The 449,634-nt window shown below is 65.4% G+C and carries 442 protein-coding genes, 6 tRNA genes, 6 pseudogenes and 2 riboswitches (2 of these 456 running past the window's edge); of the genes and pseudogenes, 227 read left to right on the top strand and 227 right to left on the bottom strand.

Annotated features, from left to right (window positions below):
- The 5 genes from glmS to TGR7_RS16540 form a co-directional block, all read left to right on the top strand.
- On the top strand, positions 1–1,182 hold the 3' portion of the coding sequence (glmS, locus tag TGR7_RS16560; protein WP_012639831.1) for a glutamine--fructose-6-phosphate transaminase (isomerizing). The gene continues 645 nt to the left of window position 1, outside the view; the window shows 1,182 of its 1,827 coding nt (coding positions 646–1,827); its start codon lies beyond the left edge, outside the window; its stop codon occupies positions 1,180–1,182.
- Positions 1,183–1,249: 67 nt separating this feature from the next.
- Complete coding sequence (locus TGR7_RS16555) at positions 1,250–1,483, top strand: hypothetical protein (RefSeq protein ID WP_012639830.1); 234 nt, start codon at positions 1,250–1,252, stop codon at positions 1,481–1,483.
- A complete protein-coding gene (locus tag TGR7_RS16550; protein ID WP_012639829.1) occupies positions 1,470–1,733 on the top strand; it encodes a type II toxin-antitoxin system RelE family toxin in 264 nt (87 codons plus the stop codon). Before TGR7_RS16555 ends, TGR7_RS16550 begins: the two co-directional genes overlap by 14 nt.
- A gap of 244 nt (positions 1,734–1,977) precedes the next feature.
- Entirely contained in the window at positions 1,978–2,448 is a 471-nt protein-coding gene (locus tag TGR7_RS16545; protein WP_012639827.1) for a mobile mystery protein A, read from the top strand.
- Positions 2,445–3,032: a mobile mystery protein B gene (locus TGR7_RS16540; protein WP_012639826.1), complete on the top strand. Its 588-nt coding sequence runs from the start codon at positions 2,445–2,447 to the stop codon at positions 3,030–3,032. The genes TGR7_RS16545 and TGR7_RS16540 overlap by 4 nt, the downstream gene beginning before the upstream one ends.
- 217 nt (positions 3,033–3,249) lie before the next feature.
- On the opposite strand, the gene TGR7_RS16535 is transcribed toward TGR7_RS16540, so the two are convergent.
- Positions 3,250–3,525 carry a BrnA antitoxin family protein gene (locus TGR7_RS16535; protein ID WP_012639825.1) on the bottom strand — a complete coding sequence of 92 codons (276 nt, stop codon included), beginning with the start codon at positions 3,523–3,525 and terminating at the stop codon, positions 3,250–3,252.
- Positions 3,497–3,808, bottom strand: a complete 312-nt coding sequence (locus TGR7_RS16530; RefSeq protein ID WP_012639824.1) for a BrnT family toxin — start codon at positions 3,806–3,808, stop codon at positions 3,497–3,499. Before TGR7_RS16530 ends, TGR7_RS16535 begins: the two co-directional genes overlap by 29 nt.
- Before the next feature lie 134 nt (positions 3,809–3,942).
- On the opposite strand from TGR7_RS16530, the gene TGR7_RS16525 reads away from it, so the two are divergent.
- The 4 genes from TGR7_RS16525 to purT all read left to right on the top strand — a co-directional run bounded on the left by TGR7_RS16525 (position 3,943) and on the right by purT (position 6,333).
- Positions 3,943–4,218 carry a BrnT family toxin gene (locus TGR7_RS16525; protein ID WP_012639823.1) on the top strand — a complete coding sequence of 92 codons (276 nt, stop codon included), beginning with the start codon at positions 3,943–3,945 and terminating at the stop codon, positions 4,216–4,218.
- Positions 4,218–4,490: a hypothetical protein gene (locus tag TGR7_RS16520; protein WP_012639822.1), complete on the top strand. Its 273-nt coding sequence runs from the start codon at positions 4,218–4,220 to the stop codon at positions 4,488–4,490. The genes TGR7_RS16525 and TGR7_RS16520 overlap by 1 nt, the downstream gene beginning before the upstream one ends.
- A 155-nt stretch (positions 4,491–4,645) precedes the next feature.
- Complete coding sequence (locus tag TGR7_RS16515; protein WP_012639821.1) at positions 4,646–4,957, top strand: hypothetical protein; 312 nt, start codon at positions 4,646–4,648, stop codon at positions 4,955–4,957.
- Positions 4,958–5,133: 176 nt separating this feature from the next.
- Positions 5,134–6,333 (top strand): formate-dependent phosphoribosylglycinamide formyltransferase, encoded by a 1,200-nt coding sequence (purT, locus tag TGR7_RS16510; RefSeq protein WP_012639820.1) that lies wholly within the window; start codon positions 5,134–5,136, stop codon positions 6,331–6,333.
- 195 nt (positions 6,334–6,528) lie between these two features.
- Here the strand turns inward: purT and TGR7_RS16505 are convergent, their stop codons facing one another.
- The 4 genes from TGR7_RS16505 to TGR7_RS16490 all read right to left on the bottom strand — a co-directional run bounded on the left by TGR7_RS16505 (position 6,529) and on the right by TGR7_RS16490 (position 10,516).
- Entirely contained in the window at positions 6,529–7,083 is a 555-nt protein-coding gene (locus TGR7_RS16505) for a DJ-1 family glyoxalase III (protein ID WP_012639819.1), read from the bottom strand.
- Positions 7,023–7,862 carry a divergent polysaccharide deacetylase family protein gene (locus TGR7_RS16500; RefSeq protein ID WP_012639818.1) on the bottom strand — a complete coding sequence of 280 codons (840 nt, stop codon included), beginning with the start codon at positions 7,860–7,862 and terminating at the stop codon, positions 7,023–7,025. Before TGR7_RS16500 ends, TGR7_RS16505 begins: the two co-directional genes overlap by 61 nt.
- Positions 7,862–9,160: a S41 family peptidase gene (locus TGR7_RS16495; RefSeq protein ID WP_012639817.1), complete on the bottom strand. Its 1,299-nt coding sequence runs from the start codon at positions 9,158–9,160 to the stop codon at positions 7,862–7,864. Before TGR7_RS16495 ends, TGR7_RS16500 begins: the two co-directional genes overlap by 1 nt.
- A 168-nt stretch (positions 9,161–9,328) precedes the next feature.
- Positions 9,329–10,516, bottom strand: a complete 1,188-nt coding sequence (locus TGR7_RS16490) for a murein hydrolase activator EnvC family protein (protein ID WP_041442143.1) — start codon at positions 10,514–10,516, stop codon at positions 9,329–9,331.
- A 115-nt stretch (positions 10,517–10,631) separates the two neighbouring features.
- Between TGR7_RS16490 and TGR7_RS16485 the strand changes: the two genes are divergently transcribed.
- The 6 genes from TGR7_RS16485 to TGR7_RS16460 all read left to right on the top strand — a co-directional run bounded on the left by TGR7_RS16485 (position 10,632) and on the right by TGR7_RS16460 (position 13,874).
- Positions 10,632–10,952 (top strand): ArsR/SmtB family transcription factor, encoded by a 321-nt coding sequence (locus TGR7_RS16485; RefSeq protein WP_012639815.1) that lies wholly within the window; start codon positions 10,632–10,634, stop codon positions 10,950–10,952.
- 36 nt (positions 10,953–10,988) lie between these two features.
- Positions 10,989–11,414, top strand: a complete 426-nt coding sequence (locus TGR7_RS16480) for a rhodanese-like domain-containing protein (protein ID WP_012639814.1) — start codon at positions 10,989–10,991, stop codon at positions 11,412–11,414.
- Between the two features lie 11 nt (positions 11,415–11,425).
- Complete coding sequence (grxC, locus tag TGR7_RS16475) at positions 11,426–11,692, top strand: glutaredoxin 3 (RefSeq protein ID WP_012639813.1); 267 nt, start codon at positions 11,426–11,428, stop codon at positions 11,690–11,692.
- 10 nt (positions 11,693–11,702) lie between these two features.
- On the top strand, positions 11,703–12,146 hold the full coding sequence (gene trxC / locus TGR7_RS16470) for a thioredoxin TrxC (protein WP_012639812.1): 444 nt from the start codon (positions 11,703–11,705) through the stop codon (positions 12,144–12,146).
- A gap of 206 nt (positions 12,147–12,352) precedes the next feature.
- Positions 12,353–12,859, top strand: coding sequence for a protein-export chaperone SecB (gene secB, locus TGR7_RS16465; protein WP_012639811.1), 507 nt, complete (start codon positions 12,353–12,355; stop codon positions 12,857–12,859).
- Positions 12,860–12,872: 13 nt separating this feature from the next.
- On the top strand, positions 12,873–13,874 hold the full coding sequence (locus TGR7_RS16460) for an NAD(P)H-dependent glycerol-3-phosphate dehydrogenase (RefSeq protein WP_012639810.1): 1,002 nt from the start codon (positions 12,873–12,875) through the stop codon (positions 13,872–13,874).
- A 97-nt stretch (positions 13,875–13,971) separates the two neighbouring features.
- Here the strand turns inward: TGR7_RS16460 and TGR7_RS16455 are convergent, their stop codons facing one another.
- Positions 13,972–14,445: a tRNA (cytidine(34)-2'-O)-methyltransferase gene (locus tag TGR7_RS16455; RefSeq protein ID WP_012639809.1), complete on the bottom strand. Its 474-nt coding sequence runs from the start codon at positions 14,443–14,445 to the stop codon at positions 13,972–13,974.
- Here TGR7_RS16455 and TGR7_RS16450 point away from each other — a divergent pair.
- The 19 genes from TGR7_RS16450 to TGR7_RS16370 all read left to right on the top strand — a co-directional run bounded on the left by TGR7_RS16450 (position 14,444) and on the right by TGR7_RS16370 (position 32,286).
- Positions 14,444–15,409 carry a dihydroorotate dehydrogenase gene (locus tag TGR7_RS16450; protein ID WP_012639808.1) on the top strand — a complete coding sequence of 322 codons (966 nt, stop codon included), beginning with the start codon at positions 14,444–14,446 and terminating at the stop codon, positions 15,407–15,409. The two genes, TGR7_RS16455 and TGR7_RS16450, sit on opposite strands and share 2 nt — an antisense overlap.
- A 364-nt stretch (positions 15,410–15,773) precedes the next feature.
- Positions 15,774–16,766: a pilus assembly protein PilM gene (gene pilM, locus TGR7_RS16445; RefSeq protein WP_012639807.1), complete on the top strand. Its 993-nt coding sequence runs from the start codon at positions 15,774–15,776 to the stop codon at positions 16,764–16,766.
- Positions 16,763–17,413 carry a PilN domain-containing protein gene (locus TGR7_RS16440; RefSeq protein WP_012639806.1) on the top strand — a complete coding sequence of 217 codons (651 nt, stop codon included), beginning with the start codon at positions 16,763–16,765 and terminating at the stop codon, positions 17,411–17,413. Before pilM ends, TGR7_RS16440 begins: the two co-directional genes overlap by 4 nt.
- Entirely contained in the window at positions 17,410–18,072 is a 663-nt protein-coding gene (locus TGR7_RS16435; protein WP_012639805.1) for a hypothetical protein, read from the top strand. Before TGR7_RS16440 ends, TGR7_RS16435 begins: the two co-directional genes overlap by 4 nt.
- 76 nt (positions 18,073–18,148) lie before the next feature.
- A complete protein-coding gene (locus tag TGR7_RS16895; protein WP_148211527.1) occupies positions 18,149–18,496 on the top strand; it encodes a hypothetical protein in 348 nt (115 codons plus the stop codon).
- The gene (locus TGR7_RS17850) at positions 18,493–18,822 is read left to right on the top strand and encodes a hypothetical protein (protein WP_245523003.1); all 330 of its coding nucleotides are present in this window, start codon (positions 18,493–18,495) and stop codon (positions 18,820–18,822) included. The genes TGR7_RS16895 and TGR7_RS17850 overlap by 4 nt, the downstream gene beginning before the upstream one ends.
- Positions 18,801–19,940 carry a pilus (MSHA type) biogenesis protein MshL gene (locus tag TGR7_RS16425; RefSeq protein ID WP_281054570.1) on the top strand — a complete coding sequence of 380 codons (1,140 nt, stop codon included), beginning with the start codon at positions 18,801–18,803 and terminating at the stop codon, positions 19,938–19,940. Before TGR7_RS17850 ends, TGR7_RS16425 begins: the two co-directional genes overlap by 22 nt.
- Positions 19,889–20,158, top strand: coding sequence for a type II secretion system protein GspD (locus TGR7_RS17960; RefSeq protein WP_281054569.1), 270 nt, complete (start codon positions 19,889–19,891; stop codon positions 20,156–20,158). Before TGR7_RS16425 ends, TGR7_RS17960 begins: the two co-directional genes overlap by 52 nt.
- A gap of 8 nt (positions 20,159–20,166) precedes the next feature.
- Positions 20,167–21,069, top strand: a complete 903-nt coding sequence (locus TGR7_RS16420; protein ID WP_012639803.1) for an ExeA family protein — start codon at positions 20,167–20,169, stop codon at positions 21,067–21,069.
- Positions 21,066–22,451: a tetratricopeptide repeat protein gene (locus TGR7_RS16415; RefSeq protein ID WP_012639802.1), complete on the top strand. Its 1,386-nt coding sequence runs from the start codon at positions 21,066–21,068 to the stop codon at positions 22,449–22,451. The genes TGR7_RS16420 and TGR7_RS16415 overlap by 4 nt, the downstream gene beginning before the upstream one ends.
- Before the next feature lie 25 nt (positions 22,452–22,476).
- Complete coding sequence (locus TGR7_RS16410; RefSeq protein WP_012639801.1) at positions 22,477–24,201, top strand: GspE/PulE family protein; 1,725 nt, start codon at positions 22,477–22,479, stop codon at positions 24,199–24,201.
- A gap of 63 nt (positions 24,202–24,264) precedes the next feature.
- The gene (locus TGR7_RS16405) at positions 24,265–25,485 is read left to right on the top strand and encodes a type II secretion system F family protein (RefSeq protein ID WP_012639800.1); all 1,221 of its coding nucleotides are present in this window, start codon (positions 24,265–24,267) and stop codon (positions 25,483–25,485) included.
- Complete coding sequence (locus tag TGR7_RS16400; protein WP_012639799.1) at positions 25,482–25,976, top strand: prepilin-type N-terminal cleavage/methylation domain-containing protein; 495 nt, start codon at positions 25,482–25,484, stop codon at positions 25,974–25,976. The genes TGR7_RS16405 and TGR7_RS16400 overlap by 4 nt, the downstream gene beginning before the upstream one ends.
- Positions 25,977–26,171: 195 nt before the next feature.
- Complete coding sequence (locus TGR7_RS17955; protein ID WP_012639798.1) at positions 26,172–26,549, top strand: type II secretion system protein; 378 nt, start codon at positions 26,172–26,174, stop codon at positions 26,547–26,549.
- Positions 26,550–26,590: 41 nt separating this feature from the next.
- Positions 26,591–27,031 (top strand): GspH/FimT family pseudopilin, encoded by a 441-nt coding sequence (locus TGR7_RS16390; protein WP_012639797.1) that lies wholly within the window; start codon positions 26,591–26,593, stop codon positions 27,029–27,031.
- A 127-nt stretch (positions 27,032–27,158) separates the two neighbouring features.
- Positions 27,159–27,593 carry a prepilin-type N-terminal cleavage/methylation domain-containing protein gene (locus TGR7_RS16385; protein ID WP_012639796.1) on the top strand — a complete coding sequence of 145 codons (435 nt, stop codon included), beginning with the start codon at positions 27,159–27,161 and terminating at the stop codon, positions 27,591–27,593.
- Between the two features lie 51 nt (positions 27,594–27,644).
- Entirely contained in the window at positions 27,645–28,481 is an 837-nt protein-coding gene (locus tag TGR7_RS16380) for a type II secretion system protein (protein WP_245523002.1), read from the top strand.
- Positions 28,478–28,873, top strand: a complete 396-nt coding sequence (locus TGR7_RS16375; RefSeq protein ID WP_012639794.1) for a hypothetical protein — start codon at positions 28,478–28,480, stop codon at positions 28,871–28,873. Before TGR7_RS16380 ends, TGR7_RS16375 begins: the two co-directional genes overlap by 4 nt.
- On the top strand, positions 28,870–32,286 hold the full coding sequence (locus TGR7_RS16370; protein ID WP_148211525.1) for a LamG domain-containing protein: 3,417 nt from the start codon (positions 28,870–28,872) through the stop codon (positions 32,284–32,286). Before TGR7_RS16375 ends, TGR7_RS16370 begins: the two co-directional genes overlap by 4 nt.
- Positions 32,287–32,485: 199 nt before the next feature.
- Here TGR7_RS16370 and glnG read toward each other — a convergent pair whose 3' ends face one another.
- The 6 genes from glnG to TGR7_RS16340 all read right to left on the bottom strand — a co-directional run bounded on the left by glnG (position 32,486) and on the right by TGR7_RS16340 (position 39,377).
- On the bottom strand, positions 32,486–33,901 hold the full coding sequence (gene glnG / locus TGR7_RS16365) for a nitrogen regulation protein NR(I) (protein WP_012639792.1): 1,416 nt from the start codon (positions 33,899–33,901) through the stop codon (positions 32,486–32,488).
- Positions 33,894–34,961, bottom strand: coding sequence for a nitrogen regulation protein NR(II) (gene glnL, locus TGR7_RS16360; protein ID WP_012639791.1), 1,068 nt, complete (start codon positions 34,959–34,961; stop codon positions 33,894–33,896). Before glnL ends, glnG begins: the two co-directional genes overlap by 8 nt.
- 242 nt (positions 34,962–35,203) lie before the next feature.
- Positions 35,204–35,728, bottom strand: coding sequence for a DUF4124 domain-containing protein (locus tag TGR7_RS16355; RefSeq protein WP_012639790.1), 525 nt, complete (start codon positions 35,726–35,728; stop codon positions 35,204–35,206).
- Positions 35,729–35,875: 147 nt separating this feature from the next.
- Positions 35,876–37,285, bottom strand: coding sequence for a glutamate--ammonia ligase (gene glnA, locus TGR7_RS16350; protein ID WP_012639789.1), 1,410 nt, complete (start codon positions 37,283–37,285; stop codon positions 35,876–35,878).
- Positions 37,286–37,529: 244 nt separating this feature from the next.
- Positions 37,530–38,702 carry a cation diffusion facilitator family transporter gene (locus TGR7_RS16345; RefSeq protein ID WP_012639788.1) on the bottom strand — a complete coding sequence of 391 codons (1,173 nt, stop codon included), beginning with the start codon at positions 38,700–38,702 and terminating at the stop codon, positions 37,530–37,532.
- Between the two features lie 105 nt (positions 38,703–38,807).
- Complete coding sequence (locus tag TGR7_RS16340) at positions 38,808–39,377, bottom strand: hypothetical protein (protein ID WP_012639787.1); 570 nt, start codon at positions 39,375–39,377, stop codon at positions 38,808–38,810.
- Positions 39,378–39,531: 154 nt separating this feature from the next.
- Between TGR7_RS16340 and glyQ the strand changes: the two genes are divergently transcribed.
- The 5 genes from glyQ to TGR7_RS16315 all read left to right on the top strand — a co-directional run bounded on the left by glyQ (position 39,532) and on the right by TGR7_RS16315 (position 45,171).
- On the top strand, positions 39,532–40,452 hold the full coding sequence (glyQ, locus tag TGR7_RS16335) for a glycine--tRNA ligase subunit alpha (RefSeq protein ID WP_012639786.1): 921 nt from the start codon (positions 39,532–39,534) through the stop codon (positions 40,450–40,452).
- A 209-nt stretch (positions 40,453–40,661) separates the two neighbouring features.
- Positions 40,662–42,752 carry a glycine--tRNA ligase subunit beta gene (glyS, locus tag TGR7_RS16330; protein WP_012639785.1) on the top strand — a complete coding sequence of 697 codons (2,091 nt, stop codon included), beginning with the start codon at positions 40,662–40,664 and terminating at the stop codon, positions 42,750–42,752.
- A 205-nt stretch (positions 42,753–42,957) separates the two neighbouring features.
- The gene (locus TGR7_RS16325; RefSeq protein ID WP_012639784.1) at positions 42,958–43,704 is read left to right on the top strand and encodes a lysophospholipid acyltransferase family protein; all 747 of its coding nucleotides are present in this window, start codon (positions 42,958–42,960) and stop codon (positions 43,702–43,704) included.
- Positions 43,701–44,372: a protein tyrosine phosphatase family protein gene (locus tag TGR7_RS16320; RefSeq protein WP_012639783.1), complete on the top strand. Its 672-nt coding sequence runs from the start codon at positions 43,701–43,703 to the stop codon at positions 44,370–44,372. Before TGR7_RS16325 ends, TGR7_RS16320 begins: the two co-directional genes overlap by 4 nt.
- A 184-nt stretch (positions 44,373–44,556) precedes the next feature.
- On the top strand, positions 44,557–45,171 hold the full coding sequence (locus TGR7_RS16315) for a hypothetical protein (RefSeq protein ID WP_012639782.1): 615 nt from the start codon (positions 44,557–44,559) through the stop codon (positions 45,169–45,171).
- 185 nt (positions 45,172–45,356) lie between these two features.
- On the opposite strand, the gene TGR7_RS16310 is transcribed toward TGR7_RS16315, so the two are convergent.
- The 12 genes from TGR7_RS16310 to TGR7_RS16255 form a co-directional block, all read right to left on the bottom strand.
- Positions 45,357–47,555, bottom strand: coding sequence for an EAL domain-containing protein (locus tag TGR7_RS16310; RefSeq protein ID WP_012639781.1), 2,199 nt, complete (start codon positions 47,553–47,555; stop codon positions 45,357–45,359).
- Positions 47,556–47,592: 37 nt separating this feature from the next.
- Complete coding sequence (locus tag TGR7_RS16305) at positions 47,593–48,354, bottom strand: tRNA threonylcarbamoyladenosine dehydratase (protein ID WP_012639780.1); 762 nt, start codon at positions 48,352–48,354, stop codon at positions 47,593–47,595.
- A 182-nt stretch (positions 48,355–48,536) separates the two neighbouring features.
- A complete protein-coding gene (locus tag TGR7_RS16300) occupies positions 48,537–49,304 on the bottom strand; it encodes a TatD family hydrolase (RefSeq protein ID WP_012639778.1) in 768 nt (255 codons plus the stop codon).
- A 99-nt stretch (positions 49,305–49,403) separates the two neighbouring features.
- The gene (locus TGR7_RS16295) at positions 49,404–49,706 is read right to left on the bottom strand and encodes a DUF3240 family protein (protein WP_012639777.1); all 303 of its coding nucleotides are present in this window, start codon (positions 49,704–49,706) and stop codon (positions 49,404–49,406) included.
- The gene (locus tag TGR7_RS16290; protein WP_012639776.1) at positions 49,703–52,783 is read right to left on the bottom strand and encodes an efflux RND transporter permease subunit; all 3,081 of its coding nucleotides are present in this window, start codon (positions 52,781–52,783) and stop codon (positions 49,703–49,705) included. Before TGR7_RS16290 ends, TGR7_RS16295 begins: the two co-directional genes overlap by 4 nt.
- Positions 52,784–52,820: 37 nt before the next feature.
- Positions 52,821–53,879 carry an efflux RND transporter periplasmic adaptor subunit gene (locus tag TGR7_RS16285; RefSeq protein ID WP_187148406.1) on the bottom strand — a complete coding sequence of 353 codons (1,059 nt, stop codon included), beginning with the start codon at positions 53,877–53,879 and terminating at the stop codon, positions 52,821–52,823.
- Positions 53,880–53,935: 56 nt separating this feature from the next.
- Positions 53,936–55,189, bottom strand: a complete 1,254-nt coding sequence (locus TGR7_RS16280; RefSeq protein WP_012639774.1) for a TolC family protein — start codon at positions 55,187–55,189, stop codon at positions 53,936–53,938.
- 410 nt (positions 55,190–55,599) lie between these two features.
- Entirely contained in the window at positions 55,600–56,634 is a 1,035-nt protein-coding gene (locus tag TGR7_RS16275) for an NADP(H)-dependent aldo-keto reductase (protein WP_012639773.1), read from the bottom strand.
- Positions 56,635–56,820: 186 nt separating this feature from the next.
- Entirely contained in the window at positions 56,821–57,936 is a 1,116-nt protein-coding gene (locus TGR7_RS16270; RefSeq protein ID WP_012639772.1) for an FIST signal transduction protein, read from the bottom strand.
- Positions 57,937–57,941: 5 nt separating this feature from the next.
- The gene (locus tag TGR7_RS16265) at positions 57,942–58,403 is read right to left on the bottom strand and encodes a hypothetical protein (protein ID WP_012639771.1); all 462 of its coding nucleotides are present in this window, start codon (positions 58,401–58,403) and stop codon (positions 57,942–57,944) included.
- A 244-nt stretch (positions 58,404–58,647) separates the two neighbouring features.
- Positions 58,648–59,538, bottom strand: coding sequence for a phosphoribulokinase (locus tag TGR7_RS16260; protein WP_012639770.1), 891 nt, complete (start codon positions 59,536–59,538; stop codon positions 58,648–58,650).
- A 72-nt stretch (positions 59,539–59,610) separates the two neighbouring features.
- On the bottom strand, positions 59,611–61,452 hold the full coding sequence (locus TGR7_RS16255; protein ID WP_012639769.1) for an SLC13 family permease: 1,842 nt from the start codon (positions 61,450–61,452) through the stop codon (positions 59,611–59,613).
- 162 nt (positions 61,453–61,614) lie between these two features.
- Here TGR7_RS16255 and TGR7_RS16250 point away from each other — a divergent pair, with 162 nt between their 5' ends.
- On the top strand, positions 61,615–62,457 hold the full coding sequence (locus TGR7_RS16250; protein ID WP_041443236.1) for a universal stress protein: 843 nt from the start codon (positions 61,615–61,617) through the stop codon (positions 62,455–62,457).
- A 60-nt stretch (positions 62,458–62,517) separates the two neighbouring features.
- On the opposite strand, the gene trmB is transcribed toward TGR7_RS16250, so the two are convergent.
- From trmB to thiS, 3 genes are all read right to left on the bottom strand, one after another.
- Entirely contained in the window at positions 62,518–63,210 is a 693-nt protein-coding gene (gene trmB / locus TGR7_RS16245; RefSeq protein ID WP_012639767.1) for a tRNA (guanosine(46)-N7)-methyltransferase TrmB, read from the bottom strand.
- Positions 63,211–63,386: 176 nt separating this feature from the next.
- Entirely contained in the window at positions 63,387–64,181 is a 795-nt protein-coding gene (locus TGR7_RS16240; protein WP_012639766.1) for a thiazole synthase, read from the bottom strand.
- A 22-nt stretch (positions 64,182–64,203) separates the two neighbouring features.
- On the bottom strand, positions 64,204–64,404 hold the full coding sequence (gene thiS / locus TGR7_RS16235) for a sulfur carrier protein ThiS (protein ID WP_012639765.1): 201 nt from the start codon (positions 64,402–64,404) through the stop codon (positions 64,204–64,206).
- Positions 64,405–64,531: 127 nt separating this feature from the next.
- Here thiS and TGR7_RS16230 point away from each other — a divergent pair.
- The 14 genes from TGR7_RS16230 (at position 64,532) to TGR7_RS17340 (ending at position 74,861) form a co-directional block, all read left to right on the top strand.
- Positions 64,532–64,605: transfer RNA gene (locus TGR7_RS16230), tRNA-Gly, on the top strand.
- A 53-nt stretch (positions 64,606–64,658) separates the two neighbouring features.
- Positions 64,659–65,777, top strand: a complete 1,119-nt coding sequence (gene thiO / locus TGR7_RS16225) for a glycine oxidase ThiO (RefSeq protein ID WP_012639764.1) — start codon at positions 64,659–64,661, stop codon at positions 65,775–65,777.
- A gap of 60 nt (positions 65,778–65,837) precedes the next feature.
- Positions 65,838–66,257, top strand: a complete 420-nt coding sequence (locus TGR7_RS16220) for a Fur family transcriptional regulator (protein ID WP_012639763.1) — start codon at positions 65,838–65,840, stop codon at positions 66,255–66,257.
- 119 nt (positions 66,258–66,376) lie between these two features.
- Positions 66,377–66,452: transfer RNA gene (locus TGR7_RS16215), tRNA-Thr, on the top strand.
- Between the two features lie 86 nt (positions 66,453–66,538).
- A complete protein-coding gene (relB, locus tag TGR7_RS16210; RefSeq protein ID WP_012639762.1) occupies positions 66,539–66,766 on the top strand; it encodes a type II toxin-antitoxin system RelB family antitoxin in 228 nt (75 codons plus the stop codon).
- Positions 66,750–67,016, top strand: coding sequence for a type II toxin-antitoxin system RelE family toxin (locus TGR7_RS16205; RefSeq protein ID WP_012639761.1), 267 nt, complete (start codon positions 66,750–66,752; stop codon positions 67,014–67,016). The genes relB and TGR7_RS16205 overlap by 17 nt, the downstream gene beginning before the upstream one ends.
- Positions 67,017–67,128: 112 nt before the next feature.
- Positions 67,129–67,644, top strand: coding sequence for a GspH/FimT family pseudopilin (locus TGR7_RS16200; RefSeq protein WP_012639760.1), 516 nt, complete (start codon positions 67,129–67,131; stop codon positions 67,642–67,644).
- 114 nt (positions 67,645–67,758) lie between these two features.
- Positions 67,759–68,238, top strand: a complete 480-nt coding sequence (locus TGR7_RS16195) for a GspH/FimT family pseudopilin (protein ID WP_041442119.1) — start codon at positions 67,759–67,761, stop codon at positions 68,236–68,238.
- A 2-nt stretch (positions 68,239–68,240) separates the two neighbouring features.
- Positions 68,241–68,753: a type IV pilus modification protein PilV gene (pilV, locus tag TGR7_RS16190; RefSeq protein WP_012639758.1), complete on the top strand. Its 513-nt coding sequence runs from the start codon at positions 68,241–68,243 to the stop codon at positions 68,751–68,753.
- Between the two features lie 5 nt (positions 68,754–68,758).
- Positions 68,759–69,784 (top strand): PilW family protein, encoded by a 1,026-nt coding sequence (locus tag TGR7_RS16185; protein ID WP_012639757.1) that lies wholly within the window; start codon positions 68,759–68,761, stop codon positions 69,782–69,784.
- Complete coding sequence (locus tag TGR7_RS16180) at positions 69,781–70,275, top strand: pilus assembly PilX family protein (RefSeq protein ID WP_012639756.1); 495 nt, start codon at positions 69,781–69,783, stop codon at positions 70,273–70,275. The genes TGR7_RS16185 and TGR7_RS16180 overlap by 4 nt, the downstream gene beginning before the upstream one ends.
- A gap of 432 nt (positions 70,276–70,707) precedes the next feature.
- Positions 70,708–74,097: a pilus assembly protein gene (locus TGR7_RS17345; RefSeq protein ID WP_187148405.1), complete on the top strand. Its 3,390-nt coding sequence runs from the start codon at positions 70,708–70,710 to the stop codon at positions 74,095–74,097.
- Positions 74,098–74,118: 21 nt separating this feature from the next.
- Positions 74,119–74,439, top strand: coding sequence for a PilY2 family type 4a fimbrial biogenesis protein (locus tag TGR7_RS16170; RefSeq protein WP_148211523.1), 321 nt, complete (start codon positions 74,119–74,121; stop codon positions 74,437–74,439).
- Positions 74,436–74,861, top strand: coding sequence for a type IV pilin protein (locus tag TGR7_RS17340; protein ID WP_012639754.1), 426 nt, complete (start codon positions 74,436–74,438; stop codon positions 74,859–74,861). The genes TGR7_RS16170 and TGR7_RS17340 overlap by 4 nt, the downstream gene beginning before the upstream one ends.
- A gap of 105 nt (positions 74,862–74,966) precedes the next feature.
- On the opposite strand, the pseudogene ispH (TGR7_RS17995) reads toward TGR7_RS17340, so the two are convergent.
- Positions 74,967–75,261: pseudogene (ispH, locus tag TGR7_RS17995) on the bottom strand (4-hydroxy-3-methylbut-2-enyl diphosphate reductase); the annotation flags it as partial.
- 177 nt (positions 75,262–75,438) lie between these two features.
- On the opposite strand from ispH (TGR7_RS17995), the gene TGR7_RS16160 reads away from it, so the two are divergent.
- From TGR7_RS16160 to TGR7_RS16150, 3 genes are all read left to right on the top strand, one after another.
- Entirely contained in the window at positions 75,439–75,687 is a 249-nt protein-coding gene (locus TGR7_RS16160; protein WP_012639753.1) for an AbrB/MazE/SpoVT family DNA-binding domain-containing protein, read from the top strand.
- Positions 75,688–76,092, top strand: coding sequence for a type II toxin-antitoxin system VapC family toxin (locus TGR7_RS16155; protein WP_012639752.1), 405 nt, complete (start codon positions 75,688–75,690; stop codon positions 76,090–76,092). It abuts the gene before it with no gap.
- A gap of 405 nt (positions 76,093–76,497) precedes the next feature.
- Complete coding sequence (locus TGR7_RS16150) at positions 76,498–76,938, top strand: PIN domain-containing protein (protein WP_012639751.1); 441 nt, start codon at positions 76,498–76,500, stop codon at positions 76,936–76,938.
- A 21-nt stretch (positions 76,939–76,959) separates the two neighbouring features.
- On the opposite strand, the gene ispH (TGR7_RS16145) is transcribed toward TGR7_RS16150, so the two are convergent.
- The 8 genes from ispH (TGR7_RS16145) to TGR7_RS16110 form a co-directional block, all read right to left on the bottom strand.
- Positions 76,960–77,892, bottom strand: a complete 933-nt coding sequence (gene ispH / locus TGR7_RS16145) for a 4-hydroxy-3-methylbut-2-enyl diphosphate reductase (protein ID WP_012639750.1) — start codon at positions 77,890–77,892, stop codon at positions 76,960–76,962.
- A 217-nt stretch (positions 77,893–78,109) separates the two neighbouring features.
- Entirely contained in the window at positions 78,110–78,547 is a 438-nt protein-coding gene (locus tag TGR7_RS16140; RefSeq protein ID WP_012639749.1) for an FKBP-type peptidyl-prolyl cis-trans isomerase, read from the bottom strand.
- The gene (gene lspA / locus TGR7_RS16135; RefSeq protein WP_012639748.1) at positions 78,544–79,035 is read right to left on the bottom strand and encodes a signal peptidase II; all 492 of its coding nucleotides are present in this window, start codon (positions 79,033–79,035) and stop codon (positions 78,544–78,546) included. Before lspA ends, TGR7_RS16140 begins: the two co-directional genes overlap by 4 nt.
- 183 nt (positions 79,036–79,218) lie before the next feature.
- A complete protein-coding gene (gene ileS, locus TGR7_RS16130) occupies positions 79,219–82,032 on the bottom strand; it encodes an isoleucine--tRNA ligase (protein ID WP_012639747.1) in 2,814 nt (937 codons plus the stop codon).
- A gap of 76 nt (positions 82,033–82,108) precedes the next feature.
- Entirely contained in the window at positions 82,109–83,035 is a 927-nt protein-coding gene (gene ribF / locus TGR7_RS16125; protein ID WP_012639746.1) for a bifunctional riboflavin kinase/FAD synthetase, read from the bottom strand.
- 232 nt (positions 83,036–83,267) lie between these two features.
- Complete coding sequence (gene murJ / locus TGR7_RS16120) at positions 83,268–84,824, bottom strand: murein biosynthesis integral membrane protein MurJ (protein WP_012639745.1); 1,557 nt, start codon at positions 84,822–84,824, stop codon at positions 83,268–83,270.
- Between the two features lie 151 nt (positions 84,825–84,975).
- Entirely contained in the window at positions 84,976–85,509 is a 534-nt protein-coding gene (locus tag TGR7_RS16115) for a DsrE family protein (protein ID WP_012639744.1), read from the bottom strand.
- Between the two features lie 169 nt (positions 85,510–85,678).
- Positions 85,679–86,149 carry a DsrE family protein gene (locus TGR7_RS16110; protein WP_245523059.1) on the bottom strand — a complete coding sequence of 157 codons (471 nt, stop codon included), beginning with the start codon at positions 86,147–86,149 and terminating at the stop codon, positions 85,679–85,681.
- A 273-nt stretch (positions 86,150–86,422) separates the two neighbouring features.
- Here TGR7_RS16110 and rpsT point away from each other — a divergent pair, with 273 nt between their 5' ends.
- Positions 86,423–86,683, top strand: coding sequence for a 30S ribosomal protein S20 (rpsT, locus tag TGR7_RS16105; protein WP_012639741.1), 261 nt, complete (start codon positions 86,423–86,425; stop codon positions 86,681–86,683).
- A gap of 136 nt (positions 86,684–86,819) precedes the next feature.
- Here rpsT and proB read toward each other — a convergent pair whose 3' ends face one another.
- The 4 genes from proB to rplU all read right to left on the bottom strand — a co-directional run bounded on the left by proB (position 86,820) and on the right by rplU (position 89,695).
- Positions 86,820–87,947, bottom strand: coding sequence for a glutamate 5-kinase (gene proB, locus TGR7_RS16100; protein ID WP_012639740.1), 1,128 nt, complete (start codon positions 87,945–87,947; stop codon positions 86,820–86,822).
- Positions 87,919–88,962: an Obg family GTPase CgtA gene (gene cgtA / locus TGR7_RS16095; protein WP_012639739.1), complete on the bottom strand. Its 1,044-nt coding sequence runs from the start codon at positions 88,960–88,962 to the stop codon at positions 87,919–87,921. The genes proB and cgtA overlap by 29 nt, the downstream gene beginning before the upstream one ends.
- Positions 88,963–89,107: 145 nt before the next feature.
- On the bottom strand, positions 89,108–89,365 hold the full coding sequence (rpmA, locus tag TGR7_RS16090) for a 50S ribosomal protein L27 (RefSeq protein WP_012639738.1): 258 nt from the start codon (positions 89,363–89,365) through the stop codon (positions 89,108–89,110).
- 18 nt (positions 89,366–89,383) lie between these two features.
- On the bottom strand, positions 89,384–89,695 hold the full coding sequence (rplU, locus tag TGR7_RS16085) for a 50S ribosomal protein L21 (protein ID WP_012639737.1): 312 nt from the start codon (positions 89,693–89,695) through the stop codon (positions 89,384–89,386).
- A gap of 159 nt (positions 89,696–89,854) precedes the next feature.
- Between rplU and ispB the strand changes: the two genes are divergently transcribed.
- Both ispB and TGR7_RS16075 read left to right on the top strand, forming a co-directional pair.
- On the top strand, positions 89,855–90,823 hold the full coding sequence (gene ispB, locus TGR7_RS16080) for an octaprenyl diphosphate synthase (protein ID WP_012639736.1): 969 nt from the start codon (positions 89,855–89,857) through the stop codon (positions 90,821–90,823).
- A gap of 61 nt (positions 90,824–90,884) precedes the next feature.
- Positions 90,885–90,961, top strand: a tRNA-Pro gene (locus TGR7_RS16075).
- A 75-nt stretch (positions 90,962–91,036) separates the two neighbouring features.
- Here TGR7_RS16075 and TGR7_RS16070 read toward each other — a convergent pair.
- Positions 91,037–92,017, bottom strand: a complete 981-nt coding sequence (locus tag TGR7_RS16070) for a LysR family transcriptional regulator (protein WP_012639735.1) — start codon at positions 92,015–92,017, stop codon at positions 91,037–91,039.
- Between the two features lie 355 nt (positions 92,018–92,372).
- Between TGR7_RS16070 and TGR7_RS16065 the strand changes: the two genes are divergently transcribed.
- The 22 genes from TGR7_RS16065 to TGR7_RS15960 all read left to right on the top strand — a co-directional run bounded on the left by TGR7_RS16065 (position 92,373) and on the right by TGR7_RS15960 (position 112,789).
- Positions 92,373–93,794: a form I ribulose bisphosphate carboxylase large subunit gene (locus tag TGR7_RS16065; protein WP_012639734.1), complete on the top strand. Its 1,422-nt coding sequence runs from the start codon at positions 92,373–92,375 to the stop codon at positions 93,792–93,794.
- 67 nt (positions 93,795–93,861) lie between these two features.
- Positions 93,862–94,194 carry a ribulose bisphosphate carboxylase small subunit gene (locus TGR7_RS16060; protein ID WP_012639733.1) on the top strand — a complete coding sequence of 111 codons (333 nt, stop codon included), beginning with the start codon at positions 93,862–93,864 and terminating at the stop codon, positions 94,192–94,194.
- Positions 94,195–94,343: 149 nt separating this feature from the next.
- Positions 94,344–97,232 carry an alpha-carboxysome scaffolding protein CsoS2 gene (locus TGR7_RS16055; RefSeq protein ID WP_041442106.1) on the top strand — a complete coding sequence of 963 codons (2,889 nt, stop codon included), beginning with the start codon at positions 94,344–94,346 and terminating at the stop codon, positions 97,230–97,232.
- A 35-nt stretch (positions 97,233–97,267) separates the two neighbouring features.
- Complete coding sequence (locus tag TGR7_RS16050) at positions 97,268–98,818, top strand: carboxysome shell carbonic anhydrase (RefSeq protein ID WP_012639731.1); 1,551 nt, start codon at positions 97,268–97,270, stop codon at positions 98,816–98,818.
- Between the two features lie 23 nt (positions 98,819–98,841).
- The gene (gene csoS4 / locus TGR7_RS16045; protein WP_012639730.1) at positions 98,842–99,099 is read left to right on the top strand and encodes an alpha-carboxysome shell vertex protein CsoS4; all 258 of its coding nucleotides are present in this window, start codon (positions 98,842–98,844) and stop codon (positions 99,097–99,099) included.
- A 3-nt stretch (positions 99,100–99,102) separates the two neighbouring features.
- Positions 99,103–99,435 (top strand): carboxysome peptide B, encoded by a 333-nt coding sequence (locus tag TGR7_RS16040; RefSeq protein WP_041442101.1) that lies wholly within the window; start codon positions 99,103–99,105, stop codon positions 99,433–99,435.
- Positions 99,436–99,477: 42 nt separating this feature from the next.
- Positions 99,478–99,777, top strand: coding sequence for an alpha-carboxysome major shell protein CsoS1 (gene csoS1, locus TGR7_RS16035; RefSeq protein ID WP_012639728.1), 300 nt, complete (start codon positions 99,478–99,480; stop codon positions 99,775–99,777).
- A 31-nt stretch (positions 99,778–99,808) separates the two neighbouring features.
- A complete protein-coding gene (gene csoS1 / locus TGR7_RS16030; protein ID WP_012639727.1) occupies positions 99,809–100,102 on the top strand; it encodes an alpha-carboxysome major shell protein CsoS1 in 294 nt (97 codons plus the stop codon).
- A gap of 79 nt (positions 100,103–100,181) precedes the next feature.
- A complete protein-coding gene (gene csoS1, locus TGR7_RS16025) occupies positions 100,182–100,520 on the top strand; it encodes an alpha-carboxysome major shell protein CsoS1 (RefSeq protein ID WP_012639726.1) in 339 nt (112 codons plus the stop codon).
- Positions 100,521–100,531: 11 nt separating this feature from the next.
- A complete protein-coding gene (locus TGR7_RS16020) occupies positions 100,532–100,978 on the top strand; it encodes a ferritin-like domain-containing protein (RefSeq protein ID WP_012639725.1) in 447 nt (148 codons plus the stop codon).
- Positions 100,971–101,249 carry a 4a-hydroxytetrahydrobiopterin dehydratase gene (locus TGR7_RS16015; RefSeq protein WP_012639724.1) on the top strand — a complete coding sequence of 93 codons (279 nt, stop codon included), beginning with the start codon at positions 100,971–100,973 and terminating at the stop codon, positions 101,247–101,249. Before TGR7_RS16020 ends, TGR7_RS16015 begins: the two co-directional genes overlap by 8 nt.
- A gap of 15 nt (positions 101,250–101,264) precedes the next feature.
- Complete coding sequence (gene parA, locus TGR7_RS16010) at positions 101,265–101,903, top strand: ParA family partition ATPase (RefSeq protein WP_012639723.1); 639 nt, start codon at positions 101,265–101,267, stop codon at positions 101,901–101,903.
- Complete coding sequence (locus tag TGR7_RS16005; protein ID WP_012639722.1) at positions 101,900–102,145, top strand: hypothetical protein; 246 nt, start codon at positions 101,900–101,902, stop codon at positions 102,143–102,145. Before parA ends, TGR7_RS16005 begins: the two co-directional genes overlap by 4 nt.
- Before the next feature lie 67 nt (positions 102,146–102,212).
- Positions 102,213–103,016: a CbbQ/NirQ/NorQ/GpvN family protein gene (locus TGR7_RS16000; protein ID WP_012639721.1), complete on the top strand. Its 804-nt coding sequence runs from the start codon at positions 102,213–102,215 to the stop codon at positions 103,014–103,016.
- 37 nt (positions 103,017–103,053) lie between these two features.
- Entirely contained in the window at positions 103,054–105,375 is a 2,322-nt protein-coding gene (locus TGR7_RS15995; protein WP_012639720.1) for a nitric oxide reductase activation protein NorD, read from the top strand.
- 292 nt (positions 105,376–105,667) lie between these two features.
- Positions 105,668–106,240: an SgcJ/EcaC family oxidoreductase gene (locus TGR7_RS15990; protein WP_012639719.1), complete on the top strand. Its 573-nt coding sequence runs from the start codon at positions 105,668–105,670 to the stop codon at positions 106,238–106,240.
- Positions 106,241–106,393: 153 nt separating this feature from the next.
- Positions 106,394–107,026, top strand: a complete 633-nt coding sequence (gmk, locus tag TGR7_RS15985) for a guanylate kinase (protein ID WP_012639718.1) — start codon at positions 106,394–106,396, stop codon at positions 107,024–107,026.
- A 42-nt stretch (positions 107,027–107,068) separates the two neighbouring features.
- Positions 107,069–107,332: a DNA-directed RNA polymerase subunit omega gene (rpoZ, locus tag TGR7_RS15980; protein ID WP_012639717.1), complete on the top strand. Its 264-nt coding sequence runs from the start codon at positions 107,069–107,071 to the stop codon at positions 107,330–107,332.
- 22 nt (positions 107,333–107,354) lie between these two features.
- The gene (gene spoT / locus TGR7_RS15975; RefSeq protein ID WP_012639716.1) at positions 107,355–109,523 is read left to right on the top strand and encodes a bifunctional GTP diphosphokinase/guanosine-3',5'-bis pyrophosphate 3'-pyrophosphohydrolase; all 2,169 of its coding nucleotides are present in this window, start codon (positions 107,355–107,357) and stop codon (positions 109,521–109,523) included.
- Between the two features lie 198 nt (positions 109,524–109,721).
- Positions 109,722–110,102, top strand: a complete 381-nt coding sequence (locus TGR7_RS15970; protein ID WP_012639715.1) for a RidA family protein — start codon at positions 109,722–109,724, stop codon at positions 110,100–110,102.
- A 194-nt stretch (positions 110,103–110,296) separates the two neighbouring features.
- On the top strand, positions 110,297–112,357 hold the full coding sequence (gene recG, locus TGR7_RS15965; protein ID WP_012639714.1) for an ATP-dependent DNA helicase RecG: 2,061 nt from the start codon (positions 110,297–110,299) through the stop codon (positions 112,355–112,357).
- Between the two features lie 147 nt (positions 112,358–112,504).
- Complete coding sequence (locus tag TGR7_RS15960) at positions 112,505–112,789, top strand: hypothetical protein (RefSeq protein WP_012639713.1); 285 nt, start codon at positions 112,505–112,507, stop codon at positions 112,787–112,789.
- A gap of 146 nt (positions 112,790–112,935) precedes the next feature.
- On the opposite strand, the gene TGR7_RS15955 is transcribed toward TGR7_RS15960, so the two are convergent.
- Positions 112,936–116,202 carry an SNF2-related protein gene (locus tag TGR7_RS15955; protein WP_012639712.1) on the bottom strand — a complete coding sequence of 1,089 codons (3,267 nt, stop codon included), beginning with the start codon at positions 116,200–116,202 and terminating at the stop codon, positions 112,936–112,938.
- A 142-nt stretch (positions 116,203–116,344) separates the two neighbouring features.
- Here TGR7_RS15955 and TGR7_RS15950 point away from each other — a divergent pair, with 142 nt between their 5' ends.
- Both TGR7_RS15950 and nfi read left to right on the top strand, forming a co-directional pair.
- Entirely contained in the window at positions 116,345–116,866 is a 522-nt protein-coding gene (locus TGR7_RS15950) for a dihydrofolate reductase family protein (protein ID WP_012639711.1), read from the top strand.
- Positions 116,867–117,589: a deoxyribonuclease V gene (nfi, locus tag TGR7_RS15945; protein WP_012639710.1), complete on the top strand. Its 723-nt coding sequence runs from the start codon at positions 116,867–116,869 to the stop codon at positions 117,587–117,589. It abuts the gene before it with no gap.
- An 86-nt stretch (positions 117,590–117,675) separates the two neighbouring features.
- Here the strand turns inward: nfi and TGR7_RS17325 are convergent, their stop codons facing one another.
- A complete protein-coding gene (locus tag TGR7_RS17325; protein ID WP_148211520.1) occupies positions 117,676–119,556 on the bottom strand; it encodes a pyruvate kinase in 1,881 nt (626 codons plus the stop codon).
- A gap of 132 nt (positions 119,557–119,688) precedes the next feature.
- On the opposite strand from TGR7_RS17325, the gene TGR7_RS15935 reads away from it, so the two are divergent.
- The 3 genes from TGR7_RS15935 to TGR7_RS15925 all read left to right on the top strand — a co-directional run bounded on the left by TGR7_RS15935 (position 119,689) and on the right by TGR7_RS15925 (position 123,614).
- A complete protein-coding gene (locus tag TGR7_RS15935; RefSeq protein ID WP_041443215.1) occupies positions 119,689–120,738 on the top strand; it encodes a CHAD domain-containing protein in 1,050 nt (349 codons plus the stop codon).
- A 130-nt stretch (positions 120,739–120,868) separates the two neighbouring features.
- Positions 120,869–121,681, top strand: coding sequence for a DNA-formamidopyrimidine glycosylase family protein (locus TGR7_RS15930; RefSeq protein ID WP_012639707.1), 813 nt, complete (start codon positions 120,869–120,871; stop codon positions 121,679–121,681).
- 49 nt (positions 121,682–121,730) lie between these two features.
- Complete coding sequence (locus tag TGR7_RS15925) at positions 121,731–123,614, top strand: bifunctional diguanylate cyclase/phosphodiesterase (RefSeq protein WP_012639706.1); 1,884 nt, start codon at positions 121,731–121,733, stop codon at positions 123,612–123,614.
- Here TGR7_RS15925 and TGR7_RS15920 read toward each other — a convergent pair.
- From TGR7_RS15920 to TGR7_RS15855, 14 genes are all read right to left on the bottom strand, one after another.
- Positions 123,595–125,355, bottom strand: a complete 1,761-nt coding sequence (locus TGR7_RS15920) for an L-lactate permease (protein ID WP_012639705.1) — start codon at positions 125,353–125,355, stop codon at positions 123,595–123,597. The two genes, TGR7_RS15925 and TGR7_RS15920, sit on opposite strands and share 20 nt — an antisense overlap.
- Positions 125,356–125,617: 262 nt before the next feature.
- Entirely contained in the window at positions 125,618–125,977 is a 360-nt protein-coding gene (locus TGR7_RS15915; RefSeq protein WP_012639704.1) for a hypothetical protein, read from the bottom strand.
- 14 nt (positions 125,978–125,991) lie between these two features.
- Complete coding sequence (locus TGR7_RS15910) at positions 125,992–126,300, bottom strand: type II toxin-antitoxin system RelE/ParE family toxin (protein WP_012639703.1); 309 nt, start codon at positions 126,298–126,300, stop codon at positions 125,992–125,994.
- Positions 126,288–126,545, bottom strand: a complete 258-nt coding sequence (locus TGR7_RS15905; protein WP_012639702.1) for a type II toxin-antitoxin system Phd/YefM family antitoxin — start codon at positions 126,543–126,545, stop codon at positions 126,288–126,290. Before TGR7_RS15905 ends, TGR7_RS15910 begins: the two co-directional genes overlap by 13 nt.
- Before the next feature lie 45 nt (positions 126,546–126,590).
- Positions 126,591–127,382, bottom strand: a complete 792-nt coding sequence (locus TGR7_RS15900; RefSeq protein WP_012639701.1) for a DODA-type extradiol aromatic ring-opening family dioxygenase — start codon at positions 127,380–127,382, stop codon at positions 126,591–126,593.
- Between the two features lie 185 nt (positions 127,383–127,567).
- Positions 127,568–128,209: a Vat family streptogramin A O-acetyltransferase gene (locus TGR7_RS15895; protein ID WP_012639700.1), complete on the bottom strand. Its 642-nt coding sequence runs from the start codon at positions 128,207–128,209 to the stop codon at positions 127,568–127,570.
- A 570-nt stretch (positions 128,210–128,779) separates the two neighbouring features.
- Positions 128,780–129,664: a GIY-YIG nuclease family protein gene (locus TGR7_RS15890; RefSeq protein WP_012639699.1), complete on the bottom strand. Its 885-nt coding sequence runs from the start codon at positions 129,662–129,664 to the stop codon at positions 128,780–128,782.
- Positions 129,665–129,764: 100 nt separating this feature from the next.
- Positions 129,765–129,998, bottom strand: coding sequence for a hypothetical protein (locus TGR7_RS15885; protein WP_012639698.1), 234 nt, complete (start codon positions 129,996–129,998; stop codon positions 129,765–129,767).
- An 11-nt stretch (positions 129,999–130,009) separates the two neighbouring features.
- Positions 130,010–130,684 (bottom strand): LutC/YkgG family protein, encoded by a 675-nt coding sequence (locus TGR7_RS15880; RefSeq protein WP_012639697.1) that lies wholly within the window; start codon positions 130,682–130,684, stop codon positions 130,010–130,012.
- Positions 130,681–132,108, bottom strand: a complete 1,428-nt coding sequence (locus TGR7_RS15875) for a LutB/LldF family L-lactate oxidation iron-sulfur protein (RefSeq protein WP_012639696.1) — start codon at positions 132,106–132,108, stop codon at positions 130,681–130,683. Before TGR7_RS15875 ends, TGR7_RS15880 begins: the two co-directional genes overlap by 4 nt.
- A 141-nt stretch (positions 132,109–132,249) precedes the next feature.
- Entirely contained in the window at positions 132,250–133,020 is a 771-nt protein-coding gene (locus tag TGR7_RS15870) for a (Fe-S)-binding protein (RefSeq protein ID WP_012639695.1), read from the bottom strand.
- Between the two features lie 221 nt (positions 133,021–133,241).
- The gene (locus TGR7_RS16880) at positions 133,242–134,027 is read right to left on the bottom strand and encodes an ankyrin repeat domain-containing protein (protein WP_012639694.1); all 786 of its coding nucleotides are present in this window, start codon (positions 134,025–134,027) and stop codon (positions 133,242–133,244) included.
- A 60-nt stretch (positions 134,028–134,087) separates the two neighbouring features.
- Positions 134,088–135,149, bottom strand: a complete 1,062-nt coding sequence (locus tag TGR7_RS15860; protein WP_041443210.1) for a multicopper oxidase domain-containing protein — start codon at positions 135,147–135,149, stop codon at positions 134,088–134,090.
- A gap of 97 nt (positions 135,150–135,246) precedes the next feature.
- Entirely contained in the window at positions 135,247–136,287 is a 1,041-nt protein-coding gene (locus TGR7_RS15855) for a multicopper oxidase domain-containing protein (RefSeq protein ID WP_012639692.1), read from the bottom strand.
- 579 nt (positions 136,288–136,866) lie between these two features.
- Here TGR7_RS15855 and TGR7_RS15850 point away from each other — a divergent pair.
- Both TGR7_RS15850 and TGR7_RS15845 read left to right on the top strand, forming a co-directional pair.
- On the top strand, positions 136,867–137,856 hold the full coding sequence (locus tag TGR7_RS15850) for an amidoligase family protein (RefSeq protein ID WP_012639691.1): 990 nt from the start codon (positions 136,867–136,869) through the stop codon (positions 137,854–137,856).
- Position 137,857: 1 nt separating this feature from the next.
- Positions 137,858–138,643, top strand: coding sequence for a gamma-glutamyl-gamma-aminobutyrate hydrolase family protein (locus TGR7_RS15845; protein WP_012639690.1), 786 nt, complete (start codon positions 137,858–137,860; stop codon positions 138,641–138,643).
- 56 nt (positions 138,644–138,699) lie between these two features.
- Here TGR7_RS15845 and TGR7_RS15840 read toward each other — a convergent pair whose 3' ends face one another.
- The 4 genes from TGR7_RS15840 to TGR7_RS15825 form a co-directional block, all read right to left on the bottom strand.
- Positions 138,700–139,269: a DUF924 family protein gene (locus TGR7_RS15840; RefSeq protein WP_012639689.1), complete on the bottom strand. Its 570-nt coding sequence runs from the start codon at positions 139,267–139,269 to the stop codon at positions 138,700–138,702.
- Positions 139,256–139,915: a peptide-methionine (S)-S-oxide reductase MsrA gene (msrA, locus tag TGR7_RS15835; RefSeq protein WP_012639688.1), complete on the bottom strand. Its 660-nt coding sequence runs from the start codon at positions 139,913–139,915 to the stop codon at positions 139,256–139,258. Before msrA ends, TGR7_RS15840 begins: the two co-directional genes overlap by 14 nt.
- A 202-nt stretch (positions 139,916–140,117) precedes the next feature.
- Entirely contained in the window at positions 140,118–141,248 is a 1,131-nt protein-coding gene (locus tag TGR7_RS15830; RefSeq protein WP_012639687.1) for a PQQ-dependent sugar dehydrogenase, read from the bottom strand.
- Between the two features lie 87 nt (positions 141,249–141,335).
- Positions 141,336–141,854 (bottom strand): hypothetical protein, encoded by a 519-nt coding sequence (locus TGR7_RS15825; protein WP_012639686.1) that lies wholly within the window; start codon positions 141,852–141,854, stop codon positions 141,336–141,338.
- A gap of 152 nt (positions 141,855–142,006) precedes the next feature.
- Between TGR7_RS15825 and TGR7_RS15820 the strand changes: the two genes are divergently transcribed.
- Both TGR7_RS15820 and TGR7_RS15815 read left to right on the top strand, forming a co-directional pair.
- A complete protein-coding gene (locus TGR7_RS15820; RefSeq protein WP_012639685.1) occupies positions 142,007–143,434 on the top strand; it encodes a CPBP family intramembrane glutamic endopeptidase in 1,428 nt (475 codons plus the stop codon).
- 89 nt (positions 143,435–143,523) lie between these two features.
- Positions 143,524–146,094 (top strand): EAL domain-containing protein, encoded by a 2,571-nt coding sequence (locus tag TGR7_RS15815; protein WP_245523001.1) that lies wholly within the window; start codon positions 143,524–143,526, stop codon positions 146,092–146,094.
- A 12-nt stretch (positions 146,095–146,106) separates the two neighbouring features.
- On the opposite strand, the gene TGR7_RS15810 is transcribed toward TGR7_RS15815, so the two are convergent.
- Positions 146,107–146,307, bottom strand: coding sequence for a hypothetical protein (locus TGR7_RS15810; protein WP_012639683.1), 201 nt, complete (start codon positions 146,305–146,307; stop codon positions 146,107–146,109).
- Positions 146,308–146,464: 157 nt separating this feature from the next.
- On the opposite strand from TGR7_RS15810, the gene lexA (TGR7_RS15805) reads away from it, so the two are divergent.
- Complete coding sequence (lexA, locus tag TGR7_RS15805) at positions 146,465–146,929, top strand: transcriptional repressor LexA (protein ID WP_012639682.1); 465 nt, start codon at positions 146,465–146,467, stop codon at positions 146,927–146,929.
- Positions 146,930–146,983: 54 nt separating this feature from the next.
- The gene (locus tag TGR7_RS15800; RefSeq protein WP_012639681.1) at positions 146,984–147,319 is read left to right on the top strand and encodes a low molecular weight phosphatase family protein; all 336 of its coding nucleotides are present in this window, start codon (positions 146,984–146,986) and stop codon (positions 147,317–147,319) included.
- Positions 147,320–147,437: 118 nt separating this feature from the next.
- On the opposite strand, the gene TGR7_RS15795 is transcribed toward TGR7_RS15800, so the two are convergent.
- Complete coding sequence (locus TGR7_RS15795; RefSeq protein ID WP_012639680.1) at positions 147,438–148,640, bottom strand: GGDEF domain-containing response regulator; 1,203 nt, start codon at positions 148,638–148,640, stop codon at positions 147,438–147,440.
- A gap of 461 nt (positions 148,641–149,101) precedes the next feature.
- The gene (gene typA / locus TGR7_RS15790; RefSeq protein ID WP_012639679.1) at positions 149,102–150,919 is read right to left on the bottom strand and encodes a translational GTPase TypA; all 1,818 of its coding nucleotides are present in this window, start codon (positions 150,917–150,919) and stop codon (positions 149,102–149,104) included.
- Between the two features lie 240 nt (positions 150,920–151,159).
- Here typA and TGR7_RS15785 point away from each other — a divergent pair, with 240 nt between their 5' ends.
- The 6 genes from TGR7_RS15785 to TGR7_RS15760 all read left to right on the top strand — a co-directional run bounded on the left by TGR7_RS15785 (position 151,160) and on the right by TGR7_RS15760 (position 156,771).
- A complete protein-coding gene (locus TGR7_RS15785) occupies positions 151,160–151,549 on the top strand; it encodes a group II truncated hemoglobin (RefSeq protein ID WP_012639678.1) in 390 nt (129 codons plus the stop codon).
- Positions 151,550–151,686: 137 nt separating this feature from the next.
- Positions 151,687–151,926 carry a DUF4160 domain-containing protein gene (locus TGR7_RS15780; protein WP_012639677.1) on the top strand — a complete coding sequence of 80 codons (240 nt, stop codon included), beginning with the start codon at positions 151,687–151,689 and terminating at the stop codon, positions 151,924–151,926.
- Positions 151,886–152,146, top strand: coding sequence for a DUF2442 domain-containing protein (locus TGR7_RS15775; RefSeq protein ID WP_012639676.1), 261 nt, complete (start codon positions 151,886–151,888; stop codon positions 152,144–152,146). Before TGR7_RS15780 ends, TGR7_RS15775 begins: the two co-directional genes overlap by 41 nt.
- Before the next feature lie 430 nt (positions 152,147–152,576).
- Entirely contained in the window at positions 152,577–153,620 is a 1,044-nt protein-coding gene (locus TGR7_RS15770; protein ID WP_012639675.1) for a type 2 periplasmic-binding domain-containing protein, read from the top strand.
- Positions 153,621–153,631: 11 nt separating this feature from the next.
- Entirely contained in the window at positions 153,632–155,980 is a 2,349-nt protein-coding gene (locus TGR7_RS16875; protein ID WP_187148403.1) for a putative bifunctional diguanylate cyclase/phosphodiesterase, read from the top strand.
- Positions 155,956–156,771: a hypothetical protein gene (locus TGR7_RS15760; RefSeq protein ID WP_049764692.1), complete on the top strand. Its 816-nt coding sequence runs from the start codon at positions 155,956–155,958 to the stop codon at positions 156,769–156,771. The genes TGR7_RS16875 and TGR7_RS15760 overlap by 25 nt, the downstream gene beginning before the upstream one ends.
- Before the next feature lie 18 nt (positions 156,772–156,789).
- Here the strand turns inward: TGR7_RS15760 and TGR7_RS15755 are convergent, their stop codons facing one another.
- Positions 156,790–157,194 carry a hypothetical protein gene (locus tag TGR7_RS15755; RefSeq protein ID WP_012639672.1) on the bottom strand — a complete coding sequence of 135 codons (405 nt, stop codon included), beginning with the start codon at positions 157,192–157,194 and terminating at the stop codon, positions 156,790–156,792.
- A 145-nt stretch (positions 157,195–157,339) separates the two neighbouring features.
- Between TGR7_RS15755 and TGR7_RS15750 the strand changes: the two genes are divergently transcribed.
- The 3 genes from TGR7_RS15750 (at position 157,340) to TGR7_RS17950 (ending at position 158,992) form a co-directional block, all read left to right on the top strand.
- Positions 157,340–157,753 carry a cupin domain-containing protein gene (locus tag TGR7_RS15750; RefSeq protein WP_012639671.1) on the top strand — a complete coding sequence of 138 codons (414 nt, stop codon included), beginning with the start codon at positions 157,340–157,342 and terminating at the stop codon, positions 157,751–157,753.
- A 151-nt stretch (positions 157,754–157,904) separates the two neighbouring features.
- Positions 157,905–158,843, top strand: a complete 939-nt coding sequence (locus tag TGR7_RS17315; protein ID WP_012639670.1) for a hypothetical protein — start codon at positions 157,905–157,907, stop codon at positions 158,841–158,843.
- Between the two features lie 17 nt (positions 158,844–158,860).
- Positions 158,861–158,992: a hypothetical protein gene (locus tag TGR7_RS17950; protein ID WP_012639669.1), complete on the top strand. Its 132-nt coding sequence runs from the start codon at positions 158,861–158,863 to the stop codon at positions 158,990–158,992.
- Positions 158,993–159,161: 169 nt separating this feature from the next.
- On the opposite strand, the gene TGR7_RS15740 is transcribed toward TGR7_RS17950, so the two are convergent.
- Positions 159,162–159,881, bottom strand: a complete 720-nt coding sequence (locus TGR7_RS15740; RefSeq protein ID WP_012639668.1) for a hemerythrin domain-containing protein — start codon at positions 159,879–159,881, stop codon at positions 159,162–159,164.
- A complete protein-coding gene (locus TGR7_RS15735; protein ID WP_041442072.1) occupies positions 159,874–160,416 on the bottom strand; it encodes a hemerythrin domain-containing protein in 543 nt (180 codons plus the stop codon). The genes TGR7_RS15740 and TGR7_RS15735 overlap by 8 nt, the downstream gene beginning before the upstream one ends.
- 102 nt (positions 160,417–160,518) lie before the next feature.
- Between TGR7_RS15735 and TGR7_RS15730 the strand changes: the two genes are divergently transcribed.
- From TGR7_RS15730 to TGR7_RS15705, 6 genes are all read left to right on the top strand, one after another.
- Positions 160,519–160,917 carry a hypothetical protein gene (locus TGR7_RS15730; protein WP_012639666.1) on the top strand — a complete coding sequence of 133 codons (399 nt, stop codon included), beginning with the start codon at positions 160,519–160,521 and terminating at the stop codon, positions 160,915–160,917.
- A gap of 1 nt (position 160,918) precedes the next feature.
- Entirely contained in the window at positions 160,919–161,371 is a 453-nt protein-coding gene (locus tag TGR7_RS15725) for a biotin/lipoyl attachment domain-containing protein (RefSeq protein ID WP_012639665.1), read from the top strand.
- 165 nt (positions 161,372–161,536) lie between these two features.
- On the top strand, positions 161,537–162,193 hold the full coding sequence (locus tag TGR7_RS15720) for a glutaredoxin family protein (RefSeq protein ID WP_012639664.1): 657 nt from the start codon (positions 161,537–161,539) through the stop codon (positions 162,191–162,193).
- Between the two features lie 161 nt (positions 162,194–162,354).
- The gene (locus tag TGR7_RS15715) at positions 162,355–162,702 is read left to right on the top strand and encodes a DUF4870 family protein (protein ID WP_012639663.1); all 348 of its coding nucleotides are present in this window, start codon (positions 162,355–162,357) and stop codon (positions 162,700–162,702) included.
- A gap of 126 nt (positions 162,703–162,828) precedes the next feature.
- Positions 162,829–164,730, top strand: a complete 1,902-nt coding sequence (locus tag TGR7_RS15710; protein WP_012639662.1) for a DUF294 nucleotidyltransferase-like domain-containing protein — start codon at positions 162,829–162,831, stop codon at positions 164,728–164,730.
- A 4-nt stretch (positions 164,731–164,734) separates the two neighbouring features.
- On the top strand, positions 164,735–165,457 hold the full coding sequence (locus TGR7_RS15705; protein ID WP_012639661.1) for a 3'-5' exonuclease: 723 nt from the start codon (positions 164,735–164,737) through the stop codon (positions 165,455–165,457).
- A gap of 190 nt (positions 165,458–165,647) precedes the next feature.
- Here the strand turns inward: TGR7_RS15705 and TGR7_RS15700 are convergent, their stop codons facing one another.
- The 6 genes from TGR7_RS15700 to speA form a co-directional block, all read right to left on the bottom strand.
- Positions 165,648–167,312, bottom strand: a complete 1,665-nt coding sequence (locus TGR7_RS15700) for a BCCT family transporter (protein WP_012639660.1) — start codon at positions 167,310–167,312, stop codon at positions 165,648–165,650.
- A gap of 33 nt (positions 167,313–167,345) precedes the next feature.
- Entirely contained in the window at positions 167,346–167,768 is a 423-nt protein-coding gene (locus TGR7_RS15695; RefSeq protein WP_012639659.1) for a universal stress protein, read from the bottom strand.
- A 110-nt stretch (positions 167,769–167,878) separates the two neighbouring features.
- Positions 167,879–168,880, bottom strand: a complete 1,002-nt coding sequence (locus TGR7_RS15690; protein ID WP_012639658.1) for a porin — start codon at positions 168,878–168,880, stop codon at positions 167,879–167,881.
- A 378-nt stretch (positions 168,881–169,258) separates the two neighbouring features.
- Positions 169,259–169,504, bottom strand: a complete 246-nt coding sequence (locus tag TGR7_RS15685; protein WP_012639657.1) for a YcgL domain-containing protein — start codon at positions 169,502–169,504, stop codon at positions 169,259–169,261.
- Between the two features lie 31 nt (positions 169,505–169,535).
- On the bottom strand, positions 169,536–170,333 hold the full coding sequence (locus TGR7_RS15680; protein ID WP_012639656.1) for a hypothetical protein: 798 nt from the start codon (positions 170,331–170,333) through the stop codon (positions 169,536–169,538).
- A 54-nt stretch (positions 170,334–170,387) separates the two neighbouring features.
- A complete protein-coding gene (gene speA / locus TGR7_RS15675) occupies positions 170,388–172,271 on the bottom strand; it encodes a biosynthetic arginine decarboxylase (protein ID WP_012639655.1) in 1,884 nt (627 codons plus the stop codon).
- A 109-nt stretch (positions 172,272–172,380) separates the two neighbouring features.
- Here speA and speE point away from each other — a divergent pair, with 109 nt between their 5' ends.
- Positions 172,381–173,232 (top strand): polyamine aminopropyltransferase, encoded by an 852-nt coding sequence (gene speE, locus TGR7_RS15670; protein WP_012639654.1) that lies wholly within the window; start codon positions 172,381–172,383, stop codon positions 173,230–173,232.
- A gap of 181 nt (positions 173,233–173,413) precedes the next feature.
- On the opposite strand, the gene TGR7_RS15665 is transcribed toward speE, so the two are convergent.
- The 11 genes from TGR7_RS15665 to urtA form a co-directional block, all read right to left on the bottom strand.
- Positions 173,414–174,220, bottom strand: coding sequence for an ABC transporter permease (locus TGR7_RS15665; protein WP_012639653.1), 807 nt, complete (start codon positions 174,218–174,220; stop codon positions 173,414–173,416).
- The gene (locus TGR7_RS15660; protein WP_012639652.1) at positions 174,217–174,840 is read right to left on the bottom strand and encodes an ABC transporter ATP-binding protein; all 624 of its coding nucleotides are present in this window, start codon (positions 174,838–174,840) and stop codon (positions 174,217–174,219) included. Before TGR7_RS15660 ends, TGR7_RS15665 begins: the two co-directional genes overlap by 4 nt.
- Positions 174,841–174,996: 156 nt before the next feature.
- Entirely contained in the window at positions 174,997–176,241 is a 1,245-nt protein-coding gene (locus TGR7_RS15655) for an ammonium transporter (protein ID WP_012639651.1), read from the bottom strand.
- A gap of 39 nt (positions 176,242–176,280) precedes the next feature.
- Positions 176,281–176,619, bottom strand: a complete 339-nt coding sequence (glnK, locus tag TGR7_RS15650) for a P-II family nitrogen regulator (protein WP_012639650.1) — start codon at positions 176,617–176,619, stop codon at positions 176,281–176,283.
- A gap of 274 nt (positions 176,620–176,893) precedes the next feature.
- Positions 176,894–178,711 (bottom strand): nitric oxide reductase activation protein NorD, encoded by a 1,818-nt coding sequence (locus TGR7_RS15645; RefSeq protein WP_012639649.1) that lies wholly within the window; start codon positions 178,709–178,711, stop codon positions 176,894–176,896.
- Positions 178,712–178,818: 107 nt separating this feature from the next.
- Positions 178,819–179,862 carry an aliphatic amidase gene (locus tag TGR7_RS15640; protein ID WP_012639648.1) on the bottom strand — a complete coding sequence of 348 codons (1,044 nt, stop codon included), beginning with the start codon at positions 179,860–179,862 and terminating at the stop codon, positions 178,819–178,821.
- A gap of 164 nt (positions 179,863–180,026) precedes the next feature.
- Entirely contained in the window at positions 180,027–180,716 is a 690-nt protein-coding gene (gene urtE / locus TGR7_RS15635) for an urea ABC transporter ATP-binding subunit UrtE (protein ID WP_012639647.1), read from the bottom strand.
- A gap of 25 nt (positions 180,717–180,741) precedes the next feature.
- Entirely contained in the window at positions 180,742–181,488 is a 747-nt protein-coding gene (urtD, locus tag TGR7_RS15630; RefSeq protein WP_012639646.1) for an urea ABC transporter ATP-binding protein UrtD, read from the bottom strand.
- Positions 181,485–182,633 carry an urea ABC transporter permease subunit UrtC gene (gene urtC, locus TGR7_RS15625; RefSeq protein ID WP_012639645.1) on the bottom strand — a complete coding sequence of 383 codons (1,149 nt, stop codon included), beginning with the start codon at positions 182,631–182,633 and terminating at the stop codon, positions 181,485–181,487. Before urtC ends, urtD begins: the two co-directional genes overlap by 4 nt.
- A 27-nt stretch (positions 182,634–182,660) precedes the next feature.
- The gene (gene urtB, locus TGR7_RS15620) at positions 182,661–183,584 is read right to left on the bottom strand and encodes an urea ABC transporter permease subunit UrtB (protein WP_012639644.1); all 924 of its coding nucleotides are present in this window, start codon (positions 183,582–183,584) and stop codon (positions 182,661–182,663) included.
- An 89-nt stretch (positions 183,585–183,673) separates the two neighbouring features.
- Positions 183,674–184,924 carry an urea ABC transporter substrate-binding protein gene (gene urtA / locus TGR7_RS15615; RefSeq protein ID WP_012639643.1) on the bottom strand — a complete coding sequence of 417 codons (1,251 nt, stop codon included), beginning with the start codon at positions 184,922–184,924 and terminating at the stop codon, positions 183,674–183,676.
- Between the two features lie 339 nt (positions 184,925–185,263).
- Here urtA and TGR7_RS15610 point away from each other — a divergent pair, with 339 nt between their 5' ends.
- The 3 genes from TGR7_RS15610 (at position 185,264) to TGR7_RS15600 (ending at position 188,932) form a co-directional block, all read left to right on the top strand.
- Positions 185,264–186,907, top strand: coding sequence for a sigma-54 interaction domain-containing protein (locus tag TGR7_RS15610; protein ID WP_012639642.1), 1,644 nt, complete (start codon positions 185,264–185,266; stop codon positions 186,905–186,907).
- Positions 186,908–187,285: 378 nt separating this feature from the next.
- Entirely contained in the window at positions 187,286–188,512 is a 1,227-nt protein-coding gene (fmdA, locus tag TGR7_RS15605) for a formamidase (RefSeq protein ID WP_012639641.1), read from the top strand.
- A gap of 66 nt (positions 188,513–188,578) precedes the next feature.
- Positions 188,579–188,932 (top strand): FmdB family zinc ribbon protein, encoded by a 354-nt coding sequence (locus TGR7_RS15600; protein ID WP_012639640.1) that lies wholly within the window; start codon positions 188,579–188,581, stop codon positions 188,930–188,932.
- Positions 188,933–189,292: 360 nt separating this feature from the next.
- Here TGR7_RS15600 and TGR7_RS15595 read toward each other — a convergent pair whose 3' ends face one another.
- The 9 genes from TGR7_RS15595 to TGR7_RS15555 all read right to left on the bottom strand — a co-directional run bounded on the left by TGR7_RS15595 (position 189,293) and on the right by TGR7_RS15555 (position 196,148).
- Complete coding sequence (locus TGR7_RS15595; RefSeq protein ID WP_012639639.1) at positions 189,293–189,919, bottom strand: TorF family putative porin; 627 nt, start codon at positions 189,917–189,919, stop codon at positions 189,293–189,295.
- Positions 189,920–190,173: 254 nt separating this feature from the next.
- The gene (gene ureG, locus TGR7_RS15590; protein WP_012639638.1) at positions 190,174–190,782 is read right to left on the bottom strand and encodes an urease accessory protein UreG; all 609 of its coding nucleotides are present in this window, start codon (positions 190,780–190,782) and stop codon (positions 190,174–190,176) included.
- 143 nt (positions 190,783–190,925) lie between these two features.
- Positions 190,926–191,687: an urease accessory protein UreF gene (locus TGR7_RS15585; RefSeq protein ID WP_012639637.1), complete on the bottom strand. Its 762-nt coding sequence runs from the start codon at positions 191,685–191,687 to the stop codon at positions 190,926–190,928.
- Between the two features lie 56 nt (positions 191,688–191,743).
- Positions 191,744–192,226: an urease accessory protein UreE gene (ureE, locus tag TGR7_RS15580; RefSeq protein ID WP_012639636.1), complete on the bottom strand. Its 483-nt coding sequence runs from the start codon at positions 192,224–192,226 to the stop codon at positions 191,744–191,746.
- 8 nt (positions 192,227–192,234) lie between these two features.
- Positions 192,235–193,941 (bottom strand): urease subunit alpha, encoded by a 1,707-nt coding sequence (ureC, locus tag TGR7_RS15575; RefSeq protein ID WP_012639635.1) that lies wholly within the window; start codon positions 193,939–193,941, stop codon positions 192,235–192,237.
- A 12-nt stretch (positions 193,942–193,953) separates the two neighbouring features.
- Complete coding sequence (locus TGR7_RS15570; RefSeq protein ID WP_012639634.1) at positions 193,954–194,292, bottom strand: urease subunit beta; 339 nt, start codon at positions 194,290–194,292, stop codon at positions 193,954–193,956.
- A 104-nt stretch (positions 194,293–194,396) separates the two neighbouring features.
- Positions 194,397–194,699 carry an urease subunit gamma gene (ureA, locus tag TGR7_RS15565; RefSeq protein WP_012639633.1) on the bottom strand — a complete coding sequence of 101 codons (303 nt, stop codon included), beginning with the start codon at positions 194,697–194,699 and terminating at the stop codon, positions 194,397–194,399.
- A 14-nt stretch (positions 194,700–194,713) separates the two neighbouring features.
- A complete protein-coding gene (locus TGR7_RS15560) occupies positions 194,714–195,547 on the bottom strand; it encodes an urease accessory protein UreD (protein WP_012639632.1) in 834 nt (277 codons plus the stop codon).
- A gap of 1 nt (position 195,548) precedes the next feature.
- Complete coding sequence (locus TGR7_RS15555) at positions 195,549–196,148, bottom strand: HupE/UreJ family protein (protein ID WP_012639631.1); 600 nt, start codon at positions 196,146–196,148, stop codon at positions 195,549–195,551.
- A 268-nt stretch (positions 196,149–196,416) separates the two neighbouring features.
- Between TGR7_RS15555 and TGR7_RS15550 the strand changes: the two genes are divergently transcribed.
- The 3 genes from TGR7_RS15550 (at position 196,417) to TGR7_RS15540 (ending at position 198,686) form a co-directional block, all read left to right on the top strand.
- Positions 196,417–196,704, top strand: coding sequence for an accessory factor UbiK family protein (locus TGR7_RS15550; protein WP_012639630.1), 288 nt, complete (start codon positions 196,417–196,419; stop codon positions 196,702–196,704).
- Between the two features lie 219 nt (positions 196,705–196,923).
- Entirely contained in the window at positions 196,924–198,279 is a 1,356-nt protein-coding gene (locus TGR7_RS15545; RefSeq protein ID WP_012639629.1) for a sulfite oxidase, read from the top strand.
- 86 nt (positions 198,280–198,365) lie between these two features.
- The gene (locus tag TGR7_RS15540; protein ID WP_012639628.1) at positions 198,366–198,686 is read left to right on the top strand and encodes a c-type cytochrome; all 321 of its coding nucleotides are present in this window, start codon (positions 198,366–198,368) and stop codon (positions 198,684–198,686) included.
- 93 nt (positions 198,687–198,779) lie between these two features.
- Here the strand turns inward: TGR7_RS15540 and TGR7_RS15535 are convergent, their stop codons facing one another.
- The 3 genes from TGR7_RS15535 to TGR7_RS15525 are packed head-to-tail and all read right to left on the bottom strand — an operon-like array spanning position 198,780 to position 202,260.
- Entirely contained in the window at positions 198,780–200,276 is a 1,497-nt protein-coding gene (locus TGR7_RS15535; protein WP_012639627.1) for a glycosyltransferase family 39 protein, read from the bottom strand.
- Positions 200,269–201,294, bottom strand: coding sequence for a glycosyltransferase family 2 protein (locus TGR7_RS15530; RefSeq protein ID WP_012639626.1), 1,026 nt, complete (start codon positions 201,292–201,294; stop codon positions 200,269–200,271). Before TGR7_RS15530 ends, TGR7_RS15535 begins: the two co-directional genes overlap by 8 nt.
- Positions 201,295–201,330: 36 nt before the next feature.
- Positions 201,331–202,260: a lysylphosphatidylglycerol synthase transmembrane domain-containing protein gene (locus TGR7_RS15525; RefSeq protein WP_012639625.1), complete on the bottom strand. Its 930-nt coding sequence runs from the start codon at positions 202,258–202,260 to the stop codon at positions 201,331–201,333.
- 78 nt (positions 202,261–202,338) lie between these two features.
- Between TGR7_RS15525 and TGR7_RS15520 the strand changes: the two genes are divergently transcribed.
- Both TGR7_RS15520 and TGR7_RS15515 read left to right on the top strand, forming a co-directional pair.
- Positions 202,339–203,922: a glycosyltransferase family 39 protein gene (locus tag TGR7_RS15520; protein WP_012639624.1), complete on the top strand. Its 1,584-nt coding sequence runs from the start codon at positions 202,339–202,341 to the stop codon at positions 203,920–203,922.
- 179 nt (positions 203,923–204,101) lie between these two features.
- Positions 204,102–205,614, top strand: a pseudogene (locus tag TGR7_RS15515) (YifB family Mg chelatase-like AAA ATPase).
- A gap of 193 nt (positions 205,615–205,807) precedes the next feature.
- Here TGR7_RS15515 and TGR7_RS15510 read toward each other — a convergent pair.
- The 13 genes from TGR7_RS15510 to TGR7_RS15450 form a co-directional block, all read right to left on the bottom strand.
- A complete protein-coding gene (locus TGR7_RS15510; RefSeq protein ID WP_012639622.1) occupies positions 205,808–206,629 on the bottom strand; it encodes a c-type cytochrome in 822 nt (273 codons plus the stop codon).
- An 81-nt stretch (positions 206,630–206,710) separates the two neighbouring features.
- The gene (atzF, locus tag TGR7_RS15505; protein ID WP_012639621.1) at positions 206,711–208,555 is read right to left on the bottom strand and encodes an allophanate hydrolase; all 1,845 of its coding nucleotides are present in this window, start codon (positions 208,553–208,555) and stop codon (positions 206,711–206,713) included.
- A 26-nt stretch (positions 208,556–208,581) separates the two neighbouring features.
- Positions 208,582–212,196 carry an urea carboxylase gene (uca, locus tag TGR7_RS15500; protein ID WP_012639620.1) on the bottom strand — a complete coding sequence of 1,205 codons (3,615 nt, stop codon included), beginning with the start codon at positions 212,194–212,196 and terminating at the stop codon, positions 208,582–208,584.
- A 40-nt stretch (positions 212,197–212,236) separates the two neighbouring features.
- Entirely contained in the window at positions 212,237–212,884 is a 648-nt protein-coding gene (locus TGR7_RS15495; RefSeq protein ID WP_012639619.1) for an urea amidolyase associated protein UAAP2, read from the bottom strand.
- A 22-nt stretch (positions 212,885–212,906) separates the two neighbouring features.
- Positions 212,907–213,641 (bottom strand): urea amidolyase associated protein UAAP1, encoded by a 735-nt coding sequence (locus TGR7_RS15490; RefSeq protein WP_012639618.1) that lies wholly within the window; start codon positions 213,639–213,641, stop codon positions 212,907–212,909.
- 178 nt (positions 213,642–213,819) lie between these two features.
- Positions 213,820–214,272, bottom strand: a complete 453-nt coding sequence (nikR, locus tag TGR7_RS15485; RefSeq protein WP_012639617.1) for a nickel-responsive transcriptional regulator NikR — start codon at positions 214,270–214,272, stop codon at positions 213,820–213,822.
- Between the two features lie 9 nt (positions 214,273–214,281).
- The gene (gene glnT, locus TGR7_RS15480) at positions 214,282–215,649 is read right to left on the bottom strand and encodes a type III glutamate--ammonia ligase (RefSeq protein WP_012639616.1); all 1,368 of its coding nucleotides are present in this window, start codon (positions 215,647–215,649) and stop codon (positions 214,282–214,284) included.
- 1 nt (position 215,650) lies between these two features.
- Positions 215,651–216,436 (bottom strand): creatininase family protein, encoded by a 786-nt coding sequence (locus TGR7_RS15475; protein ID WP_012639615.1) that lies wholly within the window; start codon positions 216,434–216,436, stop codon positions 215,651–215,653.
- Positions 216,436–217,356, bottom strand: a complete 921-nt coding sequence (locus TGR7_RS15470) for an ABC transporter ATP-binding protein (RefSeq protein WP_012639614.1) — start codon at positions 217,354–217,356, stop codon at positions 216,436–216,438. The genes TGR7_RS15475 and TGR7_RS15470 overlap by 1 nt, the downstream gene beginning before the upstream one ends.
- A 17-nt stretch (positions 217,357–217,373) precedes the next feature.
- Positions 217,374–218,333 (bottom strand): ABC transporter permease, encoded by a 960-nt coding sequence (locus TGR7_RS15465; protein WP_012639613.1) that lies wholly within the window; start codon positions 218,331–218,333, stop codon positions 217,374–217,376.
- A 41-nt stretch (positions 218,334–218,374) separates the two neighbouring features.
- Entirely contained in the window at positions 218,375–219,355 is a 981-nt protein-coding gene (locus tag TGR7_RS15460; protein WP_012639612.1) for an ABC transporter substrate-binding protein, read from the bottom strand.
- Positions 219,356–219,739: 384 nt separating this feature from the next.
- On the bottom strand, positions 219,740–220,582 hold the full coding sequence (locus TGR7_RS15455) for a sugar phosphate isomerase/epimerase family protein (RefSeq protein ID WP_012639611.1): 843 nt from the start codon (positions 220,580–220,582) through the stop codon (positions 219,740–219,742).
- Between the two features lie 16 nt (positions 220,583–220,598).
- Entirely contained in the window at positions 220,599–221,597 is a 999-nt protein-coding gene (locus TGR7_RS15450) for a fatty acid desaturase family protein (RefSeq protein WP_012639610.1), read from the bottom strand.
- Positions 221,598–222,127: 530 nt separating this feature from the next.
- Between TGR7_RS15450 and TGR7_RS15445 the strand changes: the two genes are divergently transcribed.
- Both TGR7_RS15445 and TGR7_RS15440 read left to right on the top strand, forming a co-directional pair.
- A tRNA-Arg gene (locus TGR7_RS15445) sits at positions 222,128–222,204 on the top strand.
- 419 nt (positions 222,205–222,623) lie between these two features.
- Positions 222,624–223,067: a small multi-drug export protein gene (locus tag TGR7_RS15440; RefSeq protein ID WP_041442051.1), complete on the top strand. Its 444-nt coding sequence runs from the start codon at positions 222,624–222,626 to the stop codon at positions 223,065–223,067.
- A 221-nt stretch (positions 223,068–223,288) separates the two neighbouring features.
- Here TGR7_RS15440 and TGR7_RS15435 read toward each other — a convergent pair whose 3' ends face one another.
- Positions 223,289–223,627 (bottom strand): TusE/DsrC/DsvC family sulfur relay protein, encoded by a 339-nt coding sequence (locus tag TGR7_RS15435; RefSeq protein ID WP_012639608.1) that lies wholly within the window; start codon positions 223,625–223,627, stop codon positions 223,289–223,291.
- A gap of 107 nt (positions 223,628–223,734) precedes the next feature.
- On the opposite strand from TGR7_RS15435, the gene TGR7_RS15430 reads away from it, so the two are divergent.
- The 4 genes from TGR7_RS15430 to TGR7_RS15415 all read left to right on the top strand — a co-directional run bounded on the left by TGR7_RS15430 (position 223,735) and on the right by TGR7_RS15415 (position 227,118).
- Positions 223,735–224,580 carry a LysR family transcriptional regulator gene (locus TGR7_RS15430; RefSeq protein WP_012639607.1) on the top strand — a complete coding sequence of 282 codons (846 nt, stop codon included), beginning with the start codon at positions 223,735–223,737 and terminating at the stop codon, positions 224,578–224,580.
- 111 nt (positions 224,581–224,691) lie between these two features.
- Positions 224,692–225,198, top strand: coding sequence for a BLUF domain-containing protein (locus tag TGR7_RS15425; RefSeq protein ID WP_012639606.1), 507 nt, complete (start codon positions 224,692–224,694; stop codon positions 225,196–225,198).
- Between the two features lie 75 nt (positions 225,199–225,273).
- Positions 225,274–225,867, top strand: coding sequence for a transcriptional repressor LexA (gene lexA, locus TGR7_RS15420; protein WP_012639605.1), 594 nt, complete (start codon positions 225,274–225,276; stop codon positions 225,865–225,867).
- A 6-nt stretch (positions 225,868–225,873) separates the two neighbouring features.
- Positions 225,874–227,118 (top strand): DNA polymerase Y family protein, encoded by a 1,245-nt coding sequence (locus TGR7_RS15415; protein ID WP_012639604.1) that lies wholly within the window; start codon positions 225,874–225,876, stop codon positions 227,116–227,118.
- Between the two features lie 106 nt (positions 227,119–227,224).
- Here TGR7_RS15415 and TGR7_RS15410 read toward each other — a convergent pair whose 3' ends face one another.
- Positions 227,225–228,412 (bottom strand): hypothetical protein, encoded by a 1,188-nt coding sequence (locus tag TGR7_RS15410; protein ID WP_012639603.1) that lies wholly within the window; start codon positions 228,410–228,412, stop codon positions 227,225–227,227.
- 46 nt (positions 228,413–228,458) lie between these two features.
- Positions 228,459–229,538 carry a quinolinate synthase NadA gene (gene nadA / locus TGR7_RS15405; RefSeq protein ID WP_012639602.1) on the bottom strand — a complete coding sequence of 360 codons (1,080 nt, stop codon included), beginning with the start codon at positions 229,536–229,538 and terminating at the stop codon, positions 228,459–228,461.
- 153 nt (positions 229,539–229,691) lie between these two features.
- On the opposite strand from nadA, the gene TGR7_RS15400 reads away from it, so the two are divergent.
- The 3 genes from TGR7_RS15400 (at position 229,692) to TGR7_RS15390 (ending at position 231,632) form a co-directional block, all read left to right on the top strand.
- The gene (locus TGR7_RS15400; RefSeq protein WP_012639601.1) at positions 229,692–230,123 is read left to right on the top strand and encodes a hypothetical protein; all 432 of its coding nucleotides are present in this window, start codon (positions 229,692–229,694) and stop codon (positions 230,121–230,123) included.
- 94 nt (positions 230,124–230,217) lie between these two features.
- Positions 230,218–230,898, top strand: coding sequence for a zinc metallopeptidase (locus tag TGR7_RS15395; RefSeq protein WP_012639600.1), 681 nt, complete (start codon positions 230,218–230,220; stop codon positions 230,896–230,898).
- A 221-nt stretch (positions 230,899–231,119) separates the two neighbouring features.
- Positions 231,120–231,632 (top strand): protein disulfide oxidoreductase, encoded by a 513-nt coding sequence (locus TGR7_RS15390; protein ID WP_012639599.1) that lies wholly within the window; start codon positions 231,120–231,122, stop codon positions 231,630–231,632.
- A 21-nt stretch (positions 231,633–231,653) separates the two neighbouring features.
- On the opposite strand, the gene TGR7_RS15385 is transcribed toward TGR7_RS15390, so the two are convergent.
- Positions 231,654–232,394 (bottom strand): ferredoxin--NADP(+) reductase, encoded by a 741-nt coding sequence (locus TGR7_RS15385; protein ID WP_012639598.1) that lies wholly within the window; start codon positions 232,392–232,394, stop codon positions 231,654–231,656.
- 276 nt (positions 232,395–232,670) lie between these two features.
- The gene (locus TGR7_RS15380; protein ID WP_012639597.1) at positions 232,671–233,015 is read right to left on the bottom strand and encodes a TraR/DksA family transcriptional regulator; all 345 of its coding nucleotides are present in this window, start codon (positions 233,013–233,015) and stop codon (positions 232,671–232,673) included.
- A 138-nt stretch (positions 233,016–233,153) separates the two neighbouring features.
- On the opposite strand from TGR7_RS15380, the gene TGR7_RS15375 reads away from it, so the two are divergent.
- Positions 233,154–233,714, top strand: a complete 561-nt coding sequence (locus tag TGR7_RS15375; RefSeq protein WP_012639596.1) for a thioredoxin family protein — start codon at positions 233,154–233,156, stop codon at positions 233,712–233,714.
- 86 nt (positions 233,715–233,800) lie between these two features.
- Here TGR7_RS15375 and TGR7_RS15370 read toward each other — a convergent pair whose 3' ends face one another.
- The gene (locus TGR7_RS15370; protein ID WP_012639595.1) at positions 233,801–234,727 is read right to left on the bottom strand and encodes a histone deacetylase family protein; all 927 of its coding nucleotides are present in this window, start codon (positions 234,725–234,727) and stop codon (positions 233,801–233,803) included.
- Between the two features lie 212 nt (positions 234,728–234,939).
- On the opposite strand from TGR7_RS15370, the gene TGR7_RS15365 reads away from it, so the two are divergent.
- The gene (locus TGR7_RS15365; RefSeq protein WP_012639594.1) at positions 234,940–237,633 is read left to right on the top strand and encodes a bifunctional acetate--CoA ligase family protein/GNAT family N-acetyltransferase; all 2,694 of its coding nucleotides are present in this window, start codon (positions 234,940–234,942) and stop codon (positions 237,631–237,633) included.
- Between the two features lie 212 nt (positions 237,634–237,845).
- Positions 237,846–237,928, top strand: a riboswitch (cyclic di-GMP riboswitch).
- 1 nt (position 237,929) lies between these two features.
- A complete protein-coding gene (locus TGR7_RS15360) occupies positions 237,930–238,280 on the top strand; it encodes a hypothetical protein (protein ID WP_012639593.1) in 351 nt (116 codons plus the stop codon).
- A 137-nt stretch (positions 238,281–238,417) separates the two neighbouring features.
- Here TGR7_RS15360 and TGR7_RS15355 read toward each other — a convergent pair whose 3' ends face one another.
- A complete protein-coding gene (locus TGR7_RS15355; protein WP_012639592.1) occupies positions 238,418–239,425 on the bottom strand; it encodes a YhdH/YhfP family quinone oxidoreductase in 1,008 nt (335 codons plus the stop codon).
- Between the two features lie 108 nt (positions 239,426–239,533).
- Between TGR7_RS15355 and TGR7_RS15350 the strand changes: the two genes are divergently transcribed.
- Positions 239,534–240,070: a hypothetical protein gene (locus TGR7_RS15350; protein WP_012639591.1), complete on the top strand. Its 537-nt coding sequence runs from the start codon at positions 239,534–239,536 to the stop codon at positions 240,068–240,070.
- Here TGR7_RS15350 and TGR7_RS15345 read toward each other — a convergent pair.
- Genes TGR7_RS15345 through TGR7_RS15335 form a run of 3 tightly spaced genes read right to left on the bottom strand, consistent with a single transcriptional unit; the run spans position 240,058 to position 243,621 of the window.
- Positions 240,058–241,386 (bottom strand): OmpP1/FadL family transporter, encoded by a 1,329-nt coding sequence (locus TGR7_RS15345; RefSeq protein ID WP_012639590.1) that lies wholly within the window; start codon positions 241,384–241,386, stop codon positions 240,058–240,060. The genes TGR7_RS15350 and TGR7_RS15345 overlap by 13 nt on opposite strands.
- Before the next feature lie 40 nt (positions 241,387–241,426).
- Positions 241,427–241,807 carry an acyl-CoA thioesterase gene (locus TGR7_RS15340; protein ID WP_012639589.1) on the bottom strand — a complete coding sequence of 127 codons (381 nt, stop codon included), beginning with the start codon at positions 241,805–241,807 and terminating at the stop codon, positions 241,427–241,429.
- The gene (locus TGR7_RS15335) at positions 241,804–243,621 is read right to left on the bottom strand and encodes an AMP-dependent synthetase/ligase (RefSeq protein ID WP_012639588.1); all 1,818 of its coding nucleotides are present in this window, start codon (positions 243,619–243,621) and stop codon (positions 241,804–241,806) included. The genes TGR7_RS15340 and TGR7_RS15335 overlap by 4 nt, the downstream gene beginning before the upstream one ends.
- 141 nt (positions 243,622–243,762) lie before the next feature.
- On the opposite strand from TGR7_RS15335, the gene TGR7_RS15330 reads away from it, so the two are divergent.
- The gene (locus TGR7_RS15330) at positions 243,763–244,515 is read left to right on the top strand and encodes a ParA family protein (protein WP_012639587.1); all 753 of its coding nucleotides are present in this window, start codon (positions 243,763–243,765) and stop codon (positions 244,513–244,515) included.
- On the opposite strand, the gene TGR7_RS15325 is transcribed toward TGR7_RS15330, so the two are convergent.
- Positions 244,499–245,266, bottom strand: coding sequence for an alpha/beta hydrolase family protein (locus TGR7_RS15325; RefSeq protein WP_012639586.1), 768 nt, complete (start codon positions 245,264–245,266; stop codon positions 244,499–244,501). The genes TGR7_RS15330 and TGR7_RS15325 overlap by 17 nt on opposite strands.
- Entirely contained in the window at positions 245,266–245,739 is a 474-nt protein-coding gene (locus TGR7_RS15320) for a transcriptional repressor (protein ID WP_012639585.1), read from the bottom strand. The genes TGR7_RS15325 and TGR7_RS15320 overlap by 1 nt, the downstream gene beginning before the upstream one ends.
- Positions 245,740–245,889: 150 nt before the next feature.
- Between TGR7_RS15320 and TGR7_RS15315 the strand changes: the two genes are divergently transcribed.
- The 5 genes from TGR7_RS15315 (at position 245,890) to TGR7_RS15295 (ending at position 249,774) form a co-directional block, all read left to right on the top strand.
- Complete coding sequence (locus tag TGR7_RS15315; protein WP_012639584.1) at positions 245,890–247,143, top strand: porin family protein; 1,254 nt, start codon at positions 245,890–245,892, stop codon at positions 247,141–247,143.
- A 71-nt stretch (positions 247,144–247,214) separates the two neighbouring features.
- The gene (locus tag TGR7_RS15310; protein ID WP_012639583.1) at positions 247,215–248,120 is read left to right on the top strand and encodes a metal ABC transporter substrate-binding protein; all 906 of its coding nucleotides are present in this window, start codon (positions 247,215–247,217) and stop codon (positions 248,118–248,120) included.
- A complete protein-coding gene (locus TGR7_RS15305; protein WP_012639582.1) occupies positions 248,113–248,709 on the top strand; it encodes an ATP-binding cassette domain-containing protein in 597 nt (198 codons plus the stop codon). Before TGR7_RS15310 ends, TGR7_RS15305 begins: the two co-directional genes overlap by 8 nt.
- Positions 248,710–248,717: 8 nt before the next feature.
- Positions 248,718–249,533, top strand: a complete 816-nt coding sequence (locus TGR7_RS15300; protein WP_012639581.1) for a metal ABC transporter permease — start codon at positions 248,718–248,720, stop codon at positions 249,531–249,533.
- A 34-nt stretch (positions 249,534–249,567) separates the two neighbouring features.
- Positions 249,568–249,774 carry a YdcH family protein gene (locus TGR7_RS15295; protein ID WP_041442041.1) on the top strand — a complete coding sequence of 69 codons (207 nt, stop codon included), beginning with the start codon at positions 249,568–249,570 and terminating at the stop codon, positions 249,772–249,774.
- Positions 249,775–249,869: 95 nt separating this feature from the next.
- On the opposite strand, the gene TGR7_RS15290 is transcribed toward TGR7_RS15295, so the two are convergent.
- Together TGR7_RS15290 and TGR7_RS15285 are read right to left on the bottom strand one after the other, a co-directional pair.
- Positions 249,870–251,165 (bottom strand): NAD(P)/FAD-dependent oxidoreductase, encoded by a 1,296-nt coding sequence (locus TGR7_RS15290; protein WP_012639579.1) that lies wholly within the window; start codon positions 251,163–251,165, stop codon positions 249,870–249,872.
- Positions 251,166–251,178: 13 nt separating this feature from the next.
- Positions 251,179–251,499: a c-type cytochrome gene (locus TGR7_RS15285; RefSeq protein WP_012639578.1), complete on the bottom strand. Its 321-nt coding sequence runs from the start codon at positions 251,497–251,499 to the stop codon at positions 251,179–251,181.
- Positions 251,500–251,772: 273 nt separating this feature from the next.
- Here TGR7_RS15285 and TGR7_RS15280 point away from each other — a divergent pair, with 273 nt between their 5' ends.
- A complete protein-coding gene (locus TGR7_RS15280) occupies positions 251,773–252,048 on the top strand; it encodes a PilZ domain-containing protein (protein ID WP_012639577.1) in 276 nt (91 codons plus the stop codon).
- Between the two features lie 67 nt (positions 252,049–252,115).
- On the opposite strand, the gene TGR7_RS15275 is transcribed toward TGR7_RS15280, so the two are convergent.
- A complete protein-coding gene (locus TGR7_RS15275) occupies positions 252,116–252,901 on the bottom strand; it encodes a DUF2189 domain-containing protein (protein WP_012639576.1) in 786 nt (261 codons plus the stop codon).
- 135 nt (positions 252,902–253,036) lie between these two features.
- On the opposite strand from TGR7_RS15275, the gene TGR7_RS15270 reads away from it, so the two are divergent.
- From TGR7_RS15270 to TGR7_RS15260, 3 genes are all read left to right on the top strand, one after another.
- Positions 253,037–253,783: a protein kinase domain-containing protein gene (locus TGR7_RS15270; RefSeq protein WP_012639575.1), complete on the top strand. Its 747-nt coding sequence runs from the start codon at positions 253,037–253,039 to the stop codon at positions 253,781–253,783.
- Positions 253,784–254,041: 258 nt separating this feature from the next.
- On the top strand, positions 254,042–254,872 hold the full coding sequence (locus tag TGR7_RS15265; protein ID WP_012639574.1) for an HDOD domain-containing protein: 831 nt from the start codon (positions 254,042–254,044) through the stop codon (positions 254,870–254,872).
- Between the two features lie 58 nt (positions 254,873–254,930).
- Entirely contained in the window at positions 254,931–256,097 is a 1,167-nt protein-coding gene (locus TGR7_RS15260) for a sensor domain-containing diguanylate cyclase (protein WP_012639573.1), read from the top strand.
- 23 nt (positions 256,098–256,120) lie between these two features.
- On the opposite strand, the gene TGR7_RS15255 is transcribed toward TGR7_RS15260, so the two are convergent.
- On the bottom strand, positions 256,121–257,338 hold the full coding sequence (locus TGR7_RS15255) for a helix-turn-helix transcriptional regulator (RefSeq protein WP_012639572.1): 1,218 nt from the start codon (positions 257,336–257,338) through the stop codon (positions 256,121–256,123).
- Positions 257,339–257,595: 257 nt separating this feature from the next.
- Here TGR7_RS15255 and TGR7_RS15250 point away from each other — a divergent pair, with 257 nt between their 5' ends.
- Positions 257,596–258,321 (top strand): alpha/beta fold hydrolase, encoded by a 726-nt coding sequence (locus tag TGR7_RS15250; protein WP_245523000.1) that lies wholly within the window; start codon positions 257,596–257,598, stop codon positions 258,319–258,321.
- Between the two features lie 351 nt (positions 258,322–258,672).
- Here TGR7_RS15250 and TGR7_RS15245 read toward each other — a convergent pair whose 3' ends face one another.
- The 19 genes from TGR7_RS15245 to TGR7_RS15155 all read right to left on the bottom strand — a co-directional run bounded on the left by TGR7_RS15245 (position 258,673) and on the right by TGR7_RS15155 (position 281,904).
- Entirely contained in the window at positions 258,673–259,362 is a 690-nt protein-coding gene (locus tag TGR7_RS15245) for a hypothetical protein (protein ID WP_012639570.1), read from the bottom strand.
- A gap of 49 nt (positions 259,363–259,411) precedes the next feature.
- Positions 259,412–261,124 carry a hypothetical protein gene (locus tag TGR7_RS16870; RefSeq protein ID WP_012639569.1) on the bottom strand — a complete coding sequence of 571 codons (1,713 nt, stop codon included), beginning with the start codon at positions 261,122–261,124 and terminating at the stop codon, positions 259,412–259,414.
- Between the two features lie 183 nt (positions 261,125–261,307).
- Complete coding sequence (locus TGR7_RS15235; RefSeq protein ID WP_041442031.1) at positions 261,308–261,694, bottom strand: hypothetical protein; 387 nt, start codon at positions 261,692–261,694, stop codon at positions 261,308–261,310.
- 128 nt (positions 261,695–261,822) lie between these two features.
- The gene (locus TGR7_RS15230; RefSeq protein WP_012639567.1) at positions 261,823–262,383 is read right to left on the bottom strand and encodes a HEAT repeat domain-containing protein; all 561 of its coding nucleotides are present in this window, start codon (positions 262,381–262,383) and stop codon (positions 261,823–261,825) included.
- A 185-nt stretch (positions 262,384–262,568) separates the two neighbouring features.
- A tRNA-Ile gene (locus TGR7_RS15225) sits at positions 262,569–262,645 on the bottom strand.
- Between the two features lie 81 nt (positions 262,646–262,726).
- A complete protein-coding gene (gene rpoD / locus TGR7_RS15220) occupies positions 262,727–264,586 on the bottom strand; it encodes an RNA polymerase sigma factor RpoD (protein ID WP_012639566.1) in 1,860 nt (619 codons plus the stop codon).
- A gap of 89 nt (positions 264,587–264,675) precedes the next feature.
- Positions 264,676–265,089, bottom strand: a complete 414-nt coding sequence (locus tag TGR7_RS17310; RefSeq protein WP_081434301.1) for a hypothetical protein — start codon at positions 265,087–265,089, stop codon at positions 264,676–264,678.
- A complete protein-coding gene (gene dnaG, locus TGR7_RS15210; protein WP_081434300.1) occupies positions 265,086–266,459 on the bottom strand; it encodes a DNA primase in 1,374 nt (457 codons plus the stop codon). Before dnaG ends, TGR7_RS17310 begins: the two co-directional genes overlap by 4 nt.
- 77 nt (positions 266,460–266,536) lie before the next feature.
- Positions 266,537–270,994: a glutamate synthase large subunit gene (gene gltB / locus TGR7_RS15205; protein ID WP_012639565.1), complete on the bottom strand. Its 4,458-nt coding sequence runs from the start codon at positions 270,992–270,994 to the stop codon at positions 266,537–266,539.
- A 255-nt stretch (positions 270,995–271,249) separates the two neighbouring features.
- A complete protein-coding gene (locus tag TGR7_RS15200; protein WP_012639564.1) occupies positions 271,250–272,770 on the bottom strand; it encodes an AAA family ATPase in 1,521 nt (506 codons plus the stop codon).
- Positions 272,767–273,924: a deoxyguanosinetriphosphate triphosphohydrolase gene (locus TGR7_RS15195; RefSeq protein ID WP_012639563.1), complete on the bottom strand. Its 1,158-nt coding sequence runs from the start codon at positions 273,922–273,924 to the stop codon at positions 272,767–272,769. Before TGR7_RS15195 ends, TGR7_RS15200 begins: the two co-directional genes overlap by 4 nt.
- 49 nt (positions 273,925–273,973) lie before the next feature.
- Positions 273,974–275,059, bottom strand: coding sequence for a 3-dehydroquinate synthase (gene aroB / locus TGR7_RS15190; RefSeq protein ID WP_012639562.1), 1,086 nt, complete (start codon positions 275,057–275,059; stop codon positions 273,974–273,976).
- Positions 275,060–275,151: 92 nt separating this feature from the next.
- Entirely contained in the window at positions 275,152–275,724 is a 573-nt protein-coding gene (aroK, locus tag TGR7_RS15185; RefSeq protein WP_012639561.1) for a shikimate kinase AroK, read from the bottom strand.
- Between the two features lie 62 nt (positions 275,725–275,786).
- Entirely contained in the window at positions 275,787–277,850 is a 2,064-nt protein-coding gene (locus tag TGR7_RS15180; RefSeq protein ID WP_041442017.1) for a type IV pilus secretin PilQ, read from the bottom strand.
- 91 nt (positions 277,851–277,941) lie between these two features.
- Positions 277,942–278,502, bottom strand: a complete 561-nt coding sequence (locus tag TGR7_RS15175) for a pilus assembly protein PilP (RefSeq protein WP_012639559.1) — start codon at positions 278,500–278,502, stop codon at positions 277,942–277,944.
- Positions 278,495–279,082 (bottom strand): type IV pilus inner membrane component PilO, encoded by a 588-nt coding sequence (locus tag TGR7_RS15170; protein WP_012639558.1) that lies wholly within the window; start codon positions 279,080–279,082, stop codon positions 278,495–278,497. The genes TGR7_RS15175 and TGR7_RS15170 overlap by 8 nt, the downstream gene beginning before the upstream one ends.
- A 223-nt stretch (positions 279,083–279,305) precedes the next feature.
- Positions 279,306–280,286, bottom strand: a complete 981-nt coding sequence (locus TGR7_RS15165) for an IS5-like element IS1384 family transposase (RefSeq protein WP_012637023.1) — start codon at positions 280,284–280,286, stop codon at positions 279,306–279,308.
- Positions 280,287–280,339: 53 nt separating this feature from the next.
- A complete protein-coding gene (locus tag TGR7_RS15160; protein ID WP_012639557.1) occupies positions 280,340–280,843 on the bottom strand; it encodes a PilN domain-containing protein in 504 nt (167 codons plus the stop codon).
- A complete protein-coding gene (locus tag TGR7_RS15155) occupies positions 280,843–281,904 on the bottom strand; it encodes a pilus assembly protein PilM (protein ID WP_012639556.1) in 1,062 nt (353 codons plus the stop codon). The genes TGR7_RS15160 and TGR7_RS15155 overlap by 1 nt, the downstream gene beginning before the upstream one ends.
- Before the next feature lie 328 nt (positions 281,905–282,232).
- Here TGR7_RS15155 and TGR7_RS15150 point away from each other — a divergent pair, with 328 nt between their 5' ends.
- Both TGR7_RS15150 and TGR7_RS15145 read left to right on the top strand, forming a co-directional pair.
- The gene (locus TGR7_RS15150) at positions 282,233–284,686 is read left to right on the top strand and encodes a penicillin-binding protein 1A (RefSeq protein WP_012639555.1); all 2,454 of its coding nucleotides are present in this window, start codon (positions 282,233–282,235) and stop codon (positions 284,684–284,686) included.
- A gap of 109 nt (positions 284,687–284,795) precedes the next feature.
- Entirely contained in the window at positions 284,796–285,416 is a 621-nt protein-coding gene (locus TGR7_RS15145) for a hypothetical protein (RefSeq protein WP_012639554.1), read from the top strand.
- A 48-nt stretch (positions 285,417–285,464) separates the two neighbouring features.
- Here the strand turns inward: TGR7_RS15145 and hemE are convergent, their stop codons facing one another.
- The 4 genes from hemE to rpsU all read right to left on the bottom strand — a co-directional run bounded on the left by hemE (position 285,465) and on the right by rpsU (position 288,908).
- Positions 285,465–286,520: a uroporphyrinogen decarboxylase gene (gene hemE, locus TGR7_RS15140; protein ID WP_012639553.1), complete on the bottom strand. Its 1,056-nt coding sequence runs from the start codon at positions 286,518–286,520 to the stop codon at positions 285,465–285,467.
- 119 nt (positions 286,521–286,639) lie between these two features.
- A complete protein-coding gene (locus tag TGR7_RS15135; RefSeq protein WP_012639552.1) occupies positions 286,640–288,046 on the bottom strand; it encodes an FAD-dependent oxidoreductase in 1,407 nt (468 codons plus the stop codon).
- 130 nt (positions 288,047–288,176) lie between these two features.
- Positions 288,177–288,632, bottom strand: coding sequence for a GatB/YqeY domain-containing protein (locus TGR7_RS15130; RefSeq protein WP_012639551.1), 456 nt, complete (start codon positions 288,630–288,632; stop codon positions 288,177–288,179).
- Positions 288,633–288,692: 60 nt separating this feature from the next.
- Complete coding sequence (gene rpsU / locus TGR7_RS15125) at positions 288,693–288,908, bottom strand: 30S ribosomal protein S21 (protein ID WP_012639550.1); 216 nt, start codon at positions 288,906–288,908, stop codon at positions 288,693–288,695.
- Between the two features lie 282 nt (positions 288,909–289,190).
- Between rpsU and tsaD the strand changes: the two genes are divergently transcribed.
- Entirely contained in the window at positions 289,191–290,201 is a 1,011-nt protein-coding gene (gene tsaD, locus TGR7_RS15120; RefSeq protein WP_012639549.1) for a tRNA (adenosine(37)-N6)-threonylcarbamoyltransferase complex transferase subunit TsaD, read from the top strand.
- A gap of 37 nt (positions 290,202–290,238) precedes the next feature.
- Here tsaD and plsY read toward each other — a convergent pair whose 3' ends face one another.
- On the bottom strand, positions 290,239–290,850 hold the full coding sequence (gene plsY, locus TGR7_RS15115; protein WP_012639548.1) for a glycerol-3-phosphate 1-O-acyltransferase PlsY: 612 nt from the start codon (positions 290,848–290,850) through the stop codon (positions 290,239–290,241).
- Between the two features lie 93 nt (positions 290,851–290,943).
- On the opposite strand from plsY, the gene bioH reads away from it, so the two are divergent.
- The 8 genes from bioH (at position 290,944) to TGR7_RS15080 (ending at position 298,016) form a co-directional block, all read left to right on the top strand.
- A complete protein-coding gene (gene bioH / locus TGR7_RS15110) occupies positions 290,944–291,708 on the top strand; it encodes a pimeloyl-ACP methyl ester esterase BioH (protein ID WP_148211518.1) in 765 nt (254 codons plus the stop codon).
- Positions 291,698–292,573: a malonyl-ACP O-methyltransferase BioC gene (gene bioC, locus TGR7_RS15105; RefSeq protein WP_012639546.1), complete on the top strand. Its 876-nt coding sequence runs from the start codon at positions 291,698–291,700 to the stop codon at positions 292,571–292,573. The genes bioH and bioC overlap by 11 nt, the downstream gene beginning before the upstream one ends.
- Before the next feature lie 336 nt (positions 292,574–292,909).
- Positions 292,910–293,401, top strand: a complete 492-nt coding sequence (locus TGR7_RS15100; protein ID WP_012639545.1) for a DUF2244 domain-containing protein — start codon at positions 292,910–292,912, stop codon at positions 293,399–293,401.
- A gap of 146 nt (positions 293,402–293,547) precedes the next feature.
- Positions 293,548–294,690: a cytochrome c oxidase subunit II gene (gene coxB / locus TGR7_RS15095; RefSeq protein WP_012639544.1), complete on the top strand. Its 1,143-nt coding sequence runs from the start codon at positions 293,548–293,550 to the stop codon at positions 294,688–294,690.
- 25 nt (positions 294,691–294,715) lie between these two features.
- Positions 294,716–296,317 carry a cytochrome c oxidase subunit I gene (locus TGR7_RS15090; RefSeq protein ID WP_012639543.1) on the top strand — a complete coding sequence of 534 codons (1,602 nt, stop codon included), beginning with the start codon at positions 294,716–294,718 and terminating at the stop codon, positions 296,315–296,317.
- Positions 296,318–296,371: 54 nt separating this feature from the next.
- Positions 296,372–296,518, top strand: coding sequence for a hypothetical protein (locus TGR7_RS17655; protein WP_012639542.1), 147 nt, complete (start codon positions 296,372–296,374; stop codon positions 296,516–296,518).
- 5 nt (positions 296,519–296,523) lie between these two features.
- Positions 296,524–297,072, top strand: coding sequence for a cytochrome c oxidase assembly protein (locus tag TGR7_RS15085; RefSeq protein WP_012639541.1), 549 nt, complete (start codon positions 296,524–296,526; stop codon positions 297,070–297,072).
- Positions 297,073–297,140: 68 nt separating this feature from the next.
- Positions 297,141–298,016 (top strand): cytochrome c oxidase subunit 3, encoded by an 876-nt coding sequence (locus TGR7_RS15080; protein ID WP_012639540.1) that lies wholly within the window; start codon positions 297,141–297,143, stop codon positions 298,014–298,016.
- Between the two features lie 61 nt (positions 298,017–298,077).
- Here TGR7_RS15080 and TGR7_RS15075 read toward each other — a convergent pair whose 3' ends face one another.
- A complete protein-coding gene (locus tag TGR7_RS15075; RefSeq protein ID WP_012639539.1) occupies positions 298,078–298,284 on the bottom strand; it encodes a twin transmembrane helix small protein in 207 nt (68 codons plus the stop codon).
- A 110-nt stretch (positions 298,285–298,394) separates the two neighbouring features.
- Here TGR7_RS15075 and TGR7_RS15070 point away from each other — a divergent pair, with 110 nt between their 5' ends.
- Genes TGR7_RS15070 through cyoE form a run of 3 tightly spaced genes read left to right on the top strand, consistent with a single transcriptional unit; the run spans position 298,395 to position 300,623 of the window.
- The gene (locus TGR7_RS15070) at positions 298,395–299,081 is read left to right on the top strand and encodes an SURF1 family protein (protein WP_148211517.1); all 687 of its coding nucleotides are present in this window, start codon (positions 298,395–298,397) and stop codon (positions 299,079–299,081) included.
- On the top strand, positions 299,078–299,728 hold the full coding sequence (locus TGR7_RS15065) for an SCO family protein (RefSeq protein ID WP_012639537.1): 651 nt from the start codon (positions 299,078–299,080) through the stop codon (positions 299,726–299,728). The genes TGR7_RS15070 and TGR7_RS15065 overlap by 4 nt, the downstream gene beginning before the upstream one ends.
- Positions 299,721–300,623 carry a heme o synthase gene (gene cyoE, locus TGR7_RS15060; protein ID WP_425358078.1) on the top strand — a complete coding sequence of 301 codons (903 nt, stop codon included), beginning with the start codon at positions 299,721–299,723 and terminating at the stop codon, positions 300,621–300,623. The genes TGR7_RS15065 and cyoE overlap by 8 nt, the downstream gene beginning before the upstream one ends.
- A 43-nt stretch (positions 300,624–300,666) precedes the next feature.
- Here the strand turns inward: cyoE and TGR7_RS15055 are convergent, their stop codons facing one another.
- Positions 300,667–302,031 (bottom strand): cbb3-type cytochrome c oxidase subunit I, encoded by a 1,365-nt coding sequence (locus TGR7_RS15055; RefSeq protein ID WP_012639535.1) that lies wholly within the window; start codon positions 302,029–302,031, stop codon positions 300,667–300,669.
- A 148-nt stretch (positions 302,032–302,179) separates the two neighbouring features.
- Between TGR7_RS15055 and TGR7_RS15050 the strand changes: the two genes are divergently transcribed.
- From TGR7_RS15050 to ccoS, 9 genes are all read left to right on the top strand, one after another.
- Positions 302,180–303,199: a COX15/CtaA family protein gene (locus TGR7_RS15050; RefSeq protein ID WP_012639534.1), complete on the top strand. Its 1,020-nt coding sequence runs from the start codon at positions 302,180–302,182 to the stop codon at positions 303,197–303,199.
- A 168-nt stretch (positions 303,200–303,367) separates the two neighbouring features.
- A complete protein-coding gene (gene ccoN / locus TGR7_RS15045; protein ID WP_012639533.1) occupies positions 303,368–304,858 on the top strand; it encodes a cytochrome-c oxidase, cbb3-type subunit I in 1,491 nt (496 codons plus the stop codon).
- A gap of 26 nt (positions 304,859–304,884) precedes the next feature.
- Positions 304,885–305,619, top strand: coding sequence for a cytochrome-c oxidase, cbb3-type subunit II (gene ccoO, locus TGR7_RS15040; protein WP_012639532.1), 735 nt, complete (start codon positions 304,885–304,887; stop codon positions 305,617–305,619).
- Positions 305,620–305,671: 52 nt separating this feature from the next.
- Positions 305,672–305,872: a cbb3-type cytochrome oxidase subunit 3 gene (locus TGR7_RS15035; protein ID WP_012639531.1), complete on the top strand. Its 201-nt coding sequence runs from the start codon at positions 305,672–305,674 to the stop codon at positions 305,870–305,872.
- Positions 305,869–306,792 carry a cytochrome-c oxidase, cbb3-type subunit III gene (gene ccoP / locus TGR7_RS15030; protein ID WP_012639530.1) on the top strand — a complete coding sequence of 308 codons (924 nt, stop codon included), beginning with the start codon at positions 305,869–305,871 and terminating at the stop codon, positions 306,790–306,792. Before TGR7_RS15035 ends, ccoP begins: the two co-directional genes overlap by 4 nt.
- A gap of 90 nt (positions 306,793–306,882) precedes the next feature.
- A complete protein-coding gene (gene ccoG / locus TGR7_RS15025; RefSeq protein ID WP_012639529.1) occupies positions 306,883–308,289 on the top strand; it encodes a cytochrome c oxidase accessory protein CcoG in 1,407 nt (468 codons plus the stop codon).
- 33 nt (positions 308,290–308,322) lie between these two features.
- Positions 308,323–309,144 carry a FixH family protein gene (locus TGR7_RS15020; protein WP_012639528.1) on the top strand — a complete coding sequence of 274 codons (822 nt, stop codon included), beginning with the start codon at positions 308,323–308,325 and terminating at the stop codon, positions 309,142–309,144.
- A complete protein-coding gene (locus TGR7_RS15015; RefSeq protein WP_012639527.1) occupies positions 309,141–311,657 on the top strand; it encodes a heavy metal translocating P-type ATPase in 2,517 nt (838 codons plus the stop codon). Before TGR7_RS15020 ends, TGR7_RS15015 begins: the two co-directional genes overlap by 4 nt.
- A gap of 29 nt (positions 311,658–311,686) precedes the next feature.
- Positions 311,687–311,896: a cbb3-type cytochrome oxidase assembly protein CcoS gene (gene ccoS, locus TGR7_RS15010; RefSeq protein ID WP_012639526.1), complete on the top strand. Its 210-nt coding sequence runs from the start codon at positions 311,687–311,689 to the stop codon at positions 311,894–311,896.
- Between the two features lie 318 nt (positions 311,897–312,214).
- Here ccoS and rpoH read toward each other — a convergent pair whose 3' ends face one another.
- The 4 genes from rpoH to ftsY form a co-directional block, all read right to left on the bottom strand.
- On the bottom strand, positions 312,215–313,078 hold the full coding sequence (gene rpoH / locus TGR7_RS15005; RefSeq protein ID WP_041442003.1) for an RNA polymerase sigma factor RpoH: 864 nt from the start codon (positions 313,076–313,078) through the stop codon (positions 312,215–312,217).
- Positions 313,079–313,260: 182 nt separating this feature from the next.
- Positions 313,261–314,241, bottom strand: a complete 981-nt coding sequence (gene ftsX, locus TGR7_RS15000) for a permease-like cell division protein FtsX (RefSeq protein WP_012639523.1) — start codon at positions 314,239–314,241, stop codon at positions 313,261–313,263.
- The gene (gene ftsE / locus TGR7_RS14995; RefSeq protein ID WP_012639522.1) at positions 314,238–314,918 is read right to left on the bottom strand and encodes a cell division ATP-binding protein FtsE; all 681 of its coding nucleotides are present in this window, start codon (positions 314,916–314,918) and stop codon (positions 314,238–314,240) included. Before ftsE ends, ftsX begins: the two co-directional genes overlap by 4 nt.
- A 69-nt stretch (positions 314,919–314,987) precedes the next feature.
- Positions 314,988–315,977, bottom strand: coding sequence for a signal recognition particle-docking protein FtsY (gene ftsY / locus TGR7_RS14990; protein ID WP_012639521.1), 990 nt, complete (start codon positions 315,975–315,977; stop codon positions 314,988–314,990).
- A 63-nt stretch (positions 315,978–316,040) separates the two neighbouring features.
- Here ftsY and TGR7_RS14985 point away from each other — a divergent pair, with 63 nt between their 5' ends.
- From TGR7_RS14985 to TGR7_RS14965, 5 genes are all read left to right on the top strand, one after another.
- Complete coding sequence (locus tag TGR7_RS14985) at positions 316,041–317,441, top strand: M16 family metallopeptidase (RefSeq protein WP_012639520.1); 1,401 nt, start codon at positions 316,041–316,043, stop codon at positions 317,439–317,441.
- Between the two features lie 150 nt (positions 317,442–317,591).
- Positions 317,592–318,908, top strand: coding sequence for a M16 family metallopeptidase (locus TGR7_RS14980; RefSeq protein WP_012639519.1), 1,317 nt, complete (start codon positions 317,592–317,594; stop codon positions 318,906–318,908).
- 199 nt (positions 318,909–319,107) lie between these two features.
- Positions 319,108–319,725 carry a 16S rRNA (guanine(966)-N(2))-methyltransferase RsmD gene (gene rsmD, locus TGR7_RS14975; RefSeq protein ID WP_012639518.1) on the top strand — a complete coding sequence of 206 codons (618 nt, stop codon included), beginning with the start codon at positions 319,108–319,110 and terminating at the stop codon, positions 319,723–319,725.
- A 178-nt stretch (positions 319,726–319,903) separates the two neighbouring features.
- Positions 319,904–320,785, top strand: a complete 882-nt coding sequence (locus TGR7_RS14970; RefSeq protein WP_012639517.1) for an NAD(P)-dependent oxidoreductase — start codon at positions 319,904–319,906, stop codon at positions 320,783–320,785.
- Positions 320,786–321,179: 394 nt separating this feature from the next.
- Positions 321,180–324,530: a mechanosensitive ion channel domain-containing protein gene (locus tag TGR7_RS14965; RefSeq protein WP_245522998.1), complete on the top strand. Its 3,351-nt coding sequence runs from the start codon at positions 321,180–321,182 to the stop codon at positions 324,528–324,530.
- A gap of 140 nt (positions 324,531–324,670) precedes the next feature.
- Here the strand turns inward: TGR7_RS14965 and TGR7_RS14960 are convergent, their stop codons facing one another.
- The 3 genes from TGR7_RS14960 to TGR7_RS17305 form a co-directional block, all read right to left on the bottom strand.
- On the bottom strand, positions 324,671–325,540 hold the full coding sequence (locus tag TGR7_RS14960) for a fructosamine kinase family protein (protein WP_012639515.1): 870 nt from the start codon (positions 325,538–325,540) through the stop codon (positions 324,671–324,673).
- Positions 325,541–325,617: 77 nt separating this feature from the next.
- Positions 325,618–325,905: a hypothetical protein gene (locus TGR7_RS14955; protein ID WP_012639514.1), complete on the bottom strand. Its 288-nt coding sequence runs from the start codon at positions 325,903–325,905 to the stop codon at positions 325,618–325,620.
- A gap of 46 nt (positions 325,906–325,951) precedes the next feature.
- Positions 325,952–326,221 carry a DUF2442 domain-containing protein gene (locus TGR7_RS17305; protein WP_012639513.1) on the bottom strand — a complete coding sequence of 90 codons (270 nt, stop codon included), beginning with the start codon at positions 326,219–326,221 and terminating at the stop codon, positions 325,952–325,954.
- Between the two features lie 225 nt (positions 326,222–326,446).
- On the opposite strand from TGR7_RS17305, the gene TGR7_RS14950 reads away from it, so the two are divergent.
- A complete protein-coding gene (locus TGR7_RS14950; protein ID WP_012639512.1) occupies positions 326,447–326,836 on the top strand; it encodes a group III truncated hemoglobin in 390 nt (129 codons plus the stop codon).
- A 102-nt stretch (positions 326,837–326,938) separates the two neighbouring features.
- On the opposite strand, the pseudogene TGR7_RS18045 reads toward TGR7_RS14950, so the two are convergent.
- From TGR7_RS18045 to rpmE, 13 genes and pseudogenes are all read right to left on the bottom strand, one after another.
- A pseudogene (locus tag TGR7_RS18045) lies at positions 326,939–328,995 on the bottom strand (transglycosylase SLT domain-containing protein).
- A gap of 366 nt (positions 328,996–329,361) precedes the next feature.
- Positions 329,362–329,904 carry an rRNA large subunit pseudouridine synthase E gene (locus TGR7_RS14940; RefSeq protein ID WP_012639511.1) on the bottom strand — a complete coding sequence of 181 codons (543 nt, stop codon included), beginning with the start codon at positions 329,902–329,904 and terminating at the stop codon, positions 329,362–329,364.
- A 120-nt stretch (positions 329,905–330,024) separates the two neighbouring features.
- Positions 330,025–331,053, bottom strand: a complete 1,029-nt coding sequence (locus TGR7_RS14935; protein ID WP_012639510.1) for a nickel/cobalt transporter — start codon at positions 331,051–331,053, stop codon at positions 330,025–330,027.
- Positions 331,035–331,706 carry a DUF1007 family protein gene (locus TGR7_RS14930; protein WP_012639509.1) on the bottom strand — a complete coding sequence of 224 codons (672 nt, stop codon included), beginning with the start codon at positions 331,704–331,706 and terminating at the stop codon, positions 331,035–331,037. The genes TGR7_RS14935 and TGR7_RS14930 overlap by 19 nt, the downstream gene beginning before the upstream one ends.
- Positions 331,707–331,803: 97 nt before the next feature.
- Positions 331,804–332,256, bottom strand: coding sequence for a hypothetical protein (locus TGR7_RS14925; protein WP_187148402.1), 453 nt, complete (start codon positions 332,254–332,256; stop codon positions 331,804–331,806).
- Positions 332,252–332,956: pseudogene (locus tag TGR7_RS14920) on the bottom strand (CobW family GTP-binding protein); the annotation flags it as partial. The gene TGR7_RS14925 and the pseudogene TGR7_RS14920, both read right to left, overlap by 5 nt.
- 33 nt (positions 332,957–332,989) lie before the next feature.
- The gene (locus TGR7_RS14915) at positions 332,990–333,988 is read right to left on the bottom strand and encodes a 5'-3' exonuclease (protein WP_012639508.1); all 999 of its coding nucleotides are present in this window, start codon (positions 333,986–333,988) and stop codon (positions 332,990–332,992) included.
- Positions 333,989–334,039: 51 nt separating this feature from the next.
- The gene (locus TGR7_RS14910; protein ID WP_012639507.1) at positions 334,040–336,325 is read right to left on the bottom strand and encodes a putative bifunctional diguanylate cyclase/phosphodiesterase; all 2,286 of its coding nucleotides are present in this window, start codon (positions 336,323–336,325) and stop codon (positions 334,040–334,042) included.
- A 5-nt stretch (positions 336,326–336,330) separates the two neighbouring features.
- The gene (gene mdh / locus TGR7_RS14905; RefSeq protein ID WP_012639506.1) at positions 336,331–337,254 is read right to left on the bottom strand and encodes a malate dehydrogenase; all 924 of its coding nucleotides are present in this window, start codon (positions 337,252–337,254) and stop codon (positions 336,331–336,333) included.
- 240 nt (positions 337,255–337,494) lie between these two features.
- Entirely contained in the window at positions 337,495–338,733 is a 1,239-nt protein-coding gene (locus TGR7_RS14900; RefSeq protein ID WP_012639505.1) for a malic enzyme-like NAD(P)-binding protein, read from the bottom strand.
- A gap of 60 nt (positions 338,734–338,793) precedes the next feature.
- On the bottom strand, positions 338,794–339,621 hold the full coding sequence (locus tag TGR7_RS14895; protein ID WP_012639504.1) for a M48 family metallopeptidase: 828 nt from the start codon (positions 339,619–339,621) through the stop codon (positions 338,794–338,796).
- A gap of 55 nt (positions 339,622–339,676) precedes the next feature.
- Entirely contained in the window at positions 339,677–340,495 is an 819-nt protein-coding gene (locus tag TGR7_RS14890; protein WP_012639503.1) for a thermonuclease family protein, read from the bottom strand.
- A gap of 27 nt (positions 340,496–340,522) precedes the next feature.
- Complete coding sequence (gene rpmE / locus TGR7_RS14885) at positions 340,523–340,726, bottom strand: 50S ribosomal protein L31 (protein WP_012639502.1); 204 nt, start codon at positions 340,724–340,726, stop codon at positions 340,523–340,525.
- 423 nt (positions 340,727–341,149) lie between these two features.
- Between rpmE and rimO the strand changes: the two genes are divergently transcribed.
- Entirely contained in the window at positions 341,150–342,490 is a 1,341-nt protein-coding gene (gene rimO / locus TGR7_RS14880; RefSeq protein ID WP_012639501.1) for a 30S ribosomal protein S12 methylthiotransferase RimO, read from the top strand.
- Between the two features lie 90 nt (positions 342,491–342,580).
- On the opposite strand, the gene TGR7_RS14875 is transcribed toward rimO, so the two are convergent.
- From TGR7_RS14875 to hemW, 3 genes are read right to left on the bottom strand one after another with little or no spacing between them, the layout of a single operon-like run.
- Positions 342,581–342,829, bottom strand: a complete 249-nt coding sequence (locus TGR7_RS14875; RefSeq protein WP_012639500.1) for a transcriptional antiterminator, Rof — start codon at positions 342,827–342,829, stop codon at positions 342,581–342,583.
- A 3-nt stretch (positions 342,830–342,832) separates the two neighbouring features.
- Positions 342,833–343,021, bottom strand: coding sequence for a CPXCG motif-containing cysteine-rich protein (locus tag TGR7_RS14870; protein WP_012639499.1), 189 nt, complete (start codon positions 343,019–343,021; stop codon positions 342,833–342,835).
- Positions 343,008–344,171 carry a radical SAM family heme chaperone HemW gene (hemW, locus tag TGR7_RS14865; RefSeq protein ID WP_012639498.1) on the bottom strand — a complete coding sequence of 388 codons (1,164 nt, stop codon included), beginning with the start codon at positions 344,169–344,171 and terminating at the stop codon, positions 343,008–343,010. The genes TGR7_RS14870 and hemW overlap by 14 nt, the downstream gene beginning before the upstream one ends.
- Positions 344,172–344,391: 220 nt before the next feature.
- Between hemW and TGR7_RS14860 the strand changes: the two genes are divergently transcribed.
- Complete coding sequence (locus TGR7_RS14860) at positions 344,392–345,372, top strand: hypothetical protein (RefSeq protein WP_012639497.1); 981 nt, start codon at positions 344,392–344,394, stop codon at positions 345,370–345,372.
- Between the two features lie 229 nt (positions 345,373–345,601).
- Here TGR7_RS14860 and rdgB read toward each other — a convergent pair whose 3' ends face one another.
- Together rdgB and rph are read right to left on the bottom strand one after the other, a co-directional pair.
- Entirely contained in the window at positions 345,602–346,192 is a 591-nt protein-coding gene (gene rdgB / locus TGR7_RS14855; RefSeq protein WP_012639496.1) for an RdgB/HAM1 family non-canonical purine NTP pyrophosphatase, read from the bottom strand.
- A gap of 153 nt (positions 346,193–346,345) precedes the next feature.
- The gene (rph, locus tag TGR7_RS14850) at positions 346,346–347,065 is read right to left on the bottom strand and encodes a ribonuclease PH (RefSeq protein ID WP_012639495.1); all 720 of its coding nucleotides are present in this window, start codon (positions 347,063–347,065) and stop codon (positions 346,346–346,348) included.
- A gap of 203 nt (positions 347,066–347,268) precedes the next feature.
- On the opposite strand from rph, the gene TGR7_RS14845 reads away from it, so the two are divergent.
- From TGR7_RS14845 to TGR7_RS14820, 6 genes are all read left to right on the top strand, one after another.
- Positions 347,269–348,135 carry a YicC/YloC family endoribonuclease gene (locus TGR7_RS14845; protein ID WP_012639494.1) on the top strand — a complete coding sequence of 289 codons (867 nt, stop codon included), beginning with the start codon at positions 347,269–347,271 and terminating at the stop codon, positions 348,133–348,135.
- Positions 348,136–348,138: 3 nt separating this feature from the next.
- Positions 348,139–348,357, top strand: coding sequence for a DUF2835 domain-containing protein (locus TGR7_RS14840; RefSeq protein ID WP_012639493.1), 219 nt, complete (start codon positions 348,139–348,141; stop codon positions 348,355–348,357).
- Between the two features lie 231 nt (positions 348,358–348,588).
- The gene (locus TGR7_RS14835; RefSeq protein WP_012639492.1) at positions 348,589–349,020 is read left to right on the top strand and encodes an Hsp20/alpha crystallin family protein; all 432 of its coding nucleotides are present in this window, start codon (positions 348,589–348,591) and stop codon (positions 349,018–349,020) included.
- A 110-nt stretch (positions 349,021–349,130) separates the two neighbouring features.
- Positions 349,131–350,072 carry a DnaJ C-terminal domain-containing protein gene (locus TGR7_RS14830; RefSeq protein ID WP_012639491.1) on the top strand — a complete coding sequence of 314 codons (942 nt, stop codon included), beginning with the start codon at positions 349,131–349,133 and terminating at the stop codon, positions 350,070–350,072.
- Between the two features lie 246 nt (positions 350,073–350,318).
- Positions 350,319–350,693, top strand: a complete 375-nt coding sequence (locus TGR7_RS14825; protein WP_012639489.1) for a DUF1622 domain-containing protein — start codon at positions 350,319–350,321, stop codon at positions 350,691–350,693.
- 73 nt (positions 350,694–350,766) lie between these two features.
- Complete coding sequence (locus TGR7_RS14820) at positions 350,767–352,149, top strand: DegQ family serine endoprotease (RefSeq protein ID WP_012639488.1); 1,383 nt, start codon at positions 350,767–350,769, stop codon at positions 352,147–352,149.
- Positions 352,150–352,397: 248 nt separating this feature from the next.
- Here the strand turns inward: TGR7_RS14820 and TGR7_RS14815 are convergent, their stop codons facing one another.
- On the bottom strand, positions 352,398–352,832 hold the full coding sequence (locus tag TGR7_RS14815; protein ID WP_012639487.1) for a molybdenum cofactor biosynthesis protein MoaE: 435 nt from the start codon (positions 352,830–352,832) through the stop codon (positions 352,398–352,400).
- A gap of 1 nt (position 352,833) precedes the next feature.
- Positions 352,834–353,067: a molybdopterin converting factor subunit 1 gene (gene moaD, locus TGR7_RS14810; RefSeq protein WP_012639486.1), complete on the bottom strand. Its 234-nt coding sequence runs from the start codon at positions 353,065–353,067 to the stop codon at positions 352,834–352,836.
- Positions 353,068–353,121: 54 nt separating this feature from the next.
- Between moaD and moaC the strand changes: the two genes are divergently transcribed.
- Positions 353,122–353,607 carry a cyclic pyranopterin monophosphate synthase MoaC gene (gene moaC, locus TGR7_RS14805; protein ID WP_012639485.1) on the top strand — a complete coding sequence of 162 codons (486 nt, stop codon included), beginning with the start codon at positions 353,122–353,124 and terminating at the stop codon, positions 353,605–353,607.
- 151 nt (positions 353,608–353,758) lie between these two features.
- Here moaC and TGR7_RS14800 read toward each other — a convergent pair whose 3' ends face one another.
- Entirely contained in the window at positions 353,759–354,211 is a 453-nt protein-coding gene (locus TGR7_RS14800; RefSeq protein ID WP_012639484.1) for an arsenate-mycothiol transferase ArsC, read from the bottom strand.
- Between the two features lie 152 nt (positions 354,212–354,363).
- Here TGR7_RS14800 and TGR7_RS14795 point away from each other — a divergent pair, with 152 nt between their 5' ends.
- The gene (locus tag TGR7_RS14795; RefSeq protein ID WP_012639483.1) at positions 354,364–356,502 is read left to right on the top strand and encodes an AsmA family protein; all 2,139 of its coding nucleotides are present in this window, start codon (positions 354,364–354,366) and stop codon (positions 356,500–356,502) included.
- Positions 356,503–356,584: 82 nt separating this feature from the next.
- Here TGR7_RS14795 and TGR7_RS14790 read toward each other — a convergent pair whose 3' ends face one another.
- Positions 356,585–357,070, bottom strand: a complete 486-nt coding sequence (locus TGR7_RS14790; RefSeq protein ID WP_012639482.1) for a hypothetical protein — start codon at positions 357,068–357,070, stop codon at positions 356,585–356,587.
- A 143-nt stretch (positions 357,071–357,213) separates the two neighbouring features.
- Between TGR7_RS14790 and TGR7_RS14785 the strand changes: the two genes are divergently transcribed.
- From TGR7_RS14785 to TGR7_RS14765, 5 genes are all read left to right on the top strand, one after another.
- The gene (locus TGR7_RS14785) at positions 357,214–357,774 is read left to right on the top strand and encodes an SRPBCC family protein (protein WP_012639481.1); all 561 of its coding nucleotides are present in this window, start codon (positions 357,214–357,216) and stop codon (positions 357,772–357,774) included.
- A gap of 19 nt (positions 357,775–357,793) precedes the next feature.
- Positions 357,794–358,840 carry an A/G-specific adenine glycosylase gene (gene mutY, locus TGR7_RS14780; protein ID WP_012639480.1) on the top strand — a complete coding sequence of 349 codons (1,047 nt, stop codon included), beginning with the start codon at positions 357,794–357,796 and terminating at the stop codon, positions 358,838–358,840.
- Between the two features lie 12 nt (positions 358,841–358,852).
- On the top strand, positions 358,853–359,125 hold the full coding sequence (locus TGR7_RS14775; protein ID WP_012639479.1) for an oxidative damage protection protein: 273 nt from the start codon (positions 358,853–358,855) through the stop codon (positions 359,123–359,125).
- Positions 359,126–359,300: 175 nt separating this feature from the next.
- Positions 359,301–359,376: transfer RNA gene (locus TGR7_RS14770), tRNA-Phe, on the top strand.
- 136 nt (positions 359,377–359,512) lie between these two features.
- Complete coding sequence (locus tag TGR7_RS14765; RefSeq protein WP_012639478.1) at positions 359,513–360,151, top strand: NYN domain-containing protein; 639 nt, start codon at positions 359,513–359,515, stop codon at positions 360,149–360,151.
- Between the two features lie 532 nt (positions 360,152–360,683).
- On the opposite strand, the pseudogene TGR7_RS14760 reads toward TGR7_RS14765, so the two are convergent.
- Positions 360,684–360,848: pseudogene (locus TGR7_RS14760) on the bottom strand (tyrosine-type recombinase/integrase); the annotation flags it as partial.
- A 144-nt stretch (positions 360,849–360,992) separates the two neighbouring features.
- On the opposite strand from TGR7_RS14760, the gene TGR7_RS17540 reads away from it, so the two are divergent.
- From TGR7_RS17540 to TGR7_RS17945, 6 genes are all read left to right on the top strand, one after another.
- Positions 360,993–361,508, top strand: coding sequence for a hypothetical protein (locus TGR7_RS17540; protein ID WP_148211516.1), 516 nt, complete (start codon positions 360,993–360,995; stop codon positions 361,506–361,508).
- Positions 361,509–361,686: 178 nt separating this feature from the next.
- Positions 361,687–362,874, top strand: a complete 1,188-nt coding sequence (locus TGR7_RS14755; protein WP_012639477.1) for an ABC-three component system protein — start codon at positions 361,687–361,689, stop codon at positions 362,872–362,874.
- Positions 362,871–363,377, top strand: coding sequence for an ABC-three component system middle component 5 (locus tag TGR7_RS14750; RefSeq protein WP_012639476.1), 507 nt, complete (start codon positions 362,871–362,873; stop codon positions 363,375–363,377). Before TGR7_RS14755 ends, TGR7_RS14750 begins: the two co-directional genes overlap by 4 nt.
- A gap of 3 nt (positions 363,378–363,380) precedes the next feature.
- Positions 363,381–365,276, top strand: coding sequence for an AAA family ATPase (locus TGR7_RS14745; RefSeq protein ID WP_012639475.1), 1,896 nt, complete (start codon positions 363,381–363,383; stop codon positions 365,274–365,276).
- A gap of 163 nt (positions 365,277–365,439) precedes the next feature.
- Complete coding sequence (locus TGR7_RS17535) at positions 365,440–365,880, top strand: GIY-YIG nuclease family protein (RefSeq protein ID WP_148211515.1); 441 nt, start codon at positions 365,440–365,442, stop codon at positions 365,878–365,880.
- Between the two features lie 219 nt (positions 365,881–366,099).
- Positions 366,100–367,008, top strand: a complete 909-nt coding sequence (locus tag TGR7_RS17945) for a hypothetical protein (RefSeq protein ID WP_012639474.1) — start codon at positions 366,100–366,102, stop codon at positions 367,006–367,008.
- Between the two features lie 2 nt (positions 367,009–367,010).
- On the opposite strand, the gene TGR7_RS14735 is transcribed toward TGR7_RS17945, so the two are convergent.
- Genes TGR7_RS14735 through TGR7_RS14725 form a run of 3 tightly spaced genes read right to left on the bottom strand, consistent with a single transcriptional unit; the run spans position 367,011 to position 370,036 of the window.
- Complete coding sequence (locus tag TGR7_RS14735) at positions 367,011–367,985, bottom strand: alpha-L-glutamate ligase-like protein (RefSeq protein ID WP_012639473.1); 975 nt, start codon at positions 367,983–367,985, stop codon at positions 367,011–367,013.
- Entirely contained in the window at positions 367,985–369,505 is a 1,521-nt protein-coding gene (locus TGR7_RS14730) for an inactive transglutaminase family protein (RefSeq protein WP_012639472.1), read from the bottom strand. Before TGR7_RS14730 ends, TGR7_RS14735 begins: the two co-directional genes overlap by 1 nt.
- 12 nt (positions 369,506–369,517) lie before the next feature.
- On the bottom strand, positions 369,518–370,036 hold the full coding sequence (locus TGR7_RS14725) for an ATP-dependent zinc protease family protein (protein ID WP_012639471.1): 519 nt from the start codon (positions 370,034–370,036) through the stop codon (positions 369,518–369,520).
- Between the two features lie 371 nt (positions 370,037–370,407).
- Here TGR7_RS14725 and ppsA point away from each other — a divergent pair, with 371 nt between their 5' ends.
- On the top strand, positions 370,408–372,777 hold the full coding sequence (gene ppsA / locus TGR7_RS14720) for a phosphoenolpyruvate synthase (protein WP_012639470.1): 2,370 nt from the start codon (positions 370,408–370,410) through the stop codon (positions 372,775–372,777).
- A 113-nt stretch (positions 372,778–372,890) separates the two neighbouring features.
- Positions 372,891–373,713: pseudogene (gene ppsR / locus TGR7_RS14715) on the top strand (posphoenolpyruvate synthetase regulatory kinase/phosphorylase PpsR).
- Between the two features lie 141 nt (positions 373,714–373,854).
- Here ppsR and cysQ read toward each other — a convergent pair.
- A complete protein-coding gene (gene cysQ / locus TGR7_RS14710) occupies positions 373,855–374,685 on the bottom strand; it encodes a 3'(2'),5'-bisphosphate nucleotidase CysQ (protein WP_012639468.1) in 831 nt (276 codons plus the stop codon).
- Positions 374,682–375,224 carry an ADP compounds hydrolase NudE gene (nudE, locus tag TGR7_RS14705; protein ID WP_012639467.1) on the bottom strand — a complete coding sequence of 181 codons (543 nt, stop codon included), beginning with the start codon at positions 375,222–375,224 and terminating at the stop codon, positions 374,682–374,684. Before nudE ends, cysQ begins: the two co-directional genes overlap by 4 nt.
- A gap of 88 nt (positions 375,225–375,312) precedes the next feature.
- Between nudE and yrfG the strand changes: the two genes are divergently transcribed.
- Entirely contained in the window at positions 375,313–376,014 is a 702-nt protein-coding gene (gene yrfG, locus TGR7_RS14700; protein ID WP_012639466.1) for a GMP/IMP nucleotidase, read from the top strand.
- A gap of 135 nt (positions 376,015–376,149) precedes the next feature.
- On the opposite strand, the gene TGR7_RS14695 is transcribed toward yrfG, so the two are convergent.
- From TGR7_RS14695 to TGR7_RS14685, 3 genes are all read right to left on the bottom strand, one after another.
- Positions 376,150–376,566, bottom strand: a complete 417-nt coding sequence (locus TGR7_RS14695) for a YkgJ family cysteine cluster protein (RefSeq protein ID WP_012639465.1) — start codon at positions 376,564–376,566, stop codon at positions 376,150–376,152.
- A 7-nt stretch (positions 376,567–376,573) separates the two neighbouring features.
- Positions 376,574–376,819 (bottom strand): WYL domain-containing protein, encoded by a 246-nt coding sequence (locus TGR7_RS14690; RefSeq protein ID WP_012639464.1) that lies wholly within the window; start codon positions 376,817–376,819, stop codon positions 376,574–376,576.
- A 351-nt stretch (positions 376,820–377,170) separates the two neighbouring features.
- Positions 377,171–377,812, bottom strand: a complete 642-nt coding sequence (locus TGR7_RS14685; RefSeq protein WP_012639463.1) for a 7-cyano-7-deazaguanine synthase — start codon at positions 377,810–377,812, stop codon at positions 377,171–377,173.
- A 57-nt stretch (positions 377,813–377,869) separates the two neighbouring features.
- Between TGR7_RS14685 and hspQ the strand changes: the two genes are divergently transcribed.
- Positions 377,870–378,181 carry a heat shock protein HspQ gene (hspQ, locus tag TGR7_RS14680; protein ID WP_012639462.1) on the top strand — a complete coding sequence of 104 codons (312 nt, stop codon included), beginning with the start codon at positions 377,870–377,872 and terminating at the stop codon, positions 378,179–378,181.
- The gene (locus tag TGR7_RS14675) at positions 378,181–378,708 is read left to right on the top strand and encodes a tellurite resistance TerB family protein (protein WP_012639461.1); all 528 of its coding nucleotides are present in this window, start codon (positions 378,181–378,183) and stop codon (positions 378,706–378,708) included. The genes hspQ and TGR7_RS14675 overlap by 1 nt, the downstream gene beginning before the upstream one ends.
- Before the next feature lie 134 nt (positions 378,709–378,842).
- Here the strand turns inward: TGR7_RS14675 and TGR7_RS14670 are convergent, their stop codons facing one another.
- A complete protein-coding gene (locus TGR7_RS14670; protein ID WP_012639460.1) occupies positions 378,843–379,199 on the bottom strand; it encodes an HU family DNA-binding protein in 357 nt (118 codons plus the stop codon).
- A gap of 165 nt (positions 379,200–379,364) precedes the next feature.
- On the opposite strand from TGR7_RS14670, the gene TGR7_RS14665 reads away from it, so the two are divergent.
- Entirely contained in the window at positions 379,365–380,042 is a 678-nt protein-coding gene (locus tag TGR7_RS14665) for a sulfite exporter TauE/SafE family protein (protein ID WP_012639459.1), read from the top strand.
- A 40-nt stretch (positions 380,043–380,082) separates the two neighbouring features.
- Here TGR7_RS14665 and TGR7_RS14660 read toward each other — a convergent pair whose 3' ends face one another.
- From TGR7_RS14660 to TGR7_RS14645, 4 genes are all read right to left on the bottom strand, one after another.
- Positions 380,083–380,532, bottom strand: a complete 450-nt coding sequence (locus TGR7_RS14660; protein WP_012639458.1) for a DUF4426 domain-containing protein — start codon at positions 380,530–380,532, stop codon at positions 380,083–380,085.
- A gap of 139 nt (positions 380,533–380,671) precedes the next feature.
- Complete coding sequence (locus TGR7_RS14655; RefSeq protein WP_012639457.1) at positions 380,672–381,226, bottom strand: YggT family protein; 555 nt, start codon at positions 381,224–381,226, stop codon at positions 380,672–380,674.
- Between the two features lie 283 nt (positions 381,227–381,509).
- Complete coding sequence (gene proC / locus TGR7_RS14650; protein ID WP_012639456.1) at positions 381,510–382,337, bottom strand: pyrroline-5-carboxylate reductase; 828 nt, start codon at positions 382,335–382,337, stop codon at positions 381,510–381,512.
- A 37-nt stretch (positions 382,338–382,374) separates the two neighbouring features.
- Positions 382,375–383,085, bottom strand: coding sequence for a YggS family pyridoxal phosphate-dependent enzyme (locus TGR7_RS14645; protein ID WP_012639455.1), 711 nt, complete (start codon positions 383,083–383,085; stop codon positions 382,375–382,377).
- A 232-nt stretch (positions 383,086–383,317) separates the two neighbouring features.
- Between TGR7_RS14645 and TGR7_RS14640 the strand changes: the two genes are divergently transcribed.
- The 3 genes from TGR7_RS14640 (at position 383,318) to TGR7_RS14630 (ending at position 386,913) form a co-directional block, all read left to right on the top strand.
- Positions 383,318–384,352, top strand: a complete 1,035-nt coding sequence (locus TGR7_RS14640) for a type IV pilus twitching motility protein PilT (protein WP_012639454.1) — start codon at positions 383,318–383,320, stop codon at positions 384,350–384,352.
- 65 nt (positions 384,353–384,417) lie between these two features.
- Positions 384,418–385,584: a PilT/PilU family type 4a pilus ATPase gene (locus tag TGR7_RS14635; RefSeq protein ID WP_012639453.1), complete on the top strand. Its 1,167-nt coding sequence runs from the start codon at positions 384,418–384,420 to the stop codon at positions 385,582–385,584.
- Positions 385,585–385,704: 120 nt separating this feature from the next.
- A complete protein-coding gene (locus TGR7_RS14630; RefSeq protein WP_012639452.1) occupies positions 385,705–386,913 on the top strand; it encodes a PilT/PilU family type 4a pilus ATPase in 1,209 nt (402 codons plus the stop codon).
- Positions 386,914–387,011: 98 nt separating this feature from the next.
- On the opposite strand, the gene TGR7_RS14625 is transcribed toward TGR7_RS14630, so the two are convergent.
- The 11 genes from TGR7_RS14625 to gshB all read right to left on the bottom strand — a co-directional run bounded on the left by TGR7_RS14625 (position 387,012) and on the right by gshB (position 395,722).
- Positions 387,012–387,881: a dihydroorotate dehydrogenase electron transfer subunit gene (locus tag TGR7_RS14625; protein ID WP_012639451.1), complete on the bottom strand. Its 870-nt coding sequence runs from the start codon at positions 387,879–387,881 to the stop codon at positions 387,012–387,014.
- An 85-nt stretch (positions 387,882–387,966) separates the two neighbouring features.
- The gene (locus tag TGR7_RS14620; protein WP_012639450.1) at positions 387,967–389,247 is read right to left on the bottom strand and encodes a dihydroorotase; all 1,281 of its coding nucleotides are present in this window, start codon (positions 389,245–389,247) and stop codon (positions 387,967–387,969) included.
- On the bottom strand, positions 389,244–390,254 hold the full coding sequence (locus TGR7_RS14615; protein ID WP_012639449.1) for an aspartate carbamoyltransferase catalytic subunit: 1,011 nt from the start codon (positions 390,252–390,254) through the stop codon (positions 389,244–389,246). The genes TGR7_RS14620 and TGR7_RS14615 overlap by 4 nt, the downstream gene beginning before the upstream one ends.
- Positions 390,251–390,760 (bottom strand): bifunctional pyr operon transcriptional regulator/uracil phosphoribosyltransferase PyrR, encoded by a 510-nt coding sequence (gene pyrR, locus TGR7_RS14610; protein WP_012639448.1) that lies wholly within the window; start codon positions 390,758–390,760, stop codon positions 390,251–390,253. The genes TGR7_RS14615 and pyrR overlap by 4 nt, the downstream gene beginning before the upstream one ends.
- Positions 390,753–391,244, bottom strand: coding sequence for a Holliday junction resolvase RuvX (ruvX, locus tag TGR7_RS14605; RefSeq protein WP_012639447.1), 492 nt, complete (start codon positions 391,242–391,244; stop codon positions 390,753–390,755). Before ruvX ends, pyrR begins: the two co-directional genes overlap by 8 nt.
- Positions 391,237–391,797, bottom strand: coding sequence for a YqgE/AlgH family protein (locus TGR7_RS14600; protein WP_012639446.1), 561 nt, complete (start codon positions 391,795–391,797; stop codon positions 391,237–391,239). The genes ruvX and TGR7_RS14600 overlap by 8 nt, the downstream gene beginning before the upstream one ends.
- A 111-nt stretch (positions 391,798–391,908) precedes the next feature.
- The gene (locus TGR7_RS14595) at positions 391,909–392,787 is read right to left on the bottom strand and encodes an energy transducer TonB (RefSeq protein WP_012639445.1); all 879 of its coding nucleotides are present in this window, start codon (positions 392,785–392,787) and stop codon (positions 391,909–391,911) included.
- Positions 392,784–393,296 carry a Gx transporter family protein gene (locus tag TGR7_RS14590; protein ID WP_012639444.1) on the bottom strand — a complete coding sequence of 171 codons (513 nt, stop codon included), beginning with the start codon at positions 393,294–393,296 and terminating at the stop codon, positions 392,784–392,786. The genes TGR7_RS14595 and TGR7_RS14590 overlap by 4 nt, the downstream gene beginning before the upstream one ends.
- A gap of 79 nt (positions 393,297–393,375) precedes the next feature.
- Positions 393,376–393,753 (bottom strand): NusG domain II-containing protein, encoded by a 378-nt coding sequence (locus tag TGR7_RS14585; RefSeq protein ID WP_012639443.1) that lies wholly within the window; start codon positions 393,751–393,753, stop codon positions 393,376–393,378.
- On the bottom strand, positions 393,750–394,772 hold the full coding sequence (locus TGR7_RS14580; RefSeq protein ID WP_041443139.1) for an FAD:protein FMN transferase: 1,023 nt from the start codon (positions 394,770–394,772) through the stop codon (positions 393,750–393,752). Before TGR7_RS14580 ends, TGR7_RS14585 begins: the two co-directional genes overlap by 4 nt.
- Positions 394,773–394,789: 17 nt before the next feature.
- Positions 394,790–395,722 (bottom strand): glutathione synthase, encoded by a 933-nt coding sequence (gene gshB, locus TGR7_RS14575; RefSeq protein WP_012639441.1) that lies wholly within the window; start codon positions 395,720–395,722, stop codon positions 394,790–394,792.
- A gap of 354 nt (positions 395,723–396,076) precedes the next feature.
- On the opposite strand from gshB, the gene TGR7_RS14570 reads away from it, so the two are divergent.
- The 6 genes from TGR7_RS14570 (at position 396,077) to TGR7_RS14545 (ending at position 406,184) form a co-directional block, all read left to right on the top strand.
- Positions 396,077–396,430, top strand: a complete 354-nt coding sequence (locus tag TGR7_RS14570; RefSeq protein WP_018953767.1) for a response regulator — start codon at positions 396,077–396,079, stop codon at positions 396,428–396,430.
- A 125-nt stretch (positions 396,431–396,555) separates the two neighbouring features.
- Positions 396,556–396,918 carry a response regulator gene (locus tag TGR7_RS14565; protein ID WP_012639439.1) on the top strand — a complete coding sequence of 121 codons (363 nt, stop codon included), beginning with the start codon at positions 396,556–396,558 and terminating at the stop codon, positions 396,916–396,918.
- 4 nt (positions 396,919–396,922) lie between these two features.
- Entirely contained in the window at positions 396,923–397,468 is a 546-nt protein-coding gene (locus TGR7_RS14560; protein ID WP_012639438.1) for a chemotaxis protein CheW, read from the top strand.
- Between the two features lie 134 nt (positions 397,469–397,602).
- Positions 397,603–399,705 carry a methyl-accepting chemotaxis protein gene (locus TGR7_RS14555; RefSeq protein ID WP_012639437.1) on the top strand — a complete coding sequence of 701 codons (2,103 nt, stop codon included), beginning with the start codon at positions 397,603–397,605 and terminating at the stop codon, positions 399,703–399,705.
- Positions 399,706–399,759: 54 nt separating this feature from the next.
- Complete coding sequence (locus TGR7_RS14550) at positions 399,760–405,684, top strand: hybrid sensor histidine kinase/response regulator (RefSeq protein WP_012639436.1); 5,925 nt, start codon at positions 399,760–399,762, stop codon at positions 405,682–405,684.
- Between the two features lie 32 nt (positions 405,685–405,716).
- Complete coding sequence (locus TGR7_RS14545; protein WP_012639435.1) at positions 405,717–406,184, top strand: chemotaxis protein CheW; 468 nt, start codon at positions 405,717–405,719, stop codon at positions 406,182–406,184.
- An 82-nt stretch (positions 406,185–406,266) separates the two neighbouring features.
- On the opposite strand, the gene TGR7_RS14540 is transcribed toward TGR7_RS14545, so the two are convergent.
- The gene (locus TGR7_RS14540) at positions 406,267–407,001 is read right to left on the bottom strand and encodes a 16S rRNA (uracil(1498)-N(3))-methyltransferase (protein ID WP_012639434.1); all 735 of its coding nucleotides are present in this window, start codon (positions 406,999–407,001) and stop codon (positions 406,267–406,269) included.
- 209 nt (positions 407,002–407,210) lie between these two features.
- On the opposite strand from TGR7_RS14540, the gene TGR7_RS14535 reads away from it, so the two are divergent.
- Complete coding sequence (locus tag TGR7_RS14535; RefSeq protein ID WP_245522994.1) at positions 407,211–408,050, top strand: phosphate/phosphite/phosphonate ABC transporter substrate-binding protein; 840 nt, start codon at positions 407,211–407,213, stop codon at positions 408,048–408,050.
- A 176-nt stretch (positions 408,051–408,226) separates the two neighbouring features.
- Here the strand turns inward: TGR7_RS14535 and metF are convergent, their stop codons facing one another.
- From metF to metK, 3 genes are all read right to left on the bottom strand, one after another.
- On the bottom strand, positions 408,227–409,087 hold the full coding sequence (gene metF, locus TGR7_RS14530) for a methylenetetrahydrofolate reductase [NAD(P)H] (protein WP_012639432.1): 861 nt from the start codon (positions 409,085–409,087) through the stop codon (positions 408,227–408,229).
- Positions 409,088–409,200: 113 nt separating this feature from the next.
- Positions 409,201–410,613 (bottom strand): adenosylhomocysteinase, encoded by a 1,413-nt coding sequence (gene ahcY, locus TGR7_RS14525; protein ID WP_012639431.1) that lies wholly within the window; start codon positions 410,611–410,613, stop codon positions 409,201–409,203.
- A gap of 18 nt (positions 410,614–410,631) precedes the next feature.
- Positions 410,632–410,713: riboswitch (S-adenosyl-L-homocysteine riboswitch) on the bottom strand.
- 202 nt (positions 410,714–410,915) lie between these two features.
- Positions 410,916–412,091 carry a methionine adenosyltransferase gene (metK, locus tag TGR7_RS14520; protein ID WP_012639430.1) on the bottom strand — a complete coding sequence of 392 codons (1,176 nt, stop codon included), beginning with the start codon at positions 412,089–412,091 and terminating at the stop codon, positions 410,916–410,918.
- Between the two features lie 500 nt (positions 412,092–412,591).
- Between metK and tkt the strand changes: the two genes are divergently transcribed.
- The 6 genes from tkt (at position 412,592) to TGR7_RS14490 (ending at position 420,432) form a co-directional block, all read left to right on the top strand.
- Entirely contained in the window at positions 412,592–414,589 is a 1,998-nt protein-coding gene (tkt, locus tag TGR7_RS14515) for a transketolase (protein ID WP_012639429.1), read from the top strand.
- Between the two features lie 92 nt (positions 414,590–414,681).
- Positions 414,682–415,680: a type I glyceraldehyde-3-phosphate dehydrogenase gene (gap, locus tag TGR7_RS14510; RefSeq protein WP_012639428.1), complete on the top strand. Its 999-nt coding sequence runs from the start codon at positions 414,682–414,684 to the stop codon at positions 415,678–415,680.
- A gap of 215 nt (positions 415,681–415,895) precedes the next feature.
- On the top strand, positions 415,896–417,074 hold the full coding sequence (locus TGR7_RS14505) for a phosphoglycerate kinase (RefSeq protein WP_012639427.1): 1,179 nt from the start codon (positions 415,896–415,898) through the stop codon (positions 417,072–417,074).
- A 66-nt stretch (positions 417,075–417,140) separates the two neighbouring features.
- Positions 417,141–418,583, top strand: a complete 1,443-nt coding sequence (gene pyk, locus TGR7_RS14500; RefSeq protein WP_012639426.1) for a pyruvate kinase — start codon at positions 417,141–417,143, stop codon at positions 418,581–418,583.
- 89 nt (positions 418,584–418,672) lie between these two features.
- On the top strand, positions 418,673–419,737 hold the full coding sequence (gene fba / locus TGR7_RS14495; protein ID WP_012639425.1) for a class II fructose-bisphosphate aldolase: 1,065 nt from the start codon (positions 418,673–418,675) through the stop codon (positions 419,735–419,737).
- A 293-nt stretch (positions 419,738–420,030) separates the two neighbouring features.
- The gene (locus TGR7_RS14490; protein ID WP_012639424.1) at positions 420,031–420,432 is read left to right on the top strand and encodes a CPCC family cysteine-rich protein; all 402 of its coding nucleotides are present in this window, start codon (positions 420,031–420,033) and stop codon (positions 420,430–420,432) included.
- Between the two features lie 315 nt (positions 420,433–420,747).
- Here the strand turns inward: TGR7_RS14490 and bioD are convergent, their stop codons facing one another.
- Both bioD and TGR7_RS14480 read right to left on the bottom strand, forming a co-directional pair.
- Positions 420,748–421,428, bottom strand: coding sequence for a dethiobiotin synthase (bioD, locus tag TGR7_RS14485; RefSeq protein ID WP_012639423.1), 681 nt, complete (start codon positions 421,426–421,428; stop codon positions 420,748–420,750).
- A gap of 108 nt (positions 421,429–421,536) precedes the next feature.
- Positions 421,537–422,427 carry a phosphoribosylaminoimidazolesuccinocarboxamide synthase gene (locus TGR7_RS14480; RefSeq protein WP_012639422.1) on the bottom strand — a complete coding sequence of 297 codons (891 nt, stop codon included), beginning with the start codon at positions 422,425–422,427 and terminating at the stop codon, positions 421,537–421,539.
- 200 nt (positions 422,428–422,627) lie between these two features.
- On the opposite strand from TGR7_RS14480, the gene purE reads away from it, so the two are divergent.
- From purE to TGR7_RS14455, 5 genes are all read left to right on the top strand, one after another.
- Positions 422,628–423,128: a 5-(carboxyamino)imidazole ribonucleotide mutase gene (gene purE, locus TGR7_RS14475; RefSeq protein ID WP_012639421.1), complete on the top strand. Its 501-nt coding sequence runs from the start codon at positions 422,628–422,630 to the stop codon at positions 423,126–423,128.
- Complete coding sequence (locus TGR7_RS14470; RefSeq protein ID WP_012639420.1) at positions 423,125–424,246, top strand: 5-(carboxyamino)imidazole ribonucleotide synthase; 1,122 nt, start codon at positions 423,125–423,127, stop codon at positions 424,244–424,246. The genes purE and TGR7_RS14470 overlap by 4 nt, the downstream gene beginning before the upstream one ends.
- An 85-nt stretch (positions 424,247–424,331) precedes the next feature.
- The gene (locus TGR7_RS14465) at positions 424,332–424,919 is read left to right on the top strand and encodes a class I SAM-dependent methyltransferase (RefSeq protein WP_012639419.1); all 588 of its coding nucleotides are present in this window, start codon (positions 424,332–424,334) and stop codon (positions 424,917–424,919) included.
- Positions 424,920–424,982: 63 nt separating this feature from the next.
- The gene (locus tag TGR7_RS14460) at positions 424,983–425,648 is read left to right on the top strand and encodes an energy-coupling factor ABC transporter permease (protein WP_012639418.1); all 666 of its coding nucleotides are present in this window, start codon (positions 424,983–424,985) and stop codon (positions 425,646–425,648) included.
- 202 nt (positions 425,649–425,850) lie between these two features.
- Positions 425,851–426,162, top strand: a complete 312-nt coding sequence (locus TGR7_RS14455) for a c-type cytochrome (RefSeq protein ID WP_012639417.1) — start codon at positions 425,851–425,853, stop codon at positions 426,160–426,162.
- A 739-nt stretch (positions 426,163–426,901) separates the two neighbouring features.
- Here the strand turns inward: TGR7_RS14455 and TGR7_RS14450 are convergent.
- Positions 426,902–427,363, bottom strand: a complete 462-nt coding sequence (locus TGR7_RS14450) for a CopD family protein (protein ID WP_012639416.1) — start codon at positions 427,361–427,363, stop codon at positions 426,902–426,904.
- A 374-nt stretch (positions 427,364–427,737) separates the two neighbouring features.
- Between TGR7_RS14450 and rpe the strand changes: the two genes are divergently transcribed.
- The 5 genes from rpe to TGR7_RS14425 all read left to right on the top strand — a co-directional run bounded on the left by rpe (position 427,738) and on the right by TGR7_RS14425 (position 432,648).
- The gene (rpe, locus tag TGR7_RS14445; protein ID WP_012639415.1) at positions 427,738–428,427 is read left to right on the top strand and encodes a ribulose-phosphate 3-epimerase; all 690 of its coding nucleotides are present in this window, start codon (positions 427,738–427,740) and stop codon (positions 428,425–428,427) included.
- Positions 428,428–428,440: 13 nt separating this feature from the next.
- Positions 428,441–429,121, top strand: a complete 681-nt coding sequence (locus TGR7_RS14440) for a phosphoglycolate phosphatase (RefSeq protein WP_012639414.1) — start codon at positions 428,441–428,443, stop codon at positions 429,119–429,121.
- A gap of 89 nt (positions 429,122–429,210) precedes the next feature.
- Positions 429,211–430,680: an anthranilate synthase component I gene (gene trpE, locus TGR7_RS14435; RefSeq protein ID WP_012639413.1), complete on the top strand. Its 1,470-nt coding sequence runs from the start codon at positions 429,211–429,213 to the stop codon at positions 430,678–430,680.
- 62 nt (positions 430,681–430,742) lie between these two features.
- Positions 430,743–431,120 (top strand): GxxExxY protein, encoded by a 378-nt coding sequence (locus TGR7_RS14430; protein WP_148211512.1) that lies wholly within the window; start codon positions 430,743–430,745, stop codon positions 431,118–431,120.
- Positions 431,121–431,379: 259 nt separating this feature from the next.
- On the top strand, positions 431,380–432,648 hold the full coding sequence (locus TGR7_RS14425; RefSeq protein WP_012639411.1) for a tyrosine-type recombinase/integrase: 1,269 nt from the start codon (positions 431,380–431,382) through the stop codon (positions 432,646–432,648).
- Between the two features lie 25 nt (positions 432,649–432,673).
- On the opposite strand, the gene TGR7_RS14420 is transcribed toward TGR7_RS14425, so the two are convergent.
- Complete coding sequence (locus tag TGR7_RS14420) at positions 432,674–433,300, bottom strand: substrate-binding domain-containing protein (RefSeq protein WP_012639410.1); 627 nt, start codon at positions 433,298–433,300, stop codon at positions 432,674–432,676.
- Between the two features lie 94 nt (positions 433,301–433,394).
- Here TGR7_RS14420 and TGR7_RS14415 point away from each other — a divergent pair, with 94 nt between their 5' ends.
- Positions 433,395–433,700, top strand: coding sequence for a helix-turn-helix domain-containing protein (locus TGR7_RS14415; RefSeq protein WP_012639409.1), 306 nt, complete (start codon positions 433,395–433,397; stop codon positions 433,698–433,700).
- 18 nt (positions 433,701–433,718) lie between these two features.
- Here the strand turns inward: TGR7_RS14415 and mobH are convergent, their stop codons facing one another.
- From mobH to TGR7_RS14400, 3 genes are all read right to left on the bottom strand, one after another.
- Positions 433,719–435,566: a MobH family relaxase gene (mobH, locus tag TGR7_RS14410; protein WP_012639408.1), complete on the bottom strand. Its 1,848-nt coding sequence runs from the start codon at positions 435,564–435,566 to the stop codon at positions 433,719–433,721.
- A 203-nt stretch (positions 435,567–435,769) separates the two neighbouring features.
- The gene (locus TGR7_RS14405) at positions 435,770–436,690 is read right to left on the bottom strand and encodes a nucleotidyl transferase AbiEii/AbiGii toxin family protein (RefSeq protein WP_012639407.1); all 921 of its coding nucleotides are present in this window, start codon (positions 436,688–436,690) and stop codon (positions 435,770–435,772) included.
- On the bottom strand, positions 436,683–437,441 hold the full coding sequence (locus tag TGR7_RS14400) for a type IV toxin-antitoxin system AbiEi family antitoxin domain-containing protein (protein ID WP_012639406.1): 759 nt from the start codon (positions 437,439–437,441) through the stop codon (positions 436,683–436,685). Before TGR7_RS14400 ends, TGR7_RS14405 begins: the two co-directional genes overlap by 8 nt.
- A gap of 352 nt (positions 437,442–437,793) precedes the next feature.
- Between TGR7_RS14400 and TGR7_RS14395 the strand changes: the two genes are divergently transcribed.
- From TGR7_RS14395 to TGR7_RS14385, 3 genes are read left to right on the top strand one after another with little or no spacing between them, the layout of a single operon-like run.
- Positions 437,794–438,111: a type II toxin-antitoxin system PrlF family antitoxin gene (locus TGR7_RS14395; RefSeq protein ID WP_012639405.1), complete on the top strand. Its 318-nt coding sequence runs from the start codon at positions 437,794–437,796 to the stop codon at positions 438,109–438,111.
- A 17-nt stretch (positions 438,112–438,128) separates the two neighbouring features.
- A complete protein-coding gene (locus TGR7_RS14390; RefSeq protein WP_425358070.1) occupies positions 438,129–438,575 on the top strand; it encodes a type II toxin-antitoxin system YhaV family toxin in 447 nt (148 codons plus the stop codon).
- Between the two features lie 23 nt (positions 438,576–438,598).
- Positions 438,599–438,958, top strand: a complete 360-nt coding sequence (locus TGR7_RS14385; protein WP_012639403.1) for a DUF3742 family protein — start codon at positions 438,599–438,601, stop codon at positions 438,956–438,958.
- A gap of 27 nt (positions 438,959–438,985) precedes the next feature.
- Here TGR7_RS14385 and TGR7_RS14380 read toward each other — a convergent pair whose 3' ends face one another.
- From TGR7_RS14380 to TGR7_RS14335, 10 genes are all read right to left on the bottom strand, one after another.
- A complete protein-coding gene (locus TGR7_RS14380) occupies positions 438,986–440,506 on the bottom strand; it encodes a conjugal transfer protein TraG N-terminal domain-containing protein (RefSeq protein WP_012639402.1) in 1,521 nt (506 codons plus the stop codon).
- An 18-nt stretch (positions 440,507–440,524) separates the two neighbouring features.
- A complete protein-coding gene (locus TGR7_RS14375; RefSeq protein WP_012639401.1) occupies positions 440,525–440,869 on the bottom strand; it encodes a hypothetical protein in 345 nt (114 codons plus the stop codon).
- Entirely contained in the window at positions 440,866–442,278 is a 1,413-nt protein-coding gene (locus TGR7_RS14370) for an integrating conjugative element protein (protein WP_012639400.1), read from the bottom strand. Before TGR7_RS14370 ends, TGR7_RS14375 begins: the two co-directional genes overlap by 4 nt.
- A gap of 10 nt (positions 442,279–442,288) precedes the next feature.
- Positions 442,289–443,227 carry a TIGR03756 family integrating conjugative element protein gene (locus tag TGR7_RS14365; RefSeq protein WP_012639399.1) on the bottom strand — a complete coding sequence of 313 codons (939 nt, stop codon included), beginning with the start codon at positions 443,225–443,227 and terminating at the stop codon, positions 442,289–442,291.
- Entirely contained in the window at positions 443,224–443,586 is a 363-nt protein-coding gene (locus tag TGR7_RS14360; protein WP_012639398.1) for a TIGR03757 family integrating conjugative element protein, read from the bottom strand. The genes TGR7_RS14365 and TGR7_RS14360 overlap by 4 nt, the downstream gene beginning before the upstream one ends.
- Before the next feature lie 237 nt (positions 443,587–443,823).
- Positions 443,824–444,324, bottom strand: a complete 501-nt coding sequence (radC, locus tag TGR7_RS14355) for a RadC family protein (protein ID WP_012639397.1) — start codon at positions 444,322–444,324, stop codon at positions 443,824–443,826.
- Positions 444,325–444,527: 203 nt separating this feature from the next.
- Positions 444,528–445,271 (bottom strand): DsbA family protein, encoded by a 744-nt coding sequence (locus TGR7_RS14350; RefSeq protein ID WP_012639396.1) that lies wholly within the window; start codon positions 445,269–445,271, stop codon positions 444,528–444,530.
- Between the two features lie 12 nt (positions 445,272–445,283).
- Positions 445,284–448,166, bottom strand: coding sequence for a conjugative transfer ATPase (locus TGR7_RS14345; protein WP_012639395.1), 2,883 nt, complete (start codon positions 448,164–448,166; stop codon positions 445,284–445,286).
- On the bottom strand, positions 448,167–448,601 hold the full coding sequence (locus TGR7_RS14340; protein WP_012639394.1) for a TIGR03751 family conjugal transfer lipoprotein: 435 nt from the start codon (positions 448,599–448,601) through the stop codon (positions 448,167–448,169).
- Positions 448,582–449,634, bottom strand: partial view of a TIGR03752 family integrating conjugative element protein gene (locus TGR7_RS14335; RefSeq protein WP_012639393.1) — the 3' portion only. Its footprint extends 366 nt past the window's final position; 1,053 of the gene's 1,419 nt are visible here — the last part of the coding sequence; the start codon falls outside the window, past its right edge; the stop codon is at positions 448,582–448,584. Before TGR7_RS14335 ends, TGR7_RS14340 begins: the two co-directional genes overlap by 20 nt.

Genomic DNA, 449,634 nt, shown 5'->3' with positions numbered 1-449,634 from the left:
ATCCGCAGGGGTTCGGTGCGGGTGCTGGACGCCCAGGGCAATGAGGTCGAGCGCCCGGTGCGCATCTCCCAGCTCACGGCCTCCACCGCAGACAAGGGCCCCTACCGGCATTACATGCTCAAGGAGATCTTCGAGCAGCCCGCCGTGATCGCCGAGACCCTGGAGGGGCGGATCTACAAGGGGAGGTTGCTGGAGGAGAGTTTCGGCCACGAGGCCAAGCGCCTGCTGGATGCCGCGAAAGGCGTGCACATCATCGCCTGCGGCACCAGCTACCACGCCGGCCTGGTGGCCCGATACTGGCTGGAGGAGGTGGGCGTGCCCTGCAGCGTGGAAGTGGCCAGCGAGTTCCGCTACCGCCAGGTGGTGGTGCCGAAAGACACCCTGTTCGTCACCATCTCCCAGTCCGGTGAGACCGCAGACACGCTGGCCGCCCTGCGCGAGTCAAAGAAGATGGGATATCTCGGCAGCCTGTGCGTCTGCAACGTGCCCGAGAGTTCACTGGTGCGCGAGTCCGACGTGGCCGTGATGACCCGTGCCGGCCCCGAGATCGGCGTGGCCTCCACCAAGGCCTTCACCACCCAGCTGGTGGCACTGCGTCTGCTGGCCCTGGCCCTGGCGCGACGCCATGGCATGGACCGGGAAAAGGAAAAGACCCTGGTGGAGGAACTGGAGTCGCTGCCCCGCCAGGTGGAAGTGGCCCTGTCCCTGAGCGAGGCCATCGAAGAGATGGCCAACGCCTTCGCCGAGAAGACCCATGCCTTGTTCCTGGGCCGGGGCACCTTCTATCCCGTGGCCATGGAGGGGGCGCTGAAGCTCAAGGAGATCTCCTACATCCACGCCGAGGCCTATCCCGCCGGAGAACTCAAGCACGGCCCGCTGGCCCTGGTGGACGCGGACATGCCCGTGATCTGCGCCCTGCCCAACGACCCGTTGCTGGAGAAGGTGCTCTCCAACCTGCAGGAAGTCCGCGCCCGCGGTGGTGAGCTGTTCCTGTTCAGCGACGAGCGCATCAGGATCAACCTGGACCACTACCACAGCCTGACCCTGGCCGACATCTGCCCCAGCACCGCGCCCATCGTCTACACCATCCCGCTGCAGCTGCTGGCGTATCACACGGCCGTCCTCAAGGGGACGGATGTGGATCAGCCGAGGAATCTGGCGAAGTCGGTGACGGTGGAATGAAAGACGTCACGACGCCTTGATGTCATGACGTCACGGCGTTATATTCATCGGCAAGAGGTACCATGCTATGAATAGTGCAACCAAGCGCTCCACCATCTATTTCGACGAGCAGCTCCACGAAGCTCTGCGCCTGAAGGCTGCGCATACACACCAATCCATCTCCGAAATCGTCAACGACGCGGTGCGAGCGTCGCTGCTCGAGGATCAGGAGGACCTGGCGGCCTTTCAGGAGCGTGTGGCTGAGCCCACAATGACCTACGAAGAATTGCTCAACGACCTGAAGGCGCATGGCAAGCTATAGACTTGCCTTCAGAAAGTCTGTTGCCAAAGACCTACGGTCGACTCCCAGCCGGGATATCGCCCGGATACTCAAGCGCATCGAGGCACTTGCAGACGATCCACGACCGTCCGATAGCCAGAAGCTTTCGGGCCAGGAACGCTACCGGGTGCGCCTGGGCGTGTACCGCATCATTTACGAGATTGTGGATGATGAGCTGATCGTGACGGTCGTGAAAATAGGACACAGGCGAGAAGTGTACCGAAAGATCTGAGCAGACCCGCCTACCACGCACCGCCGCGGTGGTGAGCTGTTCCTGCTCAGCGATGAGAACTTAGCATCGGGACATCCACAAAGCTGACATAGTGGATGTCCCATTTCTGCTTTGCAAAGCTGACGTAGTGGATGCCCCGTTTCTGCTTTAGCATTTAATAATGCAAAGCGGATTATCTTGCTCTGTTTAGATAGTCCATATATTATTCTATATCATCTTTTCCATAATATATGGATTATTATCTATGCGCCCCACAGATCGGGCCACCGCCCGTCGCCAGCTGGATCAACGCCTGAATCGGATCAGTGATGCCGAGGCCCTGGCGCGGCCGCCGCGCGGCTGGATCAAGGCGATTCGAGAAGCGCTGGGTCTGACCACGGCGCAGTTGGGCCGGCGATTGGGCGTCAGCCAGCCGCGCGTGGTGGCCATCGAGAAGGCCGAGAGGGAGGGCGCTATCACGCTCGCGAGCCTCGAACGGGCGGCGCACGCCCTGGATTGCCGCCTTGTGTACGCGCTCGTTCCCCGCCGGCCACTTGAGGATATGGTCAGAGAGCGGGCGGAACTCAGGGCCAGGCAGCACCTGGAATCCGCCAGCCACAGCATGGCGCTCGAGGCGCAGGGTGTCGGCTCGGCCGACGAGCAAGAGCAGTTCGAGCGGTTGGTGCAGCGGTTGCTGGAGAGGGCGGGCTCCGATCTGTGGGAGGAAGGAGAATGAAGGACCCGCTGGAGGAACAGGACGACGCCTCCACGCCGCTTCAGGAGCAGGAACGGGCGGATCTGATCCCGTCCTATATCACCCTGCGTTCAGAACTGAACGAGGCGGAACAGGCCAACATTCTGGAGGCCCAGGAATGGGCCTTCGCGCGTAAGCGCGACGTCCTGAACGAGCGCTTTCTGACCGGCCTGCACAAGCGGATGTTTGGCCGCGTCTGGCGATGGGCCGGGCGGTTCCGGACGACGGATCGAAATATCGGCGTCGATGCCTGGCGCATCCCGATGGACCTTCGGCAGCTGCTCGACGATTGCCGGTACTGGATCGAGCACGGGACCTACGAGCCGGACGAGATCGCGGCGCGCTTTCATCACCGGTTAGTGCTGATCCATCCGTTTCCAAACGGAAACGGTCGTCACGCCCGCCTGGCGACTGATCTGTTGCTGGCGAACCAGGGTCGCCCGCGCTTTTCCTGGGGCAGGGCCAGTCTGATCAATCCTGGCGAAGCACGGCAGGGCTATGTGGAGGCCCTTCGAGCTGCCGATAAACACGATATCGTGCCGTTGCTGGAGTTCGTGCGTTCCTAGGAACTGGTGCGGGGTCGGACCACCACAAGCTATCAAGATGGGTGCTGTAACGCAGGTGGTGCTCTGTCTGGCAATCCAGGACGTGCTACACCCAGCGTCCAAGCAGCCCCGGTTTCTGATCCCCGATGATCAGGTCGCGACGCGTAATCGATGTACCCGCTGCAAAGCCATCCCGTCGAGGCGTGGTCGGGATGTGGGGTGGCATTGGATGATCGCCTCAGCCCTTATTTTTCTCTTCGACATCCTTGGCAAGCCAAGCCTTGATCAGTGACTGGTAGGGCATGTCCCGCTTGTTCGCTTCGATCTTGATGCGCTCCAGTAGCGATACAGGAAGCCGCAATGAGATGGTCTTTGTCGAGGGTTTGAGATTCGGCAAGGATGTCGGTACAGCCTGGCTCAAGTCCAGGTACTCGCTGGAGTCATGGGTTTCCCAAAAGGCACGTTCTTCAGCCTCGGATTTGAATTCAGGCACGGTCTTTCGAGGCCTGCTCATAGACGTCTCTCTCTTTGCGAAGCATGTCCCTGGCAGAGATCACGCGGATCAGTGTGCCGGATGCGCGCAATGTGAAGCTGATATGCAGTTTTCGGCCATCATCAGTGATGCCCAAGGCATGAAATCGGGGTTCATGCCGACTGTGTCTGGTGTCGGCGAGCAGCAGCAGAGGCTGGTTGAAGAAGATCTGTTCGTCTTCCGCCATACTGACGCCGTGTTTATCAGCGCTTTTGCGGGCATTGCCAGCATCCCAGTCGAATCCCTTGACCTGTGCCCAATTCATCACGGATGTATATTTTCGTCATATACGGTATGTGCCAATAGGCGGAACAGCAGCTGGGATGGTGTTTTCCAGGGTGATCAACCCAGCGCATTGACCTGAGTACAAAAGGCACATGTTGTGCTACTTTTATATACATGAAGCCGATCACGTGGGATCCAGGGAAGAACGCCCTCCTGCGGAGTGAAAGGGGTGTTTCCTTCGAAGATGTGGTTTTTCATATCTCGGTGGGCGACATCCTGGATACGTTAGAGCATCCGAACCAGGAGCGTTATCCGGGCCAGCGGATCCATGTGATCGAAATTGAGGGGTACGCCTACCTCGTTCCCTACGTTGAGACGGCTGATGAGGTTTTCCTGAAGACAATCATTCCGAGCCGAAAAGCGACCAAGACCTACTTGGGAGGTCCGTGATGAGCAAGTTGGACCAAGACGAACGTGAACTCCTGGAGGCGTTTGAGGCAGGGAAACTCAAGCGCCCGACTAATGCAGCTGAAATTCAGGCACGGCATCAGAAATACGCGGAAGCGATGTTCAAGAAGGATGCGCGGATCAATATCCGGCTTTCCTCCAAGGATTTGCGGGCGTTGCAGAAGAAGGCGTTGGCGGAAGGCATTCCCTACCAGACCCTCGTTGCGAGCATCCTTCACAAGTACGTTGAAGGACGTTTGCACGAGGATCGGTAGTCTGATTTCGCGTTAACCTGCTTCGGGGAAGCGATCCCAACAAAGTCTGTCCGTACAGACCAATATCCGACTAAGAGGCTCGGTTGTGCGCCTGCCGATTCTGGGGTAATTTCCCCGGCGGTCAAAACCGTGCCGTCATGGCGGAGAGTAGAAACATGGATCAGAAAGAACTGAACACCCGCTGCGTGGAGCTGTTTCAGAGCCCCCGCGTGATGCAGAAGATGTGGAACGCCCGGATGTTCTGGGAGTTCGGCCGCAAGCTGAATCCCCAGGCCGCTGATCTGACCGTCCCCAAGGTGGACCTGGAAGAGCTGGAAGTGCTGCTCTCCGCCGCCGCCTATGTGGACTCCCAGTGCGCCGCGGCCGTGAACGCCCGTGAGGCCGGTCGTGCCGACTTCATCCGTCGCGCCGTGCAGAGCGGTCAGCGTCCCCTGCTGCGCAGCAATCAGGTGAGCGCCGCCGCCTGAGGTTCTGCCTCATGGCAGTCGAAGAAGCCGGGCCTGGTGCCCGGCTTTTTTGTGGGCGGGATATGCGCGAGTGGTGGTGTGTCGGGCCTGGGTATTCGCGACGGGGTCGTCGCTCCTACGGGGGTGGGGCGCGGGTATACTGCGGGCGACATCCATCCTGTTTCCGGAGCCAGACCATGACCCGTATCGGTACCCCCCTCTCGCCGTCCGCCACCCGTGTGATGCTGCTCGGTGCCGGGGAGCTGGGCAAGGAAGTGATCATCGCCCTGCAGCGGCTGGGGGTGGAGGTGATCGCGGTGGATCGCTACGAGAACGCCCCGGGGCACCAGGTGGCCCACCGGGCCCACGTGATCCCCATGACCGATGCCAGCGCCCTGCGGGAACTGGTGCTCCGGGAGAAGCCGGACCTGATCGTGCCGGAGATCGAGGCCATCGCCACCGATGAACTGGCGCGCATCGAGGCGGAGGGGATCGCCCGGGTGATCCCCACGGCCCGGGCCACCCAGCTGACCATGAACCGGGAGGGCATCCGACGCCTGGCCGCCGAGGAGCTGGGGCTTCAGACCTCCCGCTATGCCTTCGCCGACTCCCTGGAATCGCTGACTGCCGCCATCGACGGCGGCATCGGCTACCCCTGCATCATCAAGCCGGTGATGTCCTCCTCGGGCAAGGGCCAGTCCCTGGTGGCGGACGCTTCGGAGCTGACCAGGGCCTGGGACTACGCCCGTTCCGCCGGGCGGGTGGACCAGGGGCGGGTGATCGTGGAGGCCGTGGTGGAATTCGACTTCGAGATCACCCTGCTGACGGTGCGCTCCAGGGGCGGGGACGGCAACATCCGCACCGATTTCTGCGCCCCGGTGGGCCACCGCCAGGTGAAGGGCGACTACGTGGAGAGCTGGCAGCCCCAGCCCATGAGCGAGACGGCCCTGGACACGGCCCGGGAGATGGCGGCGGCAGTGACCGGCGCCCTGGGCGGGCAGGGGCTGTTCGGGGTGGAGTTCTTCGTGCGCGGTGATGAGGTCTGGTTCAGCGAAGTGAGCCCCCGGCCCCATGACACGGGCCTGGTGACCCTGGCCACCCAGTGGCAGAGCGAATTTGAGCTGCACGCCCGGGCGATCCTGGGTCTGCCGGTGGACACGCGCCTGCGCAATCCCGGCGCCAGCGCGGTGATCTACGGCGGCGTGGAGGCGCAGGGCGTGGCCTTCGAGAACGTGGACCAGGCGCTCGCCGTGCCGGGCACGGACATCCGCCTGTTCGGCAAGCCGGAGGCCTTCGAGCGCCGCCGCATGGGGGTGGCCGTGGCCCACGGGGATGACATCGAGGATTGCCGCGCCCGTGCCCGGGAGGCGGCGGGTCGGGTGCGGGTGGTGGTTTAACTTCTGCCGCAGAGACGCGAAGGCGCAGAGGAAGTGCAAAGAACAAATTTGACAGGATTTACATGATTTACGGGATTAAGGATCAACCCACAAAACCGGATTGATCCTGGTCCTCTTTCATCATGTAAATCATGTTAATCCTGTCCGATCCTTTCCCCTCTGCGCCTCCGCGTCTCTGCGGCAGAAGTTCGCAGTTCAGGGCCTTTGCAGAGGCGCTTCCACCTGGCGGCGTTTGTCCGGGCCGGCGAGCAGTTCGATCAGGTCCAGGGCGAAGTCCATGGCCGTGCCGGGTCCCTTGGAGGTGATCACGTTGCCGTCGCGTTGCACGGCGGCGGCGGTCAGCTTCGTGTCCGATCCCAGGTCCATGGCCTCCAGCACGCCGGGGAAGGCGGTGGCCAGCTTGCCCTTGAGCAGGCCGGCGTCCGCCAGCACCTTGGGGGCGGCGCAGATGGCGCCCACGTAGCGGCCCTCGGCGGCCAGTTTCTTCAGCAGGGCGTGGATGCGCGGGTCGGCGTTGAGGTGGTCGGCGCCGGGCTGGCCGCCGGGCAGGACCATGAGGTCGTAGCGGCCGTCCCTGGCCTCGTCCAGGGTCTGGTCGGGCAGGATCGTGGTGCCGCGGGAGCAGCGCACCGGGCCCGGTTCCAGGCCCGCGGTGATGACCTGGAAGCCGGCACGGCGGAACAGGTCGATCAGGGTGACGGCTTCGAGTTCCTCGCAGCCGTTGGCGAGGGGGATAAGGATGCTTGCCATAGGGGGATCGCCTCCTTCCGTGTCAGGTATTCGCTCACGGGCACCAGTTCGATACCCGCTTCATGGAGTGTAGCGAGTCTGCGTTCCAGCACATCCAGGGTGGCGCCATAGGGGTGGCCGATGGCCAGGGCGTGACCGCGCCGCTGGGCCAGGCTGATGAGTTGGTCCATCTGGGCCTCAACGAACTCTTCGTTGTCCGGGAGGGTGTCCAGGAACACGTCGCGACGGGTGGCGGGCAGGCCGTGGTGCAGGGCCACTCGCTGTGCCACGCTCAGGGCGGTGGTGCGGCTGTCCACGAAATACAGGCCGCTTTGGGCCGCCAGTTCCGCCATGAACCAGTCCATGTGGCCGATGTGCCGGGTGAGCAGGCTGCCCATGTGGTTGTTCACGCCCCGCACGTGGGGCACGGAGGCCAGTGCCGCCAGGAAGGTTTCCCGCAGCGCCTCGCGCTCCATGTCCACGGTGATGCCGCCGGGACCCAGGGGCAGGGCCTCGGTGGCCTGCATGGGCAGGTGCAGCATGACTTCCTTGCCCTGGGCATGGGCCTCGTTGGCCAGGGGGCGGGCGAAGGGGGTGTGGGGCAGGACCGCGACGGTGACGGGGCCGGGCAGTGCCAGGGTGCGCTGACCGGGACCGGGCTGGTTGCCCAGGTCGTCGATGATGATGGCGATGAAAGGTCGCGGCGGCTCCAGTGCCTGGCTGGCGCCTGTCCAGAGCCACAGGCCCGGGAGCAGGATCGCCAGCCAGAGCGGCTGAAGCCGCCGCGAACCCCGCCGCATCAGCGGCGGGCCTGGAGAATGGTCAGCCCCTTGAGCAGGTTGAGGGCCTCGTAGAGCTGGTAGTCGCGCTGGGCCAGGGAGCCGTTGTCGGCGGGCTGCTCGCCGGCCTCCTCGGTGGCGCGCTGGCGCTGCAGGTGACGCTGCAGGGAGGCCTCGGTCACCGGGCGGGAGCCGTCGGTCTCCGCGGCGCTGACCTGCAGGCGCTCGAGCTTGATGTCCGGCTCGATGCCCTCGGCCTGGATGGAGCGGCCCTCGGGGGTGTAGTAGCGGGCGGTGGTGAGCTTGAGCGCGGTGTCCTGACGCAGCGGCAGGATGGTCTGCACCGAGCCCTTGCCGAAGGTGCGGGTGCCCATGATCACGGCGCGCTGGTGGTCCTGCAGGGCACCGGCGACGATCTCGGAGGCGGAGGCGGAGCCCTCGTTGACCAGCACCACCATGGGCGCGCCCTTGAGCACGTCGCCCGGGGAGGCCTGGTAGCGGAACTGGGCATCGGCGGTGCGGCCCTCGGTGTAGACGATCAGGCCGTCTTCCAGGAAGGCATCGGAGACGCCCACGGCACCGTTGAGCACGCCGCCCGGGTTGTTGCGCAGGTCCAGGATCAGGCCGCGCAGGCCGTTGCCCTCGCGCTGCAGCTTGTTGATCTCCTCCACCAGGTTCTGGGCGGTGCGGGACTGGAAGTTGCTGATGCGCACGTAGGCGAAGCCGGGCTCCAGCATCTCGCTGCGCACGCTGCGCACCCGGATGGTGTCGCGGGTGAGGGTGATGCGGATGGGCTGGTCGGCGCCCTCGCGCATGATGGTCAGGGTGATGTCGGTGCCCTTGGGGCCGCGCATCTCATTGACCGCCTCGTTGAGGGTCATGCCCTTCACCGGCTTGTCGTCCAGGCGGATGATCAGGTCGCCGGCGCGCACGCCGGCGCGGCTCGCCGGGGTGTCGTCGATGGGGGAGATGACCTTGACGAAGCCGTCCTCCATGCCCACCTCGAGACCCAGGCCGCCGAACTCGCCGCTGGTGCCGATCTGCAGGTCCTGGAAGTCCCTGGGGGTCAGGTAGCTGGAGTGGGGATCGAGGCCGGAGAGCATGCCGCGGATGGCGTTCTCGAGCAGGGTGGTGTCGTCCACGTAATCCACGTAGTTGCGCTTGATGCGCATGTAGACGTCGGTGAAGGCGCGCAGGTCCTCCAGGGGGATGGCCTCGTTTTCCTGCTTGTTGGCGAAGACCCCGAAGGACAGGCTGAGCGCGAAGCCCAGCAGGATGCCCGTCAGAACCCCTGCGCTGATCCGGGTGGTCGATTTCATACGGTAATTCTCCACGGCGTTGGACCGCACCTCTCCGGGCGGTCCCGTTGGCTCCGATCATAACACCCCCGATCTGACCCGCCTATCGCACCGGCCCGGGCCGGTGACCGCCGGTCAGCTCATTGGAGCCGGGCGGGGAACGGGCGGGGAACAGTGGCGGCTTGGCGGTCAGCGCCGGGAGGAAGGACCGGCGATTTGTACCTTAGAGTCGCACCAGCGGTCAGGGTTCAGCGGCTTGCCCTGGTGGCGGATCTCGAAGTAGAGCCCGCGGGTGTCGGCGGAGGGGCCGTCGCCCACCCGGGCGATCAGTTCACCGGCCTGTACCCAGTCGCCGGGGGCGCGGTACAGGCTCTGGTTGTGGCCGTAGAGGGTCATGTAGCCGCCGCCGTGGTCGATGATGGTGAGCAGGCCGTAGCCGCGCATCCAGTCGGCGAACACCACCCGGCCGTGGTGGATGGCGTGCACCGGGTCGCCGGCCCCGGCGTCGATGATCACGCCGCGCCAGGTCAGTCCGGCCTGGCCGCTGCGGGGGCTGCCGAAGCGGGCATTGAGCCTGCCGGCGGTGGGCCAGGGCAGTTTGCCCCGGCGTCCGGCGAAGGGTTCGTCCAGGGCGCTGTAGGCGGGGATGTCGCGCAGGGCGTTGTCCAGGGAGCGCAGCAGCTGCTCCAGTTCCTTCTCATCCTCCTCCAGGCGGCGCAGGCTGCTGCCGGCGGCGGCCATCTCCGCTTCGAGCCGCGCCAGCAGGCGACGGCGCTCGGCGCGGCCCTGTTCGAGCTCATCGCGCAGGGCCTGGCGCCGGGCCCGGTCCGCGGCCAGGGCCTCCCGGGAGGCCCGGACCTCGTCGCTGAGACGCGCCAGGCGCTCCAGATCCGCCCGGGCGGCGACGATGCGTTCGCCCCGGGCGTCGTTGAAATGCTGGTAGTAGACCAGCAGGCGGCCCACCACGGCGGGGTCTTCCTGGTTGAGCAGCAGGCGCAGGCGGTCCTGGCGGCCGGTGAGATAGGCGGCGCGCAGCTGGCGGGAAAGCTGTTCCAGCTGGGTGGCCAGCCGTTCCCGTTCCCGGGCCTGTTCCGCCTCCAGGTCCTTGAGCCGGCTCACGGCGCCGGCCATGTCCCGTTCCACCCGGGCCAGGGCCTGGTCCACCCGGGCGATCTCCTGATCGCTTTGCCGCAGGGCGGCCTCCGCCCGGCCCTGCTCGCCCCGGGCGGCCTCCATGCGCTGGCGCAGGGCGGACATTTCCTTCTGCACCTGCTCCAGGCGGCGGGTGGCGTCGGCGCGCTCGTCGGCGGCCAGGGTGGCGGGCAGGGCGAGCAGCAGGGACAGGGCGAGCGCGGTCAGGAGGGCGGGTAGGCGCACGGGAAATGTTGAATTTTCCGGGGTGGGCATATAATTTAATCAGTTCTTTATTATATTGCACAGAGTTGTCCGCGGATTCCCAGCGCGGGCGCCATGATCGAGGCCTCCGATACCCATGAATGCTAGCGCGATCCATCCCGAACTGATGACCCAGGAAGAAGACATCGAACGTGCTTCCCGGTCACTCAAGGCCATGTCCCATCCCCTGCGTCTGAAGATCCTGTGCATCCTCGGCGACCGCGAGGTCAGTGTCCAGGAGATCGTCGACAATGTGGGCACCTCCCAGAGCAACATCTCCCAGCACCTGGCCATCCTGCGAGACAAGGGTATCCTGGCCTCCCGCAAGGACGCCAACCGGGTCTACTACCGGGTGGGCGACGCGCGTACACTGCGCCTCATCGGCATGATGCAGGAAGTCTTCTGCCGGTCCGCCTGATCCACCCACCCGACTGCTCGGAGCCGACTGTCCCTCATGGAACAGATCCTGGAGTTTTCCCGCAATAACCCCATCCTGATCATCGCCCTGCTCGCCATCATGGGCATGATCGTGTTCACCGAGACCAAGCGCCTCTCGCGCCGTTATCAGAATCTGCCGCCGGCCCAGGCGGTGCGTGCCATGAACGAGGAAGGCAGCCTGATCCTGGACGTGCGCGAGAACGCCGAGGTGCGCGACGGGCGCATCAAGGGCGCCAAGCACATCCCGCTGAAGGAACTGAAGACCCGCCTCAACGAGCTGTCCAAGTACAAGGACAAGTCCGTGGTGGTCTACTGCCGCAGCGGCAACCGCTCCGCCCAGGCCTGCGAGATTCTCACCAGCAACGAGTTCGAGAAGGTGGTCAATCTGCACGGCGGCATGATGGCCTGGCAGGCCAACAACATGCCCGTGAGCAAGAAGTGATGGAGCGCGCCATGGCCGAGACCCCCGCCGTCGTCATCTACACCAGCGGTTTCTGCCCCTACTGCATGTGGGCGCGGCGCATGCTCTCCGACAAGGGCGTGGCCTTCGAGGAGATCCGCGTGGACCGGGAACCCAGCCAGCGCGCGGTGATGGAGCAGCGCAGCGGGCGCACCTCCGTGCCGCAGATCTTCATCGGTGAATTCCACGTGGGCGGCTACGACGACATGGCCGCCCTGGACCGGGCCGGGCGCCTGGACCCCATGCTGGGGCTGGCCTGACCGAGGCACCATGAGCGAGGCGCCCCACGTCGTCTGTCCCCACTGCGGCGGCGTCAACCGCCTGCCGACGGACAAGCCGGCCCGGGAGGCCCGCTGCGGCCGCTGCCACCAGGCCCTGTTCGACGGCCACCCCGCGGAACTGGACGCCGCCGGCCTGGAGCGCCAGATCTCCCGCAGCCATCTCCCCGTGCTGGTGGACTTCTGGGCCCCCTGGTGCGGCCCCTGCAAGATGATGGCGCCGGCCTATGCCCAGGCCTGCCGGGAACTGGAACCGGCCATGCGCGTGGCCAAGCTCGACACCCAGGCCCATCCCGATCCCGCCGCCCGTCTCGGCATCCGCGGCATCCCCACCCTGATCCTGTTCCACCAGGGCCGGGAACTGGGCCGCACCAGCGGCGCCATGGACGCCCGATCCATCGTGGCCTGGGCGCGCGGGGCGCTGCGGGGCGGCTGACGTCGGGATAGCGCTGTTCGCGACGGGGTCGTCGCGCCTGCGGTGGCGGTGTCGCGGATGTGCAGGAGGCCCGACCCCGGGCCGAACCGAACTTAAATTCATCTCATGGGCGCAAGCCGGCATCGCCCCGTTTGCCGCCCTCGCGCCTGCCGCCTATCATGTGCGGCCTGTCCCGCCTTCATATCAAGTCATCTTCCGGAGTCATCATGACCGACAGCCAGCAGCCCGGCGCCGCCACCGAACAGCCCAAGACCGAATTCGCCCTGCAGAAGTTCTACCTCAAGGACGTCTCCCTGGAGTGCCCCCGTTCTCCCCAGGTGTTCACCGGCGAGTGGAAGCCCGAGACCAACGTGCAGCTCAACAGCCAGGCCCGTCCCCTGGACGACCAGGGCCTGTTCGAGGTGGAGCTGACCCTGACCGTGACCACCAAGTCCGGCGGTGAGGTGGCCTACCTGGTGGAGGTCAAGCAGGCGGGCGTGTTCCTGGCCCGGGGCTTTCCCAAGGAGCAGATGGGTCACCTGCTGGCGGCCTACTGCCCGACCACCCTGTTCCCCTTCGCCCGCGAGGCCGTCACCGACCTGGTGAGCAAGGCCGGCTTCCCCCAGATGCTGCTGGCGCCGGTGAACTTCGACGCCCTCTACGCCCAGCAGCTTGCGCAGAATCATGCCGGCAAGGCAGGGGAAGAGTCCGCGCCCGCCGGCGCGAGCCACTGAGGTCCGCGCCTCCATGAGCCAGCCACCCGTCGCGGTGCTGGGCGCCGGCTCCTGGGGCACGGCCCTGGCCATGCACCTGGCCCGCCAGGGCCACCGGGTGCGCCTCTGGGGCCGTGATCCCGAGGCCATGGCCGCCATGGCCGAGGCCAACTGCAATACCCGTTACCTGCCCGACGCGCCGTTCCCCCCGGGGCTGGAACCCACTGCGGATCTGGATGCGGCGCTGCGCGAGAGCAGCTGCTGGCTGGTGGTAGTGCCCAGCCAGGCGTTCCGGGAGATGCTGCAGAAACTGGCCCCCTACCGGGACGACGCCCGGGTGCTGGTCTGGGCCACCAAGGGCCTGGAGGAACACAGCGGCCAGTGGCTGCACCAGGTGGTGGCCGAGGAGATGGGGGTCAATTTTCCCTGCGCCGTGATCTCCGGGCCCAGCTTCGCCAAGGAAGTGGCCCGGGGCCTGCCCACGGCGCTCACCGTGGCCTCCACCACCCCCGGCGTGGCCGAGCGGGTGGCCGAGTGGTTTCATGGCGAGCGCATGCGGGTGTACCTGAGCGACGACGTGCTGGGCGTGCAGCTGGGCGGGGCCTTCAAGAACGTGCTGGCCATCGCCGCCGGCATCTCCGACGGCCTGGGTTTTGGCGCCAACGCCCGGGCGGCGCTGATCACCCGTGGCCTGGCCGAACTGATGCGCCTGGGGGATGCCGCCGGCGCCCGGCGCGAGACCCTCATGGGCCTGTCCGGCCTCGGCGACCTGGTGCTCACCTGCACCGACGACCAGTCCCGCAACCGACGCCTCGGCCTGGCCCTGGGCCGTGGCGAGTCCCTGGACGCGGCGCTGGCCGCCATCGGCCAGGCGGTGGAGGGCGCGCGCACCGCGCGCATGGCGGTCTCCAAGGCCGCCGAACTGGGCGTGGACATGCCCATCTGCCACCAGGTGCACCGGGTGCTCTACGTGGGCCACTCAGCCATCGAGGCGGTGGGGGAGCTGCTGGGCAGGGATCAGAAGCCGGAGTTTTAGTTGAAGTAAGAAGTGGGAATTTGGAAGGGGGAAGACAAGTACGAAGTGTGAATTTGGAAGGGCGAAGTTGAAAGACCTTTACTTCCTACTTCCAAATTCACACTTCCAACTTCAGTGCGGCAAAGCCGCACTGCCGCCACGCCTCGTACACCATCACCGCCGCCGCATTGGAGAGGTTGAGGCTGCGGCTGCCGGGCACCATGGGGATGCGCAGGCGCCGGTCCTCGGGCAGGCCATCCAGGATCTCCATGGGCAGGCCGCGGGTCTCGGGGCCGAACAGGAAGGTGTCGCCGGGTCGGAAGGCGGGTGCCGAGTGGGGCAGGCTGGCCCGGGTGGTCAGGGCGAACATGCGCTCGGGTGCCACGGCTGACGTGAAGGCCGCGAGGCTGTCATACTCTGCCACCTGCGCCATGTCCCGATAATCCAGCCCCGCGCGTTTCAGTTTCGATTCGTCAAGGCTGAACCCCAGGGGGTGGATCAGGTGCAGGCGGCAACCCGTGTTGGCGCACAGGCGCATGATGTTGCCCGTGTTGGGGGCGATCTCCGGTTGATAGAGGACCACGTGAAACATGACGGCTGAGCATTCCCGGCGCGACCCGCTGGCCATCGACTTCTGCGGTATGGATTTCGCCACGCCCCTGGTGCTGCTCTCCGGGTGCGTGGGATTCGGCGAGGAGTATACCCGGGTGGCCGGTTTCTCCAACCGGGACGTGGGCGCCGTGTGCCTGAAGGGCACCACCGGCCAGGCGCGCCTGGGCAACCTGCCCCACCGGGTCTACGAGACCCCCATGGGCATGCTCAACGCCATCGGCCTGCAGAACCCCGGCGTGGACAAGGTGGTGGACGAGATCCTGCCCACCCTGGACTTCGACGAGACCCGTTTCATCGCCAACGTCTCCGGCTCCACCATCGAGGAATACATCGCGGTGACCCGGCGCTTCGACGACTCGCCGGTGGACGCCATCGAGATCAACATCTCCTGCCCCAACGTGAAGGAGGGCGGCGTGGCCTTCGGCAACGACCCGGACATGTCCGCCCGGGTGGTGGAGGCCTGCCGCCAGGTGACGCAGAAGCCGCTCATCACCAAGCTCTCCCCCAACCAGACCGACATCGCCGAGAACGCCCGGCGCTGCATCGAGGCGGGCACCGACGCCTTCGCCGTGATCAACACCCTCATGGGCATGGCCATCGACGCCGAGTCCCGGGAGGCGGTGATCGGCAACAACCAGGGCGGCCTGTCCGGACCGGCCATCAAGCCCATCGCGCTGCTCAAGGTGCACCAGGTCTACCAGGTGGCGCGCCCCCACGGCGTGCCCATCATCGGCCAGGGCGGCGTGACCTCGCCCAGCGACGCGCTGGAATTCCTCATCGCCGGCGCCAGCGCCGTGGGCGTGGGCACGGCGCTGTTCTACGACCCGCTGATCTGCAAGAAGATCAACCAGGGCATACGGGACTACCTTGACCGCCATGATCTGGCCAGCGTGGGCCAGCTCACCGGCAGCCTCACCCTGAACACCCCCCGGGCCTGCGGCTGAACCGGATTTCCCGCCGCACGGCTTCTGCCTCCTCTGATACATCTTAGTGGGTTGGGCTTCAGCCCGATCTGCGGCGTCTGACCGAGCCATGGCTGTCGGCCTGAAGGCCGACCTACGACGGCGCTTCTCCCCGCAAGACGATGGCACCAGGTTGGTCGGAAGGTCGCAAGCATCGCGATGATGGGATGCGCTGTCCGCAGACCACAGTGGCCGCCTCATCAGCACCGAAAACCCAGCTTTTTTATTGACAGCAGGAAGTTAGTCTGCAAACCTCAGGTGTTATAAGAACCAAAAGGGGAGCGGGCTAGCCCGAATATTCTGTGAATCACTTCTCAAATTCAGTTTTGAGTGGGTTGATGGTGCCATGATGGGCCTGCACAGACTGTTGCCAGGATGGGGTCGCGCGAACAAGACCGTCTCCCTGTGTCAGGGCGACGGACACCTCGCCCTGGCAGCCCTCTCCGCCGACGGGCAGCTGCACACCGAAAGTACCCCTATCGCCAGCCGTGCCGAGGCCGCTGTCCTGCTCACCCGCTGGGTGGAGCAGCAGGGTCTGCGACGTGCGCCTGCCGTCATCACCCTGGAGCCGGGCAGCTACAGCCTCATGCAGATGGAGCGTCCCGCGGTGGAGACCGGCGAACTGGCCGCCGCGGTGCGTTGGCGGGTGCGCGACCTGATCGATTTCCCCCTCGACGAGGCCATCACCGACGTCTTCGAGCTGCCCGCGCATGCCCAGCGGGGACGAACGCCCATGATCAATGTGGTGGTGGCGCGGGCCGAGGCCCTGCGCGACCAGGTGGCGCTGGCCGAATCCGCGGGGCTTGCCCCCTGGAAGATCGACGTGGCGGAGTTGGCCCTGCGCAACCTGGTCGAACGCCAGACCCAGGGCAATGAGACCGTGGCCAGCCTGTTTCTCATGCCCCAGCGAGGCATGATCCAGATCACCCGCGCCGACAGTCTTTACCTCACCCGGGTGCTGGAGTACGGCAGCGAGGCCGTGATCAGTGCCGCCCGGGAAGGGGGCGGTGGCTTCGGCGGGCCCTATGACCGGGTAGCCCTGGAGCTGCAGCGCACCATGGATTATTACGACAGCCACTTCGGCACGGCGCCGGTGAAGCGGCTAATCATCATGCCCCCGGGCGAGGAGATGGCCGCCCTCGCCGCCGGCGTGGGCGAGGGGGTGGGTCTGCCTGCAGGCATACTGGACGTGGCAGGACTGTTTCCCAGGGTCGCCGGTCAGGCGGCGCTGGACGCCCATGCCCTGCTGGCCCTGGGCGGCGTACTGAATGAGCACACCCGTGCGAGGCCCGATAAGGGTACTCAGACCGAGGCAGCGAGCGCGGAGGTGGGCCGGTGAGGCAGGAGATCAATCTCTACGGCCCGGCCCTGCTGGGACCCCGGGAACGATTCTCGGCGCGTCAGCTGGGGATCGCCTTCCTGCTGGCCCTGGTGATCCTGCTGCTGTTCGGACTCTGGCAGCAGTGGCGCCAGGATCAGGTGCGCGCCCGGGCCGATGCCCTGGAGGTGGAGGTGGCCGCCCTGGGCACCCAGGTGGAACGGGTGGCCGCGACGCTCGCGGCGAGGGGAGCCAGTGAGGCCCTGGCCCGGCAGGTGGAACGCCTGGAACGGGAGCGCGATGGCAAGCGCGCCCTGCTGGAACGCATTTCCGATGAATCCCTGGGCAACACGGCCGGCTTTTCGGCGCAGCTGGAAGGTCTGGGTAGACGTCATCCCGAGGGCCTGTGGCTTCAGCACATCCATCTCTCCCGGGGCGGCAGCGTGATTTCCCTGGCCGGGAACACCCTGCGCGCGGAACTGCTGCCGCGCTACCTGCGGGCCCTGGCCGAGGAACCGGTGTTCGTGGGCACCACCTTCGACACCTTCAGCCTGCAGCGCCCCGAGGGCGCCCGGACGCACAGCTTCACCCTGGTCACCCCCTGCATCGGTGCTGACGGCTCACGGCTGCGGGGCGAGGACTGTCTGCGCGGGGAGGAGGGCCGATGAGCAACAAGACCCAGGGCCTGGTCGCCCAGCTGGTCGCACGCATCAACGGCCTGGCCCTGCGCGAGCGGCTGTTGCTCCTGGGCGTGGCGGTGGTGGTCACCGTGCTGGTGGCGGATGCCCTGTGGCTCGGTCCGATCCAGCGATCGACCGCCGCGCAGACCCAGCGACTGGAGGGTCTGTCCACCCAGCAACAGGCGCTGATGAGCCGTCTGGAGGCCCTGAATGCCCAGGCGGCGGAAGACCCCAATGCCCGGCTGCGCGCACAGCTGGAGGTCCTGCGCGGCGAGGTGACGGCGCTGGATGAGGCCCTGCTCGCCCGCACCCTGGCCTTCGTCTCTCCCCGGCGCATGCCGGGGCTGCTGGAAGACCTGATCCGCGGCAGCGAGGGCCTGAGCCTGCTGGGCATGCGCAGCGAGCCCGCCACGCGGGTGGAGTCCCTGGCCGTGGGCGAGGGACTGCCGCCGGTCTACCGCCATGGCCTGGTTATGGAGCTGCAAGGGGATTACCTGGCCCTGCTGGCCTACCTGCGCACCGTGGAGGAACTGCCCTGGGGCTTGTTCTGGGAATCCCTGCGCATCGACAGCGAAGAGGCAGCCCCGGGACGGTTCCGCATCCGGGTGTTCACCCTGAGTCTGGAGGAGGGCTGGATCGGTGTGTAGCGGGAGAGACAAGAGAGAAGAGACAAGAGGCAAGAGGGTGGTTGTGATCGCCCTTGGCCTGTGTGCCGCGTGTCTGATGCTCTCCTCTGCCGTTGCCTGGGCTGAGACGGTGCGGGATCCGACGCGGCCGCCGGCGGCGGTGGAGCCGGTGCGTGCGGCGCCACAGCCGCCGGCGCGCAATTACATCCTGCAGTCCACCCGGGTCTCCGAGGAACGCCGCAGCGCGGTGATCAACGGGCGCGTGGTGGTGGAGGGGGATCAGATCGGCGGCGCGCGGGTATTGGGCATCGAACAGGCCCGGGTGCGCCTGCGCGACGCACGGGGCGAGTTCAGCCTGGCCCTGGCTGTGCCCAAGGTCACCCGGCCTGCCCAGGCCCGCGAATACGAGTACCTGGAAACGACATCCACAGAGGCAAGTCAATGATCACCAGGCCGAACACCCTCTTCCTGCTGGTCCTGCTGCTCGGCGGTCTCGGGCTCGGCGGGTGCGCCAGCAACCCCGCCCAGTCGCCGGCTCCGGAGACCCGGGCTGAGGCACCCCCGCCCGCGCCGGCTCCGGTGACACCACCGCCGGAGGTGACCGAGGCCCTGCTGCCACCGCTCGCCCTGCCCGAGCCCCGGGCCCTGGCGGAGCCCCGGTTCGACATCGACGTCAACGACGTGGAGGCCCGCGCGTTCTTCATGGGCCTGGTCAAGGACAGCCCCTACAACATGGTGGTGATCCCTCGGTGGAGGGGCAGATCAGCCTGACCCTGTCAGGTGTCACCATCCCCGAGGTGATGGACGTGGTGCGCCAGGTCTACGGCTATGAATACGAACGCCACCGCACCGGCTACCTGGTGATGCCCGCCCGACTGCAGGCGCGCATCTTCCACGTGAACTATCTCAACCTGCGTCGCGACGGCGAGTCCCAGACCCGTGTCAGCTCCGGCGAGACCCGCCGCGACAGGGACGGCCTGCAGGACGGCCTGGTAGGCGGCGGGCGCGGCAGCGCCGAGGCCTTTGGTACCCGGGTGCGCACCGAGACCGCTTCGGATTTCTGGAACGAGCTCGACTTCGCCCTGCGCTCCATCGTGGGCGACGGCGAGGGCCGCAGTGTAGTGGTCACGCCCCAGTCCAACCTGGTGGTGGTGCGCGGCCTGCCCTCGGAGCTGCGCGAGGTGGAGGCCTATCTCGCGGACGTGGAGGGCAACATGAACCGGCAGGTGATCCTGGAGGCCAAGATCGTCGAGGTGGTGCTCTCCGACGGATTCCAGGCGGGCATCAACTGGGCTGCACTGGGCCGCCCGCGCAGCGACAGTGAACTGCTGTTCGGCCAGACCGGCGGCGGCACCATCTTCGGCGAGACCGGGCGCTCCGATATTGCCGGCCAGACCGGCAACCTGGATCCCAACAACCTGGACCCGGTGAACAACGCACTGACCTCCGCCTTTGGCGGGGTATTCTCCGTGGCCGCCCGGGTGGGTGACTTCACCGCGTTCATAGAGCTGCTGGAGACCCAGGGCGAGGTGCAGGTGCTCTCGAGCCCGCGGGTGTCCACGGTGAACAACCAGAAGGCAGTGATCAAGGTGGGCGCGGACGAGTTCTTCGTCACCGACATCTCCTCCACCACCGTGGTGGGCACGGCCTCCACCACCTCGCCCAACGTCACCCTGACGCCGTTCTTCTCCGGTATCGCCCTGGATGTGACCCCGCAGATCAGCCGCGAGGGTGACGTGATCCTGCACATCCACCCCACGGTGAGCGAGGTGACCGAGCAGTCCAAGAACCTGAGCCTGGGGGGCGACACCCAGTCGGTGCCCCTGGCCTGTCCACGGTGCGCGAGTCCGACAGCATCGTGCGCGCCCGCAGCGGCCAGATCGTGGTGATCGGCGGCCTCATGACCGAGACCTCCCGTGACCGCCAGGCGAACACGCCGGTGCTGGGCCGGATCCCGGTGGTGGGTAACCTGTTCCGTCACACCCAGCGCAGCACACGCAAGACCGAGCTGGTGATCCTGTTGCGCCCCGTGGTCGTGGACCGGGACAGCGCCTGGGACCAGGCCCGGGGCTCGGAACGCATGCGTGAACTGATGAGGATGGAGTAAGACCGGCCATGTACGCCAGTCACTTCGGTCTTCGGGATGAACCCTTCCGGCTCACGCCGGACACGGCCTTCTATTTCGATTACCGGGCCCATCGGGAGGCGCTCAACGTACTCCTGCTGGCACTGCGCGCCGGGGAGGGTTTCGTCAAGGTCACCGGCGAAGTGGGCACGGGCAAGACCCTCCTGTGCCGCATGCTGATGGAGGCCCTGGAGACGAGCCACGAGACCGCCTATCTGCCCAACCCCTGTCTGACCGGCAACGGACTGCGCGCCGCCCTGGCCCGGGAGTTGGGTCTGGACCTGCCCCGCAACCTGGGACAGCACCGGGTGCTGGAGCGCATCCAGGAACATCTGCTGCACCTGGCCGCAGCGGGTCGGCGGGTGGTGGTGCTGCTGGACGAGGCGCAGGCCCTGCCCGACGAGAGCCTGGAGGCCCTGCGCCTGCTCACCAACCTGGAAACCGAGCGCCACAAGCTGCTGCAGGTGGTGCTGTTCGGGCAGCCTGAACTGGATGAACGCCTGGCCGGGTCACGGCTGCGCCAGTTGCGCCAGCGCATCAGCTTCAGCCACCGGCTCGAACCCCTGGACCGTGCCGGCGTGACTCAGTATGTGCATCACCGCCTGGCCGTGGCGGGTGTGCCTGATCGATCCCTGTTCGGCCGCAGGGCCCTGGCGACCCTGCATCGGGCCTCCCGTGGCATCCCTCGCCTGGTGAATATCCTTGCCCACAAGGCACTGCTCGCCGCCTACGGCGAGGGCGCGGCGCAGATCAGCCCGGCACATGTGCGTCGCGCCGCGCTGGACACGGAGGATGCCCGCAGACCGGCATCCCTGCGGGGCTGGGCCCTTGCCGCCCTGGGCACCGTGGGTCTCGGGGCCGCCGCCGCAGCCCTGGGGGCCTGGCTGCCATGAGCCTGATCAACGACATGCTCCGTGATCTGGACCGTCGCCAGCCCGCGGGCGAGACGGCGATACTCCCTGGCGATATTCGCCCCACTCCCCGCGCCGGCAGGCCTGTACGGATTCCCTGGGGCGGGGTGCTGGCCCTGGCCGGCCTGATGGGCATCGCGGGCGTGGCCTGGGTGGCAGCCTCCGGCCGGGAGGAGGGTGTACCCGTGCAGCCTCTGGCGCTGGTCGAGACAATTCCAGAACGGGAAGCGCAGGCGTCTGAGGCTGCCGTGCAGGTGGCCATGCTGACGCCGGCGCCGGAAACACGAGCCACTGTCACGCCGCCCGTCCGATGGGTAGGTGTGGATTCCCAGCAGATGCCCGGCGAGACGCGCGTGAGCCTGCGCTTTTCCGCGGCATTACCCGAGACGGTGGCACTGCAACGCAAGGGTGATGATGCCTATCTGCCACTCACCGGCATCGAACTGAGGGATGCGCCGGCCCTGCCGGTGGCGCCGGCCACGGGTCCCCTGGGCGGGCTGGGCATCAGCCATGAAGACGGGCCGGTGTTGCAGTTCCGCGCCCGGCCCGGTTCCACGGTAGCGCTGGAGCGCGATGCTGACGACCGTCGATTGACCCTGGTGTTCCGTACGCCGGAATCGGCCGTGGCCCCGCCCAGGGCGGAGCGAGTTGCCCACGCCGGGAGCGCCAAACCCATGGAGGAGGCACACACGGGCGCAGGGGCGGCAGCGGCAGGTCCGGCCGGGAGCCGCACCGAGTCAACGCTGGCCGAGTCGCAGCGCCCGAGGCAGGTGGCGGCGCAGCCTGCCAACCCCGTGGCCCGGCGCAGCCACGCGGATCACTACGCCCAGGCCATGGAGGCCGTGCACCGGGGGGATCTGTCCACCGGTGAGCGCGAGTTGCGCCGGGTGCTGGAGCGGGCACCCCATCTGCATGAGGCCCGGGAATCCCTGGCCACGTTGCTGGCCAGCGACGGCCGGGAGCAGGAGGCCATGGCCCTGCTGGAAGCGGGCTTGCGTGAGGCGCCGGCACGGTCCGAATCCCGGGTCCTGCTGGCGCGCCTCATGGCGGGGCGCAAGGATCTGGACGGCGCGGTGGCGCTGCTCGAAGCGGGGGTCGGGGATGCCGAGACCCTGGCGGCGCTGGCGGCCCTGTACCAGCGACAGGGTCGTGCCGAGGCGGCCGTGGCCGCCTATCGGCGGGCCCTGACGGCGCGCAACGACGTAGGCGGCTGGTGGGTGGGTCTGGGCATTGCCCTGGAGAGTGCCGGTTCGGCGGCGGGTGCACCCCAGGCCTACCGGCGTGCCCTGGCGCTGGGGGGGGTGGATCCGCGTCTGACGGACTACGCCCAGAGCCGTATCCTGGCCCTGGAGGGTCGGCCATGAAACAGACCGCGTGGAGACTTCCGGCATGAACATGCCCGCAACGTCCGAGGGTCGACGCAAGATCCGGCTGGGTGACCTGCTGGTGGAGAACGGCATCATCTCCGGCAAGCAGCTGGAGGAGGCCCTGTCCGTCCAGAAGCGCACCGGCAACAAGCTGGGACGCACGCTCATCGAGATGGGCGTAATCTCCGAGGACGCGCTGCTCAACTTCCTGTCCCGCCAGCTCAACATTCCACTGGTGGACTTGCGCCACTATCGCTTCAACAGCGAGCTGCTGCATCGCCTGCCGGAGACCGCCGCACGGCGTTTCCGCTGCATCATGCTGGCGGAGCAGGATGACGGCTACCTGGTGGGCATGGCCGATCCCACGGACATCTTCGCCCAGGACGAGATCACGCGGCTGGTCGGCAAGCCCGTGCTGGCGGCGGTGGTGCGCGAGGCGGACCTGTTGCGCACCTTCGACACCGTCTACCGGCGCACGGAGGAGATCAGCGATCTGGCCGAGGAACTGGGTCAGGAGCTGGCGGAGAGTGACTTCGACGTGGCCCAGCTCGCTGCCTCCGACGAGGTGACCGACGCCCCGGTGGTCAAGTTGCTGCGCAGTCTGTTCGAGGACGCCGTCCAGGTGAGCGCCTCGGACATCCATATCGAGCCCGACGAGAACGCCCTTCGCATTCGTCAGCGTATCGACGGCGTGCTGCAGGAACAGGTGATGAAGGAGAAGCGCATCGCCAACGCGGTGGTGCTGCGCCTCAAGCTCATGGCGGGCCTGAACATCTCCGAGAAGCGACTGCCCCAGGACGGGCGCTTCAACATCAAGGTCAAGAACAAGAGCATCGACGTGCGACTCTCCACCATGCCCATCCAGCATGGCGAGTCGGTGGTGATGCGACTGCTGGACCAGTCCACGGGCATCCTGGACCTGCTGCACCTGGGCATGCCGCCGGACATCCTGGCGCACCTGCGCCGCATCCTGCGCCACCCCAGCGGCATGGTGCTGGTCACCGGCCCCACCGGCAGCGGCAAGACCACGACCCTGTACGCCGCGCTGCAGGAACTCAACGTGCCTGACCGCAAGATCATCACCGTGGAAGACCCGGTGGAGTACCGGCTGCCGCGCATCAACCAGGTACAGGTGAACCCGCGCATCGGGCTGGAATTCGCCACGGTGCTGCGCGCCGCCCTGCGACAGGACCCGGACGTGATCCTGGTGGGCGAGATGCGTGACCAGGAGACCGCCGAGATCGGCCTGCGCGCCGCCATGACCGGCCACCTGGTGCTCTCCACGCTGCACACCAATGACGCGATCAGCACCGCCGACCGACTGCTCGACATGGGCGCCCAGGGTTTCCTGCTGGCCTCCTCGCTGCGCGCCATCATCGCACAGCGTCTGGTGCGGCGGGTGTGCGAGTTCTGCGCCGAGGCCCACGTACCCGACGCGCACCAGGCGAGCTGGATGCGCACGGTGCTGGGCGATGGCGCCGACTTCTCGCGCCTGCGCCACGGGCGCGGCTGCACCCATTGCAACAACACCGGCTATCGGGGCCGCATCGGCGTGCATGAATACCTGGAACCGGACGAGGCCATGCTCACCGCGTTGCGTCGTTCCCGCATGGACGAGTTCGCCAGGGCCGCCCGTGCCAATCCCCTGTATCGGCCGCTCATGCGCGTGGCTCTGGACTACGCCCTGGAAGGCCGCACCAGCGTGGACGAGGCCCAGCGGCTCGCCGCCGAGGTGGAGGTGCACTGATGTCCGGACCGCGCCAGTCGATCGACCCCGTGCGGGACGCCGTGACCTGGAGGCCGGACTGACATGCCCCGTTTCAGCTACCGCGCCCGCAATGCCCAGGGCCAGCCCATTGACGGCCAGATGGAGGCGCCGACCCTGATGGCCGTTGCCGACCAGCTGAGCAGCGACGGGTTCATCCCCGTGGACATCCAGCCACTGCGCGCCGGCGGCGCCTCGCTGAACATGCCTATCCGCCTGCCGCCGAGGCGTCCATCCAGCAGCGAGATCACCCTGCTAGCGCGCCAGCTCTACGCCCTCACCAAGGCCGGCGTGCCGATCATCCGGGGTCTGAACCAGCTGGCCGATGCCAGCAAGAACGAGCGCATGTCCAAGGCCCTGCGCGAGGTGGTGGACGACCTGGAATCCGGGCGTGATCTCGCCGGCGCCATGGCGCGCCACCCGGACATCTTCAGTCCCCTGTTCGTGAGCATGGTGCAGGTGGGCGAGGCCTCGGGTCGGCTGGATGATGCCCTGCTGCGGGTGTTCAACTACATGGAGCGCGAGCGCCAGACGGTGAACCAGATCCGCACCGCATTGCGTTATCCCACCTTCGTGGTGATCGCCATCAGCGTCGCCATCTTCATCCTCATGGCCTACGTGATCCCGGTATTCGCCCAGGTGTTCGAACGCTTCGACCTGGACCTGCCCCTGGCCACCCGCGCGATCATCACCGTGTCCAATTTCGTGTCCGCCTGGTGGTGGCTGATTCTGGGTGGTGTTGCCGCAGCCTGGTTCGGATTCCGCCAATGGACCCGGCGCGACGACGGACGACTGTGGTGGGACCGCCAGAAGCTGCGTTTCCCGGTGGTGGGTGACATCGTGCTGCGCGCCTCGCTGGCTCGTTTCGCCCGGGCCTTCGCCATGGCGTCCCGTTCCGGCGTGCCCTTGTTGCAGGCCCTGAACGTGGTCTCTCGAACGGCCGACAACGCCTACATCGCCGGCAAGGTCCGGGGCATGCGCGAAGGCATCGAGCGTGGCGAAACCATCGCCCGCACCGCCGCTGCATCACGCGTGTTCACGCCCCTGGTGATGCAGATGATCGCCGTGGGCGAGGAGACCGGCCAGGTGGACGAGATGCTCGACGAGGTGGCCGAGTTCTACGAAACCGAGGTGGACTATGACGTTCGTCGGCTGGGCGAGACCATCCAGCCGGTACTGGTCGTGGCAGTGGGCGTGATCGTCTTTATCTTGGCATTGGGGGTCTTCCTGCCCATGTGGGACCTGACCCAGATCGCAGGTCGATGAGGCGGCACCAGCGTGGTCTGACGCTGCTGGAGTTCGCCCTGGTAGTGGTCGTCGTCGGGCTGCTGATGTGGCTCGCCATGACCAAGATCCTGCGCCTCGAGGCGGACGTGGAGCGGGTCAACATGCAACGCACCGTGGCGGCGCTCAACAGCGCTCTGGCCATGGAGTTCGCAGAACGGGTGGTGAACGGCCGGCTGGGCACAGTGCCGGAGATGGCCGGGACCAACCCCATGGACTGGCTGGCCCAGGTACCCGGCACCTACCTGGGCACGCTGGGTCCCGCAGAGGCCGGGGCCGTGCCGGAGGGTCGCTGGTATTACGACGCGCAGCAGGGGTTGCTGGTATACCGGGTCGCCCATACGGGGCGATTCGAATCGGGCGTAGAAGGGGTGCCGAGAGCGCGGTTCCGGGTCGAGGTGGTCGAACATCCCAGGGATGGATCCCCCCAAGGGGTGCGGTTGGTAGCGGCAGAGCTGTTTATTTGGAAGTAGGCCGGACAAAGCGCAGCGGTGTCCGGCACAGGCCGCCCGATACCGCGTGCGCTATATCGGGCCTACATTGGGCAGAAAGATTCGGTGGTCCATGACCACCCGTGCAGTACCCGGAGAGGTGATGGGGCTGGGGATTTCCGGAACACACCTCGAAGGTTGATTACTAACGTCAAACTCGAAAAGAGGAGTAACACCATGCAGGCAAGACAAAGTGGTTTCACCCTGATCGAACTGATCATGGTGATCGTGATTCTGGGTGCGCTCGCGGTCATCGCGTTGCCGCGGTATATCGATCTGCAGGGCCAGGCGGAAGTCGCTTCTGCTGACGGTGTCTTTGGTGCCGCGCAGGCAGCCACGGCTATCAACTTCGCAGGGAATATTTCTGGCGCCATCAGCCCTGCGGCACCGATCACCAACGGTACCGAGTTGTTGGGCGCGATGGCGCCTGCCCCGGACGGTTGGACGGCCTCAGGTGCTGCCATCAGCCGCACCATTGGCTCGACAACCTACACCATTACTGTGTCGGCCGCTGAAACGGCAGCAGCCCCTGCCACCATTACCAAGAGCTGGTAATGCATCCCGGCTCGGCATGATCACCGGGCTGAGGATCTGGCATGAGGTCACGGGGTTTTACGCTGATCGAGCTGGTCACGGTCATCCTGCTGCTGGGTGCGGTCTCGGTTTTTGCCCTGCCGCGCCTGATGGACCGCACTGGTTTGGACGCCGCTGCCTTCGAACAGGAGTTGAAGGCGGCGTTTCGTCACGCCCGTGCCCTTGCTTCCGCCTCCGGCTGCGAGGTACAGGTGCGGGTGACGGCCGGGGAGTACGGGGTCTTCCTGCGCGCAGATGCCGCAGGCCAGTCCTGTGGCAGCGGTGGTTTCACCCAGGCGGCACGACAGCCGGTACGGGGTGGCGCTTACCAGGGAACCGTGCCGTCCGGGCTGACCGTAGGCGCGCTCACGGTCACCTTCGACGGGCTGGGTCGTTCCAGTGGTGGCAGTATCAGTGTCGGGCCCCGAACCATCACGATTTCCAGTGCCGGTTATGTTGGTTAAGGGCAGTGGCAACTGGCTAGTGGCTAGTGGCAAGGGAACACCGGTACCCGTGGAACGGACTAAAGCCCGATCTAAACCATCCAGCTCGTCGCGAAGCGGCGCAACCTTGCCACTTGCCACTTGCCACTTGCCACTTCAAAGGGGCTTCACCCTCATCGAACTGATCATCGCCATCGTCGTCATCGGCGCGGCGGTGGGCGGTGTGATGCTGCTGGTGGCCAACGTGGCTGCGCGCAGCGTGGACCCCATGATCCAGACCCAGGCGGTCTACATCGCGCAATCCTATCTGGAAGAGGCCCTGCTGCGGCCCTATGACGGACCGGCAGACTGCGCCGGCCCGCGAGACCAGTGGCTGGGCGTTGCGGCCTACGATTGCATCAACGCACAAACACCCACGGACCAGCAGGGGAATGGTCTGCCCGGGTTGTCAGCCTATCGCGTCACGGTCAATGTGTCTGATACGAGTCTCGGTGGCGTCGCGGCCCGGCGAGTGGAGGTGCAGGTCAGCCACACGAGCCAGCCCATCAATCTCTCACTGGCCGGCTACAGGGCGCAGTACTGAGCAATGCGCGGAGGCAAGAGACAAGTGACAAGAGGCAAGAGGGAGGCCGGTTTGTCCTTCGCACTTCCCAATTCGCCCTTCCCACTTCAAAGTGGTTTCACCCTGATCGAAATGATCATGGTCATCGTGCTGCTGGGTGCGCTGGTGGCCGTGTCTTCGGTGTTCATCGTGCAGCCGTTTCGCGCCTTCGACGACATGAAGCGGCGGGCCGAACTGGTGGAGGCGGCCGATTCGGCGCTGATGCTCATGACCCGAGAATTGCGTGCGGCGCTGCCGAACAGTGTGCGTGTCCAGAGCGCCGGCGGGCGAACGGTTCTGGAGTTCATTCCCACTCTGTCGGGGGGACGTTACCGCGCGACCCTGGCTGGGGATGGCAGCGGCGATATCCTGGATTTCGGCAGCACGGACACCGGCTTCGACGTGATGGGTCCGCTGCCCTCGGCACCCGGACCGGGAAGCGCCGTGGTGATCTACAACCTGACGGCTGTGGGCGGGCAGGGCAACGCCTATGCAAGCGACAACCGGGCGCCGGTGGATGCAGCGGGCAGCAGCAGCACCTATATCGCCCTGGCAGCGGCACACCGGTTTCCATTCGCGTCTCCTGCCCAGCGTTTTCAGCTGGTGTCTTCGCCCGTGAGTTATGTCTGTGATCCCGTCGCTGGCGTGTTGACCCGCCACCAGGGATACGGCTTTCAGAGCAGCCAGCCGGTGTCCAGCACCGAGCTGGGTGCCGGGGATACGGCAGCGCGGTTTGTCGCGGGATGTGATATTCGCTTCGACCCCGGCGCGGGTACGCGCAACGGTTTGGTGTCGATACGGCTGAGCCTCAGCGAGGCAGGGGAGACGGTCTCCCTGTTGCAACAGGTACACGTGCTGAACACACCATGAGAGACAGACATCATCAACAGGGCTTCGCGCTGATCTCGGCGGTGCTGCTGATCACCGGTATCCTCGCGGTGGCGACCGTCTCAGCCCTGTTGCTCTCCGGGCGCAGTGTCACCACCGCCCAGGGCTTGGAGGCCCTGCGGGCTCACTATGCGGCTCGCAGTGGTGCAGATGCGGCTGTCGCCCAGGCGATTGCCGGTGGATGTGGAACGGTAAGTGGCTCCGTGACTGTTGAGGGATTCACTGTGACCATAGACTGTCAGAACTGGATTGTGGATGAAGCCGGCAGCGATTACCCGGTGTACCGCATTACCGCGTCGGCTGCCAGAGGCAGCATCGAGTCGGGCACACTGGTGAGCCGTACCATTCGTATCAGCGTGGTGGATCAGTCGTGAACCTGGGTAGACATTCGGTGGGTGTTGCGGCGTTCAACACGCTGGTTCGGCTTGCCGGTCTACTACTGCTGTGTCTCATCGCGACAGCGTCGCGGGCCGAGATCACGCTGGAAGGAATCAGTACGACGGGCGATTCGAGCCCTGCCACTTCCCTGAGCCTCTCCGTGCCGGCTGGCGCAGTCGAGGGCGATGTCATGATCGCGCAAGTGGCTGTGCGCCACACGTCGCCGGTAACCGCGCCCGCCGGTTGGACACTGGTGCGTACTGATTCAAGGACAAGCGGACCAAACCTCACGCAACGCCTCTATGTGCGCGTTGCGGGCCCGACGGAACCGCCTTCCTATACATGGACGTTTGCCAGTACACGGGCGGCCGGCGGAATCGCGCTCTTCAGGGGCGTCGATCCGCACAATCCGGTCAGTGTCCATGCCGGGCAGGGCGGGTCCGGCACAACACTGACCGCGCCATCGGTGCTGGTCAGCATTGACGGCAGTCGCCTGCTCACCAGCTTCGCTTCGGCCAATGGCAACACCGCACTGGGTCTGCCGTCGGGCATGGGTCAGGTGTTCAACCACGAAACAGGTGCCGGCCCCAATGGCGCGGCCATCCGGATGGCCGGTGAGATACGCAGCCCGGGGAACACGGGCGTGCGCCAGGCCAGCGGTCCGAACACGAACTGGATTGCACAGGCGCTGGTACTGCGCCCGCTCAACCTGGGCCTTGCGGCTCACTGGCGCATGGAGGAGCCGGTCTGGAGCGGAGCGGCTGGCGAGGTTCAAGACTCCAGTGGCAACGGACGCCACGGCACGGCTATCGGCAGCGCGCAAACTGCGATCTCAACACCGGCCATTCCCGGCGATCCGGGTACCTGCCGTTACGGTGTTTTCGACGGCAGCTCTGCCTATGTGGAGGTGCCCGGCCACCCGAACCTCACCGGCACCAGCGCACTGACCTACACCGCCTGGATCCGCCCAAACACCTGGTCCGGGACCATTCGCCAGGTGATGGCCAAGTCCGTCCATGGCGGTGGCGCGGGACGTGCGCAGATGGGCATCTTTTCCGAGGACGGTGTGCTCAAGGGTCGCGCCATGACGGTGGGCGGACACAGCACGAGCGGCTGGGAAGTCAGCACCGCGCTGCCGGCCACGGGACAATGGACTCATGTGGCACTGGTGTTCGCGCCAACCTCACTCACCCTGTATGTGAACGGGGCCTCGGCAGCGACGCTGGTATTTCCAGTCGACAGCCTGATCACCAATGGCGATCCGCTGCGCATCGGCAATGACGTGGGCCGTAGCTATGAGTTTTCCGGTCTGATCGATGAGGTGCGCGTTTACCGGGGCTCGCTCACCACCGACGATGTTCTCTCCGTGATGAACGCAACACATCCCTGTGAGACGGCCAGCCCCCATCACATCCGGTTGCTGCACGACGGTCAGGGTCTGACCTGTATGCCGGAGTCAGTGGTGGTTCAGGCATGCGCCGATGCTGAGTGCACGAGCCTGTTCGCGGACCCGGTGGTTGTCACGCTCTTGACGGCCCCGGCCGGAGGCGTGTGGAGTCCCAATCCGGTTACCGTCAACGGCAGTGCAAGCGTTGCTCTGCGTTACACCACGCCGGGCACGGTCAACTTGCAGGTGGCGGCGGTGGATCCACCCGTGCAGAGCGCGCTCCGTTGCTTCAGCGGGGGTGTAGAGACCTGTGACATGGTGTTCTCCCTGTCCGGGTTCGAGTTCGACTTCACGGCCGCAGAACCCATGCTCGCCGGGCGTGTGGCGCAGCCTGTAACCATCAGTGCGCTAAGCGCCGATCCCGCCGGCCCGGGCACGTGCGCCCCGGCCTTCTCAGGTGCGCGTGATGTAGGCATGTGGTTCGACTATGCGGATCCGGGCACCGGCACCCTGGCACTGTCGGTGGATGGTGTGACCCTGGGTTCTGCAGACCCCGGAACGGCGGTGTCCCTGGTCTTCGACGATAATGCTCAGGCACAGCTTGCGCTGCTTTATCAGGATGCCGGCCTGCTCACGCTGCATGCGCGGTTCGACGGACAGGAGGAAGAAGCCGGCCTGGTGATGACCGGCAGTGGCCAGTTCGTGGTCCGTCCGGCAGGCCTGTGTGTGGACACGCCTGCCGCGAACGCCGATTGTGATCCGGCATCACCGTCCTGCAGTGTCTTCCGTCGTGCGGGTGAGCAGTTTCCGCTGCGTGTCTCGGCAGTTGCATGGCGGGACGACGATGGCGGTGATCTGTGCATGAACCGGGCGGCACGAGTGACACCCAATTTCCGGCTGAACAACATCCCGCTCACTTCGGAGCCGCTGGCCCCGCTGCCGGGCGTGGGTGGCGTGCTTGCTGTGGGCAGTGTCAGTCTGACCGCGGCCGATGCAGGTGTGGCCGAGATCCCGGACCAGGAGATCTCGGAGGTGGGTGTGTTTCGCGTCAGCGCATCGCCGTTGCCGGGAACCTACCACGGGGTAGATGTGAATGGGGGCCTGAGCGACAACCTGGGGCGCTTCACGCCCTATGATTTCCAGGTTGTTCTGGACAACAGTCCCGAATTCGAGGCCGCCTGCGGCGGAGGTTTCACCTACATGTCGCAGTGGTTTGGTTATGCCACCGCACCGGAGATACGTATCACGGCGCGTAATCGCCATGGTGTGACCACCCGCAACTACGACGGTGCCTGGTGGCGCCTGACGGATATCGCGCCGGACTACGCCCATGCCGGTCAGCCCGAACCGCTACCGGTGGGGGTGAGCTTTGTGATCGATGCCAGTCATGACGCCATCGATTGTGCATCGGGCGGCTGCCAGGGCGAGGTGGTGGTGGGCTTCGCGGGTGAGTTCACCTACGAACGAAACGGTACGCCGGTGGATCCGGTCAACGGTCAGGTGCAAATATCGTTCACTGTGGAGGATGGGGACGGAGTGGTGTATGGGGACAACCCGTTCCGATTCGACGTGGACTTCCCGGCCGACGAGGACGAACAGCGCTGGGGACGACTGGAGATGGGCAACGCCCATGGGCCGGAGCTGTTGCCCCTGACCGTGCCCATGTATACGAGTTATTTCCGAGACGGCGGGTTTCGCATCAATCTGGATGACAGCTGCACGGCGCTGGATGCCGGTCACCTCAATCCGGACATCCAGCTTTCCGGCGGCACCAGCACCGCCACGGTACTCAGCAGCCCTGCCGTGGCGGGGCGGCTGGACGTGAACCTGACAGCGCCGGGTGCCGGAAATACCGGTTACGTGGACCTGCGGCCGGATCTATCGGTAAGCAGCGGCGCCGACTTGCCCTGGCTGCAGTTCGACTGGGATGGCGACGGCAACCAGCGCGGCCCCGAGGGGCGTGCCACCTTCGGTGTGTTCGGTGGCAACGAACGGCAGATCTACATCCGCGAGCTGCCTTGAAACGTGGGGAGAGTGCAGGTAGGTCGGCCTTCAGGCCGACGCCGCTGCCCACCGAAGCCTTCGCTGTCGGCCTGAAGGCCGACCTACGGTAATGGCTTTGAATTCGGGCCCACGACACTCCCGACTGAGGCCTGACGCCTCATCCCTCACCCTGAGCGTGCAGAGATTCAGGGTTTCTCTGCGGCGGGCATGGCCCGCCCTATGAATCCTCGTCCTTGCCTTCTTCCATACCCAGTTCGTTGATCTTGCGCGTCAGGGTGTTGCGGCCCCAGCCCAGCAGCTTGGCGGCGTCCTGGCGACGGCCGCCGGTGCGCTTCAGGGCGGCGCGGATCATGATGCGCTCGAACGCGGGCATGGCCTGTTCCAGCAGGGCGTGTTCGCCACGGGCGAGGGCCTGGTCGGCCCACTGGGCCAGGGCCTGTTCCCAGCCCACGGCGGTGGTGGTCTCGGGCTGGTCGCGAAACTCCGGCGGCAGGTCGTCCAGGTGCACCTCGCGACCGGAGGCCATGACCGTGAGCCAACGGCAGGTGTTCTCCAGCTGGCGCACGTTGCCGGGCCAGTCAAGACTCGAGAGGTAATCGCGCACCTCGGGCAGCAGCACCTTGCGCTCCACGTTCAGTTCCTTGGCCGCCTGGCCCAGGAAATAGTTGAGCAGCAGCGGGATGTCCTCGCGGCGTTCGCGCAGGGAGGGCACGTGGATGCGGATCACGTTGAGGCGGTGGAACAGGTCCTCGCGGAACAGGCCCTCGCGCACCCGCTGTTCCAGGTTCTGGTGGGTGGCGGCGATGATGCGCACGTCCACCCGGATGGGGGTATGGCCGCCCACCCGGTAGAACTCGCCGTCGGCCAGTACGCGCAGCAGGCGGGTCTGCAGCTCCGCGGGCATGTCGCCGATCTCGTCCAGGAACAGGGTGCCGCTGTCGGCCTGCTCGAAGCGGCCGCGGCGCGATGCCTGGGCGCCGGTGAAGGCGCCCTTTTCGTGGCCGAAGAGTTCCGATTCCAGCAGGTCCTTGGGGATGGCGGCGGTGTTCAGGGCGATGAAGGGCATGTTCGCCCGCGGGCTGTGTCGGTGCAGGGCCCGTGCCACCAGTTCCTTGCCGGTACCGGATTCGCCATTGATCAGCACGGTGATGTTGGAGCGTGACAGCCGGCCGATGGCGCGGAACACCTCCTGCATGGCCGGCGCCTCGCCGATGATCTCGGTGCCATGGTCGCTTTGTCCGGCCTCCGGCTGGGCCCGCTCCCGGTGCAGCTGGCAGGCCCGGTGCACCAGGGCCACGGCGTCGTCCACGTCGAAGGGCTTGGGCAGGTACTCGAAGGCGCCCCCCTGGTAGGCGGAGACGGCGCTCTCCAGGTCCGAGTGGGCGGTCATGATGATCACCGGAAGCTGCGGGTGATCCCGGTGCAGGCGGTCGAGCAGTTCCAGGCCGTCCATGCCGGGCATGCGGATGTCGGTCACCACCGCGTCGGGGGTGTCCTTCTCCAGGGCATCGAGGGCGGCACCGGCGGTCTCGAAGGAGGTGACCTCGATGCCCGCCTTGTCCAGGGCCCGTTCCAGGACCCAGCGAATGGATCGGTCGTCGTCGATGACCCAGACGTGTTCGTGATTATTCATCCGTGGTCTCCAGCGGAATCAATAGCGAAAAGACGGTCTTGCCCGGCTGTGAGCTGCATTCGATCAGCCCGCCGTGCTGGTTGATGAGGGATTGGGCGATGGACAGGCCGAGGCCGGTGCCGCCGTCGCGGCCGGACACCATGGGGTAGAAGATGCGCTCGCGCATCTCCTCGGGGATGCCCGGGCCGTTGTCGATGATCTGGATGCGGGCCACCAGCTTGTGGCGCACCTGGCCCACGGTGTACTGGCGCAGCACCCGGGTGCGCAGCACGATGCGCCCGGACTCGCCCACCGCCTGCAGGGCGTTGCGGGCGATGTTGAGCACCGCCTGGATGAGCAGGTCGCGGTCGGCGAGGAGCTCGGGGATACTCGGGTCGTAGTCGGAGTCGATGTGCACGCCTTCCGGGGCCTCCACCGAGAGCAGGCTGCGTACGTGTTCCAGCACCTCGTGGACGTTGAGCAGCTTCTTGCGGGGGATGTTGTTGGGGCCGAGCATGCGGTCCACCAGGGCCTGCAACCGATCCGCCTCGCCGATGATGATGCGCGTGTACTCGTGCAGCCCCTTGTCCGGCAGTTCCCGCTCCAGCAGCTGGGCAGCCCCGCGCAGGCCGCCCAGCGGGTTCTTGATCTCGTGGGCCAGGCCGCGTACCAGGGCGCGGGTGGCGGCGTGCTGGCTGAGCAGGCTCTCCTCCCGGGAGATGCGCAGCTGGCGGTCGATCTGCACCAGTTCCACCAGCAGCTGGCGGGGCTGGTGGGTCTCGGTGAGCGGCGTGACGGTCATGTCCACGGTGGCCTGGTGGCCGTGCACCGGGTGCAGCACGTGCTCGCGCTCGGTGAACGGGTGCCCGGTGCGCAGGGAATGCTCCAGGCTGGTGCGCAGCTGGGTGTCCTCGCGCACCAGGGCATCCATGGGCTGGCCCCGCACCCTGCCCAGGCTGATCTCGAACAGCATTTCCGCCGCCGGGTTCATGTAGCTGAGATGCAGTTGGGCATCCAGGACCAGCACGGCGGTGGTCAGGTTTTCCATCAGGTAGGGGTAGGGTGTCTGTGACTTGGGCATACGTATGACCACCATGCAAAAAGCAAACCAGCCTGGTGCAGAAACCGGCGATCACTGCACAGCCCTGGGGCATGGCGCGGCAGACCGGCGTTTTCAGGGGGTCCGGCCAGCAGGTGGCGGGTACGGTCAGGCGCCAGGACGGTGCCTGATCACAGGGCTGAATGCATTATTGCACCAAATCGGTGCGTGCGCCCTGGAATGTGGTTGCCGAGGTGGGGTGTCGGGCCGCTGGCCCGGCGGGGTCAGATGTGGTGGCGCAGCAGGTGGAACTGGATGCTGTCGGATTCCTGGATCACCCGCTCCTCACGGTCCAGGACCTGGACCCGGATCCGGTGGGTGCCGCGGTCGACGTTGCGCATCTCGAAGTGGGGTCGGTCGCTGGTGCCCACCGGGCTGCCGTCCATGATCAGGCGCAGGCGGTGTCCCGACTGGGTGCGCAGTTCCGGGTGGATCTCCACCGAGATGGTGAAGTTGCCGTCGTTGGCGCGTACCGGTTCGTCATCGCCGGGGCTGGCGATGCGCAGGCGCTCGTAGGGCGTGGCCGGGGTCTCGTCACGGGTCTCGCGCCCCCGTTCCAGGATCTCCCGGGCCTGGGGCATGGCTGGGGTGGTCATGGGCTGACGCAGCTGGATGCGTTCCGCCTGGACCCCTTCGGGCGGGTTGTCGCCGAACACCACGTTGCCCTCGGCATCGGTCCAGCGGTAGACGTCGGCATGAGCGGAAGCCGTGAGGGCGAGGAGCAGCAGGGGTATGAATGTGAGGCGCATGGTTAGAGCCTAGCGTGTGGTGGACCAGATACAAGATACAAGAGGCAAGAGACAAGAGGAACAATGCCTTTACTTGCCTCTTGCCTTTGCCCCAAAAAAAGAAGGCCCCGCAATGCGGGGCCTTCTTTTTTGGGGCCTGCAGCCTTTTTAGAGGCTGTAGTACAGATCGTACTCCACCGGGTGGGTGGTCATGCGCAGGCGGGTCACTTCTTCCATCTTCAGGGCGATGTAGGCATCGATCATGTCGTCGCTGAACACGCCGCCGGCCTTGAGGAAGTCGCGGTCCTTGTCCAGGGCGTTGAGGGCCTGATCCAGGGCGTGGCACACCTGCGGGATCTGCTTCTCCTCTTCGGGGGGCAGATCGTACAGGTTCTTGTCCATGGCCTCGCCGGGGTGGATCTTGTTCTGGATGCCGTCCAGGCCAGCCATCATCATGGCCGAGAAGGCCAGGTAGGGGTTGGCGGTGGAATCCGGGAAGCGCACCTCGATTCGGCGGGCCTTGGGGCTCATCACGAACGGGATGCGGATGGAGGCGGAACGGTTGCGGGCGGAGTAGGCCAGCATCACCGGGGCCTCGAAACCGGGCACCAGACGCTTGTAGCTGTTGGTGGAGGCGTTGGTGAAGGCGTTCAGCGCGCGGGCGTGCTTGATGATGCCGCCGATGTAGTACAGGGCGGTCTCGGACAGGCCGCCGTACTGGTCACCGCTGAACAGGTTCACGCCGCCCTTGGACAGGGACATGTGCACGTGCATGCCGCTGCCGTTGTCGCCCACCAGGGGCTTGGGCATGAAGGTGGCGGTCTTGCCATAGTTGTGGGCCACGTTCTGCACCACGTACTTGAGGATCTGCACCTCGTCGGCCTTGCGGGTCAGGCTGGCGGCGCCGACGCCGATCTCGCACTGGCCGGCGGTGGCCACCTCGTGGTGGTGCACCTCGGTGGTCAGACCCATCTCTTCCAAGGCCAGGCACATGGCGGAACGCAGATCCTGCAGGCTGTCCACCGGGGGCACGGGGAAGTAGCCACCCTTGACGGTGGGACGGTGACCGATGTTGCCGCCCTCGAACACCTTCTCGGAGTTCCAGGAGGCCTCGTCGGAGTCCACGCGGAAGAAGGAGCCGGAGATCTCGTTGCCCCACTTCACGTCGTCGAACACGAAGAACTCGTTCTCGGGGCCGAACAGGGCGCCGTCGGCGATGCCGGTGCTGGCCAGGTAGGCCTCTGCGCGCTGGGCCAGGGAACGGGGGCAGCGGTCATAGCCCTGCATGGTGGCGGGTTCGATGACGCCGCAGCGGATGATCAGGGTGGGCTCGTCGAAGAAGGGGTCCATGACGGCGCTGGCGGCGTCGGGCATGAGGATCATGTCGGACTCGTTGATGCCCTTCCAGCCGGCGATGGAGGAGCCGTCGAACATCTTGCCGCTCTCGAAGACGTCCTCTTCAATGGTGTGGGAAGGCACGGAAACGTGCTGCTCCTTGCCGCGAGTATCGGTGAAACGGAAGTCGACGAACTTGACGCCGTTTTCCTTGATCATCTTCATCACATCTGCTGGGGACATGCCTGCTCCTCCGGGGAGTAAGTAAACGTGGTCAAAAATGGTTGTTACCGGTGCGTCAGGTGCTTCATCGGTGCCCTGGCGAACCGTCTGCCCTGTTATGAAGCATGATCCATGCCATCCGCCCAATGGCGGCGCAACAAGGGCTGCAGGGGGGTCAGGGATCGATGCGGAAACAAAACCGCACCATCATGGTGCGCAATGTCGGGGAATCGTTCCATTATAGTGCATTAGGCTGGGCGGCGGTCTATCGCGGCCCATTGCCCCGGAAATAGACCACCACTTCGCCCACTTCCGCAAGCTGCTTGCTGGCCTCTCGCAGGCGGGCGGACAGGTTTGAGGCAGCCTCGACGTCCGGCGCCACACTTTGGGGCAGATACAACTCCAGGTGCACCTGGCCGCCCAGATAATGTAGCACCACATTCTCCAGTTGGCGGGTTTCGGAGATCTCCGCCCACTGCCCCTGGAGCCGGGACAGCAGGTGAGTGCGCGTGGGCAGGTCCAGGGCTGGCGGGTTGTGCTCGTCGTCCTCGGGGTCGATGTGCACGGTCACGTCGGTGACCTCCTCGAAGGCATCGGTCACCGCCAGGCGCACGCGCTCGCTGATCTGGTGACCCTCGGAGATGCTCACCCGGGAAGGCACCTGGATGTGAACGTCGGCCAGTGCCGTGCCGGCCATGCGCCGGGTGCGCAGCATGTGCAGGTTCTTCACCCCTTCCACCGCGAGGATGGTCTGACGGATGTGCTCGACCCGCTCCTCGGCCAGGCCCGTATCGATCAGCTCTCGGGCGCTGTCCCAGATCAGTTTCCCGCCCATGTGGGCGATGAGCGCCGCCACCAGCACCGCGGCCACGGCATCCAGGTAGGGCAGGCCGGCCAGGGTGCCGCCCACGCCCACCAGCACCACGATGGAGGAAACCACGTCTGAGCGGTGATGCCAGGCGTTGGCCTTGAGCAGGTTGGAGCGGATGCGCCGGGCGACCCGGATGGTGTACTGGTAGAGCCCCTCCTTGAACACGATGGCCAGCACCGCGAAGCCCAGGGCCAGGGGTTCGGGACTGAGCAGGCGTTCCGGTTCGAACAGGCGCTGCCCGGCATCGACCCCGATGCCGATCCCCACGCCCAACAGCAGCAGGCCCACCACCACGGTGGCCAGGGTCTCGATGCGTGCGTGTCCGTAGGGGTGTTCACTGTCCGGCGCCACGTTGGCCTGGCGCCCGGCCAACAGCACCACGCCGTCGCTCATCAGGTCCGAGAGGGTGTGCATGCCGTCGGCAATAAGGGCCTGGGACTGGGTGAACACACCGCCGACGATCTGTGCCGCCGAGAGCATGAGATTGATGAACGCCGCAGTCAGCGTCACCCGGCGCATGGTGCGCTCGCGGGATTTGCCGGGCAGGAGTTCGGAGGTGTCGTTCATCCATCAAAGTGTGATGGATGGAAGTGGCAAGTGGCTAGTGGCAAGGCGTCTGCAGGAGGCCCGACCCCGGGCCGAACCACCCCATTCGGCCCGGGGTCGGGCCTCCTACATGAGTGTCTCGGGGCCGCGCAGGGGGGTGGCGTCGGTGATGCCTTCCAGCACCTGGCGGGCCTGGCGGCTGCCATGGTCCTGCCACAACTCCAGGGCCTCCAGGGCGGAAAGGCCCGGGGCGCCGCCCAGTTCGCGCATGGCGCGCAGTACATCGGACAGGCCCAGGAAGCCATGGGCCAGGGCGCCGAACAGGTCGCTCAGGGAGCCGCCCGGCTGACGGTCGGCCACCTGCTGGTAGGCGGAGCGGCCGATGTCCACGAAGTAACCCACGCTCACCCGACGGCGCCGGGCCCGCTGGCTGAACAGCCCGGAGAACAGCAGGCAGTGATCGCCCACGTCCCGCAGGGCCACTGCCTGGGCCCGGGGCGCGGCACGCAGTCCGCGCAGGTAGTCCAGGGCCATGATGCGGTGTCCGGTCTCGGGGTTTTCGGTGAAGCGGATCATGAGCAGCACCAGGTAGCTCTCCAGGGTCTCGTCCAGTTCCTGGTGTACCTGACCGGCGGCCTCCTGCACGAGGCGCTGCCACTGGGCGGCGGGGGTGGGCTCCATGATGAGTTCGGGCATGTGATCCTCCCGTTGCGGTGATGCAAAAGAAGTCCTCACTGATTACTTAGCATCAAGCGGGCCAGGTTCAACGCCCGGGCAGACGGCTGGTCTGTGAGACGGCCCGGACGGTATACTCCAGCCCTTTGCGCAACCACGCCAGCCGGTTTTCCCCATGTCCCGACAGCGATCCCCGAAGCACCACGGCCTGAGCTTCCAGGAGCTCATCCTGACCCTGCAGCAATACTGGGCGGAGCGCGGCTGCGTGGTCCTGCAGCCCTATGACATGGAGATGGGCGCAGGCACCTTCCATTCCGCCACCTTCCTGCGTGCCATCGGCCCGGAGCCCTGGCGGGCCGCCTATGTGCAGCCCTCGCGCCGGCCCACCGACGGGCGCTACGGCGAGAACCCCAACCGCCTGCAGCACTACTACCAGTTCCAGGTGATCCTCAAGCCCTCGCCCGCCGAGATCCAGGAACTGTACCTGGGCTCGCTCAAGGCCATCGGCATCGACCCCCTGGTGCACGACATCCGCTTCGTGGAGGACAACTGGGAATCCCCCACGCTGGGCGCCTGGGGCCTGGGCTGGGAGGTGTGGCTCAACGGCATGGAGGTCACCCAGTTCACCTACTTCCAGCAGGTGGGCGGGCTCGACTGCCGGCCGGTGTCCGGCGAGATCACCTACGGGCTGGAGCGTCTGGCCATGTACCTGCAGGGCGTGGAGAGCGTCTACGACCTGACCTGGACCGAGGGCCCCCAGGGCCGGGTGAGCTACGGCGACGTCTACCACCAGAACGAGGTGGAGCAGTCCGCCTACAACTTCGAACACGCCAACGTGGAGGCCCTGTTCGCCTGGTTCGAGACCTGCGAGGGTGAGAGCAAGCGCCTCATCGAGGCCGGCCTGCCGTTGCCCGCCTACGAGCAGATGCTCAAGGCCTCCCACACCTTCAACCTCCTGGACGCCCGCCGCGCCATCTCCGTGACCGAACGCCAGGGCTACATCCTGCGCGTGCGCGAACTGGCCCGCGCCGTGGCCGAGGCCTATTACAACGCCCGCGAGGCCCTCGGTTTCCCGATGCTGGGCGCCAAGGGTTGAGAACCTTTGCAGCAGAGGCGCGGAGGCGCGGAGGAAAACCAATTTGACAGGATTAACATGATGAACATGATTTTTGATTCACGGCTTCGGTGCCTGCAGTTCTAATCCTGTCAATCATGTAAATCCTGTCCGATCCTTTCGTCATCTCTGCGTCTCCGCGCCTCTGCGGCGGCAGTTAACGACAACAGCACAAACCAGACACCAGGCCCATGACCCAGACACACGACCTCCTGATCGAAATCGGCACCGAAGAGCTGCCGCCCAAGGCGCTCAAGGGCCTGCGGGATGCCTTTGCCGAATCCGTGGCGGCGGGTCTTGCGGAGGCGGGGATCGGGGCCTCGAAGGTGCAGGCCTTTGCCGCGCCGCGGCGCCTGGCGCTGCTGTGCCGGGACGTGGCCGCGCGCCAGCCGGATCAGTCCATGGAACGCCGGGGGCCGGCGCTCGCCGCCGCCTTTGACGACAACGGCAATCCCACCAAGGCCGCCCAGGGTTTCGCCGCCTCCTGCGGCGTGAAACCGGAGGACCTGGAGCGCCTGGAGACCGACAAGGGCGCCTGGCTGGTGCATCGCCACGTGGAGCCGGGCAAGGCAGCGGCGGCGCTGATCCCGTCGATCGTTGAGCGTGCCCTGGCCGCCCTGCCCATCCCCAAGCGCATGCGCTGGGGGGATTCCGACGCCGAGTTCGTGCGCCCGGTGCACTGGGTGGTGCTGCTGCTGGGCGATGCCGTGGTGGAGGCCGAGATCCTGGGCGTGAAGGCCGGCCGCGAGACCCGCGGTCATCGCTTCCATCACCCGGACACCCTGTTCATCGCCGAGCCGGCCGCCTATGCCCCCCTGCTCCAGACCGAGGGCCGGGTGATGGCCGATTTCGAGGCGCGCCGGGAGGCCATCCTGGGCCAGGTGGAAGACGCCGCTCAGAAACTCGGCGGCCGCGCGCTCATCGAGCCGGACCTGCTGGACGAGGTCACGGCCCTGGTGGAGTGGCCCAGCGCCATCGCCGGTCATTTCGAGACCCGCTTCCTGGATGTGCCCCAGGAGGCGCTCATCACCACCATGCAGGACAACCAGAAATACTTCCCGGTGGTGGACCAGGTGGGGCGCCTCATGCCCCACTTCATCACCGTGAGCAACATCGAGTCCCGGGAGCCGGAGCGGGTGCGCGAGGGCAACGAGCGGGTCATCCGGCCGCGCTTCTCCGACGCCGAGTTCTTCTGGAACCAGGACCGCAAGAAGCCCCTGGACAGTCACCTGGAGGCCCTCAAGCACGTGGTCTTCCAGCGCAAGCTGGGCACCCTGTTTGAAAAGACCGAACGGGTGGCGGCGCTCACGAAGCACCTGGCCGGTCTGCTCAACGTGGATCATGGCGAGGCCCTGCGCGCCGCCATGCTCTCCAAGTGCGACCTGCAGACCCACATGGTGTTCGAGTTCACCGAGTTGCAGGGCACCATGGGCCGCTACTACGCCGAGCACGGCGGCGAACCGGCTGACGTGGCCCAGGCCCTGGAAGAGCAGTACTGGCCCCGGCACGCGGGCGACAACCTCCCCGAGACCGGGGTGGGCAAGGCCCTGGCCCTGGCGGACCGGCTCGACACCCTGGTGGGCATCTTCGCCATCGGTCAGAAGCCCACCGGCGCCAAGGACCCCTACGGCCTGCGCCGTGCCGCCCTGGGCGTACTGCGCATCCTCATCGAGCGCGAGCTGGACCTGGACCTGCTGGCCCTGATCCGCGCTGCCGCCGAGGGTTACCAGGGCACGGACGTGAATGCCGCCGGTGCCGTGGCGTCCGTGTTCGACTACATGATGGAACGCCTGCGCGCCTACTACACGGACCGCGGTATCGGCGTGGACGTGTTCGAGGCGGTGCTTGCCTGCCGCCCGCTGCGCCCCCTGGACTTCGACCGCCGGGTGCGGGGCGTGGATCACTTCCGCAGCCTGCCCGAGGCGCAGAGCCTCGCCGCCGCCCACAAGCGCATCCACAACATCCTCAAGAAGGTCGAGGGCGCGCTGCCTGAGCAGATCGATCCCGCGCGCTTCAGCGAGGACGCGGAGCGTGCCCTGTTCGACCGCCTCGAGGCCCTGCGCGGCACGGCACTGCCCCTGTTCACCGAGGGTCGCTACACCGAGGGCCTGGCGGCGCTGGCCGCCCTGCGTGAGCCGGTGGACCGCTTCTTCGACGGCGTGATGGTGATGGCCGATGACGCCGCCGTGCGCGACAACCGCCTGGCCCTGCTCAACAGTCTGAGCGGGCTGTTCCTGGAAGTGGCGGACATGTCGCGCCTGCAGCCGGGCGGCGAGGGCTGAGCTTCGATTCAACATCTGCCGCAGAGAGCAGAGGGAAAGCAAAGAAACTCTTTGACAGGATTAACATGATTGACGGGATTAAGGATTAACCCGCTAAACCGGATTGATCCTGGTCCGCTTTAATCCTGTGAATCATGTTAATCCTGTCAAAAGAATTGTGTTTACTCCGCGACTCCGCGTCTCTGCGGCGAGGCATGTACCACCGATGAACCAGCGCAAACACTTCAAGCCGCTCCTGTACCTGCGTGCCACGCTGTTCTGGCTGGGTTTTGCGCCGTCCACCATCTTCTTCGCCCTGATCGGACCGCTGCTGCTGCCCCTGTCCTGGCACGGGCGTTACCGCATCATGTCCCAGTGGACCCGCTTCAATGTCTGGTGGCTGGGTCTGACCTGCGGGCTCAGGTACGAGGTGAAGGGGCGCGAGCACCTTGAGGGCGAGGCGGGCATCCTGCTCTGCAAGCACCAGTCCACCTGGGAGACCCTGGCCCTGCAGCGCTTCATTCCGCCCCAGGTCTGGGTGCTCAAGCGCGAACTCATGCGCATCCCCTTCTTCGGCTGGGGGCTGTGGGTGATGGAACCCATCGCCATCGACCGGGGCGCCGGGCGCAAGGCCCTGGAACAGCTGGTGGAGCAGGGCAGCAATCGCCTGGGGCGGGGCCTGTGGGTGGTGATGTTCCCGGAAGGCACCCGGGTGGCGCCGGGTACCCGGGGTCGCTACAAGCAGGGCGGCGCGGTGCTGGCGGCGCGCACCGGACACCCGGTGGTGCCCGTGGCCCACAACGCCGGCATCTACTGGCCCCGACACAGTTACATCAAGTATCCGGGTACCATCCGGGTGGAGATCGGCCCGCCCATCCAGAGCAAGGGCCGCGAGCCTGAAGACATCCTCAAGGAGGCCGAGGACTGGATCGAGTCCCGGCAACAGGAACTGGACGCCGTGGAGCGTCCGTGAGCGGTTTCGATCTCTCCACGCCGGCCGCGCGCCGCCGGGTCTATGCCCGGGCGTTGTGGGCGGACGATGGTTGGGTGCGGGAGTTCGGTCTGAACAACTTCCACCGCATCAGCGAGCGCGCCTTCCGCTCGGGCCAGCCCTCACCTCGGCATCTCAGCCTTCGTATCCCGCGCCACGGAATCCGCACCGTCATAAACCTGCGTGGCGAGGAGCCGGACAATCCCATGCTGGCCCTGGAGGCGGACGCCTGCGAGCGCCTGGGTGTGCGGCTGGAACACCTGCGTACCTATTCCCGGGATCTGCCCACCCGGGAGGTCATCCACCAGGCCCATGAACTGTTGCAGCGCATCGAGTATCCGGTGTGGTTTCACTGCAAGTCCGGCGCCGACCGGGCCGGACTGATGGCGACCCTGTACCTGCACTGGATCGAGGGCGTTCCCCTGGAGCAGACCCGGCAATTGAAGCTCTGGCCCTATTTCCATTACCGCTATGCCAAGACCGGCCTGCTGGACTACTTCTTCGAGACCTACCTGAAGGACACCGCCGAGCGGCCCATGAGTCTCCTGGAGTGGGTGGATACCCGTTACGATCCGAAGCGATTGAAGCGCGCCTTCAAGCCCGTGCCCGTGATGGATGCCCTGGTGGACAGGCTGTTAAGGCGGGAATGAGGGTGGACAGCAGGTGTGGCACGTAGGTCGGCCTTCAGGCCGACAGCGGGGCTTCGATGGGCAGAGGCGTCGGCCTGAAGGCCGACCTACGATGGGACACGGAGACCTTGAACCACACCCCTAACGCCCCTGCATCTGTGTCCTTTCTTGTCTCTTGCCACTTGGATCTTGTATCTAATCCCTGATGCTCACCGAACTCCTCAAGCTGCGTGGCCGCAGCATCTATCACGTCCTGGGCACTGCACCCGCGGTCTACTACCTCGCTGACCAGGACCTCAAGGGCGTGCTGGTCAACGCGCCGCCCTTCAGCGCCGAGCTGCTGGAGGCCCTGAACGCCATCGCGCCGCTGCGCTTCGTGTATCTGCCCAGCCGTCGCGGGGCCCGTGACCTGGAGGCCTGGCGGCAGTCGGGGGCGGAGGTGCTGGCCTACGAGGTGGAGGCCCCGGCCATCGACGGCACCGTGGACACCGCCTTCAACCACAAGACCCGCTTCTCGCGCACCATCGATTTCCTCACCATGGGGGGTGTCACCGAGGGCACCTGCGCCCTGCGCCTGCGCAACAATCCGGGGGTGGTGTTCTTCGGTCCGGCCCTGGAGCCGGGGGAGGACGGCTGGCCGACGCTGGTGTTCCACGACGACGACTTCTCCCGGGAGTCCCGCCTGTTCGGCGCACTCGGCATCCAGGACGTGAAGTTCGCTTACGCCTTCACCGACGTCTTCGACCCCGAGACCACCCGCTTCGGCCCCGATGCCGATCAGCACGTGAACGCGGGCATCGCGCGGGTACTTGAGCTTTAGAAAGGCACGTCTGCCGCAGAGACGCGGAGGCGCAGAGAAAGTCCATGTAAAGGATGAACGTGATTTTCAGGATTAACTGAATCGCACAACGCAGTGATTTAGATCTGGAGCATTCATATTGTCGGTCTTTGCATCTGTTCTCTGCGCCTCCGCGTCTCTGCGGCGCAGTGACAGCCGCGGTGAAACTAGATCCGCAACTCCGCCACCGGCACCGGTTCGGCGATGAAGTTGCCCTGGGCGTAGTCCACGCCCATCTCCTGCAGGCGGTCGAGGATTTCCTGGGATTCCACGAATTCCGCGATGGTGCGCTTGCCCATCACGTGGGCGATGTCGTTGATGGAGCGCACCAGGGCCAGGTCGGTGGGGTCCTTGGCGATGTCCTTGACGAACAGGCCGTCGATCTTCAGGTAGTCCACCGGCAGGGTGCGCAGGTAGCCGAACGAGGACATGCCGCTGCCGAAATCGTCCAGGGCGAAGCGACAGCCCATGCCGCCCAGGGTCTCCATCATGGTGCGCGCCTGGTTGAGATTGGCGATGGCCACGGTCTCGGTGATCTCGAAACAGATCAGGGTGGCGGGCAGGGCGTGACGCTTGAGCTGTGACACCACGTAGTCCAGGAAGGCGGGGTCGCCGACGGAATGTCCGGATAGGTTGATGGCGCACAGGGACAGGCGGTTTTCGTCGAGCCCTGCATCCGCGATCCAGGAGAAGGTGTGCTGCAGCACCCAGCGGTCGATGGTGCCGGAGAGGTTGTAGCGCTCCGCCGCCGGCAGGAACACGCCGGGCGGGATCAACTCGTCACCCTCGCCCTGCATCTTGATCAGCATCTCCAGGTGCGTACCGCGATGTTTTTCCCTCGCCTCCACCGGCTGGATGGTCTGGGCAAACAGGGAGAAGCGACCTTCCTGCACCGCCTGGTGGATGCGTGCCACCCAGCGCATCTCGCCCTGGCGGCGGATCATGCTGGTGTCGTCCAGCTTGAAGGCGTGGATGCGGTTGCGACCCTTGTCCTTGGCGGAATGGCAGGCGGTGTCCGCGGCGCTCATCACGGTGATCACATTGCCGCTTTCGCGGTTGATGGGCACCACGCCGATGCTGGCGGTGACGTTGTAGGACTTGTCCTCCCAGCGGAACACATGGTCGGCGATGTGCTCACGCAGCTGGTCGGCGGTGTCCATGATCTCGCTGGCGGGGCAGTCGTTGAGGATCACCGCAAACTCGTCACCCCCCAGCCGGGCCAGGGCATCGCCCTGGCGAATGGCGCCGGTGAGCAGGCTGCTGATCTGGCGCAGCAGTTCGTCGCCGGCGGTGTGGCCGCTGGTGTCGTTGATGACCTTGAACTGGTCCAGATCGATATACAGCATGGCCCCGTTGTTGTGACCGTTGCGGGCCTGGCGCAGGGCCTGTTCCAGGCGGATGAGCAGCTCCCGGCGGTTGAGCAGTCCGGTGAGGGCGTCGTGGGTCACCTGGTATTGCAGCTGCGTGCTGAGGGAGCGGTACTCGGTGGCGTCCTCCAGGGTGAGGATCGCGCCACCCTCGGCACCGGGCGCCAGCTGGCAGTTGATCTCCAGGGGGCGTGCGTCCTTGCGCCACAGGGTGAGCCCTTGCAGGTGGTGCGGCTGGCGCGAGCGCAGGACCTCTCGGCAGTCCTTCAGATATGGGGCAGGGCCGTCGGCGGGGCGGCGTCCTTCGGGGGCGTTCAGCAGGGCCTGGGCAAAGTCGTGGCCGAGCAGCTCGGGGCGGGTATGACCGGTGAGCCGCAGGGCGGCCTGGTTGGCGTAGCTGATCCTGCCGGCGGCGTCGAGGCGCAGGATGGCGGAGGCCGTGTGTTCCAGGGTTTCGTGCATCTGCTGCAGCAGTTCACCGGCCTTGGAGGCGGCGGCCTCGGCCTCCGCCCGACGCGCCTGTTTGGCCAGGGCCTCGATCCGGTCCCTGAGCTCGTGCTCCAGGGAGACATCCATCATCACGCCCTGGATCACCGTGCCCCCCTGCTGGGGATCACCCACGTAGATGCCCATGTCCCGGACCCAGCGTGTGACGCCCTTGGCGTCACTCAGTCGGTAATCGATGCAGTAGGGGCTCTGGGCTTCGCGGGTCCCGGCCAGGGCCTGCTGAACCCGCTCCCGGTCCTCCGGGTGCAGGTATTGCACCCAGCGGTCGTGGTCCTTGAGGTAGGCGCCGTGGGCGCCATTGCCCTGGACCAGGTGTTTGAAGTGCGGGCTGATGTGCAGACGGGTCAGTCGCGCATCCGGTACGGCCAGATAGGAGACCAGCACCGGGGGCGTGGTCTCGAGGTTCTGGGCGGCCACCTGGTGCAGCCGGGCGATGCCGTCTTCCTGTTCTTCCGGGCTGGGCTCTTGTGAGCGGGCTTCCGTAGGTTTCAAGTCCTGGCTCCTGAAACGGTTGCAGGCTCACTATAGCCTAAGTACCTGAGCGCGCGCCCCGTTTCCCGCCGACCGGCAGTTTTTCCCCGAGCAGGGCGCGTATCACCAGGCCGGCGAGGGTGTAGCCGAACAGGGGCGGCAGGTAGGAAATGGTACCGTTGACCGCCCGCGCGCGGCCGGGTCCGTCCAGAGGGCGATGTTCCGTGCCCTTGACCGGCTGCTCCAGGGAATAGACCACCGGATAGTCGAGGCTTGCGCCCATGCGGCGCAGGCGCTTGCGGATCTCACGGGCCAGCGGGCAGAGCTGGGTGGCGGACAGGGGGCCGACGCGGATCGCGGTGGGGTCGGTGCGCCCGCCGGCGCCCATGCTGGAGGCGATGGGGATGTTCACCTGCTGGCAGTGGTGCACCAGGGCCGCCTTGCAGGCGATGGAGTCGATACAGTCCAGGGCATAGTCGGCGTCGGCAGGCACGATCTCGCCCACGTTGTCGGGCGACAGGAAGGCGCTGGTGATATGTACCTGGATCTCGGGGTTGATGTCGCGGATGCGCGCGGCCATCACCTCGGACTTGCGCTGGCCCAGGGTGGAATGCAGGGCCACCAGTTGGCGGTTCATGTTGGAGGGACCCACCACGTCGTGGTCCAGCAGGGTGATGCGGCCCACACCTGCCCGGGCAATGGCCTCGGCCGCGTAACTGCCCACGCCGCCCAGGCCGGCGATGAAGACATGGCGGTGGGTGAGCTTCTCCAGGCCCTCGGGACCGATGAGCAGCTGCGTGCGTTCATGGATGGTGGTCATGGGTTCGCAATTCTAGCGCAAGCGGGGTGTCGGGTAAGTCTCGGGATCAGAGAAATCTTGCGTGGATAAGTGGCCGCGCTTGCGGGAATTGCGTTCGGTATGCACAGGGCGGCCCATGGCCGCCTCCGTGCAGTGGCTGCAACGGTGGGTGTGCAAGGCGTGTAGGGCGGGCGCGGCCAGCCCTATGGCTCAGGGAGGGCGAAGAGTCGTCGCGCGTTACGGGTGGTGGCCTCGGCCAGTGCCTCGATCTCCATGTCGCGCAGCCGGGCGATCTCGGCGGCGATTTCTGGCAGGAAGGCGGGTTCGTTACGTTCCCCCCGATGTTCGACAGATGGCTGGTCCGGGGCATCGGTCTCCAGCAGGATCGCCTCCAGGGGCAGCGTGGCCACCAGGCGGCGCAGGCGCTGGGCGCGCGGGTAGGTGACCGGGCCGCCGATGCCCAGCAGGCAACCCAGGTCGATGAGGGTGCGCGCCTGCTGCTCGCTGCCGCTGAAGCTGTGCACCACCCCGCGGATGCCCGGATTCAGGCGCAGGGCCTTGGCCACCTGGTCCACGGCGCGCCGGGCGTGGATGATCACTGGCAGCCCGAACTGCCTGGCCAGGGCCAGTTGTCCGGTGAAGAAGTGCCACTGGGCATCCGGGTCCAGGCCGGGCACGAAGTAGTCCAGCCCGCATTCCCCCACCGCCACGGGCCGCTCCTGTTCGATCCATGCTTCCAGTGCCTCCAGGTCACCGGATGCGTGTTCCGCCAGCAGCATGGGGTGCAGGCCATAGGCGGGATGCAGATGCGCATCGCTGGCCGCCACCACCTTGAGCTTCGGCCAGCTGGCCCGGCTGACCGCCGGCAGCACCTGGGCCTCGACCCCCACCGCCCGGGCCCTGGCCCAGCAGGCATCACGGTCCGCGTCGAAGGCGGCATCGTCGAAGTGACTGTGGGTGTCGATGAACATCAGGTGCAAGATACAAGGGAAAAGGGCCAAGGGCTAAATCCATTTGCCCTTTTGCATGTGTCCCGGTGCCTGCCGCATGTCATGGATCGCCGGACGGGATCAGTCAAGTCGGCCGGATTCGATCAGCGGCATGACCCAGTAGTGCAGACCTGCGCCAGACATTTCGGTGTGCAGTGCGTCGAGCAGGGACCGTGCTGACTCGGCCTCGGTCTGGACCAGGAAGATCGCCCGGCGCTGCCGGCCACTGACCTGCTCGAGCAGGGAATAGCCGCCGTGTTCGCGGCTGTGGCCGTAGGCCGGCAACCCCGTGAACCCGGAGATGCCATCGCGCTCCAGTAGCCAGTCGATGAGCGGCTCCTCCAGTTCGGGTGGGGTGATCAACACGAGCAGTACTTTGGTCATGACAGCGCCTCTCGGGGATGCGGTGCGCCGAAGCGCCGGTACAGGATGGGCATGAGCACCAGAGTGAGCAGGGTGGACGTCGCCAGGCCGCCGATCACCACCACGGCGAGGGGCCGCTGGATCTCCGAACCCGGGCCGGTCGCGAACAACAGGGGCACCAGACCGAAGGCCGCAATGGAGGCGGTCATCATGACGGGCCGCAGACGCCGACGTGCCCCTTCGATGACGGCCTGATCGAGGCCCATGCCCCGGGCGCGCAACTGGTTGAAGTAGCTGACCATCACCACGCCGTTGAGCACGGCGATACCGAGCAGGGCGATAAAGCCCACCGAGGCCGGCACGGACAGGTACTCACCCGAGAGCCACAGACCCACAACGCCGCCGATGAGTGCGAAGGGGATGTTGAGCAACACCAGCGCGGCCTGACGCACTGAACCGAAGGTGGAGAACAGGAGCAGGAAGATCAGGCCGATGGCCACCGGCACGACGAGGCCCAGACGCTCGGCGGCGCGCTGCTGATTCTCGAATTGCCCGCCCCAGGCCAACCGGTAGCCCGGCTCCAGGGGAACCGCTTCGTTCACTGCCAGCCGTGCGGCCTCCACGAAGCCGACCAGGTCGCGTCCGCGTACGTTGGCGATCACCACCACGTTGCGCTCACCGAGCTCGCGCTTGACTGACACAGGCCCCTCTACGCGCTCGATGCGGGCCAGGCTCGAGAGCGGTACCTGGCCACCGTCCGGCAGGCTCACCAGCATTTCACGAAACGCCTGGGGCGAGTCCATCGCGCTCTCGCCACGAATCACCAGTGGCGTGCGGCGCATGCCCTCATAGACCGTGCCCACGGGCTTGCCCTCCACCTGGGCGCGCAGCAGCGTCTGCAAGGCATCCACCGAGAGACCGAGGCGTGCAGCTGCCTCGCGGTCCACGGCGAGGTTCAGGTACTGCACGCCCTCGTTGACCGAGAAGTAAACGTCCTCGGCGCCGGGGATGGTGCGTACCGCTGCCGCGATCTCCTCGGCCTTGGTGTTGAGGACGTCCAGGTCCGGGCCGAACAGCTTGATGGCCAGATCGCCGCGCACACCGGTGAGCATCTCCGAAACGCGCATCTCGATGGGTTGGGTGAAGGCGTATCCCACCCCGGGGAACTCGGCGAGCACCGCACGGATGGCGTCCTGAAGTTGCTCGGGGCTGTCGAAGCGCCACTCGCTGCGGGGCCTGAGCACCAGGAAGCTGTCTGTCTCGTTCAGACCCATGGGGTCCAGGCCCAGCTCATCGGAGCCGGCACGTGCGACGACACCGATCACCTCCGTGACCTGCTCGAGCAGGGCACGCTGTACGCGCTGGTCGAGTTCGATCGAAGCAGGCAGGGAGATGGACGGGAGTTTCTCCAGCTGGACGATGAGGTTGCCCTCGTCCATGGTCGGCATGAAGGTCTTGCCGATCTGCGTGTAGAGTCCGCCCGCGAGCAACAGGGCCACGAGTGCCGTCCCGGCCACGGTGCGCGGGTGCGCCATGCTCCAGGCCAGCATCGGCCGGTAGCCGGCGTCAAGCCTGCGCACCAGCCAGGGTTCAGTGTGTCCCACCCGGCGCAGCACGTAGGAGGCGAGCACCGGGATGGCGGTCAGCGAGAGCAGCAGCGAGCCGGCGAGCGCGAACACGATGGTGAGGGCCACCGGGATGAACAGCTTGCCCTCCAGCCCTTCCAGGGTGAGCAGCGGCAGGAACACAATGATGATGATCAGGATGCCTGCGGTCACCGGGGCAGCCACCTCGCGCACGGCGCGATGGATGACGTGCAGGCGCGGCAGACGCTGCGTGTGCCCGGCTCGGGCGAGCTGCGAGACGATGTTTTCCACCACCACCACCGCGGCATCCACCAGCATACCGATGGCGATGGCCAGGCCACCCAGGCTCATCAGGTTGGCCGATAGACCGAAGCTGTCCATGAGGATGAAGGTAAGCAGTGCGGCGAGAGGCAGGATGAGCGCCACGGTCAACGCCGCCCGCAGGTCGCCGAGGAACAGCACCAGCAGGATCAGTACCAGCACAATGGCTTCCACCAGGGCTTTGGATACGGTGTGTACCGCCCGGTCCACCAGGTTGCCCCGGTCATAGAAGACCTCCAGATGAACGCCCTCGGGCAAGGTCGGCGCGAGTTCGGCGAGCCGTGCCTTCACCCCCTCCACCACCTCGCGTGCGTTGGCGCCACGCAGCCCCAGCACCAGGCCCTGGACCGTCTCGCCCACCCCGTTCCTGGTGACCGCCCCATAGCGGGTGAGCGCGCCCATACGCACCGTTGCCACGTCGTGTACATGTACCGGCATGCCCCGATGCCAGGCCACGAGCAGGCTGCCCAGATCCTCCAGATTGCGCACGCTGCCCTCGGCGCGCACCAGAAGTGTCTCCTCGCCGTCGATGAGGCGGCCTGCGCCGTCATTGCGGTTGTTGAGCTGGAGTGCCTGGATCAGTTCGTCCAGCGTGACGCCACGCGCGCTCATGCGCAGTGGGTCGGGGCTCACTTCGAAGGTCTGCACGTAGCCGCCGAGCGCATTCACGTCGGCTACGCCGGGTACCGTACGCAGGGCGGGCCGGATCACCCAGTCGAGCAGGGCGCGGCGCTCGGCGAGCGTGAGATCTCCGCCCTCGACAGTGAACATGAACATCTCGCCCAGGGGGGTGGTCAGGGGCGCCATGCCGCCGGAGACATCTGGCGGCAGATCGCCCCAGAGACCGGCCAGGCGCTCGGCCACCTGCTGGCGTGCCCAGAAGATGTCGGTCCCCTCGGCGAAGTCGACGGTGATGTCGGTGAGGCCGTACTTGGCCACGGATCTCAGCATCACCTGGTTCGGGATGCCGAGCATTTCCACCTCTACCGGCGCGGTGATGCGTGCCTCGACCTCTTCGGGTGTCATGCCGGGTGCTTTGATGATGAGCTTGACCTGCGGCGAGGAAACGTCCGGAAAGGCGTCGATCGGCAACCGCGTAAGGGCGAGTATGCCCAGGCCGATGAGCAGGGCGACGGCAAGCAGCACGAACAGGCGTTGGGTGAGGGCGAACTGGATCAGGCGTGTCAGCACGGGAGTGGTCCTCTGGTGAGTCTTGGGTTGTAGCGGATCACTCTCCGCCAATGCCCAGCCAGGCACCCTTGAGGGCAGCAATGCCCTTGACGGCAACCCGGTCGTCAGTTGAGAGCGTGCCGTTCACGACCACGTCGCCAGTGCTGGTGCTGAGCACCCGGACAGGTTCGACGCGAAATCCCTGAGGGCTCTGCACAAACACATATTGCCCCTCGCCACGATGCACAACGGCGCTGGCGGGCAGACGGAACGCATGGGCACCGCTCGGCTCGAGCAGGCTGACCTGTAGCAGCTGACCGGGTCGCAGGGATTCGGCGCCGGTGTGTATCTCGGCACGTACCGCGACACTCTGGTCAGCCGGTTCGACCTGTTGGCCGATAAGAATCACGCGTCCGAGGACGGTGGCGTGCAACACCTGCACCCCTGCGCCTACCGACAGGCCTGCCAGGTCCTCCACGGGGACACGGATCTCGAGCCACAAAGTACTGGTCTGGCCAAGTCGCAGGAGCGGGGTCGAAGGATCGGCCTGCTCGCCGTTGCGTACCATGACCTCAAGCACCGTGGCGGTGAAGGGTGCGCGCAGTATCTGGGTGCTCGAGACACGACCAGTCTGTTCCAGGGTGTGCAGATCCTTTGCGTCGAGTCCCGCGGCTTCCAGGGCCTGGCGCGCGCCTTGGCTCAGGGTATGGGCCTGGGCCAGTGCCGAACGGCTCTCCTGAACCCGGCGCTCCGGGATGATCCCCTCACGGTACAGTGCCTCGTCCCGTTCGGTCTGCTGACGGGCGAGCGCGGCTTGCTCGCGGGCCTGCAGGTACTCGCGCTCCAGTGCCGCGATGCCGGCGCTGCGCAGCCGAAGCAGGGGTTCACCTGCCGCCACCGTCTGGCCCTCTGAGGCCAGAACCGCCTCGACAACACCACCCTCGCCGGCCGTCACCACATGTTCTTGGCCGGGGGGGAGCTCAACACGGGCCGGATAGCTCGGGCCCGGTGCGACGTCGGCGATGGCGGGGTTCACCACCTCGATGCCCAGGGCGCTGATCTGGGCTTCGGTGAATATCAGCTCCTCGCTGGCCCAGGCCCCTTTGACGGCAAACAAAGCAGACAGGATCAGCAGCGCGTACAGGCCGCGTGTTCCGTTGACATGACTGTGGTTCATAGCGTCACTCCAAGTGCCTGGTTGTAGCGGGCGATCTGGCGTTGCAGCTCCAGTTCGCGTTGGGCGGCCTCGTGGCCGGCAGTCAGGGCGCGGTGGCGTACCCGCAGGTATTCGGCCAAGGGGAGCTCGCCCAGATCAAAGGCGCGCCTGGCGAGGCGAACGCTGTCCCCGGCGACGGAGGCGCGTTCCTGTGCGAGGGCCAACGCCAGGTGTGCGGCTTCAAGCGCATCGGTTTCCTCCTGCTGCATGCGCTCCAACGCGCGCCGGGCCTGGCCCAGCACGCCCTGACTCTCGGCCAGAGCGACGGCGGCCTCGGCGCGCCGGCTGTCACTGTGGGCACTGCCAAGCGGAAAAGTGATGCTTACCTGCAGGCTGTCCACGTTTCCGCCGACCGGATCGTCGATGGTCCTGCCGCCGAGAAACAGCACCGGGTGACCTCCCGCAGTCTTGGTGACCAGTTCGAGCTCGGCCCGGGTCCGGGCGGCACGCGCGGCAGGAGCGTTCAAGGCGGGGTGTTCTTCCATCCCGGGGAAATGCTGCGCGGGAGATTCCTGGATGGATTCCGGGAGGGCGTCGAGGCCGGTCAAACGGCGGTAGGCGAGGCGTGCATGGCGCAGCGCGAGTTCGGCGTCCTGTACGAATGCCCTGCGTTGCAGTGTCTCGTCGCGCGCGAGCAGCAGATCGGTCTGCGCCAGATCCCCGTTCGCCACGCGTCGGGCCACCTGCGCTTCAAGTTCGCTGGCGCTCGCAAAGTCCGTCTGTGCCAGTGCCAGGGCATTCTGCGCGAGGGCCAGCGTCCAGATGGTCTCGCGTACCTCACCGGCTACCTGCAGGCGCAACAGCGCGGCGCTGGTCTCCGCGCTGCGCCGTGCCTCTTCGCCAACGCGTCGGCTGGCACTGCGCTCACCCAGCCGCCACAGCGGCAGTTCGACACCTGCCTCCCATTCACGGAGTTCGGTTCCGCCACCGGCCCGTGCGGCTTCATGCCGCAGCATGACGGCAGGGTCGGCCCCGATGAGGCTGCGAGCCCGGCGTGACAGTGCGTCGGCCTCTTCCTGTTGCACCGCAGGCAGCGTGACGTAGGGATGATGTTGCCAGGCGGCATCCACCACCTCGGTGAGCGTCAGCCGGGGATCGCGCGGTGCTGCCGCGCCCGAGAGTTCGTCAGCTGACGTGGCACCGGCGAGCTGTGCGATCAGCAGGCCTATGGCCAGGAGGGTGAGAAGGGGCCGGTTTTTGATCGATTCCATGGGCATGCGTCCGGACTGGGCCAGGGGTCGGGCACCTGGGGTGCTCGGGGCCTATTGGAGCAAGCCAACCTGAATTCAAACTGAAAGCGTGGGCGCCGATGGTGTCAAAGGCGCTGACTTGGAAGTGACTGATGGTGGTGAAGGATGCTCAGCCGAAGATCGGCCTCGCTTGAGGTGGGAGATTACGCGGAGCATGAGGCGGGACAGGCGAAGCCAGGTAAGCCAGCACCCGCGCCCCGGCCCGCGTCGAAGGCGGCATCATCGAAGTGGCCGTGGGTATCAATAAACAAGTGGCTAGTCTCAAGTGACGAGTGGCAAGGAAAACCGCCCTCACCCCAACCCTCTCCCTGAGTGAGAGGGGGTTTCTCTGGTTTTCCTTGCCACTTGAGACTAGCCACTTGCCACTGCCTTCAAGGACAGGGATTCGGATGCCGCCCGTGGATCGTCTCGATGGCCTCCAGCACCTCGTCACTGAGCACCAGCTCGGCGCTGTCGATGTTCTCCCTGAGCTGGTCAAGACGGGTGGCGCCGATGATGTTGCTGGTGAGGAAGGGGCGAGAATTGACGAAGGCGAGCGCCATCTGCGCGGGCGACAGGCCGTGGGCCTTCGCCAGTTCCACGTAGGCGCGGGTGGCGGCGACGCCCTGTTCGTTGGTGTAGCGGGAGAAGCGCGAGAACAGGGTCAGGCGCGCGCCCTCGGGCATGCGCTCCAGGTACTTGCCGCTCAGTACCCCGAAGCCCAGGGGTGAGTAGGCCAGCAGGCCCACCTGCTCGCGGATGGCCATCTCGGCCAGGCCCACCTCGAAGCTGCGATTGAGCAGGTTGTAGGGGTTCTGGATGGACACCAGGCGCGGCCAGTCGTGGCGCTCCGCCTGGCGCAGGTATTCCGTCAGGCCCCAGGGGGTCTCGTTGGAGATGCCGATGTGGCGCACCTTGCCCGCGCGCACGAAGCCGTCCAGGACCTCCAGGGTCTCGGCGATCGGGGTGGCTTCCGGGTCTTCCTGGTGTACGTAGCCCAGGCTGCCGAAGTAGTTGGTGGGCCGGGCCGGCCAGTGGATCTGGTAGAGGTCCAGGTAGTCGGTGTTGAGCCGGCGCAGGCTGTCTTCCAGGGCCTGGGTCATGTGCGGTCGGTCGAGCCGCGGGCCGCCGCGGAAGTAGTTCACCCACTCCCCGGGCCCGCACACCTTGGAGGCCAGCACGATATCCTCGCGCCGCCCGCGTTTCCTGAGCCAGCTGCCGATATAGGCCTCGGTGCGCCCCTGGGTCTCGGCCATGGGCGGCACCGGGTAGAGTTCGGCGGTGTCGATGAAGTTGATGCCCCGCTCCAGGGCATAGTCCAGCTGGCTGTGGGCCTCGGCCTCGGTGTTCTGCTCGCCCCAGGTCATGGTGCCGAGACAGATGAGACTCACGTCGATGTCGGTGTTGCCGAGTTTGCGTGTTTGCATGTGGACTCCGTAAAGGCGGATTTACTGCGCCGCAGAGGCGCGGAGACGCAGAGAAAGACAGGGACAGGATGGACAAGATTTACACGATGACTGAAAAGGCAAATTCGATGTGACTGATCAAATCCCGTTAATCCTGTCCAATGGGTTTACTCTGCGCCTCCGCGGCTCTGCGGCAGATCCAGGTTTTTAGAGGAACAACGTCAGCACGCCTGTATAGCCATACAGCCGATTGTGGAAGATCTCGCCGTTGGCGAAGAATCCGACCAGGGGGATGTCGCCCAGTTCCTCGGCGATGATGCGCAGTTCTTGTGAGTCGTCGCCGAACTGGTGCCGGCCACGGCCGAGACACGAGACGTAGACCGCGCCGCGGGCGCCGTTGGGGGCGCGGCGCTTGAGGTCGGCGAGCATGCGTTTGAGGTCTTCCAGGGCGGCGTTGCCGTCGCGCCGGCAGAACAGGATCTCGTCGCCCTCGCGCACGTGCTCGCCGATGGCCACCAGGCGCTGGCCGGTGTCCACGGCCACCAGGTTGCGCACCAGGTAGTCGCGGGTGTCGGAACCGGGCACCGGCAGGCCGGCGACGATGAAGCCGCCCGCCCGCTGCAGGTCACGGGCCAGTACCTCACCGATGTCTTCCTCGAAGACGTCCAGGGCCGGGCGTCCGTCCAGCTGGATGAGCACGTTGTTGCTGGCGGCGGTGATACGGTGCACGGGGCCGATGGGCGTGCAGCCCTGGGTGTGGGCCGTGGCTACGGGCACGGACTCGGCGAACAGCACCCCGGAGACCGCGCCCTGGACCACCTCGTCGGCCACGGACAGGTAGTCGCCCTGGGAGGATGCGATGCCGCCCACGCCGAAGATCTGGGTGTGCTCGCCCAGGTGGCGGATGATCGCCGGTGTGGTGCCGTGGGTGGGGTCGCCGTGGAGCAGGGCGAAGCGCGCCGGGTCCTGTGTGTCCCAGTCCGCCAGCAGTGCGGTGAGGGCGTCGTCGTTCTCGGTCATGGGCGGCAGAACACGCGCGCTGCCCGCCGGGAAGCTGCCCAGCATGGCCACGGCCGCGGGGCGGTCGTAGATCTCCCGCCCGGTGCAGCACAGGGCGATGCCCACCGTGCCGGTCCAGTGGGTCACGCCGGTGGCCTCGCGCAGGGTCGCGAGCAGTTCGGGCAGGCGCCGGGCCAGGGCATCGCTCACGTACAGGAAGCCCAGGGCCTCGCCCTCGGCGGGGGTGGTCAGCCGGGCGGCGAGTTCGCGGGCCACGGCGACGGGTTCGATGCCTTCGGCGGCGGCCATGGAGAAAGGGGTCATGGTGTTCACAGTCCCAGATGATCCAACATGGATTTGGCCTCGTTGTCGCTCACCGGGATGCCCGGCTCGGCGGTGAACCCGGTGTCGGTGACGCGCAGGGTGGCGTGTGCGCGCGTGTCCAGTTCCTCCAGGAACCACTGGATCTCGCTGGGGTGCACGGCATGGTTGCCGCGCCGCAGGTGACGCACCCGCAGCTCCGGCGGGCTGACCCGCACCAGCAGCGGCAGGGGCAGTCCCAGGGGCAGCACGTGTTCACGCACAAACCACTCGATGGGGCTGGGCTTGCGGACATTGATCTGGCGCACGTCCAGGCGGAAGTGTCCGCCGCCGCCGGGCTGCTTGAGCAGTTCCTCCAGCCATTCCGGTGGGAAGCCTTCGTGCACGATCAGGGTGCGGCCGGTGAAGCGCTCCAGGAACTGCTGGCGCAGTCGGTTGGGATTTGGACGCCGTCGCAGGAAAGAAAGCATGGGGGATCCGGGGTTCTCGGGATGGGGTTCATGATAGCAAGGCGAGGTGGCCCGGTCCGTTAACCCCTACATTTTCACCGAGCATCAGGCCGGGCAGCTCACCCCGTAGGAGCGGCGACACCGCCGCGGACAGTGGCGGTTTCGCCAGGCGCCGTTGTTCGGCCCGGGGTCGGGCCTCCTACGGGATCGCCCACAAAAAAGCCCCGTGCGTCCGGAGACGCACGGGGCTTGCAGAGCGCCGTAATCAGCCGCGCTTGGCGACCATCTCGCCGATGATGGGGGCGAGGATGATCTCCATCGCCAGGCCCATCTTGCCGCCGGGCACCACGATGGTGTTGCGCCGGGACATGAACGAGTTGTGGATCATGTTCAGCAGGTAGGGGAAGTCCACGCCGAACTTCCTGGGATCCCGGAAGCGGATCACCACCATGCTCTCGTCGGGGGTGGGGATGTCCCGGGCGATGAAGGGGTTGGAGGTGTCCACGGTGGGCACGCGCTGGAAGTTGATGTCGGTGCGCGAGAACTGCGGGGTGATGTAGTTCACGTAGTCCGGCATGCGGCGCAGGATGGTGTCCACGATCACCTCGGCGGAGTAGCCGCGCTCGGCATTGTCGCGGAAGATCTTCTGGATCCACTCCAGGTTGACGATGGGCACCACGCCCACGCCCAGGTCCACGTGCTTGGACACGTCCACCTTGTCGTCCGCGGCCAGGCCGTGCAGACCTTCGTAGAACATCAGGTCGGTGCCCTTGGGGATGTCCTCCCAGGGGGTGAACTCGCCGGGCTTGAGCTTGGTGCCCAGGCGCGCGTTGTGCTCGGCGGCCTCTTCATCGCTGTGGATGTAGTAGCGCTTCTTGCCACCGCCGGTCTTGCCGTAGGTCTTGAACAGATCCTCGATCTTGTCGAACAGGTTGGCCTCGGGGCCAAAGTGGCTGAAGTGGTTGTTGCCACTGTCGGCGGCCTTCTTCATGGCCTCCTTCATCTCGGCACGGTTGTAGCGGTGGAAGCTGTCGCCCTCGATGATCACCGGGTTGATCTTCTCGCGCAGGAAGATGTGCTCGAAGGCACGCTTGACGGTGGAGGTGCCGGCGCCGGAAGAGCCGGTGACCGCGACGATCGGATGCTTCTTGGACATGCGTACTTACTCCTTGGCTTTAATAATGTTGTCGAATTCTTGCCCGGGGCTGTGCTGCCCGGACGGTCTCCCTTAGAAGATCAGGTTCAGCATGGTCAGCGACACCACCAGGAACAGCACCGTCATGATGCCGCCGGCCTTCATAAAGTCCTTCACCCGGTAGCCACCCGGACCCATGATCAGGGCGTTCACCTGGTGGGTGGGGATCAGGAAGGAGTTGGAGGTGGCGATGGCCACGGTCAGGGCGAACACCCGCGGGTCCGCGTCCATGCCCATGCTCTGGGCGGCGAAGGCGATGCTCACCGCCAGCGGCACCAGCAGCACGGTGGCGCCCACGTTGGACATGACCAGGGTGAAGAAGGTGGCCAGGATGGCGATGGCCGCCTGCAGGACCCAGGGGGCCACGTCGCCCAGCAGGTTCAGGGTCTGGTGGGCGATCCAGGCGGCGGTGCCGGTTTCCTGCACCGCCGCGCCCAGGGGGATGAGGCTCGCCAGCAGGAACACCGTCTTCCAGCTCACTGCTTTGTAGGCCTCGTCCATGTTGAGCACGCCGGTGAGGATCATGCCCACGGCACCCACCAGCAGGGCTACGGACAGGCGCAGGTCGGTGAACAGGATCAGGCCCAGGGCGATGGCGAAGAACAGCACGGCGAAGCCCACCTTTTGGGGGCGCAGTTCCTCGTGGGGGTATTCGCTGGTAACCACCACGAAGTCGCGGTTCTTCTCCACCCGCGCCAGGGCGCTCCAGCTGCAGTGGCAGACCAGGGTATCACCCGCCTGCAGGGGCACGTCGCGCAGGCCCTCGCGGATGGTCTCCTCGCCGCGGTGGATGGCCAGTACCGTCAGGCCGTGGGTCTTGCGCATGGCGATCTCGGTGACCGTCTTGCCGATCAGGTCGGAGCCGGGCGGGATCACCACCTCGGCGATGCCCGACTTGGTGTGGGAGAGGGCGTCGGAGAACACGTCCAGGTACCCCCTGGTCTTGACCCCGGCGCGCTCGGCGAACTGATCCAGCCGGTCGGCGCGGCCCAGCACCGCCAGGCGCGCGGTGCCGTTGAGCTGGTAGCCGGGCCAGGGGGCCACGCGCAGGTCGCCGCTGACCATGGCGCCGATGACGTTGATGCCGTATTCCCGCTCCAGGTCGCTGACCGTGTGACCGGACATGGGGTGGCTGGAGGGCAGGGTGTATTCGCGGATGGTGTAGTCCAGGCCGTAGACCCGCTTGAAGTAGTCCACGGTGCTCTCGCCGCTGGCGCCGTCATTGCGCACCGCCGGCAGCACGTACTTGCCCAGCAGCACGAAGTACAGGATGCCGGTGGTCACCAGGGCCAGGCCGATGGGGGTCACGTCGAACAGCTCGAAGCGTTCCATGCCCGCGGGCAGCAGGTCGTTGAGCAGGATCAGCGGGCTGGAGCCCACCATGGTCATGGTGCCACCCAGGATGGCGCAGAAGCCCATGGGCATGAGCAACCGGGACATGGGCAGGCCGGTGCGCGCGGAGATGCGCGAGATCACCGGCAGGAACAGGGCCGCCGCGCCCACGTTCTGCATGAAGCTTGAGATCACGCCGACGGTGCCGGAGACCATGGGGATGACGCGTTTCTCCGTGGTCCCGCCCACGCGCATGATGAAGGAAGCCACCTGGCTCATCACCCCGGTCTTGTCCAGGCCGGCGCCGATGATCATCACCGCGATGATGGAGATCACCGCATTACTGGCGAAGCCGTCGAACAGCTTATGGGTGTCCGCCACGCCCCCCAGGCCCGGGATCATGCTGATCAGCCCCAGCAACACCATCACGGACACCGCGGCCACGTCCACCCGCACGATCTCGGACACGAACAGGAAGATGGTAAAGCCCAGCAGCCCGAGGACCACCATCATCTCGGGTGTCAGCGCGATGGTTTCTTGCATGGAAATGAGGCCTTGTCGGAGAGTAAAAGTCGCAAAAAAGACCGGAATTATCCCATCGCGGCCCCGCAAAGCCAAGCAGCGTCCCGGCGCCTGGCCGCAGGGCCATGGGCTATGCTGGACGGACGCAAGACCGATTCCGGATCACAGGAAGGATGGAACGCCATGGAGACCCGTCTTTCGCCCGTGGGGCGCTTCGAGACCCTGCTGCTCGCCACCGAGGGCACGGAATTCAGCGCCGGCGCCGAGCAGGTGGCCCTGGGGCTGGCCGAGCGCTGCGGTGCCCGGGTTTACGCCCTGCGGGTGGTGCTGACCAATCCCGAGTACGAGGCCATGGCCCCCGAGCGGGTCCAGGCCGAGGCCGAGGCGGCGCGGGCCTACCTGGCCGAACTGGGCCAGCGGGCCGGGGTGGGGGGCGTGCCCTTCGAGGGTCTGCTGCGCCACGGCGCCGACCCCTACGTGGAGGTGGTCCAGGCAGCCGAGGACAACCGTGTCGACCTGATCGTCATGGGCCGGCGCACCCGCAGCGACCTGGCGCGGCTGATGATGGGGGATTCCACCGCCAAGGTGATCGGCCATGCCGCCTGCAGCGTGCTGGTGGTGCCCTGTTCCTGCCCGGTGCCCTCGAGACGCATCCTGGTGGCCACCGACGGGTCTCGCCTGGGCGATGCTGCAGCCGTCTCCGCTTCCGAACTGGCCCGGCGTTTCGATCTGCCGGTGACCGTGGTCTCCGTGAATGTGCCCGGCCATGACCAGGCGCGCCGCGACGAGGCCCGGCAGGCCATCGAGCGGGTGTGCCAGGCCCTGCAGGGCGAGGGGATCTCCGTGGAGGGTATCCAGGAGGAAGGCCGCCCCGAACAGGTCATCGTCGAGCTGGCCAAACAGAAGCAGGCCGACCTGATCGTGGTAGGCAGCCACGGCCGCACCGGCCTGCAGCGACTGCTCATGGGCAGCGTGGCGGAGCGGGTGGTGGGTCAGGCGGAGGTGGCCGTGCTCGTGGTGAAGTGAGGGTTAGGTAAGAAGTGTGAATTGGGAAGTGCGAAATTGATTTCATTCCCACTTCCCAATTCACACTTCGCACTTCTCAAAGAGGATGTCCCACACCCCATGCCCCAGTCGCTGTCCCCGCTGCTCGAACTTGGTCAGCGGCCGGTGCTCCGGGCGGGGGGCGAAGCCCTCGGCGGTGTTGCGAAAGGCGGGTGAGGCCTGCATCACCTCCAGCATGTGCCGGGCGTAGTCCTCCCAGTCGGTGGCCAGGTGCAGGGTGCCGCCGGGGCGCAGGCGGGTGGCCAGCAGGGCGACGAATTCCGGCTGGATGATGCGCCGCTTGTGATGGCGCTTCTTGTGCCAGGGGTCGGGGAAGAACACCTGCACCCTGTCCAGGCTGCCCGGCGGGATCTGGTGTTTCAGCACCTCCACCGCGTCGTGGCACATGACCCGCAGGTTGCCCAGGCCCAGGTCCTCGATGCGGGCCAGCAGGTGGCCCACCCCGGGCCGGTGCACCTCGATGCCGATAAAGTCCCGCTTCGGCGCCGCCTGGGCCATCTGCGCCAGGCTTTCCCCGTTGCCGAAGCCGATTTCCAGGGTGATGGGCGCCGATCGGCCGAAGATCGCGGCCAGATCGAGCATATTCTCCGAATATTCAATCCCGAAGCGCGGCCACAGCGCATCCAGGGCCCGCTGCTGACCCGCGGTCAGGCGGCCCTCCCGGCGCACGAAGCTGCGGATGGGTCTGTGGGGTTTTGGGCTGGGTTCGGTCATGGGAAGAAAGGCATCGCCGCAGAGACGCGGAGGCGCTGAAAAAAGCAATTTGACAGGATTAACAGGATTTACACGATTAAAAACTCGGGCTAGCAAACCCCGGGTCTCATCCTGTTAATCCTGTCATTTTTTGAATTCTCAGCGCCTCCGCGTCTCTGCGGCAGATTGTTCCAGGCTCAGAAAAACGTCCCCTCCACCGGGGACGACGCCGAGGCGTAGCGCTTGCGGGGCATGCGGCCGGCGAGGAAGGCCTCGCGGCCGGCCTCGATGGCCTTTTTCATGGCGCTGGCCATGAGCACCGGGTTTTTCGCCGCGGCGATGGCGGTGTTCATCAGCACCCCGTCGCAGCCCAGTTCCATGGCGATGGCCGCGTCCGAGGCCGTGCCCACGCCGGCGTCCACCAGGATGGGGACCTGGGCGTTTTCCACGATCTCCAGGATGTTGTAGCGGTTCTGGATGCCCAGGCCCGAGCCGATGGGGGCGGCCAGCGGCATCACCGCCACGCAGCCGATCTCCTCCAGGCGCTTGGCCAGGATGGGGTCGTCGCTGGTGTAGACCATCACCTGGAAGCCGTCCTTCACCAGGGTCTCGGCGGCGGCGAGGGTCTGCACCACGTCCGGGTACAGGGTCTTCTCATCCCCCAGCACCTCCAGCTTCACCAGTGTGTGGCCATCCAGCAGTTCCCGGGCCAGGCGGCAGGTGCGCACGGCATCCTCGGCGGAGTAGCAGCCGGCGGTGTTGGGCAGGTAGGTGTAGCGGTCGGGAGGCAGCACGTCGAGCAGGTTAGGCTCGCCGGGGTTCTGGCCGATGTTGGTGCGGCGGATGGCCACGGTGATGATCTCGGCACCGCTGGCCTCCACGGCCGCGCGGGTCTCGTCCAGGTCCTTGTACTTGCCGGTACCCACCAGCAGGCGGGAGCGGTAGTCCCGTCCGGCGATGGTGAGGAGGTCTTGGGTTTCGGTCTGTGACATGCAGGTCTTCCGTTGTGTCGGTTCAGCCACCGCCGATGGCGCGCACGATCTCCACCCGGTCGCCCGGCTGGATGCGGTGCCCGGCATGCAGGCCCCGGGGCACGATCTCGCCGTTGACCTCCATGGCCAGGCGCTGGCCGGTCATCTCCAGGTGTTCCAGCAGGCCGGCGGCCGTGAGCCCGTCGGGGACGCTGCGGGTTTCGCCGTTGAGGGTGATGTCCATGGGGGTGTGGGCGGGTCGGATGGGTCAGGGGCGGTATTTTAGGGGAGATACAAGATACATGATACGTACTATAACGGGGTGGTTTGCTTCCCTTCGCGGCCGGCGGCTGGATAAAATGGGCGCTCGCGCGGGTGTAGTTCAATGGTAGAACGGCAGCTTCCCAAGCTGCATACGAGGGTTCGATTCCCTTCACCCGCTCCATATTTCCCCTCGACGCGGCCACGCCGCGCCGTGTCCCGTCCCCGGAATTGCCCATGACCGACTGTATCGTGGTCGGCGGCGGCCTGATCGGCATGCTGACCGCCCGCTTCCTGCACGACGCCGGCGTGTCGGTGACCGTGCTGGAGCGGGGCGAGGCGGGTCGCGAGGCCTCCTGGGCCGGGGGCGGCATCCTCTCGCCCCTGTATCCCTGGCGCTATCCCGATCCGGTCACCGCGCTCGCCACGCGGACCCAGGCCGAGTACCCGACCTTTGCCCGTATCCTGCTGGATGAGACCGGCGTGGATCCGGAGTGGACCCTGTCGGGGATGCTGGTGCTGGATGCCGCCGAGGTTACGCCGGCCCTGGCCTGGGCGGCGCGCCAGGGTGTCGCCGTCGAGCGTATTGGCGGGGCGGATGCCCGGGCCTGCGAGCCGGCCCTGGGTGCCGAGCCGGAGTTGGGCCTGTGGATGCCCAACATCGCCCAGGTGCGCAATCCGCGCCTGGTGAGATCAGTGCGGGAGAGCCTCCGGACAAGGAAGATCGTGATTCGCGAACAGGAACCAGTCCTGTCGTTGCTGTGTGAAGCCGGCCGGGTCAGGGGTGTGCGCACCAGGAGCGGCGAGCTGCGCGCCGACCGGGTGCTGATCGCCGGCGGGGCCTGGAGCGCCGGACTCATGCCGCCCGGCGGACCGGAACTGCCCGTGGTCCCGGTGCGAGGCCAGATGATCCTGTTCCGGGGCAGGCCGGGCCTGGTGCAGCGCATCGTGCTCAGTGGCGAGCGCTACCTGATACCCCGGCGGGATGGCCGTATCCTCATGGGCAGCACCCTGGAATACGTGGGCTTCGAGAAACAGACCACCGAGGCGGCGCGCCAAGACCTGCACCGGACTGCCCTGGCGCTGGTGCCGGCCCTGGCCGACTGTCCCGTGGAGCACCACTGGGCGGGTCTGCGCCCGGGCTCGCCCACCGGTATTCCGGTGATCACGGAACACCCCGACTGCGAGGGCCTGTTCATCAACGCCGGCCACTTTCGCAATGGCGTGGTCCTGAGCCTGGCCTCCTGCCGCCTCGCTGCCGCCCTGATGACAGGGGCAGCGCCGGCCTTGGACCCGACCCCCTATCGGCTGGAAGCCGCCGCCGATCCTGCCCTGGCGGGCGCGGATCAGGTGTGACATCTAGACTTTGTCTAAAACGTCCGTATACTTGACCACATGTCATTGGTATTACACACAATGCCCGAGAATCGTGACCAGGTGATCGAACGCCTGCGGGGTCATGGCATCACGCCGACCCAGCAGCGGGTGGAGATTGCCCAGGTCCTGTTCGAGCGTCACCAGCACCTGTCCGCCGACCAGGTGCTGGCGCGGGTCAATGCCCGCGACGCCAGCGTCTCCAAGGCGACGGTCTACAACACCCTGGGCCTGTTCGCCGAGAAGGGCTTGGTGCGCGAGGTCATCGTCGACCCCGCCCGGGTCTTCTACGACAGCAACCTGGACCCGCACCACCACCTGTTCCACGTGGACAACGGCACCCTGGAAGACATCCCCGTCTCCCAGGTCAACGTCGACCGCCTGCCCGATCTGCCTGCCGGCGTGGCCGTGGAGGGCGTGGACGTGATCATCCGCGTGCGGCGCAGCGGGGCTGCGCAGTAGCAAGTCTCAAGTGGCAAGTCTCAAGGCAGCTCCGCTGGCCTGTCCCCTCTCGCCTGATGACTCACCTGCCCGATTGAGCCCGCGCCAGCCTTGGCGTATCCTGTGCCGTCCCGCCGAATGCCGTTGTAGCTCAGTTGGTAGAGCAACTGATTCGTAATCAGTAGGTCGGAGGTTCGACTCCTCTCAACGGCACCATTTCCCCGTCCTGTCTTGCGATGCCCGCATGGTCGGGCGCACAATGCTATACATGTAAAGCGCCGCCCAGGATTGGAGGGCTCGTCATGAGCAAGCAAACCAACGTCAGATTGCCCGACGAAACCTACGAGAGGCTTCAGGCACTGGCCGCACGGACCGGCCGCACGGCCACCTACTATATCCGCGAGGCCATCGAGGCCCAGCTGGATGACCTTGAGGACATCTATCTGGCGGAACAGGTCCTGGAGCGTATCCGCAAGGGCGAAGAGCAGACCCTGACAAGCGAGGAGTTCTGGAGTGGTCTGGACGATTGAATACGCCCAGTCCGCCAAAAAATCCGTCAAGGGACTCGATCCGCCGACAAGGCGGCGGATTCGAGACTATCTGGAGCAGCGAGTAGCCGCTTTGCAGAACCCCAGAGGGCTTGGGGCGCCGCTCAAGGGAGAATTCTCCGAGCTTTGGCGCTACCGCATCGGCGACTACCGGGTCATCTGCGAGTTGCAGGACGAAAAGCTCGTCATCTTGGTGATCCGCATCGCACACAGACGAGAGGTCTATCGATAACCCAAGAGGACTGATCCATCCCGTGACAGATAAGGGGTGTGCTGATTCGCCCTTCCACCTTCGCCTTTCATCCTTTATCGTTGAATTCCCCCTCACGGACGAGGAGCGCACCATGCCAAGGGAACATGGCCTTACCCTCATTGAACTCATGGTCACGCTGGCCGTGGCCGCCATCCTGATCACCGTCGCGGTGCCCGGCTTCGGCAGCCTGGTGGCCGAACAACGGCTCGTGACCACCACCAACCAGTTCGTCACCGCCCTGCACCTGACCCGCTCGGAGGCGGTCAAGCGGGGTGCCAGGGTGACCCTGTGCGCCAGCGAGGACGGCAGCAGCTGCGGTTCATCCAACGGATACAGCAGCGGCTGGATCGTGTTCGAGGGCCCGGAGCCGGGTGCGCCCGTGCAGCCCGCGGGGGAAGTGCTCAGGGTGTTCACGCCCGGTAGCCAGGTGGTGATCAACGGGGACAACGTGACCAGCGCCTACATCTCCTATGTGGCGACCGGGGAGACCCGGCGAATGAACAATGCGCTGCTCATGGGGTCCGTGACCGTCTGTGCCGGAAACCAGGCCCGGCGCATCGTAATCAGCCGCACCGGCCGCCCCCGGGTGGAGCAGACCAGCTGCTGAACCTTGTCGGAACATTTTACGTTCCAAGGGCTTGAGCCCGATCATCGGCCGAAACCCGCCCGTTCATCGCATGGCCAGAGACACCTTCCGAATCAGGTGTCTACACTTGGTGCCATGAACAGAAATGGCGGATTCACTCTGGTTGAATTGATGATCACCCTGGCCGTGGTGGCGATCCTCGCCACCATCGCGGTGCCGGGATTCTGGAATTTGATCCAGAACAACCGGGTGACCACCCAGACCAATGAGCTGGTGTCGGCCCTGAATCTTGCGCGCAGCGAAGCGATCAAGCGGGGTATCGAAGTGCGTGTCACGCCGGTCGGAGGTGATTTTGCCGATGGATGGTGCGTGCATCTGGGCGTGGCCTGTGCTGGAAACGACATCATTCGCGAATACACGGAGATGCGCCGTATGGCGGTAAACGGGAGCCCGGCGACACTGCGTTTCGACGGCCGAGGCGAGAAAATCGCCCCGGGTGGAACCCTCCTCATCCGGATTCAGCCGGATGATTGCACCGCGGGCACGGCAGGTCGGGCACGGTTTGTCGAGATTATCAACACTGGGCGCGTCAGCGTCACGAGGACCGATTGCTGATCATGAGCGAGTCCAAATCCCACTGTCTTCACAACCCGCAGGCCATGATGCGCTCCATGTCACGGTCTCAGCGAGGCTTCACGCTCGTCGAGGTGCTCATTGCAGTCCTCGTGCTGGCCATCGGGCTGTTGGGCCTTGCCGGACTCCAGGCTTCATCGTTGCGTTTCAATAACGACGCACAGTTGCGCACTCAGGCGACGTTGCTTGCCTACGATATGGTTGATCGCATGCGCGCCAACCGTGCGCAAGCGGCCGACTATGACACGGGGGGATTCAACAGTGCCAATTGTGGTGACACCAGCGGCGGTTCCATGGCCGCGCAAGACACTACCGATTGGCTTGCCCAGCTTGATTGTCTGTTGCCACGGGGCGAGGGTTCCATAGCGGTGGTGATCACCCCCAATGCAGTCCCGGCCTACAACGAGATCGACGTCACGATAGTCGTGCGCTGGGATGAGGACCGCGACGGCGTACCGGATAACTACCGCCAGTTCCAGTTCCGTACGAGGCTCTAGAGAGCATGGGTAAGTTCCTTCGAATTGAAACCAGAAAGATCTCCATGAGACGCCAGAAGGGTCTGTCCCTGGTCGAATTGATGGTCGCCATGGTGATTGCCTTGATCCTCACGGCGGGTGTGATCAGCATCTTCGTTGGGTCCCAGACGGCCTACAGGTTCAATGACGCGATGTCTCGCGTGCAGGAAAATGGGCGCTATGCCATCAACGTGCTCAGCCATGATGTGCGAATGGCGGGCTACGCGGGTTGTGCGCGGCCGGGTGCCGTGCCTATATCCAATATAGCGAATCCGCCCACGCTTGGCGATTTTGATCCGGCCTTACTGGTCGAAGGCATGGACGATGTCTCCGCCGGCACAACCATTGGAACCCGCCAGGTTGTGGCCGGTACCGATGTCCTGATCCTGCGTGGAGGCAGCGATGCCGTGGGTCAGCTCAACGCGCAAAAGGTCGAGAATGCAAATGCGCAGCTTGTTGCCAACGCCGGCGGATGGGTGGCTGGCGATGTCCTGATGGTGACCGACTGTACGGCGGTCGACATCTTCAGAGCGACTAACGTCTCTAGCGGTGCGAGCGGGACTACCATCGCCCATGCATCGAGCATGAATACGCAAAACTTCCTGTCGAAGGTCTACTTCCAGGGCGCTGAAGTCATGGCCTATCGGGAGCGTTCCTATTTCGTGGCGTTCCGGGACGCCAATGCCCCCGTGCCCTCCCTGTACCGCAGGGTGGGTCAGGCCAATTCGGAAGAACTGGTTGAGGGTGTGGAGGACCTGCAGATCCTCTACGGTGTGGATACGAGTGGTGACCAGCAGGTCGATACATATATGAATGCAGGGCAGGTCGCAGCAGCGAACCGCTGGCCGGACGTTCTGAGTGTCCGTCTGTCCATGCTGCTGGTCAGCCCTGAGAACAATGTGATCGATGCGCCTCAACAAATTACATTCAACGGTGTCACCTTCACGCCGGCAGACCGGCGGTTGAGGCAGATCGCCACCACCACGATTGGATTGAGAAACCGCCTGCCATGACTGACTGGAACAACTTTGAGATGACGCGTAAGGACCGGCGCGAATCAGGGTCGGCCTTGGTCATCGCCCTAGTGTTCCTGCTGTTGATGACGCTCATCGGCGTCACCGCCATGCAGACCACGACGCTACAGGAGCGAATGGCCGGCAATGAGCGAGACCGAAATCTTGCATTTCAGGCAGCAGAGGCAGCGCTCAGGGAAGCGGAAGAGTGGGTGGCGAACAATGCCGCGACATTGTTGAGCGCGACTGAACTTGCTAATCCCGCTAGCTGGGATGGGAGTGCAGCGACAGGCACCGTGACGTTGGATGGTCAACAGCTGGCAGCCCAGCCGGTATTCCACGTCGGGCCGCCCCAGTTCCAGCGACTGGGCAGCGAGCTTCCGCCGGTGTTTCGCTGCATATATCCGATCACAGCCCGGGGTGTTGGAGGATCTGATGCCGCCGTGGTGATCCTGCGTTCCAATTTTTCACCGGGCGGCACATGCGAGTGACCGGGACGTTAGATGGGTTGTGGCGGGTTCGTCAGGGCCAGGGATATGACGGAATATGACCATGAACAGGACCCAGTTGCCCGGTTCAGAGGTAGTCTTCCGTCGGATTTCCGGGGTGCCTGTAGAGAATGAGCACGCGGGCTGTTATGTGTACAAACATGAGGTCATGATTCTGTGATCGAATCTTGAGCTATTAGGGAATTCGTGTAACTGAACGAGTCGGTGATGACATCAGTGGTTGCTGGTATCGCGAGAGGATGCCGGGGAGAAATGGCAATGAGGTGCAAAGATAACAAGTGGGTTAAGCGTGCTCAGGCCGCTCTGGCGGGAATGGCTTGTGCCCTTATGACCGTGTCTCCGGGTCTCGCACAGGCAAACGTAAATATTGCGAATGTCCCATTGTTCCTGACAACGAGTATTGATCCGAACATCATGTTCATCCTGGACGACTCGGGTTCGATGCATTGGGAAATCATGCCTGATCAGCATATCAGTAATGCCGCTTACTACGTCTACGGCCGCATAGATAACCTATACAGCAGCGGGAATTACACGGACAGAGCGCCGACCTTTGCTGACGACCCTTACAACGCGTTCGCGCGATCTCCTGTTGGAAACACCGTCTACTATGATCCAGGTGTGACCTATAGTCCCTGGCCTAGGGCAGATGGTAGCGGGTCAATGCCCAATGCCAACCCATCTGCCGCGCTGCACAATCCGATGCGCCCAGCGCGAGGGAGTCGTAATCTCACGGCTAACAATACACGCAATGGTAGTTGGCGACGTTGTAGCACCATTACGCGTGATGTCAGCGGTACATTTAATTTTTCAGGCTGTGCGACTTTCACTGCGACTCAGACATTCTGGCCGGCTGTCTATTATTGGCACGACGGTTCTGATGGCTACGACTTCAGTAATTACGAGAGGGTCGAGATACGATCAGACACCCCCTTTTACACGGATCACGGACGTGAGAATCGGACCGATTGTGCTAGCGCAGCGACTGCCACCTGTACATATGACGAAGAGATACAAAACTTCGCAAACTGGTACACATACTATCGCTCGCGAATCCTCGCGGCACGCGGGGGCATCGGCCTGGCCTTTGCCGAGCAACCGGAAAATATGCGTGTCGGTTACGGTACGATCAATGCGGGCAGTTCGAGTGTCGATGGGGTAACAACCGAAAAGATCGTACGCGGGGTACGCGCCTTTTCCGGCGCGGACAGGCAGGCTTTCTTCGATTTGCTCTATGACCGAGACATCCCCGCGGCCGGAACGCCACTAAGAAGATCACTTGAGGCTGCGGGTGAGTATTTCCGGCGAAGTGACAGTCGCGGCCCTTGGAGTACGACTCCTGGTTTATCAGGCGGTGAAGATCTGAGCTGCCGTCAGAGCTTTGCCATCTTGATGACGGATGGATACTGGAATGGTCCTAATCCCTCTGATGCAATTGGCAATGCCGATAACTCGTCCGGGCCGCTTCATGTAAACCCGAACGGCGATAACTTCCAGTACGTTCCAAGTGATCCGTTCCGGGATGGCGTCTCGCGTACACTCGCAGACGTGGCCATGTATTACTGGAAGAACGATCTGCGGCCGGATATGGATAACAACGTCCCTAGCAACGCCCGTAACCCTGCATTTTGGCAGCATATGGTGACCTATGGTATTGGTTTGGGGGTAACAGGATCCGTTGATCCCGATGATGCTTGGCAGGCAGTAACGGACGGCACGGCAATCAACTGGCCTGATCCGTACAATAGTGACCCAGCAAAAATTGATGATCTATTGCATGCTGGAGTTAACAGCCGCGGCGGATTCTTCAGCGCCCAGAACCCTGTCGCTTTCGCCAACGAGTTGGCGCAGGTCTTGGAAGACATCATCGGGCGAGTAGAGGATTCGGCCACCTCAGCGGCCGCCAGCGCTGCAGTCATTCAGGCAGATACCTTGCTTTATCTCGCGGGCTTTCGCAGCGGCGACTGGACCGGTGAACTGAAGGCCTTCCAGATTATGGGTGACGGCAGCGTTGGCGCACTTGCTTGGGATGCGGAAGCGCGGCTTGCCGCAATGACGCCGTCCGAGCGCAACCTGTACACGGCGAACAGTGCCACCGGAAATGCCGTTTCGTTTGATTTCGCCCAGTTGAGCCCGGCACAGCAGGCGGCACTGAATCGTGCCACCGACGACTCCCTTGATGGCCGAGGTGATGACCGCATCGACTGGCTGCGGGGAGAATCGGTAACGGAATTCCGCAGTCGCACTACGCCTCTGGGAGAGCGGCGACTTCTGGGTGACATCGTGCACTCCTCGCCACAGTTCGTCGGCCGGCCGAACCTGGGTTACAGTCTGCTCCCTGGTGCTGAGGGCTCGGCCTACAGCACATTCCGTTCGAGCTCGCCTTATTCTTCGCGACCATCGGCCATTTATGTCGGGGCAAACGATGGATTGCTGCACGCCTTCCATGGCACCACCGGAGGAGAACTCTTCGCTTACATGCCTTCCGAGCTTCTTTTGCCGGAAACCGGGCACCAGCATGCCCGGATCAATCGCCTGATGGATCCGGACTACGCCCACAGATACTTCGTGGATGGCGCTGCGACCATTGGTGATGTTTATGTCGGTGGGAGTTGGAAGACTGTGCTTATCGGTACCATGGGTGCCGGCGGACGGACGGTCTTTGCGTTGGACGTCACAGACCCTACGAACTTCGATGAATCCAAGGTGCTTTGGGAATTCACCCACCCTGGGCTGGGTTATGGTGTGACGAATCCATCTATCGTGCGCATGCGAAACGGACAGTGGGCAGCCGTGTTTGGAAACGGCTACAACAGTGCCAATCACACCGCCGGTCTGTTTATCGTACCCATTGGCAATCCGTCATCCTATGTATTTGTGGATACGGGGGTGGGGAACAGCACGACGCCGAATGGCTTGGCGCCCGTGGTGGTGACTGACGCGCCCAGTGGCGATCTCAATGCGCGGCTTGTATACGCAGGAGATCTCCAAGGGCGGATGTGGCGCTTCGACGTGTCGTCGACTAACCCCAATCAATGGAATAACGCCGGAAATCGCTCGGTGCTTTTCCAGGCGCGTGATGCCAGTGATGTACCTCAGCCAATTACGGCAAGGGCCCAGGTGACCGCGCATCCCACTGAACAGGGTACGCTCATGGTTCTCTTTGGTACCGGTAGTTACTTTAGAACACAGGATGGTGATTTGACTGCCCCACAGGTTCAGAGTCTCTATGGACTAAAGGATCAGAATGGTGCCGCCATCTCTAGTCGAAATGATCTCGTAGAACAGGTGATCGTGTGGCAGGGTGATCAAACATTCACCACGTCAGATGGGGATGTGACCTATACGCTGCGGCAAGTGTCCGAAGAGACAGTGACTACAGCTGACAAGGGTTGGTATCTGGATCTGGTCTATGAGGGCAACAACCAGGGTGAACGGGTCATCAGTGAGCCCACATTTCCCTCTGGGCCCGTTGGTGAGCGCGTTCGATTTGCAACAATGATTCCTGACGAGGATCCTTGTGGTACTGGCCGCCGTGGCTTCCTGATGGACATCATGCTCGCTACTGGCGGGGCAGTACCTTACACCGTGTTTGATCTTGACCAGGATGGTGTGTTCGATAGCGGAGATTATGTGAATAACTTACCCGTCAGCGGTGTCGGTTTCGGCGGGGGCGAGAAGCCAACAACCGTTCTGAACCCGGACACGGGCATCGACCATATTTTCGGTGGTCAGGGTGATGACCTTCGTGGCCTGCCAGGTGGACAGGCCTCTGGTCGCCAATCCTGGCGGCAGTTGCGTTGATGGTCGGGCTTTGGAGGTGACATGAATCACGGGATAGCTCAAGCTGTGTTGCTCCTACTCCTTCTCTTGATAAGTGGTTTGTCACTTGTCCATGCGGATGATTTGTCGCAGGAGAGAGGTACCATAGATGGTATCAATCAGGATCGCATGACCATCGTGATCTCAGATAGGGAATATCGCGTTCCGGCACGCATGGTATTAAACGGTCACCCCGCTGTTGCGCCGACCGTGCTCGGATACCTACGGCTAGGGATGGATGTGCAGTTCAAGATAAACGAAGGCAAGCATGATCGCTTGCCCGAGCTGGTTGAAGTGACGATATCATCGAGGGTTAGGAGATGAGCCAGCAACGCTACCAACAAAGAACGAGCGGATTCACGCTGATCGAAGTGATGATCGTGGTGGTGATCATCGGCATCATCGCCGCCATAGCTTACCCATCCTATACCCGGCATGTGCAGGATACTCGCATGGCAACGGCGCAGGCAGACCTGATGGAGCTTGCCCAGTGGATGGAACGGCAATACACGCTGAATAACTCATTCGCCGGACTTACAACGGGCAATCTGCCATTCAGCGCGTCTCCAAAAGATGGTAATACTACTGCTTACAACCTAACGCTGGGCAATATCACTGCGAATACCTACACATTGACAGCAACGCCAACAGGGCCGCAAGTGGGTCATGGGTGTGGCACTCTGACACTCAACCAAGCAGGTGCACGCACACCAGATCCAGCAACGAATCCGAATTGCTGGCGCTGATAGAAGACATGTGTTCAGAAAGTGTGATCTTCGATCACTGCTGTTTAGGTGGCTAACGGCGGAATGTTAAATCCAAAAGATAAAACTGTCAGCGTAGTGACTTGGTCAGGGAAAAGTGATGGTTTCTATTTTACCGTCATGTTCTGTTACGGTGTTCACGCCACTCGCCTTGAGATGTTCCACCACCTCCTGCACCAGCAGTTCCGGCGCCGATGCGCCAGCGGTAACGCCCGCCCAGGTCTTGCCCTCAAGCCAGCGCTCTTCGATCTGACCGGCATTGTCCACCAGATAGCCCCAGCTTCTCGGCGATCTCCCGCAGCCGGTTGGAATTGGAACGGTCGGGTGAGCCCACCACCAGGAACAGGTCGCATTCCGAGCCCAGCAGTTTAGCGGCGTCCTCGAACGTTCCAGCAGGTACATCTCACCGCCGTGGCTGCGGTAGTGCTGGCCCAGGGTGCTGACTGCCAGGTGTCAAGGGCAAGGGATCAAGATTTATTGACCAGTTGATTCTGTTGCTTTAGCGATATTGCGGGTATTACATTGTGAAAATGTAATACTGGGTAGGAGGACACATCCCATGAGCCATAGGCTGACAAGCAAGGGTCAGGTGACCATTCCCAAGAAGGTTCGGGAAAGCCTGGGGCTCGGTCCTGGCAGTCAGATTGACTTTGACGTTGATGAGCAAGGCCAGATCATTATTCGTAAGGTGCAGGGGCGGGGGCGGCGCAAGGCGCTCGTTCGGGACCGGTTCGAACAGGCCCGTGGCCGGGCGACTGTCAAGTGGAGAACAGATGAGCTGATGGAACTGCTGCGCGGAGAAGCGTAAGTGGTACTTGTCGATACGAACGTCCTCATTGACGTGCTGGAGGACGATCCACAGTGGGCGGAATGGTCCGTCACGCGATTGCGCCAGTTATCCGCTGCCCATGAACTGGCCATCAATCCGATTGTATATGCGGAGTTGTCCCTTGCTTTTGAGCAGGTGGAAGAACTGGAAACAGTCGTCTCCGATCTACAACTCCGGTTTATGGAGATCCCCCGGGCCGCTCTTTTCCTGGCGGGCAAGGCCTTCATGCGCTATCGCAGGAAGGGCGGTATGAAGCACAATGTCCTGCCTGATTTCTTCATCGGCGCTCACGCCGCAGTGGCAGAACTTCCCTTACTCACCCGTGATACACGCCGCTATCGCACCTATTTTCCAACGGTGCACGTGATCTCGCCTGACGCCTGATCGAGGGGAAGGTAGATCCAAAGGATGGGATTTCCTGGCAGCCAATCCAAATCGAATCTGAGTGCTCAAAGTAAAGTCTTGGGCAGGCTGAAGAAGCATCAGTTGCCTACGGTTGCGAGGGACCAAGGGGGCGTGCATGGTCGTATGTATTGACACGGCCCTCGTGTAACACTAATTTTGTGTTCATGAAAAATGTCACCATCACTCTGGACGAAGAGACGGCGCGTTGGGCAAGGATTGAGGCCGCACGTCGCGGTGTGAGTGTGTCTCGTTTGGTGGGAAGGCTCCTGCAGGAACGACGGGAGCAGGAATCGGATCGCCTGGCAGCTTATGAACGATTCACCAGGCGACCTATCAAGGCGTTAAAGAAAGCCGGAGAGAGGTATCCTGCCAGGGAAGCGCTCTATGACCGATCTGTACTTCGTTGATACGAACGTCCTTGTTTACGCGCGCGACAGCAGCGAGCCACTCAAACAGAAGGTGGCGGCTGACTGGTTAGGAGTCCTTTGGACTCAAGGAGTGGGGCGGTTGAGTTACCAGGTGTTGCAGGAGTATTACCAGGCCGTTACGCGCAGATTGACTCCGGGTATGAGCCCTGAATCGGCTAGTGCGGACATCAGGGATCTGATTTCCTGGCAGCCAATCCAAATCGATTCGGCCGTGCTGGAGATGGCCTGGGATATTGAGAGCAGGTATCGGCTGTCCTGGTGGGATGCCCTCATTGTAGGTGCCGCAAATCGCTCCGCCAGCCAGTATCTGCTGTCTGAGGATCTTCAGCATGGGCAGACCCTCGGCCATGTAACGGTCCTGAATCCTTTCGAAACGGAAATGCCCTCGTCGGTATGATCGAGGCGCGGATCTGAACGCTCAACGTAAAGCCTTGGGCAGGCTGAATACGATGTTCTCGCGCGTGCCACCGTGTTCGGTGACGGTATTCATGCCATTAGCGCGGAGATGTTCCACCACCTCCTGCACCAGCAGTTCTGGCGCAGATGCCCCGGCGGTAACACCCACCCGGGTCTTGCCCTCCAGCCACCGATCCTCGATCTGACCGGCGTTGTCCACCAGATAGGCCTCCACGCCCAGCTTCTCGGCGATCTCCCGCAACCGGTTGGAGTTGGAACTGTTGGGTGAGCCCACCACCAGGAACAGGTCGCATTCCGAGGCCAGCTGCTTCACGGCATCCTGGCGGTTCTGGGTGGCGTAGCAGATGTCATCCCGCTTCTGGCCCTGGATGTTCGGGAATCGATTTTTCAGTGTCTCGATGATGTCCAGGGTGTCATCCACCGACAGGGTGGTCTGGGTGACGTAGGCCAGGGCATCCGGGTTTCTGATCTGGATGCGTTCGGCATCCTCAACCGTTTCAACCAGGTACATCTCGCCGCCGTGGCTGCGGTCGTACTGACCCAGGGTGCCGTCCACCTCCGGGTGTCCGGCGTGGCCGATGAGGATCACTTCCTCGCCACGCCGGGCATGGCGATCCACTTCCATGTGCACCTTGGTCACCAGGGGGCAGGTGGCGTCGAACACCCGCAGGCCGCGCCGTTCTGCCTCCTGGACCACGCTGCGCGCCACGCCGTGGGCGCTGAAGATCACCGTGGCGCCGTCGGGTACCTCGTCCAGTTCCTCCACGAACACCGCGCCCTTGTTGCGGAGGTCCTCCACCACGAACTTGTTGTGCACCACCTCGTGTCGCACGTAGATGGGTTTGCCAAACAGGGTGAGGGCACGCTCAACGATGTCGATGGCGCGGTCCACGCCGGCGCAGAAGCCGCGGGGGTTGGCGAGAATGACTTGCATGGGAAATGACCGGTGGTGTTGGAACGGGTAGCTATTGTCCCATTAAAGGGGTCGGGAATGAATATTGAAAGCAGTAGCTAGTGGCGAGTTTCAAGTGGCAAGGGAAACCACCCTCACCCTAACCCTCTCCCTGAGGGAGAGGGAATAAAGCCCCCCTCTCCCGTTTGCGGGGGAGGGTTGGGGAGGGGGCCTTGCCACTTGAGACTAGCCACTGCCTTTAAGGGGCCATCCCCGTCCCCACGTCAAGGATCTCCACCGAGTAGGTGATCTCGTGGCCGGCCAGGGGGTGGTTGAAGTCCACCTTAACGGTGTCCTTGTCCACTTCCATGATGGTGCCGGGCAGTTCGTCGCCGGTGGGGGTGGAGAAGGTGACGATCAGGCCGGGCTTGAGTTGCATGTTCGGGGGGAAGTCGGACCGGGGCATGTCCTGCACGGCGGCGGGGCTGGGGTAGCCGAAGGCCTGGTCGGGGGTGAGCGTGAGGGTCTGCTTGTCGCCGGGTTCGAGACCGATCAGCGCCAGTTCAAGGCCTTCCTCCAGGTCGCCGGCACCCATGACGAACTCGAAGGGTGCCTCGCCCTCGGTGGTATCGGCCACCATGCCGTCTTCCAGGGCGATGGTGTAGTGCATGCGCACCTTGCTGCCGTAGGCAATCATGATCGACCTCCTGCGCCGGGGGCGTCGGACTCACGCGCGAACATCAGACTGTACCCCACCAGTACCACGGCGCCAACGGTGATGGCGGCGTCGGCCACGTTGAAGGCGGGCCAGTGGTAGCCAGCGTAGTGAAAATCCAGGAAATCAATCACATGGCCATGCCAGAGGCGGTCGATGACATTGCCGATGGCGCCGCCCAGGATCAGGGCGAGGCTGGCGGCGGTCCAGCGCTCGTCGGCGCGAAGATTCCTGAGCCACCAGAGGATGAATATCGAGGCACCGAAGGCCACGGCAACGAAGAACCAGCGCTGCCAGCCGGAGGCGTCACCCAGGAAGCTGAAGGCGGCGCCGGGGTTGTAGACCAGGGTGAAGTTGAAGAATGGGGTGATCTCCACCGGGGCATAGAGCACCAGCGAGCGTTCGGCCACGTATTTCGTGATCTGGTCCAGGACGATCACCGCGGCGGAAAGCCATAACCATTTCAGCATGGGGGTACTCGGAATCGGAATGGACAGGATGAACAGGATAAAGACCCGAGAGCAAAAGGATCAGACAGGATTAACATGATTTACAAGATTATTTCTTAAAGGCTTTTTAATCCTGTAAATCATGTTAATCCTGTCCAGGGTTTTGTCTTTCGCCCCAGTCTTTCATCCTGTCCATTAATTTCTCTAGGCAAAGCGCCGCTGCTCGCCGTCACCGGCCACGTTCTCCACGCAGCGCCCGCACAGTTCCGGGTGATCGCTGCTGGCGCCGATGTCCTCCCGGTGGTGCCAGCAGCGCGGGCACTTGGCGTGTTCGCTGCGGGTCACGCGGGTCCAGAGGCTGGTGCCGTCCTCCAGCGGTGTCTCCACCGCGTCGTCCGGGCGGCTGGCGGCGCCGTGCACTCGGGCATAGGAGGTGATGAGCACGAAGCGCAGTTCCTCGCCCAGACCCTCCAGGGTCTCGGCCAGGGCCGGTTCGCAGTAGAGATCCACCTCGGCATCCAGTGAGCTGGCCTTGGCGGCGCGCAGCTTCTCCATCTCCCGGTTCACGGCCTGGCGCACGTCCAGGAGCGTGGCCCAGAAGGCCTCGTTCATGGGCTCGGATGCGTCCAGGGCGAACAGGCCCTGGTACCAGGTGTTGAACAGCACGGATTCGTTGCGCTCGCCGGGGATCTCCTGCCAGATCTCCTCGGCGGTGAAGGAGAGGATCGGGGCCAGCCAGCGCACCATGGCCTCGATGATGTGGTACATGGCGGTCTGGGCGGAGCGCCGGGCGATGCTGTCGGCCTTCGTGGTGTACTGTCGGTCCTTGATCACGTCCAGGTAAAAACTGCCCAGTTCCACGGAGCAGAAGTTGTGCACTCGCTGGTAGATCTGGTGGAACTGGTACTGCTCGTAGGCGCCGGTCACCTTCTGCTGCACCTTCAGCGCCTGGTCCACGGCCCAGCGGTCCAGCGGCAGCATCTGCCCGGGCGCGAGCATGTCCCGGGCGGGGTCGAAGCCGGTGAGATTGGCCAGCAGGAAGCGGGCGGTGTTGCGCATGCGCCGGTAGGCGTCCGCGGTGCGCTTCAAGATCTCGTCGGAGACCGCCATCTCGGCGCTGTAGTCGGTGGCCGCCACCCAGAGACGCAGGATGTCGGCGCCCAGGGTGTCCACCACCTTCTGCGGTGCGACCACGTTGCCCTTGGACTTGGACATCTTCTGCCCCTGGGCGTCCACGGTGAAGCCGTGGGTGAGCACCGCCTTGTAGGGGGCAGTGCCGCGCATGGCGACCGACGTGAGCAGGGAGGACTGGAACCAGCCGCGGTGCTGGTCGGAGCCTTCCAGGTACAGGTCGGCGGGCAGGCCCAGCTCGGCGCGCTTGTCGGTGACCGTGGCGTGGGTCACGCCGGAATCGAACCACACGTCCAGGGTGTCGCTGACCTTCTGGTAAGCGGCAGCGTCCTTGCCAAGCAGTTCTTGCGGGTCCAGGGAGAACCAGGCCTCGATGCCCTGCGCCTCGATGCGCTGGGCCACCGCCTCGATGAGCGCGGGGGTGTCCGGGTGCAGGCGGCCGGTCTCCAGGTGCACGAACAGGGGGATGGGCACGCCCCAGTTGCGCTGGCGCGAGATGCACCAGTCGGGGCGTCCCGAGACCATGCCCTCGATGCGCGCCTGGCCCCACTGGGGCACCCACTGCACCTGCTGAATAGCCTTGAGCGCCTGCTCGCGCAGTTCCGCCTGCTCCATGCTGATGAACCACTGGGGGGTGGCGCGGAAGATGATCGGGGTCTTGTGGCGCCAGCAGTGGGGATAGCTGTGGCGCAGCTTCTCGGCCAGCACCAGGGCGCCGCGTTCGCGCAGCACCTCGATCACGTGGCCATTGGCCTGGTGCACCGACTCGCCGGCGAAGAACTCGGTACCGGGCAGGAACTTGCCGTCGGGGCCCACCGGGTTGTCCACGGCCAGTCCGTAGCGCAGGCCGACGATGTAGTCGTCCTGGCCGTGGCCGGGGGCGGTGTGCACACAGCCGGTGCCGGCCTCCAGGGTCACGTGCTCGCCCAGGATCACGGGTACCTGGCGGTCGAGGAAGGGGTGGTGCAGTAGGGCACCTTCGAGGGCGGCGCCCTGGCAGCGGCCGATGATACGGGCGTCGCTGAAGCCGTAGCGCTTCATGGCCGGTTCCACCAGTTCCTCGGCCAGCAGCAGGCGCTCGTCACCCACCCGCACCAGGGCATAGGAGAGCTCCGGGTGCAGGCACACCGCCTGGTTGGCGGGCAGGGTCCAGGGGGTGGTGGTCCAGATGACCACGGAGATGGGACCCTCGCCGTCACCGTCCAGGGCGCAGCGGCGCAACAGGTCCAGCTCATCTTCCACCCGGAAGCGCACGTCGATGGCCTGCGAGGTCTTGTCCTCGTACTCCACCTCGGCCTCGGCCAGCGCCGAGCCGCAGTCCACGCACCAGTGCACCGGCTTCTCACCCTTCATCAGGTGGCCGCGTTCGATGATGCGCCCCAGCGCGCGGACCGTGTCCGCCTCCACCTGGTAATCCATGGTGAGGTAGGGTTTCTCCCAGTCACCCAGCACGCCCAGGCGCTTGAAGTCCTGACGCTGGCTGTCCACCTGTTCGAGGGCATACTCGCGGCAGGCCTTGCGGAAGGCGGCGGCGTCCACCTCGTGGCCCACCTTGCCGATCTTTTTCTCCACCTGCAGCTCGATGGGCAGGCCGTGGCAGTCCCAGCCGGGTATGTAGGCGGCGTCGAAGCCCGCCAGGGTGCGGCTCTTGACGATGATGTCCTTGAGGATCTTGTTGACCGCGTGACCGATGTGGATGTTGCCGTTGGCGTAGGGCGGGCCGTCGGCCAGCACGAAGCGGGGGCGACCGGCGCAGACCTCGCGCAGCTTGCGATAGCGCTTGGCCGCTTCCCAGTGCGCGAGCATCTCCGGCTCCCGCTGGGCCAGGTTGCCGCGCATGGGGAATTCGGTCTGGGGGAGGTTCAGGGTGTCTTTGTAGTCAGTCACGAGGTCGTTTCACCATGGGGCGCCCTGCGGGCGCCGGGTTCAATGCCAAACTGGATCGCGGCGCCCAAGGGGCGCCCTATGTGCCGAAAAACTGTCTCGCCTGTTGCGCGTCCCGGGCGATCTGGGCCTTGAGGGCATCCAGGGACTCGAAACGCTGCTCCTCCCGGATGCGGGCCAGCAGGTCCACGTGCAGGACGCGCCCGTAGAGGTCTGCGTCGACATCGAACAGGTGCACCTCCAGGCGGTTCTCCAGCCCGCCCACGGTGGGTCGCGTGCCCACGTTGGCAACGCCGCGCACCGGATCGCCGTTCAGGCCGAACACCTCCACCGCGTAGACCCCGCGCACCGCCAGCGGCCTCGGCCCCATGCGCAGGTTGGCGGTCGGAAAGCCGATGGTCCGGCCTCGCTTGTCGCCGTGGGCCACGCGCCCGTTGAGGCGATAGGGGCGGCCCAGGAGTTTCTGGGCGGTGTCCATGTCGCCAGCGGCCAGGGCCTCGCGGATGCGGGTGCTGCTCACCCGCGCGCCGTCCACCTGGAAGCTGTGCATGCGGGCCACGTGAAAGCCGTGACGCTGGCCCAGTTCCCGTAGCAGCTGGAAGTCCCCGCTGCGCTTGCGGCCGAAGCGGAAGTCATCGCCCACCACCAGGTACTTCACCCCGAGCCGCTCGGCCAGCAGGTCCTCGACGAAGGCGCTCGCCTCCTGTTCGGCCAGCCTGCGGTCGAAGCGCAGGCACAGCAGCCGGTCCACGGAGAAGCGGCGCAGGGCCAGGAACTTGTCCCGGAAACGCTGCAACCGGGGCGGGGCCTTGTCGCCCAGGAAATACTCCCGGGGCAGGGGTTCGAAGCTGATCACCGTGGTGGGCAGGCCCAGCTCCGCGGCCTTCTCCGCCAACTGACCCAGCACCGCCTGATGGCCCAGGTGCAGCCCATCGAAGTTGCCGATGGTGGCCACCGTGCCCCGGTGCCGCGGCCGCAGATTGTGAGCGCCCCGTATGAGTTCCATGCCGGTCCCGCAAAAGCGCCGATTATATCAGTCCTGCCGGGCGGGCGCGCCTTGTGTCGGCGGCAGTCAAGAGCCTTCAACGCAAAGACGCGAAGGCGCAAAGGACGCAAAACGTCATATTGTGGGCTGGAAGGTCACTATGTGTTCTTCGATGGATCGGATGTTGAAAGATTTTTTGAACAAAAGCCTTTGCGATCTTCGCGTCTTTGCGCCTCTGCGTTGGATGTTGGGCTCAGCGCATCAGGAACTGTCGGGGGCGCACACCGAGGGCCAGCAGGGTGGCCCCGTAGGCGGCCGAGCCCAGGGCGATCAGGCCCAGGAGGCGCGTGACGCGTTCCATGGCGGGCCACTGGCCCCAGTCCTCCAGGGCCGGGGTGGCAAACCACAGGGCGAGGCTCATGACCAGGGCCGCCACGGCGACCTGCATCAGGAAGGCGCGCCAGCCGGGGTGGGGGCGGTAATGGCCGTCCCGCCTCAGGCCCCGGAACAGCAGCCCGGCATTGAGCAGGGCGGACAGGCCGGTGGCCAGCGCCAGGCCGGCGTGGGGTCCGGGCAGGTCCAGCATCACCCAGGGCACCACGATGGCGACGTTCAGGACCATGTTGGCCAGCATGGCGATGATGCCGATCTTCACCGGGGTCCTGGTGTCCTGGCGGGAGTAATAGCCCGGGGCCAGGATCTTGATGAGCATGAAGGCGGGCAGGCCGGCGGCATAGGCCATGAGCGACATGGCCGCCATGGTGGTGTCGAAGGCGGTGAACTCCCGGTACTGGATCAGGCTCGCGAGGATCGGCCCGGCCAGGAAGATCAGTCCCAGCATGGCGGGCACGGCCACCACCAGGGTCAGTTTCAGGGCCCAGTCCAGGGTGTTGTTGAAGGCCTCGGGGGTCCTGGCGGCATGTTCCCGGGACAGGCGCGGCAGGATCACCGTGGCGATGGCGATGCCGAACAGGGCGAGCGGCAGTTCCACGAAGCGATCGGAGAAGTACAGCCAGCTGATGGAGCCGGCCACCAGGAAGGAGGCGATCAGGGTGTCCACCAGCAGGTTGATCTGCACCACCGAGGAACCAAAGATGGCCGGCAGCATGAGCCGGGTGATCTTCTTCACCCCCTCGTGCGCCTTCTTGAACCTGGGCCGGGGCAGCAGCCCCTGGCGGGCCAGGAAGGGGAACTGGAACAAAAGCTGCGCGGCGCCGGCCACGAACACGCCCCAGGCCAGGGCCTTCACCGGCTCCTCGAAGTAGGGCGCACCCCAGAGCGCCGCGGCGATCAGCGAGAGATTCAGGAACACCGGCGTGAAGGCCGGCACCGCGAAGCGTCCCACGCTGTTCAGGATGCCGCCGGCCATGGCGGTCAGGGAGATGAACAGCAGGTAGGGGAAGGTGATGCGCAACATGTCGGCGGCCAGTACCTGACGGCCGTTGTCCTCGCCGGCGAAGCCCGGAGCGAACACCAGGATCAGCAGCGGCGCGGCCAGCATGCCGATGGCCGTGACGATAAACAGGATCAGCGTGAGCGCCCCGGCGGTGTGATCCAGCAGGTCCTTGAGTGCCTCGCGGCCGCGCTGTTCCTTGTACTCGGCGAACACCGGCACGAAGGCCTGGGAGAAGGCCCCCTCGGCGAACAGCCGGCGCAGGAAGTTGGGGATGCGAAAGGCGACGAAGAAGGCGTCGGTGGAGCCGGTGGCGCCGAAGCTGATGGCCAGCACCATGTCCCGCAGATAGCCGAACAGCCGGGAGATGAGCGTCATGGCGCTCACCACGGCGGTGGATTTCAGCAGGCGGCTCATGAAGGCAGTGGCTGGTGGCGAGTAGCAAGTGGCAAGGAAACCCGCACTTTAGCGGGTTATGCCAGGTGGGGGCCACCACCTGGTGAAGGGGGAAGTGTGAATTGGGAGGTGAGAAGTAAAACTTCCAACTTCCCAATTCACACTTCGTACTTCATTCCACCTTCAGGTAGCGGAAGCCCTCGTCCTGGAGCTCCACGATGCGCACCACGCCGGAGGACACGAGCTCGACGCTGTCGTAGAGCTTGTCGGCGCCCAGGTTGATGGCCTGGCGGGTGAGGTCGCACAGTTCCAGCTTCACGCCGTGGCCGTTGACCAGGCCCATGAGGCGGCCGCGCAGGTTCTCGCGGCGTTCCTTGAGCTCGGCGTCCGCGGCGAAGGGGGTGCCCTCGAGATCCTCATCGGTGACGAAACGCACGCCATGGGACAGGAACACGATGCGGATGTCGTAGTCCCGCAGCTGGCTGTCGTAGTGTGTGGCCATGTTGGAGATGTTGGTGATCATGGCGCTGACCCGTCCGGGGTCGGCGAAGTCCACGTGGTAGACCACCTTGGCCTCGGCCCCGAAGGCCCGGGCCTCGCCAAGGGGCCATGCCCACAGGCAGACGGTGATGACCAGCAGGGCGGCGAGCCAGCGGTAGGTCTGGGGAAAGGGCACGGGGCGACGCCCCTGCAGGGGGTAAGACATGGGTGGATCCTCCTCGAGAAATGACTCTAGTTATCGTGGCGCCATAAAGGCGCACCGAAAGTATGTCTATTCCGGGGAGGTCGTTCGGTAACAAAGTTACAGAGGAACTCGGAAGTGGGAAGTGCGAAGTGAAAACTTCCAACATCCCAATTCACACTTCCCACTTGCCTTATTCGATCTTGATGTAGGCGAAGCCTTCCTCGTTCTGCAGCTGGGCGATGCGCACCACGCCGGAGGGCACCAGTTCCACGCTGTCGTAGAGCTCGTCGCTGGCCAGCTGCACGGCGCTGCGGGTGATGTCGCAGAGCTCGAGCTTCACGCCGTTCATGTTCACCAGGCTCACGAGCCGTCCGCGCAGGTTGTCCCGTTCCTCCTTCAGGCGCTCATCCTCGGCAAAGGGGCTGCCCTCCAGGGGGTTGTCGGTGATGAAACGGATGCCGTGGGAGACGAAGATGATGCGTACGTCGGCATCGATGAAGTTGTTCTCGTAGTGGTTCACCATGTTGTGGATGCTGGTGAGCATGGCGCTGAAGCGGCGCGGGTCGGAGAAGTCTGCGTGGTACATCACCTTGGCCTCGGCATCCGCACGGGCCTGGGGCAGGGTGAAGGCGGTCGCCAGGGCCAGGATCAGCAGGGCCATCAGGCTCAGCCAGGGGGCACGGCGGGTGGCGGCGAGGGCGCGGGTGCGGGGCGTGTTCATGGCGGGTCTCCTTGTTATAACGGCTGAGGGGCCTTGATCCGGCCCATGCCTTTGGTGATACCCATTGTGACTGTGGGGACGGCGAGGGGTTCCATGCCTCTGATTTTAGCAATCGTTGCCGGGAAGAGCGCCTCACCGTTGACACGGGCGGGCGAATCCGGCATATTTCACGCCCTTTAGCGATCCTCGCACCGAATTTTCAGGAGCATTACCTTGGCTAACATCGCATCTGCCCGCAAGCGTGCCCGCCAGGCCGAGAAGAACCGTCAGCACAACATGGCGCTTCGTTCCCGTTTCCGCACCTCCGTGAAGAAGGTGCTGAAGGCCGTCGTGGCCGGTGACAAGGAGGCCGCCCAGGCCGCCCTGAAGGCCGCCGTGCCCGTGATCGACGGCACCGTGAACAAGGGCCTGATCCATAAGAACAAGGCCGCCCGTCACAAGAGCCGCTTGAACGCTCGCGTCAAGGCGATGTAAGCGCGCCGAAGGCGCGCAGAGACAAGTTTCTAGAGTCAAGAGACAAGTCAAAAAAAGGCCCGGCGAAAGCCGGGCCTTTTTTGTTGGGCTTAACTTGCCTCTTGCCTCTAGAAACTTGTCTCTCTCTGGTCCTGCATTAAAGCAGGACCAAGTTGTCTCTGTGGATCAATTCTGGCTCGTCCACATACCCCAGTATCCCCTCTATCTCGTCCGCCCGGTGTTTCATGATGCGCCGGGCCTCGTCGGCGGAATAGTTCACCAGGCCCCGGGCCACGGGGCGGCCGTCCGGGTCCACGCAGGTGACCACGTCGCCCCGGGAGAACTCCCCCTTCACGTGGGTCACGCCCACGGGCAGCAGGCTGCGCCCGGCCTCGCGCAACACCTTGGTGGCGCCAGTGTCCAGGATCAGCTCGCCCTTGGCGATCAGCTGGCCGGCGATCCACTGCTTGCGGGCGGCCAGAGGTTCCTTGTCGGGGCACAGCAGGGTGCCGATCTGCTCACCCTCGGCGATGCGTTCCAGCACCCGGGGCTCACGGCCCGAGGCGATCAGGGTGTAGGCGCCGGAGCGGGCCGCGCGGGCGGCGGCGTGCAGCTTGGTGGCCATGCCGCCCCGGCCCAGCTGGCCGAAGGTGGGGGCGGCCAGTTTCAGCAGTTCCGGGTCCATGGCCAGGCCCTCGGAGACCAGCTGGGCATCGGCGTGGGCGCGGGGGTCGCGGTCGAACAGGCCCTTCTGGTCGGTGAGGATCACCAGCACCTGGGCCTCGGTGAGGTTGCCCACCAGGGCGGCCAGGGTGTCGTTGTCGCCGAAGCGGATCTCGTCGGTGGCCACGGTGTCGTTCTCGTTTACCACCGGGATCACTCCCAGGGCCAGCAGGGTGCGCAGGGTGCTGCGGGCATTGAGATAGCGGCGGCGGTTGGAGAGGTCGTCGTGGGTGAGCAGCACCTGGGCGGCGCGCAGGCCGTGGCGCTGGAAGATACTCTCGTAGGCCTGCACCAGGCCCATCTGGCCCACGGCGGCGGCGGCCTGCAGTTCGTGCAGGGCGTGGGGCCGGGTGGTCCAGCCCAGGCGGCTCATGCCCTCGGCCACGGCGCCGGAGGACACCAGCACCACTTCCCGGCCCGAGGCGCGCAGGCGCGCGATCTGTTCCGCCCAGCCGGCCAGGGCCTCGTGGTCCAGGCCGCGTCCCTCGTTGGTGAGCAGGGCGCTGCCGATCTTGATGATCCAGCGGCGGGCCTTACCCAGCTGTTGCCGTGTCTGCGTCATGGCTTTGGGCTTCTTCGAGATATTTCATGATGGCCTGCATCAGGGATTCACAAGCCTCGCCGGTGGCCGCCGAGATGGCGTAGACGGGGCCTTCCCAGCCGAGCCGCGCCACCAGTTCCTTGGTGAAGGATTCGCGTTCGTCGGGGGCGATCAGGTCGATCTTGTTGAGCACCAGCCAGCGGGGGCGGCTGGCCAGGTCCTCGCTGAACTGCTGCAGTTCCGCCTCGATGGTGTGCACCGCCGCGACCGGGTCCTCGGCGGGGTCGGCCGGGGCCACGTCCACCAGGTGCAGCAGCAGCCGGGTGCGGGACAGGTGCTTGAGGAACTGGATGCCCAGGCCCGCGCCCTCGGCGGCCCCCTCGATGAGCCCCGGGATGTCTGCCATCACGAAGCTCTGCAGCGGGCCCACGCGCACCACGCCCAGGCCCGGGTAGAGGGTCGTGAAGGGGTAGTCGGCGATCTTGGGCCGGGCGCCGGAGACCTGGGTGATCAGGGTGGACTTGCCGGCATTGGGCAGACCCAGCAGGCCCACGTCCGCCAGCAGCTTGAGTTCCAGGCGCAGCACGCGCAGTTCTCCGGGGGTGCCGGGCTTGGACTGGCGCGGGGCGCGGTTGGTGGAGGTCTTGTAGCGGGTGTTGCCCAGGCCGTGGAAGCCGCCCTGGGCCACCAGCAGGCGCTGGCCGTGCTCCACCAGGTCGCCGATCAGCTCTTCGGTCTCGGCGTCGTAGGCGAGGGTGCCCACGGGCACGGGGACTTCCAGGTCCGCGCCGGAGGCGCCGGTCATGTTGCGTCCGGAGCCGTTCTCGCCCCGCTGGGCCTCGTAATGGCGCTGGAAGCGGAAGTCCGCCAGGGTGTTGAGGTCGTGGGTGGCGACCAGGTAGACGCTGCCGCCGTCGCCGCCGTCACCGCCGTCCGGGCCGCCGAAGGGCACGAACTTCTCGCGACGGAAGCTCACGCAACCGTTGCCGCCGTCCCCGGCTTTGACCTTGATGGTGGCTTCGTCGACGAATTTCATAGGAGGGCGCTAGAGGCAAGAGACAAGAGGCAAGATACAAGAGTGGATTTTACTTGTCTCTTGTATCTTGCCTCTTGTCTTCTGTGCAATGAAAAAGCCCCGACGAGTCGGGGCTTCGCGTAAGCTCATCAAGCGCTGCCTGATCTCAGGCCTGCACCACGCTGACATACTTGCGGTTCTTGGGACCCTTGGTCTCGAACACCACGGTGCCGTCGCTGGTGGCGAATAGGGTGTGGTCCTTGCCGCAGCCGACGTTCAGGCCGGGGTGGAACTGGGTGCCACGCTGACGGACCAGGATGTTGCCGGCCAGTACGGTCTGACCGCCGAAGCGCTTCACGCCCAGGCGTTTGCTTTCTGAGTCGCGGCCGTTACGGGTACTGCCGCCTGCTTTCTTGTGTGCCATTTCGGTTTACCTCTGAGTTCAGCCGGAGATACCGGTGATCTCCACCTCGGTGAAGTCCTGACGGTGGCCCATCTGCTTGCGATGGTGCTTGCGGCGACGGAACTTGATGATCATCACCTTCTCGCCACGGCCGTGGGCCTTGACGGTGGCGGTGACCTTGCCGCCTTCCACGTTGGGGGTACCCACCTTCACGTCGTCGCCGCTGCCGACCAGCAGGACGTTATCGAATTCCACGGTGGCACCTGCCTCGGCGTCGAGCTTCTCAACGCGCAATACGTCGCCCTGGGCGACGCGATACTGTTTGCCACCGGTTGCAATGACCGCGTACATCTTGATGTGTCTCCCAAAAAGGGTCTGGCAATCCAAAGGAGCGGAATAATACCGGGGGCCGGGGCCGAGGTCAAACCCTCTTGACGGTGTCAATCTTGACACCCCCCGTCCCGGCTACCTAGCATGCGCAGTTCCCGGCCTCTCCGATACCGATTCCCCATGGACCTCGACCAGATACGCGCGCTCGTCGCCGATGACATGAATGCGGTGAACGACCGCATCCGCGAGCGGCTGCAGTCCTCCGTGGTGCTCATCAACCAGCTGGGCCACTACATCATCAACAGCGGCGGCAAGCGCCTGCGCCCGCTGCTGGTGCTGCTCTCCGCCCGGGCCTGCGGGGCCGGCGACCGGCGCCACATCGACCTGGCGGCCATCATCGAGTTCATTCACACCGCCACGTTGCTGCACGACGACGTGGTGGACGCCTCGGAACTGCGCCGGGGCCGGGAGACTGCCAACGCCCTGTTCGGCAACGAGGCCAGCGTGCTGGTGGGGGATTTCCTCTACTCCCGCTCCTTCGAGATGATGGTGGAGATCGGCTCGATGCGGGTCATGGAGATCCTCGCCCACACCACCAACACCATCGCCGAGGGCGAGGTGCTGCAGCTGCTCAACTGCCACGATGCGGACACCCCCGAGGAGCGCTACATGGAGGTGATCCAGTCCAAGACCGCCAAGCTGTTCGAGGCCGCCGCCCGCATCGGCGCCGTGCTGGGCGGGCAGCCTGAGTCCGTGGAGCAGGCCATGGCGGCCTATGGCATGCACCTGGGCACGGCCTTCCAGCTCATCGACGACGTGCTGGACTACGGCGCCTCCGCCGAGGAGATGGGCAAGAACATGGGTGACGACCTGGCCGAGGGCAAGCCCACCCTGCCCCTGATCCACGCCATGCGGGTGGGTGACGCCGACCAGGCCGGGCTGATCCGCGAGGCCATCGAGCAGGGCGGGCGCGACTATGCCGACCGGGTGCTCGGGATCATCCAGGCCACCGGGTCGCTGGACTACACCCGTGCCGTGGCCGCCGCCGAGGCCGATCGGGCAGCCGCGAGCCTCGCCGTGCTGCCCGACACCCCGGAGCGCCAGGCCCTGGAATTCCTGGCCCGGTTCTCGGTGACGCGGGGTTTTTGAAGGGTGGCAGCTGTTTTTTCTTGTATCTTGTCTCTTGGATCTTGTATCTTGCGCAATTCTTCGGAGTGTAGCTCAGCCTGGTAGAGCACTGCCTTCGGGAGGCAGGGGTCGAAGGTTCGAATCCTTTCACTCCGACCATCTATACGTACCGAATGTCGAAGGGCCTGACCGGCAACCGGTCAGGCCCTTTTCTTTTGCCCGCGCAGATCGTCTTCAGGCCCTGGATTTCTTGCGACCTGATGCCTTAGTGCCGGGCACCTGCGCAGAAGGCGCTCCGGCCGCCTCCAGGGTGGGCAGGCGCAGGATCCCGGAGGCCTCCCGCAGGGTGAAGTCCAGGAAGGCCTGGCCCACCCGGGAGAAGCGCTTGCCCTGGGGGTGGACCAGGTACCAGTGGCGGCGGATGGGGAAGCCGGCCACGTCCAGTACCGCCAGGCGTCCCAGGGCCAGTTCCATCTCCAGGGTGTGCAGGGACAGTATGCCCAGCCCCAGCCCGGCTTCCACGGCCTGCTTGATGGCCTCGCTGCTGTGCATCACCTGGGTGGGCAGCAACTGCTCGCCGTGCTGCTCGAAGAAGCGCTCGGCGGCGCCCCGGGTACCGGAGCCCGGTTCGCGCAGGATGAAGGGCTCGCTGCGCAGGCGCTCCAGCGGGATGCTGTGCTCGCGGGTCAGGGGGTGGTCCGGGGGCGCGATCATCACCAGGGGGTTTTCCATGAAGGGATGGGCCACCAGCTCCTTGTCCGGCGGCTGGCCCATGATGGCGAGATCCATGGCGTTGGCGGACAGCAGGCTCAGCAGGCTCTCCCGGTTGGTGACCTCGAGGGTCACGGACACGTTGCTGTGCCGGTGACAGAAGGCGGCGATCAGGCGCGGCACGAAATAGTTGGCGGTACTGGCCACGGCGATGGTCAGCCGGCCGCGGCTGAAGCCCTTCAGTTCGTCGAGCACCATTTCCAGTTCCGAGAGCTGGGCGGAGATCGCCTGGCTGTAGTGATACATCTCCCGGCCCGCCTCGGTCAGAAAAATGCGCTTGCCTACCTGCTCGAACAGCGGCAGGCCGGCGTGTTCTTCCAACTGCTTGATCTGCATGGAAACGGCGGGCTGGGTGAGGTGCAGCTCCTGGGAGGCGCGGGTGAAACTGAGGTGTCTGGCTACCGCCTCAAAGGCCTTGAGTTGGCGGAAGGTAAAGTTCATCATGTCGATCCCCACCGTTTGGATGGTTTTCCGGCAGGCCCCGCCTGTAAAGAAAGACGGCATTCGGTGACGGGTGCCCGGGCTTCAGTACCGCCCGGGTGCCAAGCCGATGCGTCCGGGCCTGCTCGCCGCATCAGACAGGCCGATGGCAATCGCACCGTCGGCGTGGCCGTAGGATCTCGATCTCCCTGGCCAAAATATAAGTGATCAGTTATCGTAATAATCACAATAATTGATTGTTAATTATGCTGGCCTTTCCTCTAGGATTCCAGCAGTCCAAATCAAAATGGCTTGCGGTCTCGCCTTGCGCGGGCCACAGGCGTGGTTTTCGATCCTCAATACATTTAAGGAGTCGCACATGGCCGCCAAGAAATACAGCGCTGGCGTGAAGGAGTACCGGCAGACGTACTGGACGCCGGAGTATGTCCCGCTCGATACCGACCTTCTGGCCTGCTTCAAGATCACGCCCCAGCCCGGCGTGGACCGCGAGGAGGCTGCCGCAGCCGTGGCCGCCGAGTCCTCCACCGGTACCTGGACCACGGTGTGGACCGACCTCCTGACCGACATGGACTACTACAAGGGTCGCGCCTATCGCATCGAAGACGTGCCCGGTGACGACGAGTGCTTCTACGCCTTCATCGCCTACCCCATCGACCTGTTCGAAGAGGGTTCCGTGGTGAACGTGTTCACCTCCCTGGTGGGCAACGTGTTCGGCTTCAAGGCCGTGCGCGCCCTGCGTCTGGAAGACGTGCGCTTCCCGATCGCCTACGTGAAGACCTGCGGTGGCCCGCCCCACGGTATCCAGGTCGAGCGCGACATGATGAACAAGTACGGCCGTCCGATGCTGGGCTGCACCATCAAGCCCAAGCTGGGCCTGTCCGGCAAGAACTACGGCCGCGCCGTGTACGAGTGTCTGCGTGGCGGTCTGGACTTCACCAAGGACGACGAGAACATCAACTCCCAGCCGTTCATGCGCTGGCGTCAGCGTTTCGACTTCGTCATGGAGGCCATCCACAAGGCCGAGGCGGAGACCGGCGAGCGCAAGGGCCACTACCTGAACGTGACCGCCCCGACCCCGGAAGAGATGTACAAGCGTGCCGAGTACGCCAAGGAAATCGGCGCCCCGATCATCATGCACGACTACATCACCGGCGGCTTCACCGCCAACACGGGTCTGGCCAACTGGTGCCGTGACAACGGTGTGCTGCTGCACATCCACCGCGCCATGCACGCCGTGCTCGACCGTCATCCCAAGCACGGTATCCACTTCCGCGTGCTGGCCAAGATCCTGCGTCTGTCCGGCGGCGACCACCTGCACACCGGTACCGTGGTGGGCAAGCTGGAAGGCGACCGCGCCGCGACCCTGGGCTGGATCGACCTGCTGCGTGAGCAGTTCGTGCCGGAAGACCGCAGCCGCGGCATCATGTTCGACCAGGATTGGGGCTCCATGCCCGGCGTGTTCGCCGTGGCCTCCGGTGGTATCCACGTGTGGCACATGCCCGCCCTGGTCACCATCTTCGGCGACGACTCCGTGCTGCAGTTCGGTGGCGGTACCCTGGGTCACCCCTGGGGCAATGCTGCCGGCGCCCATGCCAACCGCGTGGCCCTGGAGGCCTGCGTGCAGGCCCGCAACGAAGGCCGTGACGTGGAACGCGAAGGCAAGGAGATCCTCACCGCTGCCGCCGCCCACAGCCCCGAACTGAAGATCGCCATGGAAACCTGGAAAGAGATCAAGTTCGAGTTCGACACCGTCGACAAGCTGGACGTTGCGCACAAGTAATCGTCGCTTCGCGGGCGGCGCTTCCCCGCCGCCCGCGTCTTGAGAACCAGATTAAAGGGATACCGACATGTCCGATATTCAGAGCTACAAGCAGACTCCGAAGTACGAAACCTTCTCCTACCTGCCGGAGATGAACGCCGACCAGGTGCGTCGTCAGATCGCCTACTGCATCGCCCAGGGCTGGAACCCCGCCGTGGAGCACAGCGAGAAGGAAAACGCCTTCGGCCATTACTGGTACATGTGGAAGCTGCCCCTGTTCGGTGAGCAGTCCGTGGATGCCGTGCTGGCCGAGATCGAGGCCTGCCATCGCGAATACCCGAACCAGATGGTTCGCTTCGTGGCCTACGACAACTACGCCCAGAGCCAGGGCATGGCCTTCGTGGTGTACCGCGGTCGTTGATTGCCGGGTGAGGCCGGGCCGTGAAGGCCCGGCCCCATACGCAGCCATATACAGCAGACGCCTATCAGGAAGGATGTGCCATGAGTAATTCGACAGCCGCGTCCGGCACTTCTCGGGGTCGCGAACTCGCCCTCGAGCGGCGCAAGGCCATGTCCCGCAATGGCAAGGCCAGCGTCAACACCCAGACCAGCGCCAGTGCGAGCCGCAGCGCAGCCGCGCGACGCCAGAGTGCTGCCGTGAGCGCCCCGCCGGCGCCCGTCGCAGCGGAGCGTCCCCGTGAGCCCGTGGTTGCAGCGCCTGCACCGGCACCGATCACGGCGCCCGCGCCGGGGGTGAACACCGGGCTGTCCAACGGACGTCAGGCTGCGCTGGCACGTCGTCAGGCCATGGCGCAGAACGGCAAGGCTGCCCTGGGCAAGGGCGCCCTGGGCATGGCCCGTGCCGGTGCCAGAAAGGTCAAGAGTCTGGAGGCCCTGGCCGCCTCCGCCAATGTGGACTGCTCCGACATGAGCGGTCGCGAGATCTGCCGCCTGCGTCGTCAGGTCCTGTCCTCGGCCGGCAAGAAGGCCCTGGGCCAGCAGACCGAACGGACCCGCCAGAGCGACTATCGGGCCCAGGCGGAGACGCCGGCCGAGACCCGTGATGCGGGTGTCAAGAAAGAAGGTTGCGGCTGCGGCTGCAAGGGCAAGAAGCGGGAAGAGACACAGCCCACCCTGGAAGAGGCCGCCATGCAGGCGGGTCTCGACGCGGTGTGCGAGGTGGTGGATACCACCGCCGACAGCGATCTGCCCCAGCCCATGGTTTCCGCCGTGCGTGCCCTGTGCATGGCCCGCCGCCAGGCCCTGGCCGGCAGCGGCAAGAAGGCGCTGCGCAAGCGCGGCCCCAATGGCAGCGTGTCCGTGAGCACCCTGCCCCAGCAGGGCTCCTGGAAGGGCGCCCAGCGCAAGGGCCTGTCCGGGCGCGAGATCGCCCGTCAGCGTCGCGAAGAACTCTGCAACATCGGTCGTGGCAGCGATGACAAGGGTCGTCCCTGCGGTCGCGTGCGCCCCGCAGGTCCGGTGAAGGTCGAGGAGGGCACCACCCTCGCCGGTCAGCGTGTCTCGGGCACCCAGGTGGATCGCAGCTCCCGGGTGACGGGCATCGAGTCCGGCAGCTGTCGGACCATCACCGGCACCGAGTACACCGGCGCCGAGCAGTACGACGCCTTCTGCCGGACCCGGCCGAACGCCAATGCCCCCAAGGTGGGCGCCAGCCACACCCTGCGTGGCCAGGGCGTGACCGGCACCGAGGTGGGCCGTTCCGTGAAGGTGACCGGCGATGAGTACGGCAGCTGCAAGCCCGTCACCGGCACCGAATACATCAGCAGCGAGCAGTTCGAGGGTTTCTGCGGGACTTCCCCCGCCCCGGCCCCGCGCAAGATCGGTGCCATGCCCACTCGCAAGGGTGAGACCGTCTCCGGCACCACCGTGGGTCGCAGCGTCAAGGTGACCGGCGATGAGCCCGGCTCCTGCCGCAGCATCACCGGTACCGAGTACATCAACGAGGCCGCCAGCGAGGTGCCTTGCGTGGGAAAGCCTGAGGGCGCTCCGATCAAGGTGGGCGTGATGCACACCCTGCGCGGTCGCGAGCTGACCGGCACCGAGGTGGGTCGCTCCGTCAAGGTGACCGGTGACGAGTACGGCAGCTGCAAGCCCGTGACCGGCACCGAGTACATCGGCTCCGAGCAGTTCGAGTCCATCTGCGGGACCCGCCCGGCGCCTGCCCCGGAAAAGGTGCAGCGCATGAGCACGGAACACGGCCAGGCCGTCACCGGCACCGCCGTGAGCCGCAGCGAGCGCATGACCGGCAACGAGTCCGGTTCCTGCGCCCGGTTGACCGGTACGCCTTACTACAACCAGGCTGACTATGCGGCGGCTTGCGACACCCCCGGTGCCGGTGGCGTGCCCAAGGTGGGCGTGATGCACACCCTCAAGGGTCGCGAGGTCTCCGGCACCGTGGTGGGCGGATCCTTCAAGGTCACCGGTGACGAGTACGGCGGCTGCAAGCCGATCACCGGCACCGAGTACGTGGGTTCCGAGCACTACGACGCCTTCTGCGGCACCCGTCCCGTGGCCTCGCCCGAGAAGGTGACCGTGAGCCGCACCTGGAACATGCAGGCCGTTTCCGGCACCGCCGTGGGTCGCAGCGTGAAGGTCACCGGTGACGAATACGGTGCCTGCAAGCCTGTGACCGGGACCGCCTACGTGGGCCCCGATCAGTACCAGGCCTTCTGCGAGACCGTCGACAACAGCGCCGCGCAGCAGCGCGTCGCCCAGCGTCACGCCACCCCGGGCATGCCCATCACAGGCAGCCAGCCGGGCTACGACAGGCAGGTCACCGGTACCGAAGCGGGTGCCTGTGAAGTGGTCTCCGGTACGCCCTACGTGGGTGCCGATGACTATGCACAGGCCTGTCACATGGGCGGCGCCGCCAACGTGCATCCGCGCATGCGTCCCGCCGGCATGGCCGCGCAGGCCGCGCCCGTGGTGAGCCAGGCCTTCGAGCCTGCACCCAACAGCCGTTTCAGTGTCATGACCCCGGCCCGCCAGGCCTGGGAGCGCCGCGAACGTTCCGTGACCGGCACAGCTTATGGCAACAACGGCCACATCACCGGCCCCATCAACAAGGCCGCCGGTCTGGTCTCCGGTACCCCGGAATTCCGCTACGCCGAGGGCGTGGCCGCCCAGGTGCCCGTGCAGCCCATGCAGGTTGAGGAGTCCGCCCAGCCCGCCACCAGCCGTATCACCGGCAATGGCAGCGAGACCGGCGTGACCATCACCGGCGACCACTGGGCCCGTGGCAGCAGCGTGACCGGCACGGAAGGTTTCTCCGTGCGCCGCAATACCAGTCTGCGGGGTCAGCCCCGGGGCGAGGGTCGCAGTGCCGTGAGCTACCGCAGCATGGAGCGCCCGGAAGTGCCCCAGAGCAAGATCACCGGCAGCTCCGGGAATACCGGCGCCGGCTCCCTGGTGACCCTGTCCGGTGGCGCCCGTGGCTAAAGGCGGTGTGATTCGGTGTGACAGCGTGGGCATGCATGCTGCGAAACCGTGACAAGACTCCCCTCGGCAGCCGCTATGTGGCGACCCGGGAGATGGGCGCAGGAGAGCCGGAAGCAGAACAGCAGGATCAGGTCGCCGAGGGCGAACACGAACACGCCTGCGGTGGTGATGCCAGCATGCTGCAAAGCTATCTGCCGGGGCATCCCCTGGCGGATCAGGAGGCCAACGAGGCCTTGTATGGCTACGAACGGGGCTTCCGTGAACGCTTCGCGCGGCTGGTGCCGGTGCTCAAGGAAGTGCACGCGCTGCAGCACGAGCCGGATTTTGAGTTGCGCGCCCAGGATCTGGTGCAGCGCACCCTGGGCTACCAGCTGCCGGAGAGCATGCTGGCGGATGCCTGGATCAGGGACCTGGACACCCGTGCCCTATACCTGCACGGCATGTTCGAGATGTTTGACCAGGTGGTCAACGAACACTGGCAGGGCCGTGATGACCTGATCGCCGACGCGGAAAGGGCCATCGCCTACTTCCTGGATTGTGATTTCCATGAAGTGGACATCACGCCCTGCTCGGACGGACGGTTGCTGGGCCTGCGGCGTTTCATCCTGCGCCTGCCCGCTCTGGCGGTTCGCGTGAGAAGTTACGCCGGTGCGCTGTTTGACATCGAAGAGGGTGTCCAGCACTGGACCAGGCGGGAGCTGATCCGCCACCGGGAAGGGGTGCCGACCTCGGCGGACGTGCCGAGTCGCTACCTGAAGATCGCTGCCTATCACTACAGCAGCTCAAAGCCCAATCAGGAGGGCTGTGCTGCCCACGGCAGTAACGAGCGCGATGCGGCCGAGGCCGCGCTGCTGCAGTTGCGGTCCTTCAGGCAGGCGATCGAGAACACGTACAGCTGCGGCGCATCGGTGGACACGTTGCTGATCGGGGTGGATACGGACACGGACGCCATCAAGGTGCACGTGCCGGATGCGGATACGCGCATGAGCCTGTACCGCTACGTGGATTGTGGAGAGCTTTACCGCGAGACCCTGGAGATGGACGCCCAGTCGGCATCGCTTCGGGTCTATGAGGCGATCCAGGAGGCGATCAACACCCAGGGTTGGGGCAAGGGCAACGGCCCGCCCCACGAAGGCATGTTGAGGCTGGTGTCGAGGCTGCTGCTGAACAATATCTCGCAGCTCGACTACGTGGCCCGTTACCACGGTGGCCGGTATGCGGACGTGGGACACCAGGAGCGGATGATCATTGTGGGTGATCATTTCTCCGAGATGCAGGTGCGCAACTTTGCGTACTTCACGCATCTGGACACCATGGAGGAAGGCGCGAAGAACATGGACGTGGCCGTGAACCAGATCTTCAGGCCACTGAACATCTCGCGCGGCCTGCCCATCCCGGTGGTGGTGCACTATCGCTACAACCGGAATGTGCCCGGATCGCGGGAGCGGGTCGAGGCCCATTGTCGGCGTGTGAAGGCGGCCATCATGGAGCGCTTCAGGGATCTGGCGGAAAAGAGCCTGATCGGCTGCCACATGGTGATACGCGACAAGAAGAGCGGCAGCAGGCTCGAACTGCTGGAAGATTGAAGCGGTAGGCACGGGACGAATACATGAAGATCTGCAAGGTTGAAAAGACGCTGGTTTCGACCAACCGAATCAAGGACCTGGGTCATCGTCCCCTGCTGGTGGTGCGTGAGAAGGCCGGTGGCCCGCGCATGGTGGCCGTGGACTCCGTGGGTTGCGTGCCTGGTGACTGGGTCATCGTGGTGGGCAGCTCGGCGGCGCGCGAGGCCGCTGGCAGCAAGGAATACCCCAGTGATGCCACCATCGTGGGCATCATCGATTACTGGGACGAGGAAGAGGGCTGACCCGTGGATATCATGCGGGTGGTCGACGAACTGGTGGTGACCCGGCGGGTGCCGGGGCTGTTCACCGCATCCCTGCGGGTGCTGGCGGACAGCAAGGGGAATCTGAACGTCGCCGTGGACCCCGTCGGCGCGCATCCGGGCAACTGGGTGTTCACCATCAGCGGTTCCGCGGCGCGATATGCGCTGGACAACCGCGCGACGCTGACGGATCTGACCATCGGCGGAATCATCGACCACTGGGACGATGATGAGGGTAACAAGGCGGCCGCCGGCAAACCGGCCAGCGGCAACCAGGCTGAAGCACAAGGCTCTGCCACTCCACACAAGGTGGCGTGAGCGGGATTTGGGATTTGAACTCGTTAATTCAGGAGAAAAGTAATGGCTAATGAACGTTTTGGTGTGGCCCTCGGCATGATCGAGACCCGTGGTCTGGTTCCCGCGATCGAAGCGGCTGATGCCATGACCAAGGCCTCCGAAGTGCGCCTGATCGGCCGTCAGTTCGTGGGTGGTGGTTATGTGACCGTGCTGGTGCGCGGTGAGACGGGTGCTGTGAACGCCGCCGTGCGTGCCGGCGCCGATGCCTGCGAGCGCGTGGGTGACGGCCTGGTGGCTGCTCACATCATCGCCCGTGTGCATTCCGAAGTGGAAAGCATCCTGCCCGAGCGCGTGGAAAAGTAAGTCAACCAAACCTTGACTAGGAGTTAAGACAATGGCGAATGAACGTTTTGGTGTTGCCCTTGGCATGATCGAAACCCGTGGTCTGGTGCCCGCGATCGAAGCGGCTGATGCCATGACCAAGGCCTCCGAAGTGCGCCTGATCGGCCGTCAGTTCGTGGGTGGTGGTTATGTGACCGTGCTGGTGCGCGGTGAGACGGGTGCTGTGAACGCCGCCGTGCGTGCCGGCGCCGATGCCTGCGAGCGCGTGGGTGACGGCCTGGTGGCTGCTCACATCATCGCCCGTGTGCATTCCGAAGTGGAAAGCATCCTGCCCGAGAAGCCCTGAGCGGCGGATCCGGTGCAGAACCCGTAAGCGCCGCCGCGGTATAGGCCCGGCGGCAGGGTTTGAAGCAAGGAGATAGAAGATGGCTAACGAAGTGACCGGTGTGGCCCTGGGCATGATCGAGACCCGTGGTCTGGTGCCCGCGATCGAAGCGGCTGACGCCATGACCAAGGCCTCCGAAGTGCGCCTGATCGGCCGCCAGTTCGTGGGTGGCGGTTATGTGACCGTGCTGGTGCGCGGTGAGACGGGTGCTGTGAACGCCGCCGTGCGTGCCGGCGCCGATGCCTGCGAGCGCGTGGGTGACGGCCTGGTGGCTGCTCACATCATCGCCCGCGTGCATTCCGAAGTGGAAAGCATCCTGCCCACCAGCCCCAGCGACAGCGGTGCTGACGGCCGCGACGCAGCGGTCTCCCTGGGCTGAGGAAGGGTCTGATGTCCGATCCGCGTATCATCGGATACCTCGGGCGGGCGATCACCCACGAGTTCTCGGCTGCCCAGCAGTATCTGGCCCAGTCGAGGCTGGTGGCCCTGTGGGGGATGGAGGCGCAGAGCGCCGACTTCCGCAAGGACGCCCACGAGGAAATGGGACATGCGGATCTGCTGATTGCCCGCATGCTGCACCATGGAAGCGTGCCCGGCGGCAGCCAGCTGGCGCCGGTACGCGTGGGCCGTTCCCTGGCGGATCTGCTGATGCAGAACCGGGCCATGGAGCTGGATGCGATCAGGCTGTACGAAGAGGCCATGATCTACTGTCAGCGCCGTCGCGCCATGGAGGATGCCCAGTTGTTCGAGCACATCCTCAATGACGAGATCGCCCACGTGCGGGAGATCGACGCCAAGATGGCCGAGCTGACGGGCCGGGGTCAGGCCAGTGGCTGATTCCGACCTGGTGGTGCCCGAAGGCTGGGACCCGGGCAGGGGCAAGGCGGCCGCCCTGAACAAGCGCTACAACTTTGAGCGCTACGGGCAGACCCGGGACTTTCTCGACCGGGTCGCCGAACTGTCGGAGTCGGATGGCTACCATCCCAACATCAGTTTCGGCACCACGTACGTGAACATCACCATCGATGCTCGCGACGGCGAGCGCCTCGGCGAGGCGGACGTCGCCTTCGCGCTGGAGATCGACCGCCTTTACGTGGACAAGGGCTGATAACGGGAGCGCGGCGTGTCGTCAAAGGTCATTGCGGTGATCAACCAGAAGGGTGGAACCGGCAAGACCACCCTGACCATGAATCTCGCGGCGGGCCTTGCGCGTCGCGGACGTGCCCTGGTGGTGGATGCGGACCCTCAGGGTTCCGCGGGTCACTGGGTGCGCATGTCCAGTGATGAACGCCCGTTTCCCACCTCCGTGATCTCCGTGGCCGGCCCCCTGAGCCGGGAGGTCGAGCGTTTCCGCCGGGACTACGAGTACGTCATCGTGGACTGCCCGCCTACCCTGGAAGGGGCCTTCGCGGGTGCCGCCATGTCGGTGGCCGACACGGTGCTGATCCCGGTGCTGCCTTCGCCGGTGGATCTGTGGGGCAGCGTGCGCATGGCCAAGGGCCTGGAAGACGCGCGCATGCGCAATCCCGATCTCAAGGCCTTCATCGTGGTCAACCAGGTGGAGGTCCGCAACGCGCTCTCCCGGGCCATGCGCCATGCGCTCATGGAGATCGATATCCCGGCGCTGGACAGCAGCCTGAAACGCCGAGCCATCTACCGACGCGCCGCGCTGGAAGGCTGCTCCGTGTATGACCTGGGCAAGCCGGGCGAGCCGGCGGCCGCCGAAGTGGAAGCCATCATCCAAGAGGTGTTCGAATCATGAGCGACATTCAGAGCAAGCTGGCCGCCGGTATCCGCGAGGCCAAGAAGCAGCAGGACGAGCCCCAGGCCGCCAAGGCCGAGACCCCCAAAGCAGCGGCCGCCAAGTCCCCCGCCGCCAGGGCGCCGGCCAAGGCCGCCCCCGCGCGCAAGCCCGCCGCGAAGCCTGCCGCAGCCCAGACCGAGAAGGCCACCGGGGATGATCCCTGGGGCAACCTGCACCCGGAGCGGGTCTGGCCCGACTGAACATACCCGAGCCTCGCAACGGCGCGAGGCGCGCTTGGGGAGCTGATCCCCGGGAGACGTTGTTGTGATGCAAGACGAACTGCGCGACTACCTGATCAAGGACGAGCCCTACTACCGTCCGGTGGCGGACGAGATCGAGCTCTACGAGGCGGCCTACTCAGTACGCATGCCCATGATGCTCAAGGGCCCCACCGGCTGCGGCAAGACCCGCTTCGTGGAGTACATGGCCTGGAAGCTCAACAAGCCCCTGATCACCGTCGCCTGTAACGAGGACATGACCGCCTCCGACCTGGTGGGCCGCTTCCTGCTGGACGCCAACGGCACCCGCTGGCAGGACGGCCCCCTGGCCATGGCCGCCCGCCACGGCGCCATCTGCTACCTGGACGAGGTGGTTGAGGCGCGCCAGGACACCACCGTGGTGATCCACCCGCTGACCGACAACCGCCGGGTGCTGCCCCTGGAGCGCAAGGGCGAACTGATCCAGGCGCATCCCGATTTCCAGGTGGTGATCTCCTACAACCCGGGCTACCAGAGCCTGATGAAGGATCTCAAGCAGTCCACCAAGCAGCGCTTCGGCGCCCTGGACTTCAACTACCCGGCCCACGACCTGGAGTCCGAGATCGTCGCTCACGAGACCGGCGTGAGCCTGGACGTGGCCAGCAAACTGGTGAGCGTGGCCGAGCGTGCCCGCAACCTCAAGGGCCACGGCCTGGACGAAGGCATCTCCACCCGCATGCTGGTATACGCCGGTTCCCTGATCCACAAGGGCGTGGCCCCGCTGGCCGCCTGCCGCATGGCCCTGGTGCGTCCCATCACCGACGATCCGGACATGCGCGACGCCCTGGACGCGGCCGTCACCACCTTCTTCTGAGGCGGCTGCCGCGTCCCGCGGCAGCCCGTGTCCCGCCATGAGCATTCGTCTGGAAGACTACCAGGAGATCCTCGATGATCTCGGCCCCCACGCGGCCGAGGTGATGGAGTCTGCCTGGCAGGAGGCGACGCGGGCCTTCAGCAGTCATGGGCTCAAGGCCTATTACCTGGAGGGCGCTCGCGCCCTGCAATCCCTGGGCCGCGGCACCGAGCTGGTGGTGGCCTTCATCCAGGAGGCGCCGGGGCTGGCCCAGGAACTGGGCGAGGACTCGGTCCAGGAACTGCTGAGCGCGACCACCAAGCTGTTCTCCAAGACCAGTGGTGCCGTCATCACCCTGATGGTCTCCACGGTCAACGTCGCCGCCCGTCGCCTGGGTGACCAGTCCCTGTTCAGTGGCTACCTGCGCCTGCTGGATCACCTGGTGGGACAGGCCCCCCGGGGCGTGCGGCCCATGCTGGAACACCTGGACGAGCTGCTCACCCACCTGACCCTGGGCGGTCTGCGCCGCTGGGCCATGTGGGGTGCCCAGGCCCACAAGACCGATCTCGAGGCCCAGGTGGCCTATTTCTCCCTGGAATCACCGGAATCGAAATCGGTGTTCCAGAAGGAACGGCGCGGCACCCTGTTCATCGACGTGCAGCGACGCATCAACATGTACCTGCGCGCCCTCTGGGCCCGGGACTTCTTCATGCGTCCTACCTCCGGCGACTTCGAGTCCCGCGAGGGCTACCGGCCCTACATCGAGGGCTACACGATCTTTCTGCCCGACGCCTATGACGACGAGGCCGGACTCACCGGTCTGGACCTGTACCGGGCCGCCGCTGCACACGCCGCCGCGCACATGGTCTACACCCGGGAGATGTTGCCCGAGGCCAAGCCCAAGGGCGTGCCCGGTGCCCTGGTGGGCCTGATCGAGGACGCCCGTGTTGAGGCCCTGGCGATGGCCGCCTTCCCCGGCCTGCGCCAGATCTGGCAGCCCCTGCACACGGTCACGCCCGAGGCGGGCGATGCCCCCGCCGTGCTGCTGGCGCGTGCCGCGCGTGCCCTGATCGAGCCGGAGTACCAGGACAGCAATGCCTTCGTGGCGCGGGTGCGGGCCGCCTTCGCCGAGCGCATGGACAACCTGGAGCAGCCGCAGCTGGCCTGGGAGCTGGGTCAGGAGCTGGCCAAGCACTTCCCCCTGCTGGGCGGGTTCAACGCATCCAAGGACCAGCCGGACATCACCTACCGGGACGACAATCGCTACATCTGGGCCTTCGGCCGCGAGGAAGAGGAACCGGAGCACGTGCGCCTGGGGGATGCCCGTCAGGTGCGCAAGTACGTCAGTCTCATGGAGATGCTCAATGCCGTGGATGTGCCCGGTGCCGGGGATGACGCCCAGGAGATCTGGGTGCTGGCCACGGAATTCTTCCGCGACGAGGAAGAGACCAGCATCAACGAGCAGGAGGGCAAGGCCCCCATCTCCCTGCCGTTCCATTACCACGAGTGGGACTACCAGATGCAGCTGGAGCGTCCCCACTGGTGCACCCTGCTGGAGCGCCGGCCCTCCAGCGGTGACCTGTCCGTGCTGGAGGGGCTGGCGGAGAAGCACCGTCCGCTGATCGCGCGCATCAAGTACCTGATCGAGGCCATGCAGCCCCAGGGCGTGCAGCGCATGCGCAAGCAGCCCGACGGCGACGAGCTGGACGTGAACGCCCTGGTGCATGCCATGGTGGACCAGCGCATGGGCCAGCAGCCGGACCCGCGGGTGTTCATCCGCAACATCCGCAAGGTGCGCGACCTGTCCGTGCTGCTGCTCATAGACCTGTCCGAGTCCACCAACGAGCTGGTGCGCGGCACCGAGACCAGCGTGCTGGACCTGGCCCGGGAGTCCACCGCGCTCTTGGCCGGGGCGCTTTCCAAGATCGGCGACCCGTTCGCCATCCACGGCTTTGATTCCGATGGTCGCCACGACGTGGAGTATTTCCGCTTCAAGGATTTCGACGCCCCCTACGACGACAAGGTCAAGGCGCGGCTGGCGGGCATGTCGGGCCAGATGTCCACGCGCATGGGCACGGCCATCCGGCACGCGGGCGAGATCCTCAAGCGCCAGCCCAGTCACAAGAAGCTGCTGCTGATCCTCACCGACGGCGAGCCCGCGGACACCGACGTGCGCGACCCCCAGTACCTGCGCTATGACGCCAAGCGCGCCGTGGAGGAGGTGGCCAAGCACGGGGTGTTCAGTTTCTGCATCAGCCTGGACCCCAACGCGGACGAGTACGTGGAACGCATCTTCGGCGCACGCAATTATGCGGTGATCGACAATGTTGAGCGCCTGCCGGACCGTCTGCCCATGCTTTACGCGGGGCTGACTCGATAGGCTAGCCCGCATATCTCACCACCGTTCGTAGCGAGGGCGTCGAGATGCCGCTGTGACGGGGCGCGCGGAGCGGAAGACGGCGCCAGCGTAGCCGATACTACGTCAAGCCGGCTGAAGTGAGCACGCCCCGTCACAGCGAGCAGATCGGCGGCCGCAGTAGAAGGGTGGTGAGATATGCGGGCTAGTGACCGGCCATGACAGTGATCATCGGCGGGCATAGAATGACGTGCCCCTGGACCGCGAGACGGGTCGGGGGCTTGAATGAACGAACCTTTCAGTGGAGCGTAGCGCGGTGAACAAGGCCTCGACCCCATCCCGTCCCCGGATCAGCGGGACCCGTTTCATCGACCCCACCGCCAGTGGCGAGGGTCGGCTGAGCCTGAGTGCCTCATTCCGGGGCCATGCCCACGCGGTCACCGGCGCCCCCCGCGGTGACCTGGGCGCCGGCATCGACACCCCGCCGGGTGAGACCTGCGTGGTGTGCGCCCCGGCCACCATGCGCCTGGCCGAGGAACTGTTCGAGCGCTGGAACGATGCCCTCAAGACCGGCGACCCGGACAAGGTCACCGCCTGCTACGCCGAGGACGCGGTGCTGCTGCCCACGGTCTCCAACGTACCGCGCACCAACCACGCCGAGATCCGCGACTACTTCGTGCACTTCCTGGCGAAGAAGCCCCAGGGCACCATCAACCAGCGCAACGTGAAGTTCGGCTGCAACAAGATCACCGACGCGGGCATCTACACCTTCCGCGTGGTGGACGGCGAGCAGGTGATGGAAGTCCCCGCCCGCTACACCTTCGTTTACGAGAACCGCAACGGCAAGTGGCTGATCGTGCACCACCATTCCTCCAAGATGCCTGCCTGAGAAGACCCCGCCGGGCCCCGCCCGGGGCCGGTAAGCTGCGGACGGCTCCAGCCCGCTCCGGGTCAGTGCCGGGCCAGTTATGGGCGATTACCCGGGCGGGCCGATTGCGGTTATGCTGTCCGCAGCCGAATCCCCGACCCTGGAGTCCGTTCCGTGTCCCGAGGCACCCTGTTCATCGTTTCCGCCCCCTCCGGCGCCGGCAAGACCAGCCTCGTCTCCAGACTGCTGGAGGCCCGTGAGGACCTGGTGGTATCGGTCTCCCACACCACCCGGGCGCCCCGGCCCGGCGAGGAGGACGGCCGGCATTACCACTTCACCGATGCCGAGCGTTTCCTGTCCATGATCGAGGACGGCGCCTTCCTGGAGCATGCCCGGGTGTTCGACCACTACTACGGCACCTCCCGGGAGGCGGTGGAGCGGGAACTGGCCCGCGGGCTGGACGTGATCCTGGAGATCGACTGGCAGGGGGCCCAGCAGGTGCGCAAGCTCATGCCCGGCTGCCAGTCCATCTTCATCGTGCCGCCTTCGCGCCAGGCCCTGGAGGAGCGCCTGCGCGGGCGTGGTCAGGACAGTGACGCCGTGATCGAACGGCGCCTGCGGGAGGCGGTCAAAGAGATTGAGCACCACGTGGAATATGAATTCCTGGTGGTGAACGACGACTTTGAGCAGGCCTTCACCGACCTGCAGGCGATCTTCACCGCCAACCGCCTGCGATTGCGCCACCAGCTGGATCGCAATCGCCGTCTGCTGGAAGACCTGCTGGCGTCCGGGCCTTCCAGGCCCTAGAATGACCAGTTCGACCGAATTCTTTGTGGAGTAAGCAATTCCATGGCACGCATTACCGTAGAAGACTGCCTGACCAACATGGACAACCGCTTCCAGCTGGTGCTGGTGGCCGCCAAGCGCGCCCGCCAGTTGTCCATGGGCCACCAGCCCCGGGTGGCTGAAGAGAACGACAAGCCCACCGTGATCGCCCTGCGCGAGATCGCCGACGGCCACGTGGGCCGCGAGGTGCTGGACGAGGTGGTGGCCGAGGAGCACGCCGCGGTGTCCTCCCGGATCAGCGAGGACGAGGTGCGCGCGGAGCTCTGATCCATGCCGCGCACCGTCACCCATGGTGGAAACCGTTACAACCGTCCCCACCACAGGGATCGCATCCAAGGACAACACGCGATTCCTGGCCAGTGACCTGTGCGCGTACCTGGACAGCTACCTGGAGCCGCAGCAGGTCAGTGAGGTCTACAAGGCCTACCTGTTCGGCGCCGAGGCCCACGAGGGCCAGACCCGCCTCTCCGGCGAGCCCTACATCTACCATCCGCTGGCCGTGGCCAAGACCATGGCCGAGATGCGGATGGACCACAAGTCCATCATCGCCGCCATCCTCCATGACGTCATGGAGGACACCCACATCAGCAAGGAGCGCATCGTCACCGAGTTCGGCGAGGACGTGGCCGAGCTGGTGGATGGGGTCTCCAAGCTCACCCACCTGAAGTTCCGCTCCAAGGCCGAGGCCCAGGCGGAGAACTTCCGCAAGATGATGCTGGCCATCACCAAGGATCTGCGCGTGATCCTGGTGAAGCTGGCCGACCGCCTGCACAACATGCGCACCCTGGGCGTCATGCGCCCGGACAAGCGCCGGCGCATCGCCCGCGAGACCCTGGAGATCTACGCCCCCATCGCCCAGCGCCTGGGCATGAACGCCATCCGCCGTGAACTGGAACAGCTGGGCTTCGAGGCCATGTACCCGAACCGGTACAAGGTGCTGCAGGACGCGGTCAGCCGGGCCCGGGGCAATCGCAAGGAGGTGATGCAGAAGATCGAGGCGGCCATCTGCAATCGCATGGAGGACGCGCACATCGAGGCGCGCATCATCGGTCGGGAGAAGAACCTCTACAGCATCTACCGCAAGATGAAGCAGAAGCGCCTGCCGTTCAACGAGGTGTTCGACGTGTTCGCGGTGCGCATCGCGGTGGCCGACGTGGATACCTGCTACCGGGCCCTGGGCGTGGTGCACAACCTCTACAAACCGGTGCCCGGGCGCTTCAAGGACTACATCGCCATCCCCAAGGCCAACGGCTACCAGTCCCTGCACACGGTGCTGTTCGGTCCCCACGGCATCCCCATCGAGATCCAGATTCGCACCGAGGAGATGGACCAGGTGGCCGAGAGCGGCATCGCGGCCCACTGGCTGTACAAGGCAGGCGACCGGCATTCCGCCAGCGCCCAGGCCCGCGCCCGGGAGTGGCTCAAGGGGGTGCTGGAGATCCAGCAGAGCGCCGGCAACTCCATCGAGTTCCTGGAAAACGTCAAGGTGGATCTCTTCCCCGAAGAGGTCTACATCTTCACCCCCAAGGGCGAGATCATGGAGCTGCCCAAGGGGGCGACCGCCGTGGACTTCGCCTACGCGGTGCACTCCGACGTGGGTAACACCTGCGTGGCGGTGAAGATCGACCGGCGCCTGGCGCCCCTGTCCACCCAGCTGTTCAGCGGTCAGACCGTGGAGATCATCACCGCCCCCGGCGCCCGGCCCAACCCTGCCTGGCTGTCCTTCGTGGTCACCGGCAAGGCACGCACCAGTATTCGCCATTATCTCAAGAACCTGCAGGAAGACGAGGCCGCCAACCTGGGCCGTCGCCTGCTGGACAAGGCGCTTGCCGGTTACAGCCTGTCCCTTGACCAGGTGGCGCCCGAGCGAGTGGAGACCCTGCTGGCAGACCTGCAGCTCAAGGACCTCAATGCCCTGCTGGCAGACATCGGCCTGGGCAACCGCATGGCCGCCCTGGTGGCGCGGCGCCTGGGCGGTGCCGAGGAGGAGCCGGCGGAGCAGGCCGCCCCGGACCGTCCCCTGGCGGTCAAGGGCACCGAGGGCATGGTGTTGTCGTTTGCCCGCTGCTGCTATCCGATCCCCGGCGATCCCATCGTCGGCGTGATGAGCGCCGGCCGCGGCCTGGTGGTGCACCGGGAGGGATGCCGTAACGTGGCCGAGTACCGGGACAAACCGGACAAGTGGATCCCCGTGGAATGGTCCCCGGAGCCGGGGCTGGAATATCCCGCCGCCATCCGCGTGCAGACCGCCAACCAGCGCGGCGTGCTGGCGAGCCTCGCCGCGGTGATCGCCGACATGGGCTCGAACATCGAGAACGTCTCCTTCGACGAGCGCGATGGCTCCTCCACCACCATCACCTTCACCCTCTCCACCCAGGGTCGCCGTCACCTGGCCGGCATGATGCGCCGCATCCGGCGCCTGCCCCAGGTGATGAAGATCCAGCGCGCGCGTGGTTGATTCTCAATGGACAGGATGAACAGGTTTGTTCGTGACCTAACAAACAGATAAAGGAATGGACAGGATTGACATGATTAACCGGATTAAAGACCTTCAAGAAAAAATCCTGTAAATCATGTCAATCCTGTCAAAAGTTCTTTCGCTCTAATCCTGTTCATCCTGTCCATTCGCCTCTAGAGCAAAACAAAGGAGCCCAGCATGCCCCGCGAGATCATCCGCACCGACAAGGCCCCCCAGGCCATCGGCACCTACTCCCAGGCCGTGAAGGTGGGCAGCACCGTCTACCTGTCCGGGCAGATCCCGTTGGATCCCGCCACCATGGACCTGGTGGACGGCCCCATGGAGGCGCAGATCCGCCGGGTGTTCGACAACCTCCAGGCGGTGGCCGAGGCGGCCGGCGGCAGTCTCGCGGATGTGGCTAAGCTCAACATCTTCCTCACCGACCTCGCCCACTTCGCCCTGGTCAACCAGGTGATGTCCGAGTACTTCAGCGAACCCTACCCGGCCCGCGCCGCCATCGGTGTTGCCAGCCTGCCCAAGGGCGCGCAGGTGGAGATGGACGCCGTCCTCGAACTTTAAAGGCAGGGACAGGATGAACAGGATTTTTCAGGATTGAACGATCAGCATATAGGACTGGACAGGATTGACATGATTGACCGGATTAAAGGCCTTCAAGAAAAAATCCTGTAAATCATGTCAATCCTGTCAAAATTTCTTTTGCCCTTATCCTGTTCATCCTGTCCATTGGTTTTCCCGGTAAGGACACCGAACCAATGACCGAACCCGTCACCGTCCTCAAGGGCGTCGGCCCGAAGCTGGCCGAAAAGCTCGCCAAGATCGGCATCCGCACGGTAACGGACCTGCTGTTTCACCTGCCCCTGCGTTACCAGGACCGCACCCGGGTCATGCCCATGGGCAGCCTGCGCCCGGGTGACGAGGGCGTGGTGGAAGGGGTCGTGGATCACGCGGAGGTGGTGTTCCGCGGCCGGCGCATGCTGCTGGTGCGCCTGAGTGACGGCACCGGGTCCATCACCCTGCGCTTCTTTCATTTTTCCGCCGCGCAGCAGCAGGGGCTGGTGCGTGGCCTGCGCCTGCGCTGTTTCGGCGAGGCCCGGCGCGGGCAGGCGGGTCTCGAGATCGTTCACCCGGAGTACCGGGCGGTGCTGGATGAATCCGCCAGCGTGGACGACACCCTCACCCCCATCTATCCCACCACCGAGGGCCTGCATCAGCTGAGTCTGCGCCGCCTCACCGACGAGGCCCTGGCGCGTCTGGACAGGCTACCGGACTGGCTGCCGCCGGGGGTGCTGAACGGGGCAGGTCTGCCGGATCTGGAGACCGCGCTTCGCACGGTGCATCGTCCGCCGCCGGATGTACCGGTCGCCGCGCTCCTCGACGGACGGCATCCCGCCCAGCGCCGTCTTGCCTTCGAGGAACTGGTGGCCCATCACCTGAGCCTGGCGCGACTGCGCGCGCGCACCACGGACGAGCCGGCATCCCCTATCAAGGTCAAAGGCGAACTGTTCGCGCAACTGCAGGCACGGCTGCCTTTCGCCCTCACCGGCGCCCAGCAGCGGGTGATCGCGGAACTGAGCACCGACATGGCGCGTCCCCATCCCATGCTGCGCCTGGTGCAGGGCGACGTGGGCGCCGGCAAGACCCTGGTGGCCGTGGCCGCCTGCCTGCACGCGGTGGAGGCAGGCTACCAGGCGGCGGTGATGGCGCCCACGGAGATCCTGGCGGAGCAGCACTTTCACAACTTCGGCGACCTGCTGGCGCCTCTGGGCGTGAACGTGGCGTGGCTGTCCGGCAAGCTCACCGTCAGGGCGCGCCGCGAGGCGCTTGCCGAAGTGGCCGAGGGGCGTGCCCGGGTGGCCGTGGGCACCCATGCCCTGTTCCAGGAGGACGTGGCGTTCGACGACCTGGCCCTGGTGGTGATCGACGAACAGCACCGCTTCGGCGTGCACCAGCGCATGGCGCTCAGGGAAAAGGGCAACCGGGACGGCCGTCTGCCTCACCAGCTGATCATGACCGCCACGCCCATCCCCCGCACCCTCGCCATGACCGCCTACGCGGACCTGGACTACTCGGTGATCGACGAGTTGCCGCCGGGACGCACGCCCATCAGGACCGTGGCGGTGAGCGACAAGCGCCGCCACGAAGTGGTCGAGCGCATCAGCGGCGCGGTGGCCGAGGGCCGCCAGGCCTACTGGGTGTGCACGCTGATCGAGGAGTCCGAGGCCCTGCAGGCCCAGGCGGCGGAGGACACCTTCGCGCAACTGACCGAGGCCCTGCCCCATGTGAACGTGGGTCTGGTGCACGGGCGCATGAAACCCAGGGACAAGGAGTCGGTGATGGCCCGTTTCAAGGCCGGCGAGATCCAGCTGCTGGTGGCCACCACGGTGATCGAGGTGGGCGTGGACGTGCCCAACGCCTCGCTGATGATCATCGAGAATGCCGAGCGCCTGGGCCTGGCCCAGCTGCACCAGCTGCGCGGCCGGGTAGGGCGGGGCACGGCGGAGAGCTCCTGCGTGTTGCTCTACCGTCCGCCGCTCTCCGACACCGCCCGCAAGCGACTGGATGCCCTGCGTGCCACCACCGACGGTTTCGAGATCGCACGCATCGACCTGGAACTGCGCGGCCCCGGCGAGGTGCTCGGCACCCGCCAGACCGGCGACATGCAGTTTCGCATTGCCGATCTGCTGCGCGACCAGGACCTGCTGGATGCGGTGAAAGACGCTGCCGGCCGGTTGATGCAGGCCTGTCCGGAGAACGTGGAGCCGCTCATCGCCCGCTGGTTGAGCGGCGCGGAGGAGTATGGGAGGGTAGGTTAGAAGTGGCTAGTGGCAAGTCTCAAGTGGCGAGGAGAATGCGATGTTTGCAGTAGGAGGCCCGACCCCGGGCCGAATGTGGGCAATGCCAGTGACCCACGCCGGTGCGTGCAGGCCTGACCCGGGGTGCTGGTGATGGCGCAATCCTGGATGACACGCGTGCCGTGGCCGCTGCTGCGCCTGGCCGCCATCATCACCGTGGTGCTGGTCACGGGCCTCGCGGGGCTTGAGCCGGGGGTGCGCACGGCGGGTGGGCTGCTGATCCTGTTTGCCGTGATCCAGCGCTTGAGGCGCTATGCCGGCAGTGCCTCCAGCTGCGAGGTGTCAGGGCAGTTGCCGGTGGGGCCGGCGTTGTTTTTGTTGATGGCGCAGATCGGCCTGGGAATCCTCCTGTTGGTCAGGCCCGGGTGGATCATGGCCGTGTTGGGGGTGTAACCGGGAAAAGAACCATGACACAAGGTCATGGTGTTCCCACGCTTGGATTGTCTCCTTCCAGGATAACGATCCCGTAGGTCGGCCTGAAGGCCGACAGCCGCAGCCAATCAGACTCCGCTTGTCGGCCTGAAGGCCGACCTACGGGATCAGCCGGGTTTAGCGTCTTGAGTGACGCCGATGACGCAGGCGGCCAGACGTGCTTCGAGCCGACCTGCCAGGGGGAGGTCTTTGAACGCGGCCTCCAGGGTGGCTGCATCCAGGGCATCCTCGGCTTGCAGGTCCTGGCGGATATCCTTGAGCAGCAGGGGCCGGGCCCGTTTGCGCTCGGCCAGTCGCCGGTACCACACAGGCCGGATCAGGTCCAGCCAGCGCTCCGCCAGGGCGTCCCAATCGGGCATCTGCTCGGGGTCCGGGGCGCGCAGGGTCACCAGCAGGGCGTTCACCACCCGGCGCATCCGCGGGTCATGGCTTTGCCGGGCATGTGCCTCCAGCACTCTTTGCATCTCGTCCAGTGCACAACGCTTGCGCCTCGGCAGGGTCTCCCGTTCGGCGTGTTGCAGGTCCTGGAAGAAATCGCTCAGCTGGGTCTGCACGGCATCGTCCAGGGGCAGGGTCTCGGTTGCGGGTCCCAGCAGGCGTCGCAGGTGGCCGGCGACCCGGTGCAGATCCGTGTCCAGTGCGGGTTTGGTCCGGCCTGCGCGCCGACGTAGCAGGATCCACTTGGGCGCACGGTCTCCGTCGCCGGCGAGGCAGAAAAAGGCAAAGGGCTCCGCCGCGTGCACGGCTGCGATGCGGGTCTGTGCCGTGGCCTTCCGCCCACGGAATTCGTCGCGCACGGTCTCGGAGACCAGGGCCTTGGGGCCTTCCAACAGGTCGCGCACCGGCTGGAAGGCGTCGCGAATGCCGTCCCAGGGATCCGCGTCGACCTGTTCCTCGAACTCCCGGATCAATTCCTCGGTACGCACCGCGCCGTGGCCCTTGCCCAGCATCTCCTCGGGCAGGGGCAGGTTGGAGCCCAGCAGGTTCTCCACCGTTTCGAATCGCTCGATGAAGCGCTCGTCGGAACTCAGGGCGAAGCTGGAGGCATCGTCGGGCCACCAGGCGTCGATGGCCTCGTGAGGGCTGTCCATGCGATCCACGCGACCTACCCGTTGCTCGGCGATGCGCACCACGCTGGGCATGTCCAGGTGCACGATGGTGCTGGCCTGTTGCAGGTTCACGCCTTCGGAAAGGCTGTCGGAGCACAGGGCTACCACCCGCTGATGGGCGGAGCCGGGGCGCAGCACCTCGGCGATCTCGCTCCGGTCGGAGCCGCTGTCGCCGGTGGCCAGCAGCACGCGGGCGTCGCTCTCCTGAGTCAGCAGGCTGCGGATGACCGCCAGGGTGATGGGGCGGCTGTCGAAGGCGAGCACCAGGTGGTGGTCGGATAACAGCCGGGTCAGCAACGCCGCCTTGGCCCGTTCGCGTCCATCGGTGAGACGGGTGAGTGCCGACCACATGGCCTCGTAGAGTGCGGCTTCCTCGTCGCAGGCCTGGGCATGGGCTTCAGGGTCGCAGAGCCAGTCCGGCAGGGGGATGCCCAGACGGTTTTCGGGGATCTGCCCGCGGATCTCCCGGAGCTTGCCCAGTACGTCTCCGGTAGGCGGTTTGTTGAACTGCCCTGTGAGCCCGAAGTATTCCAGGGCAAAGGCTGTGCCCTTGAGATGTTCCGCCAGGGCAGCGCGGGAGGAACGCAGCGCCGCACTCACCACGTAGGCGGGGAGCATGTGGGCGGATTTCAGGCGGCTGTCCAGATAACGGGCCGTATCCCAGTGTTCCCGCTTGAGTACCGCCGGCATCTCGATGGCGCCGCGCAGATAGAGCAGGCCCCGAAGTTTTCCCGCCAGGGCGCGTATCTCACCGGCCAGGGCCTGGTCGGCGGCAGGCTCGTTCAAGGGGTAGATGTGTGAATGGTGCCGGGGGTAGCGGCAGGGTTTGCCGCGAGCGTCCCGGTAGGCCTCGGGATCCCGGTCCACCAGGGCGTTGAGTTCCCGCTTCGTGCGCCGAACCGTGAAACGCTCCAGTTCCTGGCGCAGGGCCGAGAGTTCACCGGGCGTCAGGCTGCGGTCCAGGCGACGGCTGCGCAGCAAGCCCTCGAACATGGTGAGCGTCTCCGGGGCCAGATTGTCGGCGCCCAGAGTGTCGGCGATACGCAGCAGGTCGATCACGCTGCGGTTGATGGGGGTGGCGGTGAAAAGCAGTGTGTGGTCCGCCATGTTGGAGAGCACCATGCGGGTGCGCCGCGACCCCAGGTTGAGAAAGTTGTGGGCCTCATCCACCGCCAGTACCTGTGCGCGCCGCAGGGCGTCCTCCACCTGTTCACCGGCGTTGCCTGCGGCCCGGGACAACACGCCGTGGGAGAGTGTCTCCAGGGGAAGATCACAGAGCCGCGCCTCCCGTTCCCAGGCATGCCGCACCGCCGGCGGGCAGACCATCAGCGGGCGTCCCTTGCGCATGCGCCCGCTGCCCCAGATGCGGTCCATGGCGGCGCGGATCAGGTGCGCGCCCATGCGGGTCTTACCGGAACCCGTGGCGTCGGCAACCAGCACGCTGCCCACGTTCTCCATGAGCCACAGGGCCTCGGCGATGCCCTGGATCTGGGAGGGCCAGAGACCCGCGTCCTCAAGTCGTAGGGAGCCCAGGTAGTTGCGTGCCCACTCGCCGTCTAGCAGTTCCGCGCAGGCCCGGGCGAGCGCCTCCTGCCAGCCGACCACCGCCAGCAGGCGGTGCAGTAGGGCGAGCAGTTCATCTCCGTATGGCAGGCCCTCGTCCCAGAAATTCTCTGCGATGCGACGGGCCTCGTAAAAGCGACGGGGTTCCGCCGCCGTGTAACGCACGTTGGCCTCCAGCTGATGGCGCAGACCCGAGTCCGTGAAGTTGCTGGAGCCGAGCGTAACACCCGCATCGCCGCAGTAGATCTTGGCGTGCAGCCGCTTGCGGCTGCCGCCCAGGTATCGGGCCTCGACCCGGCCTGCCTCGATGAGTCCGATGGCGTGGATCAGCGATGCGCTGGCTTCCACCGAGACACCCCGTGACAGCCAGTAGTCCCGGACCTCACCGGGAAAGTCGGTGTATTGCAGGGTGAAGCGTTCCCGGCCCGTCACGTGGGGTTCGACACCGAACAGCAAGCGCACGGGCCCTTGCTCGGGTTTCAGATCCGCCAGCAGGCGCAGGATGCGCTCCAGCGATGCATAACCGCTGACGATTAGCGGGTTTTGGGATGTGCGCAGATCCTCCAGTACCACCTCGCCGACCGTATGGCCGGGGCGGTTGCAGGGGAAGCGCGCATGTTCCGGCCAGGCATCGGCGGGCCCTTCCGCTGACGGGGAGAACAGATCGATCTGCTCGTTGTCGGGGTGTTCGGGCTGGCTCATGATGGACACTATACCGCCGGAACAGGAGTCCAGGCGGCCTGTGCGAGCGTCGTCTCCTACAAAGGCAGGCGCCAAGATAGATCGGACTTCAGCCCGACCTGCGTAAGCTGTCTGGTTGGGCGTCCTTGGGTGACTTCATATCATGAGAGCAAGCGTATTCATCGCCACCAGCCTGGACGGCTTCATCGCCCGCGAGGATGGCGGCATCGACTGGCTCCCCGCCTTCGGGAAGGAGGACTACGGTTACCAGGCGTTCTTTGATTCGGTGGATGTGCTGGTCATGGGGCGCAACACCTATGAACTGGCGCGCGGCTTCGGCGCCTGGCCCTACGGGGACACGCCGGTGGTGGTGCTGAGCCATCGTGGCGTTGAGATCCCGCCGGATCTCGCGGCCACGGTGGAGTGCCTGGCCGCGCCGCCCGGCGAGGTGCTGGAGAGGCTCGCGGCACGGGGGCTGCGGCATGCGTACATCGACGGCGGCAAGACCATTCAGGGCTTTCTGTCTGAAGGGCTCATCGATGAACTGACCCTCACCCGGGTGCCGGTGCTGCTCGGCCGCGGCATTCCGCTGTTCGGCCCCCTGGCGGGTGATGTGTATCTCGAGCACCTTGAGACCCGGTCCTACCCGGACGGGCTGGTGCAGAGCCGTTACCGGATCGCCTGAGTGAGGCTCCGCCACGCCCATGCCTGGAAGCTGACGCCGGCCGAGGCGCGGGCGGTACAGGCACGTCTCGCGCCGCTGGTCGTGCGGGAGGACAGGCTGGGCCCGCTCAAACGGGTGGCCGGCGTGGACGTGGGTTTCGAGGACAGCGGCCAGATCACCCGGGCGGTGGTGTCGGTACTCTCCTGGCCGGACCTCGTGCCCGTGGAGGATGCGGTGGCACGCCGGCCCACGAGCTTTCCCTACGTGCCGGGGCTGCTCTCGTTTCGCGAACTGCCGGCGGTGCTGGAGGCGTTGGAACGATTATCCGCGCTTCCCGACCTGCTGCTGTGCGACGGCCAGGGCATCGCCCATCCCCGCCGGCTCGGCATCGCCGCCCACCTGGGCGTGCTCACGGACCTGCCCGCCATCGGTGTGGGCAAGACCCGCCTGATCGGCGCGCACGACGAGGTGCCTTCGGCGCGGGGCGCCTGGAGTGCGCTGCGGGATGGGGATGAGGTGATCGGCGCGGTGCTGCGCACCCGCGCGGGCGTGAAGCCGGTGTACGTCTCCATCGGCCACCGGGTGTCGCTGGAGACCACCGTCGAGCTGGTGCTGCAGGCGGCGCCCCGCTACCGGCTGCCGGAGCCGATCCGGCGTGCTGACCAGTTGGCCTCTCGGCGAAAGGCTTTTGCCGCAGAGACGCAGGGGCGCAGAAAAAACATTGGACAGGATTTACAGGATTAACAGGAGAGATCAAAGGCGTTCAATCTGTTCGAATCCTGTCCAGTCCTTTGAGATCGCCTTGCCCCGGCGTCTTCGCGTAGATGGAATCATTCCTGGTCCTGATCGATCCCCGCCAGGCGCAACGCCCGCAGCCGCGAGGTCTTCTTGCGCTGGTGTTCCTGCATGCGGCGCAGGATGCCGTCCAGGGTGTGCACGGCATCCACGATGTAGGGCCCCTTGTTGAGCATGACGCACTCGGCGCGCCCGGACATGGCGGCATCGGTCATCTCCGGGCGCGTGACCACGCCCTTCTTGGCCAGGGTCTCCAGCACCTGGGTGGCCCAGATCACCGGCACGTGGGCCGCCTCGCACAGCCACAGGAGTTCCTCCTGGATCTCCGCCATGCGCTCGCCGCCGATCTCCACGGCCAGGTCGCCCCGGGCGATCATGATGCCCAGGGGGTGGCGGCCGATGGTGCTCAGGATGATGTCGGGCAGGTGAGCCAGGGCGCGTTGGGTCTCGATCTTGGCCACAATGCCGAGCCGGGAGGCGCCCCGCTCCGAGAGGGCCTGGATCAGCGCCTGCATGTCCTCGCGGGTCTCGACGAAGGAGTAGCCCACCAGGTCGGCATGGGCGGCGACGAAGTCCAGGTCTTCCAGGTCCCTGGCGGTGAGCGGTGGCAGGCCGAGGTCCGCGCCGGGGAAATTGAGCCCCTTGTCCGCCTGCAGGCGCACACCCTGGGGCCGGCAGTGGGTGATGCTGAGGTGCACCCCTTCGGCATCGACCGCCTCCACCACGCCGCCCAGCTTGCCATCGTCGATCCACACGGCCTGGCCCGCGGTGAGACGCTCCAGGGCCTGGGGCGTGGTGCAGCTCACGTGGGCCGGCGCGATCACATGGCCCTGGGCGTCCAGGCGTGCCGGTTCGCCGGGGATGGCCTCGCGGGTCAGGCTCAGGCGATCACCGCGATGCAGGCGGATCTCCACCGGGCAAAGCAGGAAACCACCGGGCGGGATGTCCCGGGCCAGCGCATGCCAGAGGCCGTCCTCCGCCATGCGCTCTGCGCTCAGGCGGGTGTCGGGGTTCAGATAGCAGGTCGCCTCGCACTGGGCCAGCAGGCCATCGGCCGTGTTCTGCGTCACCTGCAGGCTGCGTCGTTTGCCCCGGGTGTCCCGGAAACGCAGGCGGTCCCCGGGTTGCAGCCGGGCGAGCACCGCGGCAGGCAGGGCGAGTCGGGGCAGGGCGGCGTCACTCCCCGGGGCACTGGTATCGGCCACCAGTGCCAGGGTGGCCGGGGCAAGGACCCGGCCCAGAGCGTCCCGGACCGGACGCAGGTGCAGCACCGGCGGTGCCGGTGCCAGCGTCCCGGTGCGCAGCTTGTGGCCGGCCAGGTCCATCTGGATGCGACAGGGCCGACCGCTGGCCTCGGACGCCTCGCGCACATGACGGATCATGCGGCTCCAGGCCTCGGGGTCGTCATGTGCGCAGTTGATCCGTGCGACATCCATGCCCGTGGCCACCAGCCGCTGCACCAGGCCGGGTTCACGGGCGGCCTCTGTGGGCAGGGTCACCATGATGCGCACATCCCGACCGGTCGGCGGCGGGCCGAACAGGCTTCGCGCATGTTCGGCCAGGCACTTCGGCCCGGACTCGAAGTCGGACGTCGGGCGATCGGCGTCATCGCCGCCGCGGGCCGTGAGCACTTCCAGCACCCGGATCACCTGGTCCAGGGCGGTCATCACGTGGGACTCGCTGCGCCCCAGGGAAGACAGGCCGAGCCGGGTCAGGCCGCTCTGCAAGGGGCGCAGGTCCACGGTGCGCAGGGCCAGGTAGTGGGCCAGGTTCACGGCGCTGGGCGGCGGGCCCTCGGGAAAATCCCGCGCGAAACGGGACAGGCGGGCAGCGGCGTGCCGGGTGATCCGGGTACGCAGCGCCAACAGGGCGTCGAGAAGACGGCCGGCCTCCTCGGTCTGAAGCGGGGTGCTCATGGCCTGAGTGGATACCATGGGATGATGACGCTTTTGTGACAAATCGCGGCACGTTGTCATCATTTTGTTGGTTGCCAGGTCCTGGCCATGACGGTAATGTCACGCGATGATGACCCGATCCCGGAAAGCACCATGACTTCCCCCCTGGCAACCCAGCCGGTGACCCTCGCGGTCCGGCAACTGGCCGCCGGCCATCTCGAGGCCGCCGCGGCCGCCTGCCGGCGCCTCAAGGATCCGGCCGACACCGAGGCCCTGCACGACTTCCGGGTCGCCCTGCGCCGCCTGCGCAGCCTGACCCGCGCCTACAAGCCCTACATTCGCGACTGTCTGCCCAAGAAGCTGCGCCGCCGGGTGAAGGACCTGGCCGCGGGCACGGGCATCGCCCGGGACACGGAGGTGCAGCTGGCCTGGCTCAACGACCAGCGCGGCCAGGCCCGTTCCCACGAGCGCCCCGGCTACATGTGGATCATCCGCCGCCTGGAGGCGCGCCTGGACGAGGAGTACCAGGACATCCGCGAGAACCTGCCCGGGCGCTTCGAGCGCCTGCACGAGCGCATCGCCACCCGCCTGGCCCTGGACTACGACGACAGCTCACCGTCTCTGGGCGAGGTGGCGGCGGACCTGCTGCTGGAGACCGGCGAGGAATTTCGCGCCCACCTGGAGCTGGTGCACGGCCAGGCGGACGAGGACGAGATCCACCAGGCGCGCATCACTGCCAAGCGCCTGCGCTACCTGCTGGAGCCCCTGGCCCCGGAGCTGGACAACGGCCAGGACCTGGTCAGGGAACTGAAGGCCCTGCAGGACATCATGGGCGAGATCCACGACACCCAGGTGCTGGGCGCGGAGCTGTCCCAGGCGGCCGAGGAGGCCGGCGCCGCGCGCATGAAGCGGCTGATCGACCTGAGCCTGCGCCTGCCCCACGACGACCCCCAGGTGGAGGCCGCCCGGCGCAGTGACGAGCGCCCGGGCCTGGTGAGCCTGGCCCGTGACCTGCAGGAGCGGGAGCAGGACCTGATCAACCGGCTGCTGGGGCGCATGGGCGAGGGGGATCTCACCCGGTTCCTGCAGCATCTGCAGGTGGCGGCGGAGCAGCTCCGCCGCCTGGTGGCGCCGGAGCCCGAGAGCGATGCCGAGGCAGATGCGGATGCCCCTCCGAACCCGGAGACCTATCCCGGCGACTGAGCGACACGCAGGGCGGATAAGCGCAGCGCACCCGCCACGCCTGAAGTTCACATGCCGGATGCGGCCGCGCCTTATCCGGTCTACCTGCCCATGAGCTTGCAGTTCTCCCGCCGCCGGGCACACTGATGCCATGCCCGAAGGCGATACCCTCCACAAGCTGGCCAAGGCCCTGCAACCCCGATTGCAGGGGCAGGCCATTCGGCTGACCCGCCTGCGGGGCGTGCCGCCGCGCACCCCCCTGCCCGAGGGACGGGTCGAGTCCGTGACCGCCGAGGGCAAGCACCTGCTGATCCGCTTCACCGGCGAGGAGGGCGGCGCACAGGTGCTGCGTACCCACCTGGGCCTGTGGGGGGGCTGGCACCAGTACGCGCCGGGCGAGCCCTGGCGCAAGCCCGCCCGCCAGGCCTGGGTCGTGCTTCAGGCCGACGACGCGGTGTTCGTGTGCTTCAACGCCCGGGAGGTGGAGGTGATGTCCGCCGGGGGCGTGCGGCGCCGGGGGCTGACGGCCCGACTGGGTCCCGACCTGCTCGGCGCCGATGTGGACCTGGCGGCCCTGCCCGCCCGGGCCCGGGAGATCCTGCCCGGTGAGGCGCCCCTGGTGGACGTGCTGCTGGACCAGCGCGTCGCGTCCGGGATCGGCAACGTCTACAAGTCCGAGCTGTTGTTCCTGCTCGGGCTCGCGCCCCTGACGCCGCTCGAGGCCGTGAGCGACGAGACCCTGGTCGCGGCCTATGCCCTGGCCCGGGATCTGCTCTCCCGCAATCTCGGCTACGGACCGCGTACCACCCGCTTCGAGGCGGACGGACACGGCCGCCTCTGGGTCTACGGTCGCCGGGATGTGCACTGCCTGAAATGCGCATCCGCCATCCGCTATGCCCGGCTGGGCCGGGATCAGCGCGGCACCTACTGGTGCCCGAACTGTCAGGGAAATGCGGGCATATAACTTGCTGACCTTCTCTGTGGCGTCTGTATCTTCGCCGAGAGGCCCCATCATGGTGCATTCACACCCCAGCGCGTCCGATGACGGTGCGGGCGAGTCCCCGGACCGCCTGTTCGACCAGCTCGTCGGCACCCTGGGCGAGCTGTCGCGCCAGCTGGACTTCTCCGTGTTCTTCGAGCGCGCCGCCCGGGCGGCGGCGGACCTGCTGGGTGCCGACGGCGCCGCCCTGATCGTGCTGGACGGCAGCTGCCACCTGCAGTACCGCTTCTTCATCGGCCTGCCGCCCCAGTACGAGGCCCGCTACCGCAATCACCGCTTTCCCGCGCATATGGGCACCTCGGGCCAGGCGCTGCGCAGCGGCCGGCCGGTGTTCTGCCAGGACTACGCCGCCAGTGACCAGGCCATGCCCGAGTACGTGGCCGCGGGCCTGAAGTCCAATCTGGTGGTGCCGGTGTTCGCCGGCGACATGCCGGTGGGTGTGCTGGCCATCTCCTGGTTCAGCCATCGCGCGCCCGAGTCCCTGGAACGCCGGCGCGTGGCGATGGTGGAGGTCCTGGCCGGGCTCATCGGCACGGCATTTCATCGCCTGCGCCTGGAGCAGGAGCTGGAGACCCGCGCCCTCTATGACGCCCTCACCGGTCTGCCCAACCGCAGCAAGCTGTTCGCACGCCTGGAGCATGCCCTGTACCAGTCACGCCAGGCGGAGCGTCTCACGGCGGTGATGGTCATGGACCTGGACGGCTTCAAGCAGGTCAACGACCGTCTCGGTCACCAGGTGGGCGACCGGTTGCTGCAGGACGTGGCCGGGCGCCTGCGGGACGTGGTGCGCCGTTCCGACATGGTGGCGCGCCTGGGCGGTGACGAGTTCGTGGTGCTGGTGGAGAACTGTGCCAGCGTGGCGGAGATCGAGCACGTGGCCGGGCGCCTGGTCACGGCGCTCAATTTCGGCGTCGGCATGGGCGGCAACCTGGCGCTGCGCATCACCGCCAGCGTGGGCATCACGGTCTATCCCTTCGACGATGCCGCGCCCGAGGCCCTGCTGAGCCACGCCGACGCTGCCATGTACGAGGTCAAGAAGACCGGCGGCCAGCGCTATGGCTACTTCGACGCCCAGTTGCACCGGCGCATCCACGACCGCCAGCACATTGAGCTGGAGGTACGCAGGGGTCTGGAGGAGGGCGAGTTCAGGCTGGTGTTCCAGCCGGTGGTGGATGCCCAGACCGGCCGGGCGGTGGGTGCCGAGGCCCTGGTGCGCTGGGCGCATCCCGAGCAGGGCCTGCTGGGGCCGGGACAGTTCCTGCCCCAGATCGATGGCACCGCCGTCAGCGCCCGCCTGGGCGCCTGGGTGCTGCGCCATGCGGTGGCGACGCTGGCGGACTGGGAGCGGCGCGGCCTGGGACTGTGGCTGAGCGTAAACGTGGACGGCCATGAGCTGGAAGGACACGGCTTCGCCTCGCGCCTGCGGGAGATGCTGCGCGAGCATCCCGACTGCGACCCGTCGCGGCTGAAGATCGAGATCGTGGAGAGCACGGTCATCAACGACTTCGACAAGGTGGGCCGGCTCATCGAGGAACTGGCGGAGCTGGGCGTGCGCTTCGTGCTGGACGACTTCGGCACCGGCTACGCCTCCATCGCCTACCTGCGCCGCCTGCACATCCAGGCCATCAAGATCGACCGGGGTTTCGTCGCCGCCATGGAGGATCCCGGCGAACGCGCCCTGGTGGGTTCCCTGATCCAGATCGCATCCACCCTGTTCGTGGAATGCGTGGCGGAGGGGGTGGAGACCGCCGAGCAGCGCGCCACCCTGCTGGGCATGGGCTGCCGGCTGCTGCAGGGTTATTACCTGGCCAGGCCCATGTCCGCCGATGACTTCCTGGACTGGCTGGCCGGCGGGCACCGTCTGCGCCTGGTGCCGGTCAGCGATGCGCCCGGTTGAAGCGCATCAGTATCAGCATGAGCACCATCACCGCCAGCCACACCGCGTACCAGCCATTGAGTCCGCCGCTGATCAGCGCCATGCCCAGGGGTCCCGCCGCCAGCACGTAGTAGCCCATGGGGATCAGCGCCTTGCGGATCAGGTCCCCCTCGCGTCCGATCAGGCCCACGGTGGCCGAGGCCGCCACCACGTTGTGCACGCAGATCATGTTGCCCGCCGCGCCGCCGACGGCCTGCAGGGCCACCACCACCGCCGCGCCCCGTGCGTCCAGCCCGATGCTCTCGGCGGTGGCGAACTGGAACAGGGCGAACATCATGTTGCTGATGGTGTTGGAGCCGGCCACGAAGGCGCCGAGCGCCCCGATCAGCGGCGAGAACAACGGCCAGAATTCCCCCGAGGCCAGGGATACCCCTTCCGCCAGCACCAGGGGCATGCTGGCGTAGGGCGAGGCCTGCCCGGACTGGATGAACACCTGCACCATGGGCACGGCGAACAGCAGCGCCGCGCTGGCCGAAAGGATCGTGCGCCCCGACTGGCGCCAGGCGCGGGCATAGGCGCCCGGCTCCCGGTCCATGCGGTGCAAGGCGTAGGTGAGCAGCGAGACCACCAGCAGCACGAAGCCCGGCAGGTACAGGGGCTGCGACGAGGTGGTCACGCTGGTGCCGAAGATGTTGGGCCAGGACAGGGTGAGCGCGGATGAGCGCAGCAGTTCGCTCACCGGATCCACGGCCCGGGTGATCACCAGCAGCACCGCCACCAGCAGGTAGGGGATCCAGGCCTGGATCAGGGTCACGGGTGCGCCGTTGCGCACCGGGTCGGGCAGGTCCTGCAGCGCGCTCACCCACTCCGGTTGCCAGCGGGCGCGGGGCTCGAAATCGAACACCTGCTTCGGCACCAGGAAGCCGCGCCTCGCCGCCGGCACCACGATCATGAGTCCGATCAGGCCGCCCACCAGGGAGGGAAACTCCGGCCCCAGCCAGGCGGCCACGGCAAGATACGGCAGGGTGAAGGCGGCGGCGGCAAAGAGGGCGAAGGGCCAGGCGGCCAGCCCCTCGCGGAAGGAGCGCGCAGCGCCGAAGAAGCGGGTCAGCATGCCGATCATGATCAGCGGGATCAGGAAGCCGATGAGGGTGTGCAGGAGCGCCACGTTGAAGGCGATCTCGTAGAGGTAGTCCGGGAAGAAGGGCACGTCGATGTGGCTCTCCACCATGGCCTGCCCGGACAGCCCCGTGTTCACCCCCACCAGGATGGGCGTGCCCACGGCGCCGAAGGAGACCGGCGTGGACTGGATGATCAGGGCCGAGAGCACCGCCGCCATGGCGGGAAAGCCGATGGCCACCAGCAGGGGCGCGGCGATGGCCGCCGGGGTGCCGAAGCCCGAGGCCCCCTCGATCAGGGAACCGAACAGCCAGGCCACGATGATGGCCTGCACGCGCCGGTCCGGGGAGATGTCCATGAAGCCCCGGCGGATGGCGATGATCGCCCCGGACTCGCGCAAGGTGTAGAGCAGCAGGATGGCGCCGAACACGATGAACAGGATGTTGAGCGCCGTCACCACCCCGTGCACCGTGGCCGCCGCCACCACGATCCAGTCCGTGCCCCAGGCAAGCAGTGCGATCAGCGCCGTGACCCCGTAGGCCAGGGGCATGGCCCGGGACGCGGGCCAGCGCAGGATCACCAGGAACAGGAACACGGTGATGACCGGGGTGAGGGCGAGTGTGAACAGCACGGGCAGGGTCATGGCAGATCCGGGGTCACGATGTCCCTTCAGGATGCCGAAGAGAGCATGACAGGTAAAACCGCGATAGAACTCAGCGAAGGGTCTAGCCCGCATATCTCACCACCCTTCTACTGCGGCCGCCGATCTGCTCGCTGTGACGGGGCGTGCTCCCTCCAGCCGGCTTGACGTAGTGTCGGCTACGCCAGCGCCGTCTTGCGGTCCGCGCGCCCCGTCACAGCGGCATCTCGACGCCCTCGCTACGAACGGTGATGAGATATGCGGGCTAGGGCTTGGCGAGGCTGCCGAGATAGCGGGAGAACTCCATCTCCACGATCTCGCCCTTCAGCGCGCGCCCGAGCAGGGCGAGGAACGAGGCCTCCTCGTCCTCCGGGTCGTCGGGGATCACGAAGCGCGCGCCAGAGCGCAGCCGGATGCGAATGCCGTTGACTAGTGCATCGGTCTCCTGCTCGGAGATCAGGTACAGCGGGCATTCCTCGAAGGCGGCGATCTCGTCGACGTTGAGATAGAACTCCCGGGCATCGAAGCGATCCGTGGCATGGCAGCGGGCAGGCTGACTCTTTCCGAAGTGCTCGTCGGCGGCGTGCTCGATTTCCTGCAGGGGGAAGATGCGGATGAAGGACATGGAGTCGGCGGCGGTCAGTTGTTGGGATCTGTGAGCGCGGATAGATCGAGCAGACGCTCGGCGCGCATCACGTGGAGTATGAAGATGCGATCGCCGTCCTGTCGATAAAAGATCCGGCAAGGAGGCTCGATGATCTGGCGGTAACGCCATCCCTTCAGTTCCGGCGGCTTTGTGCCCAGTCTCGGGTGATCAGCCAGCAAGGCGACATGATCGAAGACCTTGCGTACGAGAGTCCTGGCCGCCTCGGGGTTGTCGAGGGCGATGTAGTCCGCGATCGCATCCAGGTCACTGAGGGCGGGTTCAGTCCAGATCACTTCAGCCATCGGGCCATGCGCTTCCTTGCCTGTGCCTGGGTCACGGTGCGCCCATCTTCGACCGCCATCTCGCCCCGTGCGATGCCTTCCAGCAGGTGCATCCTGCGCTGTAAGGCCTCGTAGCTTTGAACATCCACCAGGTATGCGCTGGGCACCCCATGTTGCGTGATGAGGATCGGCTCCTTGCTCTGCTCAAGTTCATTGAGCAGTTCGGTAGCCCTGCGTTTGAGGGTGGTGACGAGTTCGGTGCGCATGTTGTGATACTAAAGTGATACTTTCAGCGATTCAAGCCGGGCGGGTCACCAAAGCAAACCCACCGCGCGTCGCCCCATGACCTCCCCGTCGAACACCACCTCCGCCGGGCGGTCCGCCGCCATGCCGTGGCACACGTGAAGCGGCAGCAGGTGTTCCTCCCGGGGATGACAGAACCGTGCCCCCGGCGCCTGTGACCATTTGACCAGGCGCTGTGAACGTTCGTCACCCGACAGGCCCGGCGCGGTGCAGGTCTCCACGAGCCAGTCGTGAAAGGCCTGCTCATCGTGTTTGTCACCGAAGCCTGGATCCATCAGTGCACGCATGTTGTGGAAGGACAAGCCCGAGCCGACCACCAGCAGGTTTACATGCAGCAGGGACGAGAGCGCCCTGCCTAGTGCGATGTGGGCGGCGGGGTCCAGACCCTTGACCAGGGAGAGCTGGATGCAGGGGATATACGCCCCCCGATACATGAGCATGAGGGGGATGAACAGGCCGTGATCGAAACCCCGCTCATCGTCCTGCCGGCATTCGATGCCGTGGCCAGAAAGCGACGCGCATACGCGATCCGCCAGGAGGGGATCGCCCGGAGCCGGGTACTGGATCTGGTAGGTCTCCTCCGGGAAACCGTAGTAGTCGTAGATGAGCGCAGGACTGGGACCGGAGGTCACGGTCGGAATGTCCGTTTCCCAATGGGCGCTGATCACCAGAATGGCGTCCGGCCTGCCGAGCCGTTCCGGGATGTGGCGCAGGAACGCGGTCAGTTGCGCATGGCCGGGATCATCCATGAGTGGCAGCGGTCCACCGCCGTGGGGGAGATAGAGGATGTTTGCTGGCATCGATGTCGGCCCTTATCTGGATGAAGAACGAAAAACCCATTCTCTCGCGGAGGCGCAGAGGCGCTGGGAAATGCTTGTAGTATAAAAAGCGGTCTTCTTGGCGACTTTGCGTCTTGGCGAGATTTCAAGGTTTTAACTTGATGCCTTTCCCAGCGTCTCCGCGCCTCTGCGAGAGAACAGGGTTTTCAGGGAATCTGCGCACAGTCGAGCAGCGCATCCACATCGCCCGCCATGATCTGCGCCAGATGCCGGGTGATCTTCTCCACCGGCCAGTCCCACCAGGCGATGGCCTCCAGGGTTTCGATCTCTTCGTCGGTGAAACGCTGGCGGATCACCTTTGCCGGGTTGCCGCCGACGATGCTGTAGGCGGGCACGTCCTTCGTCACCACGGAGCGGGCCGAGATCACCGCGCCGTTGCCGATCTGTACGCCGGGCATGATCAGCGCCTCGTAGCCGATCCAGACGTCGTTGCCGATCACCGTGTCACCCTTGTAGGGAAACTCCTCCTCGGCGGGCGCGAATGATTCCCAGCCGTTGGCGAAGATCTGGAACGGATAGGTGGAGATCCCGGAGAGCTTGTGATTGGCGCCGTTCATGATGAACTTCACGCCCCGCGCGATGGCGCAGAACCGGCCAATGATCAGCTTGTCGCCGACGAAGGGGAAGTGGTAGAGGACGTTGCGTTCGAAATTCTCCGAGTCCTCTGGGTCATCGTAGTAGGTGTAGTCCCCGATGATGATGTTCGGGTTGCTGACGGTGTTCTTGACGAAGCACACCTGGGGGAAGCCTTCCATGGGGTGCGTGTTGTCTGGGCTTGGACCGGTCATGGGTGTGACTGTTCTCCTGAATCGGATCTTGACGATCGCGCTGGTCGTGGAGGTGTCTGGATTTCGGGCTGACCAGGCTCCTTCGCATTGTAGAGATAGAGGAGCGTCTGTTTGAGAACCCAAAAGAGTGCTGATCCCCTTTGTATCTGTTAATGAACGCCAACGATCATCACATTATTTCCGCGTTTCTCTAACTCAACGACAAGTGTTTCGCCTGGCGCCTTATCGAGGTAGTACGTTTCGGGCGTCTTAACAAAGCGCCGATGGTAGCTTGTGCCTGGACTGGATAACACCTCGCCGGCAGCATCCTTGCACCAGATGATCAAGGCCCCGACTTTGTCAAACTGTACGGTGTAAGGGCCTTCGCATTCGCCTCGCCTGGAAGGTGTCTCATGGTACAGAGTAAATCTGTCACCAGTGTTATTCAGCCTCTTGGCGGCGGCCTCTATGTCGTAAGCAAGGCGAGTTGCTGCATCGGTAAACAGGCCGCAACCAAGCATCAATAACGATGCCGCCAATAAGGCAACTCTAAGTGCATTTCGCGCGGAAACATGAAGGGCGCTGACCCCTTTAGCTCTTCTCTTGTAACTGCTTGAGAGGAATCCCATCCTGATTAACCCATGCAGTTAAGCCGTTTGCGCTGCCGCCATGAATGGTTGCGGCAGCAGAACTCGGGCTTGTGAATTCGATGTCTTTAACAAAGACGTAAGCACCGTCTTTCTCAATAAGCGCGCCGTCCTCAATAAGCTTCTTACGTTGCGCTAAAACGCTTGGCCATTTCTGGGCGGAGGCGCGCTCCTCCAGAACAGCCTGGGAACCTTTGAGCACAACAATCCCATTAGGCGTCAAATAGCCGGTTGCAGTTAGCCCCTTGATGTTGCAGTTAAGGAAATCCGTTGTTTGTTTTCCATGTACTGTGGATGAGGATTTGTCCAGAAATGCCTCTACCCCAAGAACCGGAAGCACCTGTTGCATTTTTTCAAGAAATATTTCCATATCTTCACGGTCTGACTCTGGTAGCCTTGCGCCACTGCTTTGGCTGTTCATCACAATAGATCGTTCTGTAGAGCGCGCAATATCAATCAATCGACCTTCCAGGTACTTAATGTGCGCCTTGGTCAGGTTCTCATCCTTGGTGACAAAGAACGTGATGTTATTCCAGAAGTCTCTGGATAGATGAGATTTCACGCGATCCTTGATGCATTCCGCTTCGCCAATATAAATCGCGCTCTTATTGGTCTCTGGGTCAGTGCCAGACAGGAAGTAAACACCTGACCCTTGTGACTCCTCGCGCTCCAATACCTTATCGAATTCACTCCGAGGTCCAGAAACAGCTTTCCCGGTCCAATTTGAGAGTTCGGCAGTGCGCAACCTTTTGGGGTCGCCGTATGCAAGAAATATTTTAAGAGTTGCTGTTGGCACGCATTCTTCCTGGTAGTGGACGGTTTGGGGCATCCACAATCCAGAATTATGGATGCCCAAAACCGTTGTCATATGTCGAGCGAGAATGACCGAATCATCGTCTTAGAGCCGGGCTATTGGCGATCTTCTCGTCTTATGTCGCCTTGCTATTGGCCACTGCGTAGGCATCCAGAAGTCGGCGAATCATTATCTGATATTGAGTATCGTGTTTGCTTGCCTCGCGCTTGAAGAATTCCACGGTTTCGCGGGTCAGGGCGATAGTTACCTCCACAGTGTCTTCTTTGAAGACCAGTTCCTCGGGTGACGGTAGTACATCCGGGATAACCTTGACCGGGCCAATGGGTTCATCGGTGTATTTGGTTTTCACGCTCAAAGGATCTAGGCAACCCGTGGTGAATTGATGAGCAGCACATGCAGGCTCCTCGGCCCATGGGCCCCCAACTGGATGGTCTGCTCCACATCAGCGGTGCGGGAGGGGCCGGTGATCAGGTTCACCGTGCGCGGCCAGTCGGCATCCCGGGTGCGGATGCGGGCCCAGGCATCCTCGATGTGACTCAGCACGTCCGCGGCATCGAGGACCACCAGGTGATGATCCGGCAGGAAGTTGAGCGTCGTGGGGTTTTCGGGGCCGGAGAGCAGGACCAGGGTGCCGGTCTCGGCGATGGCGCAGAAGGCGCGGCTGACGCACAGCAGTTCCTCGCCGTGGCTGCGGCCGAAGCGGGGTTCCAGGCCGGTGGCGGACCAGTCGAGCTCCTGCAGTGACGGGGCGACGGCGATGGGGCCCGTGACCTGTCGGCTGGCGTGGTAGGTCGCTACGGCGCCGGGGATGTAGGCCTCATCGTGCAGGGTCTGCAGTGTGCCGGCGATGGCCTCCAGGCGTTCACGGAATAGCGCGGCGAGTGGCGTGTCGGGCAGGCGTGGGCGCAGTGGCTTGTCCGGATTGAGCGTGCCGTCCAGGCGGGCGTCCAGGGCCTCTCTGGATTCGCGGGGCAAGGTGCCTCGACCGAGGCCTGTGCGAATCCTGGCGAGGATCTTGTCTCGGGCGGCGCTCATGGTTTTTTCTCCCGGCGTCGCCAGGCGTCCATGAAGGTCTCGCCCTGGGGGACGGGCAGCACGCGGCCACCCTTGAACCAGTGACCAGCCAAGGGCATGGCCTTGAGCCGTCCGGTTTTGCCGGAAAGCCACTTGAGCGCGCGCGCCTGCCATCGGGTGATGCCGTGATAAAGCCCCGGGCGCCGGGCGAGCCAGGACCAGAGGCCCAGGGCCCAGCGGGCGCGGCGGGTGCCGATCTGGTGCTGGAACTGCCGGTGGCGCAGGGTGCGCAGCAGGTCGGGCAGGGGGATGCGTACCGGACAGACCTCGGCGCAGCGGCCGTTAAGGGTGCAGGCGTTGGGCAGGTCTTTGGCCTCGCGCAGGCCGAGGGTCAGGGGGGTGAGCACCGAGCCCATGGGGCCGGGGTAGACCCAGCCGTAGGCGTGGCCGCCGATGGCGCCGTACACGGGGCAGTGGTTCATGCAGGCGCCGCAGCGGATGCAGCGCAGCATCTCGCGGAACTCGTCCCTGAGCATGGCGCTGCGACCGTTGTCCACCAGCACCACGTGGTATTCCGCGGGGCCGTCGGGATCGCCCGCCCGGCGCGGGCCGGTGGAGAGGGTGGTGTAGCTGGTGATCTGTTGACCGGTGGCGCTGCGTGCCAGCAGCCTCAGCAGGGTGGTGGCGTCGTCGAGGGTGGGCACCACCTTCTCGATGCCGGCGGTGACGATGTGCACCCGGGGCAGGGTGTTGGTGAGATCGCCGTTGCCCTCGTTGGTGACGATGATGTTGGAGCCAGTCTCGGCGATGAGGAAGTTGGCGCCGGTGATGCCCACGTCCGCGTCCAGGTACTTCTGGCGCAGTACCTGGCGGGCCTCGTTGACGATGTCGGGGATCTCGGTGAGCCGCTTCGTCAGTCCGTACTTGGCGTGGTGTTCATGGAACAGGTCCGAGATCTGGCCCTTGGTCTTGTGCACGGCCGGCGCGATGATGTGGCTGGGCGGTTCGCCGGCCAGCTGGATGATGTATTCGCCCAGATCCGTCTCCACCACCTCCATGCCCGCCGCTTCCAGGGCGGCGTTCACGCCCATTTCCTCGCCCACCATGGACTTGCCCTTGGTGACGCTTGTCGCGCCCGCCTTGCTGCAGATCTCCACCACGATGCGCTGGGCGTCCTCGGCGTTCTCCGCCCAGTGCACCTGCCCGCCCTGGCGGATGACCGCCTGCTCGTAACGTTCCAGGTAGTGGTCCAGGTGTTCCAGGGTGTGGTTCTTGATCGCCACGGCCCGGTCGCGCAACTGCTCGTATTCGGGCAGGGCGTCGAAGGCCAGCCGGCGCTTGAGCACGAAGCCGTCCTTGGCACGGCCGAGCGCCGTGCGCAGGGTCTCGTCGTGGAGGGCCTCCACGGCGCGGGTCTGGAATTCGTGACTTCGGGTGGTGTGCATGAAATACCTTTTTAGCCACAGAGGTCACAGAGATAAGCCAGAAAGAACGACATGCGATCAGAACTCGATGTCGTCAGTTCCCGCGTTCTGACTTGGCCTTCACCTCTGTGTCCTCTGTGCCCTCTGTGGCAAATCGCCTTTTCATTCTTTCTCCGGATCTCCCAGCCCCGGCTGGTCCGTCATCCCGGCCAGCACCTCGGCGGCATGGCGTACCTTCACGGGGCTGCCGGTGGCCTTGAGGCGGCCGGCGATGTTGAGCAGGCAGCCGAGATCGCCGCCCAGCACGGTGCTGGCGCCGGTGGCGGTGATGTTGCTCGCCTTGTCATCCACCATGCGCCCGGAGATCTCCGGGTACTTCACGCAGAAGGTGCCGCCGAAACCGCAGCAGACCTCCGCGTCGGGCATCTCTTCCAGCGTCAGACCGTCGACGCTGGCAAGGAGCGTGCGCGGCTGCTGCTTGATGCCCAGCTGGCGCAGGCCGGAGCAGCTGTCGTGGTAGGTCACTGTCTCGGGATAGCTGGCGGAAATGGTTTGGACACCGCATACATCGGTGAGGAAACTCATGAGCTCATGGGTCCTGTCCGCGAATGCCTGGGCGCGGGTCTTCCAGTCCGGCTCGGTGTCGAACAGGCGCGGGAAGTACTGGATCATGCCGGCACAGGAGCCGGAGGGCAGCACGGTGTAGTCGTAGCCCTCGAAGGCCTCGATGACCTGTCGGGCGAGGGCGGCGGCGCTGGCGTTGTCGCCGCTGTTGTAGGCGGGCTGGCCGCAGCAGGTCTGGGTCCCGGGCACCGACACCTGGCAGCCGGCATCCTCCAGCAGCTTCACGGCGGCAAACCCCACCGCGGGCCGGTACAGGTCCACCAGGCAGGTGACGAACAGCGCGACGCGCGGTTTGGGGGATGGTGTCATGGGCCCATATTAGGCCTTGGGGCATACCGAATAAACCTGGTTAAAAGGCATTCAACGCAAAGGCGCTAAGACGCAAAGGAACGCTATAAATCTTCTGGATAAAAAACCCCTTGCGATCTTTGCGTCTTCGCGCCTTTGCGTTGGGCTTTTGGGGATTCGCCAGTCAGGCAAAGAAAACGCCCCACGAGGGGGCGTCAGGGTTGTGCACCGTCAGGGACTCCTCAGTGGTGTCCGTGGTGGTGGTGATGTTGTTGTTTATTGTTGTGGTTATGGGGTTCGCCACGGTTGTGGTGGCATTGCTGAGGGGCCTTCGCGGCGCCGGCGTTTTCCAGGGCGGCCAGGACGCGGCTGTAGGAGGCCACGGCCTCGGCCCGGGTGCGCATGGGGTGGTCATGACCGGCATGGCCGTGATGCATGTCGCCATGATGGCTGGCGTGATGGCCATGGTGGCCGTGATGCGCGCCGGCCTCGGGCATGGCCAGGGCCAGGGCGTGCATGTGGTCGGCGATGGCCTTGGGCGTGGTGCCGTTGGCCCGGGCGACGTTCACGTCGGCACCCTTCTCGATCAGGGCCTCCACCATCTCCGCGTGACCGTACAGGATGGCGTAGGTCAGCGCGGTGTTGCCCCGGGGGCCGGGGGTGTCGATCACCAGTTCCGGTTCCTGCAGCAGGCGATGCACCACCTCGGGCCTGCCGCCGTGTACCGCCTTCATGAGCACGGTCACGCCTTCACGTTCCCGGGCGTTCAGGTCGGCGCCGGCGCGGATGAGCAGGTCAGTCATGGGCTCGCTCACCCCCACGGCCACCAGCAGGGGCGTCAGCCCCCAGGGCCGGTGGGCCCGGTTGACGTCGGCACCCTCCTTGATCAGGCGGGTGGCCTCGGCCACGTCTCCCCGGTAGGCGGCTTCGAAGAGCCGCCAGTCGGCCTCGTTGGCATGGGATGCCTGTGCATGGCCGGCCAGCAGCAAGAGCAGAACGGCGAACAGGCAAGGCAGTTGTTTTGGCATGTCACTTCTCCTTCGTGTCTGAGACCGGGTGGCGGAGTCGTCTCCGCCACCCGGCGCCGGTCACGAGATGTTGAAGCGGGTGCGGATGGAACCGATCTTGCGCAGGTTCCCGGAGGCCGCCCGGTAGTCGAAGAAATCGATCTCCACCGGGAAGGAACCGGCCGTCTGGGGCGTAAAGATCAGGTCGTAACGCTCCGCTGGTGTCATCAGGATCTCGCTGCCCGCGGCTTTGGTCTCGATGACCGGCAGGGGGCGCCCGTCCTCGGCCACCACCTGGAAGGCACCCAGGGCAGCGGGGAACTTCACCTTCTGCGGCACGTAGCCGGCCATGATGTAGCGCAGAAGCACCCGCTGGCCGCGACTGGCGTTGACCACCACGGAGGCGTGGGTCTCGCTCAGGTCCTCGCCGATGCCGTTGATGCAAAAGATCTCCGGGTTGAAGTTATTGAGACCCGCGTCCCCGCCGCACAGGGCCGCATCCCAGGGCTTGCAGTGCCAGGCCATGTCGATGTCGTCCACCGCCCAGATGGCCTCCACGTCATAGGTGGGGCCGTTCTGGTAGGCACGGCCAGGGCCTTCCGGCGGGTCGATGATCAGGGCGCCGTACATGCCCATCTCCGCGTGCAGCACGGTGTTCACGTGGCAGTGGTAGAAGTAGGTCCCCGCCTGGGAGGCGCGCCACTGGTAGGTGTACTGGCCCAGCACGTCGAAGGAGTAGTGGCCCACGCCGTCGTTGAAGGTGTCGGGCTCGATGCCGTGGTGATGCACGGTGTGCGGGGCCATCATGGCCATGGCGTTCAGGTGGGTGTGCACGATCTGGCCCTGACGCACGCGCATGGGCGGGTTGGGCATGGTGCCGCCCATCATGCCGCCGCCGCCACCACCCATGCCGCCGTCATCACCGCCGCCCATGCCGCCCATACCGCCCATACCGCCGTCCATGTTGAAGCCCCAGATGGGGACCTCGACACCGTTGATGACCTGGCTGCCCTGCATGAAGGTGGTCAGGAAGAACTCCACGTCCGGGGTGACCCGGTTGGGGGTGGCCGGGGCGTCGATGTGCAGGCCGCAGTTGCCGGCGATGCCGGCGTTGCAGCCGCCGCCCATGCCGCCGCCACCCATGCCACCGCCGCCGCCGCTATGACCGCCGCTGCTGGTTGTGCTCATTCTGCTCATGATCTTGTCTCCTCGAATCGAATGCCTGGTGTGAGGGCCTGCCTCAGGGCAGGTTGTTCACGGTCTGGTTCAGGTCGGACTCCTGGGCAGGTGCCATACCCATCACGATGGGTGCGTGCATGCCGTGGGGGTAGAGTCCGCCGCCGGCGGTCTGCGACATCTCCGCATGGCAGTGCATGGGGAAATGCTGCATGCGGTTGGGCGTGACCGGCGGCCAGGCATCGGGGGGCGGGTTGAAGGGGAAGATCACGTCGCGCACGTCCAGGGGGAACATGGAGACGACGTCCTTTTTCTTGCGGTTGCTGGCGAAGTTCTGGTGATTGACGCTGACGATGTCCACGTGGTTGCCGTGGAAGTGGGGCGAGTGCACCATGCCGCCGGCGTTGAGCAGGCGCACCAGGGCCGCCTCGCCGTAATGGCCGGAGATCTCGGTGTTGTACTCGTGGGTGTCCTCGTAGGCCAGGCCGTTGATGGTGAAGTACCTGGGCATGAAGCTGTCCGGGTTGATCTGGGTGACCCGGTTGTCGCCCTGGCTCTGCACCTGCTGGCCCCAGACCGGGTCCACGTTGCCCAGCAGCCACTTGTACTGGCGCACGAAGGTGGGGCCGCCGCTGAAGGAGCGGTTCTTGATGCCCGAGGGCATGACGATCAGTGCGCCGTGCAGGCCCATGATGCGGTTCACGCCGTTGTTCTGGTCGTCGTAGTAGAGATAGGTGCCGGCGGCCGGGGCGTTGAAGCTGAAGGCCCTGGAGCTGCGGCTGTTCACGGTGGTGCGGATCGCGGTGCCGCCCACCTTGAAGGCCACCCGGGTGTAGAGCTGGTTGACGAGGTTCACCGTGAGGGTGTCGCCTTCCTGGCACACCAGGGTGGCGCCGGGGAAGGACATCTGGCCGTTGTGGCTGAAGGTGAACAGGGTCGCCTGGGTGCCGTCGATCATGGTGACGTTGCCCCGGCGGGCAGTGAGGGTGACGCTCAGGTTGGCAGCCTCGGCCCTTGGGGACCAGGAGAGCAGGCCCAGGGGGCCGGCCACGGCGCAACCCGCCGTCAGGGCCGCGCCGGCCCTGAGGAATTGTCTTCTCTGCATGTTGGACTCCTCCAAAATATAATTTCGGCGCGAATCTGCCGGCGAAGGCAGTAGCGCATCTTTATTTTTGTGTTTTATGGGGTCTTCCCGGACCCTGGCCATGGGGTATGGCCGGCCATCCTGGCGAGTGGGCGGCGCTGGTGGCTGTCCGTAAGCGACCGCCGCCGCAGCTCCTGGGTGGCATCTCCGGGGATCTGGAGGATGCGCGACCGGGCTCCAGGATCCCTGAAACCGTGTTTGAGCACTTTCGAGAATCTGACAATCTGACGACTGCCGTCAATCTGCCGACGGGCGCTTTATGTGACGGAAGCGTGATTGTATTCATACAAAAATTCGCTCATTCACATCTAAAAAATAGATTTGTCCATGATTAATTACGGAAAAACAGAAAGTTGCCAGACCAATTAAATATTTGTATCCATGTTAATTATTATTTAACGATATTTGGATTATCAGCATGCCGGCACAACCCGAACTGCCAGCATGGGGCGTATTGTCATCAGGGCGGCGAGGGCATCTTGTTAGACTGGGTTTCATGTACGCACACATCGCTTCGTACCCGATGACCCGAGGCGCACCATGACGTGCTTCATGCAGCTCCCCGAGACCCGCACCGCCGGGGACGAGATACGCCGGGTGGGCGTGGAGATGGAGATGGCGCAGATCTCCCTGCCCGACATGGCCCGGGCCGTGCAGCGGGCCTTTGGCGGGCGCATCGAGTCCGACAACCCCTTCGTGGTCCACGTGCGCGGGACCCGTCACGGTGACTTCCAGCTGGAGTTGGACAGCAACCTGCTCAAGGAGCGGGAGTACCTGAAATTCCTGCGCCGCCTGGGGGTTGAGGTGGACCCGGAGGCGGGGCTCGACGAGGTGCTCTCGGACCTGGCCGGCCTGGTGGTGCCCCACGAACTGGTGGCCCCGCCGGTGCCCTGGACGGCGCTGCCAGAACTGGACGAACTGCGCGAGGCCCTGCGCAACAAGGGTGCCCTGGGCACCCATGCCTCCCTGCTCTACGCCTTCGGCCTGCAGCTCAACGTGGAGGCGGCCTGCCTGGAGGCCGGCTATCTGCGTGATATCCTGCGCGCCTTCCTGCTGCTACACGAATGGCTCATGGAGCGGGGCGAGGTGGACCTGTCCCGGCGCTTCACCCCCTACGTGAATCCCTTCCCCGGCCGCTATGCCCGGCGCATCCTGGCGGCCGATTACGCCCCGGACATGGCGGGCCTGATCGATGACTACCTGCGCGACAATCCCACCCGCAACAGGCCCCTGGACATGCTGCCGCTGTTCACCCACGTGGACAGGGCGCGGGTGATGGCCGCGCCGGTGGAACGTCACCTGGTCAAGCCCCGCCCGGCCTTCCACTACCGCCTGCCCAACTGCCAGATCGACGAGCCGGACTGGAGCCTGGCCCTGCCCTGGAACGACTGGGTGGCGGTGGAGCGCCTGGCCGACGATCGTGAGCGTCTCGCGGCCCTGTCCGAGGAGGTCCTGGCCTCGCCGGGCCATGCCCTGGGGCGCATCGGCGACCGCTGGCGCTCGGCCCTCGTCGAGCTGTTCCAGGACTGACATGTCCTCTCGTCCCCTGATCGGCGTCACCGGCCCGGACCGGGGCGGCCTGGCCGCCTGGATGGCCAGCTGGTTCGCGGTGCGTCGCGCCGGCGGTCGGGCGGTGCGTATCACCCCGCGCCGGCCACGGGCGGAACTCAAGCTCGACGGCCTGATCATCGGCGGCGGGGCCGACGTGGACCCGGTGCTCTACGGGGCCCACCGCCACACCCTGCTGGAGGACTACGAGGCCGCCGAACCGCGCCTGGGTCAGCGCCTGCTGGGCCTGCTGGTCTATCCGCTGCTGTGGGCCCTGCGCCGCACCCTGCTCACCCATGCGCCGGAAGGGGATGCGGACCGGGATCATCTGGAACAGGCCCTGATCCGCGACGCCCTGGACCGGGATCTGCCCCTGCTGGGCATCTGCCGGGGCATGCAGCTCATGAACGTGGTCTGTGGCGGCTCCCTGCACCAGGGGCTGGAGGGCTTCCACGAGGAACACCCGCAGATCCGCAGCGTGCTGCCGAGGAAGACCGTGGCCCTGGCGCCGGATTCCGTGCTGCGGCAGATACTGGGCTGCGAACGCTGCCCCGTGAACGCCCTGCACGACCAGGGCGTGGATCGGCTGGGCGAAGGCCTGCGGGTGGTGGCCCGGGAGGCCAACGGGGTGATCCAGGCGGTGGAGCACACCGAGCGGCGCTACGCCATCGGCGTGCAGTGGCACCCGGAGTACCTGCCGCAGAAGCGCAGTCAGCAGGCCCTGTTCCGGGCGCTGGTGGATGCGGCGCATCAGAAGTGCGAAGTGTGAATTGGGAAGTACGAAGTGTTGTTTATCCTTCCAACTTCCCAATTCACACTTCGCACTTAACCTTCGTAGCCCTCCCCACTCTCCAGCCACGCCTGCTCCTCCGGGCTGCTTTCCCGGCCAAGGATGGCGTTGCGGTGCGGGAAGTGGCCGAAGCGGGCGACGATGTCCCGGTGATGGGTGGCCCATTTGAGGTTGTATTCCAGGCCCGGCTGGGAGAACAGGGTTACGGAGCGGTCCTGGTCGTCCAGGTCCTCGCTGTGCATGAAGGGCAGGTAGAGAAAGGCGCGCTGCTCCGGGGGCAACTGCTGGTCCAGGCCCCCGGCGATGGCGGCATCGGCCACCCGGCGGGCGGCGGCCTCGGTGGAGAAGGCATCGGGATGACCCCGGAACATGTTCAGCGGCAGCTGGTCCAGCAGGATCGCCAGGGCCAGGGCGCCTTCCGCGGTCTCGCCCCAGTGGTCCAGCTCCCCCGCACGGCCCCGTTGCCAGAGGGCCTCGAAGCGCTCGCGGATCTCGGCATCCAGTTCCGGGGTGGAATGAAACCAGCGGGGCTTGACCCGGCTGGAGAACCAGAACTCGAGGATCGCCGCCGCATCCGGCGGCAGGGTGGACTCAGGCCCTGGCATCCGCCGGTTCCCAGCCGGGGCAGGGGACGCCGGTGCCGCCCAGGCCGCAGTAGCCGCCCGGGTTCTTGGCCAGGTACTGCTGGTGGTAGTCCTCGGCGTAGTAGAAGGGCGGCGCGTCCAGGATCTCGGTGGTGATGGGCCCGAGCCCCCGCGCGGCGAGGGCCGCGCCGTAGGCGGCCTTGGAGGCCTCGGCCTCGGCCCGCCCGGCGGGGTCGGTGACGTAGATGCCGGAGCGGTACTGGGTGCCCACGTCGTTGCCCTGGCGCATGCCCTGGGTAGGGTCGTGGGATTCCCAGAACACCTTCAAGAGCTCGGCGAAGCGGATCTTCGCCGGGTCGTAGACCACCCGCACCACCTCGTTGTGGCCGGTGCGCCCGGTGCACACCTCCCGGTAAGTGGGATTCGGGGTGTAGCCGGCGGCATAGCCCACCGCCGTGGTGTACACGCCGGGCAGCTTCCAGAAGGTCTTTTCCGCGCCCCAGAAACAGCCCAGGCCGAACACGGATTCGGCCATCCCCTCGGGCCAGGGGGGCGTGAGCGGCGTGCCCAGCACGGCGTGGCGCTCGGGCACTGGCATGGCCTCGGCGCGACCCGGCAGGGCCTCCTCCGGGCGGGGCATTTCAACGGATTTGAGGAATCCGAACATGGCGTTGGTCCTCGGTTGGGTTCAAGGGCATGACAAGCTGCCGCAGAGGCGCAAAGAAAAATCTGTTTGACAGGATTTACATGATTAACAGGATTGAAAAAACTGCATCACGGGTATTGGTTTTTCATCATGTGAATCATGTAAATCCTGTCAGATCCCTTGATTTCTCTGCGCCTGCGCGCCTCTGCGGCAATTTCTGATCTTACTCCGCCGGTTCCACCCGCAGCAGCCGGCCGTTGGTGTGGTCGGTGAGCAGGTACAGGTAGCCGTCCGGGCCCTGGCGCACGTCGCGGATGCGCTGGCCCATCTCCCTGAACATGGGCTCCTCTTCCACCACCCGGTCGCCGTCCATGACCAGGCGCGTCACGTGGGTGTGGGCCAGGGCGCCGACGAAGACGTTGCCGCGCCAGTTGGGAAACACGTCGCCGGTGTAGAAGGCCATGCCGGACGGGGCGATGGACGGGGTCCAGTGGTGCACCGGCTGTTCCATGCCCTCCTTCTCGGTGAGGCCCTCGCCGATGGTGGCGCCGGAGTACTCGACGCCGTGGGTGATCACCGGCCAGCCGTAGTTCACGCCGGCGCGGATCAGGTTGAGCTCGTCGCCGCCCCGGGGGCCGTGCTCGTTCTGCCATACGGCGCCGGTGTCCGGGTGCAGGGCCATGCCCTGGGCGTTGCGGTTGCCGTAGGTGTAGATCTCCGGGCGGGCGTCACTGCGGCCCACGAAGGGGTTGTCCTCGGGGATGCGGCCGTCGTCGTGCAGGCGGATGGTGCTGCCGGCGTGGTCGTTCAGGTCCTGTGCCCGGGGCATGTCGCCCCGGTCGCCCACGGTGATGTACAGGTAGCCGGCCCGGTCGAACAGCAGCCGGGAGCCGAAGTGGCGGCCGTTGTCGGAGGCGGGCTCGGCGGTGAACAGCACCTCCACGTCATGCAGGGTGTCGTTCTCGAAGCGGCCCCGGGCCACCCGGGTGGTGATGCCGCCCTGGTGATTGGCGGCGTAGGAGAGATACAGCAGGCGGTTGTTCTCGAAGTCCGGGTGCAGGGCGATGTCCAGCAGGCCACCCTGGCGGAAGGCGCGGATCTCGGGCAGGCCGGCCACGGGATCGGGCAGCAGCTGGCCGTCGCGGAAGATGCGCAGACGCCCGGGGCGCTCGGTGATGAGCATGTCGCCGTTGGGCAGGAAGGCCAGGGACCAGGGGTTTTCCAGGCCGTCGGTCAGGGGCACCACCTTGACCACGTGTTCCCGCGTGTCCAGGTTGGGGTTAGCGCAGGCCACGCCCAGGGGCAGGATGAGCAGTAGGGCCAGCAGGCTGCGCCAGGTGATGAATCGGGTCATGACGAATCCTCTCATTACCTTGAATGGTAGGGTTTTTGTTTGCCGGGGCGCCCTCAAGTTCCCCGTGCCGGCCGGGCGCCGGGGTACTCAGCGCCCGGTCGGGTCCTCGTCCAGGCGCGCGCCCGGTGCCGCCAGGCTCAGTTCGGAGAGATCGACTCGCAGCGGGGGGATTTCCCGGGGATCGCCGATGGTCGCGCCGGGCTCGGCCAGGGTTATGCCGGAGAGATCCACCTGCAGCGGCGGCACCTCCCGGGGGTCGGCCAGCAGCGAGCCGGGCGGCGCGATGCTGGCCTCCAGGGGCGCGGGGCCGGCGGCGCGGGGAGATTCCGGGGCCGGCGGCGCGGCGGGTGGGGTGTCGGTACTCTCCGCCGCCTCCCAGAGGCGCACCTCCGAGAGCCAGCCGGCCTTGTGCAGGGCTGCCTGGTACTTCCGGGCGGTGGCCTCGTCGAGCCCCTTCTTGATCACCACCGGCGCCTCGTTGACCAGGGCCTCGGCCCGATCCGGCGGCAGCTTGAAGAGCTGCGCCAGGTTGGCCTGGGCCTGGGCGGGATCGGCGCCGCTGGCCAGGGTGCCGGTGAGGATGACGCGATACTGGGCTTGGGACATGCGAGTCTCTTTATCGGGCAGCGCAACGGGCAAGATCGCCTGCACTAACCATAAACCATCCCGGCCGGGATGTGGGGCACCGCGCGTCCCCTGGATGGTGGCCCCTGTCCCCGTATCGGGAACCAAGCGCGCCGTGCCATGATCGGAGCTGTATGGCCCGATCCCGCCCCAATCCCTGGTTTACCGGCCTGCTGGCCCTGCTGGTGGCGGCCGTGATGGCCATCAGCCTGTACCCCGCCTTCACCACCGACGGCCCCTCGGGGCTGCGTTTCGTGGGTGAGTCCGCGGGACGCAAGGCGGACCGGCATCTCTACTTTTACGGCGGCTACGAGACCGTGCCCGCCTGGGAGCGGGCCTACCACCGCCTGCTGTTCGGCGAACGGGGCGCGGTGGAGCAGAAGTCCATCGCCATCTACGCTGAGACCCTGGAGTGGTTCGAGCGCAACCCGCACCGGGTCAAGCCCTGGAACGAGCAGAACACCCGTGCCCGCTGGCTCATCGCCCTGGCCGAGACCGGTCAGCGGGAGGCCTTCATCGAGGGGCTGCAGACCCTGGGCACGGGGCCGGAAGAGGACGTGCTGGTGGCCACCCTGGCCCATGCCTACGGGGTCGAGGGCGAGCAGCTGACCGCCTCGGAGTTGCGCTATGGTGCGCGCATGGTGCCGGGTGGCTGGGGCAGGGACCACCTGCGCATGCGCCTGGCGGAGCGGGCCGGCGACCTGGAGACCGCCGAGGCCTTCCGACTGGCCCTGAACCTGCGCGGCGCCGAGATGCGCGAGCGGCTGCGCTGGCTGGGCATCACGGTCACGGTGACCCTGGCGCTCGGCCTGATCCTGTTGGCCCGGGCGCGGGTCTTCACCCACCCTCCTGCCTGGCGCGCGGCGGTGCTGGACGATCCCTGGCCCGCCGCCCAAGGCTTCGCGGTGATGGTGCGCGCCGCCCTGTACGCCATCCTGGTGGTGGTGGGCATCGGGCTGTTCCAGCAGCACTACTTCCGCCCCGGCATCCTGTCCCTGTGGATCACCCTGGTGGCGGGTCTGCCCATGCTCTGGCTCATGCGCCGGCACCTGCTCAAGCCCCGGGGCATGGGCTTCGTGCAGGGCTTCGGCCTCACCCTGCGAGGCGTGGGTCTGAAGGCCTTCGCGGCGGTGACCGTGATGCTGCTGGCGGTGCACTGGGCCGGCAACATGCTCATCTCGGCGCTCGGCTGGGGCCTGGGACTGGAGAGCCACTGGTCCCAGGGCATCCATGAGCTGGCCATGTTCGGCTCCTGGCGCAACACCCTGCTGGCCGCCATCAACGCTATCCTGTGGGCGGCGATCATCGAGGAGATCGCCTTCCGGGGCCTGGTCTACGTGACGCTCAGAAGCGTCATGCGTCCCTGGGTGGCGATCCTGCTCTCCGCCGCCCTGTTCAGCCTGCTGCACCTGTACAGCTTCACCGCCATGCTGGCGGTGTTCTGGAGCGGCGTGCTGCTGGCCTGGAGCTTCGAGCGCTTCCGCAGCCTGCTGCCGGCCATGGTGGTGCATGGCCTCGGCAATGCCGTGGCGGTGTCCACGCTGGTGTTGTTTTACCGCTGAGCCAGGCGCGCTGCACGGTGGCAAGAAAGGGCGGCATAAATCCCAGTCTGATTGTAAAGTAATCCCGGATGCTCATTTCCGGAGACCCCATGCGGTTCGTCGCTTCAGCGGGATGGCTAAGGATCGGCCTGATGTGGCTGGGCCTGGTGGTTGCGTCGTTCGCGGCCGATGCCCGGGAGGTGCGGGTGGGCGTCTATGACAACGCGCCCAAGCTGATGCTGGAGGCCGACGGCACGATCACCGGCATCCTGGGGGATCTGCTCCGGGAGATCGCGCAGGAAGAAGACTGGCGGCTGGTCCCGGTGCCCTGCGAGTGGTCCCGGTGCCTGGACCTGCTCAGCCGGGGCGAGCTCGACCTGCTGCCCGATGTGGCCTACAGCGACGCGCGGGCCGCGCGCATGGATTTTCACCGGGTGCCCGCCCTGTACAGCTGGTCCCAGGTCTACCAGAGGCCGGGGCAGCGTATCGATTCCATGCTGGATCTGGAGGGGCGTTCCCTGGCGGTGCTGGAGGGCTCCATTCAGCAAGGTTACCTGATGGACCTGCTGGACAATTTTGGCGTGCGCGTCTCCTGGCTGCCGGTGCAGACCCTGCAAGAGGGTTTCGACAGGGTGATCAGCGGTGAGGCCGACGCCGTGGTGGCCAACCATCGCTTCGGTGACCAGCGCGCCCTGGAGATGGGCTTGCGGGTCACGCCCATCATGTTCCAGCCGGTACAGTTGTTTTATACCGTCCCCAGGGGGCGTAACGCCGATCTGCTGGCGCGCATCGATGCCCACCTGACTCACTGGAAGGACACCCCGGGTTCGACCTATTTCGACATCCTGCGCAGCTGGGGCTTCGAGCACACCGAGACACGCATCCCGGAGCATCTGTGGTGGGGTCTGGCGGGCCTGCTGGCGGCCCTGGGGCTGGCCTTGCTGTTCAGCCTGTTCCTGCGCCTGCAGGTCAACGAGCGCACCCGCCAGTTGCGCGCCAGCGAGGAGCGCCTGTCCACCATCCTCAACAGCGTCGAGGCGTGCATCTACATCAAGGACACGGAGCTGCGTTACCAGTACGCCAACCGCAAGGTCTGCGAGCTGTTCGGTGCCTCGCCGGAACGCATCATCGGCCGCCGGGACGCGGACTTCTTCGATGCCGAGACCGCCGCCAGGCTGGAACAGAACGATCGCCTGGTGCTGGAGCGCGGCGAGCGCTTCGCGGAGGAAGAGCACAATCGCACCCGCGATGGCCGGCACGTGAACACCTTCCTGACGGTGAAGCTCCCCCTGCGTCGTGCGGATGGCCACATCTACGCACTGTGCGGCATTTCCACCGACATCAGCGAACAGAAGAAGATCCTGGAAGAGGTGCACCAGCTGGCCTTCTTCGATCCGCTCACCGGCCTGCCCAACCGCCGCCTGCTCATCGACCAGTTGCGCCACGCCCTGGCCAATTGCGACCGCACCGGTCACGAGGGTGCGTTGCTGTTCATCGATCTGGACAACTTCAAGAATCTCAACGACACCCTGGGTCACGACATGGGCGACCTGCTGCTGCAGCAGATCGCCGAGCGGCTGCGCGAGCATGTGCGGGAGAATGACTCCCTGGCACGCCTGGGTGGCGACGAATTCGTGGTGATGCTGGAAGGGCTGCAGCCCGAGGGCGGCGAGGCGGTGCACCAGGTGCGCCACGTGGGTGAGAAACTGCTGGGGGTGCTGAGCGAACCCTTCAGCCTGGACCGGGTGGTCTACCGCATCACCGCCAGCATCGGCGTGGCCATGTTCAGCGACAGCGATGACACGGTGGAAGAGCTGCTCAAGCGCGCGGACCTGGCCATGTACGAGGCCAAGTCCGCCGGGCGCAACGGCCTGCGGTTCTTCAATCCTTCCATGCAGGCGGCGGTCAGTGCTCGGGCGGCGCTGGAAGCGGATCTGCGCGAGGCCTTGCAGACGGAGCAGTTCTTCCTCGAACTACAGCCCCAGGTGGATGCGGCCGGGACGGCCGTGGGCGCCGAGGCGCTGCTGCGCTGGCGTCATCCCGAGCGGGGTCTGGTCTCGCCGGGCGAGTTCATCCCGGTGGCCGAGGCCACCGGGATGATCCTGCCCCTGGGCGACTGGGTACTGCGGCAGGCCTGTGCCCAGCTGGCGGCCTGGTCACGCGATCCCGCCATGGTTGGGCTGGTGTTGTCCATCAATGTCAGCGTGCGCCAGTTCCGGCACCCGGATTTCGTCTCCCGGGTGCTGGACGTGCTGGAAGACAGCGGCGCGGATCCGCGCCGGCTGGAGATGGAGCTCACCGAGAGCCAGCTGGTGGACAACGTGGAAGAGATGATTGGCATCATGATGCGACTGCGCGCCCGGGGCGTGCGTTTCTCCCTGGACGACTTCGGCACCGGCTATTCGTCCCTGTCCTATCTCAAGCGCCTGCCCCTGAATCAGCTCAAGATCGACCAGTCCTTCGTGCGCGACCTGCTGGTGGACAGCAACGACGAGGCCATCGTGCGCACCGTGGTGGCCCTGGGCGAGAGCCTGGATCTTCGGGTGATCGCCGAGGGCGTGGAGCGCGAGGCCCAGCGGGACAAGCTGCTGGCCCTGGGCTGCCGCTATTTCCAGGGCTACCTCTATGGTCGCCCGGGGCCGGCGGGCGCGTTGTCCCGATGCGTCGCCCGGGAGGCCTGATCCTGGGAAGTTTCAGCGGTCGTTGAGCCACCCGGCCCACTGACTGTGGGTGGAGACGTCCACCCCGTCCTGACTGGCCCGCTCCTGCAGGAAACGCTGCAGGTCCTCCAGCAGCAGGCTGTCCATGAGTTCGGGCTCATTGGGCAGGCTGGCGTGCAGGGCTTGGTAGATGAGCTTCAGCTCGTTGACCGGGTATTCCTTGAGGGTGCGCATGGGGCTGGCTCCTGAAGCATGGGTGCCTGCCATTATGGACCCGGGAACAGCGCCCCACAAAAGGCCCAATCAACTTTAGGAGTTTCTGTTAACTTGCTGTAAATGAAAGGTCTTGTGTTATGCTCGGATCATGCGTCCCAGCCCCGAGGTGAAACCCATGTCTGAACTGCACCTGCTGATCCCCAAGCGGAACCGTCCCGTCTGGCCCGCCGGCATGGAGGATTTCGAGGCGGCGCCGGTCGATACCTGCGAGATCCCCCTGCTCGGCTGGGTGGCCGCCGGCCTGCCGGTGGACCTGTGCAGCAACGAGGAGCGGGTCTCGGTGCCCGCCCACATGGTCCGGCGCAACACCTATGCCCTGCGGGTGCGCGGCCACTCCATGATCGACGACAACATCCAGGACGGCGACATCATCGTGGTGGAGCGCCGCCAGAGTGCCGAGAACGGCCAGACCGTGGTGGCCATGATCAACGGCGAGCAGGTGACCCTGAAGAAGTTCTACGTGGAGCGCGAAGGCATCCGCCTGCAGCCCGCCAACCCGGACATGGAGCCCATCATCCTCAGGAACGAGGAGATCGAGATCCTGGGCATCGTCACGGGTGTGATCAGGGACATGCGCTAGAGAAGAAATGCGGTAGAGACAAGTCGCTAGAGACAAGAGGCAAGCAAAGATCCCATGTATAAGCGTCCGGCGCGTGTCCTGTTCATCGGGGCAAACGGGGATTCGCGCACGGACCTGGCGGCCCGGCTGACCGGGGAGATCGGGGCGGGATGGATGGAAGGGCTCGGGGCGGATCTGGACCGGCTCGATGCCGACCAGCTTGCCTGGGCCGACCTGGTGATTCCCCTCGATGTCCACACCCGGCAGCGCTGTCCGGCGCTGCCACCCACGGCACGGCTCAAGGTCTGGGACCTGCCCGAACTTCCCCCCGAGGACACCGAAGCGGAGATCCGCCGACGCCTGACCGGCATGCTGGGCGGGTTGCGCATGCTGTCCAGGGTGGATGAATAGCCAGGGACTGGACAGGATTGACATGATTAACGGGATTAGAAAAAAAGGAAGCGGCCTCTTGGCCGCTTCCTTTTTGAAATCATGTACATCCTGTTAATCCTGTCCATTATTGATGATCTCAAAGCTCCTTGGCGCGGTTCTTCAGTTGCAGCAGCGCGCCGTCCATGCCCAGGCGAAGCTGGCGGTTGGCGTGGACCAGCAACGGGAACATGCGCCGCAGCAGGGGGCCGAGCTGCTCGTTGACCTTGGCGGTGTCGCCGGTGCGCAGCAGGATCAGGGCCTCTTCCACGGAGAGTGCCACGCGGCGCCCCTCGGGGGCGGCGCGGCTCTCCGCCGGCGGGCCTTCCTCGAACACCACCGTGTTGCCGCCGGAGGCCATGGCCTTGGCCACCCGCGCCTCGGCCAGCTTGATCACCTCGTCGAACTGCAGGTTCTCGTACAGGGCCGGCGTCACCAGGCCCGCGCTCACGGTCATGGCGAAGCGGGTGTTGCCCAGGCGGTAGCCCGCCTTCTGGTTGAGATCGTGGATCTTGCTGGCGACCTCGCGGGCCACCTGTTCATTGGCACCGGGCATGAGCACGGCGAACTTGGACAGGCCCACCCGGGCGACCGTGTCCTCCCGGCGCACGCTGCCGCTGATGATCTTGGAGATGTTCACCAGCACCTTGTCCGCCACCTGGCGGCCGCGCTTGCGGAACAGCTCGTCGTACTGGTCCACGTCGATGCGCAGCACCGACAGCTCGTTGCCGTGGCGGATGGCAAAGGACAGCAGCACCGGGCCGTGCTCGCGGAAGTAGTTGGCGTTGGCCAGGCCGGTCAGCGGGTCGATGGTGCTGCGCTGCTCCAGGGCCTGGGTGGCCTGCTGCAGGCGGCGCTGGGTGTGCTCGAACTTGGCGTGGGCCTTGGCGCGGGCGCGCAGCTGCAGGGAGTCGAAGGGCTTGGTGATGAAGTCGGTGGCGCCCAGGGCCATGGCCTGACGGCGCATCTTCTCGTCGTCCTCGTGGCCGGTGATGATGATCACCGGCAACTCGCTGATGCGGCTGTGGATGGACTCACGGATCTGGCGCAGCAGCATGAAGCCGTTCATGCGCGGCATCATCAGGTCGGAGAACACCACCTGGATGCTGGGATCATCGCGCACCAGCTCCCAGCCGGTGTCGCCGTCGTCGGCCTCCACCACCTCGAAGTCGTTGCTGAGCAGGCGGCGGATCGCCTTGCGCATGGTGGTGGAGTCCTCGACCACCAGGATGCGGGGCTTGGCGATGGTGTAGCTGTCGGCGCTTTCCGCGCTTTCCGTGCTGTCTGCGATGGTCGCGTGCATGGCTCCTCCCGATGTTTTTCAGGAGGTTAGCACCCAATTTGCAAGAAGTAATGAGGCCTGGGACACAAACGGTGTCCCCGCCGGGATGAATGGCGGATTTGTCTGTAGGAAGCTAGCCCGCATATTTCACCACCGTTCGTAGCGAGGGCGACGAGATGCCGCTGTGACGGGGCGCGCACAGCGGAAGACGGCGCCGGCGTAGCCGACACTACGTCAAGCCGGCTGGAGTGAGCACGCCCCGTCACAGCGAGCAGATCGGCGGCCGCAGTAGAAGGGTGGTGAAATATGCGGGCTAGGGCGGAATCGCCCGAGGCCCCGGTGTAGACGTAGGAGGCCCGACCCCGGGCCGAATACCCATGCTTGGGTCGTTCGGCCCGTGGTCGGGCCTCCTACGGGGTTTGGTCCAGCGTCAGACCCCGCAAGCCTTGTTGGGGACGCGCGGGTCGGGGCAAGGCGCAGTCTCAGCTCGCCGCGCGCGAGGCCCGCTTGCGCTCGTGTTCCAGCAGCAGCTTCTTGCGCACCCGGATGGACTTGGGCGTGACTTCCACCAGTTCGTCGTCCTCGATGAACTCCAGGGCCTGCTCCAGGGTCATGCGGATGGGCGGGGTGAGGATGATGTTCTCGTCGGAGCCGGCGGCGCGGATGTTGGTCAGCTGCTTGGCCTTGAGCGGGTTGACCACCAGGTCGTTGTCGCGGCTGTGCAGGCCGATCACCATGCCCTCGTAGACCTCATCGCCATGGCCGATGAACAGGCGGCCGCGCTCCTGCAGGTTGAACAGGGCGTAGCCCAGGGCCTTGCCGGCGCCGTTGGCGATCAGCACGCCGTTGTTGCGAGCGCCCACGGAGCCGGGTCGGTAGGGGCCGTAGCTGTCGAACACGTGGTGCAGGATGCCGGTGCCGGAGGTGGCGGTGAGGAACTCGGTCTGGAAGCCGATCAGGCCGCGGGAGGGCACCTTGTAGTCCAGGCGCACCCGGCCCTTGCCGTCGGGGATCATGTCCAGCAGTTCACCGCGGCGCCCGCCCAGCTTCTCCATGATGGCGCCCTGGTGCTGCTCCTCCACGTCCACGGTCACCATCTCGTAGGGCTCTTCCCGGACCCCGTCACGCTCGCGCACGATCACCTCGGGGCGCGACACGCCCAGCTCGAAGCCCTCGCGGCGCATGTTCTCGATCAGGATGGACAGGTGCAGCTCGCCGCGACCGGAGACGCGGAACTTGTCCGGATCTTCGGTCTCCTCCACGCGCAGGGCCACGTTGTGCTTGAGCTCCTCGAACAGCCGGTCGCGGATGTTGCGGGAGGTGACGAACTTGCCTTCCTTGCCGGCGAAGGGCGAGGTGTTGACCTGGAAGGTCATGCTCACCGTGGGCTCGTCCACGGTCAGCGCCTTGAGCGCCTCGACCGCAGCCGGGTCACACAGGGTGTCGGAGATGTACAGTTCATCCATGCCGGTGAAGGCGATGATGTCGCCGGCGCGGGCCTCGGGCACCTCGACGCGCTCCAGGCCCTTGAAGCCCAGGATCTGCAGGATGCGGCCGGAGCGCACATTGCCTTCCCGGTCGATGGCCTTCACGGCGCTGTTGGTCTTGACCTTGCCGCGGGTGATGCGGCCGATGCCGATGAGGCCCTGGAAGCTGTTGTAGTCCAGCGAGGAGACCTGCATCTGGAACGGGCCCTCGGCGTCCACGGCCGGCGGGCTCACCTTGTCGATGATGGTCTGGAACAGGGGCGTCATGTCGCCCTCGGTCACGTCCTTGGTCAGCCCGGCAAAGCCCTTCAGGGCCGAGCAGTAGACTACCGGGAAATCCAGCTGCTCCTCGGTGGCGCCCAGGCGGTCGAACAGGTCGAAGATCTGGTCCACCACCCAGTCCGGCCGGGCGCCGGGGCGGTCGATCTTGTTCACCACCACGATGGGCTTGAAGCCCATGGCGAAGGCCTTGGAGGTCACGAAGCGGGTCTGGGGCATGGGCCCGTCCACCGCGTCCACCAGCAGCAGCACCGAGTCCACCATGGACAGCACCCGCTCCACCTCGCCGCCGAAGTCGGCGTGCCCGGGGGTATCCACGATGTTGATGCGGTAGCCGTTCCAGGTCAGGGCCGTGTTCTTCGCCAGGATGGTGATACCGCGTTCCTGCTCCAGCGCGTTGGAGTCCATCATGCGTTCGGTGATGTGGGCCCGTTCACCGAAGGTACCGGACTGCTGCAGCAGCTTGTCCACCAGGGTGGTCTTGCCGTGGTCAACGTGGGCGATGATGGCGATATTGCGAAGCTTGTCGGTCATACTGGGAGGCCCTGCCTGGGCGGGTAAGGAGAAAAAGGTGCAAAATTATATCCGAACGTCAGGAGAAGCGTCGGATTTCTTTTGTGCCGGCGCGTCCTTGGGGCCGGAAACCGGCCAAAAATCAACCGAGGGTCCGCAAATAGACGCGAATGGACGCAAATTGTGGCGATTGAGTGTTTAATTTCTGTGAATTCCGCGTTGTTCGCAGATAACGGATCAGCTTTCAACATCGAGTCTTGAATGTCCTCTGCCAATCCCGAATCCCCCTACACCCGCATGGGCGGCGAACCCGCCGTCCGCGCCCTGGTAGACCGTTTTTACGAGCTCATGGACACCCTCCCCGAGGCCTGGGAGATCCGCAAGCTCCACCCGGAAGACCTCGCCGGTTCCCGGGAAAAACTGTTCAAGTTCCTCTCCGGCTGGCTGGGCGGCCCGCCCCTCTATATCCAGGAATACGGCCACCCCATGCTGCGCCGCCGCCACCTGCCGTTTCCCATCGACGCACAGGCCCGGGACCAGTGGATGCTGTGCATGAACCAGGCCCTGGATGAGCGGGTGGAGGATGAGGCGCTGCGCGAGGGGGTACGCCATGCCTTCTGGCAGCTGGCGGATCACATGCGGAATCGGTGAGGTTTAGGGCGGCTGGAAAGGATTGCCGCAGAGGTGCGGAGGCGCAGAGTCGGCGAGAGCCGGATTGGTGAGCCATAATCCCAGTTCATGAGTCAGCGACTGGTTGCCTGGATGCGACCTTGGAGTGGCAGGAGGCCATGAGTCCCACGGTATTCAGAAAGGCGGGTTACCGTTTCTTCTTCATTTCCCGTGAAGAGGAGCGGATGCACGTTCATGTGGTGTCGGCGGATGGAGAAGCCAAGTTCTGGCTGAAGCCGAACATCGAGCTGGCCCGGAATTACCGATATCCCGTGCCACAACTCCGGTACATCAAGGCGTTAATCGAGGAGCAATACGATGAGCTCACTGGCGCATGGCGAGGCTACTTCAGACGTTGAAGTGACCAACATCTCGGCTCACGGAATATGGTTGCTTGCACACGGAAAGGAGCGCTTTCTGCCGTATGAGGATTTTCCATGGTTCAAGGATCAGACCGTCAAGGCAATCACCAAGGTTGAAGAGCCCGCGCCCGGGCATTACCACTGGCCGGATCTGGATGTAGATCTGACGGATGAGATTATTGAGCATCCCGATCAGTATCCAAATGTGGCGAAGTAATGATCTCGCGAGATCATGCTATTCGCGACGGGTTCGCCGCTCCTACACAGGTGTCTTTCTTGGCGTCTTTGCGTCTTCGCGAGAGACCGGTTTTGATCCGCTCTTCTAGAGCCGGCCGGGCAGGTAAGGCAGCCGGTTGATCTGCGGGGGAAAACGTCCCGGACAGGGCAGAAACCCGTGATCTGGCGAAAATACCTCCTTTTTGTCCTCTATTTGGCCCTTTTCGTCCTGAATCCCATGCCCGAGCGCCCGACTTGAGCCCGGCAGCTTGTATCCTGCAAGGCAGGATTATGTGCCGGATCACACGGTACGGGCGGTCGGGGGACCGCTGCAGGAGGCCCTGGGCCCTCTGACCTGCGGGGAAAGAGGGCCGTTCTGAACGACCAGTGCCGCCAAGCTTATATAACAACTCACAAGAGAGCTTGAGCCCATGCCCACCCTTCTCAAATTCATCCTCGTCCTGTGCGCCCTGTCCCTGACGGGAGTGCTCCACGCCCATGACCCGGCGCTCAGGGGCGAGGCCTTCTTCGACAACCGGGACAAGATCGTCGACATGCCGCCGGAATGGGTGGCCCAGACGGTGACCCATGAGGCGGCGCACCAGGACGCGGATCTCGTGGTCACTCTCAACCAGGATACCTACCCGATACTGGGGCCGGAGATTCAGCGCTACGCAGCGGAACGCGGGCTCAAGATCGTCATGCAGAGCGGCACCTGTGGCACCTCGGCGGGCAAGCTGATGCAGAAGCGCATCAACAGCGGTGCATTCTGCTGTCCGCCGGGCGACATGGATCGGCTGCCGGGGCTGGAATTCCACACCCTGGCGATTACGGCGGTGGCGGTGGTGGTCAATGCACAGAACCCCCTGGAGGAGGTGACCCTGGACGAGGCCCGCGACATCTTTCGCGGCAGGACGCGCCACTGGCAGGAGCTGGGCACGACGCCGGGCCTGAACGAACCCATCGCCACCACGGCGCGCCTGCATTGCACCAAGCGCCCGGGGCACTGGACCCTGCTGCTGGCCAACGAGACATTGTTCAGCCCCACCCTGCGCGAGGTGGGGGTCATCCCGGACCTGGTGGCCAGGACGGCTCAGGAGCGTAACGCGGTCGCTCTGGAGACCCCGTACATGGTGCGCGAACACAGCGCCCCGGGTCAGGTGAAGCTGCTGCGCATCGACGGGCACGCGCCCACGGATATCGCGCACCTCGCCTCGGGCGGATACCCGGTGTACCGCACCTTCAACATGACCACCTGGAGCAATGATCCCGATCGGGACAGAACACTCGAACTGATCGCGCACCTGCGTGATTACATCGAGGCACATCACGAGCGCTTCCACATGGCGCCCGTCTCCCTGCTGCGCGAGGCAGGCTGGCAGTTCATCGGCGATGAACTGGTGGGCGAGCCGTCCGGTGCGGTGCTGGTGCAGCACCACCCGGAACATCACGACCACCACCACGGGCAGGAGTGATGTCTGCCCACATGTTCCGGCGGACGGCACTCACCCTGAAGATGCTGATTCTGACCGCCGCCCTCGGGGTGGCGGTCTGGCTGGTCTCGGACAGCCACCACACCCGTTCCCTGAAGGAGCTGTTCCACGAAAGGCTGGCTGAACGCTTCAGCCTGGAGGCCCAGGAACACCGCACGCGCTTCGACCGCCATGTGCGCATCCACACCCAGGCGGCAAAGATGCTGGCGGGCTCGCAGATGATGCTCGATTACCTCCACGGCGAGCCCTGGGAGGGGCGGGATGCACAATCCGTGCAGTACCACGTCGATCCGCCCGGCTGGATGCCGGCGCACTCCGTGCTGCGTCCGTTCGTGGTGCCGCGCTACGCCCTGTTACTGGATTCGGAGGGTCGGGTCCGGGAGCTGTATCACTGGGACCAGACTGTGCCCTCTCCCGACCTGCTCACGCCCTCCGCCCTGGTGCTGGCCCTGTCGCGGGGGCAGAGCTACCTGACGCGGCTCGAGGCGGGCCCCTACCTGCTGAGCTCCGAGCCGGTGATGCTGGGCGGCGAACTGGTGGCCATACTGATGCTGGCAGCGCCTATCGACAGCGGATTCCTGCGTGAATCCCAGGCGCTGGCAACGACACCCCATACGGTCGCGCTGCTGTCCGAGGGCGCCGACAGGATCCTGGTGAGCAGCGACCCGAACGCGGTGCCCGATGGCATCCGCCTGTCGGAGTTGAGCGATCTCTATCTGACCGTGGGCAAGGGATTCTTCGATTACGGCTCATCCGACCTGGTGATCCGGTTTGCCTCCTTCATCCCGCTGCAGGAGGTTTCGGACCTGACCCAGGCGGCGCTCGACCGCGCCCGTGAGCAGCGCATCATGATCACCGCCGCGTTCGGTGTGACCTTCATGCTGCTCATCTACCTGCTGACCCGCCGGGTGCGTGCCCTGACCCAACGGGTGGTGGAGTTTTCCAGTCACATGGCGGTCAAGCAGGACCGCACCGACAGCCGGGATGAACTGGATATACTGGAGGATCGCTTCAAGACCCTGACCAGCGCCATCATGCGCGAAACCGAGGCCCTGGAGTACCAGGCCTCTCACGATCCCCTGACCGACCTGCCCAATCGCAAACTGCTCAATGACCGACTGCAGAACGAGCTGCTGCGCAGCGGTTTCACCGGGGCGCCGCTGGTGCTCATGGTCAGCGACCTGGATCACTTCAAGGAGATCAACGACACCCTGGGCCACCACGTGGGTGACCTGGTCCTGCAGCAGGCGGCGGAACGCCTCTACAAGACCGTGCGCAAGGCGGACACGGTGGCCCGTCTGGGCGGGGACGAGTTCAGCATGCTGTTCCCGGATACCACCCTCGAGCAGGGGCTCAAGATCGCGCGCCAGATCGGCCGTGTCTTCGAGTCACCGTTCGCGGTGGAGGGCCACAACCTGAACGTGGGCATCAGCATCGGCATCGCCGAGTTTCCCGCCCATGGAGATGACGTCAACATCCTGATGCAACGAGCCGATGTGGCCATGTACGCGGCGAAGCAGAACGGCCTGACCTATGCCGTCTATGACCCGGGCAAGGACACCCACCATGTCAGCCGCCTGGAACTGCTCTCCGACCTGCGCAGGGCCATCGAGACAGGCAGTCTGGAATGCCACTACCAGTGCAAGCTGGACATCGAATCTGGCAGGGTGACGGGCGCGGAGGCGCTGCTGCGCTGGGATCACCCTGACCGTGGCATGATCCACCCGGACGAGTTGATCCCCCTGGCGGAAAAGACCGGACTGATACGCCCGCTGACAAACCTGGTGCTGAGAAAGGCGCTCCAGGAATGCGCCCGCTGGCGGGAGAGCGGCCTCGATCTGAGCGTGGCGGTCAATCTCTCGGCCCAGTGCCTGCGGGAGGATTCGCTGCTGGACACACTGCGCCGATGCCTCGACGAGTTCCGCCTGCCGGCATCGGCCTGTGTGCTGGAGCTCACCGAGAGTGACATGATGGCGGACCCCCTGCGTGCCAAGGAGATCCTCATGGAACTGGATGTCATCGGGGTGCGGATCTCCGTGGACGATTTCGGTACAGGCTATTCCTCGCTCGCTTACCTGAAGCAGCTGCCCATCAGCGAGATCAAGGTTGATCGCTCTTTTGTCAGGGAGATGCTCGAGGATGAGAACGACCTGGTGATCGTGCGTGCCATCGTTGACCTGGCCCACAACCTGGGCATCCGTGTCGTGGCCGAGGGAGTGCACTCCAGGGAGGTCCTGGACATGCTGGCGAGACTCAAGTGCAACGAGGCCCAGGGTTACTTCATCAGGAAGCCGGTTCCGGGTGACGAGTTGCTCACATGGCTGCAGTCGGAGGCGCGGTGATCGGCGGGGATTACAGCATCGGATGGGACGTGGGTGGCTGGAACTGCGAGCGCAACCGGGAGAGCCGGGATGCCCTTGTGATCCTGGATGCAGAGCGCAGACGCATCGGCACACCCTGGCGGGGAAATCTGCGCGCCACCATCAATGGGGCGGCCGGCATGCGGGGCTGGATCAGGGGCCTGTTCGCCCTGTGCGGTCTGCCCGCGCCGCCGGATCACAGCCGGGTCGTTCTGGCCATCGATACGCCACTGGGTTTCTCCGAGGCCTTCAAGGCGCTGGTGACCAGGTTCGAGGCCGCGCCGGGACCCGGGGCATCCCAGGACAATCCGTACCTGTACCGCGCCGCCGAACACTACCTGTTCGCGCGTGGCGTGAAGCCCCTGTCTCCCGTCAAGGACATGATCGGCAGTCAGGCCACCAAGGGCATGCATGTGCTGGCGCGGTTCGCGCCCCGGGTCGAGCGCTGCGGGGTCTGGACCCACGGGGCGGACTTCACCGTCATCGAGGCCTATCCGTCGCCCTGCAGGGCGTCGCCGCTGGTGCAGGGCTTGCTGGATGACTACGCCCCGAGAAACGGGCGCGATCCCTCGTTGCGGACCTGGCCGCCAGATCTGGATGACGGCGACAAGCGGGATGCCCTGGTCTGTGCATTGATCGGGCACCTGTTCACCCATCGGCCCGAGAGTCTGGCCCAGCCACCCGAGCGCATTCCTGCGTCGGAAGGGTGGATCTGGCTGCCGCAGGATGCACTGTCCCCTGTGGGCTCGCCTCATGATGAGCAGAAGGATTGACGGTGGTGAGGTTTTATTTCAGGGACGGGTTGCGACATCCGTCCTGTTGCTGCTGACGATGTTCCCTTCGCGGTCCACGTAGCAGTTGTACCGGAACACGGTCTCGGCGCCGCCGTCACCCAGGCTGCCGATCTCCACCCCCTCGACGTAGAAGCCATCCCGGGTGTCATGTACCGTGCCGGTGTGTCGCACCCGTGCGAAGCCGGGGTGATCCGCCGCGTTCAGGGCGGCACGGCGGCAGGTCTCGCCGGCGGCAAAGCGTTCGGGGGCGGCGAGCTTCTGAAACCACTGGTCAACCGCCGGGACCTGCTCCTTGAGGATGAACAGGCCGAACAGCACGAAGATGACGAGCGGCAGGTAGCGGCCGAGGCGGCGTTTGCCGGTCCTGCGGCGCGGCGGAAGGTCGGGGGCCGTTGGTTGCATGGGTGATCCTTGGAGGGCAGGGGCCTGTTCGGGGAGTGTATAGCGAACGCCCGTCGATGGCGCAGCCATCATCAGGCGGGGCCGGTTGCTCGGGGTGGGGCATCTGAGCGACCCTGTGATCTCTCGCCCCGGTGACCCTGAAACCATGAAGACCCGTTACGCCGATATCCCCGCCTACGACACCAAGGACGGCTCCGAGATCCGCGAGCTGATGCACCCGGATCACCACGGCAACCGCGCCCAGAGCCTGGCCGAGGCCATCGTGGCGCCTGGGGCGGAGACCCGCCTGCACCGGCACGGGAGGACCGAGGAGATCTACCACATCACCCGGGGCGAGGGGCTGATGCGCCTGGGGGATCAAACCTTTGCCGTCACCGTGGGCGACACGGTGTGCATCCCGCCCGGCACGCCCCACAACATCCGCAACACCGGCGAGACCCCGCTGCACATCCTGTGTGCCTGCTCGCCGGCGTACAGCCATGAGGAACGGAGTTGTTGTCGGGGTGAGTTAGGGAACCGCGACGCAAAGGCGCAAAGACGCGAAGGGACGCAAAGGTAAAAGCTGTATATAGCAGAAACCTTTAGGATTGGCGTGGCTGTGTGAGAGCCAGAGATTTTGCTTGCCTGAAGCCTTGGCCGGTCATATAAATTCCGCTGAATCACTGTGACCACCATGGCTGCCGAGGTCTGCGGACACCACGGTATGTGACATGGATGTTCCGGTCGGAAATATCCCATTCCACTGTGACGAGACCGCCTCTGTGAAAAGAAGAATAATTCAGCTGCTTCCGGGTATCCTGCTGCTCGCCCTGGGCTCCGTGCCGCTGGTGGCGCAGGTCAGCATTCCCTATCAATTCCAGTCCGGCGCGCCTGCCCGGGCGTCGGAGGTGAACGAGAATTTCGAGGCCCTGCGTGCCGCACTCAACATAGCGCTGAGCCAGATCAACGATCTGCGAGACGAACTGCGAAATGAACTTGCCCGTATCGGCGAGCTGGAAGAGGAGATCCAGGCACTGCGCGGCAGCAATGTGTTCGCCATGGCTGAGTACGTGGAGGTCATGCCGGACCCCCATGTATTGAACGGCACCACCATCCGTTTCTCGGGCGTGAACCTGCAGATCGTCAACGGTGAAGGCATCACGGAGAGCATCAACGGGCTTGGCAACATCATCGTCGGTTACAACGAGCCACATATGGTTGGTGAAACTGACAAGTCGGGCTCCCACAACTTCGTGGGCGGTAGTGGTAATGCCTATTCAAGCTTTGGGGGTCTGGTGGTTGGAGTCGACAATACGATCACAGCCCCTTATGCCAGTGTCAGCGGCGGATCCAGGAACACCGCATCCGGGGAACGGAGCAGCGTCAGCGGCGGATCCAGGAACACCGCATCCGGGGAATGGAGCAGCGTCAGCGGCGGATCCGACAACACCGCATTCGGGCAATGGAGCAGTGTGAGTGGCGGCGACTCAAATATGGCGTCTGGTGGAAATAGCAGCGTCAGCGGTGGATTCAGGAACACTGGATCCGGGGAATGGAGCAGTGTGAGTGGCGGACGCAGAAACACCGCATCTGGTGATTACAGCAGCATCCTTGGCGGTTCGTTTGTTGAGGTGGTTAACAGGGACGGGATTTCACCTCCCACTCCCTAGACCTGAGGACCGCGGTGATGATGCGCTATAAGGTCATTGCCGGCAGTTTCTTGGTCCTGCTGCTCTTCGCCTGCGGCAGCGACAGACCGGACCCCGCAAACGGTTCCAGCTGGGATCGGATGTACTGGGATCAGGGGCGCTGGGACTGAGCGGGTCGCGCCAGCACGGCGTGCTGAGGTGAAGTGATTCGTAGGTTGGGGTGAGCGCAGCGAAGCCCAACATGGAGAAGCCCATCACCGGTTCGTTGGGCTTCGCTGCGCTCACCCCAACCTACGCACCATCTCGCGAGTTTCCCTGATGACGTTACGTGCGTTCGCGTCATCGCGCCTTTGCGTCGCGGCTTTCCCCGGCCAGGATCGCCTTCGCCCTAGCCAGCAGTTCCGTCCCACCGTCGGGCAGTGAGCGCAGCGCACGTGACCAGTGGGGAAACAGGTTCGTTTCCTCGCGGCCTTCGTGCTTGGCCAGGGCGCCGGAGATTAGCGCGAAGTAGGGCGCCACTTCCCAGCCGGCGTCCACGCCCTCGTCGAACTGGCTTTCCAGCAGGGCCGTCTGTTCCAGGATCTCCTCGTGTTCGCGCAGCATCACCGAGGTGGGGTCCTGGCCAGACGGGTGCCGGGGCAGGTCGAGCAGCGGCACGATCAGTTCGTTCTCCACCTGGATGTGCCGGCGCAGTCCGGTGACGTAGGTGCGAAAATCCGGCTCGGCACCGGCCAGGTCCTCGGCGTTGACCTTGTGCAGGGCGCTGGCGAACAGGCGGTCGATGCGCAGGTGGTCGCGGGTGAGCAGGTCCACCAGGTCCACGGGCTCCACGTCTTCCCGGCGGCGCACGCTGAGCCGCCACAGGGGCGGGCCGGCGGCATCGGTCTGCCAGTGGATGCCGTGGCGCAGTTGCAGGCTCAACGCCTCCATGAGCATCTCCGGCGCCTGGTCGAGCAGCACCTCGAACAACTGGCCGGGACGCAGTTCCTTGAGGGTGTAATAGGCGCGGGTGTGGGCATGGCTGCCCAGGCCGCGCAGGTCCAGGCTGAAATCAGCCATGGCTCAGCGCCACGTCGCGACGCGATGCCATGGCACGACCCAGGCTGCGGAGTTCATCCGCGTTCAGCAGCCGCCGGGCCAGGGGCAGGACGTGTTCTTCCTCCAGGTCCAGATGGCGGCGGGTGCTGGCGATCCACTCGACGGCGCGGGGCATGGCGTCGTTGTCGCCTCTGATGACCGCCTCGAGCCGGGGGCGCAGTGTCGCCCAGCCCCGCTCGAGCCCCGGGTGCTCGGCGCTGAGCTGTTCCAGCCACAGGGGCAGGCGGGTGTCCCATTCAGCCCGGTCCCGGCAGCCGAGCAGCAGGGGGAACAGGTCGGTATCCTCGTCGGCATGGTGATGGGGCGCGGCCCGGTCGAAGTAGTTCAGGATGCGTTCCGCCGCGTGACGGGCATCCGGGTCCGCGCCACGCCGGCTCAGGTGCTCCGGCAGGCGTTCGAGGGTCTCCAGGCGTTCTAGGATGCGCTCGTGGCAGGCGTGCAGCATGCCGAGCGGATCGTCGAAGCCCGGGGCGGGCGGTTTGAAAAACGATTTCATCGTTGAAGTGTGGTACGGATTGATCTGATTGTCTTTGATTATCATCAATGTATTTAATATACATCTTATGTACTCTGGTGGTAGGCAACACCGGAGTCGGCCATGCACCCCCGCAATCGTCTGTTCATCCTCGCTGCCCTGATCTACAGCCTGCTGGGCGGGCTGGTGGGCCTGCTGTGGCTGGCCCATCCCGGCCTGATCCCGGGCAACGTGCCGCGCATCCACGGGCACCTGATGCTATTGGGCTTCATCACCATGATGATCTACGGGGTGGGGCTGCACGTGCTGCCGCGCTTCTCCGGGCGGCCGCTCTACTCGGAGCGCCTGGCCAACGTGCAGCTCTACGTGGCCAACCTGGGGTTGTGGATCATGGTGGCCGGCTGGCTGTTGTGGCATCACCCGACGGTGAGCGTGGGCGGCCTGCTGGCCTGGTCCGCCATGGGTCTGTTCGCCCTGAACATCGCACTCACCGTGCGGCACTACGGACCGAAGGGGGCCTGACATGGCGCATACCGAGTATCGCGGCTGCGAGCTGCCCGACGACCTCTTCTACGACCTGGACTATGTCTGGGTGCGCCCGGAGGGGGACGGCACCTTCACCCTGGGCATCACCGACCCGGCCCAGACCATGGCGGGCCGGGTGCAGTACTTCCGCTTTCGCGCCCCGGGCACCCACCGGGCGGCCGGCAAGCCGGTGGCGCGGCTGGAGTCGGGCAAGTGGGCCGGTGGCATCCCCACCCCCTTCGACGGGACCATCGTGCGCATCAACCCGGCCGTGGAGCAGGACCCCGGCCTGGTCAACGTGGCACCCTACACCGATGCCTGGGTGGTGGTGATGCGCCCGGACGATCCGGACAAGGCCCTGGAGCGCCTGCACACGGGCCCCGAGGCCATCGAGGCCCTCAAGCGCTGGGTGGACCGCTACGACATCCAGTGCATGCGTTGCGCCGATTGATCAGGCGCTGTAAAGCGAACCGCGAAGGGCGTGAAGGTCTGCGCGAAGGTCGCAAAGGTTTTGTATTCACCATGAATTTCTTCGCGCCCTTGGCGCTCCCTTTGCGCCCTTTGCGTTCCGGCTTTTGACTTTGAATTCATGCCAGAGCCCACCAAGGAGAAACCCATGAAAGTCGAACTGCTGGTCTCTGAATGGTGTGCCTCGTGCCACGACGCGGAGCGCGTCTGGCGCCAGGTGGCGGAGCAGAAGCAGATCGACTTCGCCGTGGTGGACATGGGCCAGCCGGAGGGCCGCGAACTGGCGACGCGGCTGCGCATCCGTTCCATCCCCGCCGTGGTGGTGGACGGCGAGCTGCGCCATATCGGTCTGCTGGACCTGTCGGCCGCCACCGCCCTGGTGGCCAGTGCGCCTGCCCGGTTGAACGTGCGGGTGCAGCACGTGGGCCTGGGGCTCTCGCCCAGCAGCCGGGCGGCAATCCTGGGGGCGCTGGGCTGGCTGCTGGTGGCGGGTGCGTCCCTGCCCCTGGGCGGCCTGTTGCCCGACGTGGGCACCCGGCCGGTGATGCTGCACGCCTTCAACCTGGGTTTCCTGGTGCTGCTGATCATGGGTCTGGGCGAACACATGCTGCCCCGTTTCACCGGCAAGCCCATCCGGGGCGGCTGGCTGTTGGCCTGGCTGCCCCAGGGGCTGGTGCACGTCGGGGTGATCGGGCTGGTGCTGGGCTGGTACGCGGGGATCGCGATGCTGGCCATTGCGGGGGCGCTGGCGGCGACCCTGGCTTTCGGATTGTTCACGGTGCGGGTGATACCGGTGTTGAGATAATTCAACGTTCAAGATTCAAAATTCAAAGGCACAAGCACTTCCTTTGAATTTTGAACGTTGAATTTTGAATTCTTCCTGCCCACACTGGGCTGGCCCCGAAGGGCGAGACACAACAACGACACAACAAGGAAACCCCCATGTCCCAGGTACAGGAATCACCCATGCAGGAAGCGCCGGCCGAGCAGCTCAAGAGCGGCCCGGTGATGATCATCTACGTGCTCTATTTCGTGGGCTTCTTCATCGGCCTGACCGCCCTGGTGGGCGTGATCATGGCGCACATGAAGCGCGGCGAGGCGGATGCCGCCGCACAGAGCCACTACCAGTACCAGATCCGCACCTTCTGGATCGGCCTGATCTACATGATCGTGGGCGTGCTCACCGCCATGCTGATCATCGGCTACCTGATCCTGCTGTGGTGGTTCGTCTGGACCCTGGTCCGCTGCATCAAGGGCGTGCTGCGCGCCCTGGACAACAAACCGATGGAGAATCCGGAGACCCTGTTGTGGTGATAGCGGGCCCGTGCTGACGGGATCGGGTTCGACACAAGGGGGCTGCTGGTAAGCAGCCCCCTTGTTGTTTTACCTTCGACCTCTGTCTCGGCAGGTATCCATTCTCAACCGAAAAGCGCATTGACCATGGAAGCAGAAGTCAGGGAAATACGTGAACACATGGGGCGGTTTCCGCCTTTCGACACCCTGAGTGATGAGCTGCTGGACGAAGTGGCCGCCTCGGTGGAGATCGCCTATCACAAGGCGGGGTCGAGCATCTTCGCCCATGGCGATGCCATCCATGCCTTGCCCTACATCCGCAGTGGCGCGGTGGAGGTCTACCGGCACAGCGGCGAACTGTACAACCGTCTCGGCGAGGGGGACATCTTCGGCCAGTTCGGTCTGCTGCGTAACCGGCGGGTGCGCTTCCCGGTCAAGGCCATCGAAGATACCTTGCTCTACCTGATCCCGGAGGCGGTGTTCGATCGCCTCTGCAACGAGGACGATCAATTTGCCGATTTCGTAGAGCTTTCCGGGTCTCGGCTGCAGAGCACCGTGGAGCAGACGGCACGCAGCAATGACCTGATGGTGACACGGGTGCGCCGTCTGATCTCACGCCTGCCGGTGATGATCCATGAGTCCGCCACCGTCCAGGAGGCGGCACGTCTGATGACAGAGCAGGATGTTTCGTCCGTGCTGCTCATCGCACCCGCGATTAGTGATGATTCAGAACGGGTGTTCGCCGATGCGGAAGGACGTCACTGGCAGTTGGCCGGCATGGTGACCGACAAGGATCTGAGGGAACGCATCGTCGCCCGGGGTGCGCCGCCGGATACGCCGCTCAGCGCCATCAGCCACGGGCAGCTGATCACCATCCAATCCGACGAGTCGGTCTACGAGGCCATGCTCGCCATGTTGCGCAACAACATCCAGCGACTGCCCGTATTGCACCGGCGGCGCCCCGTGGGCGTGGTGCACCTGGCGGACATCGTGCGTTACGAGACCAACAGCAGCGCCTACCTGGTCAGCAATATTTTCAATCGGACCTCGGTGAAGGGGCTGGCGCGCCTGGTGCCGGATATCCGCGCTGCGTTCGTGCGCCTGGTGGACGAGGGCGCCACATCACAGATGATCGGCAACGCCATGTCCACCATCGGGCGCAGCCTGATGCGCCGCCTGGTGGAGTTGGCCGAGGAAGAGCTGGGTCCGCCACCGGTGCCCTACTGTTTCATGGTGCACGGCTCTCTGGCACGCAATGACCAGTCGGTCACCACGGACCAGGACAATGCCCTGGTGCTGCATGACGACTTCGACCCGAAGCGCCATGACGGTTACTTCAAGGCCCTGGCGCAAAGGGTCAGCGACGGGCTGGATGCCTGCGCTTACCCCTATTGCAAGGGCGGCATCATGGCTACAAATGACCCCTGGCGTCAGCCCCTGTCGCAGTGGAAGCGCTACTTCGAGGAATGGATCGCGCAACCCGATCCGCAGCGGTTGCTGCACAGCTCCATCTTCTTTGATCTGGATGCCGTGTACGGCGAGGAGCGCTTCGTGGAGGTCCTGCAGGAGCTGATCTCGACCCGGGCCCGGCAGAGCCCGAAGTTCCTTGCCGCCCTGGCGCGCAACGCCTTGAGCCGCACGCCGCCACTGGGCCTGTTCCGTACCTTCGTGCTGGAGCAGGACGGCAAACAGAACAACACCATCAACATCAAACGTCGCGGTGTGGCGCCCATGAACGATGTGATCCGGGTCCATGCCCTGGCCGCCGGCTCACGCAGGCAGAATGCCTTCGAACGACTGGATGATATCGATCAGGCCGGCCTGTTGCCCGCGGGACAAACGGACAAGCTGCGCTATGCCCTGGAGTTCATGTCCATCATGCGTCTGCGACACCAGGCCTATGAGGTCAAGCACGACCAGCCTGCCGACAACGCCATCGATCCTGAGCGGGTATCTCCCCTGGAGCGGCACAATCTGAAGGAGGCCTTCCAGGTGCTGAGCAATGCTCAGAAGTTCCTGCGCTTTCGTTACCCCAGCCCGACCCGCTGACACCATGTCCGGCGAGACAGGCAATGGGCAGGACCTGCCCACCTGGCAGGAATACTTCTCCCGGCAGAGCCAGGCCTGCCGGGATCCTGCGCTGCGCCGTTTCTATGCCGCCGGGCTGCCGTCCGAGGAGACACCCATTGGCGAGGTGCCCCTGGCGGCCCTGGACCTGGAGACCACGGGCATGGACGCCGAGCGGGATGTGATCGTGAGTATCGGCATCGTGCCCTTCGATCTGCGCCGCATTCGACCCGCAGAGGGGTATTACTGGGTCGTGAAGCCACCACGTCCCCTCTCGGAGGCCTCCATCAAGTTTCATCGCATCACTCATTCGGAGGTTGCCGCTGCGCCGGATCTGGACGCCGTGCTCGATGAAGTCCTGGCAGCGCTTGCGGGCCGCGTGGTGGTGGTGCATTACCGGGCGATCGAGCGGCCGTTCATGGACGCCGCCGTGATGCGGCGCCGGGGAGAGCGCTGTTTGTTCCCCGTCATCGACACCATGTCTCTGGAGGCCCGGCAGCAGCGCGGTGGGCTCATGCAACGCATCAAGGGCTTTTTCGGGGTCCGACCGCCTTCCATTCGTCTGGCCGACAGTCGCGCCCGCTATGGGTTGCCCGCCTATTCATCCCATCACGCCAAGGTGGATGCCATGGCCACGGCAGAACTGTTCCTGGCCCAGGTGGCCAGGCACTACGGCCCGGACAGCCCTTTATCGAAGCTTTGGGTTTAACCCGTATAGGACACCGGCGGGAACAGACAGCCATGCTGAGCTTGCCGGACGTTTCAACGTATTCCACGCATATTTCAGCCTGTTGCGCGCCCGCCGGTGTCCGAGCGGTGAGATATGCGGGGTAGTGTGGAGATATCGGATAAAAGAAAGGCGGCCGAAGCCGCCTTTCCGGGAAGCCCCAGAGCCCGGGTCAGCTAGGCCTGGGCTCCGACATCAATCCCTTGACGATGGCGAAACACCCCACCAGCAGGACCAGGGTGAAGGGCAGGCCCGCGGAGACCGCCACCGCCTGCAGGGCGGCCAGGCCGCCGCCCAGCAGCAGGGCGATGGCGATGGCCCCCTCGATCACGCCCCAGAATACGCGCTGGGGTTTGGGTGCGTCGATCTTGCCGCCGGCGGTGATGGTGTCGATCACCAGGGAGCCGGAGTCCGAGGAGGTGATGAAGAACACCAGCACCAGGATGATGGCGACAAAGGAGGTGATCTCGGCGAGGGGAAGTTGACTTAGCACCATGAACAGCTGCAGCGGCAGGTCTGCGGAGGCGGCGGCCTCGAAGCCCTGCTGGAGCTGACGGATGGCGGTCCCGCCGAAGGCCGTCATCCAGAACACGGACACGGCGGAAGGGATCAGCAGCACCGAGATCAGGAACTCCCTCACCGTGCGGCCGCGGCTCACGCGGGCGATGAACATGCCCACGAAGGGTGACCAGCTGATCCACCAGGCCCAGTAGAAGGTGGTCCAGCCCTGGCTGAAGTTGGCGTCGTCACGGGCAAAGGGATTGGACAGGAACGGCAGTTCCATCAGGTAGCTGCCCAGGTTGCTGATGAAGCCGGTGGCGATCAGCAGGGTGGGTCCGAAGATCACCACGAACATCAGCAGCAGGAAGGCCAGCACCATGTTGATCTCGGACAGGCGCTTCACGCCCTTGTCCACGCCGGCCACGATGGAGATCACCGCCACGGCGGTGATGCCGGTGATCAGCAGCACCAGTGTGATGTTGCCGCCGTCGATGCCGAACAGGTGTTCCAGTCCGGCGGATGCCTGCTGCGCGCCGATACCCAGTGACGTGGCCAGGCCGAACAGGGTGGCGAACACCGCGAGGATGTCGATGACGTGCCCCGGCCACCCCCAGATCCGCTCGCCCAGCAGGGGGTAGAAGATCGAGCGGATGGTCAGGGGCAGCCCCTTGTTGTAGGCGAAGATGGCCAGGGACAGGGCCACGATGGCGTAGATCGCCCAGGGATGCAGGCCCCAGTGGAAGATGGTCGCGGCCATGCCGAGACGCGCGGCCGCCGCTGGATCGCCCGCGGCTGCGCCCAGGGGCGCCCAGTCGGTGCGGATGCCGTCCTCGCCGACGCTGGTCCCGCCCAGGGCGGTGCCGTAATGGGACAGGGGTTCGGACACGCCGAAGAACATCAGGCCAATGCCCATGCCCGCGGCAAACAGCATGGAGAACCACGACAACCGCGAGAAGTCCGGTGTCGCCTTGTCACCGCCGATACGAATGCGCCCCAGGGGCGAGATGATCAGAAACAGACACAGCAGCACAAAGATGTTGGCCGACAGCAGCATGAACCAGGTCATGTTGCTGTTGATCCAGTTCTTCATGCCGTCGAAGACGGCGGTGGCCTGCTCGGGCAGGGCCAGGGTAAGCACCACGAAGGCGATGATCACCAGGGCGGAGATGGCGAAAACCGCGCCGTGGATATCGATGTTCACGCCCAGCGGACTGGCCTGGTAGTTGTCCTGGCCGATCTGGTAATCGGTGTCGATCAGGTTGGCGGCACCCTCCGGTGCGGGCACGCCGACAGACTGGTTCGGATTCTCCGGGGATTTGTCAGTTTTGTTGTCCACGAGAGGCTCCCTTGAGTTGGATTGGGTCAGGCATTACGCGTCCGGGCGGACGAGGAAGATGGATGCCCGGGTGTGTGAAGCAACCTTGCTGCCGTTGGCGGGCATCACGGCGTCCAGGTGCTTGGGCAGGTGGGTCGCCATCACCACCAGGTCGGCGCCGGTGTCCTCGATGGCCTTGACCAGGATGTTGTCCAGATCGGTCACCGGGTCGTGGCTGTTGTAGACGCGGACGTCGGGAACATGTCCGTTGTCCGGGGCATGCCCGTCCGCGAAGGTCTTGAGCTTCTGCTCATATTCCTCCGGAGTTCGAGCCACGGAACTGGGTTGCGAGGTGGTGACGCCGACGTAACACAGTTCGGCCTGGTAATGCCGTGCCAGGTCAGCAGCGACGGTGAGTGATTTCTCCAGCGCATCCAGGTGCGCAAGATCCACCGGTACCATGATCTTATTGAACATGAACGGGGCTCCTCTTCCGGTTCAGAGATGGTGGGCGTTTGCGCGAAGCGGGGCGCAGGCGGGCAAGGGCATTGTCATGGCTTCACCCTCGCCCCTCCTCACGCAGGAGATCAGAAGTCGTAGCGCACGCCCGCGGCAAGCACCTGTCCGCCGCTGGCGGCCCAGGCGGTTTCATTGAGGCCACCGCGCTTTTCGGTGATGGCGGCGGTCTCTTCCTCGTAGTAGTACTCAGCGAATAATTTCAGCTGGTCGTTGAGCTGGTGGTCCACCCCCAGATGCACGATGCCCTCGCCGTAGTTGTCCACGTTGGCCAGCATGAGCTTGAAGGTGTTCTTGCCCAGGGTGTAACCGGCGTAGAGGTTCACGGCGCTGTCGCCATCTGCACCGTAGCCGCTGTCGATGTCGCTGTCATGGACCTCGTACTTGGCGCCGATGTAGAGGTCGCCGATGGTGTGCATGAGAGATACACCCCAGATGCGTGAATTGGAATCTCCCCCCCAATCGTCGAGGCCCGCGGCGAGGGTGGTGTCGCCGAAGCTGTAGCTGGCGGTGAGCTGGTAGCGGTCATCACCGTCGGCGCCATTGCTGTCGCTCCAGGCAGCGGCTACCGAGAAGCCGCCGAAGCTCGGGCTGTAGTAGGCGATGGTATCGCCCAGGCGGAAGCTGGTGAAGGTGGCAAAGCCGCTGTAGTACGTGCTGAACATATCCACCGGGTAGGCGATGGCGTTGTAGTAGGGCATCCACATCTGCCCGTAGGCGAAGGTGCCGAAATCACCGCGCAGACCGATCTGGCCGACACGGATGTCCAGGTCCTGATCCCAGGGGTCCTGTACCGCCTTGTTGGCCAGGTCCAGGGGCAGTTCCAGCTGACCGAACAGTTCCACGTTCTCGCTCAGCGCGTAGTCGGCGTTGAAGCCGATCCGGGAGTAGGCGTCGCGCACGCCAGTGTAGGAATCCAGCGCCGAGGTGTCGTCGGGCTGTACGGATTCCGCGTGTACCCGGGCAGAACCGTAGAAGTCGAAGTTGATGTCATCGGCGTTGGCGGCCATGGGCGCGGCGAGGGCCAGGACCGCGGTACCGGCAATCAGGGCATTGTTATGCTTCACAGGCATGTCCTCATCGACAGAAACAAGGAATCAAAGAAAAACCACATTGACGAGTCTGCGCGGGTCCAAAACGGGTCTTGTGTTTATGGCCGCCACGGGGCGGATATGTTTTTATGCAAGGCCATTGGGAGTGGCCCTGTAGGCGGGATTGTCACGGCGGGTGCCGATAACCCCGGTGGAATCCGACCGGGTCGGAGCGACTTGGAAAACCAGAGGTCAAAGGTGGCTGCGCCCTGTTTAGGGGCATTCACCGGTGTATGAGTGATGTTTCGTTAAGACTATAACGACGCACTTGTGGGGGTCAAAAAGTCCGCGGCTGACACCGGCTTTGGTGGGCGGTCTGGACCGCCCGAACGGTCCGGACTCGACTTGTTGAAACGAGGCTTACAGCGGCCGTTCGTTCTGCGGCGGCATCTGCAGGTGAAAGCCCCGCTCGCGCAGGCTGGCGAGCACGGACTCGGGGTCTTCCTGGGCCAGGGTTCGCTCCGGGGTGAGTTCGAATTCCAGGGTAAATTCCGGTGTGCCGAACACCTGCTTGAGCGGCGCGGGAATGACCTCGAAGTCGTCCTTCCTGGCCAGGTAGATGTAGGTGTCCGGCTTGCGGCGGCTTTTGTAGACGTAGACCTGCATGATGCTGCGTGCTTCCTGAGTGTCGTGTGGCTTACCAGTCCAGCGGCGGCTGTTCCTCGGCCGGCGGCGGGGTGTCGCTGTCGGGCGGGGCGAAGATGATGTCCGGTTCGCCCTCGGGTGTCGGCTCCGGCTCGGGTTCGGGGATGCGCGGCCGGGCGCCCGCCACGTCCCAGACCTCGATGGATTGCAGGTCGCGGATGCGGTATTCGAAGCTGATGGTGCCCTGGGCGGTGCGCTGGGACAGGAACAGGGTCGGGCCGGTCACGCTGGTGAGCAGGCCTTCGCGGGTGGCGCCGGGGCTGATGGTCAGGCGCATGTGTTCGCCCACCAGACGGGTCAGTTCCTCCCGATGCGCCTCGCGCCAGGCCCGGCTGACTGCCGGGGCCCGCTCAACGCGGAAACTGCCGGCGGGGGGCAGGGGCTGGATGTCCACGGGGGCGTAGGGGTTGTCCTCCACCATCACCAGGGGCTGGCCGGTCTCGGCCTCGATGCGCCGCACCAGCTCCTCGTTGGGGACTTCCACCTCCCAGAAGCGCTGCACCGGCATGGGGATGTCGACCTCGATCCCCACCTTCGCCAGCTGGCGTTCCAGGGTCTGTTCGGCGCCGCCGTAGAGGGTGACGGCAGTGACCATCAGGCCGAGGATGCTGAGGATGAAGCCGAAGCGCGCCTTGCGCCAGTAGAGCACCACGAAGGCCAGGGAGACCACGGGGATCAGGGTGATGACGCCCCAGGCGAATTCCCGGTGAAAGCCGGCGCGCACCACCAGCAGATAGCCCAGCAGGATACCCCCGAGCCCCACCAGCAGTGCCGTGTCCATGATGCCCATGTGCGCCCTCCCCGTGTCGCGACAGGCTTGAGTATACCCGCGAAGGAGGGCGGATCACTCCTCCAGGTAGGTATATCCCGACAGACCGTGCTCCAGTTCCGCCAGGATGCGCCGGCCCCGGTCCTGGTCGAGCCCCGCGGCAGCCACCTTCTGGCGGTAGGCGACGGCCAGGGACTCGGGGTCGAAGTGCACGTAGCGCAGCAGTTCGTCCACGGTATCGCCCCGTTCCGGATGTTCCAGCCGGTAGCCGCCGTCGGCCTCCAGGGCCACGTTGATGGAGTCGGTGTCGCCGAACAGGTTGTGCAGGTCGCCCAGGATCTCCTGGTAGGCGCCCACCAGGAAGATGCCCAGCAGGTAGGGTTCGCCTTCGCGCAGCGGGTGCAGGGGCAGGCTGGTGTCGGTGCCGCCGGCCTCCACGTAGCGGTCCACGTGGCCGTCGGAGTCGCAGGTCAGGTCCTGCAGTACAGCGCGCTGGCCGGGGGCCTCATCCAGGCGGTGCAGGGGCATGATGGGAAAGATCTGGTCGATGGCCCAGACGTCCGGGATGGACTGGAACACGGAGAAGTTGCAGAAGTACTTGTCCGCCAGCTTCTCGGTGATCTCGTGACGGATCTCCGCCGGCAGGCGCAGGGAGGCATCGCCCACCAGCCGGCGGCAGGTGGCCGCGTACAGGGTCTCGGCCCGGGCCCGCTGGGCCAGGTCCAGCACCCCGTGGGTGTACATGGCCTGGGCCTCGGAAAGCCAATGGGCCATGTCGTGGTAGACCTCGGTGGGGGCGACACCCTCGGCGTTCTCGTAGAGCTGCCACATGTCCTGCAGGATCAGGGGCTCGTCCCCGGCGGGCGGCGAGAGGTCGCCCTGCTCGGGGGCGCGCTCGGTGTCGATGACGTTGGTCACCAGCACCGCGTGGTGGGCGGTGAGCGCGCGGCCGGACTCGGTGAAGATCTGCGGGTGGGGCAGGTCGTACTCGCGGCAGGTGTTCATGATGCCGCGCACGATGTTGTTGGCGTACTCCTGCAGGCTGTAGTTCATGGAGCAGTCGTTGCGCGAGCGGCTGCCCTCGTAGTCCACCCCCAGGCCGCCGCCGGCATCCACCACCTGGATGTCCGCGCCCAGGCGGCGCAGCTCGGCGTAGAAGCGCCCGGCCTCGCCCATGCCCGCCTGGATGTCGCGGATGTTGGCGATCTGGGAGCCCATGTGAAAGTGCAGCAGCTGCATGCAGTCCAGCATGTCGGCATCCCGCAGGCGCTCCAGGAGCTTGAGGGACTGGCTGGCGGAGAGCCCGAACTTGGCCTTCTCGCCGCCGGTGTTCTGCCACTTGCCCTTGCCGATGGAGGCCAGGCGCACGCGCATGCCCAGCATGGGGCGCACGCCCAGATCCCGGGCCGCCTCCATGACGCCGTCCAGCTCCGAGGGCTTCTCGATGACGATGTAGACCCGGTGGCCCAGCAGCCGGCCGATCAGGGCCAGGCGCAGGTACTCCCGGTCCTTGTAGCCATTGCACACGATCACGCCGCCGGGGCGCGAGAGTGCCAGCACCGCCATCAGCTCCGGCTTGCTGCCCGCCTCCAGGCCCACCCGGTCGCCGCCGGCCTCGAGGATCTGCTCCACCACGGAGCGCTGCTGGTTCACCTTGATGGGGTAGACGGCGGTGTAGTTGCCGGTAAAGCCGGTCTCGGCCCGTGCGTTGTCGAAGGCCTGACGCAGGCGGTGCACCCGGTCGGTGAGGATGTCCTGGAAGCGGATCAGCACCGGCAGGCTTGACTGGCCGGATTCCCGCAGGGACTGGGCCAGTTCAAAGAGGTCCACCCCCGGGTGCTCGGGCCGCTCCGGCACCCGCAGGCACACCCGGCCCCGGTCGTTGATATGGAAGTAGCCGCCGTTCCAGTTGCCGATGTTGTAGAGGGCGCGGGCTTGGTCCAGGGTCCAGGCGGTCATGGGCGTTCCTGTGGATTACGAGGGATGTCCGGCGGATGGTCGGACATGGACATGAAGTTTGCTTGCTTTATCATACTGCCTCCACCCATCCCGTTGGGAGCCCGACCCCATGTCACTGGACAACACCTGGTTCACCGAGATCCATCAGGACACGGCCTTCTCGCTGCGCATGAAGGAAAAGCTGCACGAGGAACAGACGCCGTTCCAGAAGATCGAGATCTACGAGACCGAGGGCTTCGGCACCCTGATGGTGATCGACGGCTGCGTGATGCTCACCGACCGGGACAACTTCATCTACCACGAGATGATGTCCCACCCGGTGTTGTATTCCCATTCTGATCCCAAGAACGTGCTGATCATCGGCGGCGGCGACTGCGGCACCCTGCGCGAGGTGCTCAAGCACCCCGAGGTGAAGTCCGCCACCCAGGTGGACATCGACGAGCGGGTAACCCGCCTCGCAGAAAAATATTTCCCGGAGCTGTGCGATTCCAACGACGATCCGCGGGCGAAGCTCCTGTTCGACGATGGCATCAAGTACGTGCAGGACGCAGCACCCGGCTCGCTTGACGTGATCATCATCGACAGCACCGATCCGGTGGGCCCGGCGGAAGGCCTGTTCTCCACCGCCTTCTACAGGGACTGCATCAAGGCCCTGGGCCCCGGCGGCCTGCTGGTACAGCAGAGCGAGTCGCCCCTGCTGCACACCGATTCCATCATCAAGCCCATGCACGACAGCCTGCGTGCCGCCGGTTTCCTGGACACCCTCGCCCTGCACTTCCCCCAGTGCAGCTACCCCTCCGGCTGGTGGACCGCCACCATGGCCTGCAAGGACATGCCCGTGACCTTCCTGCGCGAAGCGCAGGCGGAAGACAAGCCCTTCGAGACCCACTACTACAACGCCGCCATCCAGCGCGCCGCCATTGCCTGCCCGGAGTTCTTCCGCAAGAAGCTGTACGGGTAAGGTTCAAGGGATTGCCGCAGAGGCGCGGAGAAAATCTTTTTTGACAGGATTTACATGATTAACGGGATTTGAAAAAGCCGGCCTGACCGGTGTTGGTATTACATCATGTCAATCATGTTAATCCTGTCCGATCCTTTCAGTTCTCCGCGCCTCCGCGTCTCTGCGGCAGACGTTCATATCCTTACTTCCCCCGCCCCGGCTTGAGGCGATCCAGCCGCAGCCGCTGACGGTCGTCGAACAGCCGCTTCGAGCCGAGCCAGACCGCGCCCAGGGTGCCGAAGCCGGTGCCGGCGGTGATCAGGAACATGATCAGGATCTGGTATTTCACCGCCTCCATGGGCGGGGTGCCGGCCAGGATCTGGCCGGTCATCATGCCGGGCAGGCTGACGATGCCCGCCGCGGCCATGGCGTTGATGATGGGCATCAGGCCGCTGCGCGCCGCGTCGCGGCGGATCTGGCCGATGGATTCACTCCAGCCATGTCCCATCATGAGACGCGCCTCGATCACCCGGCGCTGCTGCCAGGCGGTCTGGGTGAGGCGATCCAAGCCTAAGGCGATCCCGGTCATGGTGTTGCCCAGCAGCATGCCCAGTAGCGGGATGGCGTACTGGGGTTCCCACCAGGGGCTCGGGCCGATCATGGTGGTGAGCGCCAGTACCGTGACCGCGAAGGCGGAGACGAACATGGCCGAGGTGCCGATGCCGTAGCCCCACCATCCGGAGAAGCGCCGGCCCTGACGGGCCATCACCTCATAGCCGGCCACGGAAAGCATGATCAGCGCGAGGCCCGCCACCCAGTAGAGCTGGGCGTTCTCGAACAGGGTCTTGAGCACCAGGCCGATGAGCAGCAGCTGAATGACGGTGCGTGCGCCGGAGATCAGCAGGCTGCGGGACAGGCCCATGCCGATGCGCGCGGTCAGCGCGGCCAGCGCCACCACCAGGGCAGCGGCGAGGGACAGGTCCCAGGGCGAGAGGGCGATCACGTTCATGGCGTATCTTCCCGCATGCGGCCCGCCTCCATGACCAGGGAGCGCCCGCCCAGACGCTGGCGCTGGATCGGGTCGTGGCTGACCCACAGGGCGCAGGCACCGTGGTCGGAGACGTACTCGCGCACCATGCGCTCCACCTTGCGGCTGTTGGCGGGGTCTAGATTGGCGGTGGGTTCGTCCAGCAGCAGCACCCGGGGCCGGTTCTCCAGCAGTCGGATCAGCGCCAGGCGCTGGCGCTCGCCGCTGGAGAGCCGCTCCACCTCCCAGTTGCGCACCTCCGGCTCGAAGCCCAGGGCCTTGAGCCGGCTGTCGTCGCAGTCCGTGCTGAAATGCAGGCCCACTCGTTCCTCCCACCACAGGGGTTCGGCCGCCAGGTAGGCCACCTGGCGGCGCCAGTCGGTGGGCGCGATGCGGGCGCGCTCGATGCCGTCCAGGATCACCTCGCCTTCATTGGGATCGAGATCGGCCAGGGCGCGCAGCAGCAGGGTCTTGCCGGCGCCGGATTCGCCGGAGAGCCGGCAGATCTCGCCGGCCAGCAAGCGGAAGTCCACCGGGCCCACGTGGGCGGTGCGCAGGCCGCGGACCTCGAGCACGGTCTGGGAAGCGGGCAGGTTGTCCAAGTTCGGTCTCGTTGATTGCCAGTGCGCGCATCATACCGCACACGGGGCAGTTTTCTTTTTCTCTTGTACTCAAGCCCTGTTCGCCTGCGCAAAAAAAAACGGGCGCCGAAGCGCCCGTCAAGGTTAACCAACTTGTGTGAGAGTTGGCCGGGGGAGTTACTTGTTGGTGAACTCCGGGTAGGCCTCGAGGCCGCACTCGGACTGGTCCACACCCTCGTATTCCTCTTCCGCGCTGATGCGGATACCCATCAGGGCCTTGAGGATGCCCCAGACGATCAGGCTGGCGATGAAGACGAAGGCGAAGATGGCCACGATACCGATCAGCTGGGTCACGAAGCTGGCATCCGGGTTGGACAGCAGCACCGCGAACACGCCCCAGATACCGGCCGTGCCGTGCACGGAGATGGCACCGACGGGGTCGTCGATCTTCAGCTTGTCCAGACCGATGATGGAGAACACCACGATCACGCCACCGATGGCGCCGATGATGGTGGCCAGCAGCGGGCTGGGCATCAGGGGCTCGGCGGTGATGGAGACCAGGCCGGCCAGGGCGCCGTTCAGGCCCATGGTCAGATCGGTCTTGCCGTACATCAGGCGGGTGGTGATCAGGGCGGCCATCACGCCACCGGCAGCGGCCAGGTTGGTGTTGGTGAACACCTGGGCCACGGCGTTGGCGGACTCGATGTCGGAGACCTTGAGCTCGGAACCGCCGTTGAAGCCGAACCAGCCCATCCACAGGATGAAGGTACCCAGGGTGGCCAGCGGCAGGTTGGAGCCAGGGATGGCGTTCACCTCGCCGTTGGGGCCGTACTTGCCCTTACGAGCGCCGAGCAGCAGCACGCCGGCCAGGGCCGCGACCGCACCGGTCATGTGCACGATGCCGGAACCGGCGTAGTCGGAGTAGCCGATCTCGGACAGCCAGCCGCCGCCCCAGCTCCAGAAGCCCTGCATCGGGTAGATGATGCCGGTCATGAACACCGCGAAGGCCAGGAAGGCCCACAGCTTCATGCGCTCGGCCACGGCGCCGGAGACGATGGACATGGCGGTGGCCACGAACACCACCTGGAAGAAGAAGTCGGACATGTTGGAGTAGTAGATATCACCACCACTGCCCATCACGTCTTCCACGGAGTTGTCACCACCGATGAAGAAGCTCAGACCGGGGATGACGGAGTTGAGGCCATCGCCGTACATGATGTTGTAACCGATGAACATGTACATGATGCAGGCCAGGGAATACAGGGAGATGTTCTTGATCAGGATCTCCACCGTGCTCTTGGTGCGGACCAGGCCGGCCTCCAGCATGGAGAAACCTGCGGCCATCCACATGACCAGCGCGCCGGATACCAGGAAGTAGAAGGTATCCAGTGCGTAGGCGACTTCAATGACTTGACTTTCCACTTGTGCGTCCTCCGCTAACGGTTGTCAGCTTGGTGTTATTTACAGAGCGTCGGTGCCGGACTCGCCGGTACGGATGCGGATGGCCTGTTCCAGCGGGAAGACGAAGATCTTGCCGTCACCGATCTTGCCGGTGTTGGCCGACTTGGTGATGGCCTCGATGACCTGGTCCACCATGCCGTCGTCCACGGCCACTTCGAGCTTCACCTTGGGCAGGAAATCCACCACGTACTCGGCGCCCCGATACAGTTCCGTATGACCCTTCTGCCGGCCGAAGCCCTTGACCTCCGTGACGGTGATGCCCTGAACCCCAATCTCGGAGAGGGACTCACGCACATCGTCGAGCTTGAACGGCTTGATGATTGCAGTGACTAGTTTCATTGCGTTTGCTCCTGAGCGTTGCTCAACCAACGGGGTTGTTCCCCCTCGGGGTGTGACAAAGCAAGGGGTGTGCCACCGGTCACAAAAGCCCTGAAAGCCCGTTCGGACGGGCTTTGCGCGGGCTGCCAGTGTCCGGGCCGGCAGGTTTTCGGGCAGCGCATGCACCATGTTGGTGCCTGTGACCCAAGGTGGGGCGCGTGCTTGGGGCATCCGGCAGTTGAACGAGGCGGTCCGGGGCGTGGCATGCCCCGGGATCGCGCACGATGCGACTGATTCAGGCCTGCCGCACCAGGGACAGGTAGAGTTCCGGCAGCCTGCGCGGCAGCTGGGAGAGCGTCCTCACCCCCGAGACGTGATGCGCGCCGAAGATCCAGGCCGCCCGGGCATCGTCCCGGGGCTCCAGGTTCAGGCAATGCACCGCCAGCCCGCGGGCACGCTGGTCGCGCACCGCCTCGCGGGCATCGTGGGTGAGGTGCTCGGGGTCGTGCACGTCGATGTCCGAGGGTTCGCCATCGGAGATGACCAGCAGCAGGGGGTGTTCGGCGCCCAGCCCCGCGAGCCGGTCGCCGGCATGGCGCAGGGCCGCGCCGAGGCGTGTGGATCCGGCCACCTGCAGCGCAGCCAGGCGCCCCCGGGACAGGGCATCGTGGGGCCGGTCGAAATCCTTGAAGCGCCGATAGTTCACCCGGTGGCGCGTATCGGACTGGAAGCCGTGGATGGCGAAGCGGTGACCCGCCAGGTGCAGGGTCTCGGCCAGCAGCAGGGCCGCGTCCCGGGCCAGTTCAAACAAGGGCGTTCCGGCGGTGGTGACGGGGCGGGCCAGGGACACGGACAGGTCCAGCAGCACCAGCACCGTGGGACCATGTCCCTCGCCGTTGACGCGGCGGTGGTAGACGCGGGGGTCGGGCTCGTCGCCCATGCGGCGACGGATCACGGCGCGCACCACGGCGTCCAGGTCCAGTTCGTCGCCGTCCTGCTGGGCGCGGGCGATGTGCCAGGCCCGCAGTCGCCAGGTATCGATCTGGCGTCGCAGCTGTCGCAGGGTCTGGCGATGCCTGGCCAGCAGTGCCTTGGCGGGCAGGCTATGGGGGTAGGGGGCATCGTTGACCCGGCACCAGTCCGCCCGGTAGCGCGCCATGCGGTGGTGCCATTCCGGATAAAGGGTCTCGACACCGGATTCCTGATGCTCGCTCTGATCGCGGCGAAAGCGCAGCGCCGCAGGCGCGCCGGACTGCCTTAGGCGCAGGCCCTGGTCCTCGCCCGTGGGGGCATCGGCATCCGCCAGTCGCAGCTGGATGCCCCGGTCTGCCTCTTCGAGCCGCGCCCCCCCGCGGGTGTCCGTGTCGACGCCCGCCGGCTGATTCGCATCGGGCGCCTCCAGTTCCTTGCTGCTGTCAAACAGGTGGCGGTTGTCATCCCGGTAAGGCGCCACCCTGGGCCATTCGCGGCTGTGGGCAGAGAGGCGCATCTGGCCCAGGTCGTTGGCGAGCGCCAGGCCCAGGTCACGGGAGATGCCGGGGTCGCGCCAGCGGGGCTGCAGGTCGAGAAAACAGGCAACCGCCTTCTGTACCAGCGGGTGGCTGTCCTGGATCTCGCTGTGCACACCGCTCACGGCCCACAGCAGGGCACGGGACATGCGCACCATGAGACCGGGCAGGTCGGATGCCTCATCGGCGGGGCCGTGACAGCGACGCCAGAGCCGGCCCAGACCGGGCAGCTCGTGCACGGCCAGGGCTTCCACCCGGGCATCCTCGACCAGGGAGATCATCAGTTGCTGGCGCAGGTTGAGCGCCTTGGCTTCAAAGCTCGGCGAGCCATAGGCCCGGTGGGCGGCGGCGTGGGCGGCCGCTGCCCGGTAGAGCAGTTCGGGGGAAGGGGAGTCGGCGGGGATCAGGGTGCCCAGGGAGAGCACATCATCCTGGAGCGATGGGGCCGGCCAGGCGGCGCCATCCTGTGCGCCGGCCGGCGAGATCGCCAGGTCGAGTGCCCAGAGGGCGCGCACGTAGAGTTCAAGCCGGCGTGTATGGGGTTCCAGGTCGGAGGGGGGATCACCCGCACTGGGCTCCGCTGGCCGGACGTGGTTGGTGAGCATCGTTCAGTTCACGGGCCCGGACGGTGAGGGGTGAGGCGACAGGCGTGAGGGGTGATGAGCGAAACAGTTGGCTCACCAGACACCTCACGCCTGAAACCTCGCCCTACTTAACGGTGCCCGCTGGGCGTTTCCTCGTTGGGGATGCCCTCGATGGGGCATTCGGCAGTGCCGACGGTCTTGCGGGTGATGGCCTCCACCTGTTCCTTGGCGGCGTCCGGTGAGGTGATCCAGGTGCGGTAGAACTCGTAGGGGCATTCCGCCACGCCCTGGTCGCCCTCGCCGGAGTTGATCTTGCCGGTGTAGCCCCGGTGCAGCAGCTTGAACAGGTGGTTCTGGGACTGGGCGTTCTTGCGGAAATCCCGGATCTGGGACACGGACAGTTCCGCGTATTGGATGCCGTAGTCCTCCTCGCCGCATTCGCCCAGGGTGCGGCCGTCGAAGCCGATGATGGCGGAGTGGCCGAAATAGGAATACACGCCGTCAAAGCCGGTGGCGTTGGCCACGGCCACGTAGGTGTTGTTCATCCAGGCCATGGCCTTGGAGACGATCACCTGCTGGTCCTTGGAGGGGTACATGTAGCCCTGGCAGCGCACCACCAGTTCGGCGCCGCGCATGGTGCAGTCGCGCCAGATCTCCGGGTAGTTGCCGTCGTCGCAGATGATCAGGCTGATCTTCAGACCCTTGGGGCCTTCGGAGACGTAGGTGCAGTCGCCAGGGTACCAGCCTTCCACCGGGCACCAGGGCATGATCTTGCGGTACTTCTGCACGATCTCACCCTTGTCGTTCATCAGGATCAGGGTGTTGTAAGGGGCCTTGTTGGGGTGATCCTCGTGCTGCTCTCCGGTCAGGGAGAATACGCCCCAGGTCTTGGCGCGCCGGCAGGCGTCGGCAAAGATCTCGGTCTCGTCGCCGGGGATGGTGGAGGCGGTGTCGTACATCTCCTTGGCGTCGTACATGATGCCGTGGGTGCTGTACTCGGGGAAGATCACCAGGTCCATGCCGGGCAGGCCCTGTTTCATGCCTACGATCATGTCGGCGATCTTGCGTGCGTTGTCCAGCACTTCTGCGCGGGTGTGCAGGCGCGGCATCTTGTAGTTGACGACCGCGACGCCGACGCAATCCTTGCTGGAAGAAATGTCACCGTGACGCATGTGGGTTACTCCTCATGTCTTGTATGAATGTGAAGCCGATCGGGATGATTCAAAGGCCTTTTGCCGCAGAGACGCAGGGACGCAGAGCAATAAATCAGAAGAAAAGCTTCAAGGTCTGATGCCTCTGCGTCTCAGCGTCTCTGCGGCAAATCCTTCGACATCGTTTAGACCGACAGGTAACGGCTGATCATGGCCTCGTCGCAGTTCTCCCGGGCCACCTCGTGGACGATCTTCCCGGACTCGATGACCAGCAGCCGGTCGGCGATCTCCATGGTGAAGCTCAGGATCTGCTCGGAGACGATGATGGTGATCTCGCGCATCTTGCGGATCTCGTTCAGCGTCTTTGCGATCTCCTTGATCACCGAGGGCTGGATGCCCTCGGTGGGCTCATCCAGGAGCAGGACCTTGGGGTTGGAGACCAGGGCCCGGGCGATGGCCAGCTGCTGCTGCTGGCCACCGGAGAGGTTGCCGCCCTTGCGGTGGCGCATCTCGTGCAGCACCGGAAACAGGGCATAGATCTCGTCGGGGATGCGCTTGTTCTTCACCGTCTCCAGGCCGGACTCGATGTTCTCGGTCACCGTGAGGTTGGGGAAGATCATGCGACCCTGGGGCACGAAGGCCAGGCCCGAGGCCACGCGCTTGTGGCTCGGCATCTTGACCACCTCGGCGCCGTCCACCTTGATGGAGCCGTCGTTGGCCTGAAGGATGCCGATCAGGGACTTGAACAGGGTGGTCTTGCCCATGCCGTTGCGTCCCATGATGGCCAGGGTTTCGTTGCGGGCCGCCTGGATGTCGAGGCCATGGATGACCTCGCTCTGTCCGTAGGCCACGCGCAAACCGGATACTTGCAACATGTGGTTGTCCTCTTGGAGTTCGGTCTCAGTGGCCCAGGTAGACCTCGATCACGCGCGGGTCATTCTGTACGGTCTTCATATCACCCTCGGCCAGGATCTTGCCCTGGTGCAGCACGGTGACCTTGTGGGCGATGGCCTCGACGAATTTCATGTCGTGCTCGATCACGATCACCGAGCGGCCCTTGGCGATGCGGTTGAGCAGTTCGGCGGTCTGTTCGCGTTCGCGCACGCTCATGCCGGCCACGGGTTCGTCGAGCATCAGCAGTTCAGGGTCCTGGATCAGCAGCATGCCGATCTCAAGCCACTGCTTCTGGCCGTGACTCAGCAGGCCTGCCTCGGTGTCCAGCAGATCGGTGAGAAAGATGGACTCCGCCACTTCCTCGATCTTGCGTTTCACCTCGGCGGTGCGCTTGAAGAACAGGGCACCGAGCACGTGCTTGCCCTGGGGGTAGGAGACCTCCAGGTTTTCCCAAACGGTCAGGGCATCGTAGATCGAGGGGGTCTGGAATTTACGCCCCACCCCCGCCCAGACGATGCGGTGTTCCGGCAGCTTGGTCAGCTCCTGGCCCTTGAACTTGATGGACCCGGAGGTGGCCTTGGTCTTGCCGCAGATCAGGTCCAGCAGGGTGGTCTTGCCCGCGCCGTTGGGGCCGATCACCACCCGCAGTTCCTTGTGGTCCACGTAGAAGTTCAGGTCGGAGACCGCCTTGAATCCGTCGAAGGAGACGGTCAGGTCCTCGATCGCCAGCAGGTAGTCGGTGTTGGTGCTCACTGGCTTGCCTCCGTGGATTCAGTGGATGCCTTGGTGGGTGCGGTCTTCGGCTTGGCGAACCGGGACAGCACACCGTCGATATGCTTCTTGACGTACTTGTTGTACAGGCCGGCCAGGCCGTAGGGGGCGAACATCACCACCGCGATGAACACGCCGCCGATGACGAACAGCCAGAGCTGCGGATAGGCCTCGGCCACCGTGGTGCGCAGGTAGGAGACGATGAGCGCACCGTACACGGCACCCAGGAGCGAGAGTCGTCCGCCCACCGCGGCGAAGATCACGAACTCGATGGAGGGTACGATGCCGATGATGGACGGGGACATGAAGCCTACCTGCAGGGTGAACATGGCCCCGCCGATACCGGACAACAGGGCGGCGACGCAGAACACGAACACCTTGAAGTTGGCCACGTCGTAGCCCGAGAAGCGCACCCGGTCCTCACGGTCACGCATGGCGATGAGGATGCGGCCGTACTTGGTGGACAGGATCCACATGCCCAGCAGCACCGCGCCGATCAGCAGGAACGCGTTGACGTAGTAGAGGATGAACAGCGCCTCGTCTGTGCGGATGTCCCAGCCCTTGAGGGTGCGCAGGTCGGTGATGCCGTTGACGCCGCCGGTGAGACCCTGCTGACCGATGATCAGGATGGTCAGGATCACCACGATGGCCTGGGTGATGATGGCGAAGTACACGCCGCTCACCCGGCGCTTGAACATGGCGGTGCCGATGATCCAGGCGAACAGGGCCGGCAGTACCAGGATGGCGATGATGGTGAAGGTGAGGCTGTAGAAGGGCTCCCAGAACCAGGGCAGCGAGGTGATCTGGTTCCAGTCCATGAAGTCCGGGATGCCCGGGGTGGTCTGGATGGAGGTGCTCTCCGGGTCCGAGGCCTCGAGCTTCAGGAACATGGCCATGGCGTAGCCGCCGATGCCGAAGAAGATGCCCTGGCCCAGGCTCAGCACGCCACCGTAGCCCCAGGACAGCACCAGGCCCACGGCGACGAAGGCGAAGGCCAGGAACCGTCCGGCCAGGTTCAGCTGGTCGATGTCCATGAGCGTCGGCAGCACCACCAGGATCAGCGCGGCCATGATCAGCACACCGCCCAGTCCCCGCTTGCCCAGAATCAGACTCAGTACGTTAGTCATGACGAATGTCTCCAGAGAGGGCGCGCCTTAGCGGCGCACCTTGCTCGCGAACAGGCCTTCCGGACGCAGCATCAGGATCACGATGACGGCCAGGAGGATGGATACCTTGGCCATGGAGGCCCCCAGGAAGAACTCCAGCAGGGACTGGCCCTGGGCGATCACGAAGGCCGAGGCCACCGTGCCGAGGAGGCTCGCCGCGCCACCGAAGACCACCACCAGGAAGGTGTCGACGATGTAGAGCGTGCCGCTGGTCGGGCCCGTGGAGGAGATGGTGGTGAAGGCCGCGCCGGCGATGCCGGCGATGCCGCATCCGACGGCGAAGGTGATGCGGTCCACCCACTTGGTGTTGATGCCCACCGCGCCGCTCATCTCGCGGCTGGCCATGGTGCAGCGCACCCGCAGGCCCCAGCGGGACTTGAACATGAACCAGAACACCGCGATGGTGACGAACAGGGTGAGCACCATGATGCTCATGCCGTTGATCGGAATGTCGATCATGGGCGTGGGCTGCCAGGAGCCCTGCAGCCAGTCAGGCAGTCGCGGACTGACTTCGCGCGCGCCGAAGGTGGAGCGGAAGATCTGCTGCATGATCAGCGCCAGGCCCCAGGTGGCCAGCAGCGTGTCCAGGGGGCGGTGATAGAGATGACGGATCATCACCACCTCGATGAACAGCCCCACCAGGAAGGCGGCAATGAAGGCCAGCGGGATGGCAAGGAAGATGTAGTAATCGATCGCCCAGGGTGCGTGGGTCGCAACCAGGCTTGAAATCATGTAGGTGGTGTAGGCGCCGATGACCATGAATTCGCCATGGGCCATGTTGATGACGCGCATCTGACCGTAAATGATGGCCAGACCGAGGGCCATCAGCAGCAGCACGCTGAAGAAGCTCAGTCCGGCGAACCCCTGCATGGCGGCAATGGCCATCAGGTCCTGTGCTGAGAAGTCGCCCATGTGTGTGATTCCTTAGGGATGTGGAAGGAGTTGCCCTTGGGTAAGGGCGGGTGCCCTGCAATCTTCCTGGGCACCCGCGCCTATGCCTGTTACTGGTAACCCTCGGGGAACGGGTTGGGCTCGATCAGATCCGACTCGAACACCACGTCCGCCTGACCGTCGCGGCGCCACTTGCCGATGCGAGTCTTGCTCCACAGGTGGTGATTCTCGTGGACCTTCACGTAGCCTTCCGGCGCCGTGGTCAGCTCGATGCCCGGGGAGGCGGCGGTGACCTTGGCCACGTCGAAGCTGCCGGCCCGCTCCACGGCGTCCTTCCACAGCCAGGGACCGAGGTAGGCGGCCTGGGTCACGTCGCCGATCACGCTGTCGCTGCCCCAGCGTTCCTTGAAGGCCTTCACGAAGGCGATGTTGTTTTCGTTGTCCAGGCTCTGGAAGTACTTCATGGAGGAGTAGAAGCCCTCCACGTTCTCGCCGCCGATGCCCAGCACTTCGTCCTCGGTGGTGGCCAGGGACAGCAGGGTGGTGTTGCCGCCGTTGAGGCCCGCGGAATTGAGCTGACGGAAGAAGGCCACGTTACTGCCACCCACCACAGCGCCGAAGATGGCATCGGGACGACGCAGGCGGATGCGGTTGATGTTGGAACCGAACGAGGTATGGCCCAGGGGCGCGTAGTCCTCGCCCACCACGGTGCCGCCCAGCTTCTGCTCGATGTGGATGCGGGCGATCTTCATGGAGGTGCGCGGCCAGATGTAGTCGGAGCCGATCAGGTAGAAGGTCTTGGCACCCTTCTCCTTGGCCAGCCAGTCGAGGCTCGCGAGGATCTGCTGGGTGGCCTCCTGGCCGGTGTAGATGACGTTGGGGGACTGTTCCAGGCCTTCGTAGAAGGTGGGGTAGTAGAGCAGGCCGTTCTCGCGCTCCAGCACCGGCAGCACGGCCTTGCGGGAGGCGGAGGTCCAGCAGCCCATGATCGAGGCCACCTTGTCCTGGCGCAGCAGCTTGCGGGCGCGCTGGGCGAAGGTGGGCCAGTCACTGGCGCCGTCCTCGACGATGATCTCGATCTTGCGGCCCAGGATGCCGCCCATGGCATTGATCTGCTCGATGGCGAGGGTCTCCGCTTCCACGGAGCCGGTCTCACTGATGGCCATGGTGCCGGTGAGGGAGTGCAGGATGCCCACCTTCACGGTGTCGTCAGTGACGGCGAGGCCGGTGGTGTTGATTGCGGACGTGGCAGGCTTGCCGAATGCCACAGGCGCGCTCATCACGCCGCCGGCGGCGAGCGGCAGGCCCATCATGGTCTTGAGCATCTGGCGACGGGTAAATGGTTTCTTGATATCAGCCATGGGTAAACACCTCGGTTCGGTTGGTCATGGATCCCTGTGGGGAAACGGATGGTCTTCGCTTCGCCCTAAGCCGAATGCAACGGATGTGCCAATGGCAGTGGAATGCGCGTTTAACCGCGTGGGAACAGTCAAAGGATTCACCGGCGCATGAGGTGTCGCGTACCGCTCCGATGAAAGCCATGCCCGATCCGGGTGCAGATGAAGTGTGACGGGCACCCATTGGGCGCATGAACCGTGTCAGTCTTTGTCAAGGAATGCCGGAATGGGCTGGCACGATTCTGGCTGACAATCCGGAAGGCCATCCGGTCATTCAGCATCAATCGCGATTCGGGGAGAGACATGACAGCGACTGCCCTTGCCGGTGGGGACGGTATCAAGCAACAACTCTCGGTGATCCAGGAGATCGCCAAGCTGCTGGACCGGCCGCTGGATCCTCCGCGCACCGTGCAGAGCATTCTCAGATTGCTGTCCCAGATGCTGGGGCTGAACTGTGGTCGCGTACTGGCACCCGACAGTTCAGGGCTGGTGCTGGAGGTGAAGTATTCCTATGGGCTGACCCATGCGCGTCTCGCCCAGGGCGCCTTTTCCGTGGGCTACCACGAGGGCGTGACCGGCTTCGTGATGCGCACGGGTACCATAGGCCTGGTCACCGACATCGATCAGGAGCCGCTCTATCTGCAGCGCATCACGGAGCGAAGCGGCGGGAGCCATTCACCCATTGCCTTTATCGCGGTGCCCATCCTGGAGTCGGGAACGCCCATCGGCGTGCTGTCGGTGCAACGGGAAGGCATCCGTCACCGCGCCTTCGATTCCGATATCGCGGTGCTCCGGGTGGCGGCCTCGGCCATCGGTCAGGTCATGCGCATTCGCCAGTTCCTGAACCAGCAGACCGAGCACCTGATGCAGGAAAACCAGAGTCTCAAGAACTCCATCGTCATGGAGGGCATGCTCCAGAAGAGCCTCTCCCACGGCATCATCGGCTCCAGTGAATCGCTCATGAAGGCCGTCAAGCAGTGCATGCAGGTGGCCCACAGCGAGGCGCCGGTGATGCTGCTCGGCGAGTCCGGTACCGGCAAGGAGAAGTTTGCCCGCATGATCCACCAGCAGAGTGACCGCAGCGAGCACCCCTTCGTGTGCATCAACTGCGCGGCCATCCCGCCGGACCTCCTGGAGGCGGAGCTGTTTGGTTACGAAAAGGGCAGTTTCACCGGCGCGAACGGCGCCAAGAAAGGCAAGATCATGCTGGCCGATGGCGGCACCCTGTTCCTGGACGAGATCGGTGACATGCCCCTGCAGTTGCAGGCGAAGCTGCTCCGGGTCCTCCAGGAGCGCCAGGTGGATCCCATCGGCTCCACCCGAGGCGTGCCGGTCAACTTCAGGCTCATCACGGCCACCCACGTGAACATGCAGGAGCATGTCAATGCGGGGCATTTTCGTCTCGATCTCTTCTATCGCCTCAACGTGGTGCCCGTGTACCTGCCGCCCCTGCGCACCCGGCACGAGGACATACGACCGCTGGCCCTGCACTTCCTCAATGAACTCAATCACCGCTACCGGCGCAACATCACCCTGCATCCGGCCGCCCTGCACGTGCTCGAGCGCTACAGCTGGCCGGGTAACGTGCGCCAGCTACAGAACGTGCTGGAACGGGCCATGCTGATGGTGGAGGACGAGGTGATCGATCAGGAACAGATGACGCGCATCCTGGCGGAGCAGAGTGCGGTGAAGCTGCCCAAGCAGGGTCCTGACAGGCCCGTGGAGGCCGGCATGGCAGAGGAACGCGGCGTGCGCGGCGAGGCATTCTTGACCGGGGCCATGCCCCGGGCCTACCAGTGGGTGCACCAGGATGATGCGCAACGCATCCGCAATGCCCTAGAACAGACCCGTGGCAACCAGGCGGGGGCCGCGAGGCTTCTCAACCTGACGACCCGACAGTTGCGCTACAGAATGGAAAAACTCGGTCTTCGCATGGTCCGTGACTAGCTCCGATTGTGACATAGGCATGCGATAAGTAGGTTTGTCCGGGGTGCAGCAAAACAACAATGTATGACAATGTCACTCAATGTAATCCCGGATAAACAGCTTGTTAGCCTGGATTGCCGGTAATTCATCATGTGATGAATCCATCCTGTTCTTTGCGAAATACTCCCCGGTGAATGTACCGGACCCGATCACGGGTCACGCGGTCATGAGCACGGGTCCTCCATCCCTGTTCCTGCACACCGCTTCTATTGGCACATTTCTGGCTTGAGTACCCGTGTTGGTCCGGGCGTGCAGGTGCGTGTCCGGAGAACATTCCGTCCGGCACAGACAGGTTCTGCGCCCACGGCCTTGCAAGGTACATCTAACCGGAGAACCACCATGCCCGAAACACTGATCAGTTACGATTTCAGCAAGCCACCCGAGGAGCAGGACATCAAGCCACACAACCGGTGGCATCCTGACATTCCCATGGCAGTCCGGGTCAAGCCCGGCGCCGAGTTCCGCCTGCAGTGCTTCGACTGGACCGGCGGCCAGATCGAGAACAACGACAGCGCCAACGACATTCGCGACGTGGACCTGACCAAGGTGCACTACCTGTCCGGCCCCGTGGGTATCGAGGGTGCCGAGCCCGGCGACCTGCTGGTGGTGGACATCCTCGACGCCGGCCCGCTGCCGGATCAGCTGTGGGGTTTCAACGGCATCTTCGCCCGGGAAAACGGCGGCGGCTTCCTGGTCGATCATTTCCCCGAGGCACGCAAGTCCATATGGGACTTCCACGGTATCTACACCAGCTCCCGGCACATCCCCAAGGTGCGCTTCCCGGGCATCATCCACCCCGGCCTGATCGGTACCCTGCCTTCCAAGGAACTGCTCAAGCAGTGGAACGACCGGGAAAAGGCCCTGGTGGACACCGATCCGAATCGTGTGCCGCCCCTGGCGACCCTGCCCTACGAAGAGACCGCCCTGATGGGCAGCATGAAGGGCGAGGAGGCCAAGGCCGCCGCCCGTGAAGCGGCCCGTACCGTGCCGCCCCGCGAACACGGCGGCAACTGCGACATCAAGAACCTGTCCCGCGGTTCCCGGGTGTACTTCCCCGTGTATGTGAAGGAGGCCGGCCTGTCCATGGGCGACCTGCACTTCTCCCAGGGCGACGGCGAGATCACCTTCTGCGGCGCCATCGAGATGGCGGGCTTCATCGAGCTGCGTGTCAACCTCATCAAGGGCGGCATGAAGAAGTACAACATCAGCAGCCCGATCTTCCAGCCCAGCAAGATCGATCCCCAGTTCAAGGACTACCTGATCTTCGAAGGCATCTCCGTGGACGAGGACGGCAAGCAGCACTACCTGGATGCGCACATTGCCTATCGTCGCGCCTGTCTGGCCGCCATCGACTACCTGAAGAACTTCGGCTACTCCGGTGAGCAGGCCTACGCCATTCTGGGCACGGCGCCGGTGGAGGGACATATCAGCGGTATCGTGGACATCCCCAACGTCTGCGCCACCCTGTGGCTGCCCACCGAGGTGTTCGAGTTCGACATCCATCCCACGGATGCGGGCCCGGCCATCGAGATCCCCTCGGGTATCGATACCTCGCGCACCAGCTGATGAAGCATCGACGGATGGCCGGTCTCCGGCCGGCCATCCCGTCTTATACAGGAGAGAAGAGCCGCCATGCCCATCTACGATTATCACTGTGACCAGTGCGGAGAGTTCTCGGTGATGCGCCCCATGGCCGAGTCGGCCCTGGATCACGACTGCCCGGAATGCGGTGAGACCGCACCGCGCATCATCAGCGCGCCGCGCCTGGCCATCATGGACCCCTCCAACCGCATGCGCTGGGAGCGCAACGAGAAGAGCCGGCATTCACCCGCCGTCGCGCGACGTTCCTCCTGCGGCTGCACCGGTGCCCACACCTGCGGCAGCAGCAAGAGCCAGGACAAGGCCAAGCCCGTCGATCCGGAGGCCAAGCCGGCGCTGCGCAAACAGACCAAGAAGACCGCCAGGCCCTGGATGCTGGGGCACTGATCGTTTCCGTATTCCATTGATCTGATGAAGGCGCCCCTGATGGGGCGCTTTTGTTTTGAAAGGCGGTTCTCTCGCGGAGACGCAGGGACGCGGGGGAAATCATTGACCTGCATTCCCCGTGGCTCTGTGGCTCCGTGAGAGGACATGTCTTGAGCAGGCCTGCTCAAAAGCAGCTCTCTCACGGAGCCACGGGGGCACGGGGAACGGATAGGAAAATTTTCTCCGCGCCCCTGCGCCTCTGCGAGAGAATCGTTTTTAGGCTTTTGGCTATGCGTTGAGAGCGACAGGCACAAAAAAGGGGACAAGCCTAAGCTTGTCCCCTGGTCGACTCCTGGGAGAGTCAGGCTTGTGCCTGTGTCATCAGAACTCGATGGGCAGGCTGAAGCTCACCACAAACTTGGGATCGTTGTTGAACTCGCCATCCACGTCATCCACGACCAGACCCAGGGTGAAGCTCAGGTTGTCGTTGTAGTTGTAGCTGACGTCCACGTGGGAGTACTCGAACTCGTGCTGGCCGTAGGCCAGGGTGAAGTCACCCACGTTCACGCCGACCATGGCGTACCAGTAGTCTTCCAGGTCTTCCAGGCCGTAGTGGTAGCTCAGGAAGGCGGGGCCATAGCTCAGGCCCAGGATCAGTTCGGCCACGTCGCCGGGGGAGATTTCAACTTCGGGGTACACGTAGGTGGCGTAGCTGACGTCGATGCCGAAGTCGCCGATCTCGGTGCCGTAACCCACGTAGAGGTCGTACTCGGTGCCCAGAGCCTCGTCACCGGAGGAGGTCCAGATGCCGGCGTAGAAGCCGCTGGCGCTCACGCTCAGGTCACCCCAGACAGCAGCGCCGCCGCCCAGGTCAAAACCACGCCAGTAGTACATGCTGGCGGCGCCGATCTCCGCGGAGACTTCGGTAGCATGGGCGGCCGGGGCCAGGGCGCCAAGGGCCAGGGCGGACGCGACGGCGGTGGAAAGAACCTTGTGCTTCATTTTCATGCGAGTTTCCCTCAAGTACTTAGGTTGATGACCCTTGCGAAACCAGAGCCGAAGCTCGTGACCCGCCGGTTCGAAACAGGGGCTGGTTGGCCCACGTAACGGTAGATGCATATTCAGTGCCAACTAATGGAGGCGTCAGAAAAGCGCAACATTTGGGCAAAAAAACACGCTTTCCATGGCGTGGACGCAACACTTGTAGTTCGTTTTGGGGCGTGGATGTGGATGGTTTGCACTGATCTGGTGCAATAAGGGCTTCAGGGCTGCAGCAGCCCCTGGGTTTCGATGAAGCGCACCACCTGGTCCAGGCCCTGCCGGGTGCGCAGGTTGGTGAACACGAAGGGCCGCTCGCCGCGCATGCGCCTGCTGTCCCGCTCCATGACCTCCAGCGAGGCGCCCACGCCGTCGGCCAGATCGATCTTGTTGATCACCAGCAGGTCCGAGCGGGTGATCCCGGGGCCGCCCTTGCGGGGGATCTTGTCGCCGGCGCAGACGTCGATGACGTAGATGGTGAGATCGGAGAGCTCCGGGCTGAAGGTGGCGGAGAGGTTGTCACCGCCGCTTTCCACGAACACCAGGTCCAGGCCCGGGAAGCGCCGGCCCAGCTCGTCCACCGCCGCGAGATTCATGGAGGCGTCTTCGCGGATGGCGGTGTGGGGGCAGCCGCCGGTCTCTACCCCGATGATGCGGTCCTCGTCCAGCACCTTGGCGCGGATGAGGAATTCGGCGTCCTCGCGGGTATAGATGTCGTTGGTGACCACGGCCAGGTTGTAGCGGGGGCTCATCTCCCGGCACAAGGCCTCCACCAGGGCCGTCTTGCCCGAGCCCACCGGGCCGCCGATGCCGACACGCAGGGTCTGGTTCATGGGTTGAATATCTCCTGTTCGAAAAGCAGTGGATCGAGAAGGCATGCGCCTGCCCAAGTAGGTCGGGCTTCAGCCCGACAGCGATGTTTCTCGGGACGCCGCATCGTCGGGCTGAAGCCCGACCTACGGACGGCCACCGGGTTTCAGCTGCGAAACAAGCGGCTGTACTGGGTCTCGTGCAGGGCGGAGGCGAGCATCACGCCGGGCAGGCCGCCGCCCAGGTCCTCGTCCGGCAGCGCCCTGGCCCGCGCCACCACCGGACCGATGTGTTCGGCCAATTGCATCAGCAGCCGTTGACCCTGGGTCTGGCCCAGGGGGATGAGCTTCACGGCAGCGGCCACCTGGTTCTCGCACCAGGCCCACAGGTAGCCCTCCAGCATGTCGTTGACGGGGACCTGCCAGTGGGCGCAGGCCAGGGCGAACAGGGTCGCCCAGGTGGCGTCCCTGCGCTGCACCCAGGTCTGCGCCGGCTCGACACCCAGGTCCGTGAGCAGGCGTGCCAGGGCACGGCCCTGGTTGCCGTCCTCGGCACGCAGCTCCGAGGTCTCCCGGCAGGCCATGAGCCAGGTGCTCCAGCGGTCCAGGCCGGCGGCGTCGTTCTTCATCCAGCAATCGTGCAGGCGCAGCAGGGCGGGCAGGTCCACGTGGGCGTGCACGTGGTGCAGCTGCGCGCCGATCCAGTCGGCGGCGGCCGCCTCGCTGTTCACCCAGCCCGCCTCCACGGCGTACTCCAGCCCCGTGGAATAGCTGTAGGCGCCCACGGGCAGGGTGGGCGCGATCAGCTGCCAGAGCCGCCGCCGCGCGAGGCCGGTATCCGGGGTCGTCTCTGCTGACGGGGTGAAAGGCGGTTTAGCCACAGAGGACACGGAGGTCACAGAGAAAAGATCATCGGGTGAAACAGCCATGGGTCTGCCTTGAGGTTTTAAACTCAGTGACCTCTGTGTCCTCTGTGGCTAAACAATCAGTGCTCATGGCCGTGTGCGTGATGATGGCCATGTCCGCCATGGCCGTGGGCGTGGCCGCCGGCATAGGCGCCGGCCTCGGGCTCGAAGGGGGCGTGGGTGAAGCCCACGGTGAGGCCCAGGCCGCGCACCATGTCGTCCAGCACGTGGTCGTGCAGGTAGCGCAGGCCGTCGGCGTCGATCTGCAGGACCACGTGGCGGTTGCCCAGGTGGTAGCAGGCACGGGCCAGCAGCAGCGGATCAGTGCCACGCACCTGGCTCACGGGTTCGGGCGCCGCCTCGATACGCACGCGCACGCCCTCGTCGCTTTCCAGCACGTCGCCGTGGCGCAGGATCAGGCCCCGGTCCAGCACCACGCCCACCGGCGTGCCGTCCTCGAACTGGGCGCGGAAGCGGCTCTTCTGCCGGGTCTCGAAGGGCAGGCTCAGGCTGTGGTCGGGGGTCTTGCCGTGATCGTCGCAACGTTTCGTGAAGGTCAGCATGGTCGGTCTCAGAACAGGAAGTAGCGTTGCGCGAGCGGCGCCTCGCTCAGGGGCTCGCAGGTGAGTAGTTCGCCATCCGCGCGTACCACGTAGGTCTCCGGGTCCACCTCCATGTGCGGCATCCAGTCGTTGAGGATCATGTCCTTCTTGCCGATGTTGCGGCAGTTGCGGCTCACGGCGACCTGCCGCTGCAGGCCGAGCTGCTCGGGCACGCCCAGCTCGATGGCGGTGGCGCACATGAAGGTGAGGGACGTGCGGGGCAGGGCCAGGCCGAAGTTGCCGAACATGGGCCGGTAGTGCACCGGCTGGGGCGTGGGGATGGAGGCGTTGGGGTCCCCCATGGGCGCCATGGCGATCATGCCGCCCTTGATGACCATGGCGGGCTTCACGCCGAAGAAGGCCGGCTTCCACAGTACCAGGTCCGCCAGCTTGCCCACCTCGATGCTGCCCACCTCGTGGGCGATGCCGTGGGCGATGGCGGGATTGATGGTGTACTTGGCGATGTAGCGGCGCACCCGCAGGTTGTCGGCCTCGCGGTCGTCGCCGGCCAGGCTGCCGCGCTGGAGCTTCATCTTGTGGGCGGTCTGCCAGGTGCGCAGCACCACCTCGCCCACCCGGCCCATGGCCTGGGAGTCCGAGGAGATCATGGAGAAGGCGCCCAGGTCGTGGAGGATGTCCTCGGCGGCGATGGTCTCGCGGCGGATGCGGGACTCGGCGAAGGCCACGTCCTCGGGGATGGCCGGGTCCAGGTGGTGGCAGACCATGAGCATGTCCAGGTGCTCGTCCACGGTGTTCACCGTGTAGGGCCGCGTCGGGTTGGTGGAGGAGGGCAGCACGTTCGGCTGGCCGCAGGCGCGGATGATGTCCGGGGCGTGTCCGCCGCCGGCACCCTCGGTGTGGTAGGTGTGGATGGTGCGGTCCTTGAAGGCGGCGAGCGTATCCTCCACGAAACCGGATTCGTTCAGGGTGTCCGTGTGGATGGCCACCTGCACGTCGAACACCTCGGCCACGTTGAGGCAGTTGTCGATGGCCGCCGGCGTAGTGCCCCAGTCCTCGTGCAGCTTCATGCCCATGGCGCCGGCCTCCAGCTGCTCGCACAGGGGGTCCGGCTGGCTGGCGTTGCCCTTGCCCAGGAAACCCAGGTTCATGGGGAAGGCCTCGGCGGCCTGGAGCATGCGGTGGATGTGCCAGGGGCCGGGGGTGCAGGTGGTGGCGTTGGTGCCGGTGGCGGGGCCGGTGCCGCCGCCGATCATGGTGGTCACGCCGCTGGTGAGCGCCTCCTCGATCTGCTGGGGGCAGATGAAGTGGATGTGGGCGTCGATGCCCCCGGCGGTGAGGATCATGCCCTCGCCGGCGATGACCTCGGTGCCCGGGCCGACCACGATGGTGACGCCCGGCTGGGTGTCCGGGTTGCCGGCCTTGCCGATGCCCTGGATGCGCCCCCCCTTGATGCCCACGTCGGCCTTGACGATGCCCCAGTGGTCGATGATGAGCGCATTGGTGATGACCGTGTCCGCCACGGTCTCGCCCCAGCGCTGGGACTGGCCCATGCCGTCACGGATCACCTTGCCGCCGCCGAACTTCACCTCGTCGCCGTAGATCGTGAAGTCCTGCTCCACCCGGACGATCAGCCCGGTGTCGGCCAGCCGGACCCGGTCTCCGGTGGTGGGTCCGTACATGTCCGCGTAGGCGGCGCGGGAGATGCGGATGCTCATGGGCTTGGCTCCTCAGGAAGTCTGTTCGGGTTCGTCGGGCGCTGTCGGCAGCGGGCCCATGACGCGCCCCTGGAAGCCGTACACGCGCCGCTCGCCGGCGAAGGGCACGAGACTCACGGTGCGGGTCTGGCCCGGCTCGAAGCGCACGGCGGTGCCGGCGGGGATGTCCAGGCGCAGGCCGAGCGCCGCGTCCCGGTCGAAGTCCAGGGCGTTGTTGACCTCGTGGAAGTGGTAGTGGGAGCCCACCTGGATGGGGCGGTCGCCGGTGTTGGTCACCTGGAAGGGGCGGCCCTCACGGTCGGCGTTGAGTTCGATCTCGCCGTCGGCGAGCAGGAATTCACCTGGAATCATGGGGATGCCTCGATAAGTCCACATTCAAAATTCAACATTCAACATTTAAAGCTCAATGGGACGTGGCCGTTGAACTTTGAATCTTGAATGTTGAATTGCCTTTCTCACCTCACCGGCTCGTGCACGGTGACCAGCTTCACCCCGTCGGGGAAGGTGGCCTCCACCTGGACCTCGGGGATCATCTCCGCGACCCCGTCCATGACCTCGTCCCGGGTCAGCACCTCGCCGCCCAGCGACATGAGTTCGGCGACGCTGCGCCCGTCCCGGGCGCCTTCCAGGATGGCGGCGGAGATCAGGGCCACCGCCTCCGGGTAGTTGAGCTTCAGGCCCCGCGCCTTGCGCCGCTCCGCCAGCAGGGCGGCGGTGAACAGCAGCAGCTTGTCCTTCTCTCTCGGTGTCAGTTCCATGGGTGCTCCAGACTTCAGGTGGACCAGATTCTCGGCGGGCAGGCCGGACGCCCCAGGACCTGCGGGCGCAGGACCGACCAGCTCGCCACCAGGGCCTCCCAGAGGGCCTCCCCGGCCGGGGCCAGCCAGCGGCAGACCAGCAGTCCGCTGCCGGAGGCCGTTTCCAGCAGGGTGCAGCCGGGCCGGGGCCCGGGTGTTTCATTCAGGGCGGTGCGCAAATCAGCCAGCATCGACGGGGTGGCGGGCCAGGCCAGCAGGGTGGCAAGGTAGCCGTGGCCGCCCAGGCCCCACGGTGCCGTGAGGGCCGGGCTGCCGCCCTCCAGGCGCAGGCGCTCGTCCAAGAGGGGCGATTCGCCTGCCCAGACCTGCAGGCCGGCATCCAGCGCGCCGGTGGAAAAATCATCGCCGCTGCCGGGCCGCCCCAGCCCGACCAGATCCCAGGCCAGCAGCCGGGCGCCGGGCGCCAGGTCGAAGCGGTTGTGCATGCGCACCCGGGCGCCGCCGTGCAGGATGTTCAGGGCCGGCAGCCATTCGAGGCTGGCGTCGGCGCCGACCCGGAAACGCTGGGTCTGTCGGGCCCAGGGCCCGGCGGAGCGGTAGAACTTGCCCGCGGCCGGGGTGGTGATCAGGGCCTCTGCCCGTTCGGCCACGTCTACCGCCACCTCCAGCCGGTCACCGCCCACCACCCCCCCGGGGGGATGGATCAGGTAGCTGTGACAGGTGTTGCCCTCGGGGTGGAAGCTGCGCTGCACCCGCAGGGGGCCCTCGTGGCGGCGATGGCGCAGGACGCTGCGCTGCCCGTCCTGCTCGAAGCCCAGTTCCAGTCGGGCCAGCCAGCCCGTGCTCACCTCACACCGTCCAGATCATGACCAGGCCCGCGGCCAGGATGCCGGCGCCGCCGGCGCGCACCAGCATGGAACCACGCATCAGGCCCTGACCGAATCGTCCTGCCAGCAGACCCAGGCCGACCAGGGCGCTGGAGCTCAGCAGGAAGCCCGCCGCAAACAGGGGGGCGGACAGGCCGGCACCCATTTCAGCGCCGTGGGCCAGGCCATGAAACAGCGCGAACAGCGCCGCCAGCCCCAGGCCAAAGGCCGCGGGCAGATTGCGCCCCAGGGCCACCAGGGCACCCACCAGGATCACGGAGCCCAGGATGCCGGTCTCGATCCACTGACCCGGCGCGCTGCCCAGTCCGGCCATGAAGCCCAGCGCCAGCACCAGCAGGAAGATGCCGGCAATGCCGTAGCCCTGACGTTGCAGGGCCCGCTGGGAGGCCCACAGGCCCACGCCGAGCATGGCCAGCAGGTGATCCAGTCCCAGCAGGGGGTGAAGCAGGCCGGCAGCCAGTGCGGAGGACGACGGGCCGGCGTCCAGGCCGTGGCCCGGGTGGGCCAGGACGAGCCCGGGGGCCAGCATCAGCAGGGCGAGGGGGATCAGTCGCGGGGTCATGTCAGGCTCCATCGGGAAGATTCATGCACCATTGCCTAGCAGGAAGCAGGCCAGGCACCGGAAGGCTGCAGGATCTTTGGGTGCGACGGGTTTTGATGCCAGCGGATGTGGCAGGAAACGCACTGGATTGGTGCGCGCGCCCTGTCACGGTGCGCCAACGACGGTATGTGTGCCGGTGGCTCGGCCATCGGCCGGACTGCTACTCTGTGTGTGTGATCCATCTCGCCCCGTGATGACCCACGCCACTTTCAAGACGAGGACACCCCCCATGCGCGACACCCAAGGCCTGGACGATCTGGTCCGAAAACTTGCCGACCTCATGCCGGAACCGGCGAAACAGTTTCAGCAGGAGATGGAGAAGAACCTGCGCGCGGGGCTGGCCAGCGCCCTGCAGCGCATGGACCTGGTGACCCGGGAGGAATACGAGGTTCAGACCACCCTGCTGGCCCGCAGCCGCGAGCGCCTGGCGGAACTGGAGGCCCGGGTGGCCGCCCTGGAGGCGGCGCTTGCACCAGGGCACGGATCGGGTCAGTCGTGGCAGAAAGAGGCCGAATGAGACCAACGGATCGAAAAATGGAATAAACGGAGGGGCAGGGTCATCCTATTGACGCCCCAAAAGGGCTGACCTATAAAAGCTGGGCACTGAGAATTAGACTTAGTCTAAACCAATCAGTGCATTACCAAGTACTCATGTACTCGGCGTCACGGCCCACCAACCGTGGCGACACCACACAACCTGTACAAGCCATTACAACGAGGCTGGAGGGATATCTAAATGAAGAAAACGGATCAAGGTACCTGGGAATGGCTGCGGAGCTACACCCGCGACCACGGCGCGAGCCCCCAGGACATGCAGATTTTCGACGAGGTTTCGTCCCGTCGTCAGTTCTTCGGTCAGGTGGGCAAGGGCGGTGCCGCCCTGGCGCTGCTGGGCTTCGGCGCCGGCACCGAGGCGGCCATGCAGGGCCTGTTCGGCCGGGGCATGATCCCTGCCGCCTGGGCCAGTGAGCCGGTTGAGATCACCGACGAGCAGGCCAAGCACATGCTGGCCGAGTCCGGCAAGGAAGGCCTGATCGTCTACAACCAGCGTCCCATGAACGCCGAGACCCCCGTGCACCTGATGAAGGACGCGGTGACCCCGGCCAAGTATCACTTCATCCGCAACAACGACCTGATCTCCGAGCGCGCCATGCGCAAGGATCCCCAGGGCTACAAGCTGGAGATCGAGGGCGAGGTCAACAAGAAGGTCTCCTTCAGCCTGGACCAGCTGCAGCGCATGAAGACCGTCACCTACCGCGCCCCCATCGAGTGCGGCGGCAACGGCCGTGCCCACTTCGATCCGCCGGTACGTGGCAACCAGTGGCGTTACGGCGCCATCGGCAACTCCGAGTGGACCGGCGTCCCCCTGGCCGACCTGCTGAAGGAAGCCGGCCTGAAGAGCAGCGCCGTGTACACCGGCCACTACGGCGAAGAGCCGGTACTCGGTGACCGTCCGCCCTTCTCCCGCGGCATCCCCATCGACAAGGCCATGGAGAAGCACACCATCGTGGCCTTCAAGATGAACGGCCAGGACATCCCCGCCGCCCACGGTTACCCCGTGCGCCTGGTGGTGCCGGGCTGGTACGGCAGCGCCTCCCACAAGTGGCTGAGCAAGATCGTGATCCGCGACGTCGAGCACGACGGCCGTGGCATGACCGGCTTCTCCTACCGTATGCCCAAGTACCCGGTGAAGCCGGGCGAGCGTCCGCCGGAAGAAGACATGGTGGTGGGCGGTCCCTGGGTGGTGAAGTCCCTGATCACCGGCCCCTCCGCCGACAGCGAGTTCAAGGTGGGTCAGACCATCAAGGTCACCGGCCATGCCTGGGCGGGCGAGAACGAGGTCAAGGAGCTGTGGGTGTCCACCGACTTCGGTCTGAACTGGACCAAGGCCAAGCTGGGCAAGCCCCACAACAAGTACTCCTGGCAGCAGTGGGAGCATGACCTGAAGTTCGCCGGCCGTGGCTACTACGAGATCTGGGCCCGCGCCGTGGACGACAAGGGCAACACCCAGCCCATCGTGCAGCCCTGGAACCCCCGTGGCTACGAGGGCAACATGGTTCATCGCGTCCCCGTGATGATCCAGCCGGCCTGAGCGAAGTCCCTCCCTTAGGCCTTGTGCGGCGGCCCGATATTCGGGCCGCCGTTTTCACTATCAACAAGCAATGAGGAAGTCATCAGATGTTCAAGCGACGCCATCTCCCCCTGTGGCTAACCCCCCCGGCACTTCTGGCCACTTGGCTGGTGGCCTTCAACGTGCCTGCGGGGAACATGATCACCCCGGCCCATGCCGATGAAATGACGCCTGCGCAGTTGTTCAATATCCACTGCGCCGCCTGCCATTCCATCGAACTGCCCCAGACCCAGCGGCTTGGCCGCAATGACTGGAACTGGGTGATGGACGACATGGTCAAGTACGGCATGACCTGGCTTACGCCCGAGCAGCGCGAGAAGATCGTGGATCATCTGGTGGAGAACTACGGACCGGACGCCCCGCGCTGATCGGCGCAGGTATTCGGGAGGACACACTGACAGGCACCTTCGGGTGCCTGTTTTTTTGCCTCGTGTGCCGGTCAGGGACGTCGTCCCGGATCCTCAGGGTGTGACCGTGCCGCGATAGCCCTGCAGCAGGTAGACGTCGAAATGGTGCCCCCAGTCCGGGTGCACCGGGATGCGGATGCGGGCCACGCGCTGGTGGTGTTCAAAGTGGGCCGCGATGGACGGCGACAGGTCGCCGGGCGCGTGCAGCAACAGGAAGTCATCGCCCTGCCGGCCCTCAAGGCTGGTGGTCATGTCGTAATGGTCGCGGATCAGGCCGTCGGGGTTCCACTTCACCACCGTCTGCATGCGCGGCTGCACGTAATACATGAGCTGTGCCGTGAGCATGCGATCGCCGGTCATCAGGGTGGCATCCGGGTGCAGGTCCTGTACGTGGGTGATGGCCTGGCCCAGTTCGGACCAGCCACGCACCCGCTTGTAGGGGTCGGTGCGCGCGGTCAGTTCGATGCCGGCGGCGCGCAGCACCGTGTCGTAGTGGTAGATCACGCCGGCGAACAGCAGGTGGATGGCCACGGTGGCGCCCAGCAGCACGCGGCCCAGCCGGCCGCGCCCAAGCAGCCAGACCACCACCAGCATGAGTGCCGTGAGGTAGATGGGCGCCGACCAGTTGGCGTGCACCCGGGAGGCCAGGCTGATGAAGGACACGATCAGCAGCCAGGGGAGCACGAAGGCGAGCAGCAGGCGGGTCTTCTCGTCCCGCCACAGGGCAGGCAGCCTGCGCAGCAGCAGGAACAGCAGCACGGCGAACAGGATCGGGCCGAACACGCCGAACTGGGAGCCGATGAAATCACCCAGGCCGTCGAGGGACCAGCGGGCACGGTCCACCTGGGAGATCTCCTGGGTGTGCTGGTAGCTGACAAAGCCGGTGGCCGCGTTCCACAGCAGGTTGGGTAGATAGACGAGGAAGGCGAGTAGCGCCGCAGCCCAGGGGCGTGGCGAGGTGATCCAGTGCCGGTGCCGTGGTGTGGCGAGCACGAACACCAGGCCTGAGAGGACGAAGATCACCATGTTGTACTTGCTGAGCATGCCCAGCCCCAGGGCCAGGCCGGTGAGCAGCCACCAGCGCCAGTGACCCTCGTCCAGGGCGCGCACCAGTGCGTAGATCCCGAGTGCCCAGAAGAACAGCAGCGGGGCATCGGTGCTGATGATCATGGTGGACAGGGAGATGGCGGGCATCAGGCCGTACAGGGCCGCCACCCAGAAGGCCGCCCGGGCGTCGAACAGGCGCCGGGTGAGGGCGAACAGAATGAGTGCCGTGGCCGCGTGCAGCAGGGGCGAGGCGAGCTTGATGCAGAACAGGCTGTCGCCGCAGGGGGCGGTGGTCAGGGTGATCAGCCAGGCGATCACCGGCGGCTTGGAGTAATAGCCCCAGTCGGGGGCCTGGGCCCAGGTCCAGTACTGGGCCTCGTCGCCGTAGAGGTCGTAGGGGAAGTTCGCCAGCAGGACCAGGCGATACAGGGTATAGAGCGCCGTGACCGCGAGCGCCGCCAGCCAGTAGCGGCGCGCGTCCTGTGCCGACAGGGCCTCAGCCACGTCCGTGATGCCAGTCGGTCTCGCCGGCCTGTTCGTGCACGCTGGAGCGCACCACGTAGGAGCGTTGCTGCCCCGATTCGAAATAGGTGCGGGCGGTCAGTTCGCTCAGTACGCCGGTGGTGAGTAACTGTACCGAGACCAGTACGCACATCACGCCGACGAACAGCAGCGGGCGGGTGCCGATGTCCGCGTCCCAGAACACCTTGAGCATGAGCAGGTAGCCCAGGATCACGGCGCCCAGGCCGCCGAACACCAGGCCGATGGAGCCGAAGAAGTGGCCGGGGCGGGCCTTGAAGCGCATGAAGAAGTACACCGCCAGCAGGTCCAGGATCACCCGGAAGGTACGGGAAATGCCGTACTTGGAGGCGCCCCGGGTGCGGGCATGGTGCTGCACCACGTGTTCGCGGATGCGTTTCGGCGAGGTCTGGGTGGCGAACCAGGCGGGGATGAAGCGGTGCATCTCGCCGTACAGGCGCACGCCCTTGAGGATGTGGGCGCGGAATACCTTCAGGCTGCAGCCGTAGTCGTGCAGGTTCACGCCGGTGATGGAGCGGATCAGCTTGTTGGCGATGCGCGAGGGGATCTTGCGCCGCCACAGGTCGTCCTGGCGGTTCTTGCGCCAGCCGGCCACCATGTCCAGGTCCTCGTCCACCAGGCGCTGCACCATGCCGGGGATGTCGGCCGGGTCGTTCTGAAGGTCGCCGTCCATGAGGGCGATCACGCTGCCCCGGGCGATGTCGATCCCCGCCTGCATGGCGGCGGTCTGGCCGAAGTTGCGTTGCAGGGTGAGGATGCGCACGTGGTGTCCGAACTGCTTGCGCTGGGCGCGCATGCGCTCGTTGGTGTTGTCGGCGCTGCCGTCGTCCACCAGCACCAGCTCCCAGGGATAGGCGTACCCGGACAGTACCTCGTGGACCCGTTCCACGAAGGGCGCGACGTTGTCTTCCTCGTTGTACATGGGCACCACCAGCGACAGGGTGAGGGGCTCGGTGGTGTCCGGGAGGGAGGTGTCGATCATGGAATTCGGTCTCGTGAGCAGGATGCGCCCGGTATTCTAACGCGTCTGGCGGTCCACGCGCCTGCCCGGCAGCAGGGGCACGAGCAGACCGCCCAGCAGGGTTGAGCCGAGCAGGAACAGGTGCAGGTTCACGGCGCCCGCGAGCGCCGCCTCGCCACTGACGCCAAAGGGCAGCAGGGCGGCCACCACGCCCGCCTCGTAGGTGCCCGCACCGGCCACGCCATGCACGGGCAGCACGCTGGTCAGGTCGCCGGCGATCACCGCCAGCCAGGCGGCGGCCAGCGGCGCTTCCAGAAACAGGCCCAGCACCCAGACGAATACCGCGAGCTTGAGCAGCCAGTTGGCGAAGGTCCAGGCCCAGGCGCGCCAGAAGTCCCCGGCGCTGCCCGGCAGGGCGTCCAGCACCCGGTAGAGCTTGCCGCGCAGCCCGTCATCTCCGGGCGCGCCCAGCCGATCCCGCAAAGCGGGCGCCAGTCGTTGCGCGAACACCAGCGTCAGCAGCCAGGCGGCGGCCAGCGGGACCGCCACGGCGGGACCGAGCAGGTGACTGCCCAGGGCCAGCAGGGCAAACAGCGCGAGGGTGTGCAGGTCCATGAGCCGGAACCACAGCAGCACCGGCACGGAGTGCAGGGCCGGCACGCCGAAGTCCCGGGCCATGAGCACCGGGAAGCTCAGCTCGCCGGTGCGCATGGGCAGCAGGTTGTTGAGCAGGTTGTGGGTCAGCGTCAGGCGCAGGCAGGCCGGGAAGCGGCCGCGCATCCGCGCCCGGTAGTAGTCGTAGACACGCAGCGCGCGCAGCCAGTATGTGAGGAAGGCCAGGACCAGCGCGCCGAGCACGCCCGGGAGCGGGATCTCACGCCAGGGGGCGAGCAGCGGCGCCCAGCCGAAGTACCATTCCACGAACACCACGAAGGCGACGAGGATCAGGATCGCCAGCAGAGTCTTGGGCCGGATCATGGACATCATGGCGTGTGTGGGCGCCGTACTGGTGGCGCAGGGGGGCGGGCGGTTAGACTTTGCACCTTTTGACGGACGAGCCCCGGCATGACTGACAGAACTTCCGGCGATGTGGCCCTGCAGGGGCTTTCCGAGCGCTGGCTCGCGGTGCTGCTGTGTGTGGCGGTGTTCTCCGCCTTCTTCTTCAACATGCACGGCTTCCCGCTGTTCGACCTGGATGAAGGGGCCTTCAGCGAGGCGACCCGTGACATGCTGGCGCGGGGTGACTTCATCGCCACCTATCTCTATGGCGAGCCCCGCTATGATAAGCCCATCCTCATTTACTGGCTACAGGCCGCCTCGGTCACCCTGTTCGGGCTGAACGAGTTTGCCCTGCGTCTGCCCTCGGCCCTGGCGGCCGCCGCGTGGATGCTCGCGGTGTACGCCTTCACCGCCCGGGTCACGGACCGGCGCACCGGGCTTGTCGCCGCGATTATCGGTGCCACGATCTTCGAGGTGAGCGTGATCGGCAAGGCGGCCATCGCCGATGCCCTGCTCAACCTGCTCATCGCCGCCAGCATGTTCGCCATCTACCTGCATTACCGGGAAGGCGGCCGGCGCTGGGTGTATGCCGCGTTCCTGCTCATGGGCCTGGGATTCCTCACCAAGGGACCGGTGGCGGTGGCCATCCCGTTTGCCGCGAGCCTGATCTTCTTTGCCCTCAAGGGACGCTTCCGCGACTGGCTGCGCGCGGTGTTCAATCCCGTGGGCATCATCCTGTTCCTGATCGTGGTGCTGCCCTGGTACGGGGCGGTGACGCTGCGCGAAGGACCCGGGTTCATCCTGGGCTTCCTGCTGGAACACAACCTGGGCCGTTTCCAGCAGCCCATGGAGGGACACAGCGGACCGATCTACTACTACATCCCCGTGCTGCTCATTGGCCTGTTGCCCTGGACCACGGTGCTGGTGGCGGCCTTGTGGTGGGCCGCGCGCCGGGCACGTGGCGATGACCTGCAGCTGTTCCTGCTCATCTGGTTCGTGCTGGTGTTCGTGCTGTTCTCCCTGGCCGGCACCAAGCTGCCCCATTACATCCTCTATGGCGTGACGCCGCTGTTCGTGCTGATGGCCCTGCACCTGGAGCGTCTGAACCTCAAGGGACTGGGCGTCGGCATGCTCGCCGTTCTGCCGGCGCTGCTGTTCTTCGCCCTCATGCTGGCCTTTCCGAGCATCGTCGAGATCGCGGCAGCACAGGTCAGGGATCCCTTCACCGCCGCGCTTCTGAGCGACGTGGACCGGCATTTCGGCCTGCTGTGGTACGGCGTGTTCGGCGTCGCCCTGGCGGTCAGCCTGTGGGCGCTGTTCGCGAGCCGCGTGCACCTGGCCTGGCGCCTCGGCCTGCTGGGCGTGCTGGTGACGGCCTCCGTGGCCGGCCTGTTGCTGCCTACGGTGGCGGCGGTTCAGCAGGGCCCCATCCGCGACGCGGCCCTGGTGGCCCGGGAACGACCCGAGACGGTGGTGATGGTGGGACTCAACAACCCGAGCTTCAACGTCTACGCCCGGCGTCACGTGGAGCGCCGGGATCCGCAACCCGGCGAGGTGGCGGTGACACGGATCACCTCGCTGCATCGTCTGCCCGAGCACGAGGTGCTTTTCGAGCGTAATGGCGTGCTGTTGGTGAAGGTGGTTGATTAGTGCTTGGTACTTGGTGCTTGGTACTTTGTGATAGACAAAGCACAAAGCACAAAGCACAAAGCACAAAGCACAAAGCACAAAGCACAAAGCACAAAGCACAAAGCACACCCCTCCCTTGAGCCCGCAGCGCCCCGGCGTTAGGCTTAATCCATCAAGGACGACACCCCATGGACGGATCCATGAACCTCGCCACCCTGTATGCCCGTGCACTGGACGGCATCCACGCACCGCCGGTCCAGATCGAAGTCCATCTCGCCAACGGCCTGCCCGCCTGCGCCATCGTCGGCCTGCCCGAGGCGGCAGTGCGCGAGAGCCGGGAGCGGGTGCGCGCCGCCCTGATCACCAGCGGTTTCGAATTTCCCGCCCGTCGCATCACCGTCAACCTCGCCCCCGCCGACCTGCCCAAGGACGGCGGGCGTTTCGATCTCGGCATCGCTCTGGGCCTGCTGGCCGCCTCGGGTCAGTTGCCAACCTCCGCCCTGTCGGATTACGAGTTCGTGGGCGAGCTGGGGCTCGATGGCGAGCTGCGCCCGGTGCGCGGGGTGCTTCCCGCGGCCCTGTCCGCCCGTTCGGCGGGGCGCAGCCTGGTGGTGGCGAGGGAGGATGCCGACGAGGCGGCCCTGGTGCGCGGCTGCCGGGTGCTGGCGGCGGGCCATCTGCTGGAGGTGTGTGCCCACCTGCGGGGTGAGACCCTGCTTGTGGAGCATCCCGCCCCGCAAACCGGCGAGGGACAGCATAACGGGGCGGATCTGGCCGAGGTGCGCGGTCAACCCCAGGCCCGACGGGTGCTGGAGATCGCGGCCGCCGGCGAGCACCACCTGCTGATGATCGGCCCGCCGGGCACCGGCAAGACCATGCTGGCCAGCCGTCTGCCGGGGCTGCTGCCGCCCATGAGCGACGACGAGGCGTTGACGACGGCCGCCATCCACGCAGTGAGCGGCCAGCCCCTGGACCTCAAGCGCTGGAAACGGCGTCCGTTTCGCGCCCCGCACCACACCGCCTCCGGGGTGGCCCTGGTGGGCGGCGGTTCCAGTCCACGGCCCGGTGAGATCTCCCTGGCCCACAACGGCGTGCTGTTCCTGGACGAGCTGGCGGAGTTCGACCGGCGGGTGCTGGATGTGCTGCGCGAGCCCCTGGAGAGCGGCGCCATCACCATCTCCCGGGCCGCCCGGCAGGCGGAGTTCCCGGCCCGCTTTCAGCTGGTGGCCGCCATGAACCCCTGCCCCCAGGGTTATGACTGCGATCTCGCCGCCAACTGTCGCTGCAGCCCCGAGCAGATCCGCCGTCAGCGCGCGCGGCTCTCGGCGCCGTTCCTGGACCGCATCGATCTGTCGGTGCAGGTGCCGCGCCTGCCCAAGGACCAGCTGTTCGATACCCAGGGTCCGATGCCCGAGGACAGCGCCACGGTGCGTACCCGGGTGTTGGATTGCCGTGCGCGGCAGCTGACGCGACAGGGCCACAGCAATGCGCTGCTGGACGGTCAGGGGATCCGCATCCATTGCGCCCTGGACGGGGCGGGCCGGGGGGATGCTCGAGTCAGCCATGGAGCGGTTTCACCTCTCCGCCCGTTCCGCCCACCGCATCCTGCGGGTGGCGAGGACCATCGCCGATCTGGCGGGGAGCGAGGGGATTACACCGGAGCACCTGGCGGAGTCATTGACCTACCGGGCGCTGGATCGCTGGCGGATGTAAGACATGAAAGTGCGAAGTGGGAAGTGAGCAATGAAGTTGGAAGTGAGAAGTAGGAAGTGTGAAGTCAGAAAACCCATCATGACGGGTTTTTTCTTTCTCACTTCCCAATTCTCACTTCGCACTTCAGTTCGATCCTTGGCATGAAAAAAGGGCGCTAACGGCGCCCCTTTTTTCATGCCAAGGGATCGAACCCTTACAGGGTGCCGACAAAGGCGGCCAGGTCGGCGATGTCCTGGTCGGACAGGCCGGTGGCGTTGGGGGCCATCAGGGCGGTCTGGGGACCGACCTGCTCGCCGGCGCGGTACTTCTTCAGCAGTTCGGCGATGCGCTCGGGGGCGGTGCCGGCCAGCTTGGGGAAGATGCCCATGCCCTGGCCCTGGGCGCCGTGACAGGCGGCGCAGCTGGCGAACTTGGCCTGACCGGCAGTGGCGTCGCCGGCTGCGGCGGTGGCGGTAGGGGCGGCCGCAGGAGCAGGAGCAGCCGCAGCCGGAGCAGCAGCAGGCGCAGCCGCGGGTGCGCTGGCAGCGGCGCCGTTCACGCGGATGCCGGATTCAGTCAGCAGGTAGGCCACCACCTGGCGCATGTCGTCATCGCTCAGGCTGGGATCGCCGCCCCGGGCGGGCATGGCGTTGAAGCCGTTGATGGCATGGCTCAGGACGGTGTCGAAGCCCTGGCCCATGCGCGTGCGCCATTCGGCCTCGTCGCCCTTGCGGGGGGCACCGGCGGCGCCGGTGTCGTGGCAGGCAGCGCAGACGCCGCGGTAGATGTCGGCGGCGGTGCGGGGCGCGGCAACGGCCTGGGCGTCCACATCGGCGGAGACCACGCGGCCGATGGGCCGGATGCGCTCCTCCACCATGGCCTGGGCGGAGGTGCTCGGTTCGGCCGGGGCACGTGCCTGATCGATCACATTGATCAGGCGGGTCACCAGGAAGATCACGGTCACCAGCAGTACCACGACGCTGATGGCCAGAACGAATTTGGTCGTGAAGTCAGTCTTCTGTTGTGGGTTTGCCACGTTTTCCTCCCAACGCTGTCGCGCCACCGTAGACCCTGACGACAACGCGCAGGACCCCGGAACCGAAAAAACAGGCGCGGATTATAGGCCATCCGCACCGGCGCGTGCACTGTCTGTGATCAATTCGGTCCGACAGGCTCCTAGGTAGGCGCGCCAGCCGCCCAGGTGGGTGATCTCCCGGGCGTCGGCCACTCCGTGGGGCTCGCACAGGAAGCCGGCCACACGGCTGCCATCGGCCAGTTCCACCCGGCCGATGCCAAGCGGCGCGGGGATGCCGTCCACGAAGCTGCCGAAGTGGGCCGCGGGCAGTTCCCAGACCTCCACCTCGATGGCCTGCCCGCCGGCATCGCGCACCAGTCCGGGGCGCCAGGGCGGGCCGCCGGCCAGGGCGTAGAAGCGGTAGTGGGGGCTGGTGCGGGTCTTTGCCACCAGCCGGGCGCCGCGCTCGGTGAGCTGGTGATTGAGCGGCAGCCCCTGCATGTGGGCACCGCAGACCGCCACGCGGAGGTGGCCGGGGGCGGGGCCGGTCACCGGACGGGGCGCCGGCACCGGGTGCGCCGTGGCGCCCTGGGTTTCAACCGAGGCGTGCTGGAAGCGCTCGCCCAGGGGCAGCAGGGCGCCGTCGCCGAAGGCCGGGGCGATCAGGGTGATGCCGAAGGGCAGGCCGTCGGCCTGGAAACCGGCGGGTACCGCGAGCGACGCCAGGTCCAGCAGGTTCATGAAGTTGGTGTAGTAGCCAAGATTTGAGTTGAGCCGCACCGGGTCGGCGTTCACCTGCGCGATGGTGTAGATCGTCCCGGCGGTGGGGGTGACCAGCACGTCCACCGCCTGCCAGGCGGCCTCGGCCTGGCGTTTGTAGTCCATGAGCCGGTACTGGGCGCGGAAGCAGTCCGTGGCCCTGGGCGCGGCGCCGCCGCCGATGATGCCCCGGGTCACGGCCAGCAGTTCACCGGGTGCCTCGTCGATCAGGGGCTGGGTGGCCAGGTAGCGTTCGGTGACCCAGGGGCCCTCGTAGAGCAGGCGCGCGGCGTCCAGGAAGGGGGCGAAGTCGATCTCCACCCGCGTCCCGCCCAGGGATTGAAGGCGCGCCACCGCCTCGTGGAACAGGCGCTCGGCCTCGGCGTTGCCGAAGAATTGCAGCTGTTCCGCCCGGGGCACGCCGAAGCGGAACCGGGCGGGATCGAAGCCGTGGGTGGTGAGCGGCCGGGGCCGTGCATAGGCGTCGTGCGCATCGAAGGCGGCGGTCACCGCCAGTACGCGCTCGGCGTCGGGCACCGTGAGGGCGAAGATGGACACGGTGTCCAGGCTGCGGCAGGCGGGCACCACGCCCGAGGCGGACAGCAGGCCCCGGGTGGGCTTCACGCCGATCAGGTTGTTGAAGGCCGCCGGTACCCGGCCGGAGCCCGCGGTGTCGGTGCCCAGGGAAAAGCTCACCACCCCGGTGGCCACGGTGACCGCCGAGCCGGCGCTGGATCCGCCGGAGATGTAGGCCGGGTCGAAGGCGTTGGCGCAGGCGCCATAGGGTGACCGGGTGCCCACCAGGCCGGTGGCGAACTGGTCCAGGTTGGTCTTGCCGATGGGCAGGGCGCCGGCCTCGATCAGGCGCTCGACCACGAAGGCGCTGTGCTCTGGCGTATAGGCGAAGGCCGGGCAGGCGGCGGTGGTGGGCACGCCGGCGAGATCGATGTTGTCCTTGATGGCGAAGGGGATGCCGTACAGGGGCAGGGTGTCGGGACTCTCGCCTTCCAGGCGTGCGGCGTGGGCCATGAGGGCGTCCCGGTCCAGCACCCGGATCCATTCGTGGCGATCCGGTTGCGCGGCGATGCGCGCGAGCACCTCGTCGATCAGCTCGGCGGGTGTCAGCCGGCCCTCCCGGTAGGCGCGGTGCAGGCTGTCGATGTCCAGGCTCAGATGCGGGTGCTTCATGGTCGGTCTCGCGGGGGCAAAGGGATTCAGGACTGGAGTTCCAGGATGATCACCGCCTGGCCGGCATGCACCGAGCCGCCCCGGGCGCAGAGCACCTCGCGCACCACGGCCTCCTCGTCCGCCTCGATGGGGATCTCCATCTTCATGGCCTCCACCACCACCAAGGTGTCGCCGGGGGCGACCCGGTCGCCGGGCTTGACCGCGATCTCCCAGACGCTGCCGGTGACCGGCGAGGCCACCGCCAGGCAGCCCTCGGGCAGGTCGAAGGGCGCGTCGGAGGTGGATTCATCGTCCGGCAGCGCATCCACGTGCTCTGCCTGGCCGGCCTGCTTCCAGCGCTCCCGCTCCGCCTCGAAGGCGGCCTGCTGGCGGGCCTTGAAGGCGGCGATGGATTCGGCGTTTTCCTCCAGGAAGCGCAGGTAGTCGCCGAGCCTCAAGGTGGTCTCCTCGATGCGCAGGTTGAAGCGGCCGTGCACGAAGTCCTCGCGCATGCGCAGCAGTTCCTCGTGGCTCACCGGGTAGAAGCGCAGCTGGTCGAAGAAGCGCAGCAGCCACTGCTTGCCCTCGGTGAAGTCCCGGGTCTGCCGGTAGCGGTTCCACATCTGCACCGTGCGGCCCACGAACTGGTAGCCGCCCGGCCCTTCCATGCCGTAGACGCACAGGTACGCGCCGCCGATGCCCACGGCGTTCTCCGGCGTCCAGGTGCGCGCCGGGTTGTACTTGGTGGTCACCAGGCGGTGGCGCGGGTCCAGCGGCGTGGCCACCGGCGCGCCCAGGTAGACGTCGCCCAGGCCCATGACCAGGTAGCGGGCGTTGAACAGGATGTCCTTCACCTGATCGATGTCTTCCAGGCCGTTGATGCGGCGGATGAACTCGATGTTGCTGGGACACCAGGGGGCGTCGGGGCGCACCGACTGCATGTACTTCTCGATGGCGAGCCGGGTGGAGGGGTCGTCCCAGGACAGGGGCAGGTGCACGATGCGGCTCGGCACCTGCATGTCCTCGATGGCGGGCAGGGCGTCCTCGGCCTGCTTGAGCAGCCGCACCAGGTCCGCCTGGCCGATCACCCGGCTGTCGTAGTGCACCTGCAGGGAGCGGATGCCCGGGGTGGTCTCGATGATGCCCTCGATGGCCTGGCGTTCGATCCAGTCCATCAGGGCGTGCACCCGGAAACGCAGCCTGAGATCCAGCACCAGGGGGCCGTACTCGATCAGCAGGTAACGGTCGCCGGCCTGGCGATAGCAGACGCCCACGTGATCCGCGTCTGCCTCACGCCGGTACAGGACGGGACTGGTGTCCACGCCCGGCACCCGGGCCTGGATGGCGGGGGCGGGGGCGGGGGACAGGGTGGCGATGCAGCGGTCCTGGTGCGCCTCCAGGGCGTTGGCGCTGGCGATGTCGGTGCAGTGGAAGCGCAGGGTGTCGCCGGGGGTGAGCTGGCCCAGCTTCCACAGTTCCGCCTGGATGATGGTCACGGGGCACACGAAGCCGCCCAGGCTCGGTCCGTCGGGACCCAGGATCACCGGCATGTCGCCGGTGAAGTCCACCGCGCCGATGGCGTAGGCGTTGTCGTGGATGTTGGAGGGGTGCAGGCCCGCCTCGCCGCCGTCCTCCCGGGCCCACCGGGGCTTCGGGCCGATCAGACGCACCCCGGTTCGGCTGGAGTTGTAGTGCACCTCCCAGTCGGTGGCGAAGAAGGTCGCCATGTCCGCGTCGGTGAAGAAGTCCGGCGCGCCGTGGGGGCCGTAGGTGACCTGAATGACCCAGTGTCTGCCGTAGGCCGGGATCAGGGCCGCCGGGATCTCCCGGCAGGTCTCGTCCGGTGCGCTGGCGGCGTTGAGTCGCAGCACGTCGCCCGTCCGCAGGGTGCGCCCGCCGTGGCCGCCGAACTGGCCCAGGGTGAAGGTGGACTTGCTGCCCATGTAGTCGGGCACGTCCAGACCACCCTTGACCGCCAGGTAGCTGCGGCTGCCGGCGCCGCTGATGGCGCGCAGCCTGAGGGTGCTGCCGGCGCGCACCGGCACCGGCTGCCAGTAGGGGATCTCCTGGCCGTCCAGCAGGGCCTTCATCCAGGCGCCGGTGAGCGCAATCACCGTGTCCGTGTTGAAGCGCAGGGTCGGGCCGGTGACGGTCAGTTCCAGGGCCGCCGCGCCTTCCGGGTTGCCCACCGCCCGGTTGGCCAGGCGGAAGGCGAGATGGTCCATGGGGCCCGAGGGCGGCACACCGATGGGCCAGTAGCCGGTGCGCCCGGGGTAGTCCTGCACCATGGACTGGGTGCCGGGGGAGAGCACCTCGAGGGTGGCGGGGCGGTAGGCGAGGCGATCCAGGTAGCGGGTGTAGTGCTGCGCCTGCCGGAACACGTCGTCGGCGAGGATCTGGCCCAGGTAGGGCAGGTTGGACTCGATGCCGTGCAGCTCGGCGCACGCGATCGCCTCGCCGAGCCGGGCCCGGGCCTCGTCCCGGTCCGCGCCCCGGGCGATGAGCTTGGCGATCATGGGGTCGTAGTGGGGCGAGATCTCGGAACCCTGTTCCACCCAGGTCTCGACGCGAATGTCCGAAGGCAGGCGCAGTGCGGTGAGCACGCCGCTGGAGGGCTGGAACTGCTTGCCCGGGTCCTCGGCGTAGAGGCGCGCCTGGATGGCGGCGCCCCGGGGGGCGTGCCGGTAGGCGCCCAGGAAGTCGCGCTCGCCGGCGGCCAGGCGCACCATCCAGGCCACCAGGTCCACGCCGGTCACCTCCTCGGTGACCCCGTGTTCCACCTGCAGCCGGGTGTTCACCTCCAGGAAGTAGAAGGCGCCGGTCCGGGTATCGTAGACGTATTCCACGGTGCCGGCGGAACGGTAGTTCACCGCCTGGCCCAGGCGCACCGCCGCGTCCATGAGCTGCGCGCGCAGGCCGTCGTCGATGCCCGGCGCCGGGGTCTCCTCGATCACCTTCTGGTTGCGCCGCTGCACCGAGCAGTCCCGTTCGCCCAGGGCCACCACGCGGCCCTCGCCGTCGCCGAAGATCTGCACCTCCAGGTGCCGGGCGTACTCCACGTACTTCTCCAGGAAGATGCCGCCCTGGCCGAAGTTGTTGCGGCTCAGGCGTTCCACCGAGTGGAAGGCCTCCTCCAATTGCTTCTCCGAGCGGCAGATCTGCATGCCGATGCCGCCGCCGCCGGCGGTGCTCTTGAGCATCACCGGGTAGCCGATGCGCAGGGCCTCGCGCCGGGCGTGGTCCAGGTCGTCCAGCAGGCCGGTGCCGGGCAGCAGGGGCACGCCGTTCTCGGCGGCCAGGGACCGGGCCGTGTGTTTGAGGCCGAAGTCGCGCATCTGCTGCGGCGTCGGGCCGATGAAGGCGATGCCCGCCTGCTCGCATGCCTCGGCGAAGGCGGCGTTCTCGCTCAGGAAGCCGTAGCCGGGGTGGATGGCCTCGGCGCCGGTGCTGCGGGCCACCTCCAGGATCTTGTTCCAGTCCAGGTAGCTGTCCCGGGCCGGTGCAGGGCCGATGCACACCGCCTCGTCCGCCTGGCTCACGTGCAGGGAGTGGGCGTCGGCCTGCGAGTACACCGCGACCGAGCCCGCGCCCATGGACTTGAGCGTGCGGATGATGCGGCAGGCGATGGCGCCGCGGTTGGCGATCAGGACCTTGTTGAACATGGGGCGCTCGTCATCAGTCGGGACAAGGGGCTGCGGGCGCTCACGCGTCCCAGACCAGGACCTCCACCGGCGTCGGGTTGTAGGCGTTGCAGGGGTTGTTGAGCTGCGGGCAATTGGAGATCAGCACCAGCACGTCCATTTCCGCGCGCATCTCCACGTAGCGTCCCGGCGCCGAGAGGCCGTCGGCGAAACACAGGCCGCCCTCGGGGGTGACCGGCACGTTCATGAAGAAGTTGATGTTCGACGACAGGTCCCGCTTGCCCATGCCGTGGTCGTGCTCGGCCAGCGCCAGCAGGAAGCTGTCCCGGCAGCTGTGCATGTGGCGCTTGTCCAGAGCGTAGCGCACGGTGTTGCTCTCCGCCGAGCAGGCGCCGCCCAGGGTGTCGTGACGGCCGCAGGTGTCGGCGGTGATGGTGAGCATCACCCGGCCCTCGCTGGACAGGAGCTGGGTGCCGGTGCTGAGGTAGATGTTACCCTGGGCGCGGATGGTGTCGTTGGCGCTGTAGCGCTCCTCCGGGTCGTCCGCGTTGTAGAACAGGGTGTCCACGGCCTGGTTGCCTTCCAGGTCCAGGATGCGCAGGGTCTGGCCCTTGCGCACGATGCCGGTGAAGGGTTCCCCCGCGGGGACCACCTGGCGGAACACCGCCTGGCTGGCATCCAGGGGGCTTTCGACGAGTGCTGTGCTCATGATCGGTCTCCGGGTCTTGTGCTCAGCCCAGGGGGTAGAGGCGTTCGGTATTGGTAAAGGCGCGCTGGTTCTGCGCGCAGTGGTTGCGGCAGGGATCGTCGGGGCCGGGCGGGTCGGAACGCCACACCAGCAGGTCCACGGGTCTGGGCGCGTAGGCGGGCGCCGGGTCCAGGGGATGCTGGCAGGTGGAGAGCACCACCAGGGTGTCCATCTCGAAGCGCAGGTCCAGGTAGTCGCCGGGTTTGGAGTTGCCCGGATTGAACACAAGGGCGCCGTCCTCGTTCACGGTGACCTTGCTGAACAGGTTCAGGTTGGCCACCACGTCGCGCCGGCCCAGGCCGTACTTGCCCAGTTCGTTGACCAGGCTGTCGAAGCCGTTGCGGTGGTAGGCGTTGCGGTGCTCCTGGTAGCGGGCCTCGCCGTATTTCTGCTGCACCAGGGCGGCGTTGGACAGCCCGCCGATGGTGTCGTGCCAGCCGCAGGTGTCCTCGGTGATGGAGCAGATCACCCGGCCCATGTCGCTGTAGCAGACGTTGCCCCGGGTGAGGAACGCGGTGTGCTGGCCCTTGAGGGTGTCAGCCATGTTGTAGCGTTCCGTGGTGTCCTCGCGGCTGTAGAGCAGCATGGCCACGTTGGCGCCGCCCTCCGGGTCGGTGAGGCGCAAGGTGGTGCCGCGGCGCAGCACCCAGGACCAGTGGGCGCCCGCGGGCACGCGCTCTTCCCAGAGCCTGCGTGACTCGTCCGGTGTGTTGTTCATGTGGTCGGTCTCCATGAGTAGTACGGATTCGCGAATTCGTAATACTGACTAGGCAGGTTGCGTGCCAAGGCAGCCGACGGGCGGCGCGCCTTGCGCCGCGGCGATGTGCGGGGTTGAGTCTGCCGCTCGCCTGCACCAGGGCGGGGCATGACAGGTGCCGGGGCACGCATTTGGTGCCTCAGTTGCCACGGGCGGGCGGCTGGTGCACCTGGGGGATGAGGGTGGTGGTCAGTTCCAGCTTGCCGGAGATCACACCCCGGTTGGTGATCATGCGGTCGGCGATGACCTGCAGCTGGGTCGCCGGGCCCTGCACCAGGATCACCTCCATGGCGCGGTTGTGCATCAGGTGGATGTGCAGGGAGCTGATCACCTCCTCCACGTGCTCGTGCTGCAGGTCCGCGAGGACCTTCTGCAGGCGCGGCGTGCTGTGGTCGTAGAGCAGGGTGATGGTGCCGGCCATCACCTCGTTGCCCAGTTCCCGTTTGTGGGCCACCAACTGGTGGCTGATCATCTCCGCCAGCGCCGCGGAACGGCTCTCGTAACCGCGCGCCTCCACCATGTCGTCCAGCTGCCCGAGCAGGGGCTCGGGCAGGGAGATGCTGATGCGGCTGACGCCTCCGTTGGCTTTCATGGGCTTTCCCTAGAACAGGTGGCTGTAGCGTTCGATCTCCCAGGCGGAGATGGTCTGGTGGTAGCTGGTCCACTCGGCGCGCTTGTACTTGATGAACTCGTCGCGCAGGCCCTGGCCCAGGGCCTCGACCACGAAGGGGTCCGCCTCGAAGGCATCGATGGCCTCGGCGAGGCTCTTGGGCAGGAACTCGATGCCCCGGTCGGCGCGCTCGGCGTCGCTCAGTTCGTAGAGGTTGTCCTCCTGGGGCCTGCCCGGGTCGAGGCCCTCGCGGATGCCTTCCAGGCCCGCGGCCAGGGCCAGGGTGGCGGCCAGGTAGGGGTTCACCGCGCCGTCGGCGTTGCGCGACTCGCAGCGTCCGCCGCCCATGGGCACGCGCACGGAGTTGGTGCGGTTGTTGGAGCCGAAGGAGTTGAACACCGGCGCCCAGGTGAAATAGGGCATGTCGCCCTGGCGCACCAGGCGCTTGTAGCTGTTCACCGTGGGCGCGAAGGCGGCGCACAGGGCTTTGCCATGCTTGATGATGCCGGCGATGAACTGGTAGCCGATCTCGGTCAGGCCCAGGCCGCGGGGGTCTTCCTTCGGATCGCAGGCGAACAGGTTCGCGCCGGTCTCAAGATCATAGAGGGACATGTTGAAGTGGGCGCCGTTGCCGGTCTTGTCGGCGAAGGGCTTGGGCATGAAGGTGGCGATCAGGCCTTCCTCCTTGGCGTACTCCTTGGCCATCAGACGCAGGAAGGTGAAGCGATCGCAGGTGGTCAGCGCGTCGGCGTAGCGGAAGTCGAACTCGAACTGGCCGTTGGCGTCCTCGTGGTCGAAGGAATACAGGTCCCAGCCCAGGGCGTTGATGGTGGTGGCCATCTTGTCCAGCCAGGTGAACTGATCCAGGAAGGCGCGCGCGTCATAGCAGGGCTTGACCAGCCGGTCGTCGGGGTTGGGGACCTCGAGGCCGCCGTCCCCGGTCTGGCGCAGCAGGAACACCTCCGCCTCGATGCCTAAGTTGAAGCCGAAGCCCATTTCGTTGGCCTTCGCGATCATGTTCTTCAGCGCCACCCGGGTGCTGAACGGATAGGGCTTGCCGTGGAAGGTGTTGTCCGCGGGCATCCAGGCCACCTCAGGCCGCCAGGGCAGCTGGATGATGTGGTCCAGGTCCGGCACCGAGGCGATCTCGTCCTCGTTGGGGGCCTGGCCCAGGCCGTCCAGGGCATAGCCGGTGTAGAGCTCGGAGCCGTGGGCCATGTGGGGCAGGTGGTCGATGGGCACCACCTTGCCCTTGGGCACGCCGTGGATGTCCACGTAGGCGCCGAGGCAGTACTTCACGCCCTGGGCGCGCAGGCGGTCCTGGATCTGGCGAATCTCGTCGGCGGTCTTGGTCTTCATGTCAGGGTTTCCCGTTGTCGGGTTGGATGGATCTGAAATAGGAATGGGGCAGGGGTGGCGTCTCCGCCATGCCCTTGCGCACCCGGGCACTGAGGTCCTCCACCATCCAAGCGTACAGGGTCGCGCCCTGTTCCCGGTTGGCGCGGCTCGGGTGTCCGGTGACGCCGTTGGTGCTGGTGCGGTTGACCGGGTGGGCGAACACGCAGTCTTCGGTGCGGTCGGGATCGTCGGCGTCCCGGATGCGCTCCGCGCGCAGCATGTGTGGCGAGAGCGCCATCATCAGTGCCGTCTCGGCGGCGTTGGCGTGCCAGTCCATGCCGTCCGCGCAATGGGCCGTGCGCACCCGCTCACTGATGGCCGGCGTGTTGACGAGCGCCACCATCAGGTCGTCGTGCTCGGCGCGCAGCATCTCCAGGGCGCAGCGCAGCGGCGCCTCGTTGGTCACGTGCCCGTTGACCAGGAACAGGCGCCGAAAGCCCGAGGCGTAGACCCAGTCGCCGATGTCCTTGATCACGTCGATCAGCGTCTTGGGCTGCAGCGCGATGGTGCCCGGCCAGCGTCTCGAGTGGCCGATGGAGCAGCCGTAGGGCAGCGCGGGCAGCAGCATGGCGCCGGTGCTTTCCGCCACGTCGCGACACAGGCGCGCGGCGATCTCCGCGTCCATGCCGCATCCCAGGTGCGGGCCGTGCTGCTCGGTGGCGCCCACCGGCAGGATGGCGCTGTCCATGCCGCCCGCCACCAGCGCGCCGATCTCTTCCCAGGTCATGGTGTACCAGTCGTTGAGCATCAGAACACGGACTCCACCTTGGCGTTGACGGGCACCATGCGCACCATGTTGAGGCGGTCGCCGTTGACCCCTTCTTCGGTCTCTGCGCCTGGCGGATGGATGAGTTCCTCGAGACGGCGCTTGGTGGCCAGGAACTCGGGACTCAGGAACTGGGACGGGTTGCGTGGCTGGGGCACGGGGACCTCGATGAGTTCCTGCACCTCGCCGGGGTGGGCCTTGAGCACCAGGATGCGGTCGGCCAGGAAGATGGCCTCGTCGAGATCGTGGGTGATGAACACGATGGTGATGTCGATGTTCTTCCAGATCTCCAGCAGGTAGCCCTGCATCTTTGCCCGGGTCTGGGCGTCCAGGGCGCCGAAGGGCTCGTCCATGAGCAGGATGCGCGGCTGGTTGGCCAGCGCCCGGGCGATGGCCACCCGCTGTTTCATGCCGCCGGAGAGCTGGTGGGGGTAGCTGTTGGCGAACTTGGTGAGGCCCACCAGATCGATCCACTGCAGCGCCTCCTCCTCGGCGGCGGTGCGGCTGCGTCCGGCCAGTTCCAGACCGAACATCACGTTCTTCTTCACCGTGCGCCAGGGAAACAGGGTGTAGCCCTGGAACACCATGCCGCGATCCGGTCCCGGGCCATGCACCGGCTTGCCGTCCAGCAGCACCTCGCCGCTGCTGTAGTCCTCAAGGCCGGCCAGGGTGCGCACCAGGGTGGACTTGCCGCAGCCGGAGGGACCGATGACGCACACGAACTCCCGCTGGTGGGTGCGGAAGCTGATGTCCTTGAGCGCGGTGACGGTGCCCTGGGGCGTGTCGAAGGTCTTGGTCAGGCCCTTCACCTCCAGGATCACCGGCCGTTCCTTGAGGCGCGCGAAGCGGTCGGCCACCTCCGGTGACTGGTCGCGGTAGCTGGGCAGTTCCAGACGGGTCATGGGGGGCTCCGTGAGTCTCAGGCGCGGGCGGTGCGCTGCCAGGGGAACAGGCGCCGACCCAGCCAGGCGAGGATCAGGTCGGTGGTCAGGCCGATGATCCCGATAATCAGGATGGCCGCGAACACGTTGTCGAAGTTCTTGTAGCGGGCCTGCTGGGTGATGAACCAGGTGATGCCGGAGCTGGCGCCGATCATCTCGGCGACGATCAGGTAGGTCCAGGCCCAGCCGAGCAGGATGCGCATGTCCCGGTAAAGGTCGCTGGCGATGCCCGGGATGACCACCTTGAACAGCAGCCCGGCGTTGCGCGCGCCGAGCGTCATGGCGGCCTCCAGCAGGGCCGGGTCCAGCTTGCGGGTGGTGTTGGCCACCACCAGCACCTGCTGGAAGAAGGTGCCGATGAAGATGATGGCGATCTTGGGGGCATCGTGGATGCCCAGGATGGCCACCGCCAGCGCGCCAAAGGCCGGCGCCGGCAGGTAGCGGAAGAATTCCACAAAGGGTTCGGTGAGGCGCGACACCGCCACGTAGGTGCCCGCCAGGATGCCCAGGGGCACGCCGATCAAAGACGACAGGAAGAAGCCCCAGAAGATGACCTGGATACTGTCTGCGAGGCTCTCGTGCAGCCACTTCTCATTGCGCCGCTGGGGTTCGGTGGTGAAGGCCGTGTACAGGGCCGTGGCCACCTGGTGGGGCGCGGGCAGGTAGACCGGGTTGGTGCGCGTGCCGGTGGGCAGTTCGCGGCCCTCGGCGCGCATCGCCTCCTTTTCCTGTTCGAAGACGGCGCGGTCCACCAGCATGCCGGTGCGGAAATAGTCCACCTCACCGGGTTCGATGATCTCCACCTGGGGATGCCAGATGAAGGGCACATAGCTGAACAAAGACCAGACCAGCAGGGGGAGGACGAAGCTCATGACGGCCAGGAAGGTGCGTCGTCGTGACGACAGTTCCTTGCGCACCGCAAACCAGGGCTTGTTCATGGGTCCCGTCTCTCCGCCTGCCGGATCTGGTGGGCCGGTCCTTACAGGGCGCCGGTGATGCTGGCGTCGATGTAGTCCTCGACGGGCTGCGGTTCGGTATACACGTCATTGGCGACGTTGAACTCGTCGGCGATCTTCGAGGAGCCGTACAGGGAGGTGAAGCCGTCGCCCTTCGTGAAGAATTCCATGGCCTCTTCACGGGTCAGGATCTTGGTGCCCTCGATGAAGCCCTCGTAGTCGGCGGGCGGGATGCCCACGCGCGCGGCCATGATGCGCACCGCGTCGGCGCGGGTGGCCGGATCCTGGATGTAATCCACCGCCCGGTACCAGACCCGCGCCACCTTGATCCAGGCGTCACGGTTCGCGGCCAGGCTGGTGGGGGAGACCGCCAGCACGTCGTAGATCAGACCGGGTTCGTCGGCGCTGGTGTAGATGGCGGTGGAGCCGGGCACCAGGTTCAGGGCCTGGCCGGAGCTGGGCTGCCAGGCGACGATGGCGTCCACGTTGCCGGAGGCGAGCACCTGGGGCGTCTCATTGGTGGGCACGTTGATCAGCTCCACGTCCGATTCGCTCATGCCGTTCTTCTCCAGGGCGTTGAGCAGCAGCAGGTGGGAGACGAAGCCTATCTCCACGCCGATCTTCCTGCCCTTCAGATCGGCCACGGAGCTGATGCCGCGCCGGGCGATGATCATGTCATTGCCGTTGGAGTAGTCGTTGATGATGATCATCACGTTGCGCGCGCCGGTGGCGCCGGTGACCAGGGCATCGCCATTGGTCATGGCCACGGCATCCAGCTGGCCGGCGGCGAAGGCGTCCATGGAGGCCACGTAGTCGAACCATTCGAACTTCACGTCCACCCCTTCTTCCTTGAACCAGTCCTTCTCGATGGCCACTTCCCAGGCGACCCAGCCGGGCCAGTCGCTGTAGCCGATCTTCAGGGGTTCGGACAGGGCCTGGGCGGACATGCCCAGCATGGTGATGCCCACCAGGGCACCGAAGAGTCGCTTGAGGGGTTTGAACATGGTGCTGCCTCCAGGGGTATTACCGTTGGTTGATTCGGTAATACGTGCAAAGCAACGCCTGTGCCATCGGTCGTTGTGGTCGCCAAGCCCCTGTTTTGTCTATGTCTACGGTGTACCGGGCGGGGACGCGACGAGGGTGTCTGCCCTCAACTGGTGCGTGCGGGGTGGGTTTGTACCTGTTTGGGGCGGGGGTTATGAAAGGCAAGGGCGTGTTAGCCACAGAGGTCACAGAGGTCACAGAGGAAAAAGACTAGAGGAATGCGATTGCGCGGCCTTCGACCCCGGTGCGGGAACCGGAGCACATCACAAATCAAGAGCGATGTTGCTTTCCGATCTTTTCTCTGTGACCTCTGTGTCCTCTGTGGCTAAAAAAGAAATGACCGTTTACCCCGCCATGCACTGGGCGAAGTGCGCCCGTTCGGTATGGGCCATCCAGCGGTTGATCTCGCGCAGGTCGGCCACGGGCACGCCGGTGAAGGGCAGGTGGTGCAGGTAGCCGTCGGGGCCGAACTCCGGGGTGAGGGTGGCCAGGGTGTCGCCCCGTGCTGCCATCGCCTTCCAGACGATCTCCCACCAGCCCTGATGCGCGCTCAGGGCCTGGGCATACTCGGGGGCCGCCGGATGGGGCACCTGCGGCCCCTGCTCGTAGCCCACCCGGGCGTGCACGTGGCGTACCCGGGGGGCGATGGCCTCGATCACGTCCCGCTCGCTGTCCATGAGCCGTTCGCACACCACGCACCAGTGGCTGAAGTCGGCGGTGAGTTGAAGTCCCGGCAGGGCCTCGGCCAGACGCCGGGTGGTCCAGGGGTTGAAGAGCGACCGGCCCCGGTGGGTCTCGAAGCTGATCTCCTGGTTGTAGGACTCGGCCAGTGCCATGGCCTCGGCGAAGAAATCGCGGCTCGTGTCCTCGGGCCAGGCATCGCAACCGGCCAGGGAGGTCACCCGCCGCGGCGCCAGTTCCGCGCTCCATTCCAGGCGCTGGCGCAGCGAGCCCAGGTGTTCCTCCGGGCTTGCCTGGCGATCCGGCACGTAGCTGCCTGCGGTGCAGATCTCGGCGATGTAGTCGAGACCATGCACCTGCAGGGCGCGGCCGAAATGCCGGCGCTCCGAGGTCTGTACCGGGGCCGGCCCCTCGATGCCGTCGAAGCCGTCCGCCAGGGCCTCGAGGATGGCCCGCTTCCAGTCGCCGTCGTAGCCCCACAGGCTCTTGTAGACCTTGAGTTCCAAGTGAAGACCTCCGCGTTCAGTGCGCCGTCAGAAAGGACACGCCCACCACGCCCACGAAGCCCGACGGATCGCCCACCGGCCGGTCCGGCGGGTCCGCGTGCAGCACCCGGGCGACCCGGTGGCGGTGGTAGGCCCCGAGCAGCCGGCCGACCGGCAGCACCCGGTCGGTCTGATCGCCGTAGAGCCTGCGATGCAGGGCCGGCAGCCGGTACCAGGGTTCCGTGGGCCGGGTGTGGTGGGCGTTGTGATAACCGAAGTTCAGGGTCAGCAGGTTCATCCACGGGTGGCGCACCGAGACCAGGTTGGAATAGGTGTTGCGTTCCTCGTGGGCCCGGTCGAAGGCCGGTGTGGATTCGCCCTGGGCCTGTTCCAGGTGCTCGAACAGGGGGTAGGTGTGCTGGTGCACGTCCATGAAGCGCAGCACGTGCAGGAACAGCAGGTAGGCAATGGCGTAGTAGATGAGCGCCATGGGGCTCAGGGCGGCAATCAGGCCGAAGAAGGCCAGACGGGTGAGCAGCACCCCGATCACCCGGGTGCGCCGCTGCCGGCGCGAGGGCAGGGTGAACGGCAGGATCAGGACCAGGGCGTGCATGAGCAGGTCCACCGCCGGGATGTAGAACCATTCCAGGGTCTGGATCACCCGCAGCAGCGCCGGGTGGCGCTGCAGATGCACCCGGAAGTCGAAGGCCACGATGTCGGCCCGATCCACGTGGTGGCGGAAATGCTTGTGGCGGATGCCCTCGTAATCCCCGTAGGCACTGCCCACCAGCCAGCTGAGGTTCTCTCCGAGCCGGGCGTTCCAGCGGTTGTCCCGAAGGATCGTGTTGTGGGCGCACTCGTGGATCAGGTAGGCGCCGATCACCAGCCCGTGGGCCAGCAGCAGGATGCCTGGCAGGGCGAGCAACAGCGAACCCTGGGTGATCAGCGCGAGGCCGCCCGCGTAGGCGGCGAGGCAATAGGTCAGTGCGGCGAGATTCGGCCAGCGGCCGTCTTCGTATCTCCAGATGCGTGGCATGGGTGCGATCCGCGGGTCGTCCCGCAAGGTCCACCGCGCCCGGGGGTCGTCCCGCCAGGCCACACCCGGGGCGCCGGGTGTGCAAGAACTTCAAGCAAGCACCGGGCCAGCCAGCCGGGCCGCGTCCCGCCTTGCCGCGCGGTTCTAGTGTCCTGTCTGATCAATATCTTGTCATTCAGAGCCTCGCAAAAGCGCCAAGGCAAGGCGCGCATCGCAGCCAATGGCAAGCCCTTGGCAAGGTGCGCAACGCCGCATTGCCGCTTTTGCGAGGCTCCCTGCGGGCGCGGCTGTGCGGGCGTGTGGCGTTGTTACGCTTGCTTGAAATGGGGGTGGCCATTCCTGCGCAAGCGTGCCTAGCCACACGCCCGCACAGCCACGCTGAATGACAAGATATTGATCAGACAGGACACTAGCTGCCCGCCCGGTGTGCAAGGGCTGCCAAGACTGCACCAGGATGAAGCCCCGCCCGTCGCGCAGCCCGGGCGGGCATGGACGCGGTTCCTCCGTCAGAGTAAGATTCCGACCCTTACGCGCCCGTAGCTCAGCTGGATAGAGCGCTGCCCTCCGGAGGCAGAGGTCAGAGGTTCGAATCCTCTCGGGCGCGCCAGATACCCAAAGGCCCGCCTACAATGGTGGGCCTTTGGGTATCTGGCGCGCCCGAAAGCTTTGGTTCGGACCTCCGGTTCGATTAATCCGGCAGGACAGCCGGATTGACAGTGCGGATAGTGCACTGCCCCGCAGGGGTGAGGCCCAGGGATGGGCCGAGTCATCAGGTTGGCAGGATGGCCAATCTGACAGTGCGCGAATGCGCGCTGCCCCCGCAGGGGCGAGGGCCAGGGATGGCCCGAGTCATTAGGTTGGCAGGAAGGCCAATCTGACAGTGCGCGAATGCGCACTGCCCCGCAGGGGCGAGGGCCAGGGATGGCCCGAGTCAATCCTCTCGGGCGCAACACATAGGGGCCCTCAATGGGCCCCTATGTGTTTATGTTCAGGGATATATCCAAGTCTCAGTCTCCAAGGCCCCCCATGGACCTCCTCTGGCAATACACCCTGGTCTTCCTCGCCGCCGCCACCCCCTGGCTGGAGATCATGATCGTGATCCCCGTGGCCATCGGCGCGGGGCTCGCGCCCGTGCCGGTGACGATCGTGAGCTTCGTGGGCAATGCCCTGCCGGTGTTCGGCATCATCGCGCTGTTTCAGTGGTGGGAACGGCGCCGGGGGCCGGTGCGCCGGCGCTGGAGCGCGCGGGCCATGCGGGTCTGGGCGAAGTGGGGCCTGCCGGGGCTGGCCCTGGCGGGTCCGGCGGTGACGGGGATTCACCTGGCGGCGGTGATGGCCCTGGCCCTGCACGCCGACCGGCGCGCCACGGCCCTGTGGATGACCGTGAGCCTCGCCTTCTGGTCCGTGGGCACGACCCTGGTGACCGTGGCAGGCATCGAGGGCTTCCGCCAACTGTTCGGCGGCGACTGAAGGTTTAGGGAACCCCTGTTCTCTCGCGGAGACGCGGAGGCGCAGAGAAAGAAACGTCTTGATTTGGTTCTCCCCGTGCCTCCGTGGCTCCGTGAGAGCACATGGGGTTTGCCGGGTCCTGCTGAAAACAAATCCCTCTCACGGAGCCACGGGGGCACGGAAAAGCCTATTGCAGATGATTTTTCCCTGCGCCTCCGCGTCTCCGCGAGAGAACAGGCTCTTCAGCCCGTGCTCCAGGCCCGGGGGCGGCGCATGCCGGCGATCTTGCACACCTGCTGCATGTAGCCGTAGGGGAACAGCTCGTAGAGCCGCTGGCGGGCCTGCCTGCCGTAGCCCAGTTCCTCGGCCAGGTACTTGATGACGAAGCGGGCGTCCACGGCCACGTGCTGGGTGTCGTAGTGGCGACGGATGAAGTCCAGCACCTTGCGGTGCTCCGCGCCCAGCTCCAGTCCCTCCTGCCGGGCCAGGGTCTCGGCCACGGTCTCGTCCCAGGCCTCCGGGTCGATCAGGAAGCCTTCCTCGTCGGTCTCGATGCGTCGTTCGTTCAGTGCGATGCCCATGGCGTGTCCTCCTGCGTGGGTCCCATGCATTGACGCTATACGAGGCCATAACACAAGACAAACGAAACTTATTGGACTTTGATATCGGCATATCCGATATTAAATCCATGGACACGGACCAGATACGCACCTTCCTGGCGGTGGCGGCCCACGGCAGCTTCCTGGAGGCGGCCGAGCGGCTGCATGTCACCCAGTCCACGGTGAGCGCGCGCATCCAGCGCCTGGAGGCGGACCTGGGCAACCGGCTGTTCGTGCGCAACCGCTCGGGGGCCAGCCTCACCGCCGCCGGGCGGCGCTTCCTGCGCCACGCCAAGTCCCTGCTGCTGACCCTGGAGCAGGCCCGCCACGACGTGGGCCTGCCCAGCCGCTTCCGGGCCAGCATCACCGTGGGCGCGCGCATCGCCCTGTGGGAGGGCTTCCTGCCCCAGTGGCTGGGGCGCTTCCGCGCCAGTGCCCCGGATGTCTCGGTGCGCAGCGAGATCGGCTTCGAGGAGGACCTGATGCGCCGCCTGGTGGAGGGCACCCTGGACGTGGGGCTCATGTACACCCCGCGCCACAGCCCGGGGCTCACGGTGGAGCAGCTGTTCGACGAGACCCTGGTGCTGTGCGGCACCGACCCCAAGGCCCGGGGGCCGGGGGAGGACTACGTGCACGTGGACTGGGGCCCGGCCTTCCATGCCCAGCACGCCCAGCACTACCCGGACGTGGAGCGTCCGGCCCTGCACGCCAACATCGGCTGGCTGGGGGTGCAGATCATCCTGTGCAACGGCGGCTCCTGCTTCCTGCCGGAGCGCATGGCCCGGCCGCTCATCGAGGCAGGCAGGCTGTTCCCGGTGCCGGGCAGCCCGCGCCTGAGCCTGCCCGCCTACATGGTCTTCCCCCGGGACAGCGAATCGCCGGTGCTGCCCCAGGTGCTGCACGGCCTGCGGGCCCTGGCGGCGGAACAGGGTTGAGCCTAAGCCTGAGTCCCGTGCTCGGGAACTCCGGCGGGCCTGCCGGGTTCTGAATGGGATCTGCCGTGCCCCGGCCGTCAGCCCCGACCACAACAATAAAGGCCTCCCGCCATGAACCTCGTGCGTTTCGTCTACGTCAGTGCCGCCACCCCGGAATTCAACGAGCAGCTGGACATGGGCCGCATCCTGCAGGCCTCCCGGCGCAACAACCCCTCCCAGGAGATCGGCGGCGTGCTCTATTACGGCCACGGCTACTTCTTCCAGGCACTGGAAGGTGACCGGCGCAAGGTGAACACTCTGTACCGTCGCCTGCTGGGCGATCCCCGCCACAAGGACGTGGACGTCATCTCCGTCAAGCCCATCCCGTTTCGCAGCTTCGTGGACTGGTCCATGAAGTACGTGCCGGTGGAGGACGACGTGGAGCGTCTGCTCAAGCAGCGCGGCTTCAAGCGCTTCGAGCCCTACGACTTCGACGAGACCACCGTGGATGCCCTGGTGAACCTGTTCGCCGGTGCCACCGACCCCACCGGCGGCCCGGACCTGCGCGACGGCGCCGGGAGCGCGGGGCGCAACACGGCCCTGGCGGGGCTGCTGGACTTCTTCCGCCGGGGGCGCTGAGTCCCTCTGAACACCTCTTGAAGGTTCCCGAAAGGTTCTCTATGCTCATGGAGAACCTTTCGGGAACCTTCCGCCATGCTCACCCCCCAGCAGCGCAACACCCTCGACGTCATCCGCCGCCACCTGCACCGCCACGGCCACGCCCCCACCCTGACCGAGATCGGCGAGGCCCTGGGGGTGCGTTCCAAGGGGGCGGTGCACCGCCTGGTGCAGGCCCTGGTGGACAAGGGCTTCCTCACCCGGGAGTCCCCGGGCTGGCGCGGCCTGCGCCCCACGGGCAGCGACGCCGCCTTCAGCCTGCCCCTGGTGGGCCGCATCGCCGCCGGCCGGCCCATCGAGGCCATCCCCGGCGAGGACACCCTGGACCTGGCTGACTTCCTGCTGGGTCCGGGGCGCTACGCCCTGCGGGTGGTGGGGGAGTCCATGGTGGGGGCCGGCATCCTGGACGGTGACACCGTGGTGGTGCAGCAGGCGGACAGCGCCCGGGACGGGGACATCGTGGTGGCGCTGATCGACGATGAGGAGGCGACTTTGAAGCGCATCCGACACCGCCCGGACGGGCAGGTGGAGCTGCGCGCCGAGAACCCGGCCATGGCCCCCCTGGTCTACGACGCCGCCCGGGTGCGCATCCAGGGCGTGGTGGTGGGCCAGCTTCGCGGTTACCGGTGAAGCGCCATGTCCGAACCCTGGGAACGGGCCATCGTGCTGGTGGACATGAACGCCTTCTTCGCCTCCATCGAGCAGCTGGATCATCCTGAGCTGCGCGGCCGGCCCGTGGGCATCACCAACGGCCAGACCGGCACCTGCATCATCACCTCATCCTACGAGGCCCGGGCCCACGGGGTACGCACCGGCATGCGCCTGAAGGAGGCCCGGCAACTGTGCCCGGACATCCTGCAGATCCCGGCCCGGCCCGAGCGCTACGCCCGGGTCTCCACGGACATCATGACCGCCCTGGAGAGCGTCACCCCGGACCTGGAGGTGTTCTCCGTGGACGAGGCCTTCCTGGACGTGACCCATTGCCAGCGCCTGCTGGGCCCGCCCGAGGTGATCGCCCGGCGGGTCAAGGACACGGTGCGCGAGGCCTCGGGGCTGCCCTGTTCCGTGGGCATGTCCGGGGACAAGACCACCGCCAAGTGGGCCGCCAAGCAGCACAAGCCCGACGGGCTCACGGTGATCCCCCCCTGGGAAGCGGCGGCGCGCCTGGCGCCGGTGCCGGTCACGGAGCTGTGCGGCATCGCCGGGGGTATCGGCGGGTACCTGGAACAGCGCGGGGTCTACACCTGCGGCGACATGGCGCAGCTGCCGGTGAGCGAGCTGGCGCGGCGCTTCGGCAACCTGGGGCGGCGTATCTGGCTCATGGCCCAGGGGCGTGATCCCACGCCGGTGGAGACGCGCATCGCGCCGCCCAGAAGCCTGGGTCACGGCAAGGTGATGCCCCCGGGCACCCGGGAGCGGGCGGTGATCCTCACCTACCTGGAGCACATGGCCTTCAAGGTGGGCACCCGCCTGCGCCGCCACGACCTGCTGGCGCTGCGCTTTTTCATCGGCCTGCGCGCCGACTACGGCTGGATCGGCGGCACCTACCGCACGGCGGTGGCCACCGACGACAGCCGCCAGCTCAACGCCCTGTGCCGGCGCATGCTGAACGAACACTGGTCGGGGGAGGGGGTGAGCCAGGTGCAGATCACCGCCCTGGAGCCCTGCCCGGCGGCCGGGCAGCTGGAGCTGTTCGATGCCGGGCAGGCCCCCGGCGCCGCCGACCAGGCCCGGGTGCGGGCGGCCCACGGGGTGATGGACGCCATCAACCGCCGCTACGGGGAATTCACCCTGGCGCCGGCGCGACTGCTGTCGCGCTCCGACATGCCCAACGTGATCGCGCCGGCGTGGAAGCCGGGCGGGCATCGGCAGACGGTTTGAGGGCGATTCAAAATTCAAGATTCAAAATTCAAAGGGGGAAACAACGGAGATTTGCTGGTTTTACCTTTGAATTTTGAATCTTGAATTTTGAATCATGGTTTGTGAATCAGCCCTTCCTCATGAACTTGCTGGAGCGCTTGAGCTCCGTGAGGATGTCCCGCTCCAGGGCGTCGAGATCGTCCTTCTTCACCTGGGCCACGTCACTGATCCAGGCGGTGTTCTCGTTCCGCTTGCGGGCGAAGTAGTTGAGGATGAATTGCTCGGACATGAGCATGAAGCGGATGGCGTCTTCCGGGTCCACCTGCAGGAAGGGGTTGCGTGCGATCTGCATGGCGGACTGTTCCTGCTGCAGGCAGTAGCGGTTGAGCAGGGTGTACAGCGCCATGCGCGCCTCGCTGATGCTGCGCGCCACCTTCTTGCGGGTGAAGGGGTGCAGGCTGGCGTCCACGATGGCGTCCAGCCACAGGGTCAGATCGTTCTCGGAGATGACCACTTCCTTGGCCCGCTGCTCGGCCACCATATCGGAGATGCGCTGCTGCAGCTGCTCGCCCTCCAGGTTGGCCTTGCCGCGCACCAGGGCGCGACGCCACAGGGCCTGGGAACGCTCCAGCTGTTCACGCAGGTCCTCGATCTGCTCACCCAGGCGCCGGAAGTCCTCGTCCAGCTGGCCGATCTGGCGTGCCTTGGCCTGCATCTCGTGGTGGCTGATGCCGGTGCGGATCAGGTAGAAGCGCGCCAGCAGGAGCTCGATGTCCTCGGCGTGGGCGTGCAGGCGCGCGATGGCCTCCTCGAAGGTGGCCATCTGCTCGTAGTCCGGGTGCTGGGCGCGCAGCAGGCGCGCGGCACGGGTGGCCTCGGTGACCTCGGCGCGCACGTCCATGAGCAGGCCGTTCAAGGTCTTGAGGCTGGCGACCAGGCGTTGCAGGGAGAGGTCGTCACCCTGCTGGCGCCATTGCTGATCGAGCTTTTCCAGGTCCGACAGTTTCTGGCGGAAGATCTTCACGTTGGCCTTGTTGCCGGTGCGCTTGGAACGGTCCAGGGCGTTGAGCACGTCCTCGCCGAACACTTCCTGGATGGCCATGCGCTGCTGCAGATGGTAGGCGTTGGCGGCCAGGATCAGGGTCTCCACCGCGGAGCGGGAGTACAGGGGCACCTCCTCGACGAAATCCAGCGGGATGTTGTCGGGGAGTTTCTCCGGGGGCAGGCGGGAGAGTTCATCCGGCGAGAGGCTGTGGGCCAGCTTGCGGAACACCGCCATGGGGATCAGCGGCTGGTGCCGGTAGGCGTAGCTCATGCCGTGAGCCTCCGCACATCCGTTTGCGTGAACCGTGATGACATCCTTATGCGTCACCCCGGCCCAGCACGGGCTGCTGCAGCTGGCGGGCGAAATCCAGCATGCGCTGGGTGGAGCGCAGGGCCTTGACCCGCACCGCTTCCTCCACGTGCACCTCGTTGGCGCCGGTCTCCAGGGTGGAGAGCAGGTTGTGCAGGCCGTTCATGGCCATCCACGGGCAGTGGGCGCAGCTGCGACAGGTGGCGCTGTGGCCGCCGGTGGGGGCCTCGATGAGGGTCTTGTCGGGGGCCGCCTGGTGCATCTTGTAGAAGATGCCCGAGTCGGTGGCCACGATCAGGGTCTTGTGGGGCAGCTCGGCGGCCGCCCTGACCAGCTGGGTGGTGGAGCCCACCACGTCGGCCAGCGCGATGACCGCGGCCGGTGACTCCGGGTGCACCAGCACGGCGGCCTCCGGGTGCTCGGCCTTGAGGTCCCGCAGGGCCTGGGCCTTGAACTCGTCGTGCACCACACAGGCGCCGTCCCAGAGCACCACGTCGGCGCCGGTCTGGCGGCGGATGTAGTCACCCAGGTGCTTGTCCGGCGCCCAGAGCAGCTTCTTGCCCTGGGCCTTGAGGTGTTCGGCCAGCTTCAGGGCGATGCTGGAGGTGACCACGTAATCGGCGCGGGCCTTCACCTCGGCGGAGGTGTTGGAATAGACCACCACGGTGCGGTCGGGATGTTCGTCGCAGAAGGCGTTGAACTGGTCCGTGGGGCAGCCCAGGTCCAGGGAGCATTCCGCCTCCAGGGTGGGCATGAGCACGCGCTTCTCGGGACTCAGGATCTTGGCGGTCTCGCCCATGAAGCGCACACCGGCCACCACCAGGGTGGAGGCCGGGTGTTCATGGCCGAAGCGGGCCATGTCCAGGGAGTCGGACACGCAGCCGCCGGTGTCCTCCGCGAGGCGCTGCAGTTCGCCGTCCACGTAGTAATGGGCCACCAGCACCGCGTCCTTCTCCTTGAGCAGCTGCTTGATGCGCTCGCGCACGGCCTCCAGCTCCGCGCCCTGGTAATGGGGCACGCTGGCGGTGATCTGGTCGGTCTCGGGGACCGGGAAGACCGGAATGGTGCGGGCGGCGGCGTTGCTCAATGCGGTGGACCTCTTGAAATGACAATGACAGCCAATAACCCATTCTATCCGTTGGGCATGGCTTTGACATCCTGGATGCCGTCGGCAGGATTGCGCCTTGCGTCACCCCGGGGCACACTTTTTGACCCATTTCACAAAGCCCCTTCGCCCGCCATGGACGAATTGCTCAAGACCTACAAGCAGATCCCCATCCCCGAGCGCATGCGGATGGCCCTGTCGGCGGACCTGGACCCCCGGTGGCGGCCCTGCCTGGTGCGCGACCAGCACAGCCAGGTGAAGGCCTATTTCTCCCGCCGCGTGGACCTCACCGCCGATGAAGTGGCCGTGCTGCTGGCGGACATGGACCAGACCGTGCGCCTGAACTGCGCCAAGCGCGACGACCTCACCCCCGAGCAGGTGGAACAGTGCGTCTCGGATCGGGATCCCAACCTGCGCTACTTCGTGGCCCGCAACCCCCTGCTGACCGAGGCCCAGCGCGCCCGGCTGATGCAGGACGAGGACGAACTGGTGCGCATGGCCGCGCGCAAGGGCCCGAAGAAGCGCAGCACCCGCAGCCGGCCAGGGCAGGCGGAGATGATACGGTGAAGGGCGAATTCAAAATTCAAAATTCAAGATTCAAAGGGGTGGCGGGGTTTTGATACCTTTGAATTTTGAATTTTGAATTTTGAATTGGCCTCCCATGATCTTCATCGTCCTCATTGCCCTGGTTGTGCTCGTGCTGTTCCTGCCGTCCTGGTGGGCCGGGGCGGTGCTGCGCAGGCACAGCGTCGAGCGCCAGGACTATCCGGGCACCGGCGGGGAATTCGCCCGCCACCTGCTGGACCGTTACGGTATGGGCCACGTGAAGGTGGAGGTCACCGATCGGGGCGATCACTACGATCCCCGGGACAAGGCGGTGCGCCTCTCGCCGGCCTACCTGGACGGGCGGTCGCTCACCGCCGTGACCGTGGCGGCCCACGAGGTGGGTCACGCCATCCAGGACCACAAGGGCTACGGGCCGCTGGCCTGGCGTTCGCGTCTGGTGGGCATGGCCCAGGGGGCGGAGAAACTGGGCGCGGGGCTGATGATGTTCGCCCCGGTGCTGCTGCTGGCCACCCGGGCGCCGGCGGGCGGCCTGATCATGTTCCTGGCCGGCATGATGAGCTTCGGCGCCGCCGCCCTGGTGCATCTGGTCACCCTGCCGGTGGAGCTGGATGCGAGCTACCGGCGTGCCATGCCAATCCTGGCCAGCGGTTACCTGCCGAAGCAGGATCTCGCCCCGGCGCGGCGCATCCTCACCGCCTGCGCCTTCACCTACGTGGCCGCTTCACTGGCCAGCATGCTCAACCTGTGGCGCTGGCTGGCGATCCTGCGGCGCTGAACCATCAATGGACAGGATGAACAGGATTTTCTGATTTGAAGAACAAAAAAATCGACAGGATTGACATGATTCACACGATTAAAAGGACTTTGAAATCCTGTAAATCATGTCAATCCTGTCCGGTCATTTGGTTTTGAGCTCGTTATCCTGCCAGCCCAGAATAATCCTGTTCATCCTGTCCATTGATGTTTCAGCGCAACCACTGAATCCGGACTATCGACATGAGTGAGACACGCAGCAAGCGCCGCCGCTGGATCGTCTGGGGCGTGGAGATCCTGTTCTTCATCGTGCTGTTTCTGGCCATCAAGGCCTGGGTGCAGCGGGACATGATCTCCGGCGAGGCGCCGGCGCTGAGCGGCTACGACCTGAACGGAGAACTGGTCAGCCTGGCGGACTTCCGCGGCCAGACGGTGCTGGTGCACTTCTGGGCCACCTGGTGCCGCATCTGCCAGCTGGAGCAGGGTTCCATCGAGACCCTGAGCCACAGCTGGCCGGTGCTCACCATCGCCACCCAGTCCGGTAACGCGCAGGAACTGCGCGAACACATGGCGGCCAACGGACTCACCCATACGGTGATCGTGGATGCCGACGGGCGCCTTGCCGCCAACTACGGGGTACGCGGCGTGCCCGCCAGCTTCGTGGTGGACGGCAACGGAGAGATCCGCTTCCGGGAGACGGGCTTCACCACCGGCTGGGGTCTGCGCACAAGACTCTGGCTGGCCAGAGTCTTGTGACTTGCCACTCACCACCGAGCACTACCAATAGTGCTCGGTGGTGATATGCCCCGGCTCCCTGCGCCGGTTCTTCTTCATGCCCCTCGCCTTCAATGCCTCCGTGGTATCGCGCACCATGTCGGGGTTGCCGCACAGCATCACCTGGGCGGCATCGGCGGACAGGGGCAGGTCCACGCGACGTTCCAGGGAGCCGTCGCCGATGGCCGCCGGCACGCGACCGGACATGGCGCCGGGGTGCCGCTCCCGGCTCACGAAGGGCACGAACTGGAACTGCCGGCCGAAGTCCCGGAAGCCGTCGATCACATCCCGGTAGGTCAGCTCCTCGGCCTGGCGCACCGCGTGGATCAGCACGATGCGCTCGAAGCGCTGCCAGGGGGTTTCCGTGCGCAGCATGGACAGGTAGGGACCGATGGCCGTGCCGGTGGCCATGAGCCAGAGAATGTGCGCGTCGGGCAACTCGGAGAGGGTAAAGAAGCCCTGGGCGCGGGACATGAGTTGCACCCTGTCGCCAGGGTTGAGCGCGGCTAGCCGGTTGCTCAGGGGGCCGTCGGGGACGGTGATGAAATAGAAATCCAGGGGCGATTGCCCCGGAGCGTTCACGTAGGAGTAGGGGCGACCGACCCGCTCGCCGTCGATGTCCAGGGCGAGACGATTGAACTGCCCGGCCTGGAAAGGCTCCACCGGCGCTTCCAGGCGCAGGGAGTGCAGACGCTCGGTCCAGCGCTTGCGTTCCACCACTGTGCCTTCCAGCCAAGCCGCCATGAGACCCCTCCGATCATTCGTCTGGAGTGATTACCCTAGTGTCCTGAGTCAGAGATTGGTGATTGCCCCCTGCGCTTTCAACCCGAGAAAAATCATTGGCATGGGGGACTCGGTTCGCCCCCTTGGCCGGTGACAGGATGCTCACGGGACATTGTGGCCGTGGATCACTGTCCATCGCAGGTCGGGCTTCAGCGCGACACAGCGGTGCCCGGTTCCACGTCGTCTGTCGGGCTGAAGCCCGACCTACTCGGGCAGGAGCCTTGCCCGAAGTCCGGATCAGGCACCTTCCTGCCGCGACGCACAGGCGGCGCACAGTCGCGCCTGGGGCAGGATCTTGAGCCTCGCCTCGGGGATGGCCTCACCGCAGGCTGCGCAGATCCCGTACTCGCCCTCGTTCATGCGCTTCAGGGCCTCGTGCACCCGGGCCAGTTCCCGTCGCGCCTCGTTGCCGAGGGCATCGACCACCTCCTCGTTTTCCCGCTGCACCGCCTGCTCGGCGAAGTCCTTGTCCAGCGGTTCGGCCTCATGGCGCACATTGCGCTCCACCCGATCCAGCCGGGATTGCAGGTCATCGCGCAGCTGTTCCAATTGCCGGCGCAGGTCCTCGAAGAGATCGCTCATCACTTGGCTCCGTGAAGTTCACAGTCGTTATTCCAGCATGCGCCAGCCACCCGACAAGTCAAGGCGAATCCCCGGCACCAGGCTCGGGTTATAATGGTGGGCTGATACGCATCCATACCCTTTTTCAAGGAGTCGAACATGGCACGCACCCCCTCCGTCATGCTGGAGCTGGGCACCCCGGCCCCCAACTTCCGCCTCCCCGACCCGAGCACCGGCAAGAGCGTCTCCCTGGACGACTTCCCCGGCGCCAAGGGCTTCGTGATCGCCTTCATCTGCAACCACTGCCCCTTCGTGCAGCTCATCCGTCACGAGTTCGCCCGCTTCGGCCGCGAGTACACCCGCAAGGGCCTGGCGGTGATCGCCATCAACTCCAACGACGTGGAGAACTACCCGGAAGACAGCCCGGAACACATGAAGGACGAGACCCGCCGCTTCGGCTACACCTTCCCGTACCTGTTCGACGAGGATCAGTCCGTGGCCCGCGCCTACCAGGCCGCCTGCACCCCGGACTTCTTCATGTTCGACGCTGACCGCAAGCTGGTCTATCGCGGCCAGTTCGACGGCTGTCGCCCGGGCAGCGACCTCCCGGTCACCGGCGAAGACCTGCGCGCCGCCGCCGACGCCCTGCTGGCCGGCCAGCCCATCCCCGAGGACCAGAAGCCGAGCCTGGGGTGCAACATCAAGTGGAAACCTGAATAAAGCAGTGGCTAGTGGCAAGTCTCAAGTGGCAAGGTAAATCAAACTCCGGCTTTCCTTGCCACTAGCCACTTGAGACTTGCCACTCCTCAAAGCAAGGCTTTGAGGTGCGCCACCACGCTGCGTCCCAGGGCTGACAGGGCATAGCCTCCCTCCAGGACCGAGACGATGCGCCCGCCGGCGTGGCGCTCCGCGATCCCGCGCAGCTCGCGCGTCACCCACTCGTAGTCCGCCTCCACCAGGGCGAAACCGGCCATGTCGTCTTCCAGGTGGCCGTCGAAACCCGCCGAGATCAGCAGCAGCTGGGGCCGGAAGGCATCCAGCGCCGGCAGCCAGCGGTCGCTGACCGCGGCGCGATAGGCCGCGCCGCGGGTACCCGCGGGCAGGGGTACGTTCACCCGGGGTGCGCCGTGGCGGTCCTCGGCGCCCGCGTGGGGATAGTAAGGGTGCTGGAAGGTGGAGCACAGCAGCACCCGGGGCTCGTGCAGGAAGATGTCGTCGGTGCCGTTGCCGTGGTGCACGTCGAAGTCGGCGATGGCCACCCGCTCCAGGCCGTGGGCCTCCAGGCCATGGGCGGCGCCCACGGCGATGTTGTTGTAGAGGCAGAAGCCCATGGCCTGGTCGCGCCCGGCGTGGTGGCCCGGCGGCCGCACGCTGCAGAAGGCCACGTTGCGCGCATCACCCATCACCAGGTCCACGCCGTGCACCACCGCGCCGGCCGCCCGGCTGGCGGCCTCCAGGCTGCCCGCGGACACGTAGGTATCTCCGCCGTCGATGCACAGGGTCTCGTCCGGCCCGGGTCGCAGGCCTGCAAGTTCGTCCAGGTAGGCCCCGTCATGCACCCTCAGCAACTGCTCCCGGGTCACCCGGGGCGCCTCGCGGTGATCCAGCCACATGCCCAGGCCCGAGGTGATGAGCTGATCGTCGATGGCGGAAAGACGTTCGGGACGCTCCGGGTGATGGGCCGGCGTGTGGTGTTCCAGACAGGCCGGATGGGAGATGAAGTACAGACTCATACGTGGCGCACCTCGGCCGCTGCGGGCTGGAACTGGGGAAGGCCGGAAATCCCGGACTTGCCTGGGGCGCTGTCCGTACGGACAGGCTTCAAGATTATCAGCTCATCGATCGGCCAACACATTGTCCGGAATCAGCATGCAGCACGATTGATTACGCCAACATGGCCGTGAAACACTGAAAACCTGCCCGATACCTCTGACACGGAGCCACCATGGGTCCCCACTACCTGCGCCGCATCCTCTCCGCCCGGGGCATCGCCGTGATCGGCGCCAGCGACCGGCCCGAGGCGGTGGGCGGGCTGGTGATGCGCAACCTGCGCGCCATCGGTTACGAGGGGGCCCTGCATCCGGTCAATCCGAACCACCCGAAGATCATGGGCATGAGGGCCTACCCGGACGTGGCCGCCATCGAGCGGCCGCCGGAGCTGGCCGTGATTGCCACACCTGCCGAGACGGTGCCGGGCATCGTGCGCCAGTGCGGCGAGGCCGGGGTGGCCGGGGCGATCGTCATGTCGGCGGGTTTCGCCGAGGCGGGCTCCCAGGGGCAACGCCTGCAGGCGGCCATGCTGGAGGCGGCCCGGGAGACCGGGCTTCGCCTCATCGGCCCCAACTGCCTGGGCGTGATCCGGCCCAAGCACAAGATCAACGCCACCTTCAGCCGCAACACCGCCCTGCCCGGCCACCTGGCCCTGGTGTCCCAGTCCGGCGCCATCTGCACCGCCATCCTGGACTGGGCCGAGGACCAGCGCATCGGCTTCTCCCTGGTGGCCTCCCTGGGCGACGCGGCGGACGTGGACTTCGGCGACGTGCTGGACTTCCTGGCCCTGGACGCCGAGACCCACAGCATCCTGCTGTACGTGGAGGGCATCCGCCACGCGCGGCGTTTCATGAGCGGCCTGCGGGCGGCGGCGCGCATGAAACCGGTGATCGTCATCAAGGCCGGCCGTCACGAGGAGGGCTCCCGGGCCGCCATGTCCCACACCGGTGCCCTGGTGGGGGCCGACGACGTGTTCGACGCCGCCCTGGAACGGGCCGGCGCGGTACGCGCCCAGACCGTGCAGCAGCTGTTCTCCGCCGCCCGCCTGCTGTCCACCGCACCACGCGTACGCGGCAATCGCCTGGCCATCATCACCAACGCCGGCGGCCCCGGGGTGATGGCCACCGACCGGGCGGTGGAACTGGACGTGGCCATGGCGCCCCTGGCCCCGTCCACCCTCAAGCACCTGGACGCCACCCTCCCGGCCCAGTGGTCCCACGGCAACCCCCTGGACCTGCTGGGCGATGCGGACGCCGGCCGCTACCGCGCGGCGCTGGGTGCGTGCCTGGAGGACCCGCACGTGGACGGGATCCTCACCATGCTTACCCCCCAGGCCATGACCGATCCGGACGGGGTGGCGGAGGAACTCATCGGCGCGGTGCAGGCACAGGACAAAAGCGGCCCGGGCAAGCCGGTGCTGGCCTGCTGGATGGGCGGCAAGCAGGTGAGCGCCGCGCGCAAGCGCTTCAGCGAGGCGGGCCTGCCCCACTTCCCCACCCCGGAGGCCTCGGTGGAGGCCTTCGCCTACCTCACCGCGTATGAGCGCAACCAGCGCCTGCTGTTGCAGGTGCCCGGCCCCCTGAGCGACCGCAGCCCCGCCGACGTGGAGGGCGCGCGACTGATCATCGAGGGCGTGCTGGCCGAGGGACGCAAGGTGCTGGGCAGCCTGGAGGCCAAGGCGGTGCTGTCCGCCTTCCGCATCCCCGTGACCCAGACCCTGCTGGCACGCACTCCCGCCGAGGCCCTGGTGGCGGCCAGCACCCTGGGCTACCCGCTGGCCATGAAGATCGCCTCGCCGGACATCACCCACAAGTCGGACGTGGGCGGCGTGCGTCTGAACATCACCGGCGCGGAGGCGGTGCGCAGGCACTTCCAGGAGATGCTCCAGGCGGCCCGGGAGGCCCAGCCCGACGCGCTGATCGAGGGCGTGACCCTGGAGCGTATGTACCGCAGCCACTATGGACGGGAGCTGATGGTGGGTGTGCTGCGCGACCCGGTGTTCGGCCCGGTGATCAGCTTCGGCTCCGGCGGCACCTCGATGGAGGTGATGCAGGACCGGGCCGTGGCCCTGCCGCCGCTCAACGAGACCATCATCCGCAACATGATCAGCCGCACTCGGGTGGCGCGGCTGCTGGCGCGCTTCCGCCACATGCCCGCGGTGGACGCCGCCGCCCTGGAGCGGGTCCTGCTGCGCATCTCCGAGATGGTGTGCGAACTGCCCCAGGTGGTGGAAATGGACATCAACCCCTTGATCGTGGACGAGCACGGGCTGGCGGCGGTCGATGCGCGGATCGGCGTGGCCTTTCCGCCCGCCGAGGCGGACCCCTACGCCCACATGGCCATCCACCCCTATCCGTCCAGCCTGGTGAGCCACTGGCAACTGCCCGACGGCACCCCCATCACCATCCGCCCGATCCGCCCCGAGGATGCCCAGATCGAGCAGGCCTTCGTGCGCGGGCTCTCGGACGAATCCCGCTATTTCCGCTTCATGCAGGCCCTGCATGAACTCACCCCCCAGATGCTGGTGCGCTTCACCCAGATCGACTACGACCGGGAGATGGCTTTCATCGCCACCCTGGACCAGGACGGTGCCGAACTGCAGGTGGCGGTGGGCCGCTATACCGCCAATCCGGACCAGCGCAGCTGCGAGTTCGCCCTGGTGGTGGCGGATGACTGGCAGGGCAAGGGCATCGGCACCCACCTGATGCAAAGCCTGATGCAGGTGGCGCGGTCCCGGAACCTGACCCTGATGGAAGGGGAGGTGCTGTCCAGCAACAGCAACATGCTGGCCCTGGTGAAGCGCCTGGGCTTCTCGACGAGGGTCCGGCCCGGGGACGAAGGCGTGGTCTGGGTCGGCAAACAGCTGTGACCACGGCGCCGCCGGGATTAGCGCAAACCCGGTGGCATTTATCCCCCCGCTTTCAACCAGGTACCTGACCTTGCTGACACGTCGCTCGAGATGGGGCGATGACAAACGGCCTCTTTGCACCGACGAAAGGGCCCGCAGGATGTGATGAAACCCTCAAACCCGCACCCGCTCCTTGACCAGAATCACAGTCGTGGCCAGATGCGATCTGGATCACAGGACAAAGGCAAACCCGTCGAAAGGCGGGGACGCAAAGCCACCGGTCTCACGGAACATCCAAGACAGCGGGGTTGCCCACCATGGCACACCAGACAACACATTGCGCAGCCTCATGCGCCAGGCCGGTTCAAAGCCGGCAGATCCTCCGGGTCGCCGCATCGGCGGCCATCCTCGCGACTCTGATCTCCCTGCCGTTCTCCAGCCACGGAGACGAGGACGCCTACGGGCCCCTGACCCAAACCACCGCGGCCCTGAATCAGGACTTCGCCCGCGAACAGGCCTTCGGCCAGCAAATCCTCAGAAGTTCCTACTCCCAGCCCGCCTACTACACGCGGGAACTGCGCATCAGCGCCCAGGAGCCGCGCAACCGGGCCATGGTCTACCCGGCCGGCGATGGCGGGGTGATGGTGGAGATGAACTTCCGATACTGAGCATGACGACCGACCTCCACCCAGGGGTTTTTTGAAGCGGCCTGAAAGGGCCGCTTTTTTAGTGGTCAGTCTCAAGTAGCAAGTGGCAAGGAAAACGGCTTTTGAAGTCCCTTGCCACTTGCCACTTGCCACTGTAATCAGCCACTGGCTGTGATCTCGACCAGCGTTCGCCCGTATGTCCGACCGCCCAGCATCTGCTCACTCACCTCCACCAGTTCCGCCAGGCCCACGGTGCGCGTGTGCAGGGCCGCCAGATCCGACGGGCGCAGGTCGCTGGCGAGACGCTGCCAGAGGTGCAGGCGCTGGTCCCGGGGGCAGTTCGCGGAGGTCACGCCCAGCAGGCTCACGCCCCGCAGGATGAAGGGCATCACGGTGGTGTGCAGGTCGGCGCCGCCGGCCAGGCCGATGGAGACGATGTTCCCCCAGGGACGTACGCCCCGCGTGAGTGTTCCCAGCAACTCGCCCCCCACGGTGTCCACCACCCCGCCCCACTGGGCCTTCTCCAGGGGTCGCCTGCCGGGCCTGAAGGCGGCGCGGTCCAGCACACGGCTCGCCCCCAGGCCCATCAGCCAGTCCGTCAGTTCCGGCTTGCCGGTGAGCGCCACCACCTCGAAGCCCCGGGCCGCCAGCAGGGACACCGCCAGCGCGCCGACCCCGCCGCTGGCCCCGGTGACCAGCATGGGACCCGCCTCAACCGACTGGCGGTTGTCCTCAAGCCGGCTGAGCGCCAGGGCGGCGGTGAGCCCCGCCGTGCCCAGCAGCATGGCCTCGCGGGTGTCCAGTCCCTCGGGAATCGGGATGATCCAGTCCGCCGGCACGCGCAGGCGAGCGGCGTAGCCGCCGTGGTGCAGTTCCCCCAGCCCACAGCCGGTCACCAGCACCGGCGTACCGACGGGCAGACCCGTCTGGCCTGATTCCACCACGCGCCCGGCGGCATCGATGCCGCCCACCAGGGGTGAGTGACGCAGGATGCGTGCGCCCCCGGTGATGGCCAGGGCGTCCTTGTAGTTGAGGCTGGAATACTCGACGGCGATCTCCACCTCCCCGTCCATGAGTTCCGCCCGGGACAAGCGGCACAACTCGACCCGTCCCGGGGCGAGGCGGTCTTCATGGATCATCAGGGCGGGAAAGGTTTCGCTGCTCATGTCGCCATCGGCTTGAATCGGTGCACCCCAGTTGGCACATTGAGAATCAGGGCCATCAGATGACCGGCCAAACCTTTAAAGTTTAGACAAGATCCATCATTACGCCCGATGACCGATTCAAAGCACAGCGACCTGCTCGCCGGCCCACGAGTGGCCCGCTGGACCTGCCCCTCCTGCGGCGACGCGGTACCCCGGCTGCTGCCCAACGGCGCACGCAATGCCCAGTCCGTGGCCGAGCTGGAACTGTTTCTTGAAGATGCGGATATAGAGTCCGAGGTAAACCGGGAGCCGGGCACGGCGGCTGACGAGATATGCCTGGCCTGCGCCGACGCGGTACGTGAACTGGTGGGGACACTGATCCGCCCGCCCGGGGAGGACGGCGATGCGCGCAACAGCCCGGGCCTCAACGACACGGGCATCGTGGGCGCCGCACTGCCGCGCGGCGATGGCACCCACGTGCTGATCTTCCACGTCATCGATGGCGTGCTGCGCCTGACCGAGACCGAGCGGCTCACCCGCTTCGATCCCATGCGCCTGACCTATCCCGGAAGCCGGGGCGCCATGGCGCCCCGGATCTGGGAACTGTATGCAAGACACCTGGCCCAGTTGCAGGCCAGGTATGGTGAGGAGCCTCAGAACCGGTAGCGCAGGGCCGCGGCAAGGATGTGGACGTGGCCTTCGGTGGTGCCTCTCAACTGGACAGACGAGGCAAAAGGCAAACCATCGTAGAACTCACGATCCAGATTCAGCGACTCCTTGGCCACATCAATGTAGGTGTAGGCAAGGTCGAAGCCGAGACGGCTATCCCGTTCATAGCTGGCACCCGCAGAGAACCAGGTGCGATCGCCATCGGGCGTGCGGGTGGTTCGGAACCCATCCTGCGTTGGTGTCGTGTCGTACTGGATGCCTCCGCGCAGCGTCCAGCGATCATCCAGCTGGTATTCAGCCCCCAGGGCCAGTGCCCAGCTGTTCTTGTAGTTCTGTCGGACCGGATCCGGATGATCACCCGATGCCAGCTTCACGGCGATCTCATCGAAGTTGGACCAGTTGAACCAGGTGTACTGGGCCAGACCGGTCCAGCGATCCGTGAATCTGTGCGACAAGCCCACTGACACCATGTCGGGCAACTTGAGGTCTGCCTCGCCACCCTGCGATACCGACGTGCCACCGAGGCCGAAAGGCAGACGGGTTGTCGCAGTACCCTCGAGGGTGTGAGTGATTCCCTGGCGATAATGGACGCCTATCCGGGTGTCGTCACTCAGGTCCACGAGAAGCCCGATATTGAAACCGTAATCCCAACTGTCACCGCTCAGTGCGAACTCACCATCGGTATCCACGGAAGGCCCCCCGACGCGCGTCGGATCAGGAAGCGCGTTTTTCAGGGTCGCATCGGCATACTGGATATTGATGCCGCCGCCGATGGAAACCCGGTCGTTCAACTGGTATGCGATGCTCGGTGCGATGTCGATGACCTTGAGTGAGGTCTCGGTGGAGTCATAGCGGGCAAAGAAATTCCGGTCGTACTCATTCGCCAGCCCGAAAGGCGCCGTGATCCCCAGGCCGAACCAGGTCTGCTCGTTCAGCGGGCGCGCGTAAAACAGGTTGGGAACGGGGCTCGGCTCGTAGGGGTTGCCCCCGCTTCCGCCTTCATAGGGCAGCGGATTTCCACCTGTACCCGGGGTGATCGCCCTGGAATCGCTATTGGTCACCGTCGACTTCGGCACCAGCAGATGCACCGCCGCCTGAAACTCGGGCGCCTTGAGCCTGGTCATGCCCGCCGGATTGAAATAGATGGTACTGGCATCCGAGGCGATGGCCGCCTCACCGGCGAAGGCGCGGCCCAGACCGCTGACGCTCTGCTCCTGGATGTAGAAGCCGGCGGCCAGCAGGGCGCCGGGGGCGGCGCCCAGGGCCAGACCCACGGCCCAGGCCAGGGTGGTCTTGTTCAGGCGATGCTGCATGGATTTCTCTCCCGCTGTGTCGTTGGTTTTATTGTCGTCGTCATGCACCCGGCAGGGGCCGGGGCTTGCCATCGGCATCCACTGCCACGTAGACCAGCCGCCCATCGGCGACGGTCAGGATCTCGGGTTCATAGGGGTTGCGCTCCACGCACACCTCCACGGCTACGGTCATGGAACTGCGGCCCTCCGTGAGCACTTCGGCGTACAGGCTCACCATGTCGCCCCGCTGCACGGGCCTTCTGAAATGCATGGCTTCCACGGCGGCGGTGACCACCCGCCCCCGGGCACGGCGCACCGCCGGGATGCTGCCGGCGATGTCCATCTGGGCCATGATCCAGCCGCCGAAGATGTCACCTCCCGCGTTGGTGGGCGCGGCGGCCGCGGGCAGGCGCAGGCAGGGCTCCCGGGGCGTGTCGCTCACTCGGTGTAGCCTTCGTAGAGGGCCTCGACCTGGTCCTTGTAGCGCTCGAGGATGCGTGCGCGCTTCATCTTGAGGGTGGGCGTGAGCAGGCCGTCGTCCACCGTCCAGGGCTCCAGGGTGACGATCAGCTTGCGCACCTGGGCGTAGCCGGGAAATTCATGGAGCTGCCTGGCGATGCGGGTACGCAGGGTCTTCTCCAGGAAGCGGCCGTTTAGATCCGCCTCGCTCTCGGGATCCAGGTCCAGTTCCTTTGCCAGGGCGGCCCATTCCTCGGGATTGAGCACCACGATGGCGGCGAGCGCGGGCCGGCCCTCGCCGATGACCATGACCTGGTCGAACAGCGGGTCCAGGGCGATGGCCATCTCCATGTCGGCGGGCGGCACCTTCTCACCATTGCCCAGCACGATGATCTCCTTGATGCGCCCGGTGATGTAGAGGTGCCCGGTCTCGTCCATGCGCGCCTTGTCGCCGCTGTGCAGCCAGCCCTCGCTGTCGATGGTCGCGCGGGTGGCCTCCTCGTTGTTCCAGTAGCCGAGCATCACGGAAGGACTGCGGGTCAGCAGCTCGTCCTTGTCACCGATCTTCACCTCCACACCGGGCAGGGGTTTGCCGATGCTCGCCGGGACGTTGTCGTCGGGACGATTTACGCTCACCACCGGGCTCGACTCGGTCATGCCGTAACCGTGGAACACGGGCAGACCCAGGCCGATGAAGAATCGCGCAATGGGCGGCGGCAGGGGGGCACCGCCGCACACGGCGTAGCGCAGGCGCCCGCCCAGACGCGCCAGCACCTTGCTGGCCACCAGCTTCTCCAGCAGCGGCCAGAGCAGCAGCTTGGGATGCCAGCCGGCGCGGCCCTGGCTGTGCTCGAAGCGACGCCAGCCCACATCCACGGTGGTCATGAACAGCTTGCGGGCCAAGAGAGACTTCTCCTTCAGCCCGGCATTGATACGTCCGTAGACCCGCTCGTAGATGCGCGGCACGGAGATCAGCACCGTGGGCCGCACGGTGGCCAGATCATCGGCCAGTGTCTGGATGGAACGGGCGTAGGCCACGGCGGCGCCCACCATCATGGGCATGTAGTAGCCCGCGGTGCGCTCCAGGGTGTGGGACAGGGGCAGGAAGGACAGGAACAGGTCCTGTTCGTTGAGATCCGCGCAGCGGCTGGAGGCATGGGCGTTGAACAGGATGTTGCGGTGACTGAGCATCACGCCCTTGGGCTTGCCGGTGGTGCCCGAGGTATAGACGATGGTAGCCAGCTCGTCGGGCTCCAGGGCATGGGCCTGCAGCTCGCCCTTGAGGCCGAACAGCCAGTCGGACAGGGAATCCAGGCGCGGGTCGTCGGGCTTGTCATCCGGCTCGATGGTGTTCACGGAGATGATGCGCCTGAGACCTTCGAGGCGGTCGCGCACCTCCAGGATCTTCTTCCACTGCAGGCGGCCCTCTACCACCATCAGCTTCACATCGGCCTCGCGCACGATGTAGGCGATGTTCTCGGGGCGGTCGTCGGTGTACAGGGGCACGGTGATCAGGCCCAGCCCCAGACAGGCCTGGTCGAACACCACCCATTCCCGGCAGTTGCGCAGCATGATCGCCACCCGGTCGCCGGGCTTGAGGCCCTCCTTGAGCATGGCCTGCTGCCATCGGCCCACCTCGGTGGCCACCTCGCTCCAGGTGCTCTCCACCCAGGCGTTCTTGCCGATGTCAAACTGGCGATAGGCCAACGCGTTGGGGGAACGGCGGACCCGTTCAATGAAAAGGCCGGACAGTGAACCGGCCTCCAACGGGGTGATCACGTGGGCAGGATCACTCATGACGCCTCCTTATGCCTGATGGTCTGCGGTATTTATTGGTTGTCTGCGCAGGAGCGCACCGCTGGCCCCTGCGTTGCATCCGCCGCGGCGCCCGTTCAGTATCGTTGCACGGGCGAACAACGGATCGGTTTCCAATCTTCCATGAAGTCAGTGGCGCTATACAACCTCAAAGGCGGCGTGGGCAAGACCGCCGCGGCCGTCAACCGGGCCTACCTGGCCACGGAATACGGCCACCGGGTGCTGCTCTGGGACCTGGACCCGCAGGGGGCCGCCACCTGGTACCTGGGCGTGGAACCCGGCCTGGAGGACCCGATCAAGCGCCTCGTGAAGGGCAAGGGCGACCTGGCAGATTCCGTGCGTTCCACCGCATACGAACGCCTGTTCTCACTGCCTGCTGACTTCGACAACCGCAACCTGGACCTGATGCTGCGCAAGGCGGAGCACCCCCGCCGCAGGCTACGGGAACTGGCCGCGGAACTGTCTGACGACTTCGATCTCCTGATCCTGGACTGCCCGCCCAGCTTTTCCCTGGTGACCGAGAACGTCTTCCACGCCGCCGATCTGATCGCCGCGCCCACGATCCCCACGCCCCTGTCCGTGCGCACCTACGCGCAGATGGTGAGCTGGCTCGCCAAGGAGCATATCCGCGAGGTCAAGCTCTACCCCTTCCTGTCCATGGTGGACCGGCGCAAACGACAGCACCGGGAGCTCTCGGACTCCCTGGCCCGGGACATCCGCACCCTGCTGGACACGGCGATCCCCTACCTGAGCAGCATCGAGGCCATGGGTCAACGGCGCGCCCCCCTGTGCGCCTATGCGCCCAGGGATCCGGGTGCGCAGGCCTTCGAGCGGTTGTGGCTGGAGCTGAGCTCGAAGCTCACATGTGGCCACTGACGTACCTGGCTGACCACGCATCGATCACGCCCGCTACGTAGTCCGCATCGGTTGCGTCCGTCAACAAATGATCCATATCGTCCAGGGACACGAAGCTCTTGGGGTGACGGGCGATCTGGAACAGGTGGCGGGCGTGGTGGATCTCCACCACCGGGTCGCCAGGGGCGTGCATGACCAGCAGGGCGCAGCGCAGGGTGCGCACCTTGTCATCCAGTTTCGCGGCCTCGATATCGGTGAGGAAGTCCCGGGTGATGCACAGCTGCGAGGGGCCGATCTGCACACGGGCCGCACCGTCCCTGCGGATCTCATCCACCTGTTCAGAGAAGTGGTGGCGGATGTGGGCCGGTTCGCTGGGGGCGGCGATGGTGACCGCGGCGCGCACCGAGTCGATCTCGCCGGCGGCGGCCAGGACGGCGGCGCCTCCCAGGCTGTGGCCGATGAGCAGGGCCGGCGCCCGATCCCGGGAGGCCATCCAGCCACAGGCGCTCAGGATGTCCGCCACGTTGGCGCTGAAATGACTCTTCTCGAACTCCCCGCCGCTCTCGCCGATGCCGGTGAAGTCGAAGCGCAGCACGCCGATGCCCCGTTCCGCCAGGCCGCGACTGACGCGCACCGCGGCCAGGCTGTCCTTGGAGCAGGTGAAACAGTGGGCGTAGACGGCCCAGGTGCGGGGGAGGGTGGAAGGAATCTCCAGCTTGCCCGCCAGTTCGATGCCCTGGGCGTTCTCGAAACGAACGTATTCCGTGGGCATCAGTTGACCTTGTCTTGGGTCTGGCAGCGGGCACACAGCCCGCGCACCTCGACGATGCGCTCCTCCACCAGAAAGCCCTGACGTTCCGCCTCCCGGTCCAGGGCGCGGCTGACGCTGTCGTCGCCGCACTCACTCACCTGTCCGCAGGCCCTGCAGATGAACAGCTGGGATTGATGCCGCTTGTGGGGGCGGTCGCAGCCCACGAAGCCGTTGAGGCTCTCGATGCGGTGGATGAGCCCCTGTTCCAGCAGGAAGTCCAGGGCCCGGTAGACCGTGGGCGGCTTGACCGTGTGATCCGCGGAGCTGAGCTGACGGATCAGGTCGTAGGCCTTGACCGCCTCGTGGCTCTGCCAGATCTCCTCCAGCACCTGGCGGCGCAGGGGCGTGAGCTTGACCCCGCGCTTGGCGCAGATCTGGTCCGCCCGGGCCAGGGCCTCGTCGATGCAGGCATCGTGGTTGTGTTCATGTTCCATGGCCAACCTTCGTACCGGTTGTCCGGGGTCCTGTCAATCGACCCCGCAGCCGATCCGGGTGATGGCGCTGCACTCCGAGGGGTTTAGGTGCATAAAATGTTATGTTATAACGTCCATAAATTTCCGCCCCATCCTTGAAGGAGGTCTGTCATGCCCCGCGCCCTGTCCCGCCGTTTCGTTTCCGGTGTCGCTGCCCTGACCGTGGCCGCACCGCTGTTCACCCAGGCCCAGGAAGCGCCGGACTTGAGCCTGTCCCTGATCCTGGACGGCGTCTATTTCAACGAGCTGAGCCGGGGCCACCGGGACCCAGCGGGTTTCGCCGGCCACGATCACGGCCATGACCATGGAGACGATCATGGTCATGGCTACGAGGAAGGTTTCAACCTGGGACACTCCGAGCTGATCGTCGAGGCCCGGCTCGGAGACTTCATGGACGGTGTGCTCAACCTGGGCTTCGACGAGCATCACGTGGAGGTGGAGGAGGCCTATGTACGCACCCGCAGCCTCCCGGCGGGCTTTCAGGCCAAGGCCGGCAAGTTCCTCTCGGATGTGGGCTACATCAACAGCCGCCATCCCCATGCCTGGGATTTCGTGGATCGTCCCCTGGTGAATGAATTCCTGTTCGGGGACCATGGACTGCAGGAGATCGGCGTGCAGGCCACCTGGCTTGCCCCAACACAGACCTATACCCTGCTGGGTGTGGAGCTGCTCCAGGGAGAGACCGCCGGCGTGGCCAACTATCTTGGCGGCCAGGATGCCCTGAATGGCACCGAGCGTATCCTCGAGGATGTGTCCGGCCCGCGCCTGATCACCGCCTTTGCCAAGTTCGCTCCCGACCTGGGCGCGGATCATGCGGCGCAATTCGGCGTCTCCGGCGGTTACAGCCGTAGTTATCAGGAGACAGATCTCCACTCCACGCGATTTGAAGACTGGAACGGCACGGCCTGGTTTGCGGGCCTGGACGCGGTCTACAAGTATGACGCCGGTGGCAGTTACGGCCACGGCAACTGGCGCCTGCAAGGTGAGTACTTTTACCGGGTGATTGATGTGGATCGACGCGACGTGAGTTTCGACGGTCTGACCGTAAGCAACGAGCAAAGCTTCAAGAACAAGCAGGACGGTCTCTACCTGCAGGGCGTGTACGGGTTCGCGCCCCGCTGGGAGGCCGGAGTGCGCGCCGAGGCCCTGGGGCTGACCAATGAGATCGGTCGTGGCGCGGGTAGCAGCCTGGATGCCTCCTATCGATATTCGGCCATGGTCACCTTCCGTCCCATCGAGCCGGTGTTCCTGCGTGCCCAGCTCAATCACAACGACTTCGCCGAAGAAGACGGGCGCGAACGGGGGCTCGACTTCATGCTGCAGTTGAACGTCGCCCTGGGTGCCCACGGGGCCCATCGCTTCTGATCCGTGAACCTGCGCCACCGTCCGCGAGGGCGGTGGCGCAGGTATTTCCACTTCCCCAAGGAGGTATCGTGATGTGTTCAAGACCCATCCAAGGGGCTTTGCTTTTCCTGCTTGGCCTGGTCCTGTTGCCCGTCAATCCGGTCCAGGCGCAACCGCAACCGCTTCAGGTGGTGGCAACTACACCGAGCCTCGGCGTGCTGGCCAGGGAGGTGGGTGGAGACCTGGTGGAGGTCAGGGTGCTCGCGCCTGCGGATCGAGATCCCCACTACCTGGATGCCCGGCCCAGTTTCATGGCCCTGTTGCGCCGGGCGGATCTGCTCTTGGAGGTGGGTGCCGGTCTGGAGGAAGGCTGGTTGCCTGCGGCAGTCAGCGGCGCCGCCAATCCCGTCATCAACACGGGCAGGCTGGGGCGGTTCCGGGCCGCCGACCATCTGGGCCTGCGTCCCTCCATCACCGTGGAGGGGCCCAACGTGGGACACGTCCACGCCGAGGGTAATCCGCACTTCAATCTGGATCCCCTGCGGATGGCAGAGTTGTCCCTGGCCCTGGGTGAACGGTTGGGTGCGTTGAGACCCGAACATGCCGGGGTCCTTCAGGCACGCTCGGAACAGGTCTCCGCAGGTCTGCGCGCCCATGCCGCGGCCCTGGCTGCGCGTATCGAGCCCGGCCAGGGTTTTGTGGCCTATCACGAGGACCTGGACTATTTGCGTGACTGGCTGCCGGTGAAGGGGCTTGGTTATCTGGAGCCGGTGCCCGGCGTGCCACCCACCGCCCGACACCTGCGGGCACTGGTGGAGCGACTGCAGGGTCAGGAAGGACGTGTACTCCATGCCGCTTACCAGCCCGGGAGGGGCGGAGCCTTTCTGCATCGTCACCTGGGCTGGCCGGTGCATGTGCTGTCACTGGAGCCACCTGTGGACGGGGGCCTCGATGACTACTTGCGTCTGATGGAAAGCTGGGTGGCTCCCTTTGAGTAACCCTGAGGAGGGTGCGCCCCTGCTGACGGTGCGGGACCTGGTGGCCGGCTATGAAGCCCCGGTGTGTCGGCCGGTGACTTTCGAACTTCATCCTGGCGAGTGCCTGGGACTTGCCGGCCCCAATGGTGCCGGCAAGTCCACCCTGCTCAAGGCCATGACGGCAGGTGCACGCCGTTTTGCCGGCACGATCTGGCGTAAACCCGGCGTCGCCATGACATTCCTGGCCCAGCAACCGGAACGGGCAGCGGAATGCCCCCTGACCGGGCACGACCTGTTGCGGATCTGCGAGGCCCGGTCGCTGCCTGTGCCCGGGTCGCTCCAGTCTTTGCTGGGACGGCGTCTGGATACCCTCAGTGGCGGTCAGCACCAGTTGCTTCAGGTCTGGGCCTGCCTGGGCGGCAACGCCAGCCTGGTGCTGCTGGATGAACCTACCAACCACCTGGACCCTGAGGCCCTGGGCAGTCTGACGGAGATTCTGAAGTCCCGACACAACGGGCGCGGACTGGTGGTCGTGAGTCACGATGAGCGCTTCCTGGGAGCAGTTTGCGATCGCGTCCTGGAGGTGATGCCGGCGGGGGTTGGCGCATGAGTCCCGCCATGGCCTTGCCCTGGGATCCCCTGTTCCGCGAGGCCTTCCTGACGGGCCTGCTCCTGGCGCCGCTGGCGGCCCTGCTGGGATGTTGGCTGCGCCTGCGCGGTGAGTGGCTGGCTACCCTGGGTTATGCCCATGTGGCCGGTGCCGGTGGCGTGATCGGAGCCATCATTCACTGGCCCATGCTGCTGTCGGCGATGATCGCCTCGCTGCTTGCGGGTGGACTCAAGGGGCTGATGAGCCGGGGACAGGCCGGTAACGAGGTCTTCGGTGTCATGATCCTGCTGGGCTGGTGTCTTGGCCTGCTGGCGGCGGCCAACCATCCGGCAGCCGATCTGGTGGGCAGGGTGTTTCTGGATGGCCAGATACTGTTTGCGGGCCGCGGTCATCTCCTGACCGCGTGCGTCCTGGTCGTGTTGAGCGTGGTGGTACTGCACCGTGTATCCCGGCCGTTAATGAGGGAGCGCTTCCAGCCTGGCCACTTGCGGGCCAATGGCCGGCAACTCTGGCCCATGACCCTGGGTTTCGATGCCCTGGTGGTGCTGGTGGTGGCCGCAAGCGCCATGGCCATGGGGGTGATGGCGAGTTTCGTACTGCTGATGTTGCCTGCCTGGGTTGCCTGGGGGGTGGCCCGGGGTTGGCGTGCCGCGCTGTGGCTCTCGGCCCTGTTGGGGCTGGCGGCCTACTCGGTCGCCTTCATGGCCGCCCTGGTGCTGGATCAACCCTTCGGTCCGGTGCTGGTGATGGTGCTGCTGAGCCTGCTGCCTTTGCGCTGGCTCGCGCAGCGTCGCGGCGCTGGCGGGGGCGCGGGTGATCTGTGATCATAGGAGGGACCTGTACCAGTGGGCCCTCTGCGTGGATCAGATCGAGCAAGAAGACATCAGGCAGCGACTTGCCGACCTTCGGGTGGAGCACCGTGATCTGGACGAGGCCATCGCCCGTCTGGCGGAGGGGGTGTTCGTGGATCAGTTGCAGCTCAGCCGCCTGAAGAAGCGCAAGCTGCTGATCAAGGACATGATCGCGCGGCTGGAGAGCAGGCTGATTCCGGATTTGAATGCATGAAAGCGTTAGAGACAAGTGGCTAGAGGCAAGAGACAAGAAAAAACGGCGCCCAAGGGGCGCCGTTTTGTTTGACGTACTTTTTCAGTACTTGGGCATCAGCCCCAGATGTCGGTAGTGATGCTGTCGTACCAGCCGCGGGTGTAGTTGGCTTCCATGCGGCGGAAGTTGCGGTCCGCGTCGGCGGGGCTTACGCCACCGGAACCCGGCACACCCTTGATGGAGTCGTCCAGGAACTGGTAGACGGCGGCCACGCTGATGCCCCAATCGGGGGTGACCAGGCTGTAGCAGGTGTTCACCATGGACGGCGCGATGGGGTCACGGCCCCTCAGTGCATTGACGATGGCGGCAGCAACCAGCTTGCCCTGGCTGTTGGCGGAATGCCCGGACTTGGGCATGGCGCCGGCGATGCTGGAGTCGCCGATCACGTGGATGTCCGTGTGAATCGAGGACTGGAAGGTCACCTGATTCACCGGGCACCAGCCGGTGTCGTTCACCAGGGAGGCGCTGTGGGCGATCTCGCCGGCGCGCTGGGGCGGGATGTAGTTGAGCACATCCGCCTTGAAGCGGTTCAGACCGCCGTCGGAGATGGCCGTCTTGCTGGCCACGTCGATACGCTCCACCTGGCCGCCGCGGCTGCTGGGCACCCACTCGATCATGTTGCCGTAGTTCGCTTCCCAGCCGGCCACGAAAAGTCCCTGCTTGGAGAAGTTCTCCTTGTTGTCCAGGATCAGGATCTTGGAACGCGGCTTGTGGGTCTTGAAGTAGTGGGCCACCATGCTGGCGCGCTCGTAGGGTCCGGGCGGGCAGCGGAACGGGTTGCCCGGGGCGACCATCACGAACACGCCGCCGTCGGGCATGGCCTCCAGCTGACGGCGCAGGATCTCGGTCTGGGGACCGGCCTTCCAGGCGTGGGGGATCTCGTTGGCGGTGGCTTCACTGGTGCCCTCGGCGGCGGTGGCCCAGTTGAAGCTGATGCCGGGCGCGACCACCAGCTTGTCGTAGTTCAGCACCTGGCCGCCGGCCAGGGTCACCCGGTTGGTCTCGGGGTCGATGGCGGTGACCGTATCCTGGATCACGTTGACGCCGTGCCTGTCCCTCAGGTTGCCGTAGGTCTGCGCGATGTCGTTCATCTGGCGCAGGCCGCCCAGCACCCAGTTGCTGCCGTAGCAGGTGTGGTAGGTGGCGTTGGGTTCCACCAGGGTGACACGGATGTCCGAGTCAAAGTGGCGCAGGTACTTGGCGGCCGTGGCGCCGCCGGAACCGCCGCCCACCACCACCACGTGCGCACCCCTGGCTTTCTCACCGCCGGGCATCTGTGCACAGGCCGCCAGTGCGGTGGCGGCACCACCGGCACCCAGGGCCTTGAGGAAATGTCTGCGTGAAATGCTCATGTTCGTGGCCCCCTTAGCGTCGCGTGGTGTCGAAGTAGTCGGCGAGGAGTTCGATCTCCTCGTCGGTGTAGCCAAGGGCATGACGGTTCATGACCGTGGCGGCACGGGTGCCATCGCGGAAGGCCTTCATGTTCTGGATCATGAGCTGGCGGGGATAGCCGTTGATCAGCGAGGGGATGGTGGCGTCGGGTCCGCCGGCCACGGAGCCATGGCAGGCCAGGCAGGTCTTGGCCATGAGCTGGCCTCGTGTGACTTCCGCCAGCGCGGATTGGGAGGCGGCCAGGCCTCCCAGGGACACGGCCAGGGCAACGGCCGCAAGCTTTGCGTGTTTCATGGTGTCGATCTCCTCCAGGAACAGTTATCTGTCTTATTGGGTCTTGATCGACGGGTGCGGGTGCCCGCCTTTTTGAACGGCGTCCGGTGCGTGGGTCCGGGACCGTGTCCACCGATGCCAAAGCCGCTGAAATGGCGGGGCGTGGCTTCAGAAAGACAGAGTGTATATAGCACAGGGGTAAGGTGCTGCCAAACAAGCAAATCCTGATATAGACCTTGATTTGAGGGGCCGCGCTTGTCATAAAGACGCTGTCATCCGGGCTGAGAACAATCCATGAATACCGACAGACGCAGACATCCGCGCATCCCCATGGAAGTCGAGGTGGAACTGCACGTGCCCGCCGAGGCACTGCGGGTGGTGCGAACCCGGGATCTCAGCGGCAGCGGCGTGCTCCTGTTGATGCCCGCCGAAGGGCGTCCGGCCATCGGCGCCCGCGTGCAGGTGCGCGTGGTGGGGGCCCTGGGGGACGGCGACGCGCCGCCTCTGGTGCCGGCCACCGTGGTGCGTGATCTGCCTGAGGGTGTGGCAGTGGCCTTCGAGGGCTGCTGAGGCCGACACGGCCGGGCAAAAAAAGAGGGCCGACCGGCCCTCTTTTTTCGTGTGTTGCTTCATGTCTTCAGGCAATCACTTCCCGGTCCACCAGTTCCCGGTAGGCATGCCAGCTGGCATGACCCAGCAGCGGCAGGATGAAGATCATGCCCACCAGGAAGGTGGCAAAGCCGATGCCGATCAGCACCACCAGCATCAGGGCCCAGAGGATCATGGGCGCGGGGTTGTGCTGAACCGCCCGGATGCTGGTCATGACGCAGGTGATCACGTCCTGGCGGCGCTCCTTCATCATGGGCAGGGTGACCACGCCGGTGATGAACACCAGCAGGGCCGCCGCCGCACCGCTCAGGGTGAAGACGAGCAGGAAACCGAAGCCCTGTTCCGTGGTGATCAGCGCCATCCAGCCTTCCTGGAGTTTGTCGGGCACCCCCTCGAAGAACAGCGCGATCATCAGGCTGGTGAAGCGGATCCAGGCGATCATGATGATGCCCAGGAACACCGTGTACAGGGAGATGCCCAGCGGGTTGCGCCGCCAGGAGGTGAGGGTGTCCATGAGCGTGAGCGGTTCGCCGCGTTCCTGGCGACGGCTGATCTCGTACAGGCCCAGGGCGGTGAGCGGCCCCACCAGCAGGAAGCCCGCCATGAAGGTCATCACCAGCCAGGGATCGTTCCAGGCCCCGGTCAGCAGCATCACCCCCACCAGGCTGAAGAACAGGCCATAGCCGAGACTCAGGCCGGGGGTGCGCTTGATGTCCTTGAGGCCCGCCGCCAGCCAGTGGTAGGGGCGGTCGGGGGCGACCCGGTGTAGCGTGGGGATGTGAATGCTGGGTGAGGTGTTGATGACCTTGTCCATGTACTCCCTCCTGTAGAAAAGTGGCTGGGCAGGACCAAGCCAGGTTCGGCACTCTCGGCGGGCCTGTTACAAGATGTATAGTTCGGATTGTCATCTTCTTCCACGTCCGGCCTGCCGAAATGCGGGCCATTTGCAATGGACATACAGGGTCGCTTCATGGGCGGGTCAGTCAGGTCGTTCAATCTGGAGCCGGGTCAGCGCCTGCTGGACAAGTACCTGGTGATGGATCGTCTCGGTGCCGGCTGGGAGGGTGAGGTCTACCGGGTGCGGGAGCTGGCCACGGGTATTGAGCGCACCGCCAAGTTCTTCTTCCCCCAGCGCAATCCCCGCGACCGGGCGGCCATCTTCTATGCCCGCAAGCTGCACAAGCTGCGCCAGTGTCCCATCGTGATCCAGTACTACACCCGTGAGCGCATGGTGCTCGACGGCGTGACGGTGAGCTTCCTGGTGTCCGAGTTCGTTGAGGGGGAGCTGCTGTCCGCCTTCATCCGGCGCCACAAGGGCGGGAGGCTCTCCCCCTTCCCGGCCCTGCACCTGCTGCATGCCCTGGCCCGCGGCATTGAGTGCATCCACCAGATGGGCGATTACCATGGCGACCTGCACTCGGACAACGTGATCGTCAGCCGCTACGGCCTGGGTTTCGAGCTGCGCCTGCTGGACCTGTTCCACTGGGGCCGTCCCCGGGCGGAGAATATCCACGACGACGTGGTCAACCTGATCCACATCTTCCACGAGGCCCTGGGCGGGAAGGCCCACTACGCCCGACTGCCGCCGGAGATCAAGGCCATCTGCTGCGGGCTCAAGCGCAGCCTGATCCTGAAGAAATTCCGCACCGCCGGGCAGTTGCGGGAGTATCTGGAAACCATGGAGTGGGGCCGCTAGCCCGGGGAATATCCGCAGGCTGCCTTTCATCATGATGTTCGAAGTATCCCGGCGGGGGGCGCGGTCTGACAGGCCTTGCCAATTCCCTACGTGATGAATGGTCATGCTGGTGTGACAGGCGTATGCCCTGCCATGCAAGACGGCCCTGACCACCTGTGTATACTGAGGGACCATTATGAGCAACCGCCTGTTGCCGCAGCGAACCAGCCCATGACCCCGGCCCAGCCCCTAGTCCAGCCTCCAGATCCCGCCGTGCGGATGCGCCAGCTGCAGTCCCTGGCGCCGCTGCCGGTGGTGGCCCAGCGTCTGCTGGCGGACCTGGACCGCAAGGACCTGAGTCTCGGCCAGCTCTCCGAGGTCATCGAGATGGACCCGGCCCTGACGGCGCGGATCGTGGGTCTGGCCAATTCCGCCTATTTCGCCAACCGCCAGCCGGTCTACAGCGTCGGCGATGCCGTGGGCCGGGTGCTGGGCCTGGACATGGTGCGCAACCTGGCCCTGGGCATCGTGCTGAGCGGCCCTTTCGACACCAAGGCCTGCCGGGCCTTCGACGCGGAACGGTTCTGGTTCACGGCCATGGCCACCGCCACCCTCTCTGTTCCGCTCTCGGGTTTGGTCAGGGACAGGGAGCCCGTGGCCGGCGAGTGGGCCTATCTGGCTGGACTGCTCCACGAACTGGGGTTGCTGGCCCTGTGCGCCCTGTTCCCCGCCGAGATGTCCAGGGTGCTGTCCCAGAGGGAAGCCGATAAACCGCTGGCCGTGCGTACCCGCCAGGCCCTGGGTATCGATGCCATGGAGGCGGGTGCGCTGTTGGCACGCCGCTGGAAGCTGCCCGAGGGGGTCGCCGTGGTCATGGCCCATTACGACGCCCCCGGCTACCAGGGCCCCCACAGCCAGCTCTCGGCGCTGGTGGGTCTGGCCGCCTGTCTCGCCGCGAGTCTCCATCAGAGTCAGGACGATCCCGAACTGCGACGGCCCTGGCTGTTGGCCCTGGGGCTCTGCGAGGACGACATCACCCCCCTGTTGCACCGCAGCCAGCCCAGGGTCGAGTCCTTGCAGGCGCTCGCGCGCCAGCTGGCGCATCCCTGAAAGCCCCGCATTACCAAGACCATGAACGGGCCCCGCGTCGCAACCCAGGACGACTGCCATGGATAACGCCACCCTGGTGGAGGCCTACCGGGACACCCAGCAGCGCCTGCTGGGTCTCATGGAATGTCTCTCCGCGCTGCAGGATCTCTCCAGCCTCGATCTCAATACCCCTGACCTGGGTGAACTGCTCAAGGCCGCCCTGAGGGCCTTGCTGGAGAACCAGGGCATGGAACGTTGTTCCGTGTTTCTGAATGAGGGGGGCGTGCTGGTCAACGCCGCCGGCATGGATTGGTCCGACCTCATGGGTGCGGACGTCGGTTCCCGGGAGTCTTCGATTGCCTGCCTGCGGGTGGGCGAGGGCATCATGGGACTGGCTGTTGCCAGCGGTGAGATCCAGTGCTGCAGCGACTGCGGTGGTGATGACCGTTTCGCCGAGTTGGGCAACGAGGTCCCCGTGGGCAGCCTGGTGTGCCTGCCCATCCGCCAGGGCGACGAGGTGCTGGGCGTGCTCAACGTCTCCCACCCGGAACCCCATTTCTTCAACCAGGACCGGGAACGCCTGTTGCGCCTGTTCAGCGTCTACCTGGGTCAGTCCGTGACCTACTGGCGCCACACCCACCAGATGGAGGCGGTCATCCGGGAGCGCACCGCGGAACTGCGCCAGGCACTCGATCAGGCCCAGGAACTGCGTGAGCGCTACGAGGCCCTGGCGGTGGTGGATGACCTCACCGGCCTGAACAACCGGCGCTTCTTCTTCCCCGAGGCCCAGGCGGCCCTGTCCCGTACCCGCCGCCATGGCCAGCCCTTCGCGGTGCTGGCCCTGGACCTGGATCACTTCAAGCGGGTCAACGACGACCACGGCCACGCCTGGGGAGACCGGGTGCTGCAGGACGTGGGCGCCGCGCTGAAATCCATGCTGCGCGAGGGCGACATCCTGGCGCGCTTCGGCGGCGAGGAATTCATGTTCGCCCTGCCCGGCACCGACTTGGAAGGCGCCATGAGCCTGGCGCAACGCATCCGCGCGCGCCTGGCGAAGCTGTCCTGGAACGTGGGCGACCGCTGCCTGCTGGTCACCGCCAGCATGGGTGTTTCAGGGCTGGGTGAAGATGAGGCGGCGGAAGGCAGCAGCCACGAGATCCTGGACCGCCTGGTGGCCCAGGCCGACGAGGCCCTTTACGGCAGCAAGCACGCCGGACGGGACCGGGTGACGGTGGGCACGCAGTAATTCAATCCTGCCAGGATGCCTTATCAGGCTGTCCGTCGCAGTGAGCCGGCAGTATCTGCGTCTTGGACGGTGTAGCTGTCACGGCGATCCAGCCGCGCACCTCCTGTAAGCAGCACGCAGGCCAGTTCCGACTGGCGCCGGGTGCCTGTCTTGCGGAAACACTGTTTCAGCTGGGTGCGGATGGTGTTGGCGCTGGTACCGGCATGGGTGGCGATCTCCGGCACGTCCTGTCCCTGGGCCACCAGCGCCGCGGTGCGGGCCTCGGCGGCAGTCAGCCCATACATCTCCATAAGCAGTTCCCGGTCCATCTCCGGCGCGCGCAGGGCGTCGTGGATGAACACGGCCATGTGGCTGGGCACCGGCACCAGCTGCAGCGCGGGCATGTCCGGATGCAGGGGGCTCAGGATCAGCTGAAGGTCCGGCATCCCGGCCCTCGGGATACGCAGGCTGGAGGGCCGGGCGCTGCCCTGTGCCTGGTGCGCCATCTGGCGCAGGATACGCCGTCTCAGACTGCGGTCCGCCGGCTGCCCTGCGATATGCAGGCGGTTCTCTGCCAGACGCAGCTGATCGCAGTGTTCGATCAGGTGCCTGGCCGCCTCGCTCACGAAATTCACCTCCCCGTTCTCGCCGAGCAGCAGGAAGGGCAGACCCTGACGGTCCGCCACGTCACGCACGGCAGCCACTTCCTGGCGCATCGCCTGCAACTGGCGGGACAGGTGCAGACCGCGCTGGATGTGAGGAATCAGGCGATTGATAGACTCGGTCTCGTCGGCGGTGAAGTACCCCTGGTCGCGGGTACGCTGGACCAGCAGCTGCACCGTGAGCCCCGTTTCCTGGAACACCGTGCCGCAGATGCCGTGGTGGATGTCCAGGCCCCGGGCCCAGTCGTTGAAGAACTCGGTCCGGTAGAACTCAGGCTGCCGGCAGGAGAAATCGAGGAAGGTGGAGTAGATCCGGCCGGGGCGCTTCTGGACCAGTTCCGGGCGCCAGGGACAGGTGTTGACGAAGTGACCCACGTAGGCCTGGTGGGCATCGTCGTCGATGTTCACCTTGTGGCTGGTGTTGACCTGATCGGCCCGGTCGTTGAGGAACAGCAGGCGGGCGGAACGCCCGTGGCTGGCCTCCACCAGTTCATCCAGGAAACGCTGCCAGACCTCGGGGTGGTCCACGGTCTCGTAGAGGGTGTCCAGCAGACGGGGTGTCCGGCGATCGAGATGGATAAGCGTCTGTCGCTCGTTCATGGGTCTTGACGGTCCCTGTGGCGCCTTGCCGGGCGCTTTATTGTTTTTGTGTATTAGATCACGTTTCGCTGCCGATTATGGTAATCATAGGCCAGTGGTAATAGATATAACATGAATGTGGATAAATGGGGGCAAGTCCGGGATGAACGGCCAGCAAGGGCCACCCATGCCTGGGTTGAGAGCCTGTGTGATCAGGGGGAAGGCAAATGACATACCAAAAAACAAACTTTCCCGGCATTGCCGGCCATCAGTTGGTGATGGATCAGGGCGGCGAGGGCAGTCAGCCCATCCTGTTCATCCACGGGTGGACCTGCCGGCGGGATTACTGGGTGCCGCAAATGGCGGATCTGGCCCGGGACTACCGGGTGGCGGCCCTGGACCTGAGCGGTCACGGAGAATCGGAAAGCGAGGGACGCACCGACTGGAGCGTGACAGGCCTGGCCGATGATGTCACCGCGGCCCTGGAGGCCCTGGGCGCGGAGGATGCCGTGCTGGTAGGCCATTCCATGGGCGGTACGGTGGCCCTGGAGGCGGCCGCCCGCACCGATGTAGTGCGTGCTGTGGTGCTGGTGGACACCTTCGTGCTTCCCTATGGGGATCTCTCCGAGGCTGATGCCCAGGGCATCGAGACCCCGTTCCATGAGGATTTCGCCGCCGCCATGGCGGGCCTGGTGGACAACGCCACGGGCTCCGCCATGGACGAGTCCACCCGCGTACGCCTTAAGCGCGAGATGGCCGCCGCCGACACCGCCTGGGCCTTGCCCCTGTGGCGCGACCTGCTGCGCTGGAGCCCCGAGCCGGCGTTCGGTGCGCTTGAGGCCCCCGTCCATGCCATCAATGGCGACCTGATCCCCGAACCTGCCAGGCAGCGTTGTGCCGGTCGGGTCACCGAGTGGCACATGCCCGGCACCGGGCATTTCCCCCAGATGGAGATGCCGGAGGCTTTCAACCGCAAACTCAGAGAAGTTCTGGCAGCCTTGTAGGAGGCCCGACCCCGGGCCGAACAGCGATGCTGGGTCAGCCCAGGATGATGGGTGTCCCAAACCGAGCCCGATGGGTGTCCCAAACCGAGCCCGCCCAGGATGATGGGTGTCCCAAACCGAGCCCACTGAAGTGAGGGGGGATGATGGGTGTCCCAAACCGAGCCCAACTGAGGATGATGGATGTGCTGAAGTGAGTAGGTGTGCTGAAAGTGTGCTCTCTAATCAGTGCGCATTGAAATGAAGAAGGCGCCTGCTAGGCGCCTTCTTCATGATGCAAAGTTGATTCGTGAACTGATCATTAATGCCGACGGATGACGATGTACGGATAATCTTTATCCGAGACCGAACTCATCAGGGCTGGTTGGACAGCTTGATGGCAATCACGACACCCGCTTGGCCGCCTTGAAAACCACCTTCGTTCTCACGCGCAAGATTCGGTGCCAGCATGATCTCTCCAGTCACAGAGGTTCTAAAGTCGAGTATTTCGTCCTCGCCGATGCTCAGGGTCACAGTGCGATTACCATCGCCTCCCTGCGCCCAGGTTCCGCTAAGATTCACGGCTAAAGGACTCATTTGGATGAGAAGCTCCTGAGAGCCAAACCTTGTGACATTCTGAGTATCTGGATCAACGTCGAACTGGACGTCACCAATACCTGCCAAGCGGTGCTCAAACTCGTTGCCCTCAAGAGACCACGTGCCCCCGGAATTCATCACAAGTCGGCCGGTCAATACGTAGCCATTCAGCTCTGCGTAGCCGGCTTCAACCATATTCTGTCCGAAAAGTTCGGTCTGCGTGGATACGATCCGATAGACACCCGGAACTCCAGTGCTTCCGGTATCACCCGCGCCACTCTCGAGGGCGGTAACGCGATCAGCCAGATCATTGATTGCCGTGGCCAGTGCCGAGAAGTTGGCATTGACCTCGGCGGCCACGGCGGGCTGACCGTCGGCGAAGGTGTTGGGTACGGCGACCTGAGCCTGGGCGGTCCCGGTGAGGGCGATGGCCATGGCGCCGGCGAGCATGATGTTCTTCAGTTTCATGATGTCTTCTCCTTACATGGAATCAAGATAAGTCGGATAAGCGCTGGCCTTACTGCCAGTTGGCCTCACCCCAGTTGAAATTGCCCCAGGTGGCACCGTCGAGTGGCGCCTCTTCGAACTCCGCGGTGACCGTGCAGGCTTCGCTGCCCAGGGTCACGGTGTAGAGATTGCCGTCCAGTTCGCCGCTGCAGCCTTCGCCGACCACCTCGACACTGCCTTCGACAAGGGCGTAGCCGGGTTCGGGCTGGATAAGCAGTACCAGGGTGCCGTCGACCACCTGACTGCCCTGTGAGCTGAATGAGCCATTGATGACGTCCATCGATACGGTGATCAGGTCGCAACTGACTACGACGTCGTCGACAGCCGCGGCGTTGATATTGCCGATGCCGTTGATCACGCCGCAGATCTGACCGCTCTCGGGCAGCGTGAGGATGGTGACGTTGTAGGGGGCCTGGTCTTGTACGGGGGTGTCGAAGACGAATCCGCCGTTGCTTGTCACTGGCAGGCTGTCCGTGCCGTTGTTCTGCAGGATCAGACTTTCTTCGGCATCAAGTCCGCTCACGGTGCCGCCCACCGTAAAGGTGTCGGTCTCGCAGCTGACAACGATGTTGGTCACATCCTCTGATACCTCGCCAGAGCCATTCGTCACGGAGCAGGTTTGCATGGGGCTGGTGGGCTGGGTCAGGACGGTCACCGAGTAACTGGTTTCTGCATCGAAGAAGCCGCTGAAGGTGAAGCTGCCGGAACTTTCGATGGGCAGCTCGAGAGCGCCTTCTTGCAGCACCAGGCCGCTGCCAAGGAGACCGCTGACGGTTCCACCCAGGGTGTAACGGGGGGAGATGACCAGATTGCCCTCGCCGTCCTCACTCACGGCCACGTCATCGAAGGCAGAGGAATCGTCGGCTTCGTCAATGGCAGTGTTGATGGCGATGAGCAGATCGGTTGTCGTGGTGGTTGGCAGAGTGTCTTCGCTGTCTCCCACCGGCACCGGCTCGCCGGCTTTCTGTCCGTCCAGGGTGCCGTCGCTCATGTCATCAATCAGGGCCTGCACCACCTCGAACGGGTCTGCAGTGGGTGCCAGGTTGTTGGCGAGTACGGAGAGGCCCGCCAGGATGGCGGTGTAGGCGCGCTGGTCACGATCACCGTCACCGGCGTTGTTGATGTCCAGCGGCTTGGTGGTCAGCGGATCGAAGTTGATGGCCAGGGCCTGGTTCAGTGTGTTTTTCGCCGCATCCAGCGCATTCTCGATGGTCGTGTCAGGGCTATCGGCGATCTGCTCCTGGGTCACGCGCACCAGCAGTTCGGTGAGCGGGGTGACGGCCACCGTATCGGCGTCAGCCGGCAGATAGCTGCGCAGGCTGCGGCTGCCGAGTTCCACGGTGTCTCCGGTGGCTTCGTCGGTATAGCTGCCGCCGGTGGCGATGACCACGAGGGGACGGGGCAGCTCTTCGGGGATCTCATCATCCCAGGTGCCGTCCGCGATCGTGGTAAACGGCCCGGCCACGGGCTCACCCGTATGCCCACCGTCCGCGCCCGCAAGGTAGAGCAGCACCTGGGCGCCGACCACCGGGCCCTTGCTCACAGCGCCATCGATGGCGGTGGTGGAAATGACGGGGTCGGCGGGGTTGCTGCTACCGCCGCCGCCCCCGCAGCCGGCCAATGCAAGGCTTGCAACCAGCAGCGTTGCCGGCGTCAGCCAGCTCATGCCCGTTGCCTTGGGATGTCCGGGGTAGTTGCCGGACAGTGTTCTACCTGAGGTCATGGGTCGGTCTCCTTCCATTGCCCGGGATCAGGGGCCCGGTGGCCATTGAAATGGTTTGGGAGAACCTTAGTGGGCAGGCTGGGGCGCGGCATCACCCATTTGGGTGATGCCGGGTGTTTTTGCAGAGGGCGCCCGATCAGCGGGCAATTTGGCGGGGCAGGTGGCCGAACTCGCCGATGTCGGTCAGCGGTAGAGGCGTACCTCCTGCGCCCATTCCCTGACCCCGCGATTGGCACAGAATTCCTGCGTTATGCCGTCCACATAACGCACCTTCATGTTGAACCCCGCCCCCGGCGGGTGATTGAGGGCGACCAGGCGCGACTCGCCGGACCGGATCTGTCCCTCGTAGAGGCTGGACTGTCGATGCCCGTGGCTGAAATCGAACCAGATGGCCTCGATCAGTACCGGACTGTCATTGTGCACGGTGACCATCAGCGTCTCGGATTCACCATGGTTCGCGAAGATCAGCCAGCCAAGCAGCAGGCCGACCAGGAACATGAGGGTCGCCCGTGAACGCAGGATGTCGACCAGTCGGTCGTTCCAGGCGGGCCTTGAGGTGTGATCGGTCATGGTGGGTGTGACGCACAAATAACCATTAGAGAATGCTAATATTAATTTGTCCCCTTGGCCAATCGAGATGCGGACTTGAAGACTCAGCCTCATGTGACACTCACCCGGGCTGTCAGCGCATTGCCGTCTCAGCTCGGCAGAGTCAGCGCCTCGATCCCGTCCAGTGCCGTCTCCCGCACCTCCGCGTCCGGATCTTCACTGCAGGCCTGCAGCGCAGCGAGGGCGTCCTCACCACCGATCAATGTCAGGGCATAACAGGTGTCTGAGCGCACGCGCGGTTCGGGGTGGGTGACGTGGGGGAGAAAATGCGTCGCCTGGCCCTGTAGAAGACCCTCTTCTTTCAGTTCCTCCAGGGTGGCCATTACGCCGATGCGCACGCTGAGTTCGCTGTCGGCATCACCCAACAGTGCGGCCAGGCGGGCGATCAGCGCCGGTTCGCGCCGCGTGCGGGCCAGCACCTGCGCCCGCTGGCCGTTTCCCAGCAGGTCCGCCAGGTGCAGGTCGAGCCCCTCGGGGCGCGCGGCGAGCCCTGCCCAGTGGCGCAGTTCTGCCAAGCTGTGCAGGCCCGAGAGTTCGATGGCGCCGATGCGTGTCCAGGGCACGGAGCGCGCGCCCAGGGTCTCTGCCTGTTGCGGCGCCTGACTCAGATCGATCTCCTCGATCCCGCCAAGCAGGCCTTCCGACTGCATTGTTTGTAGTGCCTGACGGACGCTTGCGCAATGGGGGCAGCCGGGGCCGGTCAGCAAGAGGGCTTGCGGGGCTGTGGACCGTGACTCTGGATCGGGATGCATGGGGGGTCTGACCAGGCTGGGTGGGAGTCCCATGATGCCACGGTGTCACCGCATCGTGGCAGAGTGACGAATGGGGGTATGAATGGTGGGCCCGCTCGGACTCGAACCGAGGACCAAGGGATTATGAGTCCCCTGCTCTAACCAACTGAGCTACAGGCCCGGAAAGGCAGTGGCAAGTCTCAAGTGGCAAGTCTCAAGGAAGATCTCCTTGCTACTAGCCACTTGCCACTTGAAACTGGGTTTACTCCAGATCCAGGAAGCTTCTGAGCATCTCGGAGCGGCTCGGGTGGCGCAGTTTGCGCAGGGCCTTGGCTTCGATCTGGCGGATGCGTTCGCGGGTGACGTCGAACTGCTTGCCCACTTCTTCCAGGGTGTGGTCGGTGTTCATGTCGATGCCGAAGCGCATGCGCAGCACCTTGGCCTCCCGGGGGGTGAGGCTGGCGAGCACGTCGCGGGTGGCCTCGGACAGGCCCTCGCGGGTGGCGGCCTCGATGGGGGACATGACGTTCACGTCCTCGATGAAGTCGCCCAGATGGGAGTCCTCGTCATCGCCAATGGGGGTCTCCATGGAGATGGGCTCCTTGGCGATCTTGAGCACCTTGCGCACCTTGTCCTCGGGCATTTCCATGCGTTCCGAGAGTTCCTCGGGGGTGGCCTCGCGACCCATCTCCTGGAGCATCTGCCGGCTGATGCGGTTGAGCTTGTTGATGGTCTCGATCATGTGCACCGGGATGCGGATGGTGCGGGCCTGGTCCGCGATGGAGCGGGTGATGGCCTGCCGGATCCACCAGGTGGCGTAGGTGGAGAACTTGTAGCCGCGACGGTATTCGAACTTGTCCACCGCCTTCATCAGGCCGATGTTGCCCTCCTGGATCAGGTCCAGGAACTGCAGGCCGCGGTTGGTGTACTTCTTGGCGATGGAGATCACCAGGCGCAGATTGGCCTCCACCATCTCCTTCTTGGCGCGGCGTGCCTTGGCCTCGCCGATGGACATGCGGCGGTTGATGTCCTTGATCTCACTGATGGTGAGGTTGGACTCGTCCTCGATAGCCACCAGCTTCTTCTGGATGCGCAGGATCTCGTCCTTGTGCTCGGCCAGCAGCTTGGCGTGCTTGGACTTGCCCTTGGTCTGGGTGTCCAGCCACTTGAGGTTGGTCTCGTTCTCGGGGAACGCGGTGATGAATTCCTTGCGCGGCATGTTGCAGCGGTTGACGCAGATGTCCATCACGGTGCGCTCCTGCATGCGGATGCGCTCCACCATCTCGTGCAGGTCGGCGGTCAACTGGTCCACAAAGCGGGGCAGCAGCTTGAACTCCATGAAGTAGCTGGCCATCTCCTCGCGCACCTTGCGGTACTTGGCGGTGTGCTTCTTGGCGGCGAAGCCCATGGCCTCTTCGTACATGGCGCGCAGTTTGGTAAAGCGCTCCCGGGCCTCTTCCGGATCGGGGCCGGTGTCCTCGGGCTCGCTGGCGGTGTCGTCGTCGTCTTCGTCGTCGCTGTCGGAATCGCTGTCGTCGTCGCTGGCACTGGCGTCGGTGTCCGCGCTGTCGGCCTCATTGGCGGCAACGGCGGGCACGTCATCGGCGTTGGGGTCGATGAAGCTGACCACCAGGTCGGTGAGCTTCATCTCGCCGGCCTCGACCTTGTCGAACTCGGCCAGCAGGGTGCTGATGGACTGGGGGTAGTGGGCGAGCGCGAACAGCACCTGGCCGAGGCCGTCCTCGATGCGCTTGGCGATCTTGATTTCGCCTTCACGGGTCAGCAGCTCCACGGTACCCATCTCGCGCATGTACATGCGCACCGGGTCGGTGGTGCGGCCGAACTCGCTGTCCACGGAGGCCAGCGCGGCGGCGGCCTCCTCGGCGGCGTCCTCGTCGGTGGAGACGGTGCTGTCGGAGAGGATCAGGCTGTCGCTGTCCGGCGCCTGCTCATGCACCGCGATCCCCATGTCGTTGATCATGGCGATGATGTCTTCGATCTGCTCCGGATCGACGATGGTGTCGGGCAGGTGATCGTTGACCTCGGCGTAGGTCAGGAAGCCCTGCTCCTTGCCCTTGGCGATGAGCTCTTTGAGGCGTGACTGCTGTTCTGCGTGATCCATGGACATACTCGAGACTGAAAAATGGTCAGGGCGAAGCGAACCCCCTAGTTTAGCAGGGATAGGGGTTCGCTTCCATATTCTGGGCCCCGTTAGGGGCCGACACCGTGACGGGCCGAGAGCAGGCGCTTGAGTTCCTCCTTCTCAGCCGCACTCAGGTCTGCCGCCGAGGCCTTTTCCAGCAACTCGGAGGCGCGCTGTTCGTCGTGCAGGTGTCGGAGGCGGGTCAGGGCGTCGCTCAGCATGCGGGCGGGCGGGGCGTCCTCGGCGTCGGGCGGTTGCCACTGTGCCAATTTTAGTAGAAACCGCCCCTCGTCGCTGTCCCGCCAGCGTTCCAGGAGGCCTGCCGTGGTTAGATGGGGGCTCGCCCGCAGAGTTTCAATGACCTGGGCCAGCAATCTGGCCCCGGGCACGGGGCTCGCGGCCAGGTAGTCCCAGTCCTCGAGCCCGGCCGCCAGGCCCGGTTCGCGGACCAGCAGGGCCAGGGCCAAGCGGGCCGGGGTCATGGCCAGGCGTTGCGTCCCGGCGGCTGCGGGGCCTTCGCCCGGGCCGCGCTACGGGCTGATCGACCGCGCTCGGCGGCGGCTGGTCGTGGCCGGCGTGGGGCCTCGGTCTGGCGGGCGAACTGCTCCGGGGAGACGGCGCAGAGTCGGGCGAGATCGTTGACCAGCTGGGTCTTGAGCAGGCCCTCGGGGCATGGCCCTGAGGAGTTTCGCGCCTTCCGAGCCCCAGCCGGGGCACGGCCCTCCCGGGTGTGGGCGTCGTAGCGGGCCTTGAGTCCGTCCAGGAAGGTGTCGGAGAGGGCCTGGGCCGTCGCCTCCCGTTCCCGGAAGCCCTCGGCGCCCAGTGTGCGCACCAGGGTGTCCGGGTCCTCCCCCTCGGGCAGGAATAGGAAGGCGGCCTCGCGGCCGTCGCGCATCACCGGCAGGGCCTGTTCCAGGGCCCGCCAGGCGGCCTTGCGTCCGGCGGCGTCGCCGTCGAAACAGAACACCAGCCGGGGCACGACCCGGAACAGCCGCTCCAGGTGATCCCGGGTGGTTGACGTGCCCAGGGTCGCCACGGCGTGGGTGATGCCGTGCTGGGCCAGCGCGATCACGTCCATGTAGCCCTCCACCACCAGCAGTTGTTCCAGCCGGGTGGCGGCCTTGCGGGCCTCGAACAGGCCGTAGAGTTGCTGGCCCTTGTGGAATACGGGGGTTTCCGGGGAGTTGAGGTACTTGGGTTCGCCCTGGCCCAGGATGCGGCCACCGAAGCCGATGACCCGGCCGCGGGTGTCCCGGATGGGGAACATGATGCGGCCCCGGAAACGGTCGTAGACCTGGCCGCCTTCCTTGCGGATGGCGAGCCCCGCCTCGATCAGGGTCTTGTCGTCGAAGCGGGGGGAGAGGGTCGAGATGAGTCCGTCCCAGCGGTCCTCGGCAAAGCCCAGGCGAAAATCCCGGGCGATCTCGCCGGTCAGGCCGCGTTTCTTGAGGTAGTCCACGGCCTCGTGGCTGTGGCGCAGGGCGCGGACGTAGTGTTCCGCGGCCGCTTCCAGGGCATCGTAGAGGGGGCGGTGATCCTCGGCCCGTTCTCCCGTCCCCTGTTCCCGGGGCACTTCCATGCCCGCCAGGCGCGCCAGTTCCTCGATGGCCTCGGGAAAGGAGAGGTTGTCGTGCTCCATCAGGAAGGTGATGGCGGTGCCGTGGGCGCCGCAGCCGAAGCAGTGGTAGAACTGCTTGGTCGGGCTGACGAAGAAGGAGGGGGTCTTTTCCCCGTGGAAGGGGCAGCAGGCGGCGTACTCGCGCCCCTGCTTCTTCAGGGTGACGCGGCCATTGATGACCTCCACGATGTCCGTGCGGGCGAGGAGTTCATCGATGAAGTGCTGGGGGATCATTGAAGTCTCAAGTGGTTAGTAGCAAGTGGCAAGGAAAGGCCTTTCCTTGCCACTTGCCACTTGAGACTAGCCACTTCTCAGGCGGCCTGCCTGAGATTAGCGATCAGGCTGCGCAGTTCCGAGGCCTTGGGCTTGACCAGCCAGAAGTGGTGCAGCCAGGTGTCGAAGTGCTCCAGGATCTCCCGGCCCCAGTCGCTCTCGGTCTCGGCGACGTACTCGCGCAGCAGGTCTTCCAGGTAGTTGCGGTGGGCCTCCATGTACTCGGTGTCGAGCCGGTGCATGTCGATCAACTCGTTGTTCATGCGGTCCACGAAGCCGTTGTCCTGGTCCAGCACGAAGGCGAAGCCGCCGGTCATGCCGGCGCCGAAGTTCACGCCGGTGGGGCCGAGCACCACCATGACGCCGCCGGTCATGTATTCGCAGCCGTGGTCGCCCACGCCTTCCACTACGGCGATGGCACCGGAATTGCGCACGCCGAAGCGCTCGCCGGCCAGACCCGCGGCAAACAGCTTGCCGCCGGTGGCGCCGTACAGGCAGGTGTTGCCGATGATGGTGGTCTCCTGGCTCTTGAAGCGGCTGTCCCGGGGCGGACGGATCACCAGCTTGCCAGCCGCCATGCCCTTGCCCACGTAGTCGTTGGCATCGCCTTCCAGAACCATGTGCAGGCCACCGGCGTTCCACACGCCGAAGCTCTGGCCCGCCGTGCCCTTGAAGCGCACGGTGATGGGGGCGTCGGACATGCCGTAGTTGCCGTGTCGCAGGGCGATCTCGCCGGATACCCGGGCACCGATGGAGCGCTGGGTGTTGCGGATCTCGTAGCTGAACTCGCCGCCGGCCTTGCCTTCGATGGCGGACAGCATGTCGGCCACCATCTGCTCGGCCAGCTCGCCCTTGTCGAAGGGCGCGTTGTGGGGCTCCACGCAGAAGCGCGGCTTGTCCGCCGGCACGCCGCCGTCGGAGAGGATGGCGTCCAGGTTCAGGCCCTGCTGCTTGCCGGTCTCGCCGGGCAGGCGCTCCAGCAGATCGGTGCGCCCGATCAGGTCGGTCAGCGACTTCACCCCCAGCGAGGCCATCCACTCCCGGGTCTCCCGGGCCACGAACTGGAAGTAGTGCATGACCATCTCGGGCAGGCCGATGAAGTGGTTCATGCGCAGCACGTTGTCCTGAGTGGCCACGCCGGTGGCGCAGTTGTTCAGGTGGCAGATGCGCAGGTACTTGCAGCCCAGGGCCACCATGGGGCCGGTGCCGAAGCCGAAGCTCTCGGCGCCGAGGATGGCCGCCTTGATCACGTCCAGGCCGGTCTTGAGACCGCCGTCGGTCTGCAGGCGCACCTTGTCGCGCAGGTCATTGGCGCGCAGGGTTACCTGGGCCTCGGACAGGCCCAGCTCCCAGGGGGTGCCGGCGTACTTCACCGAGGTGAGCGGGCTCGCGCCGGTGCCGCCGTCGTAACCGGAGATGGTGATCAGGTCCGCATAGGCCTTGGCCACGCCCGCGGCCACGGTGCCGACACCGGCCTCTGAGACCAGCTTCACGGACACCAGGGCCTTGGGGTTGACCTGCTTCAGGTCGAAGATCAGCTGCGCCAGGTCCTCGATGGAGTAGATGTCGTGGTGCGGCGGCGGCGAGATGAGCGCAACACCCGGGCTGGAGTAGCGCAGCTCGGCGATCATGTTGTTCACCTTGTGGCCGGGCAGCTGGCCGCCCTCGCCGGGCTTGGCGCCCTGGGCGATCTTGATCTGCAGCACCTCGGCGTTGACCAGGTAGTGGGGCGTGACGCCGAAGCGGCCGGAGGCCACCTGCTTGATCTTGGACATGCGCTCGGTGCCGTAGCGCTCCACGGCCTCGCCGCCCTCGCCGGAGTTGGAGCGCCCGCCCAGACGGTTCATGGCGATGGCCAGGGCCTCGTGAGCCTCGGGGGAAAGCGCGCCCAGGCTCATGCCCGCGGAATCGAAGCGGGTGAGGATCTGCTCGATGGGCTCCACCTGGTCGAGCGGGATGGCGGCCATGTCGTCGCGCACCTTGAACAGGTCGCGCAGCACGGTCACCGGGCGCTCGTTCACCAGACGGGCGTATTCCTTGTAGGCGTTGTAGTCGCCGGTCTGCACCGCCTTGTGCAGGGTCTGGATCACGTCCGGGTTGTAGGCGTGATACTCGCCGCCGTGCACGTACTTGAGCAGGCCGCCCTGGCGCAGGGGCTTGCGGCGGTTCCAGGCCTCGGCGGCCAGGCGCTTCTGGTCGTCTTCCAGGTCGCCGAAGCCGGCGCCCTGGATGCGGCTCACGCTGTCCTTGAAGCACAGGTCCACCACCGCGTCGTCGAGACCCACGATCTCGAACAGCTGCGCGCCACGGTAGGAGGCGATGGTGGAGATACCCATCTTGGAAATGATCTTGAACAGGCCCTTGTTGATGCCCTTGCGGTAGTTCTGCGCCAGCTTGTCGGCGGGGACCTCGCTGATCTCCTTGCTGTCCACCATGCCCTGCAGGGACTCGTAGGCGAGGTAGGGGAACACGGCGGTGGCGCCGTAGCCGATGAGCACGGCGAAGTGGTGCGGGTCGCGCACCGTGTCGGTCTCCACCACGATGTTGGTGTCGCAGCGCAGGCCTTCACTGATCAGGCGGTGGTGCACCGCGCCGGTGGCCAGCAGGGCGTGCATGGGCAGACGATCCTGGCGGATCTCCCGGTCAGAGAGGACCAGGATCACGGTGCCGTCGCGCACCGCGGTCACGGCCTGGTCGCAGACGGTGCGGATCGCAGCCTCGAGACCCTGGGCGGGGTCGTAGTTCAGGTCGATGAGCGTGGAACGGTATTCATCACCGTTCAGGGCGCGCAGCTCCTGGAATTTCTCTTCGGACAGCACCGGGGAATCCACCAGCAGGCGCGCGGCGTGTTCCGGGGTCTCCTCGAACAGGTTGCGTTCCCGGCCCAGGCAGGTCTCCAGGGACATGACGATCTGCTCGCGCAGCGGGTCGATGGGCGGGTTGGTGACCTGGGCGAACTGCTGGCGGAAGTAGTCATAGAGCGAGCGCTCGGTGCGCGAGAGCACCGGCATGGGGGTGTCGTCGCCCATGGAGCCCACGGCCTCCTGGCCGGCCTCGGCCAGCACGCGCAGCACCTGGTCGCGCTCCTCGAAGGACACGCCGAACAGCTTTTCGTACACGTCCAGCTGCACGCTGCCCATGGGGGCACGCATCAGGGTCTGGTCGGAAAGCTGCGCCTTGAGGTGCCTGGCCTGGGCGCGCAGCCACTGCCGGTAGGGCTGGCGCTGGCTGTTGATGCGGTCGATCTCGTCGGGCAGCAGCAGCTTGCCGGTGGAGGTGTCCACGGCAAGCATCTGGCCCGGCTTGAGCCGGCCCTTGGCCACCACGGAGGCCGGGTCGTAGTCGTACACGCCGATCTCCGAGGCCAGGGTGATGTGGCGGTCATCGGTGATCACGTAGCGGGCCGGGCGCAGGCCGTTGCGGTCCAGGGTGCAGGCGGCATAGCGGCCGTCGGTGAGCACGATGCCGGCGGGGCCGTCCCAGGGCTCCATGTGCATGGAGTTGTATTCGTAGAAGGCGCGCAGGTCCGGATCCATGTGGGTGACGTTCTGCCAGGCCGGCGGGATCAGCAGACGCATGGCGCGGAACAGGTCCACGCCGCCGGCCAGCAGCACTTCCAGCATGTTGTCCAGGCTCTGGGAGTCGGAGCCCTCCATGTTCACCAGGGGCTGCAGCTCGGAGAGCTTGGGCAGGTTCGGAGAGGCGAACTTGTGGGCCCGGGCCAGGGCCCAGTTGCGGTTGCCCCGCACGGTGTTGATCTCGCCGTTGTGGGCCAGGAAACGGAACGGCTGGGCCAGGCGCCACTGGGGCCAGGTGTTGGTGGAGAAGCGCTGGTGGAACACGCAGATGGCGGTCTCCAGGCGCGGGTCGTTCAGGTCCTGGTAGAACACCGGCAGGTTTTCCGGCATCACCAGGCCCTTGTAGGAGACCACCTGGGCGGACAGGGTCGGCACGTAGAACACCGGGTCGTTCTTGAGCGCGACCTCGGTGCGGCGGCGGGCGATGAACAGGGCGCGCTCGAAGGCGGCGGCATCCATGTCCGCGCCGGCATTGACGAACACCTGCTCGATCACGGGCAGGGTCTTGAGTGCCTCGACGCCGCAGGCGGACTGGTCGGTGGGCACCACGCGCCAGCCGGCCACGCCCAGGCCCTCGGCCTCGAGATTCCGGTTCAGGGTGTCCCGGGCGGTTTGGGCCAGGGCGGGGTCGGTGTTCAGGAACACGATGCCGGTGGCGTACTGGCCGCCCAGTTCAAAGCCCGCCTCCCGGGCGATCTCGCGCAGGAAGGTATCGGGTTTCTTCATCAGCAGGCCGCAGCCGTCACCGGTCTTGCCGTCGGCGGCGATGGCACCACGGTGGGTCAGGCGGGCCAGGGCCTTGATGGCGGTATCCACCACCCAGTGGCTGGGCTTGTCGTCCATGTGCGCGATCAGGCCGAAGCCGCAGTTGTCGCGTTCGAACTCGGGGCGGTACAGACCGCCAGGGGTTGCGCTCATGTTGGTCACCGATGGATCTCCCACGCGCGTATCCCGGGATGCAAAAGCCCCGGGATGACGGATTTCGACTGTTTCGAGAGGCCGGCTCAAAAAGCCACGGCCAAAAGGATCGACAGTATAGAGGGGCGAAGGGGGTGGTTCAAATAAGTAGCAAGTGGCGAGTGGTTAGTGGCAAGGAAAAACCACAAATCTATCAGGCTTTCTGCGTTTCCTTGCCACTCGCCACTTGAGACTTGCCACTGTCCCAGGCCTGCGTCAGCGGGCCTGGGACATCGCCTGCTGGATGGAGCCGAACGTGCGTACCCAGGGCTGGTTGCGGCGCACCTCCGCGGGGAGGGTGGCGATGGCGGCCCGCGCGGCGTCGGCGTCGGGGTAGCTGCCCACCACCAGCACATACCAGTCGGCGCCGTTGCGCTGGGTGCGGAACCAGGCCACATCGCCTTGCAGGGCCTGATCCCGGGCATAGTTGCGCAGGGCCTGCAGCTCGCTCAGGCCGAGGACCTGGATGGTGTAGCGGCCGGCGGGCTGTTCGCGTAGCCAGGTGGCATCCAGCAGGCCGGTGGGCCTGGGGGCCGGTGCCGGAGCAGGCGCGGCAGGGGCAGGCGCGGCGGGGGGCGGTGCCGGGGCTGCGGGGGGGCTGGAAGGTGGCGTCTGCGGTGCGGGCTGCAGCGGTGCGCTGGCAGGGGCTTCGGGCGTTGCTTCCGCGACCGGGGGCGGGACGGATTCCGGCTCCGGTTCGGCCATCGGGGCGGGTTCCTCAATGGGCGGTTCGGGCAGTGCGGGCGGCGGCGGGGGCGTTACCAGGGGGCGGGGTTCGGGCAGTACCAGCAGTTCCCGGGTCTCCAGGGCGTCGTCGCCGTCGGAGCCGAGGATGTTGATGACGGTGATGACCATGCCCACCAGCACCACGGCGGCCACCGCCGGCACGAACCAGCGCTGCTTCCACGGCGGCGTCGCGGCTGTCTGCGCCATCGGGCCGGCGCCTGCGGTGCCCGTCGCGCCCAGCTGCAGGAGGGCGCGGTTGGCGGCGGCATTGATGCTCAGGGGCAGTCCGCCGCTTTCCAGGTGGATCGCCTGGGCCTGCTCGCCGGACAGCATGTCCGGGTTGTCGGCGCCGGCCACCTGGAGCCGGTGGCGCAGGTAGGCCTCGGTCTGCTCGCGGGTCAGGGGGCGTAGTTGCACGCTGATGTGAGCCTCGCTGGGCTGGTCGCCGGCGTTGGCCTGTTCCAGCAGCAGTTCCAGGCGCGGCTCACCCACCAGCAGGATGCCCGGCGCGTGATCGCACAGGGTGTGGGTCTGGCGGCGCAGCTTGAGCAGTTCGGCCAGCGCGCCGGATTCGATGTGGTGGGCGTCGTCGATGACCAGCACCGGCCGCTTGCTACCCTGCGCGATGGCACACAGCATTTCGGCCAGGGGTGTCTCCTCGTCGGAGTCGGTGCGTTCGCCCCAGAACTGGCGGATGGTGTAGTCGATGGCAGCGAAGCTGGTGCCCGGGCGGGCCTTGAAGGCGCAGAAGTCCAGGGTCTCGGCGCTCCGGGAGAGCAGACGCAGCAGCTGGGTGCTCTTGCCGGCGCCCAGGTCACCCTTGAACACCAGCAGGTTGTCGTCCTTGTGCAGGTGGTCGAGCAGCACACCCAGGGGCATGTCCAGGGCCGGGTCGGTGTAGAGGAAGGTGTCGCCGGCGACGGCGTCGAAGGGCTGTTGTTCCAGCCCGTGCCGCAGCAGGCAGTCCATGGGAAGGGGCGCGGTGTGAATCGACTCGGCGGACTGCGTCATGTCAGGGTCTCGGGATGGAACAGGCGGGCGTGTTCGGCGATGGCAAAGCGGTCGGTCATGCCGGCGATGTAGTCGGCCACGGCCCGGGCGCGGCCTGCCTGTCCGTGGGACTCGGCCCTGCGGCTGACCTCTTGCTGGTGTTCGGGGGGCAGCAGAGCGATGTCCTCCAGGTAGGCGGTGAACAGGCGCCGGATCAGTTCGGCGGCCTTGCCGGTCATGTGCCGGACCCGTTCGTGGCGGTACAGATGCTCGCGCAGGAAGCGCTTGAGTTCAAGGCTGTCGGCGCGCATTTGTGGACTGAAGCCGATCAATGCCTCGGCCTGCAGGCGCACTTCATCGGGGCTCTTCGGTGAGGCGGCCTCGATGCGCGCGCGGCTGGTGTTGACCAGGTCGCCGACCAGTTCATTGATCATGCGCCGGATGATCTCGTGGCGCAGGCGCTTGGCGTCCAGGGCGGGGTGTTCGCGATTCACCGCATCGTACTGGCGCCGGAACAGTCGGGTGTCGAGCAGCTGCTCGAGCGTGATGAGTCCGGCGCGCAGGCCATCATCCACGTCATGGTTGTTGTAGGCGATCTCGTCGGCCAGGTTGGTGAGCTGGGCCTCGAGACCTGGCTCGCGTTTGTGGATGAAGCGTTCGCCCACGTCGCCCAGGGTGTACGCGATGCGCAGGTTGCAGTGCTTGAGAATACCCTCGCGGGTCTCGAAGGTGAGATTCAGTCCATCGAAACTGGCATAGCGCCGTTCCAGTTCGTCCACCACGCGCAGGGACTGGAGGTTGTGCTCGAAGCCGCCGTAGTCGGCCATGCACGTGTTGAGCGCGTCCTGACCCGCGTGGCCGAAGGGTGTGTGCCCCATGTCGTGGGCCAGGGCGATGGCCTCGGTAAGGTCCTCGTTCAGATGCAGTACCCGGGCGATGGAGCGGGCGATCTGCGCCACTTCCAGGGAGTGGGTCAGGCGGGTGCGGAACAGGTCGCCCTCATGATTGACGAATACCTGGGTCTTGTATTCCAGACGGCGGAAGGCGGTGGAGTGAATGATGCGGTCCCGGTCGCGCTGGTATTCGCTGCGGTACTGGGGCGGGGGTTCCGGATGGCGACGCCCTCGGCTGGTGGCGTCGCTGGCGGCGTAGGGGGCGAGGGTCCTGTCATCCATGTGGGAAGTGAGAAGTAGGAAGTGGGAGGTGGGAAGAATTTCGCACTTCTCAATTCCCACTTCCTACCTGATTCAGCGTGGCGTCCAGGGCCGCTGGATCGAAATCGGCGGTAACCACCGCCTCGCCGATGCCGCGCAACAGTACCAGGCGTAGCTGGCCGTCCAGGACCTTCTTGTCCACGGACATGAGTTCCGCGAAACGCTCCGCGGTGATCTCGGGAGGCGGCTCGACCGGCAAGCCTGCCCTGGCGATCAGCGCCTCGGTGCGATGCAGATCCTCCGCATCCAGCCAGCCCAGGCGCCGGGACATGCGCGCGGCCATGACCATGCCCGTGGCCACGCCCTCGCCATGCAGCCACACACCATAGCCCATGCCGGTCTCGATGGCGTGGCCGAAGGTATGGCCCAGGTTGAGGATGGCGCGGCGTCCGCCTTCCCGCTCGTCCTCGGCCACCACCTGGGCCTTGTCATGGCAGGAGCGGTGAATGGCATAGGCCAGGGCCTCGGGGTCGCGGGCCAGCAGGCGGTCCATGTTTGCTTCCAGCCAGTCGAAGAACGGCCGGTCGCAGATCAGCCCGTACTTGATGACCTCGGCAATGCCGGCACGCAGTTCCCGGTCCGGCAGGGTGTCCAGGGTGTCGGTGTCGATCACCACGCAGCGGGGCTGGTGGAAGGCGCCGATCATGTTCTTGCCCAGCGGATGGTTGACGCCGGTCTTGCCACCCACGGAGGAGTCCACCTGGGAAAGCAGGGTGGTGGGCACCTGGATGAAGTCCACACCCCGCTGATAGCTGGCCGCGGCAAAGCCGGTGATGTCGCCGATCACGCCGCCGCCCAGGGCCACCAGGGTCGCCTTGCGGTCGAAGCGAGCCTCGAGCAGGGCGGTATAGACCTGATTGAGGGTCTCCATGGTCTTGTATTCCTCCCCGTCGGGCAGGATGACCGCCTCCACTCGGAAGTCACCCAAAGTGCGCTTGAGGCGGTCCAGGTAGAGGGGGGCGACGGTCTCATTAGTGACGATCATCACCCGCTTGCCACGGATGCGCGGCGCGAAGCGGGTCGGATCGTCCAGCAGGCCACGGCCGATGTGGATGGGGTAGCTGCGGTCGCCGAGTTCTACGGTGAGGGTCTGCATGGGCAGGCTGGATCAGACAGGATGGACAGGATTGTCCAAGATTAACAGGATTTGACCGGGTTGGCTGGCGAAACAGGGGTTGTTTCACCCCTTCAGCCGTCGCCCTGTGGTTCTGTGTTGCTGTCGTCCTGTGGAATACTGTCCTTGTTATTCATGCGGTAGTACCGCGAGATCTCCTGCACCACTTTGCGGATGGAATCCCGGTCGGTATCCACGGTCAGCTCTGCGATCTCCCGGTACAGGGGGTCGCGGATGCGCATGAGCTCCTCCAGCCGGGCGCGGGGGTTTTCCGTCTGCAGCAGAGGCCTGTTGCGGTCCCGGGCAGTGCGGCGCAACTGGGTCTTGACAGAAGTCTTCAGGTAAACCACCAGGCCGCAGTCCCTGAGCAGGGCGCGATTCTGCGGCCGCATCACCGCGCCGCCGCCGGTGGCCAGCACGATGCCCTGCTCGGTGCACAACTCCTCGAGCATGGCGGACTCCCGGTTGCGGAAACCCTCTTCACCCTCGAATTCGAAGATGGTGGGGATATCCACCCCGGTGCGCTTCTCGATCTCCTTGTCGCTGTCCCGGAAGGGCAGGTGCAGGGCAGCGGCCAGCTGGCGTCCGATGGTGGACTTGCCAGCGCCCATGGGGCCGATGAGGATGATGTTGCTGGTCTGGGTCATGGTTTCAAAACACGACGCCCGCCGAGTGGCGGGCGTCGTGGTTCATCAGGCGTTGCCGATTCTCAACGGTTGAGGGCCGTCTCCTCGATTACCTTCGGGGTCACGAAGATCAGCAGTTCCGCCTTGCGGGTGGATTTGCCGGTGCGTCGGAACAGGTGGCGGATGCCAGGCAGATCGCCAAAGAAGGGCACCTTCTCCAGGGTCTCCAGACTGTCGATCTCGTAGACACCGCCCAGCACCACGGTCTCGCCATTGCGCACGAACACCTGGGTCTCCACCTCGCGGGTTTCGATGGAGGGGGTGCCCTGCACCACCAGCGTGCCCGGGTTGTCTTTGTTCACCCTGATATTGAGGATGATGTTGCCGTTGGGGGTGATCTGAGGGGTGACCTCCGTGGCCAGCACAGCCTCGATGAACTGTACCGCTGTGGCGCCGCTTGAGGTGGCCTCCTGGTAGGGGATGCGCTCACCCTGCTGAATGCGGGCGGTCTGGCCGTTGGCGGTGATCACCCGCGGGCTGGAGATGATCTCGCCGCGGCCTTCCACTTGCAGTGCGGAGATCTCCAGGTCCAGCAGCACGTCGGGACGCAGGATGGACAGGGCGATGCTGCCGGCGCTGGGTGAGATGACGGGAAGGTTGGTGTTCAGGCGGTTCAATAGACTCAATTCGTCACCCCGGATCATCTCCGTGGTACCCGACAGGTTGCCGGTGGTGAAGGTCTGGGTCCGCCCGGTCTGCCCCACGCCGGTCACGCCAAAGCGGGCGCCCAGGTCACGGGCGAAATCATCGCTGGCGATCACGATGCGGGTCTCGATCAGCACCTGCTGGACTGGAATGTCGAGCCGGTCGATCAGACGACGGATATCTGCCAACTTGGCCTCGGTGTCCTGCACCAGCAGAGTGTTGGTGCGGTTGTCCACAGTCAGGCTGCCGCGATCGGACAGGAAGGTGGTGCGGTCACTTCTGATGATGGAAGCGACGTCATCTGCACGGGCGTAGTTCACCTGGATGAACTCAGCACGCAGCGGGGCCAGTTCTTCCACCTGCTTGCGGCTTTCCATTTCCAGCTTCTCCCGGGCGGCAATCTCTTCCGTGGGGGCGACAAAGATCACATTGCCGGCCTCACGCATGCCCAGGCCCTTGGAGCGCAGGATGATGTCCAGGGCCTGGTCCCAGGGTACGTTGCGCAGGCGCAGGGTGATGTTGCCGGTGACCGAGTCGCTCACCACCACGTTCAGGTCGGTGAAATCGGCGATCAACTGCAGCACCGAGCGAACCTCGATGTCCTGGAAGTTCAGGGACAGGCGTTCGCCTGTGTAGGTGAATCGGTCGCGCTGAATCTCCTCGGCCTCGGCCTCGGTGATCGGCTTGACTTCCAGGACATAACGGTTTTCCACCTGGTAGGAGAGGGTGTCGTATCTGCCCGTGGCAGCCACGACCATGCGAACCCGGTCGGACTCTCGAATTGTATCGATGGTCTGCACCGGGGTCGCGAAGTCGATCACGTCCAGACGGCGCTCCAGGTCCTCGGGCAGGCCGGTACGCAGGAAGTTGAGCTCGATGCGGCCCGCCTGCTCACGGACATCCACGCGGGTCCTGGGATCGGTGAGGTGCACCACGACCCGACCCTCACCCTCGGCGCCGCGGCGGAAGTCCACGTTGCTGATTCGGATCTCGCCGGTAGCCGCTCGGGCAGTGGCCGCAGCAGCGGTCTGGGTCGCTGTGGCGGCAGGGGCGCCGGCATCAGGCGACAGGGTCAGTACCAGTTCGTTGCCGCGCACCTGGGTCTCGAACGCCATCATGCGCACCAGATTGACCACCACGCGGGTGCGGTCGCGGGCTTCCGCGGTGGAGATGGAGCGTGCCAGCCCGACACCGATGTCCTGGTTGCGCTGGGCCAGTCCGATACGGGTGTCAGGAAAGTCCAGGGCGATGCGCGCCGGGTTGTCGATGGTGAAGCTGGTCGGCTCTCCCGGCTGGCTGGCAAAGCCCATGGTCACCTGGAGCCGGTCACCCGGCAGGGTGGTGTAGGTGATGCGCTCGAGCACGTTGCCCTGGGCCAGTGCCGGGCTGCTGATGGCTGCCAGCAGCAGACACAGCGCGAAGAAGGTGATGGTGTTGCGCATCAGGCCCGTGCCAGATGCCTTCACAGGCGTCCGGTTGCGGTGGGGGAGGCAGGTGAGTGTCGCCAGTCTCATAACGTCGGTTCCTCGTTTCTTATTCGCTGAGCGCAACGGAGCCGGCTCGCTCCATGTATCCGCCGAAGCCGTCCGGGACGATCTCGGTCAGATCGACACCGCTTTCACTGATTCGGGTGATGCGTCCATGGTTCTGTCCCATGTAATTGCCCTGGGTGACCCGCTGGATGGTGCGATCCGGCGTGCGGATCAGCGCCCAGGTGGTGCCATCCTGCTGCAGAGTGCCCACCATGCGCAGGGTGTCCAGGGGGAAGTTTTCCAGGTATTCCTGGGGTCTGTTCGGGTCGATGCTGATCGTGCTGGTGGAAACCGGCCTCTGCGGTGCCGCGCGGGTGATGATCACAGAGGCGTCGAAGGGATCCCGTTCATGCCCCGGATAGACGAAGACCTCCTGGGGCTGGACCTCGGGAATCGGCTCGATACGTCCACCGGGGCGGGCCTTGGTCTGTTCCACGTACTGTTGCAGATCGTTCATGCCGCTGCCGCAGCCGGTCAGGGAGGCCACCAGCAGCACGGTTGCGGAGATGGCAACGCCCAGTCGCGTCGCGTAGGCGGTTGACGCGGTATGAAGATCAGCCATCGGTCTCATCCAGGTAGCGGTAGGTCTTGGCGGTGGCTTCCATGGTCAGCCGGGTGCCGTCCTGTGTAGGGCGGATCACCACGTCGTGCAGGGTCACGATGCGCGGCAGGCTGGCTACGCCGCTGGTGAATTCGGCCATCTGTTCGTAGCTACCATGCATGCGCAGCTGTATGGGGGCTTCGGCATAGAAGCCGCGGCGCTGTTCGGCCTGGGGGCGGAACAGGTCGATCTCCAGGCCGCTGGCCAATGCTGTCTGGGAGATGTCGACCAGCAGGCTGGGGATCTCGGTGCGGCTCGGCAACTGGCGCAGCATGGTGCCGAAGGTGCGCTGCATTTCCTCCAGCTGATCCTTGTAGGCCTGCAGGTTGGCGGCGCGGCGCTGGCGGGTCTCGAAGGTCTGGCGCAGCTGGGTTTCCTGGGCCTGTACCCGGTCCAGTTGTTCCAGCTGGTCCTTGATGACGAACCAGTACCCGACGCCCAGGATGGCGATGACCACGATGGCAATGGCAATCCCTTTGACCGCGGCTGGGGCCGTGCCAATGGTCTTGAGGTCAATGTTGTTCAGATCCTGGAGGTTCACGACGCCCCCTCTTCGTTGTCCTTCTTGGGTGTAGCCTGGCGTACGTTGAGGACGAAGTCCCTGATGCGGGTGCCTTGGGATGGTCTGAAGTAGTTGTGTATTTCTGGCTGACTTCAGCCCCTGCCGATTTTAAAAGCGGCAAATCGATCAAAAACGCTCAGATCACCCGCTTATTTCTGTGTTTTTAGCCGCCGCGAGCACCTCGCGGCAGCCATTTTCCACATTACAGGCGCACCTCTCCTGCATTCGCCAGTAAATGTCGGCGCGCCATCCACAGGTTCGACAGAGCGAACAGTGTCACCAGTTGCGCCGTGTTTTTGGCCAAGCCGCGAAAGCGCACCTTGGTGTAACCGAACTGGCGCTTGATTACCCGGAACGGATGCTCGACCTTGGCGCGCACCTGAGCCTTGGCCTTTTCAATCTTGCGCTTGGCTTTGTACAGCACGCTGCGCTTATCGAGTTTTTTGTAGGTGCTGCGGCGTGCCGCCACCTGCCAGATAACTTCACGTCCTTCATGCTCGGGCCGCTTTTCGACACCGGTGTAGCCTGCATCGGCGCAGACCACGTTTTCGTCGCCATGCAGCAATTTGTCCACCTGGGTGACATCCGCCACATTGGCCGCCGTGCCCACTACGCTGTGCACCAGACCCGATTCGTCATCGGCGCCGATGTGGGCCTTCATGCCAAAATAATACTGGTTTCCCTTCTTGGTCTGGTGCATTTCCGGGTCGCGCTTGCCGTCCTTGTTCTTGGTCGAACTGGGCGCATTGATCAGCGTTGCATCGACGATGGTGCCCTGGCGCAGCGACAGGCCGCGGTCGCCCAGATAGCCATTGATGACAGCGAGGATGCCGGCCGCCAGCTCGTGTTTCTCCAGCAAGCGGCGGAAGTTGAGAATGGTGGTTTCGTCGGGGATGCGCTCCAGGTTCAGCCCGGCAAACTGGCGCAGGATCGTGGTTTCGTACAGCGCTTCCTCCATCGCTGGATCGCTGTAGCCGAACCAGTTCTGCAGCAGATGCACACGCAGCATCGCCATCAACGGGTAGGCCGGACGGCCACCTTCACCCTTCGGATAATGTGGCTCGATCAAAGCAATCAAGCCCTTCCACGGCACCACCCGATCCATCTCGATCAGGAACAACTCCTTGCGGGTTTGCTTGCGCTTGCCAGCGTACTCGGCGTCGGCGAAGGTCATCTGCTTCATCGGGAAACTCGGTGGGTGGGGTCGCGGTATTTTGCCAAATCAGAAAGTCTTTTTCAGAGTTTCCCTTGCTGTTCCCGGGTTTCGATCACCTGAAGGCTGGGCTCCCCGAACCAGGGGGATGCCTCCAGGTTGCGCATCATGGCGGAGATGCGTGCGTTGGACTCAGCCCGGCCGCGCAGCGTCAGGTTGTTGCCGCGCTGCTCTATGGCGGTGTAGAAGGTGCCGTCGGGCAACTGCACCACCAGCTCGTCGAACAACCTGACCACCACCGGGCGGCTGCTCTGCAGCTCCTGGATGATGGTCATGCGGTCGATCAGCGCCTTCTTGGTGGCTTCAAGGTCGCGGATCTCGGCGATCTGGCGGTCGAGAATGCGGATCTCGTTCTGCAGGAAGGCATTGCGTGCCTGCTGATGCTCGATCAGACCATTGACATGGATATGACCCAGAAATACGGCCAGCGCGGCGACCGCGGCGGCGACGCCCGCGAGGATGCCGAATTCCTTCTGCTGTTCCTTGCGCCGCTGTGCGCGCCACGGGAGCAGGTTGATATGGGACATCAGTCGAAGCTCCTCATGGCCAGGCCGCAGGCGATCATGAGCGAGGGGGCATCATTGCCGAGTCGCTGCGGGTTGACGCGGGTACTCAGGGACATGCGCCCGAAGGGGTTGGCGATCAGGGTGCGGGTGCCGAGCCGCGATTCGATCAGTTCGTCCACGCCGGGGATCGCGGCGCAGCCTCCGGCGAGTACGATCTGATCCACGTGGTTGTGCTGGCTGGCGGCGTAGAAGAACTGCAGGAAACGACCCACCTGCTGCACCATGGTGTCCTTGAAGGGTTCCAGCACCTCGGGGGCGTAGTTGTCCGGCAGGCCGCCCTCCTTCTTGGCCAGGCCGGCCTCGTCATAGGACAGGCCGTAGCGGCGCATGATCTCCTCGGTGAGCTGCTTGCCACCGAAGGTCTGTTCGCGGGTGTAGATGAGCTTGCTGTCGCTGAGGATGTTGATGCTGGTCATGGTGGCGCCGATGTCGATCACCGCCACGGTGCCCGTCGCGTCCACATCCTCCATCTGCGCGAGCAGCAGGGGGTAGGTGTGCTCGATGGCATAGGCCTCGACATCCATGACCACGGGTTCCAGGCCGGCCAGTTCGGCGGCGCTTACCCGCAGCTCCACGTTTTCACTGCGGGAGGCGGAGAGCAGGACGTCCACGGTCTCGGGGTTCTTGGCACTGGGGCCCAGCACCTCGAAATCCAGGTTGACCTCTTCCAGGGCGTAGGGGATGTACTGATCCGCCTCGATCTGGATCTGGCCTTCCATCTCATCCTCCTTGATGGAGGCGGGCATGGTGATCACCTTGGTGATCACGGCGGAGGAGGGTACGGCCATGGCGCAGGTGCGGGTCTTGCTCCCGGAACGCTTGTGGGCCTTCTTGATGGCATCGCCCACGGCCTCGGGTTCCTGGATGTTCTTTTCCACCACGGCGTTGGCCGGCAGCGGCTCAACGGCGTAGCTTTCAACCCGGTATTTGCCGCCGGACTGGCTGAGTTCCACCAGCTTGACCGAGGTCGAGCTGATGTCGATGCCCAGCAAGGGCGGCTTCTTGCGGCTGAACCCTATCACGGCGCTCCCTTTCTCTTCTGGCCCGGCCAGATCCGGGGGATATCTCGTTCGGTCGCGGGGCTGGACCCCGGCGCTTGAGACACTCCGGGCAGGGCGTCGTTTGCTACGAATCGCCGTGCGCGTGATGGTGTCGAGAGATTCCCTGTCGTTATGTCGTTATTCTTTGCGGCTAGGTATAACTTATATTTTTTCTAGATACTAGTCCCAACCCCATAAAAATACTAGCTTATATTTGTGCAAAATCTGGCCGACTTCCCACTTGTCCTGAGCAACGGTATCATTTGACCGACATCATGCCCCTTCGCGGCCCTGCGGCCCTGTCCTCATCATGCGCTTTGTTCTGAATGTTCTCCGCTGGGGTGTGACTACCCTGTTCGCCCTGTTCTTCGTCGGCGTGCTGGTGGTAGCCGGTGCCTATCTATATGTAGCCCCGGACATGCCCGAGGTGGACAGTCTGCGTGAGGTTCGGCTGCAGGTTCCCCTGCGGGTCTTCAGTCAGGACGGCCTCATGATCGCCGAGTATGGCGAGCAGCGCCGTGAGCCCCTGCGCCTGGAGGACATGCCCGAGCCCCTGGTCCAGGCCTTTCTGGCCGCCGAGGATGACCGTTTCTACCGCCACCCCGGGGTGGATTATCACGGCCTGCTGCGGGCGGCGGTGAATCTGATCACCACCGGCGAGAAGACCCAGGGCGGCAGCACCATCACCATGCAGCTGGCGCGCAACTTCTTCCTGACCCGCGACCGCACCTATACCCGCAAGATCACCGAGATCTTCCTCTCCTTCCGTATCGAGCGCGAGCTCAGCAAGGACGAGATCCTCGAGCTGTACCTGAACAAGATTTACCTCGGTCAGCGGGCCTACGGGGTCGGCGCCGCAGCTCAGGTCTATTACGGCGTCCCGGTCGCTGAGCTCAGCCTGGACCAGATGGCCACCATCGCCGGCCTGCCCAAGGCGCCATCCACCACCAACCCGGTGACCAGCCCGCGGCGCGCCGAGATACGGCGCAACTATGTCCTCGGGCGCATGCGCGATCTGGGCATGATCGACGAGGAGACCTTCGCCGAGGCGCGCGCCAGGCCGGTGGTGGCCCGCCTGCACAACCCGGTGGTGCAACTGGAGGCCGCCTATGTGGGCGAGATGGTGCGTCAGGAGATGCTGGCTCGCTTTGGCGAGGCTGCCTACACCGAGGGTTTCCGCGTCCACACGACCCTGGACAGCCGCCTGCAGCGCACTGCCAACAACGCCCTGCGCAACGGCCTGATGGAGTACGACCGCCGCCATGGCTATCGCGGCCCGGAGGCGCGTATTGACCTGTCCGAGCATGCCGATGACGCCGCCCTGGACAGGGTGCTGGGCCAGGTGGCGCGGGTCGGTGGCCGGCTCTGGCCGGGGGTCGTGACCCGGGTGACTGCCGAGACTGCGGAGGTCTACCTGGGCTCGGGCAGTCGGGTGCCCCTGAACCTGGAGGCGGTGTCCTGGGCGCGTCCCTATATTGATGTATCCCGTACGGGACCCGTGCCGGAACGGGTGAGCGACGTGCTCAGCGCCGGTGACCTGGTGCGGGTGGAGCGTCAGGGGGATGTGTCATGGCGCCTGGCCCAGATGCCCGTTGTGGGTGGCGCCCTGGTGTCCCTGGACCCCCGGGACGGCTCCATCATCGCCCTGGTGGGGGGCTACGACTTCTTCCAGGCCAGTTTCAACCGTGCCGTGCAGGCCTCGCGTCAGCCGGGTTCCGCCTTCAAGCCCTTCATCTATTCCGCAGCCCTGGAGCGCGGCTATTCGCCGGCGAGCCTGATCAACGACGCCCCGGTGGTGTTCGAGGATCCCGCCCTGGAGGATACCTGGAGGCCCACCAATTACAGCGGCCGCTTCTATGGCCCCACCCGCCTGCGAGAGGCCCTGACCGAATCGCGCAACCTGGTCTCCATCCGGCTGCTGCATGCCATCGGGGTGCGTTATGCCCACGATTACGTCTCCAGCCGTTTTGGCCTGGATCCTTCCCGCCATCCGCGGGACCTGTCCCTGGCCCTGGGCAGCGGTGCCGTCACGCCTCTGGAGATGACCGCCGCGTATGCGGTGTTTGCCAACGGCGGCTATCGTATCGAACCCTGGTTCATCGAGCGTATCGAGGGACCCGATGGCGAGATCCTGGAACAGGCCAACCCGATCCGGGTCTGCGAGGCCCCCTGCGAACCACAACAGCGGGCCGAATTGCAGGTGGCGGCCATGGGGGCGGGCGAGGTCGCCGAGCCGCTGGTGGCCGATGAGTTGCGGGTGGCGGAGAGGGTGCTTTCACCCGCCAATGCCTACCAGATGGTGAGCATGATGCGCGACGTGATCCAGGACGGGACCGCGCGCCGTGCCCGGGCCCTGGCCCGTGAGGACATCGCCGGCAAGACCGGCACCACCAACGATCTGCGCGACGCCTGGTTCAGCGGCTTCAATGGGGAGGTGGTGACCACCGCCTGGGTCGGCTTTGACGACAACTCGCCGCTGGGTCCCCGGGAGTCCGGGGGCGCGACCGCCCTGCCCATGTGGATCGAATACATGCGCGAGGCCCTGTCAGGCCGTCCTTTGCGCGTCATGGATGAGCCCGAGGGTATGGTGACGGTACGCATCGATGCCGAGACCGGTGGCCTGGCCACCGCCCGAACCCGGCGCGCCCTGTTTGAGACCTTCACGCCCGAACAGGTACCGGAGGCGCAGGACGGCGTGCCCGCGCCCGCTGGCGAGATGCCTGGGGCCGGGCAGGACGAAGTACGCCCCGAGTTCCTGTTCTGAGCCCCGCGTCAACTCGCATTCTGCCGCATCGACGCATACGTCGCATGGTGATCCCCGCCGTTCGCGGGGTAGACTGAACCGGGATTTCCCCGGTATCCGGAGTCGTTCCATGTCCACCAATGATCTCAGAGTACGCCAGCTCATCATGGAGGAGGCGGCGCGCATCATCCTGGACGAAGGTGTGGCCGATTACGGGCTTGCCAAGCGCAAGGCCGCCGAGCGACTGGGCGCCGGGCAGACTCGCAACCTGCCGCGCAACGTGGAGATCGAGGAGGCGGTGCATGCCCGCCAGCGGCTGTTCGAGGACGATGCCAGCCGCGAGGCGCTGACACGGCTGCGCGAGGCGGCTGTGCAGGCCATGGAACTGCTGGCCCCGTTCGAGCCGCGCCTGGTGGGGCCGGTGCTGGAGGGTCTGGTCAACGGGCGCGAAGAGATCACCCTGCACCTGTTCGCCGACAGCGTGGAGGAGGTGATCTTCCACCTGGAGGATCGGGGTATCCGCTGGCGCGGTGACGAACGTCGCATGCGTTCGGGACAGGGTTACGTGTTCTACCCGGTGATTGCCTTCTCCGGCCCGGGTGCCGACGTGGAGGCCGTGGTGTTCCCCGTCAAGGGCATCCGCCAGGCGCCGCCCAGTCCGGTGGATGGCAAGCCCATGCGCCGGGCGGGGATCAAGGAGGTCAGGGGGCTGCTGGGAAGTGAGAAGTGTGAATTGGGAAGTGGGAATTGAAAGCCTTCACTTCGCACCTCCCAATTCACACTTCTTACTTTTAACTTCCTACTTCATACCGGCCTTGTGCACCTCATCCACCAGGGCCGCGACCTTCTCCGGGTCGATGCCCGGGTGGATGCCGTGGCCCAGATTGAAGACATGGCCGCTGCCGGGGCCGAAGTCCTCGACCACCTTGCGGGCGGCTGCGCGCACGCGCTCGGCGGAGGCGTAGAGTACCGCCGGATCCAGGTTGCCCTGCAGCGCCACCCGGTCGCCGACGCGCCGGCGCGCCTCGCCGATGTTCACCGTCCAGTCCAGTCCCAGGGCGTCGCAGCCGGTTTCCGCCATGACCTCCAGCCAGGCGCCGCCGCCCTTGGTGAACAGGGTCACGGGCACGCGCCGACCCTCGTGCTCCCGGGTCAGTCCCGCCACGATGCGCTGCATGTAGGCGAGTGAGAACTCCCGGTAGCCCTCGGGGGTCAGGCTGCCGCCCCAGGTGTCGAACACCATCACCGCCTGGGCGCCGGCGGCGATCTGTGCGTTCAGGTACACGGTGACCGCCTCGGCCAGCACCCCCAGCAGGTGGTGCAGGGTGGACGGATCGTCGTAGAGCATGCCCTTGATGCGGGCGAATTCCTTGGAAGAACCGCCTTCCACCATGTAGGTGGCCAGGGTCCAGGGGCTGCCGGAGAAGCCGATCAGGGGCACCCGTCCGTCCAGTTCGCGGCGGATCAAGCGCACCGCGTCGGTGACGTAGCGCAGTTCAGTCTCGGGATCGGGCACGCCCAGGGCGCGAATGGCGGCGGCGTCCTGTACCGGGCGCTCGAAGCGCGGGCCTTCCCCTTCGGAGAAATACAGGCCCAGGCCCATGGCGTCGGGGATGGTGAGGATGTCGGAGAACAGGATGGCCGCATCCAGGGGGAAGCGCTCCAGGGGCTGAAGCGTGACCTCGCAGGCCATCTCCGGGCTCTGGCACAGATCCATGAAGCTGCCCGCCCGGGCCCGGGTGGCCCGGTACTCGGGCAGATAACGGCCCGCCTGACGCATGATCCACACGGGCGTGGTGTCCACGGGTTCGCGCAACAGGGCACGCAGCAGGCGATCGTTTTTCAGTTCATTCATAACGTCAGTAGCCAGTGGCTGGTCTCAAGTGGCAAGGAACAGCCTTGTGACCCCGGATATTCGGGAGGGCAAGGAAGTGGTTTTGCCATGCAACTAGCCACTTGCCACTTGCCACTGCTTTACACTCCAAGGTAATCCAGGATGCCTTCCGCGGCCTGGCGACCCTCGAACACGGCGGTGACCACCAGGTCGGAGCCGCGCACCATGTCGCCGCCGGCGAACACCTTGGGATTGGCGGTCTGGAAGGCATGCTTGCCGTCGGCGGGCGCCGTGACCCGGCCGCCCTCGTCCAAAGTGATGCCGAACTCGGCGAACCAGGGGGAAGGGCTTGGGCGGAAGCCGAAGGCGATGATCACCCGGTCGGCGGGGATCACTTCCTCGGAGCCGGGCACAGGCTCGGGACGGCGGCGGCCACGCTCGTCAGGCGCGCCCAGCTGGGTGGTGACCACCTTGACGCCTTCCACGCGGCCGTTGCCGACGATCTCCACCGGCTGGCGGTTCCACAGGAACTGCACGCCCTCTTCCTTGGCATTGACCACCTCGCGGCGGGAACCGGGCATGTTCTCCTCGTCGCGGCGGTAGGCGCAGGTGACCTTCGCGGCGCCCTGGCGCACGGAGGTGCGGTTGCAGTCCATGGCGGTGTCGCCACCGCCCAGCACCACCACCCGCTGGTCCTTCATGTCGATGAACTCGTCGGCGGAGCGCTCGAAGCCCATCTCCCGGTTGATGTTGGAGATCAGGAAGGGCAGGGCCTCGTGCACGCCGGGCAGGTCCTCGCCGGGGAAACCGCCCTTCATGTAGGTGTAGGTGCCCATGCCCAGGAACACGGCATCGTACTCGTCCAGCAGCTGCTGGAAGGGGACGTCGCGGCCGATCTCGGTGTTGAGCCGGAACTTCACGCCCATCTCCTCCATCAGCTGGCGGCGGGTCTTGACCACGTCCTTTTCCAGTTTGAAGGGAGGGATGCCGAAGGTGAGCAGGCCGCCGATCTCCGGGTAGCGGTCGAACACCACCGCCTCCACGCCGTTGCGGGTGAGCACGTCGGCGCAACCCAGGCCCGCCGGGCCCGCGCCCACGATGGCCACGCGCTTGCCGGTGGCCACCACGCCGGACAGGTCCGGGCGCCAGCCGGCCTTCAGGGCCTCGTCGGTGATGTATTTTTCGATGGAGCCGATGGTGACGGCGCCGAAGCCGTCATTGAGGGTGCAGGCGCCCTCGCACAGGCGGTCCTGGGGGCAGACGCGGCCGCAGATCTCCGGCAGGGAGTTGGTCTTGTGGGACATCTCCGCGGCCTCGAACAGGTTGCCTTCGGCCACCAGCTTGAGCCAGTTGGGGATGTAGTTGTGGACCGGGCACTTCCACTCGCAGTAGGGGTTGCCGCAGGCCAGGCAGCGGCCGGACTGGTGCTTGGCGGTCTCCGGGTCAAACTGCCCGTAGATCTCCTTGAACTCGTGGATGCGCACCTGCGCCGGGGTCTTCTTCGGGTCCTGGCGGGGGATTTCGAGGAACTGCATCGGGTTGGCCATGACGGATACCTGTAAGCCGTGTCGCACGTTTAGGCACCGTCGCGCACCGCGGGTGCCTGTCAATCACATCAAGCATGAATGCGCCGGTTGGCGGTGTGCAACCCCAGGGGCGCTGGGGTTGCCGGGCGGGTCAGGCGAGGCGGGCCTTCACCTGGGCACTGACCGCCGCCATGTCGGCGCGGCCCTGGATCCGGGGCTTGATCAAGCCCATGACCTGGCCCATGTCACGCACGGAGCTGGCGCCGGTCTCGCTGATGGCCGCGTCGATCATCGCCGTGATCTCGCCCTCGGATAGGGGTTCGGGCAGATAGGACTGGATGACCTCCAGTTCCCGCACCTCTACGTCAGCCAGGTCGTCCCGGCCCGCGCCCCGGTACTGCTCGATGGATTCCCGGCGCTGCTTGACCATCTTGTCGAGCACGGCCAGCACCTGGGTGTCGTCCAGGGATACGCGGGTATCCACTTCCACCTGCTTCACGGCGGCGAGCATCAGGCGAATGGTGCCCAGCCGAGGCTTGTCGCCGGCGCGCATGGCCGACTTCATGTCCTCGGTGATGCGGGCCTTCAGCGGGCTGTCGGTGGACATGGTCCGGGCTCTCCGGGGCGGGTTCGCGTCAAGGCGAACCCCGAGTCAGTCGGTCGAGACTTAGTACAGGCGCTCGCGGCGAGCCACTTCCTTGGACACGCGCTTGGCCTGGCGCTTGACGGCGGCAGCGGCCTTGCGCTTGCGGATCTCGGTGGGCTTTTCGTAGAACTCGCGACGACGGACTTCGGTCAGCACACCGGCCTTTTCACAGGTGCGCTTGAAGCGGCGCAGGGCCACCTCGAAGGGTTCGTTTTCTTTGACGCGTACGTGAGGCATCAGATCATCCTGTCAGGGTTAGACGTTCAACGCCCCGGCTTCCGGGGACAGAGAATCGCGCATTATAAGGATTCATCCGGGAAATGCCAAAGTTTCCGTGTGCGCCGGGTGAGGGGCCGTCGTGCCCGGGATGAACAGGATTTTTCGGGGTTCACATGGCTATAATGATCGGCCGATCGCCTGCGGCGACTGGCTTGATGGGTGTCGCCCGGGTTTGATCGGGCCACCTTGCCCCGATTTGCTTGTCATCTTCTTGATTTGCTTCTGAATCCGGACCCCTGAATGCGCATCCTGGGTATCGAGACCTCCTGTGATGAGACCGGCGTGGCGGTGATCGATGCCGAGCGCGGGCTGCTGTCCCATGCCCTCTACAGCCAGGTGGCCCTGCACGCGGAATACGGCGGCGTCGTGCCGGAGCTGGCCTCCCGGGACCATATCCGCAAGCTGCTGCCCCTGGTGCGCCAGGCCCTGGACGGGGCGGACACCGCCGCCTCGGATCTCACCGGCATCGCCTATACCTCGGGCCCCGGCCTGCTGGGTGCGCTGCTGGTGGGTGCCGGGGTGGCGCGCAGTCTCGCCTGGGCCTGGGGCCTGCCCGCCGTGGGCGTGCACCACATGGAGGGGCACCTGCTCGCGCCCCTGCTGGGCGATGAACCGCCCGAGTTTCCCTTCCTGGCCCTGCTGGTCTCCGGCGGGCATACCATGCTGGTGGACGTGCAGGGGGTGGGGCGTTACCGGATCCTGGGCGAGAGCCTGGACGACGCCGCCGGCGAGGCCTTCGACAAGACCGCCAAGCTGCTCGGGCTGAGCTACCCCGGCGGCCCGGCCCTGGCGGCCCTGGCGGAACGGGGTGATCCGGCGCGTTTCAGCTTTCCCCGCCCCATGACCGACCGCCCGGGCCTGGACTTCAGTTTCTCCGGGCTCAAGACCCGGGCCCTGACCACCCTGCGCGAGACGCGCACCGAGCAGGACCGGGCCGACGTGGCGCGGGCCTTCGAGGAGGCGGTGGTGGATACCCTGGTGATCAAGTGTCTGCGGGCGGTGCAGGAGACCGGGGCTGAGCGCCTGGTGGTGGCCGGTGGCGTGGGCGCCAACCGCCGCCTGCGGCAGCGGCTCAAGGAAGCGGTGGGCGCCGAGGGCGCCAGCGTGCACTACCCGCCATTCGAGTTCTGCACCGACAACGGCGCCATGATTGCCCTGGCGGGGTTGATGCGTTTCCAGGCGGGTGCGGGCGAGGACCTGACCATCCGGGCGCGCGCCCGGTGGAACCTGGAGTCGAAGTCGGAAGTGTGAATTGGGAAGTGTGAAGTAAAGGGTTTCAGTTCCCAATTCACACTTCCGACTTGTTCTTAGTCTTGTTGCCGATCTTCGGTTCCTCGCCGCGCAGCAGGCGGCGGATGTTTGCCCGGTGGCGCCAGTAAATCAGCGCGGCGAGCAGCACGCCGGCGGCCACGTACCAGCGCTCGCCGGTGAGCAGATACATGTACACCGGCGTCAGGGTGGCGGCGGTCAGGGCGGACAGGGATGAGATCCGGCTGATGGCGGCCACGATCAGCCAGGTGGCCAGGGCGGCGAGCCCGACCCAGGCCTGGATGCCCAGGATCACGCCCAGCGCCGTGGCCACACCCTTGCCACCCCGGAAGCCGTGGTAGACGGGAAAGAGATGCCCCAGGAAGGCGGCCAGGGCCACGGCGGCGATCCAGACCGGTTCGAGCCCCAGTGCGTGGGCGACGAGCACCGGCACCAGCCCCTTGAGCAGATCCCCCAGCAGGGTGATGATGGCCGCCCCCTTGCGCCCGGTGCGCAGCACATTGGTGGCGCCGGGATTGCCGGAGCCCTGGCTGCGGGGGTCAGGCAGGCCGGCCAGGCGGCAGACCAGGATGGCGGTGGACACCGAGCCCAGCAGGTAGGCGCCGAGGACCAGGGCTGAGGCCAGCAACATGAGACAGATCCCTTAGAGAATTTGAATGATGTGGGTTGAAGCTGTGGACAACAGGACTGGGCATGATACCCGAGTTGGGCGGGGCGGCAATCCGTGAGCCGGGAATCTGCCGCGGGCATGCCGCCGACCCTGTTGTGCATCCATGGCTGGGGGCTCAATGGTTCGGTCTGGCAGGATCTGGCCGGCGCCCTGGCCGGGCGTGCCCGGGTGCTGGCCCCGGACCTGCCTGGGCATGGCGCCCGGGCCGGTGAAGGCCGTTTCGGCGGCCTCGAGGCCGTGGCGGACGAGCTGGCCGCCGGGCTGGACGCGCGTGTCTGTGTGGTGGGTTGGTCACTGGGCGGGCTGCTGGCCCTGAGCCTGGCGCGGCGTCATCCCGACAAGGTGTCTTCCCTGGTGCTGCTGGCCGCCACCCCCCGTTTCGTGCGCGCCCCCGACTGGCCCCACGCCATGGATCCCGGGGTGCTGGCGGACTTCGCCCGGGATCTGGCGGGCGACTTTTCGTCCACCCTGGCCCGGTTTCTCGCCCTGCAGTTTCTCGGCGCGCCCGGTCGCGGCGAGGCCCTGCGCACCCTGAAGGCCCGTTGCCTGGCCATGCCGCCCGCGCCGGGGGGCCTGGCGGAAGGGCTCGAGATCCTGCGGGGCACGGATCTGCGTGCCGAACTCGCCGGCCTTACGGCGCCGGTACATGGCCTGTTCGGCGATCTGGATACCCTGGTACCGGTGGCCGTGGTCCCGGACCTGCAGCGGCTGCGGCCGGACATGTCGGTGCATGTGCTGCGCGGGGCGGGGCATGCACCCCTGCTGACCCATGTGCAGGAGGTGGCGGATCGCCTGCTGGAGTGGTGCGATGGCGCTTGACGAACCCTACCGCCTCGACAAGCGCCGGGTGCGGGCCACCTTCGAGCGGGCAGCCAGCGGGTATGATCGCACGGCCGTGCTGCAGCACGAGGTCTGTGACCGCCTGCTGGAACGCCTGGACCTGGTGAGGCTGTCCCCCGCCCGGGTTCTGGACATCGGCACGGGCACAGGGCGCGCTGCCCGGGGCCTGCGCAGCCACTACAAGCGGTCTCTGGTGTGCGGGCTGGATCTGTCCGAGGCCATGCTCCACCAGGCGCGCCGCGCTGCCGGCTGGTGGCGCCGCCCGGTGTGGGTGGCCGGCGACGCGGAGCGCCTGCCCTTCGCCGACGGGGTCTTCGACCTGGTCGTGTCCAGTCTCGCGCTGCAATGGTGCGATGACCTGGACCGCACCTTCGCCGGCGTGCGGCGTGCGCTTGCCCCCGGCGGGTTGTTCCAGTTCAGTACCTTCGGGCCCGACACCCTGCGAGAGCTGCGCGAGGCCTGGCGCCGGGTGGACCCCGAGGGTACCCACGTCAATCGTTTCCTGGACATGCATGACATCGGCGACGCCCTGGTGCGTGCCGGGTTCGCGGACCCGGTGATGGACATGGAAATGATGACGGTCACCTACGCCGAACTGGGCCAGCTGATGCATGACCTGCGCGCCATCGGCGCCAGCAACGCCAATGCCGGCCGGCCTCGGGGACTCACGCCCCGTTCCCGGCTGCAGGCGCTGGAAGCCGCCTACGAGGTCTTCCGTCGGGAAGACGGCAGTCTGCCGGCCAGCTACGAGGTCATCTACGGCCACGCCTGGGCGCCGAATGTCCCTGTGGTGGGGCCTGCCGGCCGCCCCGAGCGCTTCATTCCCATCAAGCCCGAATCCTGATCGGGCGGCGGGGCGGACTGCCGCCCCGTTTTTCCTGTGAGCAAACCCCGCTCTGTCCCTCTGTGGTCAGGCATTCACGGCCTGCGCCAGCGCTGATTTCTTCAATTTCTATCCGTTATTGGGATGTCATCCCTGAAAAAAAACAAATAGGTGCTATAAGAATTAAATTGGTTTCTAAGGGCTGGAAGCCTTGGAAAATAAGAAAAAGGGCTGGTCTCGAGGTTTTTCATTATAAGCAGCATTAAAAATATTGATTTTAATGCCGCCCGGATAACCTCTAGATTCCCGAAACATAAGAATTATAAAAGGGCTGCTGTACGCGAGGCTCATGATCTGATGCGAGTCGTCACTCCTGAAAGCGAAGCCAGCGAACGTCGTTTCGTGATTCGCCCCAATCGCTCCCTGAGTCTGGGTGGCAATCTCCTGTTCATCGCCGTGGTGGCGCTGGCACTCGGGATCATTGCGGCGGTGTTCGTCAGCGCCGGCTACTGGGTGGTCGCGCCGTTTGCGGGTCTGGAACTCCTGGTGATCATCCTGGCGGTACTGAGTCTGTACCGGCGCGGACTGATCACGGAAATCATCGATATCACCGCCCGGGCGGTCACCGTGTCGGTGGTCGGCAGGCGCTTTGAGCGTTCCACGCGCCTGCCGCGGGAGGATTCCAGGGTGGTGCTCAGGCCCCCGCCCTGGCGAGGTCATCCCAGTCGGCTGTTCCTGGCGGCCCGCGATGTCTGGGTCGAGGTGGGCAGTTGCCTGCGTGAAGACGAGCGGCGCGGACTGGCAAGCGCCCTGCGCTCCGCCATCTACGGGCCTGTGGTCGTCAGATGAAGTATCGAGCGGCCGCGCCTAGTGCGGTCGGTCGGGTGTTGATGGAAATGGGGGAGTCCTTCGTGGGGTGGACGCCGGGGTCATCCGGAGCCGCTGCGAGCACGAAGACCAGCCTTGAATAATAACTAAGCAGGACGAGGAGCCTCATGTTGGCCACCAAGCGATCACGATCCAGATCCCTTCTTGCCGCTGCCCTGGCGGTCACCGGTTTCGGTGCCACTGCGGCCGCGGACGAGGTGCAGCGTTGGGGAATCAACTTCCCCCCGCCGGCTTCCACCACGGCGCAGGAGATCTATGACATTCACATGCTCACCATGGGCATCGCCACGATCTTGCTGGTGATCATCTTCGCCGTGGTGATCTACTCCCTGATCGTTCACCGCAAGTCCCGGGGCTATCCCGCCGACCAGCGTTTCCATGAAACCTGGTTCGGTCGCTGGTCCTGGGTGTTCGTGCCCGTGATGGTGCTCGGGGTGGACCTGACCATTGCCGGCGCGGCCCAGAAGACCCTCGAGCGGGTCTGGGTGGTGCCCCAGGATCAGCCGCTCCTGGATGTGAAGGTGATCGGTCACCAGTGGTACTGGGAGTTCGTCTACCTGGATCACGACGTGAAGATCGAGAGCCGCTACGTGCCCAAGGAGGAGGCGGGCATCCACTACCTGCGTGAAGTGGATAACCGGCTGGTGCTGCCGACCCACCAGCGGGTGCGTTTCCTGCACACCGCCAGTGACGTGCTGCACGCCTTCTGGGTCCCCGAGTTGGCCGTGAAGAAGGACGCCATTCCGGGCTATGTCACCGAGACCTGGGTGAACCTCACCCGTGAAGGCGTGTTCCGCGGCCAGTGTGCCGAGCTGTGCGGCACCTGGCATGCGCGCATGCCCATCGTGGTGGAGAGTGTCTCCCAGGAACGTTTCGACGCCTGGATCGAGGAGCAGAAGCAGGTCAAGCTGGCTGCACTGGCCGAGGCGACCGCCGAGCGTGAATGGGACAAGGACGAGCTGATGGCCCGCGGGGAAAGGCTCTACAACACCATGTGTGCCGCCTGCCATCAGGCGGATGGTTCCGGCATGCCACCGGCCTTCCCGGCCATCCGGGGCAGTGCCGTGGCGACGGGTCCCATCCCCCGCCACATGGAGGTCGTCCTCAAGGGCGTCCCGGGCACCGCCATGGCTGCCTGGAATTCCCTGAACGATCTGGAGATCGCATCCATCATCACCTACCAGCGCAATGCCTGGGGTAACGATACCGGTGACGTGGTCCAGCCCTCCGACGTGAATGCCGCGCGCTGATTGAGTCTGCTAGGAGAATAAAGACATGACGACCGCCACACATGCCCACGCCGATCACGAGCATCACGGCCCGCCGAGCGGCCTGAAGCGCTGGCTGTTCTCTACCAACCACAAGGACATCGGGACCATGTACCTGGTGTTCGCCCTGATCATGCTGTTCCTGGGCGGCGCCAGTGCCATGGTGATCCGTGCCGAGCTGTTCATGCCGGGTCTGCAGCTGGTGCAGCCCGACCTGTACAACAACCTGGTCACCAACCACGCCCTGATCATGATCTTCGGCGCGGTGATGCCGGCGGCTGCGGGTCTGGCCAACTGGATGATCCCCCTCATGATCGGCGCGCCGGACATGGCCCTGCCGCGTATGAACAACCTGAGTTTCTGGATCCTCCCCGCGGCGGCCCTGATGCTGATCCTGTCGTTCATCGTGCCGTTCTTCCCCGGCGGCGGCACCCAGATCAACACCGGCTGGACGCTGTACCCACCCCTGTCCCTGCAGGTGGGCATGTCCATGGACTTCCTCATCTTCGCCATCCACCTGCTGGGTGTGTCGTCGGTGCTGGCGTCCATAAACATCATCGTCACCATCTTCAACATGCGCGCCCCGGGTCTGCGCATGATCCAGCTGCCCATCTTTGTGTGGGCCTGGCTGGTCACCGCCTTCCTGCTGATCCTGGTGGTGCCCGTGCTGGCGGCCGGCGTGACCATGCTGCTGTTCGATCGTCACTTCGGCACCAGCTTCTTCATCGCGGCCGGCGGTGGTGACCCGGTGCTGTTCCAGCACCTGTTCTGGTTCTTCGGTCATCCCGAGGTGTATATCCTGATCCTGCCCTCCCTGGGTGTGCTGGCCTCCATCCTGCCCACCTTCTCCCGCAAGCCGCTGTTCGGCCATCACTCGCTGATCGGTGCGATGATCGCCATTGCGGCCCTGGGCATGATCGTCTGGGCGCATCACCAGTACACCGTCGGCATGTCCCTGGCCGCCGTGCAGTACTTCATGATCATGACCATCCTGATCTCGATCCCGGTGGGCCTGATCATCTTCAACTATATGATGACCATGTGGCGGGGCGCCATGACCTTCGAGACGCCCATGCTGTTCGCGATCGCCATCATCCTGATGTTCTCCTTCGGAGGACTGACGGGTGTGATGCTCGCGGTGGTCCCCGCCGACATGCAGTACCACGACTCCATGTTCGTGGTGGCGCACTTCCACTACGTGCTGCTGCCGGGTGCCGTCTGGGGTCTGTTTGCCGGCGTGTTCTACTGGCTGCCCAAGTGGACCGGGCACATGTATGACGAGAAGCTGGCCAAGACCTTCTTCTGGCTGCACGTGGTGAGCTTCAACATCACCTTCTTCCCGCAGCACTTCATCGGCCTGGCGGGTATGCCGCGGCGCATCGTGGACTACAACGTGATGTTCACGGAGTTCAACATGATCTCGTCCGTGGGTGCCTTCTTCTTCGGCATCAGCCATCTGTTGTTCCTGTACATCATCATCAAGGCGGTGCGGGGCGGCGAGAAGGCCAAGGCCCGGTCCTGGGAGAACGCCCAGGGTCTGGAATGGGAAGTGGAGTCTCCGCCGCCCCATCACACCTGGACCACGCCGCCGACCATCAAGACGGCCTGACCCTGACAGCGAAGGCGGCGCTGCCGCCTTCGCCCTGAGAAAGAGAGGCAAACCATGATGAGCAGACCCGAGTACCCGCCTGAGCTCAGACGCAAGAACGTCAAGCTTGCCCTGTGGGTGCTGGTGATCGTGATCCTGATGTTCATCACGGCGGTGCCCTTCTGGGTCGGGCTCTTTGAACTGGCCACGGGACTGAGGTGAGAGGTATGGAAAGGGATCCGGATGTGCGCAAGGGCAGCGGCCGCATGGTGCTCTGGCTGGGCGCCTTGACCATCGGGATGTTCGGCTTCGGTTTTGCCCTGGTGCCCCTGTACAACCTGTATTGCCAGGTGGTCGGCATCCAGTCCGCCGATCAGCAGAGGGCGCTCAACGTGCAGGCCAGGGTCGACCCGCTGGGCGAGGTGCAGGACCGCTGGGTGACGGTGCGTTTCGATACCACCGTGCATCCGAGCCTGCCCTGGGCCCTGGAGTCGAACGAGCGCAGCCTGCGTGTGAGGCCGGGCGAGATGCACGAGGTGATGTTCGTGGCCAGCAATCGCTCCTCGGCCAAGGTCACGGGCCAGGCGCTGCCCACGGTCATCCCGTGGCAGGCCAATGACTTCTTCAACAAGACGGAATGTTTCTGCTTCGTGAAGCAGACCCTCGACGGCGGGGAGAGAAGGGAGATGCCATTGCGTTTCGTGGTGTCGCCGGCATTGCCTGACGGGGTGACCTCGCTGACCCTGTCCTACAACTTCATGCACCTGGATGGTTGAGTGGCGGCGAGTTCCGTTCACTTCGGGCTAAGGCATTTCAATAAAAAACATTACAAATGAGGTAGAGCATGGCCAGCGCACAGCACGGACAAGACCATTACTACGTACCCGAGTCCAGCCCATGGCCGATCGTTGCAATGATCTCGGCCCTGCTCATGGTCTTCGGCCTCGCGCTGTGGATCAACGCGGTCGGTCTCGGTGCCTGGATCTTTTTCGCCGGCTTCATCCTGCTGGCCGTGATGTTCTACGGCTGGTTCAGCGACGTGGTGAGGGAGAACCTGTCCAATGTCTACAATGCACAGGTCAGCCGATCATTCCGCCAGGGCATGTTCTGGTTCATCGCCTCGGAAGTATTCTTCTTCCTGAGCTTCTTCGGCGCCCTGTTCTATCTGCGTACCATCGCCTTACCCTGGCTGGGTGGCGAGGGCTATCTGGCCATGACGCACCAGCTGCTTTACAGCGGCTTCGAGGCGGTCTGGCCCAGCGCGGGGCCGCAACCCACAGCCGGTGAGTTCGAGGCCATGGGCGCCTGGGGTATCCCGGCACTCAACACCGCGATCCTGCTGTCTTCCGGCGCCACCCTGACCTGGGCCCACTGGGCGCTGAAGAAGAACGACCAGAAGCAACTGATATGGGGCCTGATCGCGACGGTCGTGCTGGGCTTCATCTTCGTCGGTTTCCAGGCCTACGAGTACATCCATGCCTACCGCGACCTGAACCTCACCCTGGAGCAGGGCATCTACGGATCCACCTTCTTCATGCTCACGGGCTTCCACGGTTTCCACGTGATCGTCGGCGCCATCATGCTGCTGGCGGTGCTGGGTCGTGCCATCAAGGGACACTTCTCGCCCCATAACCACTTCGCCTTCGAGGCGGCGGCCTGGTACTGGCACTTCGTGGACGTGGTGTGGCTGGCGCTGTTCGTGTTCGTCTACTGGCTGTAAGCACTCGGGATGGCCAATGGACTCAACCATTGGCCATCCCGAGTGTGCAGGTGGGGCGGGTTTATCGGAGCCCGGTGGGCTGGAGGAGTCCCGTGGCATAGCCCAGCAGCAGCAGGGCAAACAGGACGAGGGACAGTCCGATGCGCCAGGTCAGCGCACGCACGACACGGGTCTTGTCTCGCTCCCCGCCATCCTTGGCCAGGTAATACATACCCTGGAACAGGGAAAACACGATGAAGGCCAGGAAGAGTACGACGACAATTTTCATGATCATGGCCCTTGGCGGCAGCGAGTCATCCACTTGATTCAGGCAACTATAGCAATTCCATGACAGCGGGTAAGTATGAATTCCGGATCCGCCCGCTACCGACACTCATCATGCTGATACTGGTCACGTTGTTTTCGAGCCTCGGTGCCTGGCAGTTGGAGCGCGCTGAATACAAGCGTGAGCTCGCGCGCAGCATGGATGAGCGCAACGCACTTCCGCCCGTCAGTCTCGTGAATGCTCAGGTCGATCCCGAGGAACTGCGTTATCGCCATGCACAGGCCTTGGGGGTTTTTGATGCGGACAGCCAGTTTTTCATTGAAAACCGCAGGCACGGCAGCCGCACCGGTTTCCATGTGATCACGCCGCTGCGGCTCGCAGACAGCGATGCGCTGCTGCTGGTCAATCGGGGCTGGGTCGAGGCCCCGCCCGGAGGCGGTCTTCCCGAGGCGCCAGTGCCGGAGGGCGAAGTGTCGGTCACAGGCATGGTCTATGAGCCTTCGCCTCCTGCGATCACCCTGCACGCCGGACCGCAAGCCGCCAGGGACTGGGGCAGCCGCTGGCCCTACATGACCGTGGAGTTGTTCCGTGCCACGGTGGATTCGCCGGTCGTCCCCATGCTGCTGCTTCTGGATCGAGGAGTGCCCCATGGTTATGTCCGTGATTGGCCCCGCGAAGAGCCCAAGGTGGGCATGCATATCGGTTACGCGATCCAGTGGTTTGCCTTCGCCCTGATCGTGATTGTCATCTATCTGCGCCTGAGTCTGAGCGCCAAAGCCGTGATGAGGGAGGCTCAATGAATGCAGTGCAGGCCGATCAGGCCTCTGTGACGCAGACCCCGGGGTGGCGCAGGATGATGCCCTTGTGGATCCTGCTGGTCCTCTTTTCACTGCCGGTGATGGCGGCGTGGTGGTTCTATCTCAACCCCGACCAGTTGCCCACGGGGCGGAAGAATCTGGGTGAGCTGATCGAGCCGGTAGTGGCCCTCGACGAACGCTTCGCCTTGCGCCAGGCCGATGGCGCGGCCTTCGATCCCGCCCAACTGCATGGCAAGTGGACCCTGGTCACCCTCAGCTCCACGGGTTGCGCAGACGCCTGCCGCGGCCAGATGGTGGACATGCGTCAGATTCGTCTCGCCGTAGGGGAGGGGCGTTACGTGGTGGAGCGCCTGCTCATCGTGCCCCAGGGGCTGTCGGTGGATGCGACTGCGGAAGAATTCCCGGGCATGCATGTGGCGCTGATCGGCCCCGAGGCATTGCAGTCCCTGCAGGCGCAGCTGCCAGGTCCGGATTCCGCGGACAGTCGCATGCTCATCATGGACCCCATGGGCAACCTGATGATGGCGTACGCCGGGGACGCACCGGCGAAACACGTCCTCAGGGACATGGAATTTCTTCTCAAGGCATCAAGAAACTGGGTAAAGGGAGCTGGTTATGGCCATCGCTGATCTGACGCTGTCCAAGTCCCACGCAGGGTCGTGGCGCCGCTACTACGAGCTGGGCAAACCCAAGGTGGTTGCGCTCATCCTGTTCACCGCCCTGGTGGGGATGCTGCTGTCGGTGCCCGGCATGGTGCCCTGGCACACCATGCTGTTTGGTCTGCTTGGCATCGGGCTGGCCGCGGCCTCGGGCGCGGCCCTCAATCACGTCATCGACCGGCGCATCGATGCGGTGATGGACAGGACCCGCAACCGCCCGCTGCCCACCGGACAGCTGGAGACCCAGAAGGCCCTGGTCTTTGCCATTGCCATGGGCGTGGTGGCCATGGGGATCCTGGTGCTCGCCGTCAACGTGCTGACCGCGGTGCTGACCTTCTTTGCGCTGATCGGCTACGCGGTGATCTACACCGTCTTCCTCAAGCGTACCACGCCCCAGAACATTGTCTGGGGTGGTCTGGCGGGTGCGTTGCCGCCGCTGCTGGGCTGGGTCGCGGTCACCGGCCAGATCACGGTGGAGCCGCTGCTGCTGGTGCTGCTCATCTTCGTCTGGACGCCACCCCATTTCTGGGCCCTGGCCATTCGACGCCGGGAAGACTATGCCCGGGCCGGCATCCCCATGTTGCCGGTCACCCACGGCGTGGCGTTCACCAAGCTCCAGGTGCTGCTCTACACCCTGATGCTGCTGACCGTGTCACTGGTGCCCTTCATCATTCACATGACCGGCCTGATCTATCTGGTCGGTGCCCTGGCGCTGGGTATCGGTTTCGTATTCCATGCCTACCGCCTGTGGCGCAGTCCCGATGACCGCTACGCCATGCCCACCTTCGGCTACTCGATTTTCTACCTGACCGCCATGTTCGCCCTGCTGCTGGTGGATCACTACGTGCGCATGATGATGGCCTGATGACAGGGCGGCGCATCCGATGCGCCGCTCTTTTTTTGCGGCTTCAGGGCCGCTCGCGTCCCAGGAAGGATCGGGCAATCACCAGTACGAACAGGATGCCGCCGATCACGGCGAGCAGGCCGCCCAGCCCCATGATGCCCATGAAGAAGTGGGTCAGTCCGTCCAGGCCCTGCTCGCTGCCGGCGGTCTTGCGCTCGATGCCCATCATCCCGGACACCGCCAGTCCGCCGATGTGCAGCAGTTGTCCGGTGGCGTAGATCACCGGCTGGATGCGGGCCATGCGCCCGGTGGCGGGTGCCCAGCCCAGGCGGGGCAGGAGCAGATAGGAGAGGCCCATGAGGGCCAGGGTCACGCCGACGATGGAGCCATGGTAGTGGGCGGTGATCACGGTGTTCACGTCACCGATCATCACCCCCAGCAGCCCGCCTACCGCGAACAGCAGCAGGGAGGCGAGCAGGGCGCGGTAGGGGGCGGTCATGGCCGGATCCCGGAAGGCGCGCCCGGTGCTCAGGCCGAACAGGATCAGGAGCCCGATGGGTACGGCGGCCAGGCTGTTGCCGTACTGCATCAGGGCGGTGAAGCCATTGCGAAACTCCGCTGAGGCGATCGGGTAGGCCAGGTGGATCAGCGGCGCGGCCAGCAGCGGCAGCACGCCGAGTACCAGGACGAGGCTGAGCCAGCGGTCCGCCAGCGGGATGCGGATGCCGGCCTGGCGGGCGGTCCAGATCCAGGCCACCAGCATGACCTGGGTGTAGGCGAACTGCAGGATATGGCCGCCGCCCCAGAACAGCAGTTCGAAATAGGCCTCGCTCTGGCCGCGCCCCGGCAGGTCGGCCAGGGAAAGCCCGCTCCAGATCAGCGAGCCGACGCTGGCCAGGGTGGCCAGGCCGGCGGTGTAGATGCCGATGTGCAGCGGGTCCGGCCAGAGTCGCGCGGGGTGGTGGCGCAGGCCGTAGCTCAGGACCTGCAGCACGATGCCGATGCCGAACAGCAGCAGGGCGGCATGGAACACCGGGTGACGCAACACCGGCACGTAGTTGTTGAGGGAAGGATCACCGGCACCCAGGAAGGGTGAGGCGGCCAGCAGTGCCGCACCGCCGGCGGCGAGGGCCAGGCTCAGCCAGCGCATGGGCATCACCCCGGGCCGGGCATGCAGGCTCCAGAGCATGCCGGCAAAGGCCAGAAACCAGATCAGGACCGACTGGTCCACGTGCACCACCAGGGCGGTGCGGAAAAAATCCTGGGTGGGAAACAGGGCTGACGTGCCGGGCGCCCGGGCCAGCACCAGCAGGATGGCAAAGATGCCGGCCACGCCGAGGGCACATACCCCGAGGCCGAGCCACGCAGCGGCCAGGCGGCGGCTGGCGGGCAGAGGTTGCGGTCCGTACTGAGAATCCTGCGCTGTCATGTTTTCTGGCCCTTTTATGTTTCAACTTCCCTGGAGACGGCGCTATTTTACACGGGCAGCTCGTCCGCCGGCGGCGAACGGCAGTAGTGCTGGCCGGGTTTTTTGCAGTTTTCTGACGTGTAACGATGTTTCATCTCATGGGTAGCCAATGACCGCCGAGCGACTGTTCCGTCAATCCCTGCGCCTCTCCCTCGTATTGACCCTCATCGTGATCGTGCTCGGTGCCTGGGTGCGGCTCTCCGATGCGGGGCTTGGCTGTCCAGACTGGCCCGGATGCTATGGCCGCCTGCTGGCGCCTACCCAGGCGCCGCATATTGAGCGTGCCAACGAGGTCTTCCCTGAGCGTCCCGTGGAGGTGGCCAAGGCCTGGAAGGAGATGGTGCACCGCTACGCCGCGGGGATGCTGGGTTTGCTGGTGCTGTTCATGGCCGTGCTGGCCTGGCGCGGCCGGCGTCGGCCTGGCCAGCCGGTGGTCCTGCCCTTCGTGCTGCTGGGCGTGGTGATCTTCCAGGCCGCCCTGGGCATGTGGACCGTGACCCTGCAACTCAAGCCGGCCATCGTGACCGCGCACCTGCTGGGTGGATTCACCACGCTTGCGCTGCTGTGGTGGATGGTGCTGTCCACCCGCCGCGCCGGACCGCCCGAAGGCGCGGCGCCGCGTGCGGCTGGCCCCCTGGTACTGGTGGCCCTGGCGGTGCTGGTGGTGCAGATCACCCTGGGCGGCTGGGTCAGCACCAACTACGCGGCCCTGGCCTGCCCGGATTTTCCCAAGTGCCAGATGCAGTGGTGGCCTGAAAACACCGATTTCAGTGAGGGATTCGTCCTGTGGCGCGGCACCGGGGTCGACTACGAGTTCGGCGTGTTGGACGGGCCGGCGCGGACCGCCATCCACCTGACCCACCGCATCGGCGCATTGACCACGCTGCTGGTGCTCGGCGGCCTCGGTCTCTGGCTGCTGGCCCGGGCGCGGGGTGCCGTACGCGCGGTGGCCGGGGCGGTGCTGGTGTTGCTGGTCGCCCAGCTCAGTCTCGGCATTTCCAACGTCGTCTTCTACCTGCCGCTCCCGGTGGCAGTGGCCCATAACGCGGGCGCCGCTTTGCTGCTACTCTCAGTCCTGGCGCTGATTTACGTGCTGCGTTCACCGCGGGTACGCACGGCCGCGTCATAGATAAGGTTATTCCTTCTATTTGTCATGTTAATGGCCTGAGTCCGGGTGAGTTTTTGATATCCGAGCAGGGCGCTCCGGTTAAGTTTCCACTCCCGGAGAATTGCTGTATTCTCCACGCCCTGATTTCAGCCCCAGAAGTTGAAACCCCTATCAGGGTAGGTGAGAGATATGGCCCATTCCACGACCATGGCTGGCGCGCACGCCGCTACAGGCGTTGCCTCAGCCGAGCAGTACAACTACGAAATCATCAAGAAATTCGCCATCATGGCCCTGATCTGGGGCGTGCTGGGCATGAGTGTAGGCACCTACATCGCCGCCCAGCTGGCGTTTCCCTTCCTGAATTTCGACATCGCCGAGATCAGCTTCGGGCGCTTCCGTCCGGTGCACACCACCCTGGTGATCTTCGGCTTCGGTGGTAATGCCCTGTTCGCCACCTCCTACTACGTGGTGCAGCGCACCTGTCAGGCCCGCCTCTACAGCGACTCCCTGGCCACCTTCACCTTCTGGGGCTGGAACATCTCCATCGCCCTGGGCGTGGTGACCTACATGCTGGGCTACACCCAGGGTCGTGAGTACGCCGAGTTCGTCTGGCCCATCGACATCCTGATCGCCGTCACCTGGGTGGTCTACTTCTGGGTGTTCCTGCAGACCCTGCTACGCCGCTCCCAGCCGCACATCTACGTGGCCAACTGGTTCTACATGGCCTTCATCCTGGCCACCGCCCTGCTGCACATCTTCAACAACCTGCAGGTGCCCGTGAGCCTGTTCAGCCTGGAGTCCTACTCGCTGTTCTCCGGTGTGCAGGACGCCATGACCCAGTGGTGGTACGGCCACAACGCGGTAGGCTTCTTCCTGACCGCGGCCTTCCTGGGCATGATGTACTACTTCGTGCCGAAGCAGGCGGGCCGTCCGATCTACTCCTACCGGCTGTCCATCATTCACTTCTGGGCGCTGGTATTCCTGTACATGTGGGTGGGCGCCCATCACCTGCACTGGACCGCGCTGCCCGACTGGGTCTCCACCCTGGCGGCCACCTTCTCCATCCTGCTGCTGCTGCCCTCCTGGGGCGGCATGATCAACGGCGTCATGACCCTGTCCGGCGCCTGGGATAAGCTGCGCACCGACCCGATCATGCTGTTCCTGATCACCGCGCTGTCCTTCTACGGCATGTCCACCTTCGAGGGTCCGATGATGTCCCTGAAGAGCGTGAATGCCCTGTCCCACTACACCGACTGGACCGTGGGCCACGTGCATTCCGGCGCCCTGGGCTGGGTGGCCATGATCTCCTTCGGCTCCCTGTACCACCTGATCCCGCGCCTGTGGAACACCAAGCTGTACAGCCTGAAACTGGTGTACGTGCACTTCTTCCTGGCCACCATCGGCATCGTGCTCTACATCACCGCCATGTGGGTGGCCGGTATCGGCCAAGGCCTGATGCTGCGCGCCTTCGACGAGTACGGCAACCTGGCCTACACCTTCGTCGAGTCCGTGGTGTTCCTGCACAAGCCCTACGTGGTGCGCATGATCGGAGGCATGTTCTTCGTCACCGGCATCGTGATCATGGCCTACAACATCTACATGACCGTCACCGCCGCCCGCCGTGAAGCGGCCCGTGCGGAAGCGAAGATCGCCGCCAAGATGGCCGGCGCCTCTTCCTGATCCGGCATTGAAGGAGTTTGACGACAATGAAGCATGAAACCGTTGAAACCAATGCCGGCCTGCTGATCATCCTGACGCTGGCGGTGATCAGCGTGGGTGGACTGGTGGAGATCGTGCCGCTGTTCTATATCAACGACACCATCGAGGATGTGGAAGGCGTGCGTCCCTACACCCCGCTGGAACAGCGTGGCCGTGACATCTACGTGCGTGAAGGCTGCTACACCTGCCACTCGCAGATGATCCGCCCGTTCCGCGATGAGATGCTGCGCTACGGCCACTACTCCCTGGCGGCCGAGTCCCAGTTCGACCACCCCTTCCAGTGGGGTTCCAAGCGCACCGGACCGGACCTGGCCCGCGTGGGCGGCAAGTACTCCAACGAGTGGCAGGTGCAGCACCTGATCGATCCGCGCTCCGTGGTGCCCGAGTCCATCATGCCCGGCTACCCCTGGCTGATCGAGAACGATCTCAAGTACTCCGACATCCAGGCCCGTCTGCGCGCCCTGCGCCGGGTGGGCGTGCCGTACTCCCTCAACGACGAGGAGTACCAGGCCAACGTGGAACGCTTCGGCGAGGAGGCAGCCCGCTGGCTGGACATCAACCGCGCCGAGGAAAACCTGGTCGCCCAGGCCCGGGCGGGTAACTACGACGGCAACCCCTCCCGCATCACGGAGATGGATGCCCTGGTGGCCTACCTGCAGGTGCTTGGCACCATGGTGGACTTCACCCAGTACGATGACGGTTACTTCGTCCAATTCCGCTGATCCGCAGGCGCGCGACACGTCGCGCGCCCGATCGGCCTAGAGGTAAAGAACGTTGCTGGACTTGTGGTATTGGTTTACCGATATGAGCAACAGCAAGGTGGTCGCCCTGCTGCTGTTCTTCAGTCTGTACATCGGCATCCTGATCTACCTGTTCGGCAGCAAGAAGCGATCCAAACGCCTTGAGTCCTATCGTCTCATGCCATTGGACGATGACGACGAACCGGCGAACAGCGATAACGGGAAAAAGCGATGAGCAAGCCGACCGAGAAGAAAGGCGCAGTCCAGACCACGGGTCATGCCTGGGACGGTGATCTGCAGGAATACAACAATCCGCTGCCGCGCTGGTGGCTCTGGGGCTTCTACGCCACCGTGGTGTTCGCCGTGGTGTACTGGCTCATGTATCCGGCCTGGCCCGTGGGGAACACCTTCACCAAGGGCTTCAACACCATCACCTTCGAGGTGGATGGCGAGGAGCGCACGACCCACTGGAACACCCGCGCCCTGCTGGTCCGCGACATGCAGTCCAGTCCTTCCGCCGTGCGTCAGCGTGAGTTCCTGGAGCAGATCGCTGCCGCCAGCTACGAGGAGATCCTCACCGACGCCGACAAGATCTCCTTCGTGCGCTCCTACGCCCACGGCATCTTCGGCGACTTCTGTGCCGCCTGCCACCAGGTGGGTGGCGCCGGTATCGTGGGTCTTTATCCCAACCTGGCCAACGACGACTGGCTGTGGGGCGGCACCGTGGAGCGCATCGAGGAGACCCTGATTCAGGGCCGCCTCGGTTACATGCCCTCCTACCGCGAGACCCTGAGCGCCGATCAGATGAACGACGTGGCCGTCTACGTGCTGTCCATCGCCGGCTACGAGGGCGGTGATGCCGATGCCATCGGCCGTGGCGATCGCATTTTCCACGGCGCCGAGGGTGGCTGCTTCCAGTGCCACAACGTCGGTGGTGTGGGCCGCACCTCCCAGGGCGCCCCCAACCTGACCAACAACATCTGGCAGATCATCGACGTGCCCAACGCGGCCGATCATGACGCCCGCGTGGAACTGGTCAAGAGCGTGCTGCGCAATGGCATTCAGCGCCAGATGCCGGCCTTTGCCGACCGTCTCTCGCCCATCGAGATCAAGGTCCTGACGGCCTACGTGCATCAGCTGGGCGGCGGTCAGTAAAACTCGTTCAAAGACATGATGTCTGAATACCCGGGGCCGGCTGGCCGGCCCCGGGTTTTTGCGCCTCTGTAAAGCGCATGTGGCAATCCTATGAGTGACGCTCGCGAGCACGACTACCAGGCCCGAATCGCCATCTACCCGCGGTCGGTGAAGGGTCGCTTCCGCACGCTCAAATGGGGCATCCTGGCACTCGCGTACGCGGTCTACTTCCTGCTCCCCTGGATGCGCTGGCACCGGGACTACGGCGCCGCCCAGGCGGTACTGTTCGACATCCCCGGCCGCCGCTTCTACCTCTTCGACCTGATCGTCTATCCCCAGGACATCTTCTGGCTGGCGGGTTTCCTGATGATCGCCGCCATGCTGCTGTTCCTGGTCACGGGCCTGGCGGGACGGGTGTTCTGCGGGTATTTCTGTTTCCAGACCCTGTGGACCGATGTCTACATGCTGTTCGAGCGGCTGGTGCAGGGCGAGCGCCCGGCGCGCATCCGTCTGTCCAAGCAGCCCTGGGGCGCCGAGAAGATCCTCAAGCTGGGCACCACCCATGCGCTGTGGCTGCTCACGGCCTTCGCCACGGGCCTGACCTTCACCCTGTACTGGGCCGATGCGCCGACCCTGTTCGTGGAGTTCTTCACCGGCGAGGCGCCGTTCCCGGCCTATGCCACGACCGTGTTCCTCACCGTCACCACCTATGTGATGGCGGGACTGGCCCGGGAACAGGTGTGCACCTACATGTGTCCCTATGCCCGCTTCCAGAGCGTGATGTTCGACCGGGACACCCTGATCGTCTCCTACGACGACAAGCGGGGCGAGGGCAGTGCCGGCCGTGCCAAGGTGGCTGCCGGGCTCAAGTCCCGGGACGAGCGCCAGGCCAGGGGCGTCGGCGACTGCATCGACTGCGGCTACTGCGTGCAGGTCTGCCCCACCGGCATCGACATCCGCAACGGGCTTCAGTACCAGTGCATCCACTGTGCCCTGTGCGTGGACGCCTGTGACACCATCATGGACAAGATGAACTGGCCCCGGGGGCTGATCCGCTACACCTCGGAGAATGCCCTGGAAGGCAAGCCCACCCGCTTGCTGAAGTTGAAGAACATTGGCTACGGTGTGGCCCTGGCCATCATGGTCGTGCTGCTGGCCTGGAGCATCCTCACCCAGCCCCAGCTGGATGCCTCCGTGGCGCAGGTGCGTCAGCCGCTGTTCGTGCAGCTCTCGGACGGCGCCATCCAGAACAGCTACGAGATCAAGATCAACAACAAGACCCAGCAGACTGTGGCCCTGCGCATCGAGCTGCACGGGCTTGAGGGGGCGGAGCTGGACACCGGGCGCATCGACGTGGTGCACCTGACCCCGGAACACAGCACCCGGGTGCTGGCGCGGGTGCGCTATCACGTGAGCGATCCCAGCGTGCACCAGCGTGAGATCGTGTTCCGGGTCGTGCCGCTGGACAACGAAGACCTTTCGGTGCTGGAACTGCCGAGCCATTTTTACAGCCGCTGAGCGGCTGAACCATCCGCGAGAGGAGGTATTTTCGTGGAACATCTGCTGATCAAACTGAGCATTGGTGTGCTGGCCTCGTTCCTGGCCTACGTGCTCGTCTACCGCATGACCACGCTGCGCGCCTATCAGGCGACCCTGGTGGTGATCGTGGCCATGCTGTGCGTGTTCCTGCCCCTGCAGATCATCTTCTGGGACGGCGCGGACGTGTTCGCCATCCAGCTGGCCCTGTTCGTGATCGTGCCCTATGGCATGGGCATCATCACCTCCCAGTGGGAGGCGAGCCGCGGCACCGGGCGCAAGGGCGGACGCTGGTTCCACTGGGCGCCGGCCACCATCGTGGGCTTCTTCTTCGTCATCGCCAGCGTGGACGCCACCATCATCTACCTGGCCAACAACGGCATGCCCAGCCACCTGGTCGGCACCCTGCTGCCCGAACCCCGGGGTGGCGCCCAGCAGGTCACCTCGCACTTCCCAGGCACGGTGATCAACGACCACTTCCGCAAGGAAACCCAGTACAGCGAATACATGGACCGCGTGCTGGAGCAGCGGGAACGGGGCTGGCAGGTAAGCCAGGGCTGGCTGCAGGCCCCGCGTCACGGCCAGCCTGCCACCTTCCAGGTCAAGGTCACGGACCGCGACGGCCAGCCCCTGAACGACGTGCAGGTGTACGGCATGTTCGCACGCCCCTCGGATGCCCGGGATGACACCGGCTTCGAGCTTCAGTCCGTCTCCCCCGGCGTGTTCCAGGGCGCCGTGGCCCTCCCCCTGCCGGGCGCCTGGGAGGTGTATGTCAGGGTGCGGCGCGGCGATGAGGTCCATGAGCAGCGCGGCATGACCTCCGTACGTGAAGGGTGAGCGCAGACCCCGCCGCCCGGGACACGTCATCGCCTGACGCCTCGACGCCGGACCGTCAGGGCGCCGAGGCGTCCTGTTTCCACTGCGGTCAGCCGATCCCCCCCGGTGCCCATTACGGGGTGACCATCCACACGCAGCCCCGGGCGATGTGCTGCCCGGGCTGTCAGGCCGTGGCCCAGGCCATCGTCGACGCGGGCCTGAGCGACTACTACCTGCACCGCACCGAGACCCCCGCCGGCCCCGCCGACGCCATGCCCGCCGCCCTGCGCGACGAGCTGGCACTCTACGATCGACCCGAACTGCAGCGCAGCTTCGTGCGCGTGGACGATGCCAACGTGCGCGAGGCGGCCCTGATCCTGGAGGGCATCGTGTGCGCCGCCTGCGTGTGGCTCAACGAGCGTCACGTGAAGTCCCTGCCCGGTGTGCTGGAGTTCGCGGTCAACTATTCCACCCACCGGGCGCGCCTGCGCTGGGACGACTCGCGCATCCACCTGAGCGACATCCTCAAGGCCATCCGCGACATCGGCTACCGTGCCCACCCCTTCGACCCGGGGCGCCAGGAAGAGGTCTACCAGCGGGAGCGCAACGCCGCCCTGCGCCGGCTCGCCGTGGCGGGTCTGGGCATGATGCAGGTGATGATGCTGGCGGTGGCCCTGTGGATCGGCGGTGACGAGCCGGACTACGAGGGCATGATGCAGTTCATCCGCTGGGTGGCCTTCCTGGTGGCCACCCCGGTGGTGCTCTACGCCGGGAGCAGCTTCTTCACCAGCGCCTGGCGCGACCTGCGCCAACGCCAGCTGGGCATGGACGTGCCCGTGGCGCTCGCCATCGGCAGCACCTACCTGGCCAGCGGCTGGGCCACCATCACCGCCTCGGGGGAGGTCTACTTCGAGTCGGTCACCATGTTCGTGTTCTTCCTGCTCACCGGGCGCTACCTGGAGATGGGTGCGCGCCAGCGTGCCGGTCAGGCCACCGAGGCCCTGGGCAAGCTGCTGCCCGCCATGGCCATCCGCATCACCGATCAGGGCGACGTGCCGGTGCCGGTGGCGGACCTGGCCCCCGGCGACCGGGTGCGGATTCGCCCGGGCGATACCGTGCCCGCCGACGGCACGGTGCTGGAGGGACGCTCCAGCGTCAACGAGGCCATGATCACCGGCGAGAGCCTGCCCAGGCTGCGCCAGAGCGGCGACGAACTCACCGGCGGCACGGTGAACGTGGAAAGCCCCCTGGTGATGCGCGTGGACAAGGTGGGCGCGGACACCCTGCTCTCCGCCATCCAGCGCCTGCTGGACCGGGCCCAGACGGAGAAGCCGCGCCTGGCGCGCATGGCCGAGCGGGGCACGGGGCATTTCGTTGCCGCCGTGCTGCTGCTGACCGCCATCGTGGGCGCGGTGTGGTGGTTCTGGATCGATCCCTCCCGGGCCTTCTGGGTGATGGTGGCCATGCTGGTGGTGACCTGTCCCTGCGCCCTGGCCCTGGCCACCCCGGTGGCCCTCACGGCCGCCACCGGCAGCCTCACGGGCCGGGGTGTCCTGGTCACCCGGGGTCACGCCCTGGAGACCCTGGCGGAGGCCACCGACGTGGTGTTCGACAAGACCGGTACACTCACCGAGGGCCGGCTGGCGCGGGCGGAGACCCTGGTGCTGGGGGACCGGGGTGAGGCCGCCTGCCTGGCCCTGGCGGCGGTGCTGGAACAGGGCTCGGAACACCCGGTGGCCCGGGTGTTCCAGCGCGCCGGGACCCCGGCAGGCCAGCTCACCGAACAGCGCTCCACGCCGGGACTGGGCATGGAGGGCCGGGTGGATGGAGCGCGTTATCGCATCGGTGCCGCCGACTTCGTGGCGGCGCTCGCCCCCGCACAACCCTGGCCCACGCAGGCACTCGCCGAGCTCGCGCACAGACATCCCACGGGCAGCCTGGTGCTGCTGGGCGGCGAGTCGGGTCCGCTGGCGGCCTTCGTCCTGGAGGACCGGTTGCGCGAGGACGCCGCCGAGTGCGTGGCGGTCCTCAAGGCCCGGGGCCTCGGTGTGCACCTGTTCTCCGGGGATCATCCGGACACCGTGCGTCACGTGGCCGCGGGCCTGGGCATCGACCAGGCCCGGGGCGGCCTGAGGCCGGAGGACAAACTCCAGGCACTGGCCGAACTGCAGGCGCGTCCCGGGGCGGTGGTGGCCATGGTGGGGGACGGGATCAACGACGCGCCCGTGCTGTCCCGGGCCCACGTGTCCATCGCCATGGCCGAGGGCACGCACCTGGCCCAGGCCAGCGCCGACATGATCCTGTACGGTGACCGCCTGGGCCAGCTGCCCAACGCCCACCGCCTGTCCCGGCGCATGGTGCAGATCGTGCGCCAGAACATCCGCTGGGCCATCGGTTACAATGTCATTGCCCTGCCGGTGGCGGCCAGCGGTGTGCTGACCCCCTGGATGGCGGCCCTGGGCATGTCGCTGTCCTCACTGATCGTGGTGGTCAATTCCCTGCGCCTGCGCGAGAACCCGTCACCCCGGCGCTGACATTCGCCGTTTCGGAGACGTCTGGTTTCATGGATATCCTCTACCTGCTCATTCCCCTTGGCATGGTGTTCCTGGCCGTGGTGATCGCCGCCTTCCTGTGGGCGGTGCGCTCCGGACAGTACGAGGACCTGGAAGGGCCGGCCCACCGCATCCTCATGGATGACGACGACCCCATGATCCCCCGGGACGAGGAGCAGGGCGAGGCAGGGGACAGGGACGACTTGAAGCGGGGCGACTGATTGTCTAGGATGTGCCCCGGTTATGTGGGTGGGGGTCTGTCTGGACGCCGCCCGTTCGAAATGGTCCGGACACACCGGACCCGTCAGCAGAGGGCTGAGACCATGTTCAGTTTCGAGAATTTTCCCCTGACACTCACCATCGCCCTGATCGTGATGTCCTGGCTGAGCTTCCTGTCCGTCATCTTCTTCGGCGGCTGAGGAATCTCGCCAGGCTGCCTGCCAAGGCAGCCCCATGAAAAAAGCGGCCATTGGGCCGCTTTTTTTGTGTCTCTGTGTCTGCGCTTGATAGGCCCGACCTACGGGGAAAGGGTCTCGCACTCAGGCCGCCAGGCTGGCCCGCAGCTTGCGCATGGCGTTGCTCTCCAGCTGCCGCACCCGTTCCGCGGAGATGCCGTACTCGGCGGCCAGCTCGTGCAGGGTGGCCTTCTGTTCCGTCAGCCAGCGACGGGCGACGATGTCGCGGCTGCGCGGGTCCAGGGCCTCCAGGCCCGAGTGCAGGCGGGTCTCGTGGTGAGCCGCCCAGTCGTCCGCCTCCAGGCGCTCCGCCGGGTCGCCGGACTCGTCGATCAGGGTCTCGGCGGGAGACAGGCTGGGGCCGTCCTCATCGCTCGCCGGGGCCGGGTCGAAGCTCACGTCCTGGCCGGCCAGGCGGGACTCCATCTCCAGCACTTGGGCCGGGGTCACGCCCAGGTCGTCGGCCACGGCGTTGACTTCCTCGCTGTTGAACCAGCCCAGGCGCTGCTTGGCGCTGCGCAGGTTGAAGAACAGCTTGCGCTGGGCCTTGGTGGTGGCCACCTTGACGATGCGCCAGTTGCGCAGGATGAATTCATGGATCTCGGCGCGGATCCAGTGCACCGCGAAGGAGATCAGGCGCACGCCCATCTCCGGATCGAAGCGCTTGACCGCCTTCATCAGGCCGATGTTGCCTTCCTGGATCAGGTCACCCAGGCCCAGGCCGTAGCCGGAATAGCCCCGGGCGATGTGCACCACGAAGCGCAGGTTGTGCATCACCAGCTTGCGGGCGGCCTCCAGGTCCTGACGGTCCCGCAGGTCACGGGCGAGGCGCTGTTCTTCCTCGGCATCCAGCACCGGCAAGCGGGTGATGGCCTGGATGTAACCGTCCAGGCTGCCCACCGGCATGGCCAGATGCGGGCCGCCTTTCATCAGTGCTGTAGACGTCATGTGTGGTCAAACCCCCTGATGCATTCAATGGTGCCTATTTTAGCACTCGCGGAATTAGAGTGCTAAAGGGGGAGGGAGTTCCGGAGGGAAAATTCAAGATTCAAGATTCAAGATTCAAAGGTGGTGAGGTGGCAGGTCCTTGTCTTTCCTTTGAATTTTGAATGTTGAATCTTGAACTTGCCTTATTGCGGTTCGATCTCCCGCAGGTGCCGGCCCACCGCGATCCAGGAGCCGCCCAGGCCCAGGGCGACGGCGGTGCCGAGCAGGCCCAGGGCGCCGCTGAAGCCGGGGCCCTGGAGCCGGAAGTCGCTGCCGTAGAGGGCGGCCAGCTGCTGCACGGGGCCGTTCAGGAGCACCAGGGCGAGCCCCACGATGAACAGGGCCAGCAGGCCGCCGAACAGGCCCAGCCACAGACCGCCGTAGAGGAACGGGCGGCGGATGAAGCCGTTGGTGGCCCCCACCAGCTTGGCCACCTCGATCTCCCGGCGCCGGTTGAGGATGTCCAGGCGGATGGTGTTGCCCACCACCAGCAAGACCCCCAGCCCCAGCAGGATGGCCACCAGCACCACCCCCCGGCGGGTCATCTCCAGCAAGGCCTGGAGGCGCTGCACCCACTGCATGTCCACCTGGGCCTGGGTCACCCCTTCCAGGGCCTCCAGCTGGCGGGCCAGGGCCTGGACCTCGGCGGGTCCCTGGTGGGCGGGCACCGGGGTCACCAGCACCAGGGCGGGCAGGGGGTTGTGGTCCAGCAGGTCCAGGGCCTCGCCGAAGCCGGACAGGGCGCGGAACTCCGCCAGGGCATCCTCCCGGGTGAGCGGCTGGGCCCGTTCCACGGCCTCCAGTGCCTGGATGCGCCCGGCCAGCTGCGCCAGGGCGGAGTCGGTCACCGAGTCGGCCACGAACACGGACAGCTGGGCGCCGTGGTCCCAGTCGCCGCTGGCCGCCTGCAGGTTCTTGAGCGCCAGCCACAGGCCGCTGGGCAGGGCCAGGGCAATGGCGATCACCGCGAGCGTGAGCGCGGCGCCGAAGGGGTTGCGGTACAGGCGCCCGAGGCTGAACACCAGGGCCTGGGCGTGGTTGACCCCCCAGGCCTGGAAACGGGTGTGGATGGGCGGCGCGTTGCCCCGGGCGGGGCGCGCCTTGCGGGCCGGGGCGCGGCTCATGGCGCGATTTCCGGCTGCGGTTCGGCGTGCACCAGCTTGCCCGCGTGGAGCTTGAGGATGGGCTTGCCCAGGGTGGTGATCAGTTCCAGATCGTGGCTGGCGATCAGGGTGGTCACGCCCACCTGGTTGAACTGAAGGAACAGCTCCATGATCTCCCGGGACAGCGCCGGGTCCAGGTTGCCGGTGGGCTCGTCCGCCAGCAGGATGGCGGGTTTATGCACCACCGCCCGGGCGATGCCCACCCGCTGCTGCTCACCGCTGGAGAGCGTCACCGGCTGGGCCTTCTCCTTGTGCAGCAGACCCACCTTGTCCAGGGCCGCGCGCACCCGCCGGGCGATCTCCGGGCGCCGGTAGCCCAGGATCACCAGCGGCAGGGCCACGTTGTCGAACACGCTGCGGTCGTGCAGCAGGTGGTGGTCCTGGAAGATGATGCCGATGCCGCGCCGGAAGTAGGGCACCTTGCGCCGGGGCAGGGTGTTGAGGTGCTGGCCGTTGACCGTGATCTGTCCCCGGGTGGGCCGCTCGATGAGCGCAATGAGCTTGAGCAGGGTGCTCTTGCCCGCGCCGGAATGCCCGGTCAGGAAGGCCATGGCCCCCTCGTCCATGCGCAGGCTCACCTGGGACAGGGCTTCCTGTCCACCGGGGTAGCGTTTGACGACGTTCTGGAACTGGATCATGAAGGGGCAGAGACAAGTGACAAGAGGTTTTGCTGTTGAATTCACTTGCATCTTGTCTCTTGCCTCTCGTTACTGTTCATCGGTGCTCAGCAGGGCCTTGACGAAGTCATCGGCACGGAAGGTGCGCAGGTCATCGATCCCTTCGCCGACACCGATGAACCGGATCGGTATGCCCATGCGCTCGGCCATGGCGAACACGATGCCGCCCTTGGCGGTACCGTCCAGCTTGGTCACCGCGAGTCCGGTGAGGTTCACGGCCTGGTGGAACTCCCGGGCCTGGTTCAGGGCGTTCTGGCCGGTGCCGGCGTCCACCACCAGCAGGGTCTCGTGGGGGGCGTCCGGATCCAGGCGCTGGATCACCCGGCGCACCTTCTTCATTTCTTCCATGAGGTTGGTCTGGGTGTGCAGGCGGCCCGCCGTGTCGGCGATGAGCACGTCCACGCCCCGGGCCTTGGCGGCCTGCACGGCGTCGTAGATCACCGAGGCCGAATCCGCGCCCTTGCCCTGGGTGATGACCGGGATCCGGTTGCGCTCGCCCCAGACCTGCAGCTGTTCCACGGCGGCGGCGCGGAAGGTATCGCCGGCGGCCAGCATCACCGAGCGGCCCTCGTTCTGCAGGCGCTTGGCCAGCTTGCCGATGGTGGTGGTCTTGCCGGCGCCGTTGATGCCCACCACCAGGATCACGAAGGGCTTTTTGCTGGCATCGATCTGCAGTGGGTGTGCCACGGGGACCAGGATCTCGGTCATGGCCTCGTGCAGGGCCTTAAACAACGCATCGGCGTCGGTGAGCTCCTTGCGGGCCACCCGGCGGGTGAGTCCGTCCAGGATGCGCTGGGTGGCCTCCACGCCCACGTCGGCCATGAGCAGGCGGGTCTCCAGCTCCTCCAGCAGCTCGTCGTCGATGGCCTTGCGGCCCATGACCAGGGTGGCCATGCCCTCGGTGAGCGCCTGGCCTGTCTTGGACAAACCCTTGCGCAGCCGGGAGAATAGGCCCTCGCTTTGCGCAGGCGACGGGGACTTGGTTTCGCCCTCGGGGCGATTTTTTCTGAAACCGAACATGGATCCTGGATGTCTATGCAGTCACGAGAGCGCCCATCCTACCACCGGGGACTACACGCGGAAATGAAGTACTCACAGCTTTGCCACCTTGTTCTACTGACGCTTCTGCTGGCGCTAGCGCCCCTGGCCGCGCATGCCAATGTCCCGGCCAATGCCTCCGCCCAGGGCGTGCACGAATTCACCCTCTCCAACGGCATGAAGATCCTGGTGAAACCGGACAACCGGGCCCCGGTGGTGGTGTCCCAGGTCTGGTACGGGGTCGGTTCAGCCCATGAGCACGGCGGCATCACCGGCATCTCCCACGCCCTGGAACACATGATGTTCAAGGGCACGGCGCGTTACCCGGCCGGTGAGTTCTCGCGCATCATCGCCGAGCAGGGCGGTCGGGAGAATGCCTTCACCAGCCGCGATTACACCGCCTACTACCAGCTGCTGGCCGCCGGCCGGCTGGAGATCGCGCTCAAGCTCGAGGCCGACCGCATGCGCAACCTCACCCTGCCGGAGGAGGAGTTCGTGCAGGAGATGCGCGTGGTCAAGGAGGAGCGGCGCCTGCGCACCGAGGATAACCCCAACGCGCTGCTGTTCGAACAGGTCAACGCCACCGCCTGGCTGAACAGCCCCTACGGCATCCCCGTGATCGGCTGGATGACCGACATCGAGCACTACACCATCGCCGACATGCGCGACTGGTACGACCGCTGGTACGCGCCCAACAACGCCACCCTGGTGGTGGTGGGCGACGTGGATCCGCATGCGGTGTATCGCATGGCGCGGCGTTACTTCGGCCCCATCAAGGCCCGTGAGCTCCCCGAGATCAAGCCCCGGACCGAGACCCGCCAGCTCGGCGAGCGACGCATCATCGTGCGCGCACCGGCTCGGGTGCCGGCGGTGCTCATGGGCTACAAGGTGCCGGTGCTGCCCACCGCCGAGGAGGACTGGGAACCCTACGCCCTGCTGGTGGCCGCCGGCATCCTGGACGGCGGCGAGAGCGCGCGCCTGGCGCGCACCCTGGTGCGCGAGCAGGAACTGGCCGCCGGTGCCGGCGCCGGCTACAGCCCCTTCAACCGCCTCGACACCCTGTTCATGCTCAGTGCCTCCCCTTCCCAGGGCACCAGCCTGGCGGACCTGGAAGCGGCGCTCACCGAGTCCCTGGAGCGGCTCAAGCGCGAACCGGTCTCCGAGGCGGAACTGGAACGGGTCAAGGCACAGGTGGTGGCCCGGGAGGTCTACCGGCTGGATTCCGTGGAAGGCCAGGCCATGCAGATCGGCATGCTGGAGAAGGTGGGCCTGGGCTGGCGCACCCTGGACGAGATCGCCGAGCGCGTACGCGCCGTGACCGCCGAGCAGGTGCAGGCGGTGGCGCAGAAATACTTCGACGTGGACCGGCGCACCGTGGGCTGGCTGGAGCCGCTGCCCATCGACCCGGACAACCCGCCGAGCACTTTCGAGGGGCACCTGCGCTAAGCCGTCAGGCGTGAGGTGTCAGGCGCGTAGATCGGGCTTCAGCCCGACATGTGTGGCGTCCTCTGACGCCGCTGTCGGGCTGAAGCCCGACCTACGAGAGACAGCAGTTCCCAAGCACAAAGCTCAAAGCACGAAGCACAAGGTATATCCATGAAACAACTCGGATCCATGCGCATCCTGATCGGCATTCTCCTGGCGTTGCTGCTCATCGCGCCGGTTCACGCCAACCCGGCCATCGAACACTGGGAGACCGACAACGGGCTCAAGGTCTACTTCATGCCCGCGCCGGCACTGCCCATGCTGGACCTGCGCGTGGTGTTTCGCGCCGGCAGCGCCCGGGACGGGGACGCCCCGGGTCTCGCGCGGCTCACCAACGGGCTGCTGAACACCGGTGCCGGCGACTGGGACGCGGACACCATCGCCGAGCGTTTCGAATCCGTGGGTGCGCAGTTCGGTTCGGATGCCCTGCGCGATATGGCACACCTGAGCCTGCGCACGCTCACGGAGGCCGACTGGCTGGAGACGGCCCTGGACACCTTCACCACCGTGCTGGGCGATCCGCGCTTCCCGGAAAGGGATCTTGAGCGCGGCCGGCGCCAGACCCTGGTGGCCCTGGATGCCGAGGCCCAGCGACCCGGTTCGGTGGCTCAGCGCAGCTTCTTCGAGGCGGTGTTCGGTGATCACCCCTACGCCAACGTGCCCCTGGGCACCGAGGCCGGCGTGCGCGCCATCACCCGGGAACAGGTGGTGGGCTTCCACCGGGAGTTCTACGTGGCGCGCAACGGCGTGCTGGTGCTGGTGGGCGGCATCGACCGTGCCCAGGCCGAGGCCATCGCCGGGCGCATCGCCGCCGCGCTGCCCGAGGGCAGTGCCGCGGCCCCGTTGCCGGAGGTGCCTCCCCTGACGGAGTCCCGCACCATCCACGTGCCCTTCCCCTCGGCCCAGGCCCACGTGCTCATCGGCCAGCCGGGCATGCGCCGTGGCGATGAGGACTATTTCCCCCTGTTCGTGGGCAACCACGTGCTCGGCGGTGGCGGCTTCACCTCGCGGCTGTTCGAGGAGGTGCGTGGCCGCCGGGGCCTGGCCTACAGCGTGTACAGCTACTTCATGCCCATGGAGGCGGACGGTCCCTTCATCATGGGCGTACAGACCCAGGTGGCCCAGGCCGACGAGGCCCGCCAGGTGATGCAGGAGATCCTCGCCGAGTACCGCGAGAAAGGCCCCAGCAGCACCGAACTGCGCGCCTCCAGGCTCAACATCACCGGCGGCTTCCCCCTGCGCATCGCCTCCAACAGCGCCATGATGGACAACCTGGCGATGATGGGCTTCTACGGCCTGCCCCTGGATTACCTGGACCGTTTCAATGAACGCGTGGAGTCCGTGAATGAACGGACCATCCGCGACGCCTTCCAGCGCCGCCTCGATCCGGAGCGCATGGTCACGGTGATCGTGGGTGGTGAGGGCTGAAGCGCGGGGATGGTTTTGCCGCAGAGGCGCGGAGTCGCAGAGAAATCCAGGGATCTGACAGGATTTACATGATTAACAGGATTTGATCCATTGGCCTTGAAGCTTCTGCCTTGAAATCATGTCAATCATGTAAATCCTGTCCAGTTGTTTTTTCCTCCGCGTCTTCGCGCCTCTGCGGCGAACGAGGTCTTGTCTCATCATGAAACAACGCCGCACCAGCCAGCCACGCCCCGGTGCTCCGGGGCGTTTGCGTATCGTCGCCGGGGAATGGCGCGGACGGCGGCTCGCGGTGCCTTCGGCGCCGGGGCTGCGGCCGACGCCGGATCGGGTGCGCGAGACCCTGTTCAACTGGCTGCAGGGCATCGTGCCCGGGGCCCGCTGCCTGGATCTGTTCGCCGGCGCCGGCGGGCTCGGTTTCGAGGCCGCCTCCCGGGGCGCGGCGCGGGTGGTGATGGTGGAGGCGGCGCCGCGGGTGGCGGCTCACCTGCGCGAGCAGGTGCAACTGCTCGGCGCGGCCGACCGGGTGGAGGTCATCGCCGCCGACGCGCTTGCCTACCTGGCGCGCTGCGACGAGGGTTTCGATCTGGTGTTCCTGGACCCGCCGTTTCACAGCGACCTGCTGAGCATGGCGCTGGCAGGCCTTGCCCGGGGACGCTGCCTGCGCCCCGGCGCGCGGGTGTATGTGGAATACGCCGCCTCCGGCCAGCCGCCCGCACTGCCCGAGGGCTGGCGCATCGCCCGTGAAGGCCGCGCCGGCGACAGCGCGCATCTCCTCACGGCGCCGATCGGGATGGGGTCCGCGAATGAACGCGAATGAACGCAAATGGAATGATAGAGATTCGAACGCCCAAGGACCTGAACTCATTTCATTGAGATAACTCCGTTGTGTCCGTGGCAAAATCTTTGCCGGCCTTGCGGCACGGCGCTTGAGCATCAATTCGCGTTTATTCGCGTTCATTTGCGGACCAAGGTATTTCGGGTTTTAGGGGAACTACATGTCAAAGGTCGGACTGCTGGGCACGGGGCTGATGGGTGTGCCCATGGGCGAGGCGCTGCTGCGCGCGGGGCACGAACTGCGGGTCTACAACCGCACCCGTGAACGGGCACGGCCGCTGCTGGAAGCGGGCGCCCTGTGGTGCGACTCGCCGGCCCGGGTGCTGACCGACTCCGAGGTGGTGGTGCTCATGCTCAGCGACCGGGCGGCCATCGAGGCGAGCCTGTTGTCCGACGCGTCACGCGCAGCGCTTGCCGGACGTACGGTGATCCAGATGGGCACCATCGCGCCCAACGAGAGCCGTGACCTGCGCGATGCGGTGGTCGAGGCGGGCGGCGAGTACCTGGAGGCGCCGGTGCTGGGCAGCATTCCGGAGGCCAGGGCCTCGACCCTGCTGGTCATGGTGGGTGCGGACTCGGCCGAGGCATTCGAGCAATGGCGAGAGGTGTTCACTGCCTTCGGACCGAACCCGGTGCACGTGGGCGGGGTGGGCCAGGCGGCGGCGCTCAAGCTCGCCTTCAACCAGCTGATCGCCAGTCTCACCACCGCCTTCTCCCTGAGCCTCGCCCTGATCCGACGCGAAGGGGTCTCCGTGGATCTGTTCATGGACATGCTGCGCGAGAGCGCCCTCTATGCGCCCACCTTTGACAAGAAGCTGGAACGCATGCTCAAGGCGGATTTCTCCAACCCCAACTTCCCCGTGAAGCACATGCTCAAGGACGTGAACCTGGTGGCCCTGGCTGCCCGTGAGGCGGGTGTGGACGCGGGCCTGCTGGCGCCGGTGCGGGAGAACCTGGAACGGGTCATGGCCGCAGGGCACGGCGAGGAAGACTACTCCGCCCTGTACCTCGGCCTGGAACAGCGCAAGCCGGACCGCACTTAAGATCCCTGGCGTAGGTCAGGCTTGTTCGGCGCTTCCATGCGCCTTACCCCGTCGTGCTGAATGAATCGCTCCCGGCGATTCATTCAGCACGACGCCGCCAAAGACAAGTGACTGCGCTGGCGGGGCACATGCCCTGATAGCCCCCAGGACAACGACCCCATCACATTGCCTGCCTGAGGGCATTTCGCGCCAATCTGTGCCGGACTATGCTATGGATCTTCATCACACGATTGATCCATGAGCGCTTCCTCCTTTCCGCCCCGGGAATCCGATCGGCCGATCACCCCAATCCTGACGCCGCCACCCTCACATGCGCCTCCCGTCGAAGACCTTGCAACGTCTCCTGATCCTAGCCGTTCTGCTGCCCTGGTTCGCGTTCGCCACGGCACAGGACATGAACGGGGCCGTTGGCCCTGCCATGCCGGCGGTTTCGCCCCAGCAGCTGCTGGAGCTGCGCGCCACGCTCCAGGACAACCGCCCGCGCCTGGTGCAGATGGCGGAGATGATCGACACCACCCAGGCAGAGGGCTGGCTGGAGGCCAGTCCGGCGTCGCGCTTTGCCGAGCGCATGGCGGCCACGGCCGAGGACTCCGCGGAGCGTGGCATGTGGCAGGCAGCCATCGACCTGGAGACGGAAGGGGCCGAGCGTCTGCGCGGCGCCCTGGAACGGGCGGCACTGGCCCGCTCAGCGGGAGAGCGCATCGACGAGGCCGTGCAGCGCATCACCCTGATGCTCGGCACCCAGCCGCGCACCGGTGACGACACCAGCCTGTCCGCCATCGAGGCGGATATCGCGACCCTGGAGCGGCGTCGCGCCCAGGTGTTGCTGGAGCAGGAACAGAAGCGCCAGACCCTGGAGCGCCTGGACACCCAGGCGCGTACCCAGGCGGAACTGCTGGAGCGCCTGCGCCAGGGGCTCGCGGACGGCCCTGTGGCCATGCCTTGGGGGCCGCTGGAGGAAACGGCACTCTCAGATGCCCTGGCCGCCTGGGAGCAGGCCCAGGCGAGGCGGGCAGAGGCGCGCCTGCTCGCGGCGCAACTGGACGGGCAGACGGTCGCGCCACGCACGGAGATCCTGCGCCTTGAGCTGCGCGTCCTGGAGACCGAGGTGCAGTGGCTGGCCCAGCGCGTCGCCCAGATGTCCACCGAGTATGCGGAGCGTTCCGGTGAGGAACTGCGCGCCCTGCGTGACGATATCCGGCGCCTGACGGAGCGCGAACCCGAGGCCGCGCAACGCTTCAGCACCGAGATCGAGGCCCTGCTCAAGCGCATCGACCGTATCGCCCAGGTCCAGTCCCGTGTGCGTGCGCTGCAGGTCGAGCGGGAGCGCTACACTCAGCTGGAGGCCGACCTCACCCAGACCCTGTCCGGCGTCCGTGAGCGCCTGGAGATCGGCGGCCTGACCGATGTGCTCGGTGGCCTGCTCATGGAAGAGGAGCGGCGGGTTCGCAAGCTCGCGGATCTGCGTTTCACGCTGCACGATCTGGAGCGGGAGCTGGCCCAGTCTCGGCTGCGCGATATCACCGTGCGCGACGAGTTGCGCGCACTGCCGGCGCCGGCGCCGGTGTTCATCGATGACCGTGCCCGCTTCGAGATCCTGCGCCTGCAGCGCCAGGTGATCGAGATCGAGCTGCAATCCGATGAACAGCTGACCGAACAGCTGCGCAATGCCGAGCTGCGGCTGCGCACCGTGGTGGAGCGCGTGGACGAGTTGACCGAGGTCCTGCGCGAGTCGCTGCTCTGGTGGCCCAGCCATCAACCCGTCGGGCTGGAGTGGGCCAAGCGCATTCTTCCGGCCACGCTGATCCTGCTGGACCCCGGTGCCTGGCGCGAGATCCACAGCGCCCTGTTCTCGGTGATCTTCGGCGCACCGGTGGGTACCCTGCTGACCCTGCTCCTGGCGGCGCTGCTGTTCCTGGGCGGGCGCGGCACCCACCAGCAACTGGCGCAGATCGCGGAGAAGACCGCGCATCCCTTCAGTGATCGCATGGGGTTGACCTTCCAGGCGGTGGGCTGGAGTCTGCTGCGCGTCCTGCCCGTGCCGGTGTTGCTGGCCTCCACCGGTTATCGCCTGCAGCAGCTGCCGGATATCGGTCCGGGCGTGGAGGTGTTGGCCGTGGTGCTGTTCGGTGCCGCGCTCTGGTGGCTGGTGGGTCACCTGTTCCTGCTGTTCTCCAGTAGCAAGGGCGTCGGCATGGCCCACTTCCAGTGGGACCCGCTGGTGGTGCGCCGCCTGCGCCGGCACCTGACCTGGTACATGCCGCTGTTGCTGCTCATGGCGGCGTTCCTGGCCCTGACCTTCGGTCACCCGAACGAGCTGCTGCCCGATGTGTTCGGCCGCATCGGTCTGCTGGCGACGACCTTCCTGTCCGGCCTGTTCGCCTGGCAGATGCTGGCACCGAGGACGGAGTCCGAGGCGACCGAGCAGCAGGAGCGCCGGCGTCGCCTGGTGCGTTTCGCGCTGGCGGCGTTCACCCTGGTGCTGATGGGCCTCACCCTGGCCGGCTACCTGCTCACCGTGGCGGTGCTGCTGGACCGCACCATCAACACGGTGATCGTGGTGGCCGCCGTATGGCTGGGCTACAGCTTCGCGACGCGGGCGCTTCTGCTCAGCGAATCCCGACTGGTCCTGCGCCGCATGCGCGAACAGCGGGAAAAGGCCGCGGCCCTGGAGGGCAGCGCGGCCGTGGGCGAGGGCGCGGTGCTCGACATGCCCGAGCCCCATCTGAGCCTGGAAAACATCAATCAGCAGACCCGCTCGCTGCTGCGGGTCACCGCGGGCGCGGCCCTGGTGCTCGGACTGTTGTGGGTCTGGGCGGAGATCCTGCCCGCGCTCACCTGGCTGGAGCGCGTGACCCTGTGGTCACGCACCATCGCCGTGGGTGATGCCGAGATCCTGAGTCGCGTGAGCCTGCAGGACTTCCTGCTGGCGATCTTCCTGGGCGTGATCTTCACCCTGGCGGCGCGCAACCTGCCGGGCCTGGTGGAGATCCTGCTTTCGCGCAGCACCCAGATGGACGCCTCGGACCGCTACACCGTGACCACCCTGCTGCGCTACGTGCTGGCGGTGATCGCGGTGATCAGCGTGTTCTCCCTGCTGGGCCTGCGCTGGAGCGAGCTGCAGTGGATGGTCGCGGCCCTGACCCTGGGCCTGGGCTTCGGCCTGCAGGAGGTGGTGGCCAACTTCGTCTCGGGCATCATCATGCTGTTCGAACGCCCGGTGCGCGTCGGCGACACCATCACCATCGGTGAATACAGCGGCACCGTGGCGCGCATCCGCACCCGCGCCACCACCATCGTCGACTGGGACAACCGGGAGATCGTGGTGCCCAACAAGAACTTCATCACCGAGCGCCTGATCAACTGGACCCTCTCAGACACCATGACCCGCATCGTGATCCCGGTGGGCGTGAGCTACGATGCCGACGTGGACGAGGTGATGGGCACCCTGAAGACCATCGCCGAAGAGAGCCCGCTGGTACTCAAGGAGCCGGCGCCGACCGTGTTTTTCCTGAAGTTCGGTGACAGCGCCCTGAGCTTCGAGCTGCGGGTCTACGTCAATGCGATGAAGGACCGGCTGATCACCATCAGTGAGCTGCACCGGAGCATCATCAAGTCGTTCCGCGACAAGGGCATCGAGATCGCCTACCCGCAGATGGACATCCACGTGCGCGACCTGCCCCCGGCCAAGCGCGCGGGTCAGGGGCACCCGGAACCGCCCAGGCCGGATCCGCAGGCGACCTGAGCATCGTTTATCAGGACGGTTTGGTGATGTGAACGCGGAGGTCGCAGAGACGCAGAGAACGCAAAGAGAAGGGAATCAAAAACTCATTGCGCTCTTTGCGCCTCTGCGATCTCCGCGTGCCACCTCGAACCCCGGCCGGTTCACCGCGCTTCGCTGAGCAGGCGCCTGGCAAGCCGCTCCGACTGACCCGCGTAGCCACCGCCGAACAGGTTGTAGTGGTTGAGCAGGTGGTAGAGGTTGTAGAGGTCCTTGCGCACCCGGTAGCCCGGGTCGATGGGCCAGACGGCGTGGTAGGCGTCGTAGAAGCGTTGCCCCGGGCCGCCGAACAGCTCGGTCATGGCCAGGTCCGTCTCCCGGTCGCCGAAGTACACCGCCGGATCATAGATCACCGGGTTGCCTTCCCGGTCCGCGTCCCAGTTGCCGCTCCACAGATCGCCGTGCAGCACCGAGGGCACCGGGCTGTAGCCGTCAAAGAAGCCGGGCAGGGCCTCCATGAGCCTGCGCACCGCATCCTGGAGACCGCTGCCGCCGCCCCGTTGCATGGCCAGGTCGATCTGAAATCCCAGGCGCTGCTCGCGCCAGAAGCCGATCCAGTCCTCCCGCCAGGTGTTCACCTGGGGCGTGGCGCCGATGGTGTTGTCACGGTGCCAGCCGAAGCGCCCGGCGGTGTGCCGGTGCATCAGTGCCAACTGCTCGCCGAAGACAGAAGGGTCGAGGCGTCCACCCAGTTCCAGCAGTTCCATGACCAGGAAGCTCTGGGCGCCCTCCACCCCGTGGCACACGGGCAGCGGCACGCGGATGGCCTGCGACTCGGCGAGCGCAAGCAGCCCCTCAGCCTCCGCGGCAAACATATCCGAGAGCCGGGCGCTGTTGCGCTTGACGAAAAAGCGGCGCCCGTCGGTGCCGGTGAGGACGGCGGCCTGGTTGATGCAGCCGCCGCCGGTCGCGCGTTCATCCGCAAGACGAAAGGCTTTGCCGGTGGACTGTGTGATCAGGGATTCGAGAGACATGGGTCAGAAAGGATGAAGCCCGAGGACGGAAGTTTGAAGAACAATCGTGCCTGAAGATTTCCCGGTATCGCCAGTGTTCAAAGGCAGATATCGCGGACTGCGCAAAGAAAGGCGATGGCATAGCTGTAGGTGGCGACCAGCCCGATGACCAGGTAAAGCAGTGAAATGAAGATCGGATGATGTACCGCCCTGCCGATCGCAAGGGCAAAAGGAAACCCGGTCAGCAGGCAGATGAGATACGGGGTCAGTTCGACGAAAAAGGAAGTGCTGCGTGGGGATGGCCAGATCCAGAGCAGATACAGGGTCAGCGTCAGGATCGGCAGGCCGATCATGGCGATCAATTCTTTCCGCTGAGATTGGCCCATGCCGTATGCTGATTTTTTACATAGTACCAGTCCATGTCCTCACTATTTATTGGCTAATCGCTGCTTTCGGCGAAGGCGCCCCTCGCAATAGTCCCTCGGTGCTGAGGTCTTCGTCCAGATCAGGCCAATGGATACCGTAGCCTCCGCCACAGATCTTCCAGTTGTTGCGCTGACGCGCTGTCGCGTGGGCAAGGCGCGGATACCATTCGACGGGTACAGAAATCCTGCGCCCGTCCTTTAGGCTGACCGTCAGGTAGTCTTCAGAGAATTCCACCGATGCGACGCGTTCGTCAGCGTTAAGCGCCAAAGTACCCATGCCAAGCCTCCAGAAGTGCCGAATGGTTTGATTCTACAATACCCCTGATGATACGGAGTTCGTTGGCTGGTGTGCTTGATGCAATCAGTTTCTCACATCGACTTTAGTCGTCCGGAAGCCCTGGAGCAAACCCGTCCAGGTTGGCGGTGTCGGTTCGCAGAGAGACCCGGGCTGCTACGGGGTAGAATTAGGGGTTCATCCTTCATTCTTGGCCTCTCAACTTTTATGAAACGAACCCTGCAGCCCCTGTGCGACAAGATCGGCCATGAGCGCATCAAGGCCGTGATCCATGCCTTCTACGGCAAGCTGCGCAGCGACGCGCAGCTGGGCCATTTCTTCGCCCATATCGAGGACTTCAGCAGCCACGAGGCCCGGATCTCGGATTTCTGGTACACGGCCATGGGCGGGCGGCTGGAGCATCCGCCCCAGGTGGACATGGTGGGCAAGCACTTTCCGCTGGGGATTCAGGACGCGGACATCGACCGCTGGCTGGAGCATTTCCGCGCCACCACCGCCGAGCACCTGGAACCGGGGCTGGCGGAGCAGTGGGTGTTCATGGCGGAGGGCATTGCCGGGCGGCTGCGGCAGATCGTGGTGCATCATCAGCTGCGCTGATGAAGTGGCTAGTGGCAAGTCTCAAGTGGCAAGGAAAGGCAACTGCGGGTTTTCCTTGCGACTAGCCACTAGCCACTAGCCACTTGAGACTTGCCACTGTTCTCAGGAGCAAGGAATCTCTTCGTAACCCGGCGCATCGCAGACCTGCGTGAAGGCCGCCAGCCCCCCATTGTCCCAGCGCTCGTTGTGGGCCAGGCGCGAGGCCTCCAGGTCCGACTGGGCGGTGATGGGGGGCAGCAGGCTGCTGATGCGGGTGGGTGGCAGGCCCAGGCGCATCTCGTAGATTACCTGGTAGGCCAGCACCCGGCGCACGTAGCCGCGGGTCTCGGGGAAGGGGATCAGCTCGGCCCAGATGTCCGCGTCCATGGAACCCTCTTTCGGCAGCCAGCCGCTCACCCGGTGGGCGCCGGCGTTGTAGGCGGCGGTGGAGAGGATGGGGTGTCCGCCGAAGCGGTCCAGGTTGCGGCGCAGGTAGTAGGTGCCGATGGGCACGTTCACCCGGGGATCCAGCAGGTCGTTCGGATTGCGCAGGGTCATGTTCACGTGGCGGGCCATGGCACGGCCGGTGTCGGGCATCACCTGCATCAGGCCCAGGGCGCCGGCGTGGGAGCGGGCGTCCACCATGAAGGCGCTTTCCTGGCGGGCCACGGCCATGGCCCAGGCGGGGTTGATGCCCTGGCGGGCGGACTGTTCCAGCATCAGGCGGGCATGGGCCAGGGGGAAGCGCAGGTCCATGTCGTCGAATTCATTGGCCCGGGCCGCGGCGAAGATGGCCCGGTCGTGCCAGTCCCAGCGGTGGGCCAGCAGGGCTGCGGCCTTCAGGTCCTCCCGGTCCAGACCGGCCAGCACCCGTTCCCATTCCCTGCGTGCCTCGAGGCCCCTTTCCAGGGCCACCCATTCCCGGACCCGCTGCAGTTCGGGCCGGGATGCCAGCCCGTCGAGCCGCTCGGCGGGGACCTCCAGGGGACGGTGGCTGATGCGGTAGGGCAGGCCGGCCCGGTCCGCGGCCATGAAGCCGTAGAAGTTGCGTTCCTCGGCCAGGGCGCCGTACAGGGCGCGGGCCTGGCCACTCTGGCCCGTGGCCTCCAGGGCCCGGGCGCGCCAGTAGCGCCAGGCGTGATCATCGCGCTGTTCGGGGGTCATGGCCGCGATGGCCTGCTGCACGGTCTGCCAGTCACCGGCGCTGGCGCGGCGCGTACCTGCCATTCCCGCAGCTGGGCATCGAAGACCTCGGCGGGCAGGCCGGCCAGGTGCGGGAGGCTTTCGGCGCCGGTTCGCAGCACCAGGCGCAGGGCGAGGGTGCGTTCCACGGCCAGGCGCTCGGCCTCGGGCAGCTCCTGGGCCTGGCCGTAACGCTGCCACATCTCCAGGGCCTGCTCCGGCTCCTGGCGGGCCAGACGGGTCCAGGTGTGGACGAGCATGGCGGCGGCGCGGGGGTGGTCGCCGGCCTTCCACTCCATCCGGCCTGCCTGGGCGGGCCGGCGGTAGAGGTCCAGCCAGCGCTGGGCCCAGGCGCGCTCGGCCTCGGGCAGGTAGCGGGAGATGTAGCGGGCCAGACCCGGCTGTCCGGCCTCCATGGCCAGGCTGAAGCGGCCCCAGGCCAGTTCGGTGCTGAGTTGGCCTGCCTTGCGCCAGGCGTCCAGCACCGGGTCGCAGGCATCGGGCAGGGAGCGGCCGCTGAGCCAGATCTGTTCCACGCCGCGCAGTGCTTCGTCGTCGTGGCCCAGGTTGAGCAGGGCCTGCCTGTGCAGGCAGCTGAGGGTCGGGGTGGCGCTGGCGGCGTGGAAGTCGCGGGTCAGTTCCGCCCAGCGTTCTTCCCGGGCCAGGCGGTTGAGCCAGGCATGGCGCAGGCGTTCGGCGTAGGGGGTATCGGCGTGGGCCTTCAGGAACTCGCGCACTTCCTTGCCGCTGGCGCGGGAAAGGCGTGATTCGAGATCTGCGAACAGGAGATAGGGCTGCAGGGGGTAGTCGGCGAGCCCTTCGAGGCCCTTGCTGAAGGCGTCCCGATCCCGTCGGTTGAGGGCCTCTTCGGTGGTCTTGAACAGGGCCCGTTGTGCTTCGAGCCGGGATTCGGGGGTGGTGGCGGCGTTGGCGGAGCCGGCCAGGAGAACCGCCAGCAGGGGGGCCAGCAGCCAGGACAGTGAACGGCGCGTGTACACGGGTTACCTCCGCGGCGGGCCGGGTCGGCCACGCCTGGAATCGACTTTAAATATACCGCCTAAGTAATGCAAATAAGGGCGGGTTGATATTCGAGGGGCGTCGCGGAATGGCCGATGGAGGGGCTTTGCCTGGTCGCGACTGAAGATCAAAAGACGTTCTCTCGCGGAGGCGCAGGGACGCGGGGAAAACCATATTTGATCAAACAGCTTTCCCCGTGGCTCTGTGCCCCCGTGAGAGGACATGGGTTTTGCCGGGCATCGCAGAAAACACGATCCTCTCACGGAGCCACTGAGGCACGGGGAAACCTGATCAGCAATTCTTTCTCCGCGTCTCTGCGCCTCCGCGAGAGCACAAGGTTTTCGCTTTCAGATCTCCAGCACCAGCCGCTCCCCGGGCCCGAGGCCGTCCAGGGTCCAGGAGCCGACCCGGTAGCGGATCAGGCGCAGGGTGGGGTGGCCGACGGCGGCGGTCATGCGCCGGACCTGGCGGTTGCGGCCCTCGGAGATCGTCAGCTCCAGCCAGCTGGTGGGGATCGACTGGCGCACCCGGATGGGCGGGTCTCTCGGCCAGAGACCAGGTGGCTCGTCGATGATCTTCACCCGGGCCGGCAGGGTGAGACCGTCCTTGAGTTCCACCCCCTCGGCCAGGGCCTTGAGGGCTTGGGCATCGGGCACCCCTTCCACCTGCACCCAGTAGGTCTTGCTCATCTTGTGCTTCGGATCGCTGATGCGCGCCTGGAGTCGGCCGTCGTCGGTGAGCACCACCAGGCCCTCGCTGTCCCGGTCCAGGCGGCCGGCAGCGTAGACGCCGGGTTCGGGCACGTAGACCGCCAGGGTGCGCCGGCCTTCCCGGTCGGTGAACTGGCAGAGCACGTCGAAGGGCTTGTTGAGCAGGATGATGCGGGGCACCGGGGCCTCGTTGGATGGTTGTTAGTAGGAGCGACGACCTCGTCGCGAACAGCGGAGTTTACCGGGCCGCGCAGTTCGGCCCGAAGTCGGTCCTCCTACAGTGAAGCAACCCGGCCGGCGTCACAGCCCCAGCGGGTGGGCGGGGGCGTCGAAGCCGGCACCCAGCAGGCTTACGCCCAGGGCGAAGATCAGCAGCCCACCGGCCAGTGCCACCCCCTGTCCGGCCCGGGCCCAGGCCAGGCTGCCGCCCTGGCTGCCGGCGATGCGCCCGGCCCAGTGGCGGGCCTGCACGGCGAGGATCGCCAGCACCGACACGGTGATGGCGGTGCCCACGGACATGGCCAGCACGGCGGCGATGCCCGCCATCCACAGACCCAGCATGTTGGCCACGGCCAGCACCAGGATCGCGCCGGTGCAGGGGCGGATGCCCACGGCCACCACGGTGCCGATCATGGCACCCAGGCTGTCGCTCCTGGCCGCCTGCTCGGGGGTGACGTGGTGGGCGTGGCCGCAGCCGCAGCCGTGTTCATGATCGTGATGATGGTCGTGTCCGTGCGCGTGATCATGATCATGGGCATGCTGCGCCACCGGGCGCAGGCGCCACAGGCCGCGCAGGGCGCGAAACACCAGCCAGGCACCCACCGCCGCCACCAGCGCGAAACTGACCATCTCCAGGGTGCGTACATGGCCCAGGGCCTCACGGGTCAGACGTTCGGCGATCACCACCACGCCCACCACCAGGGCGATGGCGGTCAGTCCCTGCAGCAGGGATGAGGCCCAGGAGAGCACCAGGCCGCGCGTCATGTGCTGACGATGGGTGAGCAGGTAGGTGGTGATCACCGCCTTGCCGTGGCCGGGCCCGGCGGCGTGGAAGATGCCGTACAGGAAGCCCACCAGCACCAGGGCGAAGGTATTGGCGGCGGTGGGGGCGTTCTGGATGCGCTCCATGCCCCGCGCCAGTTGCCGGTGGAGGTCCCGCTGGGTGTTGAGCACCCACAGAGTGGCTCGCTCCCAGGCGTTCAGGGCCTCCGGCTCGCTGGCCGTGGCATGGGTCGTCGTGCTGCCGCCGGACAGGGGCGAGGCCCCGAGCAGCGGTGCCCACAGCAGCAGCGCGATCAGTACGGCCGGTATCAGGGCGCCGGGTCGCATCGCACCTCCCCGTGTTCGGTGAAGTGGCGCCCCAGGTCCGGGTCGCCGGTCTGGTTGGCGTCCAGGGCCGCGGCCCGGGCGACGATCACGGGATCGGGCCGGGGCTGTCTGATCTGCAGGCCGCAACGCTCAGAGGCGCCCTCCAGGGCCACGGTGGCGTCCGGGTCGTGGAGGATCTCGATGTAGTAGCTGGGATCGAACACCGCGTAGCTGAGCGGCCCGGTCTCCGGGTTCACCGGCTCGGGCAGCACCAGGGTAAAGCCCAGTTCCAGGCGCCCGGCGGCGTTGACCAGGCCATGATCCCGGACGGTGAAACCCTGCAGGCGCTGCCCGCCGTGGCTCACCTCGGTGAAGTACTGGTAGGGGGTGAGGTTCTCGATCATGCGGTTGCCGATGTCCGCGAGCTTTTCCTCCGGTGTGTTGCCCCGGGCATCGGTGGCCATCTCCTCCAGCAGCACCAGGCTGTAGAAGGGGTCGATGCGCCAGACCTGGCGCAGGGCGGTGATGCGCCCTGTCTCGTCGAACACCACCGCCACCCGCAGGTCGATCCAGGCGTGGGGATGGGCGTGGGCCTGAGCGCTCAGCAGGACGGTGAGGAACAGGACGAGGCCTGTGAGCAGGCGGCGCAGGGGCTGTAGGGCGAATGGCTGCATTCGGGTAGAAACGGGTCGCTGATCGTGGGCTGCCTTGTTATCACATAACCTGACTGCTTGGTAAGTGCAGGCTGGGCAAAGTTCATCGTGGGGCGGTTCAGACCCGCAGGGAACGGAGCCTGGCATCGAGCCGTTCAGTATCCAGCGGCGCGTGGTGAATGATCTCCAGGCGGGTCTCCTGCCCGGGTGGGCGGGCTTCCAGGCCGCCCTCGCCGGAGACCCGGTTGATGGCGAACCAGCCCCGGTCGGTGTGCAGCACGCCCTTGGTCCGGTCCCATGCATCCCCGTACAGCAGTTCGATCAGGTCTTCGTGCGCCAGCCGAACGGCGGGGTCGAGCAGCCAGCTGATGCCGTGGTAGCCGTCGCCGTGCTGGGTCGCCAGGAACCAGTCGGACTGCGTGCCCGCAGGTGAATCATGGCTGTCCTCATGCGCATGGTGCCCAGGATGATGGGTGTCCCCAAGAGGATGATGGGTGTCCCCAAGTGAACTGTCAGGATGATGGATGTCCCCAAGTGGATCATGGGTGTCCTCAACGGATCGCGTCCTCATGCGCATGGTGCCCAGGATGATGGGGATGATGGGTGTCCCCAAGTGAACTGTCAGGATGATGGATGTCCCCAAGTAGATCATGGGTGTCCTCAACGGATCGCGGTGGATCGGCTGGCAGGTCCAGCCAGGCGGGGTCCAGGGTGCCCTGGCTGACCAGGGCGGTGCGGGTCTTGGGTGGATCCAGGGTACGGGCGAAGTCCAGGAAGACCTCCCGCTCTGCATCGCTGTACAGATCCGCCTTGTTGGCCACCAGCACGTCCGCCAGGCGGATCTGGTCCTGCCAGGTGGGGTGCTCCCGGTGCCGGGGCGAGGCCAGGTGGCGGGCGTCCATGAGGGTGATCACGGCGCCCAGGTCCAGCACCTGCCGGTAGAACTCGCCGGTGAGGGTCTCGATCACCCGAGCCGGGTGGCCCAGGCCGGTGGGTTCGATGAGGATGCGTTCGGGGCGCTCCTCCCGGATGAGCCGGTTGAGCCCCACGGTGAAGGCCTGGCTGCTGACGCAGCAGAGACACCCGCCCGGCACCTGGCGGATGGCCACGTCCTCGCCTTCCATCAGTTGTTCGTCCACGCCCACCTGGCCGAACTCGTTGACCAGCACCGCCCAGCGTTCGCCCGCCGGACGATGGGCCAGCAGATGGCGGATGGCGGTGGTCTTGCCGACGCCGAGGAAGCCGGTGATCAGGTGGGTGGGGATGGGCATTGGATTCAAAATTCAAGATTCAAAATTCAAAATTCAAGATTCAAGATTCAAAGGGGTGGAGTCGTGGTTCTTTGAATTTTGAATTTTGAATTTTGAATCTTGAATCTTGAATCTTGAATTGTCTTCCAGCCTGTCGATCAGCGCTTCCCAGCGCACACGGCGCGGGCCGTCGATGCCGAGCTGATCCAGGAGCGCGGTCAACGCCGCGCGGTCCGGGGCGGCGGGGCTGAGGTCCAGGGCTTGCGGCAGGTCTTCGATGTCGCAGTGGATGCCGGTGAGCCGACGCGAGAGGCGCACGCTGTGCTCGTGCTCGCGGACCAGGTCCGCCAGGCGCCTGGCGCCGCGGATGTGCAGTTTCGCCACCTCATCGGTGTCGGCAAACAGCGTGTCCAGGTCGCCGAACCGGCGCAGGATGCGCGCGGCGGTGGCCATGCCGATGCCGGGCACGCCGGGGATGTTGTCCACCTTGTCGCCGGCCAGGGCCAGCTGATCGGCCACCTGCTCCGGGCGCACGCCCAGCTTCTTCTCCACGCCCCGGGCGTCCAGGCGCCGGTCCTGCTGGAATTCCCACCACAGGTCGCCGGGGCCCACCAGCTGGGTCAGGTCCTTGTCGGCGGTGATCAGGTGCACGCTGCCGCCCGCGGCCTGCTGGCGGGCGGTCAGGGTGCCGATGATGTCGTCGGCCTCGTAGCGGGGGCTGGAGAAGGCCGGAAAGCCCAGGGCAGTGACCAGGGCGCGGCACTGGCGGAACTGGCGCTTGAGGGATTCCGGGGCCGGCGGGCGATTGGCCTTGTACTCGGGGTAGATCTCGTGACGGTAGGACTGGCCCAGGCTTTCGTCGAAGGCGAACACCACCGGCGCGGGCGCGGCCCGGGTGAGCAGGCGCACCAGGAACTCGCCGAAACCGGTCACCGCATTGGCCGGGTGGCCCTCACGGTCGGTGATGGCCTCGGGCAGGGTGAACCAGGCGCGGAACACGTAGATGCTGGAGTCCACCAGCCACAGGGGGCTGGCGCGGTCGGGATCTGTCACGGGGTGTCCGGGCAGGCAGAAAGCAAGGCCCGTAGCTTATCAGCTGCGCGCTCAGCTCACGATGCGCAGCCGCTGGGACTCGATCCAGCCGGGGATCTCAGCGGCGGGCAGGGGCCGGGACAGCAGGTAGCCCTGCACCTGGTCGCAGCCCATCTCCCGCAGCAGCTCCAGCTGGGATTTCTCCTCCACGCCCTCGGCCACCACCTCCAGGCGCAGGGCGTGGGCCATGAGCACGATGGCGCGCACCAGGGCACGGGTGTCCTCGGCGTGCAGCATGTCCTCCACGAAGCTCCTGTCCACCTTGAGCTGCCGGATGGGGAAGTGACGCAGGTAGTTGAGCGCCGAATAGCCGGTGCCGAAGTCGTCGATGCACAGGCCGATGCCCATGGCATCCAGGGTCTGCAGGGTCTCCGCCACGTGGCGGTTCTGCTCCATGAGCAGGGACTCGGTGATCTCCAGGTGCAGGCGCTCGCTGGCGATGCTGTGCTGGCGCAGGCGGCGGGCGATGCGGCTCACCAGGCCGTCGCGGCGGAACTGCACGGGGGAGAGGTTGATGGCCAGGGTCAGGTGTGAAAGCCCCCGTGCGTCCCACTGGGCCAGCTGCGCGCAGGCGGCATCGATCACCCAGTCGCCGATCTCGTGGATCAGCCCGGAATCCTCGGCCACGGGGATGAATTCGTCCGGCGGCACCAGGCCGCGCACCGGGTGCTGCCAGCGCACCAGGGCCTCGAGCCCCTGCACGCCCGCGCCGTTGAGGGAGACGATGGGCTGGTAGTGGAGCAGGAACTGGTTCGTGTCCAGGGCGGCGCGCAGATCTCCCTCCATGGTCAACCGGGCGCGCACGCTCTGGGTCAGTTCCGGCGCGTAGAAGTCGAAGGTGTTCTTGCCCCGGGACTTGGCCTGGTACATGGCGGTGTCGGCGTCCTTGAGCAGGTCCGCCTCCGCGGTGTCGTCGCTGGGATAGAGGGTGATGCCGATGCTGGCGCTCATGGTGATGCTCTGTTCGCCCAGCATGAAGGGCGCGCGCAGGGTGTCCAGCAGCTTGCGCACGAAGGTGACCGCATCCTCGGGGCGCTGGATGTCGGTGAGGATCACGGTGAACTCGTCGCCCCCCAGGCGCGCCAGGGTGTCGGTCTCGCGCAGCACCCGGCCGAAGCGCCGGGCGATCTCCTGCAGCAGCCGGTCGCCGGCCGCATGCCCCAGGCTGTCGTTGACCCGCTTGAAGTCGTCCAGGTCGATGAACAGCAGGGCGATCAGCCGCTCGTGGCGCTTGGCGTATTCCATGGCCTGGTGCAGGCGGTCCTGGAACAGCGTGCGGTTGGGCAGATGGGTCAGGCTGTCGGAGTAGGCCAGTTCGTTGAGCCGTTCCTGGGCCTGCTCGCGCTCCCGGACCTCCTGGGCCAGGGCCTCGGACTGGGCGCGCAGGGCCCGGGTGTGGTGGCGGATCTGCTGGCGCAGGAACAGGGCCAGGCCGATGACCAGTAGCGTGAGCAGCACGATGCCGGCAAGAATCACCGGGTGCCAGCCGGGAAGCTGTCTGGGCATCTCTCCGGTATCGCCCAGCCAGCGGTTCATGCTCAAGTGATACATAGAGCCGGGCTGGGTCTTGAGCTCTCTGAGGTGCCGGTCGATGGCCTGCAGGACCGGCGCCATCTCCGGGCGGGCGCTGGCGAAGTGCAGTTCCACCGGGTTGAAGATGATGTGGGTGGGGATGCCCTCCGGCACCCGGAACTGGCGTCCCACCAGGCGGTTCACGGCGGCGGCGTCCACCTCGCCATGGGCAAGCAGCTGCATCACCTCCCGGTAGTCGGCCACGGGATGGAGCTCCGCCTGCACGTTGAACTCGCGCAGCAGGGACTCCAGGGCCCGGGCGTGGGTGTCGCCGGCCTTCACGGCAATGCGCGCGCCGGCCAGGTCCAGGACGGAATCCACGACTACGTCCCGGTGCCTGTAGATCACGCCCCAGTTGGTGAGCATGGCCTCGCGGTTGAACTGCAGCACCTGGGCCCGCTCCGGGGTGTAGGCGATGGCGGCGATCAGGTCGATCTCCCGGTTTTGGCCCATCTCCAGCAGCTCCGCGAAGGAGGCGGCCACGTAATGGATCTTCCAGCCCTCCTGGCGCGCGGCATCTTCCAGCAGGTCGATAACCAGGCCCCGGGGGCCCTCGGCATCGATGCCGATCAGGGGCGGGTTCACGTAGATGCCCACCCGCAGGGTCTCACCGCTGACCTGTCCGCTGTTCAGTGTCTGGAATTGGGCCTGGGCCTGGGCGGGCGCCCAGGCCAGGGACAGGAGCAGCAGCCAGAAGACGGCAGCAAGGGTGGGGTGCAGTCGCATGGGGCCTATTTGAGCCGGTTGATGTCGTCGCGCACGCCGGCCAGGGATTGATCGAATTCCTTGCGTTCGCTGGGCTCCAGGGGCAGTTCAATCACCGACTCCACGCCGTTGCGGCCCAGGATGCAGGGCACGCCCATGGCCACGTCGCGCTCGCCGTATTCGCCCTCCAGCAGGGCCACCGTGGGCAGCACCCGCTTACGGTCCAGGGCGATGGCGTCGACCATGGCGGCGATGGCCGCGGCGGGGGCGTCGTAGGCGCTGGAGGTCTGTTTCAGGGCCAGGATCTCGGCGCCGCCGTGGCGGGTGCGCTCGACGATGCGTGCGATGGCCTCCTCGGACAGGAAATGGCGCACCGGGATGCCGTTGATGGTGGAGTAGCGCAGCATGGGCACCATGGAATCGCCGTGCCCACCCAGCACCATGGCGTTGATGTCATTGACCGAGAGCCCGGTCTCCAGGGCCACGAAGGAGGCCATGCGCGAGGAATCCAGCACTCCCGCCTGGCCGAACACCCGGTTGCGCGGCCAGCCGGTGCGCTGCCAGGCCCGGTAGGTGAGCACGTCCACGGGGTTGGAGACCAGCAGCAGCATGGCATCCGGGGCGTGTTCCATGATCCCGTCCACGAGCTTGTCCAGGATCGCCACGTTGGTGTCCAGCACGTCGGAGCGCGACATGCCGGGCTTGCGGGGGATGCCGGCGGTGATCACCACCAGCTCGGCGCCGCTGAGGATGGCGGCATCGGTGCCGCCCTTGAGGCGGGTGTCGAAACCGAACAGGGGCGCGGTCTCCTGGATGTCCAGGGCCGCGCCTTCCGCCGCCCCTTCCCTGACGTCCAGCAGGACCAGCTCACGACAGGTGTCGTTCTTGGCCAGGAATTGCGCGGTGGATTCGCCGACCCGGCCGGCGCCGATGATCGCTATCTTTTCCATGGGGGTCCCCCGTGGTTTTGGGCCTCACCTAAGTGTAGACACATAACGCCGGTGACCGGTAACCCCTCCCGGCCCATCGCGATGGGTGAGGCCTCTCGGCCTGTCTCGCGCCGTCGTCTTCCTGGACAAGCGCAGCCATAGGGCGGGCCGTGCCCGCCGTCAGCCCTCGCTTCCGGGTCAGCAGGCGGCCATGGACCGCCCCATGGGCTCGCGACACAGATCTGTGCCGCAGGAGGCAGGTTAGCCCTTGGCGGGGGTGATGCGCGCCACCCCGGTGTCCACCGCGGCGCGGGCCACGGCGGGGGGCACCACCTCGATCAGGCGGCTGTCCAGGGGCTTGGGAATGATGTACTCGGGGCCGAATTCCAGGTGCTTGAGGCCGTAGGCGTCCAGCACCGACTTGGGCACCGGCTCCCGGGTCAGGCGCGCCAGGGCGTGCACCGCGGCGATCTGCATGGCCTCGTTGATGGTGCGCGCGCGCACGTCCAGGGCGCCCCGGAAGATGTAGGGGAAGCCCAGCACGTTGTTCACCTGGTTGGGGTAGTCGCTGCGCCCGGTGGCCATGATCAGGTCGGAGCGGGTCTTGTGGGCCAGCTCGGGCAGGATCTCCGGGTCCGGGTTGGAGAGGGCGAACACGATGGGCTTCTCGGCCATGGAACGCAGCATGTCCGGGGTGAACAGGTCCGGACCGGATACGCCCACGAACACGTCGGCACCGGCGCAGGCATCGGCCAGGGTGCGCGCCTCGGTGTCGTTGGCGAAGATCAGCTTGTACTCGTTGAGGTCCTCGCGGCGGGTGTGGATCACGCCCTTGCGGTCCACCATGAAGATGTTCTGCTTGCGGGCCCCCAGGGCCAGCAGCAGGCGCATGGAGGCGATGCCGGCGGCGCCGGCGCCCAGGCACACGATGCGCGCCTCCTCCAGGCTCTTGCCCTGCAGTTCCAGGGCGTTGAGCAGGCCGGCGGCGGCGATGATGGCGGTGCCGTGCTGGTCGTCGTGGAACACCGGGATGTCCAGGCGCTCGGAGAGGCGGCGCTCGATCTCGAAGCAGTGGGGCGCGGCGATGTCTTCCAGGTTGATGCCGCCGAAGCCGCCGGCGATGCGCGCCACGGTGTTGATGAAGTCCTCGGGTTCGGGGGCGTTGACCTCGATGTCGAACACGTCGATGCCGGCGAAGCGCTTGAACAGCACTGCCTTGCCCTCCATCACCGGCTTGCTGGCCAGGGCCCCCATGTTGCCCAGGCCGAGCACCGCGGTGCCGTCGGTGATCACCGCCACCAGGTTGCCCTTGGCGGTGTAGCGGTAGGCGTCCTCGGGGTTCTTGTGGATGCGCCGTACCGGTTCGGCGACGCCCGGGGTGTAGGCGAGGATCAGGTCGTCCTGGGTCTCGGTGGGCTTGGTGACGGTGATGCCGATCTTTCCGGCGGGTGCTGCTGCGTGGTAGTCGAGGGCGCGTTCGTTCAGGTTCTTCTTGGACATGGTGTTTTGTTATCGGTTATCGGGTGTGGTGTGTGGTGTGTGGTGTGTCGGGTGTACGGGTTACTTGAGCGGGTGGCTGGGCGGGGTGCCGGCACGGGCCTGCTCGTAGAGGGGCTGCATCCTCACCGCCAGCTGTTGCAGGTCGCGGATGCGGCTCTCGGTGCTCGGATGGGTGCTCAGGAACTGCGGCGGGCTGCCGTTGGCCAACGCGGCCATCTTCTGCCACAGGGTCACGGCGGCCCGGGGGTCGTAGCCGGCACGGGCGGCCAGCTCGATGCCGATCACGTCGGCCTCCCGTTCCATCTGCCGGCTGTTGGGCAGCTGCACGGCCAGGGCCGCGGCCAACACTGCGCCGGTCATGGCCACCTGGGAGCGTTCGCCGGACAGGGCGAAGCCGGCCACCGCCAGGTTGGTGGCCAGTGCCACGGACATCTTCTCGGCGGTGTGTGCGGACAGGGCGTGGGCCACCTCGTGGGCGATCACCTGGGCCAGCTCGTCATCGGTGGCGTTGAGCTTGGTGATCATGCCGGTGTAGATGCCCATCTTGCCGCCGGCCATGGCGAAGGCATTGGGCACGTCGTTGTCGATCACCTGCATCTCCCACTCCCAGTTGCGGGTCTCGGGACGGTAGGCGATGGCCTGGGCCACCACGCGGCCGGTGATGCGGTCAATGCGTGCCTTCACTGCCGGGTCGCTGTTGAGCCGGCCCTCCTCGCGGATGGGGGCGAGCATCTGGGCATAGGCCTGGCGGGAGGCGGAGATGGCCTGGCTTTCGGGGACCAGCATGAGCTGCTGGCGGCCGGTGACCGGGTTGGTGGCACAGCCGGCCATGAACAGACTGACCAGGCCCAGGAGGATCAGCAGGAGACTCAGGGTGCGCTTTGTCATGGCGGTGCTTCGTGATCAGGTGTGGGTGATCGGGGCGGCTGCCGTGGGCCGGGGCTCAGGATCCGTTCACGGCGAGGATCTCGAGGTCCGCCGCGTGTCGCAGACGGATGCGCAGCTGGCCGCGATGATTATAGACGTAGCCGCGTCCCCGTACCCGCGCATCCATGAGGCTTGTGACATCCAGATCCGGGAAAAATTGCAGGTCCTCCCGGTCGATGCGCAGGGCCACGTCGCCTTCCAGGTTGATCCAGATCGCCCGGGGGCTCTCGCCGATGCGCGTCACGCGGCCTTCCACGCGCCGGAAGCCGGTGGCGTCCCGGGGCAGTTCGGTGGCGTCGAACAGGCTATTCTGGCTCAGGGACCAGATGCCCCGCTGGGCGATGCCGGCCTCCCGTTCCGCGTCCCGGTAGCAGTCCACGTTCCAGTCGTTGGGCGGGATGGTCAGGCGGGTGCCGAGGCCCTGCTGCAGCATCAGGGCGGTGATGCTCCGGCCGTCGGGGGTGTAGAGATGGGCGAGGGTGCGCTGGTAGCGGTCGTGGCGCTGCCGGTCGTGGACGAGTAGCACCTGCTGGCCGTGCTCGGCGAGCAGCGCCTTGAGTGCCTCGTGGGCCTCCACGGCATAGGGCTCGGCCTCGCGCCGCTCGTCCCGGTGGTGGAACTCCGGCGTGTCCAGGCCGATCAGGCGGATGCGCCGCCCGTCCACCAGCCTGACGGTGTCGCCGTCATAGACGAAGTCCACCCGCGCCTTGCCATGGTCCTGGCCCGGGGGCAGGCAGCTCTCCGGCAGCTGGGCGAGGGCGGGGGCTGTCGCCAGCAGCAGCGCGGCGAACAGGGCGGCAAAAAAAAGGGCGCACCGTGCGTGCGCCCTTTGCATGGTTCGAGCGAGAACCATGAGCAGGTATTACATGCCGTAGCGGCGACGGAACTTGTCCACCTGGCCGGCGGTGTCCATGATCTTCTGCTTGCCGGTGAAGAACGGATGGCAGGCGGAACACACTTCCACGTTGAGCTCCGAACCCTGGTAGGTGGAGCGGGTCTTGAAATTGTTGCCGCAGCTGCAGGTCACGGCGACTTCGTGGTAATCGGGATGAATATCGGGCTTCATGGAAGCGTCCTCAAAACCATGTCTGGCAAGGAAAAGAGGCGCAATATACTGAATCCGGAACCCGGGGGCAAGGGGTCAGGGCTTCACAGGACCGGTGCCGGGCACTATGCTGCGCTGCCCCAGAGTCATGCCCCCAGGCACAGGAAGTCCGGGTAAGTGCTTGTCCCCCAAGCGCTTCAGGGGTTTTCCACAAAACCTGTGGATAACTTTGTGGAAGAAATGGGGTCAACCGGTCCCGGGGCTTGCCGGATCAGGGGAGCTGTTGGATCGGTTAAAAAATAGCCAATTATTTAAGTGTCTGAAATGCTTGCTTTATTAGCATTCCCTGCGCGGGGGCTGTCATCATTTTCATCAACCGGTCATCTGCCGAATTGTCTGCCCCATTGATGTGCATAAACGTCAGGATTTTGTCGAGGTCGGTGCATGAGTAAATCGTCTGAACAGGCCGCTGGCGGCGGGCGCGTGGGTTTCGTCAGCCTGGGCTGCCCCAAGGCCCTGGTGGATTCCGAGCGCATCCTCACCCAGTTGCGGGCCGAGGGCTACGGCATCTCGCCCAGCTACGAGGACGCCGACCTGGTGGTGGTCAACACCTGCGGCTTCATCGACGCGGCGGTGGAGGAGTCCCTGGAGGCCATCGGCGAGGCGCTCACCGAGAACGGCCGTGTGATCGTCACCGGCTGCCTGGGCGCCGAGGCGGACAAGGTGCGCGATGCCCACCCCGGGGTGCTGGCCGTCACCGGTCCCCACGCCTACGAGGCGGTGATGGCGGAGGTGCACCGTCACCTGCCCCCGTCCCATGCCCCCTTCGAGAGCCTGGTGCCCCTGGGCGGCGTGAAGCTCACCCCGCGCCACTACGCCTACCTGAAGATCTCCGAAGGCTGCAACCACCGCTGCAGCTTCTGCATCATCCCCCAGTTCCGGGGCGACCTGGTGAGCCGCCCGGTGGGCGAGGTGATGCAGGAGGCGGAGAACCTGGTGGCCGCGGGGGTGAAGGAACTGCTGATCGTCTCCCAGGACACCAGCGCCTACGGCGTGGACGTGAAATACCGCACCGGCTTCTGGCAGGGCCGGCCCCTGCGCACCCACATCCAGCAGCTGGCCGAGGCCCTGGGCAGCCTGGGGGTCTGGGTGCGCCTGCACTACGTCTACCCCTACCCCCATGTGGACCAGCTCATCCCGCTCATGGCCGAGGGCAAGCTGCTGCCCTATCTGGACGTGCCCCTGCAGCACGGCAGTCCCCGGGTGCTCAAGGCCATGCGTCGCCCCGCCGCCTCGGAGAAGGCCCTGGAGCGCATCCGTGCCTGGCGGGAGATCTGCCCCGACATCACCCTGCGCAGCACCTTCATCGTGGGCTTCCCCGGCGAGACCGAGGACGAGTTCGAGGAACTGCTGGCGTTCATCGAGGAGGCGCAGCTGGACCGGGTGGGCTGTTTCGCCTACTCGCCGGTGGAGGGTGCCGCCGCCAACGCCCTGCCGGACCCGGTGCCGGAGGAGGTGAAGGCCGAGCGCCTGGAGCGCTTCATGGAGGTGCAGGCGGCCATCAGCGCCGACCGGCTGCAGGCCAGGGTGGGCCGGACGCTCACGGTGCTGGTGGACGGCGAGGACGAGGACGGCGCGATCATCGCCCGCTCAAGCAGCGACGCCCCGGAGATCGACGGCGTGGTGGTGATCGAGGACGGCGAGGGGCTCGAGGCCGGACAGATCGTGGACGTGGAGATCACGGCGGCGTCAGAACACGATTTGTTCGGCAAGCGGAAAGGATAGGCGTGTGAGGCGTAGGTCGGCCTTCAGGCCGACAGTGTTGCCTCGCCAGGCCTCCGTCGTCGGCCTGAAGGCCGACCTACGCCTGCCTCCTCACGCCTCACCCCTTTCCTGCGTTTCAACGATCCGATCCAGGCGCAACACCCGCCGCTGTCCCAGCTGATTGCGGGCGATCATGAATTCCGCGTGCCGGCGGGTGCGCAGATCCGTGGGCCTGAGGGTCTCCACCCGATCCATGCCGTAGCGGTCCTTCCATCTCACCTTCAGGGTACGGCCACGCATGATGGCCAGTTCGTATTCGCTGTAGAGCTCGCAGGAGATCGGGGTGTAATCCGACGTCATCGTTCAGTCGTTCTCGCGACGGGCGTGGATGGCGATGCCACCGCCGTCCACGGTGGCGGTGATCAGGATGGGGGCGCAGCAGGTCTGGCAGTCTTCCACGTAACTGGCGGGCAGGGTGGTGAGGTCCACCTCGGTGTCGAAGCCCGCGCCGCAGTGGGGGCAGATCAGGCTGACGAACTCAAGGGGCTGCATCGCCGTCGACCAGGAACAGGGCCTGCAGGTCGTTGAGGAAACGCCGGCCCAGTTCGGTGGGTTCCAGGCGTTCGGGGTCATCGGTGAGCAGGCCCCGTGCCACGGCCTCGCCGCGCATGGGCTCCAGGGCCTCGGGGGCGAGCCCGGTGCGCTCGGTGAACAGCGCCAGGGGCACGCCCTGGTTGAGCCGCATGGCATTGAGCATGAATTCGAACACCGTCTCCTCCCGTGTGAGGGTGTGTTCGCCGCTGGCGGCCTCGCCCGAGCGGGCCGCCTCCATGTACTGCCGCGGCTGGCGGTGTTTCCAGCGCCGCAGGATGCGGCCTTCCGCCGGCAGCGAGATCTTGCCGTGGGCCCCGGCGCCGATCCCCAGGTAGTCGCCGAACTCCCAGTAGTTGAGGTTGTGGCGGCAGGGGCGGCCGGCGCGGGCGTAGGCGGAGACCTCGTACTGAGTATAGCCGGCCTCGGCCAGATGCTCCTGACCGGCCGTGTGCATGTCCCAGAGGGTGTCCTCCTCGGGCAGCACGGGGGGCTGCGCGGCGAAGCGGGTGTTGGGTTCCAGGGTGAGCTGGTACCAGGACAGGTGCTCCGGGCCCAGGGCCAGGCCCTCGGCAAGATCCTTGAGCGCGCCCGCCACGGTCTGCCCCGGCAGGCCGAACATCAGGTCGATGTTGATGTTCTCAAAGCCCGCCGAACGGGCCGCCTCGAAGGCCACCCGCGCCTCCCGGGCGCCGTGGATGCGCCCCAGCTGCCTGAGCTGGTCGTCATCGAAGCTCTGCACGCCGATGGACAGCCGGTTGACCCCCGCCTCCCGGTAGCCCCGGAACCGGCCCGCGTCCGTGGTGCCCGGGTTCGCCTCCAGGGTCACCTCCATGTCCGGCCGCCAGGGCAGGCGCGCCCGCAGTTCCGAGAACAAATGGTCCAGGGCCTCCGGCGAGAACAGGCTCGGCGTGCCGCCCCCCAGGAACACCGACTCCAGGCGCCGCCCCCAGACCCGGGGCAGCTCAGATTCCAGGTCCGCCAGCAGGGCATCCACGTAGGCCGCCTCGGGCACCGCCTCCCGGGCCTCGTGGGAGTTGAAGTCGCAGTAGGGGCACTTGCGCACGCACCAGGGGAGGTGGATGTAGAGGCTCAGGGGGGGCAGGAGCATGGGGCGGGCAGGGGAGGTCGGGAATGGAAGTGCGAAGTGTGAATGGGGAAGTGGGAAGTTGAAAGCCCTACTGACACGGCCCGCAGGTCGGCCTTCAGGCCGACGCCGCTGTCCATCGGAGCCTCGTTCGTCGGCCTGAAGGCCGACCTACGCTCGGCTTAAAGATTTTCCCTGGCTGGCCGATATCCGGTTCAGATATCCCCTGCGCAGGACCCGAATCATGCTTGCCGCCCTTGCCAATGCGCCGCTGCGCGCCACCCCGGCCATCCCCGCCCAGCCCAACGGTCCCGGTCAGCGGGCCACCCCGGCCGTCCCGGCGGTGCCGCCGGCGCGGGTGCCGGCCGAGCCGCCCGAGGCGGAGCAGGTGCGGGTGCTGGAAGAGGTCAAGGCGCGCCTGGAGAAGGACACGGACTTCCAGATCATCAAGCGTACCTTCCGCATCGGTGATGACGACAAGGCCCCGGCCGAGGCGTCGAAGCAGGCGGCAGGTGGCCTCGAGCCCGTGGGCGAGTCCGCGCCGCCGGCCCAGGGTGCGGCGGCCCGGGGTACGGTGGGCCTGGAGCTGGACATGCGTTTCGAGCGCACCACCTTCATCAGCGTGGAGGTGGAGGGCAATGCCGTCACCGGCGAGTTCCGCATCCGTTTCGAGGCCTTCCGCCAGGAGAGCTTGAGCGTCAGCCTGAACATCCAGGACCAGCCCCAGCGGGCCGACCCCCTGCTGCTGGACCTGGGCGGCGAGGGTGTGACGACCACCGGGGTGGATGAGGGCGTGGCCTTCGACATCACCGGCGATGGCCGCAAGGAGCAGGTGAGCTTCGTGTCGGGCAATTCCTGGTTCCTGGCCCTGGACCGCGATGGCAACGGGGTGATCGATGACGGGCGCGAACTGTTCGGTGACCAGCACGGTGCCGCCAACGGCTTCGACGAACTGGCCCGTTTCGACAGCAACGGCGACGGCGTCATCGACGCCCGCGACAATGTGTTCGACCGGCTGCGACTCTTCCGCATGGATGCCGACGGGACCCAGCATCTGAAGTCCCTGGAGACCGCGGGCGTGAGCGCCATTCATCTCGCCTACGTCAACACCGAGAAGGCGCTCAACGAGGACGATCTCATCGCCCAGGTAGGCCGCTTCCAGCGCACCGACGGCAGCACCGGTCAGGCGGTGGACGTGCTGTTGGGGTATCGTGCGTTGGCCTGAGTTGGCGGGGTAAAGTCAAAGGCTGTTCTCTCGCGGAGGCGCAGAGACGCGGGGAAAATCTTGTAGAAAAAATCCTGTGCTTCCGTGAGAGGATCGGATTTTTCTTTGAGCAGCCTCGTTGGAAAAAACCAGGTCTCTCGCAAAGCCGCGAAGGCGCCAAGAAAACCCATTCAATCATCTTTTCCCCGCGTCTCTGCGCCTCTGCGAGAGAAACGGTTTTGGTCTTTTTTCAGCGCCCCTGAAGCCGCTCCAGCAGGATCCGAAGCGCCTGCCCGCGATGGCTGCGGCGGTTTTTTTCCGCAGGGCTGATCTCGGCGGCGGTCAGTTCCAGTTCGGGGATCTCGAAGATGGGGTCGTAGCCGTGGCCGCCCGGGCCCCGGGCCTCGCTGGCGATGCGGCCCTCCCAGCTGCCCTCGGCGATCACCGGCGAGGGATCGTCGGCGTGGCGCAGGTAGACCATCACGCAGCGAAACCGCGCCGTGCGCTGGGAGCTCTCCACGTGTTCCAGGGCCTTGAGCAGCTTGCGGTTGTTGGCCTCGGCGTCGCCGCCGGGGCCGGCGTAGCGGGCGGAGTAGATGCCGGGGGAGCCGTTGAGGGCGTCCACCTCGATGCCCGAGTCGTCGGCAATGGCGGGCAGGCCGGTGTGGGCGGCGGCGTTGCGCGCCTTGAGAATGGCGTTCTCGACGAAGCTCAGCCCGTTCTCCTCGGCCTCGGGCACGCCGAAGTCCGACTGAGGCAGGATGGTGATGCCGGTGCCGGCGAGCAACTCCGACAACTCCCGCACCTTGCCCGCGTTACCGGTGGCCAGCACGATCTTCATGGTTGCTTACTCTGTGGGCGGATAAAGAGCACAGGATCTGACAGGATTAACATGATTCACAGGATTTAAAGGCCCTTAATATGGAGTATTTTTAATCCTGTAAATCATGTTAATCCTGTCAAACGCCTTTGCCTTTTCTCTGCGGCGTTCGGTTCAACCCTGTTCCAGCGCCGCGCGCTGGGCGGCGATGATGTCCTGGATGCCGCTCTGGGCGAGTGCCAGCATGCTGTTGAGTTCGTCCATGCGGAAGGCGTGGCCCTCGGCGGTGCCCTGCACCTCGATGAAGGCGTTGGCGTCGTTCATCACCACGTTCATGTCGGTCTCGGCGTTGGAGTCCTCGGCGTAGTCCAGGTCCAGCACCGGCACGCCCTGGTAGATGCCCACGGATACCGAGGCCACGGCGCCGAACAGGGGGTTGCGCTTGAGCTTGCCCTGTTTCATCAGGTGGGTGATGGCGTCGTGGAGGGCCACGTAGCCGCCGCTGATGGAGGCGGTGCGCGTGCCGCCATCGGCCTGCAGCACGTCGCAGTCGACGGTGATCTGGCGTTCGCCCAGGCCTTCCAGGTCCACGGCGGCGCGCAGGGAGCGGCCGATCAGGCGCTGGATCTCCTGGGTGCGCCCGCCCTGCTTGCCGCGGGCGGCCTCGCGGGCCATGCGCTCGTGGGTGGAGCGGGGCAGCATGCCGTATTCGGCGGTCACCCAGCCGCTGCCCTTGTTGCGCAGCCAGGGCGGCGTGCGGTCATCCACGCTGGCGGTGCACAGCACCCGGGTGTCACCGAACTCCACCAGCACCGAGCCTTCGGCGTGCTTGGTGAACCGGCGGGTGAAGCGGATTTCGCGCAGTTGGTCGGGCTGGCGGCCACTGGGTCGCATGGGTAACTCCTTGGGGGCGTGCGGGGGGCGGATTATAGCCTAAGTGGCAAGTGGCTAGTCTCAAGTGGCAAGGGAAACCCCTTGCGGGGTTGTCTGGGGCTTTATACTCAGCACTTGCCACTTGCCACTTGCCACTTGCCACTTGCCACTTGCCACTTGCCACTTGTCACTTGTCACTTGTCACTTGTCCGAAGGACCTCTCCATGATTCATAGCATGACCGGCTTCTCCCGCGCCGAAGCGGAAACCCCCAACGGCACCCTTGCCTGGGAGATGAAGAGCGTCAATCACCGTTACCTGGAGGTGAGCCTGCGTCTGCCGGAGGCCTTCCGTGCCCTGGAGAACGCGGTGCGCGAGCGGGTGCAGGCCCGACTGGGGCGGGGCAAGGTGGAGGTGTCCCTGCGTCACCAGGCGCCCGCCGGCGGCGAGGCGGGGCTGGAGGTGAACGAACCCCTGGCGAAAAGGCTCATCGAGGTGTGCGGTCAGGTGGAGCACTGGGTCATGAACCCGGCACGCATCACGGCCCTGGAGATCCTGCGCTGGCCGGGGGTGGTGCGCGAGCCGGCCCCGGATCTCGAGTCCCTGCACGGCGAGGCCATGACGCTGCTGGATGCCGCCCTGGACGAACTGGCCGTCACCCGGGCGCGGGAAGGGGAGCGCCTGCGCGAGACCCTGGAGACCCGCTGCAAGGCGATCTCGGAACTGGTGGCCCAGGTGCGCGAGCGCCGGCCCAGGGTGGTGGAGGCCCTGCGCGAGAAATGGCGCGCGCGCATCGCCGACCTGGGCGTGGACATGGAGCCGGGCCGGCTGGAGCAGGAGCTGGCCCTGCAGGCCCAGCGGCTGGACGTGGACGAGGAGCTGGACCGGCTGGACGGACACCTGAAAGAGGTGGCCCTGATCCTCGAGCGCGACGAGCCGGTGGGCCGGCGCCTGGATTTTCTCATGCAGGAGTTCAACCGCGAGGCCAACACCCTGGGTTCCAAGTCCAACGACATGGAGACCACCAAGGCCGCGGTGGAGCTGAAGGTGCTCATCGAGCAGATGCGCGAGCAGGTGCAGAACGTGGAGTGAGCCGTGCCCTGTTACTACTTCGACCTGCACATCAGCCGTGAGGAATACCTGCGCTACTACCAGGGCGCAGCGACGGCGGTGCGCGTCGTGGACCGCGATGGCCGCGGCGTGCGCTTCCCAGCCTCGGCGCTGCGCGGCCACGTGACGCCCACGGGCATCAGCGGCAGTTTCTGCCTGGTCACCGACGAGAACCACAAGCTCCTGCGCCTGGAGCGACTCTAGCCCTGGCCGGCCGCTGTTCGCCGTCCCCTCGCATCATCCCCCCCCGCCTCTCCAGCGCTGGTCTATAAAGACTGATCTGGATCAAGGACGGCCTGTCCCCGCAGTCCTATTTTCAGGCGTGCCACGCGCTTGAAATCTTCTCGACCGACCCCATCATCGAGAGCAACAGCGAACCACTGATGAACAACCCCGGCGCCGCCGTGGCGGCCCGGACGCATAGGAGGTCATACCATGGCAATGATGCGTTACGAACCCTGGAGTCTGCTCAACCAGCTGACCCGCGAACTGGATCGCCTGTACCCGGGCGCCGAGGCGGGCGAGTCCGCCGCCACCAGCGACTGGACCCCGGCGGTGGACATCCGCGAGGACAAGGACGCCTACGTGATCCACGCGGACATCCCCGGCGTGGACCCCAAGGACATCGAGGTGCACATGGAGAACGGCGTGCTCACCATCCGCGGCGAGCGTCGGTCCGAGACCAAGGAAGAGCGCGAGAACTACAAGCGCGTGGAGCGGGTGCGCGGCAGCTTCTACCGCCGCTTCACCCTGCCGGATACGGCGGATGCGGAGAAGATCAGCGCCAAGAGCGTCAACGGCGTGCTGGAGGTGCGTATTCCCAAGCAGGAAACCGTGCAGCCCCGGCGCATTTCCGTGGAGGGCTGATCCCGCCCGAGTCGGTTCCCGTCCCGGTGTTCGCGCCGGGGCGGAGTTCGTGTTCATGATTGCGCCGCGTTCCCACGCGGCGCAGTCGTTTGCGCTATCGTAGACGGATCATGGAATACAAAGACTATTACAAGCTGCTGGGTGTCTCCCGGACCGCGAGCCAGGACGAGATCAAGAAGACCTATCGCAAGCTGGCGCGCAAGTACCACCCGGACGTGAGCAAGGAACCCAACGCCGAGGAGCGCTTCAAGGAGATCAACGAGGCCTACGAGGTGCTGGGCGACGCGGACAAGCGCCGCGCCTACGACGACCTGGGCGCCAACTGGAAGTCGGGTCAGGACTTCCGTCCGCCGCCGGGCTGGGAGGACATCTTCTCCGGTGGTTTCCGCGGTGCGGGACCCGGTGCCGGTCGGGCCGGACCAGGGTTCGGCGGTGGCGAGGCCGGCTTTTCCGATTTCTTCGAGTCCCTGTTCGGCGGGGGTGCGCGCCGCGCCGGCGGACGTCGTCCCGGGGGTGGTTTCCAGGCCCGGGGCGCGGACCAGACCGCGCGCATCGAGATCACCCTGGAGCAGGCCGCCCATGGGGGCTCCATGCCGGTTCAGCTGGGCAATGGCCGCAAGCTCCAGGTGAAGATCCCGGCCGGCGTGACCGAGGGCCAGCGCATCCGCCTGGCGGGGCAGGGCGGTCCCGGCGCCGGAGGCGGTCCCTCGGGGGACCTGTTCCTGGAGGTGGCCATCCGACCCCATCCCTGGTTCCGGGTGGAGGGCCGCGACCTGCACCTGGACCTGCCGGTGACCCCCTGGGAGGCGGCCCTGGGCGCCACGGTCAACGTGCCCACCCTGGGCGGTCGCGTGGAGCTGAAGATCCCGCCGGGTTCCCAGTCGGGCCGGCGCCTGCGTCTGAAGGGCAAGGGCCTGGCGGGCAAGCCGCCCGGTGACCAGTACGTGACCCTGCAGATCCACACGCCGCCGGCCGGCAGCGAAGCGGCGCGCAAGTTCTACGAGCGCATGCAGAAGGAGATGCCCTTCGACCCCAGGGCGCACCTGGGGTGAGGGCATATCGGGATTCAAAATTCAAAGGGAACCTGGACGCGAATCACCTTTGAATTTTGAATCTTGAATTTTGAATTACTCTGTCTTGAACTGCCCCATGCGTTTTTCCAGTTCCCGGTACAGGCCCAGCAGTTGCTCCGCCACCCGCAGGCGCTGCGGGTTGGCATGTGTCATGGGGGCCATGGGATGATGTCAGCCGGTTTATCGCTTCGGCATGACGAGTGGCGGGCGGTTCAGGGGAGTGACATGGAGATCTTTCATACGCTGTTGTGGGTGCTGCTCTACACGGTCTCCGGGATCGGCGTGCTGATCGTGCTGGTGGGAGTGGTGGAGGCGGCCTGGCGCTTCCTGCGCCTGCGCTTCGACGGCCAGGGCGGCCACGCCCACCTGCTGCTGCAGACCGATTTCATCCGCGAGCGCCTCGGCGCGCATCTGCTGCTGGGGCTGGATTTCTTCGTCGCCGCCGACATCATCAAGTCCACCCTGGCGCCCTCCTGGGAGAACGTGGGCATCCTGGCGGCCATCGTCGCCATCCGTATCGCCCTGAGCTATTTCCTCTCCAAGGAGATGGAACAGACCCGCCGGGAGCGCAGCGAGTTGCAGAACGAAAGCGAGCGGTGAACTTCCTCCGCCGCGCGGCAGTCACAGGGGCATTCGGTGGTATCAACCGCGAGTCATCGACTGGTGAGGTCCCATGCATCCCGTGCATTCCAAGCTTCGCAATACTCTGACCGTTTTCCTCTGCCTCCTGCTGCTGGCCATGGCGCCCATGGCCTCGGCCACCCTGCCCGTGGAGGTGGATGGCGAGCCACTGCCCTCGCTCGCCCCCATGCTGGATCGCACCATCCCCGCGGTGGTGAACATCGCCACCCGCGGGCGGGTGGTGGAACGCAATCCGCTCATGGAGGACCCCTTCTTCCGGCGCTTCTTCGACCTGCCCCAGCAGCCCCGTGAGCGCCAGACCCAGGGGCTCGGCTCCGGCGTGATCCTGGACGCTGAGCAGGGCTACATCATCACCAACTTCCACGTCATCCAGCGGGCCGACGAGATCGTGGTCACCCTGCACGACGGCCGGCGTCTGGACGCCGAGGTGGTGGGCACCGACCCGGCCACGGACCTGGCGGTGCTCAGGGTGCAGGGTGACAACCTCACCGCGGTGAAGGTGGCCGATTCCGACGCCCTGCGGGTGGGGGATTTCGTGGTCGCCATCGGCAACCCCTTCGGCCTGGGCCAGACGGTGACCTCCGGGATCGTGAGCGCCCTGGGGCGCAGCGGGCTCGGCATCGAGTCCTACGAGGATTTCATCCAGACCGATGCCTCCATCAACCCGGGCAACTCCGGCGGCGCCCTGGTGAACCTGCGCGGCGAGCTGGTGGGCATCAACACCGCCATCCTCTCCGGGGGCGGCGGCAACATCGGCATCGGCTTCGCCATTCCCGTGAACATGGCCCTGCAGGTCAAGGACCACCTGGTGGCGCATGGCGAGGTGCGCCGCGGCCGCCTGGGGGTGACGGTGCAGGATCTGACCCCGGAGCTGGCCCAGGCCTTCGGCATCTCCCAGACCCAGGGCGCGGTGATCGCCCAGGTGGAGCCCGGCTCCGCCGCCGAGCGTGCCGGGCTCAAGGAGGGCGACGTGGTGCTGCGGGTCAACGAGCGCCGGGTGCGCAATGCCACGGAACTGCGCAACGCCATCGGCCTGCTGCGGGTGGGCAGCGAGGTGCAGCTGGACGTGGTGCGCGACAACCGCCGCCGCACCCTCACCGCCGTGGTGGCGGAGATCCGCGCCGCCACCACCGAGGGCGCCCAGTTCAACCGTCGCCTGGAGGGTGCGAGTTTCAGCGAGATCACCGAGGCCTCGCCCCTGCACGGCCGCGTGCAGGGGGTCCTGGTGACCGGCGTGCAAAGCGGCAGTCCCGCCGCGCGCGCGGGGATTCGGGAGGGGGACGTGATCCTGTCGGTGAACCGTCAGCCGGTGAGCAACCTGGAGGAGATGCGCCGCGCCGCGGGCAGCAATGGCCAGCGCTTGCTGCTGAACATCCGGCGGGACGAAGGGGCGTTCTTTCTGATACTGCAATGAGGGAAGTCGGAAGTGTGAATTGGGAAGTCGGAATTGAAAGACCCTTAACCCGAATGTTTCATGAATTGCGCACGCCCTCGCTTGTCTCTTGTCCGCACAGGGGATTTTCCTCAGTCGGCCGTATAGCCCGATACGGCGCTCCCTCGGAAAATCCCCTGTGCGGCCAATATCCTGCGCGATCATCGCGCGAATTCATGAAACATTCGGGTTAACTTCGCACTTCCCAATTCCAACTTCTCACTTGATTGTTACCCTTCCGTGTTCTTCTCCACCCAGCGCACCTGCCCGTCCTTGAGGGTCTCGCGCTTCCAGAACGGGGCGCGGTGCTTGAGCTCTTCCATCAGGTAACGGCAGGCCTCGAAGGCGGCCTTGCGGTGGGCGGACCAGACGGCGGTGAGCACGATGGGCTCGCCCGGCTCGATGGGGCCGACCCGGTGGGCGATCAGGCAGTCGTCCAGGGGCCAGCGGCTGCGGGCCTCGGCGACGATGCCTTCCAGGTGTTTCTCGGTCATGCCCGGATAGTGCTCCAGGGTCATGCCGCGCACGTCGTCGCCCTCGTTGAAATCCCGCATGGTGCCCACGAACACGGCGGTGGCGCCGAAGCTGCCGGCGGGCAGCTGGGCCTGGTGGGCCGCCAGGCGGGCCCAGGGGTCGAAGGGTTCGGGGTGCAGCGAGACGCCCATCTCAGCCGCCCGTGACCGGTGGGAAGAAGGCCACCTCGTCGCCGTCGCGCACCGGGTGGTCCGCATCGGCGTATTCCTGGTTGATGGCGATCAGCACCCGGTCGGGCATGGCTTGCTCGGGCACGGCCCGGGCCCAGACGCCACCGGCGGTGTCGTTGCCGTCGGTCTCCAGTTGATCCTCGGCGCGGCCGACGCGCTCGCGCAGGCTGGCAAAGTAACGCACGGTGATGGACATGGTTTAGGCTTACACTCTCGAAAGCTTGAATAACCAACCGGAAGTATACCCGCTATGAGCACGCTGACCCACTTCAACGCCAAGGGCGAGGCCCACATGGTGGACGTGGGCGACAAGTCCGTCACCCACCGGGTGGCCGTCGCCGAGGGCCACATCACCATGGAGCCGGAGACCCTGGCCCTGATCCGTTCCGGGACCCACAAGAAGGGGGACGTGCTGGGTATCGCCCGGGTGGCCGGCATCATGGCCTCCAAGAAGACCTCCGAGCTGGTGCCCCTGTGCCACCCCATCTCCCTGACCCACGTGGAGGTGGAGCTCTCCACGGCGGATTCGCCCCCCTCGGTGCACTGTCGCGTCACCGCCGAGACCCGCGGCCAGACCGGCGTGGAGATGGAGGCGCTGACCGCCGTGCAGGTGGCCCTGCTGACGGTCTACGACATGTGCAAGGCGGTGGACCGGTTCATGACCATGGGCGGCGTGCGCCTGGTGCACAAGTCCGGCGGCAAGTCGGGTACGTGGGATTTGAAAGGCAGTGGCTAGTGGCGAGTCTCAAGTGGCAAGGGAGACCACCCTCCCTTCGGGCCAGCCTGGCGGCTGTTCAAATCCGCTCCCGGCGGATTTGTCCCTGAGGGAGAGGGGGTTAAACTTTTTGATCTTCCTTGCCACTTGAGACTTGCCACTAGCCACTGTTTTACCGGTGCATCAGCTTGATGGACGTGGCCAGCTGATGGACCCGGCGCTTGATCTCGTCCCGGGTGCGCAGGTAAGGCTTGCTGTCCTCGCTGCCGGTGGCCTGGCGCGCGGGGCTGTCGATGGGCCAGTTCTTGTGCACGAAGCTGTCCCGTTCCGGCAGGCGGATACGCTGGGCATCGGCGCACAGGGTCACCACCAGGTCAGCCCATTCCAGCAGATCCTCGTCCAGGCGCCGTGAGTCCAGCCCCTCGGCCTTCAGGCCTTCCTGCTTGAGTGCATCCCGGGTGCGCGGGTCGATGGCGGTGACCTCCATGCCCGCGGCACGCACCTCCACCAGGTCGCCGAGCATCTGGGCGCCGTAGGCCGCCGCCATGGGCGTACGCGCCGAGGTGGCCTGGCTGACGAACAGGATGTGGGGCTTGCGTCTCAGGTTGGCTTTGCCGGTGGCCATGGGGCAGGGTCTCGTCGATGCGCTGGGTGTCAGGCCATTGTATACACGAGGCGCGAGCTCATGACAGGTTGTCGTCTCTGCAAGCCGTCTCAGCGCGCGTTACACTGAATGGCACAATCGTTCATCCATTGGTTCGCTGGAGTCATCTGACCATGAAATGGTTAAAGCGCGTCCTGATCGCCCTGGTCCTGCTGGTGGTGCTGGCCGGTGTGCTGGCCGTCTACCTGATCGCCACCTTCGACCCCAACGCCTACAAGGACCGCATCAGCGCGGTGGTCAAGGAGCAGACTGGCCGGGATCTGGTCATCGAGGGCGAGATCGGTCTGTCCCTGTTCCCCTGGCTGGGGCTGTCCCTGGGCGAGACCTGGCTGTCCAACGCGGAGGGCTTCGCCGACGAACCCTTCGCGCGCATCGGCGAGGTGGAACTGTCCGTGGCCCTGATGCCCCTGCTGCGCCGGGAATTGCAGGTGCAACGCATTCGCCTGGTGGGTCTGAACCTGAACCTCGAGCGCGACGCCCAGGGCCGCAGCAACTGGGACGACCTGGTGGCCGAGGCGGAAGCAGACGGCCGCGAGGACCGTGAGCGTCACGAGGGTGCGGGCGAAGGCCCCGGCCTCAAGGACCTGGACATCGGCGGCGTGGAGATCCTGGACGCCCGGGTCTCCTGGCGGGATGCCCAGGCGGGCACCGCCCTGCGCGTGGACCCCCTGAACCTTGAGCTGGGCCGCATCCGCCTGGGCGTCGAGACCCCCCTCTCGCTGTCCCTGACCCTGATCCAGGAGGATCCCGCCCTGCGCGCCTCGGTGGATCTCAATGCCCTGGTGAACGTGGACCTGGACGCCCAGCGCTACGCCCTGCGCCGACTGGTGGCCAGGCTCCAGGCCGAGGGCGAGGCCCTGCCCCGGGCCATGGAGGTGAAGCTCGAGGCGGACGCGGCCGTAAACCTGGCCGAGGACGTGGCGAGCCTGGAACGCCTGACCCTGGAGAGCCTGGGGGTGCAGCTGGTCGGCCTGGTGCGGGTGAACAACCTCACCGGCGAGAAGCCCGTGGCGACCGGCGAGCTGCGTTCCAACACCTTCAGCGTCCGCGAACTGCTCACCCAGCTCGGCGAGGCCGCGCCCGAGACCGCCGATCCCGAGGTGCTCAAGAAGGTCGCCGTGGACCTGGCCTTCGAGGCCAATGCCGAGGCAGCCAGCCTGTCCCAGTTGCTGATTCAGCTGGATGACACACGCCTGCGCGGCAGCGCCCGGGTGAGCAACTTCGAGCGCCCGGCCATCCGTGCCGAGCTGGACGTGGACCGCATCAATCTGGACCGCTACCTGCCCCCGCCGGCCGAGGAGGCTGCTGCGCCCCGCCCGGATGCCCCGGCCCGGGAGGGCTGGCCCGATGATCCCATCGACCTGCCCGTCGAGATGCTGCGCAACCTGAACCTCAATGCGCAGCTGACCATCGGAGAGATGATCATCAACCGCCTGAACCTGGCGCGCATCTCCCTGACCCTCACCGCCCGGGACGGCCTGGTGGAGGTCAAGCCGCTCACCGCCAACCTCTACAACGGTTCCGTGGAGGCGCTCATGAGCCTGGACGTGCGTGGCGACACGCCCCGCTACAGCTTCGAGCCCAGGCTCCAGGGGGTGCAGATCGGCCCGCTGCTGGATGACCTGACCGAGGGCGAGGGCAAGCTGGCCGGCACCACCCAGCTCAACGCGCGCATCACCACCCGGGGCAACAGCGTCAAGCAGATGGTCTCCGCCCTGAACGGGGACGGGCGTTTCGAGTTTGCCAATGGCGCGGTCAAGGGCATCAACATCGCCCAGATCATCCGCGACGCCGAGGCCCGATTTCGGGGCCGAACCGTGGAGCGCAGCGACGAACCCAACCAGACCGACTTCTCCGAGCTGCGCGGCAGCTTCACCATCGCCAACGGCGTGGTCACCAACAACGATCTGGCGGCATCCTCGCCCCTGCTGAGGGTGCGCGGCCAGGGCACCGCGGACCTGCCCCGGGAACAGCTGGACTACCGGGTGGACACCACCCTGGTGGCCACCCTGGAAGGCCAGGGCGGTCGCAGCCTGGATGAGCTGCGCGGCGTGAACCTGCCCATTCGCATCCGCGGTTCCTTCAGCGATCCGTCCTTCAGCCTGGATCTCAGGCCGATCCTGGAAGGCCGGGTGCGGGAAGAGGCGGAGCGCCGTATCGAGGAGCAGGTGACGCCGCGTATCGAGGAACGACGCGAGGATATCGAACAGCAGCTGCGCGACCGCCTGCCCCGGCTGCCTGGCCTGCGATGACAGACCACCCGGGCGCTGTGCGATCACATCGCCGTGAAGGAACCACCCATGTGGCCGGTGCACCCGCACCGGCCACATGCGTTCAGCCGAGCAGGGCCTCCACCTGGGCCCAGTACTTGTCGCCCCGTGCCTTGCCGACCATGCCGGTGACCATGTTGCGGCAGGTCTCGCACAGGGCGCGCAGTTCCGCGCGGCTCTTGCAGGCCTCGACCTTCATGGCCATGTCGGTGGCCATGGGACCGAGGCTGTCGAGCAGCAGGTGACTGAGTTCGAGCCGCAGCGCGCTGACGTCCTCTTCGCGGCCCACCGGGTCGTTGGCCCCGTCGCCGAATTCCGACACGTCGTGTACCGCGGTACCACGGCTGAGGGTGATCAGGCCCATGTGTTCCAGGGCGATGATGTGACCCACGGCGTTCTCCTGCTCGAAACGATCGACCAGGCTGGCGACGTCGGTTTGGCCATCGACCATGATGAGCAGCTGGCGAAGCTTGGGAGGAAGTTTGAGGGCCCGGGTGTCGATTTCCTCGAGGCCCTTGGGGGTCTTGCTGTAGATGCCGGTCTTGTCCATGACGGCTTACCTCGTTGCTGATGATGATGCTGCGATTTCACGGTACTCCCGGTGTTTCCCCCGGAGCAATCCAGACCGGCCCCGTTCGCCGATCGTACGAGACCCTTCGTCGGTCGCGCCGATGGCTGGTGCTTTGTTTTGTGATGGCGCTCACGCTGTGCGCGTCGGCCATCGCGGCTGCGACACCTGCTGCTACCGGCCAGCCGGTGCAGGTGCGCTTCGACGGTGCGCGCATGGATATCCACCTGGATGTGCTGCTGGCCGCCCCGGAGTCGGGGGTCATCGCGGCCATCCACGACTACGAGCGGCTGGGCCTGATCTTCCCCCTGGTGATCGACAGCGGCATCGAGCAGGACTTCGGCGATGGCGTGCAGCGGGTGCGTGCCCACATGGAGGGCTGTGTGTTGTTCTTCTGCCGCCGCCTGGAGCATGTCCTGGACGTGCGACGGGCACCCGGTCGTGGCGCCTGGAGCAGTGCCCAGAGCGTGCCCGCCCAGAGCGACGTGCGCGCCGGGCATTTCTCCTGGCGCACCGAGGCGGTCTCGCAACGCCAGACGCGCCTGGTGTTCTCCGGCTGGGTGGAACCCGACGTGTGGATACCGCCCCTGATCGGTCCGCCTATGGTGCGCCGCTCCGTGGAGCGGCAATTCCGTGAATCCATGCCGCGCCTGGAGCGCGTCGCCTGGGCCCACCGGGGCCGCTGAGACGACTGCCAACGCCCTCATGTCCGCATCCGATTTCAGCCAACGCCTGCTCGCCTGGTTCGATCGCCATGGCCGCCACGACCTGCCCTGGCAACAGGACATCAACCCCTACCGGGTCTGGGTCTCGGAGATCATGCTGCAGCAGACCCAGGTGGGCACCGTGATCCCCTATTACCAGCGCTTCATGGCGCGCTTCCCGGACGTGGCGAGCCTCGCCGACGCGCCCCTGGACCAGGTGCTGCATCACTGGTCCGGGCTCGGCTACTACGCCCGGGCCCGCAACCTGCACAAGGCCGCCCAGGTGGTCCGCGATCAGCACGGCGGGCGTTTCCCCGAAGACATCGAGGCCCTACAGTCCCTGCCGGGCATCGGCCGCTCCACTGCCGGGGCCATCCTTGCGCTCGCCTGCGGGCAGCGCCAGCCCATCCTGGACGGCAACGTCAAGCGGGTACTGGCCCGGCACCGGGCCGTGGAGGGCTGGAGCGGCGAGACGGTGGTGCTGCGCGATCTGTGGTGCCTGGCCGAGGCCCACACCCCCGCTGAACGGGTGGCCGAGTACACCCAGGCCATCATGGACCTGGGCGCCACGGTCTGTACCCGCAGCCGCCCCGCCTGCGGCCGCTGTCCTGTCGCGGAAGACTGCCGTGCGCGTCTCGAGGGCCGCACCGGCGAGCTGCCCGCGCCGCGCCCGAAGCGTGTCCAGCCCCTGCGCGAGACCTGCATGCTCATGGTCACCACGCCGGAAGGGGTGCTGCTGGAACAGCGCCCGGCGCGGGGGCTGTGGGGTGGACTCTGGGGCTTCCCCGAGGTGGATGACGAGGCATCGGCCCTGGCCTGGTGCCGCGCGTCCCTGGGCCTGGAGCCGCAACGGCTGGAGGCCTGGAATCCCTTCATCCACACCTTCACCCACTTCCGCCTGCGCATCACCCCGCTGCGGGTCTCGTTGCAAGACCCTGCCGGCTGTGTGATGGAAGCGCCCGGGCGGGTCTGGTATAACACCCGGACCTCATCAGGCCTCGGGCTCGCAGCCCCGGTGGCCCAACTGCTTGAAAAACTGGATCTCTAAAAGGAAAGACACATGGCTCGCATGGTGAACTGCGTACTGCTGGGTAAAGAGGCCGAAGGCCTGGACTTCCCCCCCTACCCCGGGGAACTGGGCAAGAAGATCTACGAAGGGGTCTCCAAGGAGGCCTGGCAGAAGTGGGTCAAGCACCAGACCATGCTGATCAACGAATACCGCCTCACCCCCGTGGACCCCAAGGCCCGCAAGTTCCTGGAAGAGGAAATGGACAAGTTCTTCTTCAGCGGCGGCTCCACCAAGCCCGAGGGTTATGTAGCCCCCAGCAAATGAACAGTGGCAAGTGGCGAGTGGCAAGTCTCAAGGAAAACCGGGTTCCCTGGCCACTTGAGACTTGCCACTCGCCACTGCCTTCTTGACGCCGGGCCCCGCGCCCGCTTTAATACAGCCCCTTCGACCCCGCCCCAGGCCATCTCAAGGCCCGACACGGGTGGTGTCAGTCAGATCAGGCCAGGTAGCTCAGTTGGTAGAGCAGGGGATTGAAAATCCCCGTGTCGGCGGTTCGATTCCGTCCCTGGCCACCATTTAAGCCTGCGACATTGCCCTGACATTTCTTGACGACATCATGGCAATGGTCTAACAAAGAGCATGACTACCCCGGTGGTTTCGACTGCCGGGCGCGGGGCCCTCAGGGGCCCCTGCTTTTTTCAGGACAGGGAAATGTCATCCAGCCAGCTTCGCACAATCGTCTATATCGATGGGTTCAATTTTTACTATGGCTCACTGAAGGGTACGGACTATAAGTGGCTGGATCTGGAAGCCCTGTTCGTCAGGGTTCTGGGTGAGCGCAACAACCTTGTTCGCATTAAGTATTTCACCGCGAAGGTTCAACCCACGGCACAGGACCCGGATGTCTCGATTCGACAGGCTACCTATCTGAGGGCTATTCAAAAGCACTCCCCCAAGGTGGAGGTCTACTACGGCCACTTTCTGCGACATCGCGTCTCCATGGAGAACGCGAATCCGCCTCCTCGGCTGGTACATGTCTGGAAAAATGAGGAAAAGGGCTCGGATGTGAACCTGGCCCTGCATGTGCTCAATGATGCCTGGCAAGATGCATATGATTGCGCGGTGATCGTATCCAATGACTCCGATCTGGCAGAGTCACTGAGGTTGGTTAAGACCCATCACGATAAAGTCATCGGCCTGGTGACACCAGGTGCGCCGAAACGAAAGACATCCGCGCAACTCAAGCGCTATGCGGATTTCGTAAGGCCCATCCGCAGATGGGCGCTTGAACAGAGTTTGTTGCCGGACCCCATACCTGGGACTTCGTTGCATAAGCCCCAGGCTTGGTGACAACGAAGAAACCGGGTCAGAGAGCAAATGCCTCTAATATTAACGACAATTCCTCTCTGACCCTGTTTCTCACAGGGCCGTTTTCACGTCCGCATTATTGTCCGTATCTTTCTCATGCATGTTATCCACAATATCATAAGCTTAGCGGATTGGTAATCCGAGGAAACGGTTGATTGATGTCCGCATAAATGTCCGACATATACCAACGGCATGCGGGCGCATGTTCCAAACGTCGATGCGACCACCGGCCGCGCTTGCTCGGGTTACTCCGCCACCCTTGTGATCAATGAGTGATGCGGTGCTATGTCATTTCGGCTGGAGTGCTTCCGTTGCCAACGTTTGAGCCCCGCCTGGCGGGCGATCCCGGCAGGCACACGTAGGTCTCCTGTCCGCAGCCAATCATGGCTCCGTGCGTGCGCGGAGACACGACCCCGTCCCCGCGTTTGCCTGCCTCACCCACAGCCGTTAAAGTCAGGTCAGAGAAGACAGACAGGGAGTGTGGTCGTTCATGGATCTGCCCGTTGCATCCCCGTCAGCCTGCATCCAGCAGGCTGCGCACTACGAGCCCACCGCGATTGAGCGCATGAGCGTAGGTCAGGGTGGTGGCCTCGTCCGCGTGCCCCTGCAATTCCTGTACCGTGCGGATGTCGTAGCCGCTCTCGAGCAGATGGGTGGTGAAGCTGTGGCGCAGCGTGTGGCGCAAGAAACCCAAGAAACCGGGTCAGAAAGTGAAAAAAGTGTCGAAAAAAGGCGTCAGATTTGTTTGTGCACCAAAGAAACCGGGTCAGAGCGCAAATGCCTCTGATATTAACGACAATTCCTCTCTGACCTGGTTTCTCCTATGGCAAGAATCGCATTACAACAAATCTCTAGCAAACAGGCCGAGTTCAATGAGCTTTCGGGTCTTCGTATACCCAAAAGACAAGAGTTCTTATTTAAATATTTGACGCAAGCCGAGCAAGCCAAAATCCGAAGCATTTACGGAGATAAAAGCGTTAACCTCTGGGGCGCAAAATATGCACAATCTGCCGCATGGGCAAATATGGTTGACAATCAAACCCTTGTTCTTTTCAGAAAACAACAAGACGTAGTAATGAGGGGTGTTACAGTTTTTAAGGTAATAAATGAAGAATTAGCTTTGGCTCTATGGGGTAGAGATACCACAGATGGCGAAACCTGGCCGCTCATTTATTTTCTTACAAAGTTGCAGAAAATCAGTCTTAAATCTAAAGAAGTTAACGAGTGTCTTGGGTATTCGCCAAATTATAATTGGCAGGGATTTAACGCTGTGCGTACACAGAAAGCAAATGATTGCATTACCCTGCTTTTAGACAAACTGAAGGAACGTCGGTTGTGACGCGCTCTAACAAGGCGGTGGAGCCGACTGGTTACCCACGGGCTGCAGCTTCGCTGCGCCCACGAGCAGCTAGCGGCTCACCTTCGTCGTTATGAGAATACGCAGCGACTGTTATAGACAGCTTATCATCCAAGATGCTGTATTAATTCTTCTTGTACTTCTCCGGGAGCCATGAAGCATGCCTGAAGAGTTAGTCTTCCGTAGCGTCTGCGGACCAGACCATTCTGACGCAGATATCGTCTTCATCCACGGCCTAACGGGAGATCCTGAAGAGACGTGGCAATCTGAAGACACCGGTGAATTCTGGCCTGAGTGGCTTTGCGACACCATTCCTAATGCGGCCGTCCATTCTCTGGGCTATCCAGCCAGCTTGTTTGGCAAATGGGCTAAAAAGGAGATGAACCTCTATGAGCGAGCGGTCAATGTGATCGAGGCCATGGTTGGTCGAGGAATCGGAGAAAGACCGCTGGTTTTCGTATGCCATAGTCTCGGTGGAATTCTCGCCAAGCAGATTATCCGGACGGCATCTGATTCTGATGACGAAGATTGGAAGCAGATTGCATCTTCGCTCCGAATGGTTGTGTTCTTGGCTACGCCTCACAAAGGCTCGTCATTGGCGTCGGTTCTTGATGCCTTCTTACCGCATTTTTCCTCAAAGCACGTTGGGCTGCTTACCGACGATTCTGGAGCATTGACTGAGTTGAATCAGCATTATCGGAACTTCGCCAATGGAAACAGCGAGTTCAAAACAGTGGTCTTTGTCGAGACTTTCAAGACCAAGAAAGCAGCGATCGTCGTTCCGAGAGATTCTGCTGACCCAGGTGTTCAAGGAACACAGCCTATTCCCGTCGATAAGGACCATATCAACATCAGCAAACCCAAGGACAAAGAAGACGTCGTCTATGTGAGTTTGGAACGGCGCATTCGCAAGATACTCCCCAAAGCGACCGGCAATGGCAGCGCAGGGTTTCCTGCAGATGACTACGGCGAGCAATCCGAAGACGACCGACGGGACTTGTTACAAAAGCTGATCGACGCCGGGAGGCAGCACGAATACTCAAACGCTAACCGCTATCAGAACAAATTTGCTCGCAACTACGCGAAACTGGGTCTGTATACGGAAGAGCGCGAGCGGAACGACGGCCTGCTCTCCGAAGTCGAACAGCATTTCATGACCCACATCTATCACCCTCTAATTTGCAAGAGTGCGCCCGATGATAATGTGCAAGATGCGCTGCAAGAAAAAGTAATTAACCCGATCTGGTCTCGGAACCAGCATTACCGCGATTTCTCCCATAAGACGGTTCTTGCTGCTTTGTACTTTTTGACGGAGCAGTGCTACATCCGTTGGGACCCGGAACAATGATGACGAGGGTCTGGTATCCGCAGCTCGATATCTACCACGCGATCCGGCGAGTTGCGGCGTTGCTGTATTTTTGGGAGAAGAGCACGGCCCCGTTGGAGCGTCTGTACATATCCGATTTCTACTTCGCCAATCCACCGCTGCTGCACAGCGTACACATGCCCGCCGATGTTCGAGCAACATTCAAAGATCTGGAGATTCAAAAGCCCGAAAAGTCCTTCTTGACGTACCCGACGCCATCCATTCTGTTCCACAAAATGGAGTCCATTCAAAAGAAAGCCGTTCAAGCCATGGCCGCCAGAAACCTCTTGAGCTCAGATGCACTCCATGAAGGCAATGCTTCGCTTTCCTGTTCCGGTGAGGAATTCGCCGAATCTCGCGTTGTGGGTGGACTTTCTGAGAGGGACATCAAGGTGATCGAGTTCTTAGCAAGAAGTTTCAGTCAAATCTCCGAAGGAGATTCGGTAGATCTGCGAAAAAGAACCGGATTGAGGAGGATGGTCTAAGACATGGATTGCCCACGATTCACACTTAACAGACTGCGCGTGTTGCGTCATGGCCACGTTGCCTATGACCAAGAGTTTCATGAAGGCGTCAACATCATCCGTGGCGAGAATGGCTCAGGAAAATCAACGATCGCCGATTTCATCTTCTACGCACTTGGTGGTGAGTTCGATTCTTGGAAGGATGCCGCCGCACACTGTGACGAGGTGCAGGCAGAGGTGGTTACAAACCATGGAAAGCTAACTCTCTTAAGAAAAATCGGGAACAAGACCACGCCCATCAAAGTATTTTTTGGCCCATTCGATCAAGCAGACAAGCATGCGTTGGATGGCTGGGAGACTTTCCCTATTCGAAGATCCGAGAGGCGCGAAAGCTTTTCTCAAGTTATGTTTCGCTCACTGAATATTCCGGAAGCTCAAAGTGTCGGCGCTTCGAACATCACAATGCATCAAGTTATGCGCCTGCTATACTCAGACCAAAGGACGCCGTCGACTCGCTTGTTCCGATTTGAGTCATTTGACAAACAGGATATTCGCGAAGCGGTTGGTGACCTGATCTGCGGAATTAGCGGCTATGAGATCTATGAAATCAGCTTAAATCTCCGGGAGTTGGATGCCGAATTCGCAAAGGTGAGCCAGAGGTTGTCATCACTAATCCAGGCGCTACCTCATGGAGCTCAGTTTGATCGACCGGACGCAATCGATCGCCAATGTCGTCAATTGGAAGAAGAAAAGTCGGCGGCATATCGAGAGATTGAAAATGTCGACTCTTTGGTGGAGCAAGGTGATAACAAAGACTTTCTGAAGGATCGGCAATCGGCACAGCAAAGCCTGGTTAAAGAGAAGAAAGCGATTGCCTCCTTGGAGGAATCCATTGCAAAACACGAGCTGGAGTTAGGAGAGCTCACAGAGTATCAGGCATTTCTCGCAGAACACATCGAGCAAGTTAAAGTCGCTGAGAGTACTTTCCAGGCCATCGGTGCAATAGAATTTACCCGTTGTCCCGCTTGCCTGTCGCATCTCCATCCAGTATCCGACCCACATGTCTGCAATGTTTGCGGTCAGCATACTGATCCTGAGGAAGACAAATCGAAGTACAACCAGGTTCGGCTTGATCTCGAAATTCAATTGCGGGAGTCAAAACAACTTTTCGCAGAACATGAGGCAAGGCTCACCAAGGATCGCGTCGAACTTCGCTGGCTTAAAAGGAGCTATTCGAAAAACCTATCCGAGTACTCGACCAAATTTGACCTGAGCTCTTCGCCACGAGAAGCCTTCTTGGCAGAACGCTATCAGCGCATCGGACAGATTGATCAAGAACTCACCCACCTGACAGACATGTTGTCCGTTGCGGAAGAAGTTCAATCTCTGTCACTGCGTAAGCAGGAGCTGCAAGGACAAATCACGGATCTTTCGGACCGCAGGAAAGCGCTAGAACGTCGGGCGGTAAGCCGGCGAAGCAAGGCGCTTAATGCTGTTTCTGAGTGGGGGCGCTTGTTGCTTAGAAGCGACCTCGATCGCCAGCCAGAGTTCAAGAACCCGGAGCTCGTTGAGCTCAATTTTCGGGATGATGCGATGTTCGTCGATGGGCAGATGAATTTCGCAGAAAGCAGCAACGTCTTCCTCAAGAACACAGCCATTTTCAGCCTGTTCATGGCTGCTGGTAACGATGAGCTATTCAACCATCCACGATTCATTCTGCTCGACAACGTCGAAGACAAGGGAATGGAGGTTGAGAGAAGTCACTTATTCCAGCGCCTGATCGTCGAACATTCGACCGAACTACGTGAACGTCACCAGGTCATCTACACCACATCAATGATGAACCCCGAGTTAGAACTCGATGACTATGTCATTGGGCCGCACTACACGCACGATAAACGAACGCTCAGGATCAAATAAAAAGACCGGGCAGGCCACATGGCTGATAACAGACATTAATGGAACAAAGGTGACTGAGTTATTTTCGAGGCGCGCAAATAAATCTGTCACCATTCTCATCATTTGGACGCACAAAAGCTGCGCTTTTTTCGCGCCCCTCATGCGAGCCTAATGTGCAATAGATATGAACGTAGAGAAAATAATCAAGGAATATGAAGAGACCATTTTCTGTAGATCAAATAGGAAACCATTTGATATTTCAACAAAGTGGGCAAAACATATAACTGAAAAGGCAAGTATATATGCTTTTTTTGAGAAAGGAAAAATTGTCTATGTTGGTGAAAGTGGGTCGCTTAAGGCAAGAATGCGCGATGTTCGCCGCACAGTAAATCACACATTAAGACGCAATATCGGAGTAAAGTTATTTTCACATATTAAGGGTTATGAGAAAGCAACATCAAAACAAAAATTCCCTGAACATATTGAACAGAAAGTAAATGAATACATGGAAACGCTGCATGTGGTGGTTGTTCCAATATTGTTCGGCAGAACAGAAATTGAAGAGTATTTGGTGTATAAGCACAAACCGAAGTTTAATACTAAAACCAAGCGAGCTGGTGCATAGCCATATCTTCCACTTGACTACGGCCCTGACGCACCTACGCAAGTGATGTTAAGTCGTTAGATTCCATCAAATCTTTCCAAATCCGCCGCATCCCAAAAGGCCAGCCTGATAATGCTGGCTTTTTTGTGTACCAGTCTCCAGCCCCCAGACTCCCCGGTGTGCCCATCAGCACAGCAGCCAGCCGCCCGTTGTTTTAGAATTCGGGCAAAGGCCCCAACCATGCGCACATTCCTCTCCCTCATTCTCCTCACAACCCTGGGCCACGGGGTTCTCCCTGCCCACGCCGACGCACCGCGCCAGCTGTACGTGCAGCCCTCCGCCCTGCTGCAGGTGGTGGAGACCCTGAAAGATGCGCCGGTGCAGTCCCACATGGCCTTTGCTTCTCTAACCCTTGAGGCCATGGTGCAGGCCTACGAGGAGGAGCTGGGCGAATCGGGGCTGGCGCGGGGGGCGGATGCGGCGCGGGATCGCAGGCTGGATCGCTGGCGCCAGGCCACGGCCCTGCAACTGCGGGAGCTGGACCAGGCCTGGCAGTGGCTGAACGTGGCTGAAGATGTACGGGTGCGCGCGGACCGCCAGGGGCAGGTGATGCTGCTCCTGGACGGCCGCCCCGTGCTGGTGAGCTGGCCGCGCATGCGCGACCAGGCCCGTCGCGAGGCGGAACTGCTGCAGCGCTTCTGCGCCGACTATCCCTGCGGCGAGACCCGGGCCCAGGGCACGGCCCGCGCGGTGCAGGGGGCGGATTGGGTCAATGGCGCCTGGAGTTTCAGCCAGGATCGGCGCCCGGGCTGGGAGTCGGAGACGGGGGTGCGTTGCGAGTACCCGGATCTGCGCGACCGGGAGGCCCGCGAGGCGCAATGCCGCGCCCTGGCCCTGGAGCTGGACACCCTGGCCCGGGTGCTCGCGCAGGTGCAGCGGGAAGGCGGGCGCATCGAGTGGCAGGCGATCCGCGTGCATGAGGAACCGGGCGGCGGGCAGCGTGTCACGGTCAACGCCCGGGAGGATTTCCTGCTGCTGCCCCTGGAGGCCGTTTCACGTCACAGCCTCGACTGGCGCGCCACCCAGCGCTGGCTGGAGCGCCGCGTGCGGGGCGTGCACAGCGCGGAGACGGTGCTGCATGTGCCCTGATATCAAACTGCCTGGCTGACCGCGAAACGCACCTGCGCCCAGGCGGCGCGGGCCCTGGCGTCTTCCGTGTCCTCGATGTCCGCCAGGCGCTGGTCGACGGCGCGGATGCGGTGCATCAGGCCTTCCCGATTGGCGATCTGGATGGCCAGACCCGGGCGGGCATTCAGCTCCAGAATCAGCGGGCCGTGGTCACGGTCGAGCACCACGTCCACACCGAGATAACCCAGGTCCGTGAGGTCGTGGCAGCGGGCGGCCAGTTCCAGCAGTGTGTCCCAGTCGGGGATGGGGATGCCGGCGATGTCCGCGCCGGTGTCCGGGTGGCGGGTGGTGATGCGGCTGTGCCAGACGCCGGTGAGGGTTTCGCCGCTGCCCATCTCCACGCCGGCGCCCACGGCGCCCTGGTGCAGGTTGGCCTTGCCGTCCGCCTGCCGGGTGGGCAGGCGCACCATGGCCATCACCGGGTAGCCCCGGTAGACCACGGTGCGGATGTCGGGCACGCCCTGGAAACTGACCTGCTCGAACAGCGGGTCGAACTGCACCCGGTATTCGATCATGGCGTGGTCGGGTTGCCCGCCCAGGCTGTACATGCCGCTCAGGATGTTGGCGCAGTGGTGGGCGATGGCCTCCAGGTCCATGAGCTTGCCGCTGGCGCGGCGAAACCCTTCCCCCATGCGTCCGGTGATCACCAGGATGCCGTCGCCACCCGCACCGTGGGCGGGCTTGATGACGAAGTCCTCGCGGCCCTCGAGCATCCGGCCCAGGCGCTTGATCTGCTGCTGGGTCTCGATCACGCCGTAGAGTTCCGGTACGGCGATGCCAGCGTCCAGGGCCAGGCGCTTGGTCTGCAGCTTGTCGTCCACCAGCGGGTAGTTGGCGCGCTCGTTGTACCGGGCGATGAACGCGCCGTTGCGCGCATTCATGCCCAGCACCCCCAGGCGGCGCAGTTCTCCCGGTGTGATGAACCAGCGCCCCAGCATCACGGAGCCTTCAGCGCGCGAAAGCGCAGCAGTTCCGTGAGCCGGTAGCCGGTGTAGCGGCCCAGCAGCAGGGTGAGCGCCAGCACGATGAGCAGCAGTTCCGGGAACACGAAGATCAGGTGCTCCAGCTGGCGGTTGATCATGATGAGGTAACTCACCGCCGCCACGGCGAGACTGCCGAGCCCCTGCTTGATGGCATCCGCGGGACTGTGTTCCTCCCACACCAGGGACATGCGCTCGATGGTCATGGCCAGGATCACCATGGGGAACAGGGCGAGCGACAGGCCCTGCTCGATGCCTAAGTTGTGGCTCAGGATGCTGATGCCGGCCATGAGCATGATCACCACGATCACCACTGAGGCCAGCCGCGGCACCAGCAGCAGCTTGAGGTGTTCCAGGTAGAAGCGGATGGCCAGGCCCAGGGAGACGATCAGGGTGAACAGGATGATGCCGCCCAGCAACTGGGTCTCGCGGAAGGACAGCGCGATCAGCACCGGCATGAAGGTGCCGAAGGTCTGGATGCCTACCACGTTTCTGAGCAGCACGATGATCAGCGCGCCCACGGGCACCATGAGCAGCACCCGGTACATGTTCTGGGTCTGCACCGGCAGGCCGAACAGGGAGAAGTCCACCACGCGAGAGTCCATCAGCTGGGCGCGCTGTTCGGCCACGTCGATGGCGTCGTGGATGTTGCGGGTCACCGCAAAGCTGATCTCCGGGCGGTTGGCCCGGTCCACCAGCAGGGGCTCGCGGTCGCCGTACCACCACACCAGGAAGTTGTCGGGGTAGCCGGCGGTGCCGGTGTGCGGGTTGATGGGCACCCATTCCCGGGTGTTGTGCACCTCCAGCCAGGCGAGCGGCGCGGCCTGCCGGGCCCAGTCGGTGAGGGTGATGCCATGCACCATACGCGCCGGTATGCGCGCGCCGGCGAGCAGTTCGATGGTGGTGCGCACCTTGTCGGCATCCGAGGCATTGCGCTGGATGAACAGCGCCGCGTTCTCGTCCGGCGCGGGGGAGTTCAGGTCGCTCACCAGCACCGAGGCGAAGCTGGTGATGTCGGCGGAACGATCGCGCACGCTGTCCAGCAGGGCCAGGGCGGCGGAGCGGTAGGGTTCGTCGTAGTCGGGGACCGACACCGGGCCGGGGTAGGGGGGCGCGGGGCGTTCCCGGTTCAGCTCATAGACCGTGGCTCGGTAGTAGAGCACCTGCCGGCCGCTGGGGGTGCGGGTGGTCCACTGGGCCTCCCGGTTCTCGCCCTGCTGGGCGGTGGTCAGGCCATAGCCCCGGGAGATGAAGTTCTCGTCCAGGATGCCGAAGCCCGGCGGGTCGTCGGGCAGGGCCAGGCGTGCGGTGAGCGCGCCGCCGCTGGGCTCGAAGGCCACCCGCGCCTCCACGACCCAGTTGTCCACGGTCTGGGCGGGTTTGAGCGGGAAGCCCAGCACGTTGACCTTGTAGACAACGAGGGCGAGGCTGGTGGCCAGCAGTCCCAGCACCAGCAGGGTCAGATGCAGTCTTTTCACGGGGAGATCGGCTCAGTCCGGGCAGCGGGGCGCTTGCAGGTTCTTGTGGCCGGAGTCCACCAGGACCAGGCCTTCCATGTGGTTGCGGCCGATCAGGGCCTGGTAGGTGAGCTCGGTGCGGTCGATGAGGCTGATCTCCGACTCCCGGTAGTGCTCACCCATGCAGATGCCCATGTTCACCACCGGGCGGCGCTGATGGTTGCCGTCGTGGCGGATGATGCGCACGTAGCGCACGATCTTGCGCTCCAGGCGCACCTTGTCGTTCTCGTCCCTGGGATTGACGATGTCGAAGCCGATCCACTCCTCGCCGTCGCGTTCGAAGATCTCCTTGTTCAGGGCGTTCAGGGAGGAGGTGGTGGCGCCGGTGTCCATCTTGGCATTGAGCCGGATGTTCTCGGGCTTGAGCACCACCTGTTCCACCCAGCCGTGGATGCTCAGTTCGGCGAGGTCCCTGGGGGGCTCCGGGGTCTCTGCCTGGAGCGGCAGGGTCCAGGCGGCGAGGATCAGGATCCAGGGGATGATGCGGGGCATGACCTTGACCTTGGTGTGGACTTGCGGGCGGGTGTGAGGCTTAAGTGCGGATGTCTACGAGTATTTTTGTCCGCATGGGTCCGGGATGGTTCCCCTGGATGTGAAGCAGCCCTGCCCGGATGCGGGTGTTTCGGGCGCTGATCGTCCGTATACTGTTGCCTAGGTCATATAGATGTCTTGGGCCGTGGCCGTCTCATTCTTCAAGAGGCGGGAACAGGGTGGCAGGATTCATGTCTGTATGCTTTTCTGGCGCAGTCGGGGGACGTGGCCTAGGCTGAAGTAACAGGTTCGGTCACGGGCTCCCATACGCAGTCGAACATTACATTCAGCCGGTCTGCGGGCCGGTTCCGGGCAAGAGGCGGAGGTTGGACATGAGCGATTATGTGCTGTGGTTCGAGGAGCTGGGCATGCACGACGTGCCCCGGGTGGGCGGCAAGAACGCCTCCCTGGGCGAGATGATCAGCGGGCTGTCCGAGGCCGGGGTGAAGGTCCCCGGCGGCTTCGCCACCACGGCCGAGGCCTATCGCGAGTTCCTGCGCCACGAGGACCTGGACAAGCGCATCAACGGGCTGCTCGACAAGCTGGACGTGGACGACATCAACGCCCTGCGCGAGGCCGGGCGCACCATCCGTCAGTGGGTGGTGGAGACGCCGTTCCCGCAGCCGCTCACCGACGCCATCCGGGAAGCGTACAAGCGCCTGGAGGCGGAGACCGAGGGCGAGTGCACCGTGGCCGTGCGTTCCTCGGCCACCGCCGAGGACCTGCCCGACGCCTCCTTCGCCGGCCAGCAGGAGACCTTCCTCAACGTGCGCGGCGAGGAAGGCGTGTTCAAGGCCATCCACGAGGTGTTCGCCTCCCTCTACAACGACCGCGCCATCTCCTACCGGGTGCACCAGGGCTTCGATCACGCCGAGGTGGCCCTGTCCGCCGGCATCCAGCGCATGGTGCGCAGTGACGTGGGCGCGAGTGGCGTGATGTTCACCCTGGACACGGAATCCGGTTTCCGCGACGCGGTGTTCATCACCGGCGCCTGGGGCCTGGGCGAGACCGTGGTGCAGGGCGCCGTGAACCCGGACGAGTTCCATGTCTACAAGCCCGCCCTGGCCGCCGGCCGGCCCGCCATCCTGCGCCGTAACATGGGCTCCAAGGCCATCAAGATGATCTTCGGCGAGGACGGCAAGCACACCCGAACCGTGGAGGTGGAGGCCGCCGAGCGCTACCGTTTCTGTCTCACCGATGAGCAGGTCATGGATCTCGCCCGCCAGGCGGTGATCATCGAGAAGCACTACGGGCGCCCCATGGACATCGAATGGGCCATGGACGGCGTGGACGGTGGTCTGTACATCGTTCAGGCCCGGCCCGAGACCGTGGAGAGCCGTGCCGACGGCCAGGTGATCGAGCGGTTCCGCCTCAAGCAGAAGGGCGGCAGGATCTTCGCCACGGGCCGCGCCATCGGTCAGAAGATCGGTGCCGGCAAGGTGCGCGTGGTCTCGGGTCTGGACGAGATGGACAAGGTGCAGCCCGGCGACGTGCTGGTCACCGACATGACCGACCCGGACTGGGAGCCGATCATGAAGCGCGCCGCGGCCATCGTCACCAACCGCGGCGGTCGCACCTGCCACGCCGCCATCATCGCCCGCGAGATGGGCATCCCCGCCGTGGTGGGCTGCGGCAACGCCACCGATACCATTCCCGACGGCGCCGAGGCCACGGTGGTCTGCGCCGAGGGCGACGAGGGTCGTGTCTACGAGGGCAAGCTGGACTTCGACGTGCTGCGCACCCGCACCGACAGCATGCCCGATCTGCCCGTGAAGGTGATGATGAACGTGGGCAACCCGGGCCGTGCCTTCCACTTCAGCAGCATCCCCAACCACGGCGTGGGCCTGGCGCGCCTGGAGTTCATCATCAACAACATGATCGGCGTGCACCCCAAGGCGCTGCTGGAATACCACACCCTGCCCGATGAGCTGCGCGCCGAGGTGGACAAGCGCATCGCCGGCTACAAGGACCCGGTGAGCTTCTACGTGGACCGCCTGGTGGAGGGCATCAGCACCCTGGGCGCCGCGTTCGCGCCCAAGCCGGTGATCGTGCGCCTCTCGGACTTCAAGTCCAACGAATACGCCAACCTGCTGGCCGGCGATCGCTACGAGCCCGACGAGGAAAACCCCATGATCGGTTTCCGGGGCACCTCGCGCTATCTCTCCGACGACTTCCGCGCCTGCTTCGAGCTGGAATGCCAGGCGGTGCGCCGGGTGCGCGAGGACATGGGGCTCACCAACGTGGTGATCATGGTGCCCTTCGTGCGCACCCTGGCCGAGGCCGAGGGGGTGATCAAGCTGCTGGGCGAGATGGGACTCAAGCGCGGCGAAAACGGTCTCAAGATCTACATGATGTGCGAGATCCCCTCCAACGCCGTGATGGCCGACGAATTCCTCAAGCACTTCGACGGCTTCTCCATCGGCTCCAACGACCTCACCCAGCTGACCCTGGGCCTGGACCGCGACTCCGGCCTGGTGGCCGGCAGCTTCGACGAGCGCGACCCGGCGGTGAAGAAGATGCTGTCCATGGCCATCGAGGCCGCTCACCGGGCCGGCAAGTACGTGGGCATCTGCGGCCAGGGTCCGTCAGACTACCCGGACCTCGCCCAGTGGCTCATGGAGCAGAAGATCGAGAGCATCTCGCTCAATCCGGACACGGTGGTGGACACCTGGATGCAGCTGGCGGGGCAGGGGGAGAACTGAAGTGCGAAATGTGAATTGGGAAGTGAGAAGGGGACGCCCGGGAGAGGAACCTCAGCGGTGGCGTGCGAGCATCACTTCGCACCTCCCAATTCACACTTCGTACTTCTAGACCCGTGTCGACCCGTTCCGTCTTCTACGTCTCCGACGGCACCGGCATCACCGCCGAGACCCTCGGGCATACCCTGCTCACCCAGTTCGACCAGGTGCAGTTCAGCCCGGTCAACCTGCCCTTCGTGGACAGCGAGGAGAAGCTGGACGCGGCGCTGCTGCGCATCAGTCGGGCCGCGGACCAGGACGGTGCGCCGCCGCTGGTGTTCAGCACCCTGATCGACCGGCGCCTGCGCGAGGCCCTGGCGAGCCGCTGCAAGGGGGTGGTGTTCGACCTGTTCGAGACCTACACCAGCGGCCTGGAACAGGCCCTGGGGGTGTCCGCCAACCACGTGGCGGGTCGTTCCCACGGCATGGGCAACCTGCACACCTACACCCGGCGTATCAACGCCCTGAACTACGCCCTGGCCAATGACGATGGTGCGGTGGTGCGGGACTATCCCATGGCGGACGTGATCCTCATGGGCGTCTCGCGCAGCGGCAAGACCCCCACCTGCCTGTACCTGGCCCTGCAGTTCGGCATCCAGGCGGCCAACTACCCGCTCACCGAGGACGACTTCGAGACCGGCGACCTGCCGGGCTTGCTGGTGCCCTACCGCAACAAGCTGTTCGGTCTGACCGTGGATCCGGAGCGCCTGCAGCAGATCCGCAGCGAGCGCCGCCCCAACAGCCGCTACGCCAGCGCCGAGCAGTGCCGCAAGGGAACTGGCCGCCGCCGAGGCCCTGTTCCGCCGGGAACAGATCCCCTTTCTCAACATCACCTTCATGTCCGTGGAAGAGATCGCCGCCACGCTGGTGCACCAGGCGAGTCTGAAGAAGCGGCTGTAGGGTGTCTGAGGTGTTGGCCTCCCGCACAGAAACGCAGAGCACGCAGAGACGCGGAGAACGCAGGGTTTATTATTTGAAATCCTTTGCGTTCTCCGCGTCTCTGCGTCCTTTGCGTGATCAGAACTGTTGACGCCTATCCCCTCACACCTCTCCCCGCACGATCCCCAGCCGTTCCAGCCAGCGCTCATCACCCACCACGATGAACTCCGGGTTGAGCAGGGATTCGCCGGTGTTGCAGCTCAGGGGGTGGCCCTGCAGATCGAGCACTTGGCCGCCGGCCTCGGTGACGATGCACTGGGCGGCGGCGGTGTCCCACTCGCTGGTGGGGCCGAGACGCGGGTAGATGTCGGCGCGGCCTTCGGCCACCAGGCAGAACTTCAGGGAACTGCCCATGGACAGGTATTCGTGTTCGCCCAGGCCGGCGAGGAAGTCCGCCATGCGCTCGGTGCCGTGGGAGCGGCTGCCGGCCACCACCGGCCTGGTCCGGCGCCGGCTGATGTGCAGGGCCTCGGGTTCCCCCTCGGCGGCGATGCGCTGCGCGCCCAGGCCCCGGGCGGCCCGGTAACAGACCCCCAGCACCGGCGCGTGCACCACGCCGAGCACGGGCTCGTGCTCATGGATCAGGGCGATGTTGACGGTGAACTCGCCGTTGCGCTTGACGAACTCCCGGGTGCCGTCCAGCGGATCCACCAGCCAGTAGGTGCGCCAGCCGGCGCGTACCGCGTAGGGGATCTGCTCCGATTCCTCGGAGAGTACCGGCAGGCCGGGGGTCAGTTCCTTCAGCGCAGAGACGATGAGGCGGTGGGCCGCCATGTCCGCCTCGGTGAGCGGCGAGCGGTCGTCCTTCTCCAGGACCTCGAAGCCCTGTTCATAGATGGCCAGGATGCTTTCGCCGGCCTGGCGGGCGATCAGGCAGGCATTGTTGCGCAGGTGCTCCAGGGTGAGTCCTTCGGGCAGGTCGTCGGGTTTCATGCCTTGAGTCTCTCCCGGGTCAGGTACAGGGCTGCGATGCTGCGTGCCTCGGTGAAGTCATCGCGCGAGAGCAGTTGCTCGATGTCGGACAGGGGCCAGGGCACCACCTCGATCTCCTCGGGCTCATCCCCTTCCAGGCGCTGCTCGTGCAGGTCCTGGGCCAGCACCACGTGGGTGGTGTGACTGAGATAACCGGGTGCCACGGTGAGGGAGGTGAGATGGGTGAGGGTGCGGGCGCCATAGCCGATCTCTTCCATGATCTCCCGGTTGGCGGCCAGCAGCAGGTCCTCGCCCGTCTCGATGCGCCCCTTGGGCAGGGCCAGTTCGTAGCGGTCGGTGCCGGCGGCATATTCCCGGATCAGCAGCACGGTGCCGTCGTGCATCACGGGCACGATGAGCACCGCGCCCCGGCCCGAGCCCACCAGGCGCTCGTAGCGGGTGCTCACGCCGTTGGAGAATTGAAGCTCCAGTTCCTCCACGTGAAACAGGCGGCTGCGCGCCACGGTGCGGCTGCTCAGGATGCGGGGTTTCTTGCGCACTCGGGTCTCCCGGAAGGCCCATGGTTCCGGGCCTTATTGTAACCCAGGCAACGCGGGATACTGGGGTCGTGGCCGGATTTGAGACACAATGTCCGCCATGAGCAGAAACGACGACCTCCCCCGTTCCCCGGCGCTGGACTGGGCGCGCATCTCCACCGTGCTGCTGGACATGGACGGCACCCTGCTGGACCTGCATTTCGACAACTATTTCTGGCTGGAACACGTGCCCCGCCGCCTGGCCCAGGCCCGGGGCATGGACGAGGCCGAGGCCCATGCCTTCGTGCGCGAGCGCACGGCTGCGGTGCGCGGCCGCCTGGTCTGGTACTGCCTGGACTACTGGAGCCGGGAGCTGGACCTGGACATCGTGGCGCTGAAGCGCGAGGTCATGCACCTGATCGCCGTGCACCAGCACGCGGAGGCCTTCCTGGCCGCGCTGCGGGAAAGCGGCCGGCGGGTGATGCTGGTCACCAACGCCCACCGGGGCAGCCTGGACCTGAAACTGGAACGCACCGGCATCGGCGCCCATTTCCACCGCCTGGTCAGCGCCCATGACCTGGGCCGGGCCAAGGAGGAGCCGGGCTTCTGGGAGGCCCTGCGGGTGCGCGAGGGCTATGCGCCCGGGGAGACCCTGCTGGTGGACGACAACCTGGACGTGCTCCGCTCCGCCCGTGACTTCGGCATCGCCCACCTGCGCGCCGTGCGCCGACCGGACACGCGACGCTCGGAGGTGGATACGGGGGAGTTCGTGGGGATCGAGGACTTCAGGGAATTGGAACCACCTCGGAAGTGAGAAGTGGGAATTGGGAATTGGGAAGTAGGAAGTAGGAAGTAGGAAGTAGGAAGTAGGAAGTAGGAAGTAGGAAGTAGGAAGTAGGAAGTTTAGGCCTTTTACTTCTCACTTCTCACTTCTCACTTCTCACTTCCCTCACCCTCTCTTCCACTTCTTGAACCGCTTCTTGCAGTACTTCAGCAGCGTCTGGTAATCCGGGAAGTACAGGTCGAAGCCCTCCTCGGCGGGGGCGTCGTATTCGCAGTAGTCGTTGGAATGGTCGCGGCAGATCTGCGGCCGCGCCTCGTAGATGCCGCAGCGTCCGCCGGGTTGCAGGTGGGTGCAGCGGGTCTCCATCAGCAGGTACCAGCCGTCCTCGTCCTTGTAGGCGCGCACGTTCTCGTGGGAGACCTGCCAGAGCAGGTGCTCGAAGTCGTACTTGGTGCGCGGCGTGTCGATGGCCTGGGTGATGTAGGTGCAGCACTTGGAGTTGGTGCAGAAACCGCACTTGTTCTCCGGGGTGATCTCGATGGGGGTGGCGGTCTTCACCGGAATCTTGGCCAGTCGGCTCATGGGGTTCTCACTTCACGGGGGTGGGCAGGTTGCGGATCAGGTCCAGGCGGATCATGACCGGCTCGCCCTGTTCGTTGGTGGCGCTCAGATACCGGCGCCCTGCCTGCTCGATCACTTCCAGGGGGGTCACCCGACCCATCCAGGCCTGGTCGCTGTGCTCGTCGGCCCAGTGCAGGGCCAGGGTCTCGCCGGTGAGGATGGCGATCTCCAGGCGCTCGGTCACGTGGCGGGGGACGTCCTGGTAGGGCTTCATGGCATCGTGTGCTTGTGGGGTGGCGCCCAATGATAGCGAAGCCGCTTGCTCATGTCCCCGCCGGCCCGTCGTCCGGGGCCAGGATAAACAGCGCATAGGGCCCGCCTGCTGATCGGCGAACCTTCGGCTGATGGCGGGCACGGCCCGCCCTATGGCACTGCGCGCCGCTCGGCGGTCCCAAGGTGTAAAGGAGAAAAGCGATCCTCTCACGGAGCCACGGGGACACGGGGTTTTCAAAGCAAAAGCCTTTCTCCGTGTCCCCGTGGCTCCGTGAGAGGTGCTGTTCTTCAATGGAAGGGGTCATGGCTGCCCAAACCCACATGAGGCCGCGGATTGAGGCTAATGTTCGGCTCAGCTGTCATGCCGGTAACGGGTGGGATCGGCGATGCCGGCCGCGCGGAAGGCCGCCCTGCGGTGCAGGCACTGGGGACAGGCGCCGCAGTGGGTCTCGTAGCCCAGCAGGCAGCTCCAGGTGCGGGCGAAGTCCACGCCCAGGGAGACACCCAGGCGGATCACCCCGGCCTTGTCCCGGTCAATCAGCGGCGTGGTGATCTCCAGGCCCGGTTGAAGGTCGTGGATCAGGGCGCGGAAGTGTTCCAGGAAGCCCGGTGAGGCGCTGGGATAGGCGGCCAGGTCGTCCCGGTTCAGTGCCAGGACAACCCGGTCGATGCCGCCCCGGGCGGCATAGCTCACCGCCAGGGACAGGATCACCAGGTTGCGGTGGGGCAGGGGGACGTGGGGGCGCTTGAGCAGCCCGTCGCGGAAGGTCCCACCCGTCGCCGAGAGGTCCAGTTCCACCGGCGTGAGGCCGTGGCTTTCACACTGCGCCCGGGCGGCGTCCCGCTCACGCAGCGCGCCCCGCTGGCCGTAGTCCACCACCAGGGGTGTCACGGGCCGCTGCCGGGATTCCAGGGCCAGCAGGGTGGCGCTCTCGATACCGCCGCTCAGCAGCAGGAGGGAACCGTTGACGCCAGAGGGACTCGAAATCGGCATGGATGTCCCCATATTCATAGTAAGAGTGAACGCGCCCGGACGGAGGGTACTGACGCCATGAGCCAGGCAACTTTCAGCATCGGACAGATCATACATCACCGCCTGTTCGGCTATCGGGGCGTGGTGGTGGACGTGGATCCCGTCTTTCAGGGTACCGAGGAATGGTATGCCCAGGTGGCCCAGAGCCAGCCGCCCAGGGACGAACCCTGGTATCACGTGCTGGTGGACGGTGAGGCGGTGGAGACCTACGTGGCCCAGCAGAACCTGGAACCCGGGGACGCCAGCGAACCCATCGAGCACCCCTATACCGAGGCCTTCTTCACCGGCTTCGTGAACGGTGTCTACCGTCACCGCATGCGCGTGAACTGATGCTGGATCGTATTCGACGCTTCTTCGACGAGCACATCGCGGCACCGGCGGCCAGCGTGCCGGCGCCGCGGTTTGCGTCCGGGAAAAACCGGCGGCCGGATGCCGATCCTGCCCATGCCCTGCACCTGGCCACGGCCGCCCTGCTGTTCGAGGTCAGCCGCGCGGATTTCCATGTCCACGACAAGGAACTGGAGGCCATGGCTCAAATCCTGGAACGCCAGTTCCAGTTGAGTGCCGATGAGACCCGGGAGCTGCTCGACCTGGCCCGCGCCGAGAGCGACGAGATGCTGTCCCTGCATCCCTTCGTGCGCCTGATCAACGAGAACTTCGAGCCTGATCAGCGCGCGCGCATCATGGAGGATCTCTGGCAGGTGGCCTATGCCAAGGGCGAACTGGACAAGCACCAGGAATACACGGTGCGCAAGATCGCGGACCTGCTGTACGTGCCGCACCCGGTGTACATCAGGACCAAGCTCAAGATTGAGGAAGGCGCCAGAGACAAGAGACAAGAGACAAGAGACAAGTAAGATGCAGTCGATTTTTCTTGTCTCTTGTCTCTTGTCTCTTGTCTCTTGTCTCTGGCCTTCGGCCTTCGGCCTTCGGCCTCATAAAAAAAGCCCGGCAATGCCGGGCTTTTTTTATGAGGCCGAAGCGCCTTGCCTTAAATCATGTCCTTCAGATTCTTCAGCGGCAGCACCTTGACCACCTTGCGGGCGGGCTTGGCCTTGAAGATCATCTCCTCGCCGGTGGCGGGGTTGCGGCCCTTGCGCGCCTTGGTGGCAGGCTTCTTCACCACCTTGATCTTGAGCAGGCCGGGCAGGGTGAACATGCCCACGCCGCGGGGCTTGACGCTCTTCTCGATCAGGCCCTGCAGGGAATCCATCACCGCGCCCACGTCCTTCTTGGACAGGCCGGTCTGGGTGGCAATGTGGTTCAGGATTTCGGTCTTGGTGGGGGGCTTGGGCTGAGCGGCGGCTGCGGCCTGGGTCTTGGTCGTGGCTTTCTTCTTGGCTGCCATGGAGTGGCTCCCTGATTGGTTGCGTTGAATGCGCGAGTTTAACGGGTGAGTTCAAGCTGAACGCGGATTAACATAGCACGATGATTTTCCATTGGCGAGACGGTTTATCCCGAAAATATCGGCACGAGAGCGTGCTGCGCGTTCCGGGTGCGCGGGCGGTGTGGCGTGCTTGAACACGGCACGTGGCTGGCCGCCTTTCTGGTGGGTCTGTTCGGCGGCGTGCACTGCGCCGGCATGTGCGGCGGCATCGTCACCGCCCTGAGCCTCGGCACCCGCACGCCTGCAGGCACAACGCCCTGGCCACTGCTGTTTTCCTACAACCTGGGGCGCATCGCGAGCTATACGCTGGCCGGCGCGCTGGCCGGTGGCGCGGGCTGGTTCGCCGCGCGACTGGTGGATGTGCACCTGGCGCAACAGGGGCTGCAGGTGCTGGCCGCGCTGTTCATGATCGCGTTGGGCCTTTACCTGGCGGGCTGGTGGGCAGGGCTCGCCAAAGTGGAACAGGCGGGCGGCGTGCTCTGGCGCAGGATCGAGCCCCTGGGACGACGTCTGATGCCGGTGCGCACGCCCGCCCAGGCCCTGGCCCTGGGCGGGCTGTGGGGCTGGCTGCCCTGCGGACTGGTCTACAGCGTGCTGATCTGGTCGCTGAGTGCCGGTGGCGTGGTCCAGGGTGCGTTGCTGATGCTGGCCTTCGGCCTGGGGACCCTGCCCAACCTGCTGCTCATGGGGGTCATGGCCGCCCGGCTCGGCGCATGGCTGCGGCAACGCTGGGTGCGTTACCTGGCCGGTGGTTTCGTGGCCGGTTTCGGGCTGCTGATGCTGTGGCAGGTAGTGGCAGGCTGAAACGGCCCGGGCTTATACCCGGGCCGCGCAGGCTTGAGGTTCAGCGGGTGAAGAACTGCTGGCGGAAGCGTACCGTCAGGGGTCCGCTGTCTCGGGGAGTGGCCTCAATCATGAAATCCAGGGTCTCGCCATCATCGATGCCCACCTCGGCCAGGTAGTAGATGGCCGTGCTATCCCGGACCTCGCGAAATTGCAGCGGGAGGGTCTGGCCGCGCAGGTTCACGGCCTTGCCAGTGACCACCGCCAGCTGCGGCTCCGTGCCTACACCCAGGGATTTTTTCATGATGCTGATGTTGATCAGCGCGCGGTTGCGGCTGCGGGTGATGTTGTAGGAGCGTGCAACATCCGGTGACAGGAAGTCGGTGCTCAGTGCGTTGAAATGGACCACGTAATCGCCGAAGTCCTGCTGCCCGCCGGCGTGGACGGTGCCGGACAGTGCGCCTGCCATTACCAGCAACAGGAATGCCTTGAAGACATGACGTCGTTTCATGTTGTGATGCTCCTCCAGTGTGCCCTGGTTCGATCGCTTGGCTTAAGGGAACAGTAGGTATCCCTTGTCTATCAGTGTAGCCAAAAGGCCGACGGGATGTTGCGCCATCAGTGTTTTGGAATGTGCAGGGATACCGGAATCAGAAGATCGAGCGCAGCAGGATCAGCAGAATGTTCAGGCCGATTATGGCCACCAGGGGGGAGAGGTCCACCGGGCCCAGGTTGGGCATCACGGAACGGATGGGGGTGAGGATGGGGCGGTTCAGGCTCGCCACCAGCGAGGCCACCGGATTGCCGCGCATGCCGCCGGCCATGAACCAGCTCATCACCGCCTCGATGATGATGCTGAACATGAACACATAAATCAGCAGCTGCAGCAGGCGGAACACCGCCACCACCAGCACCAGACCGAGCCCGGGGCTCGCGCCGCCGATCCAGGCCACCAGCCAGAGTTCCAGCATCTTCAGCGCGATCATGAGCAGCACCACCGCCGTGTCGAGACGGCCGATGGGCGGGATGACGCGGCGCAGGGCGCGCACCGGTGGATTGGTGACGGTGACCAGGAACTGGGACACCGGGTTGTAGAAATCCGCCCGCACCATGGCCAGCAGCATGCGCAGCATGAGGGCAATCACGTACAGGCTGAGCAGGGTGGAGATGAGGAAGATGCTGATCTCCTGGAGGGGTCCGGGCATGGGTGGGGCTCCCTAGTGTCGTGTCCGGTAAATATCTTGCCATTCAGAGCCTCGCAAAAGCGCCAAGGCAAGGCGCACACCGCAGGCAATGGCAAGCCCTTGGCAAGGTGTGCAACGCCGCATTGGCGCTTTTGCGGGGCTCCCATTGGGCGTGGCTGTGCGGACGTGTGGCGGTGTTACGCTTGATTGAAATGGGGGTGTCCATTCCTGCGCAAGCGTGCCTGGCCACGCGTCGGCACAGACGCGCTGAATGGTAAGGTATTTACCGGACACGACACTAGGGTCAGTCGCGACCCAGTTGATCGGCCAGTTCCCGGGAACGGTCCCGGGCGGCGGTGAGGGCCTGGGCCATGAGTTCGCGCAGGCCGCCGGTCTCCAGCACCTGCAGGGCGCGTTCCGTGGTGCCGCCCCGGGAGGTGACCCGGGTGCGCAGGGTGGCGGCGTCCTCGTCGGATTCCAGGGCCAGCTTGGCGGCGCCGAAGGCGGTCTGCAGGGCCAGCAGCCGGGCGGTCTCCCGGGGCAGGCCCAGCTGCACGCCGGCGTCTTCCAGGGCCTCCATGACCAGGAACAGGTAGGCGGGACCGCTGCCGGACAGGGCCGTGACCGCGTCCAGGGCGGACTCGTCGTCCAGCCACACGGTCAGTCCCACGGCGCGCAGGATGGATTCGGCCACGGCCTTCTGGGTCGGGCTGACCCGTTCATTGGCCGCCAGTCCGGTGGCGCCGCAGCCCACCAGGGCAGGGGTGTTGGGCATGCAGCGCACCACGGCGAGATTGCCGCCCAGCCAGCGCTCGATGTCGGCGCTGCGCACCCCCGCGGCGATGGAGACGATCAGTGGACGGCGTGCCTGCACGGCCCCGGCCAGGGCACGGCATACCTCGTCCAGCACCTGGGGCTTGACCGCCAGCACCACCACGTCGGCGTGGCTGATGGCCTCTGCGCCATCCTCGCCCAGGTGCAGGCCCGGCCATTGGGTCGCCAGGGTTTCACGCTGGCCCGGGTTGGGGTCCACGGCCCACAGGGCGTCCTCGGGCCAGCCGTCGGCGACCAGGCCGCCGATGAGGCTGCGCGCCATGTTGCCGGCGCCGATGAAGGCGATGGGTTCGTTCATGAGCTTTCCGTTGGGACGTTGGCGAACAGGGGAAGGATCATAAACCCTGCCCGCCGCGGCCTGCCACCCGGCGGCTGCCGAAGATGGCGGTGCCCACGCGCACGATGGTGGCGCCTTCCGCGATGGCCGCCTCCAGGTCGCCGCTCATGCCCATGGACAGGGTATCCAGCTGATGGCCCCGGCGGATCAGGTCTTCCTGCATCTCGCGCAGGCGGGCAAAGGCGCGTCGCTGGGTGGCGAAGTCCTCGCTGGGGGCGGGGATGGCCATCAGGCCGCGCAGGCGCAGCCGGGGAAGTCCCGCCACTACTTCGGCCAGGGCCGGCAGGGCCTCGGGGGCAAGCCCGGACTTGCTCGCCTCCGCGTCCAGGTTCACCTGCAGGCAGACCTGCAGGTCGACGGCCTCCCCGGGGCGCTGTTCCGACAGGCGCCGGGCGATCTTGTCCCGCTCGATGCTGTGCACCCAGTGGGCGAGGCCGGCAATCAGGCGGGTCTTGTTGGACTGCAGCGGGCCGATGAAATGCCACTCGGGACGCAGATCCGCGAGGGCATCGGCCTTGTCGGCCAGTTCCTGGACGTAGTTCTCGCCGAAGGCCCGCTGACCGCAGGCCATGACCTCCCTCAATGCCTCGGCGGGCTGGGTCTTGCTCACCGCCAGCAGGGTGATCGTGGCGGGGTCGCGTCCATGACGCAGGGCGGCCTCATGGATACGGGTCCTGACGGTGTCGAGTCTGTCGCCAATGGTGCTCATGGGGCTATGCTATATTCGGTTCACGTAACAGGGGAAATGCCGAATCGGCTCCGGCGTTTCCCGTGCCTGAGTCTCCCGGCCCGGTTCCCGTTGGCCGTCCTCTTGTGGCTATCGCCGTCCACCCGGCGTTAACTACCGTTCATGCGCGATGCGGCTTCACCCTCCGCGCTGGAAGGGGCAGACTCGACGCAAAGCCGGATCACGAACCGGTTCACTCGACTTGGGGGATTGAATGGACATTACGCAGCTGCTTGCGTTTGCGGTCAAGAATGGCGCCTCGGACCTGCACCTCTCCGCCGGGCTGCCGCCCATGATCCGCGTCGACGGCGACGTGCGCAGGATCAACGTACCCGCCCTGGACCACAAGGCTGTCCACGGCATGGTGTACGACATCATGAACGACAAGCAGCGCAAGGACTACGAGGAGTTCCTGGAAACGGACTTCTCCTTCGAGATCCCCGGCCTGGCGCGCTTCCGTGTCAACGCCTTCAACCACAACCGCGGCGCCGGCGCGGTGTTCCGAACCATCCCGAGCAAGATCCTCACCCTCGAAGAACTCAACTGCCCGAAGATCTTCGAGCAGATCTCCGACTACCCGCGCGGCATCGTGCTGGTCACCGGGCCCACCGGCTCCGGCAAGTCCACCACCCTGGCCGCCATGATCAACCACAAGAACGAATCCGAGTACGGGCACATCCTCACCGTGGAGGACCCGATCGAGTTCGTGCACGAGAGCAAGAAGTGCCTGGTCAACCAGCGCGAGGTGCACCGCGACACCCTGGGCTTCAACGAGGCCCTGCGCTCGGCCCTGCGTGAGGACCCGGACACCATCCTGGTGGGCGAGATGCGCGATCTGGAGACCATCCGACTGGCCCTGACCGCCGCCGAGACCGGTCACCTGGTGTTCGGCACCCTGCACACCAGTTCCGCCGCCAAGACCATCGACCGTATCGTGGACGTGTTCCCCGCCGCGGAGAAGGACATGGTGCGCGCCATGCTGTCGGAGTCCTTGCGGGCGGTGATCTCCCAGACCCTGCTCAAGCGCATCGGCGGCGGGCGCGTGGCGGCCCACGAGATCATGCTGGGCACCCCGGCCATCCGCAACCTGATCCGTGAAAACAAGATCGCCCAGATGTACTCGGCCATCCAGACCAGCCAGGGCATGGGCATGCAGACCCTGGACATGAGTCTCAAGGAGCTGCTCGCCAAGGGCATCATCAGCAAGGAAGACGCACGCCGCAAGGCCGCCAACCCGGACGCCCTCTAGGCCGACTGACACCACAGGCCGGGGCCCTGGCAATCCCAGTGCTCAGGTAGACGAGGCTTCATCAAATGGATCGCGATAAGGCAATACGTTTCATGCACGACTTGCTGAAGACCCTGCTCAGCAAGAAGGGCTCCGACCTGTTCATCACCGTGGGTGCGCCGCCGTCCATCAAGGTGGACGGACGCATGACGCCCATCACCAACCAGCCCCTGTCTCCGGCCCACACCCAGGTGCTGGTGCGTTCCATCATGAATGACAAGCAGGCCTCGGAGTTCGAACGCACCCAGGAGTGCAACTTCGCCATCAGCCTGCCGGGGGTATCGCGCTTTCGCGTCAACGCCTTCACCCAGCGCGGCACCGCCGGCATGGTGCTGCGTGTGATCACCACCGAGATTCCCACCTTCGAGCAGCTGGGCCTGCCGATGCAGCTCAAGGACATCGCCATGACCCGCCGTGGCCTGGTGATCTTCGTGGGCGGTACCGGATCGGGCAAGTCCACCTCGCTCGCCGCCATGCTGGGCTACCGCAATGCCAATAGCTATGGTCACATCGTCACCATCGAGGACCCCATCGAGTTCGTGCACTCCCACATCAACTGCCTGGTGACCCAGCGTGAGGTGGGGGTGGACACCGAGAGCTACGAGGTGGCCCTGAAGAACACCCTGCGCCAGGCCCCCGACGTGATCCTGATTGGTGAGATCCGCGACCGCGAGACCATGGACTACGCCATCGCCTTCGCCGAGACCGGTCACCTGTGTCTCTCCACCCTGCACGCCAACAGCACCAACCAGGCCCTGGATCGCATCATCAACTTCTTCCCCGAGGAGCGGCGCCAGCAGCTGCTCATGGACCTGTCCCTGAACTTGAAGGGTGTCATCTCCCAGCGGCTGATCCCCAAGGCCGACGGCAAGGGAAGGTCGCCCGCCGTGGAGATCATGATCAACAGCCCGCTCATGTCGGACCTGATCTTCAAGGGCGAGGTGCACGAGATGAAGGAACTCATCTCCAAGTCCAACGAGCTGGGCATGCAGACCTTCGACCAGGCCCTGTTCAAGCTCTTCGAGGAAGGCCATATCACCTACGAGGATGCCCTGCGCAACGCCGACTCGGTCAACGACCTGCGCCTGCGCATCAAGCTCGACAGCAAGCGCGCCCGTCAGACGAATCTCATGGACGAGGTCGCGCACCTGGAAGTGGAAGAGACGCCGGAAGAATCCGGTATGTTGAAATAATAGTGGCTAGTGGCAAGTCTCAAGTGGCAAGGAAGCCATCTTTATCTTGGTACTTCGCCAAAGGTGGTCATTGCTACGACTTTCCTTGCCACTTGAGACTTGCCACTTGAGACTGAATCCATGTCCATCGAACCCTACCTGAAACTCATGGCGCAGAAGAATGCGTCCGACCTGTTCTTCACCGTGGGGGCGCCTGCGAGCGTGAAGATCGAGGGCGAGATGCGTCCCATCAGCCGGCATACCATGGCGCCGGGCTCGGTCAGGGACATGGCCTACGAGCTGATGGACGAGCGCAAGATCCAGGAGTTCGAACGTACCCGGGAGATGAACATCGGCATCTCGGTGGAGGAGCTGGGTCGCTTTCGCGTGAACATCTACGTGCAGCGCGGCGAGGTCTCCATGGTGATCCGCTACATCAAGTCCGATGTGCCGAGCATCGAGCAGCTGCACCTGCCCCACGTGCTCAAGGACCTGGTGCTCAACAAGAACGGCCTGGTGCTGGTGGTGGGTTCCACGGGCTCGGGCAAGTCGACCTCGCTGGCGGCCATGCTGGATTACCGCAACGCCAACAGCTATGGACACATCCTCACGGTGGAGGATCCCATCGAGTATTCCTTCACCCACCGCAAGTCCATCGTGGGCCAGCGGGAAGTGGGTCTCGATACGCTCTCCTACGAGAACGCCCTGCGCGAGGCCATGCGCGAGGCGCCGGACATGATCATGATCGGCGAGATCCGTGACCGTGAAACCATGGAGGCGGCGCTCACCTACGCCGACACCGGCCACCTGGTGCTCTCCACCCTGCACGCGGTCAACGCCAACCAGGCCCTGGACCGTATCATCAACTTCTTCCCGCCGGACTCCCGCCGCCAGATCCTCATGGACCTGTCCCTGAACATCAAGGGCATCATGTCCCAGCGCCTGGTGGTCACCAAGGATGGCAAGCGCATGCCGGCCACCGAGGTGTTGCTCAACACGCCCTACATCTCGGAACTGATTCGCAAGGGGGAGATCAGCGGCATCAAGGACATCATCGAGAAGGGCGCGTCGGTAGGTATGCACACCTTCGACCAGTCACTGTTCGAGCTCTACAAGGCGGGCACCATCACCCTGCCCGAGGCCCTGTCCAAGGCGGACTCCCGGGGCGACCTGGAATGGCGCATCCATTTCGGCGGCGGCGTGAAGTCCCTGAAGTCCACCGACGATTCCCTGCAGATGCCCAGTGACATGGTCAACCTGGAGCCTCCCGCCGATGGCGGTCGCAAGCCCGCCACCCACTTCGATGACCTGAAACCGCTCTCGGAGACCAGCCTGGATAAAGAGGACTAACTGAAGCACGAAGTGTGAATCTGGAAGTGTGAATATTGAAAGGCCTTAACTTCGCACTTCCCAATTCCCACTTCTCACTTCAATTCTCGCTTCCCTCTTCAAAACACCGTTTTCGCGTCAAAAACCGGCCCGTCCACGCACACGCGCTTCATGGCGGGGCCTTGGTCCGTCTTCACCTCCACCACGCAGCCGGCGCAACCGCCCACGGCACAGGCCATGAACTCTTCCAGGGACACCTGGCAGGGGATGCGGTACTGCTCGGCCAGCCGGGCGCAGGCCGCCAGCATGGGGTGGGGGCCGCAGGCGAAGATCTCCACCTGGCGGCGTTTCTCCTCGCTCAGGGTGTCCAGCCACAGCCGGGCCAGGTCGGTGACGTAGCCTTCATGGCAGCCCGGGAAGCCGGCGCCGCTGGTAAGCCGGCAGGGCACGCCCCAGTCCTCCAGCAGCGGCATGGTGGCGATCACCCCCTCGGGCATGCCCGGCACCAGGATCTCCGAGGGGCGCGGCTTGAACGGGAAGGGCACTTCGGAACCCATGATCACCAGGGGCTGGTAGATCGGGTTGCTGCGCAGGCTGGAGGCCAGGAACACCATGGGCGGGATGCCCACGCCACCGCCCAGAAGCAGGGTCAGCGGCCGGTCGCCGTGGGGCTGGAAGGGCTTGCCGATGGGACCCATTACGCTGAGGGTCTCGCCTACCTTGCGGCGTGACAGCAGCCGGGTGCCTTCACCCACTGCCTTGTATAGAAACTCCACCCAGCCGACGCGCGGGTCGGTGCGCATGATGGACAGGGGGCGGCGCATGGGCAGCATGGGATCGCACTGCAGGTGCGCGAAACTGCCCGGCTGTGCCTTCTCGGCGCAGCGCGGCGCCTGCACCCGCAGGATGTGCTGCTCGCCGGCGAAGGCCTCGTGGGCGAGGACCTTGGCGTCCTCCACAAAGATGGTGCCGCGATGGGGTTTGTGCATAAGAAAGGTCCCGGTGGCTGGGTACAAGAGACAAGAAAAGCCATTCCCGTTGGTTTTCTTGTCTCTTGTATCTCGCCACTTGTCTCTAGTGATTTGATTCGAAAATGATGCGTCCGGCCACCAGGGTATGCGTGACCCGGCCGGCGAATTCCCAGCCGAAGAACGGACTGTTGCGGCCCTGGCTGAGCCAGGTCTCCGCCTCGGGCCGGTAGCTTGACTCGGTATCGATGATGCACAGGTCCGCCCGGTGGCCCGGCGCCAGGGTGCCCACGGGCAGGCCCAGGATCTCTGCCGGGTTGGCGGTGATCCGGCGCACGGCCTCGGCGTGGCTCAGCACCCCTTCCTCCGCCAGCCGCAGGGTCAGTGGCAGCAGGGTCTCCAGGGACGAGATGCCGGGCAGGGTCTGGGCGAAAGGCGCCAGCTTGGCGTCCGCCTCGTGGGGCTGGTGGTCGGAGCAGATGGCGGAGATGGCGCCGTCTGCCACCGCCTGGCGCAGGCCATCCCGGTCGCGCTGGCTGCGCAGGGGCGGCATCACGTGGCACAGGCTGTTGAAGTCCGCCACGTCCATGTCCGTGAGGAACAGCTGGTGCGCGGCCACGTCGGCGCTGATGGGCAGTCCGTCGTGGCGCGCGCGGGCGAGCATCTGCGCAGCCCGGGCCGTGGACAGGCGGCACAGGTGCACCCGTGCGCCGGTCTGTTCCGTGAGCGCGAGGATGGTGCCCAGGGCGGCGGTCTCGGCGGCCGCCGGTATGCCGGGCAGGCCGAGGCGCGTGCCCACCGGGCCTTCGTGCACGCAGCCCTTGGCGTTGAGGGACCAGTCGATGGGGTGCAGGTACACCGTGAGCCCGTGGCTCGCGGCGTACTCCATGGCCCGGCGCAGCAGCAGGTGGCTGGCCATGGGTTTGAGCGCCTGGCTGACCCCCAGCACGCCGGCGCGCTTGAGTGCCGCCATCTCCGAGAGCTGTTCGCCGGCCAGCCCCGAGCTGAGCGCGCCCAGGGCATGCACGCGCACGCCACAGGCCTGCTTGGCACGACGGGTGATCAGCTCCACCTCCGCCGGGGAGTCCACCGGCGGGTTGGTGTCCGGCGGGCAGACCAGGGTGGTGATGCCGGCGCTGGCCGCGGCACGGGTTTCGGAGGCCACGGTGGCCTTGTGTTCCTGGCCGGGCTCGCGCAGGCGCGCCGCCATGTCCACCACGCCGGGGATCACCAGGCGTCCGGCGGCGTCGATGCGCCGCTGGGGCTCGAAGTCCCTGGGTGCCTCGCCCAGGGCGACGACGTTCTCTTTCTGGATGTAGATGTCCGTGACCCGGTCGATGCCCTGGGCCGGATCCAGCAGGTGCGCGTTCTCGATGAGGAGCCTCATGGGGTCACGCTCCCACCCATGATCATGGACATCACCGCCATGCGCACGGCGATGCCGTAGGTCACCTGCTCCAGGATCACGGAACGGGGCCCGTCCGCCACCCGGGAGTCGATCTCCACGCCGCGGTTGGCCGGGCCCGGGTGCATGACGATGCAGTCCGGATGGGCCAGGGCCAGGCGTTCCTGGGTCAGGCCGTAGAGCTGGAAGAACTCGTGTTCCGAGGGCAGCAGGCCCGACTCCATGCGCTCGCGCTGCAGCCTGAGCATGATGATCACGTCCACGTCCTTGAGACCCTGGCGGATGTCGTTGTAGACGTGCACGCCCAGGGATTCCACCTGGGCCGGCAGCAGGGACTGGGGCGCGATCACGCGGATCTCGCCGGTGTTGAGGATGTTCAGGGCGTGGATCTGGGAGCGGGCCACCCGGGAATGCAGGATGTCGCCCACGATGGCCACCCGCAGGCGCGTGAAGTCCTGCTTGTGGCGGCGGATGGTGAACATGTCCAGCAGCGCCTGGGTGGGATGGGCGTGGCGCCCGTCGCCGGCATTGAGCACCGACACGTGGGGGGCCACGTGGCGGGCGAAGAAGTGCGCCGCGCCGCTGGATTCGTGGCGCACCACGAACATGTCCACGTACATGGCCTCCAGGTTGCGCAGGGTGTCCAGCAGGCTCTCGCCCTTGGTGGTGGCGGAGGTGGAGATATTCATGTTTAGCACGTCCGCGGACAGGCGCTTGGCGGCCAGTTCGAAGGTGGTGCGGGTGCGGGTGCTGGCCTCGAAGAACAGGTTCACCACGGTCTTGCCACGCAGCAGCGGCACCTTCTTCACCGCCTGGGCATTCATGCTGGCGAAGGACTCCGCCGTGTCCAGGATCTCGGTGATCAGGGCGTGGGGCAGGCCCTCGATGGTGAGCAGGTGACGCAGGCGCCCCTCCTCGTTGAACTGCAGGCTGGAGGGCAGGGGGCCGGCCGCCGGGATGGCCCGCGTGCTGAGCAGCGCCTCGCTCACTGGTCACCTCCGATGCTGACGATCTCAAGGCGCAGCGGATCCGGTCCGCGCAGCTTGACCTGCTGGTCCGGACGCAGGCTCAGGTGCTTGCCCACCACCTGGGCCTCGATGGGCAGTTCGCGGCCGCCCCGCTCCACCAGCACGGCCAGGGTCACCGAGGCGGGCCGGCCGAAGTCGAAGATCTCGTTCAGGGCGGCGCGGATGGTGCGCCCGGTGAACAGCACGTCGTCCACCAGGATGATGTGCCGGTCGTCCACGGAAAAGGGCAGGTTCGAGGGCTTGACCTGGGGGTGCATGCCGATGCGGCTGAAATCATCCCGGTAGAAGGAGATGTCGAGCATCCCCAACGGCTGGCGCAGGGCCAGGCGCCGGTGCAGGGCCTCGGCCACCCACACGCCACCGGTGTGGATGCCCACCATCACCGGGTCCGGTGTGCCCTGGGCGCTCAGGCGCTGCTTGAGCGCCTCGGCCATGGCATCGAGCAGGGCCTGGATGTCTTCATTCATGGGTCGTGTTCCCGACGTGTTCAGAAAACCAGTTGTCCAGCAGGATGGCGGCGGACAGGGCATCGATATCGCCCTTCTGCACCTTGCGGCCGCGCCGGCCGCTGGCGCGTGCCTCGCGCAGCCGTTCCTCGGCGTCGAAGGAGCTGAAGCGTTCGTCCACCCGGGCCACGGGCAGTGTATACCGTTCCGTGAGCTGTTCGCAGAAGCGCTGGATGCGGGGTGCGAGCGGGTGGGGCGTGCCGTCCAGGTTCAGCGGCTGTCCCACCACCAGCACATCCGGCCGCCATTCCCTCACCCAGCGGTCCAGCGCCGCCCAGTCAGGCCCGTCATCCCGGTTGGACACCGCCCCCAGCGGCGACCCCGACCCGCTCTCCCGGCTCCCGACAGCCACGCCGATGCGCCTGCCGCCATAATCCAACCCCAGCGCCGTATTAATAATCTTGTCTCTTGCCTCTAGACACTTGTCTCTAGCGCCGTCATGCATGTCCGGCATCGCCGCTGATCAGCGAGAGATCCACCCCCAGGCGCGCCGCCGCCGCCTGCCAGCGCTGGTCCGGCGGCAGGCGGAACAGGATGTCCAGGTCCGCGGGGGTGGTGAGCCAGGCGTTGTCGGCGATCTCCTGCTCCAGCTGCCCGGCACCCCAGCCGGCATAGCCCAGGGCCACCAGCACGTCTTTCGGCCCCTCGTGCCGGGCCATGGCCTCCAGGATGTCCCGGGAGGTGGTCACCTGCACGCCCTCGGAGACCGGCATGCTCGACGACCAGGCGCCCGCGGGGCTGTGCAGCACGAAGCCGCGGTCGGTCTGCACCGGGCCGCCGTGGAACACGGGGATCTCGGCGGCCTTGGCATCGGACTCGATGTCCATGTGCTCGAGCACCGTCTTCAGGGTCAGGTCCGTGGGCTGGTTGATGACGATGCCCATGGCCCCCTGTTCGTTGTGCTCGCAGATGTAGGTCACCGAATGGAAGAAGTTCGGGTCTTCCAGGCCGGGCATGGCGATCAGGAACTGGTTGGTGAAATTGCTGCTGGCAGTCATGGGTCTGTGTGTGCGCTGAGGTAATGAATAGTATCCGGCCTGGGGTCTGCCCCCCGCAAGGCGCCCCCGCACCGAACCTTTGAATCTTGAATTTTGAACCTTGAATTGAACTTAGCGCATGCGTATGCGGGAATCGCTCTGGAACACCCAGGTGCGGGTAATCATGAGCTGGTCGTATTTCTGGCGCATCTCCACCGGGAAGGGCGAGAAGGGGCTGGAGAGTTCCACGATGCGCCGGGCGGCATCATCCAGCACCTGCTCCCCGGAGCTGTTCGCCACCTGCACGTTGAGCACCTGGCCGTCGTGGTTGATCAGCACGTTGAGGATCAGGGTGCCATCCAGTCGCCGGCGGCGTGCCTCGTCCGGGTAGTTGAGGTTGCCTACCCGCTCCACCTTGCGCACCCAGGCATCCACGTAGCTGGCCTCCACGGCACTGCGCGCGCTCAGGGCGTCGATGTAATGGACCCGCGGGCGCTGGGCGTAACGGCGGCGCTCCTCGGACAGTTCCGAGGCCAGTCGGGCCATCTCCAGGCTGCGTTCCACCAGGCGGTCGGTGGTGGCCTGCTCCCGGACCGGGGTCTCCTCGACCACCTCCGGGCTGGGGGCCGGGGTGGGGGACTGCTCGCGGGTCAGCACCGGGGTCTGCTCCGCCGGGGTGGGGTCCGGTGCGCTGGGGGTGGCCTGTTCGGGGGCCATGCCGTCGGTGGGCAGGGGCAGGGGGGCGGTTACCGGTGCGCTGGGCCGATCCGGTTCCTCCGCCTGGCCGCTGGCCTGCTGGTCCGCCTGGGCGATGCGCTCGGTCTGCTCGGGCGGCGTGGGCGACTGGGTCTGCACCAGCACCACGTCCAGGGTGGGCGGGGTGCGGTCCCGGCCGGAGAATTCGATGCCGAAGCCCACGCCCAGGATCACAATGCCGTGGATCGCCGCGGCCAGGAACAGGGTCAGACCCAGACGATCGCTGGGTGTGACGGTGGCGGCGGACACGCTCATGGGGCGGCGGGCGGGCGTTGCGGATACATCATGCGCGCGATTGTACCGCTTGCCAGCCCGAACAGCAGTGCAGCGGTGAGCAGAACGGGCAACAGCTTGAGCAGGGCCGGGTGGGGGATGATCAGGGTGTAGGCCACCAGGAACTGGCCCAGCATGTGCGCCAGGGCGGCGAGCACGCACAGCCCCAGGGCGCTCAGGTGCCGGCCCGCGACGGCCGTGGCCAGACCCAGGGCCGCCAGGCTCGCCAGGGCGCCGGTCAGGCTCAGCAGGAAGGTGGGGCTCAGGAAACTGCCCACCAGCAGGCTGCCGGCCAGTACCCGCAGCAGCGAGACCCAGACCGCCACCCGCCAGCCGTAGAGCAGCAGCGCCAGCACCGTGATCACGTTGGCGAGCCCCGGTTTGACCCCGGGAATCGGGCTTGGCAGCGCCGCCTCCAGCACGTGGATGGCAATGGCCAGGGCCGCCAGCCAGGCGATCAGATGATCCTCGCGTGTCGTGGATAAAAGCATGAGAGACAAGATACAAGAGACAAGCGGCAAGCGGGGATTTCTTGTCTCTCGTCTCTTGCCTCTTGCCTCTTGCCTCTGTTCAGTAATTCACACTGTCGAAGCTGCGCTCCGCCTCGCCCAGTACCTCGATCAGCACCCGGTTCGGCAGGCTCACCGCCATGTCGCCGGCCTCCCGCAGCCAGCCGGCCCGCTGACAGATGCCCTGGCTGCCGGGGGAGGCGGCACAGCGGGCGGCGCCGTCGGCGATCTCCACGCGGGTGATGCCGGCGGGACCGGGCACCTCCACCAGGGCGTCCCGGTCCAGGGGCAGGCGGGCGAACTCCGTGCCGCCGCTCAGGATGCGGACCTCCCGGGTTGCGGTCGTGGTGCCGTCATCGGGCGCGCCCCAGAACTGGACGTAGGAGAGACCCACCAGCAGGCAGGCGCAGATCACCACCAGTCCATCACCCCGGGTCATCGCGCCGGCTCCACGAGGATGACCGGCGGTGCGGGCTGTTGCTCGAAGCGGATGCGTTCGGCCATGGCGGGTGTCATGAGTACCGCGCCCTGCGGGTCCACCAGCATGGCCTGTTCGATGCCCAGGCGCGCGGCGATCTCGGCGAAACGCGCCGGGCCCGCCACGAACAGGGCGGTGGCGGCGGCGTCCGCCCGGGCGCCATCCCTGTGGATCACGGTCACCGAGCGGGCCTCCCGGGCGGGCCGGCCGGTGCGCGGGTCGAGGATGTGGTGGAAGCGTTCGCCTGCATAAATAAAATGTCGCTCATAGTCGCCGGAGGTGTACACGCTCTCGTCGCCGGCAAGCTCCAGGGAGGCCAGCACCCCCTCGCCGTCCGGGTGGCGGATGCCGATGCGCCAGGGGCGGTTGCCCGGGCGGCCGATGGCGCGCAGGTCGCCGCCGGCGTTGAGGATGGCGTGCTCGATGCCCAGTTCCCTGAGGCGCTCCACGGCCCGATCCACACCGTAGCCCTTGGCGAAGCCGCCCAGGTCCAGGCGCACCGCGGGGTTGTCGCTGCGCATGCGGATGCCGTCGACGCGGATGTCTGCCATGCTGGGGCGGGTCTCCAGCAGGGCGCGGATCTCGGCCTCATCGGGCGGGGCGTGCTCTTCGCGCTCATCGCCATGGAAACCCCACAGGGCGAACAGCGCACCGAGGGCGGGGTTGAACAGGCCGTCGCTGTCCGCCTCCAGGCGCTGGCCCTCCAGGATCAGCGGCAGCACCGAAGGATTGGCCGAGAATTCCGCGCCCGTGGCGAGCAGCTGGTTGGTGCGCCCCAGGGGGCCCGGTTCCCAGGCATGCCAGGCGCGGTGCATGTAGTCCAGGTCCTCGCCCACCACCCGGGCTGCCTCCCGGACCAGCTCCCGGTCATGGGTGTAGATGCTCAGCTCCACCACGGTGCCGAAGGCCAGCAGCCGTTCGGTGTGCACCTCCGGGCGGGGACCGCAGGCGGCGAGCAGCAGGATCAGGACGGCTGGCATCAGCCGCTGCCAGGTGCTCACCGGCGCGCCTCCAGGTGTCTCGCGATGGCGTCCATGAGCTGCCCGCCGATGTCCAGGCCGTACTGGGCGTCCAGTTCCCGGATGCAGGTGGGGCTGGTGACATTGATCTCGGTGAGGTAGTCGCCGATCACGTCCAGGCCCACGAACAGCAGGCCCCGTTCCCGCAGCGCCGGCGCCACCTGCTGGCAGATCCAGCGGTCCCGTTCGGTGAGCGGCACGCCTTCGCCACGGCCGCCGGCGGCCAGGTTGGCGCGGGCCTCGCCGCTGGCGGGGATGCGCGCCAGGGCGTAGGGCACCGGCTCGCCGTCCACCAGCAGGATGCGCTTGTCACCCTCTACGTACTCCGGCAGGAAGCGCTGGGCCATCACCGTGCGCTTGCCATGCTGGGTGATGGTCTCGAGGATCACGCCGGTGTTGGGGTCGCCCTGACGGATGCGGAACACCGAGGCGCCGCCCATGCCGTCCAGGGGCTTGACCACGATGTCCTGCTGTTCGCCCAGGAAGCGGCGCAGGCGAGCCATGTCGCGGCTGACCACGGTCTCGGGGCAGCACTGGGGAAACCAGGCGGTGAAGAGTTTTTCGTTGGCATCCCGCAGGCTCCGGGGTCGGTTCACCACCAGGCAGCCCTCACGTTCCGCCAGCTCCAGCAGGTAGGTGCTGTAGAGATACTCCATGTCGAAGGGCGGGTCCTTGCGCATCAGCACCGCGTCCAGCTCGGCCAGGGGTCGCTCCATCGCTTCGCCCAGCGTGAACCAGTCAACGGCCTGGTCGCGTACCTCGAGCGCACGCATGCGGGCGTGCACGCGTCCTTCGGCCAGCCACAGGTCCTGCTGTTCCATGTAGAACACCGGCCAGCCGCGGCGCCGGGCGGCGAGCAGCATGGCGAAGGTGGAGTCCTTCTTGATATTGATGTGTGCGATAGGGTCCATGACGACCCCGATGCTGGGCGTGGTGGCTGGCAAGGAAGGAAGGCTCCGGCAAGATGGGCGGGGAATTTGACCAAGATAATCCACCCGCTGTGGGTTCCACAACGCACGCCAGTCTGGCGCCAAGTGTGATGAAGGGCACGTTTCCCCTGACCGATGGCCGCCCGGGGCGCTTAGAACTCACCTAACATAAAGTCGCTAACTGTCTTTACGGCTTGGGGGTATCTTGTTTGATAAAACCAAGGTCATGGGTTAAATTCGGGCCAAATTTGACAGTCAACGGATGTTGGGGGTGCTGTGAGCGAAGAAACCCATGGCGGTGCCGGAGAGCAGGACGAGCTTGCTGGGCTCAAGGTCATGGTCATTGACGACAGCAAGACGATCCGCCGGACTGCTGAAACCCTGCTCAAGAAACAGGGGTGTGAGGTGGTGACCGCCACCGATGGCTTCGAGGCCCTGGCCAAGATCGCCGAGCACAAGCCTGACATCATTTTCGTGGACATCATGATGCCGCGTCTGGACGGTTATCAGACCTGCGCGCTGATCAAGCACAACCGTCTTTTCAAGCAGACACCGGTGATCATGCTGTCCAGCAAGGACAGTATCTTTGACAAGGCCCGTGGTCGGATCGTGGGGTCGGAGCAGTACCTGACCAAACCCTTTACCCGCGACGATCTGCTGGGCGCCATCAGGATGCATGTCAAGCACTAGGGACAACTACCCGGCGGGGTGGTGTGATCACGCCGCGTGCTGCCGGTTCAGACCGGGATGCAGGCACACACTGTAAGCCGTCGGGATGACGTAAACATCAGATTGATCAATGGAGAACACCCGCGATGACGCAGATCCTGGTAGTTGACGATTCGCCCACCGAGATTCACGTACTCAAGACCATCCTGGAGAAGAACGGCTACAGCGTGATGACCGCCTCCAGCGGTGAAGAGGGTGTCGCCATGGCCAAACAGCACAAGCCTGCGCTGGTGCTGATGGACGTGGTGATGCCTGGCCTCAATGGCTTCCAGGCCACCCGCCAGCTGGCCAACGATGCCGCCACCAGCAGCATCCCGGTGATCGTGGTCACCACCAAGGACCAGGAGACCGACAAGGTCTGGGCCATGCGCCGGGGTGCCAAGGACTACATCGTCAAGCCGGTCAAGGAGCGCGATCTTCTCGAGCGCGTCAAGGCCCTGGTCGCCTGAGGCAATGTCCGCCGTCCTTCAGAATCCCTTCGAATATCTCCAGCTTCTGGCCCGCAAGGGTGAGGAGCTGGCCGGCAAGCTGCCCATGCAGTCAGTGCAGAAGGAGGCCTGGAAGGGCGTGCTGTTCGGGCTGCGGGGGCAGCAACTGCTGGCCCCCATGAGTCAGGTGGCGGAGATTGTCACCCCGCCTCCGGTGACCCGCATCCCCGGTGTGAAACCCTGGGCCTGCGGCATGGCCAACATGCGCGGCAACCTGCTGCCGGTGATGGATCTGCAGGGCTTCCTGTTCGGAGAAAACCTCCCCCGTGACTCCCGGCGCCATCGCCTGCTGGTGGTGAACTACCAGGGTGTCTACGCGGGCCTGGTGGTCGAGTCCGTGCAGGGCATGAAGCATTACTGGACCGATGATCGCGTCATGGAACTGCCCGAGGCCGATCCGGCCCTGCGCCCCTATCTGGACGGTGCCTTCCATGCGGGCCAGGAACACCTGGCCGTGTTCAGCCCCTGGCGGCTTGCCCAGGACGAACGCTTTCTGAATGTATCCACCTGATCCCGGAACGGGTCAGGCCAAACCCCGCCGCCAGGCAGAGCGGGGCATAGAATAAGAATAAACCTCGAGCGTCGCCCCGCAGGGAATGGGGTGGTCTCAACACAAAGAACACCTTTGGGGTGGGGAGCACTGTTATGAAAGGGTCTTCAAGCGACAGCGGGCTGAAGCTCGGTATTAACCGAACCTTCGCCATCCTGGGCGGATTGCTCATCGTGTTCATGCTGCTGACGGTGGTGGCGTTCGTCTACTACACCGTGCAGCTGGCACAGAACCGCAGCCACGTGGCCGAGGCGGCCGAGCAGCGACTGACCTCGCAGCGAATCGCGACCTTCGCCCTGGAATCCGCGGCAGGCAATGACGCGGCCTTCACGCAGCTCCAGCAACTGCGTGATGAGTTCGACCGCAGTCTGAGCGCACTGCAGGCGGGCAACCCTCTCACCGGCGTGCCCGCCGTGCCCGAGGAAATCGCCAGCGAACTGGCCGCGGTGGAGACGGCCTGGGCCGTCTATCGCGCCAACATCGACAGCATCATCGGCGGTCGTGAAGCGGTGCTCGCCACCAGCGAGTACTTCAACGTCATCAACGAATCCATCCCCGAACTCATCGTGCTCTCCGACGACGTGGTGCAGAGTCTGATCGCAGCGCGTGCGGAGCCCCGCCAGATCTACATCGCCACGCGCCAGATGATGCTGGCCCAGCGGGTACAGAACAACCTGGTCGGTGTGCTTGAGGGCGGTATCACCGCCGCCAGCGCGGCGGACCGTTTCGGCCGTGATGCCGCTGAATTCGGTCGCGTGCTGGAAGGCATGGTGCGCGGTTTCCCGGCACTCGGCATCGTGCAGGTGCAGGATCCCGAGGCTCAGAATCGGCTGCGTGAAGTGGCCATGCTTTTCAGTATGGTGAGCGACAACGTGGGCGGCATCCTGGAAGTGGCCCCTCAGCTGTTCGAGATCAAGGAGTCTGCCCAGCAACTGGAAAGTCTGTCCGGCGAGATGCTGGCCGTGACCACGGATCTTGAGACGGCCCTGCTAGGCCACGGTTCGGGACTGGATCTGTGGGTCTTCGCCGGCTACCTGTTCGGTGCCCTGGCCCTGGCCATGCTGGTCCTGCTGGGTTACGTGCTGTATCAGGATACCCGCCGCCGTCTGGCCGTGACCACCGAACAGAACCGTCGTAACCAGCGCGCCATTCTGCGATTGCTCGACGAGATGACCAACCTGGCCGAAGGTGACCTGACGGTGCACGCCACGGTGACTGAGGACATCACCGGTGCCATCGCCGACTCGGTCAACTACGCCATCGACGCGCTGCGCAGCCTGGTAACCACCATCAACCAGACCGCCTTGCAGGTCTCTACCGCAGCGGTCAAGACCCAGTCCACTGCCCTGCGCCTGGCCGATGCCTCCAACCACCAGGCCCGCGAGATCGCCTCGGCATCGTCGTCCATTACCGACATGGCCGATTCCATCGAGCAGGTGTCGCGCAGCGCCGAAACCTCCGCGGAGGTGGCCCAGAAGGCCGTGGCCATCGCCGGCAAGGGCGCACTGACGGTGCGCAAGACCATCGACGGTATGGACACCATTCGCGAACAGATCCAGGAGACCTCCAAGCGAATCAAGCGTCTTGGTGAGTCCTCCCAGGAGATCGGTGACATCGTGGGTCTGATCAACGACATCGCCGACCAGACCAACATTCTCGCGCTCAATGCCGCCATCCAGGCGTCGGCGGCCGGCGAGGCGGGCCGCGGCTTCGCGGTGGTGGCCGACGAAGTGCAGCGACTCGCGGAACGTTCCGCCAACGCCACCAAGCAGATCGAGGCCCTGGTGAAGACCATTCAGGCCGACACCAACGAGGCGGTGATCTCCATGGAGCAGTCCACCGCCAACGTGGTGAACGGTGCCAAGCTGGCCCTGGACGCCGGCGATGCCCTGAACGAGATCGAAGGCGTGTCCAACCAGCTCGCCGACCTGATCGCCACCATCTCCCACGCGGCCCGTCAGCAGGCCTCGGTGGCGCAGAACGTGTCCAATACCATGAACGTGATCCAGGAGATCACCATGCAGACCTCCGACGGCACCAACGAGACTGCGGTGTCCATCGGTAACCTCACCAACCTGGCAACGGAACTACGCAAGTCGGTGGCCGGCTTCAAGCTGCCCGAGTCGGAGCAGCTCGATACGGTCATCATCGATCAAGAAGACGAGCAGCTGGACGTAGGCGAGCACAAGGTGGCCTGAGCCAAGGCGCCATGAGCCTCCATTCGCCCGTTCCCACAAGCAGCCAGGTGTGCCATGACTGACGAGACCATCGAGTACAGCGCCCTGCACTGGGTGAAGAAGGAGCTGGACGCGCTGCTCAACGAGGCGCGCGTCGCGCTGGAGTCCTACATCGAGGACGACGCCCAGACCGACAAGCTGGCGGACACGGAGTCCAAGCTTCGACAGGTCAACGGCACCCTGCAGATGGTGGAGCTGCACGGCGCCGCCCTGCTCGCCGAGGAGATGGTGCGCCTCACCCAGGCGGTGCGCGACGGCAGTGTCACCAGCCGTGACGACGCCTTCGAGGTGCTGATGCGGGCCATCCTGCAGCTGCCCGATTACCTTGAACACATCCAGACCGGGCATCGGGACATCCCCATCGTCCTGCTGCCCCTGCTCAACGATCTTCGCACCACCCGCAACGCCAGCCTGATGTCCGAGAACGTGCTGTTCTTCCCGGACATGGAAGGCATCATGGATCGCGACGAGGGCGAGACCGAGGTCAGACCCAGCGGCGAGGACATCCGTGAACTGGCACGCCGCAGCCGCCATCACTACCAGCTCGGTCTGCTGGGTCTGTTCCGCAACCGCGACGTACCCCAGAGCCTGCAGCGCATCCAGTCGGTGATCGCCGACCTGCGCCGGGCCGCCAGGGACGATGCCGTGCGGCGTCTGTTCTGGGTGGGCGGTGCCGTCGCCGAGGCCCTCGGCAGCGGCGCCCTGGAGCCCAGCGTCACGGTCAAGCAGCTGCTGGGGCGCATCGACCGCGAGATGCGTGTGCTGATCCAGGACGGCGAGTCCGCCCTGGGCGCGCGTATCCCCGGTGACCTGATCAAGAACCTGCTCTACTACGTGGCCCGCTCCCGTCCCGGCGGCGAGCAGGTGGGCGCGGTCAAGCGTGCCTTCCGCCTCAACGAGCTGCTGCCCGAGGGCGCGGACCTGGAAGAGGCCCTGGCCAACATCCGCGGCCCCAATCAGGAGCTGATGGACACGGTCTCCCGCGCCATCCGCGAGGACCTGGCCGAGGTCAAGGACGGTCTGGACGTGTTCATGCACAGCGCCCAGGCCAGGGTGGAGGATCTCAAGCCCCAGGTGGAGAAGCTGCATCGCATGGCCGATACCATGGCCATGCTGGGTATGGCCGAGCCCCGGGAGATGGCCCTGCGCGAGGCCGATACCATCGATGCCCTGATCGCGGCCGGTGATGAGGCCAAGGACGATACGCTGCTCATGGACGTGGCCTCCCGCCTGCTCAACATGGAAGCTGCGGTCAACGGCCTGGTGGCCTCCCGTGGGCGCGCCGGTGCCCGTGCCGGACTGCTGCCCGATGCCCTGGGCGAACTGTCCGCCGCCGAGTCGCGCACCATCATCAATTCCATGCTGCGTGAGGCCCTGGCCGACATGACCCGGGCCAAGAGCGGCATCCTCGATTTCGTGGCGGAACCGGCCAAGGTCGAGCATCTGAGCGAAGTCCCGGCGACCCTGCAGCGGGTGGGCGGCGCGCTCTCCATCCTCTCCCTGGAGGGCGTGGAGGAGGTGCTGCGTGGCATCCGCGATTACGTGCAGGCCGGTGTCCTGGCCACCGGCAAGGTGCCCCCGGCAGAGCAGCAGGAGGCCCTGGCCGAGGCCATCACGGCGGTGGAGCTCTATCTGGAGACCCTGGACTCTGGCAACGGGGATCCACGCCCGATGCTGGAGACCGCGCGGACCTGCGTGGCCCGACTCAGCACGCCCGAACTGCCTGCGGCCCTCTCCGCCGACGAGACCCTGATCGTCACCCCGGAGCATGGTCTGTCGATGCCTGCAGCCGACGAAGACGCGACCTGGATGACATCGCGTCCCGCACCGGCAGCAGACATGCCCGAGCCCGAGGCAACCGTGGCGGAAGTCCCGGAGTCGGTTGAGGTGGCGCAACCGTCCGAGGAGATCGCGGCCGCGCCGGCAGCGGAGCCCGAACCCGAGCCGCAGCGCTTCCCGGTGCTTTCCGGTGAGGTGGACGAGGAGATCAAGGAGATCTTCCTGGAAGAGACCACGGAAGAGATCGAGCGCATCAGCGAATACCTGCCGCGCTGGCGGGAGAACCCGGCAGACCAGGAGGCGCTCACCACGGTGCGCCGTTCCTACCACACCCTCAAGGGCAGCGGCCGTCTGGTCGGCGCGTTGCTGCTGGGTGAATTTGCCTGGTCCATGGAAAACCTGCTCAACCGCATCATCGACCAGAGCGTCTCTCCCGGCCCGGCCGTCTACGCCGTGCTGGGCGAAGCCCTGCGGATGCTGCCCGTGTTGCGCGGGCAGATCGAGGGAGGCGAGGGTGATGAGCCCGGCACCTATGCGCTGATGGCCCGGGCTCACGCCCTGGCCCGCGGTGAGACCGCGCCTGCCAGGGCCGCCCCGCCGGCGCTAGCCCCTGTCGAGCCCCCGGTGAGCGCCGCACTCGCTGAGGCACCCGAGGCTTCCGAGCCGGAGATCTCCGGCGAGGTCGTGCCCACCGTGATCCTGGACCGGGAGGATCTGGATTTTTCCAGCCCGGATGTCCAGGCCCCCGTGACCGCCGAGACCGGTCCGCAGGCCGATGACACCCTGACAGGCCTCGCAGTCGAGGGTGGCTTCGATCTGGCGCTGGAGCCGGGCACGGATGAGGATACCCTGGCCCAGGGAGAGACCGGCCTGTCCCTGGAGGACCTGGACGTTGGCGCTGCCGCCGAGGAACTGAACGCACTCGAACCACTTGAAGGCGAATTTGGCAGCCTCGAGACACCGCCCGAAGAGTCGACCCTGACGTTTGAAACCGAGGCGCTCGAGGCGCCTGAGGCGGGTACCCCGCGGCCGGAGGCCGATACGGTGATCTCCGCACCGGCCGGACTGTCCGACCATCACGAGGCGGAAACCCGCTTCATGGCCAGGGCAGAGATTCCGGGCATGGAGCCGACGCCGGCCGAGGCAGTGCCACCGGTGGCCCAGCGTATGGACCCGGCCCTGTTCGAGATCTTCCGTAACGAGGCCACCCAGCATCTCAACACCCTGCGTAGCCAGCTGGAGGGCGCGTCCCGGGAAGACGGCGGCATGCCGGTCACTGATGCACTGCTGCGCGCGGTACACACCCTCAACGGCGCGGCTCGCACGGCGGAGGTCCCCGAGATCTTCGAGGTCTGTGCGCCCTGCGAGCGCTACGTCAAGGCGCGCGCGGACACCGAGGCCTTCGTGCCCGGTGCAGCCCTGCCCGGGTTCTGGTCGCTCATCGAGCACGTCAGCGGCGTGATCGAGGCCCTGGGCCGGGGCGAGGATCCCCTGCCTTCCGGCGAACGTCTGGCTGAAGACATGCAGGCGATGCTGGATGAGGAACTGGCACGTCAGGAAAGGGTTCGCCAGGAGGAGGCCCGCCAGTCGGCGGCCGCCCTGGCCGCGGCCGCTGCAGCTGCCGTTCCGGCGCAGCCCGCACCGACCGAGGCCGTCACCTACGACGAGCAGGACCAGGAGCTGGTGGACATCTTCCTGGAAGAGGGTGGCGAGATCCTGGATGCCAGCGACAACCTGCTGGAGTCCTGGCGTCACAACCTGAACGATCAGGGCATCATTGCCGAGATCCAGCGCCAGCTGCATACCCTCAAGGGCGGCGCCCGCATGGCGGGTCTGCGGCCTATCGGCGATCTGAGTCATGCCCTGGAGACCCTGGTGATCGACATCACCGAGGGCCGTGGCCAGGCGCAGCCCGCGATGCTGGACGTGGTGGCCCAGTCCCTGGACACCCTGAGCCGACAGCTGGAACAGGCCCGCCGGCGTGAGTCGCTGATCACCGCCCCGGATCTGATCGCGCGGCTTTCCGGTTTCAAGGCCGGCGAGGCCGAGGCCCCCGCCGAGCGGGCCGCGCCGTCAGTACCCGAGACCGTCTCCATCACCGAGGAGATCCCGGCCCAGTCCCCGGTCGAGGACGAGATCGTCATCGAGGAGATCCCGGTCGACGAGGCATCCCCGCGCCTGAGCGTGGACGAACTCCCGGACGAGACCCTGGAACTGGTGGAAGAGCCGGGCTACGGCGGCGGTGAGCCCACCCTGACCGAGATCCCCGAAGTGTCTGCGGCGGCGCCGGCGGAAGAGCCGGCCCGGGCCGGTGCCCGTGCGGCCGCCGACAGCGGTCCCCAGGAGCTGGTGCGTGTGCGCTCCGAGGTGCTGGACAACCTGGTGAACTACGCGGGCGAGGTGAACATCTACCACGCCCGTCTGGAACAGCAGATCACCGGGTTCCGTTTCAATCTGGGCGAGCTGTCCCAGACCGTGACCCGTCTGCGTGAACAGCTGCGCAAGCTGGAGATGGAGACCGAGGCGCAGATCCTGTTCCGCTATGAGCAGGAGAAACAGGACCACGAGATCGACGCGGATTTCGATCCGCTGGAGATGGACCGCTACTCCAACATCCAGCAGCTGTCCCGGGCCCTGGCCGAATCCATCAACGACCTGGTGAGTATCCAGGACATCCTCTCCGACCAGGTGCGCGACTCCGAGACCCTGCTGCTGCAGCAGTCCCGCGTGAGTACCGACCTGCAGGAAGGCCTCATGCGCACGCGCATGGTGCAGTTCTCCAACATGGTGCCGCGTCTGCGCCGTGTGGTGCGCCAGACGGCCACGGAACTGGGCAAGCGGGTGGAGCTGGACATCCAGGGTGAAGGCAGCGAACTGGACCGCTCCGTGCTCGAGCGCATGGTCTCGCCCCTGGAGCACATGCTGCGCAACGCCGTGTATCACGGCATCGAGTCAGCGGACAAGCGCCGCGCCACGGGCAAGGCCGATGCGGGGCATATTGACATCCAGGTCACCCGTGAGGGCTCCGAGGTGGTGATCCGGGTCAGCGACGACGGCGGCGGCATCAACCTGGATGCCGTGCGCAGCAAGGCCATGCGCCTGGGCCTGATCAAGGGCGACGAGGCGCTCACCGACGAGGACATCATGCAGTTCATCCTCGAGTCCGGTTTCTCCACCGCCCAGGAGGTCAGCCAGATCTCGGGACGCGGCGTGGGCATGGACGTGGTGAACAGCGAGATCAAGCAGCTGGGCGGCACCCTGGGCATCGAGACCGTGCCCGGCAAGGGCACCCGCTTCACGGTGCGCCTGCCCTTCACCCTGGCCATCAACCAGGCCCTGCTGGTGCAGGTGGGCGAGGATATCTACGCCGTGCCCCTGTCCAGCATCGAAGGCATCGTGCGCGCGCGTGCCGGCGACCTGGCCCGCTACTACGAGGAGGCCAATCCCACCTACGACTATGCCGGCAACACCTACGAGGTGAAACACCTGGGTGCCCTGCTGGAAGTCTCCCAGCCCAACCTGCATGCCTCGGACGTGATGTACCCCGTGCTGCTGGTGCGTTCCGGTGATCACCGTATCGCCCTGCACGTGGACGGCCTGCTGGGCAGCCGCGAGGTGGTGATCAAGTCGGTGGGGCCGCAGGTGGCCAAGGTGCGCGGCATCTCCGGTGCCACCATCCTGGGCGACGGTCGCGTGGTGCTGATCCTGGACGTGCCGGCCCTGGTGCGCATCGGTGCCGGTGTGCAGCTGGTCTACCGGGCGCCGGAAGGCGAGGCCGCAGAGGCGGAGGAGCACATTCCCACGGTCATGGTGGTGGACGACTCCATCACCATCCGCAAGGTCACGGCGCGCATGCTGGAGCGCAACCACTATCGGGTCATCACGGCGAAGGACGGTCTCGACGCCGTGGCCCAGCTTCAGGAGCATGTGCCCGACGTGATGCTGCTGGATATCGAGATGCCGCGCATGGACGGCTATGAGCTGGCCACCCATATCCGCAATGACAGCCGGCTCAGGGAGATCCCGATCATCATGATCACCTCCCGTACCGGTGAAAAGCACCGCCAGCGTGCCCTGGACATCGGCGTGAACCGCTACCTGGGCAAGCCCTACCAGGAGGCGGATCTGCTCGCCAACATCCAGGACATCCTGGCGCAGTGATGGCGGCAAAACACAGGAATCTTGATTGACCCATGAGTGACGCCCAGGAAAGCCTCAGCTGCTTCATCGTCCCGGTGACGGAGCATCACCTGCTGCTGCCCCAGCCGGCCGTGGCCGAGGTGGTGACCCAGCAGTTCATGCGCGAGATCCCTGGCGCCCCGCCCTGGCTCACCGGTCTGGTGGAGTGGCGCAACGAACAGGTGCCGGTGGTGTCCGTGGAGACCCTCATGGGCGCCGCCCCGGAACCCCGCAACCGCCTGCAGCGCATGCTGGTGATGCATGGCCTGGAGCAGTTCCCGGGGCTCACCTACTACGCCCTGCAGGTGCGTGGCATTCCCCACCCCCTGAAGATCCGTCCCCAGGACCTGGAGGCTTCATCGGAGCCCGACCCCGGTGACGGCAGCATCGCCCGGCGCGTGCGCGCCAGCGGTGTGACCTGCCTGATCCCCACCCTGGAGCGCATCGAGGGGTTGCTCAAGGAATATCTTCAAAGGCTTTGAAGAATAAGAAGTGGGAATTGGGAAGTCGGAAGTCGGAAGTCAAAATCCTTCACTTCGCACCTCCCAATTCCCACTTCGCGCTTCAACGAAGGTCCCCCCACAAGCCCTGAATCACCGCCAGTGCCGCCACGCCGGCGGTCTCCGTGCGCAGGATCCTCGGGCCCAGGCGCACCGGAGTGAAGCCCCGGTGCCGGGCGGCCAGGATCTCGGCCTCGTCCAGGCCTCCCTCGGGTCCGATCAGCAGGCTGACCTCACCTTCAGGCGGGACGAGCCCGGACAATCCGGTCTCCGCGCGCGGGTCCAGGACCAGGCCTAGGCCGCTGTCCGGTTCGCTGCCCAGCCACGCCTGAAATGATATCACCCCGCCCAGCTCGGGCAGCTCGTTGCGTCCGCATTGTTCGCAGGCGCTGATCACCACGCCGCGCCAGTGTTCCAGCCGGTTGTCCAGGCGCCTGGGGTCGCCCGGTGCCTGGCTGCGCTGGGTGAGCACCGGCTGGATCCTGCTCACCCCCAGTTCCGTGGCCTTCTGCAGGCTGTAGTCCATGCGGTCCCCCTTGGAGATGCCCTGCACCAGGGTGACCGGGAGTGCTGGGCGGGTGTCACGGGGATCGAAGCCGGTGAGGGAAACACTGGAGTGACGCTTTTGGGCCTCGGTCAGTGTGGCGCGGTATTCCCCACCCTGACCGTTGAACAGCACGAGTTCCGCGCCGGGGCGCAGGCGCAACACCTGTACCACATGTCGGTGAGCGCGTTCGTCCAGTTCGATGGTGTCCCCGACGGACAGGGACTGGTTCAGGTACAGACGGGTGGTGCGCATGAGCAGGAACTCGCTGAAGGGGGCGGACGCGGATGGCGCGTGCCGATTGTCTGGTGAATGCTCGGGAAACTCGGAAACCACCGCCAGTGACGGTGAATCCTGGTTCCATATGCTACACAATGGCGCCGCCGGGCAGACCGGCCAATAACATCAAAATGATCGACCTCGGATCGGACCACGGGATGCGGGGTATCTCAGAGGTGAACGACATGAAAGGCATTCGCGGCCGCATCCTGCGGCAGATTGTACTGTGGGTCGGGCTGTGGCTTGCCGCCGGACAGGGCCTGGCACAGGAGCCCCTGGTGTTCAGTGCGGCGCCACGGGAGACCCCCGAGCAGGGCGAGCAACTGTACGGCCCCCTGGTGGAGCGGATGAGTGAAGTGCTGGGCGTGCCGGTGATCTATCGGCATCCCGGCAGCTGGCTCACCTACCAGCGGGACATGCGCAACGACGCCTATGACATTCTGCTGGACGGCCCCCATCTGATCGCCTGGCGCATGGCCGAGCTGAATCACCGGCCCGTGGCGAGGATGCCCGGCACGCTGCGCTTCTACCTGCTTGTGCGCGAGGGCGATGACAGCGTTGGGGCGTTGCAGGACCTGGTGGCCCGCAAGATCTGCTCCGTGGCGCCGCCGAACCTGGCGCCCCTGGTGATGCTGGCCGAGTATCCGGACGTGATCCGTCAGCCGGTGATCCACTCCGCCCGGCGCGGGATGCGCCAGGCCTTCGACGAGTTCCGCGCCGGGGAGTGCGATGCCGTCGCGCTGCCCACCAATTTCTACCACAACCAGTTGAGCGACGATGAGCGTCGCGGAACCCGCATCCTGTTCGAAAGCCCGCCGCTGCCCAACCAGGGTTTCAGCGTCGGTGAGCGGGTGGATGAAGTCCAGTCTGCCCGCCTGCGTGAATTGATGACCGCCACGAACGAGCCCGCCGTGGCGGCTGTCCTGCGCACCTTTGCCCGGGATGCGCAGGTGTTCATCCCCGCAAACGACGACGAGTACCGGCCCCATGACCGCCTGCTCAAGGGCGTGTTGTTCGGCTGGTAGTTGGCCTGTCCACCCCGGTGATAGGGCGGGCCGTGCCCGCCGTTCCGCGGTCGTGCCCCGTTCTGCGGCGGCCAGGGGCCGTCCTGTGATTCTGTTCGCTGGCAGGCCCGAGGGGCTTGCACGAAAAAGGGCGGCCCATCGGGCCGCCCTTTTTCGTGCGCTGCCTGGTCGGCGGGCTAGCGTCCGCCCAGGCCCAGGTTGTTCCAGATCGCCAGGGTCGGGCCGGCCTGGTTCATGGTGTAGAAGTGCAGGCCCGGTGCGCCGGCCTCCAGCAGCTTCTCGCACAAGCGGGTCACCACGTCCTCGCCGAAGGCCCGGATGGCGGCGCTGTCATCACCGAAACCCTCCAGGCGCTTGCGGATCCAGCGCGGAATGTCGGCACCGCAGGCGTCCGAGAAGCGCGCCAGCTGGGTGTAGTTGGTGATGGGCATGATGCCGGGCACGATGGGCAGGGTCACGCCCATCTTCTCGCAGCTGTCCACGAAGTGGTAATAGGCGTCGGCGTTGTAGAAATACTGGGTGATGGCCGAATCGGCGCCTGCATCCACCTTGCGCTTGAAGTTCTCCAGGTCCTTTTCATAGCTGGGTGCCTGGGGATGCATCTCCGGGTAGGCGGCCACCTCGATGAAGAAGTGATCGCCGGTCTCCTGGCGGATGAATTCCACCAGTTCATTGGCGTAGCGCAGCTCGCCCGGCTCGCCGCGCATGCCCGAGGGCATGTCGCCGCGCAGGGCGACGATGTGGCGGATGCCGTTGTTGCGATACAGCTCCAGGATCTCGCGGATATGCTCCCGCGTGGAACCGATGCAGGAGAGGTGGGGTGCCGCCTCGAAGCGGGCATCGCGCTGGATCTCCAGCACCGTGTCCAGGGTGCGCGCCTGGGTCGAACCGCCGGCGCCGTAGGTGACGGAGAAGAACTTGGGTTTCAGTTCGGCCAGGGCCTCCCGGGCCTTGCGCAGTTTCTCCGCGCCCTCGTCGGTCTTGGGCGGGAAGAACTCGAAACTGAATACTTTCTCGTATGCTTTCTGTGATTTCATGATGTCGAAGGTACAAGGGCAAAGGAACTAAGGAAAAAGGGAAAGGCAAACCAAGGGGCAAGGTACAGGGGGTTGCTCCCTTGTGCCTTGCCCCTTGTACCTTGTACCTGCCTTTAATACCGGTAGTGTTCCGGCTTGAAGGGACCGTCCACCGGCAGACCCAGGTACCTGGCCTGCTCCTCGGTGAGCCGGGTGAGATTGGCGCCGATCTTCTTCAGGTGCAGGGCCGCCACCTTTTCGTCCAGGTGCTTGGGCAGCACGTAGACCTCGTTCTTGTAGCGGTCGCCGTGGCAGAAGAGCTCGATCTGGGCCATCACCTGGTTGGTGAAGGAGTTGGACATCACGAAGCTCGGGTGGCCCGTGCCGCAGCCCAGGTTCACCAACCGGCCCTCGGCCAGCAGGATGATGCGCTTGCCGTCCGGGAAGATCACGTGATCCACCTGGGGCTTGATGTTCTCCCACTGGTGCTTGCGCAGGGACGCCACGTCGATCTCGGAGTCGAAGTGACCGATGTTGCACACGATGGCCTGGTTCTTCATGGCTGCCATGTGGTCGTGGGTGATCACGTTCTTGTTGCCGGTGGCGGTGACGAAGATGTCCGCCTTGCCGGCGGCCTCGTCCATGGTCACCACCCGGTAACCCTCCATGGCCGCCTGCAGGGCGCAGATGGGGTCGATCTCGGTGATCCATACGGTAGCACCCAGGCCGCGCAGGGACTGGGCGCTGCCCTTGCCCACGTCACCGTAACCGCACACCACGGCGATCTTGCCGGCGATCATCACGTCGGTGGCGCGCTTGATGGCGTCCACCAGGGACTCGCGGCAGCCGTACAGGTTGTCGAACTTGGACTTGGTGACCGAGTCGTTGACGTTGATGGCGGGGAAGGGCAGGGTGCCGTCCTTCTGCATCTGATAGAGACGATGCACGCCGGTGGTGGTCTCCTCGGTCACGCCCTGGATGTTCTTCTTGATGTTGGAGTACCAGTTGGGCGATTCGGCCAGGCGCTTCTTGATGGAGGCGAACAGGGCGCGCTCTTCGTCGTTGCCGGGCTTCGCCAACACGGAGGGATCGGACTCGGCCTGGGTGCCCAGGATGAGCAGCAGGGTGGCGTCACCGCCGTCGTCCAGGATCATGTTGGCGCTGCCGCCGTCATGCCACTCGAAGATGCGATGGGCGTAGTCCCAGTAGTCGTCCAGGGTCTCGCCCTTGTAGGCGAACACCGGCGTGCCGTTGGCGGCGATGGCTGCGGCGGCGTGGTCCTGGGTGGAGTAGATGTTGCAGGAGGCCCAGCGGACCTCGGCGCCGAGGGCCTCCAGGGTCTGGATCAGCACCGCGGTCTGGATGGTCATGTGCAGGCTGCCGGCGATGCGGGCGCCCTTGAGCGGCTGGGCCTTGGCGAATTCCTCGCGTACCGCCATCAGGCCGGGCATTTCGGTCTCGGCGATGGCGATTTCCTTGCGGCCGAAGTCGGCCTGGTTGATGTCGGCAACGATGTAGTCGTGCTTCGGGTTCATCACAGCATTCATGGGTGGATCTCCATGGTTGTCGGATGAGCGCCGTTACTACGGTTGTTGCGCCGTGCCGAGCCTGACGGGGCATAAACCCGCTGCAGCGCTCCTCGACACGTAACAAACCGCGGATGCTTGACCGCGGGGTACTTCAAAAATCAGGTCTTGCCGCTGAGGCGCAAAGACGCAGAGGGAAATCATCCATGACAGGATTGACATGATTGAAAGGAGGTGGTTTCAGAAACCACGGATCACATCCTGAAAATCCGGTCAGGTCATCTCATTTCTCTGCGTCTTTGCGCCTCTGCGGCAATCCGTGATCACTTCAAGCCGGCAGCCGCGGCCAGGTCGGCGGCCTTGTCGGTGCGTTCCCAGGGCAGGTCCAGGTCCTCGCGGCCGAAGTGGCCGTAGGCGGCGGTGCCACGGTAGATGGGGCGCAGCAGGTCCAGCATGGTGATGATGCCCCAGGGGCGCAGGTCGAAGTGCTCGCGCACCAGTTCGACGATGCGCCGGTCGGCCACCTTGCCGGTGCCGAAGGTCTCGATGCTGATGGAGGTGGGCCTGGCCACGCCGATGGCGTAGGAGACCTGGATCTCGCAGCGGTCTGCCAGCCCCGCGGCGACGATGTTCTTGGCCACGTAACGGCCGGCGTAGGCGGCGGAGCGGTCCACCTTGGAGGGGTCCTTGCCGGAGAAGGCGCCGCCGCCGTGGCGGGCCATGCCGCCGTAGGTGTCGACGATGATCTTGCGCCCGGTCAGGCCGCAGTCACCCACCGGGCCGCCGATGACGAACTTGCCGGTCGGGTTGATGTGGATGTTCTCGGCCGGGCAGGCGTCTAGCCACTGGGCGGGCAGCACGGGCTTGAGGATCATGTCCATGACCGCGTCGCGCAGGTCCTTCTGGTCGATCTCCGGATCGTGCTGGGTGGAGAGCACCACCGCATCAATGCCCACCGGCTGGCCATCCTCATAACGGAAGGTGATCTGGCTCTTGGCATCCGGGCGCAGCCAGGACAGCTCGCCGTGCTTGCGCACCTCGGCCTGGCGGCGCACCAGGTTGTGGGCGTAGAAGATCGGTGCCGGCATCAGGTTCTCGGTCTCGTTGCTGGCATAGCCGAACATCAGACCCTGGTCGCCGGCGCCCTGGTTTTCCCGGTTGCTCACGTCCCGGTCAACGCCCTGGGCGATGTCCGGGGACTGCTTGCCGATGGCGTTGAGCACGGCGCAGGTGTTGCCGTCGAAGCCCACGTCGGAGTCGTCATAGCCGATGTCCACCACCACCTCGCGCACCAGGGCCTCGTAGTCCACGTTGGCATGGGTGGTGATCTCACCGGCCAGTACGACCATGCCAGTCTTCACCAGGGTCTCGCAGGCCACCCGGGCATGGGGGTCCTGGGCGAGGATGGCGTCCACGATGGCGTCGGAGACCTGGTCGGCCATCTTGTCGGGATGACCCTCGGAAACGGACTCGGAGGTGAACAGGTAGTTGTTTTTCATGCTTTTTCTGATGCTCCGTCAGAATGGCCATGGTGAGTGGGCGGCCTAGGGTGGCAGGACCCAAAGAGTGGGGATTGTAGCCGATTTCGCCTTGTGAATGCATCCCGCCGGGGGCGGGAAAGCTCTCCGGGGCTGTCATAAATCCTTTTTAAAATCATCTGCTTGATAGGGTTATTGCGGCCGGGGGCGGGCTCCCTCCGGAGGTCGGTCTGGGGGCTTCTACGCGGGGCAGGCTTGCCCCGCATGGCCCACTCGGGGAAAATGCTTCGCTCCATGCCGGCGGCAGGGGGCCCGTGCTGCGCCGATTTCCAGCATCCGACAGGGGCGCTGGATGTTCGAGCGCCACTCTCACCACGCGCCGGCCGCAGGACCGCATTTCCCGGATCGTGCAGAGACACCGACCGGGCCGCCGCCCCACCACAACCATCAGAAACAGGGGCGGCCCGGAGCAGATTGATGAAACCCTAAGCCTTTTCACTTTTATCTTGCAGGAGATCCTTATGCCTTCCCGTAGAGAGCTAGCCAACGCCATCCGTGCGCTCAGCATGGATGCGGTCCAGAAGGCCAACTCCGGTCACCCCGGCGCCCCCATGGGCATGGCTGATATCGCCGAGGTGCTGTGGAACGACTACATGAAGCACAACCCGGCCAACCCCAAGTGGGCCGACCGCGACCGCTTCGTGATGTCCAATGGCCACGGCTCCATGCTGGTCTACTCCCTGCTGCACCTCACCGGCTACGACCTGCCCATGGACGAGCTGAAGAACTTCCGTCAGCTGCACTCCAAGACCCCCGGTCACCCTGAATACGGTTACACCCCCGGCGTTGAGACCACCACCGGCCCCCTGGGCCAGGGCATCACCAATGCCGTGGGCATGGCCATCGCCGAGAAGGCCCTGGCCGCCCACTTCAACCGCGACGGCCACACCGTGGTGGACCACAACACCTACGTGTTCCTGGGTGATGGCTGCCTCATGGAAGGCATCTCCCACGAGGCCTGCTCCCTGGCCGGCACCCTGGGCCTGGGCAAGCTGATCGCCTTCTACGACGACAACGGCATCTCCATCGACGGTGAAGTGGAAGGCTGGTTCACCGACGACACCCCCAAGCGCTTCGAGTCCTACGGCTGGCACGTGGTGCCCGGCGTGGACGGCCACGACGGCGAGGCGGTGAAGAAGGCCATCGAGGCTGCCCGCAAGGTCACCGACAAGCCCTCCATCATCTGCTGCAAGACCGTGATCGGTTTCGGCTCCCCCAACAAGCAGGGCAAGGAAGAGTGCCACGGCGCGCCCCTGGGCAACGACGAGATCAAGCTGGCCCGCGAGACCCTGGGCTGGAAGCACGAGCCCTTCGTCATCCCCGACGAGATCTACGCCGGCTGGAACGCCCGCGACAAGGGTGCCCAGGCCGAAGCCGCCTGGAACAAGACCTTCGCCGAGTATGAAAAGGCCCACCCGCAGTTGGCCGCCGAGTTCAAGCGCCGCATGAGCGGTGAGCTGCCTGCCGACTGGCAGGAGAAGGCCGGCGCCTACATCAAGGCCACCATCGACAAGGCCGAGACCATCGCCTCCCGCAAGGCCTCCCAGAACGCCATCGGCGGCTATGCCCCGGCCCTGCCGGAACTGCTGGGCGGCTCCGCCGACCTGGCCGGTTCCAACCTGACCCTGTGGAAGGGTTCCAAGGGCGTTAGCAAGGAAGACGGCGACGGTAACTACGTGTTCTACGGCGTGCGCGAGTTCGGCATGGCCGCGATCATGAACGGCATTGCCCTGCACGGCGGCTTCATCCCCTACGGCGGCACCTTCCTGATCTTCTCCGACTACGCCCGCAACGGCATGCGCATGTCCGCGCTCACCAAGCAGCGGGTGATCTACGTGCTGACCCACGACTCCATCGGTCTGGGCGAGGACGGCCCCACCCACCAGCCGATCGAGCAGGTGAGCAGCCTGCGCATCATCCCCAACATGTCCCTGTGGCGCCCCTGTGACGCGGTGGAGACGGCCGTGGCCTGGAAGGCGGGCATTGAGCGGACCTCCGGTCCCACCTCCCTGATCCTGTCCCGTCAGAACCTGCCCCACCAGGCCCGCAGCGCCGAGCAGGTGGCCAGCATCGCCAAGGGCGGTTACATCCTCAAGGACACCGACGGCACCCCTGACGCCATCATCATCGCCACCGGTTCCGAGGTGGGTATCGCCATGGAAGCGGCCGAGAGCCTGGCCGGCAAGGGCAGGAAGGTGCGCGTGGTCTCCATGCCCTGCGCCGACCTGTTCGACGCCCAGGACGCCGCCTACCGCGAGGCCGTGCTGCCCAAGGCCGTGCGCGCCCGGGTGGCCGTAGAGGCCGGTGTCACCGGTTTCTGGCTCAAGTACGTGGGCCTCGACGGCCGCGTGGTGGGCATCGACCGCTTCGGTGAATCCGCCCCCGGCGGCGCCCTGATGAAGGAGTTCGGCTTCACCGCCGAGAACGTCGCCAGGGCCGTGGAAGAGGTCCTCGCCTGATCCCGGAACGGTTCAAGACCCGCGCCCCGGTGCAGGGCGCGGGCCGCAGATAACAGGTTTTTTACACGCTACGACGAGTAGGAGAGTGAGACATGACGATCAAAGTCGGTATTAACGGTTTCGGCCGCATCGGCCGCATGGCCTTCCGCGCCATCGCCAAGGACTTCCCCGAGATCGAGGTGGTTGCCATCAACGACCTGCTGGATCCGGATTACCTGGCCTACATGCTCAAGTTCGACTCCGTGCATGGGCGCTTCAACGGCGAGATCTCCGTGGAGGGCAACAACCTGGTGGTGAACGGCAAGAAGATCCGCCTGACCGCCGAGCGCGACCCCGCCAACCTGAAGTGGAACGAGGTCGGCGCCGACATCGTGATCGAATCCACCGGCTTCTTCCTGAGCGAAGACGTGGCCAGCAAGCACATCGAGGCCGGCGCCAAGAAGGTGGTGATGTCCGCCCCCTCCAAGGACGCCACCCCCATGTTCGTCTACGGCGTGAACCACGACAGCTACAAGGGTCAGGCCATCATCTCCGCCGCCTCCTGCACCACCAACTGCCTGGCCCCCGTGGCCAAGGTGCTCAATGACAGCTTCGGCATCAAGCGCGGCCTGATGAGCACCGTGCACGCCGCCACTGCCACCCAGAAGACCGTGGACGGTCCTTCCGCCAAGGACTGGCGCGGTGGCCGCGGCATCCTGGAGAACATCATCCCGTCCTCCACCGGCGCCGCCAAGGCCGTGGGCAAGGTGCTGCCCGAGCTGAACGGCAAGTTGACCGGCATGGCCTTCCGCGTGCCCACCTCCGACGTGTCCGTGGTGGACCTGACCGTGGAGCTCAACAAGGAAGCCTCCTACGAGGATATCTGCAAGGCCATGAAGGCCGCCTCCGAAGGCCCCCTGAAGGGCGTGCTGGGCTACACCGATGAGAAGGTGGTCTCCACCGACTTCCGCGGCGTGAGCATGCCGTCCATCTTCGATGCCGAGGCCGGCATCCAGCTGGATCCCACCTTCGTGAAGGTGGTCTCCTGGTACGACAACGAGTACGGCTACACCTGCAACATGCTGCGTGTGGTCAAGCACATCGGCCAGTAAGCAGTCAGATCCCCGGATGCCGCGCGCGGCATCCGGGGTCTTCATGGATCGGAGAGCTGTTTGTTAAGACCATTGGCATGGATGTCGCGAAGCGACACCTTTCCCCCTCGCCTGCTTGCGGGAGAGGGTCGGGGTGAGGGACACGGCTCCGCCGTGCACGCGGTTTTAACAAACATCTTTCAGACTTTTCATTCAGCCTTTATAGGAGTTGTCTCATGTCCGTCATCAAGATGACCGACCTGGATCTGGCCGGTAAGCGCGTGCTCATCCGTGAAGACCTCAACGTCCCCGTCAAGGACGGCAAGGTCACCTCCGACGCCCGCATCCGCGCCAGCCTGCCCACTATCGAGCACGCCATGAAGGCGGGCGCCAAGGTGATGCTCATGTCCCACCTGGGCCGTCCTGAAGAGGGCGTGTTCAGCGAGGAGGATTCGCTCAAGCCCGTGGCCGAGCACCTGTCCGGCCTGCTGGGCAAGGAAGTGCGCCTGGTGCGCGATTACCTCGACGGCGTGGATGTCGCCGACGGCGAGGTGGTGCTGCTGGAGAACGTGCGTTTCAACAAGGGCGAAAAGAAGAACGAGGAAGGCCTGTCCCGCAAGTACGCCGCCCTGTGCGACGTCTACGTGATGGATGCCTTCGGCACCGCCCACCGCGCCCAGGCCTCCACCCACGGGGCAGGCCAGTATGCCCCCGTGGCCTGCGCTGGCCCGCTGCTGGCCGCCGAGCTGGAGGCCCTGGGCAAGGCCCTGGACAACCCCAAGCGTCCCCTGGTGGCCATCGTCGGCGGTTCCAAGGTCTCCACCAAGCTCACCGTGCTGGAGTCCCTGTCCAAGGTGGTGGACCAGCTGATCGTGGGTGGCGGCATCGCCAACACCTTCATCGCCGCCCAGGGTCATCCCGTGGGCAAGTCCCTGTACGAGGCCGACCTGGTGGACGAGGCCAAGCGCCTGATGGCCGCCGCCAAGGCCAAGGGCGGTGACATCCCCGTGCCCACCGACGTGGTCACCGGCAAGGAGTTCTCGGAGTCCACCCCGGCCAGCACCAAGCGGGTCTCCGAGGTCGCCGCCGACGACATGATCTTCGACGTGGGCCCCGACACCGCCGCCTCCTACGCGGACATGCTCAGGAAGGCCGGTACCATCGTCTGGAACGGCCCCGTGGGCGTGTTCGAGTTCGACCAGTTCGCCGCCGGCACCAAGGCCCTGGGCGAGGCCATCGCCGACAGCGACGGCTTCTCCATCGCCGGTGGCGGTGACACCCTGGCCGCCATCGACAAGTATGGTCTGGCCTCGCGCATCTCCTATATCTCCACCGGCGGCGGCGCCTTCCTGGAATTCCTGGAAGGCAAGAAGCTGCCCGCCGTGGCAATGCTCGAAGAGCGCGCCAAGGGCTGATCCCCGCGCCGTGGGTTGCCGGGGCCAGCCGCCCCGGTGCCCCGGCCAACCCGAGATTTCTTACTGATGAGAAGAACCAAGATCGTTGCCACCCTCGGCCCGGCCACGGACAGCCCTGCCGTGCTGGAAAAGCTGGTCAGTGCCGGCGTCGACGTGGTGCGCATCAATTTCTCCCACGGCAAGGCGGACGAGCACCGCCGCCGCGCGCAGATGATCCGCGAGGCCGCCGACAAGATGGGCCGCGTGGTGGGCATCCTGGGTGACCTGCAGGGCCCCAAGATCCGCATCGCCCGTTTCGCCCAAGGCGAGGTGGAACTGAACGAGGGCGATGCCTTCGTGTTCGACGCAAGCCTGGGCGATGACGAGGGCAACCGCGAGCGCGTGGGCCTCACCTACAAGGACCTGCCCAACGACGTGCATGCCGGTGACACCCTGCTGCTGGATGACGGCCGCCTGGTGTTCAGCGTGGATCGCGTGGACGGCCCTGCCATCCACACCCGGGTGGTGGTGGGCGGTACGCTGTCCAACAACAAGGGCATCAACCGCCAGGGCGGCGGCCTGTCCGCGCCCGCCATCACCGCCAAGGACCGCGAGGACATCCGTCTCGCCGCGGAGCTCGGTGTGGATTACCTCGCGGTGTCCTTCCCCCGCACCGCCGACGACGTGCACCTGGCCCGCGAGCTGTTGCGCGAGGCCGGCGGTCACGGCGCCATTTGCTCGAAGATCGAGCGCGCCGAGGCCATGGATGCCATCGACGAGCTCATCCTCGCCTCCGATGTGATCATGATCGCCCGCGGCGATCTCGGCGTGGAGATCGGTGACGCGGAACTGCCCGGGGTCCAGAAGACCCTGATCCAGCGGGCCCGGACCCTCAACCGGGTGGTGATCACCGCCACCCAGATGATGGAGTCCATGATCCTGAACCAGATCCCCACCCGCGCCGAGGTATTCGACGTGGCCAACGCGGTGCTGGACGGTACCGACGCGGTGATGCTCTCCGGCGAGACCGCCACCGGCCGTTACCCGGTCAAGACCGTCGCCGCCATGGGGCGCATCTGCGAGGCCGCCGAGCGCCAGCGCAGCGCGCGGGTCTCCCACCACCGCATGGACAGCCGCTTCGAGCGGGTGGACGAGGCCATCGCCATGGCCACCATGTATACCGCCAACCACCTGGATGTGGGCGCCATCGCGGCGCTCACCGAGTCCGGGTCAACGGCCCTGTGGATGTCGCGCATCAGCTCCGGCATCCCCATCTACGCCTTGACGCGCCATGAGCACACGCGTAGAAAACTCACCCTCTACCGCGGCGTTTACCCGATGGCCTTCGAGGCGGTGCAGACCAGCCACGCGGAGACCAACCGCCAGGTGGTGGATCTGCTCATCAGCGAGGGTATCGTGACCGATGGCGACCTGGTGATCATCACCAAGGGCGATCTGGCCGGGGTCATGGGCGGCACCAATGCCATGAAGATTGTGCGGGTAGGCGAGCTCATCGAGAGTGGCGCGTGAGGCGTCTGTCCGCGAGACGATTTACTATACTCATCAACCCGTTTGGTCCTGAAATCCAAACCACAAGCGAAACGCAATAGGAGGTCTGTATGGCCCTGATTTCTCTGAGACAGCTGCTGGATCATGCCGCCGAACACGGCTATGGCATGCCGGCCTTCAACGCCAACAACATGGAGCAGGTGCACTCGGTCATGCAGGCCGCCGACGAGGTGGATGCGCCGGTGATCATCCAGGCCTCCGCGGGCGCCCGCAAGTACGCCGGCGAGCCCTTCCTGCGCCACCTGATCATCGCCGCCGTGGAGCAGTACCCGCACATCCCCATCGTGCTGCACCAGGACCATGGCTCCGAGCCCGCCGTGTGCTTCCGCTCCATCCAGTCCGGCTTCACCTCGGTGATGATGGATGGCTCCCTGATGCCCGACATGAAGACCCCGGCCACCTACGAGTACAACGTGGACGTGACCCGCAAGGTCTCCGAGATGGCCCACGCCCTGGGCGTGTCCGTGGAAGGCGAGCTGGGCTGCCTGGGCAGCCTTGAAACCGGTATGGCCGGCGAGGAAGACGGCTCCGGCGCCGAGGGCGTGCTGGACCACTCCCAGCTGCTGACCGACCCGGACGAGGCCGCGGACTTCGTCAAGAAGACCGGCGTGGACGCCCTGGCCATCGCCATCGGCACCTCCCACGGCGCCTACAAGTTCACCCGTCCGCCCACCGGCGACATCCTGGCCATCAACCGCATCAAGGAGATCCACGCCCGCATCCCCAACACCCACCTGGTGATGCATGGTTCCTCCTCTGTGCCCCAGGAGTGGCTGCAGATCATCAACAACTACGGCGGCGACATGGGTCAGACCTATGGCGTGCCCGTGGAAGAGATCCAGGAAGGCATCAAGCACGGCGTGCGCAAGGTCAACATCGACACCGATCTGCGCATGGCCTCCACCGGCGCCATCCGCAAGTTCCTGGCGGACAACCCCAAGGAGTTCGACCCCCGCAAGTTCCTGAAGGCCTCCACCGTGGCCATGAAGGACATCTGCAAGGCCCGCTACGAGGCCTTCGGTTGCGCCGGCATGGCCTCCAAGATCAAGGCCCTCTCCCTGGAGGAGATGACCGCCCGTTACAAGAGCGGCGAGCTGGATCCCAAGGTCAACTAAGACCCGTCACCGGGCGGGACCTCGGTCCCGCGCCGGTCGTACTGAAAGGCACAGGGGTTCGCCCCTGTGCCTTTTTTGTTTGCGCGGGATGTGGAAAAGCCTTCAACGCAAAGGCGCAAAGACGCAAAGGGCGCAAAGGGCGCAAAGGTTTTGATGAATAAAAACCTGTTCTTTTGCGTTCTCTGCGTCTTTGCGCCTTAGCGTTGAAGGCACTTGATTTCAAGTTGTCGCAACGGCGCCCTCGGCTTACCCTTGATGAAGGCGTCAGGGTGGGTGGATGCGGGAGGTGTGTGATGATGATTTCATTCGGCGAGGCCAAGTTTCCCTGCCCCGTGTGCGGCTACCAGGTCTTCGACATGCAGCCGGGCAGCCATCACCGCTGTCCCATCTGCTGCTGGGAGGACAACCTGGTGCAGTTGCGATTTCCCCTCATGCCCGGCGGTTCCAACACCGTGTCCCTGGAGCGTGCGCAGCAGAACTACCGGGAGTTCGGCGCCGCCGAGCGGCGCCACGAGGGCATGGGGCGCAAACCAGTGGGTGAGACCCGGGACACCCAATGGCGCCCCCTGGATCCAGCGCGGGACAATATCGAGCAACCCGCCCGGGGTATCGACTACGCCGACAGCTACCCGGTGCTGGACACCACGGTGCTTTATTACTGGAGCGAACGCTACTGGCGGCGCGTGGCCGGTTGAATGGGGTCCAGTGAAGGGGCTGTTACGTCCGTGTGTCGGGCTTCAGCCCGACGCGGTGGATCGTCCTGGAAGCGGCGCTGTCGGGCTGAAGCCCGACCTACACTTCATTGCACTCAAGGCGATCCGCTCACGGCGGCACGGAGCCACGGGGATTTCTGATCAAAAGCCTTTTCCCCGCGCCCCTGCGCCTCCGCGAGAGCATCATGCCTTTGGTTTGATCGTCTGAAAAACCCCCGTCCTCTCGCAGAGACGCAGAGACGCAGAGAAACCCATTTCAAGATCTCCACGGCTCCGTGAGAGGAAGGGCTTTTCCAGCTACGCACTGTCGCGCAGCCAGCCGGCCAGGATTTCCCAGCCGTCTCCCGTCCGCTTCACCCGCGGAAAGCCGAGGATCGGGCAGTCGAGATGCCGTGCCAGGTCCGACCGGTTGTCCATCCCCTCGGGCTGTTCGGTCTCAACCTCGTTCAGCACCACCAGCGCGAGACGCAGGCCGCGCCGGGCGATGGCCTCGGCGGTGAGCAGCACGTGGTTCATGGTCCCCAGCCGGTCCGGCGCCACCAGCACCACGGGCAGTCCCAGGGCCTCGGCCAGATCGGCGTTCAGGCCGTCCTCGGCGAGCGGCGAATAGAAACCCCCGGCGCCTTCCACCACCAGCAGGGCGTCCTGATCCGCATCCGCGAGACAGGCCTGTCTCAGCTGTTCAATATTCAGCGATGCACCCACGAGGCGTGCGGCCCGGTCGGGGGCGAGGGCGTGGGAGAAACGATAGGGGGTGACGCGGTCCAGGTTCGGGAAGGGTGAGCCCGCCGCTTCGCGCAGGGCGGTACCGTCGGCCGGGAAGAGCTGTCCGTCGCGGACCTCGCAACCGGACTCCACCGGCTTGCGCGGTGTGACGGTGTGTCCGCCTTCACGCAGGGCCCGAATCAGCGCGCAGGAGAGGACCGTCTTGCCGATGCCGGTGTCCGTGCCTGTGACAAAGTAGCCGTTTAGAGACATTCAAAATTCAAAATTCAAAGGGAAAAGGCGGCTGGTCGGCTGGGCATCGGTTGTCGCATCGCGGTGGTTCCCCCTTTGAATTTTGAATCTTGAATTTTGAATTTTGAATCAGCTTGCCCCCGTAAGCCGCAGCAGCGCCTCGCGATATTTCTCGGTGGTCTTCTGCACCACGTCCGGCGGCAGTTCCGGTCCCGGGGCCTGCTTGTTCCAGTCCAGGGTCTCCAGGTAATCGCGCACGAACTGTTTGTCGAAGGAGGGCGGGCTGATGCCGGGGCGGTAGGTGTCGGCGGGCCAGAAGCGGGAGGAGTCCGGGGTCAGGGCCTCGTCGATCAGGTGCAGCACACCCTCGTCGTCCAGGCCGAACTCGAACTTGGTGTCTGCGATGATGATGCCCCGCGCCAGGGCATATTCGGCGGCGGCCTTGTACAGGGCGAGCGCCGTCTGGCGCACCTGGGCGGCCAGCTCCGGGCCCACCAGCTCGGCGGTGTAGTCGAAGTCCACGTTTTCGTCGTGATCCCCCACCGCCGCCTTGGTGGACGGGGTGTAGATGGGCTCCGGCAGCCTGTCCGCCAGCTGCAGACCCGCAGGAAGGGGGTTGCCACACACCTGGCCGGTCTTCTGGTAGTCCTTCCAGCCGGAGCCGATGAGATAGCCGCGCACCACCGCTTCGATGGGCAGGGCCTTGAGGCGCTTGACCACCAGGCTGCGGCCCTCCAGGGGGGCGCGTTCGGCGGCATCGGGTACTGCCTCGGCAAGGCTCATGTCCGCCAGCTGGTTGGGCACGATATGCTCAAGCTTGCGAAACCAGAACTCGGAGATCTTCGTCAGCACCTCGCCCTTGCCTGGGATGGGCGTGGGCAGGATCACGTCGAAGGCGGACACCCGGTCGGTGGTGACGATCAGCAGGTGATCGTCGCCCACGGCGTAGAGGTCGCGGACCTTGCCCCGGTGGATCAGGGGGAGGGAGGTCAGGTGGCTTTGCAGGAGCGGCTGGGACATCGGCTGTGGCGACCTTGGCTTGATTTCGCGGCCATTTTGAAGTGCGAAGTGTGAATTGGGAAGTGGGAACTGGGGATTGAAAGGCCTTACTTCCCACTTCCCAATTCACACTTCGTACTGACCTCGCAGTTCCCAATTCCTCCTTCCCCCTTCAAATTTGGTTTATCCTAGGCGATTGTCCACCCTGGTTTTTCGCCAATATGTCTAACGAATCCCCCATCGTCGGCGTGGTCATGGGCAGTCAGAGCGACTGGCCGGTCATGGCCCATGCCGTGGATCAGCTCAAGGCCTTCGGTGTGCCCCACGAGGCCCGGGTGGTCTCCGCCCACCGCACGCCGGACCTGCTGTTCGAATACGCCGAAAGCGCCCGTGAGCGGGGGCTCAAGTGCATCATCGCAGGCGCCGGCGGCGCCGCGCATCTGCCGGGTATGCTGGCGGCCAAGACCACGATTCCGGTGCTGGGGGTGCCCGTGCCCTCGCGCCATCTGCAGGGCCAGGATTCCCTGCTGTCGATCGTGCAGATGCCCAAGGGCATCCCGGTGGCCACCTTCGCCATCGGCGAAGCCGGTGCCGCCAACGCGGGCCTGTTCGCCGTGGCCATGCTGGCCACCCACGATGCCGAACTGGCCGAGCGCCTGGCCGATTTCCGCCGCGAGCTGGCCGAGCAGGTGCTCGCCATGCAGCTGCCGCCCAACCCGTGATCCTGCCCGGCCAGACCCTCGGCATGCTGGGCGGCGGCCAGCTGGGCCGCATGTTCACCGTGGCCGCCCGCACCCTGGGCTACCGGGTGCTGGTGCTGGACCCGGATAGCGGCAGCCCCGCCGGTCGCATGGCCGATGAACACCTGCATGCCGCCTACGGCGATGCCTGGGCACTGGAACAGATGGCGGCCCGCTGCGCGGTGGTGACCACCGAGTTCGAGAACATTCCCGCCCAGACCCTGGAGACACTGGCGCGCAAGGTCCCGGTGCGCCCGGCGGCCGGCTCGCTCCTGCACACCCAGGATCGTGGTCGCGAGAAGACCTTCATCCGCTCCCTGGGGCTGAACACGGCGCCGTTCGAGGTGGTGACCAGCGCCGACGAGGCCGAGGCCGCGTTTGCCGGGGTGGGTGGACCGGCGATCCTCAAGCGCGCCGCCTTCGGCTATGACGGCAAGGGCCAGATCCCGGTGGATGCCCCGGCGGCGGCCCGCCAGGCCTTCGAGTCCCTGGGCGGGGTGCCCTGCGTGCTGGAGCACCGGGTGGACCTGGCCATGGAGATCTCCGTGGTGCTGGCCCGGGGCACGGACGGCGCCACCGTCTGTTATCCCGTGGCCGAAAACATCCACCGGGACGGCATCCTGCACATGAGCATCGTGCCCGCCCGGGTCACCGAGGCCCAGGCCCGCGCGGCCCGGGAGGCGGCGAATCGGATCGCCGAGGGTCTCGACTACTGCGGCCTGATGGCGGTGGAGTTCTTCATCACCACCGCCGGCGAACTGCTGGTCAACGAAATCGCGCCGCGCCCCCACAACAGCGGCCACTACACCCTGGACGCCTGTGTCACCTCCCAGTTCGAGCAACAGGTGCGTGCCATCTGCGGCCTGCCCTTCGGCGACACGCGGTTGTTGAGCCCGGTGGTGATGGTCAATCTGCTGGGTGACCTGTGGACCGATGGCGAGCCCGACTGGTCGGCCCTGTTCGCCCACCCCGCGGCCAAGCTGCATCTCTACGGCAAGGCCGAGGCCCGGCCCGGGCGCAAGATGGGGCACTTCTGCGTGCTGGGCGATGACCTGGAGTGCGTGATCTCCGAGGCCGAAGCGATCTTCGGGGCGCTTTGAAGGGCGAATTCAAGATTCAATATTCAAGATTCAAGGGGTGGTATGATCCTTCCGCCCTTGAATGTTGAATCTTGAATTTTGAATTATGCCTTCCCCCGACTACATCGCCAGCCTGCGCGAGGACATCGTCTTCAGCGACACCCTGTGCGGCCAGCCGCTCACCTTCCACACCACCTGGGGCCTGTTCTCCCCCCGGGGCATCGACGCCGGCACGCGCCTGCTGCTGGACCACGTGGAGGTCGGTGAGGCCGATGACTGCCTGGACCTGGGCTGCGGCTACGGCCCCATTGGCCTGACCCTGGCGCGCCTGGCGCCCAAGGGGCGAACCTGCCTGGTGGACAAGGACTTCGTGGCCGTGGACTACAGCAACAAGAACGCACGCATCAACGGCATCGGCAACGCCGAGGCCTTCCTGAGTAATGGCTTCAGCGCCGTGGGGAATCGCCGTTTCCAGGTTATCACCTCCAACCTGCCGGCCAAGGTGGGCAAGGAGATGCTCTATCTGTATCTCTACGACGCCTTCGAGCACCTGCATCCCGGCGGCCGCCTGTACGTGGTGACCATCACCGGCCTGCGCCGCTTCATCGAGCGGGGCTTCAAGGAGGTGTTCGGCAACTACGACAAGCTCAAGCAGGGCAAGGACTACACCGTGGCCCTGGCCGTGCGGGAGTAGACAGGGAACGAACCGTCCCCGTCCTGCGTCAAATCTTCATCCTGACCTGTGCAGATTGCCTTCATGCTGTTCGACGCCCAGCTTTTCACCACCGGCACCCTCCTGAGCAGTGGCCTGTTGTTTGCCTTTGTCATGTGGCGGGCCCTGGCCGGCGCCCCCTGGTGGCAGCTCTACCAGCCCGGCCGGCTGCACCTGTTCCTGGGCAGTGTGCTCGGTATTGCCGTGCTCTGGAGCCTCAGCGCGGGTATCTCCCCGGGCCTGTCCCTGCACTACCTGGGGGTGACCACCCTGACCCTGATGTTCGGCTGGCAGTTCACCCTGCTGGCCGTGGCCCTCGCCCTGGTCCTGGTGGCCCTGTTCACCGCCCAGGACTGGGCCTCCCTGCCCCTGGTGTTCCTGCTCTCGGGCCTGGTGCCGGTACTGGTCAGCCATGGCCTGTTGCGCCTGGTGGAGCGCCTGCTGCCGCCCCATCCCTTCATCTACCTGTACGTCTGCGCCTTTGCCGGTGCCGCCCTGGCCATCCTGGCCAGCATGCTGGCGGTGGGCGGCTTGCTGTCGTTCCTGGGGATCTACGACCTGGAGAAGATCACCGGGGAATACCTGATCTACCTGCCCTTGCTGGTGCTGCCCGAGGCGATCCTCAACGGCACCCTGGTGACCGCCATGGTCATGCTCAAGCCCGAATGGCTGTGCAGCTGGTCCGACGAGCGCTATATTCGGGGGCGCTGAGCCGGCCCGGTGGAATAAGTCCCTGAGCGGGCGCATCATTTGGGTTATGTCATCGGGTTTCTGATCGGTTCAGCTTTCGTTCAGGCATGGTGGCGTTTACTTGGTCCCGAGCATCCCGGATAATCGCCGGGTTTTGTTGGTCGGGGTCGCCATGGGCGGGACCAGCTGACAATCTAGATCCTTAACTGGAGGAGTGTTGCACATGAAGAAGTTTGCTCTGATGGGTGTTGCCCTTGCTGCTTCCCTGGCCATGGCCGGCGCTGCCCAGGCTGCGGACGTGGAGGCCGGCAAGGCCAAGTTCGCCACCTGCATCAGCTGCCACGGCGCCCAGGGCCAGGGCCAGGCCATCTTCCCCAAGCTGGCCGGAAAGCCTGCCGCTGACACCGCTGATCTGCTGAAGAAGTACCGCGCCGGTGAGACCGTGGGCCCCAACACCCCGCTGATGGCTCCCCAGGCCAAGGGCCTGTCCGACGAGGACATCGCCAACCTGGCTGCCTACATCGAGACCCTCTGAGGTTTCGGTTCTGGCCAGCAGAAAAGCCGCCTTCGGGCGGCTTTTTTGTGGGTGGGTGTTTTATTTGGGGTGTTTAAGTCAAAGGCTTCCGATCCCTGCGTTGCTCGGCTTCGAGGGGGTCGCCTGACAGGCCTTTCTGTCTACGCAATCCTGCTTCGACAGAAAGTCCAGGGCGCACGTCCATGTGCGCCCGCTCGGCGGGGCGGAAGTTCTTCCGCCTGATCCGCCTCGCCCCTGGCCTGGCAGGCGACGCGCCGCATCCCTGCGACGCCCCTTCGGGCTTTTTCCCTCGAAGCCTGCGCTACTCGGTGCGGCATAAGGGGGAGGTAGGTCAACACCGCTTCGGTCTGCCTTGGGTTTTCCTTGTAGGAGCCCCGACCCCGGGGCGAATGGTGAGAAATTCGCCCCGGGGTCGGGGCTCCTACAAAAGAGCACAACCCCACCGAAGGTCAAAGGGTTGCTGCCTTTGACGTCCCCCCCGTTTTTCTCGCCGAGCACGGGGGTGTTCCGGGGTCAAAGCCCGCCAGGGGCGCCGCAGGGATGCGGCGCGTCGGCTGTCAGGCCAGGGAAGGCCTGTCAGCCGACCTCCCCGGAACACCCCCGCGCGCAGGGCACCCCGCAGGGGCGAGAAACCCGGGTGTCTTTTCTTTGGTTACTTTCTTTGGACAAGCAAAGAAAGTAACCCGAGCCGGCTGCAAGCCGGATCGGAAGCCTTTGACTTTTGATGTGCTAGCCCGCCTCAAACGATCAAATAAGCCCCACCCGAAGCCACCGCCACCACCACCAGTCCGATGATCAGATTGATCCCGATCAGCATGCGGATCTGTCCCAGCCGGCGGCCGGCCTCGGGCCAGTCCTGGGCGCTGATGGCCTGCTTCATGCGGCGGAAGGGGGCGAAGAACACGTGCAGGTAGATGGCCATCATCACCAGACCCAGGCCGTTCATGACGTGCACGTACAGGGGCGCATGGGCCATGCCGCCGAACTTCTTGAACAGCATCCAGTAGCCGGTCACCAGCAGCAGGATCACCGCCGCCCACACCCAGGGGAAGAAACGGTTGAAGGTGTCCCGCCAGAGGGTGGTGCGCATGGGGGGCTCGAGCAGACTCGCGGCCACGGGGCGCAGGGCCATGTAGGCGAAGAACATGCCGCCCACCCAGATGACGGCGGAGAGGACGTGCAGGGTAATGGCGATGGACATGGCTAACTCCTTCATTTTTCTGTGGCCTGCATCATAAACCATGGGCTGGCGTGATGAACAAGGCGGTTGATTTTCCGCAGAGGCGCGGGAGAAAGACAAGGACTGGACAGGATTGACATGATCAACATGATTTACAAAGCAAACCTGTCCATGGATTTTAAATCCTGTTAATCATGTCAATCCTGTCAAAGCCTTTGGCGCCATCCCCTGACCTCCGCGGCGTATTGGCCTATCGACGGTCGGCCCCCAGGGCTTAAGTTTTCCGCCCGATTCAGGTAAATTGCGCAGTTCCGCGTGCGCTACGGCCCAGCCTGCGTCACGCCCAGATACTCACTTGCCGGCCCGCCCGGCTCGTCACCAGAGGCATTGCAACCATGGCAAAACCCGATCTGATCGCCCCGTCCATCCTTTCCGCCGATTTCGCCCGTCTGGGTGAGGAAGTGGACAACGTGCTGGCCTCCGGCGCCGATATCGTGCATTTCGATGTCATGGACAACCACTACGTGCCCAATCTGACCATCGGCCCGCTGGTGTGCGAGGCCCTGCGCAAGCACGGCGTGACCGCGCCCATCGATGTGCACCTGATGGTCAAGCCGGTGGACCGCATCATCCCGGACTTCGCCAAGGCCGGCGCCAGCTACATCACCTTCCACCCGGAGGCCTCCGAGCACATCGACCGCACCCTCCAGCTGATCAAGGGCGAAGGCTGCAAGGCGGGCCTGGTGTTCAACCCGGCCACCCCGCTGTCCTACCTGGACTACGTGATGGACAAGGTGGACATGATCCTGCTGATGTCCGTGAACCCCGGTTTCGGCGGCCAGAAGTTCATCCCCGCCACCCTGGACAAGCTGCGCGAGGCGCGCAAGCGCATCGACGAGTCCGGCCTGGACATCCGCCTGGAGATCGACGGCGGCGTGAAGGCGGACAACATCCGCGAGATCAAGGCCGCCGGTGCCGACACCTTCGTGGCCGGCTCTGCCATCTTCGGCGCCGCCAGCAAGGATGACCCGCACCACTACGAGAGCATCATCAAGCAGATGCGCGACGAGCTGGCCAAGGCCTGAGGACGCCGCTGCCATGCCCATAGCCCGACCCAGGATGGTGCTCATCGACCTGGACGGCACGCTGGTGGACAGCGTGCCGGACCTGGCCTTCTGCGTGGACGCCATGATGCGTGAGCTGGGCCTGCCGGAGCGTGGCGAGGCCGCGGTTCGCCAGTGGGTGGGCAACGGCGTGGAGCGCCTGGTGCAGCGGGCGCTGATCAACGCCGTGGACGGCGATCCGGAGCCGTCGGAGTTCCAGCGCGCCCTCCCGGTGTTCATGCGCCTGTACAAGGACAACACCTCCGGGCGCAGCTGCCTGTATCCGGGGGTGCGTGAGGGGCTCGACTATCTCAAACGCACCGGCCTGCGCCTGGCCTGCGTCACCAACAAGGCCGAGCAGTTCACCCTGCCGCTGCTGCGGGACATGGGCATCCTGGGCGATTTCGAGCTGGTGGTCAGCGGCGATACCCTGCCGGTGAAAAAGCCCGATCCCGCGCCGCTCCTGCATGCCGCAGAGAAGCTGGGTGTCACGCCTGCCGAGTCCCTCATGGTGGGTGATTCCAGAAGCGACGTGAAGGCCGCCCGGGCCGCCGGTTTCCCCATCGTGTGCGTGAGCTACGGCTACAACCACGGCGAGGACATCCGCAACTACAGCCCTGACGCGGTAATCGACCGCCTGGACCAGATCCAGGGGCTGCTGGAAGACGCGGCATGAACCTGGGCTTCCGGACGCACGATGGGCGATGGCGCGGCTGAACGTGACAGTGACCCGCCCCGTGCACCGTGACCACCCGGAAATGCCCCATGAGCCCCGAACAATTCGATGATCTGATCGCCCAGGGATACAACCGTATCCCCCTGGTCCGCGAGGTCCTCGCGGATCTCGACACCCCCCTGAGCGTCTACCTCAAGCTGGCCGCCGCGCCCTACACCTACCTGTTCGAATCCGTGCAGGGCGGTGAGAAGTGGGGCCGCTATTCCTTTGTGGGCCTGCCTGCGCGCACCGTGGTCAAGGTGCGTGGCCGGCGGGTGACGGTGGAGGAGGGCGACCATGTGGCGGAGGACCTGGAGGTGGACGATCCGCTCGCCTGGGTGGAGGACTTCCAGACCCGTCATCGGGTGCCCGAGATCGAAGGCCTGCCCCGTTTCACCGGCGGCCTGGTCGGCTACTTCGGCTACGACACCATCCGCTACATCGAGCCGCGCCTGGCCGGTGCCGATAAGCCCGATCCCCTGGGCGTGCCGGACATCCTGCTCATGGTCTCCGACGAGGTGGTGGTCTACGACAACCTGGCCGGGCGTCTGTACCTGGTGGTGCACGCCCGCCCCGACACCGGCCTGGCCGCCGCCGAGGCGCGTCTGGACGAGCTGCAGCGGCGCCTGCGTGAACCTTCCGCCATTCCGGAGGCATCCGGCGACACCCGCAAGGTCAGCGAATCGGACTTCATCTCCGGTTTCACCGAGGAGGGCTTCAAGGCCGCGGTGGCCCGCTGCAAGGACTACATCGTCGAAGGTGACGTGATGCAGGTGGTGCTCTCCCAGCGCCTGTCCATCCCCTTCGCCGCGCCGCCACTCAATCTCTATCGCGCCCTGCGCGGGCTGAACCCCTCGCCCTACATGTTCTTCCTGGACCTGGAGGATCACCACGTGGTGGGTTCATCGCCGGAGATCCTGGTGCGCCTGGAGGACGACGTGGTCACCGTGCGCCCCATTGCCGGCACGCGTCCCCGGGGCGCCACCGAGGACGAGGACCTGCACCTGGAGGCGGAACTGCTGGCCGATCCCAAGGAGCGCGCAGAGCACCTCATGCTCATCGACCTGGGGCGCAACGATGCGGGTCGTGTCAGCGAGACCGGCAGCGTGAAGGTGACCGAGCAGATGGTGGTGGAGCGCTACTCCCACGTGATGCACATCGTCTCCAATGTCACCGGCCACCTGAAGCAGGGCATGCGTGCCATGGACGTGCTGCGCGCCACCTTCCCGGCCGGCACCGTGAGTGGCGCGCCCAAGATTCGCGCCATGGAGATCATCGACGAGCTGGAGCCGGTCAAGCGCGGCATCTACGCCGGCGCCGTGGGCTACCTCTCCTGGGCCGGCAACATGGACACGGCGATTGCCATCCGCACCGCCGTCATCAAGGACGGCCAGCTGCACATCCAGGCCGGCGCCGGCATCGTCTACGACTCCGTGCCCGACAACGAATGGGCCGAGACCATGAACAAGGGCCGCGCCGTGTTCCGCGCAGTGGCCATGGCGGAGGCGGGGTTGAAGTAATATTCAGCTATTGCTGATCAACGCAAAGGACGCAAAGACGCAGAGGGCGCAAAGGAATGCCAATGCACGAGAACGATATTGCCCGCATCTGCATTGGTGCCGCGATTGAAGTGCACCGTGTACTGGGGCCAGGACTCCTGGAGTCGGCATACCACCAATGTCTATGTGAGGAGCTCAGACATCGTGGGATGACTTTTGAAACTGAAGTGCCCTTGGCCCTCAGATACAGGAACGAAGTGGTTGGTTGCGCCTATCGGATCGATTTGCTCGTCGAGAACAGTGTATTGATTGAGCTGAAATCTGTTGAACAACTCATGCCTCTGCATGCAATGCAGTTGCTGACATATTTGAGGCTGGCTAACCGTAAGCTTGGTTTGCTGATCAACTTCAATACTCGTGTCCTCAAGACCGGTATCAAGCGAGTGGTTAACAATCTCTGATCGTCTTTGCGGCCTCTGCGTCTTTGCGATCTCTGCGTTAATTGCAGGAATTCGTCCTCGATGAGAACACACCCATGATCCTCATGATCGATAACTACGATTAGCATCCATCAAGCTCCACCGTGTTCCATGGAGAAGGTGTAAGTTGTTGATTTGTATTGATGTGACTTCCTTGATGGTCTGGTGAAGGCTAGACCAATCTGCTGCAAGTGTGTATATTTCTGTGTATATAGGGCCTCAAGAGAGGTGATATACACACATGGCCATGAACCTGCTCTCGGCCAGGAAGGTCGAGACCATTCCTTCCCAAAAAGAACCGTACTGGCTCAAGGACGGGGGTAGTCTATTTCTGTACGTCACGCCCAGCGGAAGCAAGTTGTGGCGCTACCGCTATCGGCTTGGCGGAAAGCCTGCCATCTACGCGATCGGCAAGTACCCCCAGGTCTCACTGGAGGCGGCGCGGACCGAGCGGGATCGCGCGCGGGAACTCGTCAAGAAGGGCGTACACCCCGTGGTGGAGAAGAGAGTCAACATCTCCACTCAGCTTGAAAAGAACGAGAACACCTTTGAGCCAGTGGCTCGCAGATGGATGGCGAGCAACGTGCAGTGGAGCGAGGGTTACGCCGATCAAGTCAAGCGCACTTTGGAGAACGATGTTTTTCCCAAAGTGGGCAAGCTGCCGGTCAGCTCAATCCGGACTGCTCACCTGCGCCCCGTCATTAAGGATGTTGCGGAGCGCGGCGCTCCCACCGTTGCGATCCTGATCAGGCAATTGTGCAGCCAAATCTTCGCATACGCGGCGGGTGAAGAGCTTTGCGACAGTGATCCGACGGCGCTGCTGAAACGGTCGGTCAAGCGCCCCCGAGTTCGACACCATCCACCGCTACCGTGGCAAGAGATCCCGAAGTTCTTGAGCCGTGTGGATGATGCAGGTTACCGGGTCACTGTCATTGCACTGCGATTGATGGCCCTCACTTATGTCCGCACGGCCGAACTGCGCAAGGCGCACTGGTCCGAGTTCGATCTGGACAGTGCGATGTGGACGGTTCCTGCGGGGCGCATGAAGATGCGCGACCCTCACATCGTTCCGCTCTCGAAGCAGGCCATCGTGCTGTTGAAAGAACTGCACACGCTGACAGGCGGAGGGAAGGTGCTGTTTCCCGGCTTCAGGAAGCCGGGAACGGTTATGTCGGCTACGACGCTCAACAAGGTGTTGGAGCGCATGGGCTACGGTGGACAGTTTTCTTCGCACGGCTTCCGCTCAACAGCGACCACGCTGCTCGGCTTGTTGAGCTACCCCGAGAACCGGGTTGACCTGCAACTGGCCCACTCGAAGCGGAAGAAAGATTCGTCGCGCGCACCCTACGATCACACCAAGTACATCGCATCGCGGAAGATCATCATGCAGGATTGGGCGGACATCCTCGATGCGATGGCTCGTGGCGATTCGATGAACGAGGTCATGGCAACCTTCGGGCCGCTGTCGAAACGGCGCAGGGCCTTGCTGCGGGTCATCGAGCGGGAGTGAGGCGCGTGCCGGGCTGAGAGGCTGCTCAGGACATTGAGCGGGCGCGTCGAAGAAAGCCCTCTTGAGGCTCCGTCAGGGCAACGTCGGGTCTAACCAGGTAGGCGGTCACGATCATCGGTGCGCTCGCCAGCGGCCGCAGGGCGATGCCCTGGCATCGATACCCGGCAAGTCTCGTGGATGGGGCCACGGCGATTCCGTACCCCGCTGCGACCAGGGTCATGGCGACCTCGAACGTACTGACGGCTGCTTCGCGGTCCCGCAATTCGTTCTTGAATGCGCTCTGTGCGAGCGTGCGCCACGACTCTTCGGCCGTTGATCGCGCGTAGATCAGCGGCTGTTTGAGCGCTTCCTGGCAGGGTACTTCCCGGTAGGCCAGCAAGTGGGATCGCTTTGCCACGGCGACGGCCAGGGTGTCGTGCCACAGCGGTTCGCAGACCCAGCCAGGCCACTCCCGGTGGGTGGCGGACAACGCGAAGTCGAAGCCGTCACCAGGTCGTTCCTGTTGTTGTCCGGTGGCCGCTGTGTCGATCAGAACTGCCAGGGTTTCAGGTTCTTCGGCGCGCTGTATGGCGAGCACGTCGGCGAGTTGGGGAGGAACCCAATCGCCGAGGACTGCCAGGCGGATTTCAGTGGAGACGTCGATCGATCTCACGTGCAACTTCCGAAGGCGCTAAAGCATGGAAACTTAATCGAATGAGTTAAGTTTAACGTGGTTTATATCGTGGCCCTGATCGACGCTTTTGGCAATGCAAAAGCGATCGATTCAACGCGGCCGACCAGCCGGGACAACAACATACGAAGCGGAACCAGCGATCGCGTTTGGGGCAGTGGTGCGGGAGGAAAGAACGGACCAGGGGATCGCGCAGGAAACGCTCGCCCACCTGGCCGGAATCGAGCGGTCGCACATGGGCAAGATCGAGCGGGGCGAGCACATTCCCACGCTTCCTCTGATCCTCAAGATCGCCCGCGCCCTGAAGTGCAGCTCTGCCCACCTGATGGCTGCGATGGAGGCCAAGCTGGCCGAATCGGACCCGCCCAAGCGCGGCAACTGAGGGCGCCGGCGTCGCATCCTATTCCTGCTCGTCATCGTTCTTGGCATGAAACGCCGAGTCGTCGCGCTGTGCCTCTGCGTTGGCGAGGCGCAGGTAAGGATTGTTCGGGGGTATCTCATGGAACAGCGTATCGGGGCTGGTCAGCAGGTATCCGTGCAGCCGCCTGGACTTGCGAGGCCCCGTCACTTCGCAATTCCAGATGTTCAGCCCGCTGGCCTGCTTGCGGTGCAGGCCCAGCTTCTCGAACCGCTTCTGTACCCACTGCCATTCCGGTAGCTTGTCCTGCTTGGCCAGGGCGGTGATCTGCGGGTGCTCCTGCGCGTAGCGCTGGAACACGCCGGGACTGACGAGATACGCCGTGCCGGCCACGGTATGTACCAGCGCCTTGGCGTCGTTGATGATGAGCTTGCGCGTCTGGATGCTCTGACGCAGCCACGCGAGAAAATGAGCACCGGATGGATTGGCGTCGTCTTGGTGTACTGCTTGGACCGGCGTGGTGTCGGCGGGCTTGTGGTCCGGCAACGGCGTGGGCTTCTCAGCGAGGGGCTGAAGCGGCATGGCCGTAGCAGTGGACGCGGGAGACGAATCGAGCAGTTCCAGCAGTTCCTCGACGCTGCTGTCGGCGGTCGTTGGTGTGGCGGACTCGGTAGTCGCCGGGGCGGATTCCCCTGTTTCCACGTCGATGGCCTCGGGTGCGGGTGTCTGTGCCGCCGACCCTTCCGGCTCCACCTGCACGGTGCCCGCGAAGGCTGCCGGCCGGTCGGACGCTTCCCAAATCATCGCGGGGGACAGTTTCAGGAAGGTGAAGCTGTGCGACCAGCCGGCATCGCTCGTGACGGAGGCTTTCCAGATCGCCTTGCCGTCCGGCGTGGCCAGGGCGATACCATGGTCCTGAAGCACGTTGAACACCGCCGTGTTGCTGGCTGGAATGCCATCAATGCCCTGCGATAGCAGATGTGCCCGCAGCTTGTCGGAGACGGTCTTGCTCACCAGCCAGAGTGCGTCCTGGGTCAGCCAGCCGTCCGAAGCCTGGGGCTGGTTCAGTTTGAATTCCTCCTTGAGCAGATAGCGCAGGCCGTCGAGCAGCTTGCGTTGCAGCGCGTGCTTGGGTGCGGCCAGCGCTTTGTTCGGATCGCCGCCGAGTTCGTGGGCGACCGAAGCTTGGTCGGCCTGCACGACCAGCTCGCCAAGCGTGCCGGCGTGCTCGTACTGGCCGGCCAGGACGTACAGCAGCGAAGCCCACAGATCGGAGAAGCCGTTGAGCCAGTCGAGAATCTCGCGGTCCAGCAGCCGGATGTACAGCAGTCCGGTGGCGGCACTGTGCAGCCGATACTCGCGGTCCTTGCGGTAGCGGAAGCGATACGGCCGCTGCAACGGACCATGCCAGGGATGCCAGAGAGTGCCATCGGCATATTCGACATGCAGATCGACGGCGATCTTGCCGATGTCGTGCAGCAGGGCTGCGTAAGCGGTGCCCGCAGTCCAGGCCTCGGCCTGGGCCGCCTGCGCTTCCGGCGTCACGCCAGCGGGCAGCAGATGTGACTGTCGCAGCTTCAATGCGTAGGCCACGATCTCCAGGCCGTGATCCAGCATGCCGCCCGGATAGGCGTGATGGTGACTCTCGGAGGCGGGGAACTGCTGCACCAGTTCGGCGTAGCGCTCCAAGGGCGTCAGGTACAGCGCGGCGAATTGCTTGCGCGACAGCGAGGTCCGTTGCCAGATGTGTTCCAGCAGCTTCCGCCGGCGCGGCGTCGCCAGCAGCGAGGCGGCCGACTCCGGCCTGGTTAGCCCTTGGGGCATCGCTATGGAGGCGGTGGACGGTGCGCCGGCGGTTGGCACCCTTTTGCGTTGGAACAGCGAGAACATGACGACACCCGAGTGACGGACTGGCGGGAGAGCCTTTTGGCCTTTTCCGGGTAGGGCCTTTCCCCTTGACCCCGTTCCCTTGCCCCTTCCCAGCCCTTTGGCCTTTATGGAAGCCTTTGGGTATATGGCCGTTACCTCGTGGGCGCCACGATCAATGCGGTATGGGGCAATCCCGGCAAGCGGGGAACGTTGCTGAAGCGTTGTCAGGCTTGGCCCAGGCCGGCGTCGAGTGCATCGGCTTGGGCTGTGAAGTCTTCCGGGCGACGCTTGCGGAAAGTTTCGAGATTGCTGAGTTTCCAGCGCAGCGCCGGCAGTTGCGCGGCGTGCTGGCATTGCAGCAGGGACCAATCGGGCTGTGCGCGCGTCAATCCGCTCAGGAATTGCTTGTGCTGCGCGCTCAACCGCCCAGGCAATTCGTGCCGTAACCGGACGCGGGCTTCCAGCAGCGTCTCCAGGGAGCATTCCACTTCGGTCATGCCGACAAAGGCCCGCTCGTACTCGCCAGCGATGTTCTTGTCGTTGCCGAACAGCACCTCATGGGTCGGCCGGTTGTGCCCCGCCAGGTAGACCACGAAGCATTCGACCATGCCGTTGCTGATGCCGCCCGATTCGTAGAGCTGCCACACGTCGAACAGGTCACGCGGATGCTGCCGGTCCAGCGCGGCCACCAGCTTGCCGGCGTACAACTCGTTCGGCGCCAGGATCGGCACCTCCAGTTCGACGCCGAACAGGTCGCTGGTCTTGGCGCTCAGCGAGCGTCGTTCGGCGGGCAGCACGGTGCCGCGAAACACCACGTTGACCTCTATCTTCACCTGGCTGCTCTCGTTCTCGACGATCAGCTTGGTATCCCCCAGATCCTTGCTGCGAACCAGGCGTGTCTGTACGCCGAGCGAGGCAACGCGCGTGGCGATGGCGGCCAACTCCTGGTTGATGGCTTGCAGCGCTTCGTCGCGCGGTGTTTGCCACGGGAGGTACACCACGTCGATGTCCACCGACAGACGCGGCATGTCCTGCACGACGAGATTGATCGCCGTGCCGCCTTTCATCGCAAAGATGTCGTTGGCGAACACGTCGGGCACGATGGCCAGCAGCAGGCGAACGGTGTCCGCGTAGGTCTTATCCATGAGGTCTCAGACTCAACAGGCTGCCGTCATCGAGTCGGCCCATCCAGCGCGCGGCGCTGCCGGTGCGAACCGGGTACTGTTCCAGCAGGGCATCGACCTCCACCAGCCCCGTCTCGCGCGCCCAGGTGAGAAACAGGCGCACGGCCTTCACACTGGTGCAGCAGGACAGCAGTTGCCCGAGCAACTCCTTGCGGGGTGAGCGCAGCCCATCGAAGAGATTCCGTGCTTCTTCGAGGCTTTGCTTGACGCCGACCTCGTACAGCAGTTCCAGCACGGCGCGCTCGGGAACCGCCACCCGCAGGGGGGCGGGCAGGCCCGGCGGCGTGATCAGGGTCTTGTTGGCCAGTGGCGTGTCCGGCCAATCGAACAGACGAGCATGGACATAGCGGGCCGGAAATCGTGAGGTGAACCATCGCGGCAACGTGAAGCGGCTATCGCCCCACAGCACCAGGGTGTCCCGGCCGCCCAGGTTGTGCTGCACGCCTTGCAGGGCCAGGGCGCTCTTGCCGCCGACATGCAGGCCGGGCACGCGCTGTTGCAGGAACTTCAGGGCACCGTAGACCCCGAAGTCATCGTTCGGAAAGGCATAGATGCCCTGAGCCAGGCGCACGAGCCAACCCCCATCGGCGTAGTGGGCGGCGAGTTGGGGCGACACCCCGAACTGGTTCAGGGTGGCAAGGTCGAACGGCGCTCCACGGGGTAGCTCCGCCTGCAGACGCTTGATTACCTGATGTCTAGGATTTCCGTTCATGTACGAAAAATAGCACAGAATCCAATCAATCAGAAGCGCTCCGCATGAAAAACGCATTGAAAATAACATCATGTTTTATTTTTGGCTCAATATCTAATCAAGGCGACGAGCTGCTGTCTGCCCTTCCCAGCCGTGTATAGGGCAACCATGGGTATCCAGCCACAGACAAACGGGTTCTGGCCCATGCCGCTTTGAAAGCGGAAGGCAGCCTGTGTCCTGCTTACGATGGGCCTTTCCGCAGTGGGATGGAGCACAGCTTATGCAGCACGACGCACCAAAGGATTCCTGGATTGACAAGGTAAGGAAATTTCCTTACCATCGAGGCATGAGGATCAAAGACAGGAGCCCAACCATGCCCGGCATCCACGAACTCGCCACACTCACGTCCAAGGGGCAGATCACGTTGCCCAAGTCCATCCGGCAGGCGCTGGGTGTGACCACCGGCGGCAAGGTGGCCTTCGAGCTGCGTGGTGGCGAAGTCGTCGTCACTCGCGCCGAGGCCGAGCACGAAGACCCGGCGATCGGCGCTTTCCTGGGCCTGCTGGAAGCGGACATCCGCAGCGGCAGGAACGTCGGAGCGCTGCCGGTGGAACTCGCCCAGACCATGCTCGCCAACGTGGGCCACGCCTCGGACCTCGATGAAGACATCGAGGGAGAAGTGGCACTTTGATACAGCGTCACGGATGGGTGCTGCTGTTCCATGAGTGCATCGTGGAGCAGCTTCAGAAGCTGCACGCGGCGGCCGGACGCGCCGAGCGCAATGATCCAAAGGGCTTCGAGCGCAACGCCAACGTCAAGCTGTTTCATGCGTTGAGCCAATTGATCCTGGAGACGGTGCCGAGCGATCCGGCACGGGACGAATACCGCCAGGGCAATACCCTCGGGCCAGCCCATCGGCACTGGCGGCGCGCGAAGGTCGGACGGCGGTTTCGCCTGTTCTTTCGCTACGACTCCAAAGCGAAGACCATCGTGTTTGCCTGGGTCAACGATGAGCAGACGCTGCGCTCGGCGGGCAGCAAGTCCGACCCCTACGCCATGTTCGAGAAGATGCTCGAACGAGGAAATCCGCCGGACGATTGGGACAGCCTGGTTGCCGCGAGCCGGTCTGATTGGTCTACACAGGAGAAGCGATAAATCCTCCGCATGAGGTAACAGTGATGAACGCGACGCCCCGTACCACAAAAGCAGAACGCGCCGGCAGATGGCTCGGCCATGCGTGGCGTGGCCTTGCACGGCAAGAGGCCCGCGCCATCCAATGGCTGGCGGGCAAAGGACTGCCGGCCGGCGTAGCACGGCTGCTGCTCTGGATCGTGAAGCTCGTCGTGTTCGGCGTGCTGCTGTACGCAGCGTTCTGGCTGGCCTTGCTGCTCGCGTTCGCGCTGCTCGCCGCCTGGCTTGTGCGCAACGCCGACTTGGATGAAGAGAAGCAGCCTGAACTCAGGGACGGTCATTCGGGTGCCGGCGTCTACGACAAGGACGACTGGCGCATCGACCTGGGCGATCCCGACGACCCGTAGCTGTTCCAGCAGACCGGGAACGACTCCTTACTTCGCAGCGCCTTTCGTCGCCGCCGCCATGGCGAGGCGCGAGCCGCTACTGCCCGCCGACTTCGCATCCGTCGTGCCGGTGATGAACCCCCCGAGAATGTTCCCCGTCCTGACCCCGGCCCACGTCAATGCAACGACCCAGAAGCCCGGCAGGATGATGAACATCGTCGCCATCACGAAGTTCAACAACATATCGCCGAAGGCGTTGTTCAAACCCATCAGCGGATTGAAGTTGCTGTGCGGCGAGTGCCAGCCGTAGAGCGCGTTCAAGATCGTGGAATCGATCCAGCGGGCGAGCTGGAACCAGAAATCGACGAAGAACAGCGAGAACTGCACGGCAGTCACCGTCACCACCGTTCGCAAGTCGTAGGTGCCGAAGATCAGCACCAGCGGAATGCAGATGACCATCGCCATCTTCAGGAACGACAGGATCATGGGCAACGCCTGACGCACCACATCCATGGCCGGAAACATTCCGAGTGATCCTACCGTCAGCCCCACATCCGATACGACGCGGGTGGCGACGTTGGGGAGCGTCATACCGATCTGACCACCGTAGTCGGTGTAGACGTGTCCCTGGTTCATGACCTGTTGCCGTGGTGAAGCGATGGCACGAATCACGGCATCGTCGGCCTGGGCCTGGCTCAGGAAACCGGCCCATTGGCCGAGCCGGGACAGCAGGCCCGGATCAACCTGGGCCAGCAGGCGATCGCGCAGCCCATCGCCGCTGTCCGCCCACCACTGCCGACAGGTCGGATAGCCGCCGCCAGTGGAGACTTCGGCGAGGCCGGCGTCGCGCGTGTCGTCATAGGGCCAGGCGTCGCGTGGTCCGCGCGAGCGATACGTATCGTAGAAGCCGGCCGTGTCCAGGAAGAAGCGCGAACCGATCCAGGTCACGTCGTTCATCTGCTCCTCGCTGAGTGTCGGCCGGCTCATGAACAGCCTGGCGCGGGCCGGCCCGTAGCAGTCGTGCGTGAAGTCGGCGACTTCCTGGGCCAGCACCGGGTCGGCGATGCGCGTGCTGTCGATCTCCATGCGCATCTGCCGCAGGTCCGTGCCGCAGGGGATCGCCGCCACGGCGGCGCTGGTGACGGCCTTCGACAGCGAGTGCATGAAGAACCACCAGACCGGCACATGGGCACTCTGGTTGTTCATCGTCGTGAACGAAGTGGACCAGTTCGTTTCCGAGGGCAGCGGCACATTGACCTGGCATTGGGTCGAGCGCGTGCGATCGAACTGGATGGTGCTCAGGTCAAGGGGAATGAAGGGAATGCCGGCGAACAGGATGACCACAATCGCCACCCACACGCGGTTCTCGATGCGCATGGACGAGAGCACGCCCTTGTTCCCTTCGTCCGCGCCTTCCGCACGGGCCTTGAGCCATTCCTGCACGACGATGGCGAGGAACGGCAGCGCGAAGATGCCGCTGGCCACCAGCACATTCCAGATGCCGTTGTTGATGATCCAGGCAACCAGTGTCAGGTAATACTCAAGATAGTCCGTGGTGTAGAGGGTCATGGTCGTCGTCCCGCATCGCTACGGTTGTCGCAGCAGCACGCTGATTTCGAGCAGCACGATGGCGGCGACGGCGCCGACCTCCGCGCGCAGCAGGCGCTGATGCGCTTCGCGGGATGTGTCGCGTTCCCGGAGGCGGCGACGCATCCATATCCACCCGTAGGCCGTCGCGCCATACAGGCACAGCCGCCAAACGAGGAAGTAACCGGCATGCTCGTCCAGCCACCGGCTCCAGGTGTGCGCGTCACCGACGAGGCGAATGCCGACGAGGTTGACGGCCACGGCGACGAACACGATCAGCGCAATCCATCCCAGCGTGCGTCCGAGTTGCCGGTTGAACAGCCACTTCGGCAGTCCGATCCTCATGGCGGATTGCCGGGGTTCTGCGGCCGCTGGATGGCGTCGAGACGATCGCGCTCGGTGTCGCCCTGGTAGATGCCGCGCGAGCCGGCGCTGCGCGTACCGTGCCGCTGGATGATCGCCATGGGCGAATTCGCCGCCAGTTCGCGCCGCAGGTCCAGTTCGGTCTTGAGGTTGTTGATCTCCTGTTCCAGCAGGCTGCTTTCGTGTGTGATGGCATCCTGTGCGAGCTGGTTGGCCGCGACGTTGGGCTCCTTGCGCCCGGCCAGCAGTGTCCGCTGCAACAGCAGGGCCTTCTCCAGTACGCTGGACAGCGCGACCTCGGAGGCCAGGCGACGCGCGAGCACATCTTGGTCCGGTTCGTCGCGCAGCGCCTCGATGACGCCGCGCGTAATCGGCAGTGATGCACTGCCGGCCACTTCCAGGTTCTCGAACGTGGTCGTGCTGGCACCCGTCACCAGATCCCGTAGCGCTTCCAGCCTGGTTTCGTACTCCTCCTGGATCAGTGGCGTCAGGCCGACGCCGGCGGTCGCCTGGGTCTTGAGGCAGCCATCGCAGGTCCGGTGCTCTTGCTCACCCAGCACGCGGGTTGCCCAATCGGTGGCGGCTTGGGGAGACGGCCAGGTCTGGCAGCTCAGGCGATTGCCGCACGTGATGCTGTCGATCGGCGACGTATCGGTAGCGCCGCGGCCGTTGAGCAGGTTGTAGCCGGCGCGGGTCACGTCGCTGACCACGCGGATGGGATTCTGTCCGGCGCCGCCGGCATTGCCGCCGCCGACCCAGGGCACACCGTCGTTGCCGCGACTGGTTTCGGCCTGTTCGATGGCCGATACGGCATCGGTGCTGGCCACGGCCTGTTTGAGCGCCATGCCCTCGGCCAACTGATCCCAACCGAGCTGACCACCCGCCGCGTCGGCCATGCGGTTGGCGATCGCGCGGCAGGTGAGCTTTGAGCGATCGAAATCGAGCCGTGCTTGCAAGATGCCATTGGTCAGCAGGTTGTACAGACCGGGATCGGCGCGCTGGATGATGAGCGCCGGCAGCGACGCCACGGCCGCCGTGGCGTTCTGGATCACCTGGCTCATGATGGTCTGGAAGCCGTTGGTGATGCCGTTGAGCTGGTTCTGCAGCGTGGTGGTGATGCTCATGTCGCCGCAGATCAGGTTGCTGTTCCAGCCGATGCCGACACCGAGGCTCTGCATCTGGCCGACCGGCCCCATCGATACCGCCCGGCCGCCGCCGATGCTGTACAGCACGTCATCGCCGATGACGCTGCCGCGATGATGTACACCATAGTCATTGACGCTGGTCTGCGCCCACAGCGGGTTGCTCATGGCGGCCAGGACGCCGGCAAACAGGATGCTGCGCGCCAGCCGCGTCATGGCGAAGGGGTGTGAAAATAAGGACATGCTCATGGGCCGCACCTCAGTTGAAATCCGTGCTGCCCAGGAACACCTGTCCGCGCCGCTGACAGCAGGAGTACGGGCGCCACAGCGCCCAGGCATAGTCGCCTTGTTGGGCCTGGATGCGGACGTTGTTGTGCGGGAAGACCCCGCAGGAGGATGACAGTCGAGGCGTCAGTTCTTGCCACTTTCCCGTGGAGGCATCGCTTTCCACCAAGGCACCTGCGGGCCAGTAGCCCGCGCTGGCATTGGCAAGCAGCGGCTGATAGACATGGACCTGCCCACGCCGGGTCACGATGTCGCCGGCACGCTGCGCGACGACGGCAGCCGCCTTGTAGTCGTCCACGTGATGCAGGAGCCCACCGCGCGGATAGACGTTGCCCCACAGGTTCAGGCCGGTGCGCGTGCCGATCTCGCGCATCCCAGGGATCAGCGCCTCGGGATAGACGGATTCGGGGATGTTGTAGCGCCAGGCCACGGTATCGAGCGTACTCAGCAGGTACGGCATGAACGCCGTGCCCGCACCGGCGCAGGAGTAACCCAACTGGCTGACGAATTCGCTGAAGAAGGTAGCGCCTGGATGCCCGATCACGTCGGCGTTCTTGAACTTCGCGAGGTTGTTCTCGTGCTCTTCGTTCGTCGTGCCGTCACCGCCACCTTGAGCGGTGGGATTCGGCATGCTCATCGCCCGCACTTCCACCCAGGGGTTCTCCCCGGTGTTCGAGTAGCTCGACACGACGGCATCGGGAACGTAGTGCTGCACCTTGACCGAGGTACGCACCGTGCAGCCGGTGAGCGTGCAGTACAGCCAATAGCAAATGCCTTGCACGCGATACGACAGGCAATCGGGCGACAGCACCGAGCCGGTGATAGTGGCGGTGTTGAGCGCGAAGGCGGAAGCGGCGGTGCCCAGCAGGACGGATGCCATGCCGGTGCGCCATGCGCGGCGGGATAGCTTCATGGTTGAGTCCTCCGGTATTCCTCGATGCGCGCGAGGGCGCGCGACACGTCGGTCTCGCCGTAGACGACGTAGCGCCGATCGACCACCACGGCGGGAATCCTGGTGATGCCCAGGCTCCAGGCGTCGGTCACGCCCTGGTAGGCATCAGCCAGGCGTTGTTGGAGTGGTGTGCCGCCATCCTGCAACCGCTGCCGGACGATCACGGCCGCCTGTGCCGGATCGGCGGGGAGGTTTACGGCCAGCTCCGCTTCGATGCGGGCCGGTGCGTCCAGCTTGACGACGTGGATACCGACGGGCGCCTCTACGGCGTGGTGCCGGTCGGTGAATACCCGGACGTCCGCGGCTTCCGCGTGGGCCATCGCGGCTACCGCCGTTGCCAGGAGGCATGAAGCCAGCGTTGGGCGGCAACGCAGCCGGTGTCGTTGTGTCTCGACGTGTTCAGAGCGTGGGTACATGGGGTGGCTCCCATTGGGTCGATACTGGCGCTAGTCGATCCCATCGGGCAGATGGACACCATCAAGAAAGGGAACTGTCCCGTGACCGCTTTCATCCGATCCGAACACGAAAAAAAGGCGCCTGGTGGGGCGCCTCAAGGACTACAGCAAGCCGGCTTCCGCGAAGGAAAAAGGCGTTTCTTCACCGACGATGAAATGGTCCAGAACACGAACGTCCACCAGTTCGAGAACCGATTTCAATCGGGTCGTGATTGCCTTGTCGGCATGGCTCGGCTCGGTCACGCCCGAGGGGTGATTGTGGGCAAAGATGACCGCGCTGCAGTTGTGCTCGATCGCCCGCTTGAGGACCGCGCGGGGATACACACTGGCGCCATCGATGGTGCCGTGGAACATCGGCTCGAAAGCGATCACGCGGTGTTGCGAGTCGAGAAACACGACGGCAAAGACCTCCAGTGCTTCGCTGGCGAGTTTCAGCCATAGATATTCTCGCACGCTGGCCGGACTGGTCAGCTCGGCACCGTGTTTGAAGAGACGTTCCTCCAGCACGCCGATGGCTTGCCGGATCAACGGATCTTCGTGGATGCTCGCGTACCGGACGAGCGCTGATGATGCACCGTCGGTGACGGTATCGGACGGATTCATGGGAACCTCCTTGATAAATGAAACGGAGGCTCCCGTCCCCGTGTGGGGGTGAGACCCCCGTGGGACGTGATGAAGAAAGCCCGGAATCGGGCTTGGACGATTGGCATCCTCCATCGAAAACGATGGATGTTCGCGCGTGGGATGCGGTGCGAACTGGAACGATCAACGCGGTCGAAACCGCGCCGCAGCCTTGAAGATCGCGGCTACCTGGGCATGTCGCTGACGTTGTCAGCAGGCATCTCGGGTATCTCGGGCAAGGTTTCGGCCATCGCCGGCTCATCGCCCGATGACGTCAGCAGATCAATGGCCGACAGCAAGGCATCGCCTTCGACGGCACCCGGCAGCAGCAATGCCTGGCCGGTGCGGTTGTCGATTACGCGCAGCATCGGGGTCGCGGTGATGCCGGCCAGCGCGGCTTCCTCGGCCTGCGCTCGGATCACGGCGTCGGGCCGTGCGCTGGTCAGGCATTCGCGCAACTCGGGTGTCGCGCCGGGTGGCTGGATGCCGGACGGCAGGCCTCGACCGCCGCCGCGGGTATGCTGGTAAATCCAGGCGACGGTGTTCCAGAACGCTTCCCGCCCGCCGGTTTCTCCCGCGCATTCCGCCAGGCGTGCCGATTGCGTGACGGCTGGTTCGTGCATCGGCAGCGGCAGATGGTGCCATTGCCAGTTCACGTCGGGATTGGCGTCGATCCAGCGCTTCAGTACGGGGAAGTAGGCCTGGCAGTACGGGCATTCCAGATCGGCGTACTCGATCAGCGTGAACCGCGCGTCGATGCGGCCGTAGCGCCACGGTGGACCCGCTGACGCGGCAGCCTCGGCGGACGCCGGGTCGCCAGTGTGCGGGCTGCGTCCAAGCGACCAGGCCAGCAGCACGAGCAGCACCGCGATCCCGGCCAGCATCGGCCCCAGGTAACGTCGTAGCGTGTGCAGGCCTGGCGTGCGCATGATCTTTCCGCCTCAACCGAGGGCGTCGAGCGGCAATGGCTCGATGCCGCGTGCCCGGTCGATTTTCTCCGCGACCTTGAAAGCGGCCTCCAGCTCACCGATGCCGTGTTGCCGCATCAACTGATAGCGCTCGGCCTTCTCCTCGGGCTCGGTCATCGCCATGGCCAGGTAGAGACTCGGCGGCACGGCGCGGAACAGGACTTCCATCGACTTCGACAGGATCACGCCTTCGCTGAACTTGCCGGACTCCTTGCGCGCCGACAGTATCAGCGCCTTCTGTGCCGGATTGAGTTCGCGGAAGCGCGCGACCTTCTCCACTTCGTCGGGTGGCATCGACAGGCAGATCCACCACTCGATCATCGACAGCATCGGTTCGGCGGCCTTGGGCAGATCGTCCAGGTTCTGCGTCGCCAGCCAGAACCAGGCGCCGAGCTTGCGCCACATCTTGGTGATCTTGACGACGTAAGGGGCAAGCAATGGATTGCGGGTGATGATGTGACCCTCGTCAGTGACGTTGACGATGGGGCGCCCCAGGAATTGATCCCGCTCGGCGATGTTGTTGACGGTGTTGATGAGCGAGATATAGGCGATGGAAAGCTGCGCGTTGTAGCCCTCGCGCGCGAAGGTCGCCAGATCGACGATGGTGATGTCGGCTTCCGGCCATGGCGTGCCGGGACGATTGAACATTTCCCCATCCAGGCCCTGGCAAAACATATCCATCGCGTCCGCCATTTCCAGCAGGCGAGCGCGCCGGGCTTCTGGCAGCGCGGAATCGCTGGCGCGCTCGCGCAGGGCGTTGCGCACGTCCTCGGTCAGCACCGTGCGCTTCTCCGGCGCACAGCGATGCGCCGCGTCGAGAATGCACTGGCGGATCAGGCTGCGATCGGCGCGGGTCATGCGCGCCTCTTCCTTGTCCTCGCCGCCGGTAATCATCAGGCGGGCGGTGATCTCCAACTCGCCGAGCACGTCGCGCTGTTCATCGCTTTCGCTCGATGCGTCTTCGGGTTCCTGTTCCTCGTCCAGGGCATCGGCGTCCAGCGTCCGCACCTGGCTGGGCGTATCCACCAGACGCCACGCATCGGCAAAGGGCGCGAGGCTCACGCCAGCGCCGGGCGCGAGCTTCACCCGATGCACCGTCAGGCCAAGGCGCTGGGCGAATTCGCCAAACAGACCGAAGCTGTTCCCCGCCTCGACGATGAACAGCCGGGGCCGGTAGATCGCGACGAGCTGGTTGAGGATGTTGTTGAGCGTGGCCGATTTGCCCGAGCCGGTCGGGCCGAACAGAAACAGATGGGCATTCATCTGCCGGTCGCGCCGGTTGAGCGGGTCGAAGGCGACGGTGCCGCCACCGCGATTGAAGAAGGTGATGCCGGGGTTCCCGGTGCCCTGATTGCGCCCCCACACGGGCGTGAGATTCGCCGCGTGCTGCGCGAACATGAGCTGGGTGTACCACTGGCGTCGATCCCTGGCCGGGTCATAGAGGCAGGGAAGCCAGCGCAGATAGCTGTTGAGCGGCGCGACCTCATCCTCTTCGCGCACGGGCAGGAGGCCGGCGTTGAGCATGACGTTGGCGAGTTGCAGGCCGCGCGCGTCAAGTTCGGCCATGTCGCGCCCGCGCAGGTAGAAGGCCAGCGCGCCGCGATAGAGCTTGTGCGAACTGCCGATCAGCGAACGTGCCTGCTGCACGTCCTGCCGGGCCTGCTCGGACGCCAGCGTTTCGCCGACCGCTTTCTTGCCCAGGTAGTTCAGATGTGCTTCCAGTGCGTCCTGTGGCGTGGCGACGAGGGTGAGACACATCACCGTGTCCTCGGGCATCTGGTCGAACAGCGCGTTGCAGGCATCGCCGCCTTTGCGTGTTTCCCCGGTCAGGTGTCCGGTTGTCGGCGGTGTGCGCAGCCGGTCGAGCACCATGACCCGATGCGGCATGTCGTCGAAAAACCAGATGCCGTTCGCCACGTCGGAGCGTGGCTGGCCGAAGAACAGCCGTTGCGAGAAGTCCGTGCCGCTGGCGAGTTCGACGTCGCCTTCGTTTGCTTCTTCGGGGTAGGCGGCCAACTGGTAGAAGCGTTCACGATCGGCAGCCGTCGCGCCTAGCAAGGTCGGGTTCGGGTTGAACCAGCGCAGCAACCAGGCGTGGATGTCCGCCGCGCCCAGGCGCCGCGCCTTGACGCCCGCATTGGCGAGACCGCCGGCCAGCCGGTCGCATACCGTCGCCAGGGCCTGTTCGGGCGATTGGCCGCGACGGTGTGAAGCGCCCGGCGTGCGACGATAGACCACCATGCGCACGCGCCGCGTCTGGCCGCGCCACGGCAGGTGGGTCACGGTGGTGTCGTCGAACAGGCCGCCCGGCTTGGTGATGGCCCGCAGGTGATGCGCGAAGAACCGCAGGTAGAAGTCGCTGAACGCGCTGCCCTGCGCGCGCGGCTGGATGTAGTCCCGCAATACGTTCAGATAGTCCGTCCAGTCGGCTTCGTCCTGGGCATAGAGCTGCACCACCCAGGGTTGCTCGTCGAGTTCGTCGAAGCTGTCCTGTAGGGCATTCTCCAGCGCGTCTCGGGCCTGCCACAGCCAATCGCTTTCGCGTCCTTCGGTGCCGATCGGTGTCAGCTCAAAGAACGCCGCCACCGATTCACCATCCTCCAGCAACAGGCTCTTGGCGTCGGCCAGATATTCCACCCACGGCAACAGGTCCACGAAGGACGGCGCCACGTCGTAGAGGGCCTGTTCATCCGCCTGCGTGGCGGGCCGGTGTTTCGGATCGAGGCGGGTGCCGGGCTCGGGAATGCCATGCGCTTTCAGGCCGGCCACATGGCGTTGCCAGGCGTCGGCCTGCTGTGCCTCGGATTCCTCGGATGCCGACACAGGTTTGCGCGGCCACGGCAGCGACCACGCCATTCAATAGTCCTCCACGCGCTCGCCCGGCAGGGCGTACTGCACGCGCTGATAGAGCGGGAACACCGTGCTGTAGCCGGGCACAGGCACCGGATCGGTGCCCGTCAGGTGCGGGAATACATACATCACCAGGTCCGGGTTGGGGAGGCGGTGGAACTGCCGGTAAATCTCGTTCTGCGCCGTGCGGGTGTAACGGGTCTGCACGCCGGGCGCGGTCTGCACGTCCGTGTCGGTGAGCGGCCGACGCAAAGCCTGCCGGGCGTCCAGCAGCTCGCGCGATGCGCGGCCGCTGCCCGCCGGTCCCCCGGTCTCTTGGTTCCAGATGTCGAGCATGGTCCGGTCGTCGTGAGTCAGCAGCTTCTCCTTGCTGGTCGCGCAGCCGGCCAGTGCGACGACCGCGAGCACGACGGCAAGCCGTTCAATCCAGATCCGGGACATGGGAACCTCCGAGACGGTGATCGACCCGGCGCCCCTTGGCGTCGTAGTCGATGGTGAGTGGCTGCTCGATATGCACGGCGACCTTGGCGCCCGGCTCGACGTAGACGGCGGCGAAGGCCTGGCCGTAGAGCTTGTTCACCCACTGCGACATCTCCTGCACCCCGCCGGCCAGGATGCGGCCCATCGCCTCGTTGGCGGTGATCCCGACCGTCCCGATTGAGCCGTCGCTGCCGACGTAGGACACCCGGCCGCTGTCCGAGTCGATCAGCGAGGCCGCGCCCGCTCCGGCGGCCGTGATCAGTGCCTGAGTGCCGAGATATTGCTGGGCGTTGCTGCGCCGTTCACCGCTGACACAAGGGATGCCGTGGGGGTCGCTGATCCAGCCGAGACCTCCCTGGGTGCCGGTGTCGCTCCGGTTGCTGCTGCTGCGACCGGACTCTTCCGGCAGCGTGCGGATGGTGCCGTCCTCGAACACAAAGGTGATGGAGCGGATCTGCCCGCGCACGCAGGAAAGCGTCCAGTCCCCCGAGGCCGTGCCGCTGACCACGGCGCCGGCCACATCCGGGATGTCGATGCCGTTGGCCGTGAGGTTGTCGGGGCCGATCACGACCTTGAACGGATAGGGATCGTTCACCGTGCCGTCGATGGGCACGCGCCCGATGAGTGCCGTCATTGCGATCGACCCCATCAGGGTCGAGTTCGACGGCACCGTGTAGACCGCCTCAAGCGACGATGTGCCGACGGCGCCGCCGGTGGCGCGGCCGAGGGTCTCGGATGCGGCATCCAGGGTTTCCCCGACCGGGCTGAAATCGTTGGGGAAGCTGAAGCCGTTGCGACTGCCGCTGCGGCCTTCGGCGGGCCTGGCGTCGTCCGGCTCGATCCAGCGCACGCCGTCGCGGCCGAAGTGCTGGCCGTCGCCGTCCTCCAGCCCGAGACCGATCGGCAGGTCGGTGTGGCCGGCCCTGCCCCCCAGGCCTTCAAACTGGCGTTGCAAGTCCTGCAACAACCCCTGGGCCTGTTGCCGTTCGCTGGC

It is taken from the genome of Thioalkalivibrio sulfidiphilus HL-EbGr7 (genome assembly GCF_000021985.1).
Classification (GTDB): domain Bacteria; phylum Pseudomonadota; class Gammaproteobacteria; order Ectothiorhodospirales; family Ectothiorhodospiraceae; genus Thioalkalivibrio_A; species Thioalkalivibrio_A sulfidiphilus.
This window is presented reverse-complemented; position numbering and strand designations above follow the sequence as displayed.

Bases quoted from the DNA above. Each gene is read 5' to 3' on its own strand.
- ccoG (WP_012639529.1), top strand. From the start codon at position 306,883: ATGAGTGACGCTCGCGAGCACGACTACCAGGCCCGAATCGCCATCTAC.
- TGR7_RS16435 (WP_012639805.1), top strand. From the start codon at position 17,410: ATGAGCAACAAGACCCAGGGCCTGGTCGCCCAGCTGGTCGCACGCATC.
- TGR7_RS15555 (WP_012639631.1), bottom strand. From the start codon at position 196,148: ATGACCCCGCGACTGATCCCCCTCGCCCTGCTGATGCTGGCCCCCGGG.
- TGR7_RS14580 (WP_041443139.1), bottom strand. From the start codon at position 394,772: ATGCCAGCCGTCCTGATCCTGCTGCTCGCCGCCTGCGGTCCCCGCCCG.
- TGR7_RS14425 (WP_012639411.1), top strand. From the start codon at position 431,380: ATGGCCATGAACCTGCTCTCGGCCAGGAAGGTCGAGACCATTCCTTCC.
- TGR7_RS16325 (WP_012639784.1), top strand. From the start codon at position 42,958: ATGAACCAGCGCAAACACTTCAAGCCGCTCCTGTACCTGCGTGCCACG.
- pilM (WP_012639807.1), top strand. From the start codon at position 15,774: ATGATGGGCCTGCACAGACTGTTGCCAGGATGGGGTCGCGCGAACAAG.
- TGR7_RS14735 (WP_012639473.1), bottom strand. From the start codon at position 367,985: ATGCTGGGGCGCTGGTTCATCACACCGGGAGAACTGCGCCGCCTGGGG.
- metF (WP_012639432.1), bottom strand. From the start codon at position 409,087: ATGAAATCACAGAAAGCATACGAGAAAGTATTCAGTTTCGAGTTCTTC.
- pilV (WP_012639758.1), top strand. From the start codon at position 68,241: ATGAGCGAGTCCAAATCCCACTGTCTTCACAACCCGCAGGCCATGATG.
- rimO (WP_012639501.1), top strand. From the start codon at position 341,150: ATGAGTAAATCGTCTGAACAGGCCGCTGGCGGCGGGCGCGTGGGTTTC.
- TGR7_RS16065 (WP_012639734.1), top strand. From the start codon at position 92,373: ATGGCCGCCAAGAAATACAGCGCTGGCGTGAAGGAGTACCGGCAGACG.
- TGR7_RS15385 (WP_012639598.1), bottom strand. From the start codon at position 232,394: ATGGCGGCTTGGCTGGAAGGCACAGTGGTGGAACGCAAGCGCTGGACC.
- TGR7_RS15815 (WP_245523001.1), top strand. From the start codon at position 143,524: ATGCGGTTCGTCGCTTCAGCGGGATGGCTAAGGATCGGCCTGATGTGG.
- urtA (WP_012639643.1), bottom strand. From the start codon at position 184,924: ATGGCTGATATCAAGAAACCATTTACCCGTCGCCAGATGCTCAAGACC.
- glnL (WP_012639791.1), bottom strand. From the start codon at position 34,961: ATGCCCAAGTCACAGACACCCTACCCCTACCTGATGGAAAACCTGACC.
- TGR7_RS14875 (WP_012639500.1), bottom strand. From the start codon at position 342,829: ATGACGTCGGATTACACCCCGATCTCCTGCGAGCTCTACAGCGAATAC.
- TGR7_RS16530 (WP_012639824.1), bottom strand. From the start codon at position 3,808: ATGAATTGGGCACAGGTCAAGGGATTCGACTGGGATGCTGGCAATGCC.
- ccoO (WP_012639532.1), top strand. From the start codon at position 304,885: ATGAAGCATGAAACCGTTGAAACCAATGCCGGCCTGCTGATCATCCTG.
- TGR7_RS15775 (WP_012639676.1), top strand. From the start codon at position 151,886: ATGAGCTCACTGGCGCATGGCGAGGCTACTTCAGACGTTGAAGTGACC.
- TGR7_RS15715 (WP_012639663.1), top strand. From the start codon at position 162,355: ATGCAGGAAGCGCCGGCCGAGCAGCTCAAGAGCGGCCCGGTGATGATC.
- TGR7_RS15915 (WP_012639704.1), bottom strand. From the start codon at position 125,977: ATGTCCTTCATCCGCATCTTCCCCCTGCAGGAAATCGAGCACGCCGCC.
- TGR7_RS14670 (WP_012639460.1), bottom strand. From the start codon at position 379,199: ATGGCAGCCAAGAAGAAAGCCACGACCAAGACCCAGGCCGCAGCCGCC.
- TGR7_RS15065 (WP_012639537.1), top strand. From the start codon at position 299,078: ATGAATGCAGTGCAGGCCGATCAGGCCTCTGTGACGCAGACCCCGGGG.
- TGR7_RS16485 (WP_012639815.1), top strand. From the start codon at position 10,632: ATGAATGCTAGCGCGATCCATCCCGAACTGATGACCCAGGAAGAAGAC.
- TGR7_RS14755 (WP_012639477.1), top strand. From the start codon at position 361,687: ATGCCTGAAGAGTTAGTCTTCCGTAGCGTCTGCGGACCAGACCATTCT.
- TGR7_RS15310 (WP_012639583.1), top strand. From the start codon at position 247,215: ATGTGTTCAAGACCCATCCAAGGGGCTTTGCTTTTCCTGCTTGGCCTG.
- TGR7_RS14745 (WP_012639475.1), top strand. From the start codon at position 363,381: ATGGATTGCCCACGATTCACACTTAACAGACTGCGCGTGTTGCGTCAT.
- TGR7_RS15770 (WP_012639675.1), top strand. From the start codon at position 152,577: ATGCCCACCCTTCTCAAATTCATCCTCGTCCTGTGCGCCCTGTCCCTG.
- TGR7_RS15380 (WP_012639597.1), bottom strand. From the start codon at position 233,015: ATGAGCGATCTCTTCGAGGACCTGCGCCGGCAATTGGAACAGCTGCGC.
- TGR7_RS15830 (WP_012639687.1), bottom strand. From the start codon at position 141,248: ATGACCCGATTCATCACCTGGCGCAGCCTGCTGGCCCTACTGCTCATC.
- gltB (WP_012639565.1), bottom strand. From the start codon at position 270,994: ATGAGCGCAACCCCTGGCGGTCTGTACCGCCCCGAGTTCGAACGCGAC.
- csoS1 (WP_012639726.1), top strand. From the start codon at position 100,182: ATGGCTAACGAAGTGACCGGTGTGGCCCTGGGCATGATCGAGACCCGT.
- TGR7_RS16345 (WP_012639788.1), bottom strand. From the start codon at position 38,702: ATGAACGACACCTCCGAACTCCTGCCCGGCAAATCCCGCGAGCGCACC.
- TGR7_RS14910 (WP_012639507.1), bottom strand. From the start codon at position 336,325: ATGCGACTGCACCCCACCCTTGCTGCCGTCTTCTGGCTGCTGCTCCTG.
- moaC (WP_012639485.1), top strand. From the start codon at position 353,122: ATGAGCACGCTGACCCACTTCAACGCCAAGGGCGAGGCCCACATGGTG.
- ribF (WP_012639746.1), bottom strand. From the start codon at position 83,035: ATGGAACTCATACGGGGCGCTCACAATCTGCGGCCGCGGCACCGGGGC.
- TGR7_RS16070 (WP_012639735.1), bottom strand. From the start codon at position 92,017: ATGATGAACTTTACCTTCCGCCAACTCAAGGCCTTTGAGGCGGTAGCC.
- TGR7_RS14400 (WP_012639406.1), bottom strand. From the start codon at position 437,441: ATGAACGGAAATCCTAGACATCAGGTAATCAAGCGTCTGCAGGCGGAG.
- TGR7_RS15440 (WP_041442051.1), top strand. From the start codon at position 222,624: ATGGACCTCCTCTGGCAATACACCCTGGTCTTCCTCGCCGCCGCCACC.
- glyQ (WP_012639786.1), top strand. From the start codon at position 39,532: ATGTCCCGACAGCGATCCCCGAAGCACCACGGCCTGAGCTTCCAGGAG.
- TGR7_RS15705 (WP_012639661.1), top strand. From the start codon at position 164,735: ATGTCCGGCGAGACAGGCAATGGGCAGGACCTGCCCACCTGGCAGGAA.
- typA (WP_012639679.1), bottom strand. From the start codon at position 150,919: ATGACCGACAAGCTTCGCAATATCGCCATCATCGCCCACGTTGACCAC.
- TGR7_RS14860 (WP_012639497.1), top strand. From the start codon at position 344,392: ATGCTTGCCGCCCTTGCCAATGCGCCGCTGCGCGCCACCCCGGCCATC.
- TGR7_RS14585 (WP_012639443.1), bottom strand. From the start codon at position 393,753: ATGACCCGGGGTGATGGACTGGTGGTGATCTGCGCCTGCCTGCTGGTG.
- TGR7_RS14455 (WP_012639417.1), top strand. From the start codon at position 425,851: ATGAAGAAGTTTGCTCTGATGGGTGTTGCCCTTGCTGCTTCCCTGGCC.
- TGR7_RS16375 (WP_012639794.1), top strand. From the start codon at position 28,478: ATGAGAGACAGACATCATCAACAGGGCTTCGCGCTGATCTCGGCGGTG.
- TGR7_RS14695 (WP_012639465.1), bottom strand. From the start codon at position 376,566: ATGAGCCGACTGGCCAAGATTCCGGTGAAGACCGCCACCCCCATCGAG.
- ccoP (WP_012639530.1), top strand. From the start codon at position 305,869: ATGAGCAAGCCGACCGAGAAGAAAGGCGCAGTCCAGACCACGGGTCAT.
- TGR7_RS14870 (WP_012639499.1), bottom strand. From the start codon at position 343,021: ATGCAGCCCCTTGAGTTCGTCAGCCTGATCTGCCCCCACTGCGGCGCG.
- TGR7_RS15100 (WP_012639545.1), top strand. From the start codon at position 292,910: ATGCGAGTCGTCACTCCTGAAAGCGAAGCCAGCGAACGTCGTTTCGTG.
- TGR7_RS14950 (WP_012639512.1), top strand. From the start codon at position 326,447: ATGAAACGAACCCTGCAGCCCCTGTGCGACAAGATCGGCCATGAGCGC.
- TGR7_RS16875 (WP_187148403.1), top strand. From the start codon at position 153,632: ATGTTCCGGCGGACGGCACTCACCCTGAAGATGCTGATTCTGACCGCC.
- TGR7_RS15755 (WP_012639672.1), bottom strand. From the start codon at position 157,194: ATGCAACCAACGGCCCCCGACCTTCCGCCGCGCCGCAGGACCGGCAAA.
- TGR7_RS16110 (WP_245523059.1), bottom strand. From the start codon at position 86,149: ATGGCCCTGCTGATCCTGGCCCTGGCGACCGCCTTCACCCTGCCCCAG.
- TGR7_RS15395 (WP_012639600.1), top strand. From the start codon at position 230,218: ATGATCTTCATCGTCCTCATTGCCCTGGTTGTGCTCGTGCTGTTCCTG.
- TGR7_RS15350 (WP_012639591.1), top strand. From the start codon at position 239,534: ATGACCGATTCAAAGCACAGCGACCTGCTCGCCGGCCCACGAGTGGCC.
- TGR7_RS14980 (WP_012639519.1), top strand. From the start codon at position 317,592: ATGAAACAACTCGGATCCATGCGCATCCTGATCGGCATTCTCCTGGCG.
- TGR7_RS15860 (WP_041443210.1), bottom strand. From the start codon at position 135,149: ATGGGTGGCGGCGGCATGGGCGGCGGCTGCAACGCCGGCATCGCCGGC.
- TGR7_RS15530 (WP_012639626.1), bottom strand. From the start codon at position 201,294: ATGATCGACACCTCCCTCCCGGACACCACCGAGCCCCTCACCCTGTCG.
- TGR7_RS16410 (WP_012639801.1), top strand. From the start codon at position 22,477: ATGAACATGCCCGCAACGTCCGAGGGTCGACGCAAGATCCGGCTGGGT.
- proB (WP_012639740.1), bottom strand. From the start codon at position 87,947: ATGACGCAGACACGGCAACAGCTGGGTAAGGCCCGCCGCTGGATCATC.
- rpmE (WP_012639502.1), bottom strand. From the start codon at position 340,726: ATGAAGCCCGATATTCATCCCGATTACCACGAAGTCGCCGTGACCTGC.
- hemE (WP_012639553.1), bottom strand. From the start codon at position 286,520: ATGAATGAACTGAAAAACGATCGCCTGCTGCGTGCCCTGTTGCGCGAA.
- ureA (WP_012639633.1), bottom strand. From the start codon at position 194,699: ATGGAACTGACACCGAGAGAGAAGGACAAGCTGCTGCTGTTCACCGCC.
- TGR7_RS16170 (WP_148211523.1), top strand. From the start codon at position 74,119: ATGAATCACGGGATAGCTCAAGCTGTGTTGCTCCTACTCCTTCTCTTG.
- TGR7_RS16220 (WP_012639763.1), top strand. From the start codon at position 65,838: ATGCCCGAGAATCGTGACCAGGTGATCGAACGCCTGCGGGGTCATGGC.
- TGR7_RS15690 (WP_012639658.1), bottom strand. From the start codon at position 168,880: ATGCCTGTGAAGCATAACAATGCCCTGATTGCCGGTACCGCGGTCCTG.
- rplU (WP_012639737.1), bottom strand. From the start codon at position 89,695: ATGTACGCGGTCATTGCAACCGGTGGCAAACAGTATCGCGTCGCCCAG.
- TGR7_RS16195 (WP_041442119.1), top strand. From the start codon at position 67,759: ATGAACAGAAATGGCGGATTCACTCTGGTTGAATTGATGATCACCCTG.
- TGR7_RS15685 (WP_012639657.1), bottom strand. From the start codon at position 169,504: ATGCAGGTCTACGTCTACAAAAGCCGCCGCAAGCCGGACACCTACATC.
- TGR7_RS15290 (WP_012639579.1), bottom strand. From the start codon at position 251,165: ATGAGCATTTCACGCAGACATTTCCTCAAGGCCCTGGGTGCCGGTGGT.
- TGR7_RS16265 (WP_012639771.1), bottom strand. From the start codon at position 58,403: ATGCTTTCTTTCCTGCGACGGCGTCCAAATCCCAACCGACTGCGCCAG.
- glyS (WP_012639785.1), top strand. From the start codon at position 40,662: ATGACCCAGACACACGACCTCCTGATCGAAATCGGCACCGAAGAGCTG.
- thiS (WP_012639765.1), bottom strand. From the start codon at position 64,404: ATGGACATCACCCTCAACGGCGAAACCCGCAGCGTCCCCGACGGGCTC.
- TGR7_RS14545 (WP_012639435.1), top strand. From the start codon at position 405,717: ATGAGTGACGCCCAGGAAAGCCTCAGCTGCTTCATCGTCCCGGTGACG.
- TGR7_RS15400 (WP_012639601.1), top strand. From the start codon at position 229,692: ATGGACGAATTGCTCAAGACCTACAAGCAGATCCCCATCCCCGAGCGC.
- TGR7_RS16185 (WP_012639757.1), top strand. From the start codon at position 68,759: ATGGGTAAGTTCCTTCGAATTGAAACCAGAAAGATCTCCATGAGACGC.
- grxC (WP_012639813.1), top strand. From the start codon at position 11,426: ATGGCCGAGACCCCCGCCGTCGTCATCTACACCAGCGGTTTCTGCCCC.
- spoT (WP_012639716.1), top strand. From the start codon at position 107,355: ATGGTGGAAACCGTTACAACCGTCCCCACCACAGGGATCGCATCCAAG.
- TGR7_RS15890 (WP_012639699.1), bottom strand. From the start codon at position 129,664: ATGCCCCAAACCGTCCACTACCAGGAAGAATGCGTGCCAACAGCAACT.
- mdh (WP_012639506.1), bottom strand. From the start codon at position 337,254: ATGGAAAAGATAGCGATCATCGGCGCCGGCCGGGTCGGCGAATCCACC.
- TGR7_RS14535 (WP_245522994.1), top strand. From the start codon at position 407,211: ATGAAAGGCATTCGCGGCCGCATCCTGCGGCAGATTGTACTGTGGGTC.
- TGR7_RS14550 (WP_012639436.1), top strand. From the start codon at position 399,760: ATGACTGACGAGACCATCGAGTACAGCGCCCTGCACTGGGTGAAGAAG.
- TGR7_RS15335 (WP_012639588.1), bottom strand. From the start codon at position 243,621: ATGAGTGATCCTGCCCACGTGATCACCCCGTTGGAGGCCGGTTCACTG.
- TGR7_RS15265 (WP_012639574.1), top strand. From the start codon at position 254,042: ATGCGCCAGCTGCAGTCCCTGGCGCCGCTGCCGGTGGTGGCCCAGCGT.
- TGR7_RS16140 (WP_012639749.1), bottom strand. From the start codon at position 78,547: ATGATTGCCTACGGCAGCAAGGTGCGCATGCACTACACCATCGCCCTG.
- hemW (WP_012639498.1), bottom strand. From the start codon at position 344,171: ATGCTCCTGCCCCCCCTGAGCCTCTACATCCACCTCCCCTGGTGCGTG.
- glnG (WP_012639792.1), bottom strand. From the start codon at position 33,901: ATGAATAATCACGAACACGTCTGGGTCATCGACGACGACCGATCCATT.
- rdgB (WP_012639496.1), bottom strand. From the start codon at position 346,192: ATGAAGATCGTGCTGGCCACCGGTAACGCGGGCAAGGTGCGGGAGTTG.
- msrA (WP_012639688.1), bottom strand. From the start codon at position 139,915: ATGTTCGGATTCCTCAAATCCGTTGAAATGCCCCGCCCGGAGGAGGCC.
- TGR7_RS14630 (WP_012639452.1), top strand. From the start codon at position 385,705: ATGTCCATCGAACCCTACCTGAAACTCATGGCGCAGAAGAATGCGTCC.
- pyk (WP_012639426.1), top strand. From the start codon at position 417,141: ATGAGAAGAACCAAGATCGTTGCCACCCTCGGCCCGGCCACGGACAGC.
- plsY (WP_012639548.1), bottom strand. From the start codon at position 290,850: ATGTTGCTGGCCTCAGCCCTGGTCCTCGGCGCCTACCTGCTGGGCTCG.
- TGR7_RS14890 (WP_012639503.1), bottom strand. From the start codon at position 340,495: ATGCAAAGGGCGCACGCACGGTGCGCCCTTTTTTTTGCCGCCCTGTTC.
- TGR7_RS16055 (WP_041442106.1), top strand. From the start codon at position 94,344: ATGTCCCGCAATGGCAAGGCCAGCGTCAACACCCAGACCAGCGCCAGT.
- TGR7_RS15145 (WP_012639554.1), top strand. From the start codon at position 284,796: ATGTCCACCAATGATCTCAGAGTACGCCAGCTCATCATGGAGGAGGCG.
- TGR7_RS14675 (WP_012639461.1), top strand. From the start codon at position 378,181: ATGCTGGATCGTATTCGACGCTTCTTCGACGAGCACATCGCGGCACCG.
- TGR7_RS15375 (WP_012639596.1), top strand. From the start codon at position 233,154: ATGGCACGCACCCCCTCCGTCATGCTGGAGCTGGGCACCCCGGCCCCC.
- TGR7_RS16390 (WP_012639797.1), top strand. From the start codon at position 26,591: ATGAGGTCACGGGGTTTTACGCTGATCGAGCTGGTCACGGTCATCCTG.
- TGR7_RS17325 (WP_148211520.1), bottom strand. From the start codon at position 119,556: ATGAGCACCCCGCTTCAGACCGAGGAGGCCGGCCGTCTTCTCGACGCC.
- pyrR (WP_012639448.1), bottom strand. From the start codon at position 390,760: ATGAATGAAGACATCCAGGCCCTGCTCGATGCCATGGCCGAGGCGCTC.
- TGR7_RS17655 (WP_012639542.1), top strand. From the start codon at position 296,372: ATGATGAGCAGACCCGAGTACCCGCCTGAGCTCAGACGCAAGAACGTC.
- TGR7_RS15760 (WP_049764692.1), top strand. From the start codon at position 155,956: ATGGCTGCAGTCGGAGGCGCGGTGATCGGCGGGGATTACAGCATCGGA.
- TGR7_RS15160 (WP_012639557.1), bottom strand. From the start codon at position 280,843: ATGTCCCATATCAACCTGCTCCCGTGGCGCGCACAGCGGCGCAAGGAA.
- TGR7_RS15595 (WP_012639639.1), bottom strand. From the start codon at position 189,919: ATGAAAATGAAGCACAAGGTTCTTTCCACCGCCGTCGCGTCCGCCCTG.
- lexA (WP_012639605.1), top strand. From the start codon at position 225,274: ATGCTCACCCCCCAGCAGCGCAACACCCTCGACGTCATCCGCCGCCAC.
- TGR7_RS15050 (WP_012639534.1), top strand. From the start codon at position 302,180: ATGACCGCCGAGCGACTGTTCCGTCAATCCCTGCGCCTCTCCCTCGTA.
- TGR7_RS15150 (WP_012639555.1), top strand. From the start codon at position 282,233: ATGCGCTTTGTTCTGAATGTTCTCCGCTGGGGTGTGACTACCCTGTTC.
- TGR7_RS16255 (WP_012639769.1), bottom strand. From the start codon at position 61,452: ATGCAAGAAACCATCGCGCTGACACCCGAGATGATGGTGGTCCTCGGG.
- TGR7_RS17345 (WP_187148405.1), top strand. From the start codon at position 70,708: ATGTTCATCCTGGACGACTCGGGTTCGATGCATTGGGAAATCATGCCT.
- TGR7_RS15795 (WP_012639680.1), bottom strand. From the start codon at position 148,640: ATGCACGCGACCATCGCAGACAGCACGGAAAGCGCGGAAAGCGCCGAC.
- ureC (WP_012639635.1), bottom strand. From the start codon at position 193,941: ATGAGCATCCGCATCTCCCGCGCCGCCTACGCGGACATGTACGGACCC.
- TGR7_RS15280 (WP_012639577.1), top strand. From the start codon at position 251,773: ATGAATACCGACAGACGCAGACATCCGCGCATCCCCATGGAAGTCGAG.
- TGR7_RS15955 (WP_012639712.1), bottom strand. From the start codon at position 116,202: ATGAGCCAGCCCGAACACCCCGACAACGAGCAGATCGATCTGTTCTCC.
- TGR7_RS15840 (WP_012639689.1), bottom strand. From the start codon at position 139,269: ATGCCAGGGCCTGAGTCCACCCTGCCGCCGGATGCGGCGGCGATCCTC.
- TGR7_RS15090 (WP_012639543.1), top strand. From the start codon at position 294,716: ATGACGACCGCCACACATGCCCACGCCGATCACGAGCATCACGGCCCG.
- TGR7_RS15425 (WP_012639606.1), top strand. From the start codon at position 224,692: ATGAACCTCGTGCGTTTCGTCTACGTCAGTGCCGCCACCCCGGAATTC.
- TGR7_RS15695 (WP_012639659.1), bottom strand. From the start codon at position 167,768: ATGTTCAATAAGATCATGGTACCGGTGGATCTTGCGCACCTGGATGCG.
- TGR7_RS15070 (WP_148211517.1), top strand. From the start codon at position 298,395: ATGCTGATACTGGTCACGTTGTTTTCGAGCCTCGGTGCCTGGCAGTTG.
- TGR7_RS15720 (WP_012639664.1), top strand. From the start codon at position 161,537: ATGAAAGTCGAACTGCTGGTCTCTGAATGGTGTGCCTCGTGCCACGAC.
- TGR7_RS14830 (WP_012639491.1), top strand. From the start codon at position 349,131: ATGGAATACAAAGACTATTACAAGCTGCTGGGTGTCTCCCGGACCGCG.
- TGR7_RS15725 (WP_012639665.1), top strand. From the start codon at position 160,919: ATGGCGCATACCGAGTATCGCGGCTGCGAGCTGCCCGACGACCTCTTC.
- TGR7_RS14345 (WP_012639395.1), bottom strand. From the start codon at position 448,166: ATGGCGTGGTCGCTGCCGTGGCCGCGCAAACCTGTGTCGGCATCCGAG.
- TGR7_RS16495 (WP_012639817.1), bottom strand. From the start codon at position 9,160: ATGAAATCGACCACCCGGATCAGCGCAGGGGTTCTGACGGGCATCCTG.
- TGR7_RS14430 (WP_148211512.1), top strand. From the start codon at position 430,743: ATGCACGAGAACGATATTGCCCGCATCTGCATTGGTGCCGCGATTGAA.
- TGR7_RS15925 (WP_012639706.1), top strand. From the start codon at position 121,731: ATGGTGCATTCACACCCCAGCGCGTCCGATGACGGTGCGGGCGAGTCC.
- TGR7_RS14935 (WP_012639510.1), bottom strand. From the start codon at position 331,053: ATGCGACCCGGCGCCCTGATACCGGCCGTACTGATCGCGCTGCTGCTG.
- TGR7_RS16200 (WP_012639760.1), top strand. From the start codon at position 67,129: ATGCCAAGGGAACATGGCCTTACCCTCATTGAACTCATGGTCACGCTG.
- TGR7_RS15540 (WP_012639628.1), top strand. From the start codon at position 198,366: ATGTTCAAGCGACGCCATCTCCCCCTGTGGCTAACCCCCCCGGCACTT.
- gap (WP_012639428.1), top strand. From the start codon at position 414,682: ATGACGATCAAAGTCGGTATTAACGGTTTCGGCCGCATCGGCCGCATG.
- TGR7_RS14690 (WP_012639464.1), bottom strand. From the start codon at position 376,819: ATGAAGCCCTACCAGGACGTCCCCCGCCACGTGACCGAGCGCCTGGAG.
- TGR7_RS14460 (WP_012639418.1), top strand. From the start codon at position 424,983: ATGCTGTTCGACGCCCAGCTTTTCACCACCGGCACCCTCCTGAGCAGT.
- mobH (WP_012639408.1), bottom strand. From the start codon at position 435,566: ATGTTCTCGCTGTTCCAACGCAAAAGGGTGCCAACCGCCGGCGCACCG.
- TGR7_RS16005 (WP_012639722.1), top strand. From the start codon at position 101,900: ATGAGCGACATTCAGAGCAAGCTGGCCGCCGGTATCCGCGAGGCCAAG.
- TGR7_RS14395 (WP_012639405.1), top strand. From the start codon at position 437,794: ATGCCCGGCATCCACGAACTCGCCACACTCACGTCCAAGGGGCAGATC.
- TGR7_RS16555 (WP_012639830.1), top strand. From the start codon at position 1,250: ATGAATAGTGCAACCAAGCGCTCCACCATCTATTTCGACGAGCAGCTC.
- TGR7_RS16400 (WP_012639799.1), top strand. From the start codon at position 25,482: ATGAGGCGGCACCAGCGTGGTCTGACGCTGCTGGAGTTCGCCCTGGTA.
- TGR7_RS16280 (WP_012639774.1), bottom strand. From the start codon at position 55,189: ATGGAATCGATCAAAAACCGGCCCCTTCTCACCCTCCTGGCCATAGGC.
- TGR7_RS15130 (WP_012639551.1), bottom strand. From the start codon at position 288,632: ATGTCCACCGACAGCCCGCTGAAGGCCCGCATCACCGAGGACATGAAG.
- ureE (WP_012639636.1), bottom strand. From the start codon at position 192,226: ATGCTGACCTTCACGAAACGTTGCGACGATCACGGCAAGACCCCCGAC.
- TGR7_RS15600 (WP_012639640.1), top strand. From the start codon at position 188,579: ATGCCCATCTACGATTATCACTGTGACCAGTGCGGAGAGTTCTCGGTG.
- TGR7_RS16880 (WP_012639694.1), bottom strand. From the start codon at position 134,027: ATGCCAAAACAACTGCCTTGCCTGTTCGCCGTTCTGCTCTTGCTGCTG.
- aroK (WP_012639561.1), bottom strand. From the start codon at position 275,724: ATGACCCAGACCAGCAACATCATCCTCATCGGCCCCATGGGCGCTGGC.
- recG (WP_012639714.1), top strand. From the start codon at position 110,297: ATGACCGAACCCGTCACCGTCCTCAAGGGCGTCGGCCCGAAGCTGGCC.
- TGR7_RS15970 (WP_012639715.1), top strand. From the start codon at position 109,722: ATGCCCCGCGAGATCATCCGCACCGACAAGGCCCCCCAGGCCATCGGC.
- TGR7_RS15710 (WP_012639662.1), top strand. From the start codon at position 162,829: ATGGAAGCAGAAGTCAGGGAAATACGTGAACACATGGGGCGGTTTCCG.
- TGR7_RS16060 (WP_012639733.1), top strand. From the start codon at position 93,862: ATGTCCGATATTCAGAGCTACAAGCAGACTCCGAAGTACGAAACCTTC.
- TGR7_RS15895 (WP_012639700.1), bottom strand. From the start codon at position 128,209: ATGACCGGTCCAAGCCCAGACAACACGCACCCCATGGAAGGCTTCCCC.
- murJ (WP_012639745.1), bottom strand. From the start codon at position 84,824: ATGAGCCGCCTGCTGAAATCCACCGCCGTGGTGAGCGCCATGACGCTC.
- TGR7_RS15195 (WP_012639563.1), bottom strand. From the start codon at position 273,924: ATGGATGACAGGACCCTCGCCCCCTACGCCGCCAGCGACGCCACCAGC.
- TGR7_RS16300 (WP_012639778.1), bottom strand. From the start codon at position 49,304: ATGTTCATCGACACCCACAGTCACTTCGACGATGCCGCCTTCGACGCG.
- TGR7_RS14440 (WP_012639414.1), top strand. From the start codon at position 428,441: ATGCCCATAGCCCGACCCAGGATGGTGCTCATCGACCTGGACGGCACG.
- TGR7_RS17850 (WP_245523003.1), top strand. From the start codon at position 18,493: ATGATCACCAGGCCGAACACCCTCTTCCTGCTGGTCCTGCTGCTCGGC.
- fba (WP_012639425.1), top strand. From the start codon at position 418,673: ATGGCCCTGATTTCTCTGAGACAGCTGCTGGATCATGCCGCCGAACAC.
- urtC (WP_012639645.1), bottom strand. From the start codon at position 182,633: ATGACTAACGTACTGAGTCTGATTCTGGGCAAGCGGGGACTGGGCGGT.
- TGR7_RS15465 (WP_012639613.1), bottom strand. From the start codon at position 218,333: ATGAACAAGCCCTGGTTTGCGGTGCGCAAGGAACTGTCGTCACGACGA.
- TGR7_RS14835 (WP_012639492.1), top strand. From the start codon at position 348,589: ATGGCAATGATGCGTTACGAACCCTGGAGTCTGCTCAACCAGCTGACC.
- TGR7_RS14350 (WP_012639396.1), bottom strand. From the start codon at position 445,271: ATGCGCACGCCAGGCCTGCACACGCTACGACGTTACCTGGGGCCGATG.
- ureG (WP_012639638.1), bottom strand. From the start codon at position 190,782: ATGAACCAGACCCTGCGTGTCGGCATCGGCGGCCCGGTGGGCTCGGGC.
- ccoN (WP_012639533.1), top strand. From the start codon at position 303,368: ATGGCCCATTCCACGACCATGGCTGGCGCGCACGCCGCTACAGGCGTT.
- TGR7_RS14900 (WP_012639505.1), bottom strand. From the start codon at position 338,733: ATGTCCAAGAAGAACCTGAACGAACGCGCCCTCGACTACCACGCAGCA.
- TGR7_RS15910 (WP_012639703.1), bottom strand. From the start codon at position 126,300: ATGGCTGAAGTGATCTGGACTGAACCCGCCCTCAGTGACCTGGATGCG.
- TGR7_RS16455 (WP_012639809.1), bottom strand. From the start codon at position 14,445: ATGTTTCACGTGGTCCTCTATCAACCGGAGATCGCCCCCAACACGGGC.
- ahcY (WP_012639431.1), bottom strand. From the start codon at position 410,613: ATGAATGCTGTGATGAACCCGAAGCACGACTACATCGTTGCCGACATC.
- TGR7_RS15180 (WP_041442017.1), bottom strand. From the start codon at position 277,850: ATGCGCAACACCATCACCTTCTTCGCGCTGTGTCTGCTGCTGGCAGCC.
- TGR7_RS16535 (WP_012639825.1), bottom strand. From the start codon at position 3,525: ATGAGCAGGCCTCGAAAGACCGTGCCTGAATTCAAATCCGAGGCTGAA.
- cysQ (WP_012639468.1), bottom strand. From the start codon at position 374,685: ATGAAACCCGACGACCTGCCCGAAGGACTCACCCTGGAGCACCTGCGC.
- rpmA (WP_012639738.1), bottom strand. From the start codon at position 89,365: ATGGCACACAAGAAAGCAGGCGGCAGTACCCGTAACGGCCGCGACTCA.
- trpE (WP_012639413.1), top strand. From the start codon at position 429,211: ATGAGCCCCGAACAATTCGATGATCTGATCGCCCAGGGATACAACCGT.
- csoS1 (WP_012639727.1), top strand. From the start codon at position 99,809: ATGGCGAATGAACGTTTTGGTGTTGCCCTTGGCATGATCGAAACCCGT.
- TGR7_RS14795 (WP_012639483.1), top strand. From the start codon at position 354,364: ATGAAATGGTTAAAGCGCGTCCTGATCGCCCTGGTCCTGCTGGTGGTG.
- TGR7_RS14960 (WP_012639515.1), bottom strand. From the start codon at position 325,540: ATGTCTCTCGAATCCCTGATCACACAGTCCACCGGCAAAGCCTTTCGT.
- TGR7_RS14385 (WP_012639403.1), top strand. From the start codon at position 438,599: ATGAACGCGACGCCCCGTACCACAAAAGCAGAACGCGCCGGCAGATGG.
- bioD (WP_012639423.1), bottom strand. From the start codon at position 421,428: ATGTCTCTAAACGGCTACTTTGTCACAGGCACGGACACCGGCATCGGC.
- cgtA (WP_012639739.1), bottom strand. From the start codon at position 88,962: ATGAAATTCGTCGACGAAGCCACCATCAAGGTCAAAGCCGGGGACGGC.
- TGR7_RS14790 (WP_012639482.1), bottom strand. From the start codon at position 357,070: ATGGACAAGACCGGCATCTACAGCAAGACCCCCAAGGGCCTCGAGGAA.
- ftsY (WP_012639521.1), bottom strand. From the start codon at position 315,977: ATGTTCGGTTTCAGAAAAAATCGCCCCGAGGGCGAAACCAAGTCCCCG.
- TGR7_RS14800 (WP_012639484.1), bottom strand. From the start codon at position 354,211: ATGGCCACCGGCAAAGCCAACCTGAGACGCAAGCCCCACATCCTGTTC.
- TGR7_RS15085 (WP_012639541.1), top strand. From the start codon at position 296,524: ATGGAAAGGGATCCGGATGTGCGCAAGGGCAGCGGCCGCATGGTGCTC.
- TGR7_RS15055 (WP_012639535.1), bottom strand. From the start codon at position 302,031: ATGACAGCGCAGGATTCTCAGTACGGACCGCAACCTCTGCCCGCCAGC.
- TGR7_RS15905 (WP_012639702.1), bottom strand. From the start codon at position 126,545: ATGCGCACCGAACTCGTCACCACCCTCAAACGCAGGGCTACCGAACTG.
- TGR7_RS15880 (WP_012639697.1), bottom strand. From the start codon at position 130,684: ATGAGCGCCGCCCGAGACAAGATCCTCGCCAGGATTCGCACAGGCCTC.
- TGR7_RS14540 (WP_012639434.1), bottom strand. From the start codon at position 407,001: ATGCGCACCACCCGTCTGTACCTGAACCAGTCCCTGTCCGTCGGGGAC.
- TGR7_RS15410 (WP_012639603.1), bottom strand. From the start codon at position 228,412: ATGAGCTACGCCTACCGGCACCAGCCGCTGATCCCCATGGCGGTGTTC.
- TGR7_RS15545 (WP_012639629.1), top strand. From the start codon at position 196,924: ATGAAGAAAACGGATCAAGGTACCTGGGAATGGCTGCGGAGCTACACC.
- TGR7_RS15680 (WP_012639656.1), bottom strand. From the start codon at position 170,333: ATGGGCATCATGGACACGGCACTGCTGGTGGGGCTCGGGGGTATCCTG.
- moaD (WP_012639486.1), bottom strand. From the start codon at position 353,067: ATGTCCATCACCGTGCGTTACTTTGCCAGCCTGCGCGAGCGCGTCGGC.
- TGR7_RS15750 (WP_012639671.1), top strand. From the start codon at position 157,340: ATGAAGACCCGTTACGCCGATATCCCCGCCTACGACACCAAGGACGGC.
- TGR7_RS14820 (WP_012639488.1), top strand. From the start codon at position 350,767: ATGCATCCCGTGCATTCCAAGCTTCGCAATACTCTGACCGTTTTCCTC.
- TGR7_RS16250 (WP_041443236.1), top strand. From the start codon at position 61,615: ATGGAGACCCGTCTTTCGCCCGTGGGGCGCTTCGAGACCCTGCTGCTC.
- TGR7_RS15080 (WP_012639540.1), top strand. From the start codon at position 297,141: ATGGCCAGCGCACAGCACGGACAAGACCATTACTACGTACCCGAGTCC.
- TGR7_RS15610 (WP_012639642.1), top strand. From the start codon at position 185,264: ATGACAGCGACTGCCCTTGCCGGTGGGGACGGTATCAAGCAACAACTC.
- rpe (WP_012639415.1), top strand. From the start codon at position 427,738: ATGGCAAAACCCGATCTGATCGCCCCGTCCATCCTTTCCGCCGATTTC.
- TGR7_RS14775 (WP_012639479.1), top strand. From the start codon at position 358,853: ATGGCTCGCATGGTGAACTGCGTACTGCTGGGTAAAGAGGCCGAAGGC.
- mutY (WP_012639480.1), top strand. From the start codon at position 357,794: ATGTCCGCATCCGATTTCAGCCAACGCCTGCTCGCCTGGTTCGATCGC.
- TGR7_RS16315 (WP_012639782.1), top strand. From the start codon at position 44,557: ATGCTCACCGAACTCCTCAAGCTGCGTGGCCGCAGCATCTATCACGTC.
- TGR7_RS16895 (WP_148211527.1), top strand. From the start codon at position 18,149: ATGCTCTCCTCTGCCGTTGCCTGGGCTGAGACGGTGCGGGATCCGACG.
- TGR7_RS14825 (WP_012639489.1), top strand. From the start codon at position 350,319: ATGGAGATCTTTCATACGCTGTTGTGGGTGCTGCTCTACACGGTCTCC.
- TGR7_RS15475 (WP_012639615.1), bottom strand. From the start codon at position 216,436: ATGCTCAACGACTGGTACACCATGACCTGGGAAGAGATCGGCGCGCTG.
- TGR7_RS14360 (WP_012639398.1), bottom strand. From the start codon at position 443,586: ATGGCCCACGCGGAAGCCGCGGACGTCCGGGTATTCACCGACCGGCAC.
- TGR7_RS14925 (WP_187148402.1), bottom strand. From the start codon at position 332,256: ATGAGGACGCGATCCGTTGAGGACACCCATGATCCACTTGGGGACATC.
- TGR7_RS15360 (WP_012639593.1), top strand. From the start codon at position 237,930: ATGGCACACCAGACAACACATTGCGCAGCCTCATGCGCCAGGCCGGTT.
- TGR7_RS14415 (WP_012639409.1), top strand. From the start codon at position 433,395: ATGCAAAAGCGATCGATTCAACGCGGCCGACCAGCCGGGACAACAACA.
- TGR7_RS15855 (WP_012639692.1), bottom strand. From the start codon at position 136,287: ATGCAGAGAAGACAATTCCTCAGGGCCGGCGCGGCCCTGACGGCGGGT.
- thiO (WP_012639764.1), top strand. From the start codon at position 64,659: ATGACCGACTGTATCGTGGTCGGCGGCGGCCTGATCGGCATGCTGACC.
- TGR7_RS15245 (WP_012639570.1), bottom strand. From the start codon at position 259,362: ATGAAACTGAAGAACATCATGCTCGCCGGCGCCATGGCCATCGCCCTC.
- rph (WP_012639495.1), bottom strand. From the start codon at position 347,065: ATGCGACCCAGTGGCCGCCAGCCCGACCAACTGCGCGAAATCCGCTTC.
- TGR7_RS15525 (WP_012639625.1), bottom strand. From the start codon at position 202,260: ATGATGTCCATGATCCGGCCCAAGACTCTGCTGGCGATCCTGATCCTC.
- glnK (WP_012639650.1), bottom strand. From the start codon at position 176,619: ATGAAACTAGTCACTGCAATCATCAAGCCGTTCAAGCTCGACGATGTG.
- TGR7_RS17305 (WP_012639513.1), bottom strand. From the start codon at position 326,221: ATGGGTACTTTGGCGCTTAACGCTGACGAACGCGTCGCATCGGTGGAA.
- TGR7_RS16180 (WP_012639756.1), top strand. From the start codon at position 69,781: ATGACTGACTGGAACAACTTTGAGATGACGCGTAAGGACCGGCGCGAA.
- TGR7_RS15200 (WP_012639564.1), bottom strand. From the start codon at position 272,770: ATGACGCAGTCCGCCGAGTCGATTCACACCGCGCCCCTTCCCATGGAC.
- TGR7_RS14635 (WP_012639453.1), top strand. From the start codon at position 384,418: ATGGATCGCGATAAGGCAATACGTTTCATGCACGACTTGCTGAAGACC.
- TGR7_RS15470 (WP_012639614.1), bottom strand. From the start codon at position 217,356: ATGACCCGTCTGGAACTGCCCAGCTACCGCGACCAGTCACCGGAGGTG.
- TGR7_RS14725 (WP_012639471.1), bottom strand. From the start codon at position 370,036: ATGCCCCGCATCATCCCCTGGATCCTGATCCTCGCCGCCTGGACCCTG.
- TGR7_RS15960 (WP_012639713.1), top strand. From the start codon at position 112,505: ATGACACGCGTGCCGTGGCCGCTGCTGCGCCTGGCCGCCATCATCACC.
- TGR7_RS15450 (WP_012639610.1), bottom strand. From the start codon at position 221,597: ATGCCACGCATCTGGAGATACGAAGACGGCCGCTGGCCGAATCTCGCC.
- TGR7_RS15430 (WP_012639607.1), top strand. From the start codon at position 223,735: ATGGACACGGACCAGATACGCACCTTCCTGGCGGTGGCGGCCCACGGC.
- TGR7_RS15075 (WP_012639539.1), bottom strand. From the start codon at position 298,284: ATGAAAATTGTCGTCGTACTCTTCCTGGCCTTCATCGTGTTTTCCCTG.
- TGR7_RS15365 (WP_012639594.1), top strand. From the start codon at position 234,940: ATGGGTCCCCACTACCTGCGCCGCATCCTCTCCGCCCGGGGCATCGCC.
- TGR7_RS16260 (WP_012639770.1), bottom strand. From the start codon at position 59,538: ATGTCCAAGAAGCATCCGATCGTCGCGGTCACCGGCTCTTCCGGCGCC.
- TGR7_RS14965 (WP_245522998.1), top strand. From the start codon at position 321,180: ATGAACGGGGCCGTTGGCCCTGCCATGCCGGCGGTTTCGCCCCAGCAG.
- TGR7_RS15870 (WP_012639695.1), bottom strand. From the start codon at position 133,020: ATGACACCATCCCCCAAACCGCGCGTCGCGCTGTTCGTCACCTGCCTG.
- TGR7_RS15825 (WP_012639686.1), bottom strand. From the start codon at position 141,854: ATGTCCCAAGCCCAGTATCGCGTCATCCTCACCGGCACCCTGGCCAGC.
- TGR7_RS16305 (WP_012639780.1), bottom strand. From the start codon at position 48,354: ATGACCACCATCCATGAACGCACGCAGCTGCTCATCGGTCCCGAGGGC.
- TGR7_RS15230 (WP_012639567.1), bottom strand. From the start codon at position 262,383: ATGCAGTCGGAAGGCCTGCTTGGCGGGATCGAGGAGATCGATCTGAGT.
- TGR7_RS15415 (WP_012639604.1), top strand. From the start codon at position 225,874: ATGTCCGAACCCTGGGAACGGGCCATCGTGCTGGTGGACATGAACGCC.
- TGR7_RS14750 (WP_012639476.1), top strand. From the start codon at position 362,871: ATGATGACGAGGGTCTGGTATCCGCAGCTCGATATCTACCACGCGATC.
- TGR7_RS14895 (WP_012639504.1), bottom strand. From the start codon at position 339,621: ATGACAAAGCGCACCCTGAGTCTCCTGCTGATCCTCCTGGGCCTGGTC.
- TGR7_RS16295 (WP_012639777.1), bottom strand. From the start codon at position 49,706: ATGACCAAAGTACTGCTCGTGTTGATCACCCCACCCGAACTGGAGGAG.
- TGR7_RS15645 (WP_012639649.1), bottom strand. From the start codon at position 178,711: ATGCTCACCAACCACGTCCGGCCAGCGGAGCCCAGTGCGGGTGATCCC.
- TGR7_RS14785 (WP_012639481.1), top strand. From the start codon at position 357,214: ATGGCGCTCACGCTGTGCGCGTCGGCCATCGCGGCTGCGACACCTGCT.
- coxB (WP_012639544.1), top strand. From the start codon at position 293,548: ATGTTGGCCACCAAGCGATCACGATCCAGATCCCTTCTTGCCGCTGCC.
- tkt (WP_012639429.1), top strand. From the start codon at position 412,592: ATGCCTTCCCGTAGAGAGCTAGCCAACGCCATCCGTGCGCTCAGCATG.
- TGR7_RS14595 (WP_012639445.1), bottom strand. From the start codon at position 392,787: ATGAGCGTGTCCGCCGCCACCGTCACACCCAGCGATCGTCTGGGTCTG.
- glnA (WP_012639789.1), bottom strand. From the start codon at position 37,285: ATGTCCCCAGCAGATGTGATGAAGATGATCAAGGAAAACGGCGTCAAG.
- purT (WP_012639820.1), top strand. From the start codon at position 5,134: ATGACCCGTATCGGTACCCCCCTCTCGCCGTCCGCCACCCGTGTGATG.
- TGR7_RS14845 (WP_012639494.1), top strand. From the start codon at position 347,269: ATGATTCATAGCATGACCGGCTTCTCCCGCGCCGAAGCGGAAACCCCC.
- TGR7_RS15435 (WP_012639608.1), bottom strand. From the start codon at position 223,627: ATGGGCATCGCACTGAACGAACGACGCATCGAGACCGACGAGGAAGGC.
- TGR7_RS16405 (WP_012639800.1), top strand. From the start codon at position 24,265: ATGCCCCGTTTCAGCTACCGCGCCCGCAATGCCCAGGGCCAGCCCATT.
- TGR7_RS16480 (WP_012639814.1), top strand. From the start codon at position 10,989: ATGGAACAGATCCTGGAGTTTTCCCGCAATAACCCCATCCTGATCATC.
- TGR7_RS16525 (WP_012639823.1), top strand. From the start codon at position 3,943: ATGAAGCCGATCACGTGGGATCCAGGGAAGAACGCCCTCCTGCGGAGT.
- trmB (WP_012639767.1), bottom strand. From the start codon at position 63,210: ATGACCGAACCCAGCCCAAAACCCCACAGACCCATCCGCAGCTTCGTG.
- TGR7_RS15665 (WP_012639653.1), bottom strand. From the start codon at position 174,220: ATGAACGTGATCGCCCTCTCGCCCTGGGACCTGTCCCTCGCCGCTGCC.
- radC (WP_012639397.1), bottom strand. From the start codon at position 444,324: ATGAATCCGTCCGATACCGTCACCGACGGTGCATCATCAGCGCTCGTC.
- lexA (WP_012639682.1), top strand. From the start codon at position 146,465: ATGTCTGAACTGCACCTGCTGATCCCCAAGCGGAACCGTCCCGTCTGG.
- TGR7_RS15950 (WP_012639711.1), top strand. From the start codon at position 116,345: ATGAGAGCAAGCGTATTCATCGCCACCAGCCTGGACGGCTTCATCGCC.
- TGR7_RS14765 (WP_012639478.1), top strand. From the start codon at position 359,513: ATGTCATCCAGCCAGCTTCGCACAATCGTCTATATCGATGGGTTCAAT.
- TGR7_RS15300 (WP_012639581.1), top strand. From the start codon at position 248,718: ATGGCCTTGCCCTGGGATCCCCTGTTCCGCGAGGCCTTCCTGACGGGC.
- TGR7_RS15520 (WP_012639624.1), top strand. From the start codon at position 202,339: ATGACTGACAGAACTTCCGGCGATGTGGCCCTGCAGGGGCTTTCCGAG.
- uca (WP_012639620.1), bottom strand. From the start codon at position 212,196: ATGTTCAACAAGGTCCTGATCGCCAACCGCGGCGCCATCGCCTGCCGC.
- speA (WP_012639655.1), bottom strand. From the start codon at position 172,271: ATGACCGCCTGGACCCTGGACCAAGCCCGCGCCCTCTACAACATCGGC.
- TGR7_RS15800 (WP_012639681.1), top strand. From the start codon at position 146,984: ATGTATAAGCGTCCGGCGCGTGTCCTGTTCATCGGGGCAAACGGGGAT.
- TGR7_RS14645 (WP_012639455.1), bottom strand. From the start codon at position 383,085: ATGAGCACCATTGGCGACAGACTCGACACCGTCAGGACCCGTATCCAT.
- dnaG (WP_081434300.1), bottom strand. From the start codon at position 266,459: ATGATCCCCCAGCACTTCATCGATGAACTCCTCGCCCGCACGGACATC.
- TGR7_RS14405 (WP_012639407.1), bottom strand. From the start codon at position 436,690: ATGGATAAGACCTACGCGGACACCGTTCGCCTGCTGCTGGCCATCGTG.
- gshB (WP_012639441.1), bottom strand. From the start codon at position 395,722: ATGGACCCTATCGCACACATCAATATCAAGAAGGACTCCACCTTCGCC.
- TGR7_RS16870 (WP_012639569.1), bottom strand. From the start codon at position 261,124: ATGACCTCAGGTAGAACACTGTCCGGCAACTACCCCGGACATCCCAAG.
- TGR7_RS17540 (WP_148211516.1), top strand. From the start codon at position 360,993: ATGGCAAGAATCGCATTACAACAAATCTCTAGCAAACAGGCCGAGTTC.
- TGR7_RS15320 (WP_012639585.1), bottom strand. From the start codon at position 245,739: ATGGAACATGAACACAACCACGATGCCTGCATCGACGAGGCCCTGGCC.
- ftsX (WP_012639523.1), bottom strand. From the start codon at position 314,241: ATGAGCCGCGCCCCGGCCCGCAAGGCGCGCCCCGCCCGGGGCAACGCG.
- TGR7_RS15730 (WP_012639666.1), top strand. From the start codon at position 160,519: ATGCACCCCCGCAATCGTCTGTTCATCCTCGCTGCCCTGATCTACAGC.
- TGR7_RS14930 (WP_012639509.1), bottom strand. From the start codon at position 331,706: ATGCAGCCATTCGCCCTACAGCCCCTGCGCCGCCTGCTCACAGGCCTC.
- TGR7_RS15250 (WP_245523000.1), top strand. From the start codon at position 257,596: ATGGATCAGGGCGGCGAGGGCAGTCAGCCCATCCTGTTCATCCACGGG.
- TGR7_RS16460 (WP_012639810.1), top strand. From the start codon at position 12,873: ATGAGCCAGCCACCCGTCGCGGTGCTGGGCGCCGGCTCCTGGGGCACG.
- proC (WP_012639456.1), bottom strand. From the start codon at position 382,337: ATGAACGAACCCATCGCCTTCATCGGCGCCGGCAACATGGCGCGCAGC.
- aroB (WP_012639562.1), bottom strand. From the start codon at position 275,059: ATGCAGACCCTCACCGTAGAACTCGGCGACCGCAGCTACCCCATCCAC.
- rpoZ (WP_012639717.1), top strand. From the start codon at position 107,069: ATGGCACGCATTACCGTAGAAGACTGCCTGACCAACATGGACAACCGC.
- TGR7_RS17315 (WP_012639670.1), top strand. From the start codon at position 157,905: ATGGATGTTCCGGTCGGAAATATCCCATTCCACTGTGACGAGACCGCC.
- TGR7_RS15460 (WP_012639612.1), bottom strand. From the start codon at position 219,355: ATGTTCAAACCCCTCAAGCGACTCTTCGGTGCCCTGGTGGGCATCACC.
- TGR7_RS16050 (WP_012639731.1), top strand. From the start codon at position 97,268: ATGCTGCGAAACCGTGACAAGACTCCCCTCGGCAGCCGCTATGTGGCG.
- bioC (WP_012639546.1), top strand. From the start codon at position 291,698: ATGGCGCTTGACGAACCCTACCGCCTCGACAAGCGCCGGGTGCGGGCC.
- speE (WP_012639654.1), top strand. From the start codon at position 172,381: ATGTCACTGGACAACACCTGGTTCACCGAGATCCATCAGGACACGGCC.
- TGR7_RS16240 (WP_012639766.1), bottom strand. From the start codon at position 64,181: ATGTCACAGACCGAAACCCAAGACCTCCTCACCATCGCCGGACGGGAC.
- trxC (WP_012639812.1), top strand. From the start codon at position 11,703: ATGAGCGAGGCGCCCCACGTCGTCTGTCCCCACTGCGGCGGCGTCAAC.
- TGR7_RS15165 (WP_012637023.1), bottom strand. From the start codon at position 280,286: ATGAAGCAGATGACCTTCGCCGACGCCGAGTACGCTGGCAAGCGCAAG.
- TGR7_RS14560 (WP_012639438.1), top strand. From the start codon at position 396,923: ATGTCCGCCGTCCTTCAGAATCCCTTCGAATATCTCCAGCTTCTGGCC.
- TGR7_RS15585 (WP_012639637.1), bottom strand. From the start codon at position 191,687: ATGGCTGTTTCACCCGATGATCTTTTCTCTGTGACCTCCGTGTCCTCT.
- atzF (WP_012639621.1), bottom strand. From the start codon at position 208,555: ATGAAGCACCCGCATCTGAGCCTGGACATCGACAGCCTGCACCGCGCC.
- ftsE (WP_012639522.1), bottom strand. From the start codon at position 314,918: ATGATCCAGTTCCAGAACGTCGTCAAACGCTACCCCGGTGGACAGGAA.
- TGR7_RS15820 (WP_012639685.1), top strand. From the start codon at position 142,007: ATGGCCCGATCCCGCCCCAATCCCTGGTTTACCGGCCTGCTGGCCCTG.
- TGR7_RS15850 (WP_012639691.1), top strand. From the start codon at position 136,867: ATGACGTGCTTCATGCAGCTCCCCGAGACCCGCACCGCCGGGGACGAG.
- TGR7_RS14565 (WP_012639439.1), top strand. From the start codon at position 396,556: ATGACGCAGATCCTGGTAGTTGACGATTCGCCCACCGAGATTCACGTA.
- TGR7_RS15810 (WP_012639683.1), bottom strand. From the start codon at position 146,307: ATGCGCACCCTCAAGGAATACCCGGTCAACGAGCTGAAGCTCATCTAC.
- TGR7_RS15780 (WP_012639677.1), top strand. From the start codon at position 151,687: ATGAGTCCCACGGTATTCAGAAAGGCGGGTTACCGTTTCTTCTTCATT.
- yrfG (WP_012639466.1), top strand. From the start codon at position 375,313: ATGTCCGCCATGAGCAGAAACGACGACCTCCCCCGTTCCCCGGCGCTG.
- hspQ (WP_012639462.1), top strand. From the start codon at position 377,870: ATGAGCCAGGCAACTTTCAGCATCGGACAGATCATACATCACCGCCTG.
- tsaD (WP_012639549.1), top strand. From the start codon at position 289,191: ATGCGCATCCTGGGTATCGAGACCTCCTGTGATGAGACCGGCGTGGCG.
- TGR7_RS16355 (WP_012639790.1), bottom strand. From the start codon at position 35,728: ATGCGCCTCACATTCATACCCCTGCTGCTCCTCGCCCTCACGGCTTCC.
- rpoH (WP_041442003.1), bottom strand. From the start codon at position 313,078: ATGACGTCTACAGCACTGATGAAAGGCGGCCCGCATCTGGCCATGCCG.
- TGR7_RS15235 (WP_041442031.1), bottom strand. From the start codon at position 261,694: ATGACCGATCACACCTCAAGGCCCGCCTGGAACGACCGACTGGTCGAC.
- TGR7_RS17950 (WP_012639669.1), top strand. From the start codon at position 158,861: ATGATGCGCTATAAGGTCATTGCCGGCAGTTTCTTGGTCCTGCTGCTC.
- TGR7_RS16340 (WP_012639787.1), bottom strand. From the start codon at position 39,377: ATGCCCGAACTCATCATGGAGCCCACCCCCGCCGCCCAGTGGCAGCGC.
- TGR7_RS14815 (WP_012639487.1), bottom strand. From the start codon at position 352,832: ATGGGCGTCTCGCTGCACCCCGAACCCTTCGACCCCTGGGCCCGCCTG.
- ppsA (WP_012639470.1), top strand. From the start codon at position 370,408: ATGAGCGATTATGTGCTGTGGTTCGAGGAGCTGGGCATGCACGACGTG.
- TGR7_RS14490 (WP_012639424.1), top strand. From the start codon at position 420,031: ATGATGATTTCATTCGGCGAGGCCAAGTTTCCCTGCCCCGTGTGCGGC.
- TGR7_RS16505 (WP_012639819.1), bottom strand. From the start codon at position 7,083: ATGGCAAGCATCCTTATCCCCCTCGCCAACGGCTGCGAGGAACTCGAA.
- ruvX (WP_012639447.1), bottom strand. From the start codon at position 391,244: ATGCATGACGGCGCTAGAGACAAGTGTCTAGAGGCAAGAGACAAGATT.
- TGR7_RS16275 (WP_012639773.1), bottom strand. From the start codon at position 56,634: ATGCAAACACGCAAACTCGGCAACACCGACATCGACGTGAGTCTCATC.
- TGR7_RS15355 (WP_012639592.1), bottom strand. From the start codon at position 239,425: ATGAGCAGCGAAACCTTTCCCGCCCTGATGATCCATGAAGACCGCCTC.
- TGR7_RS14450 (WP_012639416.1), bottom strand. From the start codon at position 427,363: ATGTCCATCGCCATTACCCTGCACGTCCTCTCCGCCGTCATCTGGGTG.
- TGR7_RS14955 (WP_012639514.1), bottom strand. From the start codon at position 325,905: ATGGGCCAATCTCAGCGGAAAGAATTGATCGCCATGATCGGCCTGCCG.
- TGR7_RS17535 (WP_148211515.1), top strand. From the start codon at position 365,440: ATGAACGTAGAGAAAATAATCAAGGAATATGAAGAGACCATTTTCTGT.
- TGR7_RS15390 (WP_012639599.1), top strand. From the start codon at position 231,120: ATGAGTGAGACACGCAGCAAGCGCCGCCGCTGGATCGTCTGGGGCGTG.
- TGR7_RS15490 (WP_012639618.1), bottom strand. From the start codon at position 213,641: ATGAACAACACACCGGACGAGTCACGCAGGCTCTGGGAAGAGCGCGTG.
- TGR7_RS16270 (WP_012639772.1), bottom strand. From the start codon at position 57,936: ATGACCCCTTTCTCCATGGCCGCCGCCGAAGGCATCGAACCCGTCGCC.
- TGR7_RS17955 (WP_012639798.1), top strand. From the start codon at position 26,172: ATGCAGGCAAGACAAAGTGGTTTCACCCTGATCGAACTGATCATGGTG.
- rpsU (WP_012639550.1), bottom strand. From the start codon at position 288,908: ATGCCTCACGTACGCGTCAAAGAAAACGAACCCTTCGAGGTGGCCCTG.
- TGR7_RS14685 (WP_012639463.1), bottom strand. From the start codon at position 377,812: ATGCCGATTTCGAGTCCCTCTGGCGTCAACGGTTCCCTCCTGCTGCTG.
- rsmD (WP_012639518.1), top strand. From the start codon at position 319,108: ATGAAACAACGCCGCACCAGCCAGCCACGCCCCGGTGCTCCGGGGCGT.
- TGR7_RS14985 (WP_012639520.1), top strand. From the start codon at position 316,041: ATGAAGTACTCACAGCTTTGCCACCTTGTTCTACTGACGCTTCTGCTG.
- TGR7_RS14465 (WP_012639419.1), top strand. From the start codon at position 424,332: ATGCCTTCCCCCGACTACATCGCCAGCCTGCGCGAGGACATCGTCTTC.
- TGR7_RS15260 (WP_012639573.1), top strand. From the start codon at position 254,931: ATGGATAACGCCACCCTGGTGGAGGCCTACCGGGACACCCAGCAGCGC.
- TGR7_RS16000 (WP_012639721.1), top strand. From the start codon at position 102,213: ATGCAAGACGAACTGCGCGACTACCTGATCAAGGACGAGCCCTACTAC.
- TGR7_RS15845 (WP_012639690.1), top strand. From the start codon at position 137,858: ATGTCCTCTCGTCCCCTGATCGGCGTCACCGGCCCGGACCGGGGCGGC.
- TGR7_RS14505 (WP_012639427.1), top strand. From the start codon at position 415,896: ATGTCCGTCATCAAGATGACCGACCTGGATCTGGCCGGTAAGCGCGTG.
- TGR7_RS17310 (WP_081434301.1), bottom strand. From the start codon at position 265,089: ATGACCCCGGCCCGCTTGGCCCTGGCCCTGCTGGTCCGCGAACCGGGC.
- TGR7_RS15875 (WP_012639696.1), bottom strand. From the start codon at position 132,108: ATGCACACCACCCGAAGTCACGAATTCCAGACCCGCGCCGTGGAGGCC.
- TGR7_RS15930 (WP_012639707.1), top strand. From the start codon at position 120,869: ATGCCCGAAGGCGATACCCTCCACAAGCTGGCCAAGGCCCTGCAACCC.
- TGR7_RS14655 (WP_012639457.1), bottom strand. From the start codon at position 381,226: ATGCCCGGACCCCTCCAGGAGATCAGCATCTTCCTCATCTCCACCCTG.
- TGR7_RS14340 (WP_012639394.1), bottom strand. From the start codon at position 448,601: ATGTCCCGGATCTGGATTGAACGGCTTGCCGTCGTGCTCGCGGTCGTC.
- TGR7_RS15740 (WP_012639668.1), bottom strand. From the start codon at position 159,881: ATGGCTGATTTCAGCCTGGACCTGCGCGGCCTGGGCAGCCATGCCCAC.
- rpoD (WP_012639566.1), bottom strand. From the start codon at position 264,586: ATGGATCACGCAGAACAGCAGTCACGCCTCAAAGAGCTCATCGCCAAG.
- TGR7_RS14620 (WP_012639450.1), bottom strand. From the start codon at position 389,247: ATGAGGCTCCTCATCGAGAACGCGCACCTGCTGGATCCGGCCCAGGGC.
- TGR7_RS15345 (WP_012639590.1), bottom strand. From the start codon at position 241,386: ATGCAGCATCGCCTGAACAAGACCACCCTGGCCTGGGCCGTGGGTCTG.
- TGR7_RS16540 (WP_012639826.1), top strand. From the start codon at position 2,445: ATGAAGGACCCGCTGGAGGAACAGGACGACGCCTCCACGCCGCTTCAG.
- secB (WP_012639811.1), top strand. From the start codon at position 12,353: ATGACCGACAGCCAGCAGCCCGGCGCCGCCACCGAACAGCCCAAGACC.
- TGR7_RS14380 (WP_012639402.1), bottom strand. From the start codon at position 440,506: ATGACCCTCTACACCACGGACTATCTTGAGTATTACCTGACACTGGTT.
- TGR7_RS16515 (WP_012639821.1), top strand. From the start codon at position 4,646: ATGGATCAGAAAGAACTGAACACCCGCTGCGTGGAGCTGTTTCAGAGC.
- TGR7_RS14660 (WP_012639458.1), bottom strand. From the start codon at position 380,532: ATGAAACGACGTCATGTCTTCAAGGCATTCCTGTTGCTGGTAATGGCA.
- TGR7_RS15735 (WP_041442072.1), bottom strand. From the start codon at position 160,416: ATGAAATCGTTTTTCAAACCGCCCGCCCCGGGCTTCGACGATCCGCTC.
- TGR7_RS15570 (WP_012639634.1), bottom strand. From the start codon at position 194,292: ATGATTCCAGGTGAATTCCTGCTCGCCGACGGCGAGATCGAACTCAAC.
- TGR7_RS15995 (WP_012639720.1), top strand. From the start codon at position 103,054: ATGAGCATTCGTCTGGAAGACTACCAGGAGATCCTCGATGATCTCGGC.
- TGR7_RS14370 (WP_012639400.1), bottom strand. From the start codon at position 442,278: ATGAGCATGTCCTTATTTTCACACCCCTTCGCCATGACGCGGCTGGCG.
- TGR7_RS15935 (WP_041443215.1), top strand. From the start codon at position 119,689: ATGACTTCCCCCCTGGCAACCCAGCCGGTGACCCTCGCGGTCCGGCAA.
- TGR7_RS14375 (WP_012639401.1), bottom strand. From the start codon at position 440,869: ATGAGGATCGGACTGCCGAAGTGGCTGTTCAACCGGCAACTCGGACGC.
- TGR7_RS16550 (WP_012639829.1), top strand. From the start codon at position 1,470: ATGGCAAGCTATAGACTTGCCTTCAGAAAGTCTGTTGCCAAAGACCTA.
- TGR7_RS15285 (WP_012639578.1), bottom strand. From the start codon at position 251,499: ATGAAACACGCAAAGCTTGCGGCCGTTGCCCTGGCCGTGTCCCTGGGA.
- csoS1 (WP_012639728.1), top strand. From the start codon at position 99,478: ATGGCTAATGAACGTTTTGGTGTGGCCCTCGGCATGATCGAGACCCGT.
- csoS4 (WP_012639730.1), top strand. From the start codon at position 98,842: ATGAAGATCTGCAAGGTTGAAAAGACGCTGGTTTCGACCAACCGAATC.
- ispH (WP_012639750.1), bottom strand. From the start codon at position 77,892: ATGCAAGTCATTCTCGCCAACCCCCGCGGCTTCTGCGCCGGCGTGGAC.
- TGR7_RS15325 (WP_012639586.1), bottom strand. From the start codon at position 245,266: ATGCCCACGGAATACGTTCGTTTCGAGAACGCCCAGGGCATCGAACTG.
- ccoS (WP_012639526.1), top strand. From the start codon at position 311,687: ATGGATATCCTCTACCTGCTCATTCCCCTTGGCATGGTGTTCCTGGCC.
- urtB (WP_012639644.1), bottom strand. From the start codon at position 183,584: ATGGGCGACTTCTCAGCACAGGACCTGATGGCCATTGCCGCCATGCAG.
- TGR7_RS14365 (WP_012639399.1), bottom strand. From the start codon at position 443,227: ATGAAGCTATCCCGCCGCGCATGGCGCACCGGCATGGCATCCGTCCTG.
- TGR7_RS16160 (WP_012639753.1), top strand. From the start codon at position 75,439: ATGAGCCATAGGCTGACAAGCAAGGGTCAGGTGACCATTCCCAAGAAG.
- TGR7_RS14970 (WP_012639517.1), top strand. From the start codon at position 319,904: ATGTCAAAGGTCGGACTGCTGGGCACGGGGCTGATGGGTGTGCCCATG.
- TGR7_RS16020 (WP_012639725.1), top strand. From the start codon at position 100,532: ATGTCCGATCCGCGTATCATCGGATACCTCGGGCGGGCGATCACCCAC.
- TGR7_RS16450 (WP_012639808.1), top strand. From the start codon at position 14,444: ATGACGGCTGAGCATTCCCGGCGCGACCCGCTGGCCATCGACTTCTGC.
- TGR7_RS14590 (WP_012639444.1), bottom strand. From the start codon at position 393,296: ATGCTTTTATCCACGACACGCGAGGATCATCTGATCGCCTGGCTGGCG.
- TGR7_RS16115 (WP_012639744.1), bottom strand. From the start codon at position 85,509: ATGTCTTACCCCCTGCAGGGGCGTCGCCCCGTGCCCTTTCCCCAGACC.
- TGR7_RS16545 (WP_012639827.1), top strand. From the start codon at position 1,978: ATGCGCCCCACAGATCGGGCCACCGCCCGTCGCCAGCTGGATCAACGC.
- relB (WP_012639762.1), top strand. From the start codon at position 66,539: ATGAGCAAGCAAACCAACGTCAGATTGCCCGACGAAACCTACGAGAGG.
- TGR7_RS15370 (WP_012639595.1), bottom strand. From the start codon at position 234,727: ATGAGTCTGTACTTCATCTCCCATCCGGCCTGTCTGGAACACCACACG.
- urtE (WP_012639647.1), bottom strand. From the start codon at position 180,716: ATGTTGCAAGTATCCGGTTTGCGCGTGGCCTACGGACAGAGCGAGGTC.
- TGR7_RS14555 (WP_012639437.1), top strand. From the start codon at position 397,603: ATGAAAGGGTCTTCAAGCGACAGCGGGCTGAAGCTCGGTATTAACCGA.
- TGR7_RS15135 (WP_012639552.1), bottom strand. From the start codon at position 288,046: ATGGCCAACCCGATGCAGTTCCTCGAAATCCCCCGCCAGGACCCGAAG.
- TGR7_RS15495 (WP_012639619.1), bottom strand. From the start codon at position 212,884: ATGAGCACAGCACTCGTCGAAAGCCCCCTGGATGCCAGCCAGGCGGTG.
- lspA (WP_012639748.1), bottom strand. From the start codon at position 79,035: ATGCTGAAATGGTTATGGCTTTCCGCCGCGGTGATCGTCCTGGACCAG.
- TGR7_RS17340 (WP_012639754.1), top strand. From the start codon at position 74,436: ATGAGCCAGCAACGCTACCAACAAAGAACGAGCGGATTCACGCTGATC.
- TGR7_RS15550 (WP_012639630.1), top strand. From the start codon at position 196,417: ATGCGCGACACCCAAGGCCTGGACGATCTGGTCCGAAAACTTGCCGAC.
- TGR7_RS14480 (WP_012639422.1), bottom strand. From the start codon at position 422,427: ATGTCCCAGCCGCTCCTGCAAAGCCACCTGACCTCCCTCCCCCTGATC.
- TGR7_RS15330 (WP_012639587.1), top strand. From the start codon at position 243,763: ATGAAGTCAGTGGCGCTATACAACCTCAAAGGCGGCGTGGGCAAGACC.
- TGR7_RS14625 (WP_012639451.1), bottom strand. From the start codon at position 387,881: ATGCACAAACCCCATCGCGGCACCATCTTTGTGGAGGACGCCAAGGTC.
- glnT (WP_012639616.1), bottom strand. From the start codon at position 215,649: ATGAAGACCAAGACCGCCGACGAGATTCGCCAGATCCAGGACCGCCTG.
- ispB (WP_012639736.1), top strand. From the start codon at position 89,855: ATGGACCTCGACCAGATACGCGCGCTCGTCGCCGATGACATGAATGCG.
- TGR7_RS15785 (WP_012639678.1), top strand. From the start codon at position 151,160: ATGTCCTCTGCCAATCCCGAATCCCCCTACACCCGCATGGGCGGCGAA.
- fmdA (WP_012639641.1), top strand. From the start codon at position 187,286: ATGCCCGAAACACTGATCAGTTACGATTTCAGCAAGCCACCCGAGGAG.
- TGR7_RS16150 (WP_012639751.1), top strand. From the start codon at position 76,498: ATGACCGATCTGTACTTCGTTGATACGAACGTCCTTGTTTACGCGCGC.
- TGR7_RS15920 (WP_012639705.1), bottom strand. From the start codon at position 125,355: ATGACCCTGCCCGTGCTGTTCACACTCGCCCTCACCCCGGTCATCACC.
- TGR7_RS14600 (WP_012639446.1), bottom strand. From the start codon at position 391,797: ATGACTGCCAGCAGCAATTTCACCAACCAGTTCCTGATCGCCATGCCC.
- TGR7_RS16500 (WP_012639818.1), bottom strand. From the start codon at position 7,862: ATGCGGCGGGGTTCGCGGCGGCTTCAGCCGCTCTGGCTGGCGATCCTG.
- TGR7_RS15275 (WP_012639576.1), bottom strand. From the start codon at position 252,901: ATGGACAAGGTCATCAACACCTCACCCAGCATTCACATCCCCACGCTA.
- TGR7_RS14570 (WP_018953767.1), top strand. From the start codon at position 396,077: ATGGTCATTGACGACAGCAAGACGATCCGCCGGACTGCTGAAACCCTG.
- TGR7_RS15900 (WP_012639701.1), bottom strand. From the start codon at position 127,382: ATGCCAGCAAACATCCTCTATCTCCCCCACGGCGGTGGACCGCTGCCA.
- TGR7_RS17945 (WP_012639474.1), top strand. From the start codon at position 366,100: ATGCGCACATTCCTCTCCCTCATTCTCCTCACAACCCTGGGCCACGGG.
- metK (WP_012639430.1), bottom strand. From the start codon at position 412,091: ATGAAAAACAACTACCTGTTCACCTCCGAGTCCGTTTCCGAGGGTCAT.
- TGR7_RS15315 (WP_012639584.1), top strand. From the start codon at position 245,890: ATGCCCCGCGCCCTGTCCCGCCGTTTCGTTTCCGGTGTCGCTGCCCTG.
- TGR7_RS15270 (WP_012639575.1), top strand. From the start codon at position 253,037: ATGGACATACAGGGTCGCTTCATGGGCGGGTCAGTCAGGTCGTTCAAT.
- TGR7_RS14640 (WP_012639454.1), top strand. From the start codon at position 383,318: ATGGACATTACGCAGCTGCTTGCGTTTGCGGTCAAGAATGGCGCCTCG.
- purE (WP_012639421.1), top strand. From the start codon at position 422,628: ATGTCTAACGAATCCCCCATCGTCGGCGTGGTCATGGGCAGTCAGAGC.
- nikR (WP_012639617.1), bottom strand. From the start codon at position 214,272: ATGAAAGCCAACGGAGGCGTCAGCCGCATCAGCATCTCCCTGCCCGAG.
- TGR7_RS15640 (WP_012639648.1), bottom strand. From the start codon at position 179,862: ATGCGTCACGGTGACATTTCTTCCAGCAAGGATTGCGTCGGCGTCGCG.
- TGR7_RS16420 (WP_012639803.1), top strand. From the start codon at position 20,167: ATGTACGCCAGTCACTTCGGTCTTCGGGATGAACCCTTCCGGCTCACG.
- TGR7_RS16415 (WP_012639802.1), top strand. From the start codon at position 21,066: ATGAGCCTGATCAACGACATGCTCCGTGATCTGGACCGTCGCCAGCCC.
- TGR7_RS15175 (WP_012639559.1), bottom strand. From the start codon at position 278,502: ATGGCTGATCTTCATACCGCGTCAACCGCCTACGCGACGCGACTGGGC.
- TGR7_RS15255 (WP_012639572.1), bottom strand. From the start codon at position 257,338: ATGAACGAGCGACAGACGCTTATCCATCTCGATCGCCGGACACCCCGT.
- TGR7_RS16520 (WP_012639822.1), top strand. From the start codon at position 4,218: ATGAGCAAGTTGGACCAAGACGAACGTGAACTCCTGGAGGCGTTTGAG.